This window comes from Flavobacterium sp. I3-2 (assembly GCF_013389595.1).
GTDB lineage: Bacteria > Bacteroidota > Bacteroidia > Flavobacteriales > Flavobacteriaceae > Flavobacterium.
Genome location: NZ_CP058306.1, coordinates 1,441,491 through 1,902,863, shown reverse-complemented (window position 1 = coordinate 1,902,863; position 461,373 = coordinate 1,441,491). Strand labels below are relative to the sequence as shown.

General features: G+C 31.6%; 409 protein-coding genes, 24 tRNA genes, 3 rRNA genes, 2 pseudogenes, 1 CRISPR repeat array and 1 riboswitch (2 of these 440 running past the window's edge). Of the genes and pseudogenes, 163 read left to right on the top strand and 275 right to left on the bottom strand.

What is annotated here, in order from left to right; genetic code table 11:
- The 3 genes in view from HW119_RS08940 to HW119_RS08930 are tightly spaced (at most 3 nt apart) and all read left to right on the top strand, a layout consistent with a single transcriptional unit that may run on beyond the window.
- A protein-coding gene (locus HW119_RS08940) for a polysaccharide biosynthesis protein (protein ID WP_177763542.1) crosses the window boundary here: on the top strand, positions 1-1,091 show its 3' portion. 874 nt of this gene lie to the left of the window's left edge; the window shows 1,091 of its 1,965 coding nt (coding positions 875-1,965); the start codon falls outside the window, past its left edge; the stop codon is at positions 1,089-1,091.
- A 3-nt stretch (positions 1,092-1,094) separates the two neighbouring features.
- Positions 1,095-1,871: a polysaccharide biosynthesis/export family protein gene (locus HW119_RS08935; protein ID WP_177763539.1), complete on the top strand. Its 777-nt coding sequence runs from the start codon at positions 1,095-1,097 to the stop codon at positions 1,869-1,871.
- A gap of 1 nt (position 1,872) precedes the next feature.
- Complete coding sequence (locus HW119_RS08930; RefSeq protein WP_177763536.1) at positions 1,873-4,245, top strand: GumC family protein; 2,373 nt, start codon at positions 1,873-1,875, stop codon at positions 4,243-4,245.
- A gap of 159 nt (positions 4,246-4,404) precedes the next feature.
- On the opposite strand, the gene HW119_RS08925 is transcribed toward HW119_RS08930, so the two are convergent.
- Complete coding sequence (locus HW119_RS08925; protein ID WP_177763533.1) at positions 4,405-5,646, bottom strand: ABC transporter permease; 1,242 nt, start codon at positions 5,644-5,646, stop codon at positions 4,405-4,407.
- A gap of 132 nt (positions 5,647-5,778) precedes the next feature.
- Here HW119_RS08925 and hisS point away from each other — a divergent pair, with 132 nt between their 5' ends.
- On the top strand, positions 5,779-7,161 hold the full coding sequence (hisS, locus tag HW119_RS08920; RefSeq protein WP_177763530.1) for a histidine--tRNA ligase: 1,383 nt from the start codon (positions 5,779-5,781) through the stop codon (positions 7,159-7,161).
- 43 nt (positions 7,162-7,204) lie between these two features.
- Here hisS and HW119_RS08915 read toward each other — a convergent pair whose 3' ends face one another.
- Positions 7,205-7,810 (bottom strand): CDP-alcohol phosphatidyltransferase family protein, encoded by a 606-nt coding sequence (locus HW119_RS08915; protein WP_177763527.1) that lies wholly within the window; start codon positions 7,808-7,810, stop codon positions 7,205-7,207.
- A gap of 456 nt (positions 7,811-8,266) precedes the next feature.
- Here HW119_RS08915 and HW119_RS08910 point away from each other — a divergent pair, with 456 nt between their 5' ends.
- A complete protein-coding gene (locus HW119_RS08910; RefSeq protein WP_177763524.1) occupies positions 8,267-9,298 on the top strand; it encodes an META domain-containing protein in 1,032 nt (343 codons plus the stop codon).
- Positions 9,299-9,339: 41 nt separating this feature from the next.
- Here HW119_RS08910 and HW119_RS08905 read toward each other — a convergent pair.
- The 5 genes from HW119_RS08905 to HW119_RS08885 all read right to left on the bottom strand — a co-directional run bounded on the left by HW119_RS08905 (position 9,340) and on the right by HW119_RS08885 (position 9,820).
- A tRNA-Phe gene (locus tag HW119_RS08905) sits at positions 9,340-9,412 on the bottom strand.
- Positions 9,413-9,441: 29 nt separating this feature from the next.
- Positions 9,442-9,514, bottom strand: a tRNA-Phe gene (locus HW119_RS08900).
- Positions 9,515-9,543: 29 nt separating this feature from the next.
- Positions 9,544-9,616, bottom strand: a tRNA-Phe gene (locus HW119_RS08895).
- Positions 9,617-9,645: 29 nt separating this feature from the next.
- Positions 9,646-9,718, bottom strand: a tRNA-Phe gene (locus HW119_RS08890).
- 29 nt (positions 9,719-9,747) lie between these two features.
- Positions 9,748-9,820, bottom strand: a tRNA-Phe gene (locus tag HW119_RS08885).
- Positions 9,821-9,941: 121 nt separating this feature from the next.
- Here HW119_RS08885 and HW119_RS08880 point away from each other — a divergent pair.
- From HW119_RS08880 to cobC, 15 genes are all read left to right on the top strand, one after another.
- Positions 9,942-10,679, top strand: a complete 738-nt coding sequence (locus tag HW119_RS08880; protein WP_177763521.1) for a type III pantothenate kinase — start codon at positions 9,942-9,944, stop codon at positions 10,677-10,679.
- Complete coding sequence (locus HW119_RS08875; protein WP_177763518.1) at positions 10,669-11,946, top strand: hypothetical protein; 1,278 nt, start codon at positions 10,669-10,671, stop codon at positions 11,944-11,946. Before HW119_RS08880 ends, HW119_RS08875 begins: the two co-directional genes overlap by 11 nt.
- A 2-nt stretch (positions 11,947-11,948) precedes the next feature.
- On the top strand, positions 11,949-12,497 hold the full coding sequence (gene lptC, locus HW119_RS08870; RefSeq protein WP_177763515.1) for an LPS export ABC transporter periplasmic protein LptC: 549 nt from the start codon (positions 11,949-11,951) through the stop codon (positions 12,495-12,497).
- A complete protein-coding gene (locus HW119_RS08865; RefSeq protein ID WP_177763512.1) occupies positions 12,494-12,688 on the top strand; it encodes a hypothetical protein in 195 nt (64 codons plus the stop codon). Before lptC ends, HW119_RS08865 begins: the two co-directional genes overlap by 4 nt.
- Positions 12,689-12,691: 3 nt before the next feature.
- Positions 12,692-13,948, top strand: a complete 1,257-nt coding sequence (locus tag HW119_RS08860; protein WP_177763509.1) for a hemolysin family protein — start codon at positions 12,692-12,694, stop codon at positions 13,946-13,948.
- A 103-nt stretch (positions 13,949-14,051) separates the two neighbouring features.
- A complete protein-coding gene (locus HW119_RS08855) occupies positions 14,052-16,169 on the top strand; it encodes a peptidylprolyl isomerase (RefSeq protein WP_177763506.1) in 2,118 nt (705 codons plus the stop codon).
- 112 nt (positions 16,170-16,281) lie between these two features.
- Positions 16,282-17,154 carry an ACP S-malonyltransferase gene (gene fabD / locus HW119_RS08850; protein WP_177763503.1) on the top strand — a complete coding sequence of 291 codons (873 nt, stop codon included), beginning with the start codon at positions 16,282-16,284 and terminating at the stop codon, positions 17,152-17,154.
- Between the two features lie 67 nt (positions 17,155-17,221).
- Positions 17,222-17,869: a DNA alkylation repair protein gene (locus HW119_RS08845; protein WP_177763500.1), complete on the top strand. Its 648-nt coding sequence runs from the start codon at positions 17,222-17,224 to the stop codon at positions 17,867-17,869.
- Positions 17,870-17,905: 36 nt separating this feature from the next.
- Positions 17,906-18,739: a M23 family metallopeptidase gene (locus tag HW119_RS08840; RefSeq protein ID WP_177763497.1), complete on the top strand. Its 834-nt coding sequence runs from the start codon at positions 17,906-17,908 to the stop codon at positions 18,737-18,739.
- A 27-nt stretch (positions 18,740-18,766) separates the two neighbouring features.
- On the top strand, positions 18,767-19,309 hold the full coding sequence (locus tag HW119_RS08835; RefSeq protein ID WP_177763494.1) for a hypothetical protein: 543 nt from the start codon (positions 18,767-18,769) through the stop codon (positions 19,307-19,309).
- Between the two features lie 8 nt (positions 19,310-19,317).
- A complete protein-coding gene (locus HW119_RS08830) occupies positions 19,318-20,091 on the top strand; it encodes a HipA family kinase (RefSeq protein ID WP_177763491.1) in 774 nt (257 codons plus the stop codon).
- Positions 20,081-20,464, top strand: a complete 384-nt coding sequence (locus tag HW119_RS08825; protein WP_177763488.1) for a DUF3037 domain-containing protein — start codon at positions 20,081-20,083, stop codon at positions 20,462-20,464. The genes HW119_RS08830 and HW119_RS08825 overlap by 11 nt, the downstream gene beginning before the upstream one ends.
- 329 nt (positions 20,465-20,793) lie before the next feature.
- A riboswitch (adenosylcobalamin (AdoCbl) riboswitch) is annotated at positions 20,794-20,936 on the top strand.
- A 54-nt stretch (positions 20,937-20,990) separates the two neighbouring features.
- On the top strand, positions 20,991-21,995 hold the full coding sequence (cobT, locus tag HW119_RS08820) for a nicotinate-nucleotide--dimethylbenzimidazole phosphoribosyltransferase (protein ID WP_177763485.1): 1,005 nt from the start codon (positions 20,991-20,993) through the stop codon (positions 21,993-21,995).
- A gap of 1 nt (position 21,996) precedes the next feature.
- A complete protein-coding gene (locus HW119_RS08815; RefSeq protein WP_177763482.1) occupies positions 21,997-22,773 on the top strand; it encodes an adenosylcobinamide-GDP ribazoletransferase in 777 nt (258 codons plus the stop codon).
- Positions 22,758-23,318, top strand: a complete 561-nt coding sequence (cobC, locus tag HW119_RS08810; RefSeq protein ID WP_177763479.1) for an alpha-ribazole phosphatase family protein — start codon at positions 22,758-22,760, stop codon at positions 23,316-23,318. Before HW119_RS08815 ends, cobC begins: the two co-directional genes overlap by 16 nt.
- A 55-nt stretch (positions 23,319-23,373) precedes the next feature.
- Here the strand turns inward: cobC and HW119_RS08805 are convergent, their stop codons facing one another.
- The 4 genes from HW119_RS08805 to HW119_RS08790 form a co-directional block, all read right to left on the bottom strand.
- Entirely contained in the window at positions 23,374-24,246 is an 873-nt protein-coding gene (locus HW119_RS08805) for a hypothetical protein (RefSeq protein ID WP_177763476.1), read from the bottom strand.
- 302 nt (positions 24,247-24,548) lie between these two features.
- On the bottom strand, positions 24,549-25,679 hold the full coding sequence (locus HW119_RS08800) for a DegT/DnrJ/EryC1/StrS family aminotransferase (RefSeq protein ID WP_177763473.1): 1,131 nt from the start codon (positions 25,677-25,679) through the stop codon (positions 24,549-24,551).
- A gap of 75 nt (positions 25,680-25,754) precedes the next feature.
- Positions 25,755-26,213 (bottom strand): SRPBCC family protein, encoded by a 459-nt coding sequence (locus HW119_RS08795; RefSeq protein WP_255497845.1) that lies wholly within the window; start codon positions 26,211-26,213, stop codon positions 25,755-25,757.
- A gap of 11 nt (positions 26,214-26,224) precedes the next feature.
- Positions 26,225-26,683 carry a DUF1569 domain-containing protein gene (locus tag HW119_RS08790; RefSeq protein WP_317171480.1) on the bottom strand — a complete coding sequence of 153 codons (459 nt, stop codon included), beginning with the start codon at positions 26,681-26,683 and terminating at the stop codon, positions 26,225-26,227.
- 139 nt (positions 26,684-26,822) lie between these two features.
- On the opposite strand from HW119_RS08790, the gene HW119_RS08785 reads away from it, so the two are divergent.
- Complete coding sequence (locus tag HW119_RS08785; RefSeq protein WP_177763470.1) at positions 26,823-28,058, top strand: 3-deoxy-D-manno-octulosonic acid transferase; 1,236 nt, start codon at positions 26,823-26,825, stop codon at positions 28,056-28,058.
- On the opposite strand, the gene HW119_RS08780 is transcribed toward HW119_RS08785, so the two are convergent.
- Positions 28,053-28,283 (bottom strand): hypothetical protein, encoded by a 231-nt coding sequence (locus tag HW119_RS08780; RefSeq protein ID WP_177763467.1) that lies wholly within the window; start codon positions 28,281-28,283, stop codon positions 28,053-28,055. The two genes, HW119_RS08785 and HW119_RS08780, sit on opposite strands and share 6 nt — an antisense overlap.
- Positions 28,284-28,306: 23 nt before the next feature.
- On the opposite strand from HW119_RS08780, the gene HW119_RS08775 reads away from it, so the two are divergent.
- From HW119_RS08775 to HW119_RS08765, 3 genes are all read left to right on the top strand, one after another.
- Positions 28,307-28,765: a GNAT family N-acetyltransferase gene (locus tag HW119_RS08775; protein ID WP_177763464.1), complete on the top strand. Its 459-nt coding sequence runs from the start codon at positions 28,307-28,309 to the stop codon at positions 28,763-28,765.
- Between the two features lie 57 nt (positions 28,766-28,822).
- Positions 28,823-31,024, top strand: coding sequence for a S46 family peptidase (locus tag HW119_RS08770; protein WP_177763461.1), 2,202 nt, complete (start codon positions 28,823-28,825; stop codon positions 31,022-31,024).
- A 74-nt stretch (positions 31,025-31,098) separates the two neighbouring features.
- On the top strand, positions 31,099-31,335 hold the full coding sequence (locus HW119_RS08765; RefSeq protein WP_177763458.1) for a hypothetical protein: 237 nt from the start codon (positions 31,099-31,101) through the stop codon (positions 31,333-31,335).
- 134 nt (positions 31,336-31,469) lie between these two features.
- Here HW119_RS08765 and HW119_RS08760 read toward each other — a convergent pair whose 3' ends face one another.
- Together HW119_RS08760 and HW119_RS08755 are read right to left on the bottom strand one after the other, a co-directional pair.
- Entirely contained in the window at positions 31,470-31,910 is a 441-nt protein-coding gene (locus tag HW119_RS08760) for a hypothetical protein (protein ID WP_177763455.1), read from the bottom strand.
- Positions 31,911-31,919: 9 nt separating this feature from the next.
- Positions 31,920-33,431, bottom strand: coding sequence for a GH3 auxin-responsive promoter family protein (locus tag HW119_RS08755; protein ID WP_177763453.1), 1,512 nt, complete (start codon positions 33,429-33,431; stop codon positions 31,920-31,922).
- A gap of 98 nt (positions 33,432-33,529) precedes the next feature.
- On the opposite strand from HW119_RS08755, the gene HW119_RS08750 reads away from it, so the two are divergent.
- The gene (locus HW119_RS08750; RefSeq protein ID WP_177763450.1) at positions 33,530-34,324 is read left to right on the top strand and encodes a DUF2797 domain-containing protein; all 795 of its coding nucleotides are present in this window, start codon (positions 33,530-33,532) and stop codon (positions 34,322-34,324) included.
- Between the two features lie 35 nt (positions 34,325-34,359).
- On the opposite strand, the gene HW119_RS08745 is transcribed toward HW119_RS08750, so the two are convergent.
- Both HW119_RS08745 and sppA read right to left on the bottom strand, forming a co-directional pair.
- Entirely contained in the window at positions 34,360-35,127 is a 768-nt protein-coding gene (locus HW119_RS08745) for a hypothetical protein (RefSeq protein WP_177763447.1), read from the bottom strand.
- A gap of 175 nt (positions 35,128-35,302) precedes the next feature.
- Positions 35,303-37,069, bottom strand: coding sequence for a signal peptide peptidase SppA (sppA, locus tag HW119_RS08740; RefSeq protein ID WP_177763444.1), 1,767 nt, complete (start codon positions 37,067-37,069; stop codon positions 35,303-35,305).
- 130 nt (positions 37,070-37,199) lie between these two features.
- Between sppA and folK the strand changes: the two genes are divergently transcribed.
- Entirely contained in the window at positions 37,200-38,339 is a 1,140-nt protein-coding gene (folK, locus tag HW119_RS08735) for a 2-amino-4-hydroxy-6-hydroxymethyldihydropteridine diphosphokinase (RefSeq protein ID WP_177763442.1), read from the top strand.
- 32 nt (positions 38,340-38,371) lie between these two features.
- Here folK and HW119_RS08730 read toward each other — a convergent pair whose 3' ends face one another.
- Both HW119_RS08730 and HW119_RS08725 read right to left on the bottom strand, forming a co-directional pair.
- Positions 38,372-38,551: a hypothetical protein gene (locus HW119_RS08730; RefSeq protein WP_177763439.1), complete on the bottom strand. Its 180-nt coding sequence runs from the start codon at positions 38,549-38,551 to the stop codon at positions 38,372-38,374.
- 263 nt (positions 38,552-38,814) lie between these two features.
- Positions 38,815-39,351, bottom strand: a complete 537-nt coding sequence (locus HW119_RS08725; protein ID WP_177763436.1) for an RNA methyltransferase — start codon at positions 39,349-39,351, stop codon at positions 38,815-38,817.
- 113 nt (positions 39,352-39,464) lie between these two features.
- Between HW119_RS08725 and HW119_RS08720 the strand changes: the two genes are divergently transcribed.
- From HW119_RS08720 to HW119_RS08660, 13 genes are all read left to right on the top strand, one after another.
- The gene (locus HW119_RS08720) at positions 39,465-39,977 is read left to right on the top strand and encodes an FUSC family protein (RefSeq protein WP_177763433.1); all 513 of its coding nucleotides are present in this window, start codon (positions 39,465-39,467) and stop codon (positions 39,975-39,977) included.
- A gap of 78 nt (positions 39,978-40,055) precedes the next feature.
- Positions 40,056-40,592, top strand: a complete 537-nt coding sequence (locus tag HW119_RS08715) for a TetR/AcrR family transcriptional regulator (RefSeq protein ID WP_177763430.1) — start codon at positions 40,056-40,058, stop codon at positions 40,590-40,592.
- Between the two features lie 81 nt (positions 40,593-40,673).
- On the top strand, positions 40,674-43,274 hold the full coding sequence (gene mutS / locus HW119_RS08710; RefSeq protein ID WP_177763428.1) for a DNA mismatch repair protein MutS: 2,601 nt from the start codon (positions 40,674-40,676) through the stop codon (positions 43,272-43,274).
- A 1-nt stretch (position 43,275) separates the two neighbouring features.
- Positions 43,276-43,848 (top strand): HPP family protein, encoded by a 573-nt coding sequence (locus tag HW119_RS08705; RefSeq protein WP_177763424.1) that lies wholly within the window; start codon positions 43,276-43,278, stop codon positions 43,846-43,848.
- Between the two features lie 166 nt (positions 43,849-44,014).
- A complete protein-coding gene (locus HW119_RS08700; RefSeq protein ID WP_177763421.1) occupies positions 44,015-44,710 on the top strand; it encodes an OmpW/AlkL family protein in 696 nt (231 codons plus the stop codon).
- 282 nt (positions 44,711-44,992) lie between these two features.
- A tRNA-Leu gene (locus tag HW119_RS08695) sits at positions 44,993-45,078 on the top strand.
- A gap of 72 nt (positions 45,079-45,150) precedes the next feature.
- Positions 45,151-45,236: transfer RNA gene (locus tag HW119_RS08690), tRNA-Leu, on the top strand.
- Between the two features lie 72 nt (positions 45,237-45,308).
- Positions 45,309-45,394 (top strand) — tRNA-Leu (locus tag HW119_RS08685).
- 83 nt (positions 45,395-45,477) lie between these two features.
- Positions 45,478-45,553 (top strand) — tRNA-Gly (locus HW119_RS08680).
- Positions 45,554-45,555: 2 nt separating this feature from the next.
- Positions 45,556-45,641, top strand: a tRNA-Leu gene (locus HW119_RS08675).
- A 76-nt stretch (positions 45,642-45,717) separates the two neighbouring features.
- The gene (locus tag HW119_RS08670) at positions 45,718-46,449 is read left to right on the top strand and encodes a GIN domain-containing protein (RefSeq protein WP_177763418.1); all 732 of its coding nucleotides are present in this window, start codon (positions 45,718-45,720) and stop codon (positions 46,447-46,449) included.
- A gap of 81 nt (positions 46,450-46,530) precedes the next feature.
- A complete protein-coding gene (locus HW119_RS08665) occupies positions 46,531-46,905 on the top strand; it encodes a hypothetical protein (protein ID WP_177763416.1) in 375 nt (124 codons plus the stop codon).
- A gap of 1 nt (position 46,906) precedes the next feature.
- A complete protein-coding gene (locus tag HW119_RS08660) occupies positions 46,907-47,632 on the top strand; it encodes a head GIN domain-containing protein (protein ID WP_177763413.1) in 726 nt (241 codons plus the stop codon).
- A 37-nt stretch (positions 47,633-47,669) separates the two neighbouring features.
- On the opposite strand, the gene tsaB is transcribed toward HW119_RS08660, so the two are convergent.
- The 19 genes from tsaB to ruvB all read right to left on the bottom strand — a co-directional run bounded on the left by tsaB (position 47,670) and on the right by ruvB (position 70,224).
- The gene (gene tsaB, locus HW119_RS08655) at positions 47,670-48,338 is read right to left on the bottom strand and encodes a tRNA (adenosine(37)-N6)-threonylcarbamoyltransferase complex dimerization subunit type 1 TsaB (protein WP_177763410.1); all 669 of its coding nucleotides are present in this window, start codon (positions 48,336-48,338) and stop codon (positions 47,670-47,672) included.
- On the bottom strand, positions 48,335-49,648 hold the full coding sequence (locus HW119_RS08650) for an efflux RND transporter periplasmic adaptor subunit (RefSeq protein ID WP_177763407.1): 1,314 nt from the start codon (positions 49,646-49,648) through the stop codon (positions 48,335-48,337). Before HW119_RS08650 ends, tsaB begins: the two co-directional genes overlap by 4 nt.
- A 6-nt stretch (positions 49,649-49,654) precedes the next feature.
- Positions 49,655-51,091, bottom strand: coding sequence for a TolC family protein (locus HW119_RS08645; protein WP_177763404.1), 1,437 nt, complete (start codon positions 51,089-51,091; stop codon positions 49,655-49,657).
- A gap of 93 nt (positions 51,092-51,184) precedes the next feature.
- On the bottom strand, positions 51,185-51,421 hold the full coding sequence (locus tag HW119_RS08640) for a hypothetical protein (protein ID WP_177763401.1): 237 nt from the start codon (positions 51,419-51,421) through the stop codon (positions 51,185-51,187).
- Positions 51,422-51,431: 10 nt separating this feature from the next.
- The gene (locus HW119_RS08635; protein ID WP_177763398.1) at positions 51,432-51,974 is read right to left on the bottom strand and encodes a DUF420 domain-containing protein; all 543 of its coding nucleotides are present in this window, start codon (positions 51,972-51,974) and stop codon (positions 51,432-51,434) included.
- Positions 51,974-52,639, bottom strand: a complete 666-nt coding sequence (locus HW119_RS08630) for an SCO family protein (RefSeq protein ID WP_177763393.1) — start codon at positions 52,637-52,639, stop codon at positions 51,974-51,976. Before HW119_RS08630 ends, HW119_RS08635 begins: the two co-directional genes overlap by 1 nt.
- Before the next feature lie 3 nt (positions 52,640-52,642).
- Positions 52,643-53,302 carry a hypothetical protein gene (locus HW119_RS08625; protein WP_177763390.1) on the bottom strand — a complete coding sequence of 220 codons (660 nt, stop codon included), beginning with the start codon at positions 53,300-53,302 and terminating at the stop codon, positions 52,643-52,645.
- Positions 53,303-53,370: 68 nt separating this feature from the next.
- A complete protein-coding gene (locus HW119_RS08620; protein ID WP_177763387.1) occupies positions 53,371-53,724 on the bottom strand; it encodes a cytochrome C oxidase subunit IV family protein in 354 nt (117 codons plus the stop codon).
- 19 nt (positions 53,725-53,743) lie between these two features.
- The gene (locus HW119_RS08615; protein WP_177763384.1) at positions 53,744-54,730 is read right to left on the bottom strand and encodes a cytochrome c oxidase subunit 3; all 987 of its coding nucleotides are present in this window, start codon (positions 54,728-54,730) and stop codon (positions 53,744-53,746) included.
- Positions 54,731-54,797: 67 nt separating this feature from the next.
- Positions 54,798-55,382 carry a heme-copper oxidase subunit III gene (locus tag HW119_RS08610; RefSeq protein ID WP_177763381.1) on the bottom strand — a complete coding sequence of 195 codons (585 nt, stop codon included), beginning with the start codon at positions 55,380-55,382 and terminating at the stop codon, positions 54,798-54,800.
- Entirely contained in the window at positions 55,382-56,227 is an 846-nt protein-coding gene (cyoE, locus tag HW119_RS08605) for a heme o synthase (protein WP_177766587.1), read from the bottom strand. The genes HW119_RS08610 and cyoE overlap by 1 nt, the downstream gene beginning before the upstream one ends.
- Before the next feature lie 143 nt (positions 56,228-56,370).
- Positions 56,371-57,114 carry a deoxyribose-phosphate aldolase gene (gene deoC, locus HW119_RS08600; protein ID WP_177763378.1) on the bottom strand — a complete coding sequence of 248 codons (744 nt, stop codon included), beginning with the start codon at positions 57,112-57,114 and terminating at the stop codon, positions 56,371-56,373.
- A gap of 43 nt (positions 57,115-57,157) precedes the next feature.
- Positions 57,158-57,529, bottom strand: coding sequence for a VanZ family protein (locus tag HW119_RS08595; RefSeq protein ID WP_177763375.1), 372 nt, complete (start codon positions 57,527-57,529; stop codon positions 57,158-57,160).
- Positions 57,519-57,899 carry a glycine cleavage system protein GcvH gene (gene gcvH, locus HW119_RS08590; protein WP_177763372.1) on the bottom strand — a complete coding sequence of 127 codons (381 nt, stop codon included), beginning with the start codon at positions 57,897-57,899 and terminating at the stop codon, positions 57,519-57,521. The genes HW119_RS08595 and gcvH overlap by 11 nt, the downstream gene beginning before the upstream one ends.
- Positions 57,900-57,956: 57 nt before the next feature.
- The gene (sprA, locus tag HW119_RS08585; RefSeq protein ID WP_177763368.1) at positions 57,957-65,246 is read right to left on the bottom strand and encodes a cell surface protein SprA; all 7,290 of its coding nucleotides are present in this window, start codon (positions 65,244-65,246) and stop codon (positions 57,957-57,959) included.
- A gap of 3 nt (positions 65,247-65,249) precedes the next feature.
- The gene (gene ruvA / locus HW119_RS08580; RefSeq protein ID WP_177766585.1) at positions 65,250-65,831 is read right to left on the bottom strand and encodes a Holliday junction branch migration protein RuvA; all 582 of its coding nucleotides are present in this window, start codon (positions 65,829-65,831) and stop codon (positions 65,250-65,252) included.
- Between the two features lie 91 nt (positions 65,832-65,922).
- Entirely contained in the window at positions 65,923-68,202 is a 2,280-nt protein-coding gene (locus HW119_RS08575) for an NADP-dependent malic enzyme (RefSeq protein ID WP_177763365.1), read from the bottom strand.
- A gap of 69 nt (positions 68,203-68,271) precedes the next feature.
- Positions 68,272-69,201: a tRNA epoxyqueuosine(34) reductase QueG gene (queG, locus tag HW119_RS08570; protein WP_177763362.1), complete on the bottom strand. Its 930-nt coding sequence runs from the start codon at positions 69,199-69,201 to the stop codon at positions 68,272-68,274.
- The gene (ruvB, locus tag HW119_RS08565) at positions 69,202-70,224 is read right to left on the bottom strand and encodes a Holliday junction branch migration DNA helicase RuvB (protein ID WP_177763359.1); all 1,023 of its coding nucleotides are present in this window, start codon (positions 70,222-70,224) and stop codon (positions 69,202-69,204) included.
- A gap of 119 nt (positions 70,225-70,343) precedes the next feature.
- Between ruvB and HW119_RS08560 the strand changes: the two genes are divergently transcribed.
- Complete coding sequence (locus HW119_RS08560) at positions 70,344-70,580, top strand: addiction module protein (RefSeq protein WP_177763356.1); 237 nt, start codon at positions 70,344-70,346, stop codon at positions 70,578-70,580.
- A 466-nt stretch (positions 70,581-71,046) separates the two neighbouring features.
- Here HW119_RS08560 and HW119_RS08555 read toward each other — a convergent pair whose 3' ends face one another.
- The 9 genes from HW119_RS08555 to HW119_RS08515 all read right to left on the bottom strand — a co-directional run bounded on the left by HW119_RS08555 (position 71,047) and on the right by HW119_RS08515 (position 82,905).
- Complete coding sequence (locus tag HW119_RS08555) at positions 71,047-71,526, bottom strand: hypothetical protein (protein ID WP_177763353.1); 480 nt, start codon at positions 71,524-71,526, stop codon at positions 71,047-71,049.
- 73 nt (positions 71,527-71,599) lie between these two features.
- Positions 71,600-73,405, bottom strand: coding sequence for a cbb3-type cytochrome c oxidase subunit I (locus HW119_RS08550; protein ID WP_177763350.1), 1,806 nt, complete (start codon positions 73,403-73,405; stop codon positions 71,600-71,602).
- Between the two features lie 32 nt (positions 73,406-73,437).
- A complete protein-coding gene (locus HW119_RS08545) occupies positions 73,438-74,625 on the bottom strand; it encodes a cytochrome c oxidase subunit II (RefSeq protein ID WP_177763347.1) in 1,188 nt (395 codons plus the stop codon).
- Positions 74,626-74,643: 18 nt separating this feature from the next.
- Positions 74,644-75,999, bottom strand: a complete 1,356-nt coding sequence (locus HW119_RS08540; protein ID WP_177763344.1) for a quinol:cytochrome C oxidoreductase — start codon at positions 75,997-75,999, stop codon at positions 74,644-74,646.
- Positions 76,000-76,026: 27 nt separating this feature from the next.
- The gene (locus tag HW119_RS08535) at positions 76,027-76,575 is read right to left on the bottom strand and encodes a c-type cytochrome (RefSeq protein ID WP_177763341.1); all 549 of its coding nucleotides are present in this window, start codon (positions 76,573-76,575) and stop codon (positions 76,027-76,029) included.
- A gap of 7 nt (positions 76,576-76,582) precedes the next feature.
- The gene (locus tag HW119_RS08530; RefSeq protein ID WP_177763338.1) at positions 76,583-77,107 is read right to left on the bottom strand and encodes a DUF3341 domain-containing protein; all 525 of its coding nucleotides are present in this window, start codon (positions 77,105-77,107) and stop codon (positions 76,583-76,585) included.
- Between the two features lie 6 nt (positions 77,108-77,113).
- Entirely contained in the window at positions 77,114-78,517 is a 1,404-nt protein-coding gene (nrfD, locus tag HW119_RS08525; RefSeq protein WP_177763334.1) for an NrfD/PsrC family molybdoenzyme membrane anchor subunit, read from the bottom strand.
- 32 nt (positions 78,518-78,549) lie between these two features.
- Positions 78,550-81,600, bottom strand: coding sequence for a TAT-variant-translocated molybdopterin oxidoreductase (locus tag HW119_RS08520; protein WP_177763331.1), 3,051 nt, complete (start codon positions 81,598-81,600; stop codon positions 78,550-78,552).
- Between the two features lie 30 nt (positions 81,601-81,630).
- Positions 81,631-82,905 (bottom strand): c-type cytochrome, encoded by a 1,275-nt coding sequence (locus HW119_RS08515; RefSeq protein ID WP_177763328.1) that lies wholly within the window; start codon positions 82,903-82,905, stop codon positions 81,631-81,633.
- A gap of 218 nt (positions 82,906-83,123) precedes the next feature.
- On the opposite strand from HW119_RS08515, the gene HW119_RS08510 reads away from it, so the two are divergent.
- Entirely contained in the window at positions 83,124-83,513 is a 390-nt protein-coding gene (locus HW119_RS08510; RefSeq protein ID WP_177763325.1) for an SPOR domain-containing protein, read from the top strand.
- 32 nt (positions 83,514-83,545) lie between these two features.
- Here HW119_RS08510 and HW119_RS08505 read toward each other — a convergent pair whose 3' ends face one another.
- Together HW119_RS08505 and leuS are read right to left on the bottom strand one after the other, a co-directional pair.
- Positions 83,546-84,070 (bottom strand): hypothetical protein, encoded by a 525-nt coding sequence (locus HW119_RS08505; protein ID WP_177763321.1) that lies wholly within the window; start codon positions 84,068-84,070, stop codon positions 83,546-83,548.
- 55 nt (positions 84,071-84,125) lie between these two features.
- Entirely contained in the window at positions 84,126-86,957 is a 2,832-nt protein-coding gene (leuS, locus tag HW119_RS08500; RefSeq protein ID WP_177763317.1) for a leucine--tRNA ligase, read from the bottom strand.
- 181 nt (positions 86,958-87,138) lie between these two features.
- On the opposite strand from leuS, the gene HW119_RS08495 reads away from it, so the two are divergent.
- The 11 genes from HW119_RS08495 (at position 87,139) to HW119_RS08445 (ending at position 95,765) form a co-directional block, all read left to right on the top strand.
- Complete coding sequence (locus HW119_RS08495) at positions 87,139-88,014, top strand: cell division protein FtsX (RefSeq protein ID WP_177763314.1); 876 nt, start codon at positions 87,139-87,141, stop codon at positions 88,012-88,014.
- A 5-nt stretch (positions 88,015-88,019) separates the two neighbouring features.
- Positions 88,020-88,259, top strand: coding sequence for a DUF3098 domain-containing protein (locus tag HW119_RS08490; RefSeq protein ID WP_177763311.1), 240 nt, complete (start codon positions 88,020-88,022; stop codon positions 88,257-88,259).
- Positions 88,260-88,308: 49 nt separating this feature from the next.
- Positions 88,309-89,127 (top strand): undecaprenyl-diphosphate phosphatase, encoded by an 819-nt coding sequence (locus HW119_RS08485; protein WP_177763308.1) that lies wholly within the window; start codon positions 88,309-88,311, stop codon positions 89,125-89,127.
- 2 nt (positions 89,128-89,129) lie between these two features.
- Positions 89,130-89,849, top strand: coding sequence for a tRNA pseudouridine(55) synthase TruB (gene truB / locus HW119_RS08480; protein ID WP_177763305.1), 720 nt, complete (start codon positions 89,130-89,132; stop codon positions 89,847-89,849).
- A 16-nt stretch (positions 89,850-89,865) separates the two neighbouring features.
- The gene (locus HW119_RS08475; protein WP_177763302.1) at positions 89,866-90,423 is read left to right on the top strand and encodes a hypothetical protein; all 558 of its coding nucleotides are present in this window, start codon (positions 89,866-89,868) and stop codon (positions 90,421-90,423) included.
- Between the two features lie 5 nt (positions 90,424-90,428).
- On the top strand, positions 90,429-91,076 hold the full coding sequence (locus tag HW119_RS08470; RefSeq protein ID WP_177763299.1) for a YiiX/YebB-like N1pC/P60 family cysteine hydrolase: 648 nt from the start codon (positions 90,429-90,431) through the stop codon (positions 91,074-91,076).
- Positions 91,077-91,154: 78 nt separating this feature from the next.
- A complete protein-coding gene (locus tag HW119_RS08465; protein WP_177763296.1) occupies positions 91,155-91,568 on the top strand; it encodes an RrF2 family transcriptional regulator in 414 nt (137 codons plus the stop codon).
- Between the two features lie 80 nt (positions 91,569-91,648).
- Positions 91,649-92,359 (top strand): phosphoadenylyl-sulfate reductase, encoded by a 711-nt coding sequence (locus HW119_RS08460; protein WP_177763293.1) that lies wholly within the window; start codon positions 91,649-91,651, stop codon positions 92,357-92,359.
- 2 nt (positions 92,360-92,361) lie between these two features.
- On the top strand, positions 92,362-93,273 hold the full coding sequence (gene cysD / locus HW119_RS08455) for a sulfate adenylyltransferase subunit CysD (protein WP_177763290.1): 912 nt from the start codon (positions 92,362-92,364) through the stop codon (positions 93,271-93,273).
- A 17-nt stretch (positions 93,274-93,290) separates the two neighbouring features.
- On the top strand, positions 93,291-94,532 hold the full coding sequence (locus HW119_RS08450) for a sulfate adenylyltransferase subunit 1 (RefSeq protein WP_177763287.1): 1,242 nt from the start codon (positions 93,291-93,293) through the stop codon (positions 94,530-94,532).
- Between the two features lie 3 nt (positions 94,533-94,535).
- Positions 94,536-95,765 (top strand): sulfite exporter TauE/SafE family protein, encoded by a 1,230-nt coding sequence (locus HW119_RS08445; protein WP_255497844.1) that lies wholly within the window; start codon positions 94,536-94,538, stop codon positions 95,763-95,765.
- 16 nt (positions 95,766-95,781) lie between these two features.
- Here the strand turns inward: HW119_RS08445 and HW119_RS08440 are convergent, their stop codons facing one another.
- A complete protein-coding gene (locus HW119_RS08440; RefSeq protein WP_177763284.1) occupies positions 95,782-96,381 on the bottom strand; it encodes a thioredoxin family protein in 600 nt (199 codons plus the stop codon).
- Between the two features lie 51 nt (positions 96,382-96,432).
- Here HW119_RS08440 and HW119_RS08435 point away from each other — a divergent pair, with 51 nt between their 5' ends.
- The 3 genes from HW119_RS08435 to frr are packed head-to-tail and all read left to right on the top strand — an operon-like array spanning position 96,433 to position 98,570.
- Entirely contained in the window at positions 96,433-97,218 is a 786-nt protein-coding gene (locus tag HW119_RS08435; protein ID WP_177763281.1) for a patatin-like phospholipase family protein, read from the top strand.
- 59 nt (positions 97,219-97,277) lie between these two features.
- Positions 97,278-97,982 carry a UMP kinase gene (gene pyrH / locus HW119_RS08430; protein WP_177763278.1) on the top strand — a complete coding sequence of 235 codons (705 nt, stop codon included), beginning with the start codon at positions 97,278-97,280 and terminating at the stop codon, positions 97,980-97,982.
- A 24-nt stretch (positions 97,983-98,006) separates the two neighbouring features.
- Positions 98,007-98,570: a ribosome recycling factor gene (frr, locus tag HW119_RS08425; protein WP_177763275.1), complete on the top strand. Its 564-nt coding sequence runs from the start codon at positions 98,007-98,009 to the stop codon at positions 98,568-98,570.
- 65 nt (positions 98,571-98,635) lie between these two features.
- On the opposite strand, the gene HW119_RS08420 is transcribed toward frr, so the two are convergent.
- Positions 98,636-98,965 carry a DMT family transporter gene (locus tag HW119_RS08420; protein ID WP_177763272.1) on the bottom strand — a complete coding sequence of 110 codons (330 nt, stop codon included), beginning with the start codon at positions 98,963-98,965 and terminating at the stop codon, positions 98,636-98,638.
- 160 nt (positions 98,966-99,125) lie between these two features.
- Here HW119_RS08420 and asnS point away from each other — a divergent pair, with 160 nt between their 5' ends.
- Both asnS and rpoN read left to right on the top strand, forming a co-directional pair.
- Positions 99,126-100,562 (top strand): asparagine--tRNA ligase, encoded by a 1,437-nt coding sequence (gene asnS / locus HW119_RS08415; RefSeq protein ID WP_177763269.1) that lies wholly within the window; start codon positions 99,126-99,128, stop codon positions 100,560-100,562.
- A gap of 124 nt (positions 100,563-100,686) precedes the next feature.
- Complete coding sequence (rpoN, locus tag HW119_RS08410) at positions 100,687-102,153, top strand: RNA polymerase factor sigma-54 (RefSeq protein ID WP_177763266.1); 1,467 nt, start codon at positions 100,687-100,689, stop codon at positions 102,151-102,153.
- A gap of 41 nt (positions 102,154-102,194) precedes the next feature.
- Here rpoN and HW119_RS08405 read toward each other — a convergent pair whose 3' ends face one another.
- The 3 genes from HW119_RS08405 to HW119_RS08395 are packed head-to-tail and all read right to left on the bottom strand — an operon-like array spanning position 102,195 to position 105,945.
- A complete protein-coding gene (locus HW119_RS08405; RefSeq protein ID WP_177763263.1) occupies positions 102,195-102,881 on the bottom strand; it encodes a porin family protein in 687 nt (228 codons plus the stop codon).
- Positions 102,882-102,883: 2 nt separating this feature from the next.
- The gene (locus tag HW119_RS08400; RefSeq protein WP_177763260.1) at positions 102,884-104,176 is read right to left on the bottom strand and encodes a DUF3078 domain-containing protein; all 1,293 of its coding nucleotides are present in this window, start codon (positions 104,174-104,176) and stop codon (positions 102,884-102,886) included.
- A 2-nt stretch (positions 104,177-104,178) separates the two neighbouring features.
- The gene (locus HW119_RS08395; RefSeq protein WP_177763257.1) at positions 104,179-105,945 is read right to left on the bottom strand and encodes a 1-deoxy-D-xylulose-5-phosphate synthase; all 1,767 of its coding nucleotides are present in this window, start codon (positions 105,943-105,945) and stop codon (positions 104,179-104,181) included.
- 62 nt (positions 105,946-106,007) lie between these two features.
- On the opposite strand from HW119_RS08395, the gene HW119_RS08390 reads away from it, so the two are divergent.
- A complete protein-coding gene (locus tag HW119_RS08390) occupies positions 106,008-106,448 on the top strand; it encodes a nucleoside deaminase (protein WP_177763253.1) in 441 nt (146 codons plus the stop codon).
- Positions 106,449-106,487: 39 nt separating this feature from the next.
- Here HW119_RS08390 and HW119_RS08385 read toward each other — a convergent pair whose 3' ends face one another.
- From HW119_RS08385 to HW119_RS08375, 3 genes are all read right to left on the bottom strand, one after another.
- A complete protein-coding gene (locus HW119_RS08385) occupies positions 106,488-107,066 on the bottom strand; it encodes a porin family protein (protein WP_177763250.1) in 579 nt (192 codons plus the stop codon).
- A gap of 92 nt (positions 107,067-107,158) precedes the next feature.
- Positions 107,159-108,703 (bottom strand): ribonuclease E/G, encoded by a 1,545-nt coding sequence (locus HW119_RS08380; RefSeq protein WP_177763247.1) that lies wholly within the window; start codon positions 108,701-108,703, stop codon positions 107,159-107,161.
- A gap of 334 nt (positions 108,704-109,037) precedes the next feature.
- On the bottom strand, positions 109,038-109,331 hold the full coding sequence (locus HW119_RS08375) for an HU family DNA-binding protein (RefSeq protein ID WP_125016412.1): 294 nt from the start codon (positions 109,329-109,331) through the stop codon (positions 109,038-109,040).
- 134 nt (positions 109,332-109,465) lie between these two features.
- Between HW119_RS08375 and mutY the strand changes: the two genes are divergently transcribed.
- The 4 genes from mutY to gldD all read left to right on the top strand — a co-directional run bounded on the left by mutY (position 109,466) and on the right by gldD (position 112,860).
- Positions 109,466-110,494 carry an A/G-specific adenine glycosylase gene (mutY, locus tag HW119_RS08370; RefSeq protein ID WP_177763240.1) on the top strand — a complete coding sequence of 343 codons (1,029 nt, stop codon included), beginning with the start codon at positions 109,466-109,468 and terminating at the stop codon, positions 110,492-110,494.
- Between the two features lie 36 nt (positions 110,495-110,530).
- Positions 110,531-110,980 (top strand): single-stranded DNA-binding protein, encoded by a 450-nt coding sequence (locus tag HW119_RS08365; protein ID WP_177763237.1) that lies wholly within the window; start codon positions 110,531-110,533, stop codon positions 110,978-110,980.
- Positions 110,981-111,080: 100 nt separating this feature from the next.
- Positions 111,081-112,313, top strand: a complete 1,233-nt coding sequence (gldE, locus tag HW119_RS08360) for a gliding motility-associated protein GldE (protein ID WP_255497843.1) — start codon at positions 111,081-111,083, stop codon at positions 112,311-112,313.
- The gene (gene gldD / locus HW119_RS08355) at positions 112,297-112,860 is read left to right on the top strand and encodes a gliding motility lipoprotein GldD (RefSeq protein ID WP_177763231.1); all 564 of its coding nucleotides are present in this window, start codon (positions 112,297-112,299) and stop codon (positions 112,858-112,860) included. Before gldE ends, gldD begins: the two co-directional genes overlap by 17 nt.
- 42 nt (positions 112,861-112,902) lie before the next feature.
- On the opposite strand, the gene HW119_RS08350 is transcribed toward gldD, so the two are convergent.
- Positions 112,903-116,061 (bottom strand): AsmA-like C-terminal region-containing protein, encoded by a 3,159-nt coding sequence (locus HW119_RS08350; protein ID WP_177763228.1) that lies wholly within the window; start codon positions 116,059-116,061, stop codon positions 112,903-112,905.
- Between the two features lie 190 nt (positions 116,062-116,251).
- Between HW119_RS08350 and HW119_RS08345 the strand changes: the two genes are divergently transcribed.
- Positions 116,252-117,391, top strand: a complete 1,140-nt coding sequence (locus tag HW119_RS08345; protein ID WP_177763226.1) for a linear amide C-N hydrolase — start codon at positions 116,252-116,254, stop codon at positions 117,389-117,391.
- Between the two features lie 126 nt (positions 117,392-117,517).
- Here HW119_RS08345 and HW119_RS08340 read toward each other — a convergent pair whose 3' ends face one another.
- The 3 genes from HW119_RS08340 to HW119_RS08330 are packed head-to-tail and all read right to left on the bottom strand — an operon-like array spanning position 117,518 to position 122,415.
- The gene (locus HW119_RS08340; RefSeq protein ID WP_177763223.1) at positions 117,518-119,479 is read right to left on the bottom strand and encodes an oleate hydratase; all 1,962 of its coding nucleotides are present in this window, start codon (positions 119,477-119,479) and stop codon (positions 117,518-117,520) included.
- Positions 119,480-119,524: 45 nt separating this feature from the next.
- Positions 119,525-121,003, bottom strand: coding sequence for an APC family permease (locus tag HW119_RS08335; RefSeq protein ID WP_218620342.1), 1,479 nt, complete (start codon positions 121,001-121,003; stop codon positions 119,525-119,527).
- Positions 121,004-121,023: 20 nt separating this feature from the next.
- Positions 121,024-122,415 (bottom strand): glutamate decarboxylase, encoded by a 1,392-nt coding sequence (locus HW119_RS08330; protein ID WP_177763220.1) that lies wholly within the window; start codon positions 122,413-122,415, stop codon positions 121,024-121,026.
- A 388-nt stretch (positions 122,416-122,803) separates the two neighbouring features.
- Here HW119_RS08330 and HW119_RS08325 point away from each other — a divergent pair, with 388 nt between their 5' ends.
- The 3 genes from HW119_RS08325 (at position 122,804) to HW119_RS08315 (ending at position 128,280) form a co-directional block, all read left to right on the top strand.
- A complete protein-coding gene (locus HW119_RS08325) occupies positions 122,804-123,865 on the top strand; it encodes a linear amide C-N hydrolase (RefSeq protein ID WP_177763217.1) in 1,062 nt (353 codons plus the stop codon).
- A 71-nt stretch (positions 123,866-123,936) separates the two neighbouring features.
- Positions 123,937-125,127: a porin gene (locus tag HW119_RS08320; protein WP_255497842.1), complete on the top strand. Its 1,191-nt coding sequence runs from the start codon at positions 123,937-123,939 to the stop codon at positions 125,125-125,127.
- A gap of 153 nt (positions 125,128-125,280) precedes the next feature.
- The gene (locus HW119_RS08315) at positions 125,281-128,280 is read left to right on the top strand and encodes a VIT domain-containing protein (RefSeq protein WP_177763212.1); all 3,000 of its coding nucleotides are present in this window, start codon (positions 125,281-125,283) and stop codon (positions 128,278-128,280) included.
- Between the two features lie 311 nt (positions 128,281-128,591).
- A CRISPR array of direct repeats spans positions 128,592-132,826; the repeat unit is 49 nt; unit sequence GTTGTGAATTCCTTTCAAATTTTGTAGATTTAATCTTTAGAATTACAAC.
- A 107-nt stretch (positions 132,827-132,933) separates the two neighbouring features.
- Here the strand turns inward: HW119_RS08315 and cas2 are convergent.
- The 10 genes and pseudogenes from cas2 to HW119_RS08265 all read right to left on the bottom strand — a co-directional run.
- Entirely contained in the window at positions 132,934-133,272 is a 339-nt protein-coding gene (gene cas2, locus HW119_RS08310; protein ID WP_177763208.1) for a CRISPR-associated endonuclease Cas2, read from the bottom strand.
- A complete protein-coding gene (gene cas1, locus HW119_RS08305; protein ID WP_177763205.1) occupies positions 133,269-134,156 on the bottom strand; it encodes a type II CRISPR-associated endonuclease Cas1 in 888 nt (295 codons plus the stop codon). The genes cas2 and cas1 overlap by 4 nt, the downstream gene beginning before the upstream one ends.
- Positions 134,157-134,159: 3 nt before the next feature.
- A pseudogene (gene cas9 / locus HW119_RS08300) lies at positions 134,160-138,508 on the bottom strand (type II CRISPR RNA-guided endonuclease Cas9).
- 241 nt (positions 138,509-138,749) lie between these two features.
- Positions 138,750-139,214: a thioredoxin fold domain-containing protein gene (locus HW119_RS08295; RefSeq protein WP_177763202.1), complete on the bottom strand. Its 465-nt coding sequence runs from the start codon at positions 139,212-139,214 to the stop codon at positions 138,750-138,752.
- A 3-nt stretch (positions 139,215-139,217) separates the two neighbouring features.
- Positions 139,218-141,575, bottom strand: a complete 2,358-nt coding sequence (locus HW119_RS08290; protein WP_177763199.1) for a TonB-dependent receptor — start codon at positions 141,573-141,575, stop codon at positions 139,218-139,220.
- 149 nt (positions 141,576-141,724) lie between these two features.
- Positions 141,725-142,870, bottom strand: a complete 1,146-nt coding sequence (locus HW119_RS08285) for a geranylgeranyl reductase family protein (protein ID WP_177763196.1) — start codon at positions 142,868-142,870, stop codon at positions 141,725-141,727.
- Between the two features lie 332 nt (positions 142,871-143,202).
- A complete protein-coding gene (locus HW119_RS08280; protein WP_177763193.1) occupies positions 143,203-143,565 on the bottom strand; it encodes a hypothetical protein in 363 nt (120 codons plus the stop codon).
- Between the two features lie 11 nt (positions 143,566-143,576).
- Positions 143,577-144,116 (bottom strand): hypothetical protein, encoded by a 540-nt coding sequence (locus HW119_RS08275; protein ID WP_177763190.1) that lies wholly within the window; start codon positions 144,114-144,116, stop codon positions 143,577-143,579.
- Positions 144,117-144,132: 16 nt separating this feature from the next.
- On the bottom strand, positions 144,133-146,517 hold the full coding sequence (gene hsdR, locus HW119_RS08270; RefSeq protein WP_177763186.1) for an EcoAI/FtnUII family type I restriction enzme subunit R: 2,385 nt from the start codon (positions 146,515-146,517) through the stop codon (positions 144,133-144,135).
- A 110-nt stretch (positions 146,518-146,627) separates the two neighbouring features.
- A pseudogene (locus tag HW119_RS08265) lies at positions 146,628-147,209 on the bottom strand (restriction endonuclease subunit S); the annotation flags it as partial.
- A 127-nt stretch (positions 147,210-147,336) separates the two neighbouring features.
- On the opposite strand from HW119_RS08265, the gene HW119_RS08260 reads away from it, so the two are divergent.
- Positions 147,337-148,694 (top strand): IS3 family transposase gene (locus HW119_RS08260; RefSeq protein WP_410503991.1). Its coding sequence is split into 2 segments (ribosomal slippage): positions 147,337-147,652 and positions 147,652-148,694, totalling 1,359 coding nucleotides; the frame shifts between segments, so codons are not numbered across the junction.
- A 20-nt stretch (positions 148,695-148,714) separates the two neighbouring features.
- Here HW119_RS08260 and HW119_RS08255 read toward each other — a convergent pair.
- The 7 genes from HW119_RS08255 to HW119_RS08225 form a co-directional block, all read right to left on the bottom strand.
- Entirely contained in the window at positions 148,715-149,182 is a 468-nt protein-coding gene (locus HW119_RS08255; RefSeq protein ID WP_177763183.1) for a GIY-YIG nuclease family protein, read from the bottom strand.
- Positions 149,175-150,704, bottom strand: coding sequence for a primase-helicase family protein (locus tag HW119_RS08250; RefSeq protein ID WP_177763180.1), 1,530 nt, complete (start codon positions 150,702-150,704; stop codon positions 149,175-149,177). The genes HW119_RS08255 and HW119_RS08250 overlap by 8 nt, the downstream gene beginning before the upstream one ends.
- A 135-nt stretch (positions 150,705-150,839) precedes the next feature.
- Positions 150,840-151,601 carry a hypothetical protein gene (locus HW119_RS08245; RefSeq protein ID WP_177763177.1) on the bottom strand — a complete coding sequence of 254 codons (762 nt, stop codon included), beginning with the start codon at positions 151,599-151,601 and terminating at the stop codon, positions 150,840-150,842.
- Positions 151,602-152,081: 480 nt separating this feature from the next.
- Positions 152,082-153,059, bottom strand: coding sequence for a DUF3871 family protein (locus HW119_RS08240; RefSeq protein WP_177763174.1), 978 nt, complete (start codon positions 153,057-153,059; stop codon positions 152,082-152,084).
- Positions 153,060-153,071: 12 nt separating this feature from the next.
- Positions 153,072-153,929 carry an AAA family ATPase gene (locus HW119_RS08235; protein WP_177763170.1) on the bottom strand — a complete coding sequence of 286 codons (858 nt, stop codon included), beginning with the start codon at positions 153,927-153,929 and terminating at the stop codon, positions 153,072-153,074.
- A 309-nt stretch (positions 153,930-154,238) separates the two neighbouring features.
- On the bottom strand, positions 154,239-154,679 hold the full coding sequence (locus tag HW119_RS08230) for a hypothetical protein (RefSeq protein WP_177763167.1): 441 nt from the start codon (positions 154,677-154,679) through the stop codon (positions 154,239-154,241).
- A gap of 3 nt (positions 154,680-154,682) precedes the next feature.
- Positions 154,683-155,108 (bottom strand): hypothetical protein, encoded by a 426-nt coding sequence (locus HW119_RS08225; RefSeq protein WP_177763164.1) that lies wholly within the window; start codon positions 155,106-155,108, stop codon positions 154,683-154,685.
- A gap of 117 nt (positions 155,109-155,225) precedes the next feature.
- Between HW119_RS08225 and HW119_RS08220 the strand changes: the two genes are divergently transcribed.
- Positions 155,226-155,447, top strand: a complete 222-nt coding sequence (locus HW119_RS08220; RefSeq protein ID WP_177763160.1) for a helix-turn-helix domain-containing protein — start codon at positions 155,226-155,228, stop codon at positions 155,445-155,447.
- Here HW119_RS08220 and HW119_RS08215 read toward each other — a convergent pair whose 3' ends face one another.
- Positions 155,448-156,653 (bottom strand): site-specific integrase, encoded by a 1,206-nt coding sequence (locus HW119_RS08215; RefSeq protein ID WP_177763157.1) that lies wholly within the window; start codon positions 156,651-156,653, stop codon positions 155,448-155,450.
- Between the two features lie 586 nt (positions 156,654-157,239).
- Here HW119_RS08215 and HW119_RS08210 point away from each other — a divergent pair.
- Positions 157,240-158,454, top strand: coding sequence for a site-specific integrase (locus HW119_RS08210; RefSeq protein WP_177763154.1), 1,215 nt, complete (start codon positions 157,240-157,242; stop codon positions 158,452-158,454).
- On the opposite strand, the gene HW119_RS08205 is transcribed toward HW119_RS08210, so the two are convergent.
- From HW119_RS08205 to HW119_RS08180, 6 genes are all read right to left on the bottom strand, one after another.
- Positions 158,441-159,271, bottom strand: coding sequence for a hypothetical protein (locus tag HW119_RS08205; protein WP_177763151.1), 831 nt, complete (start codon positions 159,269-159,271; stop codon positions 158,441-158,443). The two genes, HW119_RS08210 and HW119_RS08205, sit on opposite strands and share 14 nt — an antisense overlap.
- 13 nt (positions 159,272-159,284) lie before the next feature.
- Positions 159,285-160,049, bottom strand: coding sequence for a hypothetical protein (locus tag HW119_RS08200; RefSeq protein WP_177763148.1), 765 nt, complete (start codon positions 160,047-160,049; stop codon positions 159,285-159,287).
- The gene (locus HW119_RS08195) at positions 160,043-161,104 is read right to left on the bottom strand and encodes a MarR family transcriptional regulator (protein ID WP_177763145.1); all 1,062 of its coding nucleotides are present in this window, start codon (positions 161,102-161,104) and stop codon (positions 160,043-160,045) included. Before HW119_RS08195 ends, HW119_RS08200 begins: the two co-directional genes overlap by 7 nt.
- 66 nt (positions 161,105-161,170) lie before the next feature.
- Positions 161,171-161,950 carry a metallophosphoesterase gene (locus HW119_RS08190; RefSeq protein ID WP_177763142.1) on the bottom strand — a complete coding sequence of 260 codons (780 nt, stop codon included), beginning with the start codon at positions 161,948-161,950 and terminating at the stop codon, positions 161,171-161,173.
- A 394-nt stretch (positions 161,951-162,344) separates the two neighbouring features.
- Positions 162,345-163,859: a hypothetical protein gene (locus HW119_RS08185; protein WP_177763139.1), complete on the bottom strand. Its 1,515-nt coding sequence runs from the start codon at positions 163,857-163,859 to the stop codon at positions 162,345-162,347.
- Positions 163,860-163,935: 76 nt separating this feature from the next.
- A complete protein-coding gene (locus HW119_RS08180) occupies positions 163,936-165,531 on the bottom strand; it encodes a hypothetical protein (protein ID WP_177763136.1) in 1,596 nt (531 codons plus the stop codon).
- A 196-nt stretch (positions 165,532-165,727) separates the two neighbouring features.
- On the opposite strand from HW119_RS08180, the gene HW119_RS08175 reads away from it, so the two are divergent.
- Positions 165,728-166,138 carry a helix-turn-helix domain-containing protein gene (locus tag HW119_RS08175; RefSeq protein WP_177763133.1) on the top strand — a complete coding sequence of 137 codons (411 nt, stop codon included), beginning with the start codon at positions 165,728-165,730 and terminating at the stop codon, positions 166,136-166,138.
- A 151-nt stretch (positions 166,139-166,289) separates the two neighbouring features.
- Here HW119_RS08175 and HW119_RS08170 read toward each other — a convergent pair whose 3' ends face one another.
- The 23 genes from HW119_RS08170 to mce all read right to left on the bottom strand — a co-directional run bounded on the left by HW119_RS08170 (position 166,290) and on the right by mce (position 189,066).
- Positions 166,290-166,934, bottom strand: a complete 645-nt coding sequence (locus HW119_RS08170; RefSeq protein ID WP_177763130.1) for a hypothetical protein — start codon at positions 166,932-166,934, stop codon at positions 166,290-166,292.
- A 23-nt stretch (positions 166,935-166,957) separates the two neighbouring features.
- A complete protein-coding gene (locus HW119_RS08165) occupies positions 166,958-167,539 on the bottom strand; it encodes a hypothetical protein (RefSeq protein ID WP_177763127.1) in 582 nt (193 codons plus the stop codon).
- Positions 167,533-168,081, bottom strand: a complete 549-nt coding sequence (locus HW119_RS08160) for a hypothetical protein (RefSeq protein WP_177763124.1) — start codon at positions 168,079-168,081, stop codon at positions 167,533-167,535. The genes HW119_RS08165 and HW119_RS08160 overlap by 7 nt, the downstream gene beginning before the upstream one ends.
- A 3-nt stretch (positions 168,082-168,084) precedes the next feature.
- Entirely contained in the window at positions 168,085-169,917 is a 1,833-nt protein-coding gene (locus HW119_RS08155) for a UvrD-helicase domain-containing protein (RefSeq protein ID WP_177763121.1), read from the bottom strand.
- Between the two features lies 1 nt (position 169,918).
- Positions 169,919-172,000 (bottom strand): ATP-dependent nuclease, encoded by a 2,082-nt coding sequence (locus tag HW119_RS08150; protein WP_177763118.1) that lies wholly within the window; start codon positions 171,998-172,000, stop codon positions 169,919-169,921.
- A gap of 32 nt (positions 172,001-172,032) precedes the next feature.
- Positions 172,033-173,712, bottom strand: a complete 1,680-nt coding sequence (locus HW119_RS08145; protein ID WP_177763115.1) for a hypothetical protein — start codon at positions 173,710-173,712, stop codon at positions 172,033-172,035.
- Positions 173,713-175,140 (bottom strand): AAA family ATPase, encoded by a 1,428-nt coding sequence (locus HW119_RS08140; RefSeq protein ID WP_177763112.1) that lies wholly within the window; start codon positions 175,138-175,140, stop codon positions 173,713-173,715.
- The gene (locus HW119_RS08135) at positions 175,134-175,766 is read right to left on the bottom strand and encodes a hypothetical protein (protein WP_177763109.1); all 633 of its coding nucleotides are present in this window, start codon (positions 175,764-175,766) and stop codon (positions 175,134-175,136) included. Before HW119_RS08135 ends, HW119_RS08140 begins: the two co-directional genes overlap by 7 nt.
- Positions 175,756-176,457, bottom strand: coding sequence for an HNH endonuclease (locus HW119_RS08130; RefSeq protein WP_177763106.1), 702 nt, complete (start codon positions 176,455-176,457; stop codon positions 175,756-175,758). The genes HW119_RS08135 and HW119_RS08130 overlap by 11 nt, the downstream gene beginning before the upstream one ends.
- Positions 176,457-177,974: a DNA cytosine methyltransferase gene (locus HW119_RS08125; protein ID WP_177763103.1), complete on the bottom strand. Its 1,518-nt coding sequence runs from the start codon at positions 177,972-177,974 to the stop codon at positions 176,457-176,459. The genes HW119_RS08130 and HW119_RS08125 overlap by 1 nt, the downstream gene beginning before the upstream one ends.
- Entirely contained in the window at positions 177,964-179,151 is a 1,188-nt protein-coding gene (locus tag HW119_RS08120; protein WP_177763101.1) for a DNA cytosine methyltransferase, read from the bottom strand. The genes HW119_RS08125 and HW119_RS08120 overlap by 11 nt, the downstream gene beginning before the upstream one ends.
- Positions 179,144-179,434, bottom strand: coding sequence for a helix-turn-helix domain-containing protein (locus tag HW119_RS08115; protein WP_177763098.1), 291 nt, complete (start codon positions 179,432-179,434; stop codon positions 179,144-179,146). Before HW119_RS08115 ends, HW119_RS08120 begins: the two co-directional genes overlap by 8 nt.
- Positions 179,435-179,798: 364 nt before the next feature.
- A complete protein-coding gene (locus HW119_RS08110; protein WP_177763095.1) occupies positions 179,799-180,647 on the bottom strand; it encodes an HNH endonuclease in 849 nt (282 codons plus the stop codon).
- Positions 180,634-182,586: an AAA family ATPase gene (locus HW119_RS08105; protein WP_177763093.1), complete on the bottom strand. Its 1,953-nt coding sequence runs from the start codon at positions 182,584-182,586 to the stop codon at positions 180,634-180,636. Before HW119_RS08105 ends, HW119_RS08110 begins: the two co-directional genes overlap by 14 nt.
- A gap of 146 nt (positions 182,587-182,732) precedes the next feature.
- Entirely contained in the window at positions 182,733-184,106 is a 1,374-nt protein-coding gene (locus tag HW119_RS08100; protein WP_177763090.1) for a relaxase/mobilization nuclease domain-containing protein, read from the bottom strand.
- Complete coding sequence (locus tag HW119_RS08095) at positions 184,103-184,411, bottom strand: plasmid mobilization protein (RefSeq protein WP_177763087.1); 309 nt, start codon at positions 184,409-184,411, stop codon at positions 184,103-184,105. Before HW119_RS08095 ends, HW119_RS08100 begins: the two co-directional genes overlap by 4 nt.
- 130 nt (positions 184,412-184,541) lie before the next feature.
- Positions 184,542-185,420 carry a toprim domain-containing protein gene (locus tag HW119_RS08090; protein ID WP_177763084.1) on the bottom strand — a complete coding sequence of 293 codons (879 nt, stop codon included), beginning with the start codon at positions 185,418-185,420 and terminating at the stop codon, positions 184,542-184,544.
- Positions 185,421-185,615: 195 nt separating this feature from the next.
- Entirely contained in the window at positions 185,616-186,863 is a 1,248-nt protein-coding gene (locus tag HW119_RS08085; protein WP_177763081.1) for a primase-helicase family protein, read from the bottom strand.
- A 76-nt stretch (positions 186,864-186,939) separates the two neighbouring features.
- Positions 186,940-187,275: a helix-turn-helix domain-containing protein gene (locus tag HW119_RS08080; RefSeq protein ID WP_177763078.1), complete on the bottom strand. Its 336-nt coding sequence runs from the start codon at positions 187,273-187,275 to the stop codon at positions 186,940-186,942.
- A gap of 179 nt (positions 187,276-187,454) precedes the next feature.
- Positions 187,455-187,982, bottom strand: a complete 528-nt coding sequence (locus HW119_RS08075; RefSeq protein WP_177763075.1) for a hypothetical protein — start codon at positions 187,980-187,982, stop codon at positions 187,455-187,457.
- Positions 187,983-188,421: 439 nt separating this feature from the next.
- Positions 188,422-188,495, bottom strand: a tRNA-Ile gene (locus HW119_RS08070).
- 26 nt (positions 188,496-188,521) lie between these two features.
- A tRNA-Ile gene (locus HW119_RS08065) sits at positions 188,522-188,595 on the bottom strand.
- A gap of 69 nt (positions 188,596-188,664) precedes the next feature.
- Positions 188,665-189,066 (bottom strand): methylmalonyl-CoA epimerase, encoded by a 402-nt coding sequence (gene mce / locus HW119_RS08060; protein ID WP_177763072.1) that lies wholly within the window; start codon positions 189,064-189,066, stop codon positions 188,665-188,667.
- A gap of 64 nt (positions 189,067-189,130) precedes the next feature.
- Here mce and rbfA point away from each other — a divergent pair, with 64 nt between their 5' ends.
- The 3 genes from rbfA to HW119_RS08045 all read left to right on the top strand — a co-directional run bounded on the left by rbfA (position 189,131) and on the right by HW119_RS08045 (position 191,204).
- Positions 189,131-189,523: a 30S ribosome-binding factor RbfA gene (gene rbfA, locus HW119_RS08055; RefSeq protein ID WP_177763068.1), complete on the top strand. Its 393-nt coding sequence runs from the start codon at positions 189,131-189,133 to the stop codon at positions 189,521-189,523.
- Between the two features lies 1 nt (position 189,524).
- Positions 189,525-190,730: an ABC transporter permease gene (locus HW119_RS08050; RefSeq protein WP_177763065.1), complete on the top strand. Its 1,206-nt coding sequence runs from the start codon at positions 189,525-189,527 to the stop codon at positions 190,728-190,730.
- 87 nt (positions 190,731-190,817) lie between these two features.
- The gene (locus tag HW119_RS08045) at positions 190,818-191,204 is read left to right on the top strand and encodes a hypothetical protein (RefSeq protein WP_177763062.1); all 387 of its coding nucleotides are present in this window, start codon (positions 190,818-190,820) and stop codon (positions 191,202-191,204) included.
- Positions 191,205-191,804: 600 nt separating this feature from the next.
- Here the strand turns inward: HW119_RS08045 and HW119_RS08040 are convergent.
- From HW119_RS08040 to HW119_RS08025, 4 genes are read right to left on the bottom strand one after another with little or no spacing between them, the layout of a single operon-like run.
- Entirely contained in the window at positions 191,805-194,978 is a 3,174-nt protein-coding gene (locus HW119_RS08040; protein WP_177763059.1) for an efflux RND transporter permease subunit, read from the bottom strand.
- 11 nt (positions 194,979-194,989) lie between these two features.
- Positions 194,990-196,048: an efflux RND transporter periplasmic adaptor subunit gene (locus HW119_RS08035; protein WP_177763056.1), complete on the bottom strand. Its 1,059-nt coding sequence runs from the start codon at positions 196,046-196,048 to the stop codon at positions 194,990-194,992.
- Positions 196,049-196,064: 16 nt separating this feature from the next.
- Positions 196,065-197,384 carry a TolC family protein gene (locus tag HW119_RS08030; protein ID WP_177763053.1) on the bottom strand — a complete coding sequence of 440 codons (1,320 nt, stop codon included), beginning with the start codon at positions 197,382-197,384 and terminating at the stop codon, positions 196,065-196,067.
- Positions 197,385-197,388: 4 nt separating this feature from the next.
- Positions 197,389-198,000, bottom strand: a complete 612-nt coding sequence (locus HW119_RS08025; protein ID WP_177763051.1) for a TetR/AcrR family transcriptional regulator — start codon at positions 197,998-198,000, stop codon at positions 197,389-197,391.
- Between the two features lie 143 nt (positions 198,001-198,143).
- On the opposite strand from HW119_RS08025, the gene HW119_RS08020 reads away from it, so the two are divergent.
- Positions 198,144-199,118, top strand: a complete 975-nt coding sequence (locus HW119_RS08020; RefSeq protein WP_177763048.1) for a polyprenyl synthetase family protein — start codon at positions 198,144-198,146, stop codon at positions 199,116-199,118.
- Complete coding sequence (locus HW119_RS08015; RefSeq protein WP_177763046.1) at positions 199,119-199,460, top strand: hypothetical protein; 342 nt, start codon at positions 199,119-199,121, stop codon at positions 199,458-199,460.
- On the opposite strand, the gene HW119_RS08010 is transcribed toward HW119_RS08015, so the two are convergent.
- Positions 199,444-200,001, bottom strand: a complete 558-nt coding sequence (locus tag HW119_RS08010) for a hypothetical protein (RefSeq protein ID WP_177763043.1) — start codon at positions 199,999-200,001, stop codon at positions 199,444-199,446. The two genes, HW119_RS08015 and HW119_RS08010, sit on opposite strands and share 17 nt — an antisense overlap.
- Positions 200,002-200,401: 400 nt before the next feature.
- Between HW119_RS08010 and HW119_RS08005 the strand changes: the two genes are divergently transcribed.
- The 10 genes from HW119_RS08005 (at position 200,402) to msrB (ending at position 211,920) form a co-directional block, all read left to right on the top strand.
- On the top strand, positions 200,402-203,167 hold the full coding sequence (locus HW119_RS08005) for a 2-oxoglutarate dehydrogenase E1 component (RefSeq protein WP_177763040.1): 2,766 nt from the start codon (positions 200,402-200,404) through the stop codon (positions 203,165-203,167).
- A gap of 37 nt (positions 203,168-203,204) precedes the next feature.
- On the top strand, positions 203,205-204,428 hold the full coding sequence (gene odhB / locus HW119_RS08000) for a 2-oxoglutarate dehydrogenase complex dihydrolipoyllysine-residue succinyltransferase (protein WP_177763036.1): 1,224 nt from the start codon (positions 203,205-203,207) through the stop codon (positions 204,426-204,428).
- A gap of 92 nt (positions 204,429-204,520) precedes the next feature.
- Positions 204,521-205,753: a TCR/Tet family MFS transporter gene (locus HW119_RS07995; RefSeq protein WP_177763033.1), complete on the top strand. Its 1,233-nt coding sequence runs from the start codon at positions 204,521-204,523 to the stop codon at positions 205,751-205,753.
- Positions 205,753-206,466 (top strand): AAA family ATPase, encoded by a 714-nt coding sequence (locus HW119_RS07990; RefSeq protein ID WP_177763030.1) that lies wholly within the window; start codon positions 205,753-205,755, stop codon positions 206,464-206,466. The genes HW119_RS07995 and HW119_RS07990 overlap by 1 nt, the downstream gene beginning before the upstream one ends.
- Before the next feature lie 67 nt (positions 206,467-206,533).
- The gene (dgt, locus tag HW119_RS07985) at positions 206,534-207,865 is read left to right on the top strand and encodes a dGTP triphosphohydrolase (protein ID WP_177766577.1); all 1,332 of its coding nucleotides are present in this window, start codon (positions 206,534-206,536) and stop codon (positions 207,863-207,865) included.
- 564 nt (positions 207,866-208,429) lie between these two features.
- Positions 208,430-209,224: a phospholipase D-like domain-containing protein gene (locus tag HW119_RS07980; protein ID WP_177763027.1), complete on the top strand. Its 795-nt coding sequence runs from the start codon at positions 208,430-208,432 to the stop codon at positions 209,222-209,224.
- Positions 209,225-209,461: 237 nt separating this feature from the next.
- Positions 209,462-209,665 (top strand): hypothetical protein, encoded by a 204-nt coding sequence (locus tag HW119_RS07975; protein ID WP_177763024.1) that lies wholly within the window; start codon positions 209,462-209,464, stop codon positions 209,663-209,665.
- Between the two features lie 251 nt (positions 209,666-209,916).
- Positions 209,917-210,471 carry a sigma-70 family RNA polymerase sigma factor gene (locus HW119_RS07970; protein ID WP_177763021.1) on the top strand — a complete coding sequence of 185 codons (555 nt, stop codon included), beginning with the start codon at positions 209,917-209,919 and terminating at the stop codon, positions 210,469-210,471.
- An 11-nt stretch (positions 210,472-210,482) separates the two neighbouring features.
- Positions 210,483-210,752: a hypothetical protein gene (locus HW119_RS07965; protein ID WP_177763018.1), complete on the top strand. Its 270-nt coding sequence runs from the start codon at positions 210,483-210,485 to the stop codon at positions 210,750-210,752.
- 73 nt (positions 210,753-210,825) lie between these two features.
- On the top strand, positions 210,826-211,920 hold the full coding sequence (gene msrB / locus HW119_RS07960; RefSeq protein WP_177763015.1) for a peptide-methionine (R)-S-oxide reductase MsrB: 1,095 nt from the start codon (positions 210,826-210,828) through the stop codon (positions 211,918-211,920).
- Between the two features lie 94 nt (positions 211,921-212,014).
- Here msrB and rpmA read toward each other — a convergent pair whose 3' ends face one another.
- Together rpmA and rplU are read right to left on the bottom strand one after the other, a co-directional pair.
- Entirely contained in the window at positions 212,015-212,275 is a 261-nt protein-coding gene (gene rpmA, locus HW119_RS07955; protein WP_177763012.1) for a 50S ribosomal protein L27, read from the bottom strand.
- 53 nt (positions 212,276-212,328) lie between these two features.
- Positions 212,329-212,640, bottom strand: a complete 312-nt coding sequence (gene rplU / locus HW119_RS07950; protein WP_177763009.1) for a 50S ribosomal protein L21 — start codon at positions 212,638-212,640, stop codon at positions 212,329-212,331.
- Positions 212,641-212,834: 194 nt separating this feature from the next.
- On the opposite strand from rplU, the gene HW119_RS07945 reads away from it, so the two are divergent.
- From HW119_RS07945 to HW119_RS07925, 5 genes are all read left to right on the top strand, one after another.
- The gene (locus HW119_RS07945; RefSeq protein ID WP_177763006.1) at positions 212,835-214,160 is read left to right on the top strand and encodes a M16 family metallopeptidase; all 1,326 of its coding nucleotides are present in this window, start codon (positions 212,835-212,837) and stop codon (positions 214,158-214,160) included.
- Between the two features lie 13 nt (positions 214,161-214,173).
- Positions 214,174-216,219: an insulinase family protein gene (locus tag HW119_RS07940; protein ID WP_177763003.1), complete on the top strand. Its 2,046-nt coding sequence runs from the start codon at positions 214,174-214,176 to the stop codon at positions 216,217-216,219.
- Between the two features lie 107 nt (positions 216,220-216,326).
- Complete coding sequence (locus HW119_RS07935; RefSeq protein WP_177763000.1) at positions 216,327-216,527, top strand: hypothetical protein; 201 nt, start codon at positions 216,327-216,329, stop codon at positions 216,525-216,527.
- Positions 216,528-216,622: 95 nt separating this feature from the next.
- Positions 216,623-217,171 carry a heavy-metal-associated domain-containing protein gene (locus tag HW119_RS07930; protein WP_255498073.1) on the top strand — a complete coding sequence of 183 codons (549 nt, stop codon included), beginning with the start codon at positions 216,623-216,625 and terminating at the stop codon, positions 217,169-217,171.
- Positions 217,172-217,276: 105 nt separating this feature from the next.
- Positions 217,277-217,768: a hypothetical protein gene (locus HW119_RS07925; protein ID WP_177762997.1), complete on the top strand. Its 492-nt coding sequence runs from the start codon at positions 217,277-217,279 to the stop codon at positions 217,766-217,768.
- 125 nt (positions 217,769-217,893) lie between these two features.
- Here HW119_RS07925 and pruA read toward each other — a convergent pair whose 3' ends face one another.
- The 6 genes from pruA to HW119_RS07895 form a co-directional block, all read right to left on the bottom strand.
- The gene (pruA, locus tag HW119_RS07920; RefSeq protein ID WP_177762994.1) at positions 217,894-219,519 is read right to left on the bottom strand and encodes an L-glutamate gamma-semialdehyde dehydrogenase; all 1,626 of its coding nucleotides are present in this window, start codon (positions 219,517-219,519) and stop codon (positions 217,894-217,896) included.
- A gap of 31 nt (positions 219,520-219,550) precedes the next feature.
- Positions 219,551-219,937, bottom strand: a complete 387-nt coding sequence (gene apaG / locus HW119_RS07915) for a Co2+/Mg2+ efflux protein ApaG (RefSeq protein WP_177762990.1) — start codon at positions 219,935-219,937, stop codon at positions 219,551-219,553.
- A 53-nt stretch (positions 219,938-219,990) separates the two neighbouring features.
- Complete coding sequence (locus HW119_RS07910; protein WP_218620405.1) at positions 219,991-221,238, bottom strand: DUF5103 domain-containing protein; 1,248 nt, start codon at positions 221,236-221,238, stop codon at positions 219,991-219,993.
- A 76-nt stretch (positions 221,239-221,314) separates the two neighbouring features.
- Positions 221,315-222,079: a class I SAM-dependent methyltransferase gene (locus tag HW119_RS07905; protein WP_177762982.1), complete on the bottom strand. Its 765-nt coding sequence runs from the start codon at positions 222,077-222,079 to the stop codon at positions 221,315-221,317.
- 6 nt (positions 222,080-222,085) lie between these two features.
- The gene (map, locus tag HW119_RS07900; RefSeq protein WP_177762979.1) at positions 222,086-222,904 is read right to left on the bottom strand and encodes a type I methionyl aminopeptidase; all 819 of its coding nucleotides are present in this window, start codon (positions 222,902-222,904) and stop codon (positions 222,086-222,088) included.
- 126 nt (positions 222,905-223,030) lie between these two features.
- On the bottom strand, positions 223,031-223,573 hold the full coding sequence (locus HW119_RS07895) for a hypothetical protein (RefSeq protein WP_177762976.1): 543 nt from the start codon (positions 223,571-223,573) through the stop codon (positions 223,031-223,033).
- Positions 223,574-223,894: 321 nt separating this feature from the next.
- Between HW119_RS07895 and HW119_RS07890 the strand changes: the two genes are divergently transcribed.
- Positions 223,895-225,160 (top strand): acetyl-CoA hydrolase/transferase family protein, encoded by a 1,266-nt coding sequence (locus tag HW119_RS07890; protein WP_177762973.1) that lies wholly within the window; start codon positions 223,895-223,897, stop codon positions 225,158-225,160.
- A gap of 30 nt (positions 225,161-225,190) precedes the next feature.
- On the opposite strand, the gene gpmI is transcribed toward HW119_RS07890, so the two are convergent.
- Positions 225,191-226,711, bottom strand: a complete 1,521-nt coding sequence (gene gpmI, locus HW119_RS07885) for a 2,3-bisphosphoglycerate-independent phosphoglycerate mutase (RefSeq protein ID WP_177762970.1) — start codon at positions 226,709-226,711, stop codon at positions 225,191-225,193.
- A 180-nt stretch (positions 226,712-226,891) separates the two neighbouring features.
- Between gpmI and HW119_RS07880 the strand changes: the two genes are divergently transcribed.
- Positions 226,892-227,704, top strand: coding sequence for a murein L,D-transpeptidase catalytic domain family protein (locus HW119_RS07880; RefSeq protein ID WP_255498070.1), 813 nt, complete (start codon positions 226,892-226,894; stop codon positions 227,702-227,704).
- On the opposite strand, the gene HW119_RS07875 is transcribed toward HW119_RS07880, so the two are convergent.
- A complete protein-coding gene (locus HW119_RS07875; protein WP_177762966.1) occupies positions 227,693-229,234 on the bottom strand; it encodes a murein L,D-transpeptidase in 1,542 nt (513 codons plus the stop codon). The genes HW119_RS07880 and HW119_RS07875 overlap by 12 nt on opposite strands.
- A gap of 375 nt (positions 229,235-229,609) precedes the next feature.
- Here HW119_RS07875 and purT point away from each other — a divergent pair, with 375 nt between their 5' ends.
- From purT to HW119_RS07845, 6 genes are all read left to right on the top strand, one after another.
- Positions 229,610-230,773: a formate-dependent phosphoribosylglycinamide formyltransferase gene (gene purT, locus HW119_RS07870; protein WP_177762963.1), complete on the top strand. Its 1,164-nt coding sequence runs from the start codon at positions 229,610-229,612 to the stop codon at positions 230,771-230,773.
- A 13-nt stretch (positions 230,774-230,786) separates the two neighbouring features.
- On the top strand, positions 230,787-231,368 hold the full coding sequence (locus HW119_RS07865; protein ID WP_177762960.1) for a Crp/Fnr family transcriptional regulator: 582 nt from the start codon (positions 230,787-230,789) through the stop codon (positions 231,366-231,368).
- Positions 231,369-231,482: 114 nt separating this feature from the next.
- Entirely contained in the window at positions 231,483-232,199 is a 717-nt protein-coding gene (locus tag HW119_RS07860; RefSeq protein WP_177762957.1) for a pirin family protein, read from the top strand.
- A 17-nt stretch (positions 232,200-232,216) separates the two neighbouring features.
- Positions 232,217-232,744 (top strand): YceI family protein, encoded by a 528-nt coding sequence (locus HW119_RS07855; RefSeq protein ID WP_177762954.1) that lies wholly within the window; start codon positions 232,217-232,219, stop codon positions 232,742-232,744.
- A 93-nt stretch (positions 232,745-232,837) separates the two neighbouring features.
- Positions 232,838-234,976 (top strand): M3 family metallopeptidase, encoded by a 2,139-nt coding sequence (locus HW119_RS07850; RefSeq protein WP_177762951.1) that lies wholly within the window; start codon positions 232,838-232,840, stop codon positions 234,974-234,976.
- Between the two features lie 53 nt (positions 234,977-235,029).
- On the top strand, positions 235,030-235,830 hold the full coding sequence (locus tag HW119_RS07845; protein WP_177762948.1) for a hypothetical protein: 801 nt from the start codon (positions 235,030-235,032) through the stop codon (positions 235,828-235,830).
- 30 nt (positions 235,831-235,860) lie between these two features.
- Here the strand turns inward: HW119_RS07845 and HW119_RS07840 are convergent, their stop codons facing one another.
- Entirely contained in the window at positions 235,861-236,790 is a 930-nt protein-coding gene (locus tag HW119_RS07840) for a pseudouridine synthase (RefSeq protein ID WP_177762945.1), read from the bottom strand.
- Between the two features lie 116 nt (positions 236,791-236,906).
- Here HW119_RS07840 and HW119_RS07835 point away from each other — a divergent pair, with 116 nt between their 5' ends.
- Positions 236,907-237,353, top strand: a complete 447-nt coding sequence (locus HW119_RS07835; protein ID WP_177762942.1) for a hypothetical protein — start codon at positions 236,907-236,909, stop codon at positions 237,351-237,353.
- On the opposite strand, the gene HW119_RS07830 is transcribed toward HW119_RS07835, so the two are convergent.
- The 5 genes from HW119_RS07830 to HW119_RS07810 form a co-directional block, all read right to left on the bottom strand.
- Positions 237,333-238,256 carry a geranylgeranylglycerol-phosphate geranylgeranyltransferase gene (locus tag HW119_RS07830; protein WP_177762939.1) on the bottom strand — a complete coding sequence of 308 codons (924 nt, stop codon included), beginning with the start codon at positions 238,254-238,256 and terminating at the stop codon, positions 237,333-237,335. The two genes, HW119_RS07835 and HW119_RS07830, sit on opposite strands and share 21 nt — an antisense overlap.
- A gap of 34 nt (positions 238,257-238,290) precedes the next feature.
- Positions 238,291-239,229, bottom strand: a complete 939-nt coding sequence (locus HW119_RS07825) for a mevalonate kinase (RefSeq protein WP_177762936.1) — start codon at positions 239,227-239,229, stop codon at positions 238,291-238,293.
- A gap of 137 nt (positions 239,230-239,366) precedes the next feature.
- Positions 239,367-239,708, bottom strand: a complete 342-nt coding sequence (locus HW119_RS07820) for a cysteine-rich CWC family protein (RefSeq protein ID WP_177762933.1) — start codon at positions 239,706-239,708, stop codon at positions 239,367-239,369.
- A 1-nt stretch (position 239,709) separates the two neighbouring features.
- A complete protein-coding gene (locus tag HW119_RS07815) occupies positions 239,710-240,792 on the bottom strand; it encodes a diphosphomevalonate/mevalonate 3,5-bisphosphate decarboxylase family protein (protein WP_177762930.1) in 1,083 nt (360 codons plus the stop codon).
- A 135-nt stretch (positions 240,793-240,927) separates the two neighbouring features.
- Positions 240,928-242,148, bottom strand: a complete 1,221-nt coding sequence (locus HW119_RS07810; protein WP_177762927.1) for an NAD(P)/FAD-dependent oxidoreductase — start codon at positions 242,146-242,148, stop codon at positions 240,928-240,930.
- A gap of 205 nt (positions 242,149-242,353) precedes the next feature.
- Between HW119_RS07810 and HW119_RS07805 the strand changes: the two genes are divergently transcribed.
- Positions 242,354-242,854: a hypothetical protein gene (locus HW119_RS07805; RefSeq protein ID WP_177762923.1), complete on the top strand. Its 501-nt coding sequence runs from the start codon at positions 242,354-242,356 to the stop codon at positions 242,852-242,854.
- Positions 242,855-242,913: 59 nt separating this feature from the next.
- Here HW119_RS07805 and HW119_RS07800 read toward each other — a convergent pair whose 3' ends face one another.
- Together HW119_RS07800 and HW119_RS07795 are read right to left on the bottom strand one after the other, a co-directional pair.
- Positions 242,914-243,822, bottom strand: a complete 909-nt coding sequence (locus HW119_RS07800; protein WP_317171531.1) for a GYDIA family GHMP kinase — start codon at positions 243,820-243,822, stop codon at positions 242,914-242,916.
- 2 nt (positions 243,823-243,824) lie between these two features.
- A complete protein-coding gene (locus HW119_RS07795) occupies positions 243,825-245,138 on the bottom strand; it encodes a hydroxymethylglutaryl-CoA reductase, degradative (protein ID WP_177762920.1) in 1,314 nt (437 codons plus the stop codon).
- 172 nt (positions 245,139-245,310) lie between these two features.
- On the opposite strand from HW119_RS07795, the gene HW119_RS07790 reads away from it, so the two are divergent.
- From HW119_RS07790 to HW119_RS07765, 6 genes are all read left to right on the top strand, one after another.
- A complete protein-coding gene (locus HW119_RS07790) occupies positions 245,311-247,482 on the top strand; it encodes a S9 family peptidase (RefSeq protein WP_177762917.1) in 2,172 nt (723 codons plus the stop codon).
- 11 nt (positions 247,483-247,493) lie between these two features.
- Positions 247,494-249,023, top strand: a complete 1,530-nt coding sequence (locus HW119_RS07785; protein WP_177762914.1) for a peptide MFS transporter — start codon at positions 247,494-247,496, stop codon at positions 249,021-249,023.
- 90 nt (positions 249,024-249,113) lie between these two features.
- Positions 249,114-250,763 (top strand): MFS transporter, encoded by a 1,650-nt coding sequence (locus tag HW119_RS07780; RefSeq protein WP_177762911.1) that lies wholly within the window; start codon positions 249,114-249,116, stop codon positions 250,761-250,763.
- Between the two features lie 29 nt (positions 250,764-250,792).
- Entirely contained in the window at positions 250,793-252,544 is a 1,752-nt protein-coding gene (locus HW119_RS07775) for a peptide MFS transporter (protein ID WP_177762907.1), read from the top strand.
- A gap of 41 nt (positions 252,545-252,585) precedes the next feature.
- Entirely contained in the window at positions 252,586-254,352 is a 1,767-nt protein-coding gene (locus tag HW119_RS07770) for a peptide MFS transporter (RefSeq protein WP_177762904.1), read from the top strand.
- 72 nt (positions 254,353-254,424) lie between these two features.
- Entirely contained in the window at positions 254,425-254,880 is a 456-nt protein-coding gene (locus HW119_RS07765) for a thioredoxin family protein (protein WP_177762901.1), read from the top strand.
- Between the two features lies 1 nt (position 254,881).
- On the opposite strand, the gene HW119_RS07760 is transcribed toward HW119_RS07765, so the two are convergent.
- From HW119_RS07760 to surE, 5 genes are all read right to left on the bottom strand, one after another.
- Entirely contained in the window at positions 254,882-256,882 is a 2,001-nt protein-coding gene (locus HW119_RS07760) for a ComEC/Rec2 family competence protein (protein WP_177762898.1), read from the bottom strand.
- A gap of 44 nt (positions 256,883-256,926) precedes the next feature.
- Positions 256,927-257,547, bottom strand: a complete 621-nt coding sequence (locus tag HW119_RS07755) for a C40 family peptidase (RefSeq protein ID WP_177762895.1) — start codon at positions 257,545-257,547, stop codon at positions 256,927-256,929.
- Positions 257,548-257,613: 66 nt separating this feature from the next.
- Complete coding sequence (gene lpxB, locus HW119_RS07750; protein WP_177762892.1) at positions 257,614-258,735, bottom strand: lipid-A-disaccharide synthase; 1,122 nt, start codon at positions 258,733-258,735, stop codon at positions 257,614-257,616.
- Complete coding sequence (locus tag HW119_RS07745) at positions 258,735-258,998, bottom strand: hypothetical protein (RefSeq protein WP_218620403.1); 264 nt, start codon at positions 258,996-258,998, stop codon at positions 258,735-258,737. Before HW119_RS07745 ends, lpxB begins: the two co-directional genes overlap by 1 nt.
- An 11-nt stretch (positions 258,999-259,009) precedes the next feature.
- Positions 259,010-259,780 (bottom strand): 5'/3'-nucleotidase SurE, encoded by a 771-nt coding sequence (surE, locus tag HW119_RS07740; RefSeq protein WP_177762886.1) that lies wholly within the window; start codon positions 259,778-259,780, stop codon positions 259,010-259,012.
- A 182-nt stretch (positions 259,781-259,962) separates the two neighbouring features.
- On the opposite strand from surE, the gene HW119_RS07735 reads away from it, so the two are divergent.
- Complete coding sequence (locus tag HW119_RS07735; RefSeq protein WP_177762883.1) at positions 259,963-262,146, top strand: carboxy terminal-processing peptidase; 2,184 nt, start codon at positions 259,963-259,965, stop codon at positions 262,144-262,146.
- A gap of 8 nt (positions 262,147-262,154) precedes the next feature.
- Complete coding sequence (locus HW119_RS07730; RefSeq protein WP_177762880.1) at positions 262,155-263,252, top strand: ABC transporter permease; 1,098 nt, start codon at positions 262,155-262,157, stop codon at positions 263,250-263,252.
- Positions 263,253-263,281: 29 nt separating this feature from the next.
- Here the strand turns inward: HW119_RS07730 and HW119_RS07725 are convergent, their stop codons facing one another.
- Entirely contained in the window at positions 263,282-264,142 is an 861-nt protein-coding gene (locus tag HW119_RS07725) for a glycoside hydrolase family 25 protein (protein ID WP_255498068.1), read from the bottom strand.
- A gap of 95 nt (positions 264,143-264,237) precedes the next feature.
- On the opposite strand from HW119_RS07725, the gene HW119_RS07720 reads away from it, so the two are divergent.
- Positions 264,238-265,095, top strand: coding sequence for an aldose 1-epimerase family protein (locus tag HW119_RS07720; protein WP_177762877.1), 858 nt, complete (start codon positions 264,238-264,240; stop codon positions 265,093-265,095).
- 224 nt (positions 265,096-265,319) lie between these two features.
- On the opposite strand, the gene HW119_RS07715 is transcribed toward HW119_RS07720, so the two are convergent.
- Entirely contained in the window at positions 265,320-266,552 is a 1,233-nt protein-coding gene (locus tag HW119_RS07715) for a glycosyltransferase (RefSeq protein WP_177762874.1), read from the bottom strand.
- Positions 266,553-266,693: 141 nt separating this feature from the next.
- Here HW119_RS07715 and HW119_RS07710 point away from each other — a divergent pair, with 141 nt between their 5' ends.
- Both HW119_RS07710 and HW119_RS07705 read left to right on the top strand, forming a co-directional pair.
- A complete protein-coding gene (locus HW119_RS07710) occupies positions 266,694-267,275 on the top strand; it encodes a tRNA-(ms[2]io[6]A)-hydroxylase (protein WP_177762871.1) in 582 nt (193 codons plus the stop codon).
- 16 nt (positions 267,276-267,291) lie between these two features.
- The gene (locus HW119_RS07705; protein ID WP_177762868.1) at positions 267,292-268,182 is read left to right on the top strand and encodes a restriction endonuclease; all 891 of its coding nucleotides are present in this window, start codon (positions 267,292-267,294) and stop codon (positions 268,180-268,182) included.
- A 44-nt stretch (positions 268,183-268,226) separates the two neighbouring features.
- Here HW119_RS07705 and pncA read toward each other — a convergent pair whose 3' ends face one another.
- Positions 268,227-268,835, bottom strand: a complete 609-nt coding sequence (pncA, locus tag HW119_RS07700) for a bifunctional nicotinamidase/pyrazinamidase (protein WP_177762866.1) — start codon at positions 268,833-268,835, stop codon at positions 268,227-268,229.
- Positions 268,836-268,976: 141 nt separating this feature from the next.
- Here pncA and HW119_RS07695 point away from each other — a divergent pair, with 141 nt between their 5' ends.
- Positions 268,977-270,575, top strand: coding sequence for a class I SAM-dependent methyltransferase (locus HW119_RS07695; RefSeq protein WP_177762863.1), 1,599 nt, complete (start codon positions 268,977-268,979; stop codon positions 270,573-270,575).
- Positions 270,576-270,678: 103 nt separating this feature from the next.
- Positions 270,679-271,602: a T9SS type A sorting domain-containing protein gene (locus HW119_RS07690; protein ID WP_177762860.1), complete on the top strand. Its 924-nt coding sequence runs from the start codon at positions 270,679-270,681 to the stop codon at positions 271,600-271,602.
- Positions 271,603-271,638: 36 nt separating this feature from the next.
- Here the strand turns inward: HW119_RS07690 and HW119_RS07685 are convergent, their stop codons facing one another.
- From HW119_RS07685 to HW119_RS07655, 7 genes are all read right to left on the bottom strand, one after another.
- Positions 271,639-272,286 (bottom strand): ATP-binding cassette domain-containing protein, encoded by a 648-nt coding sequence (locus HW119_RS07685; protein WP_177762857.1) that lies wholly within the window; start codon positions 272,284-272,286, stop codon positions 271,639-271,641.
- Between the two features lie 269 nt (positions 272,287-272,555).
- Entirely contained in the window at positions 272,556-274,595 is a 2,040-nt protein-coding gene (locus tag HW119_RS07680) for a dipeptidyl-peptidase 3 family protein (RefSeq protein WP_177762855.1), read from the bottom strand.
- A gap of 37 nt (positions 274,596-274,632) precedes the next feature.
- Complete coding sequence (locus tag HW119_RS07675) at positions 274,633-275,199, bottom strand: hypothetical protein (RefSeq protein ID WP_177762852.1); 567 nt, start codon at positions 275,197-275,199, stop codon at positions 274,633-274,635.
- Between the two features lie 28 nt (positions 275,200-275,227).
- Entirely contained in the window at positions 275,228-275,632 is a 405-nt protein-coding gene (locus tag HW119_RS07670; protein WP_177762849.1) for a hypothetical protein, read from the bottom strand.
- A gap of 61 nt (positions 275,633-275,693) precedes the next feature.
- On the bottom strand, positions 275,694-276,776 hold the full coding sequence (locus tag HW119_RS07665) for an endonuclease/exonuclease/phosphatase family protein (protein ID WP_177762846.1): 1,083 nt from the start codon (positions 276,774-276,776) through the stop codon (positions 275,694-275,696).
- Positions 276,777-276,822: 46 nt separating this feature from the next.
- Positions 276,823-277,509: a pseudouridine synthase gene (locus HW119_RS07660; RefSeq protein ID WP_177762844.1), complete on the bottom strand. Its 687-nt coding sequence runs from the start codon at positions 277,507-277,509 to the stop codon at positions 276,823-276,825.
- Positions 277,510-277,639: 130 nt separating this feature from the next.
- A complete protein-coding gene (locus HW119_RS07655) occupies positions 277,640-278,245 on the bottom strand; it encodes a superoxide dismutase (protein ID WP_125019953.1) in 606 nt (201 codons plus the stop codon).
- A gap of 114 nt (positions 278,246-278,359) precedes the next feature.
- Here HW119_RS07655 and HW119_RS07650 point away from each other — a divergent pair, with 114 nt between their 5' ends.
- The 4 genes from HW119_RS07650 to HW119_RS07635 all read left to right on the top strand — a co-directional run bounded on the left by HW119_RS07650 (position 278,360) and on the right by HW119_RS07635 (position 287,224).
- Positions 278,360-281,530 carry a UvrD-helicase domain-containing protein gene (locus HW119_RS07650; RefSeq protein WP_177766567.1) on the top strand — a complete coding sequence of 1,057 codons (3,171 nt, stop codon included), beginning with the start codon at positions 278,360-278,362 and terminating at the stop codon, positions 281,528-281,530.
- Positions 281,531-281,548: 18 nt separating this feature from the next.
- On the top strand, positions 281,549-282,742 hold the full coding sequence (kbl, locus tag HW119_RS07645) for a glycine C-acetyltransferase (RefSeq protein ID WP_177762841.1): 1,194 nt from the start codon (positions 281,549-281,551) through the stop codon (positions 282,740-282,742).
- A gap of 114 nt (positions 282,743-282,856) precedes the next feature.
- Complete coding sequence (locus HW119_RS07640) at positions 282,857-284,347, top strand: thrombospondin type 3 repeat-containing protein (protein WP_177762838.1); 1,491 nt, start codon at positions 282,857-282,859, stop codon at positions 284,345-284,347.
- 126 nt (positions 284,348-284,473) lie between these two features.
- Entirely contained in the window at positions 284,474-287,224 is a 2,751-nt protein-coding gene (locus tag HW119_RS07635) for a PD-(D/E)XK nuclease family protein (RefSeq protein ID WP_177762835.1), read from the top strand.
- On the opposite strand, the gene HW119_RS07630 is transcribed toward HW119_RS07635, so the two are convergent.
- The gene (locus HW119_RS07630) at positions 287,225-288,007 is read right to left on the bottom strand and encodes an alpha/beta fold hydrolase (protein ID WP_177762832.1); all 783 of its coding nucleotides are present in this window, start codon (positions 288,005-288,007) and stop codon (positions 287,225-287,227) included. It lies immediately after the preceding gene.
- A gap of 131 nt (positions 288,008-288,138) precedes the next feature.
- Between HW119_RS07630 and HW119_RS07625 the strand changes: the two genes are divergently transcribed.
- Together HW119_RS07625 and HW119_RS07620 are read left to right on the top strand one after the other, a co-directional pair.
- Complete coding sequence (locus tag HW119_RS07625; protein WP_177762828.1) at positions 288,139-288,516, top strand: energy transducer TonB; 378 nt, start codon at positions 288,139-288,141, stop codon at positions 288,514-288,516.
- Complete coding sequence (locus HW119_RS07620; protein WP_177762825.1) at positions 288,516-289,298, top strand: energy transducer TonB; 783 nt, start codon at positions 288,516-288,518, stop codon at positions 289,296-289,298. Before HW119_RS07625 ends, HW119_RS07620 begins: the two co-directional genes overlap by 1 nt.
- A 51-nt stretch (positions 289,299-289,349) precedes the next feature.
- Here HW119_RS07620 and HW119_RS07615 read toward each other — a convergent pair whose 3' ends face one another.
- From HW119_RS07615 to ruvC, 5 genes are all read right to left on the bottom strand, one after another.
- The gene (locus HW119_RS07615; protein WP_177762821.1) at positions 289,350-290,084 is read right to left on the bottom strand and encodes a PH domain-containing protein; all 735 of its coding nucleotides are present in this window, start codon (positions 290,082-290,084) and stop codon (positions 289,350-289,352) included.
- A 91-nt stretch (positions 290,085-290,175) separates the two neighbouring features.
- A complete protein-coding gene (locus tag HW119_RS07610; protein WP_177762818.1) occupies positions 290,176-290,541 on the bottom strand; it encodes an MmcQ/YjbR family DNA-binding protein in 366 nt (121 codons plus the stop codon).
- Between the two features lie 3 nt (positions 290,542-290,544).
- The gene (locus HW119_RS07605) at positions 290,545-291,312 is read right to left on the bottom strand and encodes a cyclase family protein (RefSeq protein WP_177762815.1); all 768 of its coding nucleotides are present in this window, start codon (positions 291,310-291,312) and stop codon (positions 290,545-290,547) included.
- A gap of 170 nt (positions 291,313-291,482) precedes the next feature.
- Positions 291,483-292,607 carry a radical SAM family heme chaperone HemW gene (hemW, locus tag HW119_RS07600; RefSeq protein WP_177762812.1) on the bottom strand — a complete coding sequence of 375 codons (1,125 nt, stop codon included), beginning with the start codon at positions 292,605-292,607 and terminating at the stop codon, positions 291,483-291,485.
- Positions 292,607-293,164, bottom strand: coding sequence for a crossover junction endodeoxyribonuclease RuvC (gene ruvC, locus HW119_RS07595; RefSeq protein ID WP_125019968.1), 558 nt, complete (start codon positions 293,162-293,164; stop codon positions 292,607-292,609). Before ruvC ends, hemW begins: the two co-directional genes overlap by 1 nt.
- 53 nt (positions 293,165-293,217) lie before the next feature.
- On the opposite strand from ruvC, the gene HW119_RS07590 reads away from it, so the two are divergent.
- On the top strand, positions 293,218-294,168 hold the full coding sequence (locus HW119_RS07590; protein WP_177762808.1) for a lysylphosphatidylglycerol synthase domain-containing protein: 951 nt from the start codon (positions 293,218-293,220) through the stop codon (positions 294,166-294,168).
- Here the strand turns inward: HW119_RS07590 and HW119_RS07585 are convergent.
- On the bottom strand, positions 294,152-294,619 hold the full coding sequence (locus HW119_RS07585) for a hypothetical protein (RefSeq protein WP_218620402.1): 468 nt from the start codon (positions 294,617-294,619) through the stop codon (positions 294,152-294,154). The genes HW119_RS07590 and HW119_RS07585 overlap by 17 nt on opposite strands.
- Positions 294,620-294,663: 44 nt before the next feature.
- Here HW119_RS07585 and HW119_RS07580 point away from each other — a divergent pair, with 44 nt between their 5' ends.
- On the top strand, positions 294,664-295,164 hold the full coding sequence (locus HW119_RS07580) for a DUF456 domain-containing protein (protein WP_177762802.1): 501 nt from the start codon (positions 294,664-294,666) through the stop codon (positions 295,162-295,164).
- A 27-nt stretch (positions 295,165-295,191) separates the two neighbouring features.
- Here the strand turns inward: HW119_RS07580 and HW119_RS07575 are convergent, their stop codons facing one another.
- The 13 genes from HW119_RS07575 to HW119_RS07515 all read right to left on the bottom strand — a co-directional run bounded on the left by HW119_RS07575 (position 295,192) and on the right by HW119_RS07515 (position 305,224).
- Positions 295,192-295,590, bottom strand: a complete 399-nt coding sequence (locus HW119_RS07575; RefSeq protein ID WP_177762799.1) for an energy transducer TonB — start codon at positions 295,588-295,590, stop codon at positions 295,192-295,194.
- 15 nt (positions 295,591-295,605) lie between these two features.
- The gene (locus tag HW119_RS07570; RefSeq protein WP_177762795.1) at positions 295,606-296,310 is read right to left on the bottom strand and encodes an energy transducer TonB; all 705 of its coding nucleotides are present in this window, start codon (positions 296,308-296,310) and stop codon (positions 295,606-295,608) included.
- Between the two features lie 45 nt (positions 296,311-296,355).
- The gene (locus HW119_RS07565; protein WP_177762792.1) at positions 296,356-297,177 is read right to left on the bottom strand and encodes an energy transducer TonB; all 822 of its coding nucleotides are present in this window, start codon (positions 297,175-297,177) and stop codon (positions 296,356-296,358) included.
- Positions 297,178-297,194: 17 nt separating this feature from the next.
- A complete protein-coding gene (locus tag HW119_RS07560) occupies positions 297,195-297,725 on the bottom strand; it encodes a hypothetical protein (RefSeq protein WP_177762787.1) in 531 nt (176 codons plus the stop codon).
- 8 nt (positions 297,726-297,733) lie between these two features.
- Positions 297,734-298,588: an energy transducer TonB gene (locus HW119_RS07555; protein WP_177762784.1), complete on the bottom strand. Its 855-nt coding sequence runs from the start codon at positions 298,586-298,588 to the stop codon at positions 297,734-297,736.
- A 68-nt stretch (positions 298,589-298,656) separates the two neighbouring features.
- Positions 298,657-298,730: transfer RNA gene (locus tag HW119_RS07550), tRNA-Asp, on the bottom strand.
- 49 nt (positions 298,731-298,779) lie between these two features.
- Positions 298,780-298,856, bottom strand: a tRNA-Asp gene (locus HW119_RS07545).
- Between the two features lie 235 nt (positions 298,857-299,091).
- Positions 299,092-299,165: transfer RNA gene (locus tag HW119_RS07540), tRNA-Asp, on the bottom strand.
- Positions 299,166-299,255: 90 nt separating this feature from the next.
- Positions 299,256-299,329: transfer RNA gene (locus HW119_RS07535), tRNA-Asp, on the bottom strand.
- A gap of 64 nt (positions 299,330-299,393) precedes the next feature.
- Positions 299,394-299,470, bottom strand: a tRNA-Asp gene (locus HW119_RS07530).
- A gap of 184 nt (positions 299,471-299,654) precedes the next feature.
- Complete coding sequence (gene trxA, locus HW119_RS07525; protein WP_177762781.1) at positions 299,655-299,972, bottom strand: thioredoxin; 318 nt, start codon at positions 299,970-299,972, stop codon at positions 299,655-299,657.
- Between the two features lie 103 nt (positions 299,973-300,075).
- Complete coding sequence (gene dnaE, locus HW119_RS07520) at positions 300,076-304,605, bottom strand: DNA polymerase III subunit alpha (protein WP_177762778.1); 4,530 nt, start codon at positions 304,603-304,605, stop codon at positions 300,076-300,078.
- A 112-nt stretch (positions 304,606-304,717) separates the two neighbouring features.
- On the bottom strand, positions 304,718-305,224 hold the full coding sequence (locus tag HW119_RS07515; RefSeq protein ID WP_177762776.1) for a DUF6252 family protein: 507 nt from the start codon (positions 305,222-305,224) through the stop codon (positions 304,718-304,720).
- Positions 305,225-305,435: 211 nt separating this feature from the next.
- Between HW119_RS07515 and HW119_RS07510 the strand changes: the two genes are divergently transcribed.
- The 9 genes from HW119_RS07510 (at position 305,436) to HW119_RS07475 (ending at position 317,969) form a co-directional block, all read left to right on the top strand.
- On the top strand, positions 305,436-305,948 hold the full coding sequence (locus HW119_RS07510; RefSeq protein ID WP_177762773.1) for a 30S ribosomal protein S16: 513 nt from the start codon (positions 305,436-305,438) through the stop codon (positions 305,946-305,948).
- Positions 305,949-305,966: 18 nt separating this feature from the next.
- Positions 305,967-306,494: a ribosome maturation factor RimM gene (gene rimM / locus HW119_RS07505; RefSeq protein WP_177762770.1), complete on the top strand. Its 528-nt coding sequence runs from the start codon at positions 305,967-305,969 to the stop codon at positions 306,492-306,494.
- 54 nt (positions 306,495-306,548) lie between these two features.
- Positions 306,549-307,262, top strand: coding sequence for a tRNA1(Val) (adenine(37)-N6)-methyltransferase (locus tag HW119_RS07500; RefSeq protein WP_177762767.1), 714 nt, complete (start codon positions 306,549-306,551; stop codon positions 307,260-307,262).
- Positions 307,263-307,664: 402 nt separating this feature from the next.
- Entirely contained in the window at positions 307,665-308,609 is a 945-nt protein-coding gene (locus HW119_RS16740) for an alpha/beta fold hydrolase (protein WP_255498066.1), read from the top strand.
- 6 nt (positions 308,610-308,615) lie between these two features.
- Complete coding sequence (gene thrA / locus HW119_RS07495) at positions 308,616-311,021, top strand: bifunctional aspartate kinase/homoserine dehydrogenase I (RefSeq protein WP_255498065.1); 2,406 nt, start codon at positions 308,616-308,618, stop codon at positions 311,019-311,021.
- A gap of 19 nt (positions 311,022-311,040) precedes the next feature.
- Positions 311,041-312,225: a trans-sulfuration enzyme family protein gene (locus HW119_RS07490; RefSeq protein WP_177762764.1), complete on the top strand. Its 1,185-nt coding sequence runs from the start codon at positions 311,041-311,043 to the stop codon at positions 312,223-312,225.
- Positions 312,215-315,910, top strand: a complete 3,696-nt coding sequence (gene metH, locus HW119_RS07485; RefSeq protein ID WP_177762761.1) for a methionine synthase — start codon at positions 312,215-312,217, stop codon at positions 315,908-315,910. The genes HW119_RS07490 and metH overlap by 11 nt, the downstream gene beginning before the upstream one ends.
- Positions 315,911-316,030: 120 nt before the next feature.
- Positions 316,031-316,987 (top strand): methylenetetrahydrofolate reductase [NAD(P)H], encoded by a 957-nt coding sequence (gene metF / locus HW119_RS07480; protein WP_177762758.1) that lies wholly within the window; start codon positions 316,031-316,033, stop codon positions 316,985-316,987.
- Positions 316,988-317,072: 85 nt separating this feature from the next.
- Positions 317,073-317,969, top strand: coding sequence for a T9SS-dependent choice-of-anchor J family protein (locus HW119_RS07475; RefSeq protein WP_177762755.1), 897 nt, complete (start codon positions 317,073-317,075; stop codon positions 317,967-317,969).
- A 42-nt stretch (positions 317,970-318,011) separates the two neighbouring features.
- Here the strand turns inward: HW119_RS07475 and HW119_RS07470 are convergent, their stop codons facing one another.
- A complete protein-coding gene (locus HW119_RS07470; protein ID WP_177762752.1) occupies positions 318,012-318,956 on the bottom strand; it encodes a hypothetical protein in 945 nt (314 codons plus the stop codon).
- A gap of 156 nt (positions 318,957-319,112) precedes the next feature.
- Here HW119_RS07470 and HW119_RS07465 point away from each other — a divergent pair, with 156 nt between their 5' ends.
- A complete protein-coding gene (locus tag HW119_RS07465; RefSeq protein ID WP_177762749.1) occupies positions 319,113-320,291 on the top strand; it encodes an acyl-CoA dehydrogenase family protein in 1,179 nt (392 codons plus the stop codon).
- Between the two features lie 68 nt (positions 320,292-320,359).
- On the opposite strand, the gene HW119_RS07460 is transcribed toward HW119_RS07465, so the two are convergent.
- The gene (locus HW119_RS07460) at positions 320,360-320,674 is read right to left on the bottom strand and encodes a hypothetical protein (protein ID WP_177762746.1); all 315 of its coding nucleotides are present in this window, start codon (positions 320,672-320,674) and stop codon (positions 320,360-320,362) included.
- A gap of 226 nt (positions 320,675-320,900) precedes the next feature.
- Between HW119_RS07460 and HW119_RS07455 the strand changes: the two genes are divergently transcribed.
- Entirely contained in the window at positions 320,901-321,665 is a 765-nt protein-coding gene (locus HW119_RS07455) for a DUF3050 domain-containing protein (RefSeq protein WP_177762743.1), read from the top strand.
- A 157-nt stretch (positions 321,666-321,822) separates the two neighbouring features.
- On the opposite strand, the gene HW119_RS07450 is transcribed toward HW119_RS07455, so the two are convergent.
- The 8 genes from HW119_RS07450 to HW119_RS07415 all read right to left on the bottom strand — a co-directional run bounded on the left by HW119_RS07450 (position 321,823) and on the right by HW119_RS07415 (position 327,984).
- Positions 321,823-322,152: a 2Fe-2S iron-sulfur cluster-binding protein gene (locus HW119_RS07450; protein ID WP_177762740.1), complete on the bottom strand. Its 330-nt coding sequence runs from the start codon at positions 322,150-322,152 to the stop codon at positions 321,823-321,825.
- Between the two features lie 19 nt (positions 322,153-322,171).
- Positions 322,172-323,224, bottom strand: a complete 1,053-nt coding sequence (locus HW119_RS07445; RefSeq protein WP_177762737.1) for an NAD(P)/FAD-dependent oxidoreductase — start codon at positions 323,222-323,224, stop codon at positions 322,172-322,174.
- Between the two features lie 89 nt (positions 323,225-323,313).
- On the bottom strand, positions 323,314-323,559 hold the full coding sequence (locus HW119_RS07440) for a NifU family protein (protein ID WP_177762735.1): 246 nt from the start codon (positions 323,557-323,559) through the stop codon (positions 323,314-323,316).
- Positions 323,560-323,588: 29 nt separating this feature from the next.
- Positions 323,589-324,716 (bottom strand): Mrp/NBP35 family ATP-binding protein, encoded by a 1,128-nt coding sequence (locus HW119_RS07435; RefSeq protein ID WP_177762732.1) that lies wholly within the window; start codon positions 324,714-324,716, stop codon positions 323,589-323,591.
- 172 nt (positions 324,717-324,888) lie between these two features.
- The gene (locus tag HW119_RS07430) at positions 324,889-325,509 is read right to left on the bottom strand and encodes an amino acid permease (protein WP_177762729.1); all 621 of its coding nucleotides are present in this window, start codon (positions 325,507-325,509) and stop codon (positions 324,889-324,891) included.
- Positions 325,509-326,183, bottom strand: coding sequence for a tRNA (guanosine(46)-N7)-methyltransferase TrmB (gene trmB, locus HW119_RS07425; protein WP_177762726.1), 675 nt, complete (start codon positions 326,181-326,183; stop codon positions 325,509-325,511). Before trmB ends, HW119_RS07430 begins: the two co-directional genes overlap by 1 nt.
- Positions 326,184-326,251: 68 nt before the next feature.
- Complete coding sequence (locus HW119_RS07420; protein ID WP_177762723.1) at positions 326,252-327,301, bottom strand: sensor histidine kinase; 1,050 nt, start codon at positions 327,299-327,301, stop codon at positions 326,252-326,254.
- Positions 327,301-327,984, bottom strand: coding sequence for a response regulator transcription factor (locus HW119_RS07415; protein ID WP_177762720.1), 684 nt, complete (start codon positions 327,982-327,984; stop codon positions 327,301-327,303). Before HW119_RS07415 ends, HW119_RS07420 begins: the two co-directional genes overlap by 1 nt.
- 179 nt (positions 327,985-328,163) lie before the next feature.
- On the opposite strand from HW119_RS07415, the gene HW119_RS07410 reads away from it, so the two are divergent.
- The 6 genes from HW119_RS07410 to HW119_RS07385 all read left to right on the top strand — a co-directional run bounded on the left by HW119_RS07410 (position 328,164) and on the right by HW119_RS07385 (position 335,687).
- Positions 328,164-330,911: a TonB-dependent receptor gene (locus tag HW119_RS07410; protein WP_177762717.1), complete on the top strand. Its 2,748-nt coding sequence runs from the start codon at positions 328,164-328,166 to the stop codon at positions 330,909-330,911.
- Between the two features lie 172 nt (positions 330,912-331,083).
- Entirely contained in the window at positions 331,084-332,256 is a 1,173-nt protein-coding gene (locus tag HW119_RS07405; RefSeq protein WP_177762714.1) for a hypothetical protein, read from the top strand.
- A gap of 105 nt (positions 332,257-332,361) precedes the next feature.
- Positions 332,362-332,700, top strand: coding sequence for a T9SS type A sorting domain-containing protein (locus tag HW119_RS07400; protein WP_177762711.1), 339 nt, complete (start codon positions 332,362-332,364; stop codon positions 332,698-332,700).
- A gap of 142 nt (positions 332,701-332,842) precedes the next feature.
- Positions 332,843-333,700 carry a T9SS type A sorting domain-containing protein gene (locus HW119_RS07395; protein WP_177762708.1) on the top strand — a complete coding sequence of 286 codons (858 nt, stop codon included), beginning with the start codon at positions 332,843-332,845 and terminating at the stop codon, positions 333,698-333,700.
- Between the two features lie 187 nt (positions 333,701-333,887).
- Positions 333,888-334,622, top strand: a complete 735-nt coding sequence (locus HW119_RS07390; RefSeq protein ID WP_177762704.1) for a T9SS type A sorting domain-containing protein — start codon at positions 333,888-333,890, stop codon at positions 334,620-334,622.
- An 81-nt stretch (positions 334,623-334,703) separates the two neighbouring features.
- Entirely contained in the window at positions 334,704-335,687 is a 984-nt protein-coding gene (locus HW119_RS07385) for an acyl transferase (RefSeq protein ID WP_177762701.1), read from the top strand.
- Positions 335,688-335,730: 43 nt separating this feature from the next.
- Here HW119_RS07385 and tyrS read toward each other — a convergent pair whose 3' ends face one another.
- Positions 335,731-337,023 (bottom strand): tyrosine--tRNA ligase, encoded by a 1,293-nt coding sequence (tyrS, locus tag HW119_RS07380; RefSeq protein ID WP_177762698.1) that lies wholly within the window; start codon positions 337,021-337,023, stop codon positions 335,731-335,733.
- Positions 337,024-337,114: 91 nt separating this feature from the next.
- Here tyrS and HW119_RS07375 point away from each other — a divergent pair, with 91 nt between their 5' ends.
- Both HW119_RS07375 and HW119_RS07370 read left to right on the top strand, forming a co-directional pair.
- Positions 337,115-337,723, top strand: coding sequence for a hypothetical protein (locus HW119_RS07375; RefSeq protein ID WP_177762694.1), 609 nt, complete (start codon positions 337,115-337,117; stop codon positions 337,721-337,723).
- A 49-nt stretch (positions 337,724-337,772) separates the two neighbouring features.
- A complete protein-coding gene (locus tag HW119_RS07370; protein ID WP_177762691.1) occupies positions 337,773-338,771 on the top strand; it encodes an NAD-dependent epimerase/dehydratase family protein in 999 nt (332 codons plus the stop codon).
- Here the strand turns inward: HW119_RS07370 and HW119_RS07365 are convergent.
- The 3 genes from HW119_RS07365 to HW119_RS07355 are packed head-to-tail and all read right to left on the bottom strand — an operon-like array spanning position 338,752 to position 341,215.
- A complete protein-coding gene (locus tag HW119_RS07365; protein WP_177762688.1) occupies positions 338,752-339,153 on the bottom strand; it encodes a DUF4296 domain-containing protein in 402 nt (133 codons plus the stop codon). The genes HW119_RS07370 and HW119_RS07365 overlap by 20 nt on opposite strands.
- Before the next feature lies 1 nt (position 339,154).
- A complete protein-coding gene (locus HW119_RS07360; RefSeq protein WP_177762685.1) occupies positions 339,155-340,492 on the bottom strand; it encodes a dihydroorotase in 1,338 nt (445 codons plus the stop codon).
- Positions 340,493-341,215 carry a polyprenol monophosphomannose synthase gene (locus tag HW119_RS07355; RefSeq protein WP_177762682.1) on the bottom strand — a complete coding sequence of 241 codons (723 nt, stop codon included), beginning with the start codon at positions 341,213-341,215 and terminating at the stop codon, positions 340,493-340,495.
- A 103-nt stretch (positions 341,216-341,318) separates the two neighbouring features.
- On the opposite strand from HW119_RS07355, the gene HW119_RS07350 reads away from it, so the two are divergent.
- Both HW119_RS07350 and HW119_RS07345 read left to right on the top strand, forming a co-directional pair.
- On the top strand, positions 341,319-341,987 hold the full coding sequence (locus tag HW119_RS07350; RefSeq protein ID WP_177766565.1) for a DUF4271 domain-containing protein: 669 nt from the start codon (positions 341,319-341,321) through the stop codon (positions 341,985-341,987).
- Between the two features lie 12 nt (positions 341,988-341,999).
- A complete protein-coding gene (locus HW119_RS07345; protein WP_177762679.1) occupies positions 342,000-342,743 on the top strand; it encodes a uroporphyrinogen-III synthase in 744 nt (247 codons plus the stop codon).
- A 96-nt stretch (positions 342,744-342,839) separates the two neighbouring features.
- Here HW119_RS07345 and pckA read toward each other — a convergent pair whose 3' ends face one another.
- Positions 342,840-344,453, bottom strand: a complete 1,614-nt coding sequence (gene pckA / locus HW119_RS07340) for a phosphoenolpyruvate carboxykinase (ATP) (protein ID WP_177762676.1) — start codon at positions 344,451-344,453, stop codon at positions 342,840-342,842.
- 63 nt (positions 344,454-344,516) lie between these two features.
- Positions 344,517-344,912, bottom strand: a complete 396-nt coding sequence (locus HW119_RS07335; RefSeq protein WP_410503980.1) for a DUF423 domain-containing protein — start codon at positions 344,910-344,912, stop codon at positions 344,517-344,519.
- Between the two features lie 125 nt (positions 344,913-345,037).
- Between HW119_RS07335 and HW119_RS07330 the strand changes: the two genes are divergently transcribed.
- Complete coding sequence (locus HW119_RS07330) at positions 345,038-346,393, top strand: saccharopine dehydrogenase family protein (RefSeq protein ID WP_177762673.1); 1,356 nt, start codon at positions 345,038-345,040, stop codon at positions 346,391-346,393.
- A 40-nt stretch (positions 346,394-346,433) separates the two neighbouring features.
- Here the strand turns inward: HW119_RS07330 and HW119_RS07325 are convergent, their stop codons facing one another.
- From HW119_RS07325 to HW119_RS07305, 5 genes are all read right to left on the bottom strand, one after another.
- Positions 346,434-346,850, bottom strand: coding sequence for a hypothetical protein (locus HW119_RS07325; protein WP_177762670.1), 417 nt, complete (start codon positions 346,848-346,850; stop codon positions 346,434-346,436).
- A 38-nt stretch (positions 346,851-346,888) separates the two neighbouring features.
- A complete protein-coding gene (locus HW119_RS07320; protein WP_177762667.1) occupies positions 346,889-348,574 on the bottom strand; it encodes an ABC transporter ATP-binding protein in 1,686 nt (561 codons plus the stop codon).
- A gap of 132 nt (positions 348,575-348,706) precedes the next feature.
- Positions 348,707-349,168, bottom strand: a complete 462-nt coding sequence (locus HW119_RS07315; protein WP_177762664.1) for an OsmC family protein — start codon at positions 349,166-349,168, stop codon at positions 348,707-348,709.
- A 384-nt stretch (positions 349,169-349,552) separates the two neighbouring features.
- Complete coding sequence (locus HW119_RS07310) at positions 349,553-350,266, bottom strand: 3'-5' exonuclease (RefSeq protein ID WP_177762661.1); 714 nt, start codon at positions 350,264-350,266, stop codon at positions 349,553-349,555.
- Positions 350,267-350,270: 4 nt separating this feature from the next.
- Entirely contained in the window at positions 350,271-351,434 is a 1,164-nt protein-coding gene (locus HW119_RS07305) for a serine hydrolase domain-containing protein (RefSeq protein ID WP_177762658.1), read from the bottom strand.
- 161 nt (positions 351,435-351,595) lie between these two features.
- Here HW119_RS07305 and HW119_RS07300 point away from each other — a divergent pair, with 161 nt between their 5' ends.
- Positions 351,596-352,969 carry a hypothetical protein gene (locus HW119_RS07300; RefSeq protein WP_177762656.1) on the top strand — a complete coding sequence of 458 codons (1,374 nt, stop codon included), beginning with the start codon at positions 351,596-351,598 and terminating at the stop codon, positions 352,967-352,969.
- Between the two features lie 79 nt (positions 352,970-353,048).
- On the opposite strand, the gene HW119_RS07295 is transcribed toward HW119_RS07300, so the two are convergent.
- The 3 genes from HW119_RS07295 to HW119_RS07285 form a co-directional block, all read right to left on the bottom strand.
- Positions 353,049-354,650 carry a fumarate hydratase gene (locus HW119_RS07295; RefSeq protein ID WP_317171534.1) on the bottom strand — a complete coding sequence of 534 codons (1,602 nt, stop codon included), beginning with the start codon at positions 354,648-354,650 and terminating at the stop codon, positions 353,049-353,051.
- A 119-nt stretch (positions 354,651-354,769) separates the two neighbouring features.
- The gene (locus HW119_RS07290) at positions 354,770-356,032 is read right to left on the bottom strand and encodes a Y-family DNA polymerase (RefSeq protein ID WP_177762650.1); all 1,263 of its coding nucleotides are present in this window, start codon (positions 356,030-356,032) and stop codon (positions 354,770-354,772) included.
- 3 nt (positions 356,033-356,035) lie between these two features.
- On the bottom strand, positions 356,036-356,500 hold the full coding sequence (locus HW119_RS07285) for a LexA family protein (RefSeq protein ID WP_177762647.1): 465 nt from the start codon (positions 356,498-356,500) through the stop codon (positions 356,036-356,038).
- A 151-nt stretch (positions 356,501-356,651) separates the two neighbouring features.
- Here HW119_RS07285 and rpe point away from each other — a divergent pair, with 151 nt between their 5' ends.
- Entirely contained in the window at positions 356,652-357,314 is a 663-nt protein-coding gene (gene rpe / locus HW119_RS07280) for a ribulose-phosphate 3-epimerase (protein WP_177762644.1), read from the top strand.
- 61 nt (positions 357,315-357,375) lie between these two features.
- Here the strand turns inward: rpe and HW119_RS07275 are convergent, their stop codons facing one another.
- The 3 genes from HW119_RS07275 to HW119_RS07265 form a co-directional block, all read right to left on the bottom strand.
- Complete coding sequence (locus HW119_RS07275) at positions 357,376-357,846, bottom strand: lipocalin family protein (RefSeq protein ID WP_177762641.1); 471 nt, start codon at positions 357,844-357,846, stop codon at positions 357,376-357,378.
- A 295-nt stretch (positions 357,847-358,141) separates the two neighbouring features.
- Positions 358,142-358,567 (bottom strand): HPP family protein, encoded by a 426-nt coding sequence (locus tag HW119_RS07270; protein ID WP_177762638.1) that lies wholly within the window; start codon positions 358,565-358,567, stop codon positions 358,142-358,144.
- Between the two features lie 61 nt (positions 358,568-358,628).
- Positions 358,629-359,402, bottom strand: coding sequence for a zinc-dependent peptidase (locus HW119_RS07265; RefSeq protein WP_177762635.1), 774 nt, complete (start codon positions 359,400-359,402; stop codon positions 358,629-358,631).
- A 314-nt stretch (positions 359,403-359,716) separates the two neighbouring features.
- On the opposite strand from HW119_RS07265, the gene HW119_RS07260 reads away from it, so the two are divergent.
- Positions 359,717-360,838 (top strand): DUF4407 domain-containing protein, encoded by a 1,122-nt coding sequence (locus HW119_RS07260; RefSeq protein ID WP_177762632.1) that lies wholly within the window; start codon positions 359,717-359,719, stop codon positions 360,836-360,838.
- 45 nt (positions 360,839-360,883) lie between these two features.
- Here HW119_RS07260 and HW119_RS07255 read toward each other — a convergent pair whose 3' ends face one another.
- The 20 genes from HW119_RS07255 to mraZ all read right to left on the bottom strand — a co-directional run bounded on the left by HW119_RS07255 (position 360,884) and on the right by mraZ (position 380,307).
- The gene (locus HW119_RS07255; RefSeq protein ID WP_177762628.1) at positions 360,884-361,273 is read right to left on the bottom strand and encodes a hypothetical protein; all 390 of its coding nucleotides are present in this window, start codon (positions 361,271-361,273) and stop codon (positions 360,884-360,886) included.
- A gap of 274 nt (positions 361,274-361,547) precedes the next feature.
- A complete protein-coding gene (locus HW119_RS07250) occupies positions 361,548-362,024 on the bottom strand; it encodes a hypothetical protein (protein ID WP_177762625.1) in 477 nt (158 codons plus the stop codon).
- 101 nt (positions 362,025-362,125) lie between these two features.
- Positions 362,126-362,824 carry a hypothetical protein gene (locus HW119_RS07245; RefSeq protein ID WP_177762622.1) on the bottom strand — a complete coding sequence of 233 codons (699 nt, stop codon included), beginning with the start codon at positions 362,822-362,824 and terminating at the stop codon, positions 362,126-362,128.
- A 137-nt stretch (positions 362,825-362,961) separates the two neighbouring features.
- On the bottom strand, positions 362,962-363,369 hold the full coding sequence (locus HW119_RS07240; RefSeq protein ID WP_177762619.1) for a hypothetical protein: 408 nt from the start codon (positions 363,367-363,369) through the stop codon (positions 362,962-362,964).
- Positions 363,370-363,453: 84 nt separating this feature from the next.
- Positions 363,454-364,050: a hypothetical protein gene (locus HW119_RS07235; RefSeq protein ID WP_177762616.1), complete on the bottom strand. Its 597-nt coding sequence runs from the start codon at positions 364,048-364,050 to the stop codon at positions 363,454-363,456.
- An 86-nt stretch (positions 364,051-364,136) separates the two neighbouring features.
- A tRNA-Arg gene (locus HW119_RS07230) sits at positions 364,137-364,212 on the bottom strand.
- 4 nt (positions 364,213-364,216) lie between these two features.
- A complete protein-coding gene (locus HW119_RS07225) occupies positions 364,217-364,666 on the bottom strand; it encodes a GatB/YqeY domain-containing protein (protein WP_177762612.1) in 450 nt (149 codons plus the stop codon).
- Positions 364,667-364,756: 90 nt separating this feature from the next.
- A complete protein-coding gene (ftsZ, locus tag HW119_RS07220; protein ID WP_177762609.1) occupies positions 364,757-366,724 on the bottom strand; it encodes a cell division protein FtsZ in 1,968 nt (655 codons plus the stop codon).
- A gap of 16 nt (positions 366,725-366,740) precedes the next feature.
- Positions 366,741-368,153 carry a cell division protein FtsA gene (gene ftsA, locus HW119_RS07215; protein ID WP_177762606.1) on the bottom strand — a complete coding sequence of 471 codons (1,413 nt, stop codon included), beginning with the start codon at positions 368,151-368,153 and terminating at the stop codon, positions 366,741-366,743.
- Between the two features lie 7 nt (positions 368,154-368,160).
- Positions 368,161-368,886 carry a cell division protein FtsQ/DivIB gene (locus tag HW119_RS07210; protein WP_177762603.1) on the bottom strand — a complete coding sequence of 242 codons (726 nt, stop codon included), beginning with the start codon at positions 368,884-368,886 and terminating at the stop codon, positions 368,161-368,163.
- Positions 368,887-368,890: 4 nt separating this feature from the next.
- Positions 368,891-370,246 carry a UDP-N-acetylmuramate--L-alanine ligase gene (gene murC / locus HW119_RS07205; protein ID WP_177762600.1) on the bottom strand — a complete coding sequence of 452 codons (1,356 nt, stop codon included), beginning with the start codon at positions 370,244-370,246 and terminating at the stop codon, positions 368,891-368,893.
- Between the two features lie 4 nt (positions 370,247-370,250).
- Complete coding sequence (murG, locus tag HW119_RS07200) at positions 370,251-371,342, bottom strand: undecaprenyldiphospho-muramoylpentapeptide beta-N-acetylglucosaminyltransferase (protein WP_177762597.1); 1,092 nt, start codon at positions 371,340-371,342, stop codon at positions 370,251-370,253.
- 1 nt (position 371,343) lies between these two features.
- A complete protein-coding gene (locus HW119_RS07195) occupies positions 371,344-372,615 on the bottom strand; it encodes an FtsW/RodA/SpoVE family cell cycle protein (RefSeq protein ID WP_177762594.1) in 1,272 nt (423 codons plus the stop codon).
- 9 nt (positions 372,616-372,624) lie between these two features.
- Entirely contained in the window at positions 372,625-373,956 is a 1,332-nt protein-coding gene (murD, locus tag HW119_RS07190) for a UDP-N-acetylmuramoyl-L-alanine--D-glutamate ligase (protein WP_177762591.1), read from the bottom strand.
- A gap of 1 nt (position 373,957) precedes the next feature.
- A complete protein-coding gene (gene mraY / locus HW119_RS07185; RefSeq protein ID WP_177762588.1) occupies positions 373,958-375,166 on the bottom strand; it encodes a phospho-N-acetylmuramoyl-pentapeptide-transferase in 1,209 nt (402 codons plus the stop codon).
- Between the two features lies 1 nt (position 375,167).
- Positions 375,168-376,622 (bottom strand): UDP-N-acetylmuramoyl-L-alanyl-D-glutamate--2,6-diaminopimelate ligase, encoded by a 1,455-nt coding sequence (locus tag HW119_RS07180; protein WP_177762586.1) that lies wholly within the window; start codon positions 376,620-376,622, stop codon positions 375,168-375,170.
- On the bottom strand, positions 376,619-378,622 hold the full coding sequence (locus tag HW119_RS07175; RefSeq protein ID WP_177762583.1) for a penicillin-binding protein: 2,004 nt from the start codon (positions 378,620-378,622) through the stop codon (positions 376,619-376,621). Before HW119_RS07175 ends, HW119_RS07180 begins: the two co-directional genes overlap by 4 nt.
- Complete coding sequence (locus tag HW119_RS07170; RefSeq protein ID WP_125018023.1) at positions 378,613-378,954, bottom strand: FtsL-like putative cell division protein; 342 nt, start codon at positions 378,952-378,954, stop codon at positions 378,613-378,615. Before HW119_RS07170 ends, HW119_RS07175 begins: the two co-directional genes overlap by 10 nt.
- Positions 378,951-379,859, bottom strand: coding sequence for a 16S rRNA (cytosine(1402)-N(4))-methyltransferase RsmH (rsmH, locus tag HW119_RS07165; RefSeq protein WP_177762580.1), 909 nt, complete (start codon positions 379,857-379,859; stop codon positions 378,951-378,953). The genes HW119_RS07170 and rsmH overlap by 4 nt, the downstream gene beginning before the upstream one ends.
- Complete coding sequence (mraZ, locus tag HW119_RS07160; protein WP_177762577.1) at positions 379,849-380,307, bottom strand: division/cell wall cluster transcriptional repressor MraZ; 459 nt, start codon at positions 380,305-380,307, stop codon at positions 379,849-379,851. The genes rsmH and mraZ overlap by 11 nt, the downstream gene beginning before the upstream one ends.
- A 345-nt stretch (positions 380,308-380,652) precedes the next feature.
- Here mraZ and HW119_RS07155 point away from each other — a divergent pair, with 345 nt between their 5' ends.
- Positions 380,653-381,417, top strand: coding sequence for an alpha/beta fold hydrolase (locus tag HW119_RS07155; protein ID WP_177762575.1), 765 nt, complete (start codon positions 380,653-380,655; stop codon positions 381,415-381,417).
- A gap of 3 nt (positions 381,418-381,420) precedes the next feature.
- Positions 381,421-382,041 (top strand): ribosome biogenesis GTP-binding protein YihA/YsxC, encoded by a 621-nt coding sequence (gene yihA / locus HW119_RS07150; RefSeq protein ID WP_177762573.1) that lies wholly within the window; start codon positions 381,421-381,423, stop codon positions 382,039-382,041.
- A 37-nt stretch (positions 382,042-382,078) separates the two neighbouring features.
- Here yihA and gldC read toward each other — a convergent pair whose 3' ends face one another.
- Entirely contained in the window at positions 382,079-382,414 is a 336-nt protein-coding gene (gene gldC / locus HW119_RS07145; RefSeq protein WP_177762570.1) for a gliding motility protein GldC, read from the bottom strand.
- Positions 382,414-383,373 carry a gliding motility lipoprotein GldB gene (gene gldB / locus HW119_RS07140; protein WP_177762568.1) on the bottom strand — a complete coding sequence of 320 codons (960 nt, stop codon included), beginning with the start codon at positions 383,371-383,373 and terminating at the stop codon, positions 382,414-382,416. Before gldB ends, gldC begins: the two co-directional genes overlap by 1 nt.
- Before the next feature lie 81 nt (positions 383,374-383,454).
- Here gldB and nadE point away from each other — a divergent pair, with 81 nt between their 5' ends.
- The gene (gene nadE / locus HW119_RS07135; protein WP_177762566.1) at positions 383,455-384,258 is read left to right on the top strand and encodes an NAD(+) synthase; all 804 of its coding nucleotides are present in this window, start codon (positions 383,455-383,457) and stop codon (positions 384,256-384,258) included.
- Positions 384,259-384,353: 95 nt separating this feature from the next.
- On the opposite strand, the gene dnaG is transcribed toward nadE, so the two are convergent.
- The 10 genes from dnaG to HW119_RS07085 form a co-directional block, all read right to left on the bottom strand.
- Positions 384,354-386,336 (bottom strand): DNA primase, encoded by a 1,983-nt coding sequence (dnaG, locus tag HW119_RS07130; protein WP_177762564.1) that lies wholly within the window; start codon positions 386,334-386,336, stop codon positions 384,354-384,356.
- Positions 386,337-386,417: 81 nt separating this feature from the next.
- Positions 386,418-387,218 carry an outer membrane beta-barrel protein gene (locus HW119_RS07125; protein ID WP_177762562.1) on the bottom strand — a complete coding sequence of 267 codons (801 nt, stop codon included), beginning with the start codon at positions 387,216-387,218 and terminating at the stop codon, positions 386,418-386,420.
- Positions 387,219-387,229: 11 nt separating this feature from the next.
- A complete protein-coding gene (locus tag HW119_RS07120) occupies positions 387,230-387,622 on the bottom strand; it encodes a hypothetical protein (RefSeq protein ID WP_177762560.1) in 393 nt (130 codons plus the stop codon).
- 57 nt (positions 387,623-387,679) lie between these two features.
- Positions 387,680-388,762, bottom strand: coding sequence for a hypothetical protein (locus HW119_RS07115; RefSeq protein WP_177762557.1), 1,083 nt, complete (start codon positions 388,760-388,762; stop codon positions 387,680-387,682).
- Positions 388,763-388,765: 3 nt separating this feature from the next.
- Positions 388,766-389,404: a hypothetical protein gene (locus HW119_RS07110; protein ID WP_177762554.1), complete on the bottom strand. Its 639-nt coding sequence runs from the start codon at positions 389,402-389,404 to the stop codon at positions 388,766-388,768.
- On the bottom strand, positions 389,404-389,955 hold the full coding sequence (locus tag HW119_RS07105; protein ID WP_177762551.1) for an RNA polymerase sigma factor: 552 nt from the start codon (positions 389,953-389,955) through the stop codon (positions 389,404-389,406). Before HW119_RS07105 ends, HW119_RS07110 begins: the two co-directional genes overlap by 1 nt.
- 171 nt (positions 389,956-390,126) lie before the next feature.
- Positions 390,127-390,480: a cation transporter gene (locus HW119_RS07100; protein ID WP_177762549.1), complete on the bottom strand. Its 354-nt coding sequence runs from the start codon at positions 390,478-390,480 to the stop codon at positions 390,127-390,129.
- 23 nt (positions 390,481-390,503) lie between these two features.
- Positions 390,504-391,484, bottom strand: coding sequence for a polyprenyl synthetase family protein (locus tag HW119_RS07095; protein WP_177762546.1), 981 nt, complete (start codon positions 391,482-391,484; stop codon positions 390,504-390,506).
- A gap of 88 nt (positions 391,485-391,572) precedes the next feature.
- Positions 391,573-392,478: an MBL fold metallo-hydrolase gene (locus tag HW119_RS07090; protein WP_177762543.1), complete on the bottom strand. Its 906-nt coding sequence runs from the start codon at positions 392,476-392,478 to the stop codon at positions 391,573-391,575.
- A 154-nt stretch (positions 392,479-392,632) separates the two neighbouring features.
- Complete coding sequence (locus HW119_RS07085) at positions 392,633-393,523, bottom strand: WG repeat-containing protein (protein WP_177762541.1); 891 nt, start codon at positions 393,521-393,523, stop codon at positions 392,633-392,635.
- Positions 393,524-394,047: 524 nt separating this feature from the next.
- On the opposite strand from HW119_RS07085, the gene HW119_RS07080 reads away from it, so the two are divergent.
- Positions 394,048-395,001: an IS110 family transposase gene (locus HW119_RS07080; RefSeq protein WP_177761900.1), complete on the top strand. Its 954-nt coding sequence runs from the start codon at positions 394,048-394,050 to the stop codon at positions 394,999-395,001.
- Between the two features lie 134 nt (positions 395,002-395,135).
- Here the strand turns inward: HW119_RS07080 and rlmN are convergent, their stop codons facing one another.
- Together rlmN and HW119_RS07070 are read right to left on the bottom strand one after the other, a co-directional pair.
- The gene (gene rlmN, locus HW119_RS07075; RefSeq protein ID WP_177762538.1) at positions 395,136-396,176 is read right to left on the bottom strand and encodes a 23S rRNA (adenine(2503)-C(2))-methyltransferase RlmN; all 1,041 of its coding nucleotides are present in this window, start codon (positions 396,174-396,176) and stop codon (positions 395,136-395,138) included.
- A gap of 85 nt (positions 396,177-396,261) precedes the next feature.
- Positions 396,262-397,002, bottom strand: a complete 741-nt coding sequence (locus tag HW119_RS07070) for an SDR family NAD(P)-dependent oxidoreductase (RefSeq protein ID WP_177762535.1) — start codon at positions 397,000-397,002, stop codon at positions 396,262-396,264.
- A 141-nt stretch (positions 397,003-397,143) separates the two neighbouring features.
- Between HW119_RS07070 and HW119_RS07065 the strand changes: the two genes are divergently transcribed.
- Positions 397,144-397,785 (top strand): O-methyltransferase, encoded by a 642-nt coding sequence (locus HW119_RS07065; protein ID WP_177762531.1) that lies wholly within the window; start codon positions 397,144-397,146, stop codon positions 397,783-397,785.
- Between the two features lie 17 nt (positions 397,786-397,802).
- On the opposite strand, the gene HW119_RS07060 is transcribed toward HW119_RS07065, so the two are convergent.
- The 4 genes from HW119_RS07060 to HW119_RS07045 are packed head-to-tail and all read right to left on the bottom strand — an operon-like array spanning position 397,803 to position 400,232.
- Positions 397,803-398,393 carry a phosphatase PAP2 family protein gene (locus tag HW119_RS07060; RefSeq protein WP_177762529.1) on the bottom strand — a complete coding sequence of 197 codons (591 nt, stop codon included), beginning with the start codon at positions 398,391-398,393 and terminating at the stop codon, positions 397,803-397,805.
- Positions 398,393-398,749: a twin-arginine translocase TatA/TatE family subunit gene (locus tag HW119_RS07055; RefSeq protein WP_177762526.1), complete on the bottom strand. Its 357-nt coding sequence runs from the start codon at positions 398,747-398,749 to the stop codon at positions 398,393-398,395. Before HW119_RS07055 ends, HW119_RS07060 begins: the two co-directional genes overlap by 1 nt.
- A gap of 35 nt (positions 398,750-398,784) precedes the next feature.
- Positions 398,785-399,498, bottom strand: coding sequence for a hypothetical protein (locus tag HW119_RS07050; RefSeq protein ID WP_177762523.1), 714 nt, complete (start codon positions 399,496-399,498; stop codon positions 398,785-398,787).
- Positions 399,495-400,232 carry a hypothetical protein gene (locus HW119_RS07045; protein ID WP_177762520.1) on the bottom strand — a complete coding sequence of 246 codons (738 nt, stop codon included), beginning with the start codon at positions 400,230-400,232 and terminating at the stop codon, positions 399,495-399,497. Before HW119_RS07045 ends, HW119_RS07050 begins: the two co-directional genes overlap by 4 nt.
- Before the next feature lie 115 nt (positions 400,233-400,347).
- On the opposite strand from HW119_RS07045, the gene pepE reads away from it, so the two are divergent.
- The gene (pepE, locus tag HW119_RS07040) at positions 400,348-401,055 is read left to right on the top strand and encodes a dipeptidase PepE (protein ID WP_177762517.1); all 708 of its coding nucleotides are present in this window, start codon (positions 400,348-400,350) and stop codon (positions 401,053-401,055) included.
- 61 nt (positions 401,056-401,116) lie between these two features.
- Positions 401,117-401,707, top strand: a complete 591-nt coding sequence (locus HW119_RS07035) for a hypothetical protein (protein ID WP_177762514.1) — start codon at positions 401,117-401,119, stop codon at positions 401,705-401,707.
- A gap of 531 nt (positions 401,708-402,238) precedes the next feature.
- Here the strand turns inward: HW119_RS07035 and HW119_RS07030 are convergent.
- On the bottom strand, positions 402,239-402,457 hold the full coding sequence (locus HW119_RS07030; protein WP_177762511.1) for a hypothetical protein: 219 nt from the start codon (positions 402,455-402,457) through the stop codon (positions 402,239-402,241).
- 52 nt (positions 402,458-402,509) lie between these two features.
- Positions 402,510-403,550, bottom strand: a complete 1,041-nt coding sequence (locus HW119_RS07025) for an NAD(P)-dependent alcohol dehydrogenase (RefSeq protein ID WP_177762508.1) — start codon at positions 403,548-403,550, stop codon at positions 402,510-402,512.
- 141 nt (positions 403,551-403,691) lie between these two features.
- Here HW119_RS07025 and HW119_RS07020 point away from each other — a divergent pair, with 141 nt between their 5' ends.
- The 4 genes from HW119_RS07020 to HW119_RS07005 all read left to right on the top strand — a co-directional run bounded on the left by HW119_RS07020 (position 403,692) and on the right by HW119_RS07005 (position 405,500).
- The gene (locus HW119_RS07020; protein WP_177762505.1) at positions 403,692-404,243 is read left to right on the top strand and encodes a hypothetical protein; all 552 of its coding nucleotides are present in this window, start codon (positions 403,692-403,694) and stop codon (positions 404,241-404,243) included.
- Between the two features lies 1 nt (position 404,244).
- Entirely contained in the window at positions 404,245-404,757 is a 513-nt protein-coding gene (locus tag HW119_RS07015) for a hypothetical protein (protein ID WP_177762503.1), read from the top strand.
- 37 nt (positions 404,758-404,794) lie between these two features.
- Positions 404,795-405,187 (top strand): VOC family protein, encoded by a 393-nt coding sequence (locus HW119_RS07010; protein ID WP_177762500.1) that lies wholly within the window; start codon positions 404,795-404,797, stop codon positions 405,185-405,187.
- Positions 405,188-405,260: 73 nt separating this feature from the next.
- Complete coding sequence (locus HW119_RS07005) at positions 405,261-405,500, top strand: hypothetical protein (protein ID WP_177762497.1); 240 nt, start codon at positions 405,261-405,263, stop codon at positions 405,498-405,500.
- A 40-nt stretch (positions 405,501-405,540) separates the two neighbouring features.
- Here the strand turns inward: HW119_RS07005 and HW119_RS07000 are convergent, their stop codons facing one another.
- The 12 genes from HW119_RS07000 to recJ form a co-directional block, all read right to left on the bottom strand.
- Positions 405,541-406,194, bottom strand: coding sequence for a hypothetical protein (locus HW119_RS07000; protein WP_177762494.1), 654 nt, complete (start codon positions 406,192-406,194; stop codon positions 405,541-405,543).
- A 1-nt stretch (position 406,195) separates the two neighbouring features.
- Positions 406,196-406,816 carry a hypothetical protein gene (locus HW119_RS06995; protein WP_177762491.1) on the bottom strand — a complete coding sequence of 207 codons (621 nt, stop codon included), beginning with the start codon at positions 406,814-406,816 and terminating at the stop codon, positions 406,196-406,198.
- A gap of 1 nt (position 406,817) precedes the next feature.
- Positions 406,818-407,465 (bottom strand): hypothetical protein, encoded by a 648-nt coding sequence (locus tag HW119_RS06990; protein WP_177762489.1) that lies wholly within the window; start codon positions 407,463-407,465, stop codon positions 406,818-406,820.
- A 93-nt stretch (positions 407,466-407,558) separates the two neighbouring features.
- Positions 407,559-408,089 (bottom strand): hypothetical protein, encoded by a 531-nt coding sequence (locus tag HW119_RS06985; RefSeq protein ID WP_177762486.1) that lies wholly within the window; start codon positions 408,087-408,089, stop codon positions 407,559-407,561.
- Positions 408,090-408,194: 105 nt separating this feature from the next.
- Positions 408,195-410,321, bottom strand: coding sequence for a prolyl oligopeptidase family serine peptidase (locus HW119_RS06980; protein WP_177762482.1), 2,127 nt, complete (start codon positions 410,319-410,321; stop codon positions 408,195-408,197).
- 63 nt (positions 410,322-410,384) lie between these two features.
- Entirely contained in the window at positions 410,385-410,822 is a 438-nt protein-coding gene (locus HW119_RS06975) for a DUF4625 domain-containing protein (protein ID WP_177762479.1), read from the bottom strand.
- Between the two features lie 57 nt (positions 410,823-410,879).
- Positions 410,880-411,338 (bottom strand): DUF4625 domain-containing protein, encoded by a 459-nt coding sequence (locus tag HW119_RS06970; RefSeq protein ID WP_177762476.1) that lies wholly within the window; start codon positions 411,336-411,338, stop codon positions 410,880-410,882.
- A gap of 17 nt (positions 411,339-411,355) precedes the next feature.
- Complete coding sequence (locus tag HW119_RS06965) at positions 411,356-413,710, bottom strand: TonB-dependent receptor (RefSeq protein ID WP_255498058.1); 2,355 nt, start codon at positions 413,708-413,710, stop codon at positions 411,356-411,358.
- Positions 413,711-413,747: 37 nt separating this feature from the next.
- Positions 413,748-414,068: a hypothetical protein gene (locus HW119_RS06960; RefSeq protein WP_218620399.1), complete on the bottom strand. Its 321-nt coding sequence runs from the start codon at positions 414,066-414,068 to the stop codon at positions 413,748-413,750.
- Positions 414,069-414,147: 79 nt separating this feature from the next.
- Entirely contained in the window at positions 414,148-415,314 is a 1,167-nt protein-coding gene (locus tag HW119_RS06955) for an MFS transporter (RefSeq protein ID WP_255498078.1), read from the bottom strand.
- 74 nt (positions 415,315-415,388) lie between these two features.
- Positions 415,389-416,381: an aspartate-semialdehyde dehydrogenase gene (locus HW119_RS06950; protein WP_177762467.1), complete on the bottom strand. Its 993-nt coding sequence runs from the start codon at positions 416,379-416,381 to the stop codon at positions 415,389-415,391.
- An 88-nt stretch (positions 416,382-416,469) separates the two neighbouring features.
- Positions 416,470-418,176 (bottom strand): single-stranded-DNA-specific exonuclease RecJ, encoded by a 1,707-nt coding sequence (gene recJ, locus HW119_RS06945; protein ID WP_177762464.1) that lies wholly within the window; start codon positions 418,174-418,176, stop codon positions 416,470-416,472.
- Between the two features lie 377 nt (positions 418,177-418,553).
- Here recJ and HW119_RS16735 point away from each other — a divergent pair, with 377 nt between their 5' ends.
- The 4 genes from HW119_RS16735 (at position 418,554) to HW119_RS06930 (ending at position 420,845) form a co-directional block, all read left to right on the top strand.
- Positions 418,554-418,760: a hypothetical protein gene (locus tag HW119_RS16735; RefSeq protein ID WP_255498057.1), complete on the top strand. Its 207-nt coding sequence runs from the start codon at positions 418,554-418,556 to the stop codon at positions 418,758-418,760.
- Positions 418,761-418,994: 234 nt separating this feature from the next.
- Positions 418,995-419,174: a hypothetical protein gene (locus tag HW119_RS06935; RefSeq protein WP_177762461.1), complete on the top strand. Its 180-nt coding sequence runs from the start codon at positions 418,995-418,997 to the stop codon at positions 419,172-419,174.
- 379 nt (positions 419,175-419,553) lie between these two features.
- Positions 419,554-419,982, top strand: a complete 429-nt coding sequence (locus tag HW119_RS16630; RefSeq protein WP_218620395.1) for a helix-turn-helix domain-containing protein — start codon at positions 419,554-419,556, stop codon at positions 419,980-419,982.
- A 14-nt stretch (positions 419,983-419,996) separates the two neighbouring features.
- The gene (locus HW119_RS06930) at positions 419,997-420,845 is read left to right on the top strand and encodes an IS3 family transposase (RefSeq protein WP_255498055.1); all 849 of its coding nucleotides are present in this window, start codon (positions 419,997-419,999) and stop codon (positions 420,843-420,845) included.
- A 232-nt stretch (positions 420,846-421,077) separates the two neighbouring features.
- On the opposite strand, the gene rrf is transcribed toward HW119_RS06930, so the two are convergent.
- The 5 genes from rrf to HW119_RS06905 form a co-directional block, all read right to left on the bottom strand.
- A 5S ribosomal RNA gene (gene rrf / locus HW119_RS06925) occupies positions 421,078-421,189 on the bottom strand.
- Between the two features lie 141 nt (positions 421,190-421,330).
- Positions 421,331-424,214: ribosomal RNA gene (locus tag HW119_RS06920) — 23S ribosomal RNA — on the bottom strand.
- 227 nt (positions 424,215-424,441) lie between these two features.
- Positions 424,442-424,518 (bottom strand) — tRNA-Ala (locus HW119_RS06915).
- A 121-nt stretch (positions 424,519-424,639) separates the two neighbouring features.
- Positions 424,640-424,713: transfer RNA gene (locus tag HW119_RS06910), tRNA-Ile, on the bottom strand.
- 59 nt (positions 424,714-424,772) lie between these two features.
- A 16S ribosomal RNA gene (locus tag HW119_RS06905) occupies positions 424,773-426,288 on the bottom strand.
- The 16S, 23S and 5S rRNA genes sit together here with 2 tRNA genes alongside, the layout of an rRNA operon.
- Positions 426,289-427,134: 846 nt before the next feature.
- Between HW119_RS06905 and HW119_RS06900 the strand changes: the two genes are divergently transcribed.
- Positions 427,135-428,088: an IS110 family transposase gene (locus tag HW119_RS06900; protein WP_177761900.1), complete on the top strand. Its 954-nt coding sequence runs from the start codon at positions 427,135-427,137 to the stop codon at positions 428,086-428,088.
- A 468-nt stretch (positions 428,089-428,556) separates the two neighbouring features.
- On the opposite strand, the gene HW119_RS06895 is transcribed toward HW119_RS06900, so the two are convergent.
- The 22 genes from HW119_RS06895 to HW119_RS06790 all read right to left on the bottom strand — a co-directional run bounded on the left by HW119_RS06895 (position 428,557) and on the right by HW119_RS06790 (position 453,127).
- Positions 428,557-434,274 carry a fibronectin type III domain-containing protein gene (locus HW119_RS06895; protein ID WP_177762458.1) on the bottom strand — a complete coding sequence of 1,906 codons (5,718 nt, stop codon included), beginning with the start codon at positions 434,272-434,274 and terminating at the stop codon, positions 428,557-428,559.
- A gap of 148 nt (positions 434,275-434,422) precedes the next feature.
- Positions 434,423-434,719 (bottom strand): DUF3467 domain-containing protein, encoded by a 297-nt coding sequence (locus HW119_RS06890; RefSeq protein ID WP_177762455.1) that lies wholly within the window; start codon positions 434,717-434,719, stop codon positions 434,423-434,425.
- Positions 434,720-434,723: 4 nt separating this feature from the next.
- Positions 434,724-439,010, bottom strand: a complete 4,287-nt coding sequence (rpoC, locus tag HW119_RS06885) for a DNA-directed RNA polymerase subunit beta' (RefSeq protein WP_177766559.1) — start codon at positions 439,008-439,010, stop codon at positions 434,724-434,726.
- Between the two features lie 289 nt (positions 439,011-439,299).
- Positions 439,300-443,112, bottom strand: a complete 3,813-nt coding sequence (gene rpoB, locus HW119_RS06880; protein ID WP_177766557.1) for a DNA-directed RNA polymerase subunit beta — start codon at positions 443,110-443,112, stop codon at positions 439,300-439,302.
- A gap of 122 nt (positions 443,113-443,234) precedes the next feature.
- Positions 443,235-443,603: a 50S ribosomal protein L7/L12 gene (rplL, locus tag HW119_RS06875; RefSeq protein WP_177762452.1), complete on the bottom strand. Its 369-nt coding sequence runs from the start codon at positions 443,601-443,603 to the stop codon at positions 443,235-443,237.
- A 79-nt stretch (positions 443,604-443,682) separates the two neighbouring features.
- Positions 443,683-444,171 carry a 50S ribosomal protein L10 gene (rplJ, locus tag HW119_RS06870; RefSeq protein WP_177762449.1) on the bottom strand — a complete coding sequence of 163 codons (489 nt, stop codon included), beginning with the start codon at positions 444,169-444,171 and terminating at the stop codon, positions 443,683-443,685.
- Between the two features lie 22 nt (positions 444,172-444,193).
- The gene (gene rplA, locus HW119_RS06865; RefSeq protein WP_125016466.1) at positions 444,194-444,883 is read right to left on the bottom strand and encodes a 50S ribosomal protein L1; all 690 of its coding nucleotides are present in this window, start codon (positions 444,881-444,883) and stop codon (positions 444,194-444,196) included.
- 34 nt (positions 444,884-444,917) lie between these two features.
- A complete protein-coding gene (gene rplK, locus HW119_RS06860; RefSeq protein ID WP_177762446.1) occupies positions 444,918-445,340 on the bottom strand; it encodes a 50S ribosomal protein L11 in 423 nt (140 codons plus the stop codon).
- Between the two features lie 62 nt (positions 445,341-445,402).
- Positions 445,403-445,954, bottom strand: a complete 552-nt coding sequence (gene nusG, locus HW119_RS06855) for a transcription termination/antitermination protein NusG (RefSeq protein WP_177762443.1) — start codon at positions 445,952-445,954, stop codon at positions 445,403-445,405.
- A 10-nt stretch (positions 445,955-445,964) separates the two neighbouring features.
- Entirely contained in the window at positions 445,965-446,162 is a 198-nt protein-coding gene (gene secE, locus HW119_RS06850) for a preprotein translocase subunit SecE (RefSeq protein ID WP_177762440.1), read from the bottom strand.
- Positions 446,163-446,176: 14 nt separating this feature from the next.
- Positions 446,177-446,247, bottom strand: a tRNA-Trp gene (locus HW119_RS06845).
- A gap of 55 nt (positions 446,248-446,302) precedes the next feature.
- Complete coding sequence (gene tuf, locus HW119_RS06840) at positions 446,303-447,490, bottom strand: elongation factor Tu (RefSeq protein WP_177762437.1); 1,188 nt, start codon at positions 447,488-447,490, stop codon at positions 446,303-446,305.
- Between the two features lie 58 nt (positions 447,491-447,548).
- Positions 447,549-447,620 (bottom strand) — tRNA-Thr (locus HW119_RS06835).
- 16 nt (positions 447,621-447,636) lie between these two features.
- Positions 447,637-447,717 (bottom strand) — tRNA-Tyr (locus HW119_RS06830).
- Between the two features lie 33 nt (positions 447,718-447,750).
- Positions 447,751-447,824 (bottom strand) — tRNA-Thr (locus HW119_RS06825).
- Positions 447,825-447,915: 91 nt separating this feature from the next.
- Positions 447,916-448,215: a ribosome hibernation-promoting factor, HPF/YfiA family gene (gene hpf / locus HW119_RS06820; RefSeq protein ID WP_177762434.1), complete on the bottom strand. Its 300-nt coding sequence runs from the start codon at positions 448,213-448,215 to the stop codon at positions 447,916-447,918.
- A 27-nt stretch (positions 448,216-448,242) separates the two neighbouring features.
- Positions 448,243-449,139, bottom strand: a complete 897-nt coding sequence (locus HW119_RS06815) for a tyrosine-type recombinase/integrase (RefSeq protein ID WP_177762431.1) — start codon at positions 449,137-449,139, stop codon at positions 448,243-448,245.
- A gap of 64 nt (positions 449,140-449,203) precedes the next feature.
- Positions 449,204-449,398 (bottom strand): 30S ribosomal protein S21, encoded by a 195-nt coding sequence (gene rpsU / locus HW119_RS06810; RefSeq protein ID WP_177762428.1) that lies wholly within the window; start codon positions 449,396-449,398, stop codon positions 449,204-449,206.
- Between the two features lie 135 nt (positions 449,399-449,533).
- On the bottom strand, positions 449,534-450,676 hold the full coding sequence (locus HW119_RS06805; RefSeq protein ID WP_177762425.1) for an acyl-CoA dehydrogenase family protein: 1,143 nt from the start codon (positions 450,674-450,676) through the stop codon (positions 449,534-449,536).
- A 20-nt stretch (positions 450,677-450,696) separates the two neighbouring features.
- Positions 450,697-451,557, bottom strand: coding sequence for a ComEA family DNA-binding protein (locus HW119_RS06800; RefSeq protein ID WP_255498052.1), 861 nt, complete (start codon positions 451,555-451,557; stop codon positions 450,697-450,699).
- 55 nt (positions 451,558-451,612) lie between these two features.
- A complete protein-coding gene (locus tag HW119_RS06795; protein ID WP_177762422.1) occupies positions 451,613-451,840 on the bottom strand; it encodes a PspC domain-containing protein in 228 nt (75 codons plus the stop codon).
- A 9-nt stretch (positions 451,841-451,849) separates the two neighbouring features.
- On the bottom strand, positions 451,850-453,127 hold the full coding sequence (locus HW119_RS06790) for a DUF2851 family protein (protein WP_177762419.1): 1,278 nt from the start codon (positions 453,125-453,127) through the stop codon (positions 451,850-451,852).
- A gap of 86 nt (positions 453,128-453,213) precedes the next feature.
- On the opposite strand from HW119_RS06790, the gene HW119_RS06785 reads away from it, so the two are divergent.
- Positions 453,214-454,881 carry a GLPGLI family protein gene (locus HW119_RS06785; protein ID WP_177762416.1) on the top strand — a complete coding sequence of 556 codons (1,668 nt, stop codon included), beginning with the start codon at positions 453,214-453,216 and terminating at the stop codon, positions 454,879-454,881.
- 58 nt (positions 454,882-454,939) lie between these two features.
- Here the strand turns inward: HW119_RS06785 and HW119_RS06780 are convergent, their stop codons facing one another.
- The 4 genes from HW119_RS06780 to HW119_RS06765 form a co-directional block, all read right to left on the bottom strand.
- A complete protein-coding gene (locus HW119_RS06780) occupies positions 454,940-456,301 on the bottom strand; it encodes a pyridoxal-phosphate dependent enzyme (RefSeq protein WP_177762413.1) in 1,362 nt (453 codons plus the stop codon).
- A gap of 159 nt (positions 456,302-456,460) precedes the next feature.
- On the bottom strand, positions 456,461-458,449 hold the full coding sequence (locus HW119_RS06775) for a putative porin (RefSeq protein ID WP_177762411.1): 1,989 nt from the start codon (positions 458,447-458,449) through the stop codon (positions 456,461-456,463).
- A gap of 157 nt (positions 458,450-458,606) precedes the next feature.
- A complete protein-coding gene (locus HW119_RS06770; RefSeq protein ID WP_177762410.1) occupies positions 458,607-460,253 on the bottom strand; it encodes a RagB/SusD family nutrient uptake outer membrane protein in 1,647 nt (548 codons plus the stop codon).
- Between the two features lie 12 nt (positions 460,254-460,265).
- Positions 460,266-461,373, bottom strand: partial view of a SusC/RagA family TonB-linked outer membrane protein gene (locus HW119_RS06765; protein ID WP_177762409.1) — the final stretch only. 1,952 nt of this gene lie beyond the right edge of the window; only the last 1,108 of its 3,060 coding nucleotides appear in the window; its start codon lies off the right edge, out of view; the stop codon is at positions 460,266-460,268.

The window sequence follows — 461,373 nt, the reverse complement described above, 5'->3', positions numbered from 1 at the left end:
ATCTACTTGAACGTAAACCAATTTGTTTGGATTCTGAAAAAATTTCAAATCAATTAAAAAACAAAATTGTTTTAGTTTCTGGAGCAGCTGGTTCAATCGGAAGCGAAATAGTTAGTCAAGTAATAAAGTTTAATCCTAAGAAAATTATATTACTTGATCAAGCTGAAACACCATTACATAACATTGGTCTTGAAATCTCTAAAAATAAATTTGCAACAGAAGTTATTTTAGAAATTTCTGACATTCGAAATCTTGTTACTCTAGAAAAGATTTTCTCTGAATATCAACCAGACATTGTGTATCATGCTGCAGCTTACAAACACGTTCCTTTAATGGAAGAAAATCCGTCGCAAGCGATTCACACTAATGTATTAGGAACCAAAAACTTAGCTGACTTATCGATACAACATGGTGTAAAAAGATTTGTAATGGTTTCTACAGATAAAGCGGTTAATCCGAGTAATGTTATGGGTTGTAGCAAAAGAATTGCAGAAAAATATGTACAATCACTTTCTATCTATCTAAAAGAAACGAATAATCAAACAACCAAATTTATCACAACTCGATTTGGAAATGTTTTGGGTTCAAATGGTTCAGTTGTTCCTTTGTTTACAAAACAAATAGAAAATGGCGGTCCAATAACAATTACACATCCGAATATTATTCGCTATTTCATGACCATCCCAGAAGCTTGTCAACTTGTTCTCGAAGCTGGATCGATGGGTAACGGTGGCGAGATTTATATATTTGATATGGGAAAACCAGTTAAAATCATTGATTTAGCAAATAAAATGATTAAATTAGCCGGTCTTACGCCAGAAATTGATATAAAAATACAAATAGTTGGTTTGCGTCCTGGTGAAAAATTATACGAAGAATTATTAAACGACGGATCAAAAACTTTACCAACTTATCACGAAAAAATAATGATTGCAGAAGATATTAAAGACGATTATTTAACTGTTCAAAGTCATATTATCGAACTAATAAGTCTTTCTAAAGAACATGATAAAATTGCAATTGTAAAAAAAATGAAAACAATTGTTCCAGAATTTAAAAGTATGAACTCAGAATTTGAAAAACTTGATTAAAATATGAAAAAATATCAAAACCTATCTTTGCTACTATTATTATCGTTTTTAATATTTTCATGCGCTTCTAAAGAAAAAATAGTGTATTATGATAATGCAGGAAATGACATCAGTAATTCAGTTCAAAAAGTAAATACTAGAATTCAACCTGATGATTTGCTAATGATTATTGTGTCTGCACTTGACCCAAATCTAGCTTTGCCTTTTAATCTTACATCAACAACAGCTGTAACTAGAGGAAATGAAGCCGGTGTTGGACAACAATCTCAACAGTTATATTTAGTTGACGGAAACGGAAATATTGAATTTCCTGTAATCGGACAAATCAATGTCTTGAACAGAACTAAAGAAGAAGTTATTAAAGAGCTTAAATCTAAAATTTCTGTTTACATAAACAATCCGATAATCAATGTTAGAATAATGAACTTTAAAGTTACCGTTCAAGGTGAAGTTAATAAACCAGGTGTTCACACAATTACAAGCGAAAGATTGACTGTTGCCGAAGCTCTATCTTTATCAGGAGATTTAACTATCTACGGTAATAGAAAGAATATTTTAATAATGAGAGAAGAAAACGGAAAAAGAATTGCTAAAAGAATTGATATAACCAAGGTTGACTTTATTAATTCACCATTTTATTATTTGAAACAAAACGACATCGTTTATGTTGAACCAAATCAAACTAAAGTAAATTCATCAGCTGTCGGACCAAACGTTTCTATAATAATCTCTATTGCCTCTTTATTAATCACAATAGCTACTCTAATCGTTAGAAAATAACATGCAAAACTACCAAGAAAACGAACAAAAAAATAACGAATCAATTGATTTAAAAGTAGAGTTATTCAAATACCTATCTCATTGGAGGTGGTTTGTATTATCCATTTTTGTTACATTAGTTTTAGCAGTAATTTATTTAAAAATTACACCTAAAATTTTTGATGTAAACACATCTATTTTAATAAAAGAAGATAATAAATCAGACATTACCAGTCAATTAGCTGCTTTCAGCGACCTTGGTATTGGAGGAAGCAAAAACAATATTGAAAACGAAATTCAAGTTTTAAAATCAAGAACGCTTTCTGAAAAAGTAATTGATTCTTTAAAATTAAATTATCATTATTATACAGAAGATGGATTTCAAAAAATTAGTTATTATAAAAATTCTCCAATTGAAGTAATTTTCAAAACTTCGAATCATAGCCAACAAAAAGGTAATTTGTTTGAAGTTACTAATATAACAGATACAACTTTTGAACTTTCTATTGATGAAGAAAACGCTGGAACTTTTAAATTTAATACACCAATTAAAAAGGAAATTGGCGAGTTGATAATAAAAAAATCTTCAATCTACTTTCCTAAAAACGTAGAAAATTTAAAAAACATTTATGTTAAATATCTTCCTACAGATTTAGTTTCAGAGAGTTTAAGAAGTCGCACAACAATTAATCCTACAAGCAAAACTTCAAGTGTAATTAATATTGCTCTAAAAAGTAGTTTACCAGAAGAAGCAGCTAACTATATAAATACTTTAGTTAATTTTTACAATTTACAAGGTATTGAAGATAAGAGATTTATAGCTCAACACACTTCTGACTTTATCTCTAATCGATTAAATATCATCGCAGAAGAATTAGGCGATGTCGAAAAAAATGTTGAAAGTTATAAAAATTCTAATAATTTAACAGACATTCAATCAGAAGTTAGTTTATTCTTAACTAATCTAAGTACTTATGAACGCTCTGTAGTTGAAAACGAGACTGAGATTAATATAGTTAATGATCTGATTAATTATCTTAGAAGATCAGATTCAGATGAATTGGTTCCAAATATAATTTCAACCAATAATTCTGGAATTAATTCAAGTATCGATGAATTAAACAAATTAATATTAGAAAAACAACGTCAATTAATTAATTCGACTTCAGAACACCCAAAAATTAAAGAATTAGATGGTTTAATTGCATCTTCAAAAAACAATATTCTTTCGTCTTTAAAAAATAATTTGAATTCACTTAGAATTGCAAAAAATGATTTAAAACGTCAAGAAAATCAAATGCAATCAAAAATTTCTCAAGTTCCTAAACAAGAAAGAGAATTTAGAATTATTGACAGACAACAAAAAGTAAAAGAAGCATTATATTTATTTCTTTTACAAAAACGCGAAGAAACGAACATTACGTTAGCTGCAACTGAATTAACAGCAAAAGTAATTGATCAAGCAATAGTTCCTACCAAACAAGTTGCTCCAAAATCTTCGATTGTTTTATTAGCTGGTTTTATAATTGGATGTTTAATTCCTTTTATAATAATTTACATTAAAAATTTACTTGATACAAAAGTTAAAACAAGACTTGATATCGAAGGAAACACAAGCATTCCATTCTTAGGAGATGTACCAACATCAGAAAGTTCAGATCAGATAATTGAGTTAAATAGTAGAAGTAGTTCAGCAGAAGCTATTCGTATTGTACGTACAAACTTAGACTTTATGATTTCTGATTTAAGTAAAGAACAATGTAAAGTAATATACAGTACATCTACTTTCCCTGGAGAAGGAAAAACATTTATATCAGCTAATATTGCAGCAACATTTGCACTTTCTGAAAAGAAAACTTTATTAATTGGTATGGATATTAGAAATCCAAGATTAGATACTTACTTTGATTTACCTACTAAAGGTTTAACAAACTATTTATCGACAAAAGATACTAAAATTGAAGACTATATTATCTCTATTCCAAGTTATCCTCATCTTGATGTATTACCTGCAGGTACAATACCTCCTAATCCAGCTGAGTTATTGATGAGTTCAAAACTTGAATTATTATTTAAAGAATTAAGAACTAAATATGATTATATAGTTGTAGATACTGCTCCAGTTAGTTTAGTAACAGATACGATTTTAACAGCTAAATATGCAGATAGTATTATTTATGTAGTTAGAGCAGGAAAATTAGACAAGAAAGCTTTAATGATTCCTGAAACATTGTACAGAGAGAAAAAATTACCTAGAATGTCATTACTTCTTAACGATACAAACACTACCAAAGGTTATGGATATGGCTACGGTTATGGATATGGTTATGGATATGGAGTTAAAATGGAAAAGAAAAAAATTCCACTTTGGAAAAAGATTTTAGGAATTAATTAAAAATCTATAATAAAAATCCTATTAATAAAATGAGCTTGGTTAAACATTAAGCTCATTTTTTATACCCAAAAACGATTGCATCAAATTAGTTAAAACAAAAAAACTGGAAACGTAATGCTCCAGTTTTTTTGTTTTATAATTTATCTTTTTATTAATACTTTATTCATATCTCAAAGCTTCAACAGGATCTAATTTTGAAGCCTTTATTGCAGGAAAAAGTCCCGATATTAAAGCAACTATCAAAGATATAATAACCGCTCCTATAATCGCTCCCCAAGGTATAACAAAATCAAATCCTACAAAACGAGTAAAAACATAACCAGTAATCAATCCTAAAATAGTTCCAAGCAACCCTCCTAGTTGACCGATTACTAAAGTTTCAGTAAAAAATTGCCAAGCAATGGTACTACTTTTCGCTCCTAAAGATTTTCTAATACCAATTTCTTTAGTTCGTTCTGTAACCGAAACCAACATGATATTCATTAACGCAATAGAAGATCCAAAAATCGTAATAACACCGATTAAAACCGCTATGATTGTTAACATTGCCGTTTGTGTTTTTAACTGATTTATTAAATCATCACTTCTACTAATTCCAAAATTATCAATTTGAGTCGGATGTAAACCACGAATTGAACGCATGGTTAAAATAGCATCGTCTATATCAGCATTTAAGAACTCTCTATTTTGAACCAGAACTTTAATTTCATAATTTATATTTCCTTGAGAAAACAAATTTCTAGCTTGCTGGATTGGAATAAAAACGCGCAAATCTTGCTTATTTCCAAACATAGATCCTTTCTCTTCAAGTACACCAATCACTTTAAATTTAGCGCCACGAATTGAAATTGTTTTACCAATCGGATTTACATCTTTCAATAAATTCTTAGTAAAATCGGCACCAACAACACAAACTGGCAAATTGCTTATGATATCCATTTCCGAGAAAGTATTTCCTTGATCCACTTTTAAACCACTGTTCTCGAAATACAATTCATCTGCACCAATGACTGAAACTTCTGGGTCTGTTTTCTTATTTTCATATTTAACTTCAGTAACTGAACTTGCCGTAAATGAAAGCGAAGTTGTAGTAAACGGAGCATTGTAGTTTTCTTTAAAACTTCGAGCTTGACTGTAATCAATGATAGGATTGATACGTGTTTCAGAACTATTACGATTCAACTGAGACGAAAAATCATACCTACTTATATTAAACGTATTCGAACCCATTGCCGCAAAATTACTCATCAAGGAACTTTCGAGAGCATTAACAGCAGATAAAATCCCAACTAAAGCCCAAATTCCAGAAGCAATAATAAACACAGTCAGCACGGTTCGAAGTAATTGACTTCGAATTGCGCCTAAAGCTATTTTCGTATTTTCTTTAAATAATCTTAACATATACTTTCTTAGTAGTTAAAATCGTAAATTTGTTACAATAAAATTAAAATAAATACAATCAAAAAAAATTAAATATCGGATATTTGTACAAAATATTTTATCACGTTTTTTTGATATTTAAATCACAATAAAATGGCACAAAAACCAAGTATTCCAAAAGGGACAAGAGATTTTTCTCCGAATGAAGTAGCGAAACGTCAATATATTATTTCAACCATAAAAAATCATTTCGAAAAATTTGGATTTCAACCAATTGAAACTCCTTCGTTTGAAAATTCAGAAACCTTGAGGGGAAAATATGGAGAAGAAGGCGACCGTTTGATTTTTAAAATTCTAAATTCAGGCGATTTCTTATCTAAAGTTTCAGATGAGTATTTACAAAATAAAGACAGTAAAAAAATCACAGCACAAATTTCTGAAAAAGCATTGCGTTATGATTTAACTGTTCCGTTTGCAAGATACGTGGTACAGCACCAAAACGAAATTGACTTTCCCTTTAAACGTTACCAAATTCAACCTGTTTGGAGAGCAGATAATCCTCAAAAAGGTCGTTTTAGAGAATTTTATCAATGCGATGCCGATGTGGTTGGATCAAAATCTTTATGGCAAGAAGTTGAATTAATTCAATTGTACGATGCTGTTTTTACTGATTTGAATGTTCATGGTGTTACAATTAAAATTAACAACCGTAAAATTTTATCTGGAATTGCTGAAGTAATCGGAGCTAGTGATAAATTAATCGATTTTACCGTTGCTTTAGATAAACTTGATAAGATTGGTGAAGATGGTGTAAAAGCAGAAATGGTTACTAAAGGAATTTCTGAAGTTGCTATCGAAAAAGTTCAACCTTTATTTAGTTTTTCAGGAACTTTAGCAGATAAAATTAAGCAGCTTTCGGCTATGTTACAAACTTCTGAAGAAGGAATGAAAGGTGTTGAAGAACTAACTTTTATTTGTAACGCTATTGACGCTGTAGGTTTAAAATCGGCTAAATTAAATTTAGATGTTACTTTAGCTCGTGGATTAAATTATTACACAGGTGCCATTTTTGAAGTTGCTGCTCCAGAAACGGTTAAGTTAGGATCGATTGGTGGCGGTGGACGTTACGATGATTTGACTGGTATTTTTGGTTTGAAAAATGTAAGTGGTGTTGGAATATCTTTTGGTTTAGACCGAATTTATTTAGTACTTGAAGAATTAAATGCTTTTCCTGAAACGGTTTCAGCGGTATCAAAAGTTATCTTTTTAAATTTTGGAGATAAAGAAGTTTTACATGTTTTACCTACCATTCAAAAATTAAGAAATGCTGGAATTAAAACAGAACTTTATCCTGATAATACCAAAATGGGTAAACAATTTCAATTTGCAGATAAAAAAGGAATTCCTTTTGCAGTTATCGTTGGAGAATCTGAAATGGCAAATAATCAATTTGCGTTAAAGAATCTTTTAAACGGAGAACAAAATTTAGTTTCTGAAAACGAATTAATAGAAAATTTAAAACAATTTTCTTTCTAATAATATAACCTCAGTTCAAAGCTGAGGTTTTTTTATACCTGTTTTATCCGTTAAACAACTTGTTCCTTCGAATTTCTTTTCCTTTTCTTAAACGAATTGCTGCAAAAACAGAAGGTACATCATTAGTCCATTTTTTTAAAATTAAGATAATGGCAATGATTTCTAATCGTGTAATAATTCCAATCCAAAAACAAAGCTGAAATAAAACAACAGAATTTCCTGAGTAAGTTATTTCAACCAAAGTTGCAAACAGAAATAAAGTCCAAATTTTTGCTCCAATGGAATGCGTTGCGATTTCTTTTTTAAATTTTATAAAACTTACAACATAAGTCAATACTTCCGAACTAATTAAAAGAATCAACCAAATCCAATTTTCTTTAAAAAATAAAGGATATTGTAAATAGGTTGCCACAATCACATAAATAAAAAAAATCTGATCGATACTTGAATCCAATCTACGAAGTAATTTTGTCGAGATGTTTAATTTCCTTGCAATTATTCCGTCAAAAACATCACTTAAAAGCCCAATGGTAATTAATAAAATAGCGATGTAATTATAATGATCTATTTTAATATAACTAAAATAAAGCAAGATAAATCCTAAATTAAAACGGAGAAAAATTAAAGCAATTGGGATTTTTTTTATCATTTTATTTCTATTTGAAAGAAGTTTAAATTTTTTTTATTTAACTAGTAATAAACAAGATTTTTTTATTTAACTTTTTTGTATCTTCAAAATAAAAGTACGTTTATGAAAAATATGAAGTTCTATTTTATGTTTTTAAATGTAATGATTTGTTCGGATCAAATTTCTCTAAATATTGAAAAATAAAGATAAAATTGAACAATCCGATTTTCTATTTATAAGGTGAACGTGTGTTAATGGTTGATCATATTTCGGCAAGTAATGAAGAAATTTATTCAGTGAAAACGTCAAAGAATTACCAAATTTCGGAATCAATTAGGCAAAACAAAGTAAATTCTAATTAAAAAAACAAAACCATTTCTTGAAAAATAAACTGTTAAGCAAAAAATAATATTTCTTATTTCTTTGAAATGGCATAGTGATTGAATATTGAAAAAGCACATTTTAAAAATAGATATTATGAAAAGAATTCAGTTTTTGTTTGCCCTTGTATTCATTAATACAATTGGTTTTGCCCAAGAAACAATCAAAATAAGTATAAAAGAAAATAAAGTCCCATGTGTTGGAGTTGCTCCGATGGAATGCTTACAAGTTAAAATGGGTAATAGTAAAGAATGGACTTATTTTTATGATTCAATAGAAGGTTTTGATTATGAACCTGGCTTTACTTACAAACTTAAAGTTGAAAAAACGAAGAAACAAGGCAATCTTCCTGCTGATGCTTCGGCATATAATTACAAATTAAAAAAAGTGATTAGTAAGAAAAAAGCCAAAACTACAGAAATTACACAAACTACAAATCTAGATATATTCGACAAGAAATTAATTTTAACAGAGCTAAACGGAAAATCGATATCAAATGGAAGTATCTATTTTACAATCAATAATACAAATAAAACCATAACAGGAAAAAGCGGAGTTAATCGATTCAATTCGAGTTTTGAATTCAAAAATAATGAATTAATCATCAAACCAGGTATGTCAACTTTAATGGCTGGCGATTCTAAATCTATGGAACTTGAAAACGAATTTATTAAGACAATTACAACTCCATTTCAAATAATTCAAAACGGAAATGTAGTAAAATTTGTAAATCCAAAAAACCATAAAACGGAGATGGTTTATAACATTGAAACAACAAACGATATATGGAGTTTTATCAATGGCAAAGAATGGAAACTTTTTATGCTTGAAAATGTTGGGAGAGATTTTGGAAATGCTTCGATTCAATTTAACACTGCTGAACAAAAAGTTTCGGGAAACAATGGCTGCAATCGCTTTTTTGGAAATTATAAATCGACAGCAAACGAGATTACTTTTGATCAATTTGGAACTACAAGAATGGCTTGCCAAGACGACGATTCAAAAGAAACTGAACGTAAAATGATGCAGTATTTAAACAATGCTACCCTTCGATTTGATGTTGCAGAACAAACTTTAAATTTTTATCAAGGTGATAAATTAGTAATGATGTTTGGACTACAGTTCTAAGAAATATAAAAAACCTTAAGTTAATTCTTAAGGTTTTTTTGTGGTACCTCCAGGAATCGAACCAGGGACACATGGATTTTCAGTCCATTGCTCTACCAACTGAGCTAAGGTACCATTACAATCTAATGTAATTTATTTTTTTGTGGTACCTCCAGGAATCGAACCAGGGACACATGGATTTTCAGTCCATTGCTCTACCAACTGAGCTAAGGTACCATTACAATCTAATGTAATTTATTTTTTTGTGGTACCTCCAGGAATCGAACCAGGGACACATGGATTTTCAGTCCATTGCTCTACCAACTGAGCTAAGGTACCATTACAATCTAATGTAATTTATTTTTTTGTGGTACCTCCAGGAATCGAACCAGGGACACATGGATTTTCAGTCCATTGCTCTACCAACTGAGCTAAGGTACCATTACAATCTAATGTAATTTATTTTTTTGTGGTACCTCCAGGAATCGAACCAGGGACACATGGATTTTCAGTCCATTGCTCTACCAACTGAGCTAAGGTACCGTTTTTAAAGAGTAATTTACCTCCCTAAAAGCGAATGCAAATATAGAAGGTTTTTTTTTACTTTCCCTAATATTTTTTAAAAAAATCTTTAACTACTTTTGTTCAAACTTGTTTTAATAATATGAATCTAGCTATTGACATCGGTAACACCAGAACCAAAGTTGCTGTCTATGAAAACAATATCATTTTAAATATTGAAATATTTGAACAAATATATTTTAGAAAAAAAATTCAAAATTTAATTTCAAACTGTAGCGAAAAACCAAATATCATCCTGACAACAGTCAAAAATTTCAGTCAAGATGATGAAAAATGGCTTTCAGAAATTTCAGCTTTAACAATAATTAATTCTAAAACTCCGTTACCATTCGTTAACAAATATAGTACACCAGAAACATTAGGAATTGACAGACGTGTTTTGGCAAGTGGAGCTGTACTAAAATTTCCAAATCAAAACCGTCTTATTATAGATGCTGGAACTTGTATTACATATGATTTTATTACTGCTAAGAACGAATATCTTGGGGGAGCAATTTCTCCAGGAATTAATTTAAAATATAAAAGTTTGAATGATTACACAGATAAACTACCTTTGTTGTCGTTAAATGAAACCCATGATGTAATTGGAAATTCAACAAACAATTCGATTCATTCTGGAATTATTAATGCAACACTACTTGAAGTAGATGGCTTTATCAATAGCTATATCAATGACTTTCAGAATTTAACAGTAATTTTAACAGGCGGAGACGCAGATTTTTTGGCAAAAAGGTTAAAAAACACCATATTTGCCAATCCAAACTTTCTTTTAGAAAGTTTAATAATGCTATATCAATATACAATTGACCATGATAAATAGAATCATACTTGGAGTTTGCTTATTAACCCTTTCTGGCTCTTATGCCCAACAAGGAACTGCCTCTCCTTATTCATATTTCGGAACCGGTGAACAAAAATTCAAAGGTACAAACGAAATAAAAACAATGGGTAGCTTAGCTGTTTTTCAAGACAGTATCCACCTGAACACTTTAAATCCGGCGTCTTACGCAAACTTACAGAAAACAACTTTAGCAGTTGGTTTTTCTACAACATCAGCTAAAATTCAAACAGCAAGTGCATCAGAAAAATCAAACAGAAGCACTTTTGATTATTTCGCATTAGCATTTCCGACAGGTAAACTTGGTGTTTCATTAGGAATTATGCCATACACTTTTGTTGGATATAACATTGCCAATCAAATTCAAGATGGCGATAAAAAAATTGCTCGTGAATATAATGGTGATGGTGGTATTAGCCGAACTTATTTAGGTTTAGGATATAAAATTACTCCCAATTTAAACGTTGGTGCTGAATTTGCTTACAATTTTGGTGATACTAAAAACACAACTACAAAATTCATTACTGATGATGGAACTGGATTTTTAATAGACCGAGGTTCACAACAAATCATTTCAAATGATTATAGCGGCTTTAGTTTTAACACTGCTTTGAGTTACTCTAAAGTTTTTTCAGACCACATGAAATTGGATATTGCTGTTACATACAGTCCTGAAACTACTCTTAAAAATAAACAAACAGGAACTTTATCAACCGTTTCTATTAGCTCAACAGGTAATTTAACAACCGTTGATCAAATTAACATTGACGCCCCTAAAAAAGATTTGATTATGCCACAAAGATATAGCTTAGGTGTTGGATATGGTCAAAATCACAAATGGTTCGTTGGAGCTGAATACACAGGCATCCAAAATTCTAAACTAAACAATTATTATACAAGTGCTCAAAATGCAACTTTTGAAGATTCTCACAGAATTAGCTTAGGTGGTTATTATACTCCAAAATATAATTCATTCCAAAATTACTTCCATAGATGGACGTATCGATTTGGATTAAAATATGAAAATACAGGTTTAATTTTAAATGACCAATCTATAAAAGACACTTCAGTAAGTCTAGGTTTTGGATTACCAATTGGAATAAATAGAGATTCGTCAAATATCAATATTGGACTTGAATACGGTAAAAAAGGAACTAAAAATCACGGATTAATTCAAGAAAATTATTTCAACATTTCAATAGGATTCTCATTTAACGACAAATGGTTCCAAAAACGTAGATACGAATAAAAATGAAAAATTTAAATTGCTTTTTTCTTATTTTAGTAAGTTGTTTCATTGCTAGTTGCGAGAACAATAGTCTAAAAGATATTCAGAAAATGAATGCAAATAAATTTTATGCAGCTGGAGAAGCCGAAGATATAAATGTAAAATACACCGATTCGGCTAAAATCAAGGCAATATTGGTATCAAAGAAAATGTTGGATTATTCGCAAGTGAAGTATCCATTTACGCATTTTCCAAACAAAGTACACGTTACCGTTTTTGATAATAATAAAAACAAAACATTCATTGTAGCCAACAAAGCAACAGCTTATAACAAAACAAATATTATCGATTTACAAGGCAATGTAAAAATCACAACTCACGATGGTAAAGTTTTAGAAACGCAACAATTGTATTACAATCAAAAAAACAATTGGTTCTTTACAGATGCTTATTTTAAATTTACAGACCCTTCAAAGAGTTATTTCGAAGGAATCGGCATTGATTTCGATAATGATTTAAAAGTAATGAACGCTCAACAAAACAGAGCAGAAATAAATAATATTGAACCATGAAAATTTACAAATTCACATTATACCTATATTTAATTTTTGGACTTTTTTTCCTTTATGACACTGTAACAAAATTTCAAAGTGGCGGAGATTATAAAATAAGTTTAGCTTTTGCGGCTGTTGCAATTTTCATGTTCTTCTTTAGAAAACGTCATATCAAAAAAATTGAAGAAAATCAGAACAACAATCAATAATTTATGGAAATATTTTCGATAGTCTTATGCTTGCTTTTTATTGCTTTTTTCTCAAGCCTTATAGTCGCATATACTTATTCGAATAAAATTTTCTTGAATCTTGAATCAAAAAAAGAAAACATAACTTCGTACACACTAAAGGTTTTATCAGAAAATCCAAGATTGTACATTTCAACTTTAAAAGCTGGAAACACAATAGCACTTGTGATTTTCAGCTTTTATTATATCAGCTTTACCAAAACATCCTTTGTAACAATTCAAAAAGATTCCAATACCATTCTTTTTTTATTATTGCACATTCTAATTGCTACTTTATTGGTTTATGTTTTTTCAAAATTCATACCTCAAACCTTTATTAAACCCTATGCAAATCAGGTAATTTTAAAATCTAATCTTTCGATAAAAATTATCATATTAATATTCGGTCCGATTACAAAACCCCTATTAAAACTTGCTGATTGGTCCTTGAGAAAAATTTTTAAACTCGCTCAAGATAAAGAAAACCAACTACTGAGCATTAGCGAATTAGGAAGTTACATCACCAAACAAATCGAAACCACTGAAGATATTGAAAAGTTAGATACGGAACTTCAAATACTTAAAAATGCACTTTCATTTACAGATGTTTTAGTAAAAAAAGCCATGGTTCAAAAAATCCAAATCGAAACTGTAAATGTTAACGATTCACTTGAAAACATTGTCAACAAATTCATCGAAACAGGATATTCAAGATTGTTAGTTTATGAAAATCAAGAAAATAACATTATTGGTTACATTCATATTTTTGAAATCTTAGAAAATCCAAAATCAACAAAAAGTATTGTATATCCAATAGAAACTGTCTCTGAAAACAGTTTAATAAAAGATTTATTCAAGCGATTATCGATTAAAAGAAAGTCCATTGCAAAAGTTCTAAATGAAGAAGGTGAATACACAGGAATCATAACAATGGAAGATATCATTGAAGAATTATTTGGGGAAATTGATGACGAACACGATGCAAATATTCAAATTGTAGAAAAAGAAATTGCTACAAATAAATTCGTAATTTCAACCCGATTAGATGTACATTATTTAAACAAAAAATTCAATTTTGGATTAACCGAATCTGAAGAATATAAAACTTTAGGTCAATATATTTTGCATCATCACAAACAAATTCTTACAAAAGGAGATACAATCACAATTGAGAATAATCAAATTAAAATTCTATCGCTTACTGATAAAAAGATAGAAATTGTTGAAATTAACAAAAACTAAACTAAAAAATACATATAACTTTTAAGAAAATAATCAAATATATCTTTTATTATTACAGAGATAATTGTATTTTCGCTCACTGAAAAAATTTAGATAACACAAAATGGCAGTTTTACAAAAGATTAGAGAAAAGTCTGGATTACTTGTTGGAGTAATCGGATTTAGTTTATTTGCCTTTATTATTGGAGGTTTATTTAACGGAGGCATTTCATTAGGTTCTAGAAATGTAGGTTCTGTTGACGGAGTAGATATTCCAACTCAAAGTTTCCAAATGAAAGTGCAAATGGCACAACAAAATGGTCAATCTCAAGGTTCACAAGCTTACAACACGGTTTGGAGCAATGAAGTTAGAAGTATTTTGTTAGGAACTGAATTCGAAAAAACGGGTCTTAGAATGGGTAAAGATCAATTAATTAGTGTAATTAAAAACCACCCAAACTTTGGTCAAAATCCTCAATTCTTAAATGAAGCTGGTCAATTCGACATGGCTAAATTAAATACATTTATCGCTCAAATGAAAGAAGCTGGTGCAGAACAATGGAATGCATGGAAAACTTTCGAAGCAGATTTAGAAAAATTTGCAAAAGAGCAAATGTATTACACTTTAATCAAATCATCTGTAATCACTACAAACATGGAAGCAAAATTTGCTTACATGAAAGATAATGACAAAGCTACTTTTGATTTTGTTGGAGTAACTTATGCTTCTATCAATGACGACCAAGTAAAAATTACTGATGCAGAAATCGATGCTTATGTAAAGAAATACCCAGGTCAATTTAAATCACAAAATTCAAGAGACGTTGAATACGTTTTCATTCAAAACAAAGCTTCTAAAGAAGACGAAACAGCTTCTAAAACAATTATCGAAGATTTCTTAAAACCTTCAGTAGTTTTCAATAAAGAAACTGGTAAAAATGATACAATTCAAGGATTCAAAAGCGCAAAAAACGTTGTTGAATATGTAAATGCTAATTCAGATGTAGCTTACGATTCAACTTACTATGCTAAAGCTGAATTACCTGCTGAATTTGCAGAACAACTTTATAATTTACCTGCTGGAGAAGTTTTTGGACCATACTTATTCAACAACCATTACTGCATTTCTAAATTAGTAAACAAAAAAGAAGTTACAGAATCTGTTGACGCTTCTCATATTTTAATTGCTTATAAAGATGCATCAAACGCAGCTCCAACAGTAGTTTTAACTAAAGAAGAAGCTAAAGCTAAAGCAGATGATTTATTGAAACAATTACAAGCTAATCCAGAAAATTTTGCTGCATTAGCAACTGCTAACACAGACGATCCAGGTTCTAAAGATAAAGGTGGAAAATACGAAGGTGTGAAACAAGGACAAATGGTTCCAGCTTTTGACGCATACATTTTCAACAATCCAATTGGAAAATTAGGAATCGTTGAAACTGATTTTGGTTTCCACGTTTTAAAAGTAGATAACAAAACAAACAAAGAAGCTGTTCAATTAGCTACAATCGCTAAAACAATTGAAGCTTCAGAAGCAACTTCTAATGCTTTATACGCACAAGCAACAAAATTTGAAGAAGGTGCAGCAACTAAAGAATTCTCTGTATTAGCAACCGAATTAGGTTTAATTGCTCAACCTGTTGCAAAAATTGGAGCTTTCGATGACCAATTACCAGGTGTTGGAACTAATTCAGATGCTATTTCTTGGGCTTATAGAAAAAGTACTGACGTTGGAGACATTAAACGTTTTGATACTCCAGAAGGATATTTAATCATCAAATTAGTTTCAGTTAACGAAACAGGTTTAATGACAGCAACTGAAGCTAAAGGAATGGTTGAACCAATTCTTAAGAAACAGAAAAAAGCTGAATTGATTCGTAAACAAATGACTGGTTCTACTTTAGAAGAAGTTGCTAAAAATGCAAAAACAGCCGTAGCTGTTGCAACAGACTTAAGCGGTTCAAATAGTACAATTCCTAATTTTGGTCAAGAGCCAGAAGTTGTTGGTAGAGCAGTTACTTTAAAAGCTAACGAAGTTTCTAAACTTATTGACGGTAACAACGGAGTTTATATCATTAAAGGAAAATCTGTAGCAAAAGCACCAGAATTACCAAACTACAATATGTTTAAATCTCGTGTTACGACTAACAATAGAAACTCAGTTCAAAATTCAGTTTACACAGCTTTATATAACAAAGCTGAAATTGAAGACAACAGAGCTAAAATTTTATTACAATAGTAGAATCACATCCATATAAAAGTCCGTTTTCGAACGGACTTTTTTTGTTTTATATCAATTCTAAAATATGTATTTTTGCTAACTCATAAAAAGACAAATAATACCAAATTATATGAAAGCATACGTATTTCCTGGTCAAGGAGCTCAATTCGTTGGAATGGGTAAAGACCTTTACGAAACATCTGAAGTAGCAAAAGAAATGTTTGACAAAGCAAACGAAATTTTAGGTTTTAATATCACTGAAATCATGTTCAACGGAACAGACGAAGAATTAAAACAAACTAAAGTTACACAACCAGCCGTTTTCTTACATTCTGTAATTGCAGCAAAAGTATCTGAAAACTTCACACCAGATATGGTAGCAGGTCACTCATTAGGAGAATTTTCTGCATTAGTTGCTAACGGAGTTTTATCTTTTGAAGATGCTTTAAGATTGGTTTCGCAACGTGCCTTAGCTATGCAAAAAGCTTGTGAAATCACACCTTCTACAATGGCAGCGGTTTTAAACTTAGATGATAAAGTGGTGGAAGATATTTGCGCTTCTATCGATGGAGTTGTAGTAGCTGCAAACTACAATTGCCCTGGTCAATTAGTAATTTCTGGAGAAACAAAAGCAGTAGAATTAGCTTGCGAAAAAATGAAAGAAGCTGGTGCTAAACGTGCGTTGATTTTACCTGTTGGAGGTGCATTCCATTCTCCAATGATGGAACCAGCTCGTGAAGAATTAGCCGCAGCCATTGAGGCAACAACCTTCTCTACTCCTACTTGTCCAGTTTACCAAAACGTAACGGCAAGTGCTGTTTCTGACCCAGCTGAAATCAAAGCAAACTTGATTACGCAATTAACAGCTCCTGTAAAATGGACGCAATCTGTACAACAAATGATTGCAGATGGTGCAACTTCATTTACTGAATTTGGACCAGGAAAAGTTTTAATGGGATTAATCAACAAGATTGATAAAACGGTTGAAACGATTAAAGGATAATCATATCAAAAGCGACATTCAGAAATGAAGTCGCTTTTTTTATATCTTCGTATTATAACATTTCATCATGAAACTATCAGAAAAAGCTCTAGAAATATATAATCAAATTAAAGATGAGCAAACCAAATTAGGCGATTTACGTAAAATGGCAAGTGCTATTAAAAAAGACCATGAGTTAGCATTAGAACTTTGGAATACGCAAAATTATTTTGCACAACAATTAGCTATCTTAATCATGGATAAAAAATTGTTGAACCAAGAAATCATTAATGTTCTTTGTAATGATATTGAAAAACATTCAAAAGTAGAAAAACTAAATTTAATGGATTGGTTAATGGCAAATCAATTAATGAAAGATAAAAAAACAATCGCCTTAATTGAATCTTGGTTAGACAGTACCTCATCGCTTCAACGCAGAACGTTTTGGTATTATCAAGGTCGTTTGCGATGGGTTGGACAAACTCCGCCTCCAAATTCGGAAGAGTTACTTTCTTTGATAGAAAATCGAATCGAAAAAGAAATAGAAGAAGTACAATGGGCAATGAATTTCACAGCGGCTCAGATTGGAATTTTCCAAGAAGAATATCGAAATCGATGCATCACTTTAGGCGAGAAAACAGGTTTATATAAAGACGAAGTTGCTCCTAAAAATTGTACACCCAATTATTTACCTAATTACATTTCAATTCAAGTTGAGAAAATAAAAAAGCAATAAATTTGTCTTCATCATTGCAATCATTAATTATATTATATGAATCTAAAAATTATCTTACTTTTTCTTCTTTTAGGAATAAAGAGTTACTCTCAAGACCATCTATTTCCGAAAGAAACTTTTAGTCAGTATAAAATAGATATAAAATCATCTTATAGCAATAACAACATAAACCTTGAAGTAAACAACATATTAAAATCTCCATTGCGTTTGGTGGTATATACAGATAATGAAGCCTTAAACAAAAAATATAAATTGTATGATACCATAACAATTAGCACTTCAGAAATAGTGAATAAAAAATATTACGTTCCGAGTAAAAAAGCATTTACGTATTATTACAATACCTATTTAGGAAACCCCGAACAAACCATCAATAAAAATAAAATAGCACTACCCTTTCTAAAAGGTAAATCATATAGAATCATCCAAGGTTATAACGGAACCTATTCACACAACAACGATTATAACAGATATGCGATAGATTTTGATTTAAAAGTAAACGATACCATCTGTAGTGCCGATGATGGTGTGGTAGTTGGTGTAATTAAAGATTACAAACATGGCGGGAGTTCACAACTTTGGAGAGAAAATGACCGCAGCAATTTTATTACCATTTATCATCCACATAGTGGCATTTACACGCAATATGTTCACTTGGTTTACGACGGTAGTTTTGTTAAGATAGGTGATGAAGTTAAAAAAGGACAACCAATTGCTTTATCAGGAATGACCGGTTTCACAGACATTTCTCATCTGCATTTTAATGTATTGATTCCGAAAAAAGGCGGTACATTTGTTTCAACTCCAATTACTTTTGAAAACGATATGGATGGTGAAGATTTAAAAAGAGGAGACAAGATTAAACATTAAAGTTTTTTATCTTTAAATAAAAATCACATGCGTTATTTATATTTTTTAATCTTTATCACGCTTTTTGGATGTTCTAAAAAAGAAGTAAAACCCGACCTTGATTATGTAAGAATTGAAATGTTTCCAGCGATGCAATTTTCACCCGCAACTCTTGAAATAGACCTAATAAAAAAGACGTTCATTTTTTCAGGTTTACAACAAATTAGTTCAATAGATGCTGAATGTAATGATTATTATGAAAAAACAGAAAAGCCTTTAGACTTTGTTTACATTGATTTAAATGAAGAAGAAATAAATAAAATAGAAACTGTTTTAAATAACAAATTCTTTAATGATGTAAAACAGATTAATGAATTAGTTATTAAAAATAAAACAATAGAACAATTTGATGGTATCTATTTTGAATTTGACATCCTAAAAAATAACCAAACGTATTCTACAGAAGATTTATTAATTTTGAATGAATCCGAAGAGAAAAAAGTATTTGAACTCTTAAAAATTTTAAAAGAGCATCAAAATTCAGAGGTAAACAATAAATACATAGAAAAAATTTCATTCTATCTAGAATAAAACAAAACATGATTCCAAAACTAAGAACCGTAAACGTCATGCGTTACATCAGTCCGTTAAGAGAAGGAGGTTCGCTTCCTGCGTTGGCTGAAGCTTGTGACGACTTTAAATATGTAATTAAATTCCGAGGTGCGGGTCACGGAACCAAAGCCCTAATTTCTGAACTTTTAGGTGGCTTAATCGCTAAACATTTAGGCTTACCTGTTCCTGAGATTGTTTTTGTAGAATTAGATAAAGCTTTCGGACAAACCGAAGCTGATGAAGAAATTCAAGATTTACTTAAATTCAGTCAAGGCTTAAATTTAGGTTTGCATTATCTTTCAGGCGCTATCACTTATGATGTAGCTACAAATACATGCGATCCGTTATTAGCATCGAAAATTGTTTGGTTAGATAGTTTTATCACCAACGTTGACCGTACTTTTAGAAACACCAATTTATTAATTTGGCATAAAGAATTGTGGTTAATCGATCACGGAGCAGCTTTTTATTTCCATCATTCTTGGGATAATTGGGAAAAAACTTCGGTTACACCATTCGTCATGATTAAAGACCACGCCTTAATCAAACAAGCAAGTGAATTAGAAACCGTTCATAGAGAATTTACCGAAAAACTAAACGACGCTTTCTTTAGAGAATTAGTGAATACGATTCCTGATGCCTTTTTAGATTGGGAAGGCGGACCATCGAATGAAGAAATTCGTGAAGTCTATTTTAAATTTATGTCGAACCGATTGGCTCATGCCGATATCTTTTTAAAAGCCGCGCAAGATGCAAGATAAAGTAGTTTATGAATATGCTGTAATTCGTGTGGTTCCAAAAATTGAACGCGAAGAGTTTGTGAATATCGGCTTGATTTTATTCAGTAAACGCAAACGTTTCATAAAGTTTGATTACATCATTCACGAAGAAAAAATCAAGGGCTTTTGTAACGATTTCGATATCGAACAATTGGAACAAAACCTGCAATCGTTTGCTAAGATTTGTTCGGGTGCAAAAGACGGAGGACCAATTGCCATGCTGGAAGCAGATGAAAAATTCCGCTGGATTACAGCTATCAAAAGCTCAAGTATTCAATCGTCTCGACCACACCCGGGCTTTTCTGATGATTTAGAAAAAACGTTTGCTCGTTTGTATGAAGAGTTGGTGAAGTAATTTTAGATATAAGAATCAAGATATAAGAATTGAGATATTAGAAGATTTGTCACTCTGAATTTGTTTAACTTCGTTCAGTCGCAAGCTTCGAGTCAGGGTCGCATACTAAACTAATGATATACAGAATTTTACAATTAAAAATTCATAGATTTTCTTGTGAGATGCTGAAACAAGTTCAGCATGACATAAAAATAAATAAATGAAATTAAAAAGTTTGTCACCCTGAACTTGTTTCAGGGTTGCATACTAAACTGATGAGATGCTGAATAATGCTCAACATAATAACATCTAACCTCTAATATCTTACACCTAAAACCTAACATCTAAAAATAAAAAACTATATTTGCTCCTATACAAGGAATCAAGTGAAATTCTTGAACTGTCGCGCAACTGTGAAGATTAAAAATCTAAGTCAGGTCGTTGTATAAAATTTATTCATCAAAAGCTTTCGCGATTGGAGCTAGGGATTGACTTGTTTTTTTCACTTCACTCCTTGCCTTCTGTTGCGATTTTATTTTTTAAAATCATGACATTCGAACAACAAATCCAACACAAAATTGATTTCAAAACAAAACCACTTGGCGCTTTAGGTTTCTTAGAACAATTAGCTTTTAAAATTGCCAACGTACAACAAACATTAACTCCCGAATTAAAATTTCCAACACACGTAATTTTCGCTGCCGACCACGGTTTAGCAAAAGATGGTGTTAGTGCATATCCGCCAGAAGTTACTTTTCAAATGGTAATGAATTTCTTACAAGGTGGTGCTGCAATTAACGTATTTTGTAAACAAAATAACATCGCAATGAAGATTGTTGATGCAGGTGTGAATTTTGATTTTGAAGATCATCCAGAATTAATAAAAGCTAAAGCTGGTTACGGAACTAAAAGTGCGTTAACTGAAAAAGCAATGACTACAGAGCAATTAGATTTTTGTTTTGCAGAAGCTGATAAAATTGTAAACCTTGCTTTTGAAAAAGGTTCAAATATTATTGGTTTTGGCGAAATGGGAATTGGTAATACCTCATCTGCTTCGTTAATCATGGCATCATTTTTACAAGAACCTATTGAAAATTGTGTAGGTCGTGGAACCGGAATGAACGATGAGCAATTACAACACAAAATCAACATCTTAAAACAAGTGATGGAATTTCACGGAAACATTACCAATCCGAAAGAAATTATGCAAACGTTTGGTGGTTTTGAAGTAGCTCAAATGTGCGGCGGAATGTTAGCTGCTTACAAACGTAACATGCTAATTATGATTGACGGATTTATTGCTACAGCTGCTTTTGCAATTGCTCAAGCTTTAGAACCAAACATCATTAACAATGCTATTTTCTGTCATGTTTCTGACGAAAGCGGACACAAAAAATTCTTAGATTCGTTAAATCAAAAAGCAATATTAGATTTAAATTTACGCGTGGGCGAAGGAACCGGTTGCGCCCTTGCCTTCCCTATCATTCAAAGCGCAGTTAACTTTTTAAACGAAATGGCAAGTTTTGAATCTGCCGGAGTTTCGAACAAATAAAATGATAAAAAAAGAACTTACGTATTTTCTTACGGCATTGATGTTTTTCACCCGAATTCCAATACCATTTAAATTGGATTATTCGGATGAAATCATGAATCAATCCCAAAAATATTATCCGGTTATCGGTTGGATTGTTGGCGGAATCAACGCATTAGCTTTTTTTCTATTACAATTCGTTTTACCCATAAACATCAGTTTAATTGTAACGATGATTATTAGCGTTTTGCTAACTGGAGCTTTTCACGAAGACGGATTTACCGATGTTTGCGATAGTTTTGGTGGTGGATACGGAAAAGAAAAAATCTTAACCATCATGAAGGACAGTCGAATTGGTGCTTACGGAGTCATTGGAATTGTGCTTTTATTACTTTTAAAATATACCGCAATGGATTATTTAGCACAGATTTCTGTTCCGTTTATTTGTGCAGTTTTAGTCGTTGCGCATAGTACTAGTCGATTTTATTCTGGCGTGATGATTCACACGCATCAATACGTTACCGATATCGATAAAAGTAAATCGAAACCATTAGCAAATAAAGCACTTCCAAAACGTACATTGCTTGTTGGATTGTTGTTTACTTTACTACCGTTTCTTTTATTAGGAAATGTTTGGTATTTACTGATTTTACCTTTCGCTTATTTAGGAAATGTATATTTAGGATGGTATTTTAATAAGCATATTGGTGGATATACCGGCGATTGTTTAGGAACCGTGCAGCAAGTAACTGAAGTTTTGATTTATTTAGGTTGTATTATTTTATGGAAGTTTTTGTAAGCAGACATACTCGTGTTTCTGTTCCATCTGAAATTTGTTACGGGCAAACCGATGTTGCTTTACGCGATACATTTCAGGAAGAAATTAACCGATTCAAACATCGTATTCCAACTGATTTAGATATTGTTTTTAGTAGTCCGTTACAACGTTGTGTACAAGTTGCAGAAACATTTTCGGAAGAAATTATTACTGATAATTGTTTACTAGAAATGGATTTCGGGTTGTGGGAAATGAAAGCTTGGAACGATATTCAGCAAATAGAAATTCAACCTTGGTACGATGATTTTGTGTTCACCAAAACACCAAATGGCGAAAACTTTGAAATGCTTTTTTTACGTTTAAAATCATTTTTAGATGAGTTACGAACCAAAGATTATCAAAAAGTTTTGATTGTCACTCATGCCGGAATCATCAGAGCTATTTGGTCGTATTTATTGGAAATACCTTTACAAAATGCTTTTAAAGTTCCGGTTGGTTTTGAAGAAGTTCTTCATTTTCATTTAGGAAAAACTTCTGATAACGATTTTATTATGGAGAAGAAATAATTTTAAATATAAAACCCCGTTTCATTTATTTGAACGGGGTTATTTTATCACTGAACTAATATTTCAAAACAACTTCAGCATTATTAATCTGAACATCATTATAATTAAATCCATTACCATCAATTCTAATGCTTGTCAGTCTTCCAAAATCATCAAATTTTCTCGTATATTTTAAAAAAGATATATATGTATGTGGTTTTTTCTCTTCATTAAATGAATTAGTTACAGTTAAAATATTATTTTTAGACTTTAACCCAATCTTATCTTTTATTAGTACAGAAAACACATTTAAAACTTTAAACAAAGGTGTTTCGTAAACTAAATCACCATTTTCAATAAATTTTTCACTATCATAAGTATACTCCGATATTAATTCTTCATAGAACAAATCCTTCTTCACTTTAGTAATATTTCCATTAGAATGAGTAAACTCAATTTTTGAAGTATTTTCGAAAGGTCGATTATCTTGACTATAAAAACTTTTTATTTCTTTCAATAAATTATTGTCATAAGTAAAAGTCAAAGAATCTCTATCTATTCTATTCTTTGTTTGACCTACAAAAATTGTTTCAAAAGTTATTTTTTGCACTTTATCTTCTAAAAGATGAATATTAATTTTACCTTTCACATCTATATAACTAGAAAAATTATGTCTAATTAAATCCAATGTAATTAGATTATCACCGTAAATTACACTATAATCCTGTCCTGAAATCATTTTAGTGACTCTATTTAAATTATCATATTCAAAAGTTTGACCATCTAGACTATAAATTCCAGTTTCAGGAAAATCAATACTTTTTAAATTATAATTAATTTCAGGCTCTTGTTTAAATGGTTCTGTTTCATCTTCTTTCTCACAGGATGATAACATTACAAGAATAGTCGACAAAGCAGTCAAACACACAATAAATTTCTTTTTCATCATTAATATTTTCTTTAAAAATACGCAAATGAAATATAACAAACAAAAAAACATTAAATAATTACATTTTAAATTAACAACAAAATTTACTAAATGTATATTTTTAAGTTAATTAATTAAACCTTTCTTGTTTAAACACTTAAATTAATATGGTTTTTAGAATTGAATTTTATTGTGAGACGTCAAAACAAGTTCAACATGACAAAAAGATAACTTCAAAATACTAGTTTCTCAATTCTAATATCTCAATACTAAAATCTAACATCAAAAAAAATCCCATCTTAAAAAAGACAGGATTTTGATATTTATTGTACGAAATTTAAAACCGTTGAAGTGATAAATGCAATTTGTTCATCGTCTAATTCGGTATGCATTGGTAATGCAATTACTTCTTTGCATAATTTGTTAGTTACAGCAAAATCAGCATCGTTATAACGAGTATCAGCATACGCTTTTTGAACGTGTAACGGAATTGGATAATAAATCGCACACGGAATTCCGTTTTCTTGTAAATGTGCTAATAAAGTATCGCGCTTTCCGTTTGTAATTCGCATGACATATTGGTGGAACACGTGGTCGTCTCCTTCAAAATCAAAAGCTGGAGTTACGATATGCACGTTAGTTGCAAACGCATCGTTATACGCTTTAGCTGCTTTTCTACGCGCTTGTCCGTAAGCATCTAAAAGTGGTAATTTTGCATTTAAAACAACTGCCTGAATGCTATCTAAACGAGAATTCACACCAACAACATCGTGGTGGTAACGCTCATACATTCCGTGATTTACAATTCCACGAATTACGTGAGCCAATGCATCGTCATTTGTAAAAATAGCACCACCATCTCCATAACATCCTAAGTTTTTAGATGGAAAAAAAGAAGTTGCTCCTACATGCCCAATTGTTCCAACTTTTTGTTTAGAACCGTCTTTCCATGTATAATTTGCTCCAATAGCTTGTGCGTTATCTTCTATCACAAATAAATTATGCTCTTTGGCAATTTCCATAATCGCATCCATATTAGCTGCACGACCAAATAAATGAACCGGAACAATTGCTTTTGTTTTAGGCGTAATTGCTTTTTTAATTGCTTCGATAGAAATGTTCATGTTATCTTCATCAACATCCACCAAAACCGGGGTAATTCCTAACAAAGCAACTACTTCAACTGTTGCAGCAAAAGTAAAATCGGCAGTGATAACTTCATCTCCAGGTTTTAAACCTAATCCCATCATGGCAATTTGTAACGCATCGGTTCCGTTTGCACAAGGGATTACGTGTTTAGCACCTAAATAATTTTCTAAATTCTTTTGGAATTCGTGAACTTTAGGTCCATTTATATAAGCAGTAGTATCTAAAACTTCTTGAATACCTGCGTTGATTTCTTCTTTTATATGTTCATATTGACCTTTTAAGTCAACCATTTGTAGTTTTTTCATATCGAAAATTTTGAAATACAAAGATAATTAAATTCGTTTTTAGAAGATGAGAATTTCTAATAAAACAATTTGTATTTATTGAAGATACTCTTTTAATCTTAATAACGCTTTTGGATACATTTCATTGAAATAATCTATATAATCTGAAGTTGTATCTAACTCAACAGTTACAATTGTTTGTTCTCCGTTGGTTTTATAAGAATACATTTCAAGTCCGCCACTCCACGATTCAACGATTGGACCTGAAGTAATTTCTTCTCCATTTTGCAAAAATCCGTAATGGCGAATTGTAACCAATTCATTCGGAATAAATTCTAAAACTTCAGATATCATTCCAGCTTTATTTCCATCTTTATCTGTTCCTACAAAATAAATTTTTGCATCTTTTTTCCATTCGCCTTCATAAGTCGATGTGGGATTAAAAACTGAACACCAATTGTTGTACGTTTCTTTTTTTGAGAGCCCTAACATAGCATCAAAAACTTGAGCAATTGGAGCATTAATTTCAATCGAAAAATTTAATCTAATCATCATTCTAAATTTTATTAAACTCCAAACTGACGTAAATGATGGTCTAAATGTTTATAAAACATCGTATTCCATTCTTCGGCAGTCATTAATCCAAACGAAAAATTTTCTTTCCCTTCAAAATAAGTTGCGCCTAATTGTTGTGTTTTTTCAATATTTGCAATTAATAAAGCCTTTTCGTTTTCAAAATCACGTGCGTTCGAAATAACAAAACTAGGAGAAGTTCGTTCATTTTGCTTATAAGCTTCAGGACTTACCACCATTTTCTTCACATACTTTTTAAGAACAAATTTCATGATAAAACTAGGTTTCTTAAAATTTTCTGGCGTAAACGTGTACGCATACGGAACGTTACAATGCGCAAACATTTGTGCAACATCCATTGTTCCCCACAAACGTTGTGTAATTGGATTTAACTGATTAATTCTAGCAACAATTTCGTTGGTTATTTCTTTATCAAAAGTATTCTTTATCATAATATTTTTTTTCAAATATACATTTTTGTTTAAATCTAAAATCAAATCGTACCATTTTTCAAGAAAAGATTAGGTTCTGCTTAAGCAAGCAAACAAAGTAAAAACAAATACGTACTTTTGTTCTATTAATATTCAATTTATGCGTTTTTTATATCAGATTGGCATTCAAACAGTTTCTTTACTTTTACCGATTTCGAGTTTATTCAGTTCGAAAATGAAATTATTCATCAACGGAAGAAAAAATTCATTTGCTGTTTTAAAAGAAAAAATCAATCCGAATAAAAAATACGTTTGGTTCCATGTAGCTTCTTTAGGTGAATACGAACAAGGATTGCCGGTTATGGAAGCTTTAAAAAAAGAACAACCTGAATTGGGAATTGTACTTACGTTTTTTTCACCTTCGGGATATGAAATTAGAAAAAACAACACTATTGCTGATGTAACTTTATATCTTCCGTTAGATACAAAACCCAACGTAAAACATTTTTTAGATTTGGTAAAACCAATTCAAGCTTTTTTTATTAAGTACGAATTTTGGCCGAATTATTTAACGAAATTAAAAAATAGAAATATTCCTACCTTTTTGATTTCAGGAATTTTTAGAGAAAATCAATTGTTCTTTAAGCCTTACGGCGGATTTTATCGCGAAGCTTTAAAAGCATTCACGCATTTTTTTGTTCAGAACGAAACGTCAAAACAACTTTTACAGCAATTGCATTTTAATAATGTAACCGTTAATGGTGATACACGTTTTGACCGCGTAGCTCAGATTTTAGAAAAAGATAATCGACTTGATTTTATAGAAGCTTTTAAAAACCACACCAAAACCATTGTCATTGGAAGTTCGTGGCCGCAAGATGAAGCTTTTCTTATGCCTTATATTAATGAGAATACACAAAACGTGAAATTCATCATTGCACCTCATAATATTAAGGAAGATCAAATTCAGAATATTAAAAATCAGCTTAAAAAATCGGTAGTTTTATTTTCAGATAAAGAAGGTAAAAACCTATCAGAATTTGATGTTTTTATTATTGATACGATTGGAATTTTAACCAAGATTTACAGCTATGCCGAAATTGCTTATGTCGGTGGCGGTTTTGGAACCGGAATCCACAATATTTTAGAACCTGCAACTTTTGGTGTTCCGATTATTATTGGTCCAAAATACCAGAAATTTCAAGAAGCTAAAGATTTGGTTGCGTTAGGAAGTTGTTTGGTTGTTCATAATCAAGAGGATTTAAACAATGCGTTTAATCTTTTAATTGAAGATGAAAATATCCGAAAAGAAAAAGGAAACTTGAGTCAGCAATTTGTCTTAAAAAACAAAAACGCAACTCAAGTTATTATCAATTATTTAAAGACCAATTTATAACATGCGGTCTTTAATATTTTTTGAATAATAATCTGACAAATAGATTAACGACGAAACTATTGGAAATGCAACCAAGGAGATTAAAACCAACAGTTTGATAGATGTGTTTTGTTTTTTACTTTTAATTAAACAAAATATTGCCCAAATTACTAGAGGAATATTTAACAATAATACCAATTGCCAAGCAAATAATCCGAAACTAAAATCTTTTAAAATAAAATCCATAAAAAATTAATTTAAACAAATATATGATTTCATTTGAAGAATTAAAATCCGAAAACATAAATAAAATCACCGAATTAATGGTCGATTTTTACGCGATAGACAATTATCCAATTGATACAGAAGCTACCAAACGTAATTTCGAATATTTTATTCAACAACCGCAATTAGGACGTGTTTTTGAAATTCGCTACGAAAACGAAATGGTGGGTTACATCTTATTTGCGACCTTATTTAGTTTTGAATTTGGCGGCACCATCGCCTTTTTAGACGAATTATACATTTCAGAAAAAATGCGTGGCAAAGGTTTAGGTAAAATGGCAGTTGAATTTGCAAAAAACTTCGCTAAAGAACAAGATTATAAAGTTTTGTATTTAGAAGTGGAACCTCATAATGAAAAAGCGCAAGAATTATATAAAAAATCAGATTTTAAAACACATCATCGCGGTTTGATGATTTATAAAAATGAGAAAAATATCATTTAGATAAAATTTGTATCTTGCGAATTCTTAAAAAAAATCATTAATCAAGTATTTAAAATTATGAAATTACTAAGACTTTTAGTAGTATTATTTTCTGTACCAATGTTCGCACAACAAGGCGGAATGTGGATTCCTTCGTTGTTGAATGGAATGAACGAAACAGAGATGACCAATTTAGGTATGAAAATGTCAATTGAAGACATTTACAGCGTAAACCAATCGAGTTTAAAAGATGCCGTTCCACAATTTAATGGTGGATGTACATCTGAAGTTATTTCTCCAAACGGTTTATTATTAACCAATCACCACTGTGGTTATGGCGAAATCCAAGCGCATTCAAGCGTTGAACACGATTATTTACAAGATGGTTTTTGGGCTAAATCTTACGCAGAAGAATTACCTAACGAAGATTTAGAAGTTACTTTTATTGTTAGTATTAACGATGTTACTAAAGAAGTTTTAGCAGGTGTTGACGCTTTAAAATCTGAGGCTGATAAAAAAGCGTTAATTCAGAAAAACATTTCTAATTTACAAAAAACATACAAACGCGAAGATTGGCAAAATGTAATGATTCGTACGTTTTACGAAGGAAATCAATACATGTTATTTGTAACAGAATCTTTTGAAGACGTTCGTTTAGTTGGAGCTCCGCCTTCATCAATCGGAAAATTTGGTTCAGATACAGACAACTGGGTTTGGCCACGTCATACAGGAGATTTTGCTTTATTCAGAATTTATGCTGACAAAAATAATCGTCCCGCAAAATATTCAAAAGACAATGTTCCTTACCAACCAAAACACTTCTTACCTGTTTCATTAGACGGAATTGAGCAAGATGATTTTACAATGGTTTTTGGATACCCAGGTAGAACGCAAGAATATTTACCTTCGTACGCAGTTGAACAAATTGTAGAAGTTTTAAATCCAGCAAAAATCGGAATTCGTGATGCCGCTTTAAAAGTAACCGATGGTTATATGCGTCAAGACCAAGCAATCAAAATTCAATACGCTTCAAAATTTGCGAGTACTGCAAACTATTGGAAAAAATGGATTGGTGAAAGCCAAGGTTTAAAAAAATCAAATGCTGTAGCAACTAAAAAAGCGTACGAAGCAGATTTCACAAACAAAGTTAACAAAGCAGGTAAACAAGCTGAATACGGAAATCTATTACCTCAATTCGAAAAATTATATAAAGAAATTACGCCTTATGCATTAGCAAATGATTATTTTCAAGAATCGTTACGTAATGACGAATTAATTTCTATAGGATTTAGATTGTACCAATTAGAAAATGCTTACAAACAAAACGGAGAACAATCGTTCAATGACAGAAAAGCAAACTTAATCAAAGGTTTTGAAGCTTTATATAAAGATTACAACAAAAACGTAGATAAAGATGTATTTGAAAAAGTAATTGAATTATATGGAAAAAATGCTCCTGCTGATTTAACTCCAGCTGTTATTAAAAATATCGATTACACAAAATTAACGAATACAATTTATGCAAAAACAGTATTAACTTCTTACGACGGAATCAAAGCTCTATTAAATGGTAATGCAACTGAGGTTATCAATAAAATGAATCAAGATCCAGGATTTAAATTGGTAAAAGATTTAGCAGATAATTATTTTGATAAAGTAGCTCCTAAATATCAAGAATTAAACACAGAAATTGCAGCTTTACAAAGAACGTATATGAAAGCGCAATTAGAAATGAATCCGGACGCTAGAATTTTTCCAGATGCAAACAGTACGTTACGTGTAACTTATGGTAAAGTAAACGGATATGCTCCTAAAGATGCGGTAACTTATGATTATGTTACGTATTTAGATGGAGTTATGGAAAAATACGTTCCTGGCGATTATGAATTTGATGTTCCTCAAAAATTAATTGACTTATACAACACAAATGATTTTGGTGTTTATGCTGATAAAAACGGAAAGTTACCAGTAAACTTTATCGGAACAAATCATACAACAGGAGGAAATTCTGGATCACCTGCTTTAGATGCTGAAGGGAACCTAATTGGATTAAATTTTGACCGTGTTTGGGAAGGAACTATGAGCGATATATATTATGATCCTGCTATTTGTAGAAACATTATGGTTGATGCGAGATACATTTTATTCGTGATTGACAAGTACGCTGACGCAAAACATTTGATCGAAGAAATGAAAATTGTTTATCCTAAACAGGCTTCAAAAGATAAAGAACTGAAAGACAATAAGTTAAAGAAGGTTAAAAAAAATAAAAAAAAATAACCTTTTTGTAATCTCGAAACAAAAAATTTATATCTTTGTCAAGAATTAATAATTAACTTTTATAATTTAGTAAGATGAAAAAAATCGTTTTAAGTTTAGCATTAGTTGCTACTGTAGCATTCGTTTCTTGTAAAGATACAGCTAAAGAACCACAAGCAGAAGAAGTAGTAACTGAAGAAGTAGCTCCTGTTGCTGAAGAAGTTGCACCAGTTGCAGAAGAAGTTGTTACTGAAGAAGCTGCTGTTGTTGAAGGAACTGAAGCTCCAGCTACTGACGCTGCTCCAGCTACTGACGCTGCTCCAGCAAAATAATTCTAGACTTATAGTTAGAATCAATAAAGCCTCGCTAAGCGGGGCTTTATCATTTTATATAATTTCTTTTTATCAATAAACGCATAAAAAAAGCCCTACTTTCGTAGAGCTTTAAAAACGTATCTAATAATTTATTAGTTTACTTGTGCATTTAAAGGAATAGCTAAATCTTGTTTAATAAACTCCCCATTAATCATCGGGATAATTAACTTATTCATTTTTGTTCCTTCTGTTTTAGCATGTAAAACTCCACGAGCTGTACTCATTGTAAAGTTTGCTAACATTTCTAACAATCCTTTTGGCAATACTAATTGGTCACCTTTAATAAAGAAATTCCAACCATTAGCTTCGAATTCAAACTCACAAGAAACAGCTAATGTTACCATCTCTTCTTTATCTAATAAAAACTTGAATTTTGAAATCGTTTTAACGAAACGTTTTTCATTATTAACACCAAATTGAAAATCGAAGTTTAAATCTAAAGTTCCATTGTCTTTTTCTAACTCTTTTGCATCAAACTCCTCTGTGTTAATACTAATCAATCTGTAATTGATGTTGATTGGTTGTTCACTCATTTTTTGTAATTAATTTAATTTTAATAATTCTTCTAAATAATGTCTATCATTTGATAAACGTGGGATTTTATTCTGACCACCTAATTTATCTTTATCACGTAACCATCCATAAAACAAATTCGGACGAGCTAAATGTAATTTCAATTGATTCAAGGTCATACTATTATAACGCTTAGCTTCGTAATCTGAATTCAAAGTTTGGATATTCAAATCAAGAGCTTGAGCAAATTTTTCTAAATTATCAGGCGGATTTTTAAATTCAATAATCCACTCGTGTGCACCTTTTTCTTTTCCTTCCATAAAAATGGGTGCCGCAGTATACTCCACTACTTCAACATCAAACGAATCTGCTGTCAAAGCTAAAGCTTTATCTGTATTTTCAACCATCAATTCTTCTCCAAAAACATTGATATGATGTTTTGTTCTACCCGAAACTTTAATTCGATAAGGCAATAAAGATGTAAAACGAACGGTATCACCAATTAAATAGCGCCATAAACCTGAGTTCGTTGAAATTACCATTGCATAATTTTTATTTAACTCAACTTGTGACAAAGGAATAACTTTTTCATTTGAAGTTCCAAATGTTTCCATCGGAATAAATTCATAAAAAATACCATAATCCAACATCAACAATAAATCGTTGTGGTCGTTTCGGTCTTGAATTCCAAAAAAACCTTCCGAAGCATTATAAATTTCGTAATACCTGAAAGTTTCACTCGGAAACAACTTTTTATATTGTTCGCGATACGGTTCAAAACTAACACCTCCGTGAAAATAAACTTCAGCATTTGGCCAAACTTCTAACAGATTATCTTTTCCTGTTTGTTCTAGAACTTTGTTAAACAAAACCAACATCCAAGACGGAACTCCTGCAAAACTTGTCACATTTACATTACGCGTTTCCTCTACAATGGCTAGCATTTTTTCGTTCCACTCGTTCATCAACGAAACTTTGTTACTCGGCGTTGAACTAAATTCTGCCCAAAAAGGTAAATTATCAATTATAATTGCAGACAAGTCTCCAAATATAGTATTATTATCTTCATAAAGTTGCTTACTTCCTCCTAATCGTAAACTCTTTCCTGTAAACAATTGCGAATCTTCATTGTTATTTAAATACAAACAAAGCATATCTTTTCCTGCTTTGAAATGACAATTTTCTAAAGCTTCTGGACTTACCGGAATAAATTTACTTTTGGCATTTGTTGTTCCACTCGATTTAGCAAACCACTTTATTGGAGTTGGCCAAAAAACATTTTGTTCACCTTTACGCGCACGTTCAATTAATGGTTCAAATTCTTCATAAGTACTTAACGGAACTTGTTTTGAAAAATCCTCATAATTTTTGATGGATGAGAACTGATGTTTTTTCCCAAACTCGGTATTTTGTGCTTGATTAATTAAACTTAAAAGTAATTCGTTTTGTACATCGATAGGAAATTTCATAAAAAGCTCCATTTGATGAATGCGCTTTTTTAAAATCCATGTTACAATTGAATTGATTATTGTTAATGCCATATTAAAATATCTTCCGTATAAATTTACTAAAAAATAAGTTAATATAAGTTCAATTAAAGTTTAGTAAATTTGTCTGAAATCAAAATTAATAAAATCTCATGCAATACCAAGGAGTTTTAAATAAAATGCAAACTGAATTCGGAAATCCAATTCAATATTATTTAGCTTTCAAAAATTCATTCATTCATTTTAATCAATTATTGAATAAAGAAATACAAATTCAATTTGATGGTTACGAATGTTTGAATTGTGGCAAAGAAAAAAAGATTTTTCGTCAAGGATTTTGTTTTGATTGTTTTAATTCGAGTGCCGAAGTTGGTGATTGGATTATGCGTCCGGAACTAAGTAAAGCGCATTTAGGCATTGAAGACAGAGATTTAGTTTACGAACAAAAAGTACAATTACAACCACATATTGTTTATTTGGCTGTTGCGAGTGATGTAAAAGTTGGAGTTACAAGAAAAACGCAAGTGCCGACTCGTTGGATTGACCAAGGCGCAAGTTATGCAATTCCGATTGTTGAAGTTCCGAATAGATATTTAGCCGGAATTACGGAAGTACATTTAAAAGATTCGTTTACCGATAAAACCAATTGGCGTAAAATGTTAACAAACGAAATTATGGCGGTTGACTTAGTTGATTTGGTTCAGAAAACTCAATCTAAATTACCTAATGAAGTTTTACCTTATTTTGAACAAACAAAGCATGAAGTTTTACATTTAGAATATCCGGTTGAATATTTCCCTTCAAAAGTTTCAAGTTTAAACTTAGATAAATCTGCATTTTACTCTGGTAAATTAATCGGAATCAAAGGTCAATATTTAATTTTTGACGACAATACAGTTTTTAATATCAGAACCTACGAAGGTTATAAAGTAAAAATTAGTATTTAAAAAAATAAGTCTCGAAAAATTTCGAGACTTATTTTTTATGATGCCAATTTAGTATATTGATAAATCAAGTAACTTAGATGATCCCATTTTATAGAATTATAAGGAAACTGTTTCATGAATTCAGGGTTATCTCCAAACAAGAAATTATATTGATCTTCAAAATCAGATTTTTTTAACCAAATCACTTGATCTCCTTTCTTGACATAGTACGATTTGGTTACACCACCACTAATCGCTGGACCTCCACCAAAACTAATTCCACCAGTTTCTTTAGCATTGGGATCTGCATAAACTTCAATCAAACTACTAAACTCAGGATTGATTAATTGCATTAAAAATTCTTGTTCATCTTTTTTATTTTTCAAAGAAGCTTTTACATTTTTAACAAAAACCTCATCTGGATTTGCCGAATCTTTCAAGCTCTTTCTTCCAAAATTATTTACATTCCCAAAGTATTTTGAAACTTTAGACGCTTTAGCCATTCCTGAAATTGGTAAATACATTTCTGAAATCACATCAGACTCGTACGTTTGTTTTTTACCACTACCTACTTTTATATCGATAGAATAAATTTGTCCTTTTTTTCTTTTTAAATTTGTTGCTGTACCTTCTAACTTAGTTCCGTCTTTCAAAACAACTGTTGCTAATTTCTTTGAAGAAACCCCAACAAAAACTTCATCAAACAAATCATCATCCATAATCTTTAAATCCTCTTTTGAGTATTTAATCTTTTCTTGAGCAATACTTTCTACAGAACTAATTAACAGACCAGCGGTCATACATAGCATTAAAACTTTCTTCATTATGTTTTTTTTTGTAAATATATATTTTTTTAACAAACAAAAACAAACTTAATTTAAAAAGCAAATTTTTATTCAATTTAATTACATATTCTTAAACAATTACATAAAAAAACACCCAAAAAAGCAAAGCCAATTTGGGTATTTAGATTGAATAATATTGAGTAATAAATTGAATTTATTTGATATTTATTTGATAAGGTAACATCGCTTGAATGGCTTTTGTTTCTTTTAAATAATTTAACCTTTCAAATAGTTCGTAATTTTCTTTTCCAACGGTTTCTATAATAGCTTGTTGTTGTGCTTCTTTTACAGAAATTCCAAGCAAACCTCTGAATAAATCGCTTAACTTAATTTCGTATTCTGGATAATAATTAATTTTATAATCTGTTATACCAGCTTTTTCAGCAGCATAAGCAATAGCTTTATCTAATCCTCCTATTTCGTCAACTAAACCATTTTCTAATGCCATTGAACCTGTCCAAACTCTACCTTGAGCAATTTCGTGAACTTGATCATAAGTCATTTTTCTTCCAGCAGCCACACGATTCACAAAAGTATCATAAACACGTTGAATATCTGCCTGAATCATTTCTCTAAAACCTGGATCCATTTCTTCGAAAACACTATAACCAGCAGCATTTGCATGCGTTTTAACCGTTTCTGCATTCACTCCTATTTTATCCGCAACTCCTTTAAAATTTGGAATCACACCAAAAACACCAATCGAACCTGTAATAGTAGATGGTTCCGCAAAAATACGGTCTGCATTACAAGCAATATAATATCCACCAGATGCAGCAACATCACCCATCGAAACAATTACTGGTTTTACTTTTTTAGTTAGTTCAATTTCTCTCCAAATAATATCAGACGTTAAAGCGCTTCCACCTGGACTGTTTACTCGTAAAACAACCGCTTTTATATTTTCATTATTTCTAGCTTCTTTTAACGCGCGATTAATTGAGCCTTCGCCAATAATATTTACACTTCCTTCGCCTCCACGAATTTCACCTTGAGCAACGATTACCGCAACACGGTCTTTTGCTTTGTTTTTAGATTTTCCAAAAGTTGATGTCACATAATCTAAAATATCAACTTTATTGATTTCTTTATCTTTTTCGATATTCATTGCTTTACGCATTCCGTTTTCATATTCGTCGAAATACGCAATTTTGTCAATTAATCTGTTTTTTAAAGCTAATTCTGGTGTTCTACCATCTAAATTAGTTGCGATTACATTTAATGAATCTTTACTAATTTTTCTACTTTCAGAAATATCTGTAATTACATCATCCCAAATCGAGTTTAATAAAACCGTCATTTGCTCACGATTTTCTTCACTCATAGTTTGTTGTAAATAAGGTTCTACAGCACTTTTAAATTTTCCTAAACGAATCACTTCCATTTTAACACCCGATTTTTCTTGCAAATCTTTCATGTACAAAATTTCAGAAGCTAATCCTTTAAAATCAACACTTCCCATCGGATTTAAATAAACCGTATCCGCAACAGAATTCATATAATATTCAGACTGAGAATATCCGTCAGAATAAGCAACAACGAATTTCCCTGTTTTTTTAAATTCATTTAATTTCTCACGAATTGCCTTACGTTGGGTAATTCCTAACATTGAAGCATTATTTTCGATAGAAATACCTTTGATAGACGAATCTGTTTTAGCAAACTCAATGGCATTTAATACATCGATTAATCCGTCGTTATTTTTTTCAGAAAATTCAAAATCGGTAACTCTTGTTTTTCCGCCATAATCGTTGGTTACTGCAAATAAATCTAATTTAATAACAGAATTATTTTTTACACTAACTGTAGATTCAGATGAAGCCGAAATAGCGATTCCTACTATAAACAACAAAAAGAAAGAAAGCATACTAAAAAGTATAATTCCGACCATTGTTGCTAATACATTTTTAAAAAAATTCATGCTTTATAATTTTATTTAATCTATAAGTAGTTGAACTTCGTTTTTTGTTACAACTATTTAAAACTTTTTTTGTGGAAAACTACTTTTCGAAGGATTGTGTTTTTTGTTAGTTATTTACTTATTTTACATTATGTATAAACAACATCAAATTATTCTTTCGTTAGGAAGCAACCAAGGCAATAGAAAAAACAATTTACAACAAGCTATCGACTTAATTAATCACGAAGTTGGCAGCGTTATTTCTATTTCTCCGATTTACGAAACACCTTCTTGGGGTTTTGAAAGTGATGCTTTCTATAATTGTGCGATTTTAATTCACAGTTTTAAATCGGCCGAAGATATTCTAAATCGTTGTTTACAAATCGAAAAGCGATTGGGTAGAATCAGAAATCAAACTTCTGGTTATGCCGCTCGAAGTATTGATATTGATTTGGTTTCGTATAACGAAGAAATCATTTCAACAGAAAATTTAAACATTCCGCATCCGTTTGTTCAAGACCGCAAATTTGTTTTAAAACCTTGTTGTGATATAAAATCCGATTGGGTACATCCAAAATTGAAAAAAACTTTTAAAGATTTATTGACAGAAACTTCTGACATATCTGAAATTAAAAAAGTGGATACATTAACAAATCCGTTGGATAAATACACGTTTAATCAATTAAATTTTATTGCAATTGAAGGAAACATCGGTTCTGGAAAAACAACTTTAACACAAAAAATTGCCGCAGATTTTAATGCCAAAACCGTTTTAGAACGATTTGCCGACAATCCGTTTTTACCGCAGTTTTATAAACACCCGACGCGATATGCTTTTCCGTTAGAAATGTCTTTTTTAGCTGATAGATATTCACAGATTTCTGAAGATTTAGGTCAGCTAGATTTGTTTAAGGATTTTATTGTAGCCGATTATTACATTTACAAATCATTGATTTTTGCTCAAGTTACGATTGATGAAGATGAATTTCGTTTATACAAAAACATTTTCGACATCATGTATAAAGAAGTTACCCAGCCTGATTTGTATATTTATTTGCATCAAGAAACCAATCGATTATTAGATAATATAAAGAAAAGAGGTCGTAGTTACGAATCTGAAATTCCGGCAGATTATCTAAATAAGATAAATAAAAGTTATGCGGATTTTATCAAAATAAATAAAAATCAAAATACGTTGGTGATTGATATGACTGAAATCGATTTAATCGAAAATCAAGAAGATTACATTGCGATTTTAAATCAGATTCAAGATAAAATAAAAACGAACTAATTTTCATTTGTTTGTTTTTATTTTTTTAAAATTTACAATCTAAAATAGAATCTTAGAAACTCTTTGAATTCCTCAGAATATTCAATTTTATAATTGCTTACTGATAAATTAAGCTTATATTCTTCAGATTCAATTTCATTATATTTCACATAAATACTCATCAAATCATTTGATGAATAAGTATATCCGTCTATTCTTTCTATTTTTTTCACAATTGAACACTTTTTTATAACAAACAAATCAGTTATAAATTTTTCAAGTGTTAATTTATCACTTTCATTTAAATTTTTGACTAAATCCCCTCGTTGTCTTATAATACTTCTATCATCAGAAATTATTATTGTACTATCAAACCCAGAACTTGATTCTATTGTAAAGGATTTTATTTTTTTTATTTCAGATTGCGCATTAACTTGGCTAACAATGAATAGAAGTACAAAAACTAAACATCTCATTTTAAAACAATTAATATATTTTATTTTAAAGTTTGTAATTTTTGAAATAAATCCCAAATTACAATTCCAGCACTAACCGATATATTCAATGAATGTTTGGTTCCTAATTGTGGAATTTCAATCACACCGTTAGATAAATTAACCACTTCTTGCGAAACACCTTTAACCTCGTTTCCGAACACCAAAGCATATTTTACGTTTTCAGAAACCGAAAAATCATTTAGCATAATCGAATTTTCAACTTGCTCAACCGAGTAAACATCGACATTTTCTACTTTTAATTTTTCTACAATCTCAACTACATTTTTAGCATATTCCCATGCAACAGTATCAGTTGCACCTAAAGCCGTTTTGTGAATCTCTTTATTTGGAGGCGTTGCAGTAATTCCGCATAAATAAATTTTCTCAATCAAAAAGGCATCCGAAGTTCTAAAAACAGCACCAATATTATGTAAACTGCGAATATCATCTAACACAATTATAATCGGAGTTTTTTCAGCTTGTTTAAATTCCTCAACATTTATGCGATTTAACTCGTCTAAAACTAATTTTTTCATTTTGTTGCTTTTTGCAAACTTACAATTAAGTTTAAAGTCAAAAAAATTATATCTAAAATTAAAATAAAATTATGTTTTGAAATGATAACTTTGCAATCCGAATAAAATTAACAATGGATACGTTTATAAAAAAAATCATCACTTCACAATTAATCATTTACATTTTACGATGTGTAATTGGTTTTTTGATTGGTTATGAAATTATGACAGCTTATCCTGAACACGATTTATTTTGGGTTTTACTTTCGATTATTTTAGTTATTTCACCCGAAGGAAAAGATTCAAGACGATTGACTAATGACCGTGTAAAATCAAACTTAATTGGTTCAATGGTAGGTTTATGTTGTGTTTTCATCAATCACGAACCAACAATTTCATTAATCACAGTCGGAATCGTAGCAACATGTATTATTTGCTATGTTTTAAAAGTTATGAATATGGCGCGCGTTGCCATTGTAGCTTTGCTAATTGTTTTACTTCAACCTCATTTATCAAACATCGAATTAACGCCAATTTTCAGAGCGGGAACTGTGGTTTTAGGATGTTTTATCGGATTTTCGATAACATTATTTTCTTCTATAATCATTCGAAAACTTAAAAAGCATTATAAAATTACCGAAAGTTAAATTTGTATTTTTAAGAAACTGTTTAGAAAAATACCATAATAGCATTTCGTATATTTGCATTAAACTCTAAAAGCAATAATGTCAAAAAAACAAGATATCTTAAACGCTTCGCTTTTTCTATTCACAGAACAAGGCGCGCGAGCTACTTCGACAAAATCAATTGCAAAGCAAGCGGGTGTTTCTGAAGCTTTAATTTTTAAATATTTTGGAACGAAAGATAATTTAATTGAAGAACTTATAAAAAAAGATTATTTAGATGCCATCGATTTTACAAGAAACTTTCTCGCAGCTGATTCTGCTGAAGCATTTTTAATAAAATTTATTGATTTACCGATTGCTTTGATTGACCATCAATTTGATTTTTGGCGCATGATTTACAAAATTTTACCCTTGAATCCGATTGCACAACAATATCATCAAAATTACATGAAGCCTAGTTTAAACAAATTAAAATCTTCATTTGAAACTTTAAATTACAAATATCCTGAACTTGAAGCCGAAACTTTATTATTATTAACAGATAATGTTTGGAAAAGCTACGTTTCTGACAGACTTTCAAAAGAACGTTATCAAGAAATCGCTACCTTATTAAAAAAGAAATACGCTTTAATATAATATATAGCAATCCGTAATTGGGTTGCTTTTTTTTGTGTTTTTCTTATGGTATATTTGTCTTCTTAAAACAGTGAAATCAAGATGGCAAAAAAAGAAAAAGAAGTAAAAGAAACTCCGTTAATGCAACAATACAACCAAATAAAAAGCAAATATCCAGATGCTTGCTTGTTATTTCGTGTTGGTGACTTTTATGAAACTTTTGGTGAAGATGCCATTCGAACCGCAAAAATATTAGGAATTACTTTAACCAAACGTGGCGCTGGAAGTCCGAGCGAAATTGAATTAGCAGGTTTTCCGCATCATTCGGTAAATGTATATTTACCAAAATTGGTTAAAGCTGGACTTCGTGTTGCGATTTGCGACCAATTAGAAGACCCAAAAATGACTAAAACTATCGTAAAACGTGGTGTTACCGAATTGGTTACTCCGGGTGTTGCAATAAATGACGAAGTTTTACAGTCTAAAACCAACAACTTTTTAGCTGCTGTTCAGTTTGGTAAAAAGCACATCGGAATTGCTTTCTTAGACGTTTCTACTGGAGAATTTTTAACTTCACAAGGAAACGAAGAATATATTGACAAACTTTTACAGAATTTTCGTCCGAGTGAAATTTTGGTTCAAAAAGGCACGAAAAATCATTTTTTACATCAATTTGGTTCTGATTTTAATTTGTTCTACTTAGAAGATTGGGTTTTTAAAGAAGATTATGCCAACGAAACGCTAACCAATCATTTTAAAACAAATTCTTTAAAAGGTTTCGGAATTGAAGAACTTCAAGAAGGAATTATCGCTTCTGGAGCAGTTTTATATTATTTGTCCGAAACGCAGCATAATCGCATTCAACATATTTCAAACATCCAACGAATAGCAGAAGATGCTTATGTTTGGATGGACCGTTTTACGATTAGAAACCTTGAATTACACAATAGTTCGAATCAAAATGCAACGACACTTTTAGATGTAATTGACAAAACCTTATCGCCAATGGGCGGACGTTTATTAAAACGTTGGTTGGCACTTCCGTTAAAAGACAAAAATAAAATTACCGATAGATATGAAGTTGTTTCTTACTTAAAAGAGCATCAAGAAACCTTACAATTCTTTCAATATCAAATCAAACAAATTTCAGATTTAGAACGTTTGATTTCAAAATTAGCGATTGGGAAAATTTCACCACGGGAAATCATTTATTTAAAAGAATCGTTAGATGCAATCATTCCGATGAAGGAAAAAGCATTGCAATCTAATAACGAATCATTAAAAACTATTGGCGATAATTTTCATGCTTGTGAATTGCTTCGCGAAAAAATCAAAACTACGTTAAATCATGACGCACCTGTCGCTTTAAACAAAGGAAATGCAATTGCTGCCGGAATTAACGAAGAATTAGATGAGTTGAGAAATATCTCATCGAACGGAAAAAATTATTTATCGGATTTAGAAACTCGAGAAAGCGAACGCACCGGAATTCCTTCCTTAAAAGTTGCATTCAATAATGTTTTCGGATATTATATCGAAGTTAGAAATACACATAAAGATAAAGTTCCAGAAGAATGGATTCGTAAGCAAACTTTGGTAAGTGCAGAACGCTATATTACGGAAGAATTAAAAGAATACGAAACCAAAATTCTAGGAGCCGAAGAAAAAATCGCTCGAATTGAAGCTGAGATTTACGAAAAGTTCATCAATTGGTGTGCGCAATATATTCAACCTGTTCAATTAAACGCAGGTTTGGTTTCGATGTTGGATTGTTTGCAATCGTTTGCACAACTAGCAATTGATAATAATTACGTTCGCCCTACTCTAGTTGACGAATTTGTTTTAGATATTAAAGAAGGTCGTCATCCGGTTATAGAAAAGCAATTACCGGTTGGAGTTCCGTATATTTCAAATGATGTATATTTAGATAACGATTCGCAACAAATCATCATGATTACCGGACCAAATATGTCGGGTAAATCTGCGATTTTACGTCAAACAGCATTGATTGTTTTATTGGCTCAAATGGGAAGTTTTGTGCCAGCAAGCGAAGTTACGATGGGAATTGTAGATAAGATTTTTACACGAGTTGGGGCATCAGATAACATTTCGATGGGCGAATCGACTTTTATGGTTGAAATGAACGAAACTGCATCTATCTTAAATAACTTAACCAACAGAAGTTTGGTTTTATTAGACGAAATTGGTCGAGGAACTTCTACTTATGATGGAATTTCGATTGCTTGGGCAATTGCAGAATATATTCACGAACATCCGAATAAAGCCAAAACGCTTTTTGCTACGCATTATCATGAATTAAATGATATGCAAGAACAATTTGAACGCATCAAAAATTACAATGTTTCGGTTAAAGAACTTAAAGATAACGTACTTTTCTTACGTAAATTGGTTCCAGGCGGAAGTGCACATAGTTTTGGAATTCACGTAGCAAAAATGGCTGGAATGCCACAGACGGTAATTGCAAAAGCTCAGAAAATATTAAAGAAATTAGAAGCGAGTCACAAATCAGACGGAAAAGTTCAAATTAAACCAGAAGATGATTTACAACTAAGCATCTTTAAATTAGATGATCCACTTTTAGAAGACATCAAAGAAGAAATATTGAATCTAGATATCAATTCATTAACGCCTGTAGAAGCATTGATGAAATTAAATGAAATCAAAAAAATGGTTAGTAAATAAAATGTCAATTAAAAAAAACCGAACGTATAGGAAAACCAAATATGTCATTTATAAAGAAACTTTACTCAATGTAAACGAGCATATTTGGGCATTTATCGGCTCGTTTGTTGGGTTGGGAATGATTTGTTTTTTGCAATTCCAAGCCCTTTCAAAATATGATTTAACCTTATTGATTGGTTCTTTTGGTGCGAGTTGTGTTTTGATTTATGGTGTTATTGATAGTCCACTTGCACAACCTAGAAATTTTATTGGCGGTCATTTGATTTCCGCAATTATTGGAGTTACTATTTTTAAATTGATTTCCATTTTATGGATAGCTGCTCCATTAGCGGTTTCGTTATCTATCATCGCGATGCAAATTACCAAAACCTTACATCCTCCAGGAGGAGCAACAGCATTAATTGCAGTCACTGGCGGAACTACAATTACCAATTTAGGATATATGTATGTACTTTCGCCCGTTTTATCAGGCGTAATCATATTATTAATTGCAGCTTTAATATTTAATAATATTCCTAAAAACAGAAAATATCCAAAAAAATCATTTCATTTTTTTCAAAAGAGTTCGAAGTAAAATCGAACTCTTTTTTTTGAAATCCATCTAAAACAAAAAACTTTTTTAAAGAAATCAAAAAACACTATAATTTAAGCATAAAAATATCCTAATAAACTGACTAATATCAGTAAATACGCTTTGTTTTGATTGTAAATTTATACTATAAAATTAAAATACAAACATCATGAAAAAGTTAGTATTATCGATGATAGCAATTTTAGGAATGTCATCAACACTGTTTGCGCAAGAAGCAAATAATTCTAAAGAAACAGACTATAAAAAATGGCAAGTACGTTTACGTGGCGTTGGAGTAATTCCAAATCCAAGTGCAAAAATCGGTACAATTGGAGGAGGAGTTGATATTTCTACAACATTTATTCCAGAATTAGATTTCACTTATTTCTTTACAAAAAACATTGCTGCCGAATTAATTTTAGGAACATCAAAACACAAAGTTCACACAACTGGTTCAAATTTAACTGCTGTGGGCTTACCAAATAACGTAGATGTAGATTTAGGTTCGGTAATGTTATTACCGCCAACTTTAACAGCACAATACCATTTCTACCCAGGTGAAGGAGCGTTTGCTAAACCTTATGTTGGAGCTGGTATCAACTATACCATTTTTTACAATGTTAAATCTGGTAATATGATTAAAGACGTAAAATATGAAAATAGAGCCGCTTTTGCATTACAAGCTGGTTCTGATTTTAATATCGGAAAAGATTTCTTTGTAAACGTCGATGTTAAATATTTATTCTTGAAAACAGACGTTACTGTCGATGCATCAAATTTAGTTAACGGAAACACTTTAGATATTCCTGCAGAAGTAAAAATTAATCCATTATTAGTTGGTGTCGGAGTTGGATATCGTTTTTAAAAAATAATAGTTAATTTCATTCAAGAAGAAGCTGTAAATTGAGACTAATTGCAGCTTCTTTACTTTTATATAAAATGAAATAAAAGATTATACGCACCACATATCAATTCAAATTAAAAAAAAATAAAAAATATTTTTTTATATCACAACTAATAATCAGACGATTAAAAAAAAGGTTGTTTTTTTTGACAAAAAGCACTTGTGAATAAGAAAAAACGTTCTATATTTGCACTCGCAATACGGAAGTAAAGCAAAGTTCTAAAAGATATTTAGTACCAAAATGCTCGAGTGGTGGAATTGGTAGACACGCTGGACTTAAAATCCAGTGAACAGTAATGTTCGTGCGGGTTCAAGTCCCGCCTTGAGTACTAAATCGTTTTTATTTTAATTTTCGTATAAAAATTAAAGCTCTTTAAAATATTAGGTTTTAGTACCAAATTGCTCGAGTGGTGGAATTGGTAGACACGCTGGACTTAAAATCCAGTGAACAGTAATGTTCGTGCGGGTTCAAGTCCCGCCTTGAGTACTAAATCGTTTTTATTTTAATTTTCGTATAAAAATTAAAGCTCTTTAAAATATTAGGTTTTAGTACCAAATTGCTCGAGTGGTGGAATTGGTAGACACGCTGGACTTAAAATCCAGTGAACAGTAATGTTCGTGCGGGTTCAAGTCCCGCCTTGAGTACTAAAAAAAACAAAAAAGTTTTGCTTAATTAAAAAAAGTATTTAAATTTGCATCACTTAAACAGAAGTTCTTAAAAAACAAATGCGAAAATAGCTCAGTTGGTAGAGCGCAACCTTGCCAAGGTTGAGGTCGCGGGTTCGAACCCCGTTTTTCGCTCCAATGCTCGAGTGGTGGAATTGGTAGACACGCTGGACTTAAAATCCAGTGAGCAGTAATGTTCGTGCGGGTTCAAGTCCCGCCTTGAGTACTAAACCTGAAATTTATTTCAGGTTTTTTTATTTTATGATAATCCGAAATTTTTCTTATTTTAGTAAAAAAAAAACATGAGAAAAATTTATTTCTTACTATTTACAATTACAATCTTAAGTTCTTGTAAAAACCCTGATGTCAACAACAATTCATCAGAAATCACTTCTGAAACTGTAGAAACTGCAATTTATAAAATTGACTCTTTTAATAAAATAACAAATAAAACGATTGTTAATATCGAAATTACAGACGAAGTTCCTCTTGGAGAAATTCATATAATTTCTACTAAATCAAATCTTGAAGAAATAGAACATCATATTTCTAATAACGAATTAATCATTTCTCAAAAAAACAAAACATTTACATTAAAAGACAACACACAAATTATTGCAAAAGTCAATGCTGAGAATATTACAAAGTTTAGTATTGCTGGAGCTGGATACATTAAAAGTTCAATTACACAAAAATCCGATAAGATTGAAACTGAAATTAAAGGTGCTGGAAATTTAGATTTAATTATAAACAACAACTCCGTTATCAATAAAATTGAAGGTTTAGGAAATGTTTCACTAAAAGGAAGAACTAATATTTCTGAAACCAACATTGAAGGCGCAGGAAATTTAGACGCTTTTGATTTAGAAACAAACACTACAATTGTTTCGATTGATGGTGTTGGAAATGCAGATGTCAATGTTTCTGAAAACCTTACTGCTTCTATTTCTGGAGTTGGTAATTTAACTTATAAAGGAAATCCAAAAGAAATTGTAAAGAAAAAATCTGGTTTAGGTTCTATTAATCAATATTAAAAAGTCAGAAAAAAACATTATCATTTTTACAAAAAAAATAAAACATAGTTTTATTCTAAATTTGTGATTATTCAATAAAAAATGGGCACACTCGTAATTTCGATTAAAGAAAATCAAACCTATAAATACTCTTACAACAATTACAAAGGAAACACTTTATTTACCAGTAACTCTTTAAAATCTAAAGCTCAATGTTTTAGTGAAATAAATATCATTAAAAACAATTTTGACGTTTTACAATTTGTAAAATTTAAAACTCCTGCAGGAAAATTCTTTTTTAAATTAGAACTTAACGGTTTTATTTTAGGCAGCAGCAGAAAATTCACAACACCGCTTTTAATTGAAAAGGGAATTACAGATATTAAAAAAAATTTCATATCTTCGGAAGTATTAGACTTTACCGAAAATATTTTTGGTGAATTACCCGAATTTGAAGAATTATTAGAAAATCAATAACATGAAATTAATTTATATTTTTGTATTTATTCTTGGCGCTACATTAAATGCCAATGCACAAAATCCAGGACCTAGAAAAGTAAAAGGAAACGGCCGCGTAATAGAAAAAGAACGTCGTTTACCTGAATTTGACAGAATTGAAATTTCTGGAAATATTGACGCTACCATTTTAAACAACGATTTTCAAAAGAAAATTATGGTTAACGGAGACATTAATCTACAAACCTTAATTAAAACAAAAGTTGAAAACGGAACTTTATATTTAACCTACAACAACGATGTAATTATACTTTCGCAGACTGAACCTTTGAAAGTTAGAATTCCTTCAAAAAAAATTAAGGAAATCGTTTTAAAAGACGGTGCGAAACTAACTAATCTAGGTGCAATTGAAACTTTACAATTAAAAATCTCAACAACAGATAACAGTACAGCTGATTTGAAACTAAAAGTTGATGAAGTAATAATGGATATTGAGAACGATTCTGAAATAAAATTAAACGGTTCTGCAAATATTTTAAAAATCAACTACAAGGGTTCTAAAGATTTTGACGCCAGGGAGCTTTCAAACTTTTTTACTGAAATTGAATTAGACGGAAGCGGAAATGTTTATACTAACACAGTTAATGGAATTGATGGAAATATAAACGGAAGCGGAAATTTGTATTACAGAGCAACCAAAACAATGAACGTTACCGAAAACGGAAACGGAAAAGCCGAAAAATATTAATAAACAAAAAGGGATTTCAAAATTTGAAATCCCTTTTTTATTTTTTCTTAGTCGTCAACATAAAATCTTTTAAGTAATAAGGCTCAAAATAAGCTACGTCTTCAAATTTTTCATTCAAGAAGGCATCGTAACTCAAATCAACCATTTCTTTAGCAGATGGATATTTTAAATGCGAATAAAAAACAAAACGTTCCTCTTTTAAAATCGATGCTGTTTTTTCAGCTCCATCACCAATAAAATAAATTTTCCCTTTAATACTATCAAAAGAATTCTCGTCTAAAACCAAAGCTGTTGTTTTGTCTATTAACTCATAATTTGAATCGTATGAAGCCGTAAAAACTTCCATTCGTCTTGCATCAATCATTGGTTGAATAATACCTTCAGTAATAGAAATTTGTTTTGCAAGAATTTGTAACGTATCAATTGCAATTAGTGGAATTCCTAAAGCATAACATAAACCTTTTGCTGTAGAAACACCTATTCTAAGTCCTGTGTAAGAACCAGGTCCTTTACTAACTGAAACTGCATTTAAATCAGCTAATTTGATTTGAGCTTCTGCAATAACTTCTTCAATAAATACATGAAGCTTTTCTGCGTGGTTAAAATTTTCTTCAGCCAATTCGCGAAGCGCAATTAATTCGTTATTTTTAGAAACAGAAACCGAACATTGTTTGGTCGCTGTTTCTATATTTAAAATATAAATCATTTTTTAACTTGTTCTCCTTTAACAGAAACCTTATCTCCTACTTTCAATGTTTTACTAACAACAGAATAAGGTCCTACAATTATTTGATCACCAGGTTTCAAACCTTCTAATATTTGAATATTTTTATTATCTTGAATACCAGTTTTCACAAAGCGAAGTTCGGCTTTATCTCCGTTTTTCACAAATACTGCTTCATTTTTTTTCTCTTCTGTATCAACAACAACATTTTCAGTAACTGTAACTTTATCATCTTTTACTTTCTCCACAACTTTTGTAGATTCTACAGACTCTGCTTGAGTTTTCATAACAATTGCACTAATAGGAACCATAGTAACATTTGTTAGTTTTTTTGAAATTATATCAACTGTTGCCGTCATTCCAGGTCGAAAAGGTGAATAAGATACTGGTTTTCCTTCTAACAAATCTTGATATGATTCTTTTAAGATTCTAACTTTTACTTTAAAATTTGTTACCTGATCCGCAGTAGTTGTTGTACTTGTAGAAGAATTCGAAATCGAAGTAACAACACCTTTAAATTCTTTCTTCAAATAAGCATCAACTTCAATAATTGCTTCATTTCCGACAGCGATTTTAACAATATCATTTTCATTAACATCGACTTCAACCTCCATATTATCCAAATTAGCAACGCGCATCAACTCAGTTCCAGTCATTTGTTGTGTTCCCAAAACACGCTCACCAAGTTCAACATCTAAACGAGAAATAGTACCTGCAACCGGTGCGTAAATCGTTGTACGATTCATGTTATCTCTTGCTTCAGTTACTGAAGCTTGCGCGGCTTCAACATTAAATTTCGATGAATTTTTAGACGCAACTGCTACTTCATAAGCCGATACAATTTTATCCCATTCTGCTTTTGAAATCACACCTTTATCTAAAAGAACTTTATTTCTATCGTAACTCAATTTAGCTTCTTTTAATTGCGCTTCGGCTTGACTTAAACCTGCTCTAGAAGTTGCTAAGGAAGCCACAGTACGATCAATACTCGATTGATATAAATCAGGATTGATACGAACCAAAAGTTGTCCTTTTGTAACCAATTGACCTTCTTTTACCGGAAGATCAATAATCTCCCCTGAAACTTCAGATGAAATTTTGACTTCGATTTCAGGTTGAATTTTCCCTGTTGCAGAAACTTTTTGAATAATTTCACCGGTTGCCAAAGTTGCAACTTCAACTTCCGTTGACTTATTTTTATCATTTAAATTTTTGTCGATTAAATAGATTCCAATTGCTGCGAATACAACAATAATAATGCTAACAATAATGGCTGTTTTATATTTTTTCATCGTGTATTAGTTTTTAAAGATTGGTAATCCAAAATAGTATTCTAAAATTTTTGTTTTGAAAATGAAATCATATTTTGTTCGTAATAATTCTGATTCAGCTGCAATGACTAAATTTTGATTTTGATTTAAATCGAAAATATTTAACAATCCAACATCATATCGCTGTCTAGCATATTCTAAGGATTGCTTACGTGCTGTTAGAGTTTTTTGGGCAGCTTTATAAGTTTGTAAAGCACCTTGCGTATCTGAATATGCTGTATATACTTTTTGCTCTATTTGTAAATTGGTTTCTTTTAAATTTAATTCAGCAGTTTCATATGCAATTTTAGTACGATTTACATTATTCCTAATTTGAAAACCATTCAATATTGGAATTGAAAGTGAAATTCCAAAATTCTGTCCTTTATTTGTATCGAATTGATCAAAAATACCTTTTGCAGGTCCTAAAATTGGAGTATAATTAGGTGTCAAAACACTTTGGTTTGTTCCTTCTACATAACCGATAGTATTTGTTGGATTAGCTTGATTCAATTCATAGCCATTCACGATTTTAGAATATGCAGCACGAGTTTGAAAACTATAAAAACCACGAATCGTTGGCAAATAAGATGCTTTGGCAATTTGAATATCTTTTTTAGCAATTTCTAATTCAGCTTCGTTAATTTTTGATTCTAATAAAACGTTTTTAGATTTTTCTACTATCGATTCTGGTGATTCTAATAAAACGGAACTATCTTCTGCTATAATATTTTCTTCAATCACATCGAAATGTTCGTAATCTGAAATTTGTAATAATTGCGCCAATGCTAATTTAGAAATTTTAAGATTATTTTCTGCAATGGTCATGTTTTGCAAAGTTGTAGCTAAAGTTGCTTCGCTATCTAACAAATCACCTGAAGGTACATTTCCTGCATCGACTAAAATTTTGATTCTGTCGTATTGAGAAGCATCATATTTATATTGCGATTGATATACTCTTAAAAACTCTCTGTTAAATAGAATTTGTAAATATGAATTCACAACGTTAATTGAAATATCATCTTGTAATTTTTCTTGTTGATATTTTGCTGACAATTCTGTCAAACGACTTCGTTGCAAACGATAAAGATTTTGAGAACCTTTGTAAATATCAATACCAACATCTAAACCAGCTGAAGTAAATTGGGTTGTTTGATTTTCTAGCAAACCTGTTGTTATATTTTGATTCAAACCAATATTCCAAGAATGCGAAGACGAAAGATTTGCAGAAGGTAAAAAATTTCCGATAGCGTCACTTTTGTTTATTAAGGCATTTTGATATTGCAATTCAGACTTTTGTACAGAAATATTATTATCTCTTGCATGAGAAATACATTCTTGTAAAGTCCAAAGTTTATGTTGCGCAAAAGATGCGGTTGTAGAAACCACAAATAAGATTGCTATATTCCAAAAACTCCTTTTCATACTTTTTATTTTAATAGTATAAGTAGATAATTCTTAAAAATTGTTACAAAAAAAATAAAAAAAAACTGCGTGAAGCAGTTTTATATATCGTAATTAAATCGTCATTTTTTTCTTTTTCATTATTTTATAAATAGCCCAACCAATAACTACTAATAAAATATAAGGAAAAGCCATTAAATAAACAATTCCATCGTTGATTGATTCGGCTTTTACACCTGATTCTTCAGTTTCTAAAACCGCTCTACACATGGCACATTGTGCATTTGAAAGTTGCGTAAACAATAAAATTATTGAAACTAAAATCGTCGTTTTTATATTTGAAAAATTCATTTCTTTAAAATTAATTTACATAATAAGGCGAAATCATCAGATAAACAATTACACCAGTAACAGCAACATATAACCACATTGGATAAGTGATTCTTGCTAATTTTTTGTGACGTTGATATGAACCCGAAATTCCTCTTACAAATGTAATTAAAACAAACGGAATGATAATAATTGACAATAAAATATGCGTAATCAAAATAAAGAAATAAACATATCGAATGACACCTTCGCCACCGAATTTAGTTTCGATTGAAGTCATGTGATACGCAACATACATTGCTAAAAATGCAACTGAACAGGCAATACAAACTTTGATTATTTTTTCGTGTAATTTTACATTTCCTTTTTTTATAGCAGCAACTGCTAAAAACAATAAGATTGCAGTAACCCCATTTATTGCCGCATAAATTGGTGGTAAAAAAGACAATGGTTTAACATCGTATCCTAATTTTTGTAAATTAACTGAAAACAATATTGCAACAACAACAGGAATTGCAATTGATAAAATCCAAATCCAAATATTATATTTTTTTTCTAATTCTCTATTTTCCATTACTCTGCTAATAATTTTTTAATATCTTCTTTAATCATTTTCACACCTTCTTCTGAAGTTCCGTCATAATAAACAATCGGATTTCCAAAATCGTCTTTACGTGAACGTAATTTTCCGTTTTTATCAATTAGTGCAAACAATCCTGAATGTTCAAATCCACCTGGAGCATCATTGTTAGCTCCAACATACATATTATAATTTTTAGCTAAATCAAAAATATCCTTTTGTGAACCAGCGAAAAAATTCCAATTTTCATGTATTGCTCCAATATCTTTTGCATGTTGTTTTAGCACTTCTGGCGTATCATTAATTTCATCGATTGAGAAAGAAGCTATACCAAAATTTTTATCGTATATATGTTCTTTTTGAATTTCAACCATATTTTCATTCATAATCGGACAAATCGTTGGACAAGAAGTGAAGAAAAATTCTACTAAATAAACTTTATCTTTATAAAACTCCTCAGTAATAACATCATTATTTTGATTGGTAAAACTAAATTTAGGTGCCGTTGCTATTTCGACTAATTCGCTTTTAGGCGCTATATTTAAACGATCATTTTCAACCATAGCATTACCTTTAAATCTATCAATAATTTTAGGAATAACAAGAATTCCAAATACTAAAATGATAAACGAAATTCCAATATAAGCTTTATTCTTCATGATTTATTTTATTACATTTTCTTCTTTGTTATTCTTTTTAAGTGCCAAACGATATTCAGCTAATATCACTTTAACATCATCAGACATTTCATTGTGTAAATCTGCTGCTGAAGTAGTATTGTATCCTTCGCGATATTCTTCTTCGCCTTTTTTGTTAGTTCCTTTTCTACCGCGCAGATTTAATTCTTTATCGATTATAAATACATTTGATGTTCCGTTATCTAAATCTAATCCACCAATTAAATTAAGCTTTGCGTAATAATCTTTTATTTCTTCTGGAGTAGCAAAAACAAAAAACCATTTTGACAAATCTGCATCTCTACTTAAAGTTTCTACAATAGAATTAATTTCCGTTTCTGTTCCTTTTGGAGCAACGTATACCACTTGAAAATCAACAAATTCCATATTTTTAGAATAGATTTTGTGACATAGATTTGTGATATTTCCTTTAACTTCATTTATATTATTTCCAGGAAAACCAAGAATTGTGATTCTATTTTTTAGTTGAATTACACTATCATTTTGGGTTTTAAGATTTGGTAATTCTGGAACATTTGGAGTTACAACAGGAAGCTTTACAAAGTTATTAACTCCAGAAGCGAAAAATAAATAAGCTACAATTGGAATTATAAATAAAGCTACAATTAAAAAGACTTTTTTCATTATGAAAATTTTTACAAAAATAGAAAAAAGGCGGTGAAACACCGCCTTTTTAACTTGATTTTATGGATTTAAAAAATCCATCTATAACTTGAATTTTGGAATACTTCGTGTATGTAATGCCCTTCAGTTAAAACAATAGCAGTTAAATAAACACCTAAAAATGCTAAAGTTCCTACGATTGACCATCTAAAAGATGCCTTCTCTCCCTCAAGGTGCATGAAAGCCCACATAATGTAGTATGCTTTCCATATTGTTAAGATAATAAATATCCAGTTTAGTAAACTTAACGTTAAAACTTCTGTGTGAAATAAAAACGCTGGTTTAATAATTCCTAAAACAACTTCTACAAAAGTAATAAGTGATAATATAATAAATACTGTCCAAATTCTTTTTGTATTAGAACCGTGTGTGCTTGCTCCCATTTTAATTAAGATTTAAATATTATACTAAGTAGAAGAATGTAAATACAAACACCCAAACTAAATCTACAAAGTGCCAGTATAATCCGACTTTTTCTACCATTTCATAGCTTTTTCTTCTTTCGTAAGTACCTAACAATACGTTAAAGAAAATAATGATATTAAGTAAAACTCCTGTTGCAACGTGGAATCCGTGGAATCCTGTGATAAAGAAGAATAAATCTGCGAATGATTTATGTCCGTATTCGTTTCTTACTAAGTTAGCTCCTTCAACAACATATTTAAATTCTGAAGCTTGAGCTAGAGATTCTTCTCTTGAAAGAATTACTTTTTTATGTCTTCCTTCGTCAAATTGCGTTCTAATTAAAATATTTGGATTTTTTTCTAAACCTGCTTGAATTTGAGCTACTGAATACGTTGAAGGTGTTGAGTTTCCTAAAAACCAATAAGCCTCGCTTCTGTTTAAAGCTACGCGCTCATCTGGAATTGAAGTATCAGCAAAATCAGCTAACGCAACACGCTTACCATCTTTGTCAACAAATTGTAAAATTTGCCCACCTTGAGTTTCTACAGCTCCGTAAGTTCCTGTGATGAAGTTTTTCCATTCCCAAGCTTGAGAACCTAAGAAAATAAAACCACCCACAATCGTTAAAAGCATGTAAACAGCTACTTTGTTTTTTTTCATTTGGTGTCCAGCATCTACAGCCAAAACCATAGTTACTGAAGAGAAAATTAAAATAAATGTCATTAATGCCACATAGTACATCGGTGCTTCTACACCATGTAAAAAAGGAAAGTGATTAAACACCTCATCTGCAATTGGCCAAGAATTAATGAATTTATATCTTGTAAAACCGTAGGCTACAAGAAAACCACAAAATGTTAATGCATCTGACAATATGAAATACCACATCATCATTTTTCCGTAGCTTGCGCCTAGAGGTTGCTGTGATGCTCCTCCCCCCCAGACTTTTTCTTTAGTCGCTGCTGTAGTAACTGTCGCTCCCATAAAAATTTTAAAAAGTTAAAAAGTTCCCAAATTTACACATTTTTTCTATTCAAGAAAAGTAAATTCACTAATTGTAAAAAGTAAAAAATAAAAATAAATACAACCATAAGAAATCCAAGAAGTGCCAAAACATTGCACCTAACTCTATTCCAAGACTTTGAGTTGCATTATACCTTTGTTTATAATGATTATAAATTACTATTAATAACGAAATTAAAGATCCAATAATATGAACCATGTGTACCAAAACAATCAGATACAAAAAAGACATAGTCACATTACTTTCACTTCCTGTAAAATAGTATCCTTCCGCAACAATTTGCGAAAAACCTGTGAATTGCAAAGCTATAAAGAGAATACCTAACAACAAAGTAATCCCTAAATAGATTGACGTTAAATTACGATTATTTTTCTTTATAGAAACCTTTGCCATGTGAAAAGTAAAGCTACTTATCAACATAATTATTGTACTATATAAAAAAGCACTAGGCAAATTAAGATCATTCAACCAATCTGGCCTACTACTACTAACCACATACGCACTCGTTAAGCCAGCGAAAATCATTACTACACTTGCCATCCCTAACAATAGCATCGTTTTATAAGCTTTCTCCTTTTTTATGCGTTCTTTATTAACTTCTAACGTATTCATTATCTAATAAATTTATCAATTATATATATAATTTGAATCAACGAAATATACGAAACACTCACCAACATCAATGAACGAGCTGCTTTTGCGGTTCTTGTCTTATATAACTGTACGGCTGCGAACAACATCCACAATCCACATAACAGAACAAAAACAGCTGCAATTGGTGTTAAAAACAATCTTCCTGTTAAACCAAAAGCTGGAAAAATAGAAACTAATATCAACCAAATTGTATATAATATAATCTGCAAAGCAGTTTTGGTATCTCGTTTACCAGTTGGCAACATTGAGAATCCACCTTTTTTATAGTCGTCATACAAAAACCAACCGATTGCCCAAAAATGAGGAAACTGCCAAAAAAACTGAATAATAAAAAGCATACCTGCCTCTATACCAAATTCTCCAGTTGCTGCAACCCACCCTAACATAAACGGAATTGCCCCGGGAATTGCTCCTACAAAAACCGATAATGGTGTTACAGTTTTTAATGGTGTATAAACACTTGTATAAAGAAAAATTGAAATCGCACCAAACATAGCTGTTTTAGGATTTACAACATACAATATTGCGACACCCAAAATCGTCAGAATAATTGCCATTGTCAGGGCAGTTTTTGGAGAAACTCGACCAGAAGCTACCGGACGATTTTTGGTACGATCCATTTTAGCATCTAAATCTTTTTCGATAATTTGGTTGTACACATTTGATGCACCAACCATACAATATCCTCCAACAGCTAACAAAACAAGAGTTACATAATTAACTTCACTCCAGTCATTTACAGCTAAAAAATACCCTGCAATTGTAGAAAAAACAACACTTACAGCCAAACCAGCTTTGGTCATTGCTTTAAATTCAGAAAAAAGGGTAATGCTTTTATTATTTATTTGTTCCAAAATAGTAATATTTTGTAATTTTAATGGTGTGCAAATATACTTTAAAAAATTGGTAAACACCACAATTCCTCAAATAAGTATCTGTTAAACTTCTAATAATTACTATTTCCTTTTTGTCCGAATAAAATTGCTTTTTGCGAAGATGTCCCAATTCGTTTAACACCTAGTTTAATCATATCAATTGCTTCTTGAGTTGTACGAACACCTCCGGACGCTTTAACTGGTAATGGCGAAGCGTTTTCTAACATTAAAACTATTGAGTGAACGGTCGCTCCATTTGGCTCTCCATTTGGTGTTTTGAAAAAACCTGTTGATGATTTCACGAAAACGTTGTCGTAATCATTTTCTTTAAAATTTGAAATCACAATGCGTTTGATCAAAGTTGTCAATTGAACAATTTCTTTATCTGTTAATGCAGCAACTTCAATTATCCATTTTACAATTTTGTTATTTTCTAAACCTAACTTGGTTCCTTCTAAAATTTCAGTTGAAACGCTGTCAATTTCACCTTTTTTAAAGGCTTGATAATCGACCACGAAATCTAAATCATCTGCACCTAAATCTATTGCATTCTGGGCTTCTTTTAATTTTTTTTCTAATCCTCCAGTTCCAAAAGGAAAATCGATTACTGTTCCTACTTGAACTTTAGATTTTGCTTTAGCTAACATTTCTTTAGCCAATGCGATGTAATTACTGCGAATCATAACCAATTTATAATTATCTATGATGGCATCTTCGATTAATTCAATAACATTTTGATTTGTTTCTTGCTCAGTTAATCCACTATCTGCAGGAGTTTTCAGATAGGTTGCGTCTAAATATGTATTTAATTCCATGTTGTTATAATTAAAAAACCTCACTAAGTTAGTGAGGTTTTTATTATTTTGAAATTAATTTGCTTATTAATATTCCAGTTAAAATTCCAGAGCAATTACAAATCACATCTAAAAATTCACCTGAACGGGTTTTGGTAAAATTTTCTTGAATTATCTCAATCAAAATACCAAATGAACTACCAACAATAAAAATAAGTAAAGCGCATTTTTTAAATGAATTTGGTATATTCTTTTTAACTAAACTCCACATCCAAAAAAAAGATAACAAAGTATAAAGTATAAAATGAACTATTTTATCGATATTCGGAATCTTAATTTGTTGAACTTGCTTGATATTTGAGAAACTCATCAAACAAAGAATTGGAATTAAAACAGTCCAAAAAATTGCAAATCCAATTCTAAATTTACGCTCCAATTAACTCTTTGTATTGCTCGTCTGATAATAATGAATCTACTTGTGCTAAATCAGAAATTTTGATTTTAATCATCCAACCTTTTCCGTAAGCATCTGTATTTACTAATTCTGGTTCAGTTTCTAACTCTTCATTGAATTCGATAATTTCACCACCTAATGGTAAAAATAAATCAGAAACTGTTTTAACTGCCTCAACTGTTCCGAAAACTTCGTCTTGATCTAAAGTTTGATCTAAAGTTTCAACTTCAACATAAACAATGTCTCCTAATTCTTTTTGCGCGAAATCTGTAATTCCTACAGTTGCAACATCTCCTTCAATACTTACCCACTCGTGGTCTTTTGTGTACTTTAAATTAGCTGGTATATTCATTTTAATTTGTTTTTTACAAATGTATAACTTTATTAATAATTCAAAAATTTTTAAGCTTTAATTTCCGAAATTATAACTTATTCTAAATCCAGCACGAACATTGGTTACAGGGAAAGCTGTAGAAATAACTGCTTTTGAAAAATCATGACTGTAATAGAACGCACCTCTAATATTTTTGGTAAACATATAATCTGCTGTTGCATCAATTGTCCAACGGTCTGTTCCCGCTCCAATAATATTGTTTTCGTAATCTAAATAACGAATAATCGTTGTTGATTGTCTCCAAGTAAAATCAAATTTAACATTCAAATCACTTACGATTGTTCCTCCGTTTGGAGCACCTTCGATATCTGTATTAAATCGAACGTCTTTGATTCTGAATCCAACTCCTAAAACGTAATCATTTCCTTGAACTTCGGTCAATAAATTATTATCAAAACTCATCGAAAGTAAACGATCTCTATTGATAGAAGCGTTGAACTTGAACATTGATTTTGTTTGGAAATCAATTCCGATTAATGGTCTAAATTGTTCTGTTAAATTGATATTTCCTACCACCGTTTCTGATGGATAATTACCCATTGTATTTAACACATCGCGATTAACTTGGTACTCATAATTTGTTTGGAATGAGTTTACCGTATAATTTGATTGATACGCGTGTTTCAAATTAAAGTTATTAAATCGAGATTTGAACCATTGTAAACGAACAAGACCCGAATAATTCACATCCCAATTTGGAAGTGGAAAATCTCTAAAAATTCCTTTCTTAACTGTACTTGCATCTCCTCCTGTATATGCAGATAAAAATGCCGGAATCAAAACTTCTTGATTTGTTCTTCCATAACCAACCGGATATCCATATCGATCTATGTTCGCAGGATTATTCAAATCGATTCCTCTTTCTGTAGCCAAACGATTAGCAACAATGATTCTATTTGCTCGGAAAGTATTGAATGTTTCCGAAAAATCTACTGTACTTTTATTAAAAGCCGTTTTGATTAAAATAGTTGAAATTCCAAAATTTCCATATTCATAAGGTGAACGCGAATTATAAATTCCGTTTTCAACATCGAACTGTTCGTTTAAGCTTTTTGAATATTGTCTATCTCCTCTTAATGTTATGGTTAAATTAGGTATCGGACGAATATCTGCGTTGTACTGTAAACGCTTGGTATTTACACGGCTGAATTCTTGGTTGAATTCTGGGTAAACACTTAAATAACCTCTTCTTGCTGCTTCGTATCTAACATCTGCTTGACTTCCGAAAATAAAGCCCATTGTTGGTTTTGTCGAACCAAAGAAACCTAGACCTGGTAAGAAACCAGGAAGCGCCGTTCCGTTTGTTTCGTTATAATCGATTCTAATCTTTTTGATCGAAGTTGCAATTCCAATTAAAGCATCTGCAAACTCACTTGACTTACTTTCTTCAGTTTTTTTAGCAACTTGATTTCGTTCAATTTTTTCTCCTGGCTTAGGTGGTGCTTGTTTAGTAGTTTCTTTCTTTTTACGTTGAGAACTTGGAACTAATCCAACATCTTTATACAATCTTTCCATCGATAAAGTTGTACTCAAACGATGTGTATTTGCATTTTGAATTGTATTACCTAGTTGATAATTTACTCCTTCGAAATCAACATTCGAAAATGCATCTGAAGAACGTTGCCAACTATAATCTCCTGTATAAGCATAATCTGATTCTAAAAATGATAAATAAGGAATTTTATTAATTGGTAATTTATAATTCAATTTAAATTGTTGCATTCTTGCATTTGCTTCTCCAACATCGAAATACCCATCCCAAACATCTAAATCATTATTTACAACATTAAATTCGTTCATGTAATTTCTAACAATATTGTTTACAGAAACTGCATATCCTAAAGTTAATGATTTGGTCAAATTAAAATTGAATCCATAATTATAGTTGAAATTATAATTTCTTCTATAAAGTGGTTTTATTGCAATACCTTCAACTTCTAATGAACGATATTTCTGACGATTATATTGACGTAATACATTTGTATTGAAAGTTATATTTGTTGGCAATAGATTCAAATTAAAATCAGTCAACAATTTTAAACTTTGCTTACTTTTTAAATCTTTAGCATTTTTAAACGGCTCCAGATTCATTGGTTTGAATGAATAAGCGTAATCCAAAGTTGTTCTGGTCTGTTTATCTAAAACACTTTCAATTTCATAGTTATGCTGCTCTAAAACATTAATCGATTGAGACAAAGAGAAATTCTCTACGTCATAAAATCTCTGAGCTTGACCTTCGCTTCGTTGTTTTCTAACGCCTATGAAATTGATGCTTGTACGTTTTGTATAATCGATTGCGCGTTCTTTTATTGCATCTTTTTCTGATTTTGACGAAGCTTGATCCATCATATCTTTTAAACGAACATCCGGATTATTTGGATCATATTCTGGCGTAATGGTTGCTTCTGAAATCGCATAACTAAACGGAATATTTAAATTCCATTTTTTAGGTAATAACTGATTAACATTAACTGCCGTAGCGATATTATATTGAAAAACATCTTCACGACTTCTCTCTTGCGGTCCTTGCTCGATAGAACCAAAACCGATTGTTGATTTCATTGCTGATGCGTTTATACTTGCAAAGTCAGCAATTTTTGCATCGATTGTTGACACAGCCGCCCAACCTGCTTTTTTATCCATATCAGACAAACGCAATTCGTTGAACCAAACATCTCCTCGAATATCTCTTGGTGTTCCTGTATTTGCATATAAAATATCTGTATTATTGCGGATACCCAACATCATGTTACGAACCAATCCGAAGTTTGGATTTCCTTTAACTCCTATTCTTAACTTATTAACTTTTGTTGCCAAAGAAGGATCAAGCTCCATTTCATCTTTGAAATAGATAAATCGAGGATCGTAATTTGCGTCTTTATTTTTTAGGTTTTTTAATTTAGTTAATAAATCTAATTGAAGTTCAATCTCATTTGCTAATTTCCAAATTTCATTCGGATCTGTAGTATTCCATTCAGTAACTTTTAATGGAATTTCTACTTGATAGAAATTTTCTGTAAAGTCATTTCCGAAACGGATAAACGCAACCATTTCATCATCTTTTAATCGATCTGAAGCAATTGGTGACTCTAAAGATTCGGCGTGTAAAAACATACGTAATTTTTTATATTGACGCATATCTACATTTACAGATTTGAAAACTGCACGCGAATCTCCAGGTTCTAAACCATTTGTCGAAGTTACATTCTGACTTTGTTTATAAACACGTAAAGATAACGATTGTTCGTTCTGATTAATAATTGTATTATTTTGATTTACACGTTCACGAACCAATCCTGGAGGTAAAACATACGGAATAGGTTGGCGAGCAAAATTTTCAATAATATTTAAAGTCGTCACATCAAATCCCGTATTTGTTCCTAATGGATTGATATTTGGATCTTCTACTAAAGATTCTTGATAACGTCTCCAATCACTTCGAACTAAATTTAAACTACCAAAACGAAGCGTAACTTCATCTGTAAATCCAGTTACAAACATACGCATGAAACGAATTGATTGTAAATCTGAAATTGCTCCGACTGCAAATTCTGGCAAATCTGAAATTGGCACTTTATATTGAACCCATTTTACTGGCGTTGTTCCACCATTAGGTAATTGAGCTGTTGTAGTTTGTACGTCCACTACATAATTTTCTCCAAGTACTGGATTTGGTCTAATCGGCACTTTATATTGAAAATATGCGTTGATTGTATTCATGGTATTGTCACCATCAATATCTTCAACATCTGGTAAGTTTTTAGCTCCGCGATCATTATCAGAAAAACTTACAGGTGAATTTCCTTGTAACCCATTATAGTTTTTATAGCGTTGCAAAACGTTCCCTGTTGCATTTAAGAAATACTCATAATTGTCCGCAGCTGGATCTGCAAACTGAGCAAATTGTGGAAATTGAGTTGCTTCTTGTCCATCAAGAATACCATCTAAACCAGCATCTTGAATCGCACGATTTGCAGGATCCGTATCAAAAGCATAAATTAAAGCGGTTGATGCAGGAACTTTACCCCAAATGGTACTCAAAGTAGAACCTTGTCCGTTTGCTCCAGGCAATCCATTCTCATATTGTTTCAATCCGTCTTGTAAAATATCTTCAGAAATATATCCAAGATTTAAATTTAATTCTCCAATATTATTAAAGTCTGCAACATCATTTGGATTACCAGTAAATGGATCTAACATCCAAAATTCGACATATTCGATATTCGAACGTTCAAAGTTTGATGTCGAAATCGCTCGCATAATTCCACCCCAATGATCTTGAGGATTTGTGAATGAATTATTCGCTAAAAATTGAGGATTGAAATTATAAGGTCCACGCTCTTTTGGATAGTAAGTTAAATCTAACGTATTAATTGTTAAGTTTTCTCCATTAGCAATATCCATCGTTGGAAATAATTCTTGCTTATAAATTCTTCTTGTTCTGTTTGAAGAAACGTCGTTTTCAGAAACTCCATCTGGACGACGAGAAGATGAATGAAATACTTGGTCAATATTATACCAAGATAATTTTGATCTTTTATAACCCGAAGATAAATCGGTTTGCTCTGCTCCAAATCCAACAGGCACACTTGATAAATACCAAGAATTTGCAGAAGAAATATCAATATTTGTACGTGTTGCTTCAAAATCATCAACATACGAAGTAGCTTCTCCATTCATTTGATCCACTTTTGAATTACCCGGAATCAAATAAGCAAATTCTGTTTTGAAACTAATATTCGATGGAACATCTGTATCAATATTTGGCAGTTTGTTTACCCAACGTGTTAAAAAAGGTGCATCAGCATTGTAATTAAAATTCAAACCAAGCATCGTATTGTTTACAGATTCTTGACCATAAGAAGATTTAACTGTCAAAGGTGTTTCTGACAATCTCAAGAAAGTTGCTCCTAATGAAACATCTTTATTAAATGTATGTTCAACATGAGCTCCGAAGAAAGTTCTACGATTCATGCTCATCATATTATTATTCTCAACGGTTACATTGATTGGCGTATTTGATTGTGCCAAAGATGGATCTAGGATTTCGACGCGACCAGATTGATAATCTACTGTATAATCAGAACCTTCCATTAATGTTCTTCCGCCTGCAGTAACAACAACTGAACCTTGAGGAACATTTAATCCAATATTAATTCCACCTGTTTCACTACGAAATTTACCTTTTACTTGAAATTTATTTTTAGATGCATCTTGAATTGCCCTAGAATATGATTGACGGTATAAGTTCTTATAAACGTATTTTTTCTGATTTTCGTTATACGATGCATCAACTTCGTAATCCTCGCCAGCATTAATAGAAAGCTTATTAAACAAATAATCTCCAAAAGGCTCCACACTCGTAAACATAATCAATCCTCTTTGAGAGTCAATCGTAATACCTTGCATGGTATTTGTGCTTTGAGGTCCAGATTGATTTGAATACGGATTTGAATTTCCTTGATTTGCAAAAGGATCAGCAACTGATGAAGAAACAAAATCAAAGAATCCATCTCCACCTTGCTCAGGATCGTTTGTAGAATTTAATCGATCTAAGTTAAAAACATTTAATAATGGCGTGTTAGCAACATCATCTGGTAATGGAGTTGCTCCTACTGGTGTAATATAATTTAAAGGTGATGGATCTGTATAAAGAATATTTAATCTAAAACCTTCTTGTGTAATATTTTGAGCACCAGGTAAAACATAAACGTTTTTCATCATCAAATCCCAAACTGGTTCTTCAGTTGATGTCAAACTACTTTTTAAAAGTTTCAAAATCAAACTTTGAGATGTTGGTACATCTTGTCCATCTTGATCCTGACCTACAACTGTTGCATCTATTCCATCAGTACCAAATTCACCAACTCGATAAATTTTCTCTCCAATCGTATATTCATATGCAACTGCGATCACTTCATCGTTTGACATTTTTTGATTTAAAGAGATGTAACCTAATTGTGGATGAAATTTAAATTCTGAAGGAGAAAGTTTTCTAGCGTTTTCTAATTTAACAAAATCACGCCCTTCGGTAACTGGAATATTAAATCCAGATGCTGCAGTATTGATATCTCTAATTCCAACATTCAAGAAGTTTGTACCAATTTTCCCTGGGTCGAACTGGTTATTGGCATTATTTGTTGGCGTATTTGTTGGAGCCAACAAAAAGTTAGGATACAAATTCAAATCAATTCCAATACTACGATCCGCCGGAACATTTGACAAACGAGTTTCTCCTAAATCTTGTAAACCTAAAATATTTCTAAAGTTATTATCTTTATTTGCAATACGATTTTGGCGGTTGGTAATCCAAACTTCAACACGTGTAATACGTGCACGACTATCTATATATGGATAATTACGTAAGGCTTGATCATAACGATCTCTAAAATACTGAGATAAAAAGAAGTGACGATCAGCATCGTAATCTAAGGCAAAAAATTCAAAATTTTCAACTAAACCACCGCCTTCAGTTGTAATGGTTCTTGACTCGGAATTTTGTTTAGAGAAAATTCCTGTAACTCTTGTTTTTCCAAATTGCAATTCTGTTTTAACACCAAACAAACTTTGTGCTCCTCTGATTAATGAATTATTAATTGGCATGGCAACATTACCAACTTCTATTTTCTGAAGAATATCATCTTCTTCAGGTGTGTATTCAAGCTTAATCATTTGTTGTTGAATTCCAAAAGTGGCCTCTGTATCGTAATTTATGTTTACGTCTAATTTAGTTCCAACTTTACCTTGCATACTCAATGTGATTTTTTGATCAAAATCCATTGTAAAAGTTCGTCGGTTTCTTGGAGAAATCAACGGATTATCTTGTTTTGTATAACGAACACCTAAATCAACTTCAACTGTTCCTAAAGGTTTTAAATCAATGGTATTACTTCCGAAAATAGACTCAAATAATTTAGAATTCACATAATATCTAGGTAAAAGATCTTTCTTCTCTTCATCGGTGGCAGTACCATCAATTGCAGCTTGTTTTTTTTGAAAATATTCAAGCATAGTTTTACGCATGACTAAATTTGAATATTCATCACGAGTTAAAAACATGGGATATTGCATATCAAATCCATCGATCGTGCGTGTATAAACATAACGGTCAGTCAATGGATCATAAGTATATGCTTCGATAATACTTTTTACATCTTCAATTTTAATATTACCGATAAGATTCGAATTTTTATCATCATCGTTCTCTTCGGTTACAACTTGAGCATTTGTTTGGAATGAAATCCAAAACAAAGCTATAAGCCAGATATACTTTTTTATAAATATTTTTTTTGGTAAGGCCTTCAAATTCTATAAGTTTTTTAAAGCTTGTTTAATAATCATTTCAACAGAAGCATCGGGAATTTGTTCGACGATTTTCTTCACAATTTTTTCGGAAGATTTTCTTACAAATCCAAGAACCTCTAAAGCAGATAACGCTTCTTCTGAATTTGTATTGTGATAAGTAACAGTTAAATCTTCAATATTGAACAATTTAATAACTTTTTCTTGTAATTCAATAATCAATCTTTGAGCAGTTTTTATTCCAATTCCTTTTATTGATTGAATTGTTTTTAAATCGTTTGATGCAATTGCATTCATCAATTCTTTAGGATTTGTATGCGAAAGCATATTGCGAGCAGTGTTTCCACCAATTCCAGAAACTGAAATTAATAATTTAAAAATTTCTTTTTCTACTTTATCAGCAAATCCATATAATGTTTGTGAATCTTCTTTTACTTGAAAATAAGTATGAAGGATAATATTTTCGGAGGTAGGTAATTGAGAATAGGTATGTAATGAAATATGTATATGATATCCAATTCCATTACAATCAATAACAACATCTGTAGGTGATTTCTCAACCAATCTTCCTTTTACAAAAGCAATCATAACTCTATTTTTCTTCAAAAATAGAAAAATTTATTAACACTTTTATAACATTTTAAAACTCTTTAGAAGATTGGTTGAAAGAATCTAATATTTATTTTTTACGTTTTTTCTTTTCTTGAGCATCCACAACAGCTACCGCAGTCATGTTTACCATTTCATCAACACTTGCACCTAATTGAAAAACGTGAACAGCTTCTTCTAATCCAAGAATAATTGGACCTATCGAAGTTGCGCCATTTAATTCTTTAAGCATTTTATATGTTGAATTTGCTGCATCTAAATTTGGGAATAAAAGCGTATTTACTTTCTTACCAACCAATTTAGAGAAAGGAAACTTCTCTTTTAGCATGTCTTGATTTAAAGCAAAGTCCATTTGAATTTCGCCATCAACAATCATTTCAGGATGGTGTTTATGAAGAAACTCAACCGCTTGACGCATTTTTTTTGGAGATTCTTCTTTTGAAGAACCAAAATTACCAAAAGAAACCATCGCCATTACTGGTTGCATACCAAACATTTTTACGGTTCTATCTGTCATTAAAGCAATTTTAGCCAATTCTTCTGCAGAAGGATCTGGGTTAATTGCAGTGTCTGCCAAAAACATTGGACCGCGCTTAGTCATCATCAAGTTTGTAGTTGCTACTTTGGTAACTCCTGGCATTTTAGGAATCATCTGCAAAATCGGCTTAATTGCTGAAGGATAACTACGAGAATATCCAGAAAGCATGGCATCTGCTTCGCCTTCTGTTACCATCATTGATGCAAAATAGCTACGTTCGCGCATCATCTTTTCAGCATCTAATAATGTAACTCCTCGGCGTTCGTTCTTATTCCAAAAAGCAGTTGCAAAACGTGTTCTACGCTCAACTTCTTCTTTTGTTTTTGGATCAATAATTTCTACATCTGCATCAAAACCAATTTCTTCTTTAAGTTCAAGAATAATTTCTTTGTTTCCAAGTAAAACCGGAATTGCAATTCCTTCTTCATAAGCAATCTGAGCAGCTTTTAAAACATTTAATTGATCTGCTTCTGTATAAATTACACGTTTAGGTTCTGTTTTAGCACGATTGATTAACAATCGAACCATTTTATTATCATTACCCATTCGAGAAGTTAACTCTTCGCGGTATTTATCCCAATCTGTAATCGGTGCGGTTGCAACACCAGATTCCATCGCTGCTTTAGCAACTGCAGGTGGAACTTCAGTTATCAAACGTGGATCAAAAGGTTTAGGAAGAATATAATCTTTACCAAAAACCAATCTCTTTTCACCGTATGCAATATTTACTTGTTCAGGAACGGATTCTTTAGCTAATTTAGCCAATGCATGTACCGCTGCCATTTTCATTTCCTCGTTGATTTTAGTTGCACGAACATCTAAAGCTCCACGGAAGATGAAAGGAAATCCTAAAACATTGTTGACTTGATTTGGCTTATCTGAACGACCTGTTGCCATGATAATATCTTCACGAGTTGCAATTGCCAATTCGTAATCAATTTCTGGAACTGGGTTTGCCATTGCAAAAACAATCGGATTTACGTTCATCGTTAACAACATTTCTGGAGTTAATACGTTTGGAGCAGATAATCCTAAGAAAACATCGCTTCCTTTCATCGCTTCGGCCAAAGTCAAACCTTCAACGTCTTTTGCGTATTGCATTTGCACAGGAAGTAAATCGGTACGATTGGTATGTAACACACCGTCTTTATCAAACATCACAATGTTCTCAACCTTAACTCCTAACATCAAATATAAATTAGAACAAGCCAAAGCTGCAGAACCTGCACCTGAAACCACTAATTTAATTTCCTCTATTTTTTTGTCAGATAATTCCAAAGCATTTAATAAAGCAGCAGCAGAAATAATTGCTGTTCCGTGCTGATCGTCATGCATTACCGGAATATCTAATTCTTCTTTTAAACGTCTTTCTATTTCAAAAGATTCAGGAGCTTTGATATCTTCTAAATTAATTCCTCCAAAGGTTGGAGCAATATTTTTAACTGTTTCGACAAATTTGTCAATATCTTTGGTATCCACTTCGATATCAAAAACATCAATATCAGCAAAGATTTTAAATAACAAACCTTTACCTTCCATTACAGGTTTTGAAGCTTCTGGACCAATGTCACCTAAACCCAAAACAGCTGTACCGTTTGAAATAACAGCTACTAAATTTCCTTTAGCAGTATATTTATAAACATTCTCAACATTCTTAGCAATTTCTAAACAAGGCTCTGCAACTCCAGGAGAATAGGCTAATGATAAATCTCTTTGAGATGCGTAAGGTTTTGTAGGAACAACAGCAATTTTACCCGGATTTGGTTTTGCATGGTAAAGTAGTGCTTCTCTACGTTTAGTGTCTTTATGCATAATTTCTAGTTTCTATTACAAACAAATATAGCATTTACAACTAACTAGAAAAAAAATAAAAAGATTTTTTTATTCCACATCTTTAATAAATTGGATATTTTTTACCAAACCTTCGAATTTGATTCTTTTAACTGCCGATTTTTTAAAAACCTTATTAAATGTTTCTTTATTTAACGCATTCCAATCGGCTTTTGTTAACTCCAACAGATTCGCTCGAGGTTCAAAAAAAGGTTCGTTATGAGGTTTTGAAAAACGATTCCAAGGACAAACATCCTGACAAACATCGCATCCGTACATCCAATCGTCAAATTTTCCTTTCATTTCTGTAGGAATTTGATTTTGAAGTTCAATCGTAAAATATGAAATACATTTACTTCCGTTAACTACATAAGGTTGTTCAATTGCTTGCGTCGGACAAGCATCAATACAAGCTGTACAACTACCACAATGATCGGTTGTAATGGTATCGTAATCCAAATCTAAATCACAAATAATTTCGGCAATAAAGAAAAAAGAACCTGTTTTTTTTGAAATCAGATTGGTGTTTTTTCCCATCCAACCCAAACCACTTTTAACTGCCCAAGCTTTATCTAGAACCGGAGCTGAATCGATAAAAATCTCAGAATTAATTTCTCCGATATGTTCACGAATAAATGCAGTTAGTTCACTCATTCGTTTTTTGATTACTCCGTGATAATCTCGTCCGTATGCATATTTAGAAAGTTTATACGAATCCTCCACTTGAAACTGAGCTGGATAATAATTCATCAATAACGTAATGACAGATTTTGCTCCATCAACCAACAATCGTGGGTCTAAACGTTTATCGAAATAATTTTCCATATAACTCATTTCGCCATGCATGTTTTTTGAAAGCCAATTTTCTAAACGAGGCGCTTCGGTTTCCAAAAAATCTGCTTGAGATATACCACAAGAAAGGAAGCCTAATCGCTCGGCTTCCTTTTTTATCATTTGAGTATGTTTTGAACGATGCAACATTTAAAATAATCCTCCTTGAACGTTTGGTTTTTGTCTATCTAAATGTTTGTATGCTTTATCTGTAACTTCACGACCACGAGGTGTTCTGAAAACAAATCCTTCTTGAATTAAGAATGGTTCGTAAACCTCTTCAATCGTTTCGGCATTTTCAGAAACCGCAGTTGCTAAGGTCGATAATCCAACAGGACCGCCTTTAAATTTATCAATAATGGTGGTAAGAATCTTATTATCCATTTCGTCTAATCCGTGTTGATCGACATGTAAAGCATTCAAAGCAAAACGAGCAATTTCGATATCAATTTTTCCGTTTCCTTTGATTTGAGCAAAATCACGAACGCGACGTAAAAGTGCATTAGCAATACGTGGTGTTCCGCGGCTACGACCTGCAATTTCAATCGCAGCTTCTAACGAAATTGGAACTCCAAGAATAGAAGAACTTCTTTCGATGATGGTACTTAAAAGTTCGGTATTGTAATATTGTAATCGGCTTTGAATTCCGAAACGCGCACGCATTGGAGCAGTTAATAAACCAGAACGCGTAGTTGCGCCAACTAAAGTAAACGGATTTAAATGAATTTGAACTGAACGTGCATTAGGTCCAGATTCGATCATGATGTCGATTTTAAAATCTTCCATTGCCGAATATAAATATTCTTCAACAACTGGACTTAATCGATGGATTTCATCGATAAACAAAACATCGCGTTCTTCTAAATTAGTTAGCAAACCAGCTAAATCTCCCGGTTTATCTAAAACAGGACCAGATGTAATTTTAATTCCAACGTTTAATTCGGCTGCTAAAATATTAGCAAGCGTGGTTTTTCCAAGTCCGGGTGGTCCGTGAAACAACGTATGATCTAATGCTTCGTTACGTAAATTAGCAGCTTTTACAAAGATTTGTAAATTTTCTAACACTTGATCTTGACCTGTAAAATCGTCAAAACTAAGTGGACGTAATTTTTTTTCTACATCGTTTTCTTCCGGTGTGAAATGAGCATTTGTTGGATTTAAATTCTGATTCATACCACAAAGATAAACTTTTTTAGAATTGGAAAAAGTTGTTAGGTAGCGGATTTGAAAATCCAAAGAAAGAAATTTCAATTATCTAATTGTATATTTGATATGATCATTTTGAAAAAACTATGAACGGTTCTACAATAAAACAAATCAACGCTAAATTAAAACAACTTCCTGAAGATCTTTTGGAAGATGTTGAACGTTATATTGATTTTTTAACTTTCAGGTATAAACTAGAAAAGGAAGATATTCCTCAATGGCAAAAAAATATTTTAGATAAACGCTTAGACAGTTATCAAAACAGTCCTGATGATGTACTACCGATAAAAACATTATTTGAAATTCTAGATAAAGATGTATGAAATACGATTTAGTTTACCTTACTGAAGCAAAAAGTGATATTCAAATGCTAAAAAATGGTATAAATCGAAACAAATTGGTTTAGAAAAACGATTCGATAATGAAGTAAAAAAAGCTATTCAATTAATCGGTAATGATCCATTTCTTTTTGAAGCTAGATACCGAGATACACAAATTGTATTTACTAATACATTTCCTTTTGGAATTCATAACATCATTGACAAAATTAAAAAAAGAGTTGTGATACTTGCCGTATTACATACTTCTAAAGATTCTAATATTTGGTAGAAACACAAAGTCCCGCAATTTGCAGGGCTTTTACCTTTTTAAATAAAGAACTTCTACTCTTTGATATGTAAATGCAACAGCAGTAAGTGTTTTATAAACAAAAAACACTTACTGCATTTTTATGAATATCTCGCTTTTTTTATTAGTTAAAAACGTGAATTATAACAGTCTCGGGGTTATCTATTTTACCACAATGACTTTTTTAGAGACTACTTTATAAGCTACATATTTTATTAAACTATCTGATTTTAAATATCTATAATCGTAGTATAATTCATCTAAAATTAAACCTCCAATAAAAAAAGTCCCCTCTTCATCAAACTCATAAGATAAATTTAAACTATTCTTATCTAACAATATTGAATCTGCATAAATCCTTTCATTAAAATTGTTTAAATTTTCTGGGAAGTATTCTGAAAAAAGAATATATCTATATTTAACGGATTCTTTCACTCTCGGTTCAATAATTGTATCAAATGTAGAATTTAAAAAAATATAATTTGCAACATTAGTTTCACCAACCTTTACCGTATCAGGAAACTTACAAAATGCAGAGATTTTAGAATTTGAACGATAGTCAGTTAATTTATTATAATCTTTCTTTTTATTACAACTTATTAAAAGTAACGAAATTAAAAAATATGAGATAAACTTAGACATTTCAAAAGAATTTTAACCAAATATAACAAAAAAGTCCCACACTAAAAGTGCAGGACTTAATATTTGAGAATTATTAATGAGCTCCTCCGTCTTTTTCACCTTCCCTTAATGGAACGGTTTGCATAACGAAATCTTCATCATAACCTGGTTTAGAATAATCATAAGGCCATCTGTGAACTACTGGTAAATCACCTGGCCAGTTTCCGTGGATTGGTTCTACAGGAGTTGTCCACTCTAATGTAGTTGCTCTCCATGGGTTTTGAGTCGCTTTCTTACCGTAGAAAATACTATAGAAGAAGTTCCATAAGAAAACTAACTGGAATGCAGCTCCAACTAATGCGAATACAGTAATTAAGATGTTAACATCTACCATATCATCAAACATTGGGAATGCAGAGTTAGAATAGTAACGACGTGGTAAACCTGCTAATCCGATAAAGTGCATTGGGAAGAATACTCCGTAAGCACAAACTGCAGTTACCCAGAAGTGGATATATCCTAAGTTTTTGTTCAACATTCTTCCGAACATTTTAGGGAACCAGTGGTAGATACCAGCAAACATTCCGTAAAGTGCAGAAATACCCATTACTAAGTGGAAGTGAGCAATAACGAAATAGGTATCGTGAACGTTGATATCTAATGTAGAATCTCCTAAGATGATTCCTGTTAAACCTCCAGTGATGAACGTAGAAACGAAACCGATACTGAATAACATACCTGGGTTCATTTGTAAATTACCTTTCCAAATTGTAGTAATGTAGTTGAACGCTTTTACTGCAGATGGAATTGCAATTAATAATGTTGTAAACGTAAATACAGATCCTAAGAATGGATTCATACCTGAAACGAACATGTGGTGTCCCCAAACGATCGTAGATAAGAATGCAATTGCTAAGATTGATGTAATCATTGCGCGGTAACCGAAGATTGGTTTACGAGCATTAGCAGAAATTACTTCCGAACAGATACCCATTGCTGGTAAGATTACGATGTAAACCTCAGGGTGACCTAAGAACCAGAATAAGTGTTCGAATAATACTGGTGAACCTCCTTGGTAATGTAAAACTTCTCCTGCTAAATAAATATCAGATAAGAAGAAAGAAGTACCAAAGCTTCTATCCATGATTAATAATAAAGCTGCAGATAATAATACTGGGAAAGAAACCACACCAATGATAGCTGTTACGAATAACGCCCAAATTGTTAATGGTAATCTTGTCATAGACATTCCTTCAGTTCTTAAGTTTAAAACTGTTACGATATAGTTTAATGACCCCATTGCAGATTGTACAATGAATAATGCCATAGAAATTAACCATAAAGTCATACCTGTTCCTGAACCTGGGATTGCTTGTGGAACTGCTGATAATGGAGGATATATTGTCCAACCTGCAGAAGCTGGTCCTGATTCTACGAATAAAGATGATAACATAACTACACATGCAATAAAGAATATCCAATATGATAACATGTTCATGAATCCAGAAGCCATATCACGAGCTCCAATTTGTAATGGAATAAGTAAGTTAGAGAATGTACCACTTAAACCTGCTGTTAATACGAAGAATACCATGATTGTACCGTGAATGGTTACAAGTGCAAGATAAATATCGTTTCTCATTACGCCTCCTGGTGCAAATTCATCTCCTAATAACCATGAGAATACTTTGAAAGATTCTTCTGGCCAAGCAATTTGCATACGGAATAATAATGACATCACAATACCAATGATTCCCATAAAAATCCCTGTAATCAAGAATTGTTTAGCAATCATTTTGTGATCCATACTAAAGATGTACTTTGTTACGAAAGTCTCTTTATGGTGGTGGTCATGAGCGTCGTCATGTCCGTGAGTTAAATCGTGTCCTACTGCTGACATACTAAAATTTTATTTTTTGTAAGTATAAACAATTATTTGATAACTTGAGCTACAACAGCGGTAGTATCTACCACTGTTTCTAACTCTTGTGTATTTTGTTCAGGAGCTACAACTTTTTCAACAGCAGGTGCTTCAGCAGCGGCTTTTTCATCAGCTACTAATTGTCCTAAAGTTTTTTGTGCAGCGAACCATTTATTAAATTCAGCTTCTGTTTCAACAACAACTTTTAATTGCATGTTGTAGTGAGAACGTCCACAGATTTTATTACATAATAATACATAATCAAATACGTAAGGAGCTAAAGCTTCTTCTCCTTTTGCAACAAGTTCAGCACTTCTTTCAGAACGAACTTTATTGATTCTACTTACTCGGTTCTTAATTTCTTCTGTTTCTCTGATTTCAGCTGTAGTAACTGATGGAGTCATAGCGAATTGAGTTACCATACCAGGTACACAGTTCATTTGTGCTCTGAAGTGAGGGAAATAAGCAGAGTGTAAAACGTCTTGAGAACGCATTTTCATTACTACTTTTTTACCTTTAGGTAATCTTAATTCTGTAGCAAGAATATCATCTTGTGAATTTGGATCAGACATATCTGCTCCAGTTACATTTACTCCTTTTATAAAACGAACGTTAGCTTTACCTAAAACGTTATCTTTTCCTGCGTAGCGAATATCCCAACCAAATTGTTTAGCATAAACTTCAACATAAATAACATCTTCTTCTTCGTCAACATTCATGATTGCATTCCAAGTAAATAATCCGTAAAGAATTAAACCTGATAATACAATTACTGGAATAATAGTCCAAATCATTTCTAATTTTTCGTTATCAGAAAAATAGAATGCTTTTTTATCTTTTCTACCTCTATTTGCAAATGCGAAATAGTGTAGTAAAAATTGTGTAATAGTTTGAACAAAAAAGATTAATCCTAACGAAATCCACATTAAGTTGTCTACGTCTTTACCATGTTCAGATGCAGAGTTAGCTAAAAGTGGAAAATGTCCATACTTAACAATACTAAAGATAGTTAAAGCATAAATAAATCCTAAAAATCCGAATAATAAATATCCTTGGATATTGTTGTCTTTATCTGTAGCGATTTCAGAATCACATAATTCATTTCCTGAAATATTTTGTGTTAAATCAAATATTTTAGTTAATTGCCAAATTGCAATTCCTAATAATGCTACGATAACTAGTATTAATAAACTCGTCATTTGTTTATTATTTATATATTAATAATGAAAATGTTTACTTTCTTCAACCATTGGGTTATTCTTCACTAATAATGGAGTTTTAGCTAAAGCCTTAAATCCAAAATAGATGAATAATCCTGCGAATAATAATATAGCACCAATTTCAGTAACTCCGATATACCAAGAAGCACCAACAGTACCAGGCATAATCATATTATAGAAATCTAAATAGTGACCTACAAGAATACAAATACCAGTCATTACAATGATCCAAGATAAACGTTTGAAATCTGTGTTGATTAATAATAATACAGGTAATAAGAAATTCAATACTAACATTCCAAAGAACGGTAAGTTGTACTCTTTAATTCTAAAGATATAATATGTAACCTCTTCTGGGATGTTAGCATACCACATTAACATGAATTGTGAGAACCATAAGTATGTCCAGAAAATAGAAATACCGAACATGAATTTAGCTAAATCGTGTATGTGACTTTTGTTAACAAAATCTAAGTAACCTTGAGATTTCAAATAGATTGTAGCTAAAGCGATTACTGTAATTCCAGATACGAAGAAAGATGCAAAAACATACCATCCGAATAAAGTAGAATACCAGTGAGCGTCGATAGACATAATCCAATCCCATGACATAATAGATTCTGATACGATAAAGAATACTAAATAAGTAGCTGCTAATTTAAAATTCTTTTTATAGTATGTTAAATCTCCTGTTTCATCTAAAGCGATAGAATTTTTACGAGATAACATTCTAAAAATATTCCAACCTGCTAAGAAAATAACTGCACGGATTAAGAAAAATGGAATATTTAAATAAGCTGCTTTACCAGCAATTATAAAATCATAGTTAGGACTAGTTGGGTCAGTTACTCCATCAGCCATCCAAACAAACATATGATTTAAATGCATTGACGATGCAACTAATAAGATAAAGAAGATTATTGAACCAGGTAATAAATACGCTGATAATGCTTCCATAACTCTAAATAATACTGGTGACCAACCTGCAGAAGCTGCATATTGAATCTGATTAAAGGTAAAAATACCAAGTGCAATAAACATAAAGAAGATAGCAGCAACGTAAACAGCAGCCCAAGGCTTGTTTTGTAATTGGTGCAATACGTGTTCTAAATGTTTTTGATGAGCTTCATCATGAGCAGCAACTTCAGCGTGTGAATCTCCTACTGCATGACTATCTGTTGTAACGTGAGCTTCATCATGAGAACCATGACCATCATGGTGTTGTTCTGCTAAAATAAGCTCAACGTCTTGAACAGTTTTTGGAGCTGTTAAAAAACCATAAGCTATACCAATAACCCCAAGGATTATTAATAGGAAAGAGAAGGTTTTTAATTTATTTGAAAATGTGTACATATCTAAACTTTCAACTAAGTTTTACAATTATAATTCCGATTTCAATTTCATCACGTACTCAGTAACTAACCAGCGTTCGTGCTGTGTTAATTGATTTTTGTGAGAACCCATTGAATTCATACCGTAAGTTATTACATGATAAACACTACCTGGAGTAATATCTCTATCTGCATAACTTGGTACACCTAAGAATTTTTCTCTTTTAACTAAATTACCTTTTCCATCTCCTCCTTCACCATGACAAATTGCGCAATAAATATCGAACAATTTTTTACCTTCTGCTAAATCTTCAGCTGTTGGTTCAGTAATAGGTGATTTTAAGTTTGCTTTAGCAGCTGCTAAACCTTCTGGAGAATTTTCATACTCATAAGGCTCAAATCCACGAGGAATAGATCCTTTAGCTGGTAATTGACCTTCTTTACCGTTCTTAAAAGCAGGTGACTCAGAATAAGTTTCGTAAGCTACAGACTCGTACATATTAGGAAACAACTGATAGTTTGGATTTTCCTTATTAAAACAAGAAGTAGTTAAAGCTGAAACTCCTGCTAATGCTACAAATTTATATAAAGTTTTCATTCTACTCTTAGTGTTTATCGATTACTTTAACTTCAACTGCTCCAGTATTTTTAAAGAAAGCAACAGCATCTTCTTCATTTCCATGTAATGAAACTTCCATTAAGAAGTGATCGTCTGTTGTTCTAACATCTGGATTTTCTGCTGCTTTGAAAGGCCATAATCTACTTCTTAAAAAGAAAGTAATTACCATCAAGTGGGCAGCAAAGAATACAGTCATCTCAAACATGACCGGAACAAAGGCTGGCATGTTCTGAATATAACTAAAACTTGGTTTACCACCAATATCTTGAGGCCAATCTTGAATCATGATATAATTCATCATGAAAGTAGCGAAACCTAAACCACATAAACCATAAATAAAGGCACAGATAGCTAAGCGAGTTGGAGCTAATCCTAAGGCTTTATCCAATCCGTGAACTGGAAATGGTGTGTAAACTTCTTCAATGTGATGATGTGCAGCACGTGTAGTTTTTACAGCGTCCATTAAAACGTCATCATCATTATATAATGCATGTATAACTTTTGTACTCATAATTTATTAATGATTATGTGAATGGTTCCCGTTTTCTCTAGCTCTTTTGAAATTGTCTCCAGAAGATTTTAAAATAGTTTTAACCTCTGCTTGAGCAATTACTGGGAAGCTTCTAGCGTATAATAAGAATAATACAAAGAAGAATCCGATTGTTCCGATGTAGAAACCTGCATCTACAAATGTTGGTGAGAACATTGTCCAAGATGATGGCAAGTAGTCACGGTGTAATGAAGTTACGATAATTACGAAACGCTCAAACCACATACCTACGTTTACTACTAACGAAATAATAAAAGATGCCATGATACTTGTTCTAATTTTCTTGAACCACATTACCTGTGGAGAAATTACGTTACAAGTCATCATTAACCAGTATGACCACCAGTAAGGTCCTGTAGCACGGTTTAAGAAAGCATATTGCTCATACTCTACTCCAGAATACCAAGCGATAACTAACTCTGTAATATATGCTACCCCAACGATAGATCCAGTAATCATTACAATAATATTCATTAACTCAATATGTTGAATTGTAATATAGTCTTCAAGACCAGATACTTTTCTCATAATGATTAACAAAGTGTTTACCATCGCAAATCCAGAGAAGATAGCTCCTGCAACGAAATACGGAGGTAAGATTGTTGTATGCCATCCTGGAATAACAGAAGTAGCAAAGTCAAATGATACAATTGTGTGTACCGATAATACAAGTGGAGTTGCTAAACCAGCTAATACTAAAGAAACCTCCTCAAAACGTTGCCAGTCTTTTGCACGACCAGACCATCCGAATGATAAGATAGAATAAACTCTTTTAGTAAAAGGGGAAATAGCTCTATCACGTAACATAGCGAAATCAGGTAATAAACCAGTCCACCAGAAAACTAACGATACTGATAAATATGTTGAGATCGCAAATACGTCCCATAATAATGGAGAGTTAAAGTTAACCCATAATGAACCGAATTGGTTTGGCATTGGTAAAACCCAGAATGCTAACCAAGGACGTCCCATGTGGAAAACTGGGAACATACCCGCTTGACATACAGAGAAAATTGTCATTGCCTCTGCAGAACGGTTAATTGCCATTCTCCATTTTTGTCTGAATAATAATAATACGGCAGAGATAAGTGTACCCGCGTGACCGATACCTACCCACCAAACGAAGTTAGTGATATCCCATGCCCAACCAACTGTTTTATTTGAACCCCAAGTACCAATACCTGTTGAAACGGTATAAGCTACACAGCCAACTCCCCAAAGGAAAGCAATTAATGCGATTGAGAAAACAATCCACCATTGTTTATTTGCTCTTCCTTCAACAGGTCTAGCCACATCTACAGTTACATCGTGATAGCTTTTATCACCAAGAACTAAAGGTTTTCTAATGGGTGCTTCGTAATGTGACGACATAATCCTTTATAATGTTTCTAATTAATAATATACTATGAATTTCTAACTTTAACGTGGTAGAAAACATTTGGTTGTGTACCAATGTGCTCTAATAAATGATACATTCTATCATCTTGTGCTAATTTAGCAACTTCTGATTCTTTATCATTAACATCTCCAAATACCATAGATCCAGATGAACATGCAGCAGAACAAGCTACTTCAAATTCATTTGCTTTTACCAATCTACCTTCACTCTTAGCTTTTAAGATTGTAGCTTGAGTCATTTGGATACACATAGAACATTTTTCCATAACCCCACGTGAACGTACATTTACATCTGGGTTTAATACCATACGACCTAAATCATCATTCATGTTATAATCAAACTCAGCATTTTGAGCGTATAAGAACCAGTTGAAACGACGTACTTTATAAGGGCAGTTGTTTGCACAGTAACGAGTACCAACACAACGGTTGTATGCCATTTGGTTTTGACCTTGACGACCGTGAGAAGTTGCAGCCACAGGACATACAGTTTCACAAGGTGCGTGGTTACAGTGTTGACACATTACAGGTTGGAATGCAACTTGTGGGTTATCAGCAGGATTTTCTAAACCTTTGAAAGTTTCGATAGATCCCATTAAACCACTTGCAGCCATTTTAGTTTCAACATCACCTTGGAAAGTATCTTCTGAAGAATAATATCTATCGATACGTAACCAGTGCATATCACGAGATTTTCTAACTTCTGTTTTACCAACAACTGGAACATTGTTTTCAGCGTGACATGCGATAACACAAGCTCCACATCCTGTACAAGAGTTTAAGTCAATAGATAAATTAAAGTGATGCCCAATTGTACGATCAAATGATTGCCAAATATCAACAGTCGATGCTTTTACAGATTGGTGATCTAAAGATACATGAGGTTTTACATTCCATACATCTGCTCCTTGATCATTAAATGTTTTTAAATCCGTATCTTTTAAGATATCACCTCTACCCATTAATGTTTTTTGTAACTGAATACAAGCAAATTCATGCTCTCCTGCAGTTTTTTCAATGGTAACATCTTGAGTATTATTAAATCCTTTATATAAAGTATAAGCATTTACACCTACCTGCATTTCTTCTTTCATACCAGCTTTACGCCCGTATCCTAAAGCTAAACCGATAGTTCCTTTTGCTTGACCTGGCTGAACAACAACTGGTACATTTTCTAAAACTTTATCTCCTAATTTAATAGAAATATAACGTCCATTCATACCACCGTTTGCAACAAACCAGTTTTCTAATCCTAATTCTTCTGCATCAGCACGAGAAACAGTTGCATAGTTATCCCAAGAAACACGAGTTAATGGGTCAGGGAATTCTTGTAACCATGGGTTATTAGATTGTTGACCATCACCCATTCCTGTTTTTGTATACAATACCAATTCAAAACCAGCTCCTTTTTTAGCAGCAGCTAATTGAGAAGCAGCCGTTGAGAAATCAGCAGAAGCAGTTGAATTACCAGTAGCTTCGAATGTATAGAATCCATTATGTACTAATTTATTCCAAGTAGTTCCTGTAGCAATTCCAGTTCCAACAGCTCTTAAATAATCGTAGTAAGATTCTGTTTTTCCTAACCAAGAAAGCATACCTTCTTGAATTTGTTTAGAATTGAATAAAGGACGAATTGTAGGTTGTGTAACCGAGTAATGTCCTTTTTTCATTTGAACATCTCCCCAAGACTCTAAGTAATGAGTTGTAGAAGCAGCAATTGTTGTAGCCGCTGCAGTTTCATCTTCTCTTAAAGTATATGTAGCAGATAGTTTTACTTTTTTCAATCCTTCTAAGAAAGCAGCAGCATCAGCTAAAGTATAAGCAGGATTAACTCCAGACATAATTAATGTATGAACTGAACCAGCATTCATATCTTTTACTAATTGAGCAACCTCTTTATTATTACCTCCACGAACATATTTTGGTTGTGCAGGATTGAAAGCAGCAGATCCTAATGCTTGATTGATTGCGAATACAAGTAATTGAGCATTTACATCATCAATTCCTGAAACTAAAACACCAGCAGAACCAGCAGCTTTTAATTGTTGTGCAGCTTTTACCACTTCTGCATCAGCAGCTGTTGCAGCAACAGAAACAGTAGAACCAGTAACTAAGCTATATAATTTAACTAATGCTAATTTTTGATCAGCAACAGTCATTGGAACTCGTTTATCAGCATTCGCTCCAGCTAACGACATATTAGCTTCGAACTGAATGTGTTTAGACATTTTTCCGTTTTTAGGAACACGACCTTTTGCATAAGCAGCATCGTATCCTCCACCTTGCCAATCTCCTAAGAAATCAGCACCTACAGAAACAATTACATCAGCTTTTCCGAAATCGTAATCAGCTAATGCTCTTTCTCCGTAAGCTTGTTGGAAAGCATCTAGAGCAGCATCTGAAGAAACTGCATCATAAACAACATGTTGTAATGTTGGGTAAGCTGCATTTAATTCAGACATTAATTTATTAGTTGACGGAGAAGCCATTGTATTTGTTAACACAACGATTTTACTTCCTGCAGCTTTAGCTTCTTCTAAACTCGCTTTGATTTTAGAATCAACTTCTGACCATGAAGCAGCTTTACCTTCAATTTTTGGTTGCTTAAGACGTAAGCTATCATATAATGATAATACAGAAGCATGCACTCTTGCATTTGCGCCAGTTAAAGCTCCTTCTTCATTATTATTAACAACTTTAATAGGACGTCCTTCGCGTGATTTAATTAAAATATTAGTAAAATCAAATCCATCAGCAATAGTGGTAGCATAATAATCTGCCACACCAGGAATGATTTCTTCTGGTTGCAACACGTAAGGAATCGATTTTTTCAAAGGACCCTCACAAGCAGCTAATGATGCAGCTGCCGTTGAAAAACCAACGTATTTCAAAAAGTCTCGACGAGTAGTTGAAGACGAAGACAAGGTGTTTTTATCACCAAGAAACTCTTCAGTAGGAATCTCTTCAACAAACTCATTGTTTCTCAGCTTATCAACAATAGAACTGTTCTCGTTAAGCTCCTCAACACTTTTCCAGTATTTTTTGTTTGATGCCATTGTTATATATATTAGCTTCTTAAATTATTTTTAATAGTGACATTTACCACATTCTGTTCCACCCATTTGAGCAGCTGTCAATTTCTCTACACCGTACTTTTTAGATAATTCTTCGTGAATTTTCGCATAGTAAGCGTTGTCTTTAATTTTAACATCCGTCTCACGGTGACAGTTAATACACCATCCCATTGTTAATGGAGAATGTTGTCTCATCACTTCCATTTCTTCAACTGGTCCGTGACATGTTTGACATTCTAAACCTGCAACAGAAACGTGTTGAGAGTGATTGAAATATACGAAATCAGGTAAGTTATGAATACGAACCCATTTAACTGGTTTCTCTTCTCCTGTATATTCTTGAGCAATTGGATCCCATCCTACTGCATCATAAATCTTCTGAATTTCTGCAGTGTAGTATTCTCTACTGTACTCAACATAAGTTGAATCTGGATGACCTGTAAATTCATTAATATTTTTGTGACAGTTCATACAAACATTCAATGATGGAATTCCAGATGTTTTACTTGTACGAGCTGAAGAGTGACAATATTTACAATCGATTCCGTTTTCTCCAACGTGAATTTTGTGAGAGAAGTGAATTGGTTGAATTGGCTCGTAACCTTTATCAACTCCAATTTGCATCATAAATCCGAATGCAAAATAAGAACCAACTAAAATCAACATAATTACAGAAACAATTACTGCAAATTGATTTTTAACAAAAGCTTTCCAAATTGGCAAACTTTTTTGTTCTTGAACCGTTAAACCATTTTTCTCAACAACTTTTGCTAATACCTTCTTAACTAATAAAAGCATAATTACAAGCATTGCTAAAACTACAGCCAATGCAATTAATATTACCATATTAGAAACACCAGCATCAGCCGAAGCAGCTTGACCTGTATTATCTCCAGGACCTCCAGCTTTCGGAGCTTCTTTAACCGTTGAAGTATACGCAATAATATTATCGATATCTTCATCAGATAAATTTGGGAATGAGTTCATAGGAACATTCTTCCACTCATTGAAAACCTTGACAGCAGCAGCGTCACCTGATTTAATTAATCCTGAACTATCTTTAATCCATTTATGAAGCCATTCAGTCGAATGTCTTTCAGCAACACCACGCAAAGCAGGTCCTGTTGAAGCCGCATCCAACTTGTGACAAGCCGCACAATTTGAATTAAATAATTCTTTACCCTTTGCAGCATCTTGCGCAAAAGACAACGTAGAAAAAGTTAGCATAAATGCTAAACACAAGAAAAAAATCCTTGAAAACGAATTATGGTTACCCACTTTTTTCATAGTTAAAAAATGATTATCAACTAATTTTGGTTTAAAATTCCTATTAAAACAACAGACTCTTTTACACCTTTTATTTATAAACTCCGACAAAAATACAACATAACACGCACTAACAAAAACCTCATTTACTATAAATTGTAATTTATAACTGTTCTAAATAACAGAAATTGTTCATTATTTTTAAAGAAATTGTAATTTTGTACCAAATCGTATTCATTATGAAGAATTTAAGAAATCAATTACCATATTTTATTATAATTTTAACATTTCTTAATGTTAATAACTCAAATGCTCAAAGCAGTCAATTTCAACTAATTCAAGATAATAACTTTGAAAAACTTGTTAAAGAAAAAAACTCTGTTAACAATTCTTTTTCAATTTATAAAAATTTTTCAATTCAACTTTTCCACAGTGACAAAACAGAAACTGAAAATAAATTTCATGAGTTTAAAAACAATTTTCCTGACATTGTTGCCACAATAATTTATGCAGAACCTAAATATAAATTAATCGTTGGAAATTACAGAAATAAAATTGATGCCGAACGAAATTTAAAAAAATTACAAAAAAACTATCCTGAAGCATTTATCGTTCGTTTAACAAAATAACAAAAAGCACTTTCATTTCCAGAAAGTGCTTTTTAGTTATAATAAATTATAGATTGACCGAAATCTGAATAGTATGTAAAATACAACAATCCAACTAAAAGTAAAATCAGAAAAACCAAATACAAAAAAGCAGAAAATTTATTTACAAATCGTGGTGCATAATTTTGTTGCAAATAAAAAACAAAAGTCAATAAGCAAAACATCGACAACATGCCAACAAATGAAATTACAAAAAAAGATAAGGACAAACCACGATCAAAATATCTTCCTCTGAAAGCCAAAAAAGCCGAACCAAAAATAGATGCAAAAAAGGCATAAGCAATGCGTGCATTCCATTTATTGTACCAACCTTTAAAGCCAGGAAAATTATCCATCTCATTTACATGTACATCATAAATTTGCGCCGACTTATTTCGAAAAAATCGTTCGATTCGATTCATTTCCAAAACAACCATAATCATAAGAATCGTCATAAACGCGATAAAATAATAAACCAAATTGGGAACGGTCAACAAATATTCAAATGTTCCTTTTACATGTTCAAAATTCTTTTCCATTTTTATTTTAAATGTACAAAAAAAACGCCTTCAGAATTTGAAGACGTTTTTGTATTTAAAATCCAGCGATGTTAATAATCTTTCCTGGAACGATAATAATCTTTTTAGGCTCTTTACCATCTAACTGCGCAATGGTTCTTTCATCATTCATGATGATTTCTTGAATTTGCTCTGCTGTTAAATCTAAAGGCAATTCAATTTTAAAACGCATCTTACCATTAAATGAAACCGGATATTCTTTTGAACTTTCTACCAAATAAGAAGCCTCAAATTTTGGGAAAGCAACATCTGAAATCGAGCCTTCGTTACCTAGCAAAGTCCAAAGCTCTTCGGCAATATGTGGCGCATAAGGCGAAACCAAAATTGCCAATGGCTCTAAAATTGCTTCATGATGACATTTTTGTTGCGACAATTCATTTACACAAATCATAAATTGAGAAACCGATGTATTGAAAGAGAAATTCTCAATATCTTCAGTTACTTTTTTGATGGTTTTATGTAACGATTTATACATGTCTTTTGTAGGCTCTTCGTCTGTTACAATTACACCATTATCATCTGCATACAATCTCCAAAGTTTTTTCAAGAAACCAGAAACTCCAGTAATTCCAGCAGTATTCCAAGGTTTAGCTTGCTCTAACGGGCCTAAGAACATTTCGTACAAACGTAAGGTATCTGCTCCGTATTCTTCACTAATCTCGTCAGGATTAACTACATTGAATTTAGATTTAGACATTTTTTCTACTTCATGTCCTACAATGTATTTACCTGAATCTTCTAAAATAAATTCAGCATTTGCAAAATCAGGACGCCAAGCTTTAAATCCATCAACATCTAATTCAGAAGAATTATTCACTAAAGAAACATCGGCATGAATTGGTTGCACTTTATATTCTCCAATTTTTCCTTTAGAAACAAAAGTATTCGTTCCATCAATACGATAAACAAAAGCAGAAGTTCCCAAAATCATTCCTTGGTTGATTAATTTTTTGAAAGGCTCTTCAGCTTTAATATATCCACGGTCTTTTAAGAACTTATTCCAAAAACGTGCATACAATAAGTGACCTGTTGCGTGCTCGCTTCCTCCTATATATAAGTCAACACTTTCCCAATAATTCAACGCTTCTTGAGAAGCAAAGTCCGCCTCGTTATCAGCATCCATATAACGTAACCAATACCAAGAAGAACCAGCCCAACCTGGCATTGTATTCAATTCTAACGGAAAAATAGTTTCGTTATTTATTAAAGCGTTATCCACAACCTTATTATTAACAGTATCCCAAGCCCAAACCGAAGCATTACCTAAAGGTGGTTGTCCATCTTCTGTTGGTAAGTATTTTTCAACTTCAGGTAAAGCAATTGGTAAATGTTTTGCGTCAATCATTTTTGGTAATCCGTTCACATAATAAACAGGGAACGGTTCTCCCCAATAACGTTGGCGAGAGAAAACAGCATCACGTAAACGGTAATTTACTTTTGCTTTTCCAGCTGCGATCGCTTCAAGTTGCTCGATAACTTTTTTAGTTCCTTCTTTATAATCTAATCCGTTTAAGAAATCAGAATTCACTAATTCAAAACCAGATTTTTCTCCGTAAGCAGCTTCAGAAATATCTTGATTAAATATATTTTTAATCTCTGGCATTCCTTCTTTTCCTTTAAAGAAATTTGCAAAAGCATAATCACGCTCATCGCCACATGGAACAGCCATAACAGCACCAGTTCCGTAACCAGCTAAAACGTAATCACCAATCCAAACCGGAATTGGTTCTTTTGTAAACGGATGTTCTGCATAAGCACCTGTGAAAACACCAGAAATTGTTTTAACATCAGCCATACGTTCGCGTTCACTTCTTTTTGCAGTTGCTAACACATAATCATCAACAGCTTCTTTTTGTTCTGGAGTTGTAATTTTAGAAACCAAATCGTGTTCTGGTGCTAAAGTCATAAAGGTTACTCCGAAAATTGTATCAGGACGTGTAGTAAAAACTTCAATCGTTTCTTCTGCTTCTTTTAATTTAAAAGTTACAGATGCACCTACAGATTTTCCAATCCAGTTACGTTGCGACTCTTTAATAGATTCTGACCAATCGATCGCATCTAAACCTTGAAGTAAACGTTCTGCATAAGCAGAAATACGCATCGACCATTGTGTCATTTTTTTACGAATCACTGGATGACCGCCACGTTCAGAAACTCCGTTTATAATTTCGTCATTAGCCAAAACAGTACCTAAAGCCGGACACCAGTTTACTTCTGTTTCTGCTAAATAGGTTAATCTATATTGTAATAAGATTTTTTCTTGTTCATCTCCAGAAAAAGCATTCCATTGGTCTGCTGTGAAAACTGCAATATTATCGTCACAAACAGCTTGCACATTTACATTTCCTTCTTTCGAAAAAATATCGATTAACGTGCAAATACTTTCAGCTTTATCAGTAACCTTATTATACCAAGAATTGAACAATTGAATAAAAATCCATTGGGTGTGTTTGTAATATTCAGGAGTTGAAGTACGCACTTCTCTACTCCAATCAAATGAGAAACCAATTTTATCTAATTGCTCTCTATATCTATTGATATTTGTTTCGGTAGTAATCGCAGGATGTTGACCTGTTTGAATCGCATATTGTTCGGCAGGTAAACCAAATGAATCGTAACCTTGCGGATGTAAAACATTAAAACCTTGATGACGTTTAAAACGTGCATAAATATCCGAAGCTATATAACCAAGTGGATGCCCTACGTGTAACCCTGCTCCTGACGGATAAGGAAACATATCAAGAATATAATATTTAGGTTTATCAGAATCGTTTTTTGCTTTAAACGTTTGGTTTTCGTTCCAATATTTTTGCCATTTGGCCTCGATTTCGTTCGGATTATATTTCATTTTTAAGCGTACAATTTACCTTAATTAACTTAAATTCAATGTTTTGAATTCGAAAAACAAGATTTCATCATCAAAATTAATCACAAAAATAAACTATATTTATAAGAAATGTAAATCTTTACACATTATAATAGGTGAAAAATAATTTTCTTTAGTATTTTTACCCTTTAAAAAATTAGTTATGGCAAGTTCGTTCGAGAGATATCAAAAGAGAAGATTAATATCATCTTACTTTTCGGTTATCTTAAGTATCTTTTTAGTATTATTTTTACTTGGTTCACTGGGATTATTTTTGATAAATTCTGAAAAAATATCGAATAATTTCAGAGAAAACATTCCTATGTCGCTTTATTTCAAAGACAAAGCAACACCAGAAGATTTTGCTAAATTCGAAGAAGCTTTAAAATCGGCACCATACATTAAAGATTTTAAATTTGTTCATAAAGATTCGGCTGCAATTGACCAACAAGAAGTTATTGGAGAAGATTTTGTTCACTTTTTAGGATTCAATCCGCTTCAAAATTCATACGACATTCATTTTAAAGGTGAATATGTTATAAAAGATAGTATTAAAAGTATTGAAATCGTTTTTAAAGAAAATGAATTAATTGAAGATGTAGTTTATGACCAACAATTGGTTGAATTAGTAAATGAAAATATTACCAAAATTACTTTTTGGGTTTTGGTTGTAAGTGGTGTTTTTGCATTTATATCATTCTTATTAATCAACAGTTCATTGAGATTATCCGTTTATGCAAAACGATTCATTATCAAAACGATGCAAATGGTTGGTGCTACAAAATCATTCATTAGAAAACCATTTATTTGGACAAGTGTAAAACTTGGAATGATTGGTTCTATATTAGCAATTCTTGGTGTTTTAGGCATCGCATATTATGTCGATTCTAAATTCCCAACCTTATTAATTTTAGAAGATACACAATCTTTATTCATCGTTTGTGGAGGAATTTTTATAGTAGGAATTATAATTACCTATATTAGTACTTTCTTTGCAACACAACGATTCTTAAATTTAAAATCAGACGATTTATACTAAAATATATGGAAAATACAGAAAACAACGATAAATTTTTATTCCACAAAGAAAATTACATCGTCTTAATTATAGGATTAGCAGTTATTGCATTAGGATTTATTTTAATGTCTGGAGGTGGTAGCGACGACCCAAATGTTTTTAACGAAGATGTATTCAGTTTCAGAAGAATACGATTAGCTCCAACTGTAATCTTTATTGGATTTGGAGTTTGTATTTATTCGATTTTTAAGAAGCCGAAAAAATAACATGTCAAAATAAACAAACCAAAAATCAAACTTAAAAAACAACTTATCAATGGACATTTTCCAAGCAATTATTATTGCCATTATTGAAGGCTTAACCGAGTATTTACCTATCTCATCAACAGCTCACATGGGCTTTACCGCAGCATTGATGGGAATGGAAGAAACAGAATATTTAAAAATGTTTCAAGTATCGATTCAATTCGGAGCTATTTTATCAATCGTAGTATTATATTGGAGAAAATTCTTTGATTTTTTGAACTTCAATTTCTATTTAAAATTAGGATTTGCAGTTATTCCAGCTTTGGGTTTAGGTTATCTATTAGACGATAAAATTGAAGCTGTTTTAGGAAACCAAATTGCAATTTCTACCGTATTAGTTTTGGGTGGAGTTGTGCTTTTATTCGTTGATAAATGGTTTAAAAATCCAAAAATCACTGACGAAAAAGAAATCACTTTCAAAAAAGCAATCATCATCGGATTTTGGCAATGTTTGGCTATGATGCCTGGAACATCGCGTTCTGCTGCTTCAATCATCGGTGGTATGACTCAAGGTTTAAGTAGAAAAGCTGCGGCAGAATTTTCATTTTTCTTAGCTGTTCCGACCATGTTAGCTGTAACTGTGTATTCTGTTTTTGTAAAAACTTGGGGCAAAGGAACCGAATTAGAACAAAAAGGTTACGAAATGATTTTAGCTTCAAATGAAACCATTATAACTTTTATCATCGGAAACGTAGTTGCCTTTGTAGTTGCTTTAATTGCAGTAAAAACATTCATCAATGTATTAACTAAATACGGATTCAAATTTTGGGGTTGGTACCGCATTGTAATCGGAATTTTACTTTTAGTTTACTTCAACTTTTATAAATAAAAATGACAAAATTATCTCCTGAAGAATTTCAAGAAGGACAAGTTTTATTAATCGACAAACCTTTAACTTGGAGTTCGTTTCAAGCGGTTAACAAAGTAAAATATGCTTTGATTAAAAACTTGGGATTGCCAAAAAAATTTAAAATTGGTCACGCAGGAACTTTAGATCCATTGGCTTCTGGTTTATTGATTATTTGCACAGGAAAATTCACCAAGCGAATCTCTGAACTTCAAGGCCAAATCAAAGAATATACAGGAACTATTACCGTTGGTGCCACAACACCATCGTATGATTTAGAAACAGAAATCAACGAAACGTTTCCGGCAGAACATATAACAAGCGAACTAATTATTGAAATTACTAAGCAATTCATTGGCGAGATAGACCAATTCCCTCCTATTTTTTCTGCATTAAAAAAAGACGGAAAACGTTTATATGAACATGCTCGAGCTGGTGAAGAAGTTGAAATCGCTTCTAGAAAAATAGAAATCACAGAATTTGAAATCACACGAATTGCATTACCTGAAATCGATTTTAGAGTGGTTTGCAGTAAAGGAACATACATTCGTTCATTAGCTTTTGATTTTGGAAAAGCATTAAATTCTGGAGCACATTTAACTGCTTTGAGAAGAACCAAAATCGGAGATTTCTCAGTAGAAAATGCCATCGAACCTTTAGCGTTCGAAAAAATATACAATCCAAATTTTAAAGAAGCTGAATAAGCTTCTTTTTTACGTTATGAAAAAATTTCACATTCAACTGATGTTTCTTCTGGCATGTCTTAACACATTTTCTCAAGAAAAAGAAAAAAGCATTAATACATACCAAGCAATTGATTATCTACTACTTTTTAATCCAAATTCAAACAAAAACTCATATTACGATTCAAATCTTGGAAAAATGAATGAACCGTCGAAATTCGTTTTAGCTGGTTTAGGTGGACAATACGAATATGGAATTTCATATAATAATTGGCTAAGATTAGGTGCTTTAACAGGGGTTTATGCAAATATTTACGATAGTACATATAGTTTTCCTTTTGCAGGAAGTTTGACTTTGGCACCGAAAATTGGAACTGAAAGTAGAATATTTGGGAAGTTTGCATTTGGTTGGAATACTGCAATTGGAAGAGGAAATAAAAATGGTAATTTTTCAAATTATCAATTAGGCATTGAATTTGATGGAGATACAAAAATTTTCATCTTTGCGACTAATCACGATTTTCAAATAAAAAACACAAACTATAGCACGATAGGAATCGGATTTGGTGGAATACTTTTTAAAGACAAAAAATAATGAATATGAAACTACAAGACCTAAATTGGAGCAAAACAATACATTTAATTTTCAGTTTGTTTTTTATTCAGGTAATCTGCGCGCAAAATCAAAAATTAGAAAACGGTGATTTACTTTTCATCAACATCAATTGCGGTCCGATGTGCGATGCCATAAATGCAGTGACTGAAGGTTTTGAAAGCAATGATTTTAATCATATGGGAATGGTAATTGCTGAAAACAACGAATATTTTGTTTACGAAGCCATTGGAAAAGCAGTTGTAAAAACACCATTAAAAACGTTTGTTTCTTACACCAAAGAACCTATTTATTTAGGAAAACTTAAAAATGAATATCAATATTTAATTCCGGATGCAATTGCATTTTCTGAAAAACAATTAGGTGTGCCGTACGACAATGATTTTATTTACAACAACGAAAAATATTATTGTTCAGAATTGATTTACGATGCGTTTTTATTTGCAAACAATGACAAACCATTTTTTAAATTATTTCCGATGACGTATAAAGAACCTAATTCGGATAATTTTTTTCCGATTTGGGTAGAACATTTCAAGAAACAAAACATCGAAATTCCAGAAGGAAAACCTGGTTGTAATCCAGGTGGAATGAGTTTAGATGATAAAATAATTTTACAAGTTTACAAACTGTAAATCTACCTTTGAACTACATTCAAATCAAAAAATAAAAACATTATATTTACAAAACACTAAAATTTTTCTATAAAAATTATGCTTTCAAAAAAATGCAAATATGCTTTAAAAGCTATGGTCTGTTTAGCAAGAAATTACGAACAAGGTAATTTAACTACGGCTGTGATTGCAGAAAAAGAGAACATTCCTAAAAAATTTTTAGAACAAATTTTATTAGAATTAAAACGATGGAAATTAGTAAATAGCAAACAAGGAATTGGCGGCGGATATTATTTATTAAAAAATCCAAACGAAGTTTCTTTAGCTGATTTGTACCGAATTTTTGACGGACCTATTTCGCTTACTCCTTGTGTTTCTATCAATTATTATGAAAAATGTGACGATTGTAAAGACGAAACTACTTGTTATTTACGCAAACAATTAATCGAAATTCGTGATAAAACTCGTGCAAGTATGATGGAAGCAACTTTGCAATCTTTTATAAATAGTTAATTGCTATTTTTTTATTTTTAAAACTCTACTACTTTGGTGTAACTTATAGAATTTATATATTTGCATAAATAAACATCCTAATGAACAGCGATTTAAAAAATAAATTCGAAGAAATAATAAAAGTCAATATTGAGAATCAAAGCTTTGAAAATCAAATAGCATATATTTTAAAAAACTTTGAAGGTATTATTTTCTCTACAAGCTTTAGCTATGAAGACCAATTACTAACTTTTTTTCTTCGCCAATATCCTATCGAATTTTTCACTTTAGATACCGGTCGATTGTTTGAAGAAACGTATGAAACGTGGAACGAAACCGTTTTAAAATATAAAATTCAAATCAAAACGTATACACCTACTCCAACTCTTTTAAGTGACTTTTTAACCGAGAAAGGACCAAATTCATTCTACCAATCTGTAGAAAATAGAAAACAATGTTGCGACATTAGAAAAGTTTTTCCTTTAAAAGAAGCAATTAAAAATAAAGAAATTTGGATTACAGGTTTACGTGCCGAACATTCACCAAATCGTAAAGACATGACCATTTTTGAATGGGACGAAACCAACCAAATCATCAAATTCAATCCGCTATTACATTGGAAAACTTCTGACGTTATCGACGAAATCACAAAAAATCAAATACCGTATAACAAACTACATAAAAAAGGTTTTATAAGTATTGGTTGTGCTCCATGTACACGAGCAATCAAAGAAGGTGAAGATTTTAGAGCCGGACGCTGGTGGTGGGAAGATGCATCAAAAAAAGAATGTGGATTACATATACATAAATAAAAATGAACACAAAATATAAATTAGATTACTTAGACCAACTCGAATCAGAATCGATACATATTTTTCGCGAAGTTGCAGGACAATTTGAACGTCCTGCGTTACTTTTTAGCGGAGGAAAAGATAGCATAACATTAGTTCATTTAGCGTTAAAAGCATTTAAACCTGGTAAATTTCCTTTTCCATTAATTCATATCGATACGGGACATAATTTCCCGGAAGTGATAGCTTTTAGAGATGCTTTAGCAAAACAAATCGGAGAAAAACTTATCGTAAGAAAAGTTGAAGACACCATAAAAAGACAAGGTTTAAAAGAATCAAACGGAAAATTTGCGAGTAGAAATGCCCTGCAAACTTATACGCTTTTAGAAACTATTGAAGAATTTGAACTTGATTGTTGTATTGGTGGCGCAAGACGAGATGAAGAAAAAGCGAGATCTAAAGAACGTATATTTTCTGTTCGTGACGATTTTGGTCAATGGGACCCCAAATTACAACGCCCTGAACTTTGGAATTTATATAACGGAAAAATAAACAAAGGCGAAAATGTTCGTGCTTTTCCAATTAGCAATTGGACCGAATTAGACATTTGGAATTACATCAAACGAGAAAACATCGAACTTCCATCCATTTATTTCACTCACAATCGTGAAGTTATTCATGTTCAAAATCAAATTCTAGCAACAAACGAATTCGTAAAAATAGAAGCTGATGACAAAATCACTTTCGAAAACGTGCGTTATCGTACCGTTGGAGATATGACTTGCACGGCCGCAGTAGCTTCAGAAGCACATTCGATTGATGATATTATCAATGAAATTTCAGCATCGAAAACAAGCGAACGTGGCGAAACAAGAATTGACGACCGTATTTCTGAAGCAGCAATGGAAGACCGAAAAAAACTAGGCTATTTTTAATTATTACGAAACTTAAAATGGATATATTACGATTTATAACAGCAGGTAATGTTGATGACGGAAAAAGTACTTTAATTGGTAGATTACTATACGACAGCAAAAGTATTTTAATCGACCAGATTGAAGCAATTGAAAAAGCGAGTAAATTTAAAGATAACGGTGTTTTAGATTTAGCCTTGATTACAGACGGTTTAAGAGCTGAACGCGAGCAAGGAATCACAATTGATGTTGCTTATAAATATTTCTCTACTCCGAAAAGAAAATTCATAATTGCCGATGCACCAGGTCATATTCAGTACACGCGAAATATGATAACAGGAGCGTCGAATTCACAATTAATTATTTTATTGGTCGATGCGCGTACCGGAATTACAGAACAAACCAAGCGTCATACTTTTATTGCTTCGTTATTAAAAATTCCGCAAATAGTAGTTGCAATAAATAAACTTGATTTGGTAAATTTCGATGAATCGATTTATAAATCAATCGAAAAAGAATTCAACGAACTTGGCAAAAAACTAAATTTAAACGAAGTTACTTTTATTCCGATTAGCGCATTAAACGGTGATAATATTGTAGACTTTTCTACAAATATGCCTTGGTATAAAGGTCCGACTTTATTAGACTTTTTAGAAACGGTTAACATTCAAGAAAATGAAAATTTAGAAACAAGCCGATTTCCAATTCAATACATCATCAGACCACAAACAACAGAGTTACACGATTATCGAGGTTACGCTGGAAAAATCACAAGCGGAATTTTCAAAAAAGGCGATAAAATAAAAATTTATCCATCGGAAATCGAAGCTACAATTTCGACAATCGAAGTTAATTTAAAAGAAGTTGACGAAGCATTTGCTCCTCAAAGCGCAGTTATTCAATTAGATAAAGATATTGATATTAGCCGGGGCGATTTGATTGTGAATTTAAATAGACAACCACAATTTTCGAACGAACTTGAAGTTCAGGTTTGTTGGATGCATCAAAAAGCATTACAAGTCGGAAGTAAATATTTAATTCAAAATCAAACCAATCGTGTGAAAGCAATTGTGAAATCAATCGAATATTTGGTCGATATCAATACTTTTGAAAAAGAAATTGAAAGTACAGAAGTTCAATTAAATCAAATTGCAAAAATTAAAATCAAAACAGCAACTCCAATCGCTTATGATTCTTATTCAAATTTACAAGCTCAAGGCGGAATTATATTCATTGACGAAACTTCAAATGTAACTGTAGGAGCCGGAATTTTAGAATAGCTTATGGAAAAAAATGTAAAACCTCAGAAAATCGAAGTTCTATTAATAGGTCATTCTACTCTTGCTGCAGAAGAATTAAACAAACTAATTCACAGTAAAATTGTAGATAAAATTTACATTTATGCTTCTATAATTAGTGACGACATTCGCAGTTTGATGGATGCAAATTTGACAATTGAAAAAATAGAAACTATTTCTGAAACTTTTTTAGAAAAGATAAGCTTAATCATAGTTGCAGATAAATACAGCAATCAAGACCAATGGTTTAATATTGCCAAGTATAAAAATATTTTAATAGAACAATCTTTTCAAATAGATTTTGTTGAAAAAAATCCAAAAACATCTGACGAAAAAAAATGGAAATTCATTGCGTTTACAAGTTTTGTACTTTTCATTCTTTTACTAATTATTAATATTTCATCTTTTTATTTTACGTGGGATGATGTTAATTTAGTCTTTGATTTTTTAAATGAAAATACAGACGACCGTTTTGTCGCTTTAATCATCGTAGGATTTGTTGCACAGATGATTGATGGTGCGCTCGGAATGGGCTATGGTGTTACGAGTACTGCGGCATTATTGTATTTTGGAGTTCCACTTCCATCGATAAGTAGTAGTATTCATACAGCCGAAATGTTTTCGAGTGGTGCATCCGGATTTAGTCATTATAAATTTGGAAACATCAACAAAAAATTATTTAAAAACATTGTTTTTCCAGGAATTGCAGGTGCCGTTTTAGGAGCGACTTTATTATCTTATTTTGGCGAAGAATATTCAAACATAATCAAACCCGTTTTAGCCGTTTATACGCTTTTACTCGGAGTTAAAATATTTTCGAATGCCTTTAAAAAACGAACTGAACGTAAAAAAATAAAACGTGTTGGTTGGCTAGCCGGAATCGGTGGCTTTTTAGATTCGTTTGGCGGCGGAGGTTGGGGACCAGTTGTTACAAGTACTTTAATCTCAAAAGGAAAAACGCCAAAATATGTTATCGGAACTGTAAGTTTAACCGAGTTTTTTGTAACACTGTCAAGTGCCTTTACTTTTTTTACCTTAATCGGAATCGGTCATTGGCAACTTATTTTAGGTTTGGTTCTTGGTGGAATGCTTGCAGCACCATTAGCTGCGAAACTCGCTGGAAAACTTCCTGCAAAAAAAATGTTTATTGCCGTAGGATTACTGATTATCATTTGGAGCATGAATATCTTTTTTAAAACTTTAGGTGTTTACTAAAAATACAAACTCGGTTTTATAAAACCGAGTTTTTTAGTATTTGTACAATTTCATTTTGTGTAGAAATAGTTTTATCGTTGTTGTACCATTTTTGTAATTCTTCTTTTACTTCATCGGTAATCGAACCAAATTTTTCTTTTAAATCAACCATTAACTGAACAGCTCCTGCAGGTCTTGGTCCCCAATCTGCAATAACTTCCAATGTTTCTGGATGCATCATAATGACTTTAGGAATCGATTTTCCACCGTTGGTTAAAAACTGATTCATTAAATCTTCATTTTCATCACGAAGAACAATTTTCAATTCAATTGCATCAGACAATTCTGCCATTTTATTTAAAACTGGTAAAGCTTGTGCTGCATCTCCACACCATCCTTCAGTCAAAACCAACCATAAAATTTTGTTTTCAAAACTTTTTAGAAAAGCTGAATTTTCATCAGAAATAACAATTGTTTTGTCCAAACGTTTCATACGTTGGTCGTTCAATTTTGTATACGGAATCAAATCAATACCATTAACCACTTGCGATTCTAATTTTAAAGATTCGGTTACAAGTTCACGATATTGCAAATAATCCATAGTTTGTTGTAAACTTTTGGTAATAATAGTTTTCATTGTAATATATTTATAGTTCCAAAGATAATTTTAAATCAATTCAAAAGGAAAATGAAACTAAAAAATTTAGATATTGGCTTAGTTCTTTCAGGTGGTGGTCATAAAGGATTAGCTCATGCAGGTGCATTAAAATTTTTAGAAGAACAAAATATAAAACCTAAAATAATTGCAGGTACAAGCGCTGGTTCTATTGTAGGTAGTTTATATTCTTGTGGTGTAAAGCCTGAATCTATATTAGCTTTTTTTAAAGCTGTTGATTTTTTTAGTTGGAATCATTTTACTTTCAGAAAAGCTGGTGTTCTAGATTCAAGTTCATTCAGAACGTATCTTGAAGCGATTTTCAAAGACAAAAAAATTGGCGATTTACCAAATGAATTATACATTACCGGAACCGATATGGAACGCGGACGTTTAAAAATTTTTGATACACAAACCCGATTACTTGATGCTGTTTTAGCTTCGAGTGCTTTTCCAGGAATCATTTCTCCAGTTTCTGTAAACGGCAAATTATATAGTGATGGTGGAATTTTAAATAATTTTCCGGTAACAACTGTTCAAGGCCGTTGTGATTTTATCATCGGTATAAATCTTTGTCCTGTCATCGAAGCACAAGCCAACCAATTAACATCCATAAAATCAATAACTTTACGTGCTTATGATATTATGCTTATGCAATCATCCGGCGCTTACAGAGAACTTTGTGATTGGTATATGGAACCTAAAAAACTTCAAGAATACAGTACGTTTGAAACTAAAAAAACACGAATGGACGAGATTTTCAACATTGGTTATTACGAAGCTAAAAGAACGTTCGAAAACGTAAAAGATAAAATTTAATAAGCTATTTTTAAAAAAGCTTATATTGTTTATATTTGCACAAATAAAAAACCTTCTCAATGAAATACAAAAGAATACTTCTAAAATTAAGCGGCGAAGCTTTAATGGGTGAAAATCAATATGGAATTGACCCTCAACGTTTGTCAGAATACGCGCAAGAAATTAAAAAAATTCACGCTTTAGGGGTTGAAATCGCTATTGTAATTGGCGGTGGAAATATTTTTAGAGGTGTTGCTGGAGCGAGTAAAGGAATGGACCGCGTTCAAGGTGATTACATGGGAATGCTAGCTACCGTGATTAACGGAATGGCATTACAAGGTGCTTTAGAAGATGCTGGTATGTTAACACGTTTACAAACTGCATTAAAAATTGAAGAAATTGCCGAACCTTACATCAAAAGAAGAGCAGTTCGTCATTTAGAAAAAAATAGAATTGTAATTTTTGGAGCTGGAACAGGAAATCCGTATTTCACAACAGATACCGCTGCTGTTTTAAGAGGTGTTGAAATCAATGCTGATGTTATTTTAAAAGGAACTCGTGTTGATGGTGTTTACACAGCTGACCCTGAAAAAGATGCTAATGCAACTAAATACGAATCAATCACTTTTACTGATGTTTTAGCAAAAGGATTAAACGTAATGGACACAACAGCATTTACATTAAGTCAAGAAAACAAATTACCAATTGTTGTTTTTGACATGAATAAAGAAAATAATTTATTAAAAGTGTGCCAAGGTGAAAACATTGGAACTACAGTATATTAATTAAGAAATAAACAATCACAAGTCATGACTGAAGAAATTAATTTTATCATAGACGAAGCAAAAGAATCCATGCAAGGTTCGGTAGCTCACTTAGAGAAATCGTTCTTAAATATTCGTGCTGGTAAAGCATCTCCTCAAATGTTAGGAAGTGTTTTTGTTGATTACTACGGTTCTCAAACAGCACTTTCTCAAGTTGCGAACATCAATGTTCCTGATGCAAGAACGTTAACGGTTACTCCTTGGGAAAAAAACATGCTTCACCCTATCGAAAAAGCAATTATGATTGCTAATTTAGGATTTAATCCGATGAATAACGGGGACAACATCATCATCAGTATTCCTGCTTTAACTGAAGAGCGTCGTCGTGATTTAGTTAAACAAGCTAAGTCTGAAGCGGAAGATGCTAAAATTTCGATTCGTAATGCACGTAAAGATGCCAATACAGAAATCAAAAAAGAAGAAAAAAACGGAACTGCAGAAGATATTTGTAAAGTAGCCGAAGAAAGTATTCAAAAACTTACAGATACATTCATCAAAAAAATCGATGAACTTTTCGTAGTTAAAGAAGCTGAAATCATGAAAGTATAATTTCATAAAGCATAAAAAAATCGTTCTCTTGAACGATTTTTTTATGCTTTATCATTTCAAAATACTTAATGACTCGAAACAAATTTCAATCCGATAATCGAACCAATTAAAGTAAAAATAAAGAAAACACGCCAAAAAGTAACCGGTTCTTTAAAAATAAAAATTCCCATTAAAACGGTTCCTACCGCTCCTATTCCAGTCCAAACAGCATAAGCAGTTCCCAAAGGTAAAGTTTGCGTAGCTTTCATCAACAACAACATCGATGTAACCAAACAAACAATAAAACCACCGTACCATCCGTACATTTCGTTTCCGGTTGTTTGCTGCGCTTTACCAAGACAAGAAGTAAATCCAACTTCACACAATCCGGCAATGATTAAAATAATCCAATTCATTTTTTTTTTAGTTTTATTCGCAAAGATAAACACTTTAATTTAAGTAGATTTTAATACAGTTAATTTCTTAAAATTTAAACAAAAAAAGTAGTATCTTTGCAAGTTGTTAGAAAACCCATTTTCGAACAACATTTAATAAAGAAAATTAGAAATATCTATAATGAAACATATTAAGGTAAATGATCTTTTAAACGGATCTAATCTGTTACAAGAAGTAACTGCAAAAGGTTGGGTACGATCTTTCAGAAACAATCAATTTATTGCTTTAAACGATGGATCTACCATTAATAATATTCAATGTGTAGTTGATTTGGATAAATTTCCATCAGATTTATTAAAAAAAGTTACCACTGGAGCAGCAGTTGCAGTAAAAGGAACTTTAGTTGAAAGTCAAGGTGCTGGTCAAAAATTCGAAATTCAAGTAAATAATTTAGAAATTTTAGGCGAATCTGATCCTGAGAAATATCCTATTCAACCCAAAAAACACTCTTTAGAATTTTTAAGAGAAAATGCACATTTAAGAGTTCGCACCAATGCTTTCGGAGCTATTATGCGCGTTCGTAGTGTTTTGTCTTTTGCTGTTCATAAATATTTTCAAGAAAACGGTTTTTACTATGTAAACACACCAATCATCACAGGTTCTGATGCCGAAGGTGCAGGTGAAATGTTTCAAGTAACTTCGTTTCCACTTGATGGAACTGCTCCTAAAAATGAAGACGGAACCATCAATTACAAAGAAGATTTCTTTGGTAAGCATACAAACTTAACGGTTTCTGGACAATTAGAAGCTGAAACTTATGCCATGGCTTTAGGTCAAGTTTATACTTTTGGACCTACTTTCCGTGCAGAAAACTCAAATACATCTCGTCACTTAGCTGAATTTTGGATGATTGAACCAGAAGTTGCTTTTAATGATTTGGATGCAAATATGGATTTAGCTGAGGATTTCATCAAATCGGTAATCAAATACACATTAGAAAAATGTGAAGACGATTTAAAATTCTTAGAACAACGTTTAAAAGACGAAGAGAAAAACAAGCCACAAGCTGAAAGAAGCGAAATGAGCTTAATTGAAAAATTGACTTTTGTTTTAGAAAACAATTTCAAACGCGTTTCTTACACAGAAGCAATCGATATTTTAAAAGCTTCTAAACCAAATAAAAACAAGAAATTCCAATATTTAATCGACGAATGGGGAGCTGATTTACAATCAGAACACGAACGTTTCTTAGTTGAAAAACACTTCAAATGTCCGGTAATTTTATTCGATTATCCAGCAAAAATTAAAGCGTTTTACATGCGCTTGAACGAAGATGGAAAAACAGTTCGTGCAATGGATATTTTATTCCCTGGAATTGGAGAAATTGTTGGAGGATCACAAAGAGAAGAACGCTACGATGTTTTAGTTGAAAAAATGAAAGCTTTAGAAATTTCTGAAGAAGAATTATGGTGGTATTTAGATACGCGTAAATTCGGATCGGCAGTTCACTCTGGATTTGGTTTAGGATTTGAACGTTTGGTTTTATTCGTAACTGGTATGACAAACATTCGCGACGTAATTCCTTTCCCTAGAACACCGCAAAACGCAGAATTTTAATAAACAAGCGTTAATCCTATACTAATTAGTTTAACTTAAGGACTTTTTTTCTTATTTTTGAGGTAAAGAGTTTTTAAGTTAAACTTTTTTTATACCAAAAAAAAATCACGATAGATTACCAAATATGTTAAAACAAAATTTACAATTTAAACTTTCGCAAAAGCTTTCTCCTCAGCAAATTCAGTTAATGAAACTGATTCAATTGCCTACGCTTGCATTTGAACAACGCTTAAAAGAAGAACTTGTTGAAAATCCGGCATTAGAAGCCGGAAAAGAAGAAAGTGACCAAATTGATGAATTCGGGGATCAAGATGAATATGATGATTACGATAATGATAGCGAAAGAATCGAAACAGACGATATCAACATTGACGAATATTTAAGTGACGACGAAACACCAGATTATAAACTACAAACTAATAATTACAGCGACGATGACGATGATAAATTTTCGCCAATTGTTGCGCAAGTAAGCTTTCATCAAGATTTGTTAAATCAACTAAACACGTTTATTTTAAATGATGAAGACCGTGTGATTGCTGAGTTTTTAGTTGGTAGTATCGACGACATGGGTTACATTCGTAGAGATATTCAGGACATTGTTGATGACATGGCGTTTACACAAGGAATCTATACCGAAGAAGATAAAGTTAAAAATATTTTAACAAATGTAATTCATGAATTAGAACCTGTTGGAGTTGGCGCACGCGATTTACAAGAATGTTTATTATTACAATTAAAGCATAAACTTCCGACAGAAACGATTGAATTAGCTACTGATATTATCGAAAATCAATTCGATGCATTCACGAAAAAACATTACGATAAATTACTTCAAAAGTACAATATCGCTCAAGATCAACTTCGTAAAGCAATTGATGTAATCGAAAAATTAAATCCGAAACCAGGAGGATCTTTTGCAGGAAATTCGAAAGCGATTGAACATATCATTCCTGATTTTGCAATTCGCATTATTGATGGCGAATTAGAACTATCTTTAAACGGAAGAAACACACCCGAATTACATGTTTCCAAAGATTATCAAGAAATGTTAGAAACATATAAAGCGGCAAATGAAAAATCATCTGCTCAGAAAGAAGCTGTTCAATTCATCAAGCAAAAGTTAGATGGCGCTAAATGGTTTATTGACGCCATAAAGCAACGTCAAGAAACACTTTTTGTTACCATGAGTGCGATTATGCATTATCAAGAAGAATATTTCTTAGACGGCGATGAAACTAAGTTAAAACCGATGATTCTGAAGGATATCGCTGATATGGTTGGTTTAGACATTTCTACGATTTCGCGTGTTGCTAACAGTAAATATGTTGATACGCCTTATGGTACAAAATTGATTAAAGAGTTTTTCTCTGAAGCGATGATTAACGATCAAGGTGAAGAAGTTTCGACAATCGAAATCAAGAAAATTTTGCAAAACATTATTGCAGAAGAAGACAAACAAAAACCACATCCGGACGATAAATTAGCCGAATTACTTAAAGAAAAAGGATATCCGATTGCACGAAGAACGGTTGCAAAATATCGTGAGCAACTTGACATTCCAGTTGCAAGAATGCGTAAAAAAGTATAAAACAAAAAAACTGCTTTATTCGATGAATAAAGCAGTTTTTTTTATAACATATAAAACATCAAACCGACATTAAAAAAATTCAAACTTTTATTATCAGGGAATTTATCTTTTTTAAATATTGGATTAAATCCGTAATAAGCATAAACATTCCAAGTATTAAAACCTGCGGTAACATAAGCCCCAATTATTGATTTGTTATATGCTGGATTAGATTTTACATTGTATTTTCCGAACGGACCTTCATATTTAGCATTATCATGCAACAAATAACTGTATTTAACACCCGTATAAATTCTCCAAAATTTGTGTGAATACATAGTTGAAGTTCGCCATCTAAATTCAATTGGAATCTCTAAATAAGTCAAATTTTGAACATTTCTCTTATAATCAGAATTTATAAAAAATTGTTGCTTATCCTGAGAAACATTTAAATTGTTACGCAAATTATAAAACACAATTCCAACTCCAGGAGCAATCGCAATATTTCGTCTTTTATTAACTGGGAAATCACGAAGAAATCCAAAAGAAATTCCTGTTGAAAATGAATTTGGTTTGAAACCACTTGGTGAATTAGCTAAAATACTATGCGTAATTCCGAAATAAAATTGATCTTCACGATACTTTGGATCATCAACTGCAACAGTTCGTTCAATCGCAGGAATTGAATCTTGAATTTGTGAAAATCCAAAAGCTGAAAATAATAAAAATACTAATAAATAAATTTTCATCGTCAAAAAGTATAAGTTAAACCCACACCGAGTAATTGTTTAAATTGCAATCGTGGACCAGTTACGACTTGTACACCATCAATCTCTTTTTTAGCCTTAATATCATCATCGTAAATTAAATGTGTACCAACAGTTGCTTTTATAAAGTTATTTACTGTCATTTCTAATTGCAATTGCCAATCGATATCAATATTTCCAAATCTGTTTAAATAATCTGTATAAACAGATAACTTATGATCTAAGATAACGTTTTTAGCGATCGTTTTCTTGTATTGATTAGTGATTAAAAAACCAAATTCACTTCTTGACTTTCGACCTGCTTTTAATAAATTTCCATCATCGTCAAATCTTCCACCTGGCAAACCAAAAGCACCAACATTAGCTAAACTATCATTTAAAACAAATGTAGATTTCAAAGTTGCTGGAGAAATATAGACACTAAATTCTTTTTTCTGTGGTTTATATTCAGCTCCAATCCCGACAAATAAATATGCGGGCGCAAAAATACTTGAAATTGGATTTTTAGTGTTCGGATAAGAATAACCGTTTGCCATTTGCGTATTCAGAGTTAACTTAGCCGAATGATACCAACTTGATTTTACTGAAGTTCTGTAACCAAATGTTGAGTTTAAAGCAAAAACGTCATCAGTCTTTCGCACTTCCTGATTATCTTGTTTATTTAACCCGTAACGCACCTTTAAATCGCTGTTCCATATTATCCTACCCTTTTCATACTTTCTATAAAAATCGCCTTTTACAATTCCTGAAATCGAATTATAACCACCAGCATTCCAATTTGAAAATGCACCTTGATTAAAATCTAAACCAATCACATTTTTTTTACTCCAATACGATTTAGAAGTTTTTATTTCTGTTAATTCATCATAAGGAATTACAAAATCAGATTTAGGTTTTCGATTGTATTGCATTTCATAATCATCGGGAATCAAAAAATATGAAATTTCAGATTTACGTTTACGTTTGGCAACCTCAAAACTTGAAAGAACTACTTTTTTAATGTCTGAATTTTTCGTTTTAAATTCGGCAAAATCTTGTACAATAATTTTTTCTTCAACAAAAACTGGAGCTAAATAAACAACTTCATCAATTCTTTTTAATGAATCGAATGAGCTAAAATTATATCGGTAAATATCTTGAACTACTCTTTTTACAGAATCGTTATACGTTTTTAAATTATTTTCTACTTGGATTTGATTTTCTTGAATTTGAGAAAAACCAATTCCAAAATTCAGAAAAATAATCAGCAGAAAAATATTTTTAATAATTTGCTTCATAACTAATATTTCGAAAGAAATTTGATTAATTTATTTTCACTAATTCCGCAGATTTCCATTTGCTCTAAAACGGTTCCGTGTTCTACAAAAACATCGGGAATACCAAAACATGTTACTTTTACATTTGAATGATATTTGGCAATAAATTGAGAAACAACACTTCCAAATCCACCGATAATAGAACCTTCTTCAACGATAATTATTTCTTTATGATTTTTTATAATTTCAGATATAAAATCTTTATTAATTGGTTTAATCTGAATAAAATGAAACAACGAAAATAAGTCTTTATTTGCTAACTTTTGAATACTATTTAAAACTGTTTCGCAAATAACACCGGTAGTTAAAATAGCAATTTCGTTTCCATTTTTGATTTTTTCTACATGGTTAAAATCTATTTTTTCAAAAGGCAATTGCCAATTTATTTGATTAGACCTTCCTTTTGGGTAACGTACAAAAGTTGGAACCGTATTTTTTAATTGTAAAGTAAACAACGTATTTCGAAGTTCAATAGCATCTTTAGGACTTAAAATTCGAATGTTTGGAATGGCATTTAAAAAAGCAATATCAAACACTCCTTGATGCGTTGCACCGTCTTCACCAACTAATCCGGCACGGTCCACACAGAAAACAACAGGAATATTTTGCAAAGCTACATCATGAATAATTTGGTCGTAAGCGCGTTGTAAGAAAGTAGAATAGATTGTACAAAAAACCGTTAATCCGTCAAGAGCCATTCCTGCAGCTAAAGTTACGGCGTGTTGCTCGGCAATACCGACATCAATAGCACGTTCAGGAAAAACTTCCATCATGTATTTTAACGAACTTCCTGTTGGCATTGCAGGAGTAATTCCAACAATTTTATCATTTTGACGTGCTAATTCTAAAAGTGTTAATCCAAAAACATCTTGAAACTTTGGAGGTAAATTTTCTTCAATTTTAGGAAATAAATCGCCTGTTTCTTTATTGAACTTTCCAGGTGCATGATATACAATCTGATTTTCCTCGGCTTGTTTTAATCCTTTACCTTTGGTAGTTACAATATGTAAAAATTGAGGACCTGTTTTTTTCTTTAATCGTTTAAGTTCTGCAATAACTAAAGGTAAATCATGTCCGTCAATCGGGCCAGAATAATCAAAATTTAAAGCTTGAATCATGTTATTTGCTTTCGGATTTCGACCTTCTTTTACTTCGGTTAAATAGCTTTTCAATGCTCCGACACTTGGGTCAATTCCAATAGCATTATCATTTAAAATAATCAAAACATTAGCATTGGTATCACCTGCATGATTTAATCCTTCAAAAGCCATCCCAGCAGCGATTGAAGCATCGCCAATTACAGCAATATGTTTTCTATCTGTTTCACCTTTTAATTGTGCAGCAAGAGCCATTCCTAAAATAGCAGAAATAGACGTAGAAGAATGCCCCACGCCAAATGCATCATATTCACTTTCATCAATTTTTGGAAAACCACTAATTCCGTTTAATTGACGATTGGTAAAAAAAGCATCTTTACGTCCGGTCAATATTTTGTGTCCGTAAGCTTGATGACCAACATCCCAAATTAATTTATCATTTGGTGTATTAAATACATAATGCAAAGCAATTGTAAGTTCAACAACACCTAAACTAGCACCTAAATGACCTTCTTTAGTCGCAACAACATCAATAATAAACTTACGCATTTCGGCAGCTAATTGAGGTAATTGGTTTAAAGAAAGTTTCTTTAAATCTTCTGGATAATTTATTTGAGATAAAATAGCGTTCATTTTTCTTTTAATAAAGAACAAATTTACAATAATGTTTTATTTTTGAGGTGATAAAATAAACTATGGACAATATATTTACTGATGAATATTTTATGCAAATTGCATTGAGCGAAGCAAAATTTGCTTTTGAAAATGGCGAAATACCAATTGGAGCTGTTGTAGTGGCAAATAATCGAATTATTGCAAAGACGCATAACCTAACCGAAACCTTAACCGATGTAACTGCTCACGCAGAAATTCAAGCCATTTCGTCTGCTGCTAATTCAATAGGCGGAAAGTATTTGAAAAATTGTACCATTTACATCACGGTTGAACCTTGCCAAATGTGTGCTGGCGCTTTGTATTGGAGTCAAGTTTCGAAAATTGTTTATGGCGCAAGTGATAACAAACGTGGATTTACAGAAATAGGTGGAAAATTACATCCTAAAACAGAAGTAGTAACTGGTGTTTTAGAAGCAGAATGTGCTGCTTTGATGAAAGAGTTTTTTCAGAAAAGAAGATAAAAAAAGGAAATTTCGATATTGAAATTTCCTTTTTAATTTTTATAAAAATCTGTATCCGACACCAATTTGGAAAACATCATTTTTAATGTTATCGGTTGAAATTGGAATACCACTAATTGAAGCATTTTTATTCAATTTAGATAATCCAAAATTATAACGAGCATCAATATTCAAACCTAATGGTAATTTATAAGACAATCCAACTCCTAAACCAAAATTGAATGATTGATAACTATCTTTAGATTCAAATTTTGTTCCAAGTAATTTAGTATCAGATTTAGTCAAAAAATCGAATTTTGGACCAAATTCAAGACCTAAACCAGCAATTAATTTATATTTAAGCATAATCGGTACAGAAACATAGCTATTGTTAATTTCGCCACCTTCTAATTTTCCTCCTTGAGCAGTATATAAAACTTCAGGTTGTATAGAAAATTTTCCTGAAAATCCTACTTCAGCAAAAGCTCCAAAATAGTAACCTGTTTTAGACTCCCCATTTTTTACACCAGATAAACTAGAAAAATTTGCTCCAACTTTAGGACCAATACTAAAACTTTGAGCTTGAACTGCTGTAACACAAGCAAAAAAAGTCAACATGCAAAAGGTAATTTTTTTCATAAACTTCAAATCTAATTTTTCGAAAAATAAAAATAGTATATAATTTAAAATATACAAAACAAAAAAACCACATATTTCTATGTGGTTCTTTGTTAGTCAATTTCATTTCCTTCTTTATCAAAGAAATGATATTCTAAATACGTGTAAGCGTCACGAGGTACAATTTTCACCCATTTTTTATGTTCAAAAAGCCATTTTGAACGTATTGATGGAAAACCTTTTGTTAGGTATGCAGCCACGAATGGATGCGCATTCAAGACCAATTTTGATTGATCTTTGATAATTCTTTCTAGGTCAGCTGATATTTTATCAATAACTAAGATTGGAGCTTCGATTTCTCCGTTTTCATTATTCGGATCTTCTTCTCTCGTTTTGATAGAAACTTCAGGTCTAACTCTTTGTCTAGTAATTTGAATTAATCCAAATTTGCTAGGAGGCAAGATTTTATGCTTCGCTTTGTCATCGCTCATTTCTTCTTTTAGGAAGTCATAAAGTACTTTTCTATTTTCTGGATTGCCCATATCAATAAAATCAACTACAATAATCCCTCCCATATCGCGCAATCTTAATTGTCTAGCAATTTCAGCAGCAGCAATTAAATTAACCTCAAGAGCTGTATCCTCTTGATTTTGAGCTTTGTTTGAACGATTTCCACTATTAACATCGATAACATGTAACGCCTCGGTATGCTCTATGATTAAGTAAGCTCCTTTGCTCATAGAAACCGTTTTTCCGAAAGAGGTTTTAATTTGGCGTTCTATATTATACTTCTCGAAAAGAGGAACCTCTTTTGATTGATAATGTTTAACAATTGAAATTTTAGAAGGAGCTATTTCTTGCAAATAGTCCTTAGTTTGATAATACAACTCTTCATCATCTATATGAATTCCAGTAAAAGTATCATTAAAAACATCTCTTAATATCGAAGATGCTCTATTTACTTCACCTAAAACTTTTGACGGATGCATTGCTGTAGTTAATCTTGTACACATATTAGACCATTTGCCTAATAATGATTGTAAGTCTTTTTCTAGTTCGGCTACATTTTTGCCTTCGGCTACTGTTCGCACAATAACACCAAATCCTTTTGGTTTAACAGCCAGAACTAATTTTTTTAAGCGATCTTTTTCTTCTTTAGAATCAATTTTTTGAGAAATTGAAACACGGTCAGAGAAAGGAACTAAAACCAAATAACGTCCCGCGATTGAAAGTTCTGAACTTATACGAGGACCTTTGGTTGAAATTGGTTCTTTTACTATTTGAACTAAAACTGATTGATTGGCACTTAACACATCGGTTATGGCTCCATCTTTGTCAATTTCTGGTTCGAAAGGAAAGTTTTTAAGAGTGAAATCTTTTAATTTACCTGCGCTTACAAGTTTTGTGAATTTTAAAAGAGTTGGTAAGTTAGGTCCCAAGTCGTGATAATGCAAAAAAGCATCTTTATCAAATCCTACATTGACAAATGCAGCATTTAAACCTGGAACGGGCTTCCTTATTTTAGCAATAAAAATATCGCCAACTTGAAAACCTTTATCATCTTCCCTATCTCTATGTAATTCAATTAATTTTCCATCTTTTAACAAGGCAAAATCTACTGTATTTGAACCAGATCTAATAATTAATTCTTTGTTCACACGGTACATTTTTATCCATACATAATATATTTTAAATGTATTTAATTTAAATATCAAACACCTTAAAAATCGTTTTTTGTACAGATGGATTAAACATTAATTACAGGCATAAAACCCATTAATTCTTTTAAACCCTTATTAAATAAGGCTTTGTTAGTTTAAAAAAATTGTTTTCAAAGAACTTTTTAAAAAAAAGAAAAAAGTAGTTTAAAACTACTTTTTCTTTTTGTGACGGTTAGCTCTCGCTCTTTTTTTACGTTTGTGAGTAGCTACCTTATGTCTTTTTCTTTTTTTACCACTTGGCATAATCGTGTAGTTTTGAGTTAATACTTATTTAATTTTTTACTTCTGTGTTTGATTTGACACCTTCAACAAAAACTTTAGCTGGCTTAAACGCTGGAATATTGTGAGCTGGTATCTTGATAGTTGTATTTTTAGAGATATTTCTTCCTGTTTTTTCAGCTCTAGTTTTGATAATAAAACTACCAAAACCTCTTAAATATACATTATCACCACTTTCTAGAGAAGTTTTAACTTCTTCCATAAATGTTTCCACTGTTGCTTGCACATCACCTTTCTCAAGCCCTAATTTCTCTGAAATCTTAGCTACAATGTCTGCTTTAGTCATTTCTTTTATAAATTAATTTGTTGTCTGTTTTTTTAGAGAGTGCAAATATATTAATTAAAATTCCATTTTTCAACCATAACGGATTAAAATTTAAATATATAATTCGTTTATTTTTGTGCACACATTCAAATAACATGAGCTTTTCTAAAAATCTAATCGATTGGTACCTTAATAACAAACGCGATTTACCTTGGCGTAACACCACAAATCCTTATCATATATGGTTGTCTGAAATTATTTTACAGCAAACTCGTGTAAATCAAGGATTACCTTACTTCAATGCTTTTGTTTTAAAATTTCCGACTGTTAACGATTTAGCAGATGCAACCGAAGACGATGTTTTAAAACTTTGGCAAGGTCTAGGATATTATTCTAGAGCTAGAAATTTACATGCAACAGCAAAATTTATAAATGCAAATTTAAACGGAATTTTTCCAAAACAATACAAAGAACTCATAAAATTAAAAGGAATTGGTCCGTACACAGCAGCAGCTATAGCTTCATTTGCTTATAAAGAGCAAGTTGCAGTTGTTGACGGTAATGTTTTTAGAGTAATTTCTCGCTATTTTGGAATTTATGATGACATATCAACAGCAAAAACCAGAACCGTTTTTCAAGATTTAAGTAATGACTTAATTACTGAAGTAGCTCCAGATTTATACAACCAAGCCATCATGGATTTTGGAGCTATACAATGTACACCAAAAAATCCAGTTTGTTTAAACTGTATTTTTCAAGAAAGTTGTTATGCTTTTAGAAATAAAAAAACGGATGAATTACCCATTAAATTATCAAAAACAAAAGTCAGTAATCGATTTTTTAATTTTTTAATCTATAAAGATAAATCTGATTATACACGAATTGAGCAACGAACAGAAAAAGATATTTGGCAAAATTTATATCAGTTTCCATTGATTGAAACTTCAGAAAACACAACTCTAGAAGTTATGAAATCGTTAATTTATGATTCGTATACAACCGTATCTAAAATTAATACAACTGAAATTATTCATAAACTTTCGCACCAGAAATTACACATAAATTATTGGGAAATCGAAGTTGAAGAGATTTTAAATGAAAACAAAATTCTTGTTGAAGATTTAAATACATTTGCATTTCCAATTGTACTTTCGAATTTTATAAAAATGCATTATGAAATTTAGAAATCATTTTTTATATTTGACTTATAACACATAATTATGTACGGAACTTTAAATAAAGTAACATTAATTGGCCATCTTGGCGACGAAGTAAAAATGCACTATTTTGAAGGTGGAAATTCGATAGCACGCTTTTCTATTGCTACAAACGAAGTTTACATCAACAAAACCACAAACGAAAAAATCACTTCGACCGAATGGCACAATTTAGTTGTTCGAAATAAAGCTGCCGAATTATGTGAAAAATATCTTTCTAAAGGAGATAAAATTTATGTTGAAGGTAAAATCAGAACGCGTCAATGGCAAACCGAAGAAGGAGTTACCAAACATACAACCGAAATTCAAGTAACCGAATTCATATTTTTAAATACGAAAAAAGATATCGATGGTAAAAATAAAAGTCTAAAACATACAGTTGATGATAAATTAGCCGATTTTGAAATCCCTAAAATATCAGAAATTGAAAATTTAGATAATTTACCCTTTTAATGTTTAACTTAAATCAATAAAATTGGACCCAGAACCCGCCCGATTATTTTTAGAAACCCCCTCAACTATCCTTTTATTAGTGTTTTTTTCTATACTAATATTGGCATTAATTGCCTTAATTTCAAGTACCGAAGTTGCCTATTTCTCGACTTCAAAACAAAAGTTTGAAAGCTTGAATATCAATTACCCAAAACAAGCAAACTTATATCAAAAATTATTAGAGCGTCCGGCCAAACTTCAGGCAACATTAAATTTAAGCTCTGTTATATTTAAAATTTTATTTGTTTTTAGCGTTATCGAAATCAAGTTTCATTTTTTCGATATTTACCTAACTTCAACTTTTGCATATCTTACAACTTTTTTGATTCTATTCATTGGCATTGTATTTTTTGGAGAGATTTTTCCAAGAATGTACGCGTATCGAAATGTCAATCAATTTATAAAATCGAGTGTAAGAATCGTTTCTTTTTTAGATTTCTTATTATTTCCTATTGCTTTTCCGCTTCAAAAAATAAGTCAATTTATCGCAAATAAATTTTCTAAAGACGACGATTCATTTACCGTCGAGCAACTTTCACAAGCTTTAGAAATGACCGATTATAGTGAAACTAGTGAAGAAGAACAAAAAATTCTCGAAGGAATTGCATCTTTTGGTTTAACCGAAGTTTCGCAAGTTATGACTCCTCGAATTGATATTTTTGCAATAAGCACACACGAAAGTTTAAATGAGATTCTTTCAAAAATCATTGAAAATGGCTATTCTCGAATTCCAGTTTACAACGAAAATATCGATGAAATTGCTGGTGTTTTATTTATTAAAGATTTGATTCCGCATTTAAACAAAAAGTTTTTTAATTGGAAAACCTTACTACGTGAAGCCTATTTTATTCCTGAAAATAAAAAGCTTGACGATTTATTAAAAGATTTTCAAGCCCAAAAAAATCATCTTGCTGTGGTTGTTGATGAGTTTGGTGAAACTGCAGGAATTATTAGTTTAGAAGATATTCTTGAAGAAATTGTTGGCGAGATTACCGATGAGTTTGATGAAGATGAAAAAATGTTCACAAAAATAGACGACGAAAACTATCTTTTTGACGGTAAGATTTCAATGAAAGATTTTTATAGAATTGTTCCGATTGATGAAGACGAATTTGAAGCTCAACGAAAAGAAGCCGAATCACTTGCAGGATTTATTTTAGAACAAATTGAAATTTTTCCGAAAGTAAATGATGTTATTTCATTTGCAAACTGTAATTTTACCATCAAGCAAGTTAACAAAAGACGATTGCAACAAATAAAAGTTACAATACATAATCATGAAACAGTTAATTAAATCGGTTTTATCTCTTATTATTCCAACACTTTTAATAGTAAGTTGTTCTGGTGATATAAAACCAAAACCCGATAGTTTTTTACGATTAGAATATCCAAATCCAGTTTACAAAAAATTTGAAGAAACCTGTGCTTTTTCATTCGAAAAAAATGAATTGAGTATTGTTCAACAAGAAAAAAATTGTGCTTTTAAAATTAATTATCCCAAATTAAAAGCAACCATTTACATCAATTACAAACCTGTAAATGGTGATTTAAATAAGTTACTTAAAGATGCACAAAAATTAACTTATGACCACACGATAAAGGCAGACGGAATTATAGAACAGCCTTTTGTAAACCCAGAAAACAAAGTTTACGGAATGTTTTATGAAGTTGAAGGAAATGCAGCAACTAATGTTCAGTTTTACGCAACAGATAGCGTTAAAAACTTTGTAGTAGGTTCTTTATATTTTTATGCAAAACCAAACTACGATTCGATTTTACCAGCAGCAGCTTATGTTAAAGATGATATGCGACGTATTATGGAATCGATTCAATGGAAATAAAAAAAATGCTTTCAAGTTAAATCAACTGAAAGCATTTTTTTATTAATTTATATTAGTCACTTCTTTTGGTTCTAACGACTTTTTATAATTTTCATATTCTTCGTCAGATTCTTCTAAAGGTTCTTCTTTTTGTTTACCTAATTTAATTTTCATATTTTCAGAATTTCCAGTGATTGTCATTGGAATTCCGATGATTCCGAATGGTGGTAAACCAAGTCTAAATCCAAGATTCATACGACCGTCTAACGTAACTTGACCTTGAATTCGCGGACGGAAACCTGCCATTTTAAACTTTGTTGGTTCAATGGTCATCACATTATTTTCAATCGAAGTTTTTACCTCAACTTTTGATGCTTTAGCGTCATGAAGAGATTCAAAAGACGTTTCTTTAGAAACCGCATTAAACAATTTAAATCCTTTGAATTGAATATCTTCTAAAGTTAAAACGCCTTGCCCCTTTATTGTTTTTAATTTAGGCATCATATTCGCATCTAAAACACCTGACAAAGTATAATCTAAAGAAACTAATCCAAAAACACTTTCTGCTGCGGAAGCTAAATCTCTAAAAATAGTAATTTCTTTATACGCTTTTTGAATATCAAAATCATTAGCTCGAATCGAATAATCGAATTTTGCCATTTTTGTTGAGATTGGTTGATAAGCTCCGTTCATTGAAAAAGTACTTCCAATCAATCCGAAATTTGTATCGTTTAATTTTACAATTCCTTTATCAATATTTAAATCTCCTTTAAAATCAGACAAAACCAAACCTTCAAAAAGCACTTGATTTGCTTTAGCATTAACGTTGATTTTAAAATTCTCAGGAATTAAAATTACTCCAGTTGCCGTAGCACTTGTCTTCGCCTGAGATGATGCTGAAGCTTTTGTATCGAAAACCATAAATTCATCAACATTTACTTTCGGTGATTGAATGGTTACATCTCCTAATAAAACAGCTTTATCATTCAAGGCAAAATTCATATAATTAGAAATATTTCCTCCTATTTTAAAAGCATTTGAACCGTAAGTTGCATTTACATTATCCAATAAAATTTTCTCGCGTTGAAATTTCAGTTTTCCTTTTTGGATGATAAAACTATTCGGAAACATTTCAGAGTCTAAATAAATATCTTGTAAATCGATAAAACCACGATTACTAACAGTAGATTTATCAGAAGAAGTTCCTTTTCCAAAAATATTCAAATCGGCCTTAATCAATCCGTTAACATTATAACCTTGAACAGCGAAAATGCGGTAAATCTTACTTAAATCTAAAGTTCCTTTTGAATTGATTTTATACGTTAAGTTATTGAAATTATACAAATCGGCATCCAACTTAAATGGTTCGCCTGCAAGTTTAAACGAAATAGGTAAAACCTCAACTTTTAAATCATTCATCGAACCTTTTGAAGAACTTACTTTCATCTCAATATCAATATCTTCAATTGGTAACTCAGGAATATCTGTATATTTCAAAAAACCTTTATCCAATTTCACATACGAATTACTTACCGGAAAAATATTTTTCTTTGGCTCGTAAGTTCCATCCGCTTTAAAATCGATTGCTAAATCACCTTTCACAACAAACGATTCAACAGGATAAATCGAAGTAATATCAGCCAAATTTAAATCGGCTTTGATGTTAGTATGCATTTTATAGTTATGTAAATTTTCAACTTTTACAAAACCATCTATAAAATTATTTGCAGCTTTTGCTTTGAGTTGATTAACAGAAATAGCTGTGTTTTTAAAATCACCATCGGTATTTACAATTTGTAAATCGGCAAAAATCCCTTCAATTGGCAACGGCAAATCTTTCATTTTAAAATAACCGTTGCTCCATTTTGCGTTTACATTCATTTTGGGAACAGAAGCTATATAAGTTTGTTCAACATTTCGAATACCAACTTTTTTAATTTCAGTAGCATAAGTTCCGTCAACATTGGCCTGAATATCCAAAATTCCTCTTACATCAAAAGCATTTAATCCAGAAGCTTGTTGAAGTTTAGCTAAATCAATTTTAGTTTCTATTTTTGATTGAATAGTAGCCGGGGCTTTGAAATTTAAATTTCCTTTTGCAAAACCATCCATTAAATTAAAATTGAACTTAGAAATGGCAAGCTCCATTTTATCAGGATTTAATTCTGGTAGAAGCATTTCCGTTACTAAATTTATATTTTTAATGGGATTTGGACTTTGTTTGTAATTCAAAGAACCGTTAGCAATTGCAACATTTAATTTTAGATTTGGATTTTGATTTAAATCCGAATTCATCTTTCCTTTCAAAGAAAAATCAATTGATGATGTTCCTTCAATTTGTGTGTTTTCGTACCATTGTTGAAACGCAGGCGGAACAACAGATAGTAAATCTTGCAATTGATTTTGTTTAGAAACAATTTGCAAATCAAAATCAATTTCGTTTTCTGGCAAATCAATTTTCCCATTGATTTCAAAAGGAAACTTCGCAAGTACAAATTGATTTTTATTAAATGTTAAACTTAACTTGTCTAAGTTTATTTGCGTATCAAAATTACCTTTTAAAGCTTTTTTATCGATGTAAATTTGTTTGTCAAAAGCAAAAAAAACTTCTGCAATATCTGCCTTAGCATTTAAGTTTATATTATTATTTACAAAGGCAACCAAACCTTTATAGTTTAAGTTTTGAGCACGAAATTCAATCTTGTTTTTTTTATCTTCAAAAACAAGTTGCGTGTTTTTAATGATGATATTTTCGAAATTTAAATTTACGGTTGAATCATCTTTCGGAGCTTCATCATCAGAAATAAAAACGTCGTAATTCGCATTTCCTAACGAATCTGATTTTACATTAATTATTGCATTTGATAAATACAATTGATTAAAAGTGATTTTATCTCCAAACAAACTAAATAAATCAATTCCTAAAGCAATATCGCTTGCTTTAATTAAATCTTGATTTGGAAAATTTGAAGAAGCACCAATTTTAGAATTTTCTAAATTAACCGTCAGATTAGGAAAATGAGTATAAAATGAAAGGTTAATTTTCTCAAATCGAACATCAGATTTCACAAAATCTTTAGCAAGTTCGTTTACACTTTTTGTAATGGTATCTTTAAAAAAGTATGGTAAAACATAGAGTAAACCAGCTATTCCAACAAGTACAATTGATGAAACTTTAAAAAATTTAATAAGCTTATTTTTATATTTTTCGGAAATTATCATAATCAATATTTGATTTGCAAATATACATCTCAAAAAAACAGATAAAAAATTTAATAGTTATAGATTTTCTAGAATTACTACTAAAAACATGTCGTTATAAAAAAACATTTTTCTAAAAAAAAATCTTAAAAAACCGTTTTTTTTCGTAATTTTATAAGAATTACAAACCTGAATAAATTATTAATTTAATATGGAAAAAGAAAGTAACTTAAATAATTCTATTGAAGCTAATTTTAACTCAAAAAGCAATGTAGTTTTCAAAGGTTTTAATGAACTTCAAGACAAAGGTGGTGATATTATTGCACCTTTTGCATGTACAACTTTGATTGTGAAAGACACAAACAACAATGTGTATCACGGAAGAGGAATGGAATTAACTTTTGGCGAAGGTTTATCTAGTTTAACTTATTATCCAAAAGGGTTTAATTTTCAACATTTAGCACCAAATCAAACCAAAGGATTAGCTTATACTGCAAAATATGCAGTTATGGCAGTTACAACGCCAATCAGTGCTTTTGACCCAAAATGTGCGATGGAAGGTTTCAATGATGCAGGTTTAGCATTTAGTTTAAACATGATGCCTGCTCCTCCATTAAAAGATTTAACCCAAGACCAATATCCAAATTCGGTTCCTTTTGCTTCTTTCGGTGAATGGACTTTAGCTAATTTTGCTACTGTTGCTGAATTAAAAGCAGGTGTAACAAACGGTGTTGTTTTTTGGTCAGAAGAATTGGCAATGCTTGGTGGATTAAAAACACCTTTCCATTTTGCGGTTTATGACAAAACAGGTGGATCTGTAGTTGTTGAAGTAAAAAATGGCGCTTTAATCATTTATGACAACCCTACTGGTGTAATGACGAATGGTCCAGAATTCCCTTGGCACATCGAAAACTTGAATAACTACGCACACATGACGAATGTTGAAACGGTAGTTGGACAAGTGGGTGATGTTAAATTAAGACAACCAGATAGCGGAATTGCAACAAGTGTTTTACCAGCATCTGCAACTTCGGTTGGTCGTTTTGTGAAAGCTGTTTATTATTCTGCATTTGCTAACAGAGTGGAAAACCCAGATATTCAATTAGCAGAATTAGGTCATGTTATGAATAATTTTGACCGTCCGAAAAACATCACTAAAGAATTAGCTGCAGCTGAAAAACCAGATGGTACTCCTGCAAAATACATGACAGAATTTACACTTTGGATTGTATTGACAGACCTTACTAGAGGAATTATGAATGTACGTTTGTACGATAGCTTAAACTATCAAACTTTTACATTCGAACAGTTTAAAGATAAAACAGACGAAGTTTCAATTCTTTTGAAATAAGTAAATCAACATATTTTATTCAGCCTCACAAAAATATGTGAGGCTTTTTTTGTTGTTTCTTAAAAACAATAAAAAAAGCCTACGATTAGTATTTATCGTAGGCTTTTGATTTCTATTAAAAGAAAATTATAAATTCAATTTTCCTCTTACATGGTCCATCCAATCGTGGAATTTATGCATTTGTTCTTGAATGAAGTTCTCTTTTTTCTCATCGTTATCCTCAGGTGCATTTCCAGGAATGATATGTTCGAAGTAAGTTCCTTTCATCACTTTACGAAGTATTCCTTCACCAACAAATGGAGCCCCGTCATTCAAAGCTTTAGTCGCTTTTAGTAAATGACGAATATCGTATTGTGATGGATAAACATCGGGTACTTGCTTATTCAAATTCAATAAAGAATAAACCGCAACACGAGCTGTACGAACCGAACTTTCCATGGTGAATACACAATCGTTATTTGTTTCAACAAACTGACCTACTAATCCTAAGTTTGTACATCCTTCTGGAACAATTGCAGGACGGTCACCTTTTGCACGAGGCATAAACATCGAAGTGATATATGGCATGAAAGCAGTACGAACTTTCGTGTTTTCGATTACATTATCCAATTGATCTTCGATACCTAAATGATAACATAACTCTGCTAAAATCTCATTACCTGTACATTCAGGCATTGCTTTTTTCACGTAGTTACCATCTTTATCCATAAATAAAGCATACACCCAAATTACCAAAATATCATCTGGTTGTGTTGGATAATGCGGTTGGCGGTTACATGTGAAACTCATTAACCAGTTAGAATCGGTAATTGTGATGATACCACCTGTTACTGTTTTACCAGAATACGGGTCGTTAACAGCATAACCTTTTAATTTCTCAACGAAAGCAGAAGGTTTACATGTTAAGGTAGCCGACATCCAAGAAGATTTTTCGATATCGCCACAGAATTTCTCTGGACGACCAAATACTGGAGATTTAGCTGCTAAGTTTTTCCATAATTTCCAACCTGCAGAGTTTCCACTCGTGCTGTTATCAATCGTTTGGATTGGCGCTTGCGTGTTATTTCCGTAAGCCGAATCTTCTGTCATAGAACCTGTAGTAACTACAACATAATCCTCAGCTCCGATTACGATTTGTGCATCTTTACCATCTTGAATAGTCTCGATTGATTTTACAACTTTAGTACCATCAGCAGCGATATCCACCGTCATGTCACTTACCAACGTATTCAATTGAATTTGAACACCTTTTTTAACTAAGAAATCACGTAACGGTTTGATGAATGTATCGAACTGATTGTATTTTGGGAAAACCAAAGCAGACAAATCGTTCAAACCATCCAAATCGTGTAAGAAACGGTGCATATATAATTTGAACTCTAACAAAGAATGCCATTGCTCGAAAGCAAACATAGTACGCCAGAATGTCCAGAAATTACTTTTTTTGAAGGTATCGCTAAAGTAATCATCGATAGTTAAATCGTCTAAATCTTCTTTATTTTTCAATAATAATTTAACTAAAGCCAATTGGTCTTTTTTATTTAAACCTAATTTGCTGAAGTCTTCAACTATACCTTTATTACTGATTAAACGTGATTTTGAGTAGTTAGAATCGTTGTCGTTTAATAAACGGTATTCATCTAAAACGCTGTACGGATGTGGTAATTCAACAGCTGGAATATCTTGGAACAAATCCCAGAAATTCTCATACGTCATATCCATCTCACGTCCACCACGAATCAAATAACCATCTTCTGAATTACCTGAACCGTCCATAGAACCACCTTCGATATGTAATTGCTCGATGAAAGTAATGTTTTTTCCTGGTACTTGACCGTCGCGAACTAAATAATATGCTGTAGCTAAACCTGCAATACCACTACCAATAATATAAAATTTACTATCAGCAAAAGACTTGTTCAAAACAGGCTTGTTACGTTGGTAATTTCCAATTTGGTTTGCGTAAGGCATTGGTCTATCAGGACCATTATGTATTACATCTTTGTTTGCATCTGGTTGATGTTCTACGTTGTTGTAGTACTTTGACGCGTTTAATACTTTGTCAAAATGTTTTGTTGTGTCTTTCATAATAGAACTTTTTTTATTTTTTATTTAGGTTAATAAATAGTTTAATTATTTATCAAATTTTTTCATGTATTTACTGATGCAGATTGGGATTAATAAAAACACCAAAGTACCGACTATCAAAAATAATGTGTAAAAAGTTGGACTGCTAATTGGCAATTCTGTTGGCGGAATAAAACATAGAATTAACGCAAAAACTACGGCAATAAATCCTACACCACCAAAAATCATCATTCCGTTTTTTCCACCCGGAACTTTAAATGGTCGTGCTAAATCGGGTTGTGTTTTTCTTAATCTGATTCCTGCCAAATACATCAAAACATACATCACTAAATATAAGGTTGCGTTTAATGAACTTAACAAGAAAAAGGCTACGTTCACATTTTCCATAAAGAAGTAAAGTGAACATAAAATAGTCACAATAACACCTTGAAGTAAGATGATGTTTATCTGAACACCATTTTTATCGACAACTGCCATAAACTTTGGCAACTCGTTATCTTTAGCGGTATAAAGTAATGATTTACTAGGTCCAGAAATCCACGCAATAACACTGGCAGCACAACCAATTACAACTAAAACTGCCATAATATTGGTTAACCAACTTAGGTCATAACGCGCAAATCCCATCTGAAAAGCATCCATTACACCAGAATCTAACTCGATTTTATCGTAAGGAAGAATAACAGAAACGGCATAAGCTCCCACTCCAAGTACCACAAAACACAAGAACGATGCAATAAAAATCGCTTTTGGATATTGCGTTTTAGGTTTATCTAATTCATTGGCATGAACCGCCAAAGCCTCGATTCCCGAAAAAAGTAAAATAATTGTAGAAAGGAAAACGATACTTCCGATACTGGTTAAATGCGGAATAAAACGCGGTGTTGTAATCCCGTTAACTGTAGAAGCAATCTCTGTTTGAGCTGCAGGAATAGCGTCGTAAGCAATTGGATTTTTATCAATCATCCAATAAATAGCCAAACCAATAAGAATAACTAATGGAACCATTGTTCCCCAAATAAATCCAACGCTCGAAAGTTTAGGGATTTTAGTTGGTGCTTTTAATGAAATCCAAGTCGAAATCCAATAAATGATAATTGTTGCACCACCAATATATTTTCCGTTACTAGCCAATTCGGGCATTCCGATAATATAAAAAATGGCTGCCGAACCAAAAGTAATCGTAATTGGATACCAAACAATATTTTGAATCCATTGCATAAAAACCGCAACAAAACCAACACGTTTATTAAAAGCTTCTTTAACCCAAGTATAAACTCCACCGCCTTTATCGGCGAAAGTTGTACCCAATTCGGCACTGACTAAAGCTGCCGGAATTAAGAAAAAAACAGCTGCAAAAGCCATGTAAACAAACATGGTTAATTCTACTTGAGACATCAACGGAACGCCACGTAAACTCATTACCGCCGCCGTTGTCATTAGTATTAATTGCATAACGGTCATTCTACTCACTTTTGGAGTAGAAGGACCGTTATTAGAATTATTTTGGTTTGAATCCGCCATAATTAATTTATCAAGTTAGATTAATGTTTAAAATTACCCGCTTCAGCTTCAGTCATTGCAACTGCAACTGGATGCTTTTCAAAATAATCTATACAAGATTTTAAATCGGTTAATAATAAATCCGCCATATCGTGGCTAAATCCGTGACGAATTAATACACGTTGAATCACCATATCCTGACAATCTGTTGGTAACGAATACGAAGCTACTTGCCATCCGCGAGAGCGTAATTTGTCTGTTAAATCATACAAAGAGAAACCTGGGTTTACATCTTTTTTCAACATCCAACAAGCACCTGGAATTCCGCCTACTCCATCATAAAGGACATCGAATAATCCGATTTTTTCAATTTCCTTAGCGATATATTGACCGTGGTCTGCACAAGCTTGTTGAATACGCTCATAACCTTCACGACCATGACGTAAGAAATTGAAATATTGAGCAATTACTTGTCCACCTGGACGTGAAAAGTTTAATGCGAAAGTTGGCATTTCACCACCTAAATAGTTTACGTTGAAGATTAATTCTTCTGGTAAATCAGAAGCTTCTCTCCAAATAATCCATCCCACACCGATTGGCGACAATCCGAATTTATGTCCAGAAGTATTGATTGATTTAACTCTTGGAAGTCTGAAATCCCAAACCAAATCTTTTTGAATAAATGGCGCTAAGAAACCACCACTCGCTCCATCCACGTGAATAGGAATATCTAAACCTGTATCTTTTTGTAATTTATCTAAAGCGTCGTTGATTTCTTTTACATTTTCATATTGTAAAGTAAAAGTAACACCCAAAGTAGGCACTACACCGATTGTATTTTCGTCAACACGTTTCAGAACTTCTTCTGCGTTCATTAATAAACGACCATGTTCCATTGGAATTTGACGAATTTCAACATCGAAATAACGTGCAAATTTCTCCCAACAAACCTGAACTGGACCTGTAATGATATTTGGTTTATCAGTTGGTTTACCTTGCGCTTGACGCTTTTTACGCCAATTCCATTTCATTGCTAAACCACCTAACATCGCAGCTTCGCTCGAACCTGTTGTAGAACAACCTAAAGTTGTAGCACTTTCTGGCGAATTCCATAAATCTGCTAAAATATGCACACAACGCGATTCTATTTCAGCAGTTTGCGGATATTCATCCTTATCAATCATGTTTTTAACGATACATGCATCCATGATTTCTCTGGTAGCATTTTCTGTATAGGTTTGACAGAAAGTAGATAAGTTTTGTTTAGCATTTCCGTCTAACAACAATTCGTCTAACAACAAATCTTTGATTAATTCTGGGTCGTTAGACGTTGGAGAAATCGCAAACTTTTTAAGCGTCTGTTTTGAATCTGCTTGTGTGTATAAATCATATACACTCTCAGCATTTTGTTTATTAACTCTGTGAGTAGCCATATTAAATCTTTAAAAAAATTATTTTGTTAATTTACTAATTTTTAAGATAAAAACATCCATCCAAAGTCAAAAAAAACAACACAAAATCAAAAAAATAACAAAAAAATAACATTTTAACTTATTTGTTTATTTATTAAAAAAAATAAAACTTATTTATAATTAAAGTTCATTAGAAAACTAGTGGTTTTAAATAAATGTTACGTCAATATGTATTTAAAACAAACAGAAATATCTAATTTATTGTAATACCGATTTAGATTTAAACAAAACAGCGAATAGAAATCAATTTTTATCAAAAAAAGATAACTTTTAAAAAAAACGACAATGCTTTACGATTGATTTTCGTAATTTTACATAGATTCTAAAATTAATCTAAATATATTTCTATATGAAAAAGGGATTTTTATACAAAGCAACCATGTTGTTAACCGCAGCATTCTTATTTGGTAATGTTCAAACTACAGAAGCTTGTACTCGAGTTGTTTACAAAGGAACAAATAACAGCAATGTAATAACAGCACGTTCAATGGACTGGAAAGATGAAATTGATGCCAATCTTTGGATTTTTCCTCGTGGGATGGAACGCAACGGAAGTGTTGGTGCAAATTCTATTACTTGGAGTTCAAAATATGGAAGTGTAATTACGAGTGCTTGGGACATTGCAACGACTGATGGAATTAACGAAAAAGGATTAGTAGCAAATATTTTATGGTTAGTAGAAACAGAATATGCACATTTTAATCCAGCTGGAAACAAAAAAGGTATAACTATTTCTGCTTGGGCGCAATATGTTTTAGATAATTTTGCAACTGTAGACGAAACAGTAAAAGCTTTAGAAAAAGAAGAATTCGTTGTGGTTTCGGATTATATTCCAGGAACTCAAAAATTTGCAACATTACATTTATCAATTTCTGATTCAAGTGGAGATAATGCAATCTTCGAATATATAAATGGTAAATTAGTTATTCACCACAGCCCGTCATATAATGTGATGACGAATTCTCCAATTTTTAATGAGCAATTAGCAATAAGTGAATACTGGGGAGCCGTAGCCGGAACAGAATTTTTACCTGGAACTAATCGTGCTCCAGACCGTTTTAGAAGAGCTGGATATTACATCAAAGCAATTCCTCAGGATACAGACGCAAGAACTGCAATTGCAAGTGTTTTCAGTGTAATCAGAAACTGTTCGGTTCCTTATGGAATTTCTTCAGAGACAGAACCAAACATTTCATCTACGCGTTGGAGATCGGTTTCTGACCAAAAAAATCTAATGTATTTCTTTGAAACAGTTAAAACACCAAATACTTTTTGGGTTGACTTGAAAAAAATTGATTTTAGCAACAAAGGAAAAGTAAAAAGATTAAGTGTTAGTAAAAACGAAACCTATTCTGGCGAAACTTCTGCTCTTTTCAAAGACAGTAAACCATTTACTTTCTTAGGAATTTAATTCAAAAATAACTTAAGGTTGTCGTAAATATTTATTTTGACAACCTTTTTTTTTCGACAAAAACCAACTCGATGAAAAAAATATTTTATCCAATAATTTGTACTTGTCTTTTAATGATAAATGACTCGGCAAATGCTCAAACCAAAAACGATTCGCTTGAAATAAGCTTTAAACCATACGCTAGTTTGCGCGGTCATTTGGCTGTTTATGATAATGAAATTGCACTTCAAGAAAACGTTTCGAGAGTTGGTGCAAAAATTGGAATAAAAAAAGTAAAAACTACTTTTTTAGCAGCTACGGAATTACATCTAAGTTTATTTCAAGGCGGTCCGAGTTTCAACGTTGATGGAAATGAAAATACCGAATTTTTAGACATTCAAACCACCGAAAGTAAGCAAGCTTTTACAAACAGAATTGGATACATCGGTTTTGATTTTGAAAAATATGGAACGCTAACTTTCGGAAAACAATGGAGCGTTTATTATGATGTTACATCGTACACCGACCAATTTACAATTTTTGGAGGAAGAGCTTCAGCAACTTATGTCGGAGGTAGTGATGGTGGAGCTTCAGGAACCGGACGCGCTTCTCAATCGGTAATTTACAGAAATCAATTTGGTAATTTTTATTTAGGTGCGCAAGCACAAGTTCGAGGCGGAAACAATGATAAATTTATTGACGGTTTCGGATTTTCTGCACAATATAAAATTTTAGATGAATTATTTTTAGGAGCTTCTTTTAACCGAACTTTTTTGAGCAACAACTTAATTAATCAACATAAAATCATTGGTTTAGACGGACAACCAACTTATTATGCTGCCGGTATAAAATATTTAGGAGAAAAATTAACATTAAGCGTTGTAGGAGCTATCGAAAAAAATGGTGATTTCACCCAAGGTTCATACTTAAATAATACCCAAGAATTAATTTATCCAACTGTTGTTTTTGATGCCAAAGGATTTGAGTTTTTTGCAAATTACAAATTCGATGATTTCGCCATTCACGGAGGTTATAATTTGTATATTCCAGACCGAAAAAATTTAGAGACAGAAAACAATCAAATCCCAATAAGCTCCAATTTTAAAGTTAACGATGTTATTTTTGGATTGAATTATCAGCCTATAAAATACGTTCAAATTTATGCAGAGCAGCGATTATCTTTTGGTAAAAATGCATTAAACACAAAAGACCGAAGCGTTTTTGCAGTCGGGATGAAAATTGATATTTCTAAAACATTTACGACAACCCTTAGCGCAAAATAAGAAACAAAATAATCATAGAAAAAGCCTTGTAAATTCTATTCGGAAGTTACAAGGCTTTTTTAATTAATCAAACATAAACCATTCACAATAAATAAATTAATTTTTCAGTTTTATATATTATTATCATATCTTTAATAATCAAAACCAAAGCTTATGAAAAGAATTGTTTGTTTAATTTGCATTTGCTCATTTCTGTTATATTGTGTAAAAATGAATGCACAAATTACAAAAGGCGCTATTCCAAAAATTGAAATTCAATCCAAAGAAGATAAAAAATCCGTAGTTTTAGAATCAATAAATACTGAAGTTGAAATTTTCGGGAACATTTCTAAAACGACTTCAACCATGATTTTCAAAAACAATGCAAATCGTGTTTTAGAAGGTCAGCTTGTTTTTCCTTTACCAGATAAAACAACTATTAGCGGTTACGCTATTGATATTAACGGAAAGTTACGCAACGCGGTTCCGATTGAAAAAGAAAGAGCAACTGAAGTTTTCGAAAGCATTCAGAAACAAAATGTCGACCCTGGAATTATTGAAAAGGTTGAAGGAAATAATTTCAAAACGCGCATTTCTCCTATTCCAGCAAACGGAACAAGAACTATTCAAATTAGTTATTATCAAACATTAAATTTAGAACAAAATAATTATCTGTACGTTTTACCTTTAAATACGTCGGAAAAAATTTCGAAATTTGATTTAGTCGTAAAAGTTTATCAATCGACTGAAAAGCCAAAGTTAATCGAAAAACCCGACAATACTTTTAAATTCAGTGAAAACAGCAATATTTACGAAGCTAGTTTATCTAAAGTAAATTTTAAACCTTCGAACTCGTTAATTATTGAGTTACCAAAATCGGAAAACAGTATCGAATCATTCACACAAAAAAATACGGATGGTTCAATGTATTTTTTATCGAATTTGATTATCAACGGGAAAACCGAATCAAAAATTTGGTCAGATAATCTTGGAATTATTTGGGATAATTCGTTGAGCAGATTAAATCAAGACCATGAAAAGGAATTGGAATTACTTGGTAAAATCATCAAACAACAAAAAAATATAACCATTGATGTTGTTCTATTAAATATTCAGTTAGAAAAAGGAAAAACATTCCAGATTAAAAATGGTGATTGGACGGATTTAAAACAGTATCTCAAAAACACAGTTTATGACGGTGCAACCAATTACTCAATTATCGAAGCTTCAAAACTTCCAGCAAATGAATATTTGATGTTTTCTGATGGAATATCGACCATAGGTTCAAACCAATTTAATTTTAACAAACCAATTTATACCGTTACAGCTTCTGCGAAATCAAACTTTGGCATTTTGAAAATCATCGCACAAAAAAACAAAGGAAAATTTATAAATCTTGCTGAAAATTCGGTTGATAAAGGTTTTATAACTTTAAACGAAAGTAATGTCCAATTTTTAGGTATTCAGAATCAAGAGGTAACTGAAGTTTATCCAGTGATTGGAACTGAAATCACAAAAGATTTTTCGGTTACCGGAATTTGTCCATCAAATCTAAAAAAATTGACATTGGCTTTTGGTCGAAACGGAAAAGTACTTTTTACGAAAGAAATTAATTTAGAAAAAGCTTCGAATGGATTAGATGTTAGTAAGATTTGGGCACAAAATAAAGTTGATTTTTTAGAAATGGACTTTGACGGAAACAAAGATGATATTGCTGAAATTGGCAAACAATTTTCGATTGTAACAGCAAACACGAGTTTAATTGTTTTAGAAAATGTTTCTGATTATGTGAAATATAAAATTTTACCTCCAGATGAATTACTTGTTGCTTATAACGATTTGATGAAAAATCAAACCGAAGAAAACGAATATCAAAAAAATAATTTATTAGACGAAGCTTTTACAACTGTTGAAGATTTAAGAATTTGGTGGAATACCAATTACGAACAAACGAAGAAAAAATATCCTAAACCCGAAAAACTTGAAGAACCACCTACTCCACTTATTGGAGTAAACAGAGTATCTCAAGACGAAACTATTTCTGAAATTACAGCTATAGCACCATCAAATGACTCTTCACCTGTAAGAGAATCAAGATCGGTAAGTTATTCTACTGCTGAAACACTTGATTATCAGGCAGAAGAGTCAGAACCAATGTTAGAAGAAATTGTTATTGATACATATAGAACAACATCAAGGCGTAGATCAGAATCTAAAACGAATAAATCTAAAAATTCCGATAAAAAAACAGTTTCGTCAGACATAAAAACTTTTGATGTAAAATCGGACAAAGATTATATCAAAAAAATTGAGAAGTCAAAAAATCCGTATGAAACTTATTTGACTTTAAGAAAAGAATATCAAGAAACTCCTAGTTTTTACTATGATGTTGCGACTTTCTTCTTTCAGAAAAAAGAAAGCGAAACAGGATATAAAGTTTTAAGTTCTATTGCCGAATTAGGTTTAGAAAATGCCGAAATGTACAAAACGTTAGCTTATAAACTTAAAGAAATTGGTGCATATGATACGGAATTGTTTGTCACAGAAAAAGTTTTAAAATGGCGTCCATTTGATGCACAAAGTTATCGAGATTACGCTTTAGCATTACAAGATAATCAACGTTATCAAGAAGCTTTAGATTTTTTATATCAAACATTAACGAACAGTTATGATGAAAACTTCAGAAACAGAGACCGAAATATTTCTGAAATTATTATTCCTGAAATCAACAATTTAATTTCGGTTCATGGCAAAAAATTAGATTTATCTAAAATAGATAAAAAATTAATTTTAGATATTCCGGTTGATATTCGTGTAGTTATGAATTGGAATAAAGACGACACAGATATCGATTTATATGTAACCGACCCAAATGGCGACGTTTGCTTCTATTCTCATCGTGCTACAGAAATTGGTGGCCGAATGAGCGATGATGTAACAAGAGGTTTTGGACCGGAACAATTTATGCTTAAAAAAGCCATCAAAGGAAAATACAAAATTGAATCGAATTTTTATGGCGAAAGTCAAATGACACTTTCTGGACCGACAACTATTTCTGTCGAAATTTATTTGATGTATAGTTCAGGTAAAGAAGTTCGAAAATTAATCACTTTTCAAAACGACAAACCCAACAGCGGAAAAGATAAAATTTTAATTGGAGAATTTGAATTTTAAAAGATTACGGCTTTGATTTTAGATAATCAAAGCCGTTTTTTTATAGTGCAGTGTTAAAACATTTTCAAAATAACGGACATATTTGTTTTGAAAAATAAAAAAAATTATTTCTACTTTATCAAGAGTTGTGACCTCGACTGGATTCAAAGCAATGACCATTTTCATCAAATAAAAGTTTGTTTTATTTGGATTCCTTTATCTCAACGATACTATTTGTTTTGGATTCGATGATTCGTTCCGTTTAATTCAAATTTTGTAGATTTAATCTTTAGAATTACAACTGCTAATGCACAGTATGTAAAGGTAACACCGTTGTGAATTCCTTTCAAATTTTGTAGATTTAATCTTTAGAATTACAACCGACAGCAATTAATAATACAAGACAATTAAGTTGTGAATTCCTTTCAAATTTTGTAGATTTAATCTTTAGAATTACAACAAGATTATACACAAGAACAATTAGAGCTGTGTTGTGAATTCCTTTCAAATTTTGTAGATTTAATCTTTAGAATTACAACTCTCCTTTCGTTTTGCCGTCATGAAGTCTCGTTGTGAATTCCTTTCAAATTTTGTAGATTTAATCTTTAGAATTACAACACTACCTGAATCGAAAATGAACATCTATGTGTTGTGAATTCCTTTCAAATTTTGTAGATTTAATCTTTAGAATTACAACTGCAACTGTTGGACTTTTGGACATGGGGCAGTTGTGAATTCCTTTCAAATTTTGTAGATTTAATCTTTAGAATTACAACTTCAGAAATATCTAATCCTTTAGTATCTTTGTTGTGAATTCCTTTCAAATTTTGTAGATTTAATCTTTAGAATTACAACGCAGAAGAGGCACGTCTGTTAGCTGAAACTGTTGTGAATTCCTTTCAAATTTTGTAGATTTAATCTTTAGAATTACAACTCGTATACTATCATACCGTTACCGCGGGTAGTTGTGAATTCCTTTCAAATTTTGTAGATTTAATCTTTAGAATTACAACACACTTTAAATCGTATAGAATGGGAATCGAGTTGTGAATTCCTTTCAAATTTTGTAGATTTAATCTTTAGAATTACAACTGAAATCATTAACTCCTATTCTTGGAAGTAGTTGTGAATTCCTTTCAAATTTTGTAGATTTAATCTTTAGAATTACAACTAATGATAAATTACTTGTTAGTATTGTTGCGTTGTGAATTCCTTTCAAATTTTGTAGATTTAATCTTTAGAATTACAACTTGAATTACCAAAATCGGTTACAACGCCTTGTTGTGAATTCCTTTCAAATTTTGTAGATTTAATCTTTAGAATTACAACCAGATAGATTCGTACAATTATGGTTTGATGGTTGTGAATTCCTTTCAAATTTTGTAGATTTAATCTTTAGAATTACAACTTACTGCACCATCAATCAACAAAACAATATGTTGTGAATTCCTTTCAAATTTTGTAGATTTAATCTTTAGAATTACAACCCTAAAAATGTAAATTCTAAACATGTATTGGTTGTGAATTCCTTTCAAATTTTGTAGATTTAATCTTTAGAATTACAACGGAAGATACAAATGAAGGATTCGATTATTGGTTGTGAATTCCTTTCAAATTTTGTAGATTTAATCTTTAGAATTACAACCATAGCTAAGAGAGCAACAAGATTATTTTTGTTGTGAATTCCTTTCAAATTTTGTAGATTTAATCTTTAGAATTACAACTGAAAACCAACGATTTTATAGACAATTTAGGTTGTGAATTCCTTTCAAATTTTGTAGATTTAATCTTTAGAATTACAACTAAATCGCTTGCGCCCGCTACTGCATATTCGTTGTGAATTCCTTTCAAATTTTGTAGATTTAATCTTTAGAATTACAACGATAAAAATTCTAATAAGATTGCGTTGTGCGTTGTGAATTCCTTTCAAATTTTGTAGATTTAATCTTTAGAATTACAACAAGAAATTGAATTTAAATCTGTAAAAACATGTTGTGAATTCCTTTCAAATTTTGTAGATTTAATCTTTAGAATTACAACCTCAAATCTGTTTTGTTTTCTTGATCTTCAGTTGTGAATTCCTTTCAAATTTTGTAGATTTAATCTTTAGAATTACAACAATGGCTTGGAGCTGAAGCGAAGCTTCCATGTTGTGAATTCCTTTCAAATTTTGTAGATTTAATCTTTAGAATTACAACTCAGTGTTTCACTGAACGCTGAAAATTTTAGTTGTGAATTCCTTTCAAATTTTGTAGATTTAATCTTTAGAATTACAACATCGTATAATTGATATTGTTGATTTCCAAAGTTGTGAATTCCTTTCAAATTTTGTAGATTTAATCTTTAGAATTACAACGTATATTAAACAACTTACAAACAGAAGAAAGTTGTGAATTCCTTTCAAATTTTGTAGATTTAATCTTTAGAATTACAACTATTTGTAAATAATAAACCTGCGAGTTCTGGTTGTGAATTCCTTTCAAATTTTGTAGATTTAATCTTTAGAATTACAACAGGATGTTAAATGTGAATTGGTGCAATGGGGTTGTGAATTCCTTTCAAATTTTGTAGATTTAATCTTTAGAATTACAACCTATTACAAAAAAAAATATATAGTGATGAGTTGTGAATTCCTTTCAAATTTTGTAGATTTAATCTTTAGAATTACAACTTGCCAAATCTAGTTTTTCAGCTTCGGTCAGTTGTGAATTCCTTTCAAATTTTGTAGATTTAATCTTTAGAATTACAACTCGAGCATCTTTAAAAATTGGGGAGAAACAGTTGTGAATTCCTTTCAAATTTTGTAGATTTAATCTTTAGAATTACAACATTTACTATTGCAAACATACCCTCTATGCTGTTGTGAATTCCTTTCAAATTTTGTAGATTTAATCTTTAGAATTACAACTACGTCTTAAAAATGAAACTAATTTAACAAGTTGTGAATTCCTTTCAAATTTTGTAGATTTAATCTTTAGAATTACAACCTTTAAGTCGCAAAACATCGCATACCGATAGTTGTGAATTCCTTTCAAATTTTGTAGATTTAATCTTTAGAATTACAACTCAGATGTTTATGACCTTAACTAGACGTTAGTTGTGAATTCCTTTCAAATTTTGTAGATTTAATCTTTAGAATTACAACTAGCCCCACAACAAATAACTGCTGATTTTAGTTGTGAATTCCTTTCAAATTTTGTAGATTTAATCTTTAGAATTACAACTGCTCTGAGGTTATTGATAAAGAGAAAAACGTTGTGAATTCCTTTCAAATTTTGTAGATTTAATCTTTAGAATTACAACAGACCGATATAAGGCAGTACGGGCAACCGCGTTGTGAATTCCTTTCAAATTTTGTAGATTTAATCTTTAGAATTACAACAACGTGACCAAATGGCAAATGTAATCAACAGTTGTGAATTCCTTTCAAATTTTGTAGATTTAATCTTTAGAATTACAACAGTTTCTCAAATAGCATGTAATGAAGGACAGTTGTGAATTCCTTTCAAATTTTGTAGATTTAATCTTTAGAATTACAACTAAATAGCATAACACAAGGAATAACAAATCGTTGTGAATTCCTTTCAAATTTTGTAGATTTAATCTTTAGAATTACAACACAAGAAGGAGAAACGATAGAAGAAAAACTGTTGTGAATTCCTTTCAAATTTTGTAGATTTAATCTTTAGAATTACAACACCCGACAATAGGACCATTATTCGGCAGTTGTTGTGAATTCCTTTCAAATTTTGTAGATTTAATCTTTAGAATTACAACTAAATAGCATAACACAAGGAATAACAAATCGTTGTGAATTCCTTTCAAATTTTGTAGATTTAATCTTTAGAATTACAACTATCCAAAAGTGCTTTTAAAAATTATCAATGTTGTGAATTCCTTTCAAATTTTGTAGATTTAATCTTTAGAATTACAACATCCAACGATAGGACCACTATTTGGAAGTTGTTGTGAATTCCTTTCAAATTTTGTAGATTTAATCTTTAGAATTACAACTATTTTCAAAAACTATTACGCAAACAAACAGTTGTGAATTCCTTTCAAATTTTGTAGATTTAATCTTTAGAATTACAACTGCTTTTTTCGGTATAATAGTAGCGACTAGGTTGTGAATTCCTTTCAAATTTTGTAGATTTAATCTTTAGAATTACAACATAATTTTAAAAAGCATAGAGAATGATAAAGTTGTGAATTCCTTTCAAATTTTGTAGATTTAATCTTTAGAATTACAACAAGAATACAGAATTATTAATCATTCAATAGGTTGTGAATTCCTTTCAAATTTTGTAGATTTAATCTTTAGAATTACAACGTACAGTTAACATTTCATTTAACGAAGACAGTTGTGAATTCCTTTCAAATTTTGTAGATTTAATCTTTAGAATTACAACACGAAAATTTCAAAAAAAGAACAGGACCTAGTTGTGAATTCCTTTCAAATTTTGTAGATTTAATCTTTAGAATTACAACGCACGGTTAACATTTCATTTAATGAGGATAGTTGTGAATTCCTTTCAAATTTTGTAGATTTAATCTTTAGAATTACAACCTCAACTTAAAATGTTGATTTTATTGACTTCTTTAGATTTTTAATCTTAGAAAAAAACTAAAAAAAGAACGATTCTTCTATTGAAAAATCGTTCTTTTTTAATTCTATTAAAACAATTCTAATTGTTGTGGTATATCTGGTAGTTGCGTTTCTTTTTTTGCAAAAAACAATTCCATCTGTCCAAATTGTTTATCAGTAACGCATAAAATACCTACTTTACCTTCAGGTGGTAAATTTTTTTTGGTTCGTTTTATATGAACTTCTGCATTTTCTTTACTCGGACAATGCCTCAAATAAATAGAAAATTGAAACATATTGAAACCATCGTCAATTAATAGTTTACGAAATTTTGAAGCTACGCTACGTTGCTTTTTGGTCTCGGTTGGCAAATCGAAAAAAACTAAAACCCACATGATTCGATAGGCATTATATCTACTAAAACTCATTTAAGTAACGGAAAATGAATCACTCTACTTTCACCCATAAAACATTTACACAACGAACTGGTGGTAATGCTCAAAGCCGTTATTAATGGTCTTTGCAAACCATTGATATACACATCAAAAGTAGCTATTTGCAACAAATGTGCTTTAGCCTTTTTATCTAAAGTATAACTATCTGTTTGTTCTAACCAATCAAAAACTAACAAATCTACGTACGGACGATACGGTTCCATGATATCATCTGCCAAGCAATACGCATTGTATTTATTTTTATGAAAAATACCAATTGTTGGGTTTAATCCAGAAGAAACTAAAGCTCTAGCAACCATGCTTCGCAAAATAGCATATCCAAAATTCAAAAAATTATTAGGCGCATCTCCTTTACGATCGCGAATAAAATCATCAAACAAAAATTTCCAATAATGCTGCGCTGCTATACCTTCCATATTAGTAACATCACCTGATTTGACGTCATTCATATAACCAATCATAGCATCAAAAGGTAATTTATTTTTTCTTAGCACTTCCTTTTGCTGATAAATTTTAGCTTCAACCGTCTGTTTCCATAATTGTTTTCGTAAAGGCTCCGAACAATTGATTTGATGTTTTAAACGTTCGCTATGCTCCACATGACCACTCATTGGCAACATCAAACCCAAAGGCATATGACTTTCGTCGCAACTGATAATTGCTACATTATTTTGTTGTAAAGCTACAATCAATTGATGCGAAATCGTAATTTGATAATGATCTAATACCAAAAAGCCTAAATCTTCAATCGGCACAGAACCTTTCGTTTCTTTGGTCGTTGTATCTTCAATTTTCAATTGATTATCTTTCAATTTCAAATAAGAAGGATTGCCGATGTAAATGGTACGTTTGAGCATAATCTAAGCTTTTGAAATATTTCCTAAACGATCAACTTTAAGTTTGGTGCAAACCTCTTTAATTCTAAATAAAGAATCAATTGTTACTTCTAATTTATTTAAACTACCTAATTCTCCTATCTTAGACTTAGCATCATATCCCTTAATCAATGTAGAAATGTTTACCTTAATAAAATGACATTCACTACCAGTTGAACTGACCATCTTGTAAACTCTATTAGAATCAATATTATCCAAATCACCATTTTCTCCTTCTAGAGGAACATAAACCAAATCGTTGGGTGATAAAGACATTAATAAAGAATGCCCTTTTTCGTTGGTTTCTGGGACTGAAGAAAGACCTTGTTTTTGACGTTCGATGACAATATTCAAAGGAATTGTTTCGTAAGAACGCTTACCTATTTTATCTTGATATATAGCAAAAAACAAATTCGTTCCTTTGGCTGCTTCTACATATTTCTTAGTTTTACTACCTGTTTCGCCTAATGCAAACTTACTTCCTTGTTCAAAAACACGAACTTTCAAAATAGGTTGATGCTTTTTACCTTCGTTAAACTGAGCTACATTTTTATTCATTTCATCAATTCCTTCTGATGAAAAAGCAATTTCTGAATCATTATTTTTGAACTTCAAATAATTCAACAAAATCTTCTGAATACCGGTATCAGTAATAGATAAAATTGTCTTTTCGTTAAATGAAGCATCTAAAGATTTACGGCTTGCTGTAAGAATTTTATCTTTTGCTACTTTGATTCTATCTAAATGTATTTTTCCAGATACAGTTTCTTTATGTAATGCCTTTCTTACCGCCCAGTTTGTTCCTTTTTGAACCAAAACACCTTTTTTAGGATTACCATTTGTATCTAAACGAATATTTCCGTTTTCGTCTTTATACGATTCATAATAATTGGTTGCTTTATTAATAACACGTGTATTTTGTTTGAAACTCACTACTATATTTTCTAAAGCATTCTTACTATCTTCTGTAAAAGTTTTCCAAGGTTTAAAGAAGTCCTTAAAAGCTTTTTGCTCATTACCTTCTTGTGTTCTATACGTTTCTTGCTTTCTTAGTTTATGTTGTAAATCAAAACGTTTGGTATTTGATTTTGCAGCCTCGTTATTTAATAAGTTAATATGATCACGTGTAGCACAAGCAATCACTAGGGCATCCATAGCATGATGACGATGGTCGATTCGCTTTTTAGAAAATCCTTTAGATTGTTCTAATGGTACAGTTGGAATTAACTTACCATTTGTATTTTTAGATGTGTAATCTGTCGATGAAGTCAACTCATTCATTCGTATAAATCGAGGCAATATCAAATCATTCCAAACATCATTCAAGCCCCAATCTTGTTTTAGTTTGGTTGTTATTTTTCCATTCCCAGGCAATACATTCTTAGAGTTAATTCCATCATCTGTCGATTCTGGTTGGTCATCTCTTACAATATTAGATAAGATTTGGCTGATATACTTACTGATATAACGCGTATCGTTGAGTTGACGTTCAATCATTTGTTCTGGAATTTCCTCCATCAACAATTTATTACGTTTCGTGCGATTTTTAGTATAATGTTGTTTTACAAATTCCTCGAAGTTGGCAACTTCAAATACTTTTACAGTTTTACCATTACCTAACGAAACCACTTCGCCATGATGTTTCTTGATAAATGCTAAACCAATTTGGTTATCTTTCAATTTATTGACTGCCGCTTCGCAAATGATTTTATTACTCAAACTATCATCAAAATAACGACTTTGAGGAATAATATGCTCTATTTCATATTCGTGCGTAAATAGCTTATTCAGCGGGATAATTTGCCCTGTATAAGGTGATTTGTATTTTTGTTCTAACCACAATTTATAACGTTTCAAATCAGAACTTGACGGTTGTGCCGTTTTACTGATTTTCAAGATATCATCTTCAATATTTTCAACTGAATTTAGTACGCCTTCTTCATAAATTTTCAGAATATCTTGTTGCATCGGCGAATACGGACGAACATTTTCTACCATTGCATCATTAGCTAATTCAGCCAATAAAGCTTTGATTCTAAAATTTGTATTTTCATTATCAGTTACAATATTGGTTAAACGCTTACGTTCGTCTGCCGTGTTTTTCATTTCACGTCCCAATTCGACATGAATTTCGGAAAAGAAATCTTTAACTCCTTTGCCATATTTCATCCAAATATCTTTAACCACACGAAGCGTTTCTGTAATTACTTGTTCGACAATCGGATTCCGCAAAGAGTGTTGTTTAAAATCTTGTAAAAACTGATTCAATTCTTCTACAGATTGCCATTTCTTTATATCTGCAGATTCAGAATGACGATTATAAACGATATATTGTGCCAACCATAATGGTAAATTTTGAAATTGTTCTTCATTCGTAATAATTCGCTTTTCGATAAATTCACGAACACGATTTTTGATATTCTCATCGTATTCACCTGTCAATATTTTATCAATTTTAGCTTTTGAATTATCATCAATTTGCTCATAATTCCAAACCGAACCAAATCGCATCAAGGGCAATAATTTCTTAATCGCTTTTTCGGAATACGAACCAAACTCACTTTTAAATGGTGGCACTTTTTTGAAAGAATCTACAAAACTTGTTTCATCAAGCTTATGCTTAGTCGCAAACTTAATTAGAGCTTTTTCGTATTCTATCTTATCAGTTACAGAATATATCAAATGCCAAAGTTTATACTCTATTTCATCATCCAAAAAATCTACTCCAATATCTACTACTTTATCCAAACGGGACTGAATCAAAGTCCGTGTTTCATATGCTGGATAATCTTTATCTTGTACATAGTTCCAACGATATTTGGCAATTTCAGCGGTTAATGCTTTCGACTTAAAACCTTTCTGTTCTAATAAAAATTTTAAAAGTGCTTCTTGTTTTATCTCATTTCTAGATTTTAGCCAACGCAACAAATCCTCCCATTTTTCATTAGAATCAAAGAATTCTTGAGTTACATTTTTATCATCTTCTTTGGTATAAATTGCCAAATTTTGCAACCATTGCAAGATTCTAAACTCTTGAAAATATGGATTGGATTTTGAAATTACTTTTATAGGAAATGTAATGCCATCTTTTGATTTTCGAGATTCTAAAGTGCAATTTGTGATTAGATTTTTCTGACTTTTTAACGGTCGTTGATAGAAAATAATGTCGTTTAAAAACAAATGAACGAAATCTTTGGCTATTATCGTTTGTTGATGATTTTGGTTATTTTTATACAACTCACGTGCGCATTCTGACAATAAATCTTCACTTATCAGCTCTGAATGAAACTCACTTTGTTTTTTTAATATTTGTTCTAATTCAGCCTTATAAAATTTACGCTCAATCGTACGAACCAATTTACCTTTGATTTTTTGTTTCGGGTCCAATAACAGGTTTTCGTAAATGTAAGTACCTACTGTTTTTTGAGAATTATCAATTTCTTGCTCTGTCTTCTTTTTTAATAGAGTCCAATCATCAGCACTCGGCGCTCTAAAACTTCGCTTTACTTGACCTTCTTTATCAAGTTTTTCTGAGCCATCTTCATTAATATCAGTAGTAACAATAAAATCTCTAACTTTATCTTTCCAATCGTTTAATGAATTTTTGCTCGAACGTCTATAAATCCATCCGTTTTCTAAATGCAAGGAATACCAAGTTTCTCCTTTTTTATTTATATCATTATCAGGAACAACATCAATTATTTTCAAAGAATGAAATTCGACTAATTTGTTTGAGTTTTCTTCTTCCTCTTCTCCTCTTAATTGATAGTAACCACGTTTTTGATTAAAACTTAAAATAATCCAAGCTAATTCTTCTTTTCCAATTTTTTGAGATAATGCTTTTTTTCGTAGATAATAAATCGTCCAATCGTAAGGAACTAAACCTTCTTCACCATTTTTATTAATCAAAAAATGAGCTTGATGTTTTTTGAAATCCTCCAACATTTCATTAAACGAATCTTTAAATAAAAATTCATTATTATGATATACCAATTTTGGTTCGCTTTCTTTTTTAAACTTCCCAAAACGTTTATCAAAATCAATTTGACTTGCATAGCGCTCAGGCAGGAATCCAAGAATATTTAAAACACGATGTAATCGCTCTCTACGCAACAGATGACGTTCACGCAATCTACGAACACCACGATAACCTGTTCGCTCAGCAGTTTGAGATACAGAGTTACCTCTACCAAATTCTCCTAACACATCTGAGTCATCGGTATTATTCTACTACCAATTCCTAATATATTTCCTTCTTTATTATCGAAGTTCTGTTCCACCAAAGCCCAACCTATAGAGTTGGTTCCTAAATCTAACCCTAATATTCGTTTCATAATGTTTAAATTGATTAAGAAAACACAAGATACAAATAAAAAAAAATTCACATATCAGTGAAAACCCTTAGTGTAACAAAAAAAAATTACGTATATTTGGTTTTTGAAAGGAATTCACAATAAGGATTATTCCGTTGTGAAAACATTTAGTGCCTCGCCTATCTGTGGGGCTTTTTTTATACTTTTTCTTTTCGTAAATATTCAAGAAAAAAACCTCACATTTCTGTAAGGTTTGATTTTACTAAATTTTCTCTACCAACTCATCCAGAAACTTAGGTTTTAAAAAACCTGAATATTTGTATAGGATTTGATAATTTTCGTCTAAAAGAATCCACATAGGATAAACAGGTTTGTTGTTTCCGTTTAGAGCCATTGCGAGTTCGTGCGTGGTTTTTCGTTTCTTTTTGTTGTTGCTTTTGAATTGGGTTTTATTAAAAATAATAACATCAAAACTTTCGGCATCAAATTCTGAATAATAAAAATTAGATGCTTGTTTTTTAAACACTTCACTTTTCTGAACCAATTGTTTTTGAACTTTACAATACGAACACCAATCGGTTGAAAGTAACATTAAAATAGGTTTTGCTTTAAGCTGCATCAACGAATCGATTTGATTTATATCGAACATTTGTACTTGACTGAAACCGAAATTCATCCAAATACAAAACAAAACCATGTATTTCTTATTCAAAAACTTCTTTTTCATTGATTAATTAAGCGTGTATTTTGCACCAAAGAAAAATGTTTGCGGGCGAGATGGTCCATAAATAAAATTTGCATCGCGCAAAGCTCCACGATCAAAATCTTTTTGGTATGCATGAAACATATTTTGAATTCCGGTATAAATCTGAATGCAATTATCTTTAAAATCAAAATCATAAGCTACGCGAATATTATTTTCAAAAAAGTCTTTGGTACGTTTAATTACTGTGCGTTCTGTTTCTGGATCAACCATGTGTGTCACATCCATTTTACCTGTATAAACTCCAGATAAAGATAAAGTCAACGGTTTTATTGGATTATAACTCAACGTATAATATCCGTACGTATTTGGTGTGCGTAACATATTTTTTGTTCCCACAATTTCAGTTTCGTCTTTGGATTTCCAAAGTTCTTCAGTTTCATCATATTTTGCATTCTGAACAGTTCCTCCAAGTTGTAAATTAAACGCTCTACTTAAAGCAAAACTCGCTTCGAGATTCAATCCCGTTACTCGAGCGCCAGAACCGTTTCTTTTGGTTAAAACCGAAACACCACTTGGCAATTCTTTTGCATCTGCAGTGATAAAAACATCGTTAAGTTTGGTTGTAAATCCTTCTAAAATAATGTTTGTTTGTACGTCTCCTAAATTTTTAGAGAAGTTTAAAGAAGCATTTATACTGTTTGATTTTTCGGTCTTTAAATCTGGTGATAAAACTGTGAAAGAAGCTGCTCCACCAACTGTTTCGATATGTAAATCTTCGTTAAAAGCTTGAGGTGCGCGGTAACCTTGCGAATAGGAAGCACGAATTTTTAAATAATCTGTCACTTCGTACATTGCTGTAATTCGTGGAACAAATGCATTTAAAGTTTTTTGGTCATCTGATTTTTCAATATCAAAATCATACCTCCCATTTATATTTACATAATCATAACGAGCACCAACCAAAAAGGTAAATTTTTCTAAGGGCATCATTTCAATCTGACCGTAAAAACCTAGTGTTCCAACTTTTTGATCTATTGAACGATTGTAACCTGGCATTTTATCTTCAACTTGATTGAAATTATAATCAACACCTGCCAAAATATTATATTTATTATTGATTTCATAACCATAATTAGCACCTGTTACAATCGAAATATCATTTGAATTTCCGTAAGCATTAATTGCTGTAATATCTTGTTCTGTAAGTTGATCTCCAATTTCTAATATTCTTCCGCCACCGCCGTAGTAACTATCTCTATTTGCTGTTTGTGCAGAAGAAAAAACAGAAAATTTATGTTTTAAATCTGCTGAAGCTTGTTCAAACGAAATGGCTCCGCCTAAGATTTTATGATCTAATTGTTCCGTTATATCTGTCTGATGAGCCGGAAGTTCAAATTTATTTCCGCCACGACGGAATTCATTTATATTAAAAAGATTTATTTTTAATTTACTTAAATCAGAAGTTTGCCAAAAAGCATCAAATCCAAAAGTGGTATTTTTTAAAAGCGTTTGTTCAGAAAATCCATCACCATTGGCATCCCAAGGTTTACGATCACGGTTATAGGCGTAAAAACTCATTCCTTTATTTAAATCTTCACTTACCACGCTTCCGTTAACATTTATAGTTCTATCAGGAACTTTATAATCTGTAAAAGCTAAATTAGAACCTATAGAAAAACTATTTTTTATCGGATCTTTGGTTAAGATATTAATAGTACCCGCAATGGCATTTCCGCCATAAAGTGCAGAACCACCACCGCGAATAACTTCTACACGATCAATCATATTAGTTGGCAACATATCCAATCCATAAACTCCCATTAAGGCAGAAAAAATAGGCCTGCTATTAATGAGGATTTGTGTATAAGGACCTTCAAGTCCATTCATTCTTACTTGGGTGAATCCACAGTTTTGACAATTGGTTTCCATGCGTAATCCGGGACTGAAATTCAAACTTTCTGAAAGCGCTAAAGATTGCGTTGTTTCAAATGTTTTTGAATTTATCCTACTAACAACAACAGGAGCTTTATACACTGGAACTTGTTTACGAGTGGAGGTAATCACCATTTCTTCAAGACCTAAATAATCATCAAGTAGTTCAAAATTTAACTCGATGGTTTGTCCTTCTAAAATTTCTATGGTTTGCGATTGGGATTGAAAACCGATGTAATTTACTTGAATGATTTGTTTTCCTACGGGTATGTTTTGTATTTCGTAATATCCATTTTGATCAGAAAAAATCAAAATTTCTGAATTTTGAATCTTGACATTAGCGTTTTCTAAGAATGTTTTATCTGAAGAAATAATCCCTTTTAGATTTCCTGTTTGCGAAAAACATTGTAAAGTAAACAAAAATGAAGCTAAAATATATTTTCTATTCATACTGATTTAAATTTTATTATTTACAAAAATATAAATTTAGATTAAACTAAAAAATATTTTATTTATTTGTAAATATTTTTTTTAAATAAAAAAAGCCATCTCGTTATGAGATAGCTTTATCAAGTATAAACTAAAATAGGTGATTTATATTATTTAATTAACGCTTCTTTAAACTTTCGCATTATAGAACCTTTAATATCATTCGGTAGTAAAGAATCGCCCATGAAAACATCTGCTAATTTATTAGTCAATGTAATTCCGAATTTTTTAGCTAGAACATTTCGCAGCATTTTTCGTTTGTAAACGTATTTAGAAGCAATTCTTCCAATTCTTAATTGAGGTAAAATCTCTACTTCTAATTTATCGTTATACAATTGTTCAGCTTTGATTGGATCCAAATTACTTTCAGCAATTGCTTGTGCAGCTAAAATTCCACTTAAAATAGAATTAGAAATTCCCTCCGCAAAAATAGGATCAGCAAAACCAGCCGCGTCTCCAATCAAAAAAACATTGTTTTTAACAAACGAATCTGTTCTTGGACTAATTGGAATTACAAAACCGTGCGATTGTTCACTTAAAACAGTTGAAATTCCAAGAACTTTTAAATAATCTGTATAATATTTTTTAAGATTTAAAGTTTCGTTATTTTTTACAAAAGCAGCTACTCCAACAGACAAATGATTTTTTTTAGGAAAACACCAACCATAACCATGAGGCAAAACATCAATATCAAATCGTACATTTTGAGAAAGCCTTTCGAAGTCAGCTTCAGGTACTTTTATTTCATATTCTAATGCAGGAATGATTGTACGAGATTCTTTCCATCCTGCCATTTTAGCAACAGGACTTAAAGCTCCATCTCCAGAAATGATAAATTTTGCAGCAATATCAACTTGCGAAGTATGAATAATTTGAACATCACCAAAAGAAATATCAATTACTTTATGATTTTGAAGTAAAGTTACGCCATTTTCTTTTGCCTTTTCTACAATTAAATTATCATAAGATTCACGCATAACCATAGTAATCAATGGCTTATCTTTCTTTAAAGTTAATTTAATATCTGTGTTTGCAAAATAGGCATCAGCCTCAAAAAATTCTTTTTCTATAACAGTAGAAATATCAAAAGGTAGATATTTACGACCTCGATATACCAATCCGCCACCACAAGTTTTATAGCGTGGCAAAATTTCTTTTTCAATTATAACTGTAGAGAATCCTTTGCTAGAAAGTTCAAAAGCTGCAGAAGCCCCCGCAGGTCCACTTCCGATGATAGCTATGTCAAATAATTTCATTGTGTTTTTTGTTCAAAACTAGATTTTTTTTAGCGAAAAACAATACAACAAAAAAAATTTTCTCAAATAAGAAAGAATCCTCAAAAAATGATATAATGATGTTTACAAATAAAATCATTTCAAATATCTATTTTTTATAAATAGAAATAAAATAAGCCTTTACATTTCTGTAAAGGCTTATTGTTGTGGTCCCACCTGGGCTCGAACCAGGGACTGTGATTCCTTTATTCACAAGAGGTTTGAGGTATATGAGTAATATTGTAAACCGATTTTTACGCCTTTTATTCCAAAGGTATAGAAAATATAAATATATCCAAAGTTTATTTTTTTAATTAGTCAAAGTTAGGACCGCAATTTAGAACTTTACTATATGGTTGAATATATTCCCAAAAAGCCTCACCTGCACTATTCAAATATTTGTAAGAATAATTCATTTTGGTGTTATAAGCTACCTGATAAATATATTCTCTACAATTTATAGAATATTTATTGGGTTTAAAACAAACTATAGCAAAGTAACTTGTTTCATAATTTTTGGAGATTTCGTAAAAAGTAACATTCGAAATAGCATCACTATTATATGATGTATAAGTAGTTCCGTAGTAATTTTCTTTTAAGTAATCAATCAAATCACTACAAGATTGCGAATATGCATTTAACGAAACTAATAATAAAAATAAGTATATTTTTTTCATTTCTTTAAATTTTATTTAATTTTCTTCAAAACTTCCAATAAGTATGGTATCTTATTAACTTGAGATTCTGTCCAAAAATAATAGTTTGGTATTCCATCATTATCATAATTATTTAAGGTAATAGAAACCCTCTTTCTTTTTTCATCTACAAGATATGAAAATGTCATTTCCTTAGCTTTAAAAATATATTCAGCTGATTGTTTTTTAAATTTTAGATCCAAATTAGGAATTACATTTTCTTCAATAAAATAAATAAACTCATCAATTTCATCTAAACCAACCCAAGCTGTTTTAAAAACTTCAGGTTTTTTAATATCCATATCTAATTGTAAAGCTTTTACCTTAGTTTTAGATTTCAAATTTGTTATTTCTACGGGAAAAAACTTCACAAACTCCCCTAATCCTGAGTAAAATTCCGCTGTAGTATTCCAGTCTTTCTCTATCAAAGTAAATTGCGCATCATCTATAAATTTCCTAGTTGTTGACTCTTGTGTTTGAGCTGATAAATTAGCCGTTAAAATGAAAGCAGATAAAATCAAAATTTTTTTCATAATATAAAGTTTTTAGTTAATACAAATACTGTTGAAACGTCATAAACGTGTTTCGAATGGTTGGTATATCACCTAATACGTTTTTAGCGTCCTTAATCGAGTGGTATTTTAATACCAACAAATCGCCTAATTTGGCATCATCTAATTCAGAAACTCCATGCTCAACGTATTGACCTAAGACAAAATCAATGAATTCTTGTTGTTTATCTGTGTATTTAGAAAGATTGTCTTTAACAAACTTAGCTCGTTCTTTACGATCTACAATATCTGAATTGTAAGCAACATAAGTAAGTACATCATACAAATCAGCATTTTCAGCACGTATTACTTTCTGAAACTCTTTCAATTGTTCGTAAGTGTACCCTTTCTCAGATAAACTTTCTAACAACTTTTTACGTGTACTCACATCTTTCCATAGTTCACGAAGTTTTTCTTGATCTTGGAATAATGCAGGTAATTCACCGAATAGCGATTGTAAAAATTCTACATCAGTAATTGGTTGTCCTGAAGCATCCCAAAAAGTAACTGTAGTCATAGATTGTAATTGACGAACTTTACCATCACTCAACTTAATCTTTACTACTTTTTTAGGTTCCGTATTACATCTACATTCTGTATATCCACATAATTCACATAATTCACATGCTTCATTTGGTTGCTTTTCACATACACAAGGTGATTTACCACAATAACCACATAATTTCTTCTCTTTAGACGGTTTATCTGTACTTTCTATGTCAATTACATCTTCAGGGTCACCGTCCCATTGAGGGTCTTTAAAGTGCTTGTATGCTTTAACAAAATCGTAGATTGTAAAGTAATCTTTTCTAGCATGTAAACGAGTTCCACGACCTATAATCTGTTTGAACTCAATCATAGAATTTACAGGTCTTAGGAGTACTATATTCTTAACCTCTGTAGCATCAACACCTGTACTCAACTTTTGTGATGTGGTTAATACTGTAGGTATTGTTTTTTCATCATCTACAAAATCATCTAAATGCTGTTCTCCTAATTTTCCATCATTCGCTGTTACACGTTGGCAATAATTAGGGTTCTTTACAGAAGTATATTGATTGATTAAATCTCTAACATCTAAAGCGTGTTCTTGAGTAGCACAGAATACAATAGTTTTTTCGTTATGGTTCATTTGATCCATAAATACTTTTACTAAATGCTTTTCACGCTCAGTTATAACTAGAGTTCTGTTAAAGTCATTTAAACCGTATTCTCTACCTTCTTGAACTTCACCAACCTCAACAATATCATCTTGAGTGTAAGTGTACGTATCTATATTGGTATCAATTTGCTTAACTCGGAATGGTGTTAGGAAACCGTCGTTTATACCTTCTTTTAACGAATAGGTATAAACAGGCTTTCCGAAATAAGCATACGTATCTCCGTTTAAATCACGTTTAGGTGTGGCTGTTAAACCTAATTGAACAGCAGGACTGAAATATTCTAAGATTTCTCTCCATGAACTTTCATCATTAGCTCCACCTCTGTGACATTCGTCGATAATGATTAAATCGAAATAATCTTCTGGGTATTGACCGAAATTTGGCGTGTCGTTCGGTCCCGACATAAATGTTTGAAATATGGTAAAGAATACTGAACCATTTTTAGGAACTGAACCTCTTTTATTCACCTCTTTTACCGAAATACGTACCAAAGCATCTTCTTCAAAAGCACTGAAGCTATTGAATGCCTGATTTGCAAGTATGTTTCTATCGGCTAAAAATAAGATTCTTGGACTTCGTTTGCCATCACCATTGATGTTCCAACGGTTTTGAAACAACTTCCATGATATTTGAAAAGCTACAGCAGTTTTTCCTGTTCCAGTAGCTAAAGTGAGTAAAATACGTTGTTTCCCTTCAGCTATAGCATCTAAGGCTTTATCTATTGCATTTTGCTGATAATAACGAGGTTGCCATGCACCTCCTTTCGACTCAAAGGGTGTGGAAGCTAACTTTTGTTTCCAATCGTAAACTTTAGGAGCTTCTTTTTGCTCCTCATTAAACAATCTAAACCATAATTCATCAGGCGTAGGTATGGTAGCAACTTCTTGCTCTTTACCTGTAAGCGTATCTACCTCATAGTATTTTAAACCATTGGTAGCATACGCAAAACGAACATTTAGCATGGTTGCATAATGCTTTGCTTGTGCTAAACCTTCGGTAAAATGTTTTCCTTCTGCTTTGGCTTCAATAACAGCTACATTCTTGTATTTGTATTGTAAAATGTAATCTGCCTTATCTGCTTTAGAACGTTTGCCATTACCCAACAAACGACCTAAATTGATAGGAAATTCTCTTTTTACTACACTATTGTTTACTCCCCAACCTTTGGTGGTTAGTAATGGATCGATAAGCTCGGCACGTGTTTCAGATTCATTTCTCATATTTCATAAATCTTAGTACAAAATGTATTTCACATTCTGTAAGTTTTTTTTGTTGTATAGTAAAGGACTTGTCTAAACATTAACTCCTTATTTTTAAAAAAGCTAATAAACTAATTAGTTAACTCGCCTTTAAATGCCTTTTCTAATATACTCTTACGTAATTCTTCTATGTTAGATAGTTTTTGTTGGTATGTTCTTAATAATGAATCTATTTTTATTTTATATTCCTCAATAGTATTAGTAATTTCATCCTGTTTTGATGAATCGGGACATGGCAACAATATTTCTTTTAAAATTTTAGCAGAAGGAACATTTGGAATAGCAGCACCTCCAGAGTATTCGTGAATGATTTTTTGAAAGTGATCACTTCTAAGCCAATGTTTCAAAAAATGTACATTTACCTTTTTCGGAGTAAGTTTTAATAAAGCTTGATTTATGATTCCTTGTTTGATATTAGGTGGTACCACTGCAACCCTACCAAGTGTTACTCCTGAACAACTCATTATTATATCTCCTGGAAAAACTTCAAACCTTTTCATTTCTTGAAACTTTTCTTCATCAATAAAATATCTTAGCTCGTTAAAATGGTCATGTATTGCATGTTTTTGTTCATAAACAACATATCCATTTTCTTTAAATATATCTTTCTTTAAGCTTCCTCCGAAAGGTCCTCTAACAAATTCGCAAACTTCTCCCCATTTTTTTAAAGGATAATCATTAGAAAAAACTTCAACTAGAAAATGTAAATCGTCAGCAAAAAGTGGACATTTATATTTAAAAACTTAGATAGTGTTTTCTAAAAAAAATGTAATTTTAATTATGGGAACACCAAAGAAAAAATCCGCAGAAACTTTTGTAAAAGACATTCGTAATAATACCCGTCGTATTTTTACAGCAGAACAGAAGATTTTAATTGTAATGGAAGCTTTACGTGCAGAAACTTCTATAGCCGAATTATGTAGAAAATACACCATTACTCAATCTCAATTTTATAAATGGAATAAAGAATTCCTTGAGGCAGGTAAAAAACGTTTATCTGGTGATGTAACACGAGAAGCAACCAGCGGTGAAGTAGCTGAATTAAAGAGAGAAAACGCTCGTTTAAAAGAAATGGTAGCAGACTTAGTTCTACGCTACGACATTGTAAAAAAAAGTTTGGATATGTTAGATTAGCAAAACAATTCAAACGTTATATGAGATTAACAGCTACTGAAAAACACGAAATTATTCAGCAGGTAATGCGAAGTGAACTCGGTGTAAAAGGAACTTTAAAAGAATATGGAATTTCTCGAAGTACTTTTTATAAATGGTACCAAAGTTATCTTGAAAATGGATTCGATGGCTTAAAACCAAAACAAAGATTAACCAATCGTCAATGGAATAGTATTCCAGAGATTCAAAAAGATTTAGTTGTTGAATTAGCTTTAGAGTATCCCGAATTATCATCAAGAGAATTGGCATTTAAAATTACCGATGAACAAGGGATTTATTTATCGGAATCCAGTGTATATCGTATCTTAAAGCAACGTGGATTGATTCCAGCTCCAAATCATATCTTAATAGCTGCGTCCAACGAATTTAAAGATAAAACACAATTTGTTCATCAGATGTGGCAGACTGATTTTACTTATTTTAAAATTATTGGATGGGGATGGTATTATTTAAGTACAGTTTTAGATGATTATAGCCGTTATATCATTCACTGGGAGTTGTGTGATTCTATGAAGGTTGAAGATGTAAAAAGAACAGTGAACACAGCTATTGCAAAGGCTCGATTAAAAACTAAACAGAAGCCAAAATTATTATCAGATAACGGTCCCTGTTATGTTTCAAACGAATTAAAAACGTATTTGAAAGATCAATTAAAAATGAAACAAGTTCATGGAAAACCAATGCATCCACAAACTCAAGGCAAAATTGAACGTTATCATAGAACAATGAAAAATGTGGTTAAACTGAATCATTTTTATCATCCAGAAGAATTAACTCAAGCTTTAAATGAATTTGTTGAAAATTACAATAATAACAGATATCACGAGTCTTTAAACAACTTAACACCAGCTGATGTATATTATGGAAGATCTGATAAAATACTTGAGCAAAGAGCCGTTATTAAACAAAAAACAATTGCGAAAAGAAGGCAATTGTATAATCAAGAAAAAATACTAAATTTATAAACCAAACACTATCTTAATTTCTACAAGAAGGTGTCCAAATTAGTTTGAAGACGTACAAACCCTTTACAGGTCTTGTTATACCCTAAGCATGCGTTACTTATACTCTTTCGTGAAGCGTTAACAGCATCAGCAGCTTCTTGTAGAGTATCATAAGTTGCAATGTGTTCTTGATTACCTATCTCAAATTGGTAAATAGTTTTTCGGAAACCACCACCTCTATCGGAATTGTAACCATTTCGCATAGAATCAAAAGCTTCAATGTAATGTACTTCTCGTTCAGCTAATTCATCTGTTGATTCAACCTCTTCTAATAACTGAATTTCAAAAGCCTGAGCACCGAAGTGCTCAATTGCTTTAAAAAACTTAGTGTCAACTTTTTTTGCAGTTCCTTGAAGGTGCTCTCGGAACCTAGTATCAACATCTCTTGTCGTAGAACCTACGTATGACTGAAGTGTATTTCTGTTGAAAATTCTGTATATCTTATTCATTAGACAACATATTTTCAGTAGATTCAACCTCATTAACCTCTGTAGAAACTTCAATAGTATTTTCAACTACCTTCTCAGTATCTTTAGTAAGTATAACCTTTTCTGCACTTGAATTAGGTACTGAAACCATAAACTGTAACTTACCTCCTGAGTTCTTCTCTTGATAAAGCATACCTTTAAGGTCACAATACTTTTTTATCATCTTAGTCGCAGAATGTGGTGACATTGTGAAATTGTACTCATCTTTAAGCTGAGTAATTACTTCACTTTTTAAAATCCATTCACCGTAATAGTCTATTAAGTCCTCTTCTAAAAATGTAAAAAACTCATTCCCTACAATTTTTTTAATTTTCGCATTTAAAAGCAAGGGACATTTGTATTCAAATACGCCTTTTTCATGATAAGTTTTAATGGAATCAAACATGAACATAAAAAACCTACAAAAATTTTCACCACTCCAATCACTTGAGAAAAACACTTCATTAAAGTAATCCATAGGAGTATTCTCTTCATTAAAAAAATTGTCGATTATTAACTCAACCTTTCTACGTCTAGATGATGAACCAATTGGCATTTTTACCTCTTGATTAGATGTAATTACGAATTTTGGAGCATGTTTATAATCAATATCAAAAGATTGCTTATTCTTCTTTTCCACTTTTAAGTCACCTGTAACAACTGAAAAGATATGTTCAAAGTTGAATGCCTGATTAACATCGTCAAACAAAATTATATTTGTTGATGGAGTAACCCCTTGATATAAAAACCTATTTGACCTTGGGTCATAAGACTTACCATCAATCTGTATTACATTTCTTAGTTGTTTAAGTGCACCATTTATCAATAACGTCTTACCATTTCCACCATTAGCTGTTAAACGATTACCCAATTCAGCATCATAAATTATAATCGCCTTATTTTCCTTAGCCTCCTTATTATTATGAAGTAAATACCCCATTACAGACTTCAAAGCTTCTAATCTTTTAGGATTCTCACCTGTAATTAACTCACAAAACCTTTTGAAATTTGAGTCTTTTGAAGAATCTACCTGTATAAAATCACGTTTAATTCGTGAGTCAGCAAGAATTGAACCTTGCAAATTCTTATAATCTATGATTTCATAACCTAATTCTGTAATTTTGATCATTACATTCCTAAACGGAATAAATGTTTCAGTCCTTGTATCTCTAATTAAATCAAGTTCAATCGTTTTTAGTAATTGTAACTTGTTTGAAGCTACATATCCAGAGCAACCTCTGATAAATTTTTCTATGAAACGAGAATCAACATCCGACTCCTTCATTAATTGAATTAATTTAAAACCTAAATTTTTTTCATTATATATCTCGATTAGATTATCTACCTTATTTAACAGTTGATTATTGTAAGGACTTTCCTCATCTCGACAGATTCCGAAACCTAACTGTTCAATCACGCTAATTAATGTTAATTGGTGTACTTCAACCTTATCCCCTTCAATTTTGAATATAGCTTCGAAAAGCTCTTTTAAATTTAATTTCATAATTTTAAAATTTATTATTAAAAAAATCGTGATTGTTATAAGGCCTTATTTAATCACATTGCAAAGATGGAGGTTGTTGATTTTTCAGGTAACGGTAAAAAAAATTTCCTCTATTAAATAGAGGAAATACGGAGGTTAAAGCTTAAAAAATTTTTTAAAGAGTTCACTTAATCTCTTTACAGATCGATCATTTAATTTGTTTACATTTTTATAATCATTCAATCTTTTATTTAGGTTATCAAGAGAAGATGCTTCTTCTGATTCATTTTCGACACAAAAATTACGTTCAAGGAAACGCCCTAATTCGACATCAGGAATATAATCTATTACTTTTTGAGTCCTCAAGAAATGAAAAAAGGTAACTAAATCTGTTTCATTCCAATTATGTAAAGTCAATTTATCTTGTTTTAAGTACTTATCATTATATAGAGTAGGTGAATGTACTGCCTTTTCGATTTCTATAATTTGTGCTTTAAGTTCATTAAGTAATGATAAGCCGATGAATTCAAATTGATTTATGTTTTCGAAGATTGAAGAAATGTACTTCTTCTGGTCTGTTAAAAATTTCCTACGCTCTTTTTGATTCTCTAAGAGATCTTCCCTTATGTAGTTGTAAAAATCCTCTAAATAATCAGTAACTAACCTTTTAACAACTAATGGTAGATGAGATTCGTAAAAGTATCGCTTTGAAAACTCTATTGTTAAATCTTTAGCATTAGAACTTGATTGTGAAGGAACTTGTACAGTTATAAAAAAATCATCCTTCAAAAGCTTTCTTTCAAAAGAAGGTAGCATATCTGAATACATCTGATAATTATAATCTTCTTTTAGAAAGTTAATCTGAAGGTCTATAAATGATTGTTCGTCTTTAAAATAGTCAATTAAGAAGGTTTTCATAGTTTGTTAAGTTTGTACACAAATTAAACAAGAATCATTTAATACTTATATATACCACCTTTAGTTTTTGCAAAAAAAGTTGACGGCTCCGCAAAAAAAGACTGTGCCCTTAAAGCATACAGTCTTTTTGTTTAAACGTTTTCAGTGGTTTTTTAATCTGTAACCGTCTCAAAAGTTTCACATCAAAATTCAGCATAACAGGTTAATTAATTTCAAACGATGAATACAGGTAATACTCATCTTGTATTTTGTAAACCGTTTCAATCTTACGGTTAATATTCACACTCTCTACATTGTAAATCACATGTTTTGTTAACTTTCCAACGTCTTCCACTGCTGTAACCTCAAATGGACATTGTAACCGAATTAACTTACCGTAAATGTTAATTATGTAGAGTTCATCGGGTGATGTAAGTTCAATTTGTTTCAGAATTTCCCCATCTTCATTCATTAGTTGTCAATGTGTAAAAGCTATTATTATTAATAGGTGTACCAATTGTAACTGTTGGTTTCTAACGATTTTGACAGGTGATTGATGAAGTCGTGCGCATTGACATTACGTTCAAGGTTTAAATCGATATAAGTACTTTTATTTGCCTCTGTAAAAAGATTGTATAGGTTCCATAGGTTAATTGTGCCATCATCTTCTTTCATAAAGTCCACATCGTTATGATAGTCCTTTACAATTGAATTAATTTGTGTGTCTGTGATTGCCAAAGGAAACAAGTTTTTCTTTACCTCTTTACTCTGGTAATTGTACATCTTCATCTTACCGATTAAACGTGCAAACTGCTCTTCTTCTATACTATAATTTAACATTGCTCTCATAGAATTTAGATGTGATGTTCTATCATAAGATTTTACTAATTCAAACACTTTTTCTTTGAGCTCCAATGTTGAACTAACTCTAAGGTCATTTAATAACCCATCTGTAGAAATACAAAGGTTTGTACATACTGTATTCTGAAAACCAATGAATATTTTAAATTTTTCGATTGACTTTTTAGTGAATAAGTTCTCTTGGTTGTAAGCACGAACACCACCGACACATAGATTAATACGATTTCCGTTTATAACCTCTGAAATTTCTGGTATTTCAAATACAAACGCCATACGTTCATAATAAATCGTTTTTTCATGCTCTAAAAGCTCTTTTGCAGGTTTGCCTATTGCACTAGGAATTCGACCTTTAATACCATGAGAAACCCTGATATTAGGCACTAACTCAACGTTATTACCCAGTATTGAATGAAGTGCATCTTTAACAGCTAAGATGAATTCAGTGTGACTTATGGTTGTTTCATTATCCTTTGCAAATACAGGTATAATACAATCCTCTTTTAAATGAGAAAGGCTAACCTCTATTGTGTTAGCCTCTATAAATTTGGTTTTTGAAGTGTTTACAATTTTTGAATCTTCAATTACTTGGTTTGTTTGGTTTGATACTACTAATTCCATATGTAATGTGTTTTAAGCGTTAATAACGTTATCGTTGATAATTGTGTTTGTGGTGAAATCTAACTCAGTTTTTCTTCGTACTATATCATCATAAATTTCTTTACGGTGTACAATATGCTCAGCATAGATAGTTTTTAACTCATCCTCAGTTGTACAAGCATAAATACTCATCTTAATTTGGTCAAGCGAAATACCTTGTTGACACCATTCTTTAAGTTTTTTACCTGTACTTGAATTAATTACAAACTCAGGCTTTCCTGCAAACAGTCCTGTTCTATCTTTAGAAGCATTCACTAAATGTTTATCATTAAGAAACTCAAAGTTTACAGTCAATTCATATTCAAAACCTTCACGAGTAATCTCTTTCGTACCAAGTTTTGTAACCTTCGTTTTACCATTATTATCTTGGTCTAATGAATAATCTACCTTTCGTCTTGTAGTTGTTATGACGTGGCATTTGGACTGAATAATCGCATCTAAGAATGAATTGTGCCTCGGTGTTACTTTAGCCCAATCGTTAAATCTACCTCCAAGCATTTCATGGATCTCTAAACACCCACCTTTTCCTTGCCATTCGTGACTAATACTATCTACGATTATCACCTCAATATCAGCATTTTCACATATATTAATTGCTTCTATATACCTTTCAGGAGAAAATGGCTCTAACAGCGTTAAAACATTAAATTCGCCCAAGTGAGAGTACAAGCTAGCGCTATTATTCTCAGTATCAACGATTGCAATCTTGCTCCAATCTTCTGTAATACCATACGCTAGCAGTAATGCTGAATAAGTTTTACCATAGCCACTCGGTCCGCTTAAACCAATTTTTAATTTTACCTGATGTCTTTGTGCTTTCTGTAATTTCATAATTATACCTTTTAGTTGTTAAGTGAAACCCTGTTAAAACAGGTATCTAATTTCATTTTGAATATTTGAGTAACCTCAAAGTACTAAATGGTTTAAAGGATATATTGCTATTCAAAACAGTTTCTTAAACACTTTGTTACATCGCATTAACCGATTCAATCAGTACCACAAACATTAAAAGCACAATTATTTACATCTAACAACTAATAGGTATGAATCAGTCTAAACACGAGGGGGGGGATAACCCATTTTAATTAAAAAAGGGGGCTACCTCATAGATAACTCCCCTCTTGCATTGGTTAATTTAATTTAACGTCTTGTATCTAACCAATCCAAAACATAACCACCCAACAACCCTTGATTATCGTACATCATTAAATTTTTGAACCCTGTATCAACAGACAAATGTGTGATTACATTGTATTTTTCAGTGTATTCGTTTAAAGGGGCACAACTATAAACTCTATGTACAACACCTGGATCGCCATTAATATCAACACCTGTATTGTAAAGTTTATAAATAAGTACACTATTCGGATTTAAATTATCCTTTGCCATAATACCGAGCGAAACCAATTCATTATTAAAATAGTTAAACATAATCCAATTCTCAGAATAAAAAATAGTTTCTTCAGTTGCATTTGCAAACGACTTACTTGAATAATATGTATCAACTCTAGTACCTTGAGAATACGCCTTACTAACAGATGAAACGACAAGTATTAACAGTATTTGTAATATAGATTTCATAAATTAATTTTTAGATTTAGAAGCTTTTTTTAATTCTTTAGCGATTGAACGTTTTTGCTTTCGTATTGCCTTATTCAAATCTTTATTACATTTTAAGTAAGTATTTTTCACGTCATAAATACTTACAAAACCTGATCTTGCTTTATTTTGAACGTTTACTAAACGACTCTTAACTGAAATAACTTTTTCTCTGAATCCACCATAACAGAAATTGGTGTCATCTAAAATTGTATTACAGTTATCAATTAATTCAGGTATCGCTCTGTTCAGTTCATTATTTAATGCCTGTGTGTCAAGTAAAATGTCATTATATGACTTTGGTGTGTAGGTTGCTGTAGAAGTTGACGTCGGGTATGTCTCATATCGATTTTGAGAAAACACGGTAGTTACAGACATTACGAAGAATAAGGTTACAAGTTTCATTTTCATTGTTAAGTCGTTTTTTGGTTAATATTAATAAAAGGTTTTAATATGTTCAAACTTGCCATATATGGCATTAAATTCAGCAAATATAAAACTTTACTTGACTTGTCAAATATGTCAAGTATGAAAAAAGAGGAATTACTCAAATTAATTGGAAATAACATCAAAGTATTAAGAACAGAAAAAGGGTTGTCACAAGTAGATTTAGTTGGAAAAATCGAAGGTCAAATCGACACTACAAATATTTCTAGAATTGAAGCAGGCAGAACAAACCCAACAGTTCATACACTTTACAGAATTGCTGTAGCATTAGATGTTGAACTGAAGGATTTGGTAAATTTATAACTACTTAAGAATTGTACTCAATCGTTTCATAGTTTCACTAACTTTTCTATTAGACAGTTTAGCGTAACTTTCTTGAGTTACTTTAATACTTGAGTGCCCAAGTAATTCAGATACAATTTCCATAGGAACATCATTATATAATAGAACGGTGCTTGCAAAAGTCTTACGGGCTGTATGATGAGTTATAACCTTATCAATTAAAGCATCTTCAGATAACTCTTTAATATAAGCATTAAATTTTTGGTTAGAAATTTTGGGAAATATTAGATTCTCTTTACTTGAATATTTTTTAAGAATAACCTCTGCTTTAGGTAATAAAGGAATAGAAACATTTTTGAGAGTTTTCTCTCGTAAAATAGAAATCCAATATTTACCGTCAAAACCTTTTATAATATGAGAATTTGAAAGGTTTCCCATTTCATTAAAAGCTAAACCTGTATAACAGCAGAATACGAATAAATCCTTTACTAATTGTAATCTAGGCATTACAGGTTTTAAGTTTTCGAAAGATTTTAATTCATCTGTAGTTAAGTACACTATTTGCTTCTTAGTTAAGTTAAATCTGTAACCAATAAATGGGTGGTGTTCAATTACATTACGTTCAATTGCATAAACAAGCATTTTTTTAAACCTCTGTAGAACCTTATTAATAGTAGCTTGAGACAACTTACGTTTTGTTTTAAGGTAAAATTCATAATCCTTAACAAAAGCCAAATCAATGGTTTGAATTTTTAAATCATTTCCTTTGTAAGTAGATTGAATATAACCTTTAAGATTAGAATAGGCATTTTCGTGTTTTTTCCATGTAGCTTTTTTAATTTCAACCCCGATAAGCTTTTCTAATCGCTTTAGATAGTCAAAGTAAAACTCTAACAAATAAGTAACCGTTGTGTCAGAGTTTGATTTGTACAAATTATAAACATCGTTAACATCAAAAACACTCTTTTGCAATAGTAGATTATTAAAATGTTGCAACAAAAGTTGACTTATTTGATTCAACTGTGAATTTATAGTCTTTAATTCGATAGACTTTGAGATAATTAACTGTTTAGAAGCATCCCAATTGTCTTCAGAAACATAATATCCTGTACTAAACTCTTTTCGCTTTTTATCTAGAGTGATTCGACAAGTTAAAGGTGCTAAGCCCCTAGTGTTTACTTTTGCTTTAGACAAATAAAACAATACACTTAATTTTTTTGACTGCATAATTTAAATTTTTAAGTTAAACAATGCGTAAAAAAGGCTACAATATTAATCACTTGATAATCAAGGGTGACACCTTATCATTTGAAGCTTAAACAGGGGGTGACACCTTTTTTACACAAGGGTGACACCTCGATTATTATCTTCTAGAAAAAAATTAGAATTTTGATAAATGAGGGTGACACCTCAATTTAATGGTAAAAAATCTTCAAAATTCCAATTTTTAAAATGGGGTGACACCTAATTATCAACCTCAATCATTAAAATATCACTTCTATTCATCCATATCCAAGAATTACTTCAACAACTAAAACCTAGACAACCTATTAACTACCAATAACTTACAAAACAAAAAAGCCTCTACATTTCTGTAAAGGCTTATTGTTGTGGTCCCACCTGGGCTCGAACCAGGGACCACCTGATTATGAGTCTTAAAAGGGTTAAATCATTATAGCTTAGTTTTTGTTATTATTACTGATAATCAAGTGTTTACACAAATTAATTTTATACAAAAGCTTACTATTAATTACTATAATTGTATATTTGTTCGTCAAATGTTAGGGAATATTTCACCTCTAAACTGTTCATTATGATTACATTCAAGTTTACAATTAAAACTGCTAAAAACCTAAAAGGCGAATATTCTATCATCTTGCACCTTATCAAGGATAGAACAAATACAAGTTTGTCTCTACGAAAAAAATGCAACTATGAGGATTGGTCTTTTGAAACTGAGCGATTAAAAAAAAGTCATGCAGACCACAAACAAATCAACGCTCTAATTAATAAATATTCAGATCGTTTAAATGAAATCATTCATGAATTTGAATTAGATGAACGACCATTTACATTACAAGATGTTCTGATAAGCTTTAAAAACAAATCGGGTAAACAACAAACCGTGAGTTATACCTCTTTTCATGAAGCATTAATTGAGGAAGCAAAAACCGCCGGTAAAATTTCTACCTCATCTATTGAAAAGGAAGCTTTGAGATCAATCCAACGTTTTTATGGTCGAACAGAAATATCATTTCGTGATTTATCAGTTAACAATATATACAAATATCAATCTCACTTAAATTCAATCAATAACAGCCAAAGCACTATTGGTATCAAAATGAGAACTTTAAGAGCTGTAATAAACAAAGCTATTAAAAGAGAAATTATTCCTGCAACAATGTATCCGTTCGATAAGTTCAAAGTTTCCAAAATTAAGGAATCTGGAAAAAAGGAATATTTGACAGAAGCGGAACTGGAACTGTTAAAGTCAACGGATTTGGAATCGAAAAACGAACGTATTGCTCGTGATATGTTTTTATTGAGCTTCTATGGTAGAGGAATTAATTTTGTGGATCTAATGCTTTTAAAAAAGACAGATTTACATAAAGGAACAATTAATTATCGTCGAAGAAAAACAGATGTAATGATCAGCTTTAAAGTAAATATATTTTGGGAACAAAAATTACTTGAATACGCAGCACCGTCAGATTCCATCTATCTCTTTAACATCATTAATAACGATCAAACAGACGGAAATTACATTGAAAACAGAAAGCAAAAGTATTTGAAAGTTTATGTAAATACACCATTAAAAGATATACTTTCCAAGTTAGAAATTTCGAAGAATATTACATATTATTGCGCAAGGCACTCGTTTGCAACTATTTTGAAATTCAACAATATTTCCATCGACATTATAAAAGAAGCTTTAGGACATAAAGATATAAAGTCAACAATGTCATATCTAAATACACTACCAAGTAATACATTAGACAAGATGATTGATGATGTTATAAATTTTTAGTTTCCAACCCAAGTAGTTCTAGTTTCATTTTATCGACTATTTTCAGTCCCCATTCATAATAATCTCTTTCTTCATCTGTAAAAAGATTATTTTGAATTAATGCTACTTTTCTTTTATCAAGATAAGTCAATATTTTTTCAGTTTGTTCCCATTTTTTCGTACTAGATATTAAATTTGCTACCTTTTCATTTTCAACCTGAATTAGACGTTTAATTTCATCTTGCTTCTGTTTCTCAACTTCCATCTGCTTACGGTAAGCAGCACGTTTTTTAATTTCTTCTAATTCATATTCACAATATAATTCGGTATAAGCAATAATATGTAAAACTTTATCTTCTAATTTAATTTTAGGAGTATCAGCCCATTCTTTTCGATCGTAAGAACTCTCATACATTTGAAAAATAAGCTTATCTGTTTCTTCATTTTTATAACTCTTGTAAAATTTATTAGAATCATCTGGAACTCTTTTCGTAGCCTGACGAAAATTAAAGTGAATTTGTATCCCTTTAATATCACAATAAATTTTACCATTCCGATCTATTTTGAAGGTATATCCTTGAAATTCTAAAAAGCGAACTAAAAACTCTGTGAGACATAAAACCCGATGAACATATTCTTTATTTCCATGGTAACCTAGATAGATTGTTTTATTATCTTTCCAACCCCTTTCGTTGTCTAATAAGTATCTTTTAGTGTTTTGTGTTATATAATGAGGGTTTTGTAATTTCTTTGGGTACTTTATTGGTGCATTTTTTAAGCCCCTATAAAAATCCATACGTTCTAGGATTTCTTTCTGTGTAATTTTGAAACCAAACATAATCATGATTATTTTATAAGTCGAATATCTCTAAGAGTATTTTATAAAGGCTCTGAACATCTACATTACCTGCTCCCATTTCTTTAAATATTTGCTTATCTGGGAGATCATCTTTTACAGCTTCGGCAAACGCCTGCAAGTCTGTTTTGATCGCCTGAGGAATAGTAAATCTGATTTCGGGACTTAGTAGTAATAATAATCTGAAAACATCTGTCTTGTGTTTTCTTAATTGCCGATCATCAATCTTTTCTCCATTATCTTTTCTAGTTTTATAATCAAGAAATGCTTTTGCTTTCAGGCTTATTAATACTTCCGTATTAGCCAGATGAATATCTCCACTTAACTGACTGTTTTTTGTTGTAAAATTATAATACTCATCATCCATCAAAATTGCCGAAAGACTTGAAATTTCTGTATCAACAGGAATTGGAGTTAGATGAGAATCTTCCTTTAAATCGATCAAATCCGGTATTCTTGAAAACAATTCTATTTGAAAAGGATATTCTTCGTTTTGAGGTTTAAGGAAACGATAATACTTCCTATCTTCTTCACTTTTTTCTTTTACATCATAATTTCCTTCTTTTATGAAATTCCAAAAATGCTCTACAAACTGAGGACTTAATGCTTCAACGACTAAAATTATATCAATATCTTTTGTTGCCCTTGGTACTAAACCAACTGTATCAATGACAATATCGCACGCTGTTCCACCAATAATCACATAATTTCCGGAGTACTCTTTAAAATGTTCGCTAAAAATATTTAACCCTCTTACCATATATATTTCTTTATGATCTGATCCAATGCCATATCTGTTCTTTCATCAATAAATTCATCTTTAAGACTTAAGTATAAAGACAACGGATCTACATTGTTTTTTTGTGTTATATTTTTTGGAATTATTGTAAAGTCAGTATTCCATACTTCCAAAACGTGATCAACATTGTTTTTTTTACTTACGTTTTTCGCAATAACATCAGGATTGTACTTCCATACTTCAAGAACGTAAGTACCATTTTCTTCGTTCAGATTTGTAAAATGATTTTCCTTTTTCAATTGATAAAATCTGTTTCTTTCAATCGCAAAACACTCCTGAGACCCGGGATTCATATCTGTATATTCTTCTAAAGCCGTGGTATTTGAATGTAACAGGTTTTCAGGTTTCTTATCTATATAAACTGTTTTAAAAATAGGATTGACAAATAAATCTTCAGCTTGTTTCCATAGTTTAGGAATATCCTTTTCAAATACAATACTTTTTTCTTTTGTGCCGATAACATCAATTAACCCCATTCTTTTAAGATCATTGACAGCTTTTGTAATACCCATTTGGGTATATTGAAATTTTTCCGCCAGTTCTTTAAAGGTATATTGACTTAAATCATCCTCTCTATGCAAGATATGATAAAGTACAATTAATTGAGCAGATGGTAACAATTTGATGTTGTTTCTAAAATCTTCTTTCTTATTAAAATCTTGAAAATCTACTAATAGTTCGGTAAGAAACATTTGCTTCCCAGGACTAATAAAACTGATTTTATAATCAATTAGTCTTTTTCTATTAACGGTTGTTATATCTTCAGTAATTACCACTACAGGTTTATTAAAAACGCTTCGGATTATTTCAAATTGTTTTCTCAATTGTTGTGGGTTAAAAGTATCTTCTTTATCTAATACTAAAAATATCAGCTCATGATTAGATATTTTAGTGCTATAGAACTCATAACTATTTCTGAATAAAAAGGGTAATTTATTCAGAATATTATCAGGTAACTTCTTTAATTCTATTTTCTGTCCCAGTAAGTCGTATATATATTCTTTTAGCTTTTCCATTGATAATAAACTTAAAACAAAACAATAAACCTATTTAGTTTATTATACAAATATAGGTTTATTATACTAAATATTAATATTTTCAGATTTATTTATTTCTATAACTGCACCATCTTTATAACCAATATTTTCTCCATATCGAATATAACCAAGTTGATTCGTAACCAAATTAGTTTTATGTACATTAAAATCTTTAACATTGGAATGATGATGTCCGTAAATCCAATAATCAACAGAATTATTAAATATTAAATCACTCAAGTCCACAGCAAATGCTTCATTAATCTTACTATCTTTATATTGTTCAGGATAATTTTCAAATACCGGAACGTGATGTGTAATAACAACCGATTTATTATTATTTTTTTTAAATGCGTTTTCTAAAAAGCGTAAATTTTCCTGATGAAGAATATTATAATCATCTGTATTAAACAAACGACTATTATTTTTAATTACTTTGAAATCCGAAAGTGATTGCTGTATTAAGAATTGTCTCCCAGAAGAAATTCTTGTCCACATCGTTGAAAAAATAAGATCAATTTCATCTATTTCTTTTACAACATTATTGAGCAAATACACATTTTCTCTAATCCTCTCCTCAAAGCTTCCTATTCTGCTATTAATATCATTATAATAATATTCGTGATTACCAGGAATCCAAAAAGTATATTTAAAGTGTTCAGAAACATAATCAAAGAAATCTTGATGTTTGTCCATAACAGCAAAAGGTACAATATCCCCAGCTAAAATTAAAATATCAGCTTTGGGTTTTATGGGATTTTCTAATATATATTTTTTATTCTCCGGGAATTCCAAATGTAAATCGGAACAATATTGAATTTTCATAACATTCTTTCTGTTTAATACAGCATGTATTATCTACATGATGAAGGTACAAATTTCGTGTAATTAAATACTCATGTTAATTTTTAATTCGTTTCTGTATCCAAACAGCTATGTGATCTAACTGTAAAAGTTTTCAGCGAAAGATGCTTTACGGATTAAAGATAAAAAAGCTTGTTTTTCGTTTGATTTTAAATGATTACAAAAGTAAACCATTGATACCTTGTCACAAATTTAGTTGATATTTGTGACAAAAGTGAACTGAATAATTACCTACAAACCTTCCTCCTCAGGTATATCTGACCTTAAATTTTGATCTCCTATCGAAGACAAAAAAATGATTGCTACTTCATACAAAATTGAAATAGCAATCATTTTTTTATTAGTGTAATTTAGCTTATGCTAAATTTATTATTTTAAAAAATCCCTGTAGATTTTGCAGCATCTGCCCTTCTAACCTTATACTTTTTTCTTTCACTTTATTTTTGTTTACATCTTTATTAAAAAGTAAAGGTTTAATGCTTTGTAGCAGTTGTTCTAATTCTTCATTAGTTTTACCGGTATATCTTACCATCTGTAACAAGGTATTTAAATTCTTGGTAGTAGGCACATAATCTAAATGATATAGAATATTTACCTGCAACTTATTCACGAAGCATTTATACAATTTCTTCGATGAGATAACTAAAGGTTCTTTTGCTGCAAGTATTTCAGTATCTACAAAATTTTCAATATTTTCAGATGAATATTTAATGTCAAGCATATTATCGTTAAATTCTGGATACCACGTATTATGCCAATGGATGTCAGGATAATATCCTGAAGTATAGATTCTGTTTTTGGCTTTACAAACCTTTTTATAAAAGCCCTGTTGATAATAAACTTTATCTTGTATATAATAACGGTTGTGGGCAATTATTGTAAACTGCACCTCATCATTTGCCGTTTCTATATCTCTGATGATTTCCTTCAATGGTTTTGAAACTTTGTCTTTTACAATCAACAACAGGTAAAAGCAACGCACTGTTTTGCTATCCAAGAAATTTGCTCTTTCGTGGAAAAGGAATATTTCTTCCACCTCTTCGTTGTCTATCAGTTTCTTTAAATGGTTTAAATATCCGAACGGAACTGTATCTGATTGCTTCAAACTAATTACATTCTTTTCTTTTTCCAATTCTTCTAAAATTTGCAGTACAATATTTTTTATCTTTTTCTGTACTTTTTTAAGTGCTTTACCCCATTCATCATAGATTCCAGCGTCGGAAAAACCTTGTTGTTCAATCAGATAAAAAGTCTTGGTATCTTCTTTAACAAAGACCGTTTTCCATATTGGGCATATTTTTTCCATAAGCAGTAACCTTTCTGTTAAACTGTCATTCTCATTTATTGTACCCAGAAGTAAAAGTTCCACCGCTCCCAAATCTGTTGCAAAGCCTTTTAGAAACAAGTAACAGCTTCCTTCTAATTCATCTTCTATAAAATCATCCGTATAAGATTTTAACAATTGCTGTGTTTCTATATAGTGTTCTTTAAATTCTTCGAAATCTCCCCAATAGAAATGATCAGAAGGTTTAGCTGTGACATCGTCGGTGTACAGCAGTTCTGACTTCCTTAAATTTAAATGTATAAAAGGACTACGCATCTTTTTATGCTTCTTAAAATCATCTTCGTCAAGAAATACTACAAGCAATTCTTCGTTTTCCCAAAATATTTCAGTATTTTGACTGTAAAAAACAGCAGCAGCTTCCTTTTTATTTTTTACATAGAGCCATAGTATTTTTATTTTTTCATTACTAACAGTATGACCATACCATGCTATGCAAAGTAACTTTTGGCTAACAAGCGTTTCCAGCGGATTTTGTAGTTTTTTATTAAAATCTACCTTTCTAAATAATTCTTTTTTAGTTTCCATGATTTATATTTTTAAAATTAATAATCTGTTTAATTAGGTATTACAATTTGAAAATTTGCAACCATGCATGGTTGTATTATTGCTGTTGCGCATGGTTGTACAATTTCTCGCAAAGGCACAACGCTTTCGTAAAAGTCAATTGATTATGCTCCACCAGTTCGCCATCACATCTAGGGAAATAAGACATCGAAGTATTTAGTAAATCAAGAATTTCTTTTACATCATCAGGGTGTACACATTCTTTATAAATTTCGGGTAAGAAGGTTTCGAATAACTGCATAAGGTATCTACAACTGTATATAATAGGTACGTATTGTACTTTTTGATACAAGAGACCAAGTATCAAATGTTGGAACATATTTTTAAGAAGTAAAACATGTCCTGACTGGTAAACTAAATTTTCCTGCTGAAATGCAATAAACCAAGGAGTAACATACGAAAGTCTTTCATTCCAATACTGCTTTTGCAATTTCGTTATATCAAGTATACTGCTACTTTCAAGTAAGCTTTCGTTAAACTTCAGATTCTTTTTTATATACAGTAAATTTTGAGGTATGATAAATTCTTTAAAAAATAATGGAAATCTATCTCCTTTACTTTGCAGCCATTCCAAAGTGTGTATCAAACAAAACACTTCTACTTTTCCTTTAAAATGATGGAAGACTTTGTGTGATAACACATCGTGTTGCTGGACTTGTAGTGTAGGTGTTATCAAAAGCAGATTGAATTTGTACCTAATATTTGAATCTGAGTTAAAGAATTTAGTTGTGCTTAGCAAATAGATTGCATCTATCTTATAACAATTGTTCAAAAAAGTAACCAGCTGTTTCAGCAGCACTGTTTCTTCCCTTACAGTATCTGGAACCTGGCTTTCCAACCTTTTCGTATAAAACTTATTTAACCTCTTAAAAGAATTGGTTTGAAGTTCAACTACCCTTGTTGTTATCTTTTCTATCAAACTTTCATGAGAATGTCCTATTACATATTGAGACTGATCATTGAAGGATACAGCTTTTACTTTAGAAATCCGGTTCAAAGTTTTAGACAGCTCCGGATAATACAAATCAACAAAGCGATTAAATTCTTGCTCATTAAAATCTTGATGTACCGATTTAGGAAGCAGTACATTTTTAAGCAAATCCATATAATATGAAAACACCTCGAGTAACGCTGCGTGAGCAGCCTGATATAATTGTTTCTTCACTAATGGATCTACAAGCATTACTACAGCTTCTTTTACACGATGCTCAACAGCCTTCAAATGATTAGCAAAAAGCATTGATACTTTTTGTTTATCGCTACAGTAGAAATTTTGAAACAAGCTGTTCCATCGTTTAGGATCATCCGCATATATTACAAAACAAGGTTGCAAATGAAGTTGCAAAAAGCTAAAATGAAATTGGGAATCATTTGGTGCAACCGTATGAAAATTTACGCTTATCAAAGTATCATGTCTTGTTAAAGCGTCTAATACCTTTATGTGACTTTGTAAACCTGCGAGGGTATCAGCATTGATATTCTTCGCAACAACGAATGTTAGCAGTTTAATACTGCTGTAAACAATAGGTGTGTAGAACACCATATAAACTTGTGACATCCTAATTGCAACCAAGATGAATTGCTTTATAGAATCGTGGAGCTCGTCGGGAATTGTGTGGTTTGAACTTTTCATACTAACAGATTTAAAGTTGAATATTTCAAAGTTGCATAACCATTTTTATGTACCGTACTATAAAACTATGTATCGTACCTATAACGGGTAGTAAATTACCGCCAACAGACTACAACAAAAGATTTTTCCAGCATACATAAGCTTTCTCGTATTAAAAAAATCAGTATATTTGAATTTATCAAAAAACAGAGGACTTATGGAAACTACTGTAAAAAAACATATAGGACGCAACATCAGTCGCATACGCGAAATGAAAGGTATGAAACAAGAAACACTTGCCGAGATTCTGGGTATCAGCCAGCAGAAGATGTCGGTAATAGAAAATACAGAAGATTTAGAGGATGCCAAGCTTAACGAAATTGCAAAGGCATTGGAAGTACCAGCAAGCGCAATCAAAGAATATTCTGACGAACGAATGATTAATATAATTTCTCATAATACTTTTCAAGATGATTCTTCTGCTGTGAAGAATTTATACAATCCAACTTTCAACCCGTTAGATAAGCTTGTTGAAGCATATGATGAAAACAAGAAATTGTATGAGCGCCTCTTACAAGCTGAAAAAGAGAAAACTTCGTATTTAGAGCAATTATTAATGAATAAATAAAAAAATGTCTTTTTCGTAAATGAAAAAGACATTTTTTATAGTATTTTTTAGTAAATTTTGATTGATTCTTTTTTTATTTGTCTCTAGATTGGAATTTATAAGTATCTTAAATTATTTAAACTTATCGATTATAATATTATTTAATTATAACTTAAAATTTTAAATTTTTTATTTCTGACTTCTCGTTTAACTCTAAATCGGGCGTGTTTTCTATATTACTTTTTAGAATAATACTTAGTAATGATGATATTATCAATGTTATAAAAGACGAGGAAAGTACCACAAGAATAGTTACTATAAAATCTTTATCATTTGTTATTTTATTTAGCAATAAAACTCCCCAAAAAACAGTAATAATGTAAGAAAATAAAATTGTTATTTTAGAAGTTGAGAAATTTGCCCCATTAATTGGACTAAATGGTTTATTCTCCTCTTTTTTATTAGCAAACACAAAATAAACTCTTTCACTTTCTTTAATTTTTAGAATATTTTTTTCAAAAGAATTAATCAGTTTTATAAAGTTAATATTCCAATAATAATATCCTTTACTAGAGATAAACCATAAAAGTGATATTATGTATCCTACAGATAAAAGAGCATGTATTTCAAAATTTAAATTATTTTTAATTTCTGAAGCTATTAATGTATAATAACCAACAAAGAATGCTGCCATTGCAACATAAAAATAGGTCATCCATTTATTGTAGTTGTCATAATGAAAATTTCTAGCTTGTATAAGTAATTTATACTGCTCATATTTCCTTTGTTCATTTCGCTTTTTTCTAGTCTTTGGCATTTAACTATTTATTTTTAATTCGTTTATTGTTTACCAACTATTGGTTTGTACTTTTCTCGCAAGGTTCTTTCAATATGTGGAACAATGAAATCATAATTAACTATGTCTATATTTAATATACTAACTCTGAAATTTATATCATTTAAATTTTTACGATGTCTTAATTTCATTGCATACGTTTGTGAAGTTGATTTAAGTTCAATATGGTCAATAATGCGTTTATAGACATCCTTATTTTTTCCTATATAAAGTGGTAACCACCTTTTGTCAAATGCATCATAATGTTTTACCTTACCTTTAATTACACTTGATGAAAAAAAAGAATCATTTTTCTTTTTACCCCAATCTTGTATAAGTCTGTTCAACTTAGTTATTCTTTTTTGTCCCTTCAGTATAGTACTATCTAAGTCAACTTCAAAAAAATATAATCCTCTGATTTTATCTTTTCCTTTAAATATTGATGAATCAAATTCATTATTTAATTTAAATTCAAAAGATGCAGTACTATCAAAATCGACATTACTAATTTCTTCTTCTATTTGAAGTATATATTGATCAATTAAACTATCAAAATCTTTTAAGATATATTGAAATTTATCTACCATCCTAATTTATTTTTAATTTTTTGTCTATATTGTGTTTGAATTTGATCTGGTGCTTTTTGTATATATTCTATTGATTTTGCTTTTGTATCACCTTCTAACATTTCTAGGTAATTTATTCGATCTTCAGAATCTATCACACTTTTATTACTTGTAATCCATTTTTCAGCAAGGTTAGTCCATATAACAAAGTCTAAATCAGTTTCTTTAATCCAAGACTTTATATTTTCTTTAAATAAAAAATCTTCAGGGATAAATGTATCTGCACCTTTATTATAAGAACCTATAAAATTTAAGTTTGTTCCTTCTCTACTTCTTAAATTTTCTTTTGCTTCTTCAATATTGTTAGATTCTGATATTGAATATAAAGTTTTTACATTAGTTCCACTCTCTGTAATAACTAATGTAAGACGACCATCACCTGATATCCTTGCAAATTCAATTGGTAATATTGGTCCTCCAGTATTCCAACCTATTTTTTTATCAAATCTTAAATTCCTAGAATCCCATATTAACGATCCCCATCCTAATATTGCTATCTTCATAAATTATTCTGATTTTAAATAATCATCTATATTTAATACATTTATTTCCCCGAACCATTGTTTAATATTTACTAAAGCATCATCTTCAATTTTAGATAACATTAAAACAACTAAATTTTCTTTGGCTCTTGAACATTCAACATAAAAAAGATTACGGGTTCTTAACGACCTTTCAGGCTTTTCGTCACAATTATTAAAGAAATTATTAAAATTATATTCTTGCTTCCATTCAGTATCATCAATCACAGTTAATACATTTCTATATTCATCTCCTTTTGTTCCATGTTTAGTTGAGAAAACTGTTTCATTCTGGATATGTTTCCAAAAGTTTATAATTTCACTATATGAAAGATTTATAAATGATTCATAAAAGGTTTTGTCCTTTTCAATTTTTTCTTGGATTTCTGGATTAATGCCTTCCAAATCTTGATAAATGCGAGAAATAAATTCTTCATAATTTTTAGAATAAACAATCCCTTTTTGCAAAACAACATCTAATACTTCTTTTACTGTTTTATTACTTCTATTATTGGATAAATCATCTAGTATATCAGATATTTCTTTTTTCTTAGGATGCTGAAATTCATGTAAAGCAGTTCCATTTCTTCTTAAAAATCTAATCGCTTTATTATGATTATTTTCCAACCAGTAAGTCATGAGATGTTCTAAACCAACTTCTCTCTCTTGAGAAGTCTTTTTATCAATATATCCGGTAAACAACTTAATTAGAAAATGATTTCTATCTAAAAGTCGTTCTTTCGTTGATTGACCATATCGTTTAGAATAAATTTTATATAATTTCAAAAATCCAGCTCTATCTGCAATTCTACTGTTAGCTAACACTAAAATCTTATCTAAATTATTGCTACTGAAATCCCAGCCCAACCCAATCAATTTATGATTAACTTCCTCATAAAAATCATTTTTAAACTTTTTTAAGGAATCTTCAAACTCTCTAACCTTTTGTTTGGGTTCTTTTTCAGGATGATTTCCCCAATAAATAAATTTTATAGATCCGTCTACATCCCTTTTGGGTTCTTGTTTAATGTTTGTTCTAAAGTTATTAAGTAGATCAACCACAGCTCTTGACGATCTATAATTTTCTTCTTTTTTGATTAACCTAAGTACTTTATTTTCTCCTTCATAATAATTTTCAAGACTTCCGATTCCAGTATCGTAAATTTTTTGATGAGAGTCGCCATAAAATCCAAGGATTATCTTGTCTTTATTACGCATTAATAAACAATCTATTAATGCTCCAATTGTTTCTATTGAAGTATCCTGATACTCATCAATTAAAATATATGGAAATTTTTGAGCGATAATAGAGGTTAATAATGGATATTCTTTAAAAAGCATTTTTGACAACTCAATCACGTCGTCATGATGAAGTTCACCTTTTTCAAAATCACGAAAAGAAGAATCGTTGTAAAAAACTTCACTAACTAAATTAATCCGCTCATTCAGATTTTTAATGTATTTTGTTTCATTACCTTTAGTTTCATCAATTTTTAACCTTATTTCATTAAGTTTACAAAGTTCAATTCTCAATTGCTTCTGAAACTGTTTGATAGACTTCCATAAGAACTCATGAATTGTAGAAACCTCAACTAAGTCATTATATTCAATCCGTTTAATGATTTCGTTTTTAGCAACATTCGTGTAAGTAATGCAAACTATATTTTGTTTTTTAGTATGTAATACCTCTCCTTTAGTTTCTATTAAATAATTGAGGGTTTGAATTAATGTATAAGTCTTTCCAGAACCTGCACCAGCCTCCACCACAAAGCTTGAATTAACTTCAATACATTGCTTTATTTGCTCAAATGCCTCCATCTTAATCAACTTTTACTGTTAATAAATGTTCGTTTTTTGACAACCATTCTAAACCTTCTTTTATATACTTAGGCACTTTCCATTCAAGATTAGTTCCCTTTTCATCAAAAGTCATTAAATCAAATGTAAAATCTGTCTTTTGTTTTGAAGAAGGGTCTACATCAGATTGATCTCTACTTGTATCCATATAGATCAATTCATCTATGTTCTTCAACTTTTGAAAAGAAAAAGATTTATAAACCTCTTTTTCTATTTCACCTTCGAGTAAATATTTACTTTTAAAAAATGTTTGATTACAATTAATTATGGCATTCTCTAGACTTCTTGGCACAAAATCTCCATCATCTTCTTTAATTTGAAAAGCTACTCTAATAATTTTAGATTCATCTAGTTTTTCATCAAAAGTCAAGGCCAATAATTCAGAAATTTTTGTTTTTTGAGGTAACCAGGTTGACAATGTTGAATTACTTGTGTTTGCCATTTCTTTTAGTACGTGACAAGATTTATTCGTCATAGCGTCCACAGAATCAATATCAGTTATTACCAAAACCTTTGTATTTAAAAACTTAAAAAATTCTTTAAATTTATGGGTATATGCTCCTCCAACTTCAATTATGGATACATATTCATTTTCAAGTTGTTTAGCTACTTTTCTAATAAATAATGGCATTAATATTTTTTCTGTGATTCCCTCGACCATAATAACTTTATCTGCAAAAAACAAATCGCATTTATGCAGATTTAAATATTGCTTTAAAAATCGAAAAGTATCTTTATCTGTTTCCTTATGCTTAAATTCATTAAAATCTTTTACCTCAACAATTGTTCTATCTTCTTTTTTATATTTATTGAAATATCGTATTCTTTCAAAGCTTCGTTTGACATTCAAACCTGCTTCGGCAATCATATGAGATGAATGAGTGCTAATAATTAATTGTACTTGAATACTATCCTCAATTAAAGCCTTAGAAATTGTTTCTCTTATTTGCTCTACAAAAACTTGTTGCATTTGAGGATGTAAATGCGCTTCAGGCTCTTCTATTAAAATTGTCAGAATTTCAGTTGCATTTTTTTCTTTGTTTTTTTTGAAATTTTCAATAAAGGCTACAATTTTTAAAACAAGAAATATTAGGTTGCTATAACCTAATCCATTGTAATTTTCTGGCAGTTCTATATCACCGCTTTTGTAATAGTACTTTATGTTATTTCGAATAATTGATTCAGGATCAAATTTTGATTTCAGTATAATCTCAGGAATATTAATATCCTTATCAATACCAAAAGACTTCAATTTCTCAAGGATTTTTTCAAGAACCTTTTCATACTTGCCATCTAAAACAGTAGAAACACTTTTCAGCGTATCTTTCAAACTTTCTACATCTGCATTATTATCTCCATGAATGTTTTGATAGTAGTCAGAAAATCCAAGTGCCAAAGATCTGTTTTTATCCATTTTTGTATCATCAAGTTTTCTTGATGCTTGGATTGTCTCAAAATTTATTACCGAAAGTATTTTCGTTAAAACATGATCTTCTATTAAGTTTTCACCACCAAAAACATGGAGTGTGTAGAAAGATGATATATTCTCATTTAACCACTCTATTAGTTCAACGTCCTTATTGGGTCTATTATGAAATGACCTAAACAAATTAATTGTTTCTTTAGGTTCGTATTTAAAAAGAATTGTAGCATCTGATTTCGTATCATCTAAGTCGGAAATAAAATCACTTATATTAATTAAAGAATCTTTCACCTTATCATATTCAACTTGAATACTTAAAGTGATCTTAGGTATATCATTAATCAAAGACTTTTCAATTTCATCTTTCTTATCATCCTTAATTTCAACTAACAATTCATTTTGAAATTTTGCATCGCATAATTTGAAAACATCATGACTATTTAAAGAGAAATCATGAAAAGATATCCTATTCTTGATGTCAAAAAATAGGTTTATAACTTCAAATAATGACGTTTTACCTGTGTTATTTTTTCCTACAATTAAGGTTATGTCATCTTCTATGTTGATTGTAATATTTTCCAGCAATCTAAAATTGGTAACTGTGAGTTGAGTAATTTTCATAAGACTGTTTAATTGAGATTAATTTATTAATACTAGGTGAGTTGGTCTATTTTGATAAAATCTTCTAATAATGCATCTAATTCTTTATCGTTATGGTGTTTTGCTATTAGTAATCTGTTGTCGATAGTGCAAAAACATTTTCCGTTTAATTTTTTAAAGTTATCTTCTACAAATGATTTATATTCATGTAGAGTCTTATTGCATTCGTAAAATTCAAAACCACACTCGTGTTGATTATTTAAAAATTCTAAAAAGTGTTTTCTGAATCGTTTTTTAACATCATCTCTAAAAACTTGTATCTCAAATTCATTAAAATGTGTATAGGCTTTTAATACAAATAAAAAATTGATTTTGTATTGGTGTACAAAAAGTGTATCTCGGTCAAATAATCGTTCTTCAAAATGGCATGAAGGTTGGGGATTGCCCTTTTTCTTTACCGAATGTTCATCATAGTTATCAATATCATCAATGTAACCGTAAATGAAGAAATTTGGCGATATGTTATAGCCTTCCGTTAATTTATCCCTATATCTTAAGTTACCTAAATGCTGCTGCCCCCTTTTGTTCAATAAATCAATATTAAATTGAATGACATTTTTGGAGTAAGTAAATTGTTTGTATTTTGACAACTTACCAGCTGAACTGTCTGATTTATAGTATTTCGAATCTCCAATATAAAATATATTACTAGTATCAATTAAAGACTTATAATCATAAATATGGTCAATAATTTTACCATCATCATTTTTTTTCAGCTTATCTATTGTAATACCATCAACGTCTAGCATATTGAGTTTATCTGAAAATAATTTATCAACCATGTCTTCAAAAACTAAATTATAGTTGTAGATAGCTAAAAAATCTTCTCGCTTTCGTTTACTACTACTTTTGTCAAATTGAGAAAAATACATTTCACATAACACATACATCCTTCTTAATGTATCGTTGAAGTAGCGGTGTTTGATTTTACGCAATTTAGATGAACCGTTTTGGCATAAGTTTTCAAACTGTTGACCTGATATAAAATTGAACGATTTATCAATTTTTAGATTCAGTTTATATTCTTTATTTAAATGATTTAAAATAGAAAAAAAATAGGTTAATAATTCTTCTTCCGTATTTATAATTTTCTTTTTGTTGGTAATTTCAATATATATAGGTGCTTTACCATTTGTTACGATAGGAAGTGACTTTCTAATCGTCTTTTCCCATTTTGGCTTTTTGGCTTGATTGGAAACAAATTCAATATGTTTGAATAAAATTTGATGCTTGTTTTTTTTATAGAAGTTGACGAAACTCAATAAAAGGTCTAAAAAGGAATATTCCTTATCTCCTAAATTGGTATTTAGCTCAAAAGTTTCAGTATCTAAAATTATTGAAGTTTGATTGTATCTTTTTCTAAACTCGATTAAACTGTTATAAAAATGTACTGATAACTGACGTACCCAATTATATTGGGTTTTATGCTTAATTGATTCGTTATTGATCAAGTCAACTAACTCTTCTTTAGTACAATCGAAAACCGTTTCTTCATCTTCAGCCATAAAAACTTTAGGCAACATAAAAACTAAACTGTTTTTTTCAAAAGAATGGTAGTAACCAACAGACGTAATTGTTCCATCCAAACCGTTTTGTTTATAAAACTTTGGATCATCAAATACTTCTTCAAGTAATTCAATTGGATATATTTCTTTTTCTATTAGAATTTTCATCTATTTCGACTCTAATTCTTGTTGCGGTTCGGCTACTTGACTAAGTTGTACATCATCTTCTGCATAAATCAAAGGTTCTTTAAGTTTTGGTTTTAATTCAATTCTATCAAATAATTCCTTTATTTTCTTTTTACCATTCGTGTTTATTGGGAAAAAATCTTCGTAAGAGGTGTTTTCTTCGAAAACTTTATTGTCTTCGTCTTTAAAAACATCATTCCATAAATAAAAAATCACTTTGTTAATGAAAGGTTTTAGTGCTATTGTGTTATCCTTCTCCGGTTTGATAAAATAATTCCCAATACATTTATCCATTCCTAAAGATTGATTGCTTTTAATGTGATTTAAATTGACCTTCTCAATAAATTTAATCCAGCTGTATTTTTCTCCATCTTGAATATCAATTACGAAATCAAATGAATCATTTTTTTGTTTACTGCTATTTTCATCTAGATAATACTCTTCATAACAGATAGGAACATACTCCCAATCCCAACGTCTTTTGAAAGCACTATCCATTGGAAATAAAGATTGATCAGAAGTATTCATTGTTGCCAAAACACTTAAATTAGGAGGTAGTTTTAAGCCATTAATAATTCCATCATGATTCTCATCTTTAAATGCTTCGTGCATTAAATATTCTTTTAATTCTTTACTTGGCGAAACGGTGTAGTTTGAATTACGGTCTAATAATTGAAAAATTTCACCAAAGATTTCAGCACAATTACCACGGTTGATTTCCTCAATCACTAAGTAGTATTGATTGTCTAAATCTTGCCAAGCACGTTCATAAATATTGGTAAAGGCTTGTGGTACGAATTTATAATGTACTTCATTTTCAAAATATTCATTTTCTCCTTCATAAAATTTAACTTTTACAGAAATAGGTTTGTATCCTCCTACAAAAGTTGAATTATCAAACTCGGGATGAAAAGTTACTCTTTCGTAATAATGAGATTTTAATTTTTCAATTGTCTTATCTACTTTATGGGATTTACCTGTACCTGGAGAACCGAAATAGATTTTGTTGAAACCACTAATTAATGATTGCGATTCGATATTATCTATAACTCTCTCTTGATTTTTATCCAGGTTAGAATCTACACTAATTAAATTTACCAATAATGAAGATAAAAGTTTATTATATTCTATTTCTTGTATCTCTTTAAATGGATTTGTAATAGAATTCAAGTTACTTTCTATTTCAATTTCGAATATTTTATTAAATGTAATTTCAGTATTATTCAAGTTTTGGAAATTCAGAAGGAATGATCTATGCTCAGAAATAACTAAAAATTTATCATTTTGATTAAATGCTTCTAAATAAGCGGTAGTAATAATATTTTCAGATGAAAAAATTATTTGAGATGTAGGAGACAAACTAGTAAATGATCCTAAATCATGAATATATAAAAGATATTTTTTTACCATTGTAGAGTATATTTATTCCAAGTTGTTAATTGTTTTATAATTTTATCATCAATTACAATTTCTATCATTTCTTTATCACGTAAATTTAAAGAAATACCATCAACTAATATTTCATAAAAATCTGTAATATTTGGAGAGTCTGAACGCTTACGTATAGATTGCTTAAATCTAATTTCTACATTTTTTTTATAATCTTCATTAAAGAAACATGGATCGATAATAAGTGGGTATAGAGTGGGTACATTTTGTGTTAGAATTTCATACCCTTTAGAACCGACTTTTTGTAAAATTATATTGTTATTTTTCTTAATATTATTTAAATAGAATAATGTAGAACCATCTGAATTTTCAAATCTTTCAAATATTAAAAAATCTCCTGCATTTAAATCATGTTTTCTATAATAAGGACCTAATCCTACAATTCTAGTTTCATCACCAGATTGAAGTCTTATATTTGAAACAATACTATTATCAGTCTTATCAATAAAATTAGTTGTATAATTAATAAAGCCGTTAAAAATATCATTTACATTATAGGCTCCTGTTACTAAAACATAACTCTCATTGGTGTTACCTTTACCTAATTCTGTATTATTAAGTATTTTGATATATTTTTCAGATTTCATTCTCTATAATTCTTGATTTTAATTCTTCTATAGATAACATCGGATTCAATTTATGAATCATACTATGACAATTTGGACAAATAGGAACCAAATCTTGGATTGGATTTATAATATACTCTTTACCAATATCAGCAACTTTCGTTAAATGATGTACATGTATATACTTAGATGCAATATCACCATATTTATCCTCTAATAATATATTACAAATTTTACAATTATAGCCATGATATTCTAAACATTTTTTCCTAGCTTTTCGACTACGTTCATATTTATTAACTATAATTATTTTCTTTGCTCCTTCATAAAGTTCTACATTATCCTCACCATTATCAAAATAAGAATCATTATCAATAATTGACATATAAAACTTTACTTTCTGTTTTCCTTTTACATTTTCAATTAATTTTTCAACACATAAAATATCACCGACTTGAGCATTAACTAATCTGAAATACGTTAAAAAACTTGATAATCTATGTTCTTTGTTTTTTTTACTTTGATTTTGACTATATGTAAATTCAAAAGGAATTCCAGTTAATTTATCTATAATAGTTCTTTTTTTTCCATTTGGTTTACCAAAAAAGTTATTTGGATCAACTTGTCGTTTAGGAATTGTTATATAGCAATGATGCATATCTGCCTTTCCTAAATTTGATTTCGTTATTTTTTTAGTAAATGTAAGTGTCATTATAAATATTTTTTTATCTCTTTAGCTACATACGAAGCCATTATTGGAGGTACTGCATTTCCTATTTGCATATATGTTTTAAGATAAGCTCCCATAAAAACATAATCATCTGGAAAAGATTGAATCCTTGCAGCTTCTCTTGGTGATAAACTTCTAACTGCATAAGGATGAATATGTGAATGACAGTCCATTCTCATATGTGCAGTAATAGTTCTACAAGGCTTATCTGCCACTAATTTATAATATTTATCTTTAAAAACATTATTACGATGAGAGTAAGGCATTAAATGAGCAATTTTTTCATTTGTGGCATCATCACCTTGGTCTAGTAATCTATAAATATCAAAATTTAAATCATTAACAAATCGAGATTTATGATTAAAAATTAATGGAATACTTCTACCATTATTAATTAATTTCAAATAAGAATTTTCATTACCATTAAATTGATTTACATCTACTTTTTTACCAGACTCATCACTATCAATTTCGTTAGAATTTTTAACTCTATTTGGTTCTAATGGCTTGATATATTCTAAGGCATCATTTAATATATGTCTTTTAATTGAGTCTGAATTAGAAATAATTTGTTCAAATATTTTATCCGGAGTTATATTATTTTCTTTAGCAACGTCATTTCTAATTGCTATAAAAATTAAACGTTGTCTTTTTTGAGCAACACCGAAATCATCAGAAATTAAAATTTTACAATTTACATCGTAAGTATAATTAATACCTTTCTTTAAACTTTCGATATCTTTATAATCATCAATAACTTGTTGTGCATGAGGAAGCATTCCTCTAACATTCTCCATCACAACAAATTTTGGAGTTAAATGCGTAATCGCTTTAATGAAATATTTATATAATTCATTTCTAGGATCATCAATAATACGTTGCTGATTTGCAGAACTAAATCCTTGACAAGGAGGACCACCAACAATAACATCTACATCTTGATCAATATAATCTTTTACATTATCTACGATTTTTCTAATATCACCATTAATAATTTTATCATCTCTAACTTCTGGATGATTGTAAGAATATGTATCTATACAAACATCTTCGTGATCGTTAGCTAAAATAACTTTAAAACCTTCTTTTACAAATCCTAAACTTAGACCTCCTGCCCCACAAAAGAAATCAACTAGTGTAGGTTTATCTAAAGCATTTTCTTTTTGTTGATATTTTAAACGAATTGAATTATTCAATTTATCTAAATGATTACCAATAATCTTATTATTCTGGATTGTAAAATTTACACTCTTTATAAATGATTGAAATCTTGAAGATAATATTTTCTTCAATAACGGTATTTCTGTATCAGCATAAATAATACCTAATTCAATTAAATACTTTGCGGTATTTACATCAACTGAATCATTATAATTTTCGATATCTAAATTATTAAGCACAGCTAAAGAATCTACAATTCTAATATGTAGATCTATCTTCTCTAAAAAAGTTACCTTTAATTTTTTATCGTTTATTTCTTTAATATTCTTAAATATCATATTTCTTTAAAACATTTTTACATCCTTTAGCAATAGCTTGAGCTAATAGTACAGGAACTGCATTACCTATTTGCTTATAAATTTCTGTTCTTGATCCTTCAAATACAAAATCGTCAGGAAAAGACTGCAATCTTGCTGCTTCTCTTGGAGTTATAGAGCGCCCTTGTTTATGATCTGGATGTATAAATTGGTTACCATCCTTATATAAATGTGCTATTATAGTACGTGCAGGTTTATCCCAAAATTGTACACAATAACTATTATTGAAAATTCTTTGCTTAGGATGTCTTAAATCTTCTCTATTTTCCAATAATTGAGTAAATACCCAATTATTCTTACTCATTACTGAATATCTTTCAATATCTAAATTGTTCAATTTTCTAGCTACATGATGTCTTAAAATATTAGATTTTTTATCCACAATTTCATCTAAAAAATTATTAGTACGACTTGATTTAAATTTCACAACATCAGAACCTTCTCCAGCTTTTAAAGAAGGTAGATCACTAATTGCATCAGACACAGTAACATAAGGCTTCAAGTTAGATTCGTAAGAATCAGAATTCGTTTTTAAAATATTTTTATAAACTTCATCTGCATCAAATGGTAAATCCTTTCTAACACCTATTATAATAACACGTTTTCTAATTTGAGGAACACCATAATCAGCCGAATTTAAAACCATTCCCTTGGGTGACTTAATTAATTTATAATTTTTACCCAATTTTTTAAGTATGGTATCTAAAATCGACTTGTTGTTTAACTTCGCAGTTAATAGACCAGTAACATTTTCAAAAACAAAAAGTTTTGGATTTAAATGATGTAATACTTTGATATAACTTTCAAATAAAAAGTTACGTGGATCATCATGCATTGCATTACTATCTTTAGCTCTACCTAAAGTTGAGTAAGCTTGACAAGGAGGACCTCCTACAATTAAATCTACATTTCTATTTTTTACTGCATTATCGATAATTTCATTTATATTTTCATTAGTTATATCTACATTTAAAACTTCATCATCAACATTTTCATAACCGTAGAATTTCATTCTAGTTTTCAAAGTTTCACACGCATATTTATTAATTTCAACGTGAGCCAATGCTTTAAAACCTTCTTTGTAAAAACCTTCACTTAATCCTCCACATCCTGCAAATAAATCGACAAAACTATACATTGTTTTTATTAATTATATTATTAATTATCATAACCTTATAATCCTCTTTTTCATTTTCAAAAATCGAATCAACCTTGTCATAGTAATATTCATTTTTATATTTAAGAAAGTCTAAATTTAGAATAGTTGAAACTAATTCTAGTTTCTCTAAACTTAACTTCTTTTCATTCTTTTCAATTTTGCAAAGAAAAGAAACATCTACGCCAATTTTTGACGCTAAGTCTTTTTGAGAAATACCAATTTCTATTCTTTTTTTCCGTATTATATCTCCTGTTTTTATCATAGTATGAAATTGACCTAAGCGGTCAAAAGTACAATAATTGATAGGATCTTACAAGCATATTTTATGACACTTACGCTACAAAGTCAAGGCTAATTTTAAAATAAATATATCAAACCAATCTTTTTTATGAAAAAAAGGAATTGAAAAATTTTATTAATGGTCGGTTTAAAATAGAGATAATTACATTAGATATCGAGGGTATTTACAAGTACTATCAAACAGAATTAATTAAAATTTTAGAAGACAAAATTTCTTCATATTTGAAATAGTTACATCTAAAATTGAAGTCTTTGAAATCTTATATAAAAAATTAAGCTCATTTTCAGTTCTATATATAATCATTAACTGATAAATATAAATTACCTTATGGAAAATATTGACTAAGGTAAGCATTGTTATTTATAAGAGCCTCCTCTAATATTAATTTGTAATGATTGTGCCCATGTAATAATTTATCTCTATTGATTTTATCAAGAGTTATATCTATAAAAGTTTGTCTTGATATTTGGTTTATCGAGGCATTAATTGAGTTAATCATTTCACTTATAATAGTATTTGATTTACTCTTAAATCTACGAAACAAATGTAATTTTTCATAATGACTTTCAAGAAGTCTGAATAAACGAGGGTCTATATTATTTACATTTGACAGCCTAAAATCTACTTCTACTATGTTATTAATAATTATAACATCAGCAAATAAATATTGAACTGAAGGTAATAAATCAGTGTATAGATTTAAAAATAATCTATCCTGATTGTTTTTAAATCGATCTAATTTATATCCATTACATTCTGAACAAGCTGGTAATAAATTTTTTGGATTAACAGCAAATTCAACGAATTCAACCTTTGGGATAATATGATCTAATGTGTTAGCTGAATTGATTGTGCAATATTGACATATAGTTGAGGCTCTATTATCTAAAACTGTTGTCGCATCATTTTTGAAATTAACTAACTTAACTGCTTTAGAATTGTATAATTTTAATAAATCATTTTGATCCTGACCAATGTAACCATGAGCTATAAGTGAAACATGGTTATTAGCATCGTGAGCAATATTATATAAATCATAACATGCGTTAACATTAGGAATTAATAAAGCTAATCTTTGTTTAAAATTTGGATCCTTTTGTGTGTGTTTTTTAGATCTTACTATGTCATCTAAAAAATCATGAACATTCCTATTATATACATTAAGATTTTTCATCAATAATACTTTTTAAGTAAATACGTGCGTTTAAACTCAATGGAATATTTTCAGTTTCTATTACAGATAGTATTTCTTCATAACTTTTACCTGTCTTAGCTAATCGCGATAATATTTTTTCAAATTGATTGGGTACATCTCTATTACCGAATATTTCTTCTGTTATCATTGTAAGGTTTTCACCGAATGTTTCAACCAACGGTTTTCTGACAGAAATTACATTACTTTCCCTCTCCACTATATAAATATTTCTGGAAAGTAATTCTCTAACTATAATTGGTGAATGAGTTGCAATAATACAATATGATCGGAACTCTTGAGTTAACTGATAAATTGTATTTATTAGTTGTGATATTGCATTTGGGTGTAAATGTGTTTCCGGTTCATCATAAATGACTAGAGAATCAAATCTTATATTCGCTACAATTTCTGTTATTATATATAATAAAACACTCTGACCGGAACTTAATTTTTTACTTACACTATTGAAACCTTTTATATCAACGGTATACTCGAAAGAATTATCATTAAAAATAATAAACTCATTGATTAATTCTTCTTCCATAAAAAAATGTAGTAAGTTCTTCCATTTGTCAAATCTATTTTTTTCTTTGATTTTTTTCCATGAATTGTGAAATCTCAATTTTAGACCTCTTTCAGTATATAATTCACCTTTAGGGTCTCTTATGCCACAATAAACATAATTAAAATCCGCTGTCTTTTTAGGAATATCAAAAGTGTCAAAAGCACTATATGATACAGCTACAACTTTACTAAAAATGGGTCTTTTAGGAATAAAAGCTATATCATTTTTTTTAGATATATCAAGTGGTAGGGTTGTAATCAATTGGGTTTTTCCTGTTCCATTTTTTCCAATTATGGCAAATATTCTTGATGGAATACTTTTTTCAGAGTCAAAATTAAAGTCGATTGAGACAGAATCGCTAGAAAATTTTGGTTTAAAGGAGTATTTGAAACTGTACAAGCTTTTTATATCGTACCCTTCTAAACGATGTTTTGCTTCTCTTAGTAATTGTTCTTGTTCATCAAATCTAATTAATGAATTCCTGAAATAGTAATCATTTTCGAATTCCTCTAAAATTTCTGAAAAGAATGCAGCATCTTTCAAAGCCCATAAAATACTTTCATAGGTTTTACCAAATACTGTTTTAATATTCTCGTAAAATTTAAAATCAAAACCTAAGGAACAATAACTACTGTCCAAATTATAAAAACTGTCACTTAATATGTTCGAAATATTTTCGATTTCTTTAGTAATAATTTTGAGCGCACCTATTTCTACACATTGATCTACTGTTGGATAGTAAAAAAGAAAATAACCCGTATACTTGAAAAAATCGTTCCAATCTCTATCGTTAACAAGTACGAAGGAAGGAAAGACACTTGGTTTATCATGAGAGTTTGGATTATTGTAATATCCTTTAGGTAAGTTATCAATAAAAAATGGAATCTTATTTTGAATAATGTTTATGGGAGATGTGTCATTATCGTCATATATACTCACCTCATAGACTGGAAAACCTCCTTCTTCATATGAAACTAAACTATAATTTAATTTTCCTTTTTCTAAATATGGATTAATGATTGTATAAAACTTGAAAATATCATCTTCATCTTCCCTTAAACTAGGGTGAATAATTTTGTTTAAAAACTTGACAAAGGTTTCGGTATTATCAATAATATTAAACCTTTCTGTAAATACATATTCATATTCCCAATCATAATTATTTACCAAATGCTGATAAGCATCTTCGTAGGCATTTCTAAACCTTGAATCTTCGGAAGGCAGTGTTTTCAAATCAAACAAATCATCTAAGAACTTGATAACATTTTCTTCATCATCAGGCTTTCCAAATAGTTCTTTTTCCGCTAATAATACTCTTAAAATTTCTAATTTTAATTTACTTGAAAGTTCCAATATCTAACTTATTTTGTATTACAAAAATCAATTACAGAAAAGTACATGTACTTTCTGCAAATCTTTAAAATAAATTGTAAATCTAAAAACAAAAAGATAAATAGATTTTATAATTAATATATTTTAGATAAAAACTTATTAAAAATCTACAACCTAAGAATTTTCACAAGCATTATCCTAACTTCCTTTCTAATTTTTTTTTGTTTTTCTATGTTAGCGATTGTAGTTTTTTTGTTTTCTGTTAATTCTGCTAATTTATCTTTGTGGTGTTTTATACTTTTCAGAAAAACACCTGAAAAATCAGGAATAATAGAACGACTTATTCTAATTTTTAATTGCGGTTCAACTGCATTCTGCTGCTCTTTTAATAATTGCTTATTTTCTGTAAGAATTTTATCCCTACCAAATAGTAGCGGAACTTTCCTAGGTTCTTGATTCATCAAATCATTGTAGCAATACATTTTATATTCAAAGTTTTTTAATGAACCCAAAACAAAGGTTTCGGCTGCTTTTCTAAAATATTCAATAGGTTTGTTGGAGATACGATAACCTTTGAAAAACAACTTTTCATCTTCATAACGAATTTCATTATTTAAAAAACACTTTTCAAAATCAGGATACGGATTTCCGGTTTCATAATCAGCTACAATAGCTTTTAAAGTAGTCTGTATATTTTTATGAAAAGCATTCAACAATGTTATATGATCTTTACTACCTAACGTTTGGTTTTGTTGTATGGCATTTACAATATCTTTTGCTTTTACACCAATCTGACTTCCCTTGTATGCTTGATTGTTGTATCGAAACGAAACTCCGCTTAATCCATTTTTATTAAAAGTTGTTTGGCAAGCAATTCCTTTTTTTGAAAGTTCAGGCACTAATTGTTCAATTGTTTTTAAATACGATAAAATTCGTATCAATTCATCGTAAATAAATTGCTTGACATCTGAAATATTGATCGACTTATCTTTAAAAATTTTATTCTTAAGATTTGCTTTTTGCGTGAACTTATAACCTTTTTCAGATTCCGGATCATAAATAATAGTTCTCCCCTGGGTGTAGCGTAATTTCAACTGCTTCTCTACCTTATCGCAAGCAACCTGCAATCGGTTTTTAATGTAGCTCGTGTCTAAATTTTTAGCATTCAAATCCACTTTGTTGATGATCCAATGATAATGTTCCACATCTGTATCATTGTGTTGAACCAAAAGATATTGATTTTTTTCTCGGTGAAAATTAATTTCCTGTAACGCAAGGTGCATTGCTTCTATGCTTTTTTCCAACGGCAACTTTTCATCTTTATGAAAACTAAAAGCAATGTGAAGCACAGGGCGAGAACTTTTGGAATTAGAATCTGCAATAAACCGCATTTGTTTAGCAATTTCAGAAGAAGTTCCCCAAATATTATTTTGCTCCACTACAACAGGTTTTTGATGAGCTGGTAAATTTTTCTCATGCTCTTTTAACGCATAAGAAATTGCACCCTTAAAACCTGTACCTGTATTTGAAAATGCAATCATGGATCGAATACTTTATTAATTTTTTGTAATAGCTCCATAATGATTGGAAGCTCTTTTTTTTGATGTGCATACCTTGTTAATTGATTTAAATTATTTGCCAAACCAATCAACGTTTTTCGTTCTAAGATTCCATCGGAAATTTCATTGCTTGACTTTGCCCAAGCTTGTCCATTTAGCAAAAATTGTCTAGCTAAATCAGAAATACTTAAACGGTATTTTTCAGCATTTTTTTGAATCTGTTTTTTTTCAAAAACACTAACTCTAATAACAATCACTTGATCTCTTATAATATCTTTTTTATTCATTTTTAAAAGTTTAAAAAATTAGCGAAGCGTGAAGATTTTTCGCTCCGCAGGACAAGGGTCGGAAATAGGATATACAATTAGTGAAGCGATTTGTATATACATTTCAGCCCCTTGCTTCCACGAAACGTGTTTATAATTTCCGTTTAATCCCAATGGGAGTTTTCTTTATGAGAAACTCATTTATATCTTTTGCATTTGGATATAAATTCCGAAAATCCGAAGATTTTCCTTTCCATTTATCAAGCAACTTTTGTGTTGCTTTCGAGCCAGCTTCGTCTGAATCTAATGCTAAAAATATCTGTATATATTTTTCAGTAACCGGATCAATTTTAGAATGAAGTGCTAACGAATTAAGGATTAAATAATCATGCACTTTTTCCATTTTTGGATGCAATGTTAGGAGTGCCATAAAGTCGCTCCAGGATTCTAAAATGACCACTGATTTAGAATCGTTATTTAAATGTGTAAACCACTTTTTACCCAAACAAATTTTCACGTATTTGTTACGAATTTCAAATCCGTTGGAATCATTTTTAAATCCAACTCCAAAATATTTTTTGTTGTTAATTTCATAATTTACCTCGAATAAATACTTTTTACAAATTTCTAAATGTAGTTTTCTGCTTTTCAAATAATTTAATAAAATAGGATTAGACAAACATTGTACGCTGGTTATTTCATAAGATTTTTTAAGATTCGTTTGCTCGGTTAAAACCGGAACAGTTTGCTGTTGAAAAGAAAATGAACTGAAATCATTCCGAAGAATGTTTAACGCATTAGAAATATCACATTGAAAATATCGCATGACAAAATCTATAGTGTTACCACCAAAACCTTCTCCAAAATCGTAAAAGATGTTTTTCCGAATATCAACTTTAAAAGAAGCTGTTTTCTCTTTTCTAAAAGGACTTAAATACCATATATCGTGGTTTGATGTCCGTATTTTACAAGCTCCTATTTTATCCAAAATAGAAGTAAGTTGTATGTTTTTTGCTGTTTCGCAATTCATGTTGTAGTAATTAAAGATTAGAATTTTAAGTGAGTTTGATGCAAAAAGAGCTTAAGTAACTGATTAAATACACTTTGATCTGCATCAACACCTGCATCATTGCATCACTTTATTTTTTGTCTACATCAGTTTTGCATCAAAAAATGACTTTTTAAAGTTTGATGCAAACTTTGATGCAATCCTTTTTTCTAAGGTTTACAAGGCTTTATCATCATTTTGCATCAAAGCATCAAATAATTTATAAAACAAAAACTTTTTAATGGTGTAAAATCGTCCTCTACGATCTACTTTTATAAACTCGCCATGTGACAATAGTTCAATTCCCTGATAAGACTTTGTATTATCTTCGGGATTGAAATTCCATCGTTTCAAAATATTTCTTATTTCATTAGCAGAAATAGAAATTTTGCTGTTGTGCCTGCGCAACAAAAGATAAAGATCGTTAGGAGCTACTTTAAGTTCTTCTTCATCTATTTTCTCAAAACATTCATGCAGAAGCTCTAAAATCAATATTTCTTCTTTATTACGATTGACCAATTTCAGTAAAGAAGCTGTCATGATTTGTTCGGGTTTAAACCACATGCGTGTTTTTTGTTCAGAAAAATATTTTCTTGTTTGAAGGAACTTCAGAAAATAAGGGATTTCTTTATACAGCTTTTTAAGAAAGAATACATCTTCGGTTTGAATGGGACGAATCTTACGAATCCAAAAGCGAATTTCTTCTTCGTCTATTTGGATAAAATTATCTTCATTGTTTGAACAAAGAATGAACTTGGCAAAAAACTCGATTTCCTGACGGTCTTTTCCTTTAGCTTCAATTTTGTCTTTGTCGGTTGTCGATAGATATTTCAAGCGTTCTGTAATTTCTTTTTTATCAAAAAACACTTCGTCAATAGCGACAATCAACATACTTGCCCAGTCAGAATTAAATTGCGAACCAAACGAATCGCCTTTAATGTACGTCATGTTCATACCGAAGATAGCTTTCAGCCATTTGATAAATGAACTTTTACCAGTGGAGCGTTCCTTACTTACCAAACAAAGAATAGGCAGCGTCTGTGTTGGTTTTTCGTATAAAAGTTTAATGTAATCCAACCCGAATTCTTTTTGCTCGCCAAAAATGTGGTACATAAACTGTAGCGAATTCGGAATGAGCTTTTCGAGTTCCTCTAACGAGAACTTTTTGTCAATGGGCTTCATAGGAAGCTCATTGTACGTATTATAAAAATCACCAACGATTTGTGCGTAGCCAAAATGGTTGGGGATGCAGCAAAATCCGTCTAACTTAAGTACTTTGTTTAAAAATGATCTACCATGATCGGAAATAATAGTTTCCCGGTTCCAGCGAACCATAACTTTAACTTTATCGCCCGAAATTAAGGGCTTATCGATTATTTTGAAATAAGAAGTGCCGACTCGGATATATGGAATATCTAAATTCATAAGATGTAGTATTAAAATCCTTAATTCAGGATTTATTAAAAAGATGGAGAAAGAAATTTTTGCTCAAAAAGAATGACTATTTCTTCCATACAGAAGCGTGAGCATTTTCTAAGTCTTCTGTGGTGCTCATGATCTCTCCATTTAAATAGTCTAAAAGATCTTCTTTTCTAAAATAAATTTTCTTTTGTCCTTTTTTCTTTGAATACCTAATCTTTCGTTGATGGGTAAGTTGATAGATGTATTTAACTTCGATTGATAAAAATTCAGCTGCCTCTTCAGAGGAGTAAATATCTTTACTGTTTAAAGATAATTTCATCAATGCTTTCTCAATAAAAGCGTCTTGCTTCTTTGAAAGTTCCTGAACGATTGACTCTAACCGATCAAGTTTGGAAATAAAAATTTTGTTGTCCATGATTCTGATGTTTTGAATTATGGAGCAATTTTACAGCAGTTCTGAAGCGTAAAAAATCGTTTAAAAAAGATTTACACGAACAAAATAACCTAAAATGAAGTTTCAATAGAGAGGTTAAATCATTATGTCTTATTTCTTATGAATAGAAAAGACTTTTGTAATCGCATTTTACATTGGTACTAATCCAATTTTTCAAATAATCGCGTAAAATCGTTACTATGTAACGTTTTTTCTCCGCTGTTAATAAGAACGTACGTATTCAAAAATTCTACGATTTTTGTATTGGTACGTTCTTTAATTTCTGAATTCCAATTATTTTGAATATTGAAAACGCCTGCTAAAATTTCAACTATGGATTGTTTTGAATTCCTCTTATTATTAATTTTTATTAAAATCGATTTTGGTTTGATTTCAATTCCATTACACAATTTGTATAGATTATCAATAGACGCTTGATCTTGAAAAACAGGAAGACTTTTCTCAATAATCAATTCGAATACCCTGCGATCTATTTGTTTAATTATATCACCGTTCAGTAAATTTATTGAATCTTTAAAACTGACACCAAGAGGAGTAAACGGTAAAGTAGGACTAATTGGTAAAGGTTCAATAGTATCTTCGAATACGATCTTTTTTTCTTTTAAAATTTCTCGAGGATTCTGGAAATAGTTTCTAACTAATTTTATACTGTTTTTTGGCGTCTTCATTTCAAATAAGTACAAAAGCAAAAACTGAATTAACGCAAGTGTAAAAACATTGAATGTTATATTGTACGTATTGGAGTTATCAAAGATATCATTGCTGTATAAAATTCCTATAAAAGTGGATAGTAGAAAAAGAACCAGCAAAATGAACAATCTGCTTTTGTTTACACCTTCATAATATTTTAATTTCTCTTCTACATACAAATTCACAAATACCGGCTTAACAATAAAAAACAACCTTAAGAGCAGAAATATAGGAATGAATATTCTTGAAAAAACTAAAACAAAGGATAAGAAGTATATGTAAGCAGTCATGTAAGATCATTTAGCTTTCATAAATATAAAAAAAATAAGTGATAGTGAAAGAAATGATGTTCGTCAAATGTTAGGGAGTAAAAAATAAAAAAGCCTTTACATTTCTGTAAAGGCTTGATTCTGAGAGTGGTCCCACCTGGGTTCGAACCAGGGACCACCTGATTATGAGTCAGGTGCTCTAACCAACTGAGCTATAGGACCAATATTTTTACAACTTTGGTTTGTTGTGGTCCCACCTGGGCTCGAACCAGGGACCACCTGATTATGAGTCAGGTGCTCTAACCAACTGAGCTATAGGACCGGCGTCAATGGTTATTAACGAGTGCAATATTAAGGCAAATTCTACATTCTTACAAGCATTCTAATAAATTTATTTTATCTCTTGACAAAGTTCTATCAAAACGCCATTTGTAGTTTTAGGATGTAAAAATGTAACTAATTTATTATCAGCACCTTTTTTTGGAATTTCGTTAAGAACTGTAAATCCTTCATTTTTTAAACGTTCTATTTCAGAAACAATATCCTCAACATCAAAAGCAATATGATGAATTCCTTCGCCTTTTTTTTCTAAAAATTTAGCAATAGGTGAATCTGGATTTGTTGCTTCTAACAATTCAATCTTATTTGGACCGTTCATAAAAAAAGAGGTCTTTACGCCTTCAGATGCTACTTCTTCTTCTTTATAAGCTGGAGCTCCAAATAATTTTTCGAAAATTAAATTTGAGGTTTGTAAATCTTTTACCGCAATTCCGATATGTTCTATTTTTCTCATGCTTTTTTAATTGTAATATGATACAAAGATAAATATATCTGCTTAAATTTTGTATTTTTGCAGCATGGAAACAAACAGACAGAAAAAAATGGGTGCTTTATTACAAGGTGACTTAGTTGACATCTTACAAGGTGAAGTACGTAAAAACGGAATATCTAATTTAATTATATCCGTTTCTAAAGTAACCGTAACTACTGATTTATCTATTGCTAAAGTTTATTTAAGTATTTTTCCTAACGAAAAAGCTGCTGAATTGTTAACTGCAATTAAAACTAACGCACCGTTAATTAAACATGATTTAGCGCAGCGTGTAAAAAATCAATTACGTAAAGTTCCGAATTTAATGTTTTACATCGATGATAGTTTAGATTATATCGAAAAAATTGACAATGCATTAAAAGCTGAAGAAAATCCGATTGTTGATAGAGATTTATTAGCACGTAGAAAGAAAAAATAACTTGAACGTACCTTTTTACATAGCCAAACGTTACGCTTTTAGTCAAAGTAAGACCAAAGCAATTAACACAATTACTAAAATTTCGACCTTTGGAATTATAGTAAGTGCTATGGCATTATTTGTTGTTTTATCTGTTTTCAGTGGTTTAAAAACATTCAACCTTTCGTTTACAAACGAAATTGATCCTGATATTACGATAGAACCTATTCATGGAAAATCAATTTCTTTAACTGAAAATGAAATTCAAAAAATAAATAATCTAAAAGAAATTTTAGCATATTCTTGCGTAGTTGAAGAACGAGTTGTTTTTAATTTTGGAGAAAAACAATTAGTTGCTAACATCAAAGGTATTGATTCTTTGTATAATAATGTAACTAAAATTAGCAATCATGTAATTTATGGAGATTGGCTACTTCATAATACAAATCAAGTTGTTTTAGGTCAAATGATTGCAAATAACTTATCAGTCGGAACTTATTCTGAAGATAAATCCCTAGAAGTTTTGGCGATGAAACCTGGTGAAGGTGCATTTGATTCTCCAGAAGATGCTTATAACAAATTCAACATTCATCCAATTGGTATTTATTCTCTTCAAAATTCAGATGTTGATGGAAAATACATTTACGCCGACATTCGTTTAGCTCAAGAACTTTTGGAATGGAATAAGAATCAATATTCAAAAATTGAATTCAAAATTGCAAATGAATTTTCAGAAAACCAAGCTAAAAAAGCTTTAGTACAAATTTTTGGAGATAAATATCAAATAAAAAATCGTTCCGAGTTAAATGCGAGTTTGCACAAAATGCATCAAACAGAAAGCATTGCTATATATTTAATTTTCACCTTAGTTATTATCGTCACATTGTTTTCGTTAGCTGGAGCATTAATCATGATGATTTTAGAAAAAAAAGAGCATCTAAAAACATTGAATGATATTGGAGTTAGTATAAAAAATTTAAAACGAATTTTTCTTTTTCAAGGAATGCTTCTTTCTACACTTGGAGCATTTTTTGGTCTGATATTAGGCTTCCTTATTGTTTATCTACAATATAAATTTCAATTCATAACCATTTCAGAACAAGTCCCATATCCTGTTGAAATTAATGTTTTGAATATAATTATTGTATTTTTTACGATATTTATTTTATCGTTTTTTGCATCACTTCTAGCATCAACACGTATAAATAAAAAATATTTATACACTTAAATCAATATTTTTTCGGTTTTAACAAGTATTTTTTTTGATATTAAGAATTATTTAATAAATTCGTTTTTATTTAATTAATAACTTTTTATGAAAAAAATATTTAAATTATTCGCTATTTCATTAGTATTTGTACTTCCTATAGTTTCATGTACCACTGATGATGAATCTGCTAAACAAGCGCAAACAGACAAAGAATCTTTAGAGATTCCAGGTGATGAAGGCAGTTCAAATATTCAACATAATCAGTTAGCATTATACGTTTCAGCTAGCAATGTAAGTGCTGGTTCTCTAGTTAGTTTCACAACTGTTTTAAACGGAGAAGATGTAACTAACGAAGTAACTTATTACGTAAATGATTTACAAATTGGAGGAAGTTCAATTACATCTGCTTTTCCTGGTACTTTTCGAGTTAAAGCTAAACTAAATGGTTATATTGATAGTCCAACAGTAACTGTTGTTTATGTTGGTGGATAATTCAATTCCAAATTCAACCAATAATTTTTATATTTAGAATCCAAACAATCAAGTATTGTTTTGACTTTAACAGTAATTTATTGAAGTTTTTTGTCACAATAATACCAAATAACTATTTACATTTTAAAAAAGTTTTATACTATCGATTTTAAAATAAAAGTTACGATGGTAATCAATAAATTATTTTTTTTTATAAATTAGAATATTTTCTTAAAGTTAGCTCTAAGAAACCTGCTAAATTTAACATTAACAAATAAGCATTATATAACAAAAACTCTAGTTAAATACAACTAGAGTTTTTTTTTGTAGCCTATTAAAAAATGATATTGATTTTTTATTCATAAGAGAGTTCAAAATTGCTATATAAAATATTTGTTCAGTTAAACAATCGAAATAAGTACAATTTTTATCGCTTTAATCATTTAAATAACATTTTCTATTTAGTTTTATAAATGAGATATTTATGCAAAACTTCTTCAAAATACTTACGATTCGAACTAGAAAAAAGAATAAAAACAAATCAATGAGCAATACCACTTTACTACATACAAAAAGCCTTTCAGAAAACTGAAAGGCTTTTTGTATTTATATAAATTTAGATTATTTCATATCATCAAATTCATCAACATAATTCTCATTCGGAACGTAGTCAGCTGAAATTAATTCAGAATAATTGTCTTTATCTTTTTTACCAAATCTTCTACCAATACTATCAAAAATAGAATAAACAACCGGTACAATAATTAAGGTTAAGAATAATGATGATAATAAACCACCAATAATTACAATTGCTAATCCTCGGTTTGTGTCAGCTCCATCACCTGTAGCCATTGCAATTGGTAACATACCAATAACCATCGCAATAGTCGTCATTAAAATCGGACGGAAACGCGCATGATTTGCTGCAATTAAAGCATCATAAACACTAGCTCCTAACTCAATTTTATGATTCGCGAAATCCACTAACATAATCGCATTCTTGGCCACAAGTCCAATTAACATAATGATACCTAAAATAGTAAAAATATTTAACGTCTCGTTTGTTAATGCTAAGAACAATAAAGCTCCAATGAACGATAATGGAATTGAGAATAAGATAATAAACGGTTTAGAGAAACTATCATATAAAATTACCATTACAGAATAAACTAATAAAATAGCAGCTAATAATGCAATTCCTAAAGTACCAAAACCTTCATCTTGGTTTTCTTTATTTCCACCCCATTTAAAAGTTACCCCTGGTTTTAATTCTAATTTTTCAAATTGTGCTTGCCATTCGTCAGCTAAAGTACCCGCAGGTTTTCCAACAACTTGAGATTGAATAGAAACCGATGGAGATTTATCTCTACGCTCTAATAACGATGGTCCAGAACCATAAGTAACATCAGCAAATTGGTCTAATGTAATACTTTCTCCATTACTGTTTATGAACTTAGTTGATTTCACATCATCAATAGTACCTCTACCCATATCGTCATAACGAATATTGATATCGTACTCTGTATCACCTGCTCTAAATTTTGTATCTGTATTACCAGAGAAAGCTGTTTGCATTGTTCCCCCAACTGTTGCAACATTTAAACCTAAAGAGTTCATCTTATCACGGTCTAATTTAACTACAACCTCTGGCGAACCATCTTCTGAAGTCAATTTAATTTGAGAAGAACCTGGAATATTAGCTAATAATTCAGCAGCTTTTTCAGCATATTCTAATGCAACTTCTTGCGTTGGAGCAATTACAGTTAAGTTTAATGGCGCTTGTTCTGCTCCCATTAATCCAACATTAATAGTTTTAACTTTTGCACCAATAGCAATGTTTTCCATTTCACGTTTTAACCTAGCCGCATAAACTTTTGTTGGCTCTTTTTTCTTATGTCCATCTTCTAAAAAGACTTGAATTTCACCTTTATATTTAGTTCCTGAAGTTGACATCATTCCATCTGAAGATTGACCTACAGTAGTAATAATTTTATCTATTTCAGGTTTTTTAGCTAAATAAGCTTCCGCTTTTTGAATCAAGATATTGGTCTGCTCAATTGACGCATCTTTATCTAACTCAAACTGAACATAGAATTCTTCTTTATCACTCGCTGGGAAGAAATCCCCTCCAATATAACCTGCACCAACTAATCCTAAAGAAGCAAAGAACATAACCAATGTAATTGCTAAAGTGATAATCTTATTCCATCTGTTTTTTAACGACCAAACTAAGATTCCAGAAATTCCGTGAGTTAATTTTGATAAACCAGCTTCAAATCCGTTTAATATTTTTCCGAAGAAAGAATGCTTACTGATGTGTTGTAATTTACCAAAACGAGAATATAACCAAGGCACAACTGTAAATGACACCAAGAACGAGAACATTGTTGCAATCATTACTGTTACACAGAACTGACGTAAGATATCAGAAACCAAACCAGTTGATAGCGCAATTGGTAAGAATACTACCACAATTACCATGGTAATCGCTGTTACTGTAAATCCAATTTCTTTTGCACCATCGTATGAAGCACGAACTTTATTTTTACCCATTTCCATGTGACGGTGAATGTTTTCGATTACCACAATGGCATCATCCACAAGAATACCAACCACAAGCGAAAGTCCTAATAATGACATTAAGTTTAAGGTATAACCAAACATTTTTAATGCAATAAAAGTAGCAATTAACGATAACGGAATTGCAAATGTTGCAATTGCAGCATCACGTAAACTGTGTAAGAAGAATAACATAATAAATGCTACTAACACAACCGCAATACCTAAATCGACCATTACGTGGTCTGCAGCATTGATGGTATAATCTGTTGAATCGGATGCAACAGAAATTTTAATATTCTGGTCTGCATAATCTGTCTGAACTGTTTCGATAGTTTTCTTAACTAGATTCGAAACTTCTACCGCATTCGCATCAGATTGTTTAAACACCTGTAATAAGATGGTATTTTGCATATCGATACGTGCAATCTTTTCAACGTCTTTAATTCCGTCAGAAACCTCAGCAATATCACTTAAACGAATGGTAGCTCCTGATGGAGTTGTTATAGGTAAATCGCGCATTTGTTCTAACGAACTGAATTTACCAGATAAACGAATCGTTGTTTGATTGTTTCTTGTTTTAATATTTCCGGTAGGAAAATCTAAGTTGGAAGCCGCAAGAATTTGTTGAACTTGATTAATAGTTAAACCGTAACCTGTAAGTTTTTCAGGAAAAACCTTAACTTGAATTTCTCTTTCTTCACCTCCAACCATGTCAACTTTTGCAACACCATTAATACGTGCAAAAACCGGCTGAATTTTTTGGTCTAATAAATCGTATAATTCTTTTTCTGTTAAATTCGATGTTACCGAAAGGTTCATAATCGCCACATCATCTAACGAGAATTTACTTAACGATGGCGTTTTGGCATCGTCGGGTAAATCGTTGACTACGGCATTAATTTTACGTTGAGCATCGGTAAGCAGGAAATTTACATCGGCGCCAGTATTTAATGTAATCATAACCACAGAAACACTTTCCATTGATTTTGATTCAATTTTCTTAACATTTTCTAGCGACGAAACTGCATCTTCGATTACTTTGGTTACAGAGGTTTCTACCTCTTCTGGAGCAGCTCCAGGATAAACCGTTTGTACAGTAATTACGTTTACGTCAAACTTTGGAATCAGCTCATATCCTAAAGAGAAATACGAAGCGATACCACCCAGTAATAGTAACGAAAAAAGTACTATAATTACACTGGGTCTTTTAATTGATATTTCAGATATTTTCATTTACAAATTCTTTATTTGATGATTTCAACTACTGCTTCGTTTACTAAGTTAATTTGTCCTGAAACAATAACTTGCTCACCAGCTTTTAATCCAGATGTAATTTCGATTAAATCGCCAAAAGTTCTACCAACAGTAACTTTAGTTAAATATGATTTTCCGTCTCTTAAAACAAAAACTTCATTTGAACTAACTGAACCAACAAATGCGTTACGAGAAACTACTAATACGTTAGACATTTGCGAATCTCCAAAATATGCATTTCCGTACATACCAGCTTTCAATTCGTTATCTGGATTATTTTGAATTTCTAAGTCAACTGGGAAATTTAAACTTCCGTCTGCTTTAGGTGCAATGAAAGTAATTTTTCCTGTGAACGTTTTTCCTGTTAAAACTGGAGATTCAACTTTTATAGCTTGACCAATTTTTAGACTTCCGACATTTTTTTCGTCAACATTTACACGTAATTTTAAAGTTGATACGTTCACGATTTCGAAAACTTCTTGACCTGGATTAACGTAAGAACCCGGTTCGATATTTTTCTTATTTACAATTCCAGAGAAAGATGCAGTAATATTAACATCAGATGCCGTAATTTGAGCACTCTCTAAATTATTTTTAGCGTTAACCAATTGTAATTTTACATTATCTAATTGTTGTTTGGTAACTCCACCAGTTGCATAAGCGCTTTCAAAACGAGCTACTTCAGCTTTAGCATTGTTATAAACTGCCTGAGCATTTGCTACACTAACATTTTGTTTATCGCTTTTAACGACTGCCAAAATTTGACCAGCTTTCACAAACGAACCTTCAGAAACATTAACACGAGAAACAACACCTGGAGTTTCTGTAGAAATTTTCACATCTTGTTTAGGCATAAAAATACCATTAGCAATATATTGTCCGTTAACTTCTTTAAATTCAACAGGCTCTACACGAACCATTATCGCTGCATTTTTCTCAGCAACAATTTGTGTTTGCATTTCAGCAGTTGCTTTGTTTTTATTCAATACATACATAATTCCAGCTAATGCAGCAATTACAACGATTCCAGTAATGATTACTTTTTTCATATTTATGTTTCCTATTTTATTTCGTTAATGAATTTAATTCTCCTTTAGCTTTAATTAACTGAACTTCTGCCAGTTTATAATCTAATAAAGCATTTGTTTGATTGTTTTGAGCATCTGAATACGAAGTCTCAGCTTCTAACAAATCTGTTAATGTTGCCAAACCGTTTTTATAGTTATTCTCAACATTTTCTAAAACTTGTTTCGCCAATTGCACGTTTTCTTTTTGTGTATTTAAAGTAATTAATGAGTTTGTAATTTGTGCTTTAGCGTTTTCGAATTCTAAACTTAAACCTAATTTAGCATCATTCACATCAGCATTAAATTTTTCAATATCCACTTTTGCTTGTTTGATTTTTGCTCTATTTACACCACCATTAAAAATTGGAATATTTAAATTTAAACCAACTGAAGCATAATCTGACCAATATGCATTTGGATAATGTTGAAACCAAGGCATTTTATCTCCAATTCCTAAATAACCGTAATTACCTGTTAAACTCAATGTTGGATATCCTTGAGCTATAGTAGCTTTTAAATTCAAGTCATAAAGTTCGCCTTGTTTTTCTAACAATTCAATTTCGGTTCTGTTTAGGCTTGTATGTGCATCTTCAACAAAAGCTAAAGAAGTAATTTCAAACGTATTTTCAGGAAGTTCAATCTCATTATTAATATCCATTCCGATTAAATACTTCAATGAATTTTCTTGTAATTCTAATCCATTGATTAATTGTTGTTTAGAACTTATAACATTATTTAAAGTTACATTCATACGGTCTAAATCAATTTTTTTAGCTAAACCACTATTAAATAAACTTTGAATTACATCACGAACACGTGTTGTATTTTCGATTGTTTTATCTAAAGTTTCAATCTGAGACTTAGTTTTATACAATTCGTAATAAGTTGAAGCTACTTTCTCAATAACCTGCTCGTTTGTTAACTTAGCATTAATCTGATAAAATTCACGCGTTGATTTAGCAGCTTTTAGACCTGTAAATACAGCCTGATTAAAAATTTGTTGATTTAACGAAACCGAAGCTGTTGATTGCCATGGTTTACCCATTTTAATTACTTGAGAAGTTCCACCAAAATCTAAAGCTGTTTCTTGTAAAATAGCGTTATAAGTTAAACCACCATTTGCACTGATTTGAGGCAGCGCACTTGCTCTAACTTCGTCAATCATAAACTCGCTATTTTTGACATCTAATTTAGCTTTTATAGCTTCTGCTTTATTTTCTAAAGCGAAATTTACCGCATCTTTTAGCGTTAAAACTTGTTGCGCCTGAACTATATTTCCGAACAGTAAAGCAACTAAAGCAACTGTGAGCTTTTTCATATATTTAATTTATTTCTTTTAAAATTTGTTCTAAAACTTCTAATCCTTTTGGAGTTACAATTCCTCTTAAATGATATTCCAAAAATTTCATATTTAATTCTTCTAACGAACTCATCTTTAATGACTCTTGAAATAATTCGTTGTGCAAAAAAGAAGATGGCAATGCAAAAAATATTCTTCCTATAAAATCAATATCAATATTTTTTCTGTATAATCCCAACTCTACTCCTTCTGTAAGATTTCTTATAATTGTTGTATCAAAATCTTTATGTCTTTTATCTTCAATCCATTTAGATAAATCTGGATAATATTTATTAAATTGATAAATAGAACTTGGTTGAATATTGTGTCCTAACAATTCAGATACACATTCTCTTGTTTCAAAATACTCGTGTATTGGTGTTTCGCATTTTCCTGATATTTTTTTCATTCGGTTAGAAGCAGAATCATAAACATACTCAACCGTTGCTTTAACTAACTCGTTTTTTGAATCAAAATGTTGATAAATCGTTTTTTTAGAAATTCCCATTTCTTTAGCTATATCATCCATAGTTATGGATTTAAAACCATGGACAACAAACATTTTTAGCGATTTATTTAAAATTGCTTCTTTCATAAATCATTTTTTAAAAAATTCTAGGCAAAGTTAACAGAAACTTTTTATACCAAAAAAGTTTTCTAGGTTTTTTTTTATTAATTTTAAGTTAAAAAAATAAGCTTATATTTGCCATAACTTACAAATAGCAATAAACTTAGGAAATGAATTCAATTTCAAAATACAAAGAGATTACCTCAAAATATATCAGTTCATTAAAAATTGAAAAAACGCCAAACGAACTTTACGACCCAATCAAATACATTTTGTCGCTAGGCGGAAAACAACTTAGACCAGTTTTAACTCTTTTCACAGCAGAAATTTTCGGCGCTAAATATGAAAAAGCATTATATGCAGCAACAGCCATTGAACTTTTTCATAATTTTTCACTTATTCACGACGACATCATGGACGATGCACCTTTGCGCAGAGGTCATAAAACAGTTCACGAAAAATGGAATATCAATACCGGTATTTTATCTGGAGATGCAATGCTTATTTTAGCATATCAATATTTTGAAAATTACGAACCACAAATCTTTAAAGAATTGGCGCAACTTTTCAGCAAAACAGCTTTAGAGGTTTGTGAAGGTCAACAAATGGATATTAATTTTGAAACTAGAACTGACGTTTCTGTTTCTGAATACATTAAAATGATTCAATACAAAACTGCTGTTCTAGTTGGCGCAGCTTTACAAATGGGTGCAATTGTTGCAGAAACTTCAATCGAAAACAAAAAGGCTATTTATGATTTTGGTTTAAATCTAGGGATTGCCTTTCAATTACAAGACGATTATTTAGATGCATTTGGGGATGCCACTACTTTTGGAAAACAAATTGGAGGAGACATTTTAGAAAACAAAAAAACGTACCTTTATTTACTTGCCTTAGAAAACGCAAATACAGAACAAAAACAGGATTTACAAACTTGGTTTGCATCAACTGAAAACAACAGTCAAGAAAAAATAAACGAAGTAAAATATATTTTTGAAAATACTAAAGCAACATTAGCTACACAAAAACAAATAGAAGATTACACGGACAAAGCTTTAGCTATTTTGAACGATTTAGAAATAAACGAAAATCACAAAAACGAATTGCGTATTTTTGCTTTAGAATTAATGAACAGAGCTGTATAAATGGATAAATCGATTTCATTATTAAATACCGAATTAACAAACAAAGCATTACTTGACCAATTAATTCTTCAGCTTAATAAAGATTTTTATAGAGCCACACAAGAAGAAGTTGTTCCAAGTAATGCTTCTGTATTTGAAATAGTCGCTAATCTTGAAATTCAATTAAAAGTGATAGTCGATCAGCATCCAAATAAACTTTCAACTCTTTTGTATTTAATAGATATTCCCGAACATGAAGTTCATAAAAACCTAAAAGAAAACCCCGACCAAATGATCGAGGTTTTATGTTATTTAATTTTAAAGCGCGAATGTCAAAAAGTATATTTTAGAAATAAACTCTAACAAATGGCATCCAAGATTGTGAATACACATAGTTATCTGTTTTATACAAAACATTATATCTAACTCCTACGGTAACATTATTGGTACGATATCCTGCTCCTAAAAACAAACCGGTATTCCAAAAATTATCTTTAAACTTACCGTAATAATAACCTTGAGAATAAATATCAATAGCATTATTCACACGTAATTGTTCTAATTCTGCAGAAAGTTGAAATTGAGGAATTGGTGTATATAAACCAATTAAATTAATCCCGTAAGAACTACTTCTATAATAATCTTTTGATTCTACATAATTATATTGTAAACCAACTCCAGCAGCAAGTTTATCTGTAAAATGATAAATTCCACTCGGTGCAATTGAAATATCAGTAAAATTATTACCAAAAGACAAACCTAAACCTCCACCAAATTGTACATGATCAAAAAAATCGCTTTTAACTTTTCTTGGTTCATTATTTTGAGGATGTGTAACTTGAGCATTTATTTCATTCTGAACTAATAATCCAGAAAAAAGTAATATCCATATAATTTTTTTCATAATCTTATTTTTTTTACGTTACAAAGTTAGCATTTTATTTCGCTTACACATAAACAAAAAACATACCCTTTAAAAAAAACATAAAGAAAAAAAAATAAATTAATAAATTATAATCATCTGAAATTAAACCTTTTCATCACACAAAGAATCAAAAAATAAGTTTTAATAAATTCGTATTTTAAGCCCATAAAAATAAAAAAGACAAAAGTTATTACCTAAAAAAAAGGGTTTAAAAAATTATATTCATACATTTCGAGTTAAATTAATGATTTATATCATTTTGAATATAGAATATACAGAAAAATAATATCATAAAACTGTCTAAATTTTTGTATTATTATTATAAAGTATCGTATTTTTGCACAAATATTTTTTAAACAAAAGGTCTTTAGACAATATTATGGATAGGTTTTCCTTTTTAAACGCGGCACATACAGCATTTTTTGCAGATTTATACGACCAGTACTTAGAAAGTCCTGACAGCGTAGAACCAAGCTGGAGAAGTTTTTTTCAAGGTTTTGATTTCGCAAACGAATACAACGGTAGCCCTGTTGAACAATTATCAAATGCTTATGTAGGTTCTGGAGAATCTACGCAAGCTGTTGAAAGTCTTCAAAAAGAGTTCGCAGTTCTTAAACTTATAGAAGCTTACAGAACGCATGGACATTTACTAACGAAAACGAATCCTCTTTGTGAACGACAAGTAGCAACTCCAGATTTATCAATTGAGAAATTTGGATTAAATCAAGCTGATCTAAACACACGTTTCGATGCAGCTAAATCGATAAAACTTTCTTCAAGCACGCTTCAAGAAATTTTAAATCATTTAGAAAATGTTTACTGTACATCAACAGGTGTAGAGTTTATGTATATTCCGAATGAAGAAAAAGTAAACTGGATTTCAAATTATTTTGAAGCTCAATCTACTGAATTAACTACTGACAAAAAGAAACACGTTTTAGAAAAATTAGTTCAAGCAGCTGCTTTCGAAAACTTTTTCCACACAAAATATGTAGGTCAAAAACGTTTCTCTCTAGAAGGTTTAGAAGCTACTGTACCAGCACTAGATGCATTAATTGATGCAGCTGCTGATAAAGGCGTTGAAGAATTTGTAATGGGAATGGCTCACCGTGGACGTTTAAACATTTTAGCAAACATCTTCCAAAAACCAGCTCAAAACATTTTTACTGAATTCGACGGAAAAGATTACGCAGATGTTTCTGATTCTTTTGACGGTGACGTAAAATACCACTTAGGTTACACGTTTGAAAAAACGACTGAAAACGGTAAAAAAATCAATTTAAATTTAGCTCCAAACCCTTCGCATTTAGAAACTGTAGGAGCCGTAATTGAAGGAGTTGCTCGCGCAAAACAAGATAAGTATTTTGCTAACGACTTCTCAAAAGTTTTACCAATTTGTTTACACGGAGATGCAGCAATAGCAGGACAAGGAATTGTTTATGAAATTGTTCAAATGTCTAAATTACGTGCATACCAAACAGGTGGTACAATTCATGTGGTTTTAAACAATCAAGTTGGATTTACAACTAATTATAAAGATGCTCGTTCTGGAGTTTATTCTACAGACATCGCTAAAGTTGTAGCTGCACCTGTAGTTCATGTTAATGCTGATGATACCGAAGCTGCTGTTAAAGCATTTATCTTCGCTTTAGAATATCGTATGAAATTCAACGAAGATGTTTTTGTTGATTTAGTTGGATACAGAAAATACGGTCACAACGAAGGAGACGAACCTCGTTTCACGCAACCTCTTTTATATAAATTAATTTCTAAACACCAAAATGCTCGTAACATTTACAACGCTCGTTTATTAGAAAACAAAGTTGTAACTGAAGAATATGTGGTTGCATTAGAAGATAAATACAAAGCTTTACTAGAAGACAACTTAACTATCGCTAAAGCAAACGAAAAAGCAACAGTTATACCTTTCATGCAAAAAGAATGGATCGGTTACAACATTGCTGATCGTTCTAGAATGTTAGAAACTTTTGATACAACTGTTTCACGCGAATCTTTAGATAAAGTTTCTGAGGTAATCACAAAATTACCAGAAGACAAAAAATTCATCAACAAAACAACTAAGTTAATCGGTGACCGTGCTAAAATGTACGAAACAGACCGTTTAGATTGGGCAATGGGTGAACTTTTAGCTTACGGAACTTTAATGCAAGAAGGTTTTGACGTTCGTTTCACAGGACAAGATGTTCAACGTGGTACATTCTCTCACCGTCATGCTGTTGTAAAAACTGAAGATACTGAAGAAGAAGTAACGATGTTAAACCAATTACAATCTCGTAATGGTGAAATGCGTATCTTTAACTCGCACTTATCTGAGTATGCTGTAGTTGGATATGAGTACGGTTACGCTATGACCAATCCAAAAGCATTAACTATTTGGGAAGCGCAATTTGGAGATTTCTCTAACGGAGCTCAAATTATGTTTGACCAATACATTTCTGCTGGAGAAGATAAATGGAACAACCAAAACGGTTTAGTAATTTTATTACCTCACGGATATGAGCATCAAGGTGCAGAACACTCTTCAGCACGTTTAGAGCGTTACTTACAATTATGTGCAAACCATAATATGTATGTAGCAAACTGTACAACACCTGCTAACCACTTCCATTTATTACGTCGCCAAATGGTAACAGACTTTAGAAAACCATTAATCGTTTTCTCTCCAAAAAGTTTATTACGTCATCCACTAGCAGTTTCTCCTATCGAAGATTTCACAAACGGTTCATTCAAACCAGTTGTAGATGATCCGAAAGTAACAGATAAATCAGCAATCAAAACATTAGTATTTGTTTCTGGTAAATTCTATTACGATTTAACAGCTAAAGCTGAAGAATTAGGAAGAACAGATGTAGCATTTGTAAGATTAGAGCAATTATTCCCGTTAGCGATTAACGAAATAAAAGCAATTATCGATTCTTATCCAAACGTAACTGACTATGTTTGGGCACAAGAAGAGCCAAGAAATATGGGAGCTTACGGATACATGTTAATGAACTTTGACTTAGTTAAATTCCGTTTAGCATCACCAGCAGACGCTTCTGCTCCAGCAGCAGGTTCATCTGTACGTTCAAAAGCACGTTATGCACATGCAATTAACATGGTTTTTGATAAAGATTTAAAATAATAAAGTAGTTACAATAACAATATAAATTAATATACTCATGAGTATCTTAGAAATGAAAGTTCCTTCGCCAGGGGAGTCAATCACTGAAGTGGAAATTGCTACTTGGTTAGTAAAAGATGGAGATTATGTAGAAAAAGACCAAGCTATTGCTGAAGTTGATTCAGATAAAGCAACTTTGGAATTACCTGCAGAAGTAAGTGGAATCATCACTTTAAAAGCTGAAGAAGGTGACGCTGTGGCAGTAGGTCAAGTAGTTTGTTTAATCGATACAAGTGCAGCAAAACCATCTGGTAGCGCACCTGCAACTGAAGCTCCAAAAGCAGAGGTTAAAGAAGAAGTTAAAGCAGCTCCTGCTCCAGTAGCAGCAGCACCTGCAGCTACATATGCAACAGGTTCAGCTTCTCCAGCAGCTAAGAAAATCTTAGATGAAAAAAACATGGACGCTTCTTCAATTCAAGGAACTGGAAAAGACGGTCGTGTAACTAAAGAAGACGCTATCAACGCTGTACCTTCAATGGGAACTCCAACTGGAGGACCACGTGGAATGGAGCGCAAAAAAATGTCTATGTTACGTCGTAAAGTAGCAGAGCGTTTAGTTGAAGCTAAAAACACAACAGCTATGTTAACAACTTTCAACGAAGTTAACTTAACTGCTGTAAACAAATTAAGAAACGAGTACAAAGATGCTTTTAAAGCAAAACACGGTGTAGGTTTAGGATATATGTCTTTCTTCACTAAAGCTGTAACTCGTGCTTTACAATTATTCCCAGATGTTAACTCAATGATTGATGGTCAAGAGCAAATTAAATTTGACTTCGCAGATATCTCTGTGGCAGTTTCTGGACCAAAAGGATTAATGGTTCCTGTTGTTCGTAACGCAGAATTATTATCTTTCCGTGGCGTTGAAGCAGACATCAAACGTTTAGCAACAAGAGCTCGTGACGGACAAATCACAGTTGATGAAATGACAGGTGGAACTTTTACAATCACTAACGGTGGTGTATTTGGTTCAATGTTATCTACGCCAATCATCAACCCTCCACAATCTGGAATTTTAGGAATGCACAACATCATCGAGCGTCCAGTTGCTGTAAACGGACAAGTGGTTATCGCACCAATGATGTACATCGCATTATCTTACGATCACAGAATTATCGACGGTCGTGAGTCTGTTGGTTTCTTAGTTGCTGTTAAAGAAGCTTTAGAAAACCCAACTGAATTATTATTAAACAACGATCCAAAAAGAGCTTTTGAACTTTAGTAGATTGTTTTTCATATCAAAAAGTCCTTCACTTCGAAGGACTTTTTTTATGCTCAAAAGATTTATTTCGTAGCTTTGAAAAAAATAAAACTATGTCATCATCAAAAAAATCAGCTGCAGTTGGTTTCATACTAATTACCATATTACTTGACGTAATTGGAATTGGGATTATCATTCCCGTTATTCCAAAATTACTTGAAGAACTTCTACAATCAGACATTACAGAAGCAGCTAAGATTGGTGGATGGCTAGCTTTCGCTTACGCATTTACACAATTTATCTTTGCTCCTTTTATCGGAAATTTAAGTGATAAATACGGAAGACGACCAGTTTTATTAATCTCCCTTTTAGCTTTTGGATTAGATTACCTACTTTTAGCGGTCGCTCCTACTATTGGATTGGTTTTCTTAGGAAGAATTATCGCTGGAATTACCGGAGCAAGTATATCAACCGCAACGGCTTATATTGCCGATGTAAGTACCCCCGAAAATAGAGCAAAAAACTTTGGTATGATTGGCGCTACTTTTGGAGTTGGATTTATCATCGGACCAGTTATTGGTGGACTTTTAGGTCAATACGGTTCGCGAGTTCCTTTTTATGCAGCAGCCATTTTATGTTTTGTAAACTTTTTATACGGAATATTTGTCCTTCCAGAATCCTTACCTAAAGAAAAAAGAAGAGCTTTTGAATGGAAAACTGCGAATCCGGTTGGAGCACTTTTACGATTAAAAAAATTCCCTGAAGTATTAGGGTTAGCGAGCGCCATTTTCTTTATGTATTTAGCTTCGCATGCCATTCACGGAAACTGGAGTTTTTATACGATGTATCGATTTAAATGGGACGAGCAAATGGTCGGTATTTCTCTTGGTGTTATCGGATTTTTAGTTGCTGTTGTACAAGGAGGATTAATCCGTTGGGTAAATCCGAAATTAGGTAATTCTAAAAGTATTTTAATCGGACTTTCCTTAAACTGTTTAGGTCTTTTACTATTTGCTTTCGCACAAGAAAGTTGGATGATGTTTGTCTTTTTAATTCCGTATTGTTTAGGCGGAATCGCTGGTCCAGCCATGCAAACCGAAATAACTACACATATTCCGGCAACCGAGCAAGGCCAAATTCAAGGAACATTAGCCAGTTTAAACAGTGCAACAGCCATATTTGGTCCGTTATTAATGACCAATGTATTTTATTATTTCACACACGACGAAGCACCATTTTTATTTCCAGGCGCGCCATTTATCATTGCCGTAGTCTTTATGCTTTTTGCTATTTTTATATCAAACAAAAGCTTGCGTAAATATTCAAATTCATACATCAAAAAATAATGAGTTCTTTTTATTATATCGACCGAAGTGACGTTAATTTAGATGACGTTGTATTTAACGAAAATGTAGCTAAACAGATTGATGATTTTTTATTAGAACAACAATTCAGAGAAAAATTATTGGAATATAAATTACCAATTGCCAATAAAATTTTAATGTATGGTGCAACAGGATGCGGAAAAACGATGACTGCAAAAGCGATAGCAAAACACTTAAATCGCAAATTGGTAATCGTAAATTTAGCAACCATTATTTCGTCTAAATTGGGAGAAACTGCCAAAAATATCGATGCCTTATTTAAAGAAGCGCAATATGAAGGTTTGGTTTTATTTTTTGACGAATTCGATTCGTTAGGACAAATCAGAGATTACGACAACAAAGACAATTCAGAAATGAAACGTGTCGTAAATGCGATTCTTCAGTTGATTGATAACTTCCCTCAAAAATCCATTTTGATGGCAGCAACCAATCAAGTTCAAATGATTGATGAAGCTTTAAAGCGCAGATTCGAAATGCATTTAGAATTCACAAATCCAACTAACGAAACCTTAGATTTATATTACGACAAACTACTTTCGAATTTTCCAGAAAAATATCAAACAATAAATAAAATTTACAACACTTCATTTGCAGAAGCTAAAAATTCGGCCTTATATCAAATCAAAAAGAACATCATTCAAACCGAAATAAATAATCAAAAAGTCGTCAATTAGACGGCTTTTCATTTTAAAAAAACTCAGATAAACACTATCTTTGAAAACACCTTATTATGAATTTATGATGCATTGGAAACAGTTGCTTTCGTTAAAAAAACACGGCGACGAACATATTAGAAATAGAAAAGACGAAAAAGACTCGAGAGTTGGATTTGAAGTTGATTACGACCGAATTATTTTTTCAAATGCTTTTAGAAGTTTGCAAGATAAAACTCAGGTAATTCCGCTTTCTAAAACCGATTTTGTTCATACCAGATTAACGCATAGTTTAGAAGTTTCTGTGGTTGGACGTTCGTTAGGTAGATTGATAGGTGAACAAGTTTTAGATAAACACGAAGATTTAAAAGAATTAGGATATACCATAAACGATTTTGGCGCTATTGTAGCAGCTGCTTGTTTGGCTCACGATATCGGAAATCCTCCATTTGGACATTCGGGTGAAAAAGCCATTGGCGATTTCTTTAAAAACGGTTTGGGCGAAAAATACCGATTGGATTTAGAACCTAAGCAATGGCAAGATTTAATTGATTTTGAAGGTAATGCCAACGGATTTAATGTACTAACGGCAAGTCGTCCGGGAGCTGAAGGTGGTTTACGTATTTCGTATGCAACCTTAGGAACCTTTATGAAATATCCGAAAGAAAGCTTACCTAAAAAACCTACGTTAGATGTTTCTGACAAAAAATACGGATTCTTTCAAAACGATAAAGAAGCCTTTTTAGATGTTGCCAACGAATTAGGTTTAATAAAAAAGAAAGATGAAGAATTGCGTTTTCATCGTCATCCGTTAGCTTATGTCATGGAAGCTGCAGATGATATTTGTTATACGATTATTGATTTTGAAGACGGTATAAATTTAGGTTGGATACCTGAAGAACACGCTTTGGAATTCTTAATTAAAATTGTAAAAGACAACATCAATTCTGCAAAATATGCACAATTAAGAACCAAAGCCGAACGTGTGAGTTACCTTCGTGCATTAGCTATTGGAAGTTTAATTAACGATGCGGTTCGTGTTTTCATGGATAATGAAGAAGCGATTATGATGGGCGAATTTCCGTTTGCTTTAACTGAGAAATGCACCTATGTTGCGCAAATGAAAGACATCATTACCATTAGTATTTCTAACGTTTACGAAAGTAAAGAAGTGATTCAGAAAGAAGTAATCGGTTATCAAGTAATCAACACCTTGTTAGAAAAATTTAGCACGGCAGTAAATAATCAATACAACGGGAAAATGACGCATTTTGACGATTTAATTCTGAAAATGCTTCCAGAACAATATCATATCGAAACCGATTCGCTTTACGAACGTTTGATGAATGTTTGTAAATTCGTTTCGATGTTAACCGATGGTAAAGCTTTAGAACTTTATCAATCGATTAAAGTTTCATAAAACTAAAATAGTCCAACGTAATTGTTGGACTATTTTTATATTCTAAACAAACGAAATATTATTGTAAACAAAAAAGCCTCAAAAAACTGAGGCTGTTTATTTTTTTTAAGTGCACCACGTATGCAAATGACTAATGGGACACTATTGAGAAACAAATCTACAACTTGATTTTCAGAGTTTATATTTACAACCTAATTTATTTCTCATGACATTTTATATATAATTGGTTGTATTCATATAAAAATCAAAAGTTATACATCACCTCATTCATGGTGTACATTTCACACTTCATGGTGGGCATTTCACACTTTATGATGAGCATTTCACACTTCATGATGAGCATTTCACACTTCATGATGAGCATTTCACACTTTATGATACAACTAAGAACATTTGTTTTATTTAAATTAACACTTTATTAATAAATTACCAAAAAAATAATTACATTCGCCATGAACCAAACAAAAAAAAACACGAACATGTATTTTTTTTACGAAACTTTTATCTTGATTGTTTCGAAAAAAAACAAGGTTAGCGGCAAGTATTTCATAACAAATCTAAAAAATGACTCTTTCAGAATATACAATTAATAGCATAAAAGAATTTATTACAGGCGACAACGAACTAACACCATATTTAAGTGGTCCTAAAATTCTTAAATTATTTGGAGAAGTTGGTATTAGAGATATATATGACGGTGGAATGCCACAAAATGAAAGTAGAAATGGATATGTTTTTAATAAATTAAAAGAAATTAATAGTAGAAAAGAAATTGTTAAATTCTTTGAAATTTTATTTGATGAAAGGCACTTTTCAGCAGATGTAACAAAAGATTTATCTGTTGCTGTTGAAAAATTTAACAAACTCATACAACACGACGGATATAGATTAGAACTAATTGAAAATCAATATAGAATAATTGGATCCGATATTCCTGAAGCTATTGAAGTTGAAATTCATTTCGAAGATATTCAGTCAAAAATTATTGAACAGATTCAAAACGCTAAATTTTCAATATGGATTGCAGTAGCTTGGTTTACAGATAAAGTAATTTTAAGAGAATTATATCAAAAGAAAAAACAAGGTTTAAGTATTAGAATAGTTATAATAGATGACGAAATTAATACTAAATACGGAATCAAATTTGAAGATTTTTTTGAAGCTAAAAGAGTAAAACCTATCGGCAAATATGAAAATATTATGCATCACAAATTTTGTATAATAGATTTCCGAACTGTTATTCACGGTTCATACAATTGGACTGTAAAAGCTCAATGGAATAAAGAAACTATTTCAGTTGATTTTGGAAGAGAAATAGCTGAAAAATTTGCTACAGAATTTATTGAACTTATAAAATAATACCTGCCGCTAACTCGTATTTTGCTAAATTGCGGGTTTGAGATAGCATTAAAGTTTGAGAATAAATATCACAACTCCGCAAAGCACAAGCACGTTAACTGTAATTTATTTACGAGATTTATGGAAATGATTTTTATTAGTTTATTTTTTTTACTTTTTCCGATATTCTGTCAATTTTTTGTCGGAAGAAAATTAATACGAAAACCTAAATTTATTTTCTTTACTTTTAGTCTTATTATGATTTTAATTCAAGCTTATTTAGTATCGTATGTTCCAAGAATTTCAGGTTATAGATTTGAAGAATTCATTAACAGAGTTCAAGTTACTGAATTAAGGTCAAATCCAATTCCTTTCATATTTTATGTCTTTAGTTTATTTGTTTTAGCATGTACAATAACTGTAGTTTGGTTACAAACAGAAAAAATAATTAAAATAAAATAGACAGAAACTACAGCTAATAACTAAACTTTAGGTTCACTCTGTTCGGGACATCTTGTCTAAAGCCAAAATAACTTTAAAATATCCCAGCAGTAATTTTATAATTACTGCTTTTTTTGTGGTTTTACTTTTAAAAAATCCATTTTAAAGTCGAACCGACAATTTTAAGTTTCAATTAACAAGTAAATGCAATAAAAATTTCAATTTATATTCTTATTTTTAAGATTCCAAAATTTGCTATCAAACAAAAGAAAATGAATAAAAACGAAATTTTTAGACAATGGATAAGTGATTATTCAAAACTACTTTTGCAAAGAGCCACTTACTTACTTTCAAATAAAGAAGATGCCGAAGATTTGGTTCAAGAAGTGTTGATTGCTGCCTATAACTCTTTCGAAAACTTCAAAGAAGATAGTAAACCCAAAACTTGGTTGATGGGAATTTTGAAAAATAAGATTGCCGACTATTATCGTTCCAAATACAAAACTGAACCGAACATAAGTTTAGACCATTTTTTTGACGCATCAGGAAATTGGAAAACAAAAGATGTCATAAACGATTGGAATATTTCAGAAAACGAAACCGCCTTACTAAACAACAAATCTTTTAATCAGACGTTAGAAAAATGTATTGATGAACTTCCTCAAAAATGGAGCATTTTGGTAAAGCTCTATTATCTAGACGAAAAAAAAGCACCAGAAGTTAGTCAGGAATTAAATATTAATACGACTAATCTTTGGAAGATTCTTCAACGCAGTAGAATGCAATTGAGAACGTGTTTAGAAACAAAATGGTTTTCGGTTAACTAAAAGTTTATCTTATGAATATATCCTTCTTAAAAAAATTAAAGTTAACATGTTGTGAAGCAACTTTACTTTTAGAACAAAAAAATGCACATATTCTAAGTTTTAGAAAAAAAATCCAATTGAATTTTCATTTATTAGTTTGTAAATATTGCGCTGCTTACAATAAAAAACTAACCTATATTGAGAAATTAATTTCTCCTAAAACAGCAGAAAAAAACATACCGATTAACGATAATGAACTAAATGAATTTAAAGACAAAATAAATAAAAAACTAAATCTTTAATTTTTTTTGTCAGGTTTTAAAATTTGTAACGACTATATGATTGAAAACAGTAGTCATTTAAAATCCAAATAAAATGAAAAAGATAATCTTATTTACCATGATGCTTTTAAGCATTTCAACTTTAGCAATGAGCTTTACAAGTTGTCAAACAAAACCAACATATACAACAAATTTTAAAAACGAAACCGATATGAATACAGAAAATAAAAAAGAAATTTATTTTGCAGGTGGCTGCTTTTGGGGAACCGAATATTTTTTTCAACAAATACGCGGCGTTCTTGAAACAGAAGTTGGTTACGCAAACGGAAAAACAAAAAATCCTACGTATGAAGATGTTTTAACGCATACCACAGGATTTGCAGAAGCAGTGAAAGTTGTTTATGACCCAAATCAGGTTGATTTAAATTTATTGATTGATTTGTATTTTGATACGATTGACCCAACAAGCATCAACAAACAAGGAAATGATGTGGGCGACCAATACCGAACTGGAATTTACACCATTGACGATGAAACTGCTGCAATTGTAAAAGAACGCGTTAGTAAATTAGCTTTTGAATATGATAAACCTTTAGCGATAGAAACCATTCCTTTGCAAAATTTTTATACTGCCGAAACGTATCATCAAGATTATTTAGAGAAAAATCCGAATGGATATTGCCACATTCCAACTAAATTATTTGAGATGGCTCGAAAAGCAAATCCAAAAACAGAAGCGCAAACAACGTATAAAAAACAAGATAAAGCAACTTTAAAAGAAAGCTTGTCTCCTATTCAATATCAAGTTACGCAAGAAAACGGAACAGAAAGAGCTTTTCAGAATGAATACTATAATGAATTCAGAGAAGGAATTTATGTCGACATCACTACAGGCGAGCCTTTGTTTATTTCGACAGACAAATTTGAATCGGGTTGTGGATGGCCAAGTTTTTCAAAACCAATTGACAACAGTTTAATCGACGAAAAAACAGATAAAACTTATGGTATGATTCGTACCGAAGTTCGAAGTAAAACAGGCGATGCGCATTTGGGTCATGTTTTTGAAGACGGCCCGAAAGATAAAGGCGGATTGCGTTATTGTATTAACAGTGCTTCGTTAAAATTCATCCCTAAAGAAGAAATGAAAACCAAAGGTTACGAAGCTTATTTAAAATTACTTGATAAATAATTAGCAAAGCATCTCAGAAATGAGGTGCTTTTTTTAAATAAAAAAAACCGCTCTTATCAGAACGGTTTTATTTTTTTACTTAATTAAGTAATTCTTAAGCCTCGAATGGTACAATAGAAACGAAAGATTTGTTATCTTTCTTTTTCACGAATTGTACAACTCCGTCAACTTTAGCGTGTAAAGTGTGATCTTTACCCATGTAAACGTTTTCACCTGGGTTATGCTTAGAACCTCTTTGTCTTACAATGATGTTTCCAGCAATAGCAGCTTGACCACCAAAAATCTTAACGCCTAAACGTTTCGATTCTGATTCTCTACCATTCTTAGAACTACCGACACCTTTTTTGTGAGCCATGATGTTTTGGTTTTAAATTGTTTATACTTTTTTAGTTACAGTTATCTAATTTCTTAGATGTTGATCCCCTCAATTACGATTTGAGTTAATGCTTGTCTGTGACCATTTTTCTTTTTGTATCCTTTTCTTCTTTTTTTCTTGAAAACGATAACTTTGTCACCTTGAAGGTGTTTTAAAACTTTCGCTCCTACTGAAGCTCCTGTTATAGCTGGGGCGCCTAAAGTAATTGCTCCTGCGTTATCAACAAAAAGAACTTTATCAAACGTTACATTTGATCCTTCTTCTGCCGCTAAACGGTGAACATAAACTTTTTGGTCTTTGCTAACTTTGAATTGTTGCCCTGCTATCTCTACGATTGCGTACATAACAATAAAATTAATTAAGTTTATTATAAGTCTGCAAATATATAAAATTTTATCTATTCTAAAACACAATTTCTACTTTTTTTATTTAGCTAACAAATTGATAACGATTCAACTAAAAAAAATAAAAAAAAGTGTAACATTTTTCGGAAATTGCGTCCTATTACACAAAGTCAAAATTAATTTAATTTAAAATTATGAAAAAATCTTTAACAGCTTTGACTGCAGCACTTTTTTTAAGCGGTGCTGTATTTGCTCAAAAAGTTGAATTTGAAGAGTATACATTGGACAATGGTCTGCATGTAGTTTTACATCAAGACAAATCTGCTCCAGTAGTTGTTACTTCTGTAATGTACCATGTAGGTGCTAAAGACGAAAACCCAGAACGTACTGGTTTTGCTCACTTCTTTGAACATTTATTATTTGAAGGAACAGAAAATATTGGTCGTGGAGAATGGTTCAAATTAGTAACTGCTAATGGAGGACACAATAACGCAAACACTTCTGACGACAGAACATATTACTACGAAGTATTCCCTTCTAACAATTTAGAGTTAGCCATTTGGATGGAATCTGATCGTTTGTTACAACCAGTAATCAACCAAATTGGGGTTGATACACAAAACGAAGTTGTTAAAGAAGAAAAACGTTTACGTGTAGACAATCAACCTTACGGAAATTGGATTACAGAAGTTAAACGTAATATGTTTAAAAAACACCCATACCGTTGGGCTCCAATCGGTTCAATGGAACATTTAGACGCAGCAACTTTAGAAGAATTCCAAGCGTTTAATAAAAAATTCTATATTCCTAACAATGCCGTTTTAGTTATTGCTGGAGATATCGATTTTAAACAAACAAAAGATTTAGTTCAGAAATATTTTGGACCTATCCAAAAAGGAACTCCGGTTGAAAGAATTAAAATTGAAGAAGATCCAATTACTTCACCAATCATTGCTGAGTACCAAGATCCGAACATTCAATTACCAATGTATATCACAGCATACAGAACTCCATCTAACAAAACAAAAGATGCGCGTGCTTTAGATATGGTTTCGTCAATCTTATCAGGAGGAAAATCTTCACGTTTATACAAAAAATTAGTTGACGAAGATAAAATGGCGATGCAAGTAAGTGCTTTCAACTTCTCTCAAGAAGATTACGGAATGTACATCATCTTAGGAATACCAATGCCTGGATTTACACGCGAGCAAATTCAAGAAGTTATTGATGCAGAAATTGTAAAAATGCAAACTGAATTAATTTCTGAAAGAGATTTTCAAAAATTACAAAACGAGTTCGAAAATAACTACGTAAACAGTAATTCAAACTTAGAAAGTTTAGCAGAAAACTTAGCTACAAACTATTTATTAATGGGTGATATTAATTTAATCAACGAAGAAATTGATATTTACCGTTCAATCACAAGAGAAGAAATTAGAGAAGTAGCTAAAAAATACTTAAAACCAAACGCACGTTTACTTTTAGATTACGTTCCTGTTAAAGAAGAAGCTGCAAACTAAGATTATTTAAGAGATGAAAAAAATATTTATTATAGCAACAGCTTTAATGCTTACTTTAAGCTCAGAAGCTCAAATTAAAAGACCTCAACCTCAACCAGGACCAGCGCCTACGGTTAACGTTTCTAAACCAAAAGAATTTACACTTAAAAACGGTTTAAAAGTTTTAGTTGTTGAAGATCATAAATTACCACGCGTTAGCTACAGTTTAACTATCGACACACCTCCATATCACGAAGGGAACATTGCAGGAGTTTCTTCATTAACAAGTGCAGTGGTAGGTAACGGAACTAAAAAAATATCTAAAGAAGCTTTTAACGAAGAGATTGACTTTTTAGGTGCAAACATTAGTTTTTGGAATACAGGAGCTGCAGGTAGTGGTTTATCTAAATACAGCGACCGTATTTTAGAAATTATGGCAGACGGTGCTTTAAATCCTATTTTCTCACAAGAAGAATTTGATAAAAGTAAAGCACAAGCTATTGAAGGTTTAAAATCTTCAGAAAAATCGGTTACAGCTGTTGCTGGACGTGTTGAAAACGCATTATTATTCGGAACACACCACCCTTACGGAGAATTTGAAACTGAAGAAACTATTACAGCTGTTACTTTACAAGATGTAAAAGACAATTACGCTTCATACTTTGTTCCTGAAAATGCTTATTTAGTAATCATCGGAGATGTTGATTATAAAAAAGTTAAAAAACAAGTTGAGAAATTATTTGGTGGTTGGAAAAAAGCTGCTGCTCCAAAACAAGATTTCCCAGCAACTAAAAATGTTGGTAAAACTCAAATCGATTTTGTTGATATGCCAAACGCAGTTCAGTCTGAAATCGCTATTGTAAATGCTGTTGAGTTAAAAATGACTGACAAAGATTACTTTGCTACAACAATGGCTAACCAAATTCTTGGTGGTGGTGGTGAAGGCCGTTTGTTCTTAAACTTACGTGAAGCTCACGGATGGACTTACGGTGCATACTCTTCAATCGGTTCAGGAAAATACACTTCTAAATTCAAAGCAACTGCATCTGTTAGAAATACCGTTACTGATAGTGCTGTTGTAGAATTCATGAAAGAAATTCACAAAATCAGAACTGAAAAAGTAACTGAAGAAGAATTAAAATTAGCTAAAGCTAAATTTATTGGAAGTTTTGTAATGGGAACTCAAAAACCTGGAACTATTGCTTCTTTTGCTTTAAGAACAAAAACTCAAAATTTACCTGCAGATTACTACGAAAACTACATTAAAAACTTAAATGCAGTTACTGTAGAAGATGTACAAAATGCAGCTAAAAGATATTTCCAAGCAGATAATTTAAGAATTATCATCGTTGGTAAAGCCGCTGACGTTTTACCTGGATTGGAAAAATTACCTTACAAAATCAATTTCTATGATAAATATGGTAAACCAACTTCTAAACCAGAAGTAAAAAAAGAAGTTCCTGCAGGAACAACTGTAAAAAGTGTAGTTGATAATTACATTAATGCAATTGGTGGAGAAGCTAAATTAAAAACAGTTAAATCGATTGCAACAACTGCTAACGCAACTGTTCAAGGAATGGAATTGATTTCAGTTACAAAACAAACTAACAAAGGTCAATTAAATTCAACAACAACAATGATGGGTCAGACAATGTCAAAACAAATTATTACACCATCAATGGGATATGTTGAACAACAAGGTCAAAAGCAAACATTATCAGGAGACGATTTAAAACAAGCTCAAGCTTCTGCAAAATTGTTTAGTGAAATGGAATTAGCTACTAAACCTGGTGTAGTTTTAGTTGGAATTGAAAACATTGAAGGTGTAGATTGTTACGGAATCAAAGATGGTGACACTACACATTACTTTGATACAAAAACAGGATTAAAAACTGCAGTTGCTACAGCTTATGACGTTCAAGGTCAACAAGGTGTTCAAACAGTTTATTACGATGACTACAAAGATGTAAAAGGAATTAAAGTTCCTTTCAAAACTACTTTAAATATGGGTATTGACATCGAAATGATTACTAAAGACGTTAAAATCAACGAAGGAGTTTCTGATGCTGATTTTAAATAATATTTTATAAAAAACTTAATTTTTAGCCGCCATTTTTTGGTGGCTTTTTTTTTATAAATTTGCACAAAAATAACAACGTTATTACATATTAATTCAAATCACAAGAAATGAAAAAATCAATCGCATTATTAGCTTTATCAACTATTTTCATGGTAAGCTGCAAAGATAAAGTTGTAGATACAATTGAAACGAACGGAACTGATGCTCCTGAAATCGAAAATGTAACTCCAAAAGACACAACTTCAACAGAACTTACTCCAACAGAAGCTGTGGGTTACGAAACCGCTACAGGTGACGAATTAAAATAATATAAAAAACTTAAATTTTTAGCTTCCATTTTTTGGTGGCTTTTTTTTTATACATTTGTATATCAAAAAGACAATTAATTAAAATTTTATATAAGATGAAATTCAAAAAAACAATCGCTTTATTAGCTTTATCAACTATTTTCATGGTAGGATGTAAAGACAAAGTTGTAGAAACAATCGACTCAAACGGAAACGATTCACTTCAAGTTGAACAAGTTTCTTCTAATGAAACTTCAACAAACGAAATTGCTGGAACTATGGAAAAAGCAACTTTCGAAATCGAAGGTATGTCTTGCGCTGTTGGATGTGCAAAAGTTATCGAAGGAAAACTAGCTAAATTAAACGGAGTTAAATCTGCAACTGTAGATTTTGAAACCAAAAAAGCTACGGTTGAATTTGACAACGCTAAACAAACTCCTACAACTTTAGAAGAAACTGTTGAAAAAATTGGAGACGGTTTATACCAAGTAGAAAACATGAGCACTTCTTTAGAAACAGCTATGTTGTTTGATCAAGAACCTAAAAAAGAGAAAAAAGGTTGTTGTTCTAAATCAGGAAAATCTTGTGATAAAGACAAGAAAAAAGAAGAAACTAAATCTGAAAAGAAAGAAGAAAAATCTGAAAAGAAAGCAAATCTTTTGTAATAAATTACCGCTTAAAAGCTCTCAATTTTCATTGAGAGTTTTTTTGTGCGCAAATTAGATTATCTTTATATGGCTAACTGACTATTTAAATGTGAATTAAAAAGTATGAAATATATTTTACCTATTCTAATCGTATTTTTTTTAAACTCTTGTAATAAAAAAACAGAATCAGATTTTCCTGAACTTATTCATAATGATTTAGAATATAAATTAAGTTTACCAGATACAGTTAAAGTAAATAAACCATATAAAGTAACTATTGAATTTAAAAGTGATTTTGATAAAATTATAGACGCTGTACAAATTAATCCGCATGATTCTACTAAAATGAGGCTTATTACATATTACAATTATAAACCAATTAAATCACCTATGAATTCATTAAGTAATTTTTTCTTAATAGATTCGACTTTTGTACTGAATAAAAAATTTGAAATTAATAATATTGTATTCAAAGAAAAAGGAGAATATTTTTTTTATGGATTAATACTAGATGAAATGAGTTATGAGGGTTATAATGAAAAGGGAATTTTAAATTCAGTTGAATATGATGATTTGAAACAACAAATCGTTAAAAAAGTAGTTGTAATTGAATAACCTCTAAAGAATCCAAGCAAATAATAAAAAGTTAGTTTGCTGTAATACTAAAATAGTTTAGTTATAAAACAAAAAGAGAATTTCAAAATTTTGAAATTCTCTTTTCTATCAAAAAAATATTTTTGTTATCCTAAAAACGGATATCTATAATCTGTAGCTGGCACAAATGTTTCTTTAATGGTACGTGGAGAAACCCAACGTAATAAATTCAACACAGAACCTGCTTTATCATTTGTTCCAGATCCTCTAGCGCCACCAAATGGTTGTTGTCCTACAACAGCACCTGTTGGTTTGTCGTTGATATAGAAGTTTCCTGCTGCATTTTCTAAAGCTTTTGAAGCAATCTCAATCACGTAGCGATCTTGAGAGAAAATCGCTCCTGTTAACGCGTAATTCGAAGTTTCGTCAACTAACTTTAATGATTCTTCCCATTTCGCATCTTCATAAACATAAACCGTTAAAACTGGACCGAATAATTCACGCTCCATCGTATCGTATTTAGGATTTGAAGTTAAGATAACCGTTGGTTCAATAAACCATCCTTTTGATTTATCGTATCCACCACCAACAACAATTTCTGCCTCATTTGAAGCTTTTGCAGCATCTATAGCTTTTGCCAATTTATCAAAAGATCCTTCTGTGATTACAGCAGAAACATAATTACTCATATCTTCTGGAGATCCCATCTTAAATGATTTCACATCCTCGATTACGAAATTTTTAACTTCTTCCCATAACGAAGCTGGAATATAAGCACGAGAAGCTGCCGAACATTTTTGTCCTTGGTATTCAAAAGCACCACGAGATAAAGCTGTAGCTACTTCTTTTGCATCTGCAGATGGATGTGCCCAAACGAAATCTTTTCCGCCTGTTTCTCCAACGATTCTTGGATATGTTTTGTATTTAGAAATGTTTTTTCCGATTGTTCCCCAGAAATCATTGAAAACACCTGTTGAACCTGTAAAGTGAATTCCTGCAAAGTTTTCATTATCTAAAATAGTATCCGTAATCATACCTGAATCACCATAAACAACATTGATAACTCCGTCAGGTAATCCTGCTTTTTTGAAAACTTCAACAATAACTTGCGCAGAATAAATTTGAGTTGCAGCTGGTTTCCAAACCACAACGTTACCCATCATTGCCACACAAGAAGGTAAATTACCTGAAATTGCTGTAAAATTAAATGGCGTAATTGCATATACAAAACCTTCTAACGGACGGTGCTCAACGCGATTCCAAATTCCTTCTGAAGATGCAGGTTGTTGTGCATAAACTTGCGTCATGTACTCCACATTATATCTCAAGAAATCAATAAATTCACAAGCCGAATCGATTTCTGCTTGATGAACCGTTTTTGCTTGAGCAATCATTGTTGCAGCATTAATTTTAGCGCGGTAAGGCCCAGCTAACAATTCAGCCGCTTTTAAGAAAATAGAAGCTCTGTGTTCCCAAGCCATTGCCGACCATTTTTTACGAGCTTCAAGCGCAGTTGAAATTGCTTTTTCAACCAAGGATTTATCAGCTAAATGATAAACTCCTAAATGATGTTGGTGGTCAAAAGGAGGAAATAAATTTTTGGTATTTCCTGTTCTAACTTCTTCTCCTCCGATATAAAGTGGAATATCAACCGTTGAATTATATAATGCGCTGAACGCTTTTTTTACTTCTTCTCTCTCTGATGTTCCTGGCGCGTATGATTTTACAACTTCGTTGTACGCTTTTGGAACATTAAAAATTCCTTTAGGCATAATTAAATTTTTTTGATTTAGTTAATTTTGATTAATTTATTGCAAATGGCGCACTCAACTTAAAAGTTGGAATAACCACTTTGAATTTTTTTGTAGTCGAAAAATTGATCATGTTGTAGTAACCTTTCATACTTCCGAAAGGTGATGTCAATAAACACCCGGAACTATAAACATGTTTTCCTCCAGGTTTAATAATAGGTTTTTGTCCCAAAACACCTTCTCCATCAACAACTTCAAGTTCATTTAATGCATCTTTAATTTCCCAATGACGAGAATTTAATTGAACAAAATCTTTGCTTTGGTTTTCTATGGTAATTTCATAACTAAAAGCAAATTGAATTTTATAGTTTCGAAAGTAAGTACCTTCAAAACTAGTTTTTACAGAAATTTTTATGCCTTTTGTAATTTGAGAAATCATAATTATAAGTCGTAAGAATTTCAAAGTTAATAAATTTTACTTTTAAATATTTGTTAATTTGTAATATTTAAGCTTTTAGTCCCTCCAAACCCAATTACACGATCAGATCGATCAATAATTCCTCTGTAATAAACAATTACTTGATAATCATTTTCAGTTTGATAAAAATTACCATCTATCGAATCTTTATAATCTATTTTTTGAGTTTTAGAATCCACTAAGCTAAATAAGTAACTGGTAAATCCTTGTTTCAATAAAATCGCTTTTTTATACGCTTTTTCATTGGTATCATATTCTAATTTATTACTATCTGTTAACAAATAATTATCTACCATTCCAACAACATAAACATCTTTTCCTACATATTCTTCTGTTGGTAAATTGAAATAAACCCAAGAATAATCTGCTTCTGTTGCAGCATCATTTCGAAATTTATTCTTCGGTAAAAAAGTCCCGTTAACATCCTCGTAGTATGAATATTGTTTCAATCCTCGTGGAGGAAGTGGATATAAATAAGTATTGTAAATATCAGTTGAAGTTATCTTAGCAATATTATTATTCACTTGATTTATATTGCTATTATCAAAATATAAATATTCATTTCCTGCAAAAAACTGTGTTTCTGTATCGTAATTATAAATGAATTGATTTCCTAAAGTATATTGCGGAGGAACATTTGTTATTGCATTATCAAAGCGTCCATTCTGCATAATTGCTATTTTGAAATTTTCCTTTGGATTATTATACGTTTCAGCATTGTAATCAATTGTAATTCCTACATTTTGCTTTGAATCTATAGTTGCATTATTTCTAGTTCGTTTGATTGTTACACCAACACTAACTTCTTCTTGAAAAACGATTATTTTTTTTGAAAACATAACATCTCCATCATCATCTAAAACTTCAATTATATAATTTCCACTAATCAAAAAACGAGAATTACTATTCGGAAGTGTAAATTTATAATGTGTGTAATTTTGAAGTGTGTTAAATGAATTTTGGAAATTCAATATTTGCATATTATTGAATCCTCCTAAATATTCAGTAATCTGTAAATTTGAAGGCGTCCAATCTGCATTGCAATGTTTTATTTTGTAAAAATAATTTGAACTTTGAGCTAATAAATCATCAAATTCAATATTGAAATAATCTCCCAAACGAAACATTGGATAAACGGCTTCTGCACCAGTATTGACTGAAATTGATTTAATATAATATGGTGGAGCTACTTCGTTTATCTTCTGAGCAAACATTTGAAAGCTCAAAACCATAAAAAAGAGAACTATTTTTTTTCGAAACATATGATTTAATTTAGAATTCTAAAGATATTAATTTTCATCGAAATTAAAAATAAAAAAAATCCTGAGAAACAGGATTTTACTTATAACAAACGGGAATAATTTCGCCTGGAGCTAAACAATATTTTTCTACTTGTTGTGATGTAAGCGTTTGAGTATAATCTACTTCATCTACTTTGAAACCAATCGCTCTTAATTTATCGAAATAATCGCGTCCATAAACGCGTACGTGATCATATTGTCCAAAAATTCGAGCACGTTCTTCTTTATCAACAATTGTATCATCTTCAAAGGTAACTTCTCGATTTAAATCTTGAGGAATCTGAAAAACACCAACTCCTCCAGGTTTTAAAATCCGATACAATTCTTGCATAGCTTTTTTATCATCTGGAATGTGTTCCAAAACATGATTACAAAGTATAAAATCGAACGAATTATCCTCAAAAGGTAAATTACAAATATCAGCTTTAACATCTGCCAAAGGTGATTCTAAATCCGTTGTTGTATAATCAAGATTTTTTTGATTTCTGAAACGTTTGTAAAAAGCTTGTTCAGGAGCAAAATGCAAAACTTTCAAATCTTTGGTAAAAAAATCCGTTTCGTTCTGAAGATACAACCACAACAAACGATGTCTTTCTAATGAAAGTGTACTTGGTGACAGCACGTTATTTCGTTGATGTCCGTATCCGTATGGCAAAAAAGCGCGAAACGATTTTCCGTCAATCGGATCAGTAAATTTATCTCCTTTTAACCAAAGAGCTAAAACAGGTCGAACCATGTAACTCAACCGAATTAAAATTGGTCGAGGTATGCGGTTCAAAACTATCTTAAATATTTTTTTCATGCAGGACTAAAGAACTAATGGAACTTGTCTGAAAGCATCTTCTTCGTTGCTTACAATTCCTAATTCTTTATAAATGTAGTAAAACGTAGATAAGATCTCTGGTTTACCATCAACTAAAGCTACATCGTGTTCAAAGTGAGCAGATGGTTTTCCGTCGCGAGTTGCAATTGTCCAACCGTCTTTTAATTGCTTGATATTTTTAGTTCCCATATTCACCATCGGCTCAATAGCAACTACCATACCTTCGACAAATTTTTTACCACGACCTTTTTTACCATAGTTAGGCATTTCTGGAGCTTCGTGCATTTTTTTACCAATTCCGTGTCCAACTAATTCACGAACAACACCATAATCATGAGATTCAGCATACTTTTGAATTGCATGACCAACATCTTCTACTCTATTTCCTAATCTAAATTCGTTGATTCCAACATATAAAGATTCTTTTGTAACTTGAAGTAATTTTTTTGTTTCCGGAGCTACATCACCCACTTCAAAAGTATAACAATGATCTCCGTAATATTCGTGTACAATTGCACCTAAATCACAAGAAACAACATCGCCATCTTCTAAAGGACGGTCTGTTGGTAATCCATGAACAATTTGCTCATTTACGCTTGTCAACAAAGTTGCTGGACAACCATAAAGTCCTAAAAATCCTGGAACTCCACCGTTATCTCTAATATATTGTTCTGCTAATTTATCTAATTGTAAAGTTGTAACACCAGGTTTAATTTCCCTAGCTAACATTCCTAATGTTTTAGAAACCAATAAAGCTGCTTCACGCATCAATTCAATTTCTTCGCGTGTTTTAATTATAATCATGATTTTGATTTTTCAGATTACAAAAGTACGCATTTTTAAAACGATGAAAAAAAAATAGTTCTAAAACATAAATTAAATTATAAATCAAAAAAAACATTTTGCGTAAAAACAATTTCTATTAAAAATTTAAATAAAGGCCGAAATCATACCACCCATCATTAATGCAAAAATTATAGTAACCACAAAATAAATCGCATAAAGAATGATACCTAATAAAATCAAATATATTACTAACAATCCCTTATTTATATCTTGTCTGATAAGACTCGAACTAATAAACAACGACAATGCTATGGACAAACCAATAAAAAAACCTCCAATAATTCCACCTACTCCGCCAAACAAAAACATCAGAATTCCAAAAATAGCAAAAGGTAAAAAAGACAACACTTTTTCCAATCCATCAAGTTCACGCTCTAATAGGATTTTTCCGTTCTGAGTCTGTACCGTAACAGGCACAAAACCATTTCCTTTAATTGATAATATTTCAAAACTACCAGAATTGTTTTTAACGGTATAAGTTATTCCTTTAAACCCCGAACTTGTTTTTGATAACAAAACACCGTTCTGATATAATTTAACTCCACTGAAATAAAACGGACTTGAATGAACTGAAAAATCTCCATCAATTCCGTCCAATTTAAAATTCATTTTCCTTGTAAAATTCATACTTTCTTATTTTTTAAAATTTTCTTAATAAATCTCATGATGTAAACCATTTTATTTTCAACATCGAACAACTGCAATTTAAAAAATTAACACAAATAACAAAATTTAAATATATTAACATTTTTACACGCAAGAATTAAACAAATATATTAAAATAAACAAAAACACACTTAAATCTTGATGTCAAAAAATCAAACATACTTTTAGAATACATTAAAAATATATATTGAAAATAAATTTAAAATACATAGCACTTCCTAAAAAATATTGGCTTTTAAGATGTACTTTTGTAGAACAACACAAAATTTAATTAAGCATTACATGAAAATAACTACTCCTGAAGAAGCTGTTAAACATATAAAATCTAACGACCGAATTTATATTCATGCGGCAGCTGCAACCCCTACAATTCTTACTAATGCATTAACCGACAGAGCCAATGAACTAAAAAATGTCGAATTGTGTCACATTCACACTGAAGGCGAAGCTAGATATGCGGATATAAAGTTCAAAGAAAGTTTTCATGTAAATTCGTTCTTTATCGGAGCAAACGTACGTCATACAATTGCTGCAGGAAATGGCTCGTACACACCAGTTTTCCTAAGTGAAGTTCCGTTATTATTTTCAAAAGGCATTTTAAAATTAGATGCCGTTTTCATACAGGTTTCTCCTCCCGATTCGCACGGCTATTGCTCTTTAGGCGTTTCAGTAGAAGCAACAAAATCAGCAGTAAAAAATGCAAAATTAGTAATTGCTCAAATCAACAGATTTATGCCTCGAACTTTTGGAGATGCAAATATTCATGTCTCTGAAATTGATTTTGCTGTGGAGCATCACACACCATTACACGAAACAATCGCAGATGAAATAAACGAAATAGAAAACAAAATTGGTGATTACGTTGCCGGTTTAATTGAAGACAATAGTTGTTTACAGATGGGAATCGGTTCTATTCCAAACGCTGTGCTTACTAAACTAAAAAATCATAAAAATTTAGGAATTCACACCGAAATGTTTTCTGATGGTGTAATAGATTTGGTTCATGCGGGTGTTATCACAGGAAAACACAAAGGTTTACTTAAAGATAGAATTTTAGCAACTTTTTTAAATGGTACACAACGTTTGTATGACTTTGTAAATGACAATCCCTTCTTAGTAATGAAAGAATCGTCTTATGTAAACGACACAGCCAATATCCGTAAAAATGACCGAATGATTGCAATAAATTCTGCCATTGAAGTTGATTTAACAGGGCAAGTTTGCGCAGATTCTTTTGGCTCAAAAATGTATTCTGGAGTTGGCGGTCAAATGGATTTTATTCGAGGCGCATCTTTAAGTAAAAAAGGAAAAGCTATTATTGCATTACCTTCGGTTACAGCAAAAGGAGTTAATAAAATTGTACCAATGTTAAATCAAGGTGCTGGAGTTGTAACAACTCGCGCGCATGTTCAGTACATAGTTACCGAATATGGAATTGCGAATTTATATGGTAAAACATTAAAAGAACGCGCAAAAGCCATGATTGAAATTGCTCATCCGAATTTTAGAGAACAAATAGAAAAAGAATATTATATTTTAACTAGATAAAAAAAAGCACTTCAAATTGAAGTGCTTTTTTTATACCAACGAATGACGTGTCATTACTTTAGGCTTATCGATTCCCATTAAATGTAAAATAGTTGGAGCAATATCTCCCAAAACACCATCTGGTTTTACTTCTTTAATTTCTTTATCAACGACTATAAACGGAACTGGATTTGTTGTGTGAGCAGTATTTGGTGATCCGTCAGGATTATACATGGTTTCGCAATTTCCGTGGTCAGCTAAGATTAAAACAGTATATTCTTTTTCAATTGCCTTTTCAACAATTTCTTTCACACATTTATCAACCGTTTCACAAGCAATAATTGCAGCCTCCATACTTCCTGTATGACCAACCATATCGCCATTAGCAAAATTCAAACAAACAAAGTCTACTTCCGCTTTATCCAGTTCTGGCAAAAGTGCATTTTTTAAATCATAAGCACTCATTTCTGGTTGCAAATCATAAGTTGCTACTTTTGGAGATGGACACAAAATACGACTTTCGCCTTCAAATGGTTCTTCTCTTCCACCCGAGAAAAAGAAAGTTACATGCGGATATTTCTCAGTTTCGGCCATACGAATCTGCGTTTTACCAGCGTTTGAAATCACTTCACCTAAAGTTTCTGTAATATTATCTTTATCATACATTACATGAATATTCTGATATTGGTCATCATAATTAGTCATGGTAACATAATATAAATTCAATTTTTGCATTCCAAATTCAAGCAAATCTTGTTGCGACAAAACTTCAGTTAATTGACGACCACGATCTGTTCTAAAATTAAAGAAAATAACAACATCACCTTCTTCAATCGTCGCAACCGTTTTATTATTTTCATCAACCATTAAAATTGGTTCAATAAATTCATCGGTTACATTATTTAAATATGAGTCTGCTATTGAAAGTGTTGCATTCTGCGAAGGCATACCAATTCCTTTCACTAATAAATCGTACGCTTTTTTTACACGTTCCCAACGTTTATCACGATCCATTGCATAATAACGTCCAATTACACTTGCTAATTTTCCAGTTGAATGCTGCATATAATTTACTAAATCATCGATATGTTTAACACCTGATTTAGGATCTACATCACGACCATCTGTAAAAGCATGAACAAATACATTCTCGACATTTGCTTCTTTCGCTGCATCTAATAATCCAAACAAATGTTTAATATGAGAATGTACACCACCATCAGAAACCAATCCTAAAAAGTGAACTTTCTTGTTATTTGCTTTTGCATATTCAAATGCTTTGTTTAATTCTAAATTAGAAGCGATACTTTTGTTTTGTACTTCTAAATTAATTTTTGCCAAATCTTGATATACAATTCGTCCAGCACCAAGATTCATATGTCCAACTTCTGAATTTCCCATTTGACCTTCTGGAAGTCCAACTTTTAAACCATCGGTTCGCAATAATGTATTCGGATATTTTGGGTATAATGAATCTATAAAAGGTGTTTTTGCTTGATCTACTGCAGAGATTTTTGGATCAGGAGATTTTCCCCATCCATCTAAAATCATAAGTATAACTTTTTTGTTCATAATTATTGTGTTATTTCGTTCAAATTTACTGATAGTTTAAAACTTTTTCATAGTTTTTTATAAAAAAACATCTTAATTAATTTTGTTAAATATGATTTAAAAAAGTTTTTTTTTTAAATTTCTAAAAAAATAAATACCTATATTTACTTTTTACAAACAACAAACACACAATAAATTAGCGTGAAAAAAATAAAATTATTACCTATTTTCTTGATTGGAGCACTTATGTTAACTCCATTAAACATGAAATCATCGAATGATTATTTAGACGGAAATGGCGGCGGAAAGAAAAAGGCAGTAACAAAAAAAGCAACACTTAAGAAAGAAACGCCTAACAAATCAAGTAAAGAAATTGCAGCTGTAACAAAAAAAGAATTCAAAATTGAGAATGTGAATAAATTTATTTTATCTAAATACTTTGATTTAGAAGAAAAAAGTTTTGAAAAACCACAATTACAAAGTTTTGAATCAGCTTTTAAAGGTTATTTTAAATTAAAATCTGAAGGAAAAATAGATAAAGAAATTTTAACGATTATTGATTTCACACAATCTTCTACTGAAAAAAGAATGTGGGTTATTGACATGAAAAAAAATGAAATTATTTTTCAAACGGTTGTTTCACACGGAAGAAATAGCGGAAAAGAATTTGCAAACGATTTTTCAAATGCTTCCGAAAGTTATAAAAGCAGTTTAGGTTTTTACAAAACTGCCGAAACTTATATGGGTGCCAATGGATTATCTTTACGCCTAGACGGTTTAGAACCAGGAATAAATGACAACGCAAGAAGTCGTGCAATTGTAATTCATGGTGCAGATTATGCAGATGAAAATCTTGGCATAAGACAAGGTTATCTAGGAAGAAGCTTGGGATGTCCAGCTCTGCCTATGAAAAATCACAAAGAAATTATTGAATATATAAAAGAAGAAAGTTGCCTGTTTATCTATCACGACGGTAGTAATGATTATCTAAACAAATCAAAATTACTTAATTAATTTTTTATATAAATTATCATCAAGTGAGTAAATGTCATTTCTAAATTGGATACCTTGGTCATCTTTCCAGGCTGTCCAATATAGCTGATGTACATTTACTTTCTTTTTTAATGGAATTATTTTAGTCTTTTCTCTGACAACCAAAGTATCAATTTGTTCACGATTATAAGTACTACCTTCAATTTCTAATATACGCATCGCTAATTCAAATGGGTCTTTAACCCGAACACAACCTGAACTCAAATCTCTTTTCTTTTGAGCAAATGCCGAACGGTTATTTGTATCGTGAAGATAAACGCTATGCGCATTTGGAAAGTCAAATTTTATCAAACCTAAAGCATTACCACTTCCGGGTTTCTGAACATATCTATAACTTTTATATTCTGACGGATTCCAATTTCCTGGTTCAACAACTTTACCTTTTTTGTCATAGATAGTCATTCTATGATTTGCAAAATAAGACCTACTTGCAGAAGCTTTGGGTACCAAATCGTTTTTTAAAATCGTTGGCGGAACTGTCCAAGTTGGATTTATTACTAGATTACTAAAAACAGATGATAAAACAGGAGTACGTCTTTCGTTTTTGCCAATAATTACATCATGTGTTTCTACTAAATTTCCATTTTCATACAAAAACAATTTACATTCAGGTAAATTAACTAAAACATAATTTTCTCCTAAATCATTATAAAACCATCGCGCGCGTTCTAAATTAACTCGTAATTGCTCTAAACGCTTCTCTTTCGAAACATTTAATGCATTTAAAGTTTCTTCCGTGATATTTCCTGATGGATAAATCCCGTGTCTTTTTTGAAATTTTTTCAAACCGTCTTTAAATTCTTCATTCAAATCAGTATTTAAATCTGAAAAAACAGCATCAGAATAGTAATCTAATTTTTTCTTGATTTTTACAACATCCGAATTATGAAGACCAACCAATGTATCTTTTGGCAAATTTTCATAGTATGCAATAGCTTCTTTTATCCCATTATAATAATTATTATTTGGAATATTATCTGTAAAAGTTTGTTCAACTTTATTTTCATTTAAAGCTGTTAGTAGCAGTTGATTAAAATCGAGTTGTTTTTGTGGAGCTACCCAGTCAGAATAATATTTATTTGGATTAACTTTTCCGTGAACAGCTTGCTTTAACATTGTAAAAAAAGCATCTGTGTAAGCCAAATCTAAATCAATCTTTTCATATTTATTTAACGAATCAAATCGCATATTTCCGAAAAGCAAATAAGAAATATCAACTTTTTCAATAGCAACACCTTCTTTTTTTAGTTTTAAAATCTGATTCAAAAAATCGGTTCTGTTTTTTTGGCTTATCCAAACGGTAAAATAATTATTTTCTTTATAAAAGTTCTTAACAAACAAACTCTTTGTAAATAATTTATCTTTATTTATTAAAATAGATTCGGGTAATCGATATTGCTTAATTTCATCTTTATCACCCAGTAAAGATTCATTCCAATTACAGCTATTTAATATAAAAGCAATACTTAATATTAAACATATTTTCTTCATTCTTTTTCAATTCTTTTTTCTTTAACAAAAATAGTCTTTTTAAAACAATTAAAAAACATAACATCAAAACGTTGAAAATAATTTTCAAAATATGTTAATCTTAACACACAAACCTTTATCATTTACATTATTTTATATCAAAACACCAAATTAAATAACATTGCAATATCAAAGCTATCTTTTAATTTAAAAGTTTATTATTTCGAAAAAAATTATTCAAATTGATTTATTTTCAATTCATTCAATCTAGAATTCAACGAATTAAAAAAAGTAATGTATTCGAAAATTAGTACTTTTAATTAAATTAAAACTTGATTCTTCTTTTTAATTCCAATAAAAACTACCTAACTTTATCCCTTTAACAACACAACAAAAATGAAGAAAATAGTTTTATTAGGTTCAGGTGAACTAGGTAAAGAATTTGTTATTGCAGCCCAACGTCTTGGTCAGTATGTTATTGCAGTTGATAGTTATGAGAATGCTCCGGCTATGCAAGTAGCACAAGAATTTGAAGTAATAAATATGCTGGATGGCGATGCGTTAGATAAGGTAATCGCGAAACATAATCCTGATTTTATTGTTCCAGAAATCGAAGCCATCAGAACCGAGCGTTTTTATGACTACGAAAAACAAGGAATTCACGTAGTACCGTCAGCAAAAGCTGCAAATTTTACCATGAATCGAAAAGCAATTCGCGATTTAGCAGCTAAAGATTTAGGTCTTAAAACTGCTAATTACAGATACGCAACAACAGCCGAAGAATTAGAAAAAGCAGTTGCCGAAGTCGGAACGCCTTGTGTGGTAAAACCTTTAATGTCTTCGTCTGGAAAAGGGCAATCGACTATTAAAACAGATGCAGATATTCAAAAAGCTTGGAAATATGCCGTTGAAGGCTCTCGAGGCGATGTTATCGAAGTAATCGTAGAGGCTTTTGTGAATTTTAATTCAGAAATCACGTTGCTTACCGTAACGCAAAATAACGCATCAACTTTATTTTGTCCGCCAATTGGTCACCGTCAAGAACGTGGCGATTATCAAGAAAGTTGGCAACCTGCTCACATTTCAACAGCACAATTAAAAGAAGCTCAAGAAATGGCTGCAAAAGTAACCGAAGCTTTGGGTGGAGCTGGTTTATTTGGTGTTGAATTTTTCTTAGCTGATGACGGAGTTTATTTCTCTGAATTATCTCCTCGTCCGCACGATACCGGAATGGTAACTTTAGCAAATACCCAAAATTTCAATGAATTTGAATTGCATTTACGTGCTATTTTAAGTTTACCAATTGAAGAAATAACTTTAGAAAGAAACGGTGCAAGTGCCGTTATTTTGGCATCAGAAAATAGTGAAAATCCAACTTTTACAGGAATTGAAGCTGTTGCTGGAAAATCTAAAACAGATTTACGTTTATTCGGTAAACCAACTTCAAGACCTTATCGTAGAATGGGCGTTGTTTTAACTTATGACGCTATCGAAACTCCAATTGAAGAAATTGTTGAAAGAGCTAAAGAAACAGCAAAACGTATTCAAGTTAATGCTTAAATAAAATCAAAATATGGAAGATATTCTTTTACAAAATATAGCAAAACATGTTTCGTTAACTGATGACGAAAAGCAAATCGTATTAAATCAATTTGAATCTGCAACTTACAAAACGAAAACCGTTTTGTTAGAACCTGGAGCAATTGGTGATTGGGCTTATTTTGTAAAAAAAGGAATCGTCCGAAATTTTACAGTTGACAATAATGCAACTGAACATGTGATTTCTTTTGCAAGTCCGGGATGGTGGGTTGCAGATATGTATAGTTTTTTGGCTGGCAAACCAAGTCATTCGTACATTGAAGTGGTTGATGATGCCGAAGTTTATATCATCTCCAAAGAAAAACAAGAGCAACTTTATGAGTTGGTTCCTAAAATGGAACGTTTCTTTAGAATCTTAATTGAGAATTCTTTAATTGCTAATCAACAACGATTGGTTGATAAATTGTCGTTAACTGCCGAAGAGCGATATGAGAATTTTACTAAAAAATATCCCGATGTAAAAAATTGTCTTCCGCAAAAACACATCGCTTCATATATAGGAGTAACACCCGAATTCTTTAGTAAAATGAAAAGCAAACTACTTAAGAAAAAATAATACAAAACGTCTAATTATAAAATAGTTAGGCGTTTTTTTTGTTTTTATTTCTTAACTTAGATTAAGCAGTTTTATTTATAAACAAACTAACTTTGATATAAATAAATTTAAGATATGAAAAATTACATTCTACATAAAGCAAATACACGTGGTGAGGCAAATCACGGTTGGTTACATTCGTTTCATACGTTTAGTTTCGCAGGTTACAGAAACGATGAACGCAATAACTTTGGAAACCTTCGTGTTTTAAATGATGATACGGTCGCAGCCGGAATGGGTTTTGGTGCACATCCGCACGATAATATGGAAATTATTTCAATTCCACTTTCTGGAGATTTAGCTCATAAAGACAGTATTGGTTCGCAAGAAATCATCAAGCAAGGCGATATTCAAGTGATGAGCGCAGGAACTGGAATTACACATAGCGAATACAATGCTAACTCGGACAAAGAAGTGAAGTTTTTACAAATTTGGTTATTCCCAAATAAATTTGATGTAACGCCAAGATACGACCAAATGACTTTTCCTGATGTTAGAAATGAGTTGGTTCAGATTATTTCGCCAAATCAAGACGATGCTGGACTTTGGATTCATCAAGACGCTTGGTTTCATTTAGGTAAAGTCGATGCAGGTTTTGAAACAACTTATGAATTAAAAAATCCTGAAAATGGTTTATATATTTTCATCATCGAAGGCGACGTTACAATAGATGACAAAGAATTAAACAAACGTGATGCAGTCGGAATTACAAATGCTGAATCAGTATCAATCAAAGCAAATTCAACTGCTGAAATTTTATTGATGGAAGTACCAATGAAAATTAATTATTAATATAAAATAAAAATATTATGAGCACAACAAAATGGAACATTGACCCAACACACACTGTAATTGGTTTTAAAGTTAAACACATGATGTTTACAAATGTAAAAGGTCAGTTTGATGATTATCATACCGATATTCATTTTTCAAGCGATGATTTTACAAATGCAAAATTAGATTTTACTGCAAAAATCAATTCGGTAAACACAAACAATAAAGACAGAGATGCACATTTAATTAGTCCGGATTTCTTTGATGAAGCTCAATATCCTGAATTAAAATTTACATCAAAATCGATCACAGGCTCTGGTCATAATTTTAAAGTTACTGGCGATTTAAAAATGCACGGCGTTTCTAATCCAGTTATTTTAGACGTAGAATTTAGTGGAGAAATGAAAGACCCTTGGGGAAACACAAAAACAGCTTTAAATATTACAGGTAAAATTAGCCGAAAAGATTGGGGTTTAACCTATAATTCTGCTTTAGAAACAGGAGGCGTTTTAATTAGTGACGAAGTAAAACTTGATATTGAAATACAATTAGTAAAAGCATAATTTTAATCTAGTTTAATTACCTAAAAGCCTATTCAGAATTTGAATAGGTTTTTATTTTTATATATTTGTCTTTTACTACTAAATAAATTTATAATGAATAAAAAGACTTTTTTAATTTTAACTACTGTTATTGGGATGAGTGTTGCTTCATGTAAAAAAGAAAATACAGTGGCTACTTCAGGTCACGATAATCCGTTAATTGCGAATTGGGAAACTCCATATCAAACACCACCATTCGAATTAATTAAGAACGAACATTTTGAGCCTGCAATCCTTGAAGGTATTAAAGAACAACAAAAAGAAATCGATGCAATTGTTAATAGCAAAGAACCTGCAACTTTTGAAAATACGATTGTAGCTTTAGATAATTCAGGTGAGTTATTAGGACGTGTTGCTTCTGTTTTTTATAATTTAAGCAGTACAGATACAAATGATACGCTTCAGAAAATCGCTCAAGATTTAGCTCCGAAAATGTCAGAACATTCAGATAATATCAATTTGAATGAGAAGCTTTTTGAGCGTATTAAAAAAGTTTATAACGATTATAGTATCGGTGGAAACGAAAAACCTGTACTTACATCAGAACAAAAAATGTTGTTAGATAATACTTACAAACGTTTTGTTCGTAGTGGAGCAAATTTATCGGCTGCTGATAAAGATAAATTAAGAAAATTAAACAGTGAACTTTCATTACTTAATTTAAAATATGGCGATAATCTTTTAGCAGAAACCAATGCTTACGAATTGGTTATCGACAAAAAAGAAGATTTAGCTGGTTTACCAAACGAAATTATCGAAGCTGCTGCTGTTGAAGCAAAAGCAAAAGGTAAAGAAGGAAAATGGGTTTTTACGTTAAGTAATTCAAGTGTGATGCCGTTTTTACAATATTCGAGTAATCGTGGATTAAGACAACAAATTTGGAATGCTTACCAAAAACGTGGAAACAATGACAATGCTAACGACAACAAAGAGATTACTACAAAAATTGCTAATCTTAGAATGGAAAAAGCGCAACTTTTAGGTTATAAAAACCATGCAGCTTATGTGTTAGAAGAGAGTATGGCTAAAAATCCAGAAAATGTAAATGCATTATTAAATAAATTATGGTTGCCTGCATTAGAAAAAGCAAAGGTTGAAGCTTCTGATATTGCAGCAATGATGCGCAAAGAAGGAATTAATGAAGATGTGACTCCGGCAGATTGGCGTTATTATTCTGAAAAAATTCGTAAAGAACGTTTTGATTTAGACGAACAAGAAATGAAACCTTATTTCAGTATCGACCAAGTCCGAGATGGAGTTTTTAAAGTTACTGAAAATTTATACGGACTAAAGTTTAAAGAAGTTACTAATCTTCCAAAATATCACAACGAAGTAACCACTTGGGAAGTTACAGAAAAAGACGGAACTTTAATTGGTATTTTATATATGGATATGTTCCCTAGAGTTTCTAAACGCGGTGGCGCTTGGATGACCTCGTTCCGTGACCAAGAAATGCTTGATGGAAAACGTCGAATTCCGGTAATTTCAATTGTATGTAATTTCACTAAACCAACTGCAGATGCACCAGCTTTATTAACGTTTGATGAAGTTACGACTTATTTCCATGAATTTGGTCACGCGTTACATGGATTACTGTCTAACGTAAATTACAAAAGCTTAGCTGGAACAAATGTTTCAAGAGATTTTGTGGAGTTACCATCTCAGATTATGGAAAACTGGGCTGCTGAACCAGAAGTTTTAAAAATGTTTGCGAAACATTATAAAACAGGTGAAGTAATTCCGGATGCGATAATTGAAAAGATGAAAAAAGCTGGAACTTTTAACCAAGGTTTTGCGACTACAGAATATTTAGCAGCTTCGTTGTTAGACATGCAATATCACACGATTGAGAAGCCAATTACAACAGATATTAATACGTTTGAATTAACAGGAATGAAAAATGTTGGATTATTCGACGCGATTATTCCACGATACAGAAGTACGTATTTTAGCCATATTTTCTCAGGAGGATATTCGGCTGGATATTACAGCTACATTTGGAGTGAAGTTTTAGATTCGGATGCGTTTGATGCATTTAAATCAACTACGTTATTTAATCCAGAAAAAGCAAAACTTTTCAGAGTGAATATTTTAGAAAAAGGAGGAACTGAAGATCCTGCTGTTTTATACAGAAACTTCAGAGGTGCAGAACCTAAAATAGAACCGCTTTTAAACAAACGTGGTTTAAACTAAAAACTCAAATCCCAATCAGAAATTGATTGGGATTTTTTATCTTTATAAGAAAAATGAAAATATATTTCATTGCAATCCTTTTTGTATTTACATTAAGTTGTTCTAAAAAAGAAAAAAATATCATTCTTCAAACAGAAACTAGCAAACACAATTTAAATGAATATTTATTAACTATTTATGATGATTCAACTTATTCAGAATCTCGATTAGTTGAAACAAAAAATGAAATTAAAAACGAACTTCATTTTGGTAAGTTAAGAATAAAAGAAGATACTTTATTTTTTGAAGACAAAATCGGATTCTTAAAAAATAATCATGTAGAAATCATTATAGATTCGCTACAAATGAAAGCAAATGCTTCAACCGAATCCCATAAAAAAGAACTTTTAAAAGATTATAAGTACAACGATAGAAACACCATCAAAAATGGGAAAACGTTATATAGATTGCGAATAAAACAAAACAAATTAGAAATCTCTAATTTCTTTGATATAAATCGATTTAATCATTATCATCAATTTTACAGTCATTATAGTGATTATTATGATTTTAGTGAATTCAAAGATTATAAAAGGATTAATCTTTCAAATTCTGAAATGATTGTATTAGACGAATCATTAAAAAAACTATTTCTCAAAGAAGATAGTCTAAAAAGATTTAAATTCGAAGAGCATTTTATACAATTTATTCCAATAAAAACATCTAAGAATGAAATCTTCATAATTGGCTTAATTTCTTGTAATGAAGAAGAAATAAAAACAACCTATATAAGCTCAATGAACGATGGTGGTGATTGTTTTATTTTCTTTAACCTAAATTTAAATACAAGAAAAATAGAATATCGATTTACATAAAAAAAGCACCTCTTTCGAAGTGCTCATCTACTAAATATTTTTAAGGTTAATTACCTCTTGTTCTGTTAAGAAACGCCATTGTCCGCGAGTAACTCCCCATTTGGTTAATCCAGCAAACATTACACGGTCTTGTTTTAAAACGTTGTAACCTAAACTTTCAAAAACCGCACGTACAATTTTTACGTTCGATGTTTTCAACTTGATACCCACTTCGCTTTTCGGTTCGTTTTCAACATAGTTAACATCTTCAACCCAAACTTTGTGTTCTTTGATATAAACTCCTTTTTGAATTTTTTCTAAATCTTCATATTTCAAGTTTTTATCTAAACTCACTTGATATAATTTAGAAGAACGCTGCGCATCGTTAGTAAACTTCTGAATCATTTCGTTATCATTGGTAAACAACAACAATCCGACTGTATTTTTATCCATACGACCAACGGGCTTCAATAAATATTTAGATGCATTACGAACCAAATCGTAAGCACTAGAAACATTATCATCTTCAGATGTAGAAAATCCTTTTGGCTTGTTTAATAAAACATAAACTTTCTTTTCAGGGTTTAAAGTAACTCCGTCAAAAACCACTTTATCGTTTGGTTTAACTTTATAACCCATTTCGGTTACCACTTCGCCGTTAACTGTTACGTTACCTGATTGGATATACAAATCAGCATCACGACGCGAACAAACTCCCGAATTTGCAATGTATTTGTTTAAACGAATATCGTCAGAAACTTTTTTAAGAACCGCTTTTTTAGGTTGTTCTGGAGTTTCTTGATTTCCTTTTACAAAAGGTTTACGGTCTGATTTATATGGAGAACTTCCGCTAAAAACATTTTTTGAAGCGAAAGGTTTCTTATCTGATTTTTTTTTCTTTGAAGATGTTTTTCTTGGTGGTCCTGATGGCTTTTTTCTATCGTTCCCTCCTCTATTATTATTTCCTCTTCCTGTACTCATTATAAATAATTTTTGCAAAGATAGATATTTAAATTTCATTATACTAAAACAAAAAATCAGTTTAAAACAGAATTTTATATATTTTTTGATTAATTTCAATTTAAATTTGAATTGTTATGAAAAAAATATTGAACTTGATTTTACTTCAAGGCATCATTAGTTTAATTTCCGGAATTTTACTTTCTAAAATGTCATTAGTAGGTAAAATAGGCATTAGCGTAGTTTATACTGAATATTCACTTTTAAAAACTTGGTGGAAAGGCGCCTTAGTTGTTTTCTTAATTCAACTTATATTAATCGCCATTTTATACGTGAGCAAACGTTTTGCGCTTTACAAAAACTTTGTAATAATTAACTTAGTTTTAGTAATTTTAGGTTTACTTGGATTATTTTTTACATATATCGATTTTACAACTACTTCGCATAAATACATGAACAGTAAATTTCACTCAGGTGGATATTTAGTTTGGGCAGGATGGTTTATAAATTGTATTTATTTTTTTATTTTTAGTGTAAAACCAAAACCGATTGAAAATACAGATTTAAATCAAAGGTTCAATTAATTCTTTCCCATGAAGAATTACTTTTGGATTGATTAAAGCAATAGATAAAATTCCTAAAATCAATAATAATTTCAAGCTTACGTGCAACGCATTGTAAGCTTTTTTTGTTTTTGATTGCCACAATTGAACCAAGAAAATCATTAACATAATTAAACTGAAATAAAAATAATAAGCCATATATCCGATTTCGAAATATTGGATTAAAATCATTCCAGGAACTACGGTCAAAATAGTTAAGAAAGTAATGATTCGTTTGGCTGTTTTGATTCCAAAACGAACAGGAATAGTTTGATAATTATTTGCAAAATCACCTGGTAAATTTTCTAAATCTTTTACCATTTCACGAATCAAAATAATCAAATAAAGAAAAGCTGCATGAACAAAAATTCCAAAACTAAAATTCTTGAAGTACATCAATATTTCAAAAAAAGGCAAAACAACCAACAAGGATGCTGTTAAATTACCTATAATCGGAAACTTCTTTAGTTTATGCGAATAAAACCAAATCAAGAAAATATAAACCGAAATAAAAACAGCTGCGCGCCAAGAAACCACAAAAGCCAATCCTGCACTTAAAAAATTTAAAGCAAAATAGATTTTGAATTGCGTAGCTTTACTAACAAAGCGGTCGATGTTATATTTGTTCGGCCGATTGATTAAATCTTTTTCAGAATCGTAAAAATTATTAATGATGTATCCAGATGCAATTGCAAAAGACGAACTCAGAATTATCAAAAAAAGTTGAAAATTCAAAACTACGTCTAAGGCACGTAAATGCGAACCAAAGATAAAAATCGATGCTAAATATTGAGCTAAAACTACAACAGCAATATTATACCCTCGAACAACCGAAAATATACTGAATAATTTCTTTAAAATTATTTTCTGTTTTCGAGAAAGCATAATTTGTTTTTAGATTCCGATAATCGGATGGGTTTTAGAATTTGTAAACCAATTCTAATTTATAATCTTTTAAAGCTTCTTTCGCTTTTTCAAAGTCAGGAGCAAAACCTAAAATGTAACCTCCACCTCCAGAACCGCAAAGTTTCAAATAGTAGTCGTTAGATTCGATTCCTTGTTGCCAAACTCCGTGGAATTTCTCAGGAATCATAGGTTTAAAATGACTTAAAGCTATTTTAGAAAGTTCTTTTGTATTACTGTAAAGTGTTTTAAAATCACCTTTTAAGAAGTTTTCAACAGCTGCATCGGTATATTTAGTAAACTGAGATTTCATCATACTTCTGAAACCTTCGTTCTTTAAATTATCCATAAAGATATTTACCATCGGAGCCGTTTCCCCAACCATTTCAGAATCGATTAAGAAAACACCACCTTTTCCTTCTTCTTTTTGAGATGGAATCCCGGTAGGTTCAACGTTATCTTTTGAATTGATTAAAATTGGTAAACTTAAATAACTATTTAACGGGTCTAAACCTGAAGACGTTCCGTGAAAGAACGATTCCATTTTTCCGAAAATAGCTTTTAATTGAAGTAATTTTTCACGTGTTAAATTCTCTAACACAGTAACTTTATCATTCGCATATTGGTCGTAAATAGCAGCTACTAAAGCACCACTACTTCCAACACCATATCCTTGCGGAATACTAGAATCGAAATACATTCCGTTTTCAATATCACGCTCTAAAGTTTGCATATTGAAAGTTACTAATTCAGGATTTTCTGCTTGCATTTGTTTTAAATGAGCAGCAAAAGCACGCAAACTTGCGTTTGATTTTACAGATTCATCCGTTGGTTCGGCTGTAATTTTCAATGCACCATTGTAATAGTTATACGGAATCGAAAGCCCTTTGGAGTCTTTGATAATTCCGTATTCTCCAAATAGAAGAATTTTTGAGTAAAATAATGGTCCTTTCATAAATTAGTTTTTTCAATAAGTGTTGAAGCAAAGTTACGTAAAAAAAGTTTTTGTTTAACGTTCGTGTTTAAGTTTTTAAGTGTTTGGATATTCTGATAAAATCTAATTTCTAAAAACTAAAAACTAATTTCTCACAACTATTTATGTATTCCGTAAACACAATGTCTGCAACCGTTTTTACAACATCTTCCTTTTAAGAAATGATACATTTCAGTAAACACAAAAAATCCGTTTTCCATATAAAAGTGCAAACCTTCAACCATTTCTGATTGGCGTTTCGGAAATTTATTTTCCATAGAAAACTTCATCATCTCATCGAATTTCTTCAAACAATCGTTACATAAACAATCGTGGTCGGTTTTTTCGTACAAGAAAGCAACCGTTTCATCAAGTAATTCAACCTTTTGGCAGTCGCAATTTTGAATATCATCTGCTTTACACTCCAAAGGTTTATGACAATGTGTACAACTTTCTTTCATATTATTGAGTTAAATTTTCAACACCATTTCCAACAAAATCGTGAATATATTGGTTGTTTTGACAGAATTTAGAAAGTTCGTTTGCAATAAAATCTTGTACTTGATCTTTTACATTTTCTGGATATAAAACATGTACATTTGCACCAGCATCTAAAGTAAAACAAACGGGAACTTGTGTTTCATTTCTGAATTTCCAAATGGCATTGATAATTTCTAATGTATTTGGCTTCATCAAAATAAAATACGGCATCGAAGTCATCATCATTGCGTGTAACGTCAAAGCTTCACTTTCTACGATTTTAATAAACTCAGTTAAATCTCCAGAAGCAAAAATAGCTTTCAACTTAGCGATGTTTTCATGCGCTTGAACGAAACGTTGCTCTGCAAACGGATGACCAAACATCAATTCGTGCCCAACGGTACTTGAAACTTGCTTTTCCCCTTTATCAACCAACAAAATAGAATCTTGGTAGTTTTTAAAATTGGAATGCACCTCGTAATCAAATTCAATTCCGTAAGCATCAGAACTATTTGCAATACTTTCAGTTTTTCCCCAAACCACCATTTCTCCTTTAATACTACGACAAGCACTTCCTGAACCTAAACGAGCCAAGAATGATGCTTTTTGCAAGAAATAATTTTCATCTTTATCTGAAACCAATTCTTTTTCTAAAGCGATGATGTTTGCAGAAATAGCAGCCATTCCAGAAGCAGAAGATGCAATTCCGGAACTGTGCGGAAATGTATTTTGAGTATCTATAGTAAAATGATAATCTTCAATATATGGGCAATATGGTAAAATACGTTCGAAATATTTTTGAATTTTCGGACGAAAGGATTCCTTTGGTTGCCCTTCAAACAACAAATCAAAACTGATTCCTTTGGTTTCTTTCGATACAAAAGTTAACGAAGTAATGGTTTTGCAATTACTTAAGGTGAAACTCAATGAAGGATTTGCCGGAATTTGATTATCTTTTTTACCCCAGTATTTTACCAAAGCAATATTACTTGGTGCTGAGAATTTAAAATTTCCGCTACTTAATTTATGATTTGTTTGTGTAATGAATTCTTGAAAATTTGTCATTTAAATTTCTTTAAAAATTGCGTTAACTTCGAGCTAGCCCTGATTGAAGTGATATCCTTTAAAATTTATTTTAAAGATAAAACGGAAAGCAGGCAAAAACTCAAAAATAAGCAAAATGTTTAGCTTCTAAAAATATTATTTATTGGCAATGGCTTGAGCGGCAATGAAGCCCGAAGTCCAAGCGTTTTGGAAATTGAATCCGCCGGTGATGGCATCAATATTCATGATTTCGCCGGTGAAATATAAGTTTTTGAACAACTTACTTTGCATGGTTTTAAAGTCAATTTCTTTTAAATCGATTCCGCCAGCAGTTACAAACTCGTCTTTAAAGGTGCTTTTTCCGTTTACTTTAAATTCGGCATTGGTTAACTGATTGGTTAAATTTACCAATTGTTTTTTGGTTAAATCGGCCCATTTTGCATCGGCAGTAATTTCTGAAGCCAAAACCAATTGTTCCCACAAACGCGTCGTTAAATCGAAAGGCGATTTTTTAATCACGGTTTTCTTAGCGTGTTCTAATTTCAACTCATTAAGCTGAACCAAAACATCGTCAAAAACTTCTTCATGAAGAAAATTCACTTGCAAGGTAAACTGATAATTTTTGTCGAAAAGTTCGCGAGCACCCCAAGCTGAAAGTCGTAAAATAGCAGGTCCGCTTAATCCCCAATGTGTAATTAATAACGGTCCGTTTGATTTAAGTTTGGTTTCTTTTACTTTTAAAGTTACGTTTGGAACCGAAATTCCCATTAAATCTTTGATTCGTGTATCTTTTATATTAAAGGTAAATAACGACGGAACTGGCGAAACAATTTGGTGACCTTTTTCTGAAAGCAATTCCCAAATTTTAGGATTACTACCTGTCGCCATGACCAAATGTTCACAAGTAAGCGTTCCTTGAGTGGTTTCTAGAATCCAACTTTCATCGGTTTGCGAAATCGCTTGAACACTACAAGACGTATTTATTTTTATTTGATTTTCTTGAGCTAAATCTAAAAAACAATCGATGATGGTTTGCGAAGAATCGGTAATAGGAAACATACGTCCGTCTTCTTCAATTTTAAGTTCTACGCCATTGTTTTCGAACCATTCGATAACATCGCCAGAACAAAACGTATGAAAAGGACCACGAAGTTCACGTTCGCCACGCGGATAAAACTTAGTAAGTAAATTCGGCACAAAGCAAGCATGCGTAACATTACAACGTCCACCACCTGAAATTTTTACTTTACCTAAAACTTCTTTTCCACGCTCAAGAATTGCAATTCGTAAATCCGAATTATTTTCTGCAATATTAATTGCCGTAAAAAATCCAGAAGCTCCTCCTCCAACAACAATTACATCAAAATTATTTTTCATATTTATTCAGGTTTCCCCAATTTATTTTTAAACATTCTACATATTGTAGAATATTTATTTACTCATTTACAATATTAACTACATAATATCTAATCGCTATTGCACTTTTGAATTTAGGTACAATTATTGTATCTTTATTTTCTGTAAATCTTTAGCAAAGATACAGATATAAGCCGTTTTTTAAAAAAAATATAAATTCCAAGAGATGTTAAAAAAACTACCTTTAATTTTCTTAGTATTATTGTTTACGATGTGTAAATCTAAAAAAAATGCTACTGATTCAAGTAAAGTTGAAGAAAAAGAAAAGACTGAAAAAATTTATTATACCGAACAAACCCGAAACGATTTTCGTTCTGTTTCTGAAAAAGTTCAAAAGAAATTTTTAAAAGATTATAAAGCTGATACTCCAGAATATGCGATTCTTTTTTTCACTAAGGGTTTTAATGGTGAAAAAATAGAAGTTAGAAATGACGAAGAAATTATTTTTGTTGACGCAGTAATTACAGATAAAACTACAGGTTTAGCAAAAAACATGCGAATTAATGTAACAATGGATACTGAAATTTATGATAAAGAAACTAAGAAAAAAATTTATGTAAAAGCTGAAAATGTTGGAAAGCATAAATTCATCTATATTATGAAAGATACAAGCGGAGAAAAACCTTATAAAATCACATATAGTGACAAACTAAGACCCGCTAAGTAAACAATTCAACAACAAACATTCAAACGAAAAAGCCAAGCTGAAATAGTGCTTGGCTTTTTTTATTTTATCATTTCTTGATATGAAATTATCGTATCGAATCCTTTTTCTTTGAAATATGCAATTGGATTTTCGTGTGATGCAACCATAACAAAATCGCCGCCCCAACCGCCTAAGCTTTTCACCAATCCATTAAAATCAGAAAACAATAGTTGTTGTATGGTCGGAACTTCTAAAACGTTACTCAAATTAGTTTCGTAAGTTTTGAAGAAATGAATGAATTCATTTAAATCATCAATTTGTAAAAGTTGTTCGGTCATTTTAGAAACCTCAGCAATTTCATGGGTTAAATCTTTTTGTTTTTTTCGGAAATTAGCAATTGCTTCTTTACTATCGCGTTTTTGATTTAAATACACAAAGTATATTTTATCTGCAAAACTCGGTTTAAACTGCACTTGCTCAACCAAAACTTTTCCATTTACTTTTTGATACGTTATCGGTTCGTTATTTTGTGCGCAAGCAATATCGTAACCACTTCCACCGAAAGAATTTTCTAACAATTCAAAAGCATCTATTTGGAACCATTGTGCAATATTATTTATCAAGGTTGACGAAGTTCCTAAACCCCAATTTCGAGGAAAAGTAAGTTCCGTTTCAACTAAAAAACCAGATTTTAAATTTAAAACATTTGGATTTTGTTGATGCGCTTGATGTAAAATCTCGATTAATGTTTTTCGAACTTTATCATCTTGCTGTTTTATATTTTTGGAAATTATATCGGCAATCAAAATTTCATCGTTAAACCAAACCGAACTATCTGCATCGTAACTTTTCCAAGTGATTACTAACGAATTCAACGGAAAAACACGTAAAGTTTGTCCGAATTTAGTTGGCAAAGCAAAAACCTTAGCGCCTTCTAAAACGTAATATTCACCTAAAATAAATAATTTTCCGTTGCTGTAAAATTCCATATTTATTTTCTAAGGCTTTCAATAAATTCAACCACAGCGCTATGCGTAACCGTTTGATTTTCGAAATGATTTACCACTTTTACGCGTTCTTCATCGGTAGCATTGAATTGATTCAAGATATTCATCAAGTGCATTTTCATGTGACCTTGCTGAATTCCGGTTGTAGTTAACGATTTTACTGCCGCAAAGTTTTGTGCCAATCCAGCAACTGCAATAATTTCCATCAATTCATTAGCCGAAGGTTTTTCTAACAATTCCAATGCAAACTTCACCATTGGATGTAAAGTAGTTAATCCGCCAACGGTTCCTAAAGCTAAAGGTAAATCCATCCAAAAATGGAAAGTCCCGTCTTTAATTTCGGCATGAGATAAACTTGAATATTTTCCGTCTTTAGCTGCAAATGCATGAACTCCGGCTTCAATGGCACGGAAATCGTTTCCTGTTGCTAACACAACCGCATCCACTCCATTCATAATTCCTTTGTTATGAGTAACCGCACGATAAGTTTCAATTTCAGCAATACAAACGGCTTGTACAAACTTCTCAGCAAAATATTGTGGATCTTGAATTTCTTTACTTTTTAAATCTGCTACTGCACAAGAAACCTCAACACGAACCAAACAATTTGGAACGTAATTTGAAAGAATTGACATAATTACTTGTAAATTCTTTTCTTCTTCTGTGAAGTTAGCATAAACCGCAGCTTCGGTACGTAAAACTTTCGCAAATTCTTCTAAACACGAATTAATGAAATTCGCACCCATGCTATCTTTCGTATCAAAAGTTGCGTGTAGTTGGTAGTAATCTTTTAATTCAGAAGTTTTATCAACCAATTCAACAGCTAATATTCCACCACCACGTTTTTCCATATTTTTGGTAATATGTTTGGTGTTTTCGTAAAATTTAGATTGAATGTCGTTGGTGAATTGTTCTAATTTTTGTTTTGAACCTGAAAACAAGAAATGCACGTTTCCGATTTTCTCAGTAGAAAGAACTGTTGCTTTAAATCCACCGCGTTTGCTCCAAAACTTAGCCGCATTAGAAGCGGCAGCAACTACCGAACTTTCTTCGATTACCATAGGAATGGTATAAACCTTATCGTTGATTATAAAGTTTGGCGCCACACCAAATGGAAGGTAAAAATTGGTAATGGTATTTTCAATAAACTCGTCGTGAAGTTTTTGTAAAGCTTCGTCTGAATTATAATAAGAAGTTAACAAATTTGTTATTTCGCTATTTCCGTTGAAATACGTTTCAACAATCCAATGTACTTTTTCTGCTTTACTTAGTTTTGAAAAACCGTTTACTAAACTCATTTTTTGTGCTTAAATTTTGCACAAAGATACACATTCTTATGAATTGGATTTTTTATTTAATAATTACATTATAAAACAAACATTCAATCAATCTGTAGCTAATAAAAAAATGATTTCCCTATTTCCAAAAAATGATTTACTTTGTAACCTTCGCATCAGAAAATAAATTTTAATGAAAAATATAAAATATACGTTAGCCTTTTTATTGCTTGCTGGAATTTCGGCTACAGCTCAAAAAAAAATAAGTCAGGAAGAAATTTGGAACGGAACGTTTAGAACGCAAGGAATGACTTCGTTAAACGCCATGAAAAACACCAATGCTTACACGGTTTTAGATTACAACCGTGGCAATAAATCATACCAAATTGACTTATACGATTTTGCAACGTTAGAAAGAACAAAGAATATTTTAAATACAAAAAACTTTCCGGAATTAACCGAAATTTCAGAATACAGTTTCAATAACGATGAAACCAAGTTGCTAATTGCAACCAACTACAATCCTATTTATCGTCATTCGTTTACGTCGCTTTTTTATACTTACGATTTAAATACCAATAAATTGGTAAAGATTTCAGATAACGAAATTCAAGAACCGCAATTCAATTACGATGGTTCAAAAATCGCTTACGTTTACGACAATAACATTTTTATTAACGATTTAAATTTGAATAAAACCATTCAGATTACCAACGATGGCGTGAAAAATAAAATCATCAATGGAATTACCGATTGGGTTTACGAAGAAGAATTTGCTTTTGTTCGTGCGTACGATTGGAATGCCGACGGAACAAAAATCGCTTACATAAAATTTGATGAAACCGAAGTTCCTGAATTTTCAATGGATGTTTACGGTGATGGATTATATCCAACACAACAAGTTTTTAAATATCCGAAAGCAGGAGAAAAAAACGCAAAAGTTTCCCTTCATATTTACGATTTAAAAACCAACAAAACCACGAAAGTTGATTTAGGAAAATACAACGATTTTTATATTCCGAGAATCAAATGGACCAATGATGCCAACGTATTAAGTGCGCAAGTTTTAAATCGTCATCAAAACAATTTAGATTTATTGTTTATCGATGGAAATACGGCTGACTTCAACATCGTGTTAAACGAGAAAGATAAAGCCTATGTTGATATCACAGACAATTTAACTTTCTTAGACGATAACAGTTTTATTTGGACAAGCGAAAAAGACGGCTTCAATCATATTTATCATTACGATAAAAACGGAAAGCTGAAAAATCAAATCACTAAAGGAAATTGGGAAGTAACCGATTATTACGGTTTCGATAAAAAGAAATCTAAAATTTATTATCAATCGGTTGAAAACGGCTCAACCAAACGCGATGTTTACAGCATTGATTTAAACGGAAAAAATAAAAAACGATTAACGCAAAATAACGGAACCAATAAAGCAACTTTTAGTCCGAATTTTGAGTATTTCATCAATACGTTTTCATCAAACAAAAATGCGCCAACGTATACTTTGAACGAAACTTCAAATGGAAAAGAAATCAAAACCATCGTATCAAACAAAGCTTTAGAAGATAAATTAAAATCGTATGATTTACCTGAAAAGGAATTTTTCGAAATTAAAAATGCCAAAGGTGATGTTTTAAATGCTTACATGATGAAGCCTAAAAACTTTGACCCGAACAAAAAATATCCGATGTTGATGTATCAATATTCTGGTCCAGGTTCTCAAACGGTAGCTGACGAATGGTTGACAAGTAACGATTATTGGCATGCACTTTTGACACAAGAAGATTATATTGTTTTATGTGTTGACGGAAGAGGAACTGGTTATAAAGGTGCCGATTTTAAGAAAACAACTCAAAATAATTTAGGGAGATTTGAAGTCGAAGACCAAGTTTTTGTTGCTAAAGAAATGGCAAAGAAAAATTTCATTGACGAAAATCGCATTGGAATTTGGGGATGGAGTTTTGGTGGTTTTATGTCATCGAACGCTTTATTTCAAGCTCCAGAAGTTTTTAAGACTGCAATTGCTGTAGCTCCGGTAACTTCTTGGCGTTTTTATGATACGGTTTACACCGAACGTTTTTTATCAACTCCGCAAGAAAATCCAAAAGGTTACGATGAAAATTCGCCAATTACTTATGCTGGAAATTTAAAAGGTAATTACTTATTGATTCACGGAACAGCAGATGATAATGTACATGTACAAAATGCGATGGTTTTAATCAATGCTTTGGTTCATCAGAATAAAAAATTCGATTCGGAAATTTATCCAGATAAAAACCACGGCATTTACGGTGGAAAAACGCGCGAGCAGTTATACACCAAAATGACGGAATATATTAAAGAAAACTTATAATAATAAAATTTATGAATGCAGAACAAAAACAATTAGAAGCAATTCATAATTTCGAAGGAAAATATCCAAAACAAATTTGGAGTCTTTTCTTTTCAGAAATGTGGGAAAGATTTTGTTTCTACGGAATGCGAGGAATGCTTGTATTCTTCATGATTGATCAATTAAAATTAGCCGAAGGTCAATCGCAATTACAATATGCGGCAATTCAAGCTTTTGTTTACGCATTTACTTTTGTTGGTGGTTTATTTGCTGACAAAATTTTAGGCTTTAGAAAATCACTTTTTTGGGGTGGCTTTTTAATGATAATCGGAAGTGCGTTATTGGCAACAAATCCGTATGATTTATTTTTTGTAGGAATTGCCTTTACCGTTGTTGGAACAGGTTTCTTTAAACCAAATATTTCTACTATGGTTGGTGAATTATACAGAAAAGGCGATCCTAGAACTGATGCCGGTTTTTCGTTGTTCTACGCCGGAATTAACATAGGTGCATTTATCGGAGGTTATTTGTGTATTGCTGTTGGAAAAGGTCATTTATTTTCAGATGTTATTGAAGTATCACAACGTTGGAATGTAGCTTTTGGTTTAGCAGCTTTTGTTATGATTATTAGTTTAATCAACTTTTATTTCACTAAAAAAAGTTTAGGACCAATTGGATTACAACCGAAACAAATCTCAAAATCAGGTGAGATTACAAAAATGCCGCTTTGGAAAGAAATTACGGTTTACGCAGCTTCGATTGTTTCAATTCCATTAATCATGGCAATGGTAAAAAACACGGATTACACTGATTATTTCATGTTCACCATTGGACCTTTAACCTTGCTTTATTTGTTTTACGAAATGACCAAAGTAAGTGTTGAAGATCGTAAAAAATTATACGCTGCTTTAGTTTTCATTTTCTTTTCTATTTTATTCTGGGGAATTTACGAACAAGCAGGCGGATCTTTAAGCATTTTTGCGGCCAATAATTTAAATTCGGATTTATTGGGTATTCATTTAGATCCGAATGGAGTAAACAATTCAGGAGGTGCATTATTCATCATTCTTTTGGCTCCAATTTTTGGTGCATTATGGATTTGGTTAGCAAAAAAGAAATTAAACCCAAATACAGTAATTAAATTCGGCTTAGGATTTATTTTCTTAGGATTAGGATATTATGTACTTTTTGGAACACGATTTTTTGCTGACGCAGCTGGAATTACTTCTTTAGATTTCTTCACATTAGCTTTACTTGTAATTACTTTTGGTGAATTGTGTTTATCTCCAATCGGATTATCGATCATGACCAAATTATCAACTCAGAATTTACAAGGAATGATGATGGGAATGTGGTTTTTAGCTTCAGCGTACGGTCAATATGTTGCAGGAATTATAGGTTCAAGTATGTCTGATTCTGTTGTAGAAGGCGGTTCAAATCTAGATAAACTAATGACTTACACAGCCGGATATAAAGAAATTGCACTTTACTCAATTATTGCAGGAATTGTATTAATAATCATTTCACCTCTTGTTCGAAAACTAATGCAAGAAGTTAAATAATAAAACTTAGCGACCTTTAGGTCGCTTTTTTTTATGCATTTATCTAAATATTTTCTTTTATTTGTAAACTTAACTATTTTTTAAAATTTCATGTTAGAAAACAACAAACCTTCGTTGTGGAATACCATAGGTTCATTTAATAAAAATTTCTGGCTTGCGAGTTTCATGGAATTAATGGAACGCTGGGCTTGGTACGGAATTTATACACTTTTTGGACTTTATCTTGTTGGATCAACAGATGCTGGTGGTTTAGGTTTTGACCACATTCAGAAAGGTAACATCATGGGAAATATTGTAGGGATTTTATACTTCTTACCTTTATTTTTTGGTGTTATTGCAGACAGAATTGGTTATAAAATATCTTTAGCCATTTCATTCGCAATCATGATTTGTGGTTATTATATGCTAGGCGAAGTCACTTCCTACTCTAATGTTTATTTGGTTTTCTTACTTGTTGCTATTGGAGCCGCATTTTTTAAACCGGTAGCTTCTGCAATTATCGCGAGAAACACAAACGAAACTACCGGAACCATGGGCTTTGGTATTTTTTATATGATGGTAAACATTGGTGGATTTATTGGACCTTCAATGTCATCAGGTTTACGAACTTCTTTTGGATGGAAAATCATCTTCATACAAGCAGCAACAGTAATTGCAATCAATCTAATTGTTTTACTTTTATTTTATAAAGAACCAAAAGTAGAAAAACCAAAAGATTCAATCGGCAAAGCAATTGGAGATTCAATCAAAGGAATATTCGAAGCTTTAAAAGATGTCCGTTTAGGAATCTTACTTTTATTAATGGTTGGATTTTGGACGATGTTTAATCAGTTATTTAACACGCTTCCAAATTTCATCGAAGATTGGGTAAATTCATCGGCAATAAGCGATTGGTTAAATAAAAACATTCCATTTTTAGGAAGATTACTTACCCAAGATGGATTAGTTAAACCGGAATGGTTCACTAACATCGATTCGTTAATGATTATTTTATTACAGATTCCAATTTCATTTATGGTCATAAAAATGCGTCACATCAATGCGGTAATTCGCGGAGCTGTAGTAGCAACAATTGGTATCGGTTTAACGTTTTACACCGACAATGTTTGGTTTACGATAATTGGCACAATGATTTTCGCAATTGGAGAAATGATGTCTTCACCAACGGTTTCGTCATTTATCGCCTTAATCACTCCAAAAGGAAAAGAAGGTTTATACCAAGGAACTTACTTTTTACCTGTTGCTGCAAGTTATTTTGTAACCAGTTTTATTTCAGGTGGATTGTACCAAAATTGGTCAGATAAATTATCGTTATTAAAACGAGAAATGGTTAGTAGAAACATTGAAATGCCCGAAGTAGTTACTAAAGAACAATTCATCGAAGAAGGTGCAAAAGCATTAAATATTTCGATTGCTCAGTTTGAAAATCAATTCAATCTAAAAGCTGAATCAGTCGATTGGAAATCGGTGGCTACATCGTTAAACGAATATGCACTTTCAAAAAACATCGATATTTCGCAAGTACATTTACCTTTCTCTAAAAACGAATATTTCACTTTAGCAGAACAAAAATTACAAATGACACATTGGGAAATGACCGATATGCTTTGGAATACTTACGACCCAAATAAAATTTGGTATGTTATCGTAGGAATCGGTTTATTCTCAATAATCTCATTATCAATTTACGACAAATTAATCGTAAGACCACTTGAAAAGAAGAACTCTAATCAATCTTAAAATAAAATATAAATCAACCTTAAATTCGAATGGATACTAAATTAACCAAAGACTTTTACAAATCAAATGTATTAGGACAACGATCGGGACTTTTTGTACTTTTCTTTACAGAAATGTGGGAGCGTTTTTCGTTCTACGGAATGCGTGTTTTATTAATCCAATTTTTAACAGCAGCTGTTATTACAGGTGACCCAAAATCAGGATGGGCTTGGACTGCTGAAGAAGCTGGAGCATTATACGGAACTTATGCGATGATGCTTTACTTAACTCCAATTTTTGGAGGAATCATTGCCGATAAATACATTGGTTCTAGAATGGCTGTAATCATTGGAGCAATTGTAATGACCATCGGACATGCGGCCATGGCGTTTGACACACCTATTATGTTTTTTATTGGATTAGCGTGTTTGGTAATTGGAACAGGTTTCTTCAAACCAAATATGCCATCGATTTTAGGAGAAATGTATAAAGATTTACCAGAAAAGAAAGACGGCGCTTATACCATTTTCTACATGGGAGTTAACGCAGGTGCTTTCTTTGGAATGTTGCTTTGTGGTTACGTTGCAGAAACAGAAGGTTGGCATTGGGGATTTGGATTAGCGGGTATTTTCATGTTATTAGGAACCATTCAGTTTGCATTATCTAAACCGTTAATGGGTAATTTAGGAATTATCAATAAAGATAAAGAAGCGGTGGCTGCTAAGGCTTCAGAAGATACAGACAAACGCAACCCGTTTACAATTACAGATTATGTTTTAATTGCAATAGTTGGTATTATTGGTTTTCTATACGCATTCAACGACCCATTATCAAAAAGCAAAATTGTAGATATATTTGCTTTCCTTGACACGCCTTTCTTACGTGGACAATACATCATGATTATCATTGCATTAATCATTTTCATTTACATGATTGTATCTCGTATTTTACGTTATGACAAAGTGGTTAGAGATAGAATGTTTGCAGTTGTTTTATTAGCTTTCTTCTTGATTTTCTTCTTTATGAGTTTTGAACAAGGAGCAACTTCTTTAGTTTTAGTTGCTCGTGATTATATTGATAGAAGTTTAGAAGGAACTGCATTATTAACTTTTAATATCATAAACGGTTTACTAACTATTGTTCCACTAACTATTATTTCATGGGTTTTAATAAAATTAGCTAAAGCAACATGGTCTAAAATCGCTTGGTCAAATATCATATTAATAATCTGTTTTGTAATTATTTGGGGAGCTGTAATTTGGATGTTAAACAATGAATTCTCTAAAGATGCATCAGAAATTAAGGTTTCTTGGTTCTCTACTTTAAATTCATTCTTTATTATCGCATTAGCTTCAACTGTTTCTAAATTATGGGAGTCTAAATACAATCCTTCAGCAGCATTTAAATATGGTTTTGGATTAATTTTAGTAGCAATCGGATTCTTAGTTTTAGGATTAGGTTCGATGGGAGTTTCAGAAGGTGTTAAAATCTCAATGTTATTCTTAGTATTAACATACTTATTCCACACGTTAGGAGAATTATTTATTTCACCTGTAGGATTATCGTACGTTTCTAAATTAGTACCTGGAAGAATGCTTGCTTTCATGTTCGGAATTTGGTACTTAGCAATTGCAATCGCTCAAAAATTAGCTGCTGTTTTAGGAGGTCAAGTTGAAACGATTCAACAAGAATATTCTTTAAGTCATTTCTTCTTCTTATTTACAGCGATTCCTGCAGCTGCCGGAATTTTAGTAATGATACTAAATCCATTAATTAAAAAATTAATGCACGGAATTAAATAATTTAAGTATCTTTCGGACTCGAAAAATTAAAATCTAAATAAATGTCAACAACAACCTCTAATCCTGATTTTTTTGAATCAAAAGTATTAGGTCATCCTTCTGGATTATTTGTACTTTTCTTTACAGAAATGTGGGAAAGATTCTCATTCTACGGAATGCGTATCTTATTAATTTTGTTTTTAACTGCAGCTTTAACAGGTGACAATCCAGGTTGGGGATGGAATGCAGAAAATGCTGGAGCATTATACGGAACTTACGCAATGCTATTATACATCACTCCTATTTTTGGTGGTATTATCGCTGATAAATATATTGGATATCGATGGGCAGTTGTAATAGGTTCAATTATCATGACTGTTGGTCACGGTTTAATGGCATTTGACACACCACTTTTTATGTATTTAGGATTAGGATGTTTGGTAGTCGGAACAGGATTCTTTAAACCAAACATGACTTCAATTTTATCTGAAATGTACAAATCATTTCCAGAGAAGAAAGACGGTGCTTATACCATTTTCTACATGGGAGTTAACGCAGGTGCGTTCTTCGGAATGATGCTTTGTGGTTATTTAGCTAACAATGTCGGATGGCATTATGGTTTTGGACTAGCAGGAGTTTTCATGCTTTTAGGAACTTTACAGTTTTGGTTAGCAAAACCTTTATTTGGTTCAATTGGTGACAAACCAACAGAAGAAAGTAAATTAGCCAAGGCTGCTGCTGCAAAAGCAGATTTAAAAGAAGGTGAAGAAGATAAACCAAATCCATTCACAATGCTTGATTATTTCTTAATTGCTGCATCAACTACAATTGGTTTATTATATGCATTTAACGACCCATTATCTAAAATTGGCGGTATGCACATTTTGCCTAAAGAATTGTTTGGAATGGACGGCTCGATGGTAATGATTATAATTGGTTTAATCTTATTTTTATTCTTGGTTGTTTCACGTGTTATTCGTTACTCGCCAATTGTAAGAGACCGTATGATAGCAGTAACTATTTTTGCTTTCTTTACTATTTTCTTTTGGATGTCCTTTGAACAAGGAGCTTCATCATTAGTAATCTTTGCAAGAGATAATGTTGATAGATCTTTAGCAGGTTCTTCTTTAACTACCTTTAACATCGTAAATACATTATTAACTGTTATTCCGTTAATCATTATTTCATGGGTTTTATTCTTATTAGCAAAACAAACATTTAAAAAAGCACCTGGGTCAAACATAGTTTTAGCAATCACTTTCATTGGTGTTTGGGCTGTAGCTATTTGGATGTTAACAAATGAATTCTCAAAAACAGAATCTGAAATCGACCCATCTTGGTTCTCAATCTTAAACTCATTCTTTATTATCGCATTAGCTTCATCGGTTGCAAAAATTTGGGATTCTAAATTTAATCCACCAGCAGCAATTAAGTATGGTTTAGGTTTGATTATTATGGCATTAGGATTTGGATTATTAGCTTATGGTTCTCACGGAATTCAAGAAGGCGTAAAAGTTTCTATGATTTGGTTAGTACTAGCATATTTATTCCACACTTTAGGAGAATTATTCTTATCTCCTGTTGGATTATCATATGTTTCTAAATTAGTACCAGCGCGAATGATTGCATTTATGTTTGGTATTTGGTACTTAGCAATTGCAATCGGAAATAAATTAGCTGCCGCTGTTGGAGGTGAAATTGAAAACATTACAAACGAATATTCTTTATCAGTTTTCTTTTTAATTTTCACAATTGTTCCAATCGTAGCAGGGCTTTTAGTAATGGCGTTAAATCCTGTATTAAGAAAACTAATGCATGGCGTTAAATAGGCATGCATTTTGCAATACACAAATCCGACATTAAACTGTCGGATTTTTTTATAAACACCTAAATTTAAATTAATGAAAAAATTAATAGCATTTGTTTTATTTGCTTTAATTAGCATTTCTACTCAAGCACAAGAAATTAAATGGATGAGTTTTAATGAGGCTATAACAGCTCAGAAGAAAAACAAAAAACCAATTTTTATGGATGTTTACACGGTTTGGTGTGGACCTTGTAAAATACTTGACAAACAAACTTTCTCAAATCCTGAAATAGCTAAGTATATTAACGAAAATTACAATCCTGTAAAATTTAATGCGGAAGGAAATGAAGAAATTAAGTTTAATAAATTAACTTATAAAAATCCTGGATATCAAGAAACCAGAAAAAACAGCAGAAATGCTATGCATGAATTTATCAGTTTTCTGAAAATACAAGGTTATCCATCAATGGTTATTATAGATTCTAAAGGTAAAGTTCATAAAACGATTATGGGTTTTAGAACAGCAGATGAATTAAAATCAGAACTATAACTTAGTCAGATAAATTAACAAATCCCTTTTCGCGCATATTGTGAAAAGGGATTTTCTTTTCAGTACACGTTTGACTCCAAAAAGCAACATTTGTATTATAATTTTTTGGATGAAAAACCACTAATTTAGGTTGATGATTTTGTAAATAACGTTCTAAATTAAACTTCGGATTATCTTTTAAAATCAGTACATCAATCGAAGTCGAAATCTCTGAAATCCCTAAACTATCAACTACTAAAAAACGAAGTCCTTCAATTTTAAAAAAATTAATTATTTTCTTAAAATCCACTTGATGAATTTCTGATTCACGCTGTAAATCAACAATATATTTTTTTGACAAAACCAAAGTATCATCACTAAAAACCCACATCTTGGTTTGATTAATTTTTGCTAAGGTTACCGAATTATAATCATATAAAACATGCATTTGATTGTTTTCTTTTATTTTTGAAATATCATAAAAAAAGCTCATTTGAATCCCGATTATCAGAACAAGTATGAAAATAATTTTCCGATAAGAATATTGTTTTATCACATAAGCAATCATAAAAATCAAGCCCAAAAACAGAATACATTGAAATCCGCTCAGCTTGATATTTGTAATAATAAAATCTGTTTGGGACGCAATCCAGCCAATAGCGTTATTTACAAAATCAATTAAAAACGCAATTCCTTTCCCTAGAAAAACGGACAAAGAATTCCAAACAAAATTGAGAATTAATAAAAAAACTAATGCAATTAAAACAAAAGTTAGAATCGGAATAACAATCAAATTTCCAAGTAAAAACAATAATGGAATTTGACCAAAATAATAAACTGTCAAAGGTAAAATACCGATTTGGGCAACGATTGAAATACCTACTAATTCAAAAAAATATTTTAAAACCAAAAATCGCGATTGAAAAAAAGGTCGAATTAATGGATAGAAATAAACAATCGAAAAAACAGCCAAATAGCTCAACTGAAGTCCAATATCAAAAAGAAATAATGGATTAAAAATTAAAATAATCAATAAGGACAAAGCTAAAACATTAATTGAACTTGTTTTTCGTTTAACCATTATTCCAGAACCAACAATTATAAACATTAAAACAGCTCGAACCACAGAACCACTCAAACCGGTTATAATTGCGAAACAAACTAGAATTGAAATTACAGTTAAAAAGCGAATGTTTTTAGATCGTATAAACGAACTAAAAATCAAATTCATAATCCAATACAAAATTCCAATATGCATTCCAGAAATCGCTAAAATATGCATCACACCAGCGTTTCTATAATCGTTTTGTATTTTCTCACTCAAATCTGCACGTTGACCAAAAAGCAACGCGTTTATTACACCGTTTACTTCGTTTGTAAAATGATGACTTTTAAAACTATTCATCAAAGTTTCGCGAAAATAGAGCAATTGAAATCTAAAACCTTCAGCTGGAGCTAATATTGTATATTCATTTGTCAATTTTGCTTGTACAAAAACTTGCTTGTTAGCTAAATACTTTGAATAATCGAATTGATATGGATTTTTAGCATTTGGAACATTTTCTATAAACAATGGTACTTGAATGCGATTTCCAACTTTTAATAACGTTTCTTCTTTATTTTGATATATTAAAATACGTTGTTCAATATTCTCAGTTGTACAGAATTTAGCCAAATATCGATTTTGAAAACTGTTAGATTTTAGAACTTCATTGATTGTTAAAACTCCGAGATGATATTGAGAAGTTGTCAGTTTATTTTCTACTTTATTAATTTGAAAAGAAATCGTTCCTACTAAGAAAAAAATAAAATAAGCACTTATTGTAGTAATTAATTTTAGATATTTTGAGATTTTTAGAAATTTTGTTTTGAAGAAAAGCAAAATATAAATTAAGAAAAAAAACACTAAAAATCCCCAAATCAATTCTGAAGCGAAAAAACTAAAGATTTGATTAGAAAAAAAAATCCCATTAACATAAAAAAATGTAATGGGAATAATGGGATATCTCATATATTTCTTCATAACATGAAGATAATGAAATAAATATGAATTTCAATAATTAACTTCTAAAAAACTTGTTGGTCGTAAACTCGATTTACTTTAACAAAACCTTTTTGGTAATATGGTTCCTTTGTTGAATTTACAGAAACACCTTTTGAAGATGCAGAATGAATAAAAGTAATGTCTTCTCCGTCAACTTCAACAACGATTCCAACATGATTAATAACTCTTGAACCTCCGTTTTTAAAGAAAATTAAATCTCCTCTTTTAGCGTCTTTTTTGTTTATCTCACTTCCTAAAGAAGCCATTTCTCTAGATGTTCTTGGCAAACTAATATCAAACTGCGAAAAAGCTGTTTTCACAAAACCTGAACAATCCATTCCGTTACGGCTCATTCCTCCCCAAGAATATCTAACGCCTTTATATTCGTTTGCTACATTAATCAATTGTTCTGTCAAATATGAATATTTATCAGATGTATCAGATTTTTCTACCTTTTTTGATTTAGTTTCTACGTTTGTAGGTGCATTAAGTATTTTATTTAACTCTTCAACCGTTAATTCTTTGTCCGATTTTTTTGCTTCTGTTTTAACTTTTTTAGGCTTTACCAAAAATGATTGAGCTGACGCTGAATTCATTGCAAATAATGAAATGGTAAGCATTAAAGAAAGTTTTAGTGTTTTCATAGAAACGGATTTAATAATTAAAATAGGGATTATCTCAGTTGACTTTTACAAATATATATTATTTTTTTAATTGCCAAAACTTTTTTTTGATTTTAAAATATCAACAACTTTTTCACTAGCGTGTTCTTTTCCTAAAACATGGATCAATTGATCATAGTTTTCAAGCATTTGCGAGCGAGTAGGATTGTTAATAACTTTTTCAAATTCGCTTTTAATTTTTTTAATATTACAATCTTTCTGTATCAACTCTGTGACAATTAATTTGTCCATAATTAAATTTACAAGCGAAATATATTTTAATTTGATAATGCGTTTTGCAATCTGATAAGAAATTTCGTTTCCTTTATATAAAACCACTTGAGGCACTCTAAACAAGGCAGTTTCAAGCGTTGCCGTGCCTGATGTTACCAAAGCTGCATACGAATGATTTAACAAAGAATAAGTATCATTCGAAATGAATTTTACGTTTTCTTGCTTTATAAATTTTTTATAAAACTCATAAGGTTGACTTGGAGCTCCAGCAATTACAAATTGATATTGCGGATAATCGTTAACAATCGCAAGCATTTCAGAAAGTAAACGTTCGATTTCTTGTTTTCGACTTCCAGGTAACAACGCAATTATTTCTCTTTTATCTAAATTATATTTTTGTCGAAAATCTACAACATCGTTTACACGAAATTGATTTACTGCATCAATTAATGGATGCCCAACAAAATGAACTTTATAATTATGTTTCTTTTCGTAAAAATCTTTTTCAAAAGGAAGAATTACATACATGTGATTAACATCTCGCTTGATTGCTTTGATTCGATTTTCTTTCCAAGCCCAAATTTGAGGAGAAATATAATAATGTGTATCAAAACCTTTTCTCTTAGCCCATTTTGCAATCTGCATATTGAATCCCGGATAGTCAATAAAGATGATCACGTCTGGGTTAAAGGCTTCAATGTCTTTTTTACAGAAATCAATATTTTTCAAGATTGTTCTCAAATTCATCACAACCTCAGCAAAACCCATAAAAGCTAAATCTTTATAATGCTTTACCAAAGTTCCACCAACTTGTTCCATCAAATCTCCGCCCCAAAAACGAACGTCTGCATTTGGTTCTGCTTTATACAAAGCCTTTAGTAAATTCGCTCCATGTAAATCTCCAGAAGCTTCACCTGCTATAATATAATATTTCATTATGCGAATAAAACAAATAATCCAATTAAAATAAACGAAAGGATTACGCCTCTCGCACTAAAATAATTTTCCTTATTTAAAAATAAATAAAACAACCCAATATTAGGAATTGCTCCTAGTGAAAGTGCTCTTCCTGACAAGGCACCATAATTGAAAATATTAAAATTTTCAATCGGATTTATATGTGTTAAAAATTTAAAAATGAAACATCCAAATATGACAGAAACCAAAAGTCCTGATAAAGTTCCTAATAATAATTTCAAAAAATTTTTCATTAAAAATTCCAAGTATTAAGTTGTTGAATGGCATGATAAGCAGTTAAATCATATTGAACTGGCACGATAGAAACAAATCCGTGAGCCAATGCCCATTCGTCTGTATCTTCTCCATTATCATGATTTTCAAAAGTTCCACTTAACCAATAATATTTTTTTCCATGCGGATTTACTCTTTCATCGAATTTCTCAACCCAAGTTGCATTTGCTTGTCTGCAAATTTTAATTCCTTTAATTTCTAAAAAAGGTAATTTCGGAAAATTCACATTTAACACCACTCCATTTTGTATTCCATGCTCCAAGGCTTGCAAAGTTATCGATTTTACAAACGGACGAATTTCGTCGAAGTTTGCATTCCAACTAAAATCACATAACGAAAAACCAATCGCAGGTATTCCGTTCATTCCAGCTTCGACAGCAGCGGACATCGTACCCGAATAAATAACATTCGTTGCCGAGTTGGAACCATGATTGATTCCAGATACACAAATATCGGGTTTTCCTTTTATAATTTGATCAATCGCAATTTTGACACAATCAACAGGAGTTCCAGAACAACTAAACTCTTGTTCTAACTCTTTATCTATGGTTACTTTTTCTAAATACAAGGTGCTATTAACTGTAATCGCATGTCCCATGGCAGATTGTGGACTATTTGGAGCCACGACAACAACATCTCCAATTTCTTTCATTACCTCAATTAACATCCGAATTCCAGGCGCAGTAATTCCATCATCATTGGTAACCAGTATCAAAGGTCTTTTTTTCATTTCGTATTTTTTATACATTCGTAAAAGTAAGAAAATTATAACAAATTCTTTTACAAAGAAATTATAAACTCTCACAAACCCCAAAGTTTTTAAGGAAACACAAAGATATGTTTAACAAAAAATTATTTCGTTTCTAAATCTGAGAACGAAATATTTTAACTACTTTAGTTGAAAATTTATTGATGAATGCTATTTGGCTATTTATGAAAAGAAACTATAAAATAATACTTGCTGTTCTAGCAGTATCTGCTGTTTTGTGGAGTTTCATCCCAAAAAAAGAAGAACCGAATCCTGAGAAAGAAGCCATCTTAATGGAGCTATTGACTTATGTAATACAAAATGGTCATTACAATGCTACAAAAATTGACGATGCGTTTTCTAAAAAAGCTTTCAACGATTATCTTAATAACATAGATCCAAACAAACGCTTTTTAACTCAAGCTGATGTTGATAATTTCAAGAAATTTGAATTAGAAATTGACGATTTGGTAAAAAACAAAAGCTTTGTATTTTTTGATTATTCATACGCAACTTTACAAGAACGCATGAAAGAATCTCAAGAAATTTACAAAGAGATTTTATCTAAACCTTTTGATTATACAATCAAAGAAGAAATCAATACGGATTTTGAAAAAATGCCTTTTGCAAAAGACAAAGCTGAATTGAAAGAACGTTGGAGAAAGCAATTAAAATTGAATGTTTTATCAAGTATAGAAGATAAAATAAAAATCCAAGAAGGTAAAGATGTCGAAGAAATTGAAATTGAAGAACCTAATACTGAAATCAAAATTTCTAGCGACAAAAAGAAAAAGAAAGATCCTATTGAGAAAAAATCTTTCGAAGAATTAGAAAAAGAAGCAAGAGAAAGCACACTTAAAAATTTGAACGATTATTTTGAAGTAATCGAAGAATTAACACGTGCTGACTGGATGAATGTTTACATAAATTCTATTTTAGAACAATTCGATCCACACACATCATATTTCGCACCTGAAATTAAAGAAAAATTTGACGAAAGTATGCGAGGTTCAATGGAAGGAATCGGTGCGCAACTTAGCAAGAAAAATGATTACGTTGAGATTACTGAAATAATTGCAGGTGGTCCAGCTTGGAAAGATGGACAACTAGAAAGTGGTGATATCATTCTAAAAGTAGCTCAAGGAAAAGAAGAACCTGTTGACATCGCGGGTAAACGTTTAGATAACGTTGTTAAATTAATCAAAGGTAAGAAAGGAACAACTGTAAATTTAACTGTCAAAAAAGTTGACGGAGATATTAAAGTAATTTCAATCCTTAGAGATAAATTTGAAATTGAAGAAACCTATGCAAAATCTACCATCATCGAAACAAAAGATGGTAAATATGGTATGATTCAATTACCAAAATTCTATATCGATTTTGAAACTAGAGATAGCCGTGATGCCTTTAAAGATGTTGCCATTGAAATTGAACGCTTAAAAGAACAAAACGTTCAAGGTATCATCATGGATTTAAGAAACAACGGTGGAGGTTCTTTACAAACAGTTGTTGACATGGTTGGTTTATTTATTGATCAAGGTCCAGTAGTTCAAGTTCGTTCTCAAAAAGGGCAACGTCAAGTTTTATTTGACAAAGACCCAAAAGTTCAATGGGATGGTCCACTGGTAGTTATGGTAAATAATTATTCTGCTTCTGCTTCAGAAATTTTTGCAGCAGCGATTCAAGATTACAATAGAGGTTTAGTAATTGGTTCAAAACATTCTTACGGAAAAGGAACCGTTCAAAACATGCTAGATTTAAACTCAATCTTAAAAGTTAAAGATTACGATTTCGGAGCAATTAAATTCACTTCTCAGAAATTCTATCGTGTAAACGGAGGTTCAACTCAGTTAAAAGGTGTTGAAAGTGATATTATCATGCCAGATCGTTTAACTTATATTGATTCGGGAGAACGTGACATGGAAAACGCAATGGAATGGGATAAAATCGAAAAGGCAAATTACAAACCTTTTAATTACGATTTTACAACGGTTATCAATAATAGTAAAAACAGAATGTCAAACAATTCGCAATTCAAGTTAATTGACGAAAATGCAAAATGGATCAGCTCACGTAAAGACGAAAATACATTCTCATTAAACTATGATGATTTTACTAAAAAATCAAAAGAAATAGACGATAAGGCAAAAGTATTTAAACCGATTAAAAATTATAAAAACGAATTGGTTTTCCTTTCGTTACCATACGAAATAGAGCTTTACAAAACAGACGAAACTTTGAAAAAGAAACGTGACAAATGGCACGAAAACTTAAATAAAGATGTTTATGTGGACGAAGCTGTAAACGTTTTAATTGACATTAAAAACAACACCAAATCTAAAAAGTAATTAATTAGATGTCTCAAAAACATTTATCTCATAATCAAATGGCGCTCCAAAAATTCAAAAAGAATTTTTGGGGCGTTTTGAGTTTTTGGTTTATTGTATTTTTAATCTTAATATCTATTTTCGGATATTTCATTGCACCTGATGCATCTACAAATGCAAACAACGGCGATGTTTCGTTAAGTACAAAACCTATGGGATTTGAAGTTGAAATATTACAAGTTCCAATCAAAGAAAAAAGCAATAAACTTTCGAATTGGTTTACCGGTTTTGAAATCACCGACCAAAACATTCCCATCTTAAATTATCAATTTAAAAACGATACGCTTTATTACAAAGAATACCATCAAGATGGTGCGTTGGCACAAACCAAATCGATTCCTATAAAAGCCTTTCATAAAACAGAAGCCGAAATTGTTTCTGAAAATATTTTTCATAAGAAATATTATTTAGGAACCGATAATCAAGGTCGAGATTATTTAAGCCGATTAATTATTGGCTCACGTGTTTCTTTAGCCATTGGTTTTGTTGCGGTAGGAATTTCATTAGTAATTGGTGTTTTCATGGGAGCTATTGCCGGTTACTTTGGCGGAAAAGTAGATGCTGCTGTACTTTGGATCATCAACGTTATTTGGTCTATCCCTACCCTACTTTTAGTTATTGCGATTACCTTAGCTTTAGGAAAAGGATTTTGGCAAGTATTCATTGCCGTAGGATTAACCATGTGGGTTGAAGTCGCTCGTGTAGTTCGCGGACAAGTTATGAGCATCAAACAAATGCAATACGTAACGGCGGCAAAAGCATTAGGATATTCACATACACGCATTATATTTAAACATATTTTACCAAACAGTTGGGCTCCTGTAATAGTTATTTCGGCGGCGAATTTTGCATCAGCAATTTTAGTTGAAAGTGGTTTAAGCTTTTTAGGATTAGGTGCTCAAGTTCCTATTCCTAGTTGGGGAGGAATGATTAAAGAACATTACAGTTACATCATTCTTGGAAAAGCGTATTTAGCTTTAATTCCCGGAATTGCCATGTTACTTTTAGTTGTTGCCTTTATGATGATTGGTAATGCTTTGCGAGATGCGTTAGATGTAAAAAATTAAAAGCTGTTTCAAATCTGAAACAGCTTTTTTTATTTAATTAATTTCTGACGTAAATCACTACGTGTGCCATTAAAAATATTGACATCAACTTTGGTTCGAATTCCCGGAACCGTTCCTTTTTCTGTAAACTGCCACATCATCCATTCGGGCTTTATATTCTCAACAAAGAAATTATAATTGGCAATCCAAACCTCGTAATCAGCAAAATCATCTTTTAAATGGGTTTTATAAAAATACTCACCCGAATATAAAATAGGTTTTACTTTGTAATGATCTTCTACCAAGTTCAACCATTTTTTTAACCCAACCTTTAAACTATCCATCGATTGTTTTTTAGGTAATTCTTCAATATCTAAAATCGGAGGGAAATCACCAGCTTCTAATTTGGTATTTTTAATAAAGTTTTTCGCTTGTTCTACCGAGCTTTCATTCGGACGATAATAATGATAAGCGCCACGTATAAACTGAAAAGCACGTGCTTGTTTGTAATTCTGTTCAAAACGAGCATCTACGCCATCAACACCCATCGTTGAACGAACAAACACAAAATCAATCGGAAATTCATCGTACATCAAATTCAGACTATCCCAAATAATCGGTCCTTGATAATGCGAAACATCAATACCAAACAACATATCGTCGTGGCGTTTCATCACTTCAACATTCCGGACATCAAACACTACGTTTTTATCATCCTTCTTATCAAATTTGGAACTAAAATAATACGAAATCCCATCTTTAAACGTAATTAAAAACCAAACAACAAATCCAAAAATACCTAATAAAATTCCAATACGTAAATACCAACGCCAAGCCGGAGTTTCTTTTTTCTTCTTTTTTACGGTTCGTTTTCGAACAGGTTTCATCGGATTTTTACTTTGTGTGGTCATCGTACAAAAATAGAAATATTTCGAGATATTTTTAATTCAAAAAGTTTGAAAGCTTTGAAATTATTTTCAATACTTTTACACTTAAATAATTAGTGATGATTATACAAAACAACTTCCTTACAGTAAAAATAGCAACTTTTGGTGCCGAAATAAAAAGCATTTTAGATAACCAGAACAACGAATGGATGTGGAATGCAAACCCTGAATTTTGGGGCAAAACATCTCCAATTCTTTTTCCGATTGTAGGAAGTTTAAAAAACAACACGTTTATTTATAAAGGAGAAAACTACAGTTTATCACGTCATGGTTTTGCGCGCGATATGGAATTTGATGCCGAACAAATTTCAGAAACCAAAGCCATTTTCACTTTAAAAGCGAATGAAAAAACTTTAGTAAACTATCCGTTTTATTTTGAATTGAAAGTAATTTATACGCTTCATAACAAGCAATTATCTTGTACATACGAAGTAACCAATGTGGGTAACGAAACCATGTATTTCTCAATTGGCGGGCATCCGGCATTTGCTTTAGGAAATAATGCTACCGACTTTGAAAACTTTTATTTAGAATTTAATAATGATACTTCAATAAATCGTTTGAAATTGGTTAACGGATTAATCTCTGAAAACAAAGAAATCATAAATCTTGACAACCAACAATTACCCTTGCATTATGATTTGTTTAAAGAAGACGCCATGGTTTTTCGTGATTTAAAAAGCAATGCCATTGCGATAAAGAATACCAAAAACGAAAACAAACTAACGCTTACGTTTGATGATTTTACGCACTTTGGAATTTGGACGGTACAAAATGCTCCGTTTATTTGTTTAGAACCTTGGTTTGGAATGGCCGATTTAGATAATCACAACCAACATTTTGAAACTAAAGAAGGAATGCTTGCTTTAGAACCTCAGCAAGTTTTTGCGAAAAATTGGAAAATAACAATTGAATAAGTTTTTTGCTATTCGGTACTTTTTGTCATTCCAAACTTGTTTTGGAATCTCATAATGTTTGTAAAAAATGAAATGCTGATTTGAGCTTGCAAACAGACGAAGTAATCTCATCTTATTTATAAATTTATTGCGAGATGCTGAAACGAAATCAGCATGAAAAAACCTTATGACTTTCAACCTTATAACTTTTGACCTTATGACTTTCGACTTTAAGACTTTCAACTTTAAGACCTCCTATGCTTCTCTTGAATCCACAAACCCATGTATTTAGTCGCTTGATTGGTTTGATAACGTAAAATTTCACCAAACAAATTGGTTTTTCTATACGTATCTAAATGTGTAGCTAAATCAGCTAAACGGTTTTTAAACAAATCCGAATATTGTTTTTTGTTGGAAGTCGCATTTAAAATTGAAAGCCCGTTTTGTGTAGCAGTTTCCCAAACCGATGCATCGGTATATAACAACACCGCTTGATCAATAAAATCTGAATCTGAATCACAAATAAAGCCATTCCATAACTGATTTTCTTGCATCGATTCCGAACCTAATTGCGTAGTAACCGATGGCAAACGATTACGCATAGCATCGATAAACTTACCTTTAATTCCGGCACCAAACGGAATCGGAGCTAACAATACCTTGTGTTTCTGCATTTCGATATTCACATCTTTTGCACGACCGTTTACAAAAAAGTTTTCGGCAGGTTTATGCAATTGCAACGCTTTCGGGTTTGGATAAGCACCAAAAATATGTATTTCTGCCTTTGGAAGTTTCTTGCGCAACACCGGCCAAATATCACGTTTTAAACGCAACACCGTTTGCCAATTGGGTTCGTGCATAAAATTACCAATAAACATAAAATGCACACGAGCTTCAAAATTGGGTAATTGCTCCAAATCCGTTTCAGAAAGGTTTTTTTGCATAAAAGGCAAATACATTAAAATTTGAGTCGGAACGTTAAACTGCTTTTGTAGCATTTCCATTTCAAATTCCGAAATAATCAAACTTAAATCACAACGCAAAATCGAAGCTACTTCACGAATCATTTCATCGGTATGGTAATTTACTTCTTCTTGTTTCTTAAAAGCTTTCTCTCTGGCTTTTCGAACAAAATGTAAATCTTCCGTATCTAAAATTTGAATCGCTTGTTTGCAATTTTCACGCACGCGCCATCCAAACTGCTCTTCAATCATAAACCGATCATACACCACCACATCGGGTTGCAATTCCGAAACAAAAGCATCAAAACTCGCATCGTTTAATAAAATGTCATGTTCAGTTACTTTATCCGGATCAAACACAAAAGCAAAGTCCGATTTATGAGCCGCGCATGCAAAATGCACTTCGTATTGATTTTCAGTAAAAAAATCAATCAATTGCAACATACGCCAACCCGCCGCAGACGAGGTAGGTTCTGGCCAAACAAATCCAATAACTAATACTTTTTTGCTTTTCATTTTTTACTTTTTTACCACTGATGATTCTTTTTTATTCGTGCATCTGTGGATACATTGCAAAATAACAAAATCTAAAAGCAGCATCCGATTTTATTGGGTGGAAATATATTTGTATTTTTGGTTTTTAAATACTTACCAATTATGTTAGGATTAAAATTGTTAACCGACCCACGTTGGGCGAATATTGCAGAAGGAAATTTAGAAGAGATTTTAACCGACCATGCGTGGTGTGAGCAAAAAGCGGCAACCAACGCCATTACGTTAATTACATATAATTCGGAACACGAAGATTTAGTTACCCAACTTACTGAAATTGCAGTTGAAGAAATGCAACATTTTCAGATGGTACACAACATTATTAAAGAACGTGGATATACTTTAGGTAGAGAACGCCGTGACGATTATGTAGGGCAATTGCTTAAATTTTTAAAGAAAGATGGATCGAGAAACGAATCGTTTATTGATCGTTTGCTTTTAGCGGCGATGATTGAAGCCAGAAGCTGCGAACGTTTTAGAGTTTTGTCTGAAAATATTAAAGACGAAGAATTAGCGAAGTTTTACAGAGAGTTAATGATTAGCGAAGCCGGACATTATATGACGTTTTTAAAGCTTGCTAAAAAATACAGTACCGATGTAGATGTAGATAAACGTTGGAAACAATGGTTAGATTACGAAGGAGAAATTATTACCAATTACGGTAAAAAAGAAACCATTCACGGATAGAAAACACTTTAAAAATATGAGCCAAGAAATCCCAAAATTCCACGAAACCTTTCATCCTATTTTAGACATTTTATCTAACAATGAAATTATTCATACTAGAGAAATGCAAAAAAGAGTAATTAAAAAATATTATTCAAATCTACCTAAAGAGTTGTTAGAAGAGAAAACTAAATCAGGAGAAATTCTTATCAATAACAGAATTGCTTGGGGTAAATCATATTTAAAGAAAGGTGGTTACATACATTATCCAACAAGAGGTAATGTTCAGATTACTGAAAAAGGGGTGAAACAAAAAGCACCTTTAAATTTAAAAGATTTAGAAGAAGAAAGTACTCTTCTAGACTTTTATAGAAATGAAAAAGAAAAACACTCTCATACAACTGATAGCGAACAAATCATTAATGCTTCACCTCAAGATTTAATAGATGAAGGTTTTAATCAAATAGAACGTGAAGTAAAAAATGATTTACTTGAAAAATTAAAAACAATTGACCCTTACTATTTTGAAAAAGTTATTCTAAAACTTTTAAGTAAAATGGGGTATGGTGATTTTGAAACTACAGCTAAATCTGGAGACGGAGGAATTGATGGGGTTATTAATGAGGATAAACTTGGACTTGACAAAATATATATACAAGCAAAAAGATTTACCGAAAATAAAGTTCGTGAAAAAGACATCAGAAACTTTATTGGGGCAATGAGTGGAGATACTAATAAAGGGGTTTTCGTTACAACTTCATTATTTGATAACGGAGCAATTGAAAAAGCTAAGAATGCACATCATAAAATAATTTTAATTGACGGAAATAGATTAGTTGATTTAATGCACGAGTTTAATGTAGGTGTGCAAATAAAACAAACTTATGAAGTAAAACAGCTAGATGAAGACTTCTTTGTTGAACAATAAAAACGAATAAACAAAACGCCATCAAATAAATGATGGCGTTTGTTTTATAAAACATCCCCCGTATTCACAAACTCAATCCCCAAAGTCAGCATTTCTTGTTTGGCTTTTTCGTAATTGGTTTTGTCAATATACTTAGTAGCATCTTCAATCACAACTGTTTTATAACCAAGGGTTGCCGCATCTTTAGCGGTGTAAAATACACAATAATCGGCAGCTAAACCGCAAATATATACTTCGGTAACTTGTAGCTCGGTTAAAAAACCATGCAAGCCGGTGCTTTTGCGTTGGTCGTTATCGTAAAAGCCGCTGTAACTATCTACTTCTATATCGGTTCCTTTTCTAAAAATAGCGTGTATGTTTTGGGTGTTTAAATCGGTATGAAATTCAGCACCAAAACTTCCTTGTACGCAGTGGTTGGGCCACAATACTTGCGGTAATCCGTTTAGGTCAATAACCTCAAACGTTTGCTTATTTACATGGTTACTTGCAAAACTTTTATGTGTTGCAGGGTGCCAATCTTGGGTGGCTACCACTACATCGAATTTGTTTTGTATGTTATTCACTAACGGAATAATGGCATTAGCGTTTTTTACTTCAAGCGAGCCACCTTCTAAAAAATCATTCTGAATATCAATAATTAAGAGCGCTTTCATAAAATTTTATGTTATATTTAAGATTAGTTAATTGGTCGTTTTTAATAAAAACACAACCTTTGAAATACAGAACAATCACCGAACAACGCAAATGTAAATTACATACGGTTTGTAATTTTTAAAGTGATTAAAACATTTTTTATGGACAAAAAACAATTAAGAAGTACCATCTTTCAACATTTAGACGGATTGGTTACTGCCCCGATTGTATCGGCTTTAAACAGCAAAAACATTCTTAACGAATTTCATCTTAAAAACGAATGTACTTTAGATGAATTAGCTCAAAAATTTAACGCAAACAAAGGTTATTTAAATGTTGCTTTACGCACCTTAGCTTCGCAAGGTTTTATCGATTATCAGGTTGATAACAAACAAAACAGCGTTACCGTTAGCACAAACGAAAACACACAAACCTTTATTGATTATGCTTATTTGTACGATGAAGTTACGGCTTTTTTAAAATATTCAATTGATTTTCATCCGAGAAATTTCGACAAACAACCTTTTGAAAAACTAGCGGTTTTATTTGATAAGTTCTATCAAAACTTTGGAATTACTTTTTCTGGAAATGAAAACGAACTGCGTATTCAAAAACAAATCTTAAAACACATCGAAGGTCATTTGGTTGGTCCAACGATTGTACGATTGGCTATGAGTGGTATGTTTCATAAATATTTTATGGAATCGTCTTTCAAGGCAGAAGAATTCCACAACGAACCTGCTTGCTTTGAGAAGATTCTTGATTTCTTAACACATTTGGATTGGTTTACTAAAAAGAATGCTAACTACCAATTCACAGAAACTGGATTGTTCTTTGCCAAACGTGCGGCATCATACGGAGTTACGGTTTCGTACCTACCGATGTTTAGTAAAATGGAAGATTTACTTTTTGGCGATGCCGAACGCATTCGTCAACTAAACGAAGGTGAAGATGAAATTCACGTAGATAGAGCCATGAATGTTTGGGGAAGCGGTGGCGCACATGCTACTTACTTTAAAGTGATTGATGATTTTATAATTGAGATTTTCAATCAACCATTAGACAGTCAGCCGAAAGGAATTTTAGATATGGGTTGTGGTAACGGTGCTTTTCTACAGCATTTGTACGAAACCATCGAACGTTACACGTTACGAGGTAAACATTTGGATGAATACCCGCTATTTTTAGTAGGTGCTGATTATAACCAAGCGGCTTTGAAAATTACACGTGCCAACTTGATTAAGAATGATATTTGGGCAAAAGTAATTTGGGGTGATATTGGCGACCCAAATCGTTTGGCTACTGATTTACAAGAAAACTATGGCATAGCTTTAGACGATTTATTAAACATGCGTACGTTCTTAGACCATAACCGTATTTGGTTTGAACCTAAAAATATAAATCCAGAACGCGTGAGTACTTCAACTGGAGCTTTTGCGCATCGAGGTGTTTATTTGTCGAACAATTTGGTTGAAGAAAACCTGTTAGAGCATTTACAAAAATGGCAACCTTATATTAAGAAGTTTGGTTTAATGGTGGTTGAATTACACACCATTGATCCTGCAATTACATCGAAACATTTGGGCGAAACACCTGCAACAGCTTACGATGCTACCCACGGATTCTCGGATCAGTATATTGTGGAAGTGGATGTTTTTCATAAAGTTTGTAAAGAAGCTGGTTTAGAACCTGATGAGAAATTGTTTAAAAAATTCCCGAATTCAGAATTAGCTACCGTAAGTATTAATTTATTAAAATAAACTCAATATAATTCAAAAAAAAAAAAAAAAAAAAAAAAAAAACTATATTAGTACAGTATAATTCTTTACCCCAAAAGAAATGCTAAAAAAACTACTACTATTTATGTTACCCTTAACAACGTTTGCTCAAACTACAGCGATTCCGGATCAACAGTTTGAGCAAGCTTTGATTAATTTAGGTATTGACAGTGACAATACTTTAAACGGTATGATACTTACAGCAGATGCCGCAGCTGTAACTCCGAGTTTAGATTTAGGCTCAGGTCTTTTAAACATCAGTTTTAATCCTGATTTAATTTTAAATTTAACTGGAATTAATGCATTTACGAATATTCAAAATCTGAATTTACATTCCCGAAGATTAGACAATGGTTTAGATATTTCAAATTTATCTGGTTTAACATCTATCAATCTTAACAATTGTAGTTTAAATACAATAAGCTTTGCTGGTAATAATGCCTTACAATTTTTAGAAATTGGTAACATCAATGACCTAGCAGGTTACAATTCAATTACCGATTTAGATTTCTCGACCAATCTAAATATCAAAGTTATTGCAGCATCAAACATGTCAACCTTACAACGAATCAATTTAAATAATGGTCAAAATATAAACAAACCTGAAATGATGATTTCTGTTGGTCAAACAGTTGGGAATAATCCAAATGCTGTTTGTATTCAAGTGGATGATGTAACAGCAGCTCTTAACAATTTAGCACCTTATAATACTTGGATGGTAACAGGCAATTATTTTTATAGTGATAATTGTGCTTTAAGTGTTGATAAATTCGTAAAGGATAACATCAAAGTTTATCCAAATCCAACATCCGATTATGTTTCGATAACACAATCAAATAATGAGCTTGAGGTCAAATCGGTTTTAATCTTAGATGTAACAGGAAAATATCTAGAAACCGTAGCATCAAACTTTGAAAACATTTCGATGAAAAACTTTGCTTCTGGTGTTTATTTATTTGTGATTCATACCAATAAAGGTAGTGTTACCAATAAGATTATAGTAAAATAAAAAAAATCCACTCAAATAAACGAGTGGTTTTTTGTTTTATAAATAATACCTGTTTTTAATATTTTCAATATCTAAATTTGAAACATCCGTTAAATTACCATTATGTAAAAAAACATTTTTAGTGGCAATTTTATATAAATCTTCATAATTATGATCAGTTATAAGAAAAATCTTATGTTTATTCCAATTTATATATTCAGAAATTTTCTCAATCATATTTGGAGCTAAACCTGAAAATGGTTCATCTAAAATACAAATAGGCTTTTTTGAAAAAATAACCATTAGCAATTGAATATAAAATCTTTGTCCGTAAGATAATTCCCTAATCTTTAATTCTAAATTATTGCTAACCATTTCATCATTTAAAACAAAAGCATTTGTGCTTAAATCAAAAAAAGTAATCAAGCGTTTAACAGTAAAACTGTTAGGTAAAAATACTTCTTGAGAAGAATAGGAAAATAATTTGACTAAATCTGATTGCTTTAAAATCTTACCATTGAATTTACGATAAATAAAATCTGGTTTTTCTAATCCTAAAATACATTTAAACAAGGTTGATTTCCCTGAACCATTTCTTCCAAATAATCCCAATATTGACCCCTTTTCTACAGAAAAAGCAACATCATTTAAAATTACTTTATCATTAAAATTCTTTAAAACACTATCTACATTAAGAGTTTCCATAACGCAAGTATTAAAAAATTAATAACCACTGTAGAAGTGTAAATACTTATCGAGCTAATACCTAAATTATAAAATAAGATTTTATTCTTCTTGAAAAAATATTCATTAGATCCAATGATTATAATACTTAGAAAAAAACTTGTTAAAACATTTGCAGGGAATATTCTAAAATAAACTAACAAATAGAAAACTATATTCAATATCCACAAATATCTATTGTAATATAATATAACTCTAATCATGTAGTTTTATAGTTTAAAATTAAAGACTTAATTCTCTAAAGGCAAGAAGTTAAAGTTCTTAGAATAGAATAACATTTGTTCTGCAAACGTTTTTGGATACGAAATAATAATATCAACAATTTCACCTTTATCATCTGTAATCGGAACTAAAACCGGATTTACAAATCCACGATACGGTGCGTTTTTAAATTGTTTGTTACGTTCTAAAACCTCAGCATGAATTTTCTGATCTACTTTTACTCCATAAGTTTCAACCAAGGCTTTACCAGCTTCGTAATCACCTTCTGATTTTATACGTTGCGTTTCTTGCAACAACTGACCGAATAAGTTTCGTAGTTTATCGTAATCGTTAATCTTGAAATACGTTTTACCATCTTTAGTAATTTTCTCAATTACGTTATCTGCTTTACCTTTTTCATAAACCCAAGCACTCACCCATTGACGGTTTCTCATGTGTGCTTCTTCGATATCTCGACCTGGTTCAATACGAACCAATTGCGTCATTAAACCATTACGAATATAATCGTTATAAGCCGCCATTCCCATTTTTTGCCAATCGTCAACCAAACCTAGATCTTGAATTTTTGGATCGTATAAATAATACAAAGCCACTAAATCTGCACGACCTTCCTCTAAAGTAGAAGCGTAACTTTTCAAAGTTTCTTTAGGCGAACCAACACCTTTGTTTATTTGCCCTGAAGCATGTCCTACAACTTCGTGTAAAGCCGTATGTAACTTATCTGCAATTTCGCCGTAACGTTCTGATAATTCAACTTCAGTTTGATCGTAAGCGAATTCTTTTAATTTTCCGCTTCCGCCGGTTTTATTATAAGCTTCAATTATATTTCCTAATGAAACCGATTTTGAACCGTGTTCAGCACGAATCCAATCAGCATTCGGAAGGTTCACTCCAATTGGTGTACTTGGTGAAGTATCTCCAGATTCAGCAGCCACTTCGACAGTTTTGTACGAAATACCAACTACATTTTTCTTTTTATGTTCTGGTAATAAAGGTGAATTATCTTCAAACCATTGTGCGCTTTTAGAAATCACATCCATTTTGGCAGACATATCAAAATCTTTGATTTGAACGGTACTTTCGTACGAACCTTTATGTCCAAGCGGATCGTTATAAACTTCGATAAATCCGTTGATGTAATCGATATTTCCTTCGGTTGCATTTAACCATGCAATATTATAAGCATCCCAAGTTTTTAAATCACCTGTTTTATAAAATTCGATTAAAAGTTTTAATGCATCAGCTTGTGCAGGATTTTCGGCAACAGTTACAGCTTTTTCTAACCAAAAAATAATTTGGTCAATTGCTGCTCCGTACATGCCACCACTTTTCCAAACTTTCTCTTCTAATTTACCTGAATTATTACGAATCAATTTGGTGTTTAAACCTGTTGAAATCGGACGTAAAGAATCTAAATGTACAAATGAATTATAGAATTTTTCGACATCAACATCTGAGATATTTTTGCCATAAAAGTTCACCGCAGAACCTTGAACAAATCCTTTTGATTCGTCTAAGTTTACTTTTTTAGCATCAACATCGTTAAACAAAATTTCAACAACAGTTCCGTCTAAATTGGTATCTGTATCTTTTAATAACTTTTGAAAATACGATTGAGAAAAACCTGGCTTTATTTTATCGTTTGAATAATGATGATGAATTCCGTTTGAAAACCAAACACGTTTTACATAAACCTCGAATTTTTTCCAATCGTCAGTCGTTTTATCACCATCAAAATTTTGATAAATATTTTCTAAAGCGGCACGGATTTTTAAATTGTATTTGTAGTTCTGATCCCAATAAATATCACGACCTGCATAACCAGCTTGCGCTAGATAATAAACTAATTTCTTTTCTTTTAAGGTTAATTTATTCCAACTAGGAATGTCGTATTTTAAAACTTCAATATCGGCAAACTTATCGCCTTCAAATTGAATTTGAGTCAAACTATCTATCAACGCTTTGTTTTTATCAAGCGTTTCTTTTTTATTACATGATGTGAACATTACCATTGCTAATGTGAATGCTGCAATTGTATTTAATTTCATCTTCTTAATCTTTAAGTAAAAACAAATATAACGAATATTACGATTTCTTGGTTTCGTTTAGTATTTGATTTAAATTTTCTAAACTCAATATTTTTTTTGAATGATAATATCTCAAAACAATTTCAGCTTTTACCAACTCGTTATCGTGCGATTGATAAAAATTAAATTGATATATTTTTCCTTCTTTTGTTTTCAAGGTACAAACATTTCCTACACCACTTGATATTTTTGGTCCAATCCATTTATTTCTATCATAACGAATAAAAAAATCATCGTTAATAAAATGAATCGATTCGATATTTTCTAACGGAATTTCTTCTTTTGCAATCTGGATGTTATTTTTATTTAAGGTAAGATTACCTATAAACTTCCCGCGTTTGAAATCGATTTTATAATGATTTAAAATAATCGTTACAATTAATGGCACGAAAGATAAAATAAAAATTATCGTAACAATCCAATAAGCGTAAACGTTTATATCAGCAATCGACCGCATCCAAACAAAAGCAATCGTTGCAATTAATATGATTGCTAAACTATAAAACTCAAAATAAAGTTTTTTTATTTTGGCCGATTTAAATATAGGATAATTGGTAACTGGCATAAAAAAAGTAAGCTCTGAAAATCAAAGCTTATTGTTGCGGTAAAATATTTTTAAGAAATTCACTCATTTGGTCGAATAAATCTTTTGGATTTGCGTATTTGATATGAAAATTTGACAATCCGTATAAGATTGGAGAAATTGGCGCGTTTTCATGTTGTAAATAAACAATAGGTTTGCGTTTTGCTTTTGCGTAACCAACTTCAACAGATGAAGTAACGGTTTCGTAAGTGGTTTCGACAATAACAAAATTACTATTATCAATTTCTTTTAAAGCTTTCTGAACCAATTCGATCTCTTGTCCTTCTTCAAAAACGTGCTTATCTACAAAAATATATTGCTCAACACTGGCTGTACTTAACGCCATTCCTAAAGCAATAATCTCTTTGCTTAATTTTTTTCTGCTATTGTGATCTACTGAAACGTATGCTTTCATAAATATTATTCTGATAATGTTTGTAAAGATACGGTATTTTGTATGATTAATAAAGAGTTATTTATTCTGTAACAACAGTTTCTCTTTCGCCATCTTCTTGTTTACCCTCTTTAATCATTTCGTTAACTTCTTTCATTTCGTCTTTTTCAAGTTCTTCGACTAAATCATCTTGAACATTATTCTTTTTATCGATATAAAATTCACAAAATAAAGGCAAATGATCAGAGCCAAAATTTTCTTGAGCTTCTATTTTTTCAACAAAAATATCTGAACTATGAAACATTTGATCGATCGGAAAACGAAGAAACCAATATTTGGCATGAAAAGTAGAAATCAATCCACGACCAATTCTAGGATCAATCATTTCGGATGTTTTCCTAAATAAAACCGAAGATTTTGCCCAAGCAACATTATTAAAATCTCCAACAACAATTGAGGTATATTTATTATTTCGAATATTTTTAGCAACAGATAATAATTCACCATCTCGTTCTTTAGAAGTTTCTTCTTCCGTGGGACTAGGCGGCGGCGGATGCACTCCAAAGAAAACAAATTCAAATCCATCTTTGGTTTTCATCAAAGCTTCGACACTTGGAATATCATCAGCAACAAAATAATGAACCGAAGATTTTTTAATTTCAATTTTTGAATATAAATGAATGCCATAAGTATTTTCTAATCCAACCTCAACAAAATAAGGATAATTATTTTTAAAAACCTGCATCGCATTTTCCCAATCACCGTTAGATTCCATCGTTAAGATGACATCTGGATTTTGTTTTTTCACGTAGGAAATAAACTTCTGATAATCTTTATTAAACTGAAAAACGTTCGCAGAAATTAAAGTAATTGTTTTAGAAGCTTTATTCGTTTTAATATGTTTTTCAATTTTAAACAAAGGCGTGTATTTATACAATAAAGAAACTTCATAAATCACACAACCAATCAAGGCAATCTGAAAACAATAAAAAAACACATCGCTTTTTACGAAGATAAAACCAAAGATTAAAAGCAATACTTGAAAAATCAGAATTTGAACTTTTCCAAAGTCGAAAACCCTAAAAAACCAATGCTGATTTGGGATTAAAGGAATAAATGTAGAAATAATTAAAAGCGAACCGAATATGCAATAGAAAATTTTCATAGTTTTTTATATGAAAGTATGAAAATTTATCTAAAAAACAAACAAGTTATTTAAAATTAAGCAGTTGCATCACTCGTTTGAATTCTGATTGAGGTTCTGCTTTAATTTCTAAAACTTCGTTCGTAACCGGATGATTTAATTTTAACGAAGCTCCATGTAACATCATCGTATTCATTTCATATTTCTCTAACCAAAGTTTATTTTGTTTGTTGCATCCGTGCGGACGATCTCCAATAATCGGATGTAAAATATGCGCCAAATGTTTACGAATTTGATGCATTCTTCCGGTATACGGAAAAGCTTCAACCAAACTATATCGAGAAGTTTGGTGTTTACCCGAAGGCAAATCGATCTCAGCTGTTTGCATACATTTTATCAAAGTTTGTGCTTCTTGCAAAACTCCGTTATCTTTATAAAGCGGATAATCAATAAGCATTTCTTCAGGCGCAAAACCACGTACAATAGCTATATATCGTTTTTCAATTTGTTTGGTTGTAAATTGTTCCGTCAATATTCGATTCACTTCTTTATCAAAAGCAAAAAGTAAAACACCCGAAGTTTTTCTATCTAAACGATGTACCGGAAAAACTTTCTTCCCAATTTGATCACGCAACAATTGAATAGCAAATTCAGAAGCATCACGAGCAATTGGCGATTGATGTACCAACAATCCGTGTGGTTTATTAATAGCAATTATATATTCGTCTTGATAAAGAATTTCTAACGGATTCATTTTTTAGTATATTTATGGAAATCATTTTACGCTTCAAAGTTAGGGTAAATTGAATATTCGAAATTATATAAAAACAAAAAAACGTCCGATTGCTCAGACGTTTTTCTATATAAACGATATTCGTTTTATATTATTTGTTAGCTGCAAAACGAGCTGCAACTTCTGCCCAATTTACCACGTTAAAGAAAGCGTTGATATAATCTGGTCTTCTGTTTTGGTAGTTTAAGTAGTAAGCATGTTCCCAAACATCCATTCCTAAGATTGGAGTTCCACCACAAGTTACACCTGGCATTAATGGATTGTCTTGATTTGGCGTAGCACAAACTTCTAATTTACCATCTTTCACACATAACCAAGCCCATCCAGACCCGAATTGTGTAGCTCCAGCTTTAGCGAAAGCATCTTTGAAAGCATCAAAAGAACCAAAAGCAGCATCAATTGCTTCAGCTAATTCTCCTGTTGGTAAACCACCACCATTTGGGCTCATTACTGTCCAGAATAAATTGTGGTTGTAAAATCCACCACCGTTATTTCTTACAGCTCCGTTAGACATGTCTAAGTTAGCTAAGATTTCTTCAATTGTTTTTCCTTCTAATTCAGTTCCAGCGATAGCTGCATTTAAATTAGTAGTATAAGCTTGGTGGTGTTTTGTATGATGGATTTCCATTGTACGAGCGTCAATATGAGGCTCTAATGCATCATAAGCATATGGTAAACTTGGTAATTCAAAAGCCATGGTTTAATATTTTTAATGATTAGTATTTATTTTTAATCAAATTTAGTAATATTTGTTGAAATTAAAAAATAAGGCGTAACTTTTATAAGTTAACAAAATCTTAAAAAGCTAACTATTTTGAACAGAACAGCTTTCTCTATTTACAATGCTTCGGCAGGTTCGGGAAAAACACATACCTTGGTAAAAGAATATCTAAAAATATTAATGTTAGATAAATCTTATGATGGTTATCGAAAAATTTTAGCCATCACTTTTACTAATAAAGCAGTTAACGAAATGAAATCGCGCATCGTTTCCGCTTTGTATGCTTTTTCACTTCCAGAAATCGACAAAAAAAATGCACAAATGTTGCAGCAAATTGCCGAAGAATCAGGTTTGGAAGAAATTGTAATTCGCGAAAAATCAAAAATCATTATCAAAAACATCATTCACAATTATGCTGCTTTTGATATTTCAACCATTGATAAATTCACCCATAAAGTGATTCGTTCGTTTGCACACGATTTAGATTTACCGATGTCTTTCGATGTTTCGTTAGATACCGAAGCTCTTTTACAAGAAGCTGTAGATTCAATCATTGCAAAAGCCGGAACCGACGAAACCTTAACCAAATTGTTAATTGATTTTTCGTTAGATAAAACCGATAACGACAAAAGTTGGGATGTTTCACGCGAATTAATGGAAATTGGCCGATTGCTTTTAAACGAAAATAATCGAACAGAATTAGAGCTATTCCATCAAGCAACCATTCCTGATTTTATTGAGATTAGAAAAAAACTTCAAGCTGAAATCAAAGAGTTAAACGAATTAGCTAAAGCTTTAGCTAACGAAATTTTTGATATTATTAATACAAACGGAATTGAAATTAAATCATTTTCCGGACAATATTTCCCTAAACATATTCAATCGATTTTAGATGACAAATTCAGTAATTCCTCAAAAAAATATATTGAACCAGAAGATATTAAAATTAATAAAACAGCGAAAGAAAAAGAAGTTATCGAAAGTTTAATTCCTGATTTTCTTCAGCAAACAAACAAAATTTATGAAGCTTTCGGAAAGAAATCGTTTTACGAAGCTTTCTTAAAAAATCTTACGCCACTTTCTTTATTAAATTCCATTAGTTTAGAAATTGAGCGCATTCAAACCGAACAAAATATTTTATCTATTTCGCAATTCAACGCAATCATTAATAACGAAATTCAAAATCAGCCAGCGCCTTTTATTTACGAACGTTTGGGAGAAAAATACCGTCATTTCTTTATTGATGAATTTCAAGATACATCGGAAATGCAATGGAATAATTTAATTCCGTTAATTGACAATGCGCTTTCAGGCGAAGATGCTTCGGGAGCTCAAGGCTCGTTAATGATTGTTGGTGATCCAAAACAATCTATTTACAGATGGCGTGGCGGAAAAGCAGAACAATTTATTTCGTTAAGTAAAGAAGAAAATCCGTTTTCAAATCCAGATAAAGCAACCAAATTTTTAGAAACCAATTATCGTAGTTACGAACAAGTAATTACGTTTAATAACGATTTCTTTAAACATGTTGCTAACGAATTTGAACATCCAGATTATAAATATTTATACGAAAACGAAAGTTCGCAAAATAGCAATTCAAAATTAGGTGGATTTGTAGAAATTCAGTTTTTGGAAGATTTAGAAAAATCGGAAAACGAAGAAGAAACCAAAACCGATCAATATTTAAAAGCAACTTTAAAAACCATTGAAGATGTTTTAGCTCAAGGTTTCAAATATCAAGACATTGCCATTTTAACTCGAAAAAGAAAAGATGGTGTTTTATTGGCAAATTTCTTAACAGAAAACAACATTCCAATTTTATCTTCAGAAACGTTATTGATTAATAACGCAACAGAAGTTAAACTGATTTTGAATGTTTTAAAATACATCAAAAACAATCGCGACGACGAAGCCAAAGCTCAAATGTTGTATTTCATCGCTCGCAATAAACAATCGGTTTTACCGGTTCACGATTTTATTACGGAAGGAATGAAACACAGAAACGAAACCGATTTCCAGAAATGGTTAAACGATTTTGGTATTCCGATGGATTTTGCTTTCGCACGAAAAAACTCGTTATATGTAACCACAGAATACATCATTGATCATTTCATAAAAGAAAAGAAAACACTTTCGTACGTACAATATTTTATGGATTTGGTTTTGGAACGAACCGTTCGTTTACAAAGTTCAATTTCTGATTTTCTTACCTACTGGGAAGATAATTATGAAAAACTAAGTATTCCTTCGCCAGAAAATACAAATGCCGTTAAAATGATGACCATTCACAAATCAAAAGGTTTGGAATTTCCGGTGGTTATTTTTCCGTTTGCCGAAGAAGATTATTCGCGTTCACGAGATAAAATTTGGGTAGAAATTGAAGGTTTTGATGAATTAAACATTCCAAAAGCATTAATCGATTTAAATAAAAATGTTCGTGAATATGGTGTAAAAGCACAAGAAATTTTCGACATTAAAAAGCAAGAAGATTTACTTGACAACATCAACGTACTTTATGTTGCTTTAACACGTGCCGAAGAACAATTGTATATCATTTCCAACAAAAAAATAAGTTCAAAAGGTGAATTAGCGAATAATATGTCGTCGTTATTTGTGTCTTTTTTACAAAATTTAAATTTATTTTCGGAAGAAGAAAACGTTTATCCGTTCGGAGAAAAAGTTCGAATTTCAGAAAAGAAAATACTTTCTCCTGAAGAAATTGAAGCAACTTCGCCAAAACTAATTACAGCCGTTGAACACGGAATAGATAAAGAAAATACCATTAAAATTGCACAACGCGAAGCTTTAATGTGGGATACATCAACACAAAAATCTATTGAATACGGTAATTTAGTGCACGAAATCCTTTCAAAAATTAAATACAAAAAAGATATTAAAGAAGCTATTTCAACAGCTATTTTTGAAGGTTTATTGGTTTTAGACCAAGAAGATAAAGTACGCTCAAGTATTGAAATGATTTGTAATCACGAAGAATTACAAGATTTCTTTAGAGATGATTTTAAAGTCTTTAACGAACAAAACATTCTTAAAAAAGGAATGCCAAATATAAAACCCGACCGCGTAGTCATTAAAGATAAGGAAGCTTACATTTTAGATTATAAAACTGGAGCTTATCACAAAAAACACGAAGAGCAAGTAAAAGAATACGAATTAGCTCTAATTGAAATGGGATTGAACGTAACCAAAAAAGCTTTGGTTTATACCCAAGAAGATGATTTAAAAATAATACATTTGCAATAACTCAACTTAAAATAAATTATGTACGGATCTATTAAAAATCACTTACAAGCCGAACTTGAATCGATTAAAGAAAGTGGACTTTACAAAAAAGAACGCATCATCGTTTCACCTCAAGGTGCAGAAATTAAAATTAGTACTGGAGAAACCGTATTAAATTTCTGTGCAAACAACTATTTAGGACTTTCTTCACATCCAGAAGTTGTTCAAGCTGCAAAAGATGCTTTAGATACTCATGGATTTGGAATGTCGTCTGTACGTTTCATTTGTGGAACTCAAGATATTCATAAAGAATTAGAATCTAAAATTGCATCGTTCTACGGAACTGAAGATACTATTTTATATGCTGCTGCATTCGATGCTAATGGTGGTGTTTTTGAACCTTTATTAGGAGCTGAAGATTGTATTATTTCAGATAGTTTAAATCATGCTTCAATTATTGATGGAGTTCGTTTATGTAAAGCTGCTCGTTACCGTTACGAAAATAACGACATGGCAGATTTAGAAAAACAATTACAACAAGCTGTTGCAGACGGACGTCGTTTTAAATTAATAGTTACAGACGGAGTTTTCTCAATGGACGGATTAGTTGCACCGCTAGATAAAATTTGTGATTTAGCAGATAAATACGATGCCATGGTTATGGTTGACGAATGTCACGCTGCCGGATTTATTGGAGCAACTGGTAAAGGAACTTTAGAATACAAAAACGTAATGGGTCGTGTAGATATCATTACAGGAACATTAGGTAAAGCTTTAGGTGGCGCTATGGGTGGTTACACAACTGCTAAAAAAGAAGTTATTGAAATATTACGTCAACGTTCACGTCCGTATTTATTCTCAAACTCTTTATCTCCAGCAATTGTAGGAGCTTCATTAAAAGTTTTCGAATTATTAGAAAAAGATACAACTTTAAGAGACCAATTAGAATGGAATACAAATTATTTCAAAAAAGGTTTGAGAGAAGCTGGTATTGATTTCATTGACGGAGATTCTGCAATTGTACCCGTAATGTTGTATGATGCAAAGTTATCACAAGTTATGGCAGATAAATTATTACAAGAAGGCATCTATGTTATTGGATTCTTCTTCCCTGTTGTACCAAAAGATAAAGCGAGAATTCGTGTACAATTATCTGCAGCTCATACACAAGCTCATTTAGACAAAGCAATCGCAGCTTTTACAAAAATCGCGAAAGAATTAGGCATAATTTAACAAAAACTACCAAAAACAAAGAAATCAACTAAAATTAATTAACTTTTTTTTTTGATTTTACATATTAACAATGTACTTTTGTACAGATATTACATTTTGTAAAAAACAATAGTTATGAAACATTTCAACAAATTATTTGTAGCTGCTATCTTATTTGCTGGAGTAACAACTCAAGCACAGAATGCAGACCAACCGTGGGCTGTTACCGTGGGTATGAATGCTTTAGATGGAGCTCGTGTAAGTGCTGCGTCGAAATTTGAGAACCAAATGGGACAATACTTCGAAACAAAAAACTGGAGTATTTTACCATCTGCATCTGTATTAGGTGTTTCTCGTCACATTGGAGGTAAATTTTCAGTTGGTTTAACAGGTTCTGTTAACAAAATGACTAAAATGGTTAACCCAATTTACGTGAACAACGGAACTACTGCTAAACCAAACTGGGTTAATACAGGTCAACGTGAAAGAGTTGATGTAGATTTAATGTACTATGCTATCGACGCAAACGTTAAATACCGTTTCATCAAAGACAGTTGGTTTGACCCTGCTATCTTCGTAGGTGGAGGTTACGAATTCTTAGGTAAAGCATCAGCTGGAACAGTTGGTGGAGGTTTATCTTTAGGCTTCTGGTTTACAGAAAACATTGGATTAAACTTATCTTCCACTTACAAATATTCATTTGATGATACAAGAACTCCAAATGTTGACGTTCCATCACATTTACAACATATTGCTGGAGTAACTTTCCGTTTCGGTGGAAAAGATACTGACGGAGACGGAATCCTAGATAAATACGATGAGTGTCCAGAAATTCCAGGTTTAAAACAATTCAATGGTTGTCCTGATACTGACGGTGACGGAATCCCTGATCATTTAGATGATTGTCCAGATGTATTTGGTTTAGCTGAATTTAATGGTTGTCCTGATACTGATGGTGATGGAATCCCAGATAATCAAGATGCTTGTCCAGAAATTCCAGGATTACCACAATTCAACGGATGTCCAGACACTGACGGTGACGGAATTCCTGATCAATTAGACGAATGTCCATTAGTTCCTGGTCCAATTGAAAACAACGGTTGTCCTTGGCCAGACAGAGACGGTGATGGTGTTCCAGACAAATTTGATAAATGTCCTGATGTACCTGGATTAAAAGAATACGACGGATGTCCAAAACCTAAACCAACTGAACAAGTTGTAACTGAAAAACTTCAAAACATCTTATTCAACTTAGGTAAATCAACTTTAAGACCAGAGTCTGCATCTAAATTAGATGAAGCAGCAAATATTATCAAGAATTCTCCAAAAGAAAACTTCGTAGTAATTGGTATGACTGACAAAACTGGTTCTGAAGCAGTTAACTTAAAACTATCTAAAGAAAGAGCTGCAGCTGTAGTAAAAGCTTTAGAGGCAAGAGGGGTTAACCCAGAAGTATTAAAATCTATCGGAATTGGAAGCCAAGATGCAACAGTACCTGCTTCTGCTTCTAACGAAGAAAGACAAAAAGATAGAAAAGTAATCGTAAGAACTATTTCTAGCGATGAGTTTAAAGTAATGAAGAAAAATGACCTTCCTGCTTCTAAACCAGCTAAAAAAAGAAAATAATTAATAACGATTATTTTAAATAATAAAATCAGAACAGAATTTATTTCTGTTCTGATTTTTTTTGTTTAATTTCGAAAACATGTCAAAACAACTTCAATCATAAAGCACAAAGAACTTAACTAATTCATGAATACATTCTTAGACAAAATAGCTTCGCAAATAATACAAGATTTCCCAGAAAACTTTGAAAATTTAACGCTAGTTTTACCAAACAAAAGAGCAAGAATCTTCTTTATTGAAAAATTGAAAAAGCAAACTACTAAAACGTTCTTTGCTCCAAAAATTATAAGCATTGAAGAATTTATTTATGAAATAGCAAAAATTAAATCCATAGATAATATTGAATTATTATTCTGCTTTTATGAAGTTTACAAAAAACTAACACCTAAAGAAAACGTTCAAGATTTTGAAACTTTTTCAAATTGGGCTAAAATGCTATTAGGAGATTTCAATGAAATTGACCGCTACTTATTAAAACCTGAGCATGTTTTTTCATACTTAAAAGATATAGAAGATATTAAACATTGGGCTGTAGATTTGGAAAACAGAACACCGATGATTGAAAAATATCTTAACTTTTGGGATATGATGCCAATATATTACAGCAACTTATACGAATATTTAATAAAAGAAAAAAAGGGTTATCAAGGTTTAATCTACAGAGAAGCTGTTCGAAACCTTCAAAATTTTATTTCTGAAAATAATAATACTAAAATATATTTTGCCGGATTTAACGCCTTAAATCAATCAGAAGAAAAAATCATTCAAGAACTTTTAAAACATAATATTGCTAAAATATTTTGGGACATTGACCAATCAATCCTAAATGACCCGTTTCACGACGCAGGATTATTTGCTCGTAAGATAAAATCTAATTGGGGTTACTATAATACACATCCGTTTGAATGGATTGTAGATGAATTTAGTCAAGAAAAAAACATACAAATAATTAGTACACCAAAATCGGTTGGACAAGCTAAAATTACAGGAAAAATAATTGAAGAAATTAGCAAAACAAAAACGGACTTAACTGATGTTGCAATTGTTTTGAGTGAAGAAAATCTATTAATTCCTGTTTTATACTCGTTACCAAACGAAGTAAAAAGTTTGAACATTACAATGGGTTATGACAGCAAATCAAATCCAGTTCAAATATTTATTCAAAAATGGTTTAGAATGCACATCAATGCTTTAAACCGAAATAAAAAAACATATACCTTTTATCATAAAGATGTAACAGAAGTTTTAGCACACCCTTTAATCGAAGGAATGATTCATAGTTTCAAAGTAGTTGACAAAATAAACAAAAATAATTTGACGTTCTTTTCAGATGTGATGCTGAGTCAATTTCAAGAAAAAGAAAATGAATTATTTTCAATCCTTACAGAAAAATGGAATCAGAATGCACTTGAAATCACCAATCGATTAATTAAAATTTTATTGTTAATCAAAGCTAATCTTAACGAAAAAGAAGACAAACTTTCATTAACCTTCTTATATGCTATTTACAAGGCTATTAACCAACTAAAAAACTATGTAATAAAATACGACAGCATCAATTCGGCCGACCAACTTTTTAGTATTTACAAACAAATTATTGAACTTGCAGAAGTTTCATTTGAAGGTGAACCTTTATCAGGACTTCAAATTATGGGTGTTCTAGAAAGTCGTGTTTTAGATTTTGAAACCGTTATTATCACATCATTAAATGAAGGGAAATTCCCTGCCGGAAAAACAAACAATTCATTTATTCCGTTTGATGTAAAATTAGAATTAGGCTTACCGACTTTTAAAGAGAAAGACGCTATTTACAGCTATCATTTTTATCATCTTTTATTAAGAGCAAAAAATATTTATTTATTACACAACACCGATTCTGAAGGAATTGATGCAGGTGAAAAAAGTAGATTTATCACACAATTAGAATTAGACAAACGCAAAAAACACAACATCTCTAACGAAAATTATTTTGCGTTAATTCCAGATAAAGCTTATGAAAATCTAAGCATTGAAAAATCAAATTTATTAAACGAGAAACTAAAAAATATAGCAACTGATAAAGGTTTTTCTCCTTCGGCATTATCGAATTATTTAAGAAATCCGATGCAATTTTATTTTCAACGTGTTTTAGGAATCAACGAAGTCGATGAAGTTGAAGAAAACGTTGCTTTGAACACACTCGGAACAATCATTCATAATTCATTAGAAGAATTATACAAACCATTTATAGGTAAATTTCTTACAATTGCAGATTTTGACTGGATGATTGAAAATGCGAATCAAAAAATTTCAGAACAATTTAACGAAGTTTATTCAAGCAATACAGATAAGTTAGGTAAAAACTTATTAGCGTTTGAGGTTGCCAAACGAAATATATTTCATTTTTTAAAACTAGAAAAAACAGAAATTGAGAACGGTGTTGCTTTAAAAATTTTAGGATTAGAACAACGTTTATCACACGAAATAAATGACGACAGACTTCCTTATCCTGTAAAAATTTCAGGAATTGTTGACCGTATTGAATTACGCGATAATGTCATTCGAATTATTGATTACAAAACCGGAAAGGTCGAAAAATCTAATGTAACTATTCAAAATTTTGAAGGACTTACCAAAGATTTAAAATACGAAAAAGTTATTCAGCTTTTAGGCTACGCTTTGATGTATCAAGACCATATCAATAACCACGATTTGCAAGTGGCTATTTATTCATTTAAAAACAGAAAAGAAGGCTATTTATTATTTGGTTTAAAAGAAGATAAAAACATCATTAATAACATTGACAAACAAATTATCAAACAATTTAAAGAAGAACTAATTCATTTAATTTTAGAAATTTTAAATCCTGAATTAGCTTTTATTGAAGCTGAAGTTTAATTATTTTTTCTTAAAAAAATTTTGCAAGATTTGAATTAATTCAGATTCTTTTTCTAACGGAGCCATGTGACCACAATCTAAAACAAAAGTAGTTACATCGGCTTCTTTTGTTTCGTCTAAAATTTCAGATTCTGGTGCAATTAAATCTTGTTTACCAGTTACAATTAATTTTGAATAAGGTCCAAAATGCAATAAAACCTCTCGATCATTTCTAATTTTCATTCCTTCAAGAGCAGCTACAACTCCTTGAACAGAAGTTTTCAAAGCTTGTTCACGAATTAAATCAATCTGATCAGCAAACAATTCTCGAGCCGAATCAGAAAACAAATTATTAATTGCCATAGAAATAAAAGCAGTTGCATTTTTTTTGACAACCTGAATTGCACGATCTCTATTAAACTTACGTTCATTAGAATCAGAACGTGTTGACGAGTTAATCAAAACCAAACTACGAACATGATCCGGATACAATTCTGCAAAAGCTAAAGCTACATAACCACCCATTGAATGCCCAATTAAAGTTGCTTTTCGAATTCGTAATTCAGAAAGCAAAGCATAAATCATATCTGCTTGATCTTCCATGGTGTGAATGTATCCAAAATTTTCAGATTCACCGTGACCAAATAAATCAATTGTTATGACACGATATTTAGCATTGAAATAATTTACATAAGATGTCCACATGTTTTTATTTTCTAAAAAACCATGCAAAAAAACTAAAGCTGAACCTTTTCCAGATTCTGTATAACTAATTTGAGTGTTTTTATATGTAAACGTTTCCACCTTAATAAAAATATTAAATCACAAAATTAAAACAACTTTACATCTTATAAAAAAGTGTTTGTTCAATTTATCAAATAAATATCAACATTGACTTATGTAATAAAAAAGAGTATTTTTGCTAAAAAAACATTATGAAAAAAATTTTAACTCTTCTGTTATTTTCTTTTTATTTATTTACATATGCTCAAGAAGATGACAATCGCATTTACTTTGAAGTAGATCAAATAGCTACGTATCAAGGTGGATATGCTAATTTCAACAAATACATTTCGGATAACATCAATTGTAAAGTAAAAATCAATAAAAGAGAAAAAAATCAAATTCAACTTAGATTTATTGTTGAAAAAAATGGAGAGATTAAAAACGTAGAAATTCTTTCAGAAAAACCATTTGTTTGTAGTAAAGAAATTGGACAAGCTATAAAAAAATGTCCTTATTGGAAAGCGGCACGAAAAAACAATTTACCCGTCAGATCTATTGTACAAATGGATGTAAATTTTGAAAAATAATGAAGAAGTTTTTTTTATTTTGCTTTACTTCTATTCTAGCTCCATTGGGCAGTTATGGACAGATAGAAAACGATTCAACAACTATTGATTACAAAGAAGAAATAATCAGAGCGAAACCTGTAGATGGCTTAGATAATTTTAAATTAAAATTTGCCGAGTCCTTTTCAATTCCTACAGAACGAATTTTAGAAATCAACCGTAAACAACTAAGCTTAATTATTTCTTTTCAAGTAGACGAAAATGGTAAACTAGACAATGTAAAAGTTTTAAACGATAAATATAAATTGACGCCTGAGATCAGTCAAATTTTTAAAACGCTTCCTGATTGGATTCCTTCGCAAAGAAATGGGATAAACGTTTCTTCATACACTTCAATACCAATAACTATAAATTTTAGTTTACCAGATTACGAAAAAAGCGAAAATAGTATTGAAAAAAGGAGAGCGCTTGAGGCAGAATATAGAGCCTTTTATTATGAATTCAATACGCATATGATTTATCCGAGAGATTTTTGGGAAAGATATTATTATAAAAAAGGCGCTTACGATACAGGAGAAAATAAGACTTCGAACGAGTTTAGATATATGATTGAATTTACCATCAATGAAGAAGGTAAATTTGAAAATATCAAAACAATTGTAGATAAAAAACCTGACGAATATTTAAACAAAGCAGTAAAAAGAGCGCTTGCCAAATGTACTCCTTGGGAACCTGCAGTTGAGAATGGCAAAAAAGTTAAATCAACTATGAAATTACCTGTTACACTTTCTATAAAAAAATAAAAAAATGCCCTAAAAGTTTTTAACGTTTAGGGCATTTTAACAAAAATCACATTATAAAAACTTAATTATTTCATTTTTTAACGCATCATATTCGCCTTGAAGAATTAAACCGTTATCTAATAGTTTTTTATAATTCTGAAGTTTTTCAAATAATTCTTCTTTTGTCAATTGATTTAAAGATTTATTTTCTTTTGCCATTTCTTGATTTTGAGCAATTACTTCGGCAACTTCTTCTTTGAAATCATCAGTTGCAATCAATTGCTTAGGCTGCTCAATTAAAGAAGAAAAATCAGTCACTTCCTCAACAACAACTTCAGGAATTATTTCTGCCTCGTCTATTACAATTTCTGCTTCTTCGACGTGAGCTTCGAATTTTGAAAACAAAGTTGATTGCTTGCTCAATTCCAATTGTTCTTTAGCAAACGTATATAATTTTCTAGCTTGATTCTTTGGAATATAATCGATGGTTTCTGTAATATCGGTTTTTGTTACAAAAGAAAATTCAGATCCTAATAAATTTTCCTTAACCATTGGCGCAACAATTTCTTGCCAATCATAATCTGTAAAACTCATTGACAATCCTAAATTTTTAGGTTTACAAATAATGATCCTTTTATTAGTCATCACAATACTATCAGGAAAAACCGTCAAAGCAGGTTTTTTCTGAACACCAATGTAACCAATTTCCTCACCTTGCATTAAAAGATTATCTAACTTTTCAGTGATTTTTTCTATTGCTTTTGGATCTTGGTCTTCGTTTAAAATCTTTTTTAAATTATCTAACATAAATGATTTCTTTTTTAAAAAACTCAATTCGAATTCACGACTGAGATTTATCAATTAAAATTACATCAATAAATTTATTTATCAAAACATTTTAATTTTCATTAACTTCAATCTGTGCTTTCTTAGACAAACTTTTAAATACCAAATCATACGACTGTTGGATCAATTCACGAAGCAAAACCAACGGAACATCTTCGTTAATTTTAACTGTATTCCAATGTTTCTTGTTCATGTGATAACCCGCTTCGATTCCTGAATAACTTTCGCGAAGTTCAATTGCCTTCTCAGGATCGCATTTAAGATTCACCTTCGGATTTCCGTTTTCCCATTCAGAAAGCGAAGAAAGTGCATAGATTTTACCGCCAACTTTAAAAACCAACGTATCCTCATCGAACGGAAAATGTTCGGTGGTTCCTTTTAAATTCAAACAAAAATCGTAAAACTGATCGAGTTGCATAAGCTAAAATATTTGATATAAAATAGGTTTACTTGGCGACGCATCGTTTTCAAACGAAGCTATTTGCATATTAATAACATAAGCACCATCTTTAATTGCATCTTCAACAAAAATAAGTTCGGTAATTGTACAATCAAAACGTGCATCTTCATTAACAATTTGTGTATTTTGCACATTCCAAAAAGCCTTATGCGCTAACAATTTACCTTCGTCAACTTCTTTATCTACGCTTGGCAAATCAATCAACAAATGCTTCACTCCTATTTCTCGAATGTAAATTGCAGCTTCTTCGGTTAGATATGCCGGATTTGAATTCGAATAATTCTTATGCTTTTTATCGGAAAGATTTGGCATCGTACGAATAACCAAAGCTTCAGGTGTTTTTCCGTTTAAAGCTTTTTCGATTTGATTTTTTGTAATGATAAAATCCGATTCGAAAGTTTGAGGTTCAACCGAAATCAATTCAACTATAAAAAAGAATTGTTTTAAGGTTTGATTGATCGAATAAAAATCTTTGGTAATATGCCCTAAACACTCGGTATGCGTTCCGTGTCCGTGCGGATTAAACAAAATATTATTAAAATTGGTTGATGATTTCCCTGAAGAAACGCTTCCTACAAAATCTCCCATAACCACTGGAATAATTTCAGGTTTATCTAAATACCAAGCAATTGGGTTTTGCTCGTTGTTTTGAATTGGTAACGAAATATCTAAAGGTTTAGATAAATCTATTTCGTAGGTTTTATGATTGTGTTGAATACTTGTTTTCATGGTATGTTATTTAGCTAAAACGCTCAGATAAATATATAAAAACAAATTATAAATTAACGATAAGTACTTGGATAAATATTTTGAATTATATTAACTCAATTAGATTTTGTCCAAGTTTAATAAAACGAGAGGTTTAGTAAATTCTGTGCATCTGTGGCTAAGACAAAAAACTAATCAATCATAAACAATTCAGAAGCTATTCCGTCACAGAAAAACTTTCCTTTTAAAGTTGTTTTTAAAACGTTATTTTCAATAATTAATTGTTCTTTCTTGATGAAATAAGCAGCGTTTTCTAAAAGATAATTTAGATAAGCAGTTCCAAAATCGTTATCAATTTTCGATAACGAGACGTCCCAAATAGTTCGTAAACCCGTCATTACATATTCGTTATAACGATCTTGAATACTTAAGGTTTCCACTTCATTAGGCAATTCGTTTGCTTGGATTTTCTGAATATAAATGGCGTTATTGGCAATATTCCACGAACGGTTTTCGCCGTCAAAACTATGCGCCGATGGTCCAATTCCTACATATTTTTTTCTTAACCAATAAGCTGAATTGTTTTTAGAAAAATACTCAGGTTTTCCAAAATTAGATAATTCGTAATGCACAAAACCAGCATTTTCAAGCATTTCAACCAAAGCTAAAAAATGTTCGTGAGCCAAACCATCATCGGTATTCGCTATTTTCCCTTTTTTAATTAAAGTTGCCAAAGCGGTTTTTGGTTCAACTGTTAAAGCATAACTCGAAATATGCGGAATGTTTAAACTCAAAGCTAAATTTACGTTTGAACGCCATTTATCTAAACTCATATTCGGCATTCCGTAAATTAAATCAATCGAAATATTATCAAAATATTGGGTCGCGGTTTTCAAACATTGCAAAGCTTCTTCTGCATTATGCGCGCGATTCATCAATTGTAAATCTTCTTCATAAAAAGATTGAATTCCAATACTCAACCGGTTGATTTTAGATTTCGATAATTCGATAATTCGGTCTGTATTTAAATCATCAGGATTCGCTTCTAAAGTAATTTCAGGATTTTCAACAACATCAAACAAAGAAAATATCGTTTCTAAAATTGCATCAATTTCAGCATTCGAAAGCACACTTGGTGTTCCACCACCGAAATAAATCGTTTCAACAGGTTCGTTAATTTCATTTTTACGCAAATGAATTTCATGAATCAAAGCCGCAATCATTTCATCTTTCTTTTTCATCGTTGTAGAAAAATGAAAATCGCAGTAATGACAAGCTTGCTTGCAAAACGGAATATGAATGTAAATACCTGCCATTATTTTTTGGTTACGCGCTCTTGATTTTGATTAACAAATGATTCCCAACCTGAATAAGATTTTCCGACAACGGTTTTTCCTGAATTAAAAAAATGACAAACTGCAGCTGCCAAACCATCGGTAGAATCGAGATTTTTAGGTAATTCTTTCAAACCTAACAATTGCTGTAACATCTTTGCTACTTGTTCTTTCGATGCATTTCCGTTTCCTGTAATGGCCATTTTAATTTTTTTAGGTTCGTATTCGGTAATCGGAATATCGCGAGATAAACCTGCCGCCATGGCAACACCTTGGGCACGTCCTAGCTTCAACATCGATTGTACATTTTTACCAAAAAACGGGGCCTCAATCGCAATTTCATCCGGATGATGCGTGTCAATCAACTCAATGGTACGTTCAAAAATACGACGCAATTTCATATAATGATCGTCCATTTTACTCAGTTGTAATTCGTTTAACTGAATAAATTCCATTTTGTTTTTTACCACTTTGATCAACCCAAAACCCATGATGGTTGTTCCAGGATCGATTCCTAATATAATGCGTTCTGTACTCAATTCGTTTCGTTAAAATAGTTTCTTACCTTAAAGTAAATTTGTTTCTTTGTAGTATGAAAATTCTCAACAACAAAGCTAAACAATTCTTAACATTAATTATTAAACTTACCATTATTGGTTTGGCTTTTTATTTTGTTAAAAATCAGTTGGCAGAAAAGCCTTTGAATTTAGATATTTTAAGAGAAAGCTTAAACGGAAAATATGCGTATTTGTATATTTTTATCATTTTGTTGTTGACGTTTTTAAATCGATTTATCGAAATTTTAAAGTGGCGAAATTTAATTCAGGTTATTGAAAAGATTTCGATTTGGGAATCAACCAAGCAAGTTTTAAGCGCCATTACTTTAGGAATCTTTACTCCAAACGGAATTGGAGAATACGCTGGAAAAGTTTTATTTTATAAAAAAGAAGATGCCGGAAAAGTGATTCTTTTGAATATGATTTGCAACGGTGTTCAGGTTATTTATGCGATTTCTTTCGGATTAATTGGCGTTTTTTACATCAATCATTTACATAATTTTATTCCTGATATTTATTTCTTGTATTTATTTTTGATTTTAAGCGCTGCTGTAATTTTAATTTTAAGCATCAAAAATATTCAAATTAAAGGTTTTTCGCTTGAATCGATTTTTAAATACATTGGAGAAATCAAAAAAAGTATTCATCGTAAAAACTTGATTTTAGCTTTTTGTCGCTATTTTGTTTTGATGAATCAATACTACTTTTTATACAAATTATTCGATGTAGAAATTCCTTATTTTGTTTTAATCGGAGTTGTTTCGGCGGTTTATTTATTAGCTTCTTCGTTACCTAATTTTCAGATTATCGATTTTGCTTTAAAAGGAAGCGTTGCTATTTTCTTGTTTGGATTATTCGGTGTAAACGAATGGGTAATTGCGATTGTTGCAACTTTAATTTGGATGTTGAATTTAGTGATTCCAATTAGCATCGGAAGTTTGTTTGTACTTTTTTATAAACCCAATAAAACTATTCAAGAGAAATAGGTAAAACAAATTTCGTAGTTACAGGAATCCCACGTTTTAAAGCCGGTTGAATCGGTGTGAAATTTTCATTTTTATTCTGAATCAAAGTATTCAAAAATCTTATATTATAACGAACAGAATCTTTAGGTTCACACTCAAAAAAAACTTTGGAATCTTTGGTAACTGTAACCAAAATATTCATTTCTTTCAGTCCTTTTATTTGATTTATTAAGGAATCTTGTTTTATTTTAGTTTTTAATTCAAGAGTGACTGTATTAAAAAAACACAATCTATTTTCTTCTTTATCCTTTATTGAATCACATGCGTCAATCGTAGGATATTCATCAACTTTAGTCCAATCAATGGTATGCAATTCTTTACGCAACAATTCTTGTGGATCAGGAACTTTTTTGTCTGAAACACAGGAAATCATCGTTAAAAAAATAAATGACAAACCAAACTGAATCTTCATAAAGAAATAATACGTAATTTTAGGTACAAAAATACATCTTTTTTATGGAATATATATTACTATTACTGAGTTTTATATTGATTATATCTGGTCTTATAGGAAGCTTATTACCTGTTTTACCAGGACCATCACTAAGTTGGATTGGACTTTTAGTTTTGTATTTTACTAAGGGAATCGAAATGAATTATTGGATTTTAGGAATTGCACTAATTCTTACAATACTAATTACAATTTTAGATTTTGTAATTCCGGCACAAGGTACCAAGCGTTTTGGAGGGAGTAAATATGGCGTTTGGGGAACCAATATCGGTTTGATAATTGGTATTCTATTTCCAATTCCATTTGGTTTCATTTTAGGTCCGTTTGTTGGTGCATTTATCGGCGAGTTAATATACAAACGTGACGATTCTAAAAGAGCTTTAAAGGCTGCAACAGGTTCGTTTATCGGTTTTTTAGCTTCTACTTTTATGAAGTTTGTAGTTTGTATGGCTTTTTTAGGTTTTTATATCAAAGAAGTTATTGTAAATTGGAATATTTGGTTTTAAAATAAAAGCTTCCCTATAAGAAAGCTTTTATTTTTTAGGCGGATTATCTTTGGTTACTTTTATGGTAATTGGCATGATAAATCTTGAACGAATAGGTTCTCCGTTAGTCATCGCAGGTTTCCAATTAGGTAATAATTTCATTACACGAATCATTTCATTACGAATTTCTTCGGTTTCACCTTCAGCCGTAATTTCAGATAAAGAACCGTCTGTTTCTACAAAAAAACTCAGTTTAACTTTAATCTCGTTTTGATTAGAAGCTATTTTTGGAGAATTAAATTTTTCTATAAAATTCAAATACAAATTTCGCATTCCATCAACTGGTTCTGCTTTAAATTCTGGCGTTGGTAAAACATCTTTAGGTTGTGCATTTCCATAAAATGACGTCATAAAAATAAATACTAAAAATAATTTTAAATAGTTCATAAGTTTTGATTTTTTTTAAATTGCCTTCCAATACGATTTTGTATTCTTATCTAGATTTATTTCTACTGGTATATAAAATTGCGATTTAATATCTTTATTATTTTTTGTTGCGGGTTTCCATTTTGGCATCAACTTAATAACCCTTTCTACATCAGCTGCTATATTAAATTTATCTTCTGTTACAAATATATTAGTAAGACTTCCGTCTGCTTCAACTGTAAAATTTATTGTAAAACTCCCTATTTCACCATTTGGAATTAAATCTTTTTCAAATTTAAACTCATTCCAAAAATTATCCATAAATGAAGATAGACCTTCATCTGGTCTTGCCATAACAGACCCAAGTTCAGGTATTAATTCTTTAGGTATATAAATAGTAATTGGCAATCTAAACTTAGACCTAACAATTACATTATTTTCTTGAGCTGGAATCCATTTGTCAAAAGTTTTCAAAACTCTTATAGCTTCTTTAGCATAAAGTTCATCAACTCCTTGCACAATTATATCTGACAAAGAACCATCTTTTTCAACTATAAATTCAAAAGTAAATTTTACAGAATTATGTTCAGGTAATGACGAGTGTAAATCAAATTCCTCTTTAAAATTCTGATGAAATACTTTAAACCCTTCTTGAGGTGATGCTTTTTTTTGAACTAATGAATAGACTTTATCATCTTCTATCTTTTTATCTTGTTGCGCATTTCCATAAAATGACGTCATAAAAACAAGTACTAAAAATAATTTTAAATAGTTCATAAGTTTTGATTATTTTTTAATTTGAAATGACTCCAGTAATTCGTTAAATACACGCTCTGTTTCAGTTTTATCTTTGGACATATAAAAAAGCATATAGACCAAATCATCTTTGTAAAAAAATCTATTTTTAGAATAAAAGACACCTTCCTCAATATCTAAAGCTTCATCATAATTCAAAGAATGAACTCCTAAATATTCAACTTCTTCAATTTGAATCTCACGAGAATCTAAGAAATCTCTCTGATAATATTTAATTTGTTCAAAGTTATTTTCGTCTGCCTTGATTACAACCAATTTATACATTCCGGTATTTGTTAAATATTCAAATTGATATTTTATATCCGTTTCATCAATTTGTTGTTCTGATGCAATACAATTACAACTGAATTTAAAAAATAATGTTTCCATTTCTACATTTTCTAGTTTCTCATCAAAAATAGTTTCAATAAAATCTTGACGGTCATCAGCTTCGATAACTATCGGCATTGTAAATGTGGAACGAATTGGCTTACCTTTATCATAAGCTGGTTTCCATTTAGGCATTTTTTTTAGTGCTAAAATAACATCTTTACCTAAGTCATATTTATCTTTACTTACCGTTATATCGGTGAACGAACCATCAACATCAATAACAAACTTTAATGTAATATTAACGGCATTGCCATTTGCTTTACTTACATTTAATTTATTAATAAAATTTTTACGAAAAACTGCTAACCCTTCATATGGTTCAGCTCTTTGGTCAAATGCTGATTCTACTATCACTTCTTGAGCTTCTGAAACAGAAAAGCTGAAGATAAAGAACAACAGAAATATTTTAAAGTATTTCATAATATAAGTGGTTTAAGCTATTTTTTTAATTGAAAAGAATTCAGAAGCCCATCTAAAACAATCGCTGTAATTTCATCAACTCCAGAACCAAAAGTTATTACACAAAGCTTGCCGTCAACAAAAAAAAGAACGGTTCGATAATAAAATTTTGCATCTTGAATTTCATGTTTCCCTGATAAAACTAAAGCTTTTTGATTATCAAGATTGATATAATTAAATGTTCCATTTTTGTTTTTTATGTCTTCGATAAACTTATCAAAAGTTTTTATCTCATCAGTCGAAGGAATTTGAGAAATCGCTACACTATACAATCCAATTTTATCTAAAGTTTCAAATTCATAATATACTAATTGTGATTTATCATCGATTATATTTTTAGACATCTCACAATTGCATTTAAAACTAAAAGATTCCGTTTCTTGAACTGTCGATTCAAGTAGCTTTTTATATGTTTCTAAATCTGGAATTTGTAAAGTATTATTTTTTTGCGCATTCCCGTAAAATGGAATCACAAACATCATTAATAGAATAATTTTAAAATATTTCATCCTTTTATTTATTGTTTGATTTGGAAAGATTGAAGTAATTCTTCAAAGACAATATTTGTTATTTCTGTACTATTTGAAGCAAAATTTAAAGTATATAAAATATCATCTTCAAAAAAGAAAATCGAACGGTTACAAACCATATTACCTTCCCAAGTCTCAGACCACTCGACATCTAAAGCTTCCGTATCTCCTAGTTTTACTTTTTTATATTTAACCTCACCTTTTGAAATTTGTTTAATCAAGTCTTTAAAAAATGCTTTTTTATTAACTTTTTGAAATTTCTTAATCCCAATATTATACAAACCAATTTTATCCAAAGTTTCATACTGAAAAAATTCGGAAATTCCATCTGGTTCAATAACTGTCGTTAACGTAACACAATTACAATCAAACTTAAAATAATCGGTTTCTTGCGTGTATTTTTTTAAAACCGTACGATAAGCTGCGACATCTTTTTTAAAATTCTCTTCATTCTCATCATAATCATTTAATCTTATTGTAACAGGAAGATTAAAAGAAGAACGAACGGGTTCGCCTTCATGATAACCAGGTTTCCATTTAGGCATTTTAGACAAAACACGTATAATTTCGTATACAATTTCTTCTGATTGGTCAGGAACGGTAATATCTGAAAAAGAACCATCCTTTTCAACAATGAATTTCACAACAAGTTTTAATTGATTCTGATTTGAAGGTAGCTTTGGTACTTTAAATTCTTTAACAAAGTTTTCGTAAAATTCTTGTAAACCTTCATGTGGACCAGCTTTTTGTTGAACGAAAGTTTTTATATTGGAAACATCCTGTGCATTTGAATTAAAAGTAACGAATGTAAAAAGTAAAATAAATAATTTTAAAAGCTTCATAAGAGTTTTCTCGATAAGTTATAAATATACAAAAAAATCCCGCTCTTTCGAACGGGATTTAACATTAGCGGTCTGGACGGGACTCGAACCCGCGACCCCATGCGTGACAGGCATGTATTCTAACCAACTGAACTACCAAACCAATGTTTGTTTTTTTAACCTAAAAAGGCTTTGAGTTTCTTAAACTCTTCTGGCGGTCTGGACGGGACTCGAACCCGCGACCCCATGCGTGACAGGCATGTATTCTAACCAACTGAACTACCAAACCAGAATTTTGTTTTTCAACTGTGCAAATATAGTTACTTTTCTAGCATCTACAAGACTTCAGAAGCTTTTTTTACAACTATTTTTTAATCTACTTATTACCAAACAATTGCAATATCATCTTATTTTGAAAATAAAAAAGCCCTCCAAAAAATTGGAAAGCTTTTCATTGGTCTAACTACTAAACCAGGTACTCGCGTACCTTAACAACACAACTATTATTCCTCAAAAAAGAGTTGCGGTCTGGACGGGACTCGAACCCGCGACCCCATGCGTGACAGGCATGTATTCTAACCAACTGAACTACCAAACCAATATTTAAACACTTAAATCTTAATAGATTAAATAAAAAATCAAAGAGGGCAAAAAAGCCCCTCGTAACCGAAGGGCTATTTAATCTTAGCGGTCTGGACGGGACTCGAACCCGCGACCCCATGCGTGACAGGCATGTATTCTAACCAACTGAACTACCAAACCAAGATTCTTATTCTATTTCAATTTAAAACTTACACGTCGTAAGTTTGAGTTTCTTAAACTCTTCTGGCGGTCTGGACGGGACTCGAACCCGCGACCCCATGCGTGACAGGCATGTATTCTAACCAACTGAACTACCAAACCAGAGCGTTGTTGTTTTCAACGGTGCAAATATACAACGCATTTTTAATTCTGCAAACATTTTAGAAAAAGAATTTAAACTTTTTTTCATCAAAACACAAAAGCAACTTAACCTCAACAATTTACAAACACAAAAAAAAACGAGAAGATTTCTCAACTCGTTTTATATTTTCAATATAATCATGGATTACAACAAAGCACTGATTGCATCTGCATAAGTTTGCTTTGGAGCAACACCTACTTGACGACCTACGATTTCTCCGTTTTGGAAAATTAATACTGTAGGAATACTTCTAACTCCGTATTGAGAAGCGAAATCTTGATTTGCATCAACATCAACTTTACCTACAACCACTTTTCCTTCGAAATCTCCACTTAATTCTTCAATTACTGGACCTAACATTTTACAAGGACCACACCACTCTGCCCAAAAATCAACAACTACTGGTTTATCTGATTTTAATACTACTTCTTCAAAAGTAGCATCTGTTATTTCTAATGCCATATTATTATTATTTAAATCTTAGTAAAAAACAAAAATAGGAATTTTTTTAAAAGTACTTCAAAATTTCACATAACTTTTATCTATCACTCCATAAACAACTGATTTAATTCAGTTTAAAATTCACTTGAATACCTTCTAACGCTTCTAATAATTCGGCCGAAATTTCGATTCTTGTATTTCGACTTGGCATTTCGAGCATGTTTTTAATTTTATATTCAACTTCTGGCAAAACAGGTTCAAAATCAACTTGCTCAAGACTTTCCATTGAATCTATATTATCGATATCAACTTCTGATAACATATTATTTACGATTTCCGTTTCGATTCGCTTTTGAATTTTCTCCAATTCATAAATCTCAAAAGTCACTGGTTTACTTCCTTGATGCTCATCTAAAATCATTCGAATCTTTTCGATTTGATTTGCTTTTAATTCATTCACATCAATATTTATAATCAGTTTTTTAGCATAAGTCGGAATCACCTCATTCAAAAGTTTCATTTCCATGAATTGCAATCTAGGTTCTGAACGTTCGTTTGTATCTTTTTTAACCCAACCTTCTTTGGCCATCACTTTAAAGTACACAAATGTATTATTCAACAAAAAGTGACGAAATTTCAAGAAATCTTCATTAAAAACCCTAAACTCCATACTTTCATCATAACCTTCCACATTAAACATCGCCCAGTCTTTTCCTTTAGCAGATGTTCTAAATTGCACATTTGAAATCATTCCTCCAAAGCTTAAATTTCGACCAATCAAAGGAGTCAAATCTTTTAACTGCTCTAAATTCACATTACAGAAATATTTCATTTCAAATTTAAAATCATCTAACGGATGACCAGAAATATAAATACCTACAACTTCTTTTTCACGCGCTAATTTCTCCATTGTTGTCCATTCATCACAACTCGGAATCACAGGTTCTGGAATCTGAACTTCGCTTGACTCACCAAATAAACTTACTTGCGATGAATTTTCATTTTCCTGAAATTTAGAACCGTATTTGATAGCTTTTTCAAGGAAAGTCAAAGCATCGCCATCGGTATGAAAATATTGCGCACGATGCGTTTCTTGAAAACAATCGAATCCACCTGCTAAAACTAAATTTTCAAACGCACGTTTATTAGCTGCACGTAAATCGATACGTTTAGCCAAATCAAAAATAGAACGGTATTTTCCGTCTTTTCTATTTTCGACAATCGTATTTACTGCACCTTCTCCTACTCCTTTAATAGCACCGATTCCGAAACGAATTTCATAATTATCATTTACCGTAAATTTATAGTGCGATTCGTTAACATCCGGACCCAAAACAGCCAATCCCATACGACGACATTCTTCCATAAAGAAAGTAACCTGCTTGATATCGTTCATATTATTAGAAAGCACAGCTGCCATATATTCGGCAGGATAATGCGCTTTGAAATATGCTGTTTGATAAGCTACCCACGCATAACATGTTGAATGCGACTTATTAAAAGCGTAAGATGCGAATGCCTCCCAGTCTTTCCAAATCTTTTCTAATGTTTTGGCATCATGACCTTTGGCAGAAGCCTGCTCAACAAACTTAGGCTTCATTTTATCAAGTACATCTTTTTGCTTTTTACCCATCGCTTTACGCAATACATCGGCTTCACCTTTTGTAAATCCAGCTAATTTTTGCGACAGAAGCATTACCTGCTCTTGATAAACGGTAATTCCGTAAGTTTCTTTTAAATACTCCTCACAAGCATCTAAATCATACGTAATAGGTTCTTCTCCGTTTTTTCTTCGAACGAAAGAAGGAATATATTCTAACGGCCCCGGACGATACAAAGCATTCATTGCAATTAAATCGGCAAAAACAGTCGGTTTTAATTCGCGCATGTATTTTTGCATTCCAGGCGATTCATACTGAAAAACCCCAACCGTTTCACCACGTTGAAACAGCTCATATGTTTTTACATCGTCAATCGGAATTTCTTCAGGGTCAATTACAACACCTGTTCTATATTTAATCAAAGCAACCGTATCTTTAATCAAGGTTAAAGTCTTTAACCCCAAAAAGTCCATTTTTAATAAACCTGCAGATTCTGCCACCGAGTTATCAAACTGCGTAACATACAAATCGGAATCTTTAGCCGTTTGCACGGGAACGAAATTGGTAATATCATCTGGTGTAATGATTACACCACAAGCATGAATTCCGGTATTACGCATTGAACCTTCGATAATCTTAGCTTGCTGAATGGTTTCAGAAATTAAATCACCTTGATTTGCCAATTGAATCAATTCTTTAATCGCATCAAACTCATCTGAACGCACCGCTTTTTTGATTTCATCTTCAGGTTCAGACAAAAAACGAGAAATATTCCATTTTCCTGGCATCATACCTGGAATCAATTTCGCAATACGTTCCGATTCAAAAAGTGGTAAATCCAACACACGAGCAGCATCTTTAATCGATGACTTCGTAGCCATTTTACCATATGTTATAATTTGTGCTACTTGCTTTGCACCGTATTTATTGATTACATAATCCATTACTCGAGAACGACCTTCATCATCGAAATCGATATCAATATCAGGCATCGATACACGGTCAGGATTTAAGAAACGCTCAAAAAGCAAATCGTATTTAATCGGGTCTAAATTCGTAATTCCCAAACAATAAGCAACCGCAGAACCAGCCGCAGAACCACGACCTGGCCCAACCGAAACTCCCATAGAACGAGCCTCGGCAATGAAATCTTGTACAATTAAGAAATATCCAGGATAACCCGAATTCTCAATTGTTTTTAATTCAAAATCCAATCGTTCGGTAACCACATCATCAATCACATCGTAACGACGTTCGGCACCTTTATAAGTCAAATGTCTTAAAAACGCATTTTCTCCACGTTTACCACCATCAACAGCATCTTCAGAGTTTATAAACTCCTCTGGAATATCAAAGTTGGGAAGTAAAATATTTCTATACAAAGAATAGATTTCAATTTTATCAACGACTTCTTGAATATTAATAATTGCATCCGGCAAATCTTTAAATAAAGATTTCATCTCATCTTGCGTTTTGTAATAATATTCTTGATTTGGTAATCCGTAACGATATCCGCGTCCACGACCAATTGGCGTTGCTTGTTTTTCTCCGTCTTTTACACACAATAAAATATCGTGCGCATTGGCATCTGATTTTTCTAAGTAATACGTATTATTTGTAGCAATTAGCTTAATAGCATGCTTACGAGAAAATGCAACTAAGGTTTTATTTACACGGTCTTCATCTTCTTGATTATGACGCATGATTTCAATATACAAATCGTCTTGAAATTGCTCTTTCCACCATAACAAAGCTTCTTCTGCTTGTTTTTCACCAAGATTTAAAATCTTATTCGGAACCTCACCTTGAAGATTTCCTGTTAATGCAATTAAATCTTCTTTATATTGCTCTACTAAAGCTTTATCGATACGTGGCACATAATAGAATCCATCAATAGAAGCAGCCGAAGCTAATTTTGCTAGATTGTGGTATCCTTTTTTATTCTTAGCTAATAAAACTATTTGATAACCATTGTCTTTACGGCTTTTATCCAAGTGATTTTCGCACATAAAAAATTCACATCCAACAATTGGCTTTATTTCTTTATCGGTTGGTTCTTCACCATTTTCAATTGCAGCTTGATTTGCTTTTGACACCGATTTATTATAATCCATAATCGCACTAACAAACTTAAATGCTCCCATCATATTTCCGTGGTCGGTCATAGCAATAGCAGACATTTTTTCTTTGGCAGATTTTTTAACCATTGCTCCAATATCAATAGTTGACTGCAAAACCGAAAATTGCGTATGATTATGTAAGTGAGCAAAAGTAGCTTGTTCAAATGCTTGAAGTGTTTCTTGAGAAATCTCAACCTCTTCTTTGATAAACACATTAGATTTTTCTAATTGCTTACGAATTTCGTCAGAAGCACTTTTTAGATTAATGTGTTTTAATCCGATTGATTTAAAAGGCTCTGGATTATGTTCCTGAAAATCTTTAAAATAAGATTCTGGTTGTTGAACTTCTTCTTTAGTAAAATTTCCTTTTCTTATTAATTCCAAAAAACAACGCGTAGTTGCTTCTACATCGGCCGTTGCATTATGCGCTTCGCCAAACGGAACTCCGAATAAAAATTCGTGCAACTCAGTTAAAGTCGGCAATTTAAAACGACCTCCTCTTCCTCCAGGAATTTTAACCAAATTTGCTGTAACTTCTGTACACGTATCCAACACAGGCATTTTTGCCATTGGTGAATCCATTTGCATACGATAGAATTCACACCCCATAACATTTACGTCGAACCCAACGTTTTGCCCAACTACGAATTTAGCTTTAGACAAAGCTTCGTTGAATTTAACCAATACCTCATGCAAAGGAATACCTTTTTGTAAAGCTAAATCGGTTGAAATACCGTGAATTCGTTCTGAATCATACGGTATATCAAAACCTTCAGGTTTAACTAAATAATCTTGATGTTCAATTAAATTTCCAAATTCGTCGTGCAACTGCCAAGCAATCTGAATACATCTTGGCCAGTTATCCGTATCCGTTATTGGCGCAGACCAATTTTTAGGTAATCCGGTTGTTTCTGTATCGAAAATTATATACATAAGAAAATTTATTTTTAATTGAAAGGAACTTCAAATTTACAAAAAAAACGAACTAAAAGGAAACAAAAAAACCACCTCAAAATGAAGTGGTTTAAATATCAATATAAAAAAATTATTCTACTATTTCTGAAGGCGCTTGCGCAGTTACTTCTCTTAAAGGTATTCTAAAGAACACACCCTGATCCAGCTTCATATCTACTACTACTCCACCTTCAACACGAGATGCTTTAACAAGAAATGTACCTGAAATAAATCCTGGAACTTGTTTTTCAACTGGATCTAATGTCAGATGTCCTCCACCTAAATTATATCCTGTTTTAAAAACATAAGAAATATTTTCATCAATAATACGATATGTAGCAATATTTGTTTCATTGTTACCGAAATCATAAGTAGCACCAAAACTATAATTCGGAATTGTCATCACTAAAGATTCAACACCATCAGTTCCATAAACACGTAATGTTCCATCTTTAACTTCAGCCACACTATTTGTAGCTCTCCAAAGCTTATAATTTCTTTGCGCTTGAAATGAAGGATCATTAAACTTTACGTCATCTTCACATCCAGTGAACCCTAAACCTAAAGCTAAAGCAACGATTATTATACTTTTTTTCATATATTATTGTCTTTTATCAAAGTCTAAAAAACAAAAATATAATTTTTTAGTTATCAAAGCGTATTTTTTTTAATAAAAAATTAACTTTAACAAACAAAAAAGCAAACCTCGATATTTGAACCCCTAAACACTTGTATCTCAAAATAAAAATACTATCTTTGCAAACTTAAATAAAACCTGAGGTCGGGAACCTCAATTAAATCAATAGATTATGTCTGTAAAAATTAGATTACAAAGACACGGTAAAAAAGGAAAACCTTTTTACTGGGTAGTAGCTGCTGACGCACGCGCAAAAAGAGATGGTAAATTCTTAGAAAAAATCGGAACTTACAATCCAAACACTAACCCTGCAACTATCGACTTAAATGTTGATGCTGCTGCAAAATGGTTATTCCAAGGTGCTCAACCTACTGACACAGCTAAAGCTATCCTTTCTTACAAAGGTGCTTTATTAAAACACCACTTAAACGGAGGTGTTCGTAAAGGTGCTTTAACTCAAGAGCAAGCTGATGCTAAATTCGCTGCTTGGTTAGAAGAAAAAGATGCAAAATTAAACGCTAAAACTTCAGGTTTAGCTGAAACTAAAGCTGCTGCTAAAGCAAAAGCATTAGAAGCTGAAAAAGAAGTTAACGCTAAACGTGTTGCTGCTGCTTTAGAAGCTAAAGCTGCTGCTGAGGCTCCGGCTGAAGTTGAAGCTCCTGCAACTGAAGAAACTGAAGCATAATTTTTAAAGCGATTTTAAATGCGTAAAAAAGATTGTTTTTATTTAGGTAAAATCGCTAAGAAATTTAGTTTCAAGGGCGAAGTTCTTGTTTATTTAGACACGGATGAACCCGAAATGTATGAAGATTTGGAATCAATGTTCGTTGAATTCAACGGACATTTGGTTCCATTTTTTATTGAAAACGCTTCACTTCACAAAAATAAATTTCTTCGAGTACTTTTCGAGGACATGAATTCTGAAGAAGATGCCAATAGAATTATCGGTTGCGAAGTTTACTTACCTCTTACTATGTTGCCAGAATTAGATGGTGACAAATTTTATTTTCACGAAATTATTGGATTTGAAGTTCAAGACCAGCGCTTAGGATTCATTGGAAACATTACTGGTGTTAATGATGCAAACGTTCAAGCATTATTTGAAATTGAATACAAAGGTGTCCAAATACTTGTTCCGATGATTGATGAATTCATCCTTAAATTAGATCGTGAAAACAAAACCATTCATTTAAACACTCCCGAAGGTTTAGTTGATTTATACATTAATTAATGTTATCATTTCAGCAAAGCTAAATTACCTTTTTGAGTTTCAACAACATCAAACATGTTTTCCTTTAAACAATTTACCATTCAACAAGACCGTTGCGCAATGAAAGTCGGAACAGACGGTGTTTTACTTGGCGCTTGGACTCCATTAATAAACAATCCGTACAACGTTTTAGACATCGGTGCAGGAACTGGATTAATCGCTTTAATGATTGCACAACGAAGTAATGCCGAACAAATCGATGCTATTGAAATCGATGAAGAAGCTTACGAACAATGTGTTGAAAATTTTGAAGCTAGTCCATGGAACGATCGTTTATTTTGTTTTCATGCTGATTTAAATGAATACACCGAAGAACTTTTTGAAGAGGAAGAAGAATATGATTTAATCATTTCAAATCCACCTTTTTATTCAGAGAATTATTCTTCTGGTGATGAAAAAAGAGATCAAGCGCGATTTCAAGAATCACTTCCTTTTGATGAATTGATCGAATCTGCTCAAGCATTATTATCTGACAACGGAATATTCGCTGTTATCATTCCGTTTAAAGAAGAAGAAAATTTTATTGCTTTAGCAAAATCAGTAAATTTATTTCCTCTTAAAATCACAAGAGTAAAAGGAACGCCTTCATCAGAAATCAAACGAAGTTTATTAGCATTTTGTCGTTTAGAACAAAATCCTTTAATTGATGAATTAATTATTGAGATTGAACGACATAATTATACCGAAGATTATAAAAATCTGACTAAAGATTTTTATCTTAAAATGTAAAATCAGCTTTAACAGCTGATTTTTTTTTGAAAAAAAATAAATTCTATAAACCTCAATTATCAAAATAAATTTTATCATCAATCAAAAAAAAACAGATAAAAAATCTAAATAAAATAAATATTTAGAAAAATAATCCTATAAACATATTAAAAACAACCATATTTTAGATTTAAAATCTAATATAAATTTGTTTTATAGAAAATAAATCATAATATTTGCACTGATTAAAAAATCAAAACAACTAAAATTATGAATATTTTTCAAGTACAAATGATGGCTATGATGATGATGCAAATGATGCATTCGAATCTTTACGCCCATACTTGAACTTAATTTATATACTTATAAAAAAGTCCCTTGGGTAATTTACTCAAGGGACTTTTTTTATTTAGACAAATTGCTATGAAAAAGATTACAGTCAGAAATAATCAAAAAAAAGACATTGAAATATTCTATGAAGTTTTTGGTCAGGAAATAAATTCTGCTCCGATAGTTTTGGTCAATCACGCATTAACAGGAAACAGTAAAATTACAGGCGAAAATGGTTGGTGGAAAAATTTAATAGGACCGAATAAAACCATAGATACAAATAAATTTTGCGTTCTAGCTTTTAATATTCCAGGAAATGGATATGATGGAATTACGAGTAATTTGATTGAAGATTATCAAAATCAAACTACGAATAAAATTGCAAAACTTTTTTGGGATGGAATAAATTTACTAAAAATAAAAAACTTATTTGCGATAATCGGAGGTAGTTTAGGCGGCTCTATTGCTTGGGAAATGGCAATTCAACAACCACAACGAATTGAAAAACTAATTCCAATTGCTTGCACAAATAAAGCTTCGGATTGGTTGATTGGCAATGTTTATATTCAGGAAGCCATTCTAAATCATTCTTTAAATCCGATTGAAGGTGCCAGAAAACATGCCATGCTTTTGTATCGAACACCAGAATCAATCAATCAAAAATTTGAAAATAAATTTAATGAAAAAGAGCAAAAATACGAAGTTGAAAACTGGTTAGATTATCATGGTAAATCATTAAACAATCGGTTTCAACTTAAAGCTTACAAACTCATGAATCATTTATTGAAAACCATTGGAAGTGAAACATCTGTAAGTGATTTTAAAGAATTTGTAAAAACAACATCAACAAATATTGTGATGATTTCGATTGATTCTGATTATATGTTTACTGAAAAAGAACAACGCACAACATACAAACTCATAAAAAACAACGGAAATAAAAACGAGTATCACGTTATAAATTCAATTCACGGACACGATGCTTTTTTAATTGAATACGAACAATTGTCAAATTTTTTACAAAACCACTTTAATTGAACTTATATGAAAATATTAAAATTCGGCGGAAAGTCATTAGCATATTACGGGGCATTTAATAACGTTATCGAAATTATTAAATCGAACGCACAAGAAAAAAAATTAGCAATTGTTGTTTCGGCAATTGATGAAACAACAAATAAGTTAGAAAAAATATTAGAATTAGCAAAAGAAACAAAAAACTATAAATCTGAATTTAAAGATTTTAAAAATGAACCTCAACATAAAATAATCGATTTATCGAAAGAATTTTCAGATTTAGAAAAAATCTTTGAGGGCGTGAATTTATTAGGAGATTATTCTTTAAAAATTAAAGATAATGTTTTGGCTCAAGGCGAAATTATTTCGGCTAAAATTGTAGCAGAAACGCTGAATACACAAAATCAAAAAAGTGTTTTTGTAGACAGTCGAGATTTATTTGTAACTGATGATAATTTTGGAAATGCGCAACCAATCGAACATCTTTCAAAAAATAAAACACAGGCTTATTTTAAAAACATTCCAACTCAAACGGTTGCTATAGTTACAGGTTTCATTGCAGCTACACAAAATAACGAAACCACAACTTTAGGGAGAAACGGAAGTAATTATTCTGCCGCTTTACTAGCTAATTATTTAGAAGCTGAAGAATTACAGAACTTTACACATGTTGATGGAATTTTCACAGCAAATCCAGATTGGGTCAAAGATGCTCAAAAAATTGAAGAATTAAATTTTAATGAAGCAAATGAACTTGCAAATTTCGGAGCTTCGATTTTACATGCAAAAACGATTATTCCGTTATTAGAAAAAAATATTCCGTTGCGAATAAAAAATACTTTTAAACCGAACGAAAACGGAACATTAATTTCAGCAAAACCGACTCCAAACGGAATTAAATCATTATCTGTTTTATCTGATGTAGCTTTAATAAATTTTGAAGGTAGAGGTTTGCTTGGAAAAGTTGGTATCGATGCACGAATTTTCAATGCTCTTTCTGAAAACAATATCAGCGTAAGCGTAATTTCTCAAGGTTCATCAGAAAGAGGAATTGGATTTATTGTCGAAAAAAATAAAGCAACGCAAGCTGTGATTGCGTTAGAAAAAGAATTTGAAAGAGATTTTTACACAAAAGATGTAAACCGAATTTCAATTAACAATGATATTGCAGTAATTTCAATCATCGGGCAAGATTTAAGTACTTTCCATAAACCATACAACGCACTAATTCAAAATAACATCATTCCTATTTTATTTAATAATACGATAACCGGTAAAAATGTAAGTATTGTGGTAAATAAAACCGAAACTAAAAAGGCTTTAAATGTTATTCACGGACAAATTTTCGGAATTTCTAAAAAAATAAATTTAGCCATTTTTGGTCACGGATTAGTTGGCGGAACTTTAATTAATCAAATCATTGAATCGGCAAAAAACATTGAATCGAGAAAAAACATCAAACTGAATATTTTTGCTATCGGAAATTCAAAGAAAATCATCTTAAATAAAAATGGCATTTCTGATAATTGGAAACAAGAAATTGCTGAGAAAAGCATTTCGTATCAAATAAACGAAGTTATTGAGTTCGCGAAAAATCATCATTTAGAAAACTTAATTGCTATTGATAATACGGCTTCACAAAAGTTCATAGAAAATTACATCACACTTGCTGAAAATGGATTTGATTTAGTTTCATCAAATAAAATTGCAAACACGGTTTCATTCGATTTTTATAAAAAGCTAAGAAAAACTCTTGAAACAAATCATAAAGATTATTTATACGAAACTAATGTTGGTGCAGGTTTACCACTAATTGACACCATAAAATTATTACATCTTTCGGGTGAAAACATTACCAAAATAAAAGGTGTTTTTTCAGGAACCTTAAGTTATTTATTCAATCATTTCTCAGATGAAAATAAAAATTTTAGTGACGTTTTAAACGAAACCATATCAAAAGGATTTACTGAACCTGACCCAAGAGAAGATTTATCTGGAAATGATGTTGCACGAAAACTTTTAATCTTAGCTCGTGAATTAGATTTGGAAAATGAATTTGACGAAATAAAAGTAGAAAATTTAATACCAAAAGCTTTTCAGCATTTAGAAGTAACTGAGTTTTTAGAAAATTTAACTCAATTAAACGAACATTTCCAAACCATTAAAGATTCGCAACAAGCCAATCATGTACTTCGTTACGTTGGTGAATTATCAGGTGATTTACATCAAAACAAAGGTGTTTTAGAAACCAAATTAATCAGCATTCCTGCAAATACAGCTTTAGGACAATTAAAAGGTTCCGATTCATTTTTTGAAATCTATACCGAATCATACGGTGAAAATCCAATTATTATTCAAGGTGCCGGAGCCGGTGCAAATGTTACTGCACGTGGTGTTTTTGGAGATATTTTAAGATTAGCAGAAAAAAAATAATCAACTAAAATCTATACAAATGAAAACAGAAGAAAATTTCAACGACGAAACTATCGCAATCAGAACACAAACAGAACGATCGCAATTTCTAGAACATTCTACACCATTATATTTAACATCGAGCTTTGTATTTGAAGATTCAGAAGACATGAGAAGTTCATTTTCCGAAGAAAAAGACCGAAATATTTACAGCAGATTCAGCAATCCTAACACTACAGAACTTGTTGAAAAAATAGTAAAATTAGAACGCGCCGAAGACGGCTTAGCTTTTGCTACCGGAATGGCAGCTGTTTATAATGTTTTAGCTGCTCTCTTAAATGCAGACGACCACATCGTTTCGGCAAGTAGTATTTTTGGTTCAACACATACCTTGTTTACCAAATATTTTCCTAAATGGAATATTACCACATCTTATTTTAATTGTAATGAACCAGAAACTATCGAATCAAAAATAAATGCAAATACAAAAATCTTATTTGCAGAAACACCAACAAATCCAGGAGTTGAAATTTTAGATTTAGAACTTTTAGGAAATATTGCTAAAAAACACAATCTAATTTTAGTAATCGACAATACGTTTGCAACACCAATCATTCAAAAACCAATTACATTCGGCGCTGATGTTGTGGTACATTCAACTACTAAATTAATCGATGGTCAAGGACGTGTTTTAGGTGGAATTGCAGTTGGAAGAAAAGATTTAATTCGTGAGATATATTTATTCTCAAGAAACACAGGTTCTTCCCTATCTCCGTTTAATGCTTGGGTTTTATCTAAAAGTTTAGAAACCTTAGCTCTTCGAGTTGAAAAACATTCAGAAAACGCATTAAAAGTTGCTGAATTCTTAGAAAATCATCCTGCGGTTGCATCGGTAAAATATCCTTTCTTAAAATCACACCCACAATACGAAATCGCAAAAAAACAAATGAAATTCGGTGGAAACATCATTGCTTTTGAACTAAAAGGCGATAAAGAAGCAGGTAAGAAATTTATCGATGCCATCAAACTTTTCTCTGTTTCTGCAAACCTTGGCGATACCAGAACCATAGTCACACATCCAGCTTCTTCAACGCACAGTAAATTAAATTCAGAAGAATTAAAAGCAGCTAATTTAACCGAAGGTTTAATCCGAATTTCAATTGGGTTAGAAAACCTAGAAGATATTTATTCAGAAATCAATCAAGCTTTAGGAAATGAAAACTAATCCAAAACCAAATATTCAAGAAATCATTAAAACTCGAACGCTCGTTTTAGATGGCGCCATGGGAACCATGCTTCAAGAATACAAATTTTCTGAGGCAGATTTCCGTGGAACACAATTCGCAGATTTCGAATATCCATTAAAAGGAAATAATGATTTGCTTTCGATTACGCAACCACAAGCTGTTAAAGAAGTTCATCGAAAATATTTACAAGCCGGAGCCGATATTATTGAAACCAATACGTTTTCTTCGACATCCATCGGAATGGCTGATTATCATTTACAAGATTATGTGTACGATTTAAATTTTCAATCGGCTAAAATAGCTCGTGAAGTATGTGATGAATTTATTTCAATCACACCAAATAAACCAAGATTTGTAGCTGGTTCAATTGGTCCAACAAACCGAACAGCATCCATGTCACCAGATGTAAATAATCCTGGATACCGAGCAATTACTTTTGAAGAACTTCGCGTAGCTTACAAACAACAAGTTGAAGCTTTAATTGATGGTGGTTGCGATTTACTTTTAGTAGAAACCATTTTTGATACCTTAAATGCAAAATCGGCATTATTTGCGATTGATGAAGTTCGTGAAGAACGAAATATTGAAATTCCAATAATGGTTTCGGGAACCATTACCGATGCATCCGGAAGAACACTTTCCGGACAAACAGTTGATGCCTTTTTGATTTCCATTTCCCACATTCCGCTTTTGAGCATTGGATTTAATTGTGCGTTAGGTGCCGAGCAATTAAAACCTTATTTAAAACAATTGGCTTTACATACATCGGTAAATATTTCGGCGCATCCAAATGCAGGTTTGCCCAATGCTTTTGGTGAATACGACCAAACGGCCGAAGAAATGCAGCAATTGATTCGTGATTATTTAAAAGAAGATTTAGTTCAGATTATTGGCGGATGCTGCGGAACTACTCCAAAGCATATTCAACTTATTTCTGAAGCGGTGGAGCAAATTCAAATCGAAAGAAATAATCATAATGAAAAAGAACAACCAAAAATTTTAGCTCTTTCTGGATTAGAACCACTTTTCGTAACTCAGAATTCTAATTTCATAAATATTGGCGAACGTACCAACGTAACAGGTTCACGTAAATTTCTTAGATTAATTAAAGAAGAAAAATATAACGAAGCTTTAGAAATTGCACGCAATCAGGTAGAAAATGGAGCGCAAATTATCGACATCAATATGGATGAAGGCATGTTAGATGGTAAAAAAGCAATGGTTCATTTTCTGAATTTAATTGCTGCTGAACCAGATATTGCTCGAGTTCCGATTATGATTGATAGTTCAAAATGGGAAATCATCGAAGCGGGTTTACAAACCATTCAAGGAAAAGGAATTGTAAACTCCATCAGTTTAAAAGAAGGAAAAGAAAACTTTATCAATCATGCCAAATTAATAAAACGTTACGGTGCCGCGGTTGTGGTGATGGCTTTTGATGAAATCGGTCAAGCCGACACGTTACAACGTAGAATTAACATTTGCAAACGTTCATATGACATTTTAGTCAACGACGTAAAATTTCCTGCACAAGATATTATTTTCGATCCAAATATATTTCCGGTAGCAACCGGAATGGCAGAACACAACAACAATGCATTAGACTTTTTCTTAGCGACAAAATGGATTAGAGAAAATTTACCTTTTGCAAACGTTTCAGGCGGAGTTAGCAACGTTTCTTTTTCATTTCGTGGCAACAACAAAGTTCGCGAAGCCATGCATGCTGCTTTTTTATATCATGCAATTCAACATGGAATGAATATGGGAATTGTAAACCCTGAACTACTTGAAATTTATGACGAAATTGATTCGGAACTTTTGATTTATGTAGAAGATGTTTTACTAAACAAACGTGATGATGCTACCGAACGTTTATTAGACTATGCAGAAAATTTAAAAAGCGATGCTAAAATAACAGAAGTTAAAGTTTTAGAATGGCGAAATAATATCGTTCAAGAAAGAATTAATCATGCTTTAGTAAAAGGGATTGACCAATTTATTGAACAAGATGTTGAAGAGGCTCGTTTACTCGTTTCAAAACCCATTGAAGTAATTGAAACCTATTTAATGAACGGAATGAACATTGTTGGCGATTTATTCGGTTCAGGAAAAATGTTTTTACCTCAAGTTGTAAAATCAGCACGTGTTATGAAAAAAGCTGTTGCATATCTTCTTCCGTTTATTGAAGAATCAAAGAAGCAAAATCCATCAACTTCAGATAAAGGTTCGGCTCCAAAAGTATTAATGGCAACTGTCCGCGGTGATGTTCATGATATTGGAAAAAACATCGTTTCGGTAGTTTTAGCTTGTAATAATTTTGAGATTATAGATTTAGGCGTGATGGTTCAACCCGAAAAAATCATTGAAACTGCTATAAAAGAAAAGGTTGATATTATTGGCCTTAGTGGTTTAATCACACCTTCGTTAGATGAAATGGTTTATTTAACCAAAGAACTAGAAAAGGTTGGAAGTAAAATCCCGATTATGATTGGTGGAGCAACAACTTCAAGAGCACATACGGCTGTAAAAATCGCTCCAGAATATTCAGAAACTGTGGTTCACGTAAACGATGCTTCACGAGCTGTAACCGTAATTAACGATTTATTGCAACCCGAAAAAAAGAAGATTTATAAAGAAGAAATTCGTAATGAATACAACAAATTACGAGACGACTTTTTATCTAGAGCAAGAGATAAAAATTTCTTATCAATTGATGAAGCTCGAAAAAACAAATTTAAAATAGATTGGAAAACGCAACAAATTCAAAAGCCAAATTTTTTAGGTAAGAAAAAAATAGAAGTTGAATTAGCAGATTTAGTTCCGTATATCGATTGGACTCCATTTTTTAGGTCGTGGCAATTATTCGGGAAATATCCAGCAATTTTAAACGACACCGTTGTTGGCAAAGAAGCTACCAATTTATTTAACGATGCCCAAGAAATGTTGGCTCAGATAATTTCAGAAAGGTGGTTTACTGCCAAAGGAATTATCGGCATTTTTCCTGCCAATCAAATTAACGATGATGATATTGAGTTGATTGACGAAAACCAAAAATATCAATTATTAACCTTACGTCAACAAGCACAAAAATCAGGAAAGGTTCCAAATATAGCTTTAGCTGATTTTATTGCTCCGAAAGCAACTCAAATTCAAGATTATATCGGATTGTTCTGTGTAACTACAGGTTTTGGAGTTGAAGAAAAAGCAAAAGAATTTGAAATTGCCAATGATGATTATAACTCGATAATGGTTAAAGCTTTAGCGGACAGATTAGCCGAAGCTTTTGCAGAATTTTTACACGAAAAAGTTCGAAAAGAAATTTGGGGTTATGCTGCAAACGAAACTTTATCTAACGATGATTTAATAAGCGAATCGTACAAAGGCATTCGTCCGGCACCAGGATATCCGGCTTGTCCAGACCATTTAGAAAAAGAAACCATTTGGAATGTTTTAAATATAGAAAATGAAATTGGTGTTTCATTAACCGAAAGTTTAGCTATGTGGCCGGCTTCATCCGTTTCTGGATATTATTTTGCGAATGAAAATGCTAAGTATTTTGGTGTTGGAAAAATTAAGTCAGACCAAGTTTCAGATTTTGCAAAACGCAGAAATATTTCTGTTGAAAAAGCTACCAAATGGTTGCAACCAAATATCAACGAATGAAAATTGAAAACTAATTGTGATTAAAACTTGCGTTAGGGATTGAAGTGCAAAGCCTTTTGTGAAACAAAAGCTTGTAACGAAAAGCCCGACCCAAAGGGAAACGCCCAAAATGAAATTAAAATGAAAGTTACTGAACATATTAAAAATGCGAACGGAAAGGCTTTGTTTTCGTTTGAGATTTTACCGCCGTTGAAAGGACAAAATATTCAATGTATTTTTAATACGATTGAACCGTTAATGGAATTTAATCCACCGTTTATTGATGTAACGTATCATCGGGAAGAATATGAATACAAAGAAGTTCGAGATGGATTACTTGAGAAAAAAGTGGTTCGAAAACGCCCAGGAACAGTTGGAATTTGTTCAGCCATTCAGAATAAATTTCAAGTTGATGCGGTTCCACATATTCTATGTGGCGGATTTACAAAAGAAGATACCGAGAATTTTTTAATTGATTTGGATTTTCTTGGAATTGACAATGTAGTGGCACTTCGTGGCGATGCGGTAAAAAGCGAAATGTATTTTAAACCTGAAAAAAATGGGCATAAATATGCATCGGAATTGGTTTCGCAAATTAATGATTTAAATAACGGAATTTATTTAGATGAAGATTTGGAAAATTCGCACCGAACCAATTTTAGCGTTGGTGTGGCAGCTTATCCTGAAAAACATATGGAAGCTCCGAACTTTGAAACTGATTTAAATTTCTTGAAACATAAAATAGATTGCGGTGCAGATTATATAGTAACTCAAATGTTTTTTGATAATTCGAAATTTTTTGATTTTGTAGAAAGATGCAGAACCGCAGGAATTACAGTTCCGATTATTCCTGGATTGAAACCTTTAGCCACGAAAAATCAATTGAATTTAATTCCACACCGTTTCCATGTTGACTTACCCGATGATTTGGTAATTGAAACCATAAAAGCAAAAGATAACGCTGCGGTGAAACAATTGGGAATTGAATGGTGCATTAACCAAAGTAAGAAATTAATTGCTGCCGGATTTCCGGTGGTGCATTATTATTCTATGAGCAAATCAGATTCGATTAAAGCAATCGCGCAAGAAGTTTTTTAAAAACTTACGAAATAATTTATGAATAACATTTTTTTATCTAAATAAATTATATTAATTTAACCACAAACTACAAAAATTAAATAATATGAAAAAACTATTACTTTCAGCTATGCTTTTAGGTTCAATCCTTACGGCTAATGCACAAGCTGTTATTTTTGAAGACAGCTTTGAAACTTACACAAATTTTGCTATTGCAAATGTTGGCAACTGGACTTTAACAGATGTAGATTTAAAAGCAACCTATGGATTTAACGGCGCTACTTTCTTAAATGCACAAGCACCTATGGCATTTATAGTTTTTAACTCTAATGCTACAACACCTGCTTTAACGTCCACTGCAACATCAAATTGGTCAGCTAGAACAGGTGATAAATCAATGGTTTGTTTTGCAGCAACTTCTGCACCTTGGAATAATGATTGGTTGATTTCTCCTCAAATTACTTTAGGTGCTCAAGGAAACGTTGTATCATTTTGGGCTAAATCTTGCGATGCTGAGTTTGGAAACGAGCGTTTTAAAGTAGGTATTTCAACTACAGGTACTGCGCCAGGTAACTTTACAATCATTTCTCCAGGAGCATTTGTCGCAAATCCTTCAACAGCTCAATGGGTAGAATATACTTATACTTTAGATGCATCATACAACAACCAACCTGTTTATATTGGTATCAACTGTGTATCTCAAGATCAATTTGGACTTGCGATTGATGATTTCAAAGTTACAACAACACCGACTGCTTCTAACGAAGAGTTCTTTAAAGAAAACTTTACCATCTATCCTAACCCAACATCTGATGAATTGAACATCACAGCAACAAATGGTTTAGAATTAAATGATATTTCAATTTTCGACCTTACAGGAAGAAAAGTAAAAACATTCAAAAACGATACAAAAATTAATGTTTCTGATTTATCTACAGGAACTTACTTAATAGAAGTAAAAACTAACGAAGGTAAAGGAACTTCTAAATTCATTAAAAAATAAAACAAATATAAAAGGTCAAGTTGTAAACTTGACCTTTTTTTTTTAATTATAAGTCGAATAGTAATAATATGTTCGGTAACCATCATCGTAACTTCCGTTTTGAACAACCTCTGGAAATCCTAGTCTATTAACTTGAATCAATTCGTAGAACGGATTTTGTCCACCTGTTGAAAAATGCTGATATCCTCCTAAATCTAAACTCAAATTCAAGAAGGGATAAAAATTACTAGGAAACAAATTTACAAATGGATTAAATATATTTTTAGGATACTTGTATTCAAAAGTAATATCTTGCTCCATCTTATATTGTAAACGCCTGTTTTTAATATTTTTAAAAACATCTAAGCCAAGTGTCTCAGTTACATCTATTTCATCATTTAAAAAAAACTCAATCTTTATCTGATCACCTAACTCATTAATTTTAAACTTCGTATTACCAGAATTTATCACTTCTATTAAACGATTAGATTGGTCATAAACATAATCATTCATTTTGATCATTGTACCTGTGTCATCTAATTCTTGATAGCCTTTTTCAACTAAATTAGCTTTGTTATCGTAATTAAAATAATTAATATATTCAATTTCTCCACGCTTGGTAAGATCTTTAGTTTTGTATTCGAAATTAATATAACTAAAAATATGGGTCAATTGTTGTTTATTGTTGTATTTATAGACTTCTGTTCTACGATTGGTATCTTCAGGTAGTGGTACTCCATAAACAGCTCGTTGATTTACACCAACTTTCTCACGTTCATAAGACGAATTGATTTCTGGATTAAATCGATAATATCGAAAATAAACAATTGAATCTAAACGAACATTTGAGTTAGGTTGCGTTAAAACAGCAGAAGCATTATTGTAATAAGTTTGATCAAGTGACTCAAACGCAAATTTCACTTCTTTTTTTTGAGTATCATCTTCCACTTCACTTTCACAAGAATACAACGCAAAAGATAATATCAATAATAAATATGTGTTTTTCATAAAATTAGTTTTTTTTAAAATTCAAAAATAATCATTTAATACACAATGTTTTTATGAAAAAATAAATTATTCATAAAAAATACACTTCTAACAAATAAAAATTGTATTTCTGCTAATTATAAGTATTTTTGTAGTTCAACTAATTAATTTATTTTTATGAAACCGGATTTATTTCAGGCACCAGATTATTACTTATTAGACGATTTACTTACAGAAGAACATAAATTAGTACGTGACTCAGCAAGAGCTTGGGTTAAGAAAGAAGTTTCTCCGATTATCGAAGAATACGCTCAAAGAGCTGAATTCCCAAAACAAATTGTAAAAGGTTTAGGAGAAATTGGTGGTTTTGGACCTTATATTCCTGTTGAATACGGCGGAGCTGGTTTAGACCAAATTTCTTATGGATTAATCATGCAAGAAATTGAGCGTGGTGATTCTGGCGTTCGTTCTACTTCATCTGTACAATCATCTTTAGTAATGTATCCTATTTGGAAATACGGAAACGAAGAACAACGCATGAAATATCTTCCGAAATTAGCAACTGGAGAAATGATTGGATGTTTTGGTTTAACTGAACCAGATTACGGATCAAACCCAGGTGGAATGGTTACGAATTTTAAAGATATGGGTGACCATTATTTATTAAACGGAGCTAAAATGTGGATTTCGAATGCACCTTTTGCTGATATTGCTGTTGTTTGGGCTAAAAATGAAGAAGGAAGAATTCATGGTTTAATTGTTGAACGCGGAATGGAAGGTTTTACAACTCCAGAAACACACAACAAATGGTCATTAAGAGCATCTGCTACTGGAGAATTAATTTTTGATAATGTAAAAGTTCCTAAAGAGAATTTATTACCAAATAAATCTGGATTAGGTGCACCGCTTGGATGTTTAGATTCTGCACGTTACGGAATTGCTTGGGGAGCAATCGGAGCTGCAATGGATTGTTATGATACAGCTTTACGTTATTCTAAAGAACGTGTTCAATTTGACAAACCAATTGGAGCAACACAATTACAACAGAAAAAATTAGCTGAAATGATTACTGAAATCACGAAAGCGCAATTATTAACTTGGCGTTTAGGAGTTTTACGTAACGAAGGTAAGGCTACAACTGCTCAAATTTCTATGGCTAAGCGTAATAATGTGGACATGGCTTTAACAATTGCACGTGATGCACGTCAAATGTTAGGTGGAATGGGAATTACAGGTGAATATTCAATCATGCGTCATATGATGAATTTAGAATCTGTAGTTACTTACGAAGGAACTCACGACATTCACTTATTGATTACAGGAATGGACGTTACTGGTTTCCCTGCCTTTAAATAATCAATATATACAAAAATATAAAATCCTGAAATAATAAGTATTTCAGGATTTTTTTTTATAAAAAAAAATTAATCGTTATCTTTTTCAAATTTTAAAAACTTCGGATAAAATTTCAGAAACCATATCCACAAACCGATTACCGAAAAGAAAACAACAATTAAGGTTTGATCAATTTTCTGCCATTTATCATAAAGGTCATTAGACCAAATCACAAATAAAACACTTAAGGACAAGAAAACATGAATCAGTTGTAGATAAATATAGTAATCATATTTATCATTCAATAATGAAGCAAATTCTTCGTTACTTAATAACGCTATAAAATATCCGATAAATAAAACAGTCAATAAGTATAAAGCCCATTTCATATATTTAAGCAACATTTTCATTTTTTGTTCTTTAAAAAAATCTGTCAAATGTAATTAAATAATCATTTCCACAAACTTAATTTATATATTTTAAATTAAATTCAGTAAAAAAAACTTTTTAACAAATAATAAATCGACATATCAACAAAACACAAAAAGAATATCAATTATAAACTTAATATATCAATTTCGTACAGTAAACAAAAATCAAAATATTACATTTGATTAAACAATAAATCAAATGAATATTCAGAAAGTCAACGAACAAATAAAAGTAGAACGAAATAAATTATTGAATCATTCGTTATATAAAAAAATCCAAAAAATTGAAGATTTACAAAAATTCCTTGAAGGACATGTTTATGCGGTTTGGGATTTTATGTCGCTTTTAAAAGCGCTTCAACAAAAATTAACTTGTACAACAACTCCTTGGTTTGCAAGTGAAAATCCAGAAACAAGATATTTAATTAATGAGATTGTTTTAGCAGAAGAATCTGACCTTGCAATAGATGGAAGCCGATTGAGTCATTTTGAAATGTACCTTGACGCAATGAAAGATTCGAATGCAAATACTAGAACTGTTCTTAATTTTATTAATGATGTTAGAAATGGAAATTCAATTTTCGAAGTTATTGAAAAAAGTGAATTACATCCGAATATCAAATCGTTTTTAAACTTTAGTTTTGATGTTATTCAACGAGGTAAAACACATGAAATTGCTGCCGCTTTTACTTTTGGACGTGAAGATTTAATTCCGGATATGTTTACTGAAATATTAAAAAATTTTCAGATTAACTTTCCAGAAACTGACCTAAATAAATTGATTTACTATTTTGAAAGACATATAGAACTTGACGCAGACGAACACGGTCCAATGGCTTTTAAAATGATTGCTTATTTATGTGAGAATGACCAACAAAAATGGAATGAAGTTTTAGCTGTTTCAAAAGAAGCTCTTGAAAAAAGGTATTTACTTTGGAATGCTATTGAAGAACAAATCGGGTAAAAAACAAAAAACGAATTGCATTTTCGCAATTCGTTTTTTTTTCTGTAAAAATAAAATAAATCCAATAAAAAATCTAAAACAATTCTAAATCATAATACTTTCATAAACTTAATCTTTTTGATTTAAAATATCAAGTTTTTTGTTAATTTTTTTAAAATTAATTTTCAGGCGCTAATTCTACAAGCAAACCTTCGATTTCTGGAGTTATATGAATTTGACAACCTAAACGACTATTTTCTTTTACATTGAAAGCTTCAGAAAGCATCGCTTCTTCATCATCTGACATTTCGGGTAATTCTACATCATTCAAGACATAACATTGACAAGATGCACACATTGCCATGCCGCCACAAATACCAATGGTTCCTTCTGGAGCTAATTCGTACGCACGAATCAATTCCATCACATTCATATTCATATCGGTTGGTGCATCAACTTCGTGTGAAACACCTTCTCTGTCTATAATTGTAATTTTAATATCGTTCATTAAAATTTGATTTAACTAATTAATCAATTGACTTTACAACTGCTTTTTCAGCTTCTTTACGAGTTCCATCAAATCCATCAATTCCAGAAACAGTTGTATATTTCAACACATATTTCTTACCCGGATTGATTAAATTATAAACACTTTGGCACATTAAAGTTGCTTCATGAAATCCACACAAAATCAACTTCAATTTACCTGGGTAAATATTAACATCGCCAATTGCGTAAATACCTGGAATATTTGTTTGATAATCCAATGCGTTATTTACTTTAATCGCATTTTTTTCAATCTCTAATCCCCAATTTGCAATAGGTCCTAATTTTGGCGTTAATCCAAAAAGAGGAATAAAATAATCAGTTTCGATTTGTTGTTTTTCATCTCCAATCTGCAATGTTAAAGCATTTACATGATTTTCTCCGTGTACCTCAATAACTTCTGCAGGAGTTATCAAATTAACTTTCCCTTGTTTCTTTAGTTCTTGTACTTTTTCGACAGAATCTAAAGCTCCACGAAATTCATTTCTTCGATGAACTAAAGTTACGCTTGAAGCGACATCTGCTAAGAAAATACTCCAATCTAAAGCAGAATCACCACCTCCGGCAATTACAATTTTTTTATCTCTGAAAAGTTCTGGATTTTTAACAAAATATTCAACCCCTTTATCTTCATAAAATGCAATATTGTCGATAACAGGTTTACGAGGTTCAAAACTCCCTAAACCTCCAGCAATTGCAACCGCTTTTGCATGATGTTTAGTTCCTTTATTTGTTGTAACTATAAAAGTTCCATCTTCTAATTTATCAATAGTTTCAGCAACTTCATTTAATGTAAAACCTGGTTCAAATTGTTTGATTTGTTCCATTAAATTATCGATTAATTCCGCAGCTCCAACAGATGGATAGCCAGGAATATCGAATATTGGCTTTTTGGGATATAATTCAGTTAATTGACCTCCAGGTTGAGGCAATCCGTCTATTAAATGACATTTTAGTTTTAATAATCCGGCTTCGAAAACAGCAAACAATCCTGTTGGACCAGCTCCAATTATTAATATATCTGTTTCAATCATCTTTATAATTTTTGGTAAAATTAAGTAGATTCAAATACAAAAACAGTGATAAATATCAGCTACTCATCACTGTTTTAATATTGAAAATCTTATTCTTCACTTATATTTACGACTGTTTCAATTTCTGGAGCGTATTTTTTAATTGTTGTTTCAACTCCAGCTTTTAAAGTCGTTTGATTCACGCTACACAAAGTACAAGCTCCTTCTAAACGAACCTTTACGTGTTTATCATCTTCTATAGAAATTAGCGTTATATCACCCCCGTCTGAATTTAAAAAAGGACGAATTTCTTCTAATGCTTTTTCTACATTTAATCTAATATTTTCTGTAGACATAGTTTTTTATTTATGAATCTAAAATTCAATTATTTTTTTGACGGAGAACATCCAGCCATTGTAGTAATCTTTACAGCTTCTGTCGGAGGTAAAGATTCGTTACGACGTACCACTTGTTCTACAACATTACGAGCAATTTGAACAAAAGCTTCACCTACCGGAGAATCAACTTGTAAAGCTGCTGGTCTTCCGTAGTCACCAGCTTCACGAATACTTTGAACAATTGGAACTTCTCCTAAGAATGGAACTTCTAAATCTTGAGCTAAATTTTTTGCACCTTCTTGACCGAAAATGTAATATTTATTTTCTGGCAATTCAGCAGGTGTAAAATACGCCATATTTTCAATAATTCCTAACACCGGAACATTAATACTTTCTGCCATAAACATCGAAACTCCTTTTTTAGCATCTGCTAAAGCAACAGCTTGCGGAGTCGAAACTACAACGGCACCAGTAATTGGTAACGATTGCATCAATGACAAATGAATATCACCTGTTCCTGGAGGCAAATCTAATAATAAGAAATCTAATTCACCCCAATCAGCATCAAAAATCATTTGATTCAAAGCTTTTGAAGCCATTGGTCCTCTCCAAATAACCGCTTGGTCAGGACTTGTAAAAAAGCCGATTGAAAGTAACTCAACACCGTAGCTTAAAATTGGTTTCATTTTTGATTTTCCATCAACTTCAACAGAGATTGGACGAGATTTCTCAACATCAAACATAATTGGCATTGAAGGTCCGTAAATATCAGCATCTAAAACACCAACTTTAAATCCCATTGTAGCTAAAGTAACTGCTAAATTTGCAGTAACAGTAGATTTTCCTACACCACCTTTTCCTGAAGAAACGGCGATAATATTTGAAATTCCAGGAATTGATTTCCCTTTGATTTCAGGTTTTTCTGGAGCTTCAACTTTGATATTTACTTTTACTTTAACATCTGCCGAAAATTTTTCGTGAATTAAATTAGTAATATCTGTTTCTGTACGTTTTTTAATATGCATTGCTGGTGTTTGCAAAGTAACATCCACCACAACCTCATTACCAAAAGTCATTACGTTTTGAACCGCACCACTTTCTACCATATTTTTACCTTCGCCTGCAACAGAAATAGTTTCTAATGCGGTAAGGATTTCTTTACGATCTAATTTCATATTAATTTTAGATAATGATTTATCTTGTTTTTCACTTGAAACCAAGCACTTATATAGAATAATTTTGAATCACAAAGATAACACGAATTTCTTAAAATATAAAGTTAATAAAGTGCAAAAAATAGACATCAAAATCATTATAAGACAAAAAAAAGAGAACCGAAGCTCTCTTTTAGTAAAAAATTTTTATTGCTGTAAAAATGGCAATAATACCTGTAATACCTCCAATAAAATAGTTTATATTTTTTAATATATAATTCTCTTCTAACGATTTGTTTTTAAAGTAATTTAAATACAGCATAAACACGAATGCCGAACCAAAAACTACACCTAAAGATATCAAAGAAGTAAATGGATTTCTTAATTCAAAATCGAGATATTGATCCGCTGTAATACTTACGAAAACATAATACGGAATCGGAAACATATTTATTGCCGCTAAAAACATTCCGTAAAAAAAACGTCTTTTCGCACTTTTCTCTTTCTTAACTTTAATTTCTTTTGGTCTTTTTGCAAAGAATAAAAAATAAATTGTCAAAATTGCGAAAATGGCCAAACCTACTTCATGAATTATTTCGGCAACAAAATCACTTCGGTCAATTAACCTTGCAAAATTGATAGCTAAATACGTCTGAAAAAAAATGACTACTAAAACTCCTGAGGTAAATATATATGCTTTCTTGCGTCCTTCTTTAGCAGCTATTTTTACGATATTACCATTTAGTAAACCCGGTAAAATAGTACCAACTATTGACGCAAACAATCCGACAAGGAATGTATAAACATAAATCATTATTTAATTCTGAATTGAATATAAGTAATCGCTTTATTGATTTCTAAATATTGCGATTCGTAGAATGTTTGGATAGTAGTAACTACTTCTGGAGCTCCTTCGTTTTTATAAACATCATGATTTGCATAAATAACCTCATGTCCTTCACCATGAAGTAATCCTAAAGTATAACCGTGCATAAATTCGCTATCGGTTTTTAAATTTACAACGCCATCTTCGTTCAGAATTTTCTTGTAGCGTTGTAAGAACTCGGCATTTGTTAAACGATGTTTAGTTCTTTTATATTTGATTTGTGGATCTGGGAAAGTAATCCAAATTTCAGACACTTCGTTTTCTGCAAAAACATCTTCAATCAATTCAATTTGCGTACGAATAAACGCCACATTGTTTAAATTATTTTCCACTGCAGTTTTAGCACCTCTCCAAAAACGAGCTCCTTTAATATCAATTCCTACGAAATTTTTTTCTGGATAACGAGCTGCCAATCCAACTGAATATTCACCTTTTCCACATCCTAATTCTAAAACAATAGGATTATTGTTCTTAAAAACTTCTTCATTCCAATTTCCTTTTAAAGGAAAAACAGCGTCTACAATTTCTTCACGAGTTGGTTGAAAAACATTTCCGAATGTCTCGTTTTCTCTGAAGCGTTTCAATTTATTTTTACTTCCCACTTTTTTTAATTTTATGCAAAAATATAAAATAAATTTCGCATTTAATTGAAGTTATCAAAAACTGTAAACTAAGACAATGCAGATTTTTGAATGGTAAACGAAAATTCAGAACCTTTACCAATTTTACTTTCTAAATAAATATGTTCGTCGTGCGCTTCGATGATGTGTTTTACGATTGAAAGTCCAAGTCCTGAACCTCCAACTTCGCGTGAACGACTTGATTCGATTCGATAAAAACGTTCAAAAATACGATTAATGTGTTTTCTATCAATTCCCAAACCATTATCGGTAACACGAACCATCAGTTTATTGTCAGTTAAGTTAACAAAACTAACTTCGGTAACTCCTTTTGGCTTGCCGTATTTAATGGAGTTTTCGATTAAGTTTATGATAACGCGACTTATTTTTTCTTTATCTGCTTTGACAAAAATTTTACGATAATTTTCTTTATCAAACATTAAAGAAATATCTTTTTCCTCGGCCTTTAATTCAAACATATCAAAAACATCTTTGAACGCTTCGACGATATCAAAACGCGTAACATCTAATTTTAATTCGTTTGATTCTAATTTGGTAATCATATCCAAATCATCAACAATTTCAATTAATCGTTCGACACCATTTTCAGCACGCTTCAAATATTTTTCAACAATTTTTTTGTCTTCGATTTCACCATCAATCAAAGTCGAAATATAACCTTGAACGGTGAACAAAGGCGTTTTAAGTTCATGCGCAACATTCCCAATAAATTCTCGACGATATTCTTCACGTACTTTTAAAGATTCGATTTCGATTTTTTTATCGGTTGCAAACTTATTTATTTCATTCATCAAAGTTTGCATATCTGTTGTTATAGGTTGACTTCTCAGAACCGATTTATCAAGAATGGAAACTTTTTTAAAGATCTTCTCGATACCAATATAAATGAATTTTTCAACTCGATATTGAATCACAAAAAATGAGAAAACAAAAAAAAGTGAAGCAAAAACCAAGGTAAAAAAGAAGTTTATCTCAAAAAACACATATTGTAAAAACAACAAAATCACAATTGAAAAAATTGTGATTAGCGATGTTGATTTAAGTGCAAATCTGTATGATTTTCTATATTTTAAAGCCATTAAATTTCTAATTTATAACCTACTCCTTTGATGGTTTTAAATAAATCGTCTCCGATTTTTTCTCTTAATTTACGAATATGAACATCAATTGTTCTTCCTCCAACAATAACTTCGTTACCCCAAACTTTATCTAAAATCTCTTCTCGTTTAAAAACTTTTCCTGGTTTTGAAGCTAATAAATAAAACAATTCAAACTCCTTACGTGGTAAAATAATTTCAGTTCCGTTATTAACTATTTTATATTCTTCACGATTAATTTCTATATCACCAACTTTTAAGACATCATTTAAAGGTTGCTCTTCTTTAACTCTTCTTAAAAGTGCCTTAACTTTACTAACCAATAATTTTGGTTTAATTGGTTTAGTAATATAATCATCAGCTCCCGAATCAAATCCTGCAACTTGCGAATAATCTTCGCCACGAGCCGTAAGAAAAGTAATAATTGTACTCTTTAATTCTGGTATCTTTCTTAATTGTTCACATGCTTCAATACCATCCATTTCTGGCATCATTACATCTAAAATAATCAAGTTAGGTATTTCTTTTTTGGCAACTTGTACCGCTTCTTTACCGTTATGAGCTTTTACAATTTCATAACCTTCAGCTTCTAAATTAAATCCTACAATTTCTAAAATATCGATATCATCATCGACTAATAATATCTTAATATCTTTATTTTTCATTTGTTTCGTGTTGTTATTTGATTGTAAAGTTAGATATAAAATTGTTTCAAAATTCGAGTTTACAATTATTTAATATAGTAACATTAATATTACATTAAAGGAACAAACTCTTAATTCGCATGTAACATTGTAATAATAAATATGCAATTTCTTTGCCTCAAAATTAACAACACACACACATGAAATTCAGATTTTTATTATTAACTCTTTTATTATGTTTTGTAACTTATGCACAAAACATCAAAACAATAAAAGGTTCAATTACAGACCAAGGTTCAAACAACGAACCATTAGCTTACGCAACAATTGTTATTAAAGGTACGGAAATTGGCGCAAGCTCTGACGAAAATGGAAAATTTATTTTAGATGCCCCAGAAGGAATTCATACATTAGAAATATCTTATGTTGGATACAAAACGAAAGAAGTATTAATTAATACTGCAAAAGACCAAATTATTACAGTTTCATTAGAAGCCGAAGACAACAGTCTTGAAGACATTATTATTACTGTCAAAACAAATAAAGGAAGTGAATCTGCTTTACTTAATGAGCAACGCAAATCTTTAGAGATTAAACAAAACATTGGTTCACAAGAATTATCTAGAAAAGGTGTTGGAGATGTTGCAACAGCAGTTACCAAAACATCTGGAATTAGTAAACAAGAAAGTTCAGGTGGCATTTTTGTCCGTGGATTAGGTGACCGCTACAACAGCACAACCATGAACGGATTGCCTATTCCGTCAAACAAACCTGATACAAAAAATATTAATTTAAATATTTTTCCGACGGATATTGTTGAATACATCTCAATTGACAAAACGTATTTAGCACGTAATTACGGAGATTTTGCTGGAGGAAATGTAGATATCATTTCAAAGAAAAATAATTCGAACGGATTTTTTAATATCGATTTAGGAGCAAACATCAACACAAACGCAGTTGGTCATAAAGATTTTCAGTTACAAGACGGAAGAAGTTATTTTGGTTTTTCTAACAACAAGCAACCAAATAATTCGTTAGATGGATTTAACTTTAATCATGCTTACAAATTAAAATCTGTAACTCCAGTTGCTGGTAATTTAGGTTTAAGCGGAGGTAAAAAATTCTTAGTTGGAACAGAAGGAATTTTAAATTTATTTGCCACTCTATCCTTTTCTAACGATTACGGATTCAAAGAAGGAATCAACAAATCGGTAAACGCACAAGGAATTGCAACTAACGATTTATATCAAAAAACAACAAGTTACAACACCAACACAACTGGAATGTTAAATGCAAATTACGACATCAATGCAAACAACAACATTTCTTACAACTTTTTGTTGGTAAACACTTCTTCTTTAAAAAATGACAACTTAAGAGGTTATATGCGTGACATTGCAGAAACGGAACAAGGTGGAATTTTGAATAGAAATACTTACGAACAAAATCAATTGATGGTTAATCAATTATTAGGTAAACACATTTTATCAGACAAAACAACATTCAATTGGGGAGCTGCTTACAATCACATTAAAAATGAAATGCCAGACAGAACTCAAAACAAATTAATGTACAACGAAAATATTAATGGTTATGGATTGGTTGGAAAAACAGCATCTGACAATCATAGATATTTTCAGAGTTTAACAGAAAAAGAATTTGCTTTTAACGCTTCTGTTGATTATAATTTCAATAAAAACGAAGACGATTCTTACAAAGGAAAATTAATTGTTGGTTACAACGGACGTTTTAAAGAACGTAATTTTGAAGCAACTCAGTTTATTTTAAGATTAGCAAATCAATATAAAGAAAACTATTTAGTTGACGAAAACAATTTAGACGGTTTCTTTAACCAACAAAATTACGAAGCTGGATATTTTGACATTGAAACGTTCCGTGGAAACAAAAACAATCCGAATGCTTTAGAGCCTCAATATTATAATGGTAAACAAAGTATCAATGCTGGATTTGTGAATTTAGAATACCAATTAAATCCAAGATTATTTGCTGTAGTTGGCGTTCGTTACGAAAACATCAATCAAAAAATTGATTGGAAAACGCAACTAGATTTTACAGGTGGTGAAAACACACTTAAGAAAAATGCTTTCTTACCTAGTTTAAATTTAAAGTATGAATTAAACGGAACTCAGAATTTACGTTTTGCATTCTCTAAAACATATACGTTACCACAGTTTAAAGAAAGAGCTCCTTTTATTTATGAAGAAGTTGATGAAGTAGAAAGTGGAAACCCAAATTTATATGCATCAGACGATTATAATTTTGATTTAAAATGGGAAATGTTTCCACAAAACGACGAAGTTTTATCTGCAACAGCTTTTGGTAAATACATTCAAAATCCAATCAATAAGATTACGATTTCATCATCTGCGAACGACTTAACATTTGTTAACTCAGGAAATTACGGATATGTTTATGGTATTGAAATTGAAGCTCGTAAAAACTTATTCTACTTTAATGACGATGATAACAATAAATTATCTGCTGGAGTTAATTTAGCCATCATGAAAACGCATCAAGAATTGGATAATGAAAAAATCAAATCAGAAACAAATTATTCGGCTCAATTTACCAATTCAACAAGTGGTTTCACAGGAGCATCTAATTTATTACTAAACGCTGATGTTACTTATTTTAAAGAATGGAATCAAAGAAATTTAATAGCAACTTTAGCTTACAATTATAATTCGGACCGTTTATATAGTATTGGTACAGAACAAAAAGGTAATTTAGTTGACAAAGGTTTTGGAAGTTTAGACTTAATTTTAAAAACGAAATTAAACAAAAATTTCTCTGTTGGATTAAATGCAAAAAACTTAACCAACCCAGCAATCAAACGTGTACAAGAAAACACAAACGAAGATATCTTAGTTAGATCATACAAGTTAGGTCGTTTTATAAGTGCTTCAGTAAAATATTCTTTTTAATCTCAAAGCAACTCTTTCAAAGGAGTTGCTTTTTTTATTTACACAGCTAACAATTTATTTACATAAAAAAAGCATTTCCTTAAATATTCAATAAAGTTTAGATAACTCAATTAAAAACAAACTTATACATCTTTGTATCACACAACACAATAAAAAATTAAAAACAAAAAAAATGAAAAAATCAATCAGAAACGCATTTGGAATTTTATTATTAATGTCGGCTGTAACTTTTGTAAGCTGTAGTAGCGATGACAATTCGTCAGATAATAATCAAGAACAACCAATTAACAATTCAGACTTCAAAGCTAATCCAGAAGATTTCAGAGGTAATATCAAATCTGGAACAGTAACTTTAGATGCAACAAAAACATATAAATTAACTGGAGCAATTATAGTAGAAAATAGTGCAACTTTAATTATTCCCGCAGGAACTAAAATTATAGGTTCTGGTGGAACTTCATCTTACATTGCAGTAGCTCAAGGTGGAAAAATCGAAGTTAACGGTACAGCTACAAACCCAGTTGTAATGACAAGTACAAATCAAACTCCAGGAAGTTGGGGAGGTTTAGTAATTTGCGGAAAAGCACCAATCAACAAAGCTATTCCATCTCAAGCAGAAGTTACAGGTTTAGCTTACGGTGGAACTGACGCAAACGACAATTCAGGTTCTATCAAATATTTAAGAATAGAATATTCTGGAGCGAACTTTAGTACTGAAAAAGAATTTAATGGACTTTCTCTATTCGGAGTTGGTAAAGGAACAAAAATAGAATACGTTCAAATTTACAAAGGTTCAGATGATGGAATTGAGTTTTTTGGAGGAACTGTTGATACAAAATACATCGTTTCTACCGGAAGTGAAGACGATTCTTTTGACTGGACAGAAGGTTGGAACGGAACAAATGAATATTGGTTTGGAGAACAAAGAGCAGATATTGGAAATCGTGGTGTAGAAGCAGATAACAATTCAAGTAATCACTTAGCAACTCCAATTTCAAATCCTACTATTTCTAACGTAACTTTAATTGGTAGAGGTGACGGAAGTGAGCCAGATGCATTTAAATTAAGAGTTGGAACTTTAGCAACAATCAACAATGTTGTAATCAAAAATTTCCCAGTTGGATTTAACGTTGAACATGACGAATCAATTGCAGGTGTTACAAACGGAACTTTAAAAGTAACAAATGTTAAATTTGAGAATGTAACAACAAAATCAAAAGGAAAAACTACCGCTGGTGCAACTGTTGATGTTTCTGCAATTTATACAGAAAACAATGCAGCAACAGGAGCTGGAAACGGATCTTCATTGCCAACTTGGGCTCAAGGTTGGACAATAGGTTTATAACTAATTATATTTATTTTTCAATTAACTCGCTATTTTTTTAGCGAGTTATTTTTTTGGTATGTTTTTTGAAAAAAATATATTATATTTATATCGAAAATTTATACTATGAAACAAAAATACATCCTATATATTCTTTTTTTTCTATTTATTACTTTAAGCGGATTTGCTCAAGAGAAAAAAAACAATTCTACAAAAACTGATGGAATAGAAGGTTTACAGATTTTTCCAAATCCTGCAACAACTGGTAGAATATACATTTCAACAGATCAAAACTCAAATTCAAGAGATGTCGTAATTTATGACATGCTAGGAAAAAAAGTTTTTGAAACTATTCTTTATGGAAATAACAAAGAAATAAACATAAGTAATTTAAATTCTGGCATTTATTTAATTAAAGTAACAGAAAACAACACTAGTGCTACACGTAAATTAGTTATTAAATAATTAAGGATTATTTACTTTAGAAACCTTTTTTACAGATTTGATTTCACAAATAACAATTACTTAACATTATTTTACATTAACTTTATGTTTTAAAGAAAAAATAAATTAATTTTGTACTATAATTTTTTAAATCAAATTGAATATGAAAAAAATCTACACTTTAGTTGCTGTATTAACTGCAACATTTGCTGCAAATGCTCAGTCAGAAATCATTACTCAATGGAATTTTGATGCTGCAGATCACACATTAGCAGTAAACCCTTCAACAGGAACAGGTACTTTCGGAATTATCGGAGGTGTTGAACTTAATTTAAATACTGATGGAACAATGCCAGGTGGTAACCCTACAAGTGGTAAAGGATACAGTATTAAAACTTTTCCAGAACAAGGAACAAATAGCGGAACAGCTGGTTTTCAATTCGCTTTAAGTACTACTGGTTATGAAAACATAACACTTTCATTTGATCCTAGATCATCTGGAACTGGTTCAAAATGGATGCAGTATGAAATGTCAACTGACGGAACAACATGGACAACTTTAGGAAACAACAACGGAGCATTAGCTAATGATTTTAACAATCCAGTTTCTGTTACTTTACCAGCTACAGCTGATAATCAAGGTTCAATAACTTTTAAATTAGTTTCTATTTTCGCACCTGGTACACAAGCATACGCACCTGTCGGAACCAATTATGGTACTGGTGGAGCTTGGAGAATCGACAACTTAACAATTAGCGGAGAGGAAATTGACACTGCTTCAACAATAGATAACAACATCGAAGGTTTAAAAGTGTATCCTAACCCAGCTTCTGAATTAATTAACATTACTTCAAATGAGTTAGGTATTAAAAATGTTACAATTTATAATATGTTAGGTAAAAAAGTTTTAGAAACTTCTACAGAAGAAACAGTAAACGTTTCAACTTTAACTTCTGGAGTTTACATTATGAAAATTTCTCAAGATGGTAAAAATGCTTCTAGAAAATTAGTTATCAAATAATATTTAGCTATAATTTTTTAATAAATAGGAAAATTCAATTAATGAATTTTCCTATTTTTTTTTGTTTTTATAGTTTTTTTCTATAATAAAAACTTACTACATCTTTAACTATAAAACAAAATTAAATTTACAAAATTTGCTATTTAAAAAACAATTTCATATTTTTAATTAAAATTTAAGAAAAAATATGAAAAAAATTTACACCTTATTTTTTGTTGCAATAACTTCAGTAAGTTTTGCGCAAACAACAGTTACAAAACAATTCAATGAATTTGGCTTTGCAAATGAAGAAGATGATCTTAGTGGAGACATCGATGAAAACATTAATTTTGTTACATTACAAAATGCCGCGTCTTTACCAGCAAAATACTTTACCAATGGTAACAGCATTAGACTTTACCCAGGAGAATCAGATGGTAATTCAATTGAATTTTATTTTAGTGAAGGAATAATTGTTTCTGAAATTATTATTACAGGAAATGCAAATTACACACCAGACGCAGGTTATTTCTTAAGCGGCAGCACAACTCCAACATCAATAACTGCCGTTGGAAACACATACACCATTTCAGGAATTGCCGCAACTGAATCATTTACATTTCAAAACACTATTAATGCAACTTCTGGAAATCAAATAAGAATTGCTGGAATTACAATTACTTATACAGAAGAAACAGCTTCAATCAAAGACAATAACATAGAAGGTTTAAAAGTTTATCCTAATCCAGCTTCTGAATTAGTATACATTACTTCTAATGAAATCGGAACTAAAAATGTTGCTATCTATGATATGTTAGGTAAAAAAGTTTTAGAAACTTCTACAGAAGAAACTGTAAATGTTTCAACTTTAACTTCTGGAGTTTACATCATGAAAATTTCTCAAGATGGTAAAAACGCTTCTAGAAAATTAGTTATCAAATAATTAAATTTATTATAACTTAAAAAACATCAACAATTGTTGATGCTTTTTTTATTTGTACTTTTGTAAAAAATATTCAACATCGTGTTTACAGCCGAAGATATTATATCAATCCACACCACCAAAGAGTTTCATAAAACTGCAATGAAAATATTTCGTTATCAATTTGAGCATAACGAAGTATATCAAAAATACTGTTTGCTTTTACAAAAAGACCCTTCAAATGTTAGACATTTAACTGAGATTCCTTTTTTACCAATCGAATTTTTTAAATCAAAAGAAATATTAAGTTCAATTGAACCTATTCAAGAAACTTTCACAAGTAGCGGAACAACAGGATTAGCCACTTCAAAACATCACGTAACCGATTTATCATTTTACGAATACAGTTTTAGAAATGGTTTTTCTAAATTTTACGGAAACATCGAAGATTATACTGTTTTAGCCCTTTTACCATCTTATTTAGAACGCGATGGATCTTCGTTAATTTATATGGTTAATGATTTAATCGAAGGCTCAAATCACCCAGATAGCGGATTTTATTTAAACGATTACGAAGCCTTAACTAAAAAACTAATCGAACTTGATTCTGACGGTCAAAATGTGTTATTAATTGGAGTGACTTATGCCCTATTCGATTTGATCGAATTGCAAAAATTTGAACTAAAAAACACCATCGTTATGGAAACAGGCGGAATGAAAGGAAAACGCAAAGAAATGATTCGCGAAGAATTACATCAGATTCTAAGCGAAGGTTTTGGAGTTCCGAAAATTCATTCGGAATACGGGATGACCGAATTACTTTCTCAAGCTTATTCTTTAGGTGATGGTATTTTTGAATGTCCGCCTTGGATGGATATTTTAATTCGTGACACCGAAGACCCATTAACAATTCTTGAAGATGAAAAAACAGGAGGAATCAATGTAATCGATTTGGCAAATTTCAATTCGTGTTCGTTTATCGCAACACAAGATTTAGGAAAAAAATATCCTGATTATAGTTTTGAAGTTTTAGGTCGATTTGACAATTCAGATATTAGAGGTTGCAACCTAATGGTTTTAGAATAAACAAAAAAAATGAGTTTCAGCGGAAACTCATTTTCTTTATGATTTAAACGAAACGCAAAACAAAATAGTTTTTCTTACCTTTTTGCAATAAAACAAATTCGTTATTAATTAAATCGTTTGAAGTTAAAGTAAATCCTTCTTGAACTTTTTCGCGGTTTACAGAAATTGAATTTTCAGCTAATGAGCGACGCGCTTCCCCGTTCGATTTCATAAAACCTGATTTCTCATTTAAAACCGTAACAATATCTAATCCTGCTTCTAAATCTGATTTTGCAATTTCAGCTTGCGGAACTCCATCAAAAACATCTAAAAATGTTTTAGAATCTAATTGTTTTAAATCATCTGCAGAAGCATTTCCAAATAAAATTCCAGATGCTTTTACCGCATTTTCAAAATCCTCACGAGAGTGAACCATTACCGTAATTTCTTCAGCTAATTTCTTTTGTAAAGCTCTTAAATGTGGAGCTTCTTGATGTTCTGCTGTTAACTTTTCGATTTCTTCTTTAGATAAGAATGTGAAAATTTTGATGTATTTTTCTGCATCAACATCAGATGTATTTAACCAATATTGGTAGAATTTGTAAGGTGAAGTTCTTTCGGCATCTAACCAAATATTACCTCCTTCAGATTTTCCGAATTTTGTACCATCAGCTTTCGTGATTAGCGGACAAGTTAAAGCAAACGCTTTACCTGCTTCCATTCTACGAACCAATTCCGTTCCGGTAGTAATATTACCCCATTGATCAGACCCTCCCATTTGTAAAGTACAAGATTTGTCTTTGTATAAATGTAAGAAATCGTAACCTTGAATCAATTGATACGTAAATTCTGTAAACGACATTCCGTCTTGAGCTTCGCCATTTAAACGTTTTTTTACAGAGTCTTTCGCCATCATATAATTTACAGTTATATGTTTCCCGACAGTTCTAATAAATTCTAAGAATGAAAATTCTTTCATCCAATCGTAATTATTAACCAATTCAGCAGCATTTTTTGCATCAGATTCAAAATCTAAAAAACGAGCTAATTGTCCTTTAATTGCATTTTGATTGTGGCGTAAAGCTGCTTCATCTAATAAATTACGTTCTGTTGATTTTCCTGACGGGTCACCAATCATACCAGTTGCACCACCAATTAATGCTAAAGGTTTGTGACCAGCAATCTGAAAATGTTTTAATAACATCACACCTACTAAGTGTCCAATATGCAATGAATCCGCTGTTGGGTCAATTCCCACATACGCAACACGCATCTGCTCCATCAAATGTTCTTCTGTGCCTGGCATTACGTCGTGGAGCATACCTCTCCAAGTCACTTCTTCAATAAAATTTTTCATATTGTTAAATTAATTTATGCAAATATAACCGAAAATAAAAGAGCATAAAAAGATTATATGTATTTTAGACAAAGAAAAACAAATCCTTACAATGAAAAATCTAACATATTCCATTTTAATTTTTTTATTGACTTTAGCTTCTTGCAAAAAGCCGATTGCAAACTTTACAGAGCCACAACCAAGCGAAAAGAAAAACCTTTCTAAATTACCCAATCGAGTTTTAGGAATTTATACAAATCCGGAATTGGGATACAAATTATCTATTAAAAGTGATTTAATCACTCGAACATTTTCTAGCATCGATACCGTTTCTTTGAATGAAATTAAAAATACGGAATCAGAAAACATGAAGCTTTTATCTCAACTTTCAGATTCACTTTACATTGTAGAATTTAATATTATAGACACACTTTTCAATTTAAAAAACGGTGATGTTTTAAGAAAATTAAATCAGAATTATTTTCTGAATGTAAAAAACGCGCAAGACAATTGGATCGTTTCCAAATTAAATTTTAAAAGTAACTTTTTAACGTTGAGCGAAATTACAAATGAAACTGAAATTGAATTACTTGACGAAATCACAAATCAAACAACTTCCGATTCTATTTATCCAAAAACATATTCGGTTAACAAAAAGCAGTTTAAAGAATTTGTGAAGAAAAATGGATTTTCTGAAAGTGAAATTTATATCAAATTATAAAAAAAGTTAAATTGAATTTATTTAATTCTCAAAAAACTAAATTTGCATTATGATATTAGTTACAGGCGGAACCGGTTTAGTTGGTGCTCATTTATTATTGCGGTTAACAGACGATAATCGAAAAGTAAGAGCGATTTTTAGAAACGAAAAAAACATTTCTAAAACAAAGAACTTATTCGAAATAATGAATAAAGAAAATTTGTTTTCAAAAATCGAATGGTTTAAAGCTGATTTGAATGACGTACCAGAACTCGAAGAAGCTTTTATCGACATCACAGAAGTTTATCATTGTGCAGCGATGGTTACTTTTACAGGTTCTGAAAACGAAAAGATGCAGAAAGTGAACATCGAAGGCACCGCAAACATGGTAAATCTTTCGTTGGCTTTTGATGTTGAAAAATTTTGTCACATCAGTTCAATCGCAACTTTAGACGAAACTATTATTGGTACGAATTTAATAGACGAAACAAGTAATTGGAATCCGAATGGAATACATAGCGATTATGCCATTTCTAAATTTGGCGGAGAAACTGAAGTTTGGCGTGCCGCACAAGAAGGTTTAAATGTGGTCATTGTGAATCCGGGTGTGATTTTTGGCATCGGATTCCCAGACCAAGGTTCAGGTGAAATCATTACAAAAATGAAAAGTGGATTTCCGTTTTATACTGATGGCAAAACGGGTGTTGTTTCTGCAAATGATGTGGTTAGTTGCATGATTGGTTTAATGGATAACAACATTTTCAACCAACGTTTTATTCTAGTTTCTGAAAACATTTCTTACAAAGATTTATTTGAAAAAATTTGTAACCTTTTAAATAAAAAAACTAATTTTTTAGAAGCAAAAAAATGGATGCTGGCAATTGCTTGGCGAATGGATTGGCTTTTAACAGCAATTATTCCAAACAAAAAAAGAAGCCTTTCAAGAGATCTTGCTACAGCTTCTTTTACAAAAGATTTATATAAAAATGATCTTATAAAAAAGACACTTAACTTTGAATTTGAAACATCTGATAAATTCTTAAAAGATATTATTTTAAAACAGATTTAAAATCTCTTATTCGTACAACTTGTGAGCTACCGATTGTATCTCTTGGATCATCTGGTAAAGTTTCAAAATATTTAATTCTCTTCTGCAACCTATTATTTATTGAATCGTAAATTTCTAAATAAATTTCTGGTTGCTGAATATAATAGTTGTTCAACTCAATAAATGATAAACTATCCAAATTATATTTACTAAGTATATTTTGTGGCAATACTTCTTTAAAAACCGAATCTTTAGAATAGTTTGATCTCGATGCCGTAACTAAAGACAATTCAAACATCAAATCAGTCATTTCGTTTTTATCTAAAAACTTTGCTGGCTTTTCGAGTGTTTTACTACATCCAAGAATGGAAAGTAATAAGAGAAATAGAGTTATTTTTTTCATTTTATCTATTAAATAATAAACGTTTTCCGAATTTTCCATCAGAAATCACGCCATTTTTCATTGCAAAATTTCCATTTACAATCGTAGAATCAACTTTAGCCGAAAATATTTTACCTTCAAACGGTGACCAACCGCATTTAGCGACAACATTTTCTTTAGTAACTTCCCATGGATCATTTAAATCTACAATAGCCAAATCAGCAAAATAACCTTCTTTTATAAAACCGCGATCTTCGATTTTAAAAAGTTTCGCAGGATTATGAGCCATTTTCTCAACTACCTTTTCGATAGAGATTTTACCTTCTTTTACAAATTCTAACATAGCAACCAAACTATGCTGAACTAAAGGACCGCCAGAAGGAGCTTCGGAATATTTTTTAGATTTTTCTTCTATCGTATGCGGCGCATGATCTGTTGCAATAACATCAATACGATCATCCAATAATGCTTCCCAAATTTTTTCTCGATCTGTAGCCGACTTCACTGCTGGATTCCATTTGATAAAGTTTCCTTTCGTTTTATAATCTTCATCCGAAAAAGTCAAATGATGTACACAAACTTCTGCAGTAATCATTTTTTCTTCTAGCGGAATATCATTTCTAAACAAATCGGTTTCAATTCCGGTACTCAAATGAAAAACATGCAAACGCGCACCCGTTTTCTTTGCTAGCTCAATTGCTTTTGACGATGATTTATAACAAGCTTCAGCACTACGAATAACAGGATGCTGAGAAACAGGAATATCATCACCGAATGTTTCTTTAGCTTTTGCCAGATTTTCGCGAATGGTTTGCTCATCCTCACAGTGAACTGCAATTAACATTTTTGTCGACGAAAAAATCTTTTCTAAAACGTCTTGATTATCCACCAACATATTTCCTGTTGAAGAACCTAAAAATAATTTAATCCCTGCTACATTTCGCGGATTTGTTTTTAAAACTTCATCTAAATTATCGTTCGTTCCGCCCATCATAAACGAAAAATTCGCATAAGATGTTTCACTTGCTATTTGATATTTTTCTTCAAGAATTTCTTGTGTTACTGCATTCGGAACTGTATTTGGCTGTTCAATAAACGAAGTCGTTCCACCAGCAATTGCAGCTTTAGATTCAGAGTTTATATTTCCTTTATGTGTTAAACCAGGTTCTCTGAAATGCACTTGATCGTCAATCACTCCCGGAAGTATTACTTTATCAGTTGCATCAAAAACTTCAAATCCATCTAAAATCTCGATATTTTCGGCAATCTTTATAATACGTTCGTTTTGTATCAAAAGATCACTTGTAAAAACCGAACCTTCATTAACGATTGTTCCGTTTTTTATTAGAATTGAACTCATTTATATTTTGTTTAGTAGTTTTTTTATTCTTAGTTGTAACACGCCAAAAACTGCTTCTTTAAAAATACCACTCGACATTTTTGAAGCTCCTTTTGTACGATCTGTAAAAACAATGGGTACTTCTTCGATTTTAAATTGTTTGCAATAGGCACGATATTTCATTTCTATTTGAAAAGCGTAACCTACAAATTTAATTTTCTTTAAATCGATTTGTTCTAAAACATTTCGTTTGTAACAAACAAAACCGGCAGTTGTATCTTGAATGGTCATTCCTGTGATAAATCGTACATAAACCGACGCGAAATAAGACATCAAAACACGATTCAAAGGCCAGTTCACCACATTTACACCGGTTACATATCTTGAGCCAATTGAAACATCTGCTCCATTTTGACAAGCTTCTAATAAACGTAATAAATCTGTTGGATTGTGAGAAAAATCAGCGTCCATTTCAAATACATAATCATATTTTTTCACGATTGCCCAATAAAATCCATGAACATAAGCTGTTCCTAAGCCATCTTTTTTTAATCGTTTTTCAAGAAAAATTCGGTTTGGGTATATCGTAGCAAACTTCAAAACCTGTTCTGCCGTACCATCAGGAGAATTATCGTCAACCACTAGAATATCAAACGAAACTGGCAAACTCAAGACCGCCAATAAGATGTCCGAAATGTTTTCAATTTCATTATAAGTTGGAATTACAACAATATTTCTACTCATTTAATTATTTATTTACATGCAAAAATAAACTTTTATTACAACTAAATCTTAATATCAATGTAATAAAAACTTGTCTAATAAATTATTAACTTTACCTCGAATTATGAATATAGATTTTATACCAAGGTTAACGAGCTCGGGAGATTGGGCAACCTTACTTTTTATTCTAACTTTTGCATTATTAACTGTAAACAGAAATGTATTTGCAGTTCGTTTTCATGATTATATACGCTTGATTTATTCTGATAAATATTTAAAAATATACAAAGATTCGAGTAATTTAAAGAGTTGGTTTACGATATCAATGTTTTTTATTCAGTTGATTTCTTACTCTTTTTTCATTCATATCGCAATGAGTTATTTAGATTTTAGCAATATAAATTCGCTAATTGACTTTTTAAAAGTATTCAATTTTTTAACATTCTTTATACTTGGAAAATATTTAATAGAAAAAATCATAGCAAACTTTTTTAACATTGAAGATTTTACAGAACAGTACAATTTAATAAAAGTCAACTACAGAACTTATCTAGGCTTATTGATCCTACCTGTATTAATGTTTCTTTTCTACACAAAAACACAAGAAATAATCATCATATATTTCATTTTATCTATCATTTTACTAACAAACCTAATAATGTACAGTGTTATTTTAAAGAATCATCAAAAATTAATACAAAAACATATATTGTATTTTATTTTGTATCTTTGCACTTTAGAAATAGCTCCGTATTTATTAATCTATAAATTACTGACTACTTCAAAGTTTTAAAGAATTTTTATCATGAAAGTGAAAACAATTTTGGTTTCCCAACCAGAGCCTAAAGTAGAAAACTCACCATACTTTGAAATACAACAAAAGTATAAAGTTAAAATCGACTTTAGACCATTCATTCACGTTGAAGGTGCTACAGCAAAAGAAGTTCGTCAACAGAAAATTGACTTAAATAATTACACTTCAATTATTTTAACGAGTAAAAATTCTGTCGATCATTTTTTTAGAGTTGCAGAAGAAATGCGTTATAAAGTTCCAGAAACTCTTAAATATTTTTGCCAATCAGAAGCAATTGCATATTATTTACAGAAATATGTTGTTTACAGAAAACGCAAAATTTATGTTGGAATGAAAGATTTTAAAGATTTATCTCCTTTGATAAAAAAATTCAAAGATGATAAATTTTTGTTACCTGCTTCTGACAAATTAAACGATGACGTTCCATTAACATTAAACGAACTTAATGTTGATTGGAAACAAGGTGTGTTTTTCAGAACTGCCATGAGCGATTTATCTGATTTAAGAGATGTTAAATATGACGTTTTAGCTTTTTTTAGCCCTACAGGTATAAACTCTCTTTTTATGAATTTTCCTGATTTTGAACAAAACGAAACACGAATAGCTGTTTTTGGAAGTACAACTCAAAAAGAAGCTTTAGACCACAATCTTAGAGTTGATATCATGGCTCCAAGTGCAGAATCACCCTCTATGACAATGGCTCTAGAAAAATATTTAGCCAAAGTAAACAAATAAAAAAATCGCTCTTAAAAGTTTATATTTTAAGAGCGATTTTTTTTGAATAATAACAACAAGTAAAAAGCCAATTAAAAAATTAATTGGCTTTTTAAATTATAATTTAGGACCAGCTTCTACCAAAGCTTTACCTTCTTCGTTATCTGTGTATTGAACAAAATTCTTAATAAAACGTTCAGCTAAATCTGTTGCTTTAACTTCCCACTCAGCAGCTTCTGCATAAGTATTTCTAGGATCAAGAATTTCTGTATGAACACCTTCTAAATCTGTTGGAACTGCTAGATTAAAAATAGGCACAATAGTAGCCTCTGCTTTCTCCATAGAACCATCTAAAATACGATCAATAATAGCACGCGTATCTTTAATAGAAATACGTTTTCCTGTACCATTCCATCCTGTATTTACCATGTAAGCCGTAGCTTTATGTTCTTCCATTTTCTTAACTAATTCTTCACCATATTGTGTTGGATGAAGCGACAAGAAAGCTTTTCCGAAACAAGCTGAAAAAGTAGGCTCTGGTTGAGTCACTCCTCTTTCAGTTCCTGCTAATTTTGCAGTAAATCCAGAAAGGAAATAATATTTAGTTTGTTCTGGTGTTAATATTGAAACTGGAGGCATTACACCAAAAGCATCAGCTGTTAAGAAGATAACTTTTGTAGCATGACCAGCTTTAGAAACTGGCTTAACAATATTTTCAATATGTTCGATTGGATAAGAAACACGCGTATTTTGCGTTACAGAACCATCTTTAAAATCAATTTTTCCATTCTCATCTAAAGTAACATTTTCTAACAAAGCGTTTCTTTTGATAGCTCCAAAAATATCTGGTTCATTTTCACTACACAAATCAATTGTTTTTGCATAACAACCACCTTCAAAGTTAAAAACACCATCGTTATCCCATCCGTGTTCATCATCACCGATTAATTCACGTTTAGGATCTGTCGATAAAGTTGTCTTTCCTGTTCCTGATAATCCGAAGAAAACAGCTACATCTCCATCTTTACCTTTATTTGCAGAACAGTGCATTGAAGCCATTCCTTTTAAAGGTAAATAATAGTTCATCATAGAGAACAGCCCTTTTTTCATTTCTCCGCCGTACCAAGTACCGCCTATTAATTGCATTTTTTCCGTTAAGTTGAATGCAACATAAACTTCAGAATTTAATCCATGAGCTGCATAATCTTTGAATGATGTTTTCGAAGCGTTAATTACAACGAAATCAGGTTCACCAAAGTTTGCTAATTCTGCTTCAGTTGGACGGATAAACATATTTTTTACAAAATGTGCTTGCCATGCAACTTCCATAATAAATCTAACTTTTAAACGCGTATCTTCATTTGCTCCACAAAAAGCATCAATTACATAAAGTTTTTTTCCTGACAATTCTTTAGTAGCATTTTCTTTTAATGCTTCCCATGTATTTTGAGAAATCGGTTTATTATCGTTAATCGCTTTATCAGAAGTCCACCAAACAGTATCTTCTGTAACAGCATCTTTAACAATGTATTTATCTTTAGGTGAACGACCTGTAAAAACACCTGTCATAACATTTACTGCTCCTAATTCAGAAACTTGTCCTTTTTCATATCCCGCTAAACCATCCGCTGTTTCTGCTTCAAATAATTCGTCATAAGAAGGATTGTAGAAAATTTCTTCTACATCAGTAATTCCGTATTTATCTAAAGATAATGTATTTAAAACATTCATATCTATAATTATGTGTTGTGTTATTTTGCTACAAACTTATGAATTTATTTAAATAAATTTATATTAATTATTATTTTTTTGTTTCCTTACATTAAAAGCAACAAAAGCCCAACTAACCATGATTAAAAGTCCTCCAATCGGAGTTATCGGACCTAAAAATTTAAAATTAATCCCTGATAAATCTTGTGTAGCTAACAAGTAAATTGAACCAGAAAAAAACACAACTCCAAATGTTAAAATGATAGTTGCTATTTTTTTAGCTTTATCAGTCAATAAATTACTACTTGCTACAAACAACAAAAACAAAGCTTGATACATTTGATATCTCACACCTGTTTCAAAAGAAGTTAGTTGTTGTTCTGTTAAAATAGCTTTTAAAGCATGAGCTCCAAATGCGCCCAAAATAATTGAAATAAGTCCAAAAATAATTGCAGTCCTAATAAGCTTTATACTCATCATTGTTTTTTTATGTAAATATAAGTTTTTATCATTTTCTAATCATTAAAAATAACGCAAAAAACCACATCCTTAAATATAAAATTCCTATTTTAGCAACCCAAAACTAAACAAACTATAAATTCATAATGAAAAATATCTTAATTATTGGTGCTGGTCGTTCGGCCACTGCATTAATTAAATATCTACTTGACCATTCCGAAACAGAAAATTTAAAATTAACTGTCGCCGACTTAAACATTGAACTAGCTAAAAAAAGCACTTTCAATCACCCAAATGCTTCAGCCATTTCTCTTGATATTAGTAACGAAATCGAAAGACGAAATGCTATTGAAAAAGCAAACATCGTAATTTCCATGTTACCTGCATTTATGCATATTGAAGTTGCTAAAGATTGTATCTCTTTCAAAAAAAATCTAGTTACTGCTTCATATATCAGTAATGAAATGCGTGAATTGGACGAGCAAGTTAAAAATGCTGGATTAATTTTCATGAACGAATGCGGTTTAGATCCAGGAATCGACCACATGAGCGCCATGAAAGTTTTAGACCAAATTCGTGAAGAAGGTGGAAATCCAATTCATTTCGAATCATTCTGTGGTGGATTAGTAGCTCCTGAATCTGACAACAATTTATGGAATTACAAATTCACTTGGAATCCGAGAAACGTAGTTTTAGCAGGTCAAGGTGGTGCAGCAAAATTCTTACAACAAGGCACCTATAAATACATTCCATATCAACGAATTTTCCGCAGAACCGAATTTTTAGACATTGAAGGTTACGGACGTTTTGAAGCTTACGCAAATAGAGATTCGTTAAGTTACAGAAAAGTATATGGTTTAGAAAAAGCACACACTATATATAGAGGAACGATTCGTAGAGTTGGATATTCTAGAGCTTGGAATTTATTTGTTCAATTGGGACTGACCGATGATTCGTATCAAATAGAAGGTTCTGAAAACATGACCAATCGTGAATTTATTAACTCATTCTTATATTATCATCCAACGGATTCTGTTGAAGTTAAATTCCGATTAACTTTAAGTATTCCACAAGATGATGTAATTTGGGATCGTTTAATTGAGTTAGATTTATTTAACGATACCAATAAAATAGGATTGGTTAATGCAACTCCTGCTCAAATTTTAGAAAAAATATTAGCCGACAAATGGACGTTAGATCCGGATGACAAAGATATGATTGTGATGTATCATAAATTCGGATACGAAATAAATGGCACAACTAAACAAATCGACGCAACGATGGTTTGCATTGGCGAAAACCAAGTACAAACTGCAATGGCAAAAACAGTTGGTTTACCAGTTGCAATAGCAACGTTATTGATTTTAAACAATAAAATTTCTACAAAAGGTGTAATTATGCCCATTGAGAAAGAAGTTTACCATCCTATTTTAGAAGAACTAGAACGCTACGGAATTATTTTCAACGAGATTGAAGTTCCATATGAAGGCGAAATCATGTAATATCAAAAACTCCCGATTCAGTTAGAATTGGGAGTTTTTTTTATTGAACTTTTTCAAAGGTCAGAAAGCGTCCATCGTATTCGCTTAGTAATAAACTATTTCCATTTTTATGGAAATAAAAAACTCCTAAAGGATTTGAATTACTTCCCAATTTAACCACTGTATTTTCATACAAAACTTCTTCATAATAAATAGAATAAGGTATTGTTTGAGATTCAGTTAAATTTCCAATAGGAACATCAAATTCAACATTACTCTCAATTGTTAAACTCATATCTGAGCTAAAATGATAAATAACTTCTTCATTTGAATTTAAATCATAATTTTCATTCCAAAACGTTTCAATTTTTTTGAGCTTCCAGCTCCCTACAAAATCATCATTTTCTAACGTTTCGTCATCATTAGAACAACTAACAATAGTCCCAATTAAACATAAAAACAAAATACTTTTTTTCATAACTTATTAATTTACATATAAATAAATATACAAAAAAATTAAATTCCTTTCGGAATCGCATCAATTAGTTTTTTGGTGTATTCTTTTTGAGGTTTCGAATAAATAACGTCAGCATCAGCCATCTCTTCAATTTTCCCTTTATTCATCACTATAATTTGGTCTGACATATATTTTACAACCGCCAAATCGTGTGAAATAAAAATATAAGTAAATCCGAAATTTTCTTTTAACTCATTCAATAAATTCAAAACCTGAGCTTGAACTGAAATATCTAAAGCAGAAACCGATTCGTCACAAACAATTAATTTAGGTTGAAGCGCAACTGTTCGTGCTATTCCGATTCGTTGACGTTGTCCACCAGAAAATTCGTGTGGATAACGGTCAAAATACGATTCGTCTAAACCAACTCGTTCTAAAATCTCAACAGTTTTTTGTTTACGTTCATTATCGTTCTTAAATAATTTATGAACTTGCATCGGTTCCATAATTGCTTTTCCGACCGTAATTCGTGGATTTAATGAAGCAAACGGGTCTTGAAAAATAATCTGAATTTCTTTACGCAGCGTCTTAATTTCTTTTGATGTTAATTTAGTAATGTCAACACCTTTATAAAAAACAGCACCTGCAGTTGGCTTATCCAATTGCAAAATAGCATTTCCTAAGGTTGATTTTCCACAACCACTTTCACCAACCAAACCTAAAGTTTCGCCTTCATAGATTTTAAAACTCACATCGTTAACAGCTTTAAAACCTTTTTTATTTCCGAATAATCCAACATTAGAAAAATATTCTTTTTCTAGGTTTTTAACTTCTAATAAAGGTGGTTGCGCATACAATTCTTTTAAATGATTTTCTCTTTCTTCGGTTGTATAAATTTCGGTTTGAACCGAATCACTTAAAAAATCTTGAATCGTAGCTAATTTTTTTACACGAACATCCATCGAAGGACGAGAAGCAATTAAAGCTTGCGTATAAATATGATTTGGATGATGAAAAATATCTGAACTCAAACCTTGTTCCACAATTTCACCTTTATACATAACCAACACACGATGTGCAATTTCTGAAATCAACGACAAATCGTGTGAAATAAAAATGATGCTCATCTTAGTTTCGGCTTGAATTTCTTTAAGTAAATGAATGATTTCTTTCTGAACGGTAACATCAAGTGCAGTTGTAGGTTCATCAGCAATCAATAATTTCGGTTTGCAAGCCAAAGCCATCGCAATCATCACGCGTTGTTTTTGTCCGCCCGAAATTTGATGTGGATATTTATTATAAATTTCTTCTGGATTAGGTAATTTCACTTTTTCAAATAAAGCTAAAACCTCGGCTTTGATTTCTTTTTCTGTAAGATTTGTGTGTTCTTCAAACATTTCAACTACTTGTTGACCACATTTCATCGATGGATTTAAAGAACTCATCGGTTCTTGAAAAATCATTGCCATTTCATTTCCGCGAATTTTTCGAAAATCATTCGAAGAAAAATGCGTAATATTTTGATTGTTAAAAATAATTTCTCCTTCTGAAATCTGAGAAACATCTTTAGGTAACAATCCCATTAAAGCCAAAGAAGTAACCGATTTTCCAGAACCAGATTCACCGACAATTCCTACAATTTCATTTTCATAAACATCGAACGAACTTCCTTTAATTACCGAATTCCATTCGTTTTCACGAAGAAAAGAAATGACTATATTTTTAACCTCAATTAGTTTATTCATCTGAAAAAAATTACAAAACTAAATTAGTTTTAATTTATTAGAATTCATAAAAAAACTGCCCTTAAGGTGACTAATCTTAAAGGCAGCTTTAAAAAAACAAACTAAACACTTTTTATGTACAAAAACACAACATTATGCAACTTTTGAAACGTTGTAATCTTTAACAACCGTCATCACAACCGGAGTTGCATTGGTTAAATTATCATAGATTGGACAACGTGCTTTTACTTCATCCATCCAATATTTAATCTCGGTTAACGAAGCATTTGTAGATGGTTTAATAATCACATCAATGGATTTGAATCCTGCACGAGAACGCGTTTTAATACCGTCAGATTTTTTAGATTCAATAACTCCAGTTATTTCAACCTGAATAGATTGCAAATCGAAATTTTGTTCGCGAGCAATAATTTTCCCAACCGCGTTAATTGCACCGGCAATTCCGGCAAGTAAAAACTCCAACGGACCATTACCATCGGCTGATTCATCACTTACAATTTGATTATTAATTTTGATACTTAATTCTTTAGATTTCACGACAAATTGTGCGTCGTTGCTTGAAAAACCTAAAACTGATATATTTTGTAAACTCATTTTATTCTATAAAAAAAATCCTTTTGAAAAAGCTCAAAAGGATTGTATTAAACACTTAACATATTAAATCACATCACATTTGAACATTACATTCGAAACTTCGAATAATGGCACATCATCTTAAAATTTTTATTAATCGTCATCATATTATTTTTAATTCAAAAAAAAAATCCTCTACATGTGCAGAGGATTCTTAATTAGCTATATTTTGATAAATTTATTTAGCGCATACAAAACCTCTGTCGGTAAAAACCCACATATTTTTCATTGTATGATGCTTAATAAAATTCATTTTTTCTTTTTTATTTGATGTTGCAAATCTCTGCAACTATTTTTTAAATTAGATAAAAAATCTAAATTTTAACTTTTTATTAACACTTGAACTTAAACAGAAAACAATTCATTTTCTGTTAAAATAGGCTGTCTTTTAAGCTTTAACAACACTTGAGCAACAGCAACCACATCTTTTTCACAATAGATAATTATTCTATCAATATCATTTTCTACGTAAAATATTTCGGCAACCTGACTTCCATCTATATCATCTTTCGGTGAAGGAATCCCTAAAATATGTGTCAATAATTTTAAAGAAGTGAAGTGTTTATAATCGCCAAATTTCCATAATTCCATCGTATCCAAATGTGGAATTTCCCACGGTTTTTTACCAATTGCATTTAATTTACTTGGAATTTCAAGTCCATGAATAATCATACGGCGACCAATAAAAGGCAAATCGAATTCTTTAATGTTATGTCCGCATAACACAATTTGCGGACTTGCGAAATGGTTTTGCAGTAGATTGGAAAAATCTTGCAGTATTTTAATTTCATCCCCAAAAAAAGAAGTTGTTCTAAACTGACGGACATCATTTTTAATCACAAAATATCCGACGGAAATACAAACAATTTTTCCGAATTCTGCCCAAATCCCGGCACGTTGATAAAACTCTTCTGGAGAAACATCTTCTTTACGCTGATAAGCTGTTTTTTCGGCAAATAAAGTTTGACTCGTTTCATCTAAATCCGAAAATTTATGAACCTCAGGAACCGTTTCTATATCTAGAAAAAGTATATTTTGTAAATGAATTTTATCTAACATCTTATTATTGATTTATCATTTGTAAAGCTTCATCGATATAAACATACAAATCGTTACTATGTGCATCGGTTTTGGTTTGCAAGCCTTTTTTGTGACCTAAGCGAACAATGATTAAATCGTCTTCTGGAATCACTATCACAAATTGACCTAAATGACCACGCATATAATAAATTTGCTTATTTTTATAATTCGAAAGCCACCACCCATAACCATATTGTGGACTTTCTGAGAAACGCGGATGAATCGATTTTTCAATAAAATCTGCTGAAATAATTTGTTCGCCATTCCACTTTCCGCCTTGTTTATATAACTTTCCAAAACGAGCGAAATCCCTAGCATTACTGGCAATACAGCAATAAGCTTTTTCTACACCATCTCCTTCATGGTCAATTTGCCAAAGCGCATCTTGCTCCATTCCCAAAGGTTTCCAGAAATAATTAGAAACAAAATCAGACAATTTCATTTTGGTTGCTTTTTCTAAAACCATTGCCAACAATTCTGTATCACCACTTTGATAAATAAATTCTTGTCCAGGTTTTTTATCAACTGGCAAACTCAACATCAATTCACGTAAATCTTTCTTAAAATAGGCTTGCGAAGTTAACGAAGTTGGTCCGTAATAATCTTCAATCCAACTGTGTCCAGAAGCCATACTTGCTAAATCACCAACTGTAAGTTCGTTCGCATATTTTCCTTTCAATTCAGGAAGATAATCAACAACTTTGGTATCTAAACTTGGAATCATTTGTAAATCGATTGCTTTACCTAAAGCCGAAGTTACAATACTTTTTGCCATTGAAAACGAGTTGGTTTTTGACGTTTGACTTCCAATATCAAAATAACTTTCGTGCCAAATACTATCGCCTTTGATTATTAAAAATGAGGTTGTTTCTAACTCTTTATGCGTTTGATTTAATTTTTCGGTTGCAGGAACTTTATTGTAATCTTTTGAAACAAGCCAAGGTTGCGCCGTTCCTTTTTCGATGGTTCGATTATCGAAATATTCATAGTCATCAAGGAAAGCTGTTTTATGACCAGTTAAATAAGTAACTCGAACGCCACGAACTAAATATCCGTACCCAAAAATATATAAAAGTGAAATAATTACAAGTAGAATTATGACAATCCATTTTATGATTTTTAAAAGAATTTTAAAGAATTTTTTCATAACGATTTTTGTTGAATACTAAAGATAATAAATTTTATTCATCATCTAACTGAAATAATTCATTTACAGAAACATCAAACATTTTCAACGTAATAACATTTATTTATATCATAAAACAACATATTTGATTATTTTAGTAAACTATACTAAATCAGCACATTTTGAAAAATATTTTTCTATTATTTATCATTATAAATTCATTTTTATCCAACGCACAACTCAATAAAAGTGGAGATATTATAAAATTAAATGACTATCTTTCTTTGAAGAAAACTGAAAAAGGATACGTTTTTACTGATTATAAAGGAATTGTTTCTAAAGAATACACTTACGCTTATATACCTGATTCGTCGGGGTTTATAGAAACTATGATTGTTCCACCACCTGATAAACACATCATTTACGCAAGTAATCCTTGTTACACAACCGATAATACAGAACGCAAAACGTACCACATTTTTGAATTAATGAAAGAACTTGGAACAATTGAAAAGTATTCTTTTGAAAATGAATTGACTTTCAGTAATATAAAAGACGGACGAACGGGAGATTATGGTTGGGTTTTAATCAATGAAAAATATGCAATGGTTACACCCGATGGCAAATTTCTAACAGATCTTAAATATGATGCAATCGGTTGGTTTGATGATAGAGAAAGTCCTTTTAATTTTTCAAGAAACCGAACTTTACTTTTCAATCAACGTAAAGAGAAGAAGACAAACATTACTGTCATACTTGATAAATTTACAGGAGAAGAACTATTTGCAACAAAAGATAGCATTGTGAAATATTGGAATGCAGAAAACTACTTAATAAAAAAATCAAAAAACAAATACCTCCTTGTTTACAAATCTAAAGTACATAACGTTCCTAAAGAGTTTATCAATTTAGATGGATTACCTATCGAAAGTTCAATTTTCACAAATATAAGAGCCAGAAAAGATGCTCTTTTTATGGATATAAACGGAAAAAAAATAAAAAGTGAATTGAAACCATTAACAAATTTCTACAAAGGACATTGTATCGTTTTAGAAAAGATTTTGGAGGAACAAGAATTTAATTATTACGGCGAACCATTGTATCGTAAGGAAACAAACATAGTTAAAATTATAAATGAACAATTTGAAACCATAAAAATATTAGAGACTTTCGAACAAAGAGATCATTTAGAATCTAATAGATATAACGATTATTTTAATGATTACGGACAGATTATTGTTTCTAACCGGAAAGAATCGTATGTAATGGATTATATGGGGAATACCATTTTTAAGATTGATAAGAAAGGTACCCAAATAGAAGAAATTTACAAAGGAATATATGAAGTTAATGATAATGGAAGTGTATATTCAAATTTTTACAATCAAAAAGGAGAAAAAATAATCAATCAAAAACTTCTGAATATGTACAAATTTGATAGTTTTAAGTTTAAGGAAGGAATAAGTGAAAATTATTTTACGTTATATTATCATCCAAATTTCCCATTGATTAAACTAAATAAAAACAATGACATAATTTTTTCAGAATATCAATAAAAATTTTCATAACAAAAAAGCTCTATAAAGTTTTCACCTTATAGAGCTTAAAGCTTTTAACTAACAGCTTAAAACTGACTTATAAATTTTGAAAGAAATCGTTTCCTTTATCGTCAGTGATGATGAAAGCAGGGAAATTTTTCACTGTAATTTTACGAACAGCTTCCATTCCTAATTCTTCAAAATCAACCACTTCAACTTTCAAGATATTATCTTGAGCTAAGATTGCTGCTGGTCCACCAATTGAACCTAAATAGAAACCACCGTGTTTTGCACAAGCATCTGTAACTTGTTGCGAACGATTACCTTTTGCTAACATAATCATAGATCCGCCAGCTGCTTGGAATTGATCTACATAAGAATCCATACGTCCTGCAGTTGTTGGTCCGAATGAACCCGATGGCATTCCGTCTGGAGTTTTAGCAGGTCCTGCGTAATAAACTGGGTGGTTTTTGAAATAATCTGGCATTCCTAAACCATTATCTAACATTTCTTTGATTTTAGCGTGAGCAATATCACGTGCCACAATCACTGTTCCGTTTAACATCAAACGTGTTTTGATTGGATATTTCGTTAACTCAGCTAAGATATTTTCCATTGGCTGATCCAAATTGATTTCAACCGGAGCTTCTAAATGCGGAGCTGTTTCTGGCAATAAACGCGCTGGGTTTGTTTCTAATTGTTCAACGAAAATTCCTTCAGAAGTAATTTTTCCTTTGATGTTTCTATCAGCAGAACAAGAAACTCCTAAACCAACCGGACAAGAAGCTGCGTGACGAGGTAAACGAATCACACGAACATCGTGCACTAAATATTTTCCTCCGAATTGTGCTCCAACTCCAGATTCTTGGCAAATTTGTTTTACTCTTTCTTCCCACTCTAAATCACGGAAAGCTTGTCCAGCCATATTTCCTGTAGTAGGTAAATTATCGTAATAACCAGCAGAAGCTTTTTTCACAGTTGCTAAAGTAGCTTCTGCAGAAGTTCCTCCGATTACTAAAGCTAAGTGATAAGGAGGACAAGCAGCCGTTCCTAAATCCATAATTTTAGCTTTGATGAAAGCTTCTAATGATTTTTCGTTTAATAACGATTTTGTTTGTTGGTATAAAAACGTTTTGTTTGCAGAACCTCCACCTTTTGCTAAAAATAAAAACTCGTACGAATTTCCTTTTTTAGAATAGATATCAATCTGTGCTGGTAAGTTTGAACCTGAGTTTTTCTCTTCGAACATTGAAATCGGAACGATTTGAGAATAACGTAAATTCTTGTTTACATACGTATTAAAAATACCTTTCGATAAAGCTTCAGCATCATCTGCGCCAGTATAAACATTCTCACCTTTTTTAGCCATCACAATTGCAGTTCCGGTATCTTGACAAGAAGGTAATTCTCCGTTTACAGCAACTGCAGCATTTTGTAATAAGTTGTAAGCTACAAAACGATCGTTATCTGTTGCTTCTGGATCATCGATAATCGCACGTAATTTTTCTAAATGCGAAGTACGTAACATAAAAGAAACATCAGTCATGGCAACTTCTGCTAACAATTCTAATCCTTTTGGATCAACTGTTAAAATTTCGCGATCACCTAATTTTTCAATTTTTACGTAATCTGAAGAAATTTTGCGATATTGTGTATCGTCTTTTTGTATTGGAAATGAATCCTGATATATAAAATCGATCATTTTAATTTAGTTTGTGTAAGTCTTACAAATTTACAAAATCAAAAATCATTAACTCTTTAGAACTTGTCTAAATTATTTAATTTTAACAAAAGTTATGAATTTAATTCAATTTAGAATTAAACCTTCACATTAATCAAATCTTTAATATCGGTAGTGTAAAATTTCGACAAAAAGGATTGTTTCATTATCCAAGTTTCATCTAAATGTTGCGATCCTAATTTGATTTTATTGTTGCGATACTTTTTATTCAAAACATCCATGACTTTCATAATCGGACGATGTTTGATGTACTGATCTTCGGTAAACAAATCCATCTGACGGTCGGTTTCCGGGACAATTCCACCAATTACGATTCCTGCTTTTTTATATAAAAATCCGTCTAAATAAATTTTACTCAAAGCTAATTTTGCTGCTTTACTCCACTCGATTGCCGAATTGGTTGGTGTGGGCAAACTCACCGTAAACTGATTTACATATTGTTGTTGTCCTTCTTTTTTGGTATTGGTACGAATAAAAATAGTTAATAAAGATGCACAAGATTTTTGACTTCGAAGCTTTTCACTTCCGTGAACCGCAAAGGTTACCAAACGTTCTTCTAATTCATCTTTTGATGTGCAAACTTTTGGAAACGTTCTGCTAACACCAATATTTTTTCGCGTTTTAGGAAGCTCTAAATCCAATTGAGGAATTCCGCGTAATTCATACAACATACGAACACCAACAACACCCATTTCTTTACGAACTAAAGATTCTGGAAGTTGCGAAAAATCCCAAGCTGTTTTAATTCCTTTAGCTAAAAAACGTTTCCCTAGCTGACGTCCAATTCCCCAAACATCACCAATTTTCATCCATTTCAATGCCTTTTGAATTTTTTCATCCGAATCTAAAACATAAACGTGATTGGTATGATTCGGAAATTTCTTCGCAATTCGGTTCGCAATTTTAGACAACGTTTTGGTTGGCGCAATTCCGATTGAAGTTGGAATGCCAATTCCTTGTTTTACAAAAGCGCGTAAATTTTCACAATGTTTTTTTAAATCGATATTTTGATAAGATGAAAAGTCCATAAACGCTTCATCTATCGAATAAACTTCTACATCGTTACAATAACGACGAATGATATTCATAATTCGATTACTTAAATCGCCATACAAAATAAAATTAGCCGAAAACAATTGAATTTGATGTTGTTTAAAAACGTCTTCATACTCAAAAGCTACAGCACCCATCGGAATTCCGCAAACTTTAGCTTCTTCAGAACGCGCAATCACACAACCGTCATTATTACTTAAAACACAAATGGGCTTTCCGTTTAAATGCGGTTGAAAAACACGTTCGCATGAAGCGTAAAAATTATTGCAATCTAAAAGCGCAAACATGATTTAATATTTAGTGATGGCGTAAGTTAAAATTCCCCAAATCAAGAAATCGTTTTCAGGAGCGACTTCAATCGGAGAAAAATCAGGATTTTCGGGACAAAGTAAAATCTTTTTGATTTCGTTTCCTTCTTTAATAATTTCTAAACGTTTCAAGGTAAATTCTCCATCGATATAGCAAACTGCAATTTTTCCGTTTGCAGGTGCAATCGAACGGTCAATCAAAATCAAATCACCATCATAAATTCGCATATCTTGCATCGAATTTCCAGAAACACGAGCTAAAAAAGTGGTGTCTGGATCTTTGATTAATTCGCGATTTAAATCGATGGTATCAAAAATAAAATCTCCGGCCGGACTTGGAAAACCTGCTTTAACTCCAGCATTTACCAAAGTAATTTCATTATTTTCGGAAACTTCTAATCCGAATATTTCTAAATTTTCTGAAATGTGAAGCGCATTTATTTTCATGTTGAAAGTGATATTAAACCTACAAAATTAGTTTAAAATAATGACAGAAGATGTCGTTAAAAAACAATTGTGAATATCTTTTTGAGGAAAAACAAAGCTAAAATCTGACTAAAAATATTCGTAACTTTGTAAAATATATACAACACAACAAATGAAAAATACTTTAATCGCTCCGTCTGTTTTAGCGGCAGACTTTGCAAATCTTCAACGCGATGTTGAAATGATCAACAACAGTGAAGCTGATTGGTTTCATATCGATATTATGGATGGTGTTTTTGTTCCGAATATTTCGTTTGGAATGCCTGTTTTAGCTGCTATTTCTAAACATGCAAAAAAAACAATCGATGTACATTTAATGATTGTTGATCCGGACAGATACATCAAACCTTTTAAAGATTTAGGCGCTGACGTTTTGACAGTTCACTACGAAGCTTGCAACCATTTACATCGTTCGTTACAAGCGATAAAAGCTGAAGGAATGAAAGCTGGTGTTGCGATTAATCCGCATACAAACGTTGCTTTGTTAGAAGATGTTATCAACGATATTGATTTGGTTTGTATTATGAGTGTTAATCCTGGTTTTGGCGGACAATCGTTTATCGAAAACACATACAAAAAAGTAAAACAATTAAAAGAAATTATCGTTAGAAACAATGCCAATACTTTAATTGAAATTGACGGGGGTGTTACTAGTAAAAACGCTAAACAATTAGCAGAAGCTGGAGCTGATGTTTTAGTTGCAGGAAGTTTTGTTTTCAATGCAGAAAATCCGATTGAAACAATTGCAGATTTAAAGAAAATCACAACCTTATAAAACAAAAAAGGAGTTTCTGTATCGAAACTCCTTTTTTTATAGCATTGGTTTTTTACTTTAATTATATTTTTTTGAAAACGTATCTTAAAGTAACAACATTTAGTTCATAATCTTCAGCATCTTCACTTGAAAGAGGTTTTTGAATTTCAAATTCAGTCGCATTTAATTTAACAACTTGAAAATTAAACTCTTCACCACCTTGATTTAACTTAAAATTATTATCAACTAAACTCCAAGTTCCGTTTGAAATTTCTTCGTTACAATCAGAAGCATTTGTTGAATAATCATATTCTGTAAAAACAAACACTCCATTATCTTTAAACTCATTAATATCTAAAGGACAAGAACCATTTTCAAAAATATACGTTTCAACAATATTACCATTTGCATCTAAAGCTTCTTCACGAAGATTGTTCCATTTACCATTTAATTGATTCGAAGTTACACCAGAATTATTGTCATCGTCTGAACAAGACAATAAAGCAGTAGCAGATATCATCAAAACTACCGCAGATAAAAACATTTTTTTCATTTCTTTTTCTTTTAAATTTTAATCAAATATAATATTAAAATAAACACAATGCGATATTTTTTTAACCTTTAAAGACCAATAAATTAAACTTAATTAAATTTTTTAACAAAAAAAAGAGCTTCAACATTGAAGCTCCTTTCGAATCTAACAAATTTGTATTTAAATCGCCCAAAATAAATACTTGTCAGTAAAAATTCACTAAAAAAATTATTTACTTTTTTAGTTGAATTCAACAAAATACTAGAAAAAATATCTATTTATTCAATCGCCCAAAAGAATAAATAAAAAATCGTAATTAACCGTTAAATTGAGAAAGTAGATACTTAATCAAATCGGTTGTAGATAAAATACCTACTAAATTTTTATCTTCATCAACAATTGACAATGCTCTAAATTCGCTTTCAGAGAAAAGCTTTGCTGCTGTTTTTACATAATCATAAAAATATAATGTTTCTACATTTTTGGTCATCACTTGTTCAAGTGTAAACATATTATAAACTGTTGAAACCACACATTCGTCGTTATCATCAACATCTGGAATTGCAATTTTCAGCATATCGGTATAACTCAACATTCCTACTATCGTATTTCCAGAAACTACAGGAATGTGACGAATTTTATTTTCTTTAAATAATTTTTCTGCCTTTGTCAATGAATCATTTATATTCAGTTTAATTACATTTGATGTCATTATAGCTGAAATCAAAATACGCTCTTTCATTGTTATTATGTTTTGTTGGCTCAAATATAAATTGAAGGTTTAAAAAAAAATATGACGAATGTCATATTTTAGAATTTGTTTTGGGATGTTTTATCATACTTCCTGTAAAAAAATATAAATCAGGAAAATTCCTCCTAAATTCTTTCTCTTTCTCAAAGAATAATTCAATCAAGACCGAAATTAATTCTAAGCGATTTGTAAATGCATAAGCTCGTAAAAAATCTGACTCTTTGACCAACAAATGATTTTGCGGTTCTTGAAACCAAACTTGAATTCTATGATAATACTTTTGAAAATTTTCTGAGTTTGGATGTTTCGCATTGGTTTGTAACATCTCAAAACAAAGCGCATGTGTGAATTCGTGAAGTGCAATATCTTTACCATCTGCATTGAAATAAATATCGCGTTCATATTCATCTAAAGCTAACATAATCGCTTTCATTTTTGGATTAAAATGTCCGGTATGGGTTTCGTTTAAATGTGGAAAAAATTGCGCCGTAGGATAAACAAGTATTTTATCAAACGTGTTTATCAAACAATTTGAATATCCTAAAGTAAGCTTTGAATAACTAGCAGCAATCGAAACTTTATGACCGTTGGTTAAATGGACCTTTTCTTTTTCGACGAATTCGTATTGTTTCAAAAATTTCAGAATGCGTTTAGCAAAATTTAACTTGAATTTATGTGGTAAAGAAGTAAACTCTGGAAAAACTTTTTGAATATCATTTACAAACTGAAAAATTAACTGTTCTTCGGTAATTTTTAGGACAAAATTTCCTTTTGGCGTATTCAAGTTATAACGATCATAAAAATGTCTAGATCCAGTAAAAAACATAGTTATTTTTCTTGTCAAGATACTAATAAATTAAATTAATTACAAATTCAGTTTCATTAAAAACCTTTCTTATACTTTTGAAAGCAATTAAATTACCAATGTAAAATTTTAGAAACCAACAAAAATCTTCAGTAAAAAAACCGGTTAAGCTTGAAATTTCAAATGATTAATAGATAAATTTTAAATTCAAATGAGCCTTTAGGGATTTTTATATTTAAACTTTTATTACAAAATTAAGCATTTAACTGAATTTTAACTTTATACAAAACAGAACTAACATAATTTTGCGTACTTTTTAATAATGACAATAAAAAATGAACAACATAAAAACATTCTTTTGGTGGTGTGCTGGAGTGCAAAAAGAAACACTTGAGAAATATCCAGAAGAGCACAGCAAATATTTTAGCATTGGTGCTACTATTTTTTTCACTGGATTATTTGCTGCAATAGCTGGTGGTTATGCACTGTATTTTATATTTAGTGGAAGTAGTTACGCAGTTTTATACGCGATGCTTTTTGGATTGATCTGGGGATTAGCCATTTTTAATATGGATAGATATATCGTATTAAGTATTGACAAATCTAAAAGTAATTTCAAACAGTTTTTACAAGCTTTACCTCGTATTATACTTGCCGTTATTATCGGAATTGTTGTTTCGAGACCTTTAGAATTAAAAATTTTCGACAAAGAAATTCGAGAACATCTTCGTGCAGAATATTTAATAAAACAGCAAGCTACGATTGATACATTAAACAGTACATTCGAAAATAAGTATCAAATAGAATATGGTCAATTAAATAAATTTAAAACAGAAGCCGATTCGTTAGAGATTACGATTAAAAACGACAGACAAAAACTTAATCACGAAATTTTTGGCACGAAAACAAACGAAACTTCTGGAGTTATGGGATATGGTCCGTATGCTAAGATGAAAGAAGAATCGTTGAAAAAACAAGAAATTCATTTAGATACGTTACGTTCTCAAATTCAAAAAAAGGAAACCGAGTTATTTGAACGAAAAGAACAAGAAGGTATTTTAAAAACTAAAATTTTAACAGATACTGCTTTGGACAGCGTGGTTAATATTGCGGGATTTGCAGACCGAAATACAGCTTTAAGCAATTTACATGTTAAACCAGATGGCACAAGCAATGATGCAACAAAATATGCGGTGATTTTTATTGCTTGTTTGTTTATCTTTTTTGAATGTTTACCTGTTTTTGTAAAACTGATGAGTGGAAAAGATTCGTACGATATTGAAACTGCAAAACAAAGAACGGTTCACAATTACGAATCGACTTCGAATATTGACATTGAAAAAAATGCGCTTGATCAATTAACTGAGAAACGAACAGAAATGGCAATGAAAAAACGAATGGACCAATTAAATAAAGAATATTCTGAAAGTAAAGATGACTCTATTGATATCACTTAACAAAAAAGCCTTGCTAAATGCAAGGTTTTTTTTGTTATCCTAAAATTAGATAGCTAGGATTTTATTTATTTTTTGAATTTCAATAACCGTAAAGTCATAACTCAATACTTTTAATTTTTCAATCGCTTGCTTAGTAATCTCAACATCTTTATGATCTTCAGGAAGATCGCCAAAGCAAGTAATAATATTAACCAGTGCTGAAATATTTTCTGAATTAATTTCTAAAGATTTTTTAAAATAAAACAGTCCCGTTTCATCCATAGTATCAACAGTTCTATCAAAGACACTAATCAAACCAAGTAAATTATATATTTCAGAAAGTTCTTCTTTATCCTCAAAAGCTCCATTTTCGATTGCTTTTTTATATACAGAAAAGGCACTTGAAAAATCATCGTTGTTAAAGTAATCATTAGCCTTAATTATAAATTCATTCATATTTTTTCATAATAGCTTTTCTAAAATTAATAAAAAAAAGCACGGATTGCAAATCAGCGCTTTTGGTTATTTCGCAATTCAACCTGTGTGTTTCACACTTCATATTGTATTACTCTGCGTTCGAATTGTGTGTTTTGCAGTTCAATTTGTATTCCTCAACGTTCGATTTGTGTGTTTCACACTTCATATTGTGTGTTTCATACTTCAACTTGTATTACTCAGCTAAAAAAAGGACGGATTGTAAATCCGCGTTATAGTGATTAGAATGAGTGTCTTACTCAATTACAACAACTTGTTTTGTAATAATTTTAGCCGCTTTGAAAAGCATAAAACTGTCTCTACTAATAAATCTATAATCGTAAAATAATTCATCACGTACTAATCCACCAATACGATAAGTTCCAATATCATCGAATTTATAAGATATTTTTATTTTATTAGAATCAAGTAATATAGAATCACTAAATACTCTTTGTTTATTTATTTTAATATTTTCAGGATAAAACTCAGAAAACAAAAGAATTCTAAATGGTACGTATCCTTTTATTCTAGGTTCTATTATAGTGTCGAAAGTTCGGTTATAGAAAGAAATGTTAGCTATGTTTTTTTCCCCAACCTTAACTGTATCTGGAAATTCAAAAAAAGTATCAATGTTACTTTTTAGTCTATAATCTAATTGTTTAGATGACTTAATGTCTTTTTTGCAGCTTATTAAAAAGAAACTTATAAAAAAAATAAAATATCTCATCATTTTTTAAATCTATTTATTATTACTATTATGAATACTATCCAGACTGCGCTGATTCGCACCTTAAACCCGCGATATCAGTTTAATTTCCAGCTATTTAAGCATTAATTACAAGTAAAATTCATCTCAATAAAAATCTGTTTAGTACTAATTTTGTCTATTCCGATTTGATTCTTATAGGGTAAATAATAAAAACCATAAAAAGTATGATTACCTATTCTATCGATTATAAAATTCATTTCAATTTTATTGTTATCAATTAGAAATTTATCAATAACTAGATTAGACGCATTACAAAAGTCATTTTTATTAATTGGTTTAAAAATAAAAAATGGTTTTAATGGTTTTTCAAAAGCTAAAGTATCATAGAACAATTCAATATTAATTTTTAAAGTGTCTTTAATTTTAATATTATTATTCATCTTTATTTCATAGGAATAGCCTTTAGATTTATTAATCGTTCCATTGTCAAAAATTTTTAAATCATTTATTAATTGCTCATTACAATTATTTACATAATTTACGACACTATCTGTTTTGAATTTATTATCTAATAACTTTTCATAATGCCAATGTCCAATTTTCCCCATATTATTTGACCAGCCATAAGCCTTAAGTAGATAATCATTATTTTTCTTTTCTTCAATCATAAAAATAGAATCACTTTTATTAAGATAAAATAAATCTACTTTTGTATTTAATGTGTCATTTTTTATTTTAAAACTCTCTTTGTGACTAAATTTATATTGGTTATCAATTTTAAGAATTCCAGTATAGTTATCTTCTTTTTTACATTTTGTCAAAAAAAATGAAATAAATATAATTAAAAAAAATCTATTCTTGAATGAGCTCATGGTGTATAAGTATTATAATAATTCATATGTTGCGAATTTGCAATCCGTGCCATTTAATAAAAAAGAAGCTATCGTAAAATTATAACTTATTTTAACTTCTTTCTTCTTGATATCAAAACAAAAAATGAAACAACGGAAATTAAAAATCCAATTGCAGTTACAACAATAACTCTTTTAGCTAAAATTAAATTCCAGTCTGTAATTAACCCATCCTGTTTCGTTAGAAATAATTTTGGATAATTCCTTTTATCAATTTCAGAAAGTTGTTTTTCAGTTAAAGAAACATCATAAACTCTGTTATCGAATTCAACTTCCATAATATAATATTTACCTTTTCCTCCGCTATGAATCGTTTTATTCAAATACGTATAACTTACGTTTTTACCGTCGCTTAAAACTTCGGTATAAATAAAATATTTATTAACTGAATAAACATTTATGATTATAAAAACAACCGTAAAGACAATTGAGAGAGATATATTTTGTTTTTTCATTGAATATTCTAAAATCAAACATTTTTGATAAGTTTTTTCTATTTTTATTAAAACTCAATCATTTTTTGTATACTTATATTCAAATTAATTACAAACTTCTTTCATACCTTTTTGAATATTTTTAGCAGAAACTTCAGATTTATTAGTTCTACATTGATTAAGTATTTTATTATTTAGTGTACAAACTACATACGATGCAACTTTTGTGCTATTTATACTTAAAATCTTACCGTCTGTATCATTTACATCTTTAAAATCAATCATTCCACGAGAAACTTTGTACATTGTCGAATCTATGAGGTTTCTATGTTTTAAAAATGCAAAAACTTTATTAGAAGGCTGAGTCGTAATTTCACCTTCAATAAAAAAAATTTTATTTTTATATTGAATATAATCTTTTGGAAAATATCCATCACCATCAGGGCTCAAAACTATTTTATTGTATTCGGGACTAATTTTATACACTTTTAAATTTACACTATCCAATTCATAAGAATGTAAACTAAAATATTGATATTTGTTTATATCAGATTTATATTTTGAATAATAATTTTTAATTAAAATTAAATTTATATTGTCATCTACTTTATTAGATTTTCCAATTGAACAACCTATAGACATCAATACCAAAAGTATGGTCAATTGATAATTAACCAATTGAGTTAAGGATATTTTTTTCATCTTTATATAACATAAATTATAAAAACAAGATACAAAGAAAACATCAAATCTTAAAAAACAAAAAGCCACTCGTAATTGAGTGACTTTGGTGACTGCGACGGGATTCGAACCCACATCGTCAGAACCGGAATCTGATATTCTATCCAATTGAACTACGCAGCCAATATTATGCTGTAAGTAATTTTTTAACTACGGTAGAAATGGTTTTTCCGTCTGCAGAACCTGCTAATTTTGCATTTGCTAATCCCATAACTTGCCCCATAGCACCCATACCTGCAAAACCACCTTCTGAGATAATTTGACCTACAATTGCTTCAACTTCTTCTACAGATAATTGAGCTGGTAAAAACTGTTCAATAACAGCCGCCTGAGCCAATTCTGGTTCAGCTAAATCTGCACGTCCTTGTTCGGTGAAAATCGCAGCACTATCTTTACGTTGTTTTACTAATTTCTGTAAGATTTTAATCTCGTCCTCTTCTGTCATTTCTGCTCCTGTTCCAGAAGTTTGAGCTAATAACAATTCAGATTTTACAGCTCTTAATGATTCTAAAGCAACCTGATTTTTTGATTTCATTGCATCTTTCAATGCATCCATTATTTTAGTCTGTAAACTCATTTTACTTTTTTTTAGTTTCTACAAAGGTATTAAAAAACCCAAAATAAGCGATGTTATTTTGGGTTTAGTAAATATTAATCTAATCTATAACTAATCTACATTATCATGTAAGAATGAATTATTTGAACGTAATTGCAAATCGTTGTTACTATCCGTACCTAAAGACATTCTTGAAGTCTGACTTGAAGTATTTGAATACAAATCAACTCCCATTCTTTTGTAAGCTGGTTCTTTCTCCAAATCATTCAATTGCGCGTTTACGTTATTGAACTTATGATTGAAGTCTTTCATCTTACGTTTTCTTTCTTCTGCACGACCTTTTAATATATCATTAATAGATAAATCAATTGGTGAGATTTCATCTGAAGTTCTGATTGAATTTGGAATTGAAGTTTCTGTACGAACTGTAAAACCAAAGTCATCTTCCATTTCTTCAACAGCAACTTTCTTTGTCAATTTCTCTTCAACTTCCATGTAATCATCCAAAGAATAACGAATTACTTCATTTGGATTTTTCAATTCTTCAACTTTTTCTTCTTGAACAGGAATTACCATTTCTGGTTCGTTATTCGTAAAGAAATTTAATTCTTGATTTGAAAACATTTCATGTTGCCCTTCAAATTCACGCTCTTGTTGATGAATATCAAATGTAAATTGTATTGCAGGTTCTTCAATAACAGGTTTAGGTTTTACAATTATAAATTGTGGGTCAATCACCTGAATATCTCTAATATCCTGTGTTTTAATTTGTTTAATTTCAAACTGAGGTTGCTCGTTTATCGCTGGATTAACAACTTGTTCCACTACTGGAGTTGCAACCGCATGAGCAACTGGATTAGTAGTTTGAACTATTGTTTTTTTTTCAACGTCTGAATTAGAAGTAATTTGCAAATCATCTTCTAATCCGTAAACGATTCTTCCTGCATTGGAAAATCCATTGTTTTGTAAAGGTTGTTCTGGTGATGGTGCAGAAAAAGTTGGTACGTTTGGCTGTGTTAAATTAGCCGTTACTCTTTGCTCATCTCCTAAAACATGAATAATTTTATTTGGTTCTGATGAGCTCACAATTTCTTGTTGTTGCTCAACATTAAAACCCGTTGCAATAATTGTTACAGCGATAGAATCACCTAAAGTTTCATCTTCACCAACTCCCATAATGATGTTTGCATTATGACCTGCTTCCATCTGGATGTGGTCGTTGATTTCTCCGATTTCATCAATCGTGATTTCATTCTCACCAGAAACAATTAATAACAATACGTTTTTAGCACCTGTAATTTTGTTATCGTTTAACAATGGAGAATCTAAAGCAGAAACAATAGCTTCTTTTGCTCTATTTTCACCAGAAGCCAAAGACGAACCCATTATTGCAGTTCCACTGTTTGACAAAACAGTTTTAGCATCTTTTAAATCGATATTTTGCGTGTAGTGATGTGTAATAACTTCAGCAATACCACGAGAAGCAGTTGCTAAAACTTCATCAGCTTTAGAGAAACCAGCTTTAAATCCTAAGTTTCCGTAAACTTCTCTTAATTTATTGTTATTGATAACAATTAGAGAATCGACAACTTTTCTTAATTTCTCAACTCCGCGTAAAGCTTGTTCTTGACGAACTTTACCTTCGAATTGAAAAGGAATCGTAACGATACCAACTGTTAATATATCTCTTTCTTTAGACAATTGCGCAATTACCGGAGCAGCACCTGTACCTGTACCACCACCCATACCAGCGGTAATGAAAACCATTTTGGTATTTGTGTCTAATAATTGTTCAATCTCTTCAATACTTTCTAATGCAGATTGTTGACCAACATCAGGATTTGCACCAGCACCTAAACCTTCTGTTAGAGCAACACCTAACTGAATTTTTGTAGGAACAGTACTGTTTTGAAGTGCTTGTGCGTCTGTATTACAAACAACAAAGTCAACTCCTTTAATCCCTTGGCTAAACATGTGGTTAATGGCATTACTACCGCCACCGCCAACTCCGATTACTTTAATTACATTTGATTGATTTTTTGGCAAATCAAATGTGATGTTTTCAAATGTGTTATCCATTTTCTATGCGGTTTATTTATTCTGACTTATCGATAAATTCTTTAAACTTAGATAAAAAATTACCAAAAAATCTTCCTTTTATATTATCTACAGTCGAAGGTTTTTCTACTTCGTTTTCGATAATCATTTCTGTTTCTTTTTCTTTTATAACAACTTGTTCTTGTTCAATTTCTGTAACGGTATTAACCGTTTGAGTTACAACAGTGGTTTTAGCAACTTGATAATAATCATCATTTTCATGACCTTTTACATAAATCTGACTTCTAGAATTATTTAAATCACTTTCCATGGTTAAACCAACTCCTGTTGCATATAAAGGTCTTGCCACAACTTTTGCAGAATCTCCAGCAATATGCTCGTTTGGAAATCCGATACGTGTATCAATTCCCGTGATGTATTCTACTAATTGCTTGATATGTTTTAATTCAGAACCACCGCCTGTTAACACAATCCCTGCAATTAATTTTTTACGTGGATTATCATATCCGTAAGCTTTGATTTCAGAGAAAATCATTTCAATAATTTCAACCACACGAGCGTGAATAATTTTAGAAAGATTTTTTAAAGAAATTTCTTTTGCATCTTGACCACGTAAACCTGGAATTGATACAATTTCGTTATCTCTGTTTTCTCCTGGCCAAGCCGAACCAAAACGTGTTTTTAATAGTTCTGCTTGCTTTTCGATGATTGAACAACCTTCTTTAATATCTTCTGTAATTACATTTCCTCCGAAAGGAACTACAGCTGTATGACGGATAATTCCATCTTTAAAAATTGCTAAATCTGTTGTTCCTCCACCTATATCAATTAATGCAACACCAGCTTCTTTTTCTTCTTGACTTAAAACAGCTTCTGCAGACGCCAAAGGTTCTAATGTTAAACCAGACAATTCTAAACCTGCATCTTTTACACAACGTCCTGCGTTACGGATTGAAGAAGATTGACCAACAACTACATGGAAGCTTGCTTCTAATCTGCGACCGTACATTCCGATTGGCTCTTTGATACCTGCTTCGTCGTCAATTTTGAATTCTTGCGGAAGCACGTGAATAATTTCTTCTCCAGGTAACATGGTTAATTTCTGAACCTGATTAATCAATAATTCAATATCAGCATCAGAAATCACATTATCTGGATTTTCTCTACTAATATATTCATGATGTTGAATACTTCTGATATGTTGACCAGCAATACCAACAACAACATCTTTAATTTTATATCCCGATTCTGCTTCTGCTAATGCAACTGCGTTTTGAATCGATTGAATTGTTTGTGTAATATTATTAACAACACCTCTTTTAACACCTAAACTTTTGGCATTTCCTACTCCTAAGATTTCGAGCTTTCCGTACTCGTTTCTTTTTCCAACCATCGCAACAATTTTAGTTGTTCCGATGTCTAAACCTACAGCGATATTGTTCTTGTTCATAATAATTTTATTTGGTGCAAATAACTTGTTCAGTAAATCTTAAATTCACGTTCTTGTAATAAGGTACAATGGTATCGTTTTTTGAATAGTGAAGAAAAGCTTTATAATTATTAAATTTCTTTTCAACTTCTGTTAATCTACCAAACTCTAAATTGTAATCATATTCTCGAACCGTCAAATTCAAACTTTGATCTGGATTTATTTTAATTCCAGTAATACTCTTTTTAAGAAAATCGTCTTCAAAAATAACATTCAACATTCGAATAAATTCCGATCTATTTCGATCAGAAACCTTACCCAAAACTACAGGAACATGCGCACTAAAATGATTAGATAATGGCATCTTTCCTCCTTGTTTGTCAATGTAATACGAACCGTTTTCTGTAAGAACTCGTGCTATTGCTGTCTTTTGAACTACTTCTGCATTTAAAACTCCATTCGCATCAAAATATACTTGTGACGACGCAATCATTTCATTTTTTTGCAGTTCTTGCTCCAACTTATTCAAATCTAATTCATCTTTAAATACGTTGGTCGCATTTGGAAAATTTTGTATTAACAAGTTATTAACCATTTCTTGTGTTATAAAATGGTTATTATTACTTAAAAATTTCACTTCAATAGCATCAACTGTTCTTTGTTTTGAACGCGATTGCGCAAAAACAAATAGTCCAACTAGTGCAAAAATACTAAGCACTAAATACACATCGAACCAGTTGATTTTTTTTAACATTTTCTTATTTTAATCTATTTTCTAAAATCGCTTTAATATCATCTACCATTTCTCCAATATCACCTGCTCCGATGGTAACTAAAACTTCTTCGTTGGTTTCTGAAACAAATTGTAAAAGTTCTTTTTTAGAAATCAACTTTTTATTATTATTTGTCATCTTATCTAAAAGCACTTGTGATGTAACACCTTCCATTGGCAACTCACGAGCAGGATAAATATCTAACAAATAAATTTCATCAAATTTGGATAAACTCGCTGCAAAATCATCCATAAAATCATTGGTTCTACTGAACAAATGCGGTTGAAAAACAGCTACAATTTTTTTATTCGGATACAATTCGCGAACAGCACTATAAACAGCTTTTATTTCTGTTGGATGATGTGCATAATCATCGATATATACACATTTTTCTGTTCTCACTTTGAATGAAAATCTTCTGCGAACTCCACTAAATGTTGCTAATGCTTTTTTAATTTGTTCTGCAGTCAATCCATATTTACGTGCCATTGAAATAGCTAAACTTGCATTCATAACGTTATGTTCGCCTGGCATCTGTAAATGAATATCTTTGATTGTTTCGTTTTCAAAACGCAAATCAAAAACACGCATTCCATTTTCAATTCTCAAATTTTCAGCAACAATATCAGCATTTGAATTGATTCCGACTTTAGTTCCGTCAATTGCGACATGGTTAGCTACAAACAAATTGTCTTTGTCTGAAACTTTAGCTGCAAATTCTCTAAACGATTCTTTAATTGCATCATTTGTTCCGTAAATATCTAAATGATCCGCATCGTTAGAAATCACGCACGCAATATTGGGGTGCAAATGTAAGAAAGATCTATCAAATTCATCGGCTTCAACCACAGTAACTGTCTTACCTTCGCCAACTAAATTTGAATTATAATTCTCTAAAACACCTCCTAAAAACGAGGTTACATCAACTTTATTTTGAAATAAAATATGAGCTAACATACTCGAAGTCGTTGTTTTACCATGCGTACCCGAAACTGCAAAACAGAATGAATTTTCGGTAATTAAACCTAAAACTTCGGCACGTTTTTTTATTTCAAAATTATTATCAATAAAATAATTCCATTCGCTATGATTTTTAGGAATTGCTGGTGTGATCACCACCAACGTTTCATCTCTATCAAAAAACGCTTTTGAAATTAATTCTAAATTATCTTCGAAATGAATCGCAATTCCTTCAGCTTCTAACTCATCTGTTAAATGCGTACGCGTTTTATCATAACCTGCTACATTTTTTCCTAAACGATGAAAATAACGAGCAATAGCACTCATACCGATTCCACCGATTCCGATAAAAAACACATTTTTTAAAGTTGCTATATTCATTTTCTTATTTTACTAATTGTATAATTTGTTTTACGATTTCTTTCGTTGCGTTAGGTTTTGCTAACTTTTTTAAATTAAACGAAAGTTCATGTGAATAATTTTCGTCCGAAATCAACTTCTTTAATTCTAAATCAAAACGTTGTTCTAATTCTGATTCTTTAATTAAAATCGCTCCGTTTTTATCAGCAATACTTTTGGCATTTTTAGTTTGATGATCTTCCGCAACATTAGGCGACGGAATAAAAATCACAGGCTTACCAACAATTGCCAATTCCGAAACCGATGACGCGCCTGCTCTTGAAATGATAACATCGGCGGCAGCATAAAGCAAATCCATTTTTTCGATAAAAGCACTTACTTGAACCAAACTGCTGTTGTATTTTTTATATTCTTCAAAATAAAACTTACCACATTGCCAAATGACCTGAACGTTATTATCTGAAAAAACATTTAATTTTTGTTCGATTAACTGATTTATTTTTCGAGCTCCTAAACTTCCTCCCAAAACAACAACAGTTTTTTTATTCGGATCTAGATCAAAAAACTTAATCGCTTCGCTACGTTTTGAATCAATCGTTAATAAATCTTGTCGTACTGGATTTCCAGTTAATTGAATTTTATTCTTATCAAAAAAACGTTCTAAACCTTCGTAAGCTACACAAATTGATTTGGCATTTTTAGCTAACATTTTATTTGTAATTCCAGGATACGAATTTTGTTCTTGAATTACGGTTGGAATATCCATTGAACCTGCAACCTTCACTACAGCTCCGCTTGCAAAACCACCTGTACCGATAACCACATCGGGTTTAAACCTATTTATAATTCCACGCGATTTGATTAAACTTGACAAAAACTTTATTGGAAACATTAAGTTACTCAAAGTTAATTTACGTTGAATTCCGGCAATCCATAAACCTTCGATTTGATAACCCGCAGCAGGAACTTTTTGCATTTCCATTTTATCTTGAGCACCAACAAACAAAATTTCAGCCTCAGGAAACTGCGCTTTAATTTCGTTTGCAATAGCAATTGCCGGATAAATATGTCCGCCTGTTCCGCCACCACTAATTATAAATCTAGGATTCGTTTTCATTTTATCTTTTATTTAGAACGGCATTCATCGGATTATCTCCTTCAAATTCACGTTCTTCTTTATCTGCTAATTCTTGTTCTTCTAATAATTTTCTAAACGCTTCTTGCTTCGCAGCATTTTCGAACATTTGTTTTTTTATTTCATCTTCTTTACGAGAAACACTTAATATGATTCCTAAAGAAAGACAAGTCATCCAAATGGAAGTTCCTCCACTACTAACCAAAGGTAACGGTTGACCTGTAGTTGGGAAAATTTCTACTGCAACTCCCATGTTTATTATGGCTTGAAATATAATTGAAAAACCAAGTCCAATGACGAGATATTTTCCAAAGAGATTGGGCGCTTTATTGCTTACTACTAAAAATCGAAATAATAAAAGAACATAAACTCCCAATATCATCATGCCGCCTATAAAACCAAATTCTTCGACAATGATTGCATAAATAAAATCCGATGATGATTGTGGAAGAAAATTCTTTTGAATACTTTTTCCAGGACCAACACCAAAAACTTCACCTTGAGCAATTGCAATTTTTGCATTTTCGATTTGGTAACGATCCACATCCTTATCATCAGAACCAAAACGATCAATACGAGCCACCCAAGTACTCAAACGCGATGGTGCATAATCTGGAAAAGCCTTGGCTGCAAAAAACGCCATAACGCCCATTACCATCCCAAAACCAAGAATTTTACCTAAATATTTTAATGGATATTTACCGATAAATAACAACATGCAAACAGATGCAAAAATGATCGCTGCAGTTGAAAAATTTGATGGAAAAATTGGCAAAATAATTAATCCAACTGGAACCCAAACCCAAAGTAAAGATTTATTAAATGAATATTCTTCATCACTAAATTTCCAAAGAAACCACGACAAATAAGCCATCAAAGAAATCCATCCGATAGAAGAAGGTTGAAATGACAAATTGATACCAGGAATATTTAACCATCTACTTGCATTTGCTCCGCCGATCATCATTCCTTGAGCAGCTGTTAAGAGTAACAAACCGACAACAGGAATCCAAGCAATTGGAGCAAAATATTTCAATCGATCAAAAGGCATTCTATGAAATACATAAACGATCACAATTCCGACAAGAATATGAAAGAAATGTTTCATCAACAAACCAATAATTGAACCTGTTCCGACTACGTGAACCAAGTTTGAGCTTGCGCTAAAAACAGGCATAAACGAGAATAGAGCCAACAAAACAACGTAGGCCCAAATAGCTTTATCACCTTCAAAACGGGATAATAACTTTCTCATAATTGGTTTTTATAATTTATTTACTTCTTCTTTAAATTGATCTCCACGATCTTCGTAACTTTTAAAAAGATCGAAACTTGCGCAACAAGGCGATAATAAAACTGTATCTCCTTCTTCAGACATTTTGTGAGCTAATGAAACCGCATCTTTCATAGAAGTTGCCTCTAACATTACATCCACAACACTTGCAAAAGCATGTTTGATTTTTTCGTTATCTAATCCTAAACAAATAATTGCTTTTACTTTTTCGTTTACAAACGACATTAATTCGTCGTAATCATTTCCTTTGTCCACACCTCCAACAATCCAAATGGTTGGTGCATTCACACTTTCTAAAGCAAAATAAGTTGCATTAACATTAGTCGCTTTAGAATCGTTGATGTATAAAACTTTGTTTACACGATTTACTTTTTCTAAACGATGAGGAACGCCATCGAAATTCGACAAGCTTTCGCGAATTGTTTGTTTACGCACACGCATCATTTGCGCTACTAACGTTGCTGCCATAGCATTTTTTACATTATGTTTTCCTTCTATAGCAATTTCGTTAGTTGGAATTGTTACGTTTTCTTCTTTAATCATCGCTATTATGTTGTTATCTTTTAAATAAGCACCTTGTTCTAAAACCTGAGTTAATGAAAAAGGAACTAATTGTGCTTTTGTTTTGTTGTTAGTTAACCATTTTTGAATTTCGATGTCGTCTGCATCATAAATCAAATAATCTTCTGCGGTTTGATTCATGGTGATTCTGAACTTGGCATCGATATAATTTTGATATTCGTAATTGTATCGATCTAAATGATCAGGACTTAAATTGGTAATGATTGCAATATGTGGCTTGTAATTTTCGATTCCATCTAATTGGAAACTACTTAATTCTAGCACATAAGGACATTCTGGATTTTCTGCAATTTGTTGTGCATAACTATCTCCGATGTTTCCTGCGATACCAATATCTAATCCGGCTTGTTTAAGAACGTGATGCGTTAGCAAAGTTGTTGTGGTTTTACCGTTGCTTCCTGTAATTCCGATTGAAATGTTTTTAGCAAATGGATAAGCAAATTCAATTTCAGAAATCACTTTTATTCCTTTAGCATGTAAATCTTTTATGATTTGAACCTTATCCGGAATTCCGGGACTTTTCATAACGACATCAGCTTGAAGAATTCGTTCAACCGAATGCTGATTTTCTTCCCATTCAATGCCTTCGGTATTTAAAACATTTTTGTAATGATCTTTAATGAAACCCGCATCAGATAAAAAAACTTCATAACCTTTTTGCTTTCCAAGGATTGCAGTTCCTACACCGCTTTCACCTCCACCAAGTACAACTAACTTCATACTATCTTAATTTTAATGAAATCACACAAAAAATAGCTAAGAAAATGGCTACAATCCAGAAACGAGTTACGATTTTACTTTCGTGATATCCTTTTTTCTGAAAGTGATGATGTAAAGGCGACATTAAAAAGATTCTTCTTCCTTCACCAAATCTCTTTTTTGTGTATTTGAAATAACTCACTTGTAATACAACAGACAAATTTTCTACTAAGAAAACACCACATAAAACAGGAATTAATAGTTCTTTACGAACCGCGATTGCAATCACAGCTATGATTCCACCAATAGTTAAACTTCCTGTGTCGCCCATAAAAACTTGAGCTGGATATGTATTGTACCACAAAAATCCGATTAGAGCACCAACAAAGGCGGCAATAAAAATGGTCATTTCTCCAGAATTGGGAATATACATGACATTTAGATAATTTGATAGAACAAAGTTTCCTGAAATAAATGTAAATGCTGCTAAAGCCAAAACGGTTATTGCTGAGGTTCCGGCGGCCAAACCATCAATTCCATCTGTTAAATTAGCTCCATTTGAAACTGCTGTTACAATAAAAATTACAATTGGAATAAAAATCAACCAAACATAATTTTCATATCCATCACCCATCCATGAAATTAATTGTCCGTAATCGAACTCATTATTTTTAAAAAAAGGAATTGTCGTAGCTGTTGACTTAACATCGTATTTACTGATTACTTCTGTTTCTAAAAGAATACTTGGAGTATCTCTAACTGTAACACTTGGATGGAAATATAAAATCCCTCCAACTATTATTCCCAATCCAATCTGACCAATAACTTTGAATCTTCCTTTTAAACCTTCTTTATCTTTTTTAAAGATCTTAATATAATCATCAAGAAAACCAATAGCTCCCATCCAAATGGTAGTCAAAATCAAAAGTAAAATATAAATGTTATCTAACTTTGCAAATAACAAAACTGGAATTAATGTGGAAATAATAATGATAATTCCACCCATTGTTGGTGTACCTGCTTTTTCATTTTGCCCTTCTAAACCAAGCTCACGAACTGTTTCTCCAATTTGTTTTTTACGTAAGAAATCTATAATACGTTTTCCAAAAATTGTAGAAATCAATAACGAAAATAAAATTGCCATTCCAGAACGAAAGGTTATATACTGAAACAATCTCGCTCCAGGAATATCATAGTTTTCGCCTAAATATTGAAATATATAATATAACATCTTATTTTTTTAAAAATTCTTGAACCAATTCATAATCATTGAAATGGTGTTTTACTCCTTTAATTTCTTGATAATCTTCGTGACCTTTACCAGCAATTAATATGATATCACCAGCTTTTGCTAACTTACAAGCTGTTTTTATAGCCTGAGCACGATCTTCGATTGTAAGAACTTTTCTCACGTTATGAGCTTCCACTCCTGATTCAATCTCAGAAAGAATTACCATCGGATCTTCATTTCTTGGATTATCTGAAGTAAAAATGACTTGGTTGCTCATTTCACTTGCAATTTGTCCCATTTCTGGACGTTTCGTTTTATCTCGATTACCACCGCATCCCACGATAGTAATTAATTGTTCGTTTCTTGTACGTATTTCTTCAATGGTTTTCAATACATTTTCTAACGCATCTGGTGTATGAGCATAATCAACAATTGCCGTAATTTTATCTTCTGACACGAAATATTGAAAACGTCCTGAAACACTTTTTAACGTACTTAATTGTAACAGCACTTCTTCTTCAGACAATCCTAAATTTATAGCTGCTGTGTAAACTGCTAATAAATTTGATGCATTAAATGAACCTATTAATTGAACCCAAATTTCATTGTTTTGAATGCGCATTAACATTCCCGAAATTTGACTTTCTAATACTTGACCATGAATATCTGCAACATTCTTTAAACCGTAAGATAGCTTTTTAGCTTTACAATTTTGTAGCATGAATTCGCCATTTTTATCATCGGCATTGGTAATAGCGAAAGCATTTTTTTCTAGTTGATCAAAGAAACTTTTTTTAACATCGCGATATTCTGCAAACGTTTTATGATAATCTAAATGATCGTGAGAAAGATTGGTAAAAATACCACCATCAAAATCTAAAGCTGCTGTTCGTTTTTGTGCAATACCGTGTGAACTCACTTCCATAAAACAATATTGACACCCTGATTCAACCATATGAGATAAATACTTATTTATAGCAATTGAATCAGGAGTTGTATGCGTTGCTGGGTGTGTTTCTGAACCAATCATAACTTTTACAGTCGAAAGTAAACCAACTTGAAAACCTGCTTGCATAAATAAATTATACAGCAAGGTTGCAATGGTTGTTTTTCCATTTGTTCCTGTAACACCAACTAATTTTAATTTAGTTGACGGATTATCATAAAAATTCGAAGCTAAATGAGCTAGTGCTTCATTAGAATTTTCAACTTCTATGTATGTGACTTCATCAACAAGTTTACTTGGTAAAATTTCACAAACAATAACAGAAGCACCTAAATCAATAGCTTTTTGAATGTAGCTGTGTCCGTCAACTTCTGTTCCTTTAACGGCAACAAAAAGAGTCGAAGGCACAACTGATCGAGAATCGAACGTTAAGACATCAATAGCAATTTGAACAGAACCAATTATTGATTTTGTTAAAACGTTTGCTAATATAGTTTCTAAATTTTTCAAGATAACTCTAATATAATTGTTTGTGTTTTATCTATCGTTTGTCCTTCTGAAACAGACTGAGATTTTACTTTTCCGAAGCCAGTTGTTTTTACTCTAACTCCTAAATTTTCTAAAATGGCAATTGCATCCATCGGACTTAAACCAATTACATTTGGCATTTTGTTACCTACTGTTTTAACAGTAGCATAATATTTTTCATATTTTTTATTTACCTCCGGAAGTACTTTATCAATATTCTTGATTTCTTTCATTGAAGGTACATCAGTAAATATTTTTTGCGCTAAACGTTTGAATACCGGCCCTGCAACATCACCTCCGTAATAGCTTTTTTTGGTTGGTCTGTGGATTACAACGATGCAAGAATATTTAGGTTCCTCAGCTGGAAAATATCCAACAAACGAAGAAGCATAATACATTCCTCCTCCACTTTTACCATAATTCATTTGAGCCGTTCCTGTCTTACCTGCCATTGAAAAATCTGTTGAATAAAGACGATGTCCAGTACCTCCTTTTTTCTTCATTACATTTTTCAAAACATCTTGCATCTCACCGATTACTTGAGGTTTTACAATTTGCGGATTGATTACTTGCGTTTCAAATACCTTTACTGAATTATTAACATCTCGTATTTCTTGAACAAATTGTGGTTTAACCATTTTTCCGTCATTTGCAACTGCGTTATAAAGCGTTAATGTTTGCAACGGAGTTACTAAAATACCATATCCATATGCCATCCAAGGTAAGGCAATCTTACTCCAATTACGATCTCCAGGAACTGGAATATAAGAAGAAGCTTCACCTAACAAATCGATTCCAAGTGGCTTATTAAATCCAAAACTCTCTAGTTTATCTGTAAACTGTTTTGGATTATCTTTAAACGCTTCGTTTACTGCTTGCGTAACTACAGTGTTTGAAGAAACTTCAAAACCACGGGCTAAGGAAATCTTACCATAACCTCTACGATTAGAATCTCTAACTCGTTTTCCAGAAAAAGTAACTATTCCGTTATGTGTATCATAAACAGTTGCTGTATCTACTTTTCCTGAATCAAGTAAAGCTAAATAAGAAGCTAACTTAAATGTTGATCCTGGATCATGTTTTTCAACTACAGCATAGTTTATTGTTTCTGAATAACTTCCGTTTTCACCTAATCCTAAATTAGAAATTGCCTTAATATGTCCAGTCTCAGTTTCCATCACGATAACTGTTCCATGATGTGCACCAAAATCTTCCAAAGCTTTCAGAAGCGCATGATGTGCAATATCTTGTATATAAACGTCAATCGTTGTTATGATATCTAAACCATCTTTGGGATCAATTTCATTTTCATCACCAATCGGTTTCCATAAACGTTTCGACATTTTTTGAACTTTTCGACGACCTTCCTTTCCTGTCAAATAATCTGTAAAAGCAGCTTCAACACCTTTTCTTGTTATCGAACCATCATCATTAATACGCTCATACCCAATAGTTCTATTTGCAATCATTCCCATCGGATATTCACGAACATTCACTTGATCAATAATCATCCCCCCTTTATTTTTACCTAAATTAAAAAGCGGAAATGACTTTAAACGCATATAGTCGGTGTAACTCAACTTGGTTGCGATGTGTAAATATCTTTTTTTGTTAGAACGAGCTCTTCTAAAATCAGATTCGTATTGACCTGATGTTTTTTTCCTTAAGAATCTTGCTAATGAATCGGATAATGGCTTTATATTTTTTTCAAAATTTTCATCACTTGGAGCAAAAGGGTCGAAATAAATAGAGTATTTTGGAATCGATGTAGCCAATAGACTTCCATCTGCCGAATAAATATTACCTCTATTAGCAGGAATACTTTCATCTTTAATGGTTAAACTGTCTGCCTTACTTCTCCATTTTTCACCATCTTTAAATTGAATAATGGTCATTTTGGCAAAAATCCCGAAGCAAATCAGCAACATAAAACCGAAAACTAAATAAGCTCTATTATTTTCGTTTTTGTTAGCTAATCCCATAAATCAAAAAATCCTTTTTCTTCTTTTTCTACAACTACTTTTATTTTTTTTGGAGGAACGCTCGATGGAAAAATTTCTAATGTTTCCATTTTTCTTGAAATTGTTGACTCCATTTTTAATTGCATCAACTCAGAACGACGGTCCACAAACTCAGAGCGCATTTCTTTTACTTCTTCATTCAAATCTCGTAGATTCATTGTCTTTTGCTCATAAAAATGATTATTCGCAATCAAAACAAGCGCCCACAAAACCACATAAATAATAAATAGCCAATTATAAATAGAATGTCCTTCTACTAAATATTTGGCTTTTATGATATTATATATGTTCATTTATTTTTTTCTGCTATTCTCAATTTTGCGCTGCGCGCCCTATTATTTATTTTTATCTCTTCATCAGAAGGAATAATCATTTTACCGATTAATTTGAACGGCACTTCAAAACGTCCAAACATATCTTTTTCTGGTTCACCTTCAAACATTCCGTTTTTCATGTATCGTTTAACTAAACGATCTTCTAAAGAATGATAAGAAATTACACTTAACCTTCCGTTTGGAGCTAAAATCTCTAAAGATTGTTCTAAGAATTCTTTTAAAACATCCATTTCTTGATTTACTTCAATTCGGATTGCTTGATATATTTGAGCTAAAATCTTATTGCTTTTATGTCCAGGCAAAAAACGCGACAAAATCAGTTTTAACTGTTCAGAGTTTTTGATTTCACCTTCTAAACGAGCAGTTACAATCGCAGAAGCCATTGCTCTTGCGTTAGTAAGTTCGCCATATTGCGAAAGCACGCTTGCAATTTGACTTTCGTCATAATCATTTATAACATTATATGCAGACAAATCTCCTTTCTGATTCATTCGCATATCCAATTCAGCTTCAAATCGAGTCGAAAAACCACGTTCTGCAACATCAAACTGATGAGATGAAACACCTAAATCTGCTAAAATTCCATCAACTTGTTTGATTCCGTGAAAACGTAGATATCTTTTTATGAATCTGAAATTTTCATTTATTAATTGAAAACGGTCATCTTCTATAATATTAGCTAAGGCATCTTCATCTTGGTCAAAAGCAAACAATTTTCCGTTTGGTCCTAACCTTCTCATTATTTCTCTTGAATGTCCACCACCACCGAAAGTCACATCCACGTAAACTCCGTCTGGTTTAATATTCAAGCCATCAACTGTTTCTTTTAATAAAACCGGATTGTGATATTCGTTATTCTCCATTATCATCTAAATTACCCATTACTTCTTCGGCTAAATCACCAAAATCAAAATCATCATTTAAAATATCTTCATATAATTGCTTGTCCCAAATTTCAATAACATTTACTTTAGACGAAAAAACAACATCTTTAGATATTTTAGCAAAATCAATTAAGTCTTTTGAAAGCAATAATCTACCCGCATCGTCAATTTCAACAGTTTTTACACCTGCCATGAACTTACGAACAAACAAATCGTTTTTTCGAACAAATCGATTCAGTTTATTGATTTTCACCATCATCAATTCCCACTCAGCCATCGGCCACAACTCAACGCAAGTTTCAAACACTGAACGCTTTAAAACAAAACCATCAGACATAGCAGGAATCTGCTTCTTTAATGAAGCAGGAACCATCACCCTTCCTTTGGTATCGATTTTACATTCGTATGTCCCTACAATTGAACTCAACTTTACTTTTTGATTTTGATTATAGCAAATGTAAATATTTTTTTACCACTTTTTACCACTTTCTACCACTTTGTTTGTTTTTTTATCAACAATCTAAAAAAGCCTTATGTTTTTTACAACCACCTCATTTACAACAAACAAACATTTTTTAAAGAATTTATGATTTTGTTAATAATTTTCAAATATGTTCTCGAATTTTAGTCAAAAACTGAATAATTTTCAAAAATAAAAACTGTTAAAAAAAATGTTATTAAAACATTAAAAAAAGATTTTCATAAAAACATATAAACATAATTCAATCTGAAAGTAGTATATTTGCGTATTATTGTAATCGCAAAAAAATAAATGAAGCGAATAATTAAAGAAGAAGGAAAATTTAGATACGCAGAATACGGCGAAGGAAAACCAATTATTATCCTACATGGATTAATGGGAGGTTTGAGTAATTTTGACGGAGTTTCTGAGTATTTTCCAAAAAAAGGATATCGAGTAATTTTACCTGAATTACCTATTTATACAAACAGTATTTTAAAAACAAGCGTGAAAGCATTTGCTAAATTCACACATGATTTTATTACACATTTAGGACTAAAAGACGTGATTCTTTTAGGAAATTCACTTGGTGGTCATATTGCATTATTACATACAAAATTATATCCTGAAAACGTAAAAGCTATGGTAATCACAGGCAGTTCGGGGCTTTACGAAAGTGCCATGGGCGACTCGTACCCAAGAAGAGGTGATTACGAATTTATTAAGAAAAAAGCTCAAGACGTTTTCTACAATCCAGAAATTGCAACTAAAGAAGTTGTTGATGATGTTTTTGCCACGGTAAATGACCGTATGAAATTGATAAAAACATTAACGATTGCAAAAAGTGCTATTCGTCACAACATGGCCAAAGACCTACCTAAAATGCATACACCAACTTGTATCATTTGGGGAAAAAACGATATAGTTACTCCACCGGATGTTGCTGTTGAATTTGAAGAATTATTACCAGACGCTGATTTATATTGGATTGATAAATGTGGACATGCTGCAATGATGGAACATCCAGATGAATTCAATCAATTATTAGACGAATGGTTAACAAAAAGAAATTTTTAACGAATGAAAATTAATACCGCAGAATTTGTAGTGAGTAATTCGGATGTTGCAAAATGTCCGAACGAACCATTACCGGAATATGCTTTTATTGGCCGTTCTAACGTTGGTAAATCTTCGTTAATAAACATGCTTACCAATAACAAAAACTTAGCAAAAACATCTAGTAAACCTGGAAAAACACAATTAATCAATCACTTTAAAATCAATTCGAATTGGTTTTTAGTCGATTTACCAGGATACGGATACGCTAAAGTTTCAAAGAAAACAAAATCTGTTTTTCAACAATTTATCACTGAATATTTTGAAAAAAGAGAACAATTAGTTTCTGCTTTTGTTTTAATAGACATCAGACATGAACCACAAAAAATAGATTTGGAATTTTTAACTTATTTAGGTGAAAACGGAATTCCATTAAGTATCATTTTCACTAAAGCAGATAAAGTTCCGAAAAGTAAAGTAAATAACTTAGTCGCTTCTTACAAAAAGGCATTATTAGCTGGTGAATGGGAAGAAATGCCTCCGTATTTCATCACTTCATCTGAAACTGAATTAGGAAGAGATTCTATCTTAGAATACATCGACCAAATAAATAAAGATATTTTTAAGAACGATAGTTTTGTATAAAAAAAATCCGATAGCTTTTTAACTATCGGATTTTATATTATTTGTGTAACTCAAGCTTTTCTGCAAAATAAGCACAGAAATCACGCATGGTATCACTCATTTTTTTATCATCGGTTGCACGTTCAAAAGTATCTGCCATGGCTACTAAAGTTTGATGAAAGAATTTTTTCATTTCATCAACTGGCATATCTTTCGTCCATAAATCAATTCGAAGTGTTTCTTGTACTTTACTATCCCAAATAGAAAGTAACATTGCTTTTGCCGTATCGTTTTCAACACCACCATCTGGTGCTGTCCATCTTAAAATTTCAGGAACTTTGTTTTCGTCTAATTCAACTTGAATTTTAATTTCAGACTTATTTAATTTACCCATTACTTTTTAGGTTTGTATTTAGAATTATCAAAAATCGTCTTTGCATCGGTTGCAAAAAGTTCTTGCAAAGTTACATTATTATTTTTCATATACGAACGAACAATTTGCCAACCAACCCAAGCACCAACTCTTCCAGGTGATTCTGCATCTAAATCTAGATAGAATTTTGAAAAAGGTGCTTTTTGTAAAAATCTACTGTAAAGTTTTGAATCTGAATCATAAAGCAATTTATTTTCAATAAAATATTTCCACATTTGCGATTCGTTTTCTTCACACCAGGTAATTTGTTCTGGAGTATAACCTATTTTAACAGCATCAGAATCATTCGGAATTAACAAATCTTTAGCGTATAAAATCTTACCCTCATAAATCATTTGAGCTAAAAATTGTCTGTCTTGAGGAAGATTTAATTGTGTTGAAATAAAACTTTGAGCCAAATCTGAGGTTATTTGAGTTGGTTCAAAATCATTTAATGTATAACTTTCAAAAACTTCATAAAAACGATGGTTCTTACCTAAATATGCATCCAAAGAAATCAAAGACAAAGTATCTGCATAAATGGTACGCGCATCAACATCTACTTCTGAAATTAGCATAACCACTTTTTTAGGATTTTGATTCGGAAAATAATATTTAATATGCTGAAACAAAGATATCAAATCAGCTTCCAATTGTTTTGTATCTGCAAATTTTGTTTGAACTTCTTTATAAAGTACATTAAATAACGAATCTTTTCGCTTATCCATCCATTCTTCATCTGCTACATTTGCAGGTAATAAAAACGGATACTTTTGTTTTAATATAGCAAAATCGGCATCTGGAGTTTCAATGAATTCTTTATCAAAACGAAGTACTTCAATGTCAACAGGAACTTTAGATATTTCACTTTCAACTTTCGATTTCTCTGAACAAGCAGTCAATCCAAGAGCAGCAAACAACACAAATAGATATTTTTTCATAGTTTGTAAAACAAGATTATTTCATAACTTTATAATTCAATTACAAATATAAGACAGCTTGTCTAAAATCAATACAACTTTATGACATCAACAACATTTAAAAATAAAGAAATAACAGAAATTATAGTTAACTGGTTAAAAGATTATGCGCAAACCGCTCATGTAAAAGGTTTTGTAGTTGGAATTTCTGGTGGAATTGATTCTGCCTTGACTTCAACTTTATGTGCAATGACTGGCTTACCAACACTTTGTATTGAAATGCCAATTCATCAAGCAGCAAGTCAGGTTTCAAGAGCGCAAGAACATATTACCTTTTTAAAATCGAAATTCGAAAATATTTCAAGTGCTGTTGCAGACTTAACTCCAACTTTTGATTTGATGACGAGTTTACTTCCAAAAGGTGAAGATGAAGCGCGATTAAACTTAACTTTAGCCAACACAAGAGCGCGTTTACGTATGACTACTTTATATTATTTTGCTGGAATTCATCAAGCTTTGGTTGCTGGAACAGGAAATAAAGTGGAAGATTTTGGTGTTGGATTTTATACAAAATATGGTGATGGCGGTGTTGATGTGAGCCCGATTGCAGATTTAATGAAGTCTGAAGTTCGTGAATTAGCAAAATATTTAGAGGTTCCGTCAAGTATTATAGTTGCAAAACCAACCGATGGTTTATTTGGTGACGACCGTTCTGATGAAGACCAATTAGGCGCAAGTTATGACGAATTAGAAATAGCGATGTTAGCTAAAGAAGCTGGTAAAACAGAAGCTGATTTTGAAGGACGCGAGCTAGAAGTTTTTAAAATTTACAGTCGTTTAAACCGTATCAACCAACATAAAATGAATCCGATTCCGGTTTGTGAAATTCCAAAAGAATTGAAATAGTTTTACCACTGATCCACAAATTAATATAATCAAGAAAATAAACAAAACTCAAAAAAAGAGGAAATCTTACACAATTAAGATTTCCTCTTTTTATATTAAAATCGTGACATAACACGACCTAACTGATAAGAAAATGAATTTGCTAATTTATTATAATCAACCGCTTCGGTTAAAATTTCGAAATTATTTTCAGAAGTGCTTTGCATCAACTGATTTTTAATATCGTTTATAATTTCATTTACCAAATACCATCGTAAGGTTAAAATCGTTTCAAAAACATATTGCGAAACGCCTTGGTCTTTGGTTTTTACAAAAATATGTTGGCGTTCCCATTCGTGTACTTCATATTTTTCTTCGTTCATAATAATCGAAGTAATTTCTTCAGCGAACTCTGGTTTCAAACGCGTTAAATATTCTTCTAAATTCCAAGTTCCTTTTTCGTGATAAAAGGCAATAATATCTTTGTAAATATCACGGAATAACGGATTACTTAACTCAACCTCATCATCCTGTAAGCTCAAATAAACCTTGTCAAAAACTTTTCGGGTTACGTTAACAGAAACTTCTTCAACCGTTTCTTCAATCTCATTAGTTTGTAAAACCAACTCTTTAAACGTTTCTTCGTAATTTCCGTAAATCAATAAAATTTCAATAATCTTTCGCTCCAACAGGAACATGATATCTACTTTTTCTTTTTTGATTTCTTCTGGAGATTCAAGCTTTTTTACAACCTCAAATTTCTTTTCTTGAACAAATTTTTTATTTGCTTCTTGAAGTTCCTTTTTTCCGATTTGCGCCAAAGTATTAAAAAGCACATCTTCAGAAATATCCATAATTCGAGCCGTTTCTTGAATGTAAACTTCACGCTGAATATTGTCTGGAATCTTAGAAATACTCGAAACCATATCGCGAATCAAATCGGCTTTTTTAATCGGATCGTGTTTTGCATCTTGCATCAACAACGAAGCTTTGAAACGAATAAAATCGGTTGCATTATCTTCGAAATATTTCAATAATTCGTCATGCGGTGTTTTCTTAGCAAAACTATCCGGGTCATCACCATCAGGAAATGTACACACACGAACGTTCATTCCAGCTTCCAAAATCAAATCAATTCCACGAATCGAAGCTCGTAATCCTGCCGCATCACCATCAAAAAGAACGGTAATATTTTTGGTTAATCGGCTAATTAATCTGATTTGGTCGGGTGTTAAAGCAGTTCCTGAAGAAGCAACCACATTTTCAATTCCGGCTTGATGCATTTGAATCACATCGGTATAACCTTCAACCAAATAACAATTATCTAATTTAGCGATGGATTGCTTGGCGTGGAAAATTCCGTAAAGGACTTTACTTTTATGGTAAATATCACTTTCTGGCGAATTTAAATATTTGGCAGCTTTTTTATCGTTAGTCAGAATTCGTCCTCCAAAACCTAAAACGCGTCCCGACATACTTTGAATCGGAAACATCACACGCCCTTTAAATCGGTCGAATTTCTTATCTTCTTTTACAATCGTTAATCCTGTTTTTTCAAGAAATTCTAACTGATAACCTTTTCCTAAAGCATCATTGGTAAATGCGTCCCAAGAATCTGGCGAATATCCAAGCCCAAATTTTTCAATGGTTTGCATGGTAAAACCACGTTCTTTGAAATAAGACAAACCAATGGCTTGACCTTCGTCTGAATGCAACATGATTTTAGAAAAGTATTTTTTGGCATATTCAGATACCAAGAACATACTTTCCTTTTCGTTCATTTGTTCTTTTTCCTCGTTCGTTTGTTCGGTTTCTTCAATTTCGATATTGTACTTTTTAGCTAAATATCTGATTGCTTCTGGATAGGTAAAATGTTCGTGCTCCATAATAAATGCAATTGCATTTCCGCCTTTTCCGGAACTGAAATCTTTCCAAATTTGTTTGGCTGGAGAAACCATAAACGAAGGCGATTTCTCATTCACAAACGGACTTAAACCTTTGTAATTACTACCGGCTTTTTTTAATGTAACAAAGTCGCCAATCACTTCTTCAACGCGAATTGCATCGTAAACGGCATCTATGGTGGCTTTTGAAATCATTATAATCTTCTAAAATTTATACAAACAAAACTACAAAAAAAGCGTGCCTTTTTAGCACGCTTTTGATAACTAATTCAGAAACTAATTTCCTAATTCAATTTGTATTCCTAAAGTCCAATATTTTTGATCTTGAACATTGTTTTTAAACACCGGAGCTAAACCATATTTCCCGTAAAGTTTAATACCTCCTTTTCCGACATAAGCCATTAAACCGTAATCGAAATCATTCACATTCCATTTTCCGTGTTGTTTTTCAGAAATCTTATAGCCATTTTCATCTTTATAAGAAATGAATTGTTTTGAATTGATATTATAAGCAACATATCCTCCAAGTCCGAAATTGATACGGTCTTTCCAAATAAACTTTTTGTTTGCCGCATTGTATTCTTTGGTAGAAAAATCAAAATCTAACGCAATTGGAATATTGATGTATGAGTTTCTGAAATACGTATGCGCTTTTCTTAAATTATGTGGAGATGTTTGTAAAACCGTTTGATTTCCGTCTAAAACAAAAACGCGATTATCTGTAGCCGCAACAGAATTGTACGAGAATGTCAATCCGTATTTAATACCTAAAAGGTTTTTATCTTTTGAAAACGGACGACGTTGTGTTAACCCCCATTCAAAACCAACAGAACGCATATAACCAAAATCTGAATTCGCAAATTGATTTTCAGTCGCTAAATTGGTTAAACCAAAACGCAATAAAAAACTTGTTTTAGTCTTATAAACCACAGTTGTGTCTTTAACTGTTCTTCCAACGTATTTGAAAACAGCTTCTTCAATATCAACATCAACAACTTCTGGAATAGAATCGTTTGTTTGTGCGTTTGCTTGCGTTGCAAAAAATGCAATTGATAATAGTAAAAATATTTTTTTCATAATTTATATATTTAGTTTTTAGTTCCTTGCCAAATCCCTTCTAAGTCCAATAAAGTATTGGTCCAATTTCCTTGTCCTGTTGTTGCATTTAATGTGCCGTTAAATTCACCAACTACTGCATTATTAATATAAAAATCTGCATCTAAAATACCCGAATCACTCACAACACCTTTCATGGTAAAAATTGTTGGATTTGAAGGATTACTAGCTTGTCCAATAAACTCACCATTTTCGTTGATGGTAGCTGTCCAATTTCCTGAAGCTTCTCCTGAATAAGTTCCAGACCAAGTTCCTTTAAACTTTGATTCTGTTTTAACATTTTCAGTTGAATTATCGTCAGATGAACACGATGTAAATGATAATGTTGAAACAAGTAATATTGTAGCTAAAATAATTTTTTTCATAATTACTTTTTTATTTATTTTTTTTTTGTGTTTTTATTAACATAAACAATACCAAATTTACATAATATCTAAAGTTAATCCGATATTTAAAAAATGTTGTTCAAATTCTGAATTTTTAAACGTTGGATTTAAATTATAAGTCGCAAACAACGATACATTTTTATGACCTACATAAGCACCAACTCCGTAAACAAATTTATTAGCTCCAAAATTTCCAGTTTCGGTATTTCGATGTGTTTTACCTGAAGTTTTGTATTTCATTACTTGAGTTATATTATTTCCGCCAATTCCAAAAAAGCCACCTAATCCTACAAAATACGATTGTCGTGAACGTAAAATCACATTGCCGTACTCATCTTCTTTTTTCTCAGAGAAATCATATTCAAAATAAGCCGAAATTCGAGATTGAACAAAATCAATTCTTGATTTTTTTAACGGTTTTTCGTATTCCACTAAAGTTGTCTGATTGTCAACCACATCTAAAACACGCTGACTTGAAGGCTTTAAAGAATTATAAATTGAAGTCCATTCATAACGTAAATAATAATGGGAATTATCTTTCAATAATCTGGTTTTACCGCCTAAACCCCAATTTAGAGAAGAAATCATTTTAGATTTATATATATCTGTATTTAAACCTCCATCAACAAACATCAAACTAGAACCAAATCCAATTGAAAGAATAAATTTCGAACGTTTTTCGACCAAGCTTTTGATATAGTCATTTAATGAAGCCTTCATGTTCATTTCGTCATTAACTTTAGCTTGTAAAGCTTCTTTGATTTCTTTTTCTGATTTTAAAGTAGCTTCATCAATTTTAGTAGCATAAAAAACAGCTTTTTCGTTTTTTAAAACTTCTGCTTTCTCCTGTGAAATCTCATTATTCTTTAATTGCTGTTCTATCAACAACAAATCTTTTTTTAAAGCTTCCTTGTTTGATTTAATCGCTTTATCTAATTCTTTAGAAATTTTATTCACTTTCGTCTGAAAAGTAACTTCCTCATTCACTTCTCCGTAAGTAAAGTTAATAACATAACCTTTTTCTTGTGTTTTCTGTTGAAGCGAATCATTGGTTTGTCCATACAATTTAGATACCAAGCTCACTAAAAAAATCGAAATATAAATTACAAACTTGTACATATCTTATTGGTTTATATTATTCAACGCTGTTTTTACTTCTTCAAATTTATTTTTCATTTGTTTGAATTGCGATGCCGATTTTTCTACATTTCGTTCATACTCAACTACTATTAACAATTTTTTCGGATCCACTTTTGAAGTAGAAATTTCTTGTTTTTCTTCTTGATTAACTTGAGCGATTTCTTGTTGATGATTATCAACTTTAATAAATTTTTGGTTTATTTTAATTTCAGATTCATTAAACTGTACATTTTCTTTTTTAGGATGATGCACAACTGTTTTATTCTCCGATTTTGTTTTGATGATTTTAGATTCAGAAATCCCCTTAGATGGAATCGTTTCTTCTTCTAAAACTTCATGTATTTCTTCATTTTGATTTTCTTCAACAGCCAAACTTTCATTTGGTTGTATTTGAATTTCACTTGGTTGAATGTTATCAGAATTCATCTTAAAAAAGAAAGTTCCTAAACTCACAAAAGCCAACAATGAAGCTGCAATAAACAAATACGTTCGTGGCGATTTCTTTTTTGTTTTAACTTCTTGTTCGTTCAACAGCATTTCAAGCTTATCCCAAGCTTGCGGACTCGGTTGTATTTTCCGCTCGTTTAATTTTTCTTTGATATTTTTTTCAAACTGCTCCATTATAATATCTTTTTATCTTGTAATTGAATACGTTCTTGTAATAACTTTCGTGCGTGTGCGAGTTGTGATTTGGATGTTCCGACCGAGATTTGCAACATTTCGGCAATTTCTTGATGTTTATAACCTTCAACAATCGAAAGCACAAAAACCATTTTACAACCTTCGGGTAAATCATCAATTAATTTCTGAATCGCTTCAACTTCATACAAACTATCATTTTCAAAATGACATGCTTCTTTATACGAAACATCTTCTGAGAAAGCGATTTGTTTTTTCTGTCGGATGAAATCAATGCTTTCGTAAATCATGATTCGGCGCATCCAACCTTCAAAACTTCCAGCAAATTGATATTGATTGATGTTCTGAAGTATTTTCATAAATCCCATCAACATCACATCTTCTGCTTCGTGAATATCTTTTATATATTGACGACACGTACTTAATAGCTTGGGCGAAAATCTATCATAAAGTTGCTTTTGAGCCAAGCGATTTTGTTGTTTCACTTGCTCAATTAGCTTTTCTTCTGAATATTTTATCGGGATAATTTTCACTTACTTCGTTATTCTATTTACATAGACGTAAAAAAACGAAGAAAGGTTGGATGGAGGGCAAAAAAAAATACTTTTTTTAACATAAGTAATCATTTAAAACATATAGCTATTTAATTATCAGTATATTTTACAAATAAAAAATGCGAAGAAAAATCTTCGCATTTTTAATATTTAAGCTTTTTTACAGCAACCATCTAATTTTTCATAAGCTTCTGGGTCAGCTTTTACCTCGTCTGCATCAAACCCTAACTTTGATATAGCTGTTTTTATTTTTGATAAATCTGTTTTTTTTGTATTATAATAAACGGTCATCGTTTTAGTTTCTTCGTTCAGTTCATACATGGTAACGCCTTTAACTTTAAGCATATTATCTCTAAAATTCAATCCACAAGTTTCACAAACTTTACAATGGTCGCACTCAATTGACAATTTAATTTCTGCTTTGTCATTTTTTTTATTTTGTGCTTGAGCACTAAAAGTCAAAAATAATACGATTAGTAGATTAAGTATTCTTTTGATATTCATATTTATTAAATTAAGATATAAAATTATTTTTTTCTTTCAACTACGTAATTCAACATTAAAATTAGCGAATCCTTATAAGGTGAATCCGGAAAATCAACTAATAAATCTAAAGCTTGTTGTTGAAAAGCAAACATTTTTTCTTCGGCATAAGCCAAACCTTGTTTGTCAATTACAAACTTGATGACTTCTCGCACACGTTTTTTATCGGTATTGTGATTTTTAACCGAATTGATTACCCATTTTTTTTCAGCATCCGAACAATTGTTCAATGCGTAAATTAAAGGCAAGGTCATTTTTTGTTCTTTGATGTCAATTCCGGTTGGTTTACCAATGGCATCATCTGTATAATCAAATAAATCGTCTTTTATTTGAAAAGCCATTCCAACATATTCGCCAAACAATCGCATTTTTTCAACCAATTCTTTATCATTTGGCTGAACCGAACAAGCACCCAACGAACAACATGCTGCAATTAAAGTTGCAGTTTTTTGGCGGATGATTTCGTAATATACCTCTTCAGTTATATCTAATCGGCGTGCTTTTTCAATTTGTAACAATTCACCTTCGCTCATTTCACGAACGGCAACCGAAATGATTTTCAATAAATCAAAATCGTCGTTATCAATAGATAACAACAATCCTTTAGAAAGTAAAAAATCACCAACTAAAACGGCAATTTTATTTTTCCAAAGTGCATTGATGGAGAAAAATCCGCGGCGTTTGTTTGAATCGTCAACCACATCATCATGAACCAAAGTTGCGGTGTGAATCAATTCGATAACAGCAGCACCACGATACGTACGTTCGTTCATTTCTCCGCCGTTGACCATTTTTGCAGTTAAGAAAACAAACATTGGTCGCATTTGTTTTCCTTTACGATTGATTAAATAGTGCGTAATTCGATTTAATAAAGCAACTTTTGAATTCATTGAATTACGAAACTTATCTTCGAAAAGTTTCATTTCTTGTTCAATCGGTTGTTTTATCTGTTCCACTATTTTCATAAAATCAAAATTAGCATTTTTTTTAAAACTTAATACTTAATCTAGAGCAATTTTAAAAAGAAAAGCAACGATTTCTCGCTGCTTAAAATTATTCAATACGTCCTTGACTTTTCAGTTTCCAATAACGTAATAATCCGTTAACTGACATCCAACTCGGGTTGGCATATTCGTACACTTGAATTTCTTCAACTGTTAAGCCTTTTGCTTTAAAAGCATCTGAAGTGAACTTCATAAATTGCGGTACAATTTCATCAGCTGGAGTTCCGGCATCGAAAAAGGGTTTCATGAAAGCAGCCCAATTATCTAACTCAGCTTCTAATTCGTTTAATAATTGTAAGGGATTTTCTTGACGTGCAAAATGCGTTAAATATAAAGCTGTAGGATTTGCATCTTTTAATTTTTGAATTGATTTTTTCCATAACGTAATATCGATATCTGGTGGAGGACACGGCGGAACAACCGGTCCGTTTTCAATTTTACAACCTGCAACATCTCCTGTAAAAATGATGTCGTTTAATTGATAGGCGTTGTGATGCACGGCATGACCTGGCGTGTAAATCACTTTGAATTGTACATCACCAAAATCAATGACATCACCATCATTTGCAGCGATTAATTGTTCAGTTGCAATTGGTTCCATTTTTCCCCATAAGCGATCCATATCGTCACCATAAATTTGAGCAGCAGAATTCCATAATTTTTCAGGATTTGCTAAATGTGGTAAACCAATTTCGTGAACGTAAATTTTAGCTCCGTTTTTAGCAAACTTCCAAGCAGCTCCGGCGTGATCAAAATGGATATGCGTTAATAAAACCGCGTGAATATCTTCTACTTTATAACCCACATTTTCAATTCCGGCAGCTAAAGCTTCGTAAGTTGTTTCTGGTCCTGATTCGATAAGAATTGGTCCTTTTTCGGTTGGTATTAAGAACGAACCAATAGATTCTTTAGTATTTAAAAAGTTTAAATCGATTACTTGTATTTGGGTATTCATTTTTTGTTGATTTTATATTGGGAAGATACAAATTTTGTTGGAAAGTTGAGAGTATATTATTGTCATAAAGTTTTAAGTAAAAAAGTAAACGATTTCTAATTTATATTTAATTTTGTCTATGTTTGAAGTTTTATCGTCTAAAAACTTATTTTTACTATTGTGGAAACCAAAACATATCTTTTACTTTATCGGCTTGTAATAAACTTACATAGTTTTTGTGGAGATTTATTTTATCATAGATTGGTTCTACTACAATTTCACCATCTATTTTAATTATTCCATATTTATCATTTTTCTTAATAAAAAAATAATTCCATCTGTTTGTAGATTTAATTTCCTCATATAATAAAGGAATAACTATTTCATTCTTAAAATTGATGATACCATATTTATTATTTTTTTTAATAATCTGATAGAATTGTTCACCATCAGAATAATGCCTAACAGTAAAAACTAATTCTATTTCTTTATCTAAAGTAATTGTATTATCTAAATTATTTAAATCAAATAAATAAGCTTGTTTTCCTTTAGCCCCAAAAATGATCGCCTTATCATTGTTATAAAAAATATATTCAACTGGCAATATCTCAATTCCTTCAAAATCAAAAATCCCCTCTAAGTTATTTTCATCTCTAACTAAATAGAAATCATCAGCAAGATGTAAATCTCCAATGTATTTAAATTTATTTGAAATAATTATATTGCCCTTATTATCAATAACTCCAGCTTTTTTTTCTGGTGATAATAAAATGAATCTATTGTTTTTTCTAGGGTAAATATGATAATAATTTGTTGGTAAAATTTCATTGTTATTTAAGTCTACTAAACCTACTTTTTTATTTTTTGTAAGAATAAACAAATTGTTAGCAAATTCAATTCTTTCATATTCAAAGGGTATAATCATAATGTCTAAACTATCAATAATTCCCCACTTTTTATTATCATAAACGGAAAACCTATTGTCAGTTGTTAGATATTTCTGTTGATTCTGGGCTTTTAATGAAAAACTAACCAAAAGAAACAATAGAAAATTGATGTACTTCATATTAAACAAATTTTTAAATGAAATTGAATTTTCAAAAACACAATAACAATTTAAGATATTTTTTCTTTATATCAAACCATAAATCAACTTTCTAGCCCAGATTGCAGCGGCATTCTTTTACGAAATGAAATGCAGTAAAAGATATAGCGGAAAGCTGGAAATAGCTTCAAATAAAGATTCCTCCTAACGTCGGAATGACAGTAAAAAACATAATGTCATTCTATGTTTGCAAATAGTTATTTTTAAATATTGTAAATCGAGAAAGAAAAGAAAGGGTAAAGAAGTAAGACTATTGATTGTCATTCTATGTTTGCAAATAGTTATTTTTAAATATTGTAAATCGAGAAAGAAAAGAAAGGGTAAAGAAGTAAGACTATTGATTGTCATTTGTCATATAAGACCGTTCAGAATGTTAGTTCCTTTACCCTTACTACAAAATTTGGACAGAACATTAGGTTATAAAGCCTGTATTTAGAATAGGTAAATTAGTGTAGTAATTTCTTTTCTGATAAAACATTTTATGTATGTGTAAAATTATTGGAATTGACATTAGCAAACAAACTTTTGATGTAAGTTTTAAGCGAAAAGAACGATGGGATTATTTTGTTTTTCCTAATGAAGAAAAAGGATTTAAACAGTTGTTAAATTTGATAGAACAAGTAGATTGGGTTGTTATGGAGGCTTCGGGCAGTTATTATTTCCCATTAGCTACTTTTTTAAGCAGTCGGAATATTAAAGTTTGTGTAGAAAATCCTTTGGTGATCAAGCGTTTTAGTCAGACAATGCTTTATCGTGCTAAAACGGACAAAAAAGACGCAAGAACAATAGCCGAATATGGTGAAAAGTATGACTTGAAACAGTGGGAACAAGAAAGTGAAAATTGTACGAAGCTTCGACATTTATACACACGAGTTGAACTGTTAAATAAACAAATCCAACAAAACAAACGCCAATTAGAAGCCTTTGAAAGCAGTGGTTCGTTAGACAAATTTTTAGAAAAGACTATAAAAAAAGATCTTTCCAATCTTGAAAAAACCAAACATAAAATCGAAGTAGAAATGGAACGATTAGCAAAACAGCAATACGGTCAGACTATCGAGAATATTGAGAGTATTCCAGGCATAGGTAGAAAAACCGCAATGATGCTATCTTTGATAACCGATAACTTCAAGAAGTTTGAGAATTATAAACAGCTCATCGCTTATGTAGGGTTTAGTCCCAGAATATATCAAAGTGGAACCAGTGTAAAGGGAAAAGGACATATTTGTAAAATGGGTAAAGCACAAATCAGAAAGTTGCTTTATATGTGCAGTTGGTCAGCTAAACATTGTAACAAAACTTGTAAAGAAATGTACGACAGATTGAAAAGCCTTGGAAAACCAGAAAGAGTAATTAAAATAGCTATTGCAAACAAACTATTAAAACAAGCGTTTGCAATAGCTAAAGCGAATGGTAAATATCAAGAAAATTATTGTTAAAATAGTTGCATAGAAACACAGAACATTCTGAGCGCAGTGAAAACGAAGTCGAAGAATCTTGCTTAGAGATTCCTCGTTACCTCGGAATGACAAGAAAATAAAAAACCTGCAAGAAAATCCTTACAGGTTTTGTTTTATGATTTATTTGCTAATTGACCGCAAGCGGCATCGATATCTTTTCCGCGAGAACGACGTACTTTAGCTACAATTCCAGCATTTTCTAAAGCTTTGATGTACGCATCAATGGCTTCTGGAGCGGCTTGTTGAAATTCGCCATCGTCGATAGGGTTGTATTCAATTAAGTTTACTTTACATGGTACGTATTTGCAGAACTTCACTAGAGCATCAATCGATTTTTTATCGTCGTTGATACCGCCCCAAACCACATATTCGTAAGTAATTTTACTTTTTGTTTTACGGTACCAATATTCCAATGCTTCTCGTAATTCTGGTAACGGGAAACTTTTGGTAAACGGCATGATGTGATTTCTGATTTCTTCAACAGCAGAATGCAACGAAACGGCTAATTTGAATTTCACCTCATCATCGGCCATTTTCTTAATCATTTTTGAAACTCCGGATGTTGAAACGGTGATTCGTTTTGGCGACATTCCTAAACCTTCGTCTGAAGTAATCATGTCAATGGCTTTCATTACGTTGTTGTAGTTCATCAACGGTTCGCCCATTCCCATAAATACAATGTTAGAAAGCGGACGGTTGTGATACAAACGACTTTCTTGGTCGATAGCAACCACTTGGTCGTAAATTTCATCTGGTGCCAAGTTACGCATACGTTTTAAACGAGCAGTTGCACAGAAATTACAATCTAAACTACAACCTACTTGCGAAGAAACACAAGCTGTAGTTCTGGTTTCGGTTGGAATTAAAACCGATTCTACTACCAAACCATCATGCAAACGAACGGCATTTTTAATGGTTCCGTCGTTACTGTGTTGCATCGTATCTACTTTTATGTGATTAATCACAAAGTGTGCTTCGAGCATGTTTCTGGTTTCCTTTGAAAGGTTGGTCATGTCATCGAAATGATGTGCGCCTTTACTCCATAACCATTCGTAAACTTGGTTTCCACGAAAAGATTTATCGCCTTGAGAGACGAAGAAATTTCGCAAATCTTCTTTGCTTAATGAACGGATGTCTTTTTTTGTCGTTTGCATGGTGCAAAGTTAGTATTTTCGATTGATATTTTTCATAAAAAAAAGTGAACCTAAACAAGTTCACTTTTAAATCTTTATCGTTTTTTTATTTTGCTAAATATCCGCCATCGATAGGATAATAGGTTCCAGTTGCAAACGAAGCTTCGTCTGATGCTAACCAAAGTGCCAATGAAGCCACCTCTTCTGATTTTCCTAATCGTTGCATCGCATGTTGCGTTTCTAAATATTTTAAAACTTCGGCAGGTAAATTGTCATCTACTAAAGGTGTCGAAATAAAACCGGGACCGATTGCATTGATGCGGACATTTCTTGTTCCGTATTCCCAAGCTGCAGATTTTGTTAAACCAAGAACTCCGTGTTTTGCTGCAGAATAAGCAGATGAATTTGCGAAACCAACATATCCTAAAATTGATGCCATGTTGATAATACTACCGCCTACTTTTTCGATTTCTGGTAATTGATAATGCATGCCATAGAAAACTCCGTTTAGGTTGATGTCAATCGTTTTTTTCCAACCTTCGATAGACATTTCTCCAACAATGTTAGCTTCTCCTCCAATTCCGGCATTGTTAATAGCAATATGTAAAGCGCCAAATTTTGCAACCGTTTCTTTTACAATCCTTTCGTTATCTGAAGGTGAAGCTGCATCTGCTTTAATGAACAAGGTGTTTGATCCTAATTCTGACTCTACTTTTTTCCCTAAAGTTTCATTCAAATCGGTAAAAACCACTTTTGCTCCTTCTTGAACAAAACGATCAACAATTGCTTTTCCAATTCCAGAAGCACCACCAGTTACTAAGGCAACTTTATTTTCTAATCTTTTCATTATTTTACTTTTTTGATTATCTAAAAATACGCAAAAAATTCGGCTTAAAACCTGATAACAATCATATTTAACTAAAAAACAATCGAAATTCAGAAAAAATAATTTTATTAAAATAATGTATCTTTGCAAAAAATAAATCACATGCATTTTATTTCAGAAGAATTAGAAAATTATGTTGCGCTTCATTCAGAAAATGAACCTGAAATTTTGCAACAATTAAATAAAGAAACGCATCAAAAAATATTACAACCAAGAATGCTAAGCGGTCATTTTCAAGGACGTGTTTTGAGTATGCTTTCGAAAATCATTCATCCGAAACATATTTTAGAATTAGGAACTTATACTGGTTATGCGACTTTATGTTTGGCTGAAGGTTTACAGGCCGACGGAACGGTTGATACGATTGATATTAATGAGGAATTAGAAGAAATTCAAGAAAAGTATTTCAACACATCGGAATATAAAGGCCGAATTTTCCAACACATTGGTGATGCCATTGAAATAATCCCGACGTTGAATAAAAAATTCGATTTGGTTTTTATTGATGCCGATAAAGAAAACTATATTAATTATTGGAATCTGATTGTACCGATGATGAATAAAGGCGGTATTATTTTATCGGACAATGTTTTATGGAGCGGAAAGGTTTTGGAAGAAGTTAAGAAGAACGATAAATCGACGCCGATTTTATTAGAATACAATCGAATTACAAAAGAAGATCCAAGAGTCGAAACGGTTTTATTACCTATTAGAGATGGACTTACGGTTTCTCGAGTTTTATAAATACAAAAAACGCTTTCTTAATTGAAAGCGTTTTTGTTTTGTTTATCTGTAAGATTAAATCTTTTATTTAGGTATTTGAATATTTGAAAGAAAAACAATCCTGATAATCCTCCAAAAATAAAGCCACATAAAATATCACCTGGATAATGTAATGCTAAGTAAATTCGGGTATATGCAAATAACAACGGAAAAAAGAAAATAATCCAAGCGTATTTGTAATACTTTCTTAAAACTGCAAAAAGAATTACCATAGCTCCCATTGAGTTTGATGCGTGACCTGAAAAGAAACTAAAGCTTTGGGTATTTTTCAAAACACGAACCATTCCTTCAATTGCTGGTTCATTAAGTGGTCGTAAGCGTTGCACCGAATTTTTTACCAAATTGGTCATTTGGTCTGTGAAGGTAAAGAACAATGCTAAAATCACAATCAGTAAACCCAACTGTTTCCATCCTAATTTTTTATATAATAAAAATAATAGTATTACGAAAAAAGGCCACCAATTTAATTGCTTAGTGATGTACAACCAAAACGGATCCCAAGTTTCTGAACCAAAACTATGTAAATAAACTAATAATTGTTGATCTAATTGAATAATTGAATCTAGCATTATTTCATACGTTTAATTGGACCAGTCATGTTTTCGATATCTTCTTGTGTTTTCTCGATTTCGTTTTGAACATCTGCTAACGGATTAAAATGATCCATTTTCATTGAATCTCTTAACTCGTCGTATCCAACAGATTTTTTAAGTTCATCTATTTTTACGGATTCTTTAATATCTTCAACAACACCAGATTCCTCAACACTTTTTGTAATTTCGTGTTTAATATCGTTTGTAGCATTTTTGATTTGAGCCATTCCTTTTGCTAAACCACGAGCAATATCAGGGATTTTGTCTGACCCAAACAACATTAAAACTACTGCTATGATTACGAATAATTCTCCTCCGCCTATTCCGAACATTTTATTTATTTTTTACAAAGTTAAGTAATTCATTTTTATTGTTGATATTCTTTAATCATTTCTAAATACATTTTTGCTTTTAAAGGTAACAAGAATTGTAATTGATATGAATTACGTCTTTTAACTGCTTCAACAACATCATAATCATCCAAAAGAAAATAACCAAAACCACCGATATATTCTTTCGGAATTTTCAATTCATCAATAAAATAGCTTTCGCTCATTGAGCTAATCATTCGCTCAGCCATGTCATTTTGTTCTTCTAATTCGATTGCTTTTTTTAGCATTTTGGTTCTTCCAGAAAGTAAATTAATTAATTGTGAAATTGGACCACCTGAAGTTGCAGTATGTAGTTTTTTATAAACACCTGCTTTTCTTTTTTTAGCATCTAAATAGGCACTTCTTTTTAATGTTCCATCGATTACAAGTTCTTCTAATGTATTTTCATTCGGTTCTAATGAAATGTATAAAAATCGGCTTTGAATATCGCTTGGTGTTACTACAATATAAATAGGTTTAAAATTTTCTGATGAAAAAACAACAGTATCGTTTACTGCAATTGGCAATTTGAAATAACCTCCTTTTTCAGAATAAACCGTCTTGTTAAGACTAACATTTTGTATGGCAACATCATTTAAATCAAAATATTTTGCAATAATTCGACCGTTTTTGATGACACGTTCTTGTGCTTGAATTCCAACGGAAAACAAAAACATAATTGCTAAAAAAAATCTTAACTTAAATATCATTTTTCAAGTTCCTTTATAATTTCTAAATATTCGATGGCTTTCTGACTCATCAAAAACTTCAATTCAGCTTTGCTATAAGCGCTAATCGGTTTTGATAATTTTTTGTCTTGGGTTATAAAAAAACCAAAACCTTCAATGTAAACTTTTGGAATATGTAATTCATTTACATAAAATTCTTCATCGAAATTATTGATAATTCTCCGCATCAAAAGTTCTTCTCGTTCAAATTCTAATGCTTTTTTTAACATAGCTGTCCGTCCTGATAAAGCATTTACAAATCCATCAATTGAAACAAGACCGGCCGAAGTAGCCATTGAAGAAGCCGTATGTAATTTTTTCTCTGTTGGTGTTAATTTTTTTCTAGGTTTTATAATTCCTAAAGATTCTGCTGTAATTTTTCGTTCAATAATCATTTCGTCCAATGTATATTCTGAAGCTTCCATCGGAATAAACAAAAGCTTCTTAGAAAAATCAGATTCTTTTATCACACGTCTAATTCCTTTTAAATTTACCGAAGCAAAAATCAAAGTATCATTTGGTTGCATTTCGATTTTAAAATAACCTCCCTTTTCTGTAGTTGTATTTTTTCTTGCCGAAATATTTTCAATATAAATACCTTCTAAATCGCGAAATCTAGAAACCACTTTTCCTTGAACTTCAGTCCGTTGTTGAGAAAAACAATTCGTAAGGGACGTAAATAGAAACAATAAAAATATTAGGTATTTATGTGTCATTTGATTATTTTAAGCTAAAGTAAAAATATTCTTTAATAAGTTAAAGTTAAATGTAATTGTTTGTAAAGTTATGTTAAAAGAAAATAAGCTAATTTTGTAATTCAAACTGAATATAATGAAAAATTTAATTATAGCAAGTACTTCTACTGTTTTTGGATTGGGATATTTGGAATATTTATTACCAACCTTAGAAAATCATTTTAAAAACGTAGAAACCATCGTTTTTATTCCGTACGCAAGACCAAATGGAATTTCTCATGACGAATATACCGAAAAAGTTACTGAGGCTTTTTCTAAAATCGATAAAAAAATAATTGGATTACACACTTTTGAAAATCCGGCTGAAGCCATTACCAAAGCACAAGGTATTTTCACAGGTGGCGGAAATACATTTTTACTTGTAAAACAATTGCATCAAACTGGTGTGATGACAGCCTTAAAAAATACTTTATTAAAAGGCATTCCGTATCTAGGATGTTCTGCCGGAAGCAATATTACAGGTTTAACCATGGAAACTACGAATGATATGCCAATTGTTTATCCACCAAGTTTTCAGACTTTAGGAATGGTACCGTTTAATATCAATCCGCATTATTTAGACCCAATTGAAGGCTCGACACACATGGGAGAAACTCGTGAAACTCGAATTAACGAATTTCATGCTTTCAACACGCAACCTGTTTTGGGATTACGTGAAGGAAGTTGGTTGGAAGTTCGCGGCGCAAAAATCACTTTAAAAGGAACATTAACAGCTCGATTGTTTCGTCAAAATCAAAAACCAATTGAATTAGAATCTGAATCAGATTTATCTAATTTATCTTAAAACGGTCTAAACAGACCGTTTTTTTTTTATAACTTTAATTCAACCAAACACTTATATTAATATGAATCACAAACGAAGTTATAGAAAAACAAAAGCCTTTTTAATAATTACAATCAGTATTGTAACGCTTATAAGTCTTATTTATTTGATAATATATGTAAGATATCCGTTACAACGCGAGCAAGTATTAAATCATTATTTATTTTCAATACTTTTCGCATCTCTTTGTTTTTCTGTAGTTTCAATTGCTTTTGCAAACTTTTTAATTAATAATGGAGAAGAAAGAGAACGTCAAGGTTTATCTTTTTCTAAAAATCCAATTCGATTAAAAAAAATCACATTAAACACATTTATCGTTCTAGCTGCAATTACCTATTATTTTTGGGATAACATTTTAGATTTTGACTTATTAATGAAAGAAGAATATTCATATTTTTATAATGCGCGATATATAGATTCTAGTGTTTCTTATGGAAAATATGCATCAAACACCCGTTGGTATTATACTTTTGTAAATACTGAAAACGATACAATTGTTTTAAATAGTCAATCTGAAAATCTGACAGCATCAAGATTGGAATTGAATACCGATAATTTAAAAGTAAGTTATTTACCAAACACAAAACGTTTGTGGAATATTACAAAAGATTAAAAATTTTAAACCTATCTGATTATGAAAAATTTCTTTATTATAATGTTTCTTGTTTTTAGTTTTGGATTTATTGCAAATGCGAAAACGAAAAAGATATTTGGTCGGGAGCTTATGCAATAAGTTATCAACCAAAAGATAGTGAAGTTACAATTGCAATTGACACTTTAATTATCGCTCCTTCAAAAACTTTAACAGCAGATGAAGTTCCTAGTAGATTTGAAAGCGATTTAAAGCGTTGGTCAATTCGTTCGATAAATAAATTAAATGATGAAAAAAAGATCAGACGTTTTTTATTTGATTCTGAAAATAATGAATACGAACAATTTGGCTGGACCGATTTATACAAACAAAATAAAATTGAATGTATTGACGCAGGACATTTTTTTATTTGTTACTCTAGCCTAAAAGGTAAAATAAAAATTGGTAATGAAAGTATTTTTACCGAGACAGGTATTTTTGGAATCAGATTACATTTTGGACTTTTTCATCTTAAAAAGCTTACCATTTTAAATCCAAAAAACTCCTGATTTCTCAAGAGCTTTTATAAAAATTACTTATACAAGACGCTTTTCTTATTTTCATCATAATCCAAATGAACCCTGATAATATCGAAAAAACAATAATAGTCATTGCCAAAAATTCAATCATCTGAACCAAAAAGTTAGATTGAACTTGCTCAGCATCCATTATCCAACCAAACGACACCAAAGCAATCGAAATTAAAAATATATAAATTATCGCATTTTTCATAGATAGCCATTTTATGATATAAACGTAATTTAGAAAAATTTATTGTTTGTAATTACAACGTTTTCATATCAATTACAAAACGATATTTCACGTCTGATTTTTGCATACGAACATAAGCTTCGTTAATTTCATTCATCTTGATAACTTCAACATCAGAAACCACACCGTGTTCACTACAAAAATCTAACATTTCTTGCGTTTCTTTAATTCCACCAATTAAAGAACCTGCAATATTTCTACGTTTATTAATTAAAACGCCTCCATGAACTCCCGGAAGTGGTTCAATCGCACCAACCATACACATGGTTTTATCTAATTTTAAAAGTAATAAATATGGATTTACATCATGTGCAACCGGAATGGTATTTAACAAGAAATCGAAACTGTAATTGTGTTTTGCCATTTGCTCAGAATCTGTAGAAATTAAAACCTCATCGGCTCCTAGTTTCTTAGCATCTTCTCCTTTCGACTCAGAAGTTGTAATCATGACAACACGTGCGCCCATTGCTTTAGCAAATTTTACGCCCATGTGCCCCAAACCTCCTAAACCAATAATTCCAACTTTATCACCTTTTTTTACATTCCAATGACGTAAAGGAGACCAAGTAGTAATTCCTGCACATAATAAAGGTGCAACCGCATCTAACGGTAAATTAGTAGGAATTCTTAAAACGAAATCTTCTTCAACAACAATGTTTTCAGAATATCCGCCATAAGTAATTCCACCGTGTTTTGACTTTTTAGAATTATAAGTTCCGGTAAAACCATTTTCGCAATATTGTTCTAAACCTTCATCACACGAATGACAATGCTGACAAGATTCTACCATACAACCAACTCCAACTAAATCGCCAATTTTGTATTTTGTTACTTCAGAACCAACAGCTTCTACTCGACCTACAATTTCGTGTCCTGGAACAGATGGATAATTTGTTGGTCCCCAATCTGATTTTGCCGTATGTAAATCGCTATGGCAAACACCACAATAATCGATTTTTATAAAAACATCTTTAGGACTTAAATTTCTTCTTTCTATAGTATGTGGACCTAACGGCTCAACCGCATTAAAGGCAGCAAATGCTTTTGTACTCATTTTATTTATTTAATTATTTAAACTATTCAAAAATCAAATAGATTTTATAAAGTTACGAAAATCCATTTTCTTTAGGAAATTTCGCATGCTGAGAATTTCAGAAAAACCCTTAACTTGTATCAACCTTAAAACAAACCACTTATGCACAAATTAATCACTAAAGACTTTGGTTTAAAATTAGCCGAAGAAACCCGCACAAACTTCATTTTTTATCCTAACAAAATGTGGCGATTATTTAGTGTTTTGTTGTTTTTTATATGTTCGACTTTTACATTCTTTTTTTCGTTTATTCAAGATTTTGAAGTAAATATCGTTCTAATAATACTTGTTTTTATTTATACAATTTTAAGTATTATTATGTATTTGGTGAGCTCAAAAAAAATATCTGTAAATAAAAAGACAAATCGAATTCTAATTAAAAATATCATTTCTAAAAAGGAAATTCGGATTAAAGAAATACAAAAAATCATCAAACTGACAACGAAAGAATATGTTGACATAAATAAATCATGGCGCGTGGAAACGAATATTCGTTATTTTATTGAATTAAATTCAAACGAAAGAATTCAATTGTATTGGCCGTTAAAATTAAATACCAACGCACTTCAAAATTTCGATTTAATCATCCATAATCTTTCAAAATTTTTCAATCTAACTATTCAAGAAGATTATATAGACAAAACAAGAAAATAATATGGAAAAAGAATCTATAAAATGCAATCTAAAAAAATTAATCATTCAAATTGTGATTCCGTTCGATTTGATGTTATTAGTTATTTTACTCATTTATTTCGATGTTTGGAACATAAACGAATATCGATTAATAATCGCCGCTTCAATCGGATACATGATTTATTTACTATATAAAGATGTTGTTTTATTAATAAATTACAAGAAACCGATAATCGAATTGGATTCGGAAGGTATTTTGGATTATGATTCAATTTATGGAAAAATATATTGGAACAACATCGAAAGTGTAAGTTGTGTAACTATTTATCCGTTCTTGATTTTGTACAAAGAAACCGTTGTGGTTCTACATTTAAAAAATAAACGTGCTGCGATGAACAATCTAAAAAACAAAAAAATTGCTGAGAAAGCTTTAATGAATTCGACAGTTCGAATTAACACTTCAAAAATTGACATTAATGCAATTGATTTACAGAAAAAGATTTTAGACTACAAAAAGAGGTTCATTAATAATTAATTCAAAAAAATCAGTAAACTTGTAAAAAAATCAACAAATGGAGAATAAAAAAGAACCTAAAGTTTTAGGTATTGGAAGTGTGATGTTTTTTAGCGAAAATCCTAAAGCAACTCGCGAATGGTATGCTAAAAATTTAAATATGGATGTTAGTGATTGGGGGGCAACTTTTGAAAGCAGAAACATTGACAATCCGGATAAATTAGAATCGACGCAATGGTGCCCGACTAAAGTTGGAAGCGATTATTTTGCTCCGTCAGAAAAACCATTTATGATTAATTATCGCGTGCAAAACATCGAAGGCTTACTTGAACAACTTAAAGCAAATGGCATTGAAATAATTGGTGAATTGATTGACCATGAATATGGAAAATTTGCACATATTCTTGATGCAGATGGCAACAAAATTGAGCTTTGGGAACCAGCAGAATAATTTTGAAAAGCTTTTAATAAATCGAAATATTTTCAATTTGTAATGGTATCTTTGTAGCTTAATTTTCAGCTTTATGGGAAAAGAAACAAAAGAAGGTCTTTATCAAGGAATAATTGAAAAAGACGAAAAAGGAAATTTTTTCTGTGGTCCTTATTTATTAGATTATAAAATGGTTACAGCTAATTTTCAGTTGGGTGATAAAATCAGTATCAAAAAATTAATCTCAAATCCGAGTGATATTTCATTTGAAAAATACCCAAAAAAATCGATAAAGTTTTCATTGGCTAACGGCGATAAACCTACATTAGACTAAATGACATAAAAAAATCCATCGTTTATTTCGATGGATTTTTTTATTGTTCAATTTCAAAAGTCATTTTTAGGTGAGCAAAATTTGAGATTAATTTTTTTGATTCTATTTCGGGATTAGAAAAATCTTTCATCCATATTTCAGAGTATGAAACATGACTATCTGATTCAAACAAACGCAAGTAAATGTTACTTTCATCTTTATTCGTTTGTGATAAAACTTTAAATCCGATAAAAAAGTTTTCATCAGGCAAATCAATATCAGAAATATCAACCTTGAATGCTCCTTTATGATGATGAGGTACGATAAATTTTATTTCACAATCGCTAATCAAATTTCCTAACTGGTCATCTTTATCCATTTCATAAACTAACAATCCTAACTCAACATCTATATAATCTACATTAAATTGATATCCTGAAAGCACATCAACGAAATCAACAAAAGCAGTATTAAAATAAAAACTTACTGATTTTACTTTCCCTTCAGGCAGTTGATTTACACTTGTTACTATAAATTCACCTTGAGAAATACTATTAAAAGCCGGTTTACCCGAAATTTTATGTTTCTTAATTTTTTTCTTCTTCTTTGATGTAATTTCTAATTCTTCTAAAGTAGTTTCCTCAATCGTATTCTGAGCAAATATTGTTGATGAACAAATGAATATCAATGTGAGTAAAAATATTTTTCTAATCATGTTATTGTTCAATTTCAAGAATAGTTTTTAAAGCATTACCACTTTCATGCATCCTAATAAATTGTTCATTTTCCTTTTTTTCAGATATATATGAAAAATTTAAATCAGAATAACACAAAAGAACATTATAAAAACTATCATAGTATTTAACATCAGACAAAGCTTTAAATCCTAAAAAGAAATTATTTGAAGGAAAATCAATTGACGAAACATCGATTTTAAACTCACCTCTGTGATTCGATTTCACAGTAAATTTCACTTCAGAATCACTAATAAGAGTTCCTAAAGTACCATCCTTCTTCTTTTCGAAAACTAGAATACCAAAATCAACATCTTTGTATTTATATTCATAATTTTTATTATCCGATTTTCTTAAATAGGGAACCCAAATATTAAAATAAAAAGTAGCCGAAATAACTTTACCTTTAGGAAGATTTTCAAAATAAGTAACAATAAAATCATCCTTTGATAGTGAAGTGTAACCAGCAAACTTCGCTTTCATTTTAATTTTTTTAATTCGTTGCTTCTTTTTGGTAATTTGTATTTTTTCAATAGTTTCTTGAGGAAATATTGTTGATGAATAAAGGAAAATCAATGTAAGTAAAAGTATTTTTTGAATCATGTTATTGTTCGATTTCAAGAATAGTTTTTAAAGCAAAAGGTTGTTGCGCAAGAACCACAGATTTATCTTTTGATTTTTCATTTGGTAAAAAAGTCTCGTAGGAAAAAGTTTTTTCCGATTCGCAAATTCTGATAAAAAAATTACCTTCATCTGCATTACACTCTGATAAAACTTTCATTCCAAGAAAAAACGAATCTTCAGGAAAATCAATTGACGAAATATCAATCTTTAATTCGCCTTTATGTTCTTTTTTAACTGTAAATTTCACTTCACAATCGCTGACTATCTTCCCTAAAGTTCCATCCTTTTTCATTTCGTAAACTAAAATACCTAAATCGACATCTTTATAATTTGTTTTAAATTCATCATTAAGTGAATTAAGAAGATTAGGCGCCCACGTATTAAAATAAAAAGTTGTAGATAAAATTTTACCTTTAGGCAAATCATCATATTTGGTGATAAAAAAATTATCTTTTGAAAGTACTTGAAATTCGGGATTTAATCCATCGATTTTATATTTCTTAATTTTTTTCTTCTTTTTTGAAGTGATTTTTAGTTCATCTAAAGTGGTTTCTTCAATGGTATTCTGTGCAAATAGTGTAAATGAACATATAAAAACTAGTGTCAATAATAACAAACGATGTAACATATTTTCTTTTTAATCATATAATTAGCAGATTAAATGTAATTAAAAAAGCCAACGCAAAACGTCAGCTTTTGAATATTTTAACATTTATTGATTTTAATTTTTTCCAGCAATAGTTCCAATTAAATATCCAATCATATAATCGTCAGAAGAGCTTGAAGGTTTAGCAGTCAAATAATCAATGGTATTAAAAGCTAACCAAGATTCTATTAATGCTTTGTTTTCAAAATTCATCTCATTAATGGTAATCGATTCTAAATAATTAAAATCTTCATTGAATTTTAAAGTTGCTTTAGCGTAAAATTCATGTTTACTTTGTCGCTTTCCATTTCCTAAAAAAACTTCATTTCCTTTGCGCCAAAAAAACATGGTTGTTCCATCAGTTAATTTCAATTTAGATTTTGAATACTTTGCAATTTTCTGATTTTTATTAAAAACAGATTTATCTTTAATTGCAATTTCATTGCTTTCAAAATTCAAATCATTCTTTAATGGAATGGAAACGATTTCTCCGTTTGAAAGCTTTAATTGACTTTCATTAGCATTAAACTTAAGAACTTCGATGGTCTGTGAATAACAAATCACATTCAAAAATAAAAAACTCAATAAAGTACAAATTCTTTTCATAATACTATTTTTAATCATTAATTAGTTAACACTACATCAATAATCAAACCACAAAAAAATCCACCTTTAAAAAATGATGGATTTATGAATATACTTATTATGTTATTATTTTAGTTTAGAAACTCCCATATTCCAAAGTGTGAACGCTTGAATATCGGCATTTTCGTTAATGGTTTGTTGCACTGATTTTCCAGCTCCGTGACCTGCATTTACATCAATACGAATCAACACCGGATTTGTTCCGTCGTTCTTCGCTTGTAATTCAGCAGCAAACTTAAAACTATGCGCCGGAACCACACGGTCATCGTGGTCACCTGTTGTAATCATCGTCGCCGGATATGCAACTCCTGCTTTTACATTATGCACTGGCGAATATCCTTTTAAATATTGAAACATTTCTTTAGAATCTTCAGCTGTTCCGTAATCATAAGCCCAACCTGCACCTGCTGTAAAGGTATGATAACGTAACATATCTAAAACGCCAACTGCTGGTAAAGCAACCTTCATTAAATCTGGACGTTGCGTCATGGTTGCTCCAACTAACAATCCTCCGTTAGAACCTCCACGAATCGCTAATTTATCAGAAGACGTGTATTTGTTATCAATTAAATATTGAGCTGCTGCAATGAAATCATCAAACACATTTTGTTTTTGCATTTGCGTTCCTGCGTCGTGCCACTTTTTACCGTATTCTCCTCCTCCGCGTAAATTTGGAACAGCGTAAATTCCACCATTTTCTAACCAAACCGCATTGGCAATACTAAAACTTGGCGTTAACGAAACATTGAATCCACCGTAAGCATAAAGCATGGTTGGGTTGGTTCCGTCTAACTTAGTTCCTTTTTTATAAGTGATGATCATCGGAACTTTGGTTCCATCTTTAGATGTATAGAAAATCTGTTTTGATTCGTAATCTTCTGGGTTGAATTTTACTTTTGGTTGTTGATAAACATTTGATTTCCCTGAAGCAATATCCATTTTATAAATGGTTCCAGGTGTGATGTAATTCGTAAAAGAATAATACAAATCTTTAGCTTCTTTTTTATCTCCAAAGCCAGAAGCTGTTCCTAATCCAGGTAATTGAATATCACGAACTAATTTTCCATTATAATCGAATTGTTTCACTAACGAAACCGCATCTTTCATATAATTAGCAAAGAAATAACCTCCTGCTTTTGATAAGTTTAAAACGTTTTCTGTTTCAGGAATTACATCTTTCCAAGTCGATTTATTCGCTAACGTAGCAACATCAGCCACCATCAATTTTTGATTTGGAGCTTGATAATTCGTAACGATGTACATTTTTCCGTTTTTCGAATCAATAATAGAATAATCGTTATCAAAACCAGTTACAATCGTTTGGATTGGCGCGTTTGGTTTATTTAAATCTTGAATATATAATTCGTTTCCAGAAGTTGCATTTGCAGTAGTAATCACCAAATAATTTTGATCATCCGTTACGTAACCTCCAACATATCTACGTTTGGTTTTATCTCCAAAAACAACTTTATCTTCTTTTTGAGAAGTTCCTAATTTGTGATAGTATAATTTATGTTGATCTGTTTTTGCAGAAAGCTCACTTCCGGTTGGTTTATCGTAACTTGAATAATAGAATCCATCGTTTTTGTACCAAGAAATTCCAGAGAATTTAACATCGATTAAAGTTTCTCCAACAACTGATTTATCTTTAGCGTTTAACACGATGATTTTTCGCCAATCACTTCCGCCTTCAGAAATCGCATAAGCAACTAAACTTCCATCTTCTGTAAACGAAACATCAGCTAAAGAAGTGGTTCCATCTTTAGAAAATGTATTCGGATCTAAGAAAACTTCTTCTTTTCCTGATTTATCCTTACGATATAAAACCGACTGATTTTGTAATCCGTCGTTTTTATAATAATACGTAAAATCACCTTCTACAAAAGGAGCCCCGATTTTTTCGTAATTCCATTTTTCTTCTAGTTGCTTTCTTAAAGCTTCACGATACGGAATTTTGTCTAAATAAGCGAAAGTAACTTCATTTTCTGCTTTAACCCAAGCAGCCGTTTCTTCAGATAAATCGTCCTCTAACCAACGGTACGGATCCAAAATCGATTCACCAAAATAAACATCTACGACAGAATCTTTACGTGTTTCTGGATACGTTAATTTTTCTTGCATATTTGTATTTTCTGTTTTATTACAAGACACAATCATTGCTGCAATAAAAATGGAACTGACTAATTTCTTCATTTTTAATTTTTTAAACTTATGCAAAATAAAAAAACTTGCCGAGATGGGCAAGTTTTAAATTTTCTATTCGTTTGTTACTTTTTGAATAATCTTAATTGGTCGATCTACAATTCTTCTATTATTATAAATATCAACTGCAATAACTCTTAAATTATAGTTACCAACTGCTGTAGGAATAGAATCAGTACTCATTAATGGAATATTGACACTATGATCACTTTCTAAACTTGTGTAAAGTGTATTTAACGCAATTTCTTTTTCGTAAGTAAATTCACCTACAATTCCAGGTTCTTCGTGATAAATTTGATACGCATAAGCAGCAATTCCATATTCATCTGTTAAACGAAATTTCATTTTAATCGGATCGCCTGTTTCAAAAACTTGGTTTTCTAAAGGATTGACAATTTCTATAGTTGGAGCATCTGAATCTCCATCACTTGAACATGATCCTAAAAACAATGCACTAGTCACTAATAAAAAAGTATATAAGATATTTTTCATTTTAAATTATTTTAAGTTCTCAAATGTAACAACAAAAATCGTGCAATTAAAATTTAATTAATGATTATGTTCGTGTCCAATAAAAATTTCAACAAATTGTTGACTTTGATTTCCGGCTGCATCAATACAGAAAACACCTAAATGATAATGATCTTCTTTAGCATTTTCAGGAATTAAAATTGAATAATCTATTTGATGTGATTTTGGATTTCCTTCGATTTGAAAAACATTTTCATAAGTAAAAGGAATCGAATTATCTAAAGCAGCTGTTCTATGTTCATGTCCGTCTCCTGCCGAATGTATTTCGACTTTATAACTTGTTAAAGCGGTTTCGTCTTGTAATAAAGCTTTAATATTTAAGTTTGATCCTGGTTCAACTTCTTGATGATCGGTTGGACTTTGAATCGCAATCGTTGGTTTTTGAGTATCTAATTCTGACGAATCACTATCTGAGCAAGATACAAATGCTATAGAAACAAATAATAAACTGAATAACTGTGTTTTGATATTTTTCATTTTTAAAAATTTAAAGGTTAAAATGGAATTTGAATCATCAATTGAACATTTCTTCCTAATTCTGGAATTTCAATAGCTCGATAAAAACTCGCATGATTGTAATATTTTGTATTTAATAAATTATTGCCTTGCAAACGAACAACAGGTTTTAGCTTTCCAATGTTAATTTCAGATTGTAAACCTGCACCAAAAATGGTATAACCGGGTGTTTTTTCTTCGTTCTGAGCAATTCGATTCTGAGCACTTGCCCATTTAGTATTTATATAAACTTTAGATTGTTTGGTAATTTTTGAATCTTTAAATGCATACGAAAGTTCTGCAGACAAATTAATCGGAGTTGAAAATGGCAACGGATAATTTCCTTTCGGATTATCTAATTGTTTGTTGTACAAATACTCAAAAGTTGCGTTTAAAGTAAACGAATTCCATTTTTGTTGCAACGCATATTCAAATCCTGTAATCAAAGCTTTTGATTGCGAATATTCATAAACTTGTCCGCCATGCGGAAGCACCGAAAATGTTCCGGTTGGTTTTAAGAATATGTAATTACTGAAATAATATACATACGGACTTAATGTTGATTTAAAATTTCCGTTTTCAAAAGTTAATCCAATTTCAGACGAAACACCACGTTCTACCTTCAAATTCGGATTACCTTTTTCATGACGAAAAGCTCCATGATGAATTCCGTTTGCACTTAATTCCATTGCAGTTGGCGCTCTGAAATTTGTTCCAACATTAAAATTCCATTTCCATTTTGGATGCATCACATACGAAAGTCCGAAAGCAAAATTAGTTTGCAAATACGTTTTATGAACATCTGAACTTCGCTGTGCATTTTCTTTAGCAACCGTTTCAGTTTTTCCGTTTGATACTAAATAATCATACAAAATCGAATCAAAATAACCTTGCGTTTTCATATCGATATAATCCAAACGAGCACCAAAATCTAAAGTTGTTTTTGATGAAACAAACCACTGATGATTGGCATAAAATGCTAAATTATTTCGGTTGTATTCAGGAAGTAAATAACTATAACCCGAAACATTATTTTGCTGATAATTTTGTTGGAATCCAAAAGTGGTTTCGTGGTTTAATCCGGTTTCAAACGAATAATTTACTTGCGAATCTAAGGTATTTAAAACAAAGTCCAATTCTAAATTCGGATTTACACTTGGCGCCGTTTGATTGCTATAATGCGAATGAAACAAACTCCATTCTTGACGGTGATTTTGCTGAAACGAAAAAATCGCATTCCATTCGCTATGTGGCTTTTTCCATTTGTTTGAACTCGTAACTTTAAAATGATTTACGGTTTGATACGGAAAACCAACATCGCGATAATTACCATCATCTGCAACAGCTCCAACAGAAGGAATTCCGTGAGCACCAGCAAAAAATCCGATTTTACTTTTTAAGTTCGAAACACTCAAAATCGACTGAAACGAATCCGAAACATAACCACCTTGTAAATACACCGAATATTCATCTCCGGCGGTATTTTTCATACGATTATTGTAAATCGGGATTTTGGTATTCAAGTAATTCACTTCGGAAGTTGGCACTTTAAAATCGGCATAATCAACACCCGAAAATTTGGCCTTAAAAAACCAGTTCTCATTTCTATGCTGAAAATTTACAGAAGCTCCCAAAGCATCATTCACCGTTTTTCCATGAAAAATCACATTTCCTGAAGTTGTATTTTCTTGCGGAATTTTCTCGTTATTAATTCGGATGACACCACCAATAGCATCACTTCCGTAAGCAATAGCACCAACTCCTTTGATGACTTCAACTTCTTCGGCTTGCAATGCATCAATTTCTAAACCGTGGTCGGCGCCCCATTGTTGCCCTTCTTGTTTGATTCCGTTTTCGGTAACTGCAATTCGCGTAAAACCAAGTCCGCGAATCATAGGTTTTGAAACACCCGAACCGATTTCCATAGCAGTAACACCAGCTACATTTTCTAACGATTTAGCTAAACTTCCAGCGAAATTGTCTTTAATTTGATTAGATTTAACTGAAATACCATTGTACGTTTTTGGCTGATTGGTTGAAATAACCAATTCATCTAACATCTCATCTTCGGTAAACAAAACAACTTCAACAAACGTAGTTTCAGGAACATTCACAAAAACATCCTGAGTTTGAAAACCGTCTAATTTTACACGTAGATTAAATGAACCGCTTGGAATGTTTTGAAGTTCAAAAGTTCCATCGGAATTTGTAGTCGCACAATAAGCATTCCAATCGATGTGACATTTATTTAATGGCATTCCGTTTGCATCCACAACTTTACCTTTTAAAGTATTTTGCGAAAACACGATTACAGAATGAATTAAACAAATGATTAGGATTGAAATTCGCATCATTTATTATTCAAAAATTAGTTTGTAAAAAATCTAAAAATTAAATAAACGCAGGTGGTCCGCGTAGAAACGAATGTTGAATTATAGAATTTTCGAAAGTGATTTCAGAAAAGAAATAATCTTGAGAAAATTCAGTTGAATTAAAAAAAGTATAGGTTAAAAATTCAGTCGCAGTAAACGGACTGAAAGTAAAATCACAAACGTGACAATGTTTTTTATCTAAATGTTGGTGATTGTGGTCGGAATGGTCATCAACATACGAATGATTGATTTCTTCTAAAACATGCGTAAACGAATGCACAGACTGATACATGATAGTACAAACCACCAATATCGTCATAAACAAATTCGAAAACAGCATTTTTTGTTTCATAGCTACAAAGGTAGAACTAGAATTTTAAAATCAACCATTTACGATTAAGAATTAACAAATCTTTAAATCAATTTTGCTTTTTAGCTTTATAAATATTCTTTGAAATAAACATATAGTAAATAATTCCGGTCGCAGCCGATGCACTACAAAACAGAAAAAGATTATGAAATTGATTATTAAAATAAGTTGCCATAAATCCAGACAAAACCATTCCTAAACCAATTCCTAAATCATAAAAAGAAAAGAAAGTAGAATTTGCTGTACCGCGTTGGTCGTTGGTTCCGATATTTACAAACATGGTTTGATAGGTTGGCGAAGCAATTCCGTACCCAAAACCAATAAATAAAGCAGCTATAAAAAATAAAACATCTGAACTTGCTAAACCAAAAAGCAAAAAACTCAACGCAATAGTAGCTTGAGAAGCAATCATCAATTGATTTACGTAACCTTTGTCTAAAAGTTTGCCGGCAAAGAAACGAGTAGCCATCATTCCTACAGCCATAAATAAGAAAAACAAACCGATGTTTTCAACTCCTAATTGCATACCGTATTTCGCAGCATAGGTAAATAACATGCCGTAGCAGATAGCGATGAATAATAAATTTATTCCGATTGGAATAGCTGGTTTTAAAATAAATCGGTCTAATGAAATCACACTTTTAGCTTTAATTTCTCTTGTAGGAACATTAATTAGTAATGCTGTTATCAATCCGACAATTCCGAAGAAAATGGTGCTGTAAAAATTATAATCAAAATTAAAATGTTCATACAAATACAATCCGATAAACGGACCGATTGCCATGGCTAAAGTAGTTGTTAACCCGAAAAATCCGATTCCTTCACCACGTCTTTTCGCAGGAATTACATCAATTGCAATCGTACTGCTCGATGTGGTAATTATACTCCAAACACCGCCATGCATCATTCTAGCAATAATAAAAAGGGTAATGGTCGAAGCCCACATATATCCGAAGTAAACGAATACAAATAAAAAATAAGCGATAATATAAACTTTTTTACGAGGAAAAGCGTCCACAATAAAACCAGAAAACGGACGTAAAAGCAAAGTCGCAATGATATAACTTGCTAGAATCAATCCGGTTTCTGATTCGGTTGTATGAAAATGTTCTTCAATATAAAACGGCATCGTGGTTCCGATTAGATAGAACGCAAATGCCATTAAAAAGTTAGATATGTTTGTTAGGATAAAATCCTTACTCCAAAGTTTTTCCATCATTAATATTAAAAACGAAAAGAAGTTCTTGATAAACAAGAACTTCGATGTATATATTTTGTGTGGTTAAAAAATTAACCAATTAATTTATTTGCTAATAAATATTCTGCAATTTGAATAGTATTTGTAGCTGCTCCTTTTCTTAAGTTATCAGCAACAATCCACATGTTTAACGTGTTTTCTTGAGATTCATCTCTACGGATTCTACCTACAAAAACTTCATTTTTACCTTCTGCATATAACGGCATTGGATAGGTATTAGTGTCGGTATTATCTTGAACCATAACTCCCGAAGTATCTTGAAGTAATGCACGTACTTTAGCTAAATCGAAATCGTTTTCAAACTCGATATTAACCGATTCGCTATGACCGCCAATAACCGGAATACGAACGGCAGTTGCAGTTACTTTGATTGAATCGTCTGCCATGATTTTCTTAGTTTCTAAAGTAAGTTTCATCTCTTCTTTAGTGTAACCATTATCTAAAAACACATCACAATGAGGAATCGCGTTACGATGAATTTGGTATTTATAAGCCATTTCACCTTGTTCGCCGTTGTATTCATTTTCTAATTGCTGCACCGCTTTTACACCTGTTCCTGTAATTGATTGGTATGTTGAAACCACCACACGTTTTATTTTATAAGCTTTATGTAACGGAGCCAAAGCCATAACCAACTGAATGGTTGAACAGTTTGGATTTGCAATAATTTTATCTTCTTTTGTTAAAACATTTGCATTGATTTCTGGAACAACTAATTTGATATTTGGATCCATTCTCCAAGCAGATGAATTATCAACAACCGTTGTTCCTACTTCGGCGAATTTCGGAGCCCAAACTAAAGAAGTTTCTCCACCAGCAGAAAACAAAGCTACATCTGGTTTCATTTCTACGGCTGTTTGCAAATTTACTACCTTATACTTTTTATCCTTATATGAGATTTCCTTACCAACCGACTTCTCTGAAGCCACTGGAATTAATTCTGTTACTGGAAAATTGCGTTCTGCTAACACTTTTAGCATAATTTCGCCAACCATTCCGGTTGCGCCTACAACTGCTACTCTCATAATAAAAAATATAATTTAAAAATTTGCTTGGCAAAAATAGTTATAAATCAAACATCATTTACAACTTCTAAGAAAGTTATAACATCATTTAACAAAAATTAAAATCTTTAACCTGAAGTTGTAAAGTAACTTTATCTTTCCATTGATTTTCAGATAACGAATACACCAAATTCATCAATCGTAAATTTCGAGTTTCTTGATACAAATGACCTTTACCGAAAGCGATCGCTGGGAAAGGTTTTGAATCATTTTGTTTTACAAACATTTTTAAATGCTCGTTATTTTTACCCAATCCTTGTGCATTTCCGGTATCAAAAACATTCGGAGTTAAAAAAACAGGAGTCATATTTTCAGGTCCATGCGGTTCGAACTGTTTTAAGATACGGAGCGTTTTATCATCCAAATCATTAAAATCCACAATCGCATCGATTAAAACTTCAGGCTCTTTGAGTTCTTCAGGCATGGTTTGTTTCACCACTTCTTCAAAACGAGCTTTGAACTTGGGGTAATTTTCTTCAGAAATCGTCATTCCAGCAGCATACATATGTCCACCAAATTGAATCAAATGTTCCGAACAAGCTTCTAAAGCTTGATACACATCAAAACCTTTAACCGAACGAGCCGAAGCTGCCAAATAATTCCCACTTTTAGTAAAAACCAAAGTCGGACGGTAATGTGTTTCAATCAAACGCGAAGCCACAATTCCAATCACCCCTTTGTGCCAAGTTGGGTCATAAACAACCGAAGTTGCAAAATCAGTTTCGTTATTATCTTCAATTTGTTGTAAAGCCTGAATGGTAATTTCTTTATCCAAATCTTTTCGGTGCGAATTAAAATCGTCAATTTCCTTAGCAAATTCAATGGCTTGTTCTAAGTTAAATTCCGACAATAATTTCACCGCATAATTCCCGTGTTTGATTCTTCCAGCTGCGTTAATCTTAGGAGCGAATTTAAAAACCACATCGGTGATGGTGAATTCCGAAATCGAATATGCCTGTTTTAAAGCTAATAATCCCGGCCTTGGATTAGAATTAATCACCTGCAAACCAAAATGTGCTAAAATGCGATTTTCTCCTGTAATCGGGACAATATCGGCAGCAATTGCCGTAGCAACCAAATCTAAATACGAAACCAAATCTTCTGTAGATTGATTGCGATTTTGACCCAAAGCTTGAATCAATTTAAAACCAACCCCGCAACCGCACAATTCTTTATACGGATAATTACAATCTTTCTGTTTGGCATCTAAAACCGCTACCGCATCGGGTACTTCATCACCAGGTAAATGATGGTCGCAAATAATAAAATCGATTCCTTTAGCCTTTGCGTATTCAATTTTATCCATCGATTTGATACCGCAATCCAACGCAATGATTAATGAAAATTCGTTATCTTCTGCGTAATCAATTCCTTTGTTCGAGATGCCGTAACCTTCCAAATATCTATCTGGAATATAAGTATCAATATTTTCTGCTATTTCAATTGACAAAGATTTCAAATAAGCCGAAACCAACGAAACAGCAGTTGTTCCATCCACATCATAATCACCAAAAACCAAAATACGCTCGTCGTTTGCCAAAGCAGTTTCAATACGTTGAACCGCTTTATCCATATCTTTCATCAAATACGGATCGTGTAAGTCGGCTAATAAAGGTCGAAAAAAAGCACGCGCTTGTTCAAACGTTTCAATACTACGTTGCACCAACAAAGTCGCAATAAGTTCATTCACTTGCAATTGTTCTTGCAAAGTACGAACCGCATTTCTATCAAGCGAATCATTAATCTTCCAACGCATGGTAAAAATTTTAGATTAGTAAAGTTACCAATTCTTAAGCAGAATAAAAATTGATTTTAGGGCAATTCCTTCCACTGCGTTACAGGTCGGGCTGTTCGTACTCGTTTTTTCCAAATTAAAAATTTGCAAAAGAGCTCAAACAAAGCTACCATCTCTATTGCAAAACGCATTTAAGAGAAAACATAACAGCATCTGTTATAAATATTACTTTTATAATATTATATATATATAATTTTAATTTATTCTAGAATAAAGTATAAGTTTCAGTAAATAAACAGCGTATAAATCGTCAAAATCCAACTTATAATTGTATGATGAGCTAGTATTATGTTATTTTTAGTACATTTATCAGAGTCGATCCGCTGGTAGAGAAGACTATGACGCCTTATCAATATGTACATAATAATCCTGTGAATTTGGTAGATCCTACGGAAATGGAAGATGAAGGAAATAAAAATGTAAACAGTGTTTCAGAAAAATTATATTTTACTGATCTTAATACCAATGAATCTTATAATTTAAATAAGGATGGTTCAGTTACTAATAACACAAATTCAACGACTAATATAGAATTAATACAATAATAACTGCTGATGATACATATAAACAATGGTTTCAAAAAAACATCATAAGCATTACAATCTGATGGAGATACTGCAACTTATACAGGATTAGCAATAACAATTACAGGTGTTAGCATCCCACTTGGAGTAGGTTTTGCATTTGAAGCAAAGTCGTCGAATTTCGCTGGAACATTAATTGAATCGGGGGATTTATTTCCACAAGGAAAGTATAGAGAAGGAATAACAAAAATTTTAATGTCTGCGTTTTTTATTGGTACTGGAAAATTAGGAACATGGAGAACCCAAAAAGCAGCAGGAAAAGAAGCTGTAGAAAATGGACTAAATAATAGCGCTGAGACTGTAGTTGGTGGTACAAATACAATAATTGAAAAAATAATAGGCCCCGATGTTGAAAAAAAAATAAATAAAAAATAATAATGGTCTTATGATATATATAATAATTTGTCTATTAATGATTATAATTGGATTAATAGGTGTTTTCAAAAATAAATTACCTAAATATAGTAATAGTTTTGGATTTGCTATGAATCTCAATTACTATATAGCATTTTACGCAATGATAATTACAGGGATTGTTTTTCTAATAATAATATTTACAAGAGATAGTTGATTGTGCTAATATGCTACGGCAACACATCAAAAGTGGTGTTATCACTGTAAACACTAAGTAATACTACATTTTTTAAGGTTTATAAACTCAAACCAAAAATCGAGCTGACCGTAAAAAAGTCAACTCTTTTTTTTTTATAAAACTGTCGCGTCCTGAAATATCGATACACAAAAAAGAGTCGTTATGGAAGAATCAAACAATTATGTAAAACGTAGTCAACGAGATTACACCTTAAGTTTTAAAATCAACGTAGTCAAAGAAATTGAATTAGGCGAATTAAGTATCCCTGATGCCTGTCGCAATTACGGTATTCAATCTAGAAGTACCGTTGTAAATTGGTTAAGAAAATTTGGTAAATTTGATTGGGAGAATCAAACACAATTGAATATGCCAAAATCACCAGAACAACGAATTCTAGAGTTAGAAGCTAAAGTAAAACTTCTAGAGAAGCAAAAAGCACAATTGGAACGACAGAATTATATTTCTGATTCCAAAGCTATTATCTTTGATATGATGATTGATATCGCTGAAAAGAAGTTAAAAATTGATGTAAGAAAAAATTACAAATCCGCACAATCAATCGTTTCCGCCAAGAAATACAAGAAAGTATAAGTTATACTTGTGGATTGTTCGGATTAGATAGGCAATGCTATTATAGGAAAATTAACCGTTCAAAAGAGCGCAAATGCACAGCAAGTAAAGTTGTAGAACTTGTTAAGCAAATTCGTTCTGTCCAAAAAAGACTAGGAACTCGGAAGCTTTATTATCTTCTAAAAAAGGAGCTTACTGAATTAAAGGTTGGTAGAGATAAATTCTTTGAGATTCTAAGAGCAAATCATCTCTTAATTCAACCAAAACGAAGTTATCACGTCACAACTGATTCACATCATCGATTTAGAAAACATCCTAACATAATAAAGGAACTAGAAATTAACCGCCCAAACCAAGTCTGGGTAAGTGATATAACGTATATTGGCAAACGAGAAAAACCTTGTTATTTAAGTTTGATTACAGATGCTTACTCTAAAAAAATAGTTGGATTTGAAGTATCAAGTACCATATGCACAAGCAATGTAATACAAGCTTTGCACAAGGCGCAAAAGCAAAGGAAAACTAAAAAATCATTAATTCATCATTCCGATAGAGGATTACAATATTGTTCAGACGAATATCAATCGTATTTAAAAAAATACAACATAAAATGTAGTATGACAGAAAATTCGGATCCTTATGAAAATGCCATTGCAGAACGAATAAACGGCATATTAAAACAAGAATTTATGATTGATACGTATCATTTAGAATTGCCGCTGATGAAGAAAATAGTAGCCGAAGCCATTTGTATTTATAATCAAGATAGACCACACTGGTCGAATCATATGTTAACTCCAAATCAAATGCATCAAAATGAAAATTTAAAATTTAGAACCTATAAAAACAAAAACAGTAGCAACTCTAAAGCTACTACTGTTTAATTATTGTATTTTTAATCATTGAAAAACTGTATCTATTTTTCAGGACTAGTCAAACAGATACTACTGTTGCACTTAAATAGTTTATAACTCAGAAATTTATTAAACAAAAAAGTCTCTTACTTTTCAGTAAAGTACTTTCAAAAAAGCTGCGACTCGAACTTAAGAATTAACAAAAACACGATTTATATATAACAAAAAAATCCTTTACTTTTCAGTAAAGGACTTTCAAAAAAAAAGGCAGCGACATACTCTCCCACATTAAAATGCAGTACCATCTGCGCAATCGGGCTTAACTTCTCTGTTCGAAATGGGAAGAGGTGAGCCCCGACGCAATAACCACCTTAAATCGGTTTGCTAGGTTTCTCTAACAATATTTTGTTAACATATTTCCGATACTTTTCATTTTTTTTCGTAGAGGATTCTTTCTTTAGTCTTCATACTTAATACTCAAATCTTAATACTATACTTTATAAGCAACTCCTTAGAGCACATAAGCTTACGGGCTATTAGTACTACTCGACTATGACATTACTGCCTTTACATCTGTAGCCTATCAACGTAGTCATCTTCTACGACCCTTTAAAGAAATCTCATCTTGTGGTGGGTTTCGCGCTTATATGCTTTCAGCGCTTATCCCTTCCCAACGTAGCTACTCAGCGATGCACCTGGCGGCACAACTGATACACCAGAGGTTAGTCCAATTCGGTCCTCTCGTACTAGAATCAGATCCACTCAAATTTCTAACGCCCACAGTAGATAGAGACCGAACTGTCTCACGACGTTCTGAACCCAGCTCGCGTGCCACTTTAATGGGCGAACAGCCCAACCCTTGGGACCTTCTCCAGCCCCAGGATGTGACGAGCCGACATCGAGGTGCCAAACCCCCCCGTCGATATGAGCTCTTGGGGGAGATCAGCCTGTTATCCCCGGCGTACCTTTTATCCTTTGAGCGATGGCCCTTCCATACGGAACCACCGGATCACTATGCTCTACTTTCGTACCTGATCGACCTGTATGTCTCTCAGTCAAGCTCCCTTATACCATTGCACTCTACGCACGGTTACCAAGCGTGCTGAGGGAACCTTTAGAAGCCTCCGTTACTCTTTTGGAGGCGACCACCCCAGTCAAACTACCCACCAAGCAATGTCCTCATGTATCACGAGTTAGATCTCAAATAAGCAAAGGGTGGTATTTCAACAATGACTAACCTACGCCTGGCGACGCAGGATCGAAGTCTCCCACCTATCCTACACATCACTTATCCAAGAACAATACTAAGCTATAGTAAAGGTGCACAGGGTCTTTTCGTCCCACTGCGGGTAATCGGCATCTTCACCGATACTACAATTTCACCGAGCTCATGGCTGAGACAGTGTCCAGATCGTTACACCATTCGTGCAGGTCGGAACTTACCCGACAAGGAATTTCGCTACCTTAGGACCGTTATAGTTACGGCCGCCGTTTACTGGGGCTTCAATTCAATGCTTCTCCGAAGATAACATCTCCTCTTAACCTTCCAGCACCGGGCAGGTGTCAGGCCCTATACTTCATCTTACGATTTGGCAGAGCCCTGTGTTTTTGATAAACAGTCGCCTGGACCTTTTCACTGCGGCCAGCATTGCTGCTGGCGACCTTTCTCCCGAAGTTACAGGTCTATTTTGCCTAATTCCTTAGCCATGAATCTCTCGAGCACCTTAGGATTCTCTCCTCGACTACCTGTGTCGGTTTACGGTACGGGTTGTTATAATCTAGGTTTAGAAACTTTTCTTGGAAGCCCTTAGGCACACTATCTAATTGCCCGAAGGCGCTCAGTACTATCGTATTTCCCCATCCTTAACGCATTTTACTATTAAAGATATAGGTAGGTACTTCAACGAACTATTCCGTCAGTTCGCGGTGCTTTCATCACTCCGTCATTCCATCACAACTATAACAAGTACGGGAATATTAACCCGTTGGCCATCGACGTCCCCCTTCGGGTGTGCCTTAGGTCCCGACTAACCCTAAGCTGATTAGCATAGCTCAGGAAACCTTAGTCTTTCGGTGTGCGGGTTTCTCGCCCGCATTATCGTTACTTATGCCTACATTTTCTTTTCTAAACAGTCCAGCAATAGTCGCCTATCACCTTCTACCCAGTTTAGAATGCTCCCCTACCACTTGACAACTAAATGTCAAATCCATAGCTTCGGTAGTATACTTATGCCCGATTATTATCCATGCTCGTTCGCTCGACTAGTGAGCTGTTACGCACTCTTTAAATGAATGGCTGCTTCCAAGCCAACATCCTAGCTGTCTATGCAAACAAACCGCGTTTTTTCAACTTAGCATACATTTGGGGACCTTAGCTGATGGTCTGGGTTCTTTCCCTCTCGGACATGGACCTTAGCACCCATGCCCTCACTGCTTATAAGCATTTATTAGCATTCGGAGTTTGTCAGGAATTGGTAGGTGGTGAAACCCCCGCATCCAATCAGTAGCTCTACCTCTAATAAACTCTATAAGCGCTGCACCTAAATGCATTTCGGGGAGTACGAGCTATTTCCGAGTTTGATTGGCCTTTCACCCCTACCCACAGATCATCCCAAGACTTTTCAACGTCAACGGGTTCGGTCCTCCACGGTGTGTTACCACAGCTTCAACCTGTCCATGGGTAGATCACACGGTTTCGCGTCTACCATTACTGACTCATGCGCCCTATTCAGACTCGCTTTCGCTTCGGATCCGTGACTGAATCACTTATCCTCGCCAGCAACGGTAACTCGTAGGCTCATTATGCAAAAGGCACGCCGTCACCCAACGAATGGGCTCCGACCGCTTGTAAGCGTATGGTTTCAGGTTCTATTTCACTCCGTTATTCACGGTTCTTTTCACCTTTCCCTCACGGTACTGGTTCACTATCGGTCTCTCAGGAGTATTTAGCCTTAGCGGATGGTCCCGCCAGTTTCAATCAAGGTTTCACGTGCCCCGACCTACTCAGGATACCACTATCTAATACATCGCTTACCTATACGGGACTATCACCCTCTACGGTTAACCTTTCCAGGTTATTCTAATTCGCTTTGCTTAAAATATCGTGGTCCTACAACCCCAATATTGCCGAAACAACATTGGTTTGGGCTAATCCGCGTTCGCTCGCCACTACTTACGGAATCACTTTTGTTTTCTTCTCCTCCGCCTACTTAGATGTTTCAGTTCAGCGGGTTTGCTCATCTATCGATGTACTATGTCTTCAACATAGTGGGTTGCCCCATTCGGATATCTACGGATCTATTCGTGTGTGCCAATCCCCGTAGCTTTTCGCAGCTTATCACGTCCTTCTTCGCCTCTGAGAGCCTAGGCATTCCCCATACGCCCTTATTTTGCTTATTGTGCTCTATTTCAGTCTTCAAGTTGAAAGTCTTAAGGTCTAAAGTCAGAAGACTTTTAACTTTTTGACTTTCGTCTTTCGACTAATTTTGTGCTTATATTATTTCTAATATTTTTCTACTTTTTAATTTGTATCTCAATATGTCAATGAACTTTTATTAGTATTAAGATTTTTGTATAAAGCATTAAGACTTGATCTTAATTCTTGATACTATCATCTTGATACCATCTGGTGGAGAATATCGGAGTCGAACCGATGACCTCCTGCGTGCAAGGCAGGCGCTCTAGCCAGCTGAGCTAATCCCCCAATTTTTATTAATTGTGAATTACGAATTACGAATGTTATAATTCATAACCTCTCAACTTCTAAAATTTCCTTTGTAATAAAATACTTTTAATTCGTAATTTCTAATTCGTAATTAAAATTGTAGTCCCGGGCAGACTCGAACTGCCGACCCCTACATTATCAGTGTAGTACTCTAACCAGCTGAGCTACGAGACTCTGTATTTTATTTTTTTTTGAATCAACAGTAAAGAGTAAGAGACTTGAACCATCTCTAGAAAGGAGGTGTTCCAGCCGCACCTTCCGGTACGGCTACCTTGTTACGACTTAGCCCTAGTTACCAGTTTTACCCTAGGCAGCTCCTTGCGGTCACCGACTTCAGGCACCCCCAGCTTCCATGGCTTGACGGGCGGTGTGTACAAGGCCCGGGAACGTATTCACCGGATCATGGCTGATATCCGATTACTAGCGATTCCAGCTTCATGGAGTCGAGTTGCAGACTCCAATCCGAACTGTGACCGGCTTTATAGATTCGCTCCTGGTCACCCAGTGGCTGCTCTCTGTACCGGCCATTGTAGCACGTGTGTGGCCCAGGACGTAAGGGCCGTGATGATTTGACGTCATCCCCACCTTCCTCACAGTTTACACTGGCAGTCTTGCTAGAGTTCCCGACATGACTCGCTGGCAACTAACAACAGGGGTTGCGCTCGTTATAGGACTTAACCTGACACCTCACGGCACGAGCTGACGACAACCATGCAGCACCTTGTAAATTGTCCGAAGAAATATCTGTTTCCAAATACGTCAATCTACATTTAAGCCCTGGTAAGGTTCCTCGCGTATCATCGAATTAAACCACATGCTCCACCGCTTGTGCGGGCCCCCGTCAATTCCTTTGAGTTTCAAACTTGCGTTCGTACTCCCCAGGTGGGATACTTATCACTTTCGCTTAGTCACTCAGCCTTGCAGCCAAACAACTAGTATCCATCGTTTACGGCGTGGACTACCAGGGTATCTAATCCTGTTCGCTACCCACGCTTTCGTCCATCAGCGTCAATTGTTTGTTAGTAACCTGCCTTCGCAATTGGTATTCCATGTAATATCTAAGCATTTCACCGCTACACTACATATTCTAGTTACTTCACAAAAATTCAAGCTCTACAGTATCAATGGCAATTTTACAGTTAAGCTGCAAACTTTCACCACTGACTTATAAAGCCGCCTACGGACCCTTTAAACCCAATGATTCCGGATAACGCTTGGATCCTCCGTATTACCGCGGCTGCTGGCACGGAGTTAGCCGATCCTTATTCTTACAGTACCGTCAATATACCACACGTGGTACTTTTTCTTCCTGTACAAAAGCAGTTTACAATCCATAGGACCGTCATCCTGCACGCGGCATGGCTGGTTCAGAGTTGCCTCCATTGACCAATATTCCTCACTGCTGCCTCCCGTAGGAGTCTGGTCCGTGTCTCAGTACCAGTGTGGGGGATCTCCCTCTCAGGACCCCTACCCATCATCGTCTTGGTAAGCCGTTACCTTACCAACTAACTAATGGGACGCATGCTCATCTTTTACCAATAAATCTTTAATTACAAATCGATGCCAATTCGTAATACCATAAGGTATTAATCCAAATTTCTCTGGGCTATCCCTTAGTAAAAGGTAGATTGCATACGCGTTACGCACCCGTGCGCCGGTCTCAACATCCGAAGATGCCTACCCCTCGACTTGCATGTGTTAGGCCTGCCGCTAGCGTTCATCCTGAGCCAGGATCAAACTCTTCATCGTATAATTTTTAATATTTTTTGATGTTCGTTCAAGATTTTCTTTTATCTCTAAAAGATTAATCTTACTCTTTAATTCTCTGTTAATCCAATATATCTATGAACTTATTTTCTCTTTGTTCGCTCATCTTCTAAGCGGTTGCAAAAGTAGAAACTCTTTTTGAATCTCGCAAATTTATTTTGATAATATTTTTGAAAGATTTTCAACATTTAAAGAACTTTTGCGCCGCTTCTTGTTTCAGAATCGGATTGCAAAAGTACAACCTTTAACCCTTATCTTCCAAATTTATTTTTGTTAATTTTTAAATTTGTTTTTCGTGATTTGAATGAACTTCTGTTTTTCAACGGTGCAAATATACCGCCTTCTTTCTATGCCAAACAAGCTTTTTGAAAGTTATTTTTTGATTATTTTTTACCGCTCTGAAATTGAATGATTTGGAAATTGATTTTTAGTAGTGAGTATTGAGATTTGAGTATTGAGAAAGATTCCTTCTAACGTCGGGATGACAATTTAATCCAAATTTAACCACAGATGAACGGATGTAAAATTTAAAAATTGATTCTAGTAGTGAGATTTGAGTATTGAGAGATTCCTCCTATCGTCGGAATGACAAAACACACGATGTCATTCTATGTTTGCAAATAGTTATTTTTAAATATTGTAAATCGAGAAAGAAAAGAAAGGGTAAAGAAGTAAGACTATTGATTGTCATTTGTCATATAAGACCGTTCAGAATGTTAGTTCCTTTACCCTTACTACAAAATTTGGACAGAACATTAGGTTATAAAGCCTGTATTTAGAATAGGTAAATTAGTGTAGTAATTTCTTTTCTGATAAAACATTTTATGTATGTGTAAAATTATTGGAATTGACATTAGCAAACAAACTTTTGATGTAAGTTTTAAGCGAAAAGAACGATGGGATTATTTTGTTTTTCCTAATGAAGAAAAAGGATTTAAACAGTTGTTAAATTTGATAGAACAAGTAGATTGGGTTGTTATGGAGGCTTCGGGCAGTTATTATTTCCCATTAGCTACTTTTTTAAGCAGTCGGAATATTAAAGTTTGTGTAGAAAATCCTTTGGTGATCAAGCGTTTTAGTCAGACAATGCTTTATCGTGCTAAAACGGACAAAAAAGACGCAAGAACAATAGCCGAATATGGTGAAAAGTATGACTTGAAACAGTGGGAACAAGAAAGTGAAAATTGTACGAAGCTTCGACATTTATACACACGAGTTGAACTGTTAAATAAACAAATCCAACAAAACAAACGCCAATTAGAAGCCTTTGAAAGCAGTGGTTCGTTAGACAAATTTTTAGAAAAGACTATAAAAAAAGATCTTTCCAATCTTGAAAAAACCAAACATAAAATCGAAGTAGAAATGGAACGATTAGCAAAACAGCAATACGGTCAGACTATCGAGAATATTGAGAGTATTCCAGGCATAGGTAGAAAAACCGCAATGATGCTATCTTTGATAACCGATAACTTCAAGAAGTTTGAGAATTATAAACAGCTCATCGCTTATGTAGGGTTTAGTCCCAGAATATATCAAAGTGGAACCAGTGTAAAGGGAAAAGGACATATTTGTAAAATGGGTAAAGCACAAATCAGAAAGTTGCTTTATATGTGCAGTTGGTCAGCTAAACATTGTAACAAAACTTGTAAAGAAATGTACGACAGATTGAAAAGCCTTGGAAAACCAGAAAGAGTAATTAAAATAGCTATTGCAAACAAACTATTAAAACAAGCGTTTGCAATAGCTAAAGCGAATGGTAAATATCAAGAAAATTATTGTTAAAATAGTTGCATAGAAACACAGAACATTCTGAGCAGAGTGAAACGGAGTCGAAGAATCTTAGTAAAAGATTCATCTTTGCTTTGGAATGACAACAATGACAAAAAAAAGGCAAATACCTACAAGGTTTGTAAACCTTGCAGGATATTTTCAAACTTTTGACATTAAACTTTTGACTTTATAACTTAGGATCGCGTTAGGAATTGAAGCGGTATCCTTTTTTTTTATTTCATATTAATTGGTAATGAATTTAAAAGGACAAGATTCCTCCTATCGTCGGAATGACACCAAAAAAAGTAAAAAAAAAGATTTAGCGGAAAGCCCGACCGAGCGGTTTCTACTTCACGTGATTTTACTCTTATATATAATGAGCGAGGGAACGCCCAAAATATATTTAAATAAAAAAGCGGCTGCGAATAAAATCTCTTCTATTCTACAGCCGCTTGATTTATGCATTAAAGGTGAATAAGCTTACCTTTTAATGATTTTAACAAATTGTTGTTTACTATCTGTTTTTAATTGTATTATATATGTTCCTGATGGTAGATTCGATAAATCAACTTTTACTTCATTTTCGTTAGTTTGAAGTGTCTGAACTCGTTTTCCTAACAAATCAAATACTTCAATCTGAGTAATTACATCAGAGTAAGAAATAGTTAATACATCATCTACTGGATTAGGGAAATATTTTAATTCGTTTTTGTCGAATTGATCGTTTGATAAATATACATCAACTCTAACAGCAAACGGTAAACTCGGACATCCATTTGCACCGATAATTACGGCATAATAAATCTGTCCGTTAGCTAGTGGCATATTCGCTACTAAAGGATTTACTCCGTTCTGAGAATCTGAATATGAAGCATACCATGTAACATTATTTTGATTTAAAACTAAATCTGATAACGTAGAACCCTCTATGAAAGTTTGAACCGCTTGTCCTGTTGGAGCAGTTGGTAAGGCTTCGATATTAACTTGAACTGGTGTTCTTTGTGATTCACATCCGTATTGAACTCTAGACACAAAATAAGTTCCTGTAGCTAATGGTGTTGTTTGTGCTAATTCAGTTGGACTAGATGGTGAATTATACCATTTATGTGTTACACCAGATTGTGATGGAATAATCAAATTTGAAATCCTAGATGGTCCACACAAAGTAAATGCATCTACATTTGGAGCAGCTATTGAAACAATACGAACAGCAACAGCTTTACGTGCAGAAACACATCCATTATTACGTTGTTCTACGTAGTAGGTTCCTGATGTTAATTGAGTATTAGGATTTAATTCTACAGTCGCTGTTGCCGAACCAAACCATTTTAATTGAGCTCCGGCTACACCTTGCGCTACTAATTGTGAAACAGTTCCTGAACCACAAAATGTTTGTGTAGCGGAAATTGGTGTTGCCAAACCTTCAAAAGCTGAAACTTCTATTTGAACTCTATTCGATTCACAAATACCAAAACTCTGAGTTACATAATATGTACCTGTTACAACTTGTTGAGTATTTGAAACTGGCGTCATTGATGTTAATGACGTGTACCATTTCATTGTAACTCCAGGTAATTGTCCAACTTGTAGTGATCCATAATTTGCGTATCCACAAACTAAAACATCAGTAGAAACTAAGTCTATAGGTGTTTGATTAACAATAACATTTACTGCTACTCTATGAGATGTAGTTTCTCCATCTGTTTGGTTAACATAATAAGTACCTGTTGTCAGCACTGTTCCTTGAGTTAAAACTTGAGTAGAAGTCGCGTCGGCAAACCAATTTACAGTTGCATTAGGTAAACCTTGAACTACTAAATCTGCTAAAACCGCATTATCACAAAACTCTTGTCTAGTTTGTACAACCGGCTCATCAATTCTATCAATTAAAGCAACATAAACTTCTAAAGGTAAATCGCTTTCACAATCTATAGTTTGTGTAATGTAATAATATCCTTCTGTTAAAACAGCAGTATCAAGAATCTCTTGAGTCATATCTACATCTGAATAATATCTCAACCCTTGTCCTTCAACAACAATATCCGAAACAAAATCATCTTCTACTAAAGTTTGGAATGAATTTCCTATTGGAGATGGCGTTCCACATAATGTCGTGAAATTACGAACTGCAGACCATCCGCTTTCCCCATCAGCACAAACTTGTTTTACATAGAAACTATAATCTGTAGCTTGATTTAAATTCGTTAATGAATATGGTTTATTTACATTTGAAATTATTGTTCCTGTTCCCTGTTGGAAACCTTGAGGTCCATATTCAATATCAAAATTAGTCCCTGCTGCACTCCAATTTAAAATTGCTGATGCCGTTGTAAGATCATTAGCTTCTAAATCAGTTGGGTCTAAACATGGGAACGTTACATTTACTTTTATATCTATTGTAACTCCCCAAGACCCCGAATAACAAGGATTAGGTGTAGCTTGTCCTGAGTCGGCCGTACCAACTCTCATTCTATAAACACCTGTTTCGTAAATATCATCTATAGTAAATGAAGAGTCTAATGTAGTAGGATTCACGACAGCTAATGATTCTCCACTAAAGAAACGTTCTGTTTCATTATCAAAAACTCCATCTCTATTAAAATCAATCCAAATATGTGCATGATAAGTTGGGTTATTTCCAAATGTAATTGATGAAGTTATTGGCAATTGTGAATCTAAATCAACAACTTGATCTAATAAATTTTGATACATAACATCAGGAATTGTAAATGTTTGATCACCTAATACAAATTGAGTAATTCCTAAACCATCATTACTTGTTGGAATTGAAGAACAATAGTCAAAATCTAAAGTAAAAGGACCAACCCAAGAACTTTTATCAGTTTCACTACAAATTCTTCTAATATAAAATTCATAAGTTTCACCGATAACTAAGTTAGAAATTATTTTACTTGAACCAGTTGCGCTTACAGAAGTACCAGTACCTAATTCAAAATCTTCTAATCCATATTGAATTTCAAAATTATCTACAAGACCTGATAAGTTTGGATTTGCCCAAGTTAAGATTGCAGACGAATTTGACAAATTCATGTTTACATTAAAATCTAAAACTTCAACACAACTAGGAATTGGTTCATAAACTATATTATCAATATAAACTGGACTAGTAGTTGACGTTGTTTGATGTTTAAAACCAAAATAATCGTTTGTACCTAGTGGTAAATAAACAATATACTCTTCATAATCTCCTGATAATGGAATTGTTTGAATTTCTGTAATTGAACTTACGTCATTTTGCGTAGCTAAAGTCACAAACTTGATTGTAGTTGCTTCATTAACATATTGCTTTTTAGCTCTAAATCTTACTCTATAAGCTCCATTTCCTAAATTATTAGTTTCTGGCGAAACTAAAACATAATTACCATTAAGATCAGAACTATTATTTATATAGAACCCATTTGGTGCAGAGTAATTAGCAGTTGTACTAACATAACCCGAACCTACACCTTCATCAATAAAATACCAACACAGTGGAACTGTTTGATCAGTTGATGAACCTGTTGCAGTATCACTAAAACTTTCGTTAATTAAATCATATGGTGCACATTTTGTAAAAAATGAAACTTGTTTCCATCCATCAAAACCTGTAGCTGTACATACTGTTTTTACATAAACTGTAAATGTTGTAGAATGTTCAAGCCCTGTAATTGTACCTGTTAAATCACCTGCAACAAAGTTACCTGAAGTAGCTAAACCTGTGTTTCCACTTCCTGGTAGACCTTCAGTTCTTACTTCATAAAATAAATTTGCATTTGATTCTAAACCTGTAGGTAGTGACCATGAAATAGTTGATGTCGTTTGTGTAGAATTTACAAATTGTAAGTCTAAAATATTTGGACAGGCTGGTATTGGTTCGTAAATAATATTATCTAAATATATATAACGAAGAGTTGCATTTAATCCATGTTTGAATCCAAAGAAATCATTAGTTCCTTGTGGTAAATAAACGGTATATTCTTCGTATGTTGTTGTTAAGTTTATTGTTTCAAGAATACTAGCATTATTTGTATTATCTTGATTTGCCAATGTCAAAATTTGTAAATCAGTACCTAATGTACTCGTAGTTTTAGCACGAAATCTTAATCTGTACCCTCCATTTCCAAGGTTATTTGTCTCAGGAGAAACTAAAATCAAATCATTTTCTACATCACTAGCATTATACATATAATAACCTTTAACACTCTCATATTGTGCTGTAGTACTTACATAAGCATAACCTGCACCTGCATCGATATATCCCCAACAAGTTGGACGAGTTGGATTTGTTGATGATCCAGTAGGAACAGTATCAAAATTTTCATTGATTGATGTATAAACTCCACATAAAGTTGTAGCTTGAATTTCTTTCCAACTATCAGCAAAACCAGAACCACAATTTGCTCTTAGATAAACCATATATTGAGTTGTATGGTTCAATCCTGTCACTGTAAAGTTATTATTTGCTGTTGAAACAAAACCTGTTGAAGCTAAACCTGTTGATCCTGACCCTGGTAAACCTGAAGTTCTCACTTCATATTCAAACTGAGTATTTGTAGGTATTCCTGAAGGTAAAGGATATGATATTGTAATTGAATTAACACTAACATTATCAACAGTTATTGAAACAGGACTACTACAAGGTGGTATAGGTTCAAAATAAACATCATCAATATAAATTATTCTAGAGGTTGCATTTAAACCATGCTTAAATGCAAAATAATCGTTTGTACCTGCTGGTAAATTAACTGTAAACTCTTGGTATGCATCTGTCAATGTAATTTCTTGCAATTGTTGCATCCCAGTTAAATTTGTCTGATTTTCTAAAGTAACAACTTTTAAGGTTGTGCTTGGATTAGTTGAGGTAGAAGTCGTTTTAGCTCTAAAACGAATTCGCCCTGCTCCATTACCTAAATTTTCAGTTTTTGGAGAAACCAATACATAATCACCAGAAGTATCTGTTGAATTAGTCATGGCCAATCCTCGAGAACTTTGGTAATTTGAACCAGTAGTTACGTACACATATCCAGCTCCTGAATCTATTGCGCTCCAACATGTAGGCACAACAGGATTTGTAGAACTTCCGTTTGTAGGTGTCGAATCAAAATTCTCTAAAAAGTATCCAGAAACACCACATAATGTTGTTACATTTAATTGTTTCCAATTACTAAAACCTAATGTTGCAGAACAATTCTTTTTAATGTAAACATTATAAATTTGATTTCCTGATAGATTATCTACATTTATTGTAGCAACATTAGACGCTAGGGTACCACTAGTTATTAAACCTTGTGCACCTGATTCTGGAACACCTGAAGTTCTAACTTCATAAGTATATCCTAAACTCGTTAAATCTGGATTCCATGAAGCAACAAATGAATTATTGGTTACATTTGATGACACTAGATTACCGACTGTATAACAAGCTGGCACAAAAGCTTCAACTTTAATATTATCAACTGCTCCAGGTGCTTGAGCACCTCCTCCTGAATCATTTTTCCAAGTAATAATTAATCGTTTTGTGTTTCCAGCAACATAATTTATTTGCTCAGGAGTTAGATTAATATTTAAATTGGTTTGTGTTTGTGGAGATGTACTTCCTGATTGTAAACCCACTACAGCGTCCAAATAAAAACCAGTTGTTCCATTTGTGTAATTTGGCCATGTTGGTGCCAATGCTGTTGAATTTGGCGTCGCCCCAGGAATTTGAGATGCTATAGTAGAAACGTCTGCAACAAAACCTGTTATTGATTGACCAGTAGGTCCAACAGAAGAAGGCACAACGTTTACATCAGCTAAATAAACCATAACATTATCCCAAGATGATTCTCCAGCCATACTCACATCTAAAGATATGGTTACATTTTCAGAACCTATAGGAAATGTAATATCTCTATAAAAATGCACTATTGAAACTGAACTTATAGTATAAGCATTCGCATTTGTAGTTGCATTATTAGAAATATAAGCTCCTCTATTTCCAGCAAACCATTGTGGAACTGCTCCTAAAACCCATTTGTTCGTTTGAGTTTCATTAATAACCGTCCATCCATTTGAATCAAATGTATCACCTAGTTCAAAACCACCTGCACCAACTGGATCTAATAATAGATGCGTTTGTTGAGCATGAATTGAAGCACCACAAAGTAGTAGAACTCCCAGTAAAAGCTGACTATACAGCCAGTGTAATCTTTTAATCATTTTCAGTTTTTAATAAATTAGTAATTCATAATTTTTTGATCAAGTATGTGTTTTTTTTGAGTCTTTTTTTTATATACTTTTTTTATTAATTAAAAAACAAAGAAAAATGCAACCAAAAAAAAACCGCTAGTTTCCTAGCGGTTTTTAGTTAAGCTTGTCCAATTGGATTTACTTTTATATTATTTGCTTGTTCTTTAACATCACCATATTCTTTCTCGTACTTAGCGATATTTTCTTGAAGAGCACGAAGAAGTCGCTTTGCATGTTCTGGTGTAACAATAATACGCGATCGTACTTTTGCCTTTGGCATTCCAGGCATCACATTGATGAAATCTAAAACAAACTCTGAATTAGAATGATTAACAACAGCCAAATTGGAATAAACTCCAAGAGCAGTTTGCTCATCGATTTCGATATTTAAATGACCGTCCTTATCTTCCTTCATAATATTAAAAATTTAAATCCGTTTTTATTTCTTGTTGAGATCCTACAATAATATCATCGTATTCGCGCATTCCTGTTCCAGCAGGGATTCTATGTCCAACGATTACGTTTTCTTTTAATCCCATTAAAGTATCTACTTTACCAGCAACTGCTGCTTCGTTTAACACTTTTGTTGTTTCTTGGAAAGAAGCTGCCGAAATAAACGATTTTGTTTGTAACGATGCTCTTGTAATACCTTGAAGAACTGGTGTACCTGTAGCAGGAACAACATCTCTTGCAATAATTAAATTTTTATCTTCACGTTTTAAGATCGAATTTTCGTCTCTTAATTCTCTTGTCGATAAAATTTGACCTTCTTTGATAGTAGTCGAATCTCCGGCATCTTCAACGATTTTCAATCCGAATAAACGATCGTTTTCTTCAATAAAGTCAGAAGCGTGAACCAATTGCTCTTCTAAGAATAAAGTATCTCCTGGATCTTCGATTCTAACCTTACGCATCATTTGACGGATTACTACCTCAAAGTGCTTGTCATTAATTTTTACCCCTTGTAAACGGTAAACCTCTTGAATCTCATTAACTAAATACTGTTGAACAGCAGAAGGTCCTTGAATTCTTAAGATATCGTCTGGTGTTGTTGCACCATCTGACAATGGCATACCTGCTTTGATAAAGTCATTTTCTTGAACTAAGATTTGGTTCGATAATTTTACTAAATATTTACGAACATCTCCTAATTTAGATTCTACAATAACCTCACGGTTACCACGTTTGATTTTACCAAAAGATACAACTCCATCAATTTCAGAAACTACCGCTGGGTTAGATGGATTACGAGCTTCTAATAACTCTGTAATACGTGGTAAACCTCCTGTAATATCCCCTGCTTTAGAAGATTTACGTGGAATTTTAACTAACGTTTTACCAGCCTTAATTTTCTCACCATCATTAACCATTAAGTGAGCTCCCACAGGTAAAGTGTATGAACGGATTAAGCTACCATCTTTATCATAAATTAATAAAGTTGGAACTAATTTTTTGTTTCTTGATTCAGAGATAATTTTCTCTTGGAAACCTGTTTGCTCATCGATTTCAACTTGGTATGTTTGACCTTGTTCTAAATCTTCATAAGCAACTTTTCCTGTGAATTCAGAAACGATAACTCCGTTATATGGATCCCATTTATTGATTACAGTTCCTTCTTCGATTACATCACCATCTTTTACATAAATAGTTGAACCGTAAGAAATATTATGAGTATTTAATAAAATACCTGTATTTACATCGTATAATTTTAATTCAGTTGAACGAGAAATTACGATATCAACAATATTTCCTTCGTTATCTTCACCTTTAACTGTTTTTAAATCTTCAACTTCAACACGTCCTTTAAATCTGGTTACTAAAGTAGAAACCTCAGAAATGTTACCAGCAGTACCTCCAACGTGGAACGTACGTAATGTTAACTGTGTACCAGGCTCACCAATTGATTGAGCTGCTACAACTCCAACTGCTTCACCTCTTTGTGCCATTTTACCAGTTGCTAAGTTACGTCCGTAACATTTAGCACAAATACCAGTTTTAGCTTCACAAGTTAAAGCAGAACGAACTTCGATACGTTCTAATGGAGAAGCATTAATTGCTTTAGCTTCTTTTTCAGTAATTTCAACTCCAGCAGGAACGATTACATCACTTGTTAATGGATTAATAACATCAGCAATAGCAATACGTCCAAGAACTCTTTCACCTAAAGATTCAATGATTTCCTCATTTTTCTTTAATGCTTCGAATTCAATTCCTCTTAAAGTACCACAATCTACAGAATTTACAATCACATCTTGAGCAACATCATGTAAACGACGAGTTAAATATCCTGCATCGGCAGTTTTTAACGCCGTATCGGCAAGACCTTTACGAGCACCGTGCGTAGAAATAAAGTATTCTAAGATAGATAAACCTTCTTTAAAGTTAGATAAAATTGGATTTTCGATAATATCTCCACCTGCAGACGTAGATTTTTTAGGCTTAGCCATCAAACCACGCATACCTGTTAACTGACGAATTTGCTCTTTAGATCCACGCGCTCCAGAATCAAGCATCATGTAAACTGAGTTAAATCCTTGTTGGTCTTCACGAATGTTTTTCATTGCTAACTCTGTTAACATAGCATTTGTTGAAGTCCAAACGTCAATTACTTGGTTGTAACGTTCGTTGTTAGTAATAAGACCCATGTTATAATTCATCGAGATACCTTCAACTTGCTCATTAGCATCGTCAATCATACCTTGTTTTTGCTCTGGAATCTTAATATCACCTAAAGAGAATGATAATCCACCACGGAATGCGTAACCATATCCCATGTCTTTCATATCATCTAAGAATTTAGCAGTGGTAGGAACATCCGTCGCTTCTAAAATCTTACCAATAATATCTCTTAAAGATTTTTTAGTTAATACCTCATTGATGAAACCAGCTTTTTCAGGAACTACCTCGTTAAACAAAATACGTCCAGCAGAAGTTTCGATGATTTGATAAACTAATTCTCCTTCTTTATTAAAATCTTTTGCACGTACTTTAACTTGAGCATTTAAGTTTAGACGTCCTTCGTTGATTGCAATATTCACCTCTTCAGCTGAATAGAACGTTAATCCTTCTCCTTTGATTTCTAATTCTGGAGTAGATTTACGAATTTTAGTCATATAGTAAAGCCCAAGTACCATGTCTTGAGAAGGTACCGTAATTGGCGCACCATTTGCAGGGTTTAAGATATTATGAGAAGCCAACATTAATAATTGAGCTTCTAAAATAGCTTCTGGTCCTAATGGTAAGTGAACCGCCATCTGATCCCCATCGAAATCGGCGTTGAATGCCGTACAAACTAATGGGTGAAGACGAATCGCTTTTCCTTCAATCAATTTAGGTTGAAATGCTTGAATACCTAAACGGTGTAACGTAGGAGCACGGTTTAATAAAACTGGGTGACCTTTAATTACGTTTTCAAGAATATCCCAAACTACTGGTTCTTTTTTATCAATAATCTTCTTAGCAGACTTAACTGTTTTTACAATTCCACGCTCGATTAATTTACGAATCACGAATGGTTTGTAAAGTTCTGCAGCCATATCTTTAGGAAGACCACATTCGTATAATTTTAATTCAGGACCTACAACAATTACCGAACGAGCAGAATAATCCACACGTTTACCTAATAAGTTTTGACGGAAACGACCTTGTTTACCTTTTAACGAATCAGATAATGATTTTAACGGACGTTGAGATTCTGTTTTTACAGCTGTAGCTTTACGTGTATTATCAAATAATGAATCTACCGCTTCTTGTAACATACGTTTTTCGTTACGTAAGATAACTTCTGGAGCTTTGATTTCCATTAATCGTTTCAAACGGTTGTTACGGATGATTACACGACGGTATAAATCATTTAAATCTGAAGTTGCAAAACGACCTCCATCAAGTGGAACTAACGGACGTAATTCTGGTGGGATAACAGGAATTACTTTTAAAATCATCCATTCTGGACGGTTTTCTCTGTTTAAGTTCGATTCACGGAAAGATTCAACAACATTTAAACGTTTTAAAGCTTCTGTTTTTCTTTGTTTAGAAGTTTCGTTATTAGCAGCGTGACGTAATTCATAAGATAAAGCATCTAAATCTGTACGCTCTAATAAATCCATAATACATTCAGCACCCATTTTAGCGATGAATTTGTTTGGATCTGTATCTTCTAAATATAAGTTTTCTAACGGAAGAGTATCTAAGATATTTAAATATTCTTCTTCTGTTAAGAAATCTAATCTATTAATTGGTTCTCCTTCTGGAGTTTTAGCGATACCTGGCTGAATAACTACATAACGTTCGTAGTAGATAATCATATCTAATTTCTTAGAAGGTAATCCTAAGATGTAACCGATTTTGTTAGGTAACGAACGGAAATACCAAATGTGTGCAATTGGCACAACTAAGTTGATATGTCCAACTCTGTCACGACGAACTTTTTTCTCAGTTACTTCAACACCACAACGATCACAAACGATTCCTTTGTAACGGATTCTTTTGTATTTTCCACAAGCACATTCATAATCCTTTACTGGACCAAAAATACGCTCACAGAATAAACCATCACGCTCTGGTTTGTGCGTACGATAGTTAATCGTTTCTGGCTTTAAAACTTCACCTCTCGATTCAGCTAGAATAGATTCTGGAGATGCTAAACCGATAGAGATTTTATCAAATCTTTTTACGGTGTTGTTTTTATCTTTATTATTTTTATTCATCATAGTTTTTACTATTGATTTATTTTGCAATTAAAAATTGATTCTTTTTTAAGTCTTAATCTTAAAATTAATAAGTTTTGAAAGTAACTATTTACTTTGAACTTTTGATTTTTAGACTTTTTGACTTAAATACCGCGGTTTACTTCTCTAAACTTCAAACACAATTTGAAGTGCTAATTATACCTTTGTATAAAAAATCGGAACGGTTTACGGGTATAAATCCTAAAAACTTTATAAATAGGTAATCAGTTCAGTCAAAAACTGAACTGATTACTTTGATTTTAATATATTAACTTTCTAATCTGATATCTAAACCAAGACCTTTTAATTCATGCATTAATACATTGAATGATTCAGGTAAACCTGGTTCTGGCATTGTTTCACCTTTTACGATAGCTTCGTAAGTTTTAGCTCTACCGATAACGTCATCTGATTTTACAGTTAAGATCTCACGTAATATTGAAGATGCACCGTAAGCTTCTAAAGCCCAAACCTCCATCTCTCCAAAACGCTGACCTCCAAATTGTGCTTTACCTCCTAATGGTTGTTGTGTAATTAAAGAGTATGGTCCGATTGAACGCGCGTGCATTTTATCATCAACCATGTGTCCTAATTTCAACATGTAAATCACACCCACTGTAGCTTTTTGATCGAAACGATCTCCAGTACCTCCATCGTATAAATAGGTATGTCCAAATCTAGGTACTCCTGCTTCGTCAGTGATTTCGTTAATTTGATCTAATTCAGCACCATCGAAAATTGGAGTTGCATATTTACGACCTAATTTTTTACCAGCCCATCCTAAAACAGTTTCATAAATCTGACCGATGTTCATACGAGATGGTACACCAAGTGGATTTAACACGATATCAACTGGCGTTCCGTCTTCTAAGAAAGGCATGTCTTCATCACGAACAATTTTCGCAACAATACCTTTATTACCGTGACGTCCTGCCATTTTATCACCTACTTTAAGTTTACGTTTTTTAGCAATATATACTTTAGCAAGTTTTAAGATACCTGATGGTAATTCATCTCCAACAGTAATCATAAATTTCTCACGACGTAAAACTCCTTGTAAGTCATTTAATTTAATCTTGAAATTGTGAATCAAGTCAGCAATCATTTCGTTAGTATGCTCATCTGTTGTCCACTGTCCTTTTGTTAAGTGAGCGAAATCTTCGATTGCATATAACATTTTTTGAGTGTATTTTTTACCTTTTGGCAAGATTTCTTCACCCAAATCATTCATTACTCCTTGAGACGTTTTACCGTTTACAATAAAGAATAATTTTTCAACTAAACGATCTTTTAACTCATTAAATTTCACTTCGAATTTAGTATCCATCAAAGCGATATCTTCTTTATCTTTAGAACGTTTACGTTTATCTTTTACTGCTCTAGCAAATAATTTTTTATCTAGAACAACACCTCTTAATGATGGAGAAGCTTTTAAAGAAGCATCTTTAACATCACCAGCTTTGTCACCAAAGATTGCACGAAGTAATTTTTCTTCTGGAGTTGGATCAGATTCTCCTTTTGGAGTAATCTTACCAATTAAAATATCACCAGGTTTTACTTCAGCACCAATACGAATCATACCGTTTTCATCTAAGTCTTTAGTAGCCTCTTCAGAAACGTTAGGAATATCGTTTGTTAATTCTTCATTACCTAATTTCGTATCACGAACTTCTAATGTATAATCATCAACGTGAATAGATGTGAAAATATCATCACGAACTACACGCTCACAAATTACGATAGCATCCTCAAAGTTGTAACCTTTCCATGGCATGAAAGCCACTTGTAAGTTACGTCCTAAAGCTAACTCTCCATTTTGAGTTGCGTAACCTTCACAAAGAACTTGTCCTTTTGTAACTCTGTCACCTCTTCTTACGATAGGCTTTAAGTTAATAGATGTACTTTGGTTGGTCTTTCTGAACTTAATTAAGTTGTATGTTTTCTCGTCCGGATCAAAAGAAATTAATCTTTCTTCTTCTGTACGATCGTATTTAATTGTAATTTTTTGTGCATCTACATAAACTACTTCACCTTCTCCTTCAGCATTAATTAAAACACGTGAATCTGTAGCAACTTGTTTTTCTAAACCTGTTCCTACAATCGGAGCTTCTGGACGTAATAATGGTACTGCTTGACGCATCATGTTCGATCCCATCAACGCACGGTTCGCATCATCATGTTCCAAGAAAGGAATTAACGAAGCAGAAATCGATGCAATTTGGTTTGGTGCAACGTCAGTATAATCAACCACTGATGGCTCAACAACTGGGAAATCATGCTCTTCACGTGCAATAACACGATCAGCAGTGATTGTACCCGTTTCATCCATTTGAACGTTTGCTTGAGCAATGATTTTACCTTCTTCTTCTTCAGCAGAAAGATAAATAGGAGTTTCAACTAGGTTAACTTTTCCTTCAGTTACTTTACGATATGGCGTTTCGATGAATCCCATACCATTAACTTTAGCATACACAGCTAAAGACGAAATCAATCCAATGTTTGGTCCCTCAGGAGTTTCAATTGGACAAAGACGACCGTAGTGTGTATAGTGAACGTCACGCACCTCGAAACCAGCTCTTTCACGAGAAAGACCTCCAGGTCCAAGTGCAGATAAACGACGTTTATGTGTAATCTCTGCTAATGGATTGGTTTGATCCATGAACTGAGATAACTGATTCGTACCAAAGAATGAATTAATTACAGATGATAAAGTTTTCGCATTGATCAAATCAATAGGTGTAAATACTTCATTATCTCTAACATTCATACGCTCACGGATTGTACGAGCCATACGAGCAAGTCCAACACCGAATTGAGCTGATAATTGCTCACCTACTGTACGTACACGACGGTTAGATAAGTGGTCAATATCATCGATTTCAGCTTTTGAATTAATTAATTCAATTAAGTATTTAACAATAGTGATGATATCTTCTTTTGTTAAAACTTGCTTATCGATTGGAGTATCAAGATTTAATTTTTTATTCATTCTGTAACGACCAACTTCACCTAAGTTATAACGTTGATCTGAGAAGAATAATTTATCAATAATACCACGCGCAGTTTCTTCATCTGGCGGTTCAGCATTACGTAATTGACGGTAAATATGTTCTACAGCTTCTTTTTCAGAATTTGTAGGATCTTTCTGTAATGTATTGTGGATGATTGTATAATCTGCCTGATTATTATCTTCTTTATGTAAAAGAATAGATTTTACATTAGCATCGATGATTTCTTCGATATTATCTTTATCCAATACCGTGTCGCGGTCTAAGATAATTTCATTTCTCTCAATAGATACTACTTCTCCAGTGTCTTCATCTACGAAGTCTTCATGCCATGTATTTAATACACGCGCAGCAAGTCTTCTTCCAGCATACTTTTTAAGTCCCGTTTTAGAAACCTTTACTTCTTCTGCAAGATCGAAAATCTCTAGGATATCCTTGTCTCTTTCGAATCCAATTGCTCTAAATAAAGTAGTAACAGGTAACTTTTTCTTACGGTCGATATAAGCATACATCACACTATTGATATCTGTAGCGAATTCAATCCATGAACCTTTGAAAGGAATAACACGAGCTGAATATAACTTAGTACCATTAGCATGGAAAGATTGACCAAAGAATACACCAGGTGAACGGTGCAATTGCGACACTACAACACGCTCCGCTCCATTGATTACAAAAGTTCCACTAGGCGTCATGTAAGGGATTGTTCCTAGGTAAACATCCTGAACGATAGTTTCGAAATCCTCGTGCTCTGGATCTGTACAGTAAAGCTTAAGACGTGCCTTTAACGGAACGCTATAAGTTAAACCTCTGTCGATACATTCTTCGATAGAATAGCGAGGTGGATCTACGAAATAATCAAGGAATTCTAACACGAACTGATTTCTTGTATCAGTAATCGGGAAGTTTTCCATAAAGGTTTTATATAAACCTTCATTACCTCTGTTATCAGATTTCGTTTCTAATTGAAAGAAATCCTGAAACGATTTTACCTGAATATCCAAGAAATCTGGGAAAGCTGGGATATTTTTGGTAGAGGCAAAATTTAATCTTTCAGTCTGATTTGTAATCATCAATGGAAAAATTTTTGATTAAAAAATTAATAAAAACGTACTAAACATATAATACGCAAAAATGGTTTAGGCCAATAGGATAACTCCTAGGGCCTAAACCGATAAGTTTAAAGAGAGTGAGATTATTTTAACTCAACTACAGCTCCAGCTTCTTCTAAAGCTTTTTTCAATCCTTCAGCTTCGTCTTTAGAAACACCTTCTTTAACGTTTGCTGGAGTACCATCTACTAAATCTTTAGCTTCTTTTAATCCTAATCCAGTTAATTCTTTAACAGCTTTAACAACTGCTAATTTAGAAGCACCAGCTTCTTTTAATACAACTGTGAATTCAGTTTGCTCTTCAACTGCTGCATCACCTCCACCTGCTGCTACAACTACTGCTGCTGCTGCTGGTTCGATTCCATACTCGTCTTTTAATATAGTTGCTAATTCGTTAACTTCTTTAACTGTTAGGTTAACTAATTGTTCTGCGAATTGTTTCAAATCTGCCATTTTTTCTATCTTTTAATTTGATTTGTAAAATATAATTTATTAATGTGCGTTCTTTTAGGAACAGACTAAGAAATGTATTTTATTCTTCGTCTTTAAATTGATTTTTAAGAGCTGAAATAACTCTTTGAGCAGGAGATTGTAATAATCCAATGATTTCTCCAATAACTTCTTCTTTAGATTTAAGAGCAGCTAATCCGTCTAATTCTTTGTCACCTACATAAATTTCTTCATTGATGTAAGCACCTTTTAAGATAGGTTTATCTGATTTTTTTCTAAATTCTTTGATGATTTTAGCAGGTGCATTAGCAACCTCTGCAATCATAATAGAAGTATTTCCTTTTAAAGTAGATGGTAAGTCTCCGTACTCATTTTCTGAAGCTTCCATAGCTTTAGCTAATAAAGTATTTTTAACAACCTCTAATTTAATTCCAGCCTTAAAACAAGCTCTTCTAAGATTCGAAGTAGTATCTGCATTTAATCCAGAAATGTCTGCTACATAAATAATTTTTGTATCAGCTAACTGTGCAGTTAAATCTTGAATCGCAATTGATTTTTCTTCTCTAGTCATACTAAAAATTTTTAACTACCAATTATACTGCTTTCGGATCTAAAGCAATAGCAGGGCTCATAGTACTTGAAATGTGTATCGATTTGATATACGTACCTTTTGCAGCTGTTGGTTTTAATTTGATCAATGTTTGAATAATCTCGTGTGCGTTCTCAGTAATCATATCAGCACCGAAAGATACTTTTCCAATTCCTGCGTGAACGATACCAGTTTTATCAACTTTAAAGTCGATTTTACCAGCTTTCACTTCTGTAACCGCTTTAGCAACATCCATAGTTACTGTACCAGTTTTAGGGTTTGGCATTAAACCACGAGGTCCTAAAATACGACCTAATGGACCTAATTTACCCATAACTGCTGGCATAGTGATGATTACATCAACATCTGTCCAACCGTCTTTGATTTTTTGTAAGTAATCGTCTAATCCAACGAAATCAGCACCTGCAGCTTTTGCTTCAGCTTCTTTATCCGGAGTAACTAACGCTAATACTCTTACATCTTTACCTGTTCCGTGCGGTAATGTTACAACACCACGAACCATTTGATTTGCTTTACGAGGATCTACTCCTAAACGTACTGCAATATCAACAGACTCATCAAATTTTGCAGAAGCAACTTCTTTAATCAATGCAGATGCATCTTTTAAAGAGTATAACTTGTTCTTCTCAATTTTTGAAGCAGCCTCTTTTTGCTTTTTTGTTAATTTTGCCATTTCTTCTTTTTTTGTGTTTAAAGAGGAATATTCCTTACTTTACTGTTATTCCCATTGATCTTGCAGTTCCAGCAATCATAGACATAGCAGACTCTAATGTAAATGCATTTAAATCAGCCATTTTGTCTTCAGCAATTGCTTGAATTTGATCCATAGTTACAGAAGCAACTTTCTTACGGTTTGGTTGTCCAGAACCTGATTTAAGTTTAGTAACTTCTAATAATTGAACAGCAGCAGGTGGTGTTTTAACAACAAAGTCAAAAGATTTGTCTTTGTAAACTGTAATTTGTACTGGTAAAACTTTGCCTGGTTTATCTTGTGTTCTAGCATTAAATTGCTTACAGAACTCCATGATGTTAACTCCAGCAGCCCCCAAAGCAGGTCCAACCGGTGGCGATGGGTTCGCTGCACCTCCCTTAACTTGTAGTTTAACTACTTTACTAATTTCTTTTGCCATTTTTAAAAAAATTTAGCACATCTCTCAGTGGAAGCGATTGATGTGGTTAAAATATGTAACAATTATATTTTCTCTACTTGTGTAAAACTTAACTCTAATGGTGTTTTTCTACCGAAAATTTTAACCATTACTTCAAGTTTACGTTTTTCTTCATTAACTTTTTCAACTGTTCCGTTGAATCCGTTAAATGGTCCATCGATAACTTTTACCGTTTCGTTAACTTCATAAGGAATTAATCCAACATCTTCAGTTACAGAAAGTTCATCAACTGTACCTAACATTCTATTTACTTCGGCTTGTCTTAAAGGCACAGGATCACCTCCACGTGTTTCTCCTAAAAAACCAATTACTCCAGAAATAGATTTAATGATATGTGGTAATTCTCCAGTTAAATTAGCTTCAATCATAATGTAACCAGGAAAATAAATACGTTCTTTAGTAATTTTTTTCCCGTCTTTAAGATTTACCACTTTTTCCATTGGAACCAACACTTGTGATAAATAGTCAGACATATCAAGTCTTGCAATTTCGGTCTCGATATAGTTTTTCACTTTATTCTCTTGACCACTAACCGCTCTAACTACATACCACTTTTTGATATTATTATCAGTCATAAAAGTAGTATTAAGAATTTATCAAATTAAAAAATCCTGCGATAGCTTTAGCGAAAACAGTATCAACTCCCCAAGTTGCTAAAGCCATAACAACAGCAAATATAGACACTATAATTGTATACTTTTGAACTTCTGCCCAAGTAGCCCAGGTTACATTTGATTTTAATTCAACAAATGAATCTGATAAATAATTAAAAACTTTTGCCATAATATTTTTATTTGCACGGGTGGAGGGATTCGAACCCCCATCAACGGTTTTGGAGACCGCTATTCTACCCTTGAACTACACCCGTTTGTTAAAAAGTTGGCAGCAAAAACTGCCAACTTATATAATTGTTTTATCTAGGATTATCCTAAAATTTCAGTTACCTGACCAGCTCCAACAGTACGTCCACCTTCACGGATTGCGAAACGTAAACCTACAGTCATTGCGATTGGTTGTAACAACTCAACAGTGATAGTTAAGTTATCCCCAGGCATAACCATCTCTACTCCTTCTGGTAATTGGATAGTACCAGTTACGTCAGTTGTACGAACGTAGAATTGAGGACGGTAGTTGTTGTGGAATGGAGTGTGACGTCCACCTTCTTCTTTTTTCAAGATATAAACCTCAGCTTTGAATTTAGCGTGTGGCTTAACTGATCCTGGCTTAACAATAACCATACCACGACGGATATCATTTTTGTCAATACCACGTAATAATAAACCTACGTTATCTCCAGCTTCTCCACGGTCTAAGATTTTACGGAACATCTCAACTCCTGTAATAGTAGAAGTTAATTTGTCAGCTCCCATACCAATGATTTCAACAGGATCTCCTGTATTTGCAACACCAGTTTCGATACGTCCTGTAGCAACAGTTCCACGTCCAGTAATTGTAAATACATCCTCGATTGGCATTAAGAATGGTTTTTCAGTATCACGTACTGGCTCTTCAATCCAAGCGTCAACAGCTGCCATTAAAGACATAACTGTATCAACCCATTTTGGTTCACCATTTAACGCTCCTAAAGCAGATCCTTGGATAACTGGTCCATTATCTCCATCATATTGATAGAAAGATAATAAATCACGAATTTCCATCTCTACTAACTCTAACAATTCAGCATCATCAACCATATCCACTTTGTTCATGAAAACAACCATACGTGGAATACCAACCTGACGACCTAATAAGATGTGCTCACGAGTTTGTGGCATTGGTCCATCTGTAGCAGCAACTACTAAGATAGCACCATCCATCTGTGCAGCTCCAGTAACCATGTTCTTAACGTAATCCGCGTGACCTGGACAGTCAACGTGAGCGTAGTGACGGTTAGCTGTAGCATATTCTACGTGAGATGTATTAATTGTAATACCTCTTTCTTTTTCTTCTGGAGCGTTATCAATTTGATCAAATGATTTAGCCTCAGATAAACCTGCATCTGATAAAACTTTAGTAATAGCAGCTGTTAATGTTGTTTTACCGTGGTCAACGTGTCCGATAGTACCGATATTTAAATGGGGTTTCGAACGATCAAAAGTTTCTTTTGCCATGATTTAATAATTTAATCTTAGTTATATAATTAGTGTTCAATATTTAATTAACCCTTAGAGCCAACGACGGGATTTGAACCCGTGACCTCTTCCTTACCAAGGAAGCACTCTACCCCTGAGCTACGCCGGCAAAAAGTCTTTAATTGTGGGGAGAGCAGGATTCGAACCTGCGAAGGTTTCCCAACGGATTTACAGTCCGTCCTCGTTGGCCGCTTGAGTATCTCCCCTAACCTTATTTTTGGCACTTTTTCAATCACCAGAGCCGATGGAGGGACTCGAACCCACGACCTGCTGATTACAAATCAGCTGCTCTAGCCAACTGAGCTACACCGGCAATTTAAAAAGTCCGCTATTTCTAACGGACTGCAAATGTATATAATAATTTACATAAACAAAAGTTTTTTTCATACTTTTTTTAACGCAAATTAATGTGATTTCATTTTCTCCTTGCGTTTTACAAGCAATCGCTCTGCTGCATCACCCGCTAAATCAACAGCTTCTTCAAAAGATTTCGCTGTCTTTTTTACAACGATATCATCACCTGGAATTTTTACTATAATATCCGCTGATTTATTTTCTTTATCACTTGTATTTTCCACTCGCAAATTTACATCAATATCAACAATCTTATCAAAATATTGTTCTAATTTTTCTAATCGAATATTAATAAAATCTACCAATTTACGATCTACATTGAAATTCACAGCTTGAATGTCTACTTTCATAATAAATTATTTTAAAAAGATTAATACTTATTCTTCTCCATCTTTAAATCGCGGATGAGCATTTTTGTAAACTTTTTTCAATTCAGACAAACTTGTTTGTGTATAAATCTGAGTCGAAGATAAACTAGAATGACCTAACAATTCTTTAATCGAATTCAAATCCGCCCCATTATTTAACATATGTGTTGCAAACGTATGCCTTAACATATGCGGGCTCTTTTTTGACTTTGAAGTAACTCCTCTAAAATAGTTATTTATTAATCGATACACAAATGTTTCGTTTAATTTATTTCCATTTTTTAATAATATTAACAACTGCAAATGATTAACATCTACCTGAGCCCTCTGAAGCAAATATCTTTTTAACAAATCAACCATTTTAGCATTCATCGGAATTATACGTTCTCTATTTCGTTTACCCAAAACTTTAATCTGAGAAGCAAAAAAATCAACATCAGAAACTCTCAAATTAATCAATTCTGATTTTCGAATTCCCAAAAAATAGAAAACAGAAATAATAACCACTCGTAACAATTCGTCATAATCATCTAGATTTACATCTTGCAAAACCAATTTCATTTCATCTTCAGAAAATGGAATTTGCAAACTTTTATCAATCTTTAAAGATTTATGAACAGCCAGAGGATATTCTATAATCAATTTACGTTGATATAAAAATTTAAAAAAGCTTTTCAAAGAACTAATCTTTCGATTAATTGACAAACTCGAATAATCATTCTCTGACAAATAAACCACCCAAGTTCGAATCACAGAATAATCTATTTGAGACAATTCAATTTTATCTTCCGCATTTATATAATCAAAAAAGGATTTTACATCATCTGAATATGCACGCCAAGTTTTTAAAGAATATCGTTTCTCTTTAATCAAATAATCCGCATACTGTTCTAAAATTTTTTCCATAAAAAAAACCATCAATCAAAGTTAAACTTTAATTAATGGTTTTATATGAATTCGTTCTAAAAAATTAATTTTCGAATGATTCTCTTAATCTTTGAACGTAAGCTGCTTTTTGTAATTGAGCACGTTTTGATACAGAAGGTTTCGTAAAGTTTTTACGCTCTCTTAAAGCACGTAAAGTACCTGTTTTATCGAATTTTCTTTTGTAGCGTTTTAACGCTCTATCAATATTTTCTCCGTCTTTAATTGGAATGATCAACATAATTTATACACCTCCTCTCGTTATGGGTGCAAAGATAACAACTTTTAAAACAAACAAACAAGTAAATAGTATTCTTTTTTAATAAAAAAAGAGAACCCGAAGATTCTCCTTTAAAAAATTTGATATTATTTTCAATTAGTCTTTCAATAAATTACGTGAAATAACCATTTTTTGAATTTCTGTTGTTCCTTCACCAATTGTACATAATTTTGAATCACGGAAGAATTTCTCAACAGGGAAATCTTTTGTATAACCATAACCACCGTGAATTTGAATCGCTTCCGTAGAAACTTTCACACAAACTTCTGACGCGTACATTTTAGCCATAGCTCCTAAAGTAGTCACAGGTTTATGGTTATTTTTTAAGAAAGCCGCTTTATGCAATAACAATTCAGATGCTTCAATTTCTGTAGCCATATCTGCTAATTTAAATCCAATTGCTTGGAACGATGAAATTGGCTTACCAAACTGAATACGTTCTTTAGAATATTTCAACGCAGCTTCGTAAGCTCCTTTAGCAATACCTAAAGATAAAGCCCCGATAGAAATACGTCCACCATCTAAGATTTTCATCGCTTGGATAAAACCTTCTCCAACTTCACCTAAACGATTTGCATCAGAAACACGACAATTATCAAAAATTAATTCGGCAGTTTCAGAAGCACGCATTCCTAATTTATTTTCTTTTTTACCCGAAGTAAATCCTGGTGTACCTTTTTCGATAACAAAAGCTGTCATTCCGTGAGAATCACCTTTTTCTCCTGTACGAACAATTACAACAGCAACATCTCCAGAAATAGCATGCGTGATAAAGTTCTTAGCTCCGTTAATCACCCATTCATCACCGTCTTTTACAGCTGTAGTTGACATTCCACCAGCATCAGAACCCGTATTATGCTCAGTTAACCCCCAAGCTCCAATCCATTCTGCCGTAGCTAATTTAGGAATCCATTTTTTCTTTTGTTCTTCGTTTCCGAAAGTTAAGATATGATTTGTACATAACGAATTATGTGCAGCAACAGATAAACCAATTGAAGAATCTACTTTAGAAATTTCTTCAACAACAGTGATGTATTCATGGTATCCTAATCCTGAACCTCCTAATTCTTCAGGAACTAAAACTCCCATATAGCCCATTTCACCTAATTTTTTAAATAATTCAACAGGGAAAATTTGAGCTTCATCCCACTCCATAATATGTGGACGAATGTGTTGTTCTGCAAAATCTCTAATAGATTGTGCAATCATTGCTTGCGTATCGTTGTACTCGAAATTCATATAGTTTTTAGTTTATTTTCTTAATAATCCAAATATAACGCAATTATATTTAATTTGTCAAGCGGAAAGCCCTTAATTTTTTTCAAATCCTCAATTTTTAACAAATTATCCGATTTACTTCGATAAATTAATATTTCCCTTGACAGTTGATAATTTATATAAGGAATTTTTGAAAGTTCTTCTCTTGATGCTGTATTTATATTAATTCTATTAACAACTGGTTTAGAACCAATTTTAAAATATTTTTTTAAAGAATGGACAACTTCAGGTGGCAATCCGTAAACAAAATTAACTTGGTCCATGTGTACAAAACCGCTATATTTATTTCGTTCGTTTAGAATTCGTTCCGCATATGCTGGACCAATTCCTTTTATTAAAATTAAATCATCAAGCGTTGCTTTATTGATATCTTTTACAGGAATTGAAACACTTTGAGCTGTGTATTGATTATTAGATTTTTGCTGTGTCCATTCAGGAAATTTAAAATACGGACTGTATTTCACCAACCATTCATCCGAAACACCCGTTACTTGTTGAAACTCTTTAGCAGAATTCACATATTTATCTGATTTGCGAAAAGCGAGCAATTTATCAATTTCCTCAATTTTCATTTCAAGAAAATAACCTTTATTATCTGTAATAAAGTTCGGATTAAAGGGATAAATTTTACGTTTTGATTTGAGTTGCTTTAAACTATCAATTTCTTTTTGATATAAAGCAATTGTAGATGCATCAATTTGGAAATCATTAAAATCGGAAGAATTATTTCGATAGTAAAAAAAAGCAATTTGGATAATAAAGATTAAAAAAAGTAACACAAAAATTCCTTTACGTTGTGATGACGTAAACATTCGCATTCGATTTAAAATCTTCCACTTCATAAATCATAACTTATAGAATACCAAGATACTAAAAATATTGATTTATTTTACCAAATTACAAATCGAAAACAGAGCTACGTTTGGTGTAAATCATATCTTTTACTTTAAGTAAAAAAGCTAAAGTCAAATAGATAGAAAACCAAATTCCTAAAGTAAAAAAAGACATATATACAAAAAAGAAACGAACGCGACTAACGCAAATACCAAGTTTTTCGGCGAATCGAGCACAAACTTCGAATCCGTTTTTTTCGAAATAATAACGTGTATTTTGAATAATGTTCATACCTCAAATTTAAACATTATTTTGAAGTAATTTTACACCGATTACACATTGTAAACATTTTTTTTCATCGCAATAATTCTTTTTTAAATGAATTAAAGTTTGCGAATCAAAAGCGTTTTCGACGTTTACATGTATCGACTCAAATTTTTCTACAATCGCATTTTTTTCGGGTTTTATTTTTTGATAGATTTCAAAAATGGAATCAAAATCAGTTTTACCTAAATGCTTTTGATAAACAAAACGCAAAGGCAAAATGGTATTCAACAACAATAAATCAACGAATGCGTTAGTAAGTTTCTTTACTGATGATTTACTTTCTTTATCGAAAACATAATGCGTTTTCCAATAATCAGAAACCGAAATCGAAAAATAAGTATACATCAACTTCAAAGATATTTCGTTTTGAATCAAACCAGAAAACAAATGTTCTTTTTGATGTAACAGATTTGCTAATTGCGAAAATCGAATCGTTGGAAAATTATCTGGACGAAGTTTAAAAAAATGAATCGGTTCTGTAATCGAATCAAGTAGTTGATGTTTGTTTTTTAGATATGAAAATTCTTTCAATAAATCTTTATAATACACATCTTCTTTCGGAATTTGCAATAAACCCGAAACTCCCAAAAAAAGCGCTTCGAGATTAAAAGCAGAAAATCGTTCTTTCAAAATTGTTTTGTACGAAATTTTCTTTGCGGTTTGTTCAAAAGCAATTCCGTTAATATTTAATCCGAAGTTTTTAGTCAACAAAATAAACAAAACTTCTTCCCAATTATTCTTGGTTTCGATTAACAACTTTTCAATCGGTTTCGTTTTTTGTTCTAAACGGTCAATTAGTAATTTTTCTTTCCATTGAAACCAAGTAAAATCATCAATCTCGCTTAATTGATTTTCGCAAAATATCCAATTCTTTGAAGTTCGCAAATCAAAATATTTCTTAACTAAATTGACATCAATATATTTGGAAAGATTTAAAACCGGAATCACCGAACCATCTTTTCGAAAAACATCAATATCGTAATCCCAAACCACGTGCAAAATAACATTATCGTAATTCGAATCTGTTTCGTGCTGATGCAAATACCAATCCGAAGCTTTTAGATGCATCTCAACATTTCCTGCCCAAAGTTGTCCGTCGATATGTAATTGCGCATTAAAAAAATCAGGTCCAGTCATTTGAATGTAATCTCCAAAACACACAATCTCGATTTTCTGATGTTGTTCAGAAAACAAATTCGAAACATCAAACTGTTTATTTCGCCAAACAAAATGTAAAAAATCTTCTTTCATACACAACCGTTTCCCTAAAGTTAATTATAAATTACCGAAATACAACTCATTAATCCAATTTATCTATATTTGTAAAAAACAACATAATGAGATTTATTTACGCTTTATTACTTATTTCATTTTCTAGCTTTGCACAAAAAGGCATTCAGGTTACTTACAACAATTATTCGAACGGAAACATTTCTGATGATGATGTGATTTTATTTATCGGAAATCAGCAACAAGGTTTGATTACCAAAAAGGCAATTTTCGATAAGAAAGTAAAATCATTTCCGAAAGAAAAGAAGTTTATTAACTACAACAACAAGATTGTGACTTCGCAAGCAGAAATTGGCGATAATAAATTTATTATTACCAACGATTCTACTTCGTTAAAAAACGCGAAACTTGAACTAACCAATGAAACCAAAGACATTTTAGGATACAAATGTAAATTGGCAAAAACCAACATCAATTCAAATAATATCGAAATTTGGTACACCAACGACGTTCCATTTAAAGGCGGACCTAGCATTTTAGGTCAAGACTTGGGATTGGTTTTAGAAATAAATCGCAACAATACGTTTAGTACTAAAGCGAAAGAAGTTACCAAAATTGCCAAATTAGACAATAAAGAATTGACAGCAAATTCAAATGCAACTTATGCAGATGCTTTAGCTTATCAGGATTATATCTGGAAGAGCAAGTTTACAACCTTGCCAATTTTCAAAAACGAAGTCATCAGTTTTAACGATAGCAATAAATCAAACGATAGCATTTTAAAGTTTGGAAACGGAACGGTAATCATTAGAAAAATAAAATTTCCGAAGATTGGCAAAACCGACCAAGTTTTTGTTGATTTAGAAGAAAAATCAAATGGCGATGCCTACGACAGAACCGGAAGTGTGTTTATTATTCCAACTACCAAAGAGCAATCTTTTTTTACGGGATTAACCAAAGGAATAAACACGTTACCAATTTACGAAAACGGAAATGGTAAAAAATATCAAGGTATCATTCAAACTAAAAATTATTTACCGGCAGTAGAATTAATGCGCTTTTTCACGCCGTTTGGTGTGGGGCATTTTAACGGATTTCAGATGAAAGATAAAACTTGGCAAGAAAGTGTTTTTTACCGTCAGGACATTTCGGAGCTGTACCAACAACTTTCGGGTAAAGATATTTATGTTGGTGTTTTTATTGGTAATTATGACAAAGGCGGACATGAAGTTTCTTTGAATATCACCATTCATAATGACGAGAAAAAGTACTTCAACTTTAATTATTCCGACCCCCTTTTTAACACCACGAATTTATTAGAAATGGGCGGACAAGAATATGGTTCTATGTTTGATTCTGAAAAAGGCTTAGAAGTTACTTTTACTTTAGATAAAGAAGTTAAGAATGCGATGTTGCGCTACATTACCACAGGTCACGGTGGATGGGAAAATGGCGATGAATTTGTTCCGAAAACGAATACCATTTTACTAGACCAAGCCGAGGTATTTAAATTTATTCCGTGGAAACAAGATTGCGGTTCGTATCGCGCATACAATCCCGTTTCAGGAAATTTTGATAATGGTTTATCATCTTCTGATTATTCAAGAGCTAATTGGTGTCCGGGAACGGTAACCAACCCAATGATGATTGCCTTAGGAGATTTAAAACCAGGAACGCATACCATCACCATTAAAATACCACAAGGCAAACCCGAAGGTAATAGTTTTAGCTTTTGGAATGTATCTGGTGTTTTGTTAGGAAATACCGCTTTTTAAAAAACGACATAATACTAATCAAAAACAAAAAGGCAATCTTCACAGATTGCCTTTTGTATTATTTGATAGCGTTAATGATGTCGTATTTTGTAATGATGTGGTGTTTACCGTTTTCTAAAGCAACCAACACCGCTTGATTTTCTTTATTGATTAATTTAGAAACTTCTTCGATTGAAGCATTTGCTTGTACGATTGGATAAGCAGCTCCCATAATTTCACGAATTGGTTTTTCGATGATATTAGCATCAGCTAAATATGCATTGAATAAATCCGATTCATTTAATGAACCTGCAAATCCGTTAACATCAATAACTGGAAGTTGTGAAATCTTCAATGTTCTCATTCTATCAATAGCATGTGACACTAACTCTTCTGTACGAACAATTGCTAAAGGTTTATCGATATGGTTTTGAATTAAATCAACCGCGGTTGAAACTTCATCTGTTAAGTAACCTCTATCTCTCATCCAATCGTCGTTAAAGATTTTACCGATATAACGAGAACCTGAATCGTGGAACAAAACGACTACTACATCATCAGGACCTAATTCGTCTTTTAATTGCAACAATCCTTTGATTGCCGAACCCGAAGACATCCCAACAAATAAACCTTCTTCTAAAGCTAATTTACGACAGTAAACCGCCGCATCTTTATCGGTTACTTTAGTGAATGCGTCGATAACATCAAAGTTTACGTTCTTAGGTAAAATATCTTCTCCGATTCCTTCGGTTACGTAAGAATAAACTTCATTCTCGTCAAAGATTCCAGTTTCTTTATATTTTTTGAAAACCGAACCGTAGGTATCAACTCCCCAAATTTTGATGTTTGGATTTTTCTCTTTTAAGTATTTTCCAACTCCAGAAATAGTTCCACCTGTTCCAACTCCAACAATAAAGTGCGTGATTTTACCTTCGGTTTGTTCCCAAATTTCTGGACCTGTTTGTTCGTAGTTCGCTTGAGCGTTTGATGGATTATCGTATTGATTTACGTACCATCCGTTTGGCGTTTCTTCTGCTAAACGTTTCGAAACTGAATAGTAAGAACGTGGGTCAGTTGGTTCAACATCTGTAGGACAAACGACTACTTTTGCACCAACTGCACGAAGGATATCCATTTTTTCTTTAGACTGCTTGTCTGTAATTACACAAATTAATTTGTAACCTTTTACAACAGCAGCTAAAGCTAATCCCATTCCGGTATTTCCAGAAGTTCCTTCGATGATTGTTCCTCCCGGAACTAAGCGTCCGTCTGCTTCGGCATCTTCAACCATTTTAAGAGCCATACGGTCTTTACAAGAATGACCTGGGTTGAAATATTCAACTTTAGCTAAAACAGTTGCTGGAATTTCTTTTGTGATATGATTTAATTGAACCATTGGCGTATTCCCAATAGTTTCTAATATATTTTTTGCGATTTTCATTTGGATTGTATTTGATGCAAAGATAGCAATGCTTTTTGTAAATTGAAAACGTGAATGTTAATGTTAATCTAAACTTGCGTTAGGGATTGCAATGGAAAGCCCACAGCAAATTTATTTGCGAGGACTTGAAATGGAAAGCCCGACCTGAAAGGTAACGTCCTACCAGAAGAAATCCCAAACGATTCCGAAACGTAAACGCATATCGGTAAACGGGCGCGTTGGTGTTGCAAAGAAATTATAACCTGTGAAACTTGAATTGAAGTGTTCTAAGTTTAGATAAATCCTTGCAGTTTTAATCTTTGCATTGACAAAGAAATCGAAAGTTGGGAAACCACCAATCTTACGTGAGTCTTGTACGAAATAATCTCCTAAGATTGGATTGTATTCGTTTGCATAATATTTTGTATGGTATTTGAAAACGATTCCTGTTTGAAGAAACAACGCTTTTTTGAACAATTTATCGGTATAATAAATAGTGTTTCGTGTTATGAAGCTTGGAACATTAACAATATTTTCGTCTTGCGTTACTTGCTGAAACAACAAGGTATTGTCTAAGGCAAATTTCCCAAACTTAAATTCGCGTTGGGCTTTTATATTAAAATACCCAATGGTTTTGTCGTATTGCTTTGGCGTTACCAATTGCTGTTCTGGAACTGCAAAAGCATTTAAATTTAAATTATTATTTGAGAAATAAATTTTATCGTTTATTAATTGAAAGTTACCCGAAAGATTGACATAAGGATTTTCAAATGTTGCATTAATTGATTGTATTTTTTCATTAGAAAAATTATTTATCCAATTGTAATCGACATATGTACTTTGAAACATTTGTTGTGTCATTTCTGGAATTTTACTCAAATATTGATAATTTGCCTTTAAGGTATATAAATCATTAATGTCGTAACTTATTTCGGCTTTTAATTCAGTGGTAGAAATTTCAGATATTGATTGTCTTGCCTCTGCATTAAAACTAAAATCTTCTTTATCTATGCCGTATGAACCACCTAAAGTAACTAAATCGTATTTCAAAAAGGCAGGAACAATTTCTGAATTTCCTTTTACGACAATGGAATTATAGTAATAATCAAAGGAAGAAATTTCTGTATTAAAGGCCAATTCGCCCAAAGATGTAGAATTGTATGCCAATGATAATTGATTATAAAAATTTTTAAAACGAACTTTATCTTTTATAGAATTAGAATATGAATCTCCAAAATAACGAATGCTAGATTCAAATGTTGTCAAATCGGTTTGATTAAATTCATTAGATTGATATTCGTAAAAGAATTTGTGCTTTACCCAAATTTCATTTTCTGTAGAACTATTGAATTGGTATTTGTGATTCAAAAAAGCACGAGTTCCTTTAAAAAGTGAATTAGCATTACGCATATAAACGTTCAATCTTTCGCGATTGTTATATGGTGCATCACTTGATTCAAACAAATCGATATCTGTAATTCCTCCGTTTTCTTGATTCATGATGTCTTGAAAAACAAAGTTCATTTGAAGATAATATTTTTCGTCTTTTGTATTATAAGAACCTCCTAATTTGAAATTCCCGATTGAATTCAATTCATTTAGATAAGCACCAAGTGAACGTAAAGCTCGATATCCAATAAAAACATTTGTGCGTTCGTTGAAGTTTGTTGTAAAAAGCGTGTTCAGGTTTTGACCTTGTTTTACTACAGAACGATACGACAATTCAGTAAAGGGAGTTGGAACTTTATAATAATTTATATCTTCAATCTGATAATAATTCCATTGCTTAGAACTAAAACCAAAACTGGGATTCATGTGATTATTAATCAAAGAATAATCCAATACATTATAGGTTTGGCCGTCATTAGATAATGATTGAAGACCAAACATATCGCGCCCTAAAAAATTAAGTTGTTGAAATTTTTTTATAGTTAAAGCCGTATCAACTTCAGTTATTTTGTTGTCGTAAGAGATTATTTTATACCAATCAATTGGAGCAATTGAATCTTGACTTGTAACTGATTTAGTAGTAGAATTTTTAGATTCAACATTTGTATTATTTAAAGTTGTTGGATTATTATTTGTTTGATTGACTTTTGTATTATCAATCTTAACATTCTTCTCGTCTTTTATTTTCAATTTATCCGTTCTCTTTACTTGAGCACTCATTTGTAAAGAAAGAATAAAAAAACATAACAGAGCTAAATTGCGCATAAAAAAGATTTTTAGCAAAGTTAGATTTTTTTTCGAATAATTAAGTTTGTTTATAAAAACAAAAAAAGGACGTCGATTGACGTCCTTTTAAATTTATTTAAAAAACTAGTTATTAATAACCAGGATTTTGTTGTCCTTTTATAATAGGGTTTGAATTTAATTCCGAAGTTGGTATTGGTAAAGTCATTCTATGATCTGTTACAGGCAAACCTGCTGTTGTACCATTAACAATAGCATCTTTAGAATAACGTTGGAAACCAGGAGAACCTGCTTTAGCACCAATACGCTTCATATCTAAATAACGATGTCCTTCAAAAGCAAATTCAACTCTTCTTTCAGCAAGAATAGCTTTCCAAGCTTCTTGAACATTGGTAAAAGGAGCTTGACGAACTAAAAGTGAACGATCGTGAGAACGATTTGCTCTCAAAAAGAAAAGAATTCCTTCAACACTATTACCATTTTGACCATCTGTATATAATGAATTTATAGATGTAGCTGTTGAATTAATTTCTCCAGCATTAGCACGTGCTTCAGCAATTGCTAAATAAATGTCTGCCGAACGCATTACTGGAATATTATTTTGCAATGGCAAACTTTCACTTCTTTTACCTAAATATTTACCAATAAACAATTTATCCTTCGCAACATATTCTGCTTGAGGTAAAGTTTCGTAATCAGCCATTGCAAAAGACCCTCTATATTGAGGACTATTTACATTAGAAACAGCACCTGGTTGATTAAGATACAATACGTTTACCTCATAACGAACGTCATTTCTAGAAACATTAACTTGTTTATTTGTATTAGCAGGATCTAATTTATCCAATTCGTTATATAACGAACGACCCATTTCATAAAAAGGAGATCCATTACTTCCTACAGAAGCAGAATACCAAGCTGAAGCAACAGAAGCATTACCTCTCACACGTTGTAATTGAAAAATTATCTCTTTTGAAATTTCCTTATTATTAAAATAGTCCGCAAAATCTTGAACTGTTCCAATCTGATTTTGAGGAAGAGCAAGAACTGCCTGACCAGATGTGATAACATTAGGGTAATCACCTACCATTGCATATAACTTTGTTCTTATTGCATCCACCAAACCTTGAGTAACATACACACTAGATACTTGTCCTTGAGTAAAATTTAACTCAGCCTCAGATAAATCATCCAAAATAAATTTCTTGATTTCGCTAACAGTAGACCTTCCAATTACTTTTGAATAGTCGTCAGTTTGCATAAAATCAAGCTTCATAATAGAAAGTCCTGAAGGATTAGTATAATTAGGAGTAAAATATGCAAACAATTTGTAATTTGCATAAGCTCTTAATGTTAACAAATTAGCTTTATAATCTTTCAAAAGCTGCAAATCGGCAGCAGATGCAGAAGCCATTAAATCCTCATTAGATTTCAACAATCTATTGATTTGATTAATTACACGGTAATACCCTCCCCAAGCAGAAGAAGCAAATCCATTTCCTGGCTGCATAAGAAAACCATATTCGCCAGAAATTAATCCTTGTCCACCATTAGCTATTCCAATAGCAACTTCGTCAGTAAAAACTGAAACAAACTCAATTTCGCTTTCACCTGGCAATAGAGCATATATTCCCATAAGACCACGTTGAATATCTTTTGGAGTTTTATAAATCTCAGATGGATTAGTGACTTGACCTGGTTGCTCAATGTCAATTGCATCGTTACAAGATGATAATAATCCTGTTAATGCTAATATTAATAATATACCTTTTTTTCTCATTTTAATTTTTTATTAGAATTGAACTTCTACACCAAAAGAAATTGTTCTAGGCGTTGGATATTGCGCCTGATCACTTCCTCTATTACTCTCAGCATCAAAACCTTTCCACTTAGTCCAAGTTAATAAGTTTTCTGCTTGACCATAAACTCTTAAACTAGATAATTTCAATGGTAAAAGATTTTTAGCAGGGAAATTATAACCAACAGTTATATAACGTAAACGTACATAAGAAGCATCTTTTACAAAACGATCAGAAATATTTTCATAAAAAGTATTATTAGCCATTAAACCTGGAATATCTGTATTTGTATTATTCGGAGTCCAAGCGTTTAACAAATCTTTTGATTTATTGAAAGTTGTTATATCATTTGTATCTAAGAAGCTAGAATAGTCATAATCAAAACGGTATGTTTTAAGAGCATATGAAAACTGAGTTGTAACAAAAAATCCTTTGTAATCAAAATCAAATCCGAAACCACCTTGATAAATTGGCATTGAAGATTTATTAGTATATCTTCTGTCTGCATCAGTTGGTGTCTCTGTAGGGTTACCATCCTTATCCATAAACCATAAATTACCGTTTGCTGGATTAACCCCAATATAAGGAACTAAATATAATTGACCTATCATATCACCTTCTCTCATAGTACTTAAACCACTATTCCAAACTACTCCTGTATCACCAGGTAATTTAATAATTTGATTTTTATTATAAGAACCATTCGCATTTAAAGTTAATCTCATATTATCATTCTTAATAACATCTCCTGCGATTAACAGCTCAATACCTCTATTTCTCATACTTCCAATATTAGCTAACAAACCAGTTTGTCCATTGATTGCAGAAATAGGTTTAGTTTGATACAAATCTTTAGTAGTTTTTTGATAAACATCTAAAGATCCACGTAATCTATTTTCAAAAAAACCAAAATCTAAACCAATATTCGCCTGTTCAATTGTTTCCCATTTTAAATCAGGATTTGGCAATTGAGCTAAACCTAAAGACGGATTATTATTATATCCAGCTCCAACTCCATATAGTGTTCTATACAAATTGGCTCCACCAAACAACCCAGAACCTGTAATATCTTGGTTACCTGCAGTACCAAAAGACCCTCTT

Bases quoted from the DNA above. Each gene is read 5' to 3' on its own strand.
- HW119_RS08935 (WP_177763539.1), top strand. From the start codon at position 1,095: ATGAAAAAATATCAAAACCTATCTTTGCTACTATTATTATCGTTTTTA.
- HW119_RS08930 (WP_177763536.1), top strand. From the start codon at position 1,873: ATGCAAAACTACCAAGAAAACGAACAAAAAAATAACGAATCAATTGAT.
- HW119_RS08925 (WP_177763533.1), bottom strand. From the start codon at position 5,646: ATGTTAAGATTATTTAAAGAAAATACGAAAATAGCTTTAGGCGCAATT.
- hisS (WP_177763530.1), top strand. From the start codon at position 5,779: ATGGCACAAAAACCAAGTATTCCAAAAGGGACAAGAGATTTTTCTCCG.
- HW119_RS08915 (WP_177763527.1), bottom strand. From the start codon at position 7,810: ATGATAAAAAAAATCCCAATTGCTTTAATTTTTCTCCGTTTTAATTTA.
- HW119_RS08910 (WP_177763524.1), top strand. From the start codon at position 8,267: ATGAAAAGAATTCAGTTTTTGTTTGCCCTTGTATTCATTAATACAATT.
- HW119_RS08880 (WP_177763521.1), top strand. From the start codon at position 9,942: ATGAATCTAGCTATTGACATCGGTAACACCAGAACCAAAGTTGCTGTC.
- HW119_RS08875 (WP_177763518.1), top strand. From the start codon at position 10,669: ATGATAAATAGAATCATACTTGGAGTTTGCTTATTAACCCTTTCTGGC.
- lptC (WP_177763515.1), top strand. From the start codon at position 11,949: ATGAAAAATTTAAATTGCTTTTTTCTTATTTTAGTAAGTTGTTTCATT.
- HW119_RS08865 (WP_177763512.1), top strand. From the start codon at position 12,494: ATGAAAATTTACAAATTCACATTATACCTATATTTAATTTTTGGACTT.
- HW119_RS08860 (WP_177763509.1), top strand. From the start codon at position 12,692: ATGGAAATATTTTCGATAGTCTTATGCTTGCTTTTTATTGCTTTTTTC.
- HW119_RS08855 (WP_177763506.1), top strand. From the start codon at position 14,052: ATGGCAGTTTTACAAAAGATTAGAGAAAAGTCTGGATTACTTGTTGGA.
- fabD (WP_177763503.1), top strand. From the start codon at position 16,282: ATGAAAGCATACGTATTTCCTGGTCAAGGAGCTCAATTCGTTGGAATG.
- HW119_RS08845 (WP_177763500.1), top strand. From the start codon at position 17,222: ATGAAACTATCAGAAAAAGCTCTAGAAATATATAATCAAATTAAAGAT.
- HW119_RS08840 (WP_177763497.1), top strand. From the start codon at position 17,906: ATGAATCTAAAAATTATCTTACTTTTTCTTCTTTTAGGAATAAAGAGT.
- HW119_RS08835 (WP_177763494.1), top strand. From the start codon at position 18,767: ATGCGTTATTTATATTTTTTAATCTTTATCACGCTTTTTGGATGTTCT.
- HW119_RS08830 (WP_177763491.1), top strand. From the start codon at position 19,318: ATGATTCCAAAACTAAGAACCGTAAACGTCATGCGTTACATCAGTCCG.
- HW119_RS08825 (WP_177763488.1), top strand. From the start codon at position 20,081: ATGCAAGATAAAGTAGTTTATGAATATGCTGTAATTCGTGTGGTTCCA.
- cobT (WP_177763485.1), top strand. From the start codon at position 20,991: ATGACATTCGAACAACAAATCCAACACAAAATTGATTTCAAAACAAAA.
- HW119_RS08815 (WP_177763482.1), top strand. From the start codon at position 21,997: ATGATAAAAAAAGAACTTACGTATTTTCTTACGGCATTGATGTTTTTC.
- cobC (WP_177763479.1), top strand. From the start codon at position 22,758: ATGGAAGTTTTTGTAAGCAGACATACTCGTGTTTCTGTTCCATCTGAA.
- HW119_RS08805 (WP_177763476.1), bottom strand. From the start codon at position 24,246: ATGATGAAAAAGAAATTTATTGTGTGTTTGACTGCTTTGTCGACTATT.
- HW119_RS08800 (WP_177763473.1), bottom strand. From the start codon at position 25,679: ATGAAAAAACTACAAATGGTTGACTTAAAAGGTCAATATGAACATATA.
- HW119_RS08795 (WP_255497845.1), bottom strand. From the start codon at position 26,213: ATGATGATTAGATTAAATTTTTCGATTGAAATTAATGCTCCAATTGCT.
- HW119_RS08790 (WP_317171480.1), bottom strand. From the start codon at position 26,683: ATGATAAAGAATACTTTTGATAAAGAAATAACCAACGAAATTGTTGCT.
- HW119_RS08785 (WP_177763470.1), top strand. From the start codon at position 26,823: ATGCGTTTTTTATATCAGATTGGCATTCAAACAGTTTCTTTACTTTTA.
- HW119_RS08780 (WP_177763467.1), bottom strand. From the start codon at position 28,283: ATGGATTTTATTTTAAAAGATTTTAGTTTCGGATTATTTGCTTGGCAA.
- HW119_RS08775 (WP_177763464.1), top strand. From the start codon at position 28,307: ATGATTTCATTTGAAGAATTAAAATCCGAAAACATAAATAAAATCACC.
- HW119_RS08770 (WP_177763461.1), top strand. From the start codon at position 28,823: ATGAAATTACTAAGACTTTTAGTAGTATTATTTTCTGTACCAATGTTC.
- HW119_RS08765 (WP_177763458.1), top strand. From the start codon at position 31,099: ATGAAAAAAATCGTTTTAAGTTTAGCATTAGTTGCTACTGTAGCATTC.
- HW119_RS08760 (WP_177763455.1), bottom strand. From the start codon at position 31,910: ATGAGTGAACAACCAATCAACATCAATTACAGATTGATTAGTATTAAC.
- HW119_RS08755 (WP_177763453.1), bottom strand. From the start codon at position 33,431: ATGGCATTAACAATAATCAATTCAATTGTAACATGGATTTTAAAAAAG.
- HW119_RS08750 (WP_177763450.1), top strand. From the start codon at position 33,530: ATGCAATACCAAGGAGTTTTAAATAAAATGCAAACTGAATTCGGAAAT.
- HW119_RS08745 (WP_177763447.1), bottom strand. From the start codon at position 35,127: ATGAAGAAAGTTTTAATGCTATGTATGACCGCTGGTCTGTTAATTAGT.
- sppA (WP_177763444.1), bottom strand. From the start codon at position 37,069: ATGAATTTTTTTAAAAATGTATTAGCAACAATGGTCGGAATTATACTT.
- folK (WP_177763442.1), top strand. From the start codon at position 37,200: ATGTATAAACAACATCAAATTATTCTTTCGTTAGGAAGCAACCAAGGC.
- HW119_RS08725 (WP_177763436.1), bottom strand. From the start codon at position 39,351: ATGAAAAAATTAGTTTTAGACGAGTTAAATCGCATAAATGTTGAGGAA.
- HW119_RS08720 (WP_177763433.1), top strand. From the start codon at position 39,465: ATGGATACGTTTATAAAAAAAATCATCACTTCACAATTAATCATTTAC.
- HW119_RS08715 (WP_177763430.1), top strand. From the start codon at position 40,056: ATGTCAAAAAAACAAGATATCTTAAACGCTTCGCTTTTTCTATTCACA.
- mutS (WP_177763428.1), top strand. From the start codon at position 40,674: ATGGCAAAAAAAGAAAAAGAAGTAAAAGAAACTCCGTTAATGCAACAA.
- HW119_RS08705 (WP_177763424.1), top strand. From the start codon at position 43,276: ATGTCAATTAAAAAAAACCGAACGTATAGGAAAACCAAATATGTCATT.
- HW119_RS08700 (WP_177763421.1), top strand. From the start codon at position 44,015: ATGAAAAAGTTAGTATTATCGATGATAGCAATTTTAGGAATGTCATCA.
- HW119_RS08670 (WP_177763418.1), top strand. From the start codon at position 45,718: ATGAGAAAAATTTATTTCTTACTATTTACAATTACAATCTTAAGTTCT.
- HW119_RS08665 (WP_177763416.1), top strand. From the start codon at position 46,531: ATGGGCACACTCGTAATTTCGATTAAAGAAAATCAAACCTATAAATAC.
- HW119_RS08660 (WP_177763413.1), top strand. From the start codon at position 46,907: ATGAAATTAATTTATATTTTTGTATTTATTCTTGGCGCTACATTAAAT.
- tsaB (WP_177763410.1), bottom strand. From the start codon at position 48,338: ATGATTTATATTTTAAATATAGAAACAGCGACCAAACAATGTTCGGTT.
- HW119_RS08650 (WP_177763407.1), bottom strand. From the start codon at position 49,648: ATGAAAAAATATAAAACAGCCATTATTGTTAGCATTATTATTGTTGTA.
- HW119_RS08645 (WP_177763404.1), bottom strand. From the start codon at position 51,091: ATGAAAAGGAGTTTTTGGAATATAGCAATCTTATTTGTGGTTTCTACA.
- HW119_RS08640 (WP_177763401.1), bottom strand. From the start codon at position 51,421: ATGAATTTTTCAAATATAAAAACGACGATTTTAGTTTCAATAATTTTA.
- HW119_RS08635 (WP_177763398.1), bottom strand. From the start codon at position 51,974: ATGGAAAATAGAGAATTAGAAAAAAAATATAATATTTGGATTTGGATT.
- HW119_RS08630 (WP_177763393.1), bottom strand. From the start codon at position 52,639: ATGAAGAATAAAGCTTATATTGGAATTTCGTTTATCATTTTAGTATTT.
- HW119_RS08625 (WP_177763390.1), bottom strand. From the start codon at position 53,302: ATGAAAAAAGTCTTTTTAATTGTAGCTTTATTTATAATTCCAATTGTA.
- HW119_RS08620 (WP_177763387.1), bottom strand. From the start codon at position 53,724: ATGGGAGCAAGCACACACGGTTCTAATACAAAAAGAATTTGGACAGTA.
- HW119_RS08615 (WP_177763384.1), bottom strand. From the start codon at position 54,730: ATGGGAGCGACAGTTACTACAGCAGCGACTAAAGAAAAAGTCTGGGGG.
- HW119_RS08610 (WP_177763381.1), bottom strand. From the start codon at position 55,382: ATGAATACGTTAGAAGTTAATAAAGAACGCATAAAAAAGGAGAAAGCT.
- cyoE (WP_177766587.1), bottom strand. From the start codon at position 56,227: ATGACCAAAGCTGGTTTGGCTGTAAGTGTTGTTTTTTCTACAATTGCA.
- deoC (WP_177763378.1), bottom strand. From the start codon at position 57,114: ATGGAATTAAATACATATTTAGACGCAACCTATCTGAAAACTCCTGCA.
- gcvH (WP_177763372.1), bottom strand. From the start codon at position 57,899: ATGAATATACCAGCTAATTTAAAGTACACAAAAGACCACGAGTGGGTA.
- ruvA (WP_177766585.1), bottom strand. From the start codon at position 65,831: ATGATTGCTTTTGTAAAAGGAAGATTGGTTGAGAAATCACCTACAGAT.
- HW119_RS08575 (WP_177763365.1), bottom strand. From the start codon at position 68,202: ATGCATAAAGACACTAAACGTAGAGAAGCACTACTTTACCATGCAAAA.
- queG (WP_177763362.1), bottom strand. From the start codon at position 69,201: ATGTTGCATCGTTCAAAACATACTCAAATGATAAAAAAGGAAGCCGAG.
- ruvB (WP_177763359.1), bottom strand. From the start codon at position 70,224: ATGAATCAGAATTTAAATCCAACAAATGCTCATTTCACACCGGAAGAA.
- HW119_RS08560 (WP_177763356.1), top strand. From the start codon at position 70,344: ATGAACGGTTCTACAATAAAACAAATCAACGCTAAATTAAAACAACTT.
- HW119_RS08555 (WP_177763353.1), bottom strand. From the start codon at position 71,526: ATGTCTAAGTTTATCTCATATTTTTTAATTTCGTTACTTTTAATAAGT.
- HW119_RS08550 (WP_177763350.1), bottom strand. From the start codon at position 73,405: ATGTCAGCAGTAGGACACGATTTAACTCACGGACATGACGACGCTCAT.
- HW119_RS08545 (WP_177763347.1), bottom strand. From the start codon at position 74,625: ATGACGAGTTTATTAATACTAGTTATCGTAGCATTATTAGGAATTGCA.
- HW119_RS08540 (WP_177763344.1), bottom strand. From the start codon at position 75,999: ATGTACACATTTTCAAATAAATTAAAAACCTTCTCTTTCCTATTAATA.
- HW119_RS08535 (WP_177763341.1), bottom strand. From the start codon at position 76,575: ATGAAAACTTTATATAAATTTGTAGCATTAGCAGGAGTTTCAGCTTTA.
- HW119_RS08530 (WP_177763338.1), bottom strand. From the start codon at position 77,107: ATGAGTACAAAAGTTATACATGCATTATATAATGATGATGACGTTTTA.
- nrfD (WP_177763334.1), bottom strand. From the start codon at position 78,517: ATGTCGTCACATTACGAAGCACCCATTAGAAAACCTTTAGTTCTTGGT.
- HW119_RS08520 (WP_177763331.1), bottom strand. From the start codon at position 81,600: ATGGCATCAAACAAAAAATACTGGAAAAGTGTTGAGGAGCTTAACGAG.
- HW119_RS08515 (WP_177763328.1), bottom strand. From the start codon at position 82,905: ATGAAAAAAGTGGGTAACCATAATTCGTTTTCAAGGATTTTTTTCTTG.
- HW119_RS08510 (WP_177763325.1), top strand. From the start codon at position 83,124: ATGAAGAATTTAAGAAATCAATTACCATATTTTATTATAATTTTAACA.
- HW119_RS08505 (WP_177763321.1), bottom strand. From the start codon at position 84,070: ATGGAAAAGAATTTTGAACATGTAAAAGGAACATTTGAATATTTGTTG.
- leuS (WP_177763317.1), bottom strand. From the start codon at position 86,957: ATGAAATATAATCCGAACGAAATCGAGGCCAAATGGCAAAAATATTGG.
- HW119_RS08495 (WP_177763314.1), top strand. From the start codon at position 87,139: ATGGCAAGTTCGTTCGAGAGATATCAAAAGAGAAGATTAATATCATCT.
- HW119_RS08490 (WP_177763311.1), top strand. From the start codon at position 88,020: ATGGAAAATACAGAAAACAACGATAAATTTTTATTCCACAAAGAAAAT.
- HW119_RS08485 (WP_177763308.1), top strand. From the start codon at position 88,309: ATGGACATTTTCCAAGCAATTATTATTGCCATTATTGAAGGCTTAACC.
- truB (WP_177763305.1), top strand. From the start codon at position 89,130: ATGACAAAATTATCTCCTGAAGAATTTCAAGAAGGACAAGTTTTATTA.
- HW119_RS08475 (WP_177763302.1), top strand. From the start codon at position 89,866: ATGAAAAAATTTCACATTCAACTGATGTTTCTTCTGGCATGTCTTAAC.
- HW119_RS08470 (WP_177763299.1), top strand. From the start codon at position 90,429: ATGAAACTACAAGACCTAAATTGGAGCAAAACAATACATTTAATTTTC.
- HW119_RS08465 (WP_177763296.1), top strand. From the start codon at position 91,155: ATGCTTTCAAAAAAATGCAAATATGCTTTAAAAGCTATGGTCTGTTTA.
- HW119_RS08460 (WP_177763293.1), top strand. From the start codon at position 91,649: ATGAACAGCGATTTAAAAAATAAATTCGAAGAAATAATAAAAGTCAAT.
- cysD (WP_177763290.1), top strand. From the start codon at position 92,362: ATGAACACAAAATATAAATTAGATTACTTAGACCAACTCGAATCAGAA.
- HW119_RS08450 (WP_177763287.1), top strand. From the start codon at position 93,291: ATGGATATATTACGATTTATAACAGCAGGTAATGTTGATGACGGAAAA.
- HW119_RS08445 (WP_255497844.1), top strand. From the start codon at position 94,536: ATGGAAAAAAATGTAAAACCTCAGAAAATCGAAGTTCTATTAATAGGT.
- HW119_RS08440 (WP_177763284.1), bottom strand. From the start codon at position 96,381: ATGAAAACTATTATTACCAAAAGTTTACAACAAACTATGGATTATTTG.
- HW119_RS08435 (WP_177763281.1), top strand. From the start codon at position 96,433: ATGAAACTAAAAAATTTAGATATTGGCTTAGTTCTTTCAGGTGGTGGT.
- pyrH (WP_177763278.1), top strand. From the start codon at position 97,278: ATGAAATACAAAAGAATACTTCTAAAATTAAGCGGCGAAGCTTTAATG.
- frr (WP_177763275.1), top strand. From the start codon at position 98,007: ATGACTGAAGAAATTAATTTTATCATAGACGAAGCAAAAGAATCCATG.
- HW119_RS08420 (WP_177763272.1), bottom strand. From the start codon at position 98,965: ATGAATTGGATTATTTTAATCATTGCCGGATTGTGTGAAGTTGGATTT.
- asnS (WP_177763269.1), top strand. From the start codon at position 99,126: ATGAAACATATTAAGGTAAATGATCTTTTAAACGGATCTAATCTGTTA.
- rpoN (WP_177763266.1), top strand. From the start codon at position 100,687: ATGTTAAAACAAAATTTACAATTTAAACTTTCGCAAAAGCTTTCTCCT.
- HW119_RS08405 (WP_177763263.1), bottom strand. From the start codon at position 102,881: ATGAAAATTTATTTATTAGTATTTTTATTATTTTCAGCTTTTGGATTT.
- HW119_RS08400 (WP_177763260.1), bottom strand. From the start codon at position 104,176: ATGAAGCAAATTATTAAAAATATTTTTCTGCTGATTATTTTTCTGAAT.
- HW119_RS08395 (WP_177763257.1), bottom strand. From the start codon at position 105,945: ATGAACGCTATTTTATCTCAAATAAATTATCCAGAAGATTTAAAGAAA.
- HW119_RS08390 (WP_177763253.1), top strand. From the start codon at position 106,008: ATGGACAATATATTTACTGATGAATATTTTATGCAAATTGCATTGAGC.
- HW119_RS08385 (WP_177763250.1), bottom strand. From the start codon at position 107,066: ATGAAAAAAATTACCTTTTGCATGTTGACTTTTTTTGCTTGTGTTACA.
- HW119_RS08375 (WP_125016412.1), bottom strand. From the start codon at position 109,331: ATGACTAAAGCAGACATTGTAGCTAAGATTTCAGAGAAATTAGGGCTT.
- mutY (WP_177763240.1), top strand. From the start codon at position 109,466: ATGAGCTTTTCTAAAAATCTAATCGATTGGTACCTTAATAACAAACGC.
- HW119_RS08365 (WP_177763237.1), top strand. From the start codon at position 110,531: ATGTACGGAACTTTAAATAAAGTAACATTAATTGGCCATCTTGGCGAC.
- gldD (WP_177763231.1), top strand. From the start codon at position 112,297: ATGAAACAGTTAATTAAATCGGTTTTATCTCTTATTATTCCAACACTT.
- HW119_RS08350 (WP_177763228.1), bottom strand. From the start codon at position 116,061: ATGATAATTTCCGAAAAATATAAAAATAAGCTTATTAAATTTTTTAAA.
- HW119_RS08345 (WP_177763226.1), top strand. From the start codon at position 116,252: ATGGAAAAAGAAAGTAACTTAAATAATTCTATTGAAGCTAATTTTAAC.
- HW119_RS08340 (WP_177763223.1), bottom strand. From the start codon at position 119,479: ATGAAAGACACAACAAAACATTTTGACAAAGTATTAAACGCGTCAAAG.
- HW119_RS08335 (WP_218620342.1), bottom strand. From the start codon at position 121,003: ATGGCGGATTCAAACCAAAATAATTCTAATAACGGTCCTTCTACTCCA.
- HW119_RS08330 (WP_177763220.1), bottom strand. From the start codon at position 122,415: ATGGCTACTCACAGAGTTAATAAACAAAATGCTGAGAGTGTATATGAT.
- HW119_RS08325 (WP_177763217.1), top strand. From the start codon at position 122,804: ATGAAAAAGGGATTTTTATACAAAGCAACCATGTTGTTAACCGCAGCA.
- HW119_RS08320 (WP_255497842.1), top strand. From the start codon at position 123,937: ATGAAAAAAATATTTTATCCAATAATTTGTACTTGTCTTTTAATGATA.
- HW119_RS08315 (WP_177763212.1), top strand. From the start codon at position 125,281: ATGAAAAGAATTGTTTGTTTAATTTGCATTTGCTCATTTCTGTTATAT.
- cas2 (WP_177763208.1), bottom strand. From the start codon at position 133,272: ATGAGTTTTAGTAGATATAATGCCTATCGAATCATGTGGGTTTTAGTT.
- cas1 (WP_177763205.1), bottom strand. From the start codon at position 134,156: ATGCTCAAACGTACCATTTACATCGGCAATCCTTCTTATTTGAAATTG.
- HW119_RS08295 (WP_177763202.1), bottom strand. From the start codon at position 139,214: ATGAAAAAGAAGTTTTTGAATAAGAAATACATGGTTTTGTTTTGTATT.
- HW119_RS08290 (WP_177763199.1), bottom strand. From the start codon at position 141,575: ATGAATAGAAAATATATTTTAGCTTCATTTTTGTTTACTTTACAATGT.
- HW119_RS08285 (WP_177763196.1), bottom strand. From the start codon at position 142,870: ATGAAATTATTTGACATAGCTATCATCGGAAGTGGACCTGCGGGGGCT.
- HW119_RS08280 (WP_177763193.1), bottom strand. From the start codon at position 143,565: ATGAAAAAAATATACTTATTTTTATTATTAGTTTCGTTAAATGCATAT.
- HW119_RS08275 (WP_177763190.1), bottom strand. From the start codon at position 144,116: ATGAAAAAAATTTTGATTTTATCTGCTTTCATTTTAACGGCTAATTTA.
- hsdR (WP_177763186.1), bottom strand. From the start codon at position 146,517: ATGAGAAATGAATCTGAAACACGTGCCGAGCTTATCGATCCATTACTA.
- HW119_RS08255 (WP_177763183.1), bottom strand. From the start codon at position 149,182: ATGAATAAGATATACAGAATTTTCAACAGAAATACACTTCAGTCATAC.
- HW119_RS08250 (WP_177763180.1), bottom strand. From the start codon at position 150,704: ATGAAATTAAATTTAAAAGAGCTTTTCGAAGCTATATTCAAAATTGAA.
- HW119_RS08245 (WP_177763177.1), bottom strand. From the start codon at position 151,601: ATGAAAACCTTCTTAATTGACTATTTTAAAGACGAACAATCATTTATA.
- HW119_RS08240 (WP_177763174.1), bottom strand. From the start codon at position 153,059: ATGGAATTAGTAGTATCAAACCAAACAAACCAAGTAATTGAAGATTCA.
- HW119_RS08235 (WP_177763170.1), bottom strand. From the start codon at position 153,929: ATGAAATTACAGAAAGCACAAAGACATCAGGTAAAATTAAAAATTGGT.
- HW119_RS08230 (WP_177763167.1), bottom strand. From the start codon at position 154,679: ATGAAATCTATATTACAAATACTGTTAATACTTGTCGTTTCATCTGTT.
- HW119_RS08225 (WP_177763164.1), bottom strand. From the start codon at position 155,108: ATGAAAATGAAACTTGTAACCTTATTCTTCGTAATGTCTGTAACTACC.
- HW119_RS08220 (WP_177763160.1), top strand. From the start codon at position 155,226: ATGAAAAAAGAGGAATTACTCAAATTAATTGGAAATAACATCAAAGTA.
- HW119_RS08215 (WP_177763157.1), bottom strand. From the start codon at position 156,653: ATGCAGTCAAAAAAATTAAGTGTATTGTTTTATTTGTCTAAAGCAAAA.
- HW119_RS08210 (WP_177763154.1), top strand. From the start codon at position 157,240: ATGATTACATTCAAGTTTACAATTAAAACTGCTAAAAACCTAAAAGGC.
- HW119_RS08205 (WP_177763151.1), bottom strand. From the start codon at position 159,271: ATGTTTGGTTTCAAAATTACACAGAAAGAAATCCTAGAACGTATGGAT.
- HW119_RS08200 (WP_177763148.1), bottom strand. From the start codon at position 160,049: ATGGTAAGAGGGTTAAATATTTTTAGCGAACATTTTAAAGAGTACTCC.
- HW119_RS08195 (WP_177763145.1), bottom strand. From the start codon at position 161,104: ATGGAAAAGCTAAAAGAATATATATACGACTTACTGGGACAGAAAATA.
- HW119_RS08190 (WP_177763142.1), bottom strand. From the start codon at position 161,950: ATGAAAATTCAATATTGTTCCGATTTACATTTGGAATTCCCGGAGAAT.
- HW119_RS08185 (WP_177763139.1), bottom strand. From the start codon at position 163,859: ATGGAAACTAAAAAAGAATTATTTAGAAAGGTAGATTTTAATAAAAAA.
- HW119_RS08180 (WP_177763136.1), bottom strand. From the start codon at position 165,531: ATGAAAAGTTCAAACCACACAATTCCCGACGAGCTCCACGATTCTATA.
- HW119_RS08175 (WP_177763133.1), top strand. From the start codon at position 165,728: ATGGAAACTACTGTAAAAAAACATATAGGACGCAACATCAGTCGCATA.
- HW119_RS08170 (WP_177763130.1), bottom strand. From the start codon at position 166,934: ATGCCAAAGACTAGAAAAAAGCGAAATGAACAAAGGAAATATGAGCAG.
- HW119_RS08165 (WP_177763127.1), bottom strand. From the start codon at position 167,539: ATGGTAGATAAATTTCAATATATCTTAAAAGATTTTGATAGTTTAATT.
- HW119_RS08160 (WP_177763124.1), bottom strand. From the start codon at position 168,081: ATGAAGATAGCAATATTAGGATGGGGATCGTTAATATGGGATTCTAGG.
- HW119_RS08155 (WP_177763121.1), bottom strand. From the start codon at position 169,917: ATGGAGGCATTTGAGCAAATAAAGCAATGTATTGAAGTTAATTCAAGC.
- HW119_RS08150 (WP_177763118.1), bottom strand. From the start codon at position 172,000: ATGAAAATTACTCAACTCACAGTTACCAATTTTAGATTGCTGGAAAAT.
- HW119_RS08145 (WP_177763115.1), bottom strand. From the start codon at position 173,712: ATGAAAATTCTAATAGAAAAAGAAATATATCCAATTGAATTACTTGAA.
- HW119_RS08140 (WP_177763112.1), bottom strand. From the start codon at position 175,140: ATGGTAAAAAAATATCTTTTATATATTCATGATTTAGGATCATTTACT.
- HW119_RS08135 (WP_177763109.1), bottom strand. From the start codon at position 175,766: ATGAAATCTGAAAAATATATCAAAATACTTAATAATACAGAATTAGGT.
- HW119_RS08130 (WP_177763106.1), bottom strand. From the start codon at position 176,457: ATGACACTTACATTTACTAAAAAAATAACGAAATCAAATTTAGGAAAG.
- HW119_RS08125 (WP_177763103.1), bottom strand. From the start codon at position 177,974: ATGATATTTAAGAATATTAAAGAAATAAACGATAAAAAATTAAAGGTA.
- HW119_RS08120 (WP_177763101.1), bottom strand. From the start codon at position 179,151: ATGTATAGTTTTGTCGATTTATTTGCAGGATGTGGAGGATTAAGTGAA.
- HW119_RS08115 (WP_177763098.1), bottom strand. From the start codon at position 179,434: ATGATAAAAACAGGAGATATAATACGGAAAAAAAGAATAGAAATTGGT.
- HW119_RS08110 (WP_177763095.1), bottom strand. From the start codon at position 180,647: ATGAAAAATCTTAATGTATATAATAGGAATGTTCATGATTTTTTAGAT.
- HW119_RS08100 (WP_177763090.1), bottom strand. From the start codon at position 184,106: ATGATTGCATTTTCAAATACAGGTACAGGTTTTAAGGGTGCAATTTCT.
- HW119_RS08095 (WP_177763087.1), bottom strand. From the start codon at position 184,411: ATGAATAAAAAAGATATTATAAGAGATCAAGTGATTGTTATTAGAGTT.
- HW119_RS08090 (WP_177763084.1), bottom strand. From the start codon at position 185,420: ATGAATTGCGAAACAGCAAAAAACATACAACTTACTTCTATTTTGGAT.
- HW119_RS08085 (WP_177763081.1), bottom strand. From the start codon at position 186,863: ATGAATTTAGATATTCCATATATCCGAGTCGGCACTTCTTATTTCAAA.
- HW119_RS08080 (WP_177763078.1), bottom strand. From the start codon at position 187,275: ATGGACAACAAAATTTTTATTTCCAAACTTGATCGGTTAGAGTCAATC.
- HW119_RS08075 (WP_177763075.1), bottom strand. From the start codon at position 187,982: ATGAAGACGCCAAAAAACAGTATAAAATTAGTTAGAAACTATTTCCAG.
- mce (WP_177763072.1), bottom strand. From the start codon at position 189,066: ATGAGAAAAATAGAACATATCGGAATTGCGGTAAAAGATTTACAAACC.
- rbfA (WP_177763068.1), top strand. From the start codon at position 189,131: ATGGAAACAAACAGACAGAAAAAAATGGGTGCTTTATTACAAGGTGAC.
- HW119_RS08045 (WP_177763062.1), top strand. From the start codon at position 190,818: ATGAAAAAAATATTTAAATTATTCGCTATTTCATTAGTATTTGTACTT.
- HW119_RS08040 (WP_177763059.1), bottom strand. From the start codon at position 194,978: ATGAAAATATCTGAAATATCAATTAAAAGACCCAGTGTAATTATAGTA.
- HW119_RS08035 (WP_177763056.1), bottom strand. From the start codon at position 196,048: ATGAAAAAAGTAATCATTACTGGAATCGTTGTAATTGCTGCATTAGCT.
- HW119_RS08030 (WP_177763053.1), bottom strand. From the start codon at position 197,384: ATGAAAAAGCTCACAGTTGCTTTAGTTGCTTTACTGTTCGGAAATATA.
- HW119_RS08025 (WP_177763051.1), bottom strand. From the start codon at position 198,000: ATGAAAGAAGCAATTTTAAATAAATCGCTAAAAATGTTTGTTGTCCAT.
- HW119_RS08020 (WP_177763048.1), top strand. From the start codon at position 198,144: ATGAATTCAATTTCAAAATACAAAGAGATTACCTCAAAATATATCAGT.
- HW119_RS08015 (WP_177763046.1), top strand. From the start codon at position 199,119: ATGGATAAATCGATTTCATTATTAAATACCGAATTAACAAACAAAGCA.
- HW119_RS08010 (WP_177763043.1), bottom strand. From the start codon at position 200,001: ATGAAAAAAATTATATGGATATTACTTTTTTCTGGATTATTAGTTCAG.
- HW119_RS08005 (WP_177763040.1), top strand. From the start codon at position 200,402: ATGGATAGGTTTTCCTTTTTAAACGCGGCACATACAGCATTTTTTGCA.
- odhB (WP_177763036.1), top strand. From the start codon at position 203,205: ATGAGTATCTTAGAAATGAAAGTTCCTTCGCCAGGGGAGTCAATCACT.
- HW119_RS07995 (WP_177763033.1), top strand. From the start codon at position 204,521: ATGTCATCATCAAAAAAATCAGCTGCAGTTGGTTTCATACTAATTACC.
- HW119_RS07990 (WP_177763030.1), top strand. From the start codon at position 205,753: ATGAGTTCTTTTTATTATATCGACCGAAGTGACGTTAATTTAGATGAC.
- dgt (WP_177766577.1), top strand. From the start codon at position 206,534: ATGCATTGGAAACAGTTGCTTTCGTTAAAAAAACACGGCGACGAACAT.
- HW119_RS07980 (WP_177763027.1), top strand. From the start codon at position 208,430: ATGACTCTTTCAGAATATACAATTAATAGCATAAAAGAATTTATTACA.
- HW119_RS07975 (WP_177763024.1), top strand. From the start codon at position 209,462: ATGATTTTAATTCAAGCTTATTTAGTATCGTATGTTCCAAGAATTTCA.
- HW119_RS07970 (WP_177763021.1), top strand. From the start codon at position 209,917: ATGAATAAAAACGAAATTTTTAGACAATGGATAAGTGATTATTCAAAA.
- HW119_RS07965 (WP_177763018.1), top strand. From the start codon at position 210,483: ATGAATATATCCTTCTTAAAAAAATTAAAGTTAACATGTTGTGAAGCA.
- msrB (WP_177763015.1), top strand. From the start codon at position 210,826: ATGAAAAAGATAATCTTATTTACCATGATGCTTTTAAGCATTTCAACT.
- rpmA (WP_177763012.1), bottom strand. From the start codon at position 212,275: ATGGCTCACAAAAAAGGTGTCGGTAGTTCTAAGAATGGTAGAGAATCA.
- rplU (WP_177763009.1), bottom strand. From the start codon at position 212,640: ATGTACGCAATCGTAGAGATAGCAGGGCAACAATTCAAAGTTAGCAAA.
- HW119_RS07945 (WP_177763006.1), top strand. From the start codon at position 212,835: ATGAAAAAATCTTTAACAGCTTTGACTGCAGCACTTTTTTTAAGCGGT.
- HW119_RS07940 (WP_177763003.1), top strand. From the start codon at position 214,174: ATGAAAAAAATATTTATTATAGCAACAGCTTTAATGCTTACTTTAAGC.
- HW119_RS07935 (WP_177763000.1), top strand. From the start codon at position 216,327: ATGAAAAAATCAATCGCATTATTAGCTTTATCAACTATTTTCATGGTA.
- HW119_RS07930 (WP_255498073.1), top strand. From the start codon at position 216,623: ATGAAATTCAAAAAAACAATCGCTTTATTAGCTTTATCAACTATTTTC.
- HW119_RS07925 (WP_177762997.1), top strand. From the start codon at position 217,277: ATGAAATATATTTTACCTATTCTAATCGTATTTTTTTTAAACTCTTGT.
- pruA (WP_177762994.1), bottom strand. From the start codon at position 219,519: ATGCCTAAAGGAATTTTTAATGTTCCAAAAGCGTACAACGAAGTTGTA.
- apaG (WP_177762990.1), bottom strand. From the start codon at position 219,937: ATGATTTCTCAAATTACAAAAGGCATAAAAATTTCTGTAAAAACTAGT.
- HW119_RS07910 (WP_218620405.1), bottom strand. From the start codon at position 221,238: ATGTTTCGAAAAAAAATAGTTCTCTTTTTTATGGTTTTGAGCTTTCAA.
- HW119_RS07905 (WP_177762982.1), bottom strand. From the start codon at position 222,079: ATGAAAAAAATATTTAAGATAGTTTTGAACCGCATACCTCGACCAATT.
- map (WP_177762979.1), bottom strand. From the start codon at position 222,904: ATGATTATAATTAAAACACGCGAAGAAATTGAATTGATGCGTGAAGCA.
- HW119_RS07895 (WP_177762976.1), bottom strand. From the start codon at position 223,573: ATGAATTTTACAAGGAAAATGAATTTTAAATTGGACGGAATTGATGGA.
- HW119_RS07890 (WP_177762973.1), top strand. From the start codon at position 223,895: ATGAAAATAACTACTCCTGAAGAAGCTGTTAAACATATAAAATCTAAC.
- gpmI (WP_177762970.1), bottom strand. From the start codon at position 226,711: ATGAACAAAAAAGTTATACTTATGATTTTAGATGGATGGGGAAAATCT.
- HW119_RS07875 (WP_177762966.1), bottom strand. From the start codon at position 229,234: ATGAAGAAAATATGTTTAATATTAAGTATTGCTTTTATATTAAATAGC.
- purT (WP_177762963.1), top strand. From the start codon at position 229,610: ATGAAGAAAATAGTTTTATTAGGTTCAGGTGAACTAGGTAAAGAATTT.
- HW119_RS07865 (WP_177762960.1), top strand. From the start codon at position 230,787: ATGGAAGATATTCTTTTACAAAATATAGCAAAACATGTTTCGTTAACT.
- HW119_RS07860 (WP_177762957.1), top strand. From the start codon at position 231,483: ATGAAAAATTACATTCTACATAAAGCAAATACACGTGGTGAGGCAAAT.
- HW119_RS07855 (WP_177762954.1), top strand. From the start codon at position 232,217: ATGAGCACAACAAAATGGAACATTGACCCAACACACACTGTAATTGGT.
- HW119_RS07850 (WP_177762951.1), top strand. From the start codon at position 232,838: ATGAATAAAAAGACTTTTTTAATTTTAACTACTGTTATTGGGATGAGT.
- HW119_RS07845 (WP_177762948.1), top strand. From the start codon at position 235,030: ATGAAAATATATTTCATTGCAATCCTTTTTGTATTTACATTAAGTTGT.
- HW119_RS07840 (WP_177762945.1), bottom strand. From the start codon at position 236,790: ATGAGTACAGGAAGAGGAAATAATAATAGAGGAGGGAACGATAGAAAA.
- HW119_RS07835 (WP_177762942.1), top strand. From the start codon at position 236,907: ATGAAAAAAATATTGAACTTGATTTTACTTCAAGGCATCATTAGTTTA.
- HW119_RS07830 (WP_177762939.1), bottom strand. From the start codon at position 238,256: ATGCTTTCTCGAAAACAGAAAATAATTTTAAAGAAATTATTCAGTATA.
- HW119_RS07825 (WP_177762936.1), bottom strand. From the start codon at position 239,229: ATGAAAGGACCATTATTTTACTCAAAAATTCTTCTATTTGGAGAATAC.
- HW119_RS07820 (WP_177762933.1), bottom strand. From the start codon at position 239,708: ATGAAAGAAAGTTGTACACATTGTCATAAACCTTTGGAGTGTAAAGCA.
- HW119_RS07815 (WP_177762930.1), bottom strand. From the start codon at position 240,792: ATGACAAATTTTCAAGAATTCATTACACAAACAAATCATAAATTAAGT.
- HW119_RS07810 (WP_177762927.1), bottom strand. From the start codon at position 242,148: ATGAAAAATAATTTTGATGTAATTGTTGTTGGAGGAGGAGCTTCTGGA.
- HW119_RS07805 (WP_177762923.1), top strand. From the start codon at position 242,354: ATGTTAAAAAAACTACCTTTAATTTTCTTAGTATTATTGTTTACGATG.
- HW119_RS07800 (WP_317171531.1), bottom strand. From the start codon at position 243,822: ATGGAATTTTACAGCAACGGAAAATTATTTATTTTAGGTGAATATTAC.
- HW119_RS07795 (WP_177762920.1), bottom strand. From the start codon at position 245,138: ATGAGTTTAGTAAACGGTTTTTCAAAACTAAGTAAAGCAGAAAAAGTA.
- HW119_RS07790 (WP_177762917.1), top strand. From the start codon at position 245,311: ATGAAAAATATAAAATATACGTTAGCCTTTTTATTGCTTGCTGGAATT.
- HW119_RS07785 (WP_177762914.1), top strand. From the start codon at position 247,494: ATGAATGCAGAACAAAAACAATTAGAAGCAATTCATAATTTCGAAGGA.
- HW119_RS07780 (WP_177762911.1), top strand. From the start codon at position 249,114: ATGTTAGAAAACAACAAACCTTCGTTGTGGAATACCATAGGTTCATTT.
- HW119_RS07775 (WP_177762907.1), top strand. From the start codon at position 250,793: ATGGATACTAAATTAACCAAAGACTTTTACAAATCAAATGTATTAGGA.
- HW119_RS07770 (WP_177762904.1), top strand. From the start codon at position 252,586: ATGTCAACAACAACCTCTAATCCTGATTTTTTTGAATCAAAAGTATTA.
- HW119_RS07765 (WP_177762901.1), top strand. From the start codon at position 254,425: ATGAAAAAATTAATAGCATTTGTTTTATTTGCTTTAATTAGCATTTCT.
- HW119_RS07760 (WP_177762898.1), bottom strand. From the start codon at position 256,882: ATGAAGAAATATATGAGATATCCCATTATTCCCATTACATTTTTTTAT.
- HW119_RS07755 (WP_177762895.1), bottom strand. From the start codon at position 257,547: ATGAAAACACTAAAACTTTCTTTAATGCTTACCATTTCATTATTTGCA.
- lpxB (WP_177762892.1), bottom strand. From the start codon at position 258,735: ATGAAATATTATATTATAGCAGGTGAAGCTTCTGGAGATTTACATGGA.
- surE (WP_177762886.1), bottom strand. From the start codon at position 259,780: ATGAAAAAAAGACCTTTGATACTGGTTACCAATGATGATGGAATTACT.
- HW119_RS07735 (WP_177762883.1), top strand. From the start codon at position 259,963: ATGAATGCTATTTGGCTATTTATGAAAAGAAACTATAAAATAATACTT.
- HW119_RS07730 (WP_177762880.1), top strand. From the start codon at position 262,155: ATGTCTCAAAAACATTTATCTCATAATCAAATGGCGCTCCAAAAATTC.
- HW119_RS07725 (WP_255498068.1), bottom strand. From the start codon at position 264,142: ATGACCACACAAAGTAAAAATCCGATGAAACCTGTTCGAAAACGAACC.
- HW119_RS07720 (WP_177762877.1), top strand. From the start codon at position 264,238: ATGATTATACAAAACAACTTCCTTACAGTAAAAATAGCAACTTTTGGT.
- HW119_RS07715 (WP_177762874.1), bottom strand. From the start codon at position 266,552: ATGAAAAGCAAAAAAGTATTAGTTATTGGATTTGTTTGGCCAGAACCT.
- HW119_RS07710 (WP_177762871.1), top strand. From the start codon at position 266,694: ATGTTAGGATTAAAATTGTTAACCGACCCACGTTGGGCGAATATTGCA.
- HW119_RS07705 (WP_177762868.1), top strand. From the start codon at position 267,292: ATGAGCCAAGAAATCCCAAAATTCCACGAAACCTTTCATCCTATTTTA.
- pncA (WP_177762866.1), bottom strand. From the start codon at position 268,835: ATGAAAGCGCTCTTAATTATTGATATTCAGAATGATTTTTTAGAAGGT.
- HW119_RS07695 (WP_177762863.1), top strand. From the start codon at position 268,977: ATGGACAAAAAACAATTAAGAAGTACCATCTTTCAACATTTAGACGGA.
- HW119_RS07690 (WP_177762860.1), top strand. From the start codon at position 270,679: ATGTTACCCTTAACAACGTTTGCTCAAACTACAGCGATTCCGGATCAA.
- HW119_RS07685 (WP_177762857.1), bottom strand. From the start codon at position 272,286: ATGGAAACTCTTAATGTAGATAGTGTTTTAAAGAATTTTAATGATAAA.
- HW119_RS07680 (WP_177762855.1), bottom strand. From the start codon at position 274,595: ATGAAATTAAATACAATTGCAGCATTCACATTAGCAATGGTAATGTTC.
- HW119_RS07675 (WP_177762852.1), bottom strand. From the start codon at position 275,199: ATGCCAGTTACCAATTATCCTATATTTAAATCGGCCAAAATAAAAAAA.
- HW119_RS07670 (WP_177762849.1), bottom strand. From the start codon at position 275,632: ATGAAAGCATACGTTTCAGTAGATCACAATAGCAGAAAAAAATTAAGC.
- HW119_RS07665 (WP_177762846.1), bottom strand. From the start codon at position 276,776: ATGAAAATTTTCTATTGCATATTCGGTTCGCTTTTAATTATTTCTACA.
- HW119_RS07660 (WP_177762844.1), bottom strand. From the start codon at position 277,509: ATGAATCCGTTAGAAATTCTTTATCAAGACGAATATATAATTGCTATT.
- HW119_RS07655 (WP_125019953.1), bottom strand. From the start codon at position 278,245: ATGGCTTTTGAATTACCAAGTTTACCATATGCTTATGATGCATTAGAG.
- kbl (WP_177762841.1), top strand. From the start codon at position 281,549: ATGTACGGATCTATTAAAAATCACTTACAAGCCGAACTTGAATCGATT.
- HW119_RS07640 (WP_177762838.1), top strand. From the start codon at position 282,857: ATGAAACATTTCAACAAATTATTTGTAGCTGCTATCTTATTTGCTGGA.
- HW119_RS07635 (WP_177762835.1), top strand. From the start codon at position 284,474: ATGAATACATTCTTAGACAAAATAGCTTCGCAAATAATACAAGATTTC.
- HW119_RS07625 (WP_177762828.1), top strand. From the start codon at position 288,139: ATGAAAAAAATTTTAACTCTTCTGTTATTTTCTTTTTATTTATTTACA.
- HW119_RS07620 (WP_177762825.1), top strand. From the start codon at position 288,516: ATGAAGAAGTTTTTTTTATTTTGCTTTACTTCTATTCTAGCTCCATTG.
- HW119_RS07615 (WP_177762821.1), bottom strand. From the start codon at position 290,084: ATGTTAGATAATTTAAAAAAGATTTTAAACGAAGACCAAGATCCAAAA.
- HW119_RS07610 (WP_177762818.1), bottom strand. From the start codon at position 290,541: ATGCAACTCGATCAGTTTTACGATTTTTGTTTGAATTTAAAAGGAACC.
- HW119_RS07605 (WP_177762815.1), bottom strand. From the start codon at position 291,312: ATGAAAACAAGTATTCAACACAATCATAAAACCTACGAAATAGATTTA.
- hemW (WP_177762812.1), bottom strand. From the start codon at position 292,607: ATGGCAGGTATTTACATTCATATTCCGTTTTGCAAGCAAGCTTGTCAT.
- HW119_RS07590 (WP_177762808.1), top strand. From the start codon at position 293,218: ATGAAAATTCTCAACAACAAAGCTAAACAATTCTTAACATTAATTATT.
- HW119_RS07585 (WP_218620402.1), bottom strand. From the start codon at position 294,619: ATGAAGATTCAGTTTGGTTTGTCATTTATTTTTTTAACGATGATTTCC.
- HW119_RS07580 (WP_177762802.1), top strand. From the start codon at position 294,664: ATGGAATATATATTACTATTACTGAGTTTTATATTGATTATATCTGGT.
- HW119_RS07575 (WP_177762799.1), bottom strand. From the start codon at position 295,590: ATGAACTATTTAAAATTATTTTTAGTATTTATTTTTATGACGTCATTT.
- HW119_RS07570 (WP_177762795.1), bottom strand. From the start codon at position 296,310: ATGACGTCATTTTATGGAAATGCGCAACAAGATAAAAAGATAGAAGAT.
- HW119_RS07565 (WP_177762792.1), bottom strand. From the start codon at position 297,177: ATGAAATACTTTAAAATATTTCTGTTGTTCTTTATCTTCAGCTTTTCT.
- HW119_RS07560 (WP_177762787.1), bottom strand. From the start codon at position 297,725: ATGAAATATTTTAAAATTATTCTATTAATGATGTTTGTGATTCCATTT.
- HW119_RS07555 (WP_177762784.1), bottom strand. From the start codon at position 298,588: ATGAAGCTTTTAAAATTATTTATTTTACTTTTTACATTCGTTACTTTT.
- trxA (WP_177762781.1), bottom strand. From the start codon at position 299,972: ATGGCATTAGAAATAACAGATGCTACTTTTGAAGAAGTAGTATTAAAA.
- dnaE (WP_177762778.1), bottom strand. From the start codon at position 304,605: ATGTATATAATTTTCGATACAGAAACAACCGGATTACCTAAAAATTGG.
- HW119_RS07515 (WP_177762776.1), bottom strand. From the start codon at position 305,224: ATGAAAAAAAGTATAATAATCGTTGCTTTAGCTTTAGGTTTAGGGTTC.
- HW119_RS07510 (WP_177762773.1), top strand. From the start codon at position 305,436: ATGTCTGTAAAAATTAGATTACAAAGACACGGTAAAAAAGGAAAACCT.
- rimM (WP_177762770.1), top strand. From the start codon at position 305,967: ATGCGTAAAAAAGATTGTTTTTATTTAGGTAAAATCGCTAAGAAATTT.
- HW119_RS07500 (WP_177762767.1), top strand. From the start codon at position 306,549: ATGTTTTCCTTTAAACAATTTACCATTCAACAAGACCGTTGCGCAATG.
- HW119_RS16740 (WP_255498066.1), top strand. From the start codon at position 307,665: ATGAAAAAGATTACAGTCAGAAATAATCAAAAAAAAGACATTGAAATA.
- thrA (WP_255498065.1), top strand. From the start codon at position 308,616: ATGAAAATATTAAAATTCGGCGGAAAGTCATTAGCATATTACGGGGCA.
- HW119_RS07490 (WP_177762764.1), top strand. From the start codon at position 311,041: ATGAAAACAGAAGAAAATTTCAACGACGAAACTATCGCAATCAGAACA.
- metH (WP_177762761.1), top strand. From the start codon at position 312,215: ATGAAAACTAATCCAAAACCAAATATTCAAGAAATCATTAAAACTCGA.
- metF (WP_177762758.1), top strand. From the start codon at position 316,031: ATGAAAGTTACTGAACATATTAAAAATGCGAACGGAAAGGCTTTGTTT.
- HW119_RS07475 (WP_177762755.1), top strand. From the start codon at position 317,073: ATGAAAAAACTATTACTTTCAGCTATGCTTTTAGGTTCAATCCTTACG.
- HW119_RS07470 (WP_177762752.1), bottom strand. From the start codon at position 318,956: ATGAAAAACACATATTTATTATTGATATTATCTTTTGCGTTGTATTCT.
- HW119_RS07465 (WP_177762749.1), top strand. From the start codon at position 319,113: ATGAAACCGGATTTATTTCAGGCACCAGATTATTACTTATTAGACGAT.
- HW119_RS07460 (WP_177762746.1), bottom strand. From the start codon at position 320,674: ATGTTGCTTAAATATATGAAATGGGCTTTATACTTATTGACTGTTTTA.
- HW119_RS07455 (WP_177762743.1), top strand. From the start codon at position 320,901: ATGAATATTCAGAAAGTCAACGAACAAATAAAAGTAGAACGAAATAAA.
- HW119_RS07450 (WP_177762740.1), bottom strand. From the start codon at position 322,152: ATGAACGATATTAAAATTACAATTATAGACAGAGAAGGTGTTTCACAC.
- HW119_RS07445 (WP_177762737.1), bottom strand. From the start codon at position 323,224: ATGATTGAAACAGATATATTAATAATTGGAGCTGGTCCAACAGGATTG.
- HW119_RS07440 (WP_177762735.1), bottom strand. From the start codon at position 323,559: ATGTCTACAGAAAATATTAGATTAAATGTAGAAAAAGCATTAGAAGAA.
- HW119_RS07435 (WP_177762732.1), bottom strand. From the start codon at position 324,716: ATGAAATTAGATCGTAAAGAAATCCTTACCGCATTAGAAACTATTTCT.
- HW119_RS07430 (WP_177762729.1), bottom strand. From the start codon at position 325,509: ATGATTTATGTTTATACATTCCTTGTCGGATTGTTTGCGTCAATAGTT.
- HW119_RS07420 (WP_177762723.1), bottom strand. From the start codon at position 327,301: ATGGCTTTAAAATATAGAAAATCATACAGATTTGCACTTAAATCAACA.
- HW119_RS07415 (WP_177762720.1), bottom strand. From the start codon at position 327,984: ATGAAAAATAAAGATATTAAGATATTATTAGTCGATGATGATATCGAT.
- HW119_RS07410 (WP_177762717.1), top strand. From the start codon at position 328,164: ATGAAATTCAGATTTTTATTATTAACTCTTTTATTATGTTTTGTAACT.
- HW119_RS07405 (WP_177762714.1), top strand. From the start codon at position 331,084: ATGAAAAAATCAATCAGAAACGCATTTGGAATTTTATTATTAATGTCG.
- HW119_RS07400 (WP_177762711.1), top strand. From the start codon at position 332,362: ATGAAACAAAAATACATCCTATATATTCTTTTTTTTCTATTTATTACT.
- HW119_RS07395 (WP_177762708.1), top strand. From the start codon at position 332,843: ATGAAAAAAATCTACACTTTAGTTGCTGTATTAACTGCAACATTTGCT.
- HW119_RS07390 (WP_177762704.1), top strand. From the start codon at position 333,888: ATGAAAAAAATTTACACCTTATTTTTTGTTGCAATAACTTCAGTAAGT.
- tyrS (WP_177762698.1), bottom strand. From the start codon at position 337,023: ATGAAAAATTTTATTGAAGAAGTGACTTGGAGAGGTATGCTCCACGAC.
- HW119_RS07375 (WP_177762694.1), top strand. From the start codon at position 337,115: ATGAAAAATCTAACATATTCCATTTTAATTTTTTTATTGACTTTAGCT.
- HW119_RS07370 (WP_177762691.1), top strand. From the start codon at position 337,773: ATGATATTAGTTACAGGCGGAACCGGTTTAGTTGGTGCTCATTTATTA.
- HW119_RS07365 (WP_177762688.1), bottom strand. From the start codon at position 339,153: ATGAAAAAAATAACTCTATTTCTCTTATTACTTTCCATTCTTGGATGT.
- HW119_RS07360 (WP_177762685.1), bottom strand. From the start codon at position 340,492: ATGAGTTCAATTCTAATAAAAAACGGAACAATCGTTAATGAAGGTTCG.
- HW119_RS07355 (WP_177762682.1), bottom strand. From the start codon at position 341,215: ATGAGTAGAAATATTGTTGTAATTCCAACTTATAATGAAATTGAAAAC.
- HW119_RS07350 (WP_177766565.1), top strand. From the start codon at position 341,319: ATGAATATAGATTTTATACCAAGGTTAACGAGCTCGGGAGATTGGGCA.
- HW119_RS07345 (WP_177762679.1), top strand. From the start codon at position 342,000: ATGAAAGTGAAAACAATTTTGGTTTCCCAACCAGAGCCTAAAGTAGAA.
- pckA (WP_177762676.1), bottom strand. From the start codon at position 344,453: ATGAATGTTTTAAATACATTATCTTTAGATAAATACGGAATTACTGAT.
- HW119_RS07335 (WP_410503980.1), bottom strand. From the start codon at position 344,912: ATGATGAGTATAAAGCTTATTAGGACTGCAATTATTTTTGGACTTATT.
- HW119_RS07330 (WP_177762673.1), top strand. From the start codon at position 345,038: ATGAAAAATATCTTAATTATTGGTGCTGGTCGTTCGGCCACTGCATTA.
- HW119_RS07325 (WP_177762670.1), bottom strand. From the start codon at position 346,850: ATGAAAAAAAGTATTTTGTTTTTATGTTTAATTGGGACTATTGTTAGT.
- HW119_RS07320 (WP_177762667.1), bottom strand. From the start codon at position 348,574: ATGAATAAACTAATTGAGGTTAAAAATATAGTCATTTCTTTTCTTCGT.
- HW119_RS07315 (WP_177762664.1), bottom strand. From the start codon at position 349,168: ATGAGTTTACAAAATATATCAGTTTTAGGTTTTTCAAGCAACGACGCA.
- HW119_RS07310 (WP_177762661.1), bottom strand. From the start codon at position 350,266: ATGTTAGATAAAATTCATTTACAAAATATACTTTTTCTAGATATAGAA.
- HW119_RS07305 (WP_177762658.1), bottom strand. From the start codon at position 351,434: ATGAAAAAATTCTTTAAAATTCTTTTAAAAATCATAAAATGGATTGTC.
- HW119_RS07290 (WP_177762650.1), bottom strand. From the start codon at position 356,032: ATGTTTGCGCTTTTAGATTGCAATAATTTTTACGCTTCATGCGAACGT.
- HW119_RS07285 (WP_177762647.1), bottom strand. From the start codon at position 356,500: ATGAAAATAAATGCGCTTCACATTTCAGAAAATTTAGAAATATTCGGA.
- rpe (WP_177762644.1), top strand. From the start codon at position 356,652: ATGAAAAATACTTTAATCGCTCCGTCTGTTTTAGCGGCAGACTTTGCA.
- HW119_RS07275 (WP_177762641.1), bottom strand. From the start codon at position 357,846: ATGAAAAAAATGTTTTTATCTGCGGTAGTTTTGATGATATCTGCTACT.
- HW119_RS07270 (WP_177762638.1), bottom strand. From the start codon at position 358,567: ATGAAAGAGCGTATTTTGATTTCAGCTATAATGACATCAAATGTAATT.
- HW119_RS07265 (WP_177762635.1), bottom strand. From the start codon at position 359,402: ATGTTTTTTACTGGATCTAGACATTTTTATGATCGTTATAACTTGAAT.
- HW119_RS07260 (WP_177762632.1), top strand. From the start codon at position 359,717: ATGAACAACATAAAAACATTCTTTTGGTGGTGTGCTGGAGTGCAAAAA.
- HW119_RS07255 (WP_177762628.1), bottom strand. From the start codon at position 361,273: ATGAATGAATTTATAATTAAGGCTAATGATTACTTTAACAACGATGAT.
- HW119_RS07250 (WP_177762625.1), bottom strand. From the start codon at position 362,024: ATGATGAGATATTTTATTTTTTTTATAAGTTTCTTTTTAATAAGCTGC.
- HW119_RS07240 (WP_177762619.1), bottom strand. From the start codon at position 363,369: ATGAAAAAACAAAATATATCTCTCTCAATTGTCTTTACGGTTGTTTTT.
- HW119_RS07235 (WP_177762616.1), bottom strand. From the start codon at position 364,050: ATGAAAAAAATATCCTTAACTCAATTGGTTAATTATCAATTGACCATA.
- HW119_RS07225 (WP_177762612.1), bottom strand. From the start codon at position 364,666: ATGAGTTTACAGACTAAAATAATGGATGCATTGAAAGATGCAATGAAA.
- ftsZ (WP_177762609.1), bottom strand. From the start codon at position 366,724: ATGGATAACACATTTGAAAACATCACATTTGATTTGCCAAAAAATCAA.
- ftsA (WP_177762606.1), bottom strand. From the start codon at position 368,153: ATGAACAAGAACAATATCGCTGTAGGTTTAGACATCGGAACAACTAAA.
- HW119_RS07210 (WP_177762603.1), bottom strand. From the start codon at position 368,886: ATGTTAAAAAAAATCAACTGGTTCGATGTGTATTTAGTGCTTAGTATT.
- murC (WP_177762600.1), bottom strand. From the start codon at position 370,246: ATGAATATAGCAACTTTAAAAAATGTGTTTTTTATCGGAATCGGTGGA.
- murG (WP_177762597.1), bottom strand. From the start codon at position 371,342: ATGAAAACGAATCCTAGATTTATAATTAGTGGTGGCGGAACAGGCGGA.
- HW119_RS07195 (WP_177762594.1), bottom strand. From the start codon at position 372,615: ATGAGAAAGTTATTATCCCGTTTTGAAGGTGATAAAGCTATTTGGGCC.
- murD (WP_177762591.1), bottom strand. From the start codon at position 373,956: ATGAAGTTAGTTGTACTTGGTGGAGGTGAAAGCGGTGTAGGAACTGCA.
- mraY (WP_177762588.1), bottom strand. From the start codon at position 375,166: ATGTTATATTATATATTTCAATATTTAGGCGAAAACTATGATATTCCT.
- HW119_RS07175 (WP_177762583.1), bottom strand. From the start codon at position 378,622: ATGGGATTAGCTAACAAAAACGAAAATAATAGAGCTTATTTAGTTTTC.
- HW119_RS07170 (WP_125018023.1), bottom strand. From the start codon at position 378,954: ATGAACATATATAATATCATAAAAGCCAAATATTTAGTAGAAGGACAT.
- rsmH (WP_177762580.1), bottom strand. From the start codon at position 379,859: ATGGAGAATAACGAATATCACAATCCGGTTTTATTAAAAGAAACAGTT.
- HW119_RS07155 (WP_177762575.1), top strand. From the start codon at position 380,653: ATGAAGCGAATAATTAAAGAAGAAGGAAAATTTAGATACGCAGAATAC.
- yihA (WP_177762573.1), top strand. From the start codon at position 381,421: ATGAAAATTAATACCGCAGAATTTGTAGTGAGTAATTCGGATGTTGCA.
- gldC (WP_177762570.1), bottom strand. From the start codon at position 382,414: ATGGGTAAATTAAATAAGTCTGAAATTAAAATTCAAGTTGAATTAGAC.
- gldB (WP_177762568.1), bottom strand. From the start codon at position 383,373: ATGAAAAAATATCTATTTGTGTTGTTTGCTGCTCTTGGATTGACTGCT.
- nadE (WP_177762566.1), top strand. From the start codon at position 383,455: ATGACATCAACAACATTTAAAAATAAAGAAATAACAGAAATTATAGTT.
- dnaG (WP_177762564.1), bottom strand. From the start codon at position 386,336: ATGATTTCAAAAGCCACCATAGATGCCGTTTACGATGCAATTCGCGTT.
- HW119_RS07125 (WP_177762562.1), bottom strand. From the start codon at position 387,218: ATGAAAAAAATATTTTTACTATTATCAATTGCATTTTTTGCAACGCAA.
- HW119_RS07120 (WP_177762560.1), bottom strand. From the start codon at position 387,622: ATGAAAAAAATTATTTTAGCTACAATATTACTTGTTTCAACATTATCA.
- HW119_RS07115 (WP_177762557.1), bottom strand. From the start codon at position 388,762: ATGTACAAGTTTGTAATTTATATTTCGATTTTTTTAGTGAGCTTGGTA.
- HW119_RS07110 (WP_177762554.1), bottom strand. From the start codon at position 389,404: ATGGAGCAGTTTGAAAAAAATATCAAAGAAAAATTAAACGAGCGGAAA.
- HW119_RS07100 (WP_177762549.1), bottom strand. From the start codon at position 390,480: ATGAATATCAAAAGAATACTTAATCTACTAATCGTATTATTTTTGACT.
- HW119_RS07095 (WP_177762546.1), bottom strand. From the start codon at position 391,484: ATGAAAATAGTGGAACAGATAAAACAACCGATTGAACAAGAAATGAAA.
- HW119_RS07090 (WP_177762543.1), bottom strand. From the start codon at position 392,478: ATGAATACCCAAATACAAGTAATCGATTTAAACTTTTTAAATACTAAA.
- HW119_RS07085 (WP_177762541.1), bottom strand. From the start codon at position 393,523: ATGAAGTACATCAATTTTCTATTGTTTCTTTTGGTTAGTTTTTCATTA.
- HW119_RS07080 (WP_177761900.1), top strand. From the start codon at position 394,048: ATGTGTAAAATTATTGGAATTGACATTAGCAAACAAACTTTTGATGTA.
- rlmN (WP_177762538.1), bottom strand. From the start codon at position 396,176: ATGCAAACGACAAAAAAAGACATCCGTTCATTAAGCAAAGAAGATTTG.
- HW119_RS07070 (WP_177762535.1), bottom strand. From the start codon at position 397,002: ATGAAAAGATTAGAAAATAAAGTTGCCTTAGTAACTGGTGGTGCTTCT.
- HW119_RS07065 (WP_177762531.1), top strand. From the start codon at position 397,144: ATGCATTTTATTTCAGAAGAATTAGAAAATTATGTTGCGCTTCATTCA.
- HW119_RS07060 (WP_177762529.1), bottom strand. From the start codon at position 398,393: ATGCTAGATTCAATTATTCAATTAGATCAACAATTATTAGTTTATTTA.
- HW119_RS07055 (WP_177762526.1), bottom strand. From the start codon at position 398,749: ATGTTCGGAATAGGCGGAGGAGAATTATTCGTAATCATAGCAGTAGTT.
- HW119_RS07050 (WP_177762523.1), bottom strand. From the start codon at position 399,498: ATGATATTTAAGTTAAGATTTTTTTTAGCAATTATGTTTTTGTTTTCC.
- HW119_RS07045 (WP_177762520.1), bottom strand. From the start codon at position 400,232: ATGACACATAAATACCTAATATTTTTATTGTTTCTATTTACGTCCCTT.
- pepE (WP_177762517.1), top strand. From the start codon at position 400,348: ATGAAAAATTTAATTATAGCAAGTACTTCTACTGTTTTTGGATTGGGA.
- HW119_RS07035 (WP_177762514.1), top strand. From the start codon at position 401,117: ATGAATCACAAACGAAGTTATAGAAAAACAAAAGCCTTTTTAATAATT.
- HW119_RS07030 (WP_177762511.1), bottom strand. From the start codon at position 402,457: ATGAAAAATGCGATAATTTATATATTTTTAATTTCGATTGCTTTGGTG.
- HW119_RS07025 (WP_177762508.1), bottom strand. From the start codon at position 403,550: ATGAGTACAAAAGCATTTGCTGCCTTTAATGCGGTTGAGCCGTTAGGT.
- HW119_RS07020 (WP_177762505.1), top strand. From the start codon at position 403,692: ATGCACAAATTAATCACTAAAGACTTTGGTTTAAAATTAGCCGAAGAA.
- HW119_RS07015 (WP_177762503.1), top strand. From the start codon at position 404,245: ATGGAAAAAGAATCTATAAAATGCAATCTAAAAAAATTAATCATTCAA.
- HW119_RS07010 (WP_177762500.1), top strand. From the start codon at position 404,795: ATGGAGAATAAAAAAGAACCTAAAGTTTTAGGTATTGGAAGTGTGATG.
- HW119_RS07005 (WP_177762497.1), top strand. From the start codon at position 405,261: ATGGGAAAAGAAACAAAAGAAGGTCTTTATCAAGGAATAATTGAAAAA.
- HW119_RS07000 (WP_177762494.1), bottom strand. From the start codon at position 406,194: ATGATTAGAAAAATATTTTTACTCACATTGATATTCATTTGTTCATCA.
- HW119_RS06995 (WP_177762491.1), bottom strand. From the start codon at position 406,816: ATGATTCAAAAAATACTTTTACTTACATTGATTTTCCTTTATTCATCA.
- HW119_RS06990 (WP_177762489.1), bottom strand. From the start codon at position 407,465: ATGTTACATCGTTTGTTATTATTGACACTAGTTTTTATATGTTCATTT.
- HW119_RS06985 (WP_177762486.1), bottom strand. From the start codon at position 408,089: ATGAAAAGAATTTGTACTTTATTGAGTTTTTTATTTTTGAATGTGATT.
- HW119_RS06980 (WP_177762482.1), bottom strand. From the start codon at position 410,321: ATGAAGAAATTAGTCAGTTCCATTTTTATTGCAGCAATGATTGTGTCT.
- HW119_RS06975 (WP_177762479.1), bottom strand. From the start codon at position 410,822: ATGAAAAATATCTTATATACTTTTTTATTAGTGACTAGTGCATTGTTT.
- HW119_RS06970 (WP_177762476.1), bottom strand. From the start codon at position 411,338: ATGAAAAATATCAAAACACAGTTATTCAGTTTATTATTTGTTTCTATA.
- HW119_RS06965 (WP_255498058.1), bottom strand. From the start codon at position 413,710: ATGATGCGAATTTCAATCCTAATCATTTGTTTAATTCATTCTGTAATC.
- HW119_RS06960 (WP_218620399.1), bottom strand. From the start codon at position 414,068: ATGCTGTTTTCGAATTTGTTTATGACGATATTGGTGGTTTGTACTATC.
- HW119_RS06955 (WP_255498078.1), bottom strand. From the start codon at position 415,314: ATGGAAAAACTTTGGAGTAAGGATTTTATCCTAACAAACATATCTAAC.
- HW119_RS06950 (WP_177762467.1), bottom strand. From the start codon at position 416,381: ATGAGAGTAGCAGTTGTAGGCGCAACCGGAATGGTTGGCGAAATTATG.
- recJ (WP_177762464.1), bottom strand. From the start codon at position 418,176: ATGCGTTGGAAGATTAATGATTCGCTTGATAGAAATGCGGTTCGTACT.
- HW119_RS16735 (WP_255498057.1), top strand. From the start codon at position 418,554: ATGACGCCTTATCAATATGTACATAATAATCCTGTGAATTTGGTAGAT.
- HW119_RS06935 (WP_177762461.1), top strand. From the start codon at position 418,995: ATGTCTGCGTTTTTTATTGGTACTGGAAAATTAGGAACATGGAGAACC.
- HW119_RS16630 (WP_218620395.1), top strand. From the start codon at position 419,554: ATGGAAGAATCAAACAATTATGTAAAACGTAGTCAACGAGATTACACC.
- HW119_RS06900 (WP_177761900.1), top strand. From the start codon at position 427,135: ATGTGTAAAATTATTGGAATTGACATTAGCAAACAAACTTTTGATGTA.
- HW119_RS06895 (WP_177762458.1), bottom strand. From the start codon at position 434,274: ATGATTAAAAGATTACACTGGCTGTATAGTCAGCTTTTACTGGGAGTT.
- HW119_RS06890 (WP_177762455.1), bottom strand. From the start codon at position 434,719: ATGAAGGAAGATAAGGACGGTCATTTAAATATCGAAATCGATGAGCAA.
- rpoC (WP_177766559.1), bottom strand. From the start codon at position 439,010: ATGAATAAAAATAATAAAGATAAAAACAACACCGTAAAAAGATTTGAT.
- rpoB (WP_177766557.1), bottom strand. From the start codon at position 443,112: ATGATTACAAATCAGACTGAAAGATTAAATTTTGCCTCTACCAAAAAT.
- rplL (WP_177762452.1), bottom strand. From the start codon at position 443,603: ATGGCAGATTTGAAACAATTCGCAGAACAATTAGTTAACCTAACAGTT.
- rplJ (WP_177762449.1), bottom strand. From the start codon at position 444,171: ATGACTAGAGAAGAAAAATCAATTGCGATTCAAGATTTAACTGCACAG.
- rplA (WP_125016466.1), bottom strand. From the start codon at position 444,883: ATGGCAAAATTAACAAAAAAGCAAAAAGAGGCTGCTTCAAAAATTGAG.
- rplK (WP_177762446.1), bottom strand. From the start codon at position 445,340: ATGGCAAAAGAAATTAGTAAAGTAGTTAAACTACAAGTTAAGGGAGGT.
- nusG (WP_177762443.1), bottom strand. From the start codon at position 445,954: ATGACTGATAATAATATCAAAAAGTGGTATGTAGTTAGAGCGGTTAGT.
- secE (WP_177762440.1), bottom strand. From the start codon at position 446,162: ATGGCAAAAGTTTTTAATTATTTATCAGATTCATTTGTTGAATTAAAA.
- tuf (WP_177762437.1), bottom strand. From the start codon at position 447,490: ATGGCAAAAGAAACTTTTGATCGTTCGAAACCCCATTTAAATATCGGT.
- hpf (WP_177762434.1), bottom strand. From the start codon at position 448,215: ATGAAAGTAGACATTCAAGCTGTGAATTTCAATGTAGATCGTAAATTG.
- HW119_RS06815 (WP_177762431.1), bottom strand. From the start codon at position 449,139: ATGGAAAAAATTTTAGAACAGTATGCGGATTATTTGATTAAAGAGAAA.
- rpsU (WP_177762428.1), bottom strand. From the start codon at position 449,398: ATGTTGATCATTCCAATTAAAGACGGAGAAAATATTGATAGAGCGTTA.
- HW119_RS06805 (WP_177762425.1), bottom strand. From the start codon at position 450,676: ATGAATTTCGAGTACAACGATACGCAAGCAATGATTGCACAATCTATT.
- HW119_RS06800 (WP_255498052.1), bottom strand. From the start codon at position 451,557: ATGAAGTGGAAGATTTTAAATCGAATGCGAATGTTTACGTCATCACAA.
- HW119_RS06795 (WP_177762422.1), bottom strand. From the start codon at position 451,840: ATGAACATTATTCAAAATACACGTTATTATTTCGAAAAAAACGGATTC.
- HW119_RS06790 (WP_177762419.1), bottom strand. From the start codon at position 453,127: ATGAAAGAAGATTTTTTACATTTTGTTTGGCGAAATAAACAGTTTGAT.
- HW119_RS06785 (WP_177762416.1), top strand. From the start codon at position 453,214: ATGAGATTTATTTACGCTTTATTACTTATTTCATTTTCTAGCTTTGCA.
- HW119_RS06780 (WP_177762413.1), bottom strand. From the start codon at position 456,301: ATGAAAATCGCAAAAAATATATTAGAAACTATTGGGAATACGCCAATG.
- HW119_RS06775 (WP_177762411.1), bottom strand. From the start codon at position 458,449: ATGAGTGCTCAAGTAAAGAGAACGGATAAATTGAAAATAAAAGACGAG.
- HW119_RS06770 (WP_177762410.1), bottom strand. From the start codon at position 460,253: ATGAGAAAAAAAGGTATATTATTAATATTAGCATTAACAGGATTATTA.